The sequence below is a fragment of the Sphingobium sp. RS1 genome (genome assembly GCF_056156825.1).
In genome coordinates this window covers 1-452,091 of record NZ_JBLZXE010000002.1, presented here as the reverse complement: position 1 = coordinate 452,091, position 452,091 = coordinate 1, and the positions used below count along the sequence as shown (strand labels likewise).

The window sequence follows — 452,091 nt, the reverse complement described above, 5'->3', positions numbered from 1 at the left end:
GAACATGGCCCCCGTCACCGCAATGCCATAGGCAGCGGTCAGGTTGGACGATGTCTGGAACACCAGCACCAGCAGGATCACCATGACCATCAACCCCCAGTTGATAAGGGGGATGTAGATCTGCCCAGCGGTCGACGCACTGGTATGTTCGATCCGCAACCGCGGCATGAAACCCAACTGGATCGCCTGCTGCGTGACGGAGAAAGCGCCGGATATCACGGCCTGTGACGCAATGATCGCGGCCAGCGTCGCCAGCACGATCAGCGGCAACTGCCCCCATTGCGGGGCGAGGTTGTAGAAGGGGCTATGCAGCGCCGCCGCCCCCTCGCGGAACAGCAGCGCGCCCTGCCCCATATAGTTCAGCATCAACGCCGGCAGCACAAACGCGAGCCAGGACACGCGGATCGGATTGCGCCCGAAATGCCCCATGTCGGCATAGAGCGCCTCGGCCCCCGTCACCGCCAGCACCACCGAACCCAGCGCCAGGAAGGCGGGCAGCGGATCGGTAACGAAGAACATCACCGCCCAATAAGGGTTGAAGGCATAGAGAATGCCCGGCGTCTTGATGATCGAGATCACGCCCAGCGCCGCGATCGTGACGAAATAGGTCAGCATGATCGGGCCGAAGAAGGCGGCGACCTTGTTGGTGCCCAGCCCTTGTATCCAGAACAGGCCGAGCAGGATCAAAATCGCAATTGGCAGGATCGCCGGTGCCAGCGCGGGATTATAGACGGTCAGGCCCTCGACTGCCGACAGCACCGACACGGCCGGCGTAATCATCGAATCGCCATAGAAGAGCGCCGTCGCGAACACGCCCAGCAGCACGATGCCGCGCGACCAGCGCTGCGTCTTGGTCTGGCCGTTGATGAGCGCCAGCAGCGCCAGGCTGCCGCCCTCGCCCTTATTGTCCGCCCGCATGATGATGCTGACATATTTCAGCGTCACCACCAGCATCATCGACCAGAACATCAGGCTGATGACGCCCAATATATGATCGGGGTCCAGCGTCAGGTGATGATGCCCGTGGAATGTTTCGCGAAAGGCATAGAGCGGGCTGGTACCGATATCGCCGAAGACGATACCGATTGCGCCCACGACCAGCTTTACCGTCGCCTTTTGCCGTGCATGTCCGTGACCGCCCTCATCCTCATGGGAATCCGGAGCGGTGTTGGGAAGGAGGTCAGCCATGAAGGATCATGCTCGTATCGACACCCAATAGGGGGCGACTGGCGGAATAGCCCGCACGACCCCTGTAATCCGCCGCGCACTATCACGGCTCCCAAGGCCGTGCAATGCGGACGCTGCACCGCATCATTGGGCGGCAGGCGCACCCGCAGCCAGCATGGCATCGATACGCGCGATACTGGCGTCCAGTTCCGCCTTGACCTGGCTGCCCGCCGGCGCGCTGTCCGCCAACGGCTTCCACAGGTCGCGCGCGCCCTGTAACTGGCCGTTACGGACCAGCGCCAGCCCATAGAAATAGCGCGGCGCCGGTCCTTCGGGGTCCAGTGCCAGCGCGCGGCGATAGGCGAACTCGGCGCCTGGCGACACCACGCCATCGGCATGGGCGATCAGCGCATTGCCCAGGCCAAGCCAGAGATTGGCGTCGTCCGGCGTGGCACGCAGGCCCGATAGCAGCACGTTGGCCGCCTCCTTGGTCTTGCCCTGCCGCGCCAGCCCGTCGGACAGCATCATCCACTGTGCGGCCGGGCCGAATCGCTCGGCCAGACCGCGGCGTCGTTCGGCCAGATTTTCGTCGAACTTTTCGCCTGCCGTTTCCTTGGCGATACGCGGCGCCCCGGCCAGCCCGGGATTGCCCTGCCAGGCATAGCCCGCAAGTCCCAAAAGCAACGCGGCGGCACTGATTTCCCGCGTCGATCGCGGAATACGGCCGACCAGCAGCAAAGCGACAAAGGCGATTGCCGCAAGTCCAAAGGCAATGAACCAGCCGGTCATGCGCGCGTCCTCCGCTTGATCCGCCCACGCAGCAGCAGCAAGCCCAGCCCCAGCAGCAGGATCGGCGCGGCCCAGAGCGGCCAGAGAATCGGCGCAGCGGTCGGCTCATAGCTGACCCAGTCGCCATAGCGGGCGATCAGCCAGTTGCGGATCGCTTCGGGCTGTTCGCCGGCCATGATGCGCTCGCGGATCTGCGACCGCATGTCACCGGCCATGCTGGCGCCCGAATCGGCGATCGACTGGCTCTGGCAGGTAAGGCAGCGGATCGTTTCCATCAGCGCCTTCGCCTTGCGCTCCTGCGCCGGGTCGGGAATCTGCCGATCGGCCCAGGGTGCGGGGGGCAGCGCGGTCTGCGCGGCGGCGGGCACCGCCAACAGCGCGCACAAAAGGGCAAGGATCAGCTTCATTGCGCGTCCTTCAGCCGGTCGAGGATCATCGGCACATCATCGGCGCGGATATCGCCGATATGCTGATAGGCAATGCGCCCCTTGCCATCGATCACGAAGGTTTCCGGCACGCCGGACGATCCCAGCGCCATCTGTACCGCACTCCGCGCGTCCAGACCGATCCGGGCATAGGGGTTGCCATAGCGCCGGAGGAAACCGTCGACATCGGGCCGGGCATCGCGGATGGCGATCGCATCAATCTCTACGCCCGCTTGCTTGAGCGCCATCAACTGCGGCGCTTCGGCGGCGCAGGGCACGCACCAACTGGCGAAAATATTGAGCAGGCGCGGCTTGCCGGTCCCCATTTGCGTGCTGGCCAGTGCAGGCCGGTCGCTGGCGGCCGCCGGCAGGGTGAAGGCGGGCAGCGATTGTCCCACCAGCCGCGAATGGATCACGCGATCGTCAGGCTTGAACAAGCCACTGGCGAACAGCCCGACAAAGGCCAGGAACAGGATCAGCGGTAGCCAGATCAGCAGCTTCCTCATGCCTCTATGCCTTCCATCCTTGCATTGCGGGCCCGCCATTTCATCAGCCAGCCGCGCCGCTCCCTACCGACCAGCGCCAGCGCGCCGCCCAGCGCAATCATGATGCCACCCAGCCAGATCAGCGTGACGAACGGCTTCCACCAGATGCGCAACTGCCAGCGTCCACCCTCGACCTCTTCGCCCAGCACTACATAAAGCTGCCCGTCCCAGCGGGTGAGCAGCGCGGCTTCGCTTGTCGTCGTCGGCGGGGACGCAAAGAAGCGCGACTGCGGCCGGATCACCACCGAAGAGCCGCCACGGCTGGCATCCATGTCCGCTTGCAACGCGGTCCAGTTATCGCCGGCGACGGGCGCGATCTGACGGAAACGGATCGACCAGCCCGCCGTCTGGATCACGTCGCCCGGTCGCGCCGCCACCAGCTTCTCCACCGTGAAGGCCGAGTCGCAGGCCATGCCGGCCAGGCTGACGGCGCAGCCCAGATGGGCAATCACCATGCCATAGGTAAAGAGGGGCGTGCGCAGCAGCTTGCGCTTCCACAATGGCGCCAGACTGCCGACACCCACCGCCAGCGCAATGACAAGGCCAAGAAAGGGCAGGACACCTATGCGACCCCAGGCCAGAATGGCCAAAGCGGCCGCCACGACCACGGCAATCCCTAAAGGCACCAGCAATCGCCGCCCAACAGCCTGCCCCTGATCCCTGCGCCAGCGGGTGAGCGGCCCTGCCGCCATCACCACCATCAGCGCCAGTGCAATCGGCCCGGCAATCCGGTCGAAATAGGGCGCCCCTACTGATACCTTATGACCGAAAGCCTCGGTCATAAGCGGGTAAAGCGTGCCGATCAGCACCAGCCCCAATATGACCGTCAGCAGCAGGTTGTTGACCACCAGCATCGTCTCGCGGCTGACAAGTTCGAACGGCGCCCCTTCGCGCACCGATCCGATCCGCCAGCCGAACAAAGCCAGCGCCCCGCCGATATAGAGGGCCAGCAGCGCCAGAATGAAGCTGCCCCGCTCCGGGTCGACGGCAAAGGCGTGAACGCTGGTGAGGATGCCCGATCGGACGAGGAACGTGCCGACCATGGACATGGAGAATGCCACCACCGCCAGCATGATCGTCCAGGCCCGCAATGCGTCGCGGGTCGCCAGCACGGTGACGCTGTGCAGCAGGGCGGTCGCCGCCAGCCATGGCATGAGCGATGCATTTTCCACCGGGTCCCAGAACCACCAGCCGCCCCAGCCCAGTTCATAATAGGCCCAATAGCTGCCGGCCGTGATGCCCAGCGTCAGCAGTACCCAGGCCGCCAGCACCCATGGCCGCATCGCACGGGCGAAGGCGGCATCCACCTGCCGTGTCAACAGCGCGCCGATGGCGAAGGAAAAGGCCACCGACAGGCCGACATAGCCCAGATAGAGGGTCGGCGGATGGAAAGCCAAACCGGGGTCTTGCAGCAGCGGGTTCAGCCCCTGCCCGTCCGCCGGCGGCTCCGCAATCCGCGCGAAGGGATTGGAGGAAAAGAGAAGAAAAGCGTAAAAGCCCAGCGAAATGGCGGCCTGTCCGCCCAGCGTCGCCATATGCGCGTCCCGCTTCAGGGCGCGCTCAAACAGGGCGACGGCAGCGCCCGCGACGCCCATGACCGTGACCCACAGCAGCATGGACCCTTCATGATTGCCCCAGGTGCCGGCGAATTTGTACAGCCAGGGCTTCATCGAATGGCTGTTGGTCGCGACCAGCAGCACCGACATGTCGGACCGCATGAACAGGGCGATGAGCGCCGCGAAGGCAATGGCCGTCAGCACGCCCTGCGCCACCGCCGCCGGCCGCACCGCGCCCAGCAGTTCGGGCTTGCCGCCTTTAAGCCCTGCAAAGGCCAGCACCAGTTGCAACAGCGCAAGCGCAGCCGCGAGCCACAGCGCGGCGAGGCCAGCTTCGGCAATCATGCGCCAATCACCCGTGATACATAGTTGTCATGCCAGCGAAGGCTGGCATCTCTCTTCTCCGGACATGCCGCAAGGAAGGCAGTGAGATCCCGGCTTTCGCCAGGATGACGGTGCGTAGAAAAACCCATCGTCACTTGTCCGCCTTCATCTCGTGCGTCGTCTCATTATAATTCATGCCCTCCAGTTCGCGGGGCATGTAGCGTTCATCATGCTTGGCCAGCAGGTTGGTGGCGACGAACATGCCTTTCGCATCGAACGCCCCCTCCGCCACAACGCCGCTACCTTCCTTGAACAGGTCGGGCGCAATGCCGCTAAAGGTGGCCGGCACGGTCGCCTTGCCGTCGGTCACGTCGAAATGGATGGTGACGCCATCGGCCGCCCGCTTCAGGCTGCCCTTGACCACCATGCCGCCCAGACGGATCGCCTTGCCCGGCTCCACCCCCTTGGTCTTCACGTCGTTCGGCGCATAGAAATAGGCGGCCTCGTCCTTCAAGGCGGACGCTGCGAGCAGGCCCGCCCCGATCAGCGCGACCAGCGCCGCCAGCGCCAGAAAGAGCCGTTGATGCTTGGCTTTCATGATCCGGCCTTTATCCGCGATCCGACAGTTGCTCGGCCCGGCGCTCCGCACTGCGCATCGCGCGCCAGCTCGTCACACTTACGAGCGCGGTACCGGCCAGCGTCACCGCATAGGCGGCAATCACGAAAGCCCATTGGTTCATTATCCTACCCTCTTGCCAGGCGCTGCATCCGCGCCTCGACCTTATTTTGTGCCAGTATCGCCCGCATCCGCATGAGCACAAGTCCGCCGAACAACAGGCTGAAACCCAATAATGTAAAGCCCAGCGGCCAGAGCAGCGATCCGTCGATGCTCGACCCGCGCAACGTGATCGACGGGCCCTGGTGCAGGCTGTTCCACCATACCACCGACCGGTTGATGATCGGAATATTGACCGCGCCGACCAGCCCGAAAATGGCCGTGACGCTACTGACGCCGCCCTGCTGCCCCTGCCGCGCGCTGGCACTGGCGAGCGCGATATAGCCAAGGTAGAGGAAAAAGAGGACCAGCATCGACGTCATGCGCCCGTCCCATTCCCACCATGTCCCCCAGGTCGGCCGCCCCCAAATGGAGCCCGTCATCAGGCAAATGGCGGTGAACAGCGCGCCCGGCGCAGCGATGGCACGGCCGGCGACGGCGGCCAACGGATGCCGCCAGACCAGTTGCATCAGCGCCGCGATGGCGATGCCGCTCCAGCCGCCCATGCCCAGCCAGGCGGCAGGCACATGGATATAGAGTATGCGCACCGTCTGCCCCTGAAGATAGTCGGCGGGCGTGACGAACAGGCCACAGCCGCAACCGATCAGCAGCAGCAGCAAGCCTGGCCAGAACAGCCAGCCTGTCAGCGGACGGGCGATCTTCAGGAAGCGGGCGGGATTGGCGAAACGATGCATCAGGATTGCGTCTGTAACCGGACGGGCGGGACAGCGCCAGTAGGGCATTTTGCCGATAGGCAGCCTCACGAAACGCAGCGTTGCCACCACCTGCCAGCTTTTTTGTTACAGTGGGGCGACAAACCGACCTTAAGCGACTATATGCGCGCACAAGAGGCACCCCTGGGTCGCACCACGGGTTGTCAGGAACGGCTATGGAACCGCTCACACCCATGTTTACGACTAATCCCTTCGACGACGACAAGTTGCGCGAGGAATGTGGCATTTTCGGCGTTTCCGGAGCGGAAACGGCGTCTGCCATGGTTGCGCTAGGCCTCCACGCTCTGCAACATCGCGGGCAGGAAGCCGCAGGCATCACCAGCTGGGACGGGCATGATTTCCATACCCACCGGGCGATGGGCCATGTGGCGGGCAATTTCGACCGGGACGAAGTGATTCGCGGCCTGCCGGGCGATGCCGCCTGCGGCCATGTGCGCTATTCCACGACCGGCGAAACCTCTCTGCGCAACGTCCAGCCGCTTTATGCGGAACTGAACTCAGGCGGTTTCGCCGTTGCCCATAATGGCAATATCTCCAACGCGATGAAGGTGCGTCGCGAGCTGATTCGCCGCGGCTCCATCTTCCAGTCCACCTCCGATACCGAAGTCATCATTCATCTGGTGGCGACCTCCAGCTATCGGACGCTGCTCGACAAGTTCATCGACGCCCTGAAGCAGATCGAGGGCGCCTATTCGCTGATCGTGATGACGCCGGAAGGCATGATCGCCTGCCGCGACCCGCTGGGCATCCGCCCGCTGGTGATGGGCAAGCTGGGCAATTCGACCATCTTCGCGTCGGAAACGGTGGCCCTGGATGTGGTCGGCGCCGACTATGTGCGCACCATCGATCCGGGCGAACTGGTGATCGTCACCAATGACGGCAATATCCGCTCGCACCGTCCTTTCGGCGAGACGCATGCCCGCCCCTGCATCTTCGAGCATGTCTATTTCAGCCGCCCCGATTCGATCATCGACAATTCCAGCGTCTATTCGGTCCGCAAGGCGATCGGTGCGCAGCTGGCGATCGAAAATCCGGTCGATGCGGACTATGTCATTCCGGTCCCCGACAGCGGCGTGCCGGCGGCGATCGGCTATGCGCAGCAATCGGGCATTCCGTTCGAACTGGGCATCATCCGCTCGCACTATATCGGCCGCACCTTCATCCAGCCGGGTGACAAGGTTCGCCATCTGGGCGTGAAGCTGAAGCACAATGCCAACCGCGCCCTGATCGAAGGCAAGCGGATCGTGCTGATCGACGATTCGATCGTGCGCGGCACTACCAGCCTCAAGATCGTGCAGATGATGCGCGAAGCCGGCGCGGCCGAAGTGCATATGCGCATCGCCAGCCCGCCGACCAAGCATAGCTGCTTCTACGGCGTCGACACGCCGGAACGCACCAAATTGCTGGCGCACAAGCTGGACGTCGGTGGCATGCAGGACTTCATCCATGCTGACAGCCTGTCCTTCATCTCGATCGACGGCCTGTACAAGGCGCTGGGCGAAGCCAAGCGCGCGGACATCCGTCCGCAATATTGCGACGCCTGCTTCACCGGCGACTATCCCACCAAGCTGACCGATCAGGATGATGCGGTCGTGACCAACCAGCTGGAATTGCTGGCAGAGCGCGTCGTCTGACGGCATAAGGGCGGCCCTTCACAGGGCTGCCCTTTTCGCTTCCCTCCCCATCCCAGCGATTCCGGCCCTGCCTGGAATGACAGGAAAATCATGTCCGACCTTCCGCTTTCCGGCAAACTGGCCCTCGTCACCGGCGCGAGCCGCGGCATCGGTGCCGCCACGGCGGAGGCGCTGGCCGCTGCCGGCGCGCATGTCGTGCTGACCGCGCGGACCAGCGGCGGGCTGGAGGAAGTGGAGGATCGCATCCATCAGGCGGGCGGCAGCGCGACGATCGCGCCGCTCGACCTCGCCGATGGGGAAAGCATCGGCCGGCTGGCGCAGGCGATCGGCGGACGCTGGCGGGCGCTCGACATATTGGTGCTCAATGCAGCGACCCTCGGCTCGCTGGCAGCGGTACCGGCAATCGATGCCAAGGAATTTGCCCGCCTCCTCACCCTCAACATCGCCGCACCGCAGGCGCTGATAGCCGCGTTCGACCCCATGTTGCGCGCCAGCGGCGACGCGCGCGTGGTGGCATTGACCTCGTCTGTCGCCACGCCGCGCGCCTATTGGGGGGCCTATGGCGCGTCGAAGGCGGCGCTGGAAACGCTGGTCGGCGCTTATGGTGAGGAAGTGAAGAATATCTCCGCCATCCGCACCCATATCGTCGATCCTGGCGCGACCCGCACCGCGATGCGCGCGCGCGCCTTTCCCGGCGAAGATCCAGCGAGCCTCAAGGGGCCGGAGGTCGTCGGCAAGGCGATCCTGGACCTCATCACGTCGGACGCCCCCACCGGCCATCGAATGCGTGTCGAGGGCTGAGCGTTCAGGCGGGTTTGGCCAGCGTCACCTGCGCCACATCGATGCCGCCGCCGCGAAAGCCACCTTCGCAGTACATCAGATAATAGCGCCACAAGGCCACGAAATGCTGGTCGAAACTGGCAGGTAGTCGGCCCTCTTCGATAGCCTGGTCGAATTGCACCCGCCAGCGGCGCAGCGTTTCGGCATAGTCGATACCGAAGCGATGGACGGACTGCCATTCCAGTCCGGCCTGCTCCGCCAGCGCGCGAAAGCGGCTTTCCGACATCAGCATGCCACCGGGGAAGATATAGGTCTGGATGAAATCGGCGCCGCGCGCATAATGGTCGAAAATGGCATCGTCGATCAGGATATACTGGATCGCCGCCTTGCCGCCCGGCTTCAGCAGGCGATGGATAGCCGCAACATAGTCCGGCCAGTAGCGCTGCCCGACCGCCTCCACCATTTCGACGCTGGCGATGGCGTCATATTGCCCCCGCGCGTCGCGATAGTCTGTCAGCAGAATCTGCGCGCCCGATCCCAGCCGGTCGCGCGCATAATCGGCCTGTTCGGTGGAAAGGGTCAGGCCGCTATAGTGAATGGACGCGCGCTCCATCGCCTGTTCGGCCAGCCCACCCCAGCCACAGCCGATTTCCAGCAGCGATCCACCATCGTGCAGGTCAAGCCGATCGAGGATCGCATCGACCTTACGCCGCTGGGCCCGTTCGAAACTCTCGAGTGGATCATTAGGATCGATGAATAGGGCGCTGGAATAATGCATATTTCTGTCCAGCCACAGTCTGTAGAAGTCATTCCCCAGATCATAATGATAGGCGATGTTGTGGCGCGATCCGGCACGGCTGTTGCGCCGCGCCCAATGCGCCAGCCGGCCGATCCAGCGCCCCGGACCATGCGGCCGCGCCACCTGTCCAAGCGCCACCGCGTTGCGCATGAACAGGGCGAAGAGCGGCACCGGATCGGGACTATCCCACTCTCCTGCCGCCCAGGCACGATACCAGCCGGCAGATCCGCCAATGGCCAGCCGCATCAGAGCGCGCCAGCTTTGTAGATCAACTACGCACTGTGGCCCGGGTGCCCGGCCACCCAGCAGCCGGCGGGTGCCATCGGGCAGGGCCGCTTCCAGCGCGCCCTGCTCCAGTCCCAGATCGATTCGATCGAGCAACCGATGGAAGAACGGCGCCAACAGCCGTGACAACAATTGCGGCGCGCCCGACTGCGGCGGACGTCGCACGGAAAGCGCGCGCCTGCCGCGCCGGGGATCGGTTGCATTCATGACGCCAATCCTGCCGCAAGCCGGCGCCGGCTGCAATCATCCCTTGCTGCGGCGATAAGCCTCCAGCGCCCGTTCGCGCCCTTCGCGATGACCGATGATCTTGGCAGGATATCCGGACGGGCGCGCATCATGCGCGTCGGGATCATGAATGGTGTCGTCGGACAGGTCCGCCAGTTCGGGCACCCACTCCCGAATATAGCCTGCCGCATCGAATTTCTCCGACTGGGTCAGCGGCGCCATGATCCGGGTGAACAGATTGGCGTCGACACCGCTGCCTGCAACCCACTGCCAATTGACGCTGTTATTCGCATAATCGGCATCGGCCAGCGTATCCCAGAACCAGCGAGCCCCATGGCGCCAGTCGATCAGCAGATGCTTGATGAGGAAACTGGCGGCGATCATGCGCACGCGGTTATGCATCCACCCTGTCGCCCAAAGTTGCCGCATGCCGGCATCCACGATCGGATAGCCGGTCCGGCCGGTCTTCCAGGCGGTGAAGTCAGCGCCGGCCTCCCGCAGGTCGCGCCAATCCAGCCGATCGAAATCGCCCCGCGCATTGGCCGAACCATAGGTCGGCAATTCGCAGGTCTGAACATGGGCATAATCCCGCCAGATCAACTCCTTGAGGAAGATCGTTGCATCATGCCCTGCGCTTTCGACACGATGCCAGACATAGGCTGGCGACACTTCCCCAAAGTGGAGATGCGGCGACAGCCGCGACGTTCCCTCCACGGACGGCAAATTGCGGGCGGTGGGATATTCGCCGACTTCATCCAGAAAATTGGCGACATTGGCCCGCGCGCCATCCTCCCCCGGTGCCCAGTCCGCGGCGAACCCTTTCGCCCAGTCCGGCTTTTCCGGCAGCAGCGCCCAGTCCGCCAGTGTGTCGCTATCGGGCCAGTGGGTCGGCGCGCCGATATGATGGGGCACCGGATGCGGCGGTGGGGGTGGCATATGCTCCATCACCGCACGGGCAAAGGGCGTGTAGATGCGATACATGCCCCCGGTCCCCGTCCGCACTGCGCCCGGCGGCAATAGCAGGCCGCCATCGTGCAGGCACAGGTCCAGCGATCTGGCCACTGCCTTCTCCGCATTGCGCCACCAGGGTTCATAATGATGCAGCGCATGCACCCGCGACGCGCCCACTTCCTTCGCCAGCGCCGCCAGGACATCGGCGCATTTCCCCCGCCGCAGGATCAGGCGCGATCCCTTGGCCCGCAGGCTTTCGTCCAGCCGCGTCAGGCTATGGTGCAGCCACCAGCGCGACGCGCCGCCCATGGCCCATTGGCGCGGACTTTCATCATCCAGCACACAGACGGGTATGACCGGCCCTTCGCTAACGGCAGCTGCGAGCGCGGCCTGATCGGAAAGGCGAAGATCCTGGCGGAACCAGAGCAGGACGGGCTGAGACATGGAATGCGCAATGCGCCCCGTTGCACAGGGTTCCAAGCGGTCGTTAGGGCATATTGCCTTTGGCCAGGGCGCAACGTCTCGTCGCAAATCGGCAGACGCGTGATTCGGCCAATGGACGCAGGGCTTCCCCCCGCTTATTCTGGCCTCCACGCCGCTATACGGCGCGAGGGCGGCCTTTCAGGGGACGGAGAGCCGCCGCTACTACTTCTTTTGGGGAAAACATGGCTTCGATGCCGAATGAACAGGAACTGGGATACCGGCCGTGCGTCGGGATCATGCTCGTAAACATGGATGGCAAGGTGTTCGTCGGCCAGCGGCTCGATAATGTCGTCGAAGCCTGGCAGATGCCGCAGGGCGGCATTGATGAGGGCGAAGACGCGAAAACCGCTGCGCTGCGTGAGTTGGAGGAGGAAACCGGCATCCGCAGCAATCTCGTGGAAATCATCGCCACCGCCAAGGATGAGCATTTCTACGACCTGCCGACAGAGCTGATCGGCAAGCTGTGGGGCGGCAAATATCGCGGCCAGCGGCAATTTTGGTTCCTGGCGCGCTTCGTTGGCAAGGATAGCGATATCGATATCCAGACGAAGCATCCCGAATTCCGCGAATGGCGCTGGGCTGCACCGGACACGCTGCCGGAACTGATCGTGCCGTTCAAGCGCAAGCTCTACCGCGACATCTTGCAGGAGTTCCGGGCGCTTATCTGACCGGATGGGCGCTTTGGGGGTTAAAATTCGCGATCGGATGGCTATGACGGGCGCATGCGTGCCTGCCTGATCCCCCTGTCGTTGCTGACCGCAACCCTGCCTTCGCCTGGCATTGCGGCCGAATCGCCGCTGCTACCACCGTCCGTCCGCGAGATGATGGAAGCGGCGATCGCCAACGGCAATGAGACGGATATTGCAACCGTCGCCAAGATCGCCAAGCAGACCAATCCCGGCTCTGCCGACGAAATTCAGCGCATGGTGAACAGTTGGAAGGAACGGACCAAGGCCACCCATGATACGGTGATTCGCGAGGCGCGCTTCACCGAATTATGGACCGGCCGGGTCGAGGCCGGCGGTTTCCGTTCCACCGGTTCCACCAGCGAACTCGGCATCAGTGCATCGGCCACGGCGACCCGCGCCGGCTTGCAATGGTCGCACAAGCTGACCGCCGCCGCCGATTATCGCCGCGCCAACGGCGTCACGTCACGCGAACGCTATTTCGCCGGCTATGAGCCGCGCTACGAATTCGACCCACGCGGTTTTGCCTATGGTCTGGCCCAGTTCGAGCGCGACACCTCGATCGGCTATGACGAACGTTATACCGCCTCGGTCGGCGTCGGTTACAAGCTGATCGTCAGCAAGCCGGTCGATCTGTCGGTCGACATCGGTCCGTCCATCCGACACGCCAAATATCTGATCGGCGATCGGGAAACGAAGATCGGCGCGCGTGGATCGATGGCACTGGCCTGGCGCGCGACGCCCACCCTGACCTTCAAGCAGACCGCGTCGGGCTATGCCGAAAGCGACGTCTACACGCTCAACGCCCTGTCCTCGGTCGAAACCAAGGTCAGCACACGCTGGTCCGCAGCCTTTTCCTACAATATTCAATATGAGTCCGAGACGCTGCTGACGTCGCGCGACCTGGATACGCTGAGCCGCCTGACCCTGACCTATGATTTCTGAACCACGCAATTTTATTGCGGGGGTGGAGAGAGGCCCGGCGCTCTGATAGACCAGAGCAGATGACGGATTTTTCATCGCAGGAACGGTTATTGCTCGACCACGCCGCGGCCGCGCCCATGCTGGCGCAGACGCAGGCATGGGCGGCGATCAACAGCGGGTCGCGCAATCTGGTCGGGCTTGCCCGCATGGCGGATGTGCTGGCCGGCGCCTTCTCCATCCTGCCCGGCGACCTGCGCCTGATCGACGCCGCGCCGGTCGACAGCGTGACGCCCGATGGCCGCATCCAGCCGATCGCCCATGGCCAGCATTTGCACCTGAGCGTCCGTCCAGACGCCCCGATCCGATTGCTGCTGACCGGACATATGGACACGGTCTTCCCCGTCGACCATCCCTTTCAGGATCAGCGCTGGCTGGAACCCGGCATCCTGAACGGCCCCGGTGTCGCCGACATGAAGGGCGGGATCGCCGTCATGCTGGCAGCATTGGCCGCAATCGAGCGATCGGAAGCCGTGTCGACACTGGGCTATGACGTCATCATCAACAGCGACGAGGAAGTAGGCAGCGCGTCTTCCGCACCGCTGCTCAGGACGGCAGCGGTCGGCAAGCTCGCCGCCTTCACCTACGAACCCTCCGCCCTGCCGGACGGCACCCTCGCCGGCGCGCGGGCGGGCAGCGGCAATTTCTCGATCATCGTCACGGGCCTCAGCGCCCATGCCGGCCGCAATCCCGACGATGGCCGCAATGCCCTGCTCGCCGCCGCCGATCTGGCGCTCCGCCTGAAGGCGGGCAGCGGCGCCGGCTTCTCCTGCAATCCCGCGAAGATCGACGGCGGCAGCCCCAACAACGTCGTGCCCGATCACGCTGTCCTGCGGGTGAATTTCCGTCCCCGAACGCCTGCCGACGAGATCGCCGCCCGCGCCCTGATCGACCGGGCCATGGCCGATGTCGCGCGCGAACATGACGTCAGCCTGCACCTGCACGGCGGCTTCGGTCGCCCGCCCAAGCCCATGGATGCCAAGGCCCAGGCCTTGTTCGGACTGGTCCGCCAGTGCGGCGCGGATCTCGGCCTGAGCATTGGCTGGCGCGATACCGGCGGCGTGTGCGACGGCAACAACATCGCCGCCTGCGGGGTGCCGGTTGTCGACACCATGGGCGTACGTGGCGGCAGCATCCATAGCGACGCCGAATTTCTGCTGGCCGACAGCCTGCCCGAACGGGCGCAATTGTCGGCACTGGCCCTTTGGCGCATCGCGCGGGGGCAATTCATACCAGGACATAATCTGACAGAGGGGATGACCGCTTGAGCTTCATCATGCGCATCGCGCGCGCGGACGATCTGCAAACGCTCTATGAAATGGCCAAGCTGACTGGCGGCGGCTTCACTAACCTGCCGCCCGACCGCAAGGCGCTGGCGGCCAAACTTGAGCGTACTGAAAAGGCATTGGCGCGCGAAGGCGACGGCATCGAGGACGAACTGATCGTCATGGTGCTGGAAAATGTCGAGACGGGGCAGGTGCGCGGCACTTGCCAGATTTTCTCGACCGTTGGGCAAAGCTGGCCCTTCTACAGCTATCGCCTGGGCGTGCTGACCCAGCATAGCCGGGAACTGGGCCGCACCTTCCGCGCGCAGATGCTCTCGCTCACCACCGATCTGGAAGGATCGGCGGAAGTCGGCGGCCTGTTCCTGCACCCGCGCGAACGCGCCGAGGGGCTGGGCCTCCTGCTGGCGCGCAGCCGCTATCTCTATATCCGCGCCCATCGCAGCCGTTTCGGCGACAAGGTGCTGGCTGAATTGCGCGGAGTGATCGACGAAGCGGGCGGATCGCCCTTCTGGGATGGCCTTGCCGGCCGCTTCTTCGGCATGAATTTCCAGGAAGCGGACGAATTCAATGCCGTGAACGGCAACCAGTTCATCGCCGACCTGATGCCCAAGACGCCGATCTACACCGCCATGCTGACCGACAGCGCCCGCGCCGTCATCGGCCTGCCCCATCCCAATGGCCGCGCGGCGATGCGCATGCTGGAGACGGAGGGCTTCGACAATGCCGGCTATGTCGACATTTTCGACGGCGGCCCGACCATGGTGGGACAGATCGACCAGTTACGCACCATCGCCGGCGCGCGCGATGTCACTCTGTCCGCCACCCACGACAAGGGCGGGGAGAAGATGCTGATCGCGACCGGCCGGCTGGCCGATTATCGCTGCACCTGGGGCTTCGTGCAGCAGGAAGACAAGGGCGGCGTATCGCTCGACGCCTCCAGCGCAGCGCGGCTCGGCCTCGAAATCGGCGGTTCCTTCACCATGGCGGGGCGGGCATGAGCGTCAGGGAAATCAATTTCGACGGGATCATCGGTCCCAGCCACAATTATGCCGGCCTCAGCCTCGGCAACCTCGCCTCCGCGCGCAATGCCGGCGCTGTATCGCACCCGCGCGCGGCAGCGCTGCAAGGGCTGGAGAAGATGCGCGGCAATATCCGCCTCGGCCTCACCCAGGGGATTTTCCTGCCGCAATGGCGCCCCGACGTCGCCTGGCTGTCGAAGCTGGGCACGGACGTCGGCAATGCCGAGCCGCATATCCGCGCGGCGGCCATGTCCGCTTCCTCCATGTGGGCCGCCAATGCCGCAACCATCTCTCCGGCCAGCGACACGGCGGACGGGCGGACCCACCTGACCGTCGCCAATCTCGTCACCATGCCGCATCGCAGTCATGAATGGCCACAGACGCTGGCCCAGTTGCGCATCGCCTTTTCCGACAGCCGTACCTTTGCCGTGCATGATCCGATCCCGGCTCCTTTCGGTGACGAAGGTGCGGCCAACCACATGCGGCTGGCGCAGAGCCATGGCGAGGCCGGCGTGGAAGTGTTCGTCTACGGCCGCGCAGGCGGTGCCTTCCCGGCGCGCCAGCATGTCGAGGCTAGCAAGGCGATCGCCCGCAACCATGGCCTCGATCCCGATCGCACCCTGTTCGTGGAACAGTCCGAAGCAGCGATCGCGGCCGGCGCCTTCCATAATGACGTCGTCGCCGTGGCGAACGAACATGTGCTCTTCACCCATGAACAGGCTTTCGCCGACAAGGCAGCCTTCTACGCTGCCTTGCGCGCCGTCCTGCCCTGCGTCGAGATTGTCGAGGTGCCGGCCAGCGCCGTGAGCCTGACCGATGCCATCAAATCCTATCTGTTCAACGCGCAGCTCGTCACCCTGCCTGATGGCGGCGGCATGGCGCTGATCCTGCCGACCGAAGCGCAGGAGACGCCATCGGTCTGGCATTGGCTGGAGCAGATGATCGCCGGTAATGGGCCGATCCGCCGATTGGTGCCGGTCGATGTGCGGCAATCCATGGCGAATGGCGGTGGCCCGGCCTGCCTGCGCCTGCGCGTCGTCGCCGATCCGGCCGACATCGATCCGCGCTTTCTAGTGGATGAGGCACGGCTGGATGATATTGCGCAGATCGTGTCCCAATATTGGCCAGAATCGATCGAACCCCAGGATTTGAGCGACACACGGCTGATTGCCCGCATCGAACAATCATGGTTAACTCTTGTTGACCATTTGCAGCTGTCGGGCGACTTGTCTCTCTGACGGCGGGGCAAGCCGGATGGGATGACATGGAACGGATCAAGAGCCTCTTCATCATCAAGACCAAGTTCGAGGCGTTCCTGGTCATCTATGCGCTGGCGCTGGGCGCGGCCGAGCGCGGCCATGTCTATATGCAGCAATATCCCGGCACGGGCGGTCATCTGCTGGCGCTCGCCTGTTCGGGTGCCGTCTTCATGGCCGGCGGCAAGATCCTCGACGCGCTGGACTATCAGCGCGGCCTTTAGAGCGTTTTCCAAGCAGGTGGAATCACCTGCTGACTCGGAGCCGTAAGGCCAGCGCAGCTAAAACGCTGCGAACAAAAAACTTGGAGCAGCCGAGCGGGAACTGCTCTAAGCGCCGCCTTCTTCCATAACGGATCGAACTGGACAATCCGATCATCGTAGTCTCGCTTATCCTGCCCTCCATTCATGGCAAGGGAGGGACAGTCACATGCTCGATGATCGTCGCAGGCGCAGCGTGCCCGCAGCCGAACTGGTGCGTAACTTCGCCCATTGGCGGGAGGTCGGATCGCGCGAACCGGTGATGGTGACGCATCATGGCCGCGAAACCCATGTCTTCATGGGGTTGGATCGGTTCCGGACGATGGCGATAGGGGACGAGGAGGCGCCCGCGCCCGACCGTACCTTCGAACTGGCGGCGCGCATCCATCAGGGTCTGGTGCTGTGCGGGCCGGACCTCAGCATCGATTATGTCAACGGCGTCGCTCTGGCCATGGCCAAGCGCTGGGACCGGCATCTGGAGGGGCAGACGCTGTGGGATGCCTTCCCCGAACTGGCCGGCACCCTGACCGAAGCGCATATCCGCCACAGCCTGTCCTCCGGGGAGGCCAGCGCGGCCGATATCCCCTCGCCCTTCCGCGATGATGTCTGGCTCCATGTCCAGACCTTTCCCTTTGCCGGCGGCGTGGCGCTGCTGCTGCGGGACATTACCGCCGACATGCAGCGCCACCGGCTCGCCGACGTCAAATCCGCGATCCTGAAGGCCATGGGCGTGCATGGCGGCGTCGGCTATGTCCGCGTGTCGATGCGCGGCTTCATCGATGTGGTGAACGACAGCTTCTGCGCCATGGTCGGCCTTGGCGCAGATCGTCTGGCGGATGTGCCAGTGGCCGACCTGGTCGAACTGCCCGCCCGTCCTGCCTTCCGCGAACGGCTGGAACGGGTGCTGCGCGGGGAAGGCGACATGCGCTTCGCCACCCAGTTGCTGACCAATGGCGGCGCGCTCGCGCCAGTCGATGCCGCCATCGCGCGCCTGCATGGCATTTACGGCACGGAGGGCGCCGTCATCGTCATCACGCCGCTCGCCACGCCCTGATTTGCCGTCAACAACGTCCGGAACGGATGGAATGCGGCGCGCCTGTGCAATCTTTGCGCGAAACCGCTGCTTCCCGCCCCGATATCGACATCCAGGCCTACATAAAACCCGTCAAATCCGAAGCGCTTCCGGCAAACTCGATCTTGAACAGCGAGGGCCATTATCGCCTTCATGTCCTACGCAAGCATCCCTGCCCGCTCGTGCCGGCTGCTGATCCGGCTCATCCGCCATCAGGCTGGCAGCAGCCTCATCGAGGCGGCCTTTGCCCTGCCGCTACTGATCCTGCTGCTGATGGGCATATTGGCCTATGGTAGCTGGTTCATGACCGCGCACAGCCTGCAACAGGCGGCCAATGACGCCGCCCGTGCATCGGTGGCCGGGCTGAGCACGACCGAGCGCCGCAGCCTGGTGGATCAGAGCGTCGTGGCTGCCCGCCCGGCCTTCCCCGCACCCGCCGCACAGACGATCGGCGTTACGACCGGAGAGAATAGCGGCTATTATACCGTAACGCTGCGCTACAATCTGGCCAATGCCCCGCTGTTCGCGGCCATCCCGGTTCCCCTGCCCGGCGGCACGCTGGAACGCAGCGCCGTCGTGCGGATTTCCAGCCAATGATGTGCCCGTCGCACCTTCGGGCACTGGCACGGGATCGGCGAGGGGGCGTCACCCTCATCCTTGCCGGTTCCCTGTTCATGCTGGCGGGGGCTGCGACCGTCGCCGTCGATCTGGGGTCGGTCTATCTTGCCCGCCGCGAACTGCAGGGCGTGGCGGATGCAGCCGCGCTTGCCGCCGCCGACGGCGGGCGCTCCGCGGCTGAGCAACTGATCGGCCAGAGCGGTGTCGGCGGTGTCGCCCTGGCGGCGCTCGACACGGGCAGCTACGCCGCCGATCCGTCCCTGCCGGTGGAGCAACGGTTTCGTTCCGGCGATGCGGCCGGGGGCGCCATGCGGGTAGAACTGCGCCGCCGTGCTCCCCTCTTCTTCGGTCGCCTGCTGGTCGGGCGCGACGGCATAGACCTCAGCGCCCGTGCCACAGCAGCGCGCACCGATGCTGCGGCCTTCTCGCTCGGCACCGGCCTGGCCTCGCTCAGCGGTGGCCTGCCCAACATGCTGCTATCCAAACTGGCGGGGACAGAACTCAACCTGTCGGTGATGGACTATAATGGTCTGGTCAGCGCCAATCTCGACCTGCTGCGCGTCGCCGACGCGCTGCGGGTGCGGACCGGGCGGGATGGCGAGGCTTATGGCGCGCTGTTCGACCGGGAGATACCGCTATCAGACCTGCTCGGTGCAATGGCCGACAGTGCTGGCAACAATGCCGCCGCCAATACGCTTCTGGCGTTGGCGGGGCGAATACCGGGCCGCTCGGTGCGGCTCAGCGACATCATCGATCTCGGCCCGATGCGCGGCGCCGCCAATGCCAGCGGACAGCCCAATATTCTGCTCGATGCCTTCTCGATGCTGCGCATGGTACTCAGCCCGCCTTCGGGCACCACCATCCCCATGGATCTCCATGTTACCGTCCCCGGCCTCAGCAGCACCAGGCTGATGCTGGTGACAGGCGAAGGCCAGACCCGATCGCCATTGATGAGCGTCACCGCCAAGCGTGACATCGTGCTGCGAACAGCCCAGACGCGCCTCTATCTGGAAAGCTCCGTTGCCACAGCTCTGTCGGGCATCGCGTCGGTGCGTATCCCCCTCTATGTCGAACTGGCAGCGGCAGAGGCCCGCCTGTCCGATATCCAGTGCGGCGAAAATGGCGGCGTCACGCTAGCCGTCACGCCATCGGTCGGCACCGCCGCGCTGGGCGATGTCGACATGAATGCCCTCACCAACTTCTCCGTCCCCGCCAACCCGCGCGCCGCGTTGCTCGCGCAGACTTTGGGGACGCGCGTTACCGGCTACGCCAATATCAGTCTGGGCGGGACCCAGACCCATAATGTCCATTTCTCTCCCGCCGAAATCAGCGCGCAGCAGGCCAAGACCGTCAGCACGCAGGATCTGACCCAGGGCATTGCCGCCAGCCTCGCCGGGCAGACGCAGGTTCAGGTGTCGCTGCTGGGCCTGACCGTCAGCAACAGTCCGCTCAGCCCGTTGGTCGGCACCGTGCTGGGCACCACTGCGCCATTGCTGGACGGCATCATCAACAGCGTCACCGCTACGTTGGGCGTCCGGGTCGGCGCGGCCGAGGTGCGCGTGCATCAACGCCGCTGCGGCATGGCGGCGATCGTCGCCTGATCCTCTTGCTATCGTGCCGCTCCGCCTTCAGGAGCGATCCATGGGCGTTATCATGTTGCAGGGAACCGGATCGGACGTCGGCAAATCGGTGCTGGTGGCGGGGCTATGCCGCGCGCTCAGGCGCCGGGGCTATGAGGTCCGCCCGTTCAAGCCGCAAAATATGTCGAACAATGCCGCCGTCACTGAGAATGGAGGCGAGATCGGCCGGGCGCAGGCGTTGCAGGCGATCGCCTGTGGCGTGGCGCCGCACACGGACATGAACCCGGTGCTGCTGAAGCCCCAGGCCGACCGCACATCCCAACTGATCGTGCATGGCCATGTACGTGGCGCGCTGGGGTCGGGCAATTTCCGCAGCGCGCGCGGTGAACTGCTGGGCTCCGTTCTGGAAAGCTATGAGCGGTTGCGCGACCAGTGCGACATCGTCGTGGTCGAAGGCGCGGGATCGCCCGCCGAAATCAACCTGCGCGTCGGGGACATCGCCAATATGGGCTTTGCCCGCGCCGCCAACGTGCCGGTGATACTGGTCGGCGATATCGACCGGGGCGGCGTGATCGCGGCCGTTGTCGGCACCCGCACGGTGATCGATCCCGACGATGCCGCGATGATCCGCGGTTTCCTCATCAACAAATTTCGGGGCGATCCGGCCCTGTTCGAGGATGGCTACCGCCAGATCGAAGCGCTGTCGGGCTGGCGCGGCTTTGGCGTGGTGCCTTGGCTGAACGCCGTCGCCCGCCTGCCGAGCGAGGATGCGGTCGTGCTGGAGCGGCGCAGTTCCTCCGCGGCTGCGCCGTTGGTCGTGGCTTGCCCGGTCCTGCCGCGCATTTCCAATTTCGACGATCTCGACCCGCTCAAGCTCGAACCGGGCATCGACCTGCGCATGATCGGCCCCGGCCGGCCCCTGCCCGGCGACGCCGCGCTGGTGATCCTGCCGGGATCGAAGGCGACGATCGCCGACATGCGCGCGCTGGTGGCGCAGGGCTGGGATATCGACATCCGTGCCCACCACCGGCGCGGCGGAGCCGTGCTGGGCCTGTGCGGCGGCTATCAGATGCTGGGGCAGACGATCGCCGACCCCGATGGACTGGAGGGACCGGCCGGATCGGTTGCGGGCCTCGGCCTGCTAGACGTCGAAACCCGCCTGTCCGAAGGCAAGACGCTGGAGCAGGTGCGAGGCCGCGCGCTGGATGCCGATTTTGGCGGCTATGAAATGCATATGGGTGTCACCGCCGGCCCGGATTGCGATCGCCCCTTCGCGCTGCTGGATGGCGCACGGCCGGACGGGGCGGTCAGCCGGGATGGACGTGTAATGGGCAGCTATGTCCATGGCCTGCTGGGCAGCACCGAGTTGCGCGATGCGTTGTTGCGGCGGCTGGGCGGGGAGTCGGCGGGTGTAGACTATGACAGGTCGGTCGAGGATGCGCTGGACGAGATTGCCGCGCTGCTCGAAACGCATGTCGATATCGATGCCATGGTCGCGCTGGCGACGGGGTGAGGGCAAAGAAAAAGGCGGCTCTCGCCGCCTGATTTTTCCGCCTTCGAAAGGGAGAATGGTGCACCCGGAACGATTCGAACGTCCGACCCTCAAATTCGTAGTCTGATGCTCTATCCAGCTGAGCTACGGGTGCACTTTTTTCTGCAAAGGCAAAGGCTTAAAGCCCTTACCTGTCACAATGTTTCCAATGGTGCACCCGGAACGATTCGAACGTCCGACCCTCAGATTCGTAGTCTGATGCTCTATCCAGCTGAGCTACGGGTGCGTTGGAGAGGCGCAGATAGAAGCGCTTAGCGGATTGAGCAAGCCCCTTTTTTCTCTTTCTTGCACTTTTATGGCCGGGCAACTTTTCGCGCCCGTTTTTCGTTGGTGCAGGCAGGAGGATGCCATGATGAGCTTCAATCTGAACGAGCTTGCGCTGCTGCTTATCGCGCTGGTCATCGGCTGGCTTTTTGGCCTGATGATGAGCGGTCGCGGCAAATATCGGCGGCTGTGGCGCGACGAACAGATCGCCCACCGACAGGCGATCAAGGACCGCGATACCCGTATTGAGGCCGCCAACAGCCGGATCGCGGAACTGGAGCGGCAATCGGCCGGGCCGATCGGGGCTGGCACGGCAACGGCGGTAGCCGGCGCGGTGCATGGCCGCGACGATCTGAGCAGGATCAGTGGCATCAGCGAAGCGCAGGAAGTGGCGCTGAACGAGGCGGGCTATCATCGCTACGGCCAGATTGCGGCGCTCAATAGCGAGCAGGAAGGTGCGCTGGAGGCGCGGCTCGGCCTACAGCCCGGTACGATCAGTCATGAAAACTGGCGCCAGCAGGCGCAGGATCTGGCCACCGGCCACAAGCGCGGCCTGTTCGGCTGAACAGGCATTGCCACAAAGAGAAAGGGCGGGGTTGATGCCCCGCCCTTTTCCTTATCTCACTTCTTCGCCAGCGCCGCCTGCGCCGCCGCGAGGCGGGCAATCGGCACGCGATAGGGCGATGCCGATACATAATCGAGACCGGTCTGCTCGCAGAAGGCGATCGATGCCGGGTCGCCGCCATGTTCGCCGCAAATGCCCAGCTTGATGCCGGAGCGGGTCTTGCGACCCCGTTCGGCGGCGAGCTGGATCAACTCGCCCACGCCCTCCACATCGATGCTGACGAAGGGATCGCGGGCGAAGATGCCCTTGTCCACATATTGCGTCAGGAAGCGGCCAGCATCGTCGCGGCTGATGCCGATCGTCGTCTGGGTCAGGTCGTTGGTGCCGAAGGAGAAAAATTCACCCACTTCGGCGATCTCGCCAGCCTTCAGCGCCGCGCGCGGCAGTTCGATCATGGTGCCGACCAGATAATCGACGCTGCTGCCCTGCTCTTCGAACACTTCGGCTGCGACGCGATCGACGATCGCCTTCATCAGTTCCAGCTCCTTCTTGGTCGCGACCAGCGGGATCATGATCTCCGGGATCGGCGCATCACCGCTGCGCTGCTTGACGATCAGCGCCGCTTCGAAGATCGCACGCGCCTGCATCTCGTAGATTTCGGGATAGGTCACGCCCAGGCGGCAACCGCGATGCCCCAGCATCGGGTTGAACTCATGCAGTTCGGCGGCACGACGCTTGAGCGCTTCCACGCCCACGCCAGCGGCCTTGGCCACTTCCTCGAACTCCGCTTCGCCGTGCGGCAGGAATTCGTGCAGCGGCGGATCGAGCAGGCGGATGGTGACCGGCAGGCCGGCCATCACCATGAATATCTGCGCGAAATCGTCCCGCTGTTCCGGCAGCAGCTTGTCGAGCGCGGTGCGGCGCCCCTTCTCGCTGTCGGCCAGGATCATTTCACGGACGGCGGTGATGCGCGCCGCGTCGAAGAACATATGTTCGGTCCGGCACAGGCCCACGCCTTCCGCGCCGAACTCCCGCGCCACCTTGCAGTCCTGCGGCGTTTCGGCATTGGCGCGCACCTTCAGGCGACGGACCTTGTCGGCCCACACCATCAGCGTGCCGAAATCGCCGGCCAGTTCGGGCTGCACGGTCGGCACTTCGCCGGCCATGACTTCACCGGTCGACCCGTCGATGGTCAGGATATCCCCTTCCTTCAACTCGCGGCCACCGATCTTCAAAATCTTGTTGGCATTGTCGATCGACAGGCCACCCGCGCCGGACACGCAGGGGCGGCCCATGCCGCGCGCCACCACGGCAGCGTGGCTGGTCATGCCGCCACGCGCGGTCAGGATGCCCTTGGCCGCGTGCATGCCGTGAATATCTTCCGGGCTGGTTTCGACGCGCACCAGAATGACCGCGTCACCCAGCTCGTTACGACGTTCGGCGGTGTCGGCGTCGAACACGATCAGGCCCGATGCCGCGCCCGGCGAAGCTGGCAGGCCCTTGGTCAGCACGTCGCGCGGCGCGCTGGGATCGAGCGTCGGGTGGAGCAACTGGTCGAGCGCGGCGGGATCGACGCGGGCGACGGCTTCCTCTTCGGTGATGAGGCCTTCCGATGCCATGTCCACGGCCATCTTCAGCGCGGCCTTGGCGGTGCGCTTGCCCGAACGGGTTTGCAGCATCCACAGCTTGCCCTGCTGCACCGTGAATTCGATGTCCTGCATGTCGCGATAATGGGTTTCGAGGATTTCGAACACCTTCGCCAGTTCGGCATAGGTTTCCGGCATCGCCTCTTCCATCGACAGCGGCTTGGCCCCTGCCCGCTCGCGCGCGGCCTTGGTCAGATATTGCGGGGTGCGGATGCCGGCGACGACGTCCTCACCCTGCGCATTGATCAGATATTCGCCATAATAGGCGTTTTCGCCGGTCGACGGGTCGCGGGTGAAGGCGACGCCAGTGGCCGATGTTTCGCCCATATTGCCGAACACCATCGCCTGCACATTGACGGCGGTGCCCCATTCGCCGGGGATGTTGTTCAGGCGGCGATAGACCTTCGCGCGCTCCGACTGCCAGGAGCCGAACACGGCCGAGATCGCGCCCCACAGCTGGTCATGCACATCCTGCGGGAAGGGCTTGTTCCACAGCTTCTGCACCAGCGCCTTATATTCGGCGACCAGCGCCTTCCAGTCGTCGGCGGTCAACTCGGTGTCGAGCGTATAGCCATTATCTTCCTTGGCGATTTCGAGCGCTTCCTCGAACGCGCCATGGTCCAGTTCCAGCACGACGTCCGAATACATCTGGATGAAGCGACGATAGCTGTCCCAGGCGAACCGCTCGTCGCCCGAGGTGTTGGCCAGACCGACCACGGTTTCGTCGTTGAGGCCGAGGTTCAGAACCGTGTCCATCATGCCCGGCATCGACGCGCGCGCGCCCGAACGGACCGATACCAGCAACGGATCGGCAGCGTCGCCGAACTTTTTGCCGGTGATCCCCTCGATATGGGCGATGCCGTTGGCGACTTCGGCGTTCAGGCTTTCAGGATATTGGCCGCCATCGACATAATAGCGGGTGCACATTTCCGTGGTGATGGTGAAGCCCGGCGGCACCGGCAGGCCGATCGCGGCCATGCCGTCCAAATTGGCGCCCTTGCCACCCAGCAGGTTCCGGTCGCCCTGCCCGCCATCATCGACGCCGCCGCCGAAACGATAGACATAACGCGTCGCGCTGCTGTTCATGATGGCCTCTTCCGTCGTAACCATGGTACCGGCTCTCCCTGCACTGATTGCCGTGTTGTGCGATGCAATAATAGTGTCGCAAATAGCGACCTATGATAGAATAGAATAGGAAATAACGCGCTTAACTTCGCATATTTCCCCTTCGTTTCGGAATTTAATTGCCTTACCCCGTAATTTTCGAAAAGTCCGCGACGTTGTGCACCGCAGCACGCACCCGCGCCAGCAGCGCGAGGCGAGTCGTGCGCTTCGCCGGATCGGCGTCGTTGACTGTGACGGTTTCAAAGAAGGCGTCGATCGGCGCGCGGAGCGTCGCGAGCGCCGCCATGGCGCCCTCGAAATCCTCGGCCGCAACAGCCTGCGCCGCCCGCGGCTCAGCAGCATCAAGCGCGGCGAGCAGGTCAGCTTCGGCCTGTTCGGGCGTGTAGGACAGTTCTTTATTCGTCATGCCAGCGGAGGCTGGCATCTCAGGCGTTGGCGCACTGTCGCCTGAGACCCCTGCCTTCGCTGGGGTGACGGAAAGATCGGGCGCTTCCTTCTTGAGGATATTGGCGGCGCGCTTGTAGCCGGCGAGCAGATTGGTGCCGTCGTCAGTCGCAACGAAGGACTGAAGCGCCTTCACGCGGGCGAGCAGGCGGACGAGGTCGTCCTCGCCACCGAGCGCAAACACCGCGTCGATCAGGTCGTGCCGAACGCCGGCTTCCTTCTGCTGGACCTTGAGGCGGTCGGCGAAGAACCAAACAAGCCCAGCATCACCAGACGCAATCTTGTCCAAAAGCGCGCCGTCCAGATCGTTACCCAGTTGCTTTCCTGAAGCGATTACATCGGTCATCCGCTCCAGTGTATCATCCAGACTAAATCGCAAATTATTTTCTAGAACCAGCCGAATTGTACCCAGCGCAGCGCGGCGAAGGGCGAAGGGGTCTTTTGATCCGGTAGGCTTCTCGTCGATGGCGAAAAAGCACATCAACGTATCCAGCTTATCCGCCAAACTCACCGCCACCGTCACCGGCGAAGTCGGCACATCATCGCCCTGCCCGACCGGCTTATAATGGTCGCGGATGGCGTCGGCCACTGCATCGGGCAAGCCTTCGGCGCGAGCATAATAGCCGCCCATCACGCCCTGCAATTCGGGGAATTCGCCGACCATTTCGGTGACGAGGTCCGCCTTCGCCAGACGCGCGGCCTGTTCGGCGAGATCGGCCAATTCTTCCTTGTGCTCCTGCGAAGGCAGGAGCCCAGGGCCGGATTGCGCTTCGTCGCCCTGGGCTCCTGCCTTCGCAGGAGCACTGGCACCGACAATCCCCTCTTCCACCAGCCAGCGAGCCAGCTTGGCCACCCGCTCGACCTTGTCCGCAACCGTGCCCAGCTTCTCATGGAACGTAATCCGCTCCAGCTTCTTCGCCTGTTCGGCCAGCGGCGTCTTGCGGTCCTGCTCCCAGAAGAAGCGGGCATCGCTCAGACGCGCGGCCAGCACCTTGCGGTTACCGGCGATGATCGCCGCGCCGCCATCCTTCGCCTCGATATTGGCGGTGCAGATGAAGGCCGGGGCCAACTTGCCAGCCGCATCGCGCAGCACGAAATATTTCTGGTTGATCCGCAGGGTTAGCTGAATGACTTCAGGCGGCACCTCAAGGAAGGCCGGGTCGAAATCGCCCAGCAGTGGCACCGGCCATTCGGTCAGTCCCGCATTTTCCGCGATCAGCCCCTTATCCTCGATCACGCTGTAACCATGCGCGGCAGCGGCTTCGTCGGCCTTGGCCGCGATGATCGCCTGTCGTTCCTGATGGCTGGCGATCACATGGCAGGCGCGCAGCTTCTCGACATAATCATGCGCGCCGCCGATGGTGATCTCCCCGGCATGGTGGAAGCGATGGCCGAGCGTGGCATAGCCCGACCGCACGCCCTCAATCTCGACATCGACCAGGTCTTCGCCCAAAATCGCGACGATGCCCTTCAGCGGCCGCACCCAGCGCAAGCTTTCGGTCGTCTGGCTGGCCGTGCCCCAGCGCATCGACTTGGGCCAGGGGAAAGCGCGGATCACGGCGGGCACGGCCTCAGCCAGCACATCGGTGGTCGCGCGGCCGGGCTTGTTCACCACGGCGAACCACACGCCGTCGCGATCTTCCAACTGATCCTGCGTCAGCCCGGTCTTGCGCAGGAAGCCGTCCAGCGCCTGCGCCGGCGCACTGGTGCGCGGGCCCTTAAACTCTTCGCTAACCGCCGCGGTTTCCAGCGGCAAATCGCGTGCGATCAGCGCCAGCCGGCGCGGCGTCACGAAACTGTCGATCGACGCGGGCTTCAGGCCAGCCTTGGCCATTTCCTCGGCAAAGAGGCGGGCGAGGTCGTCGGAGGCCTTCAACTGCATCCGCGCCGGAATTTCTTCGCAGCGGATTTCGAGGAGGAAGTCAGTCATCACGCGGCCCACCCGTTCACTTCCATCCACTTTTCGCAGCTGCCCTTCGCCATGTCGCGCACCTGGCCCATATAGCTGGCGCGCTCCTGCACGGAGATCACGCCGCGCGCCTGAAGCAGGTTGAAGGTGTGGCTGGCCTTGATCGCCTGCTCGAACGCGGCCAGCGGCACGCCATTGTCGATGCACTGGTCATATTCCGCCCGGCAATCCTTGAACCAGCGGAACAGCTTTTCGGTGTCGGCGACCTCGAAATTCCATTTCGACATCTGCCGCTCATTTTCCAGGAAGACGTCGCCATAGGTGACGCCGGCATCGTTGAATTTCAGGTCGTATACGCTGTCGACGCCCTGAATATACATGGCCAGCCGTTCGAGGCCGTAGGTCAGCTCACCCGCGACCGGCTTGCAGTCGAACCCGCCCATCTGCTGAAAATAGGTGAACTGCGTGACTTCCATGCCATCGCACCACACTTCCCAGCCAAGGCCCCAGGCACCCAGCGTCGGGCTTTCCCAGTCATCCTCGACAAAGCGGATATCATGCACCAGCGGGTCGATGCCGATCTCCACCAGCGACCCAAGATAAAGCTCCTGAAGGTTCGCCGGCGACGGCTTCATGATGACCTGATACTGGTAATAATGCTGGAGCCGGTTGGGGTTTTCGCCATAGCGGCCATCGGTGGGACGACGGCTGGGCTGGACATAGGCGGCGTTCCAGGCGTTCGGCCCCAGCGCGCGCAACGTGGTCGCGGGGTGGAAGGTGCCCGCGCCGACTTCCATGTCGAGCGGCTGGAGAATGACGCAGCCCTGCTTCCCCCAATAGGCATGCAGGGTCAGGATCAGGTCCTGGAAGGAAAGCAGTTTGCCTTCGGCCACGGATAGTCCTCAAAAATTGCTCTATAGAATGTCGCGCGCCTTGGCGCATGGCATGGCCATGGTCAAGGAAAAGCCGCGGGAAACAGGGTTAAGCAGCTTGCCCTGACGCCGCATGCTCCCCATTGAAGGGGGCATGAAGATGCTCCCCACGCTATTCCGGGCGCTCCCCCGCACCATCGCTGCTGCGCTGCTGATGATCGGCGGCGTCGCGCAGGCCCGCACCGCTGAAACCGCCACCCCCGCCCTGTGGCAGGTGAAGGATGTCGACACCACCATCTATCTGTTCGGCACCGTCCATGTGATGAAGCCGGATATCGACTGGTTCCATGGCGATGTGCAGCGCGCCTTCGACCGGTCGGACACGCTGGTGCTGGAGATTATCGAGCCGGACGATCCGCAGGCAATCGGCGCGACCATGGCCGGCATGGCGCTGGCCAAGGACGGAGTAAAACTGTCCGATCGGCTGACGCCCGAAGCCCGCGTCAAATATCAGGCCGCCATGGTGGCGAACAGCCTGCCCTGGCAGACATTCGACATGTTCAATCCGTGGATGAGCGGCATGGCCCTGTCGGTCGCTCCCTTGGAGAAGCTGGGCTACAAGAATGACCTGGGCGCGGAAAAGATCCTGCGCACCGCCGCCACCGGCGCGGGCAAGAAGGTCGAGGCGCTGGAGACGGTGGAGCAGCAGGTGGGCTTCTTCGCCGGCCTGCCGATGGACCAGCAATTGCAGTTCCTGAACGCCACGGTCGATGGCCTGCCCGACATGGAAAAGGAATTTGGCGACCTGCTGCGCTACTGGCAGGCGGGGCAGCCGGACAAGCTGGCCGCGTCCATGAACGAATCGCTGGAGGCAACGCCGGAACTGGCGCAAGTGCTGCTAACCGGCCGCAACGCCAACTGGGCCAAGTGGATCAAGGCGCGCCTCGCCCAGCCCGGCACCGTCTTCGTCGCCGTCGGCGCAGGCCATCTGGCCGGCAAGGGCAGTGTGCAGGACCAGCTCAAGGCGCTGGGCGTTCGAACCAAACGCCTCAAGGAAGTCAAACCATGAAGCCGATCCTGATCCGCCTGCTGGCGCTGCTCGCACTCACGCTGGTCGCGGCCTGCGGACAGGACAGCAAGCCCGTGGCCAAGGTCGAGGGCGGCCCGGCCCTGTGGCAGGTGCAGCGCGGCGCGTTCAACGGATGGCTGTTCGGCACCATCCATGTCCTGCCCAAGGGCGTTGCATGGGAGACGCCGGCGATCAGGGACGCCATGGGCGCATCCGACCGGCTGATCCTGGAAGCCGCCGACTTGCAGGACGAGCAGAAGACGCTGGCCCTGTTCGAGAAAATGGGCCGCAGCCCCGGCCTGCCACCGCTGGAAAAGCGCGTACCCGATGACGAAAAGCCAGCCCTGACCAAGGCACTGGCCGATGGCGGCACCAGCAGCCAGCTCTTGTCCGGTTATGAAAGCTGGGCCGCCGCAATGCTGCTGTCCGCCGCCAGTCAGCAGGATCTGGGCGTCAGCCAGAGCGACGGCGTCGAACCAGTCCTGATCGCCACCTACAAGAAAGCCGGCAAGCCGATCGGCGGGCTGGAGACGGTGGAGCGGCAGTTCGCGGCCTTCGACACGCTGCCTGAAAGCGCGCAGTCGGCGCTGCTGGTGCAGACCATCCATGAAGCCAAGGGGATGAAGGCGCTCTACGACCGCATCCTCACCGCGTGGGGCAAGGGCGACATGGAGGCGATCGCCAAGGAAGACCAGAATGGCGAGCAGCCCGATCCCATGGTCGAGGAAGCCGTGCTGGTGCAGCGCAACCGCGACTGGGTGAAGGCGATCGAGCCGATGCAGGGCCGCCCCTTCATCGCGGTGGGTGCTGGCCACCTGACCGGGCGGGAGAACCTGATCGAACTGCTCAAGGCCAAGGGGTTCACGATCACGCGGGTGCAGTGAAATGGCATTGAAACTGAGGGACGGCTGGTATCAATTGGTGAATGAAACGCCATTCAACATGGATATGGCAGGCATTTACGAATGGCGAATAGACGGGGTCGGCCTGTATGTAGGCAAAGCAAACCGCCTTCGATCGCGCATCAAGGCATATCCCAATAATGTTCGGCGAATGATCGAAGGGCTTCCGTGGCACGGAAATCCCGACAAGCAATATAGATTGATACATCGGGAATTACGCGCCGCTTATGAAGCAAAGACGACCGTGTCCGTAGCCATCCTAGAAAATTGCATTTCCGCAGATCGAGCATATCGCGAAAGAGCATGGATAGACCTACGAAGGCAGGAAGAGACTGCTGGCGGTCCTCGGCTACTGAACTCAATATAGCCCACCCCTTGCGTTTCCGCCATTTCCTGCTAAAGGCCCCGCTTCCCGCGATGGTCATCCCTGGAGGCGTGGCGGGAAAGTACATCAATTTGCTTTTGGAGACACGCAATGAGCGAGCAGCTTACGCTGTCGGCCGAGGCACGCGATCGGGCAGGCAAGGGAGCCTCCCGCGCTCTCCGCCGTGAGGGCCGCGTACCCGCCGTCATCTATGGAATGAACGAAGAACCCCTGTCGATCCATGTCGAGGAAAAGCTCCTCAACAAGCAACTCGGCACCGGCCACTTCTTCAATTCGGTCATCATGGTCGAAGTCGGCGGCAAGACCGTCCGCACCCTCGCCAAGGACGTGGCCTTCCACCCCGTCACCGACCGTCCGCTGCACGCCGACTTCCTGCGCGTTTCGGAACATGCCACCGTCCACGTCCATGTGCCGGTGCGCTTCGCGAACGAAGACGCTTCGCCGGGCCTGAAGAAGGGCGGCGTGCTGAACATCGTGGCGCATGATATCGAACTGGTCGTCGATGCCGCCAACATTCCTGACGAGGTCGTTGTCGACCTGACCGGTCTGGAAGTCGGCGAATCGCTGCACATCAGCGCCGTGACCCTGCCCAAGGGCACCAAGGCGCTGCATGCCGACACCGACTTCAGCATCGCCACCGTCGTGGCCCCCTCGGCTCTTAAGAGCGCCGAAGGCGAAGCGGAAGCCGAGACTGCTGCCGAAGGCGAATAAGCCTTTTCCAGCGTCAAGCTATTTGCGAAATCCCGTTCGAGCCATGCTCGGGCGGGGTTTTGCTTTTCTGGAGGATTTCGATGCAGATCTGGGCCGGCCTGGGCAATCCAGGGCAGCAATATGCGATGCACCGGCACAATGTCGGCTTCATGGTCGCGGACCTGATCGCGGACATGTATCGCTTTTCGGCCCCGAAGAAGCAGTTTCAGGGCTGGGTGCAGGAAGGGCGGATCGGCACGGAGAAGGTCATCCTGCTGAAACCCGCCACCTTCATGAACGAAAGCGGCCGCTCGATTGGCGAGGCAATGCGCTTCTACAAGCTGACGCCACAGGACGTCACCGTCTTCCACGACGAACTCGACCTTGCACCGATGAAGGTCAAGGTGAAGCGCGGCGGCGGCAATGCCGGGCATAACGGCCTGCGTTCGACCGACGCGCATATCGGCAATGATTTTCGCCGCGTCCGCATCGGCATCGGTCATCCGGGGCACAAGGACAAGGTCCATGGCTATGTACTGGGCAATTATGCCAAGAACGAGATGGACGCGCTGGCCGACATGCTGGGCGCGATCGGTGCCGAGGCCGAATGGCTGGCGAAGAATGACGACGTCCGCTTCATGAACGAGATTGCCCGGCGGCTGACCGACTGAATTTCCTTAACCCGATTGCGCGTTGCAACATTGCCGGGCCATAAGGCCCAGGAATGTTGCAGTGCGTACACGCAGTTCAGGGGATTTTGGGTGATTCAGACCGTTTCCACGACGCCGTTCAACGACCAGAAGCCGGGCACGTCCGGCCTGCGCAAAAAGGTCCGGGTTTTCCAACAACCCCATTATGCCGAGAATTTCGTTCAGTCGGTGTTTGACAGCCTGGATGGCTATGCGGGTGAAACTCTGGTGGTGGGCGGCGATGGCCGATACCTGAACCGCGAAGTCATCCAGATCGTCATCAAGATGGCGGCGGCCAACGGCTTTGGCCGCGTGCTCGTGGGTCAGGGCGGCATCCTCTCCACCCCCGCCGCCTCGCACCTCATCCGTTCGTCGACTGCCTTTGGCGGCCTCATCCTGTCGGCCAGCCACAATCCCGGCGGCCCGGACGAGGATTTCGGCATCAAATATAATATCGGCAATGGCGGTCCGGCCCCCGAAAAGGTGACCGACGCCATCGCCGCCCGATCGCTGGTGATCGACAGCTACAAGATGCTCGACGCCGCCGATGTCGATATCGACGCGATCGGTATCAGTCAGTTGGGCGGCATGACCGTCGAGGTGGTCGATCCCGTCGCTCTTTATGCCGACCTGATGGAAAGCCTGTTTGATTTCGCGGCCATCCGCGCCCAGATCGCCAGCGGCTTCACCCTCGCCTTCGACAGCATGAGCGCCGTCACCGGCCCCTATGCCGTGGAGATTTTCGAGCATCGCCTCGGCGCCCCCGCCGGCACGGTGATGAACGGCACCCCCCTGCCAGATTTCGGCCATCACCATCCCGACCCCAATCTGGTCCATGCCAGGGAACTCTACGACCGGATGATGGCCGCCGACGCGCCAGATTTCGGCGCGGCATCGGATGGCGATGGCGACCGCAACCTCATCATCGGCCGGCACAGCTATGTGACGCCGTCGGATTCGCTCGCGGTGCTGGCGGCCAATGCCCATCTGGCGCCGGGCTATAAGGCCGGCCTGAAAGGCATCGCCCGCTCCATGCCGACCAGCGGCGCGGCCGACCGGGTGGCCGAAAAGCTGGGCCTGCCGCTCTATGAAACGCCGACCGGCTGGAAATTCTTCGGCAACCTGCTTGATGCTGGCATGGCCACCATCTGCGGTGAGGAAAGCGCCGGCACCGGGTCCGACCATGTCCGCGAAAAGGACGGCATCTGGGCCGTGCTGCTCTGGCTCAACATCCTCGCCGTGCGCCAGCAGAGCGTGGCCGCCATCATGACCGATCATTGGGCGACCTATGGCCGCAATTATTATGCCCGCCATGATTATGAAGCGATCGCCAAGGACAAGGCCGATGCCCTGATGGCCGCGCTGCGCGACAGCCTGGCCTCCCTGCCGGGCACCGGCAACAGCGGCGGCACGGTGAAGAGCGCCGATGATTTCGCCTATACCGATCCCACCGACCAGTCGGTCAGCCGCAATCAGGGCGTGCGCATATTGTTCGAGGATGGATCGCGCGTCGTGTTCCGCCTGTCGGGCACCGGCACGGAAGGCGCAACCCTGCGCGTCTATATCGAACGCTATGTCGGCCCGGACGGCGATCGGGGGCTGGAAACGGGCGATGCCCTCGCCCCGCTGATCGCCGCCGCGCAGGAAGTCGCCGATATCAGCGGCTATACCGGCATGGACAAGCCAAGCGTCATCACCTGATGTCGTTGAAAGTCCGGCGCAAACCATCGTTGCGCCGGACACAAACTCACGGTCGGGAAACAGCATAGCAACGCGCGCGCATTAAGGTGACGGGAAGCTCCCCATTCCTGTTTCAAGGACCATCATGCGCCGCCTTGCTGCCTGCTTTTCCGCCTGCCTTGCCCTCCTCTCCAGCCCGGCCGGTGCGGCGACCAGCGAGGACGAGCAATTCTGGCTCAACCTGACCGCCATGGGGTCGATCAAGGACGAACTGGTCTATTTCGCGGAAATCCAGCCGCGCATCGGCGACGGCATATCGCGCGTCGACCAGTCGCTCTTTCGCGGCGCGCTCGGCTGGAAACTCTCGCCTGCCATGACCCTCTATCAGGGCTATGCCCATGTCGTCGTGCCGATCGAAGGCGGCAAGGACATCAATGAAGAACGTAGCTTCCAGCAATTGAGCTGGTCGCTGGGCAAGCCATGGGGCGGCGAACTCTCCTCCCGCACCCGGCTGGAACAGCGCTGGCGGTCCGACGGCGATGACATGGGCTGGCGCCTGCGTGAAATGCTACGCTACGAAAAACCGCTCAAGCCCGGCAGCGATGCGGTCAACGCACTGGTCTATGCGGAGGGGTTCGCCGCACTCAACGACACCGATTGGGGCGCCCGCGCCGGCTTCGACCAGCTCCGCAGCTTCGTCGGCGCAGAGATCGGCCTGCCCGGCGCATCGACGCTGGAGGTCGGCTATCTCAACCAGTTGGTCAACCAGCGCGCCGGCAACACCCGCGTCAATCATGTCGCGTCGGTCACATTGTTCTTCCGCCACTAATCAACAGCAAGCGATTGATTATAAAGACAAATAGGATGCCTATGCGACAGTATCACGCCACGGCGCAGAAAAACACCGGCATTTCAGCCACTTAAAATCGCAAAATCCGAAACACCTGTCCAACTCGCTGTCGCAAAACGCGTTTAGCGTCCATTGTCGGCGATGATATCGACGCTGGTCTTGCCGCCCGGCGCATCGGTGAAGAGGATGAAATAGGCGCTGCCATCGGCGCCGCGCGTCCCGCCCAGCACATGATCGCCGCCCATCACCTTATGCTCGCCGTCATAGCCGGCACGGCGGGCCAGCGTGTAATAATAGTCCATCACGCCCTGACGCGGCGCCGGCGTCACGAAGCTTGCTGCGCGCAGGGTACAGCCATCCACCTGCGTCCCCGCCGCCTCGGTCAGTTGGGCGCCGGGATAAAGGGTAAAGGGTTCGGGCAGCCGCTGCGCCCATTCCATGCCGTAATTCAGTTTCTTGGCGCAATTGCCCTTCCCCGCGCCGTCACGGGCGACGGCGCCCAGCGTCACGGTGGAGGCCAGCGCCTCCCCCTGCGTCGCGGCGGGTGCGCTCAGCAGTTTCCCTCCGGCCAGCTTCACCGCCTCCGCCTGTGCCGCGCCGGCATCGCCGGGCAGCACCGGCACAGCACCATTGGCGGGCTTGTCGGCCGAACGCACGGCATTACGGTTAGACTGGCCCACCAGTTGCGGATCGACCACGATCGGATCGGCCAGCGCGCCCTTCAGCGCCGGGTCGGTCGCATTGTCGGTCAGTTGCGCGTCGAGCGACGCAAGGCTGGCCTCCTTGTCCCCCTTGCCACAGGCGGCCAGCGCCAGAACCAGGGACATCATGCCAACAGACCGGAAACGCGCCATCCTTCACTCCTTCGTAAACAAGTCCTGAAGAGCAGAGGTTAATTTTCCGTTAGGACTTTTGGTGAATCTGCCGATTTTTGGCATAGATGGCCAGTCATGATCGACTGGCCTTGTCCCACTGTCTTGATCCGGGACAGATGAACGGCCATGGTCGCCGCCATGCTCAATATCCTGTCAGGCTTTATCGGCCTTGTCACCCTCGTCCTGATGATCCCGGCGGTCTTCCCGCTTCTGGGGGCGCTCAACTGGATATTGGTGCCGATGGCCCTGTTCGGCGCTTTCATCGGCCTCATGTCCTCGAAGAAGGGCGGGCAGAATTTCTGCCTGATCGTGGCGGCATTCGGCGCGCTCCGCCTGTTCCTGGGCGGAGGCATTTTCTGACTCAGGATCATCTCGAAGCGCGCAAGGGCGTGGTTGCGGCGCTGGGCGCCTATGGCCTGTGGGGGCTGCTGCCGCTCTTCTTCCGCCTGCTTCATCATGTCGACCCGGTGGAGATCGTGACCCAGCGGATCCTCTGGTCGCTGCTGCTCATCTTGGCCATTCTTGCCATGCGCAAGGGGATACCCCCCTTCATTGCGGCGCTAGGCGACCGTCGACTGGTGCTGCCGCTGGCGGGTTCGGCGATCATGATCGGCCTCAACTGGCTGACCTATGTCTGGGCGGTCAATGAAGGCCATGTCGTCGCGGCCAGCCTCGGCTATTTCCTCAATCCGCTGGTCAATGTGACGCTGGGCGTACTGGTGCTCAAGGAAAGACTGCGCCGGCCGCAAATGCTGGCGATCGCCGTGGCTTCGGTCGGCGTCGCCATCCTCGCTGCTTCGGCGCTGACAACCCTGTGGATCAGCCTGTCGCTGGCCTTCAGCTTCGCCTTCTATGGCCTGCTGCGCAAGTTGACGCCGGTTGCGCCCATGACCGGGCTGGGTGTGGAAACCGCGCTGCTGACGCCGCTCGCGATTGCCTATCTGCTCTGGGAACTCAGCCATGGCGGAACCGGCTTCGGACAGGACGGGCCGACCACGGCGCTGCTCATCATCTCCGGCGCGGTGACCACCGTTCCGCTGGTGCTGTTCGCCATGGCTGCCCAGCGCCTGCCGATGGCGACACTGGGCCTGATGCAATATCTGGCCCCCACGCTCCAGTTCCTGAGCGGCATCCTGCTGTTCGGCGAGAAGCTGAGCGGCGGCCAGATCGCCAGTTTCGGCTTGATCTGGGTCGGCCTCATCCTCTTCGCCAGCGACGGCATAGCGACCGCGCGGCGCAACCGGATGGCGACGGCATAAGGCTTGGCTAAATGCCGTGCCGCGCCTACTTAGGGGCCATGACTGGCACGACCCTGACCGACCGCGCGATCCTGAGAATTTCCGGCGAGGAAGCAAAGCCCCTGCTCCAGGGCCTGCTGACCCGTGATGTCCTGAAACTGGCGAAAGGGGAGCCACGCTGGTCCGCGCTGCTCACGCCGCAGGGCAAGGCGCTGTTCGACTTCATCCTGTGGGCGGACGGCGACGATGTACTCATCGACTGCGAAGCCGCGCAGGCCGATGCCCTCGCCAAGCGACTGACCCTCTACCGCCTGCGTCGCAAGGCCGTGATTGCGCGTGAGGACGGTCTGGCCGTACATTGGTCGCTCGACGCGGCTGATCGCCCGCTCGACCCGCGCCTCGCCGCGCTCGGCCATCGCTGGCTCGCGCCTGCCGATGCCGGCGATGCCTCCGCTACCTTCCGCGCCCACCGCCTGTCGCTGGGCGTGTTCGAGGGCGCGGACGAACTGGGGCAGGACCAGACGCTCTGGCTGGAAACCAATGCAGAGGAATTGCACGGCGTCGATTATGACAAGGGCTGCTATGTGGGTCAGGAAAACACCGCCCGCATGCATTATCGCAACAAGGTGAACCGGCGGCTGATCGCCGTGCCGCTGGCGCAGGCGGATGAGAAGCGCCAGCGCGCCGCCCTGCCCGATCTGGGCCTGTCGATCGAACTGCATCGGGTGGAATCGATCGACCCCGCCACCCTGCCCGCCTGGCTCGCCACCGCCATTCAAGATCAGGCCGCCGAATGAAGCGCATCCTGCTGGCGCTCGCTTGCGCCTTCACCCTGACCGCGCCGGCTGCTGCCGACACGCGCTGGACGCTGGTCAAGACCTATCCCCATGACGCTTCGGCTTTCACCGAAGGACTCTTCTATCTCGACGGCGACCTCTATGAGAGCACTGGGCTGGAGGGACAGTCCGAGGTGCGCAAGGTCGCCCTGAAAACCGGGAAAGTGCTGCAAAGCCGGATTATCGAACCGCCCTATTTCGGTGAGGGCATCGTCAACTGGCAGGACCGGCTGGTCAGCCTGACCTGGCGCCACCGCAGGGGTTTTGTATGGAATCTGAAGGATTTCCACCCCATTGCCGATTTCCGCTATGAAGGTGAAGGCTGGGGCCTGACGCAGGATGGCCATAGTCTCATCATGAGCGACGGCACCGCCCAGTTGCGCTTCCTCGATCCCGAGAGCCTGGCCGAACAGCGCCGTATCACCGTCACCTGGAACGGCCATGCGGTCGAACGCCTCAACGAACTGGAATATGTGCGCGGCGAGATCTGGGCGAATATCTGGTACGATACCCGCATAGCTCGCATCGATCCCGCGACCGGCGCGGTGATCGACTGGATTGACGTCACCCCCCTGCGCAAGGCCGCTGGCGTCACCGACAGCGAAGCCGTCGCCAACGGCATCGCCTATGACGCGGAGAAGGACCGGGTCTTCATCACCGGCAAGAACTGGCCGAAACTGTTCGAGATCAAGGTGGCGGCCAAGCCCTAACCGCGCGGCTCCCCGTTATGCAGCTTCGCCCATAGCGCGGCAGTGCCCGCCTCCTGCGCGCGGGTGGTGAACTGGGCGGCGATCAGCCAGCCCTTGATCGGCCGCAACGGCAATATCGCGGTCAATATCAGCACCGGTATGCCGACTGCCAGATGCACCCACAGGCCCGGCCGCGCCATGATCTCCAGCATCACGATGAACACCACGCCCGGCACACAGGCGAAAAGTTGCACAAATACGGCGGGACCATCGGCCGGATCGGCGAAACTATAGTCCAGACCACACAGCTCGCAATGGTCGCGTACCGTCAGAAAGCCGGTGAAGATATGCCCCTCGCCACAGCGCGGGCAGCGGCCCATCGCGCCGGTTTCATGCGCCGGCCGCTTCTTCCACGACCGGCCATTCTGGTCGATCCAGTGGGTTTCGCTCGTCTGTTCCATATCGCCTCCAGCCATCCTCCCCATGCCGTACTGGCCCCACGCTTATCAACTGCGCCTTTTGTCCTACCCTTGGCTAAGCCCAAGGCTGGCCTTTCCATGCACAAAGCGCTATCGGCCCGGCAATTCTTCTTTCCGATCTTGTAAGGCAGTCAAATGGGTTTTCGTTGCGGTATCGTCGGCCTCCCCAATGTAGGCAAGTCCACCCTGTTCAATGCGCTGACCGAAACACAGGCGGCGCAGGCGGCCAATTACCCCTTCTGCACGATCGAGCCGAATGAAGGCCGCGTCGCCGTGCCCGACGACCGGCTCCAGACCATCGCCAAGATCGGCGGCAGCGCCAAGATCATCGAAACGCAGCTGAGCTTCGTGGATATCGCCGGGCTGGTGCGCGGCGCGTCCAAGGGCGAAGGCCTTGGCAACCAGTTCCTCGCGAACATCCGTGAAACCGACGCCATCGTCCATGTGCTGCGCTGCTTCGAAGATGGCGACATCACCCATGTCGAGGGCAAGGTCGATCCCATCGCCGACGCCGACACGGTCGAAACCGAACTGATGCTGGCCGACCTGGAAAGCCTGGAAAAGCGCGTCCCCAACCTCGCCAAGAAAGCGGCGCAGGGCGACAAGGAAGCCAAGGCCGCCGCGTCCGTGCTGGGTCAGGCACTCGACCTGCTGCGCGACGGCAAGCCTGCGCGTCTGACCGTGCCGAAGGATGTCGAGGAAGAGCGCCTCTTCGCACAGGCGCAGTTGCTGACGTCCAAGCCCGTCCTTTATGTCTGCAATGTCGAGGAAGAAAGCGCCGCCACTGGCAACGCGCATTCGGCCCGCGTGTTCGAAAAGGCTGCGGCGGAAAATGCCAAGGCGGTGATCGTGTCCGCCGCGATTGAAGCCGAACTCATCACCATGCCGATCGACGAGCGCGCCGAATATCTCGAAGCGCTGGGTCTGACCGAAGCCGGCCTCGCCCGCATCATCCGCGCCGGTTACGAATTGCTTGGCCTCATCACCTTCTTCACGGTCGGCCCCAAGGAAGCGCGCGCCTGGACCGTGGCCAAGGGCAGCAAGGCCCCGCAGGCCGCCGGCGCGATCCACACCGATTTCGAAAAGGGCTTCATCCGCGCGGAAACCATGGCCTATGCGGACTATGTCCAGTATAATGGCGAAACCGGTGCCAAGGAAGCGGGCAAGTGGCGCTCCGAAGGCAAGGAATATGTGACGCAGGACGGCGACATCATGCTGTTCCGCTTCAACGTCTGATCGCTCATGGCGCTGCGCCTTGGTCAGATGCCTGCGCAGCGCAAGGCAGCCTTTCCGCCCAGCGTCGATGCCAATACGCGCCTGCTGATCCTGGGTAGCCTGCCCGGTGACGCCTCGATCCGGCAGGGTGAATATTATGCCCATCGCGGCAATGCATTCTGGGACTTGCTGGGTGATGTGCTGGACGAGGATCTGCGCCGCCAGCCCTATGCGATGCGCCTGAAAAGGCTGCGCGCATTGGGCGTCGGCCTGTGGGACGTGATAGAAAGCGCTGAGCGACCGGGTAGCCTGGACAGCAGTATCAAAGGCGCGGAACTGCGCGACCTCGGGCTGTTCGTGGAACGCCTGCCCGCGCTTCGGGCGATCGGCTTCAACGGGAAGACAGCGGCCCTGCACGGGCGGCGGCAATTGGGCGACCGGCCGGGGCTGGCGCTGATCGACCTGCCTTCGTCCAGTGGCGCCTATGCCAGCTTTTCGCGCGAGGCGAAGAAGGCGGCCTGGATGGCGTTACGCGCGCCGCTCGCATAAAGCCTACCAAAACGTCACTTTACCGTCATGGCATCGCTGCTAAGCGACTATTGTTGCACAGAGCAAAAACAAGAGTCGCCATGTTGATCCGTAATCTCGCCTCCGCCCTTCTCGCCGTCACTGCGCTCAGCGGTTGCGTCACCGTCGAAACGCAGCGCACCGCCCCTAAAGTGCAAATGGAGCAGCGCGCACCGGTGACCCTGCTGGTATCAATCGACGGCTTTCGCCCCGATTATCTGACCCGCGGCGTATCCCCCAATCTCAACGCGCTGGCGGCAGCGGGAGTCGAGGCGTCGATGCGCCCCTCCTTCCCTACCAAGACTTTCCCCAATCACTGGGCGATCGTCACCGGTGACCGCCCCGATCGCAGCGGTATCGTCGCCAACAATATGGAAGATGAAAGCCGGCCCAAGGACAAGTTCACCATGGCCAGCGACGATCCCTATTGGTGGAACGAGGCCGAACCGATCTGGATCACCGCCGAGAAGCAGGGCGTACGCACCGCGACCATGTTCTGGCCCGGTTCCAACGTCGCCTGGGGCGGCACCAAGGCGGCCGAATGGCCCTATACGATCAGCAACGGATCGCGACCGAGCGACTGGGCACAGTTCAACGAGGCGATCAGTCCGACCCAGCGGGTAAACAATGTGTTGGATGTGCTGCGCCGCCCGGCCGCTATTCGCCCGCGCTTCGTCACCCTCTATTTCGATGAAGTCGACACCGCCGGGCATGTCAACGGGCCGGACGCGCCACAGACGACGCAGGCCGTCGCCGACGTCGATGCGCATATCGGCGAACTGGTCGCGGGCCTGAAGGCGCTGGGCCAGCTGGCGAACATCATCATCGTTTCCGATCATGGCATGGCCGCGAAAGCGAACGACCGGGTGATCGCGATCGACAAGATTGCCGATCCGGCCGATTATCGCACCGTCGAAACCGGCCCCTATGCCAGCCTGGCCGCCATTCCGGGCCATGAAAAGGCGCTGGAGGCGGCGCTGTTCAAACCGCGCGATCATATGCAATGCTGGCGCAAGAGCGAAATTCCGGCGCGTTTCCATTATGGCACGCACCGCCGTATCCCGCCCTATTTCTGCCTCGCGGACACCGGCTGGGTGTTTCAGGCCACCACCCCGACAAAACCCATCACTGGCGGCGACCATGGTTGGGACGACCACGCGCCCGAGATGCAGGCATTGTTCATCGCCCACGGCCCGGCCTTCGATACCAGCTTCCGCCCTTCGGCCGACTTCACCAATGTCGACGTCTATCCGTTGCTCGCGCGGCTGCTGGGCGTGACGCCTGCCGCGTCGGACGGCAATGCTGCGGTGTTACAGGGACTGGTGAAGCCCTGACATTGACGTAAACGGAAAGCTTGCTTACATCCTCATTCGTTGCAAGTGGAGACGGATGAGGATGGAAGACATAGTCTTTTTCGAAGATCTCGCGATCGGCGACGGCTTCGATTTCGGGCCGCTCACCGTGTCCCGCGAGGAAACCGTCGGCTTTGCCGCCGAGTTCGATCCCCAGCCCTTTCATCTGTCGGACGAGGCGGCAGCGACCACCCATTTCGGCACGATTTCGGCAAGCGGCTGGCACACGACCGCCCTGTTCATGAAGATGTTCGTGGCCGAAATGCAGGCCCATCCGGGGCGGCAGGCAGCCAGCCTTGGCGCGATGGGCGTGGACGAGTTGCGCTGGCTGCGCCCGGTGCGCCCCGGTGATACGCTGCGCGGCCGCAGCGAGGTGATCGACAAGAAAGTGTCGCAAAGTCGCCCGGAAATGGGCATTGTCCGCAACAAGGTGACAATCCTCAATCAGGACGACAAGCCCGTGCTGACCATGATCCCGATCGCTATGTGGCGCACCCGACCGGCATAATCAGGGCCAACCGCTGCATAGTGGCTCTGCGCAGCCCGTTTCGTTGACGATAGGGAAGCGCACGCCATCATCAGGGAAAGCCGCCCATGCCCAGCACTGCCCATCTCCTCGCCTTTGCGCTGATATCGCTTGGCATGGTGCTGACCCCCGGTCCGAACATGATCTACTTGATCTCGCGCTCCATTTCACAGGGGCGCACGGCAGGCATGATTTCGCTGCTCGGCGTGGCCTGCGGCTTCCTCTTCTACATGGTCAGCGCGGCGTTCGGCATCACCGCGCTGCTGATGGCCGTGCCCTTCGCCTATGATGTGCTGCGGATCGGCGGTGCGCTCTATCTGCTGTGGCTGGCATGGAATGCCGTGCGGCCCGGCGGCCGATCGCCTTTTCAGGTGCGCACTCTGCCGCAGGATTCGCCGCGCCGTCTCTTCATCATGGGGCTGGTCACGAACCTGCTCAATCCCAAGGTTGCGATGATCTATCTGTCGCTGCTGCCGCAATTCGTCGATCCGGCGCGCGGGCATATACTGGGCCAGTCACTCATTCTGGGCGCGACGCAGATCGTCATCAGCCTGTCGGTCAACGCCCTGATCGCCTGCCTCGCGGGATCGATCGCTGGCTTCCTGCAGGGTCGACCGCGCTGGCTGACGGTCCAGCGCTGGTTCATGGGTACGGTGCTGGGCGGGCTGGCCGTACGCATGGCGGTGGAGCGGTAACGGCGCGGCCTCGGCCATCATCGCTGGATATTACGGCCAACAGGCCGATCAAAGGTCCGCGCGTTCCGGACAGCAAGTCCAGCTAGAGCGGCTGGTTGGCCTTCGCATCGGCGGCCATGATGCGGATGCTGGCGTCCTTTGATCCGGCAATCTGGATGATGTGCCGACCGGCGGGCAGGTCGAACCACACGATCTTGCGAATATCCGAACAATCCGGACCATGGCCATGCTCGACCGAGGCGACCGATGTGGCGCCGGTCACGACATCGACCCAGGCCGGCCCCGACAGCGCGATGCCGATGCGCGCCGTCGCCTTGAGCGACAAACCGAACAGCCCCCCATGCCCTTCCTTCGCGCCCTTGCCGGGGGCTATGGCAAACTGCACATAGGCGGCCGGCGTCAGCGCCGCCGTGACAGGCTTGCCCAGGATCAGCATCGGCGCCCCCTGTATCTGCGCCCCGGCCTTCGCCTGCCCGCTTTGCGTCCAGCTGGTCCATGGCTCGGCCAGCGGCGCAGGCGCGGCACAAGAGGGCGCCGGGACGGCGGCGAGCAGCAGGGCGGCAAACATCGTCATCGGTTCATTTCCTCCCGAACAATTTCTCGATGTCGCCATGGCCCAGCTTCACCAAGGTTGAGTCACAAAACAACCGCAGAAAGCCGACGTTTCCAAGCTCCGCATCAATGTCTGGCATGGGTGGCTGGGGGACTGGCAGCTTTTGACCGGATCGCCTAAAGAGCGGACATATAGGTAATGGGTCGAGCCCGATTTAAGCTTTTGAAGGAACGGCTAATGCATTATTTTTCCTTAGCCGTCATGATAATGATTTCTCTAGCTACGGCCGGTTATGGAGCTTTTTCTATCGCAGAAGGTAAGGTGTATACGGCTGCTGGAACTATTGCCAAGGATGCTCAGCCGCTGGGGTTTTATTTGACCACAGGATTGCTCTTTGTGTTGTCGGTCTTTCCATGGATTTTCATTTTTACCTGATCTCTGGTCAGGCCTTTATCACTTTGCCATGGCCGTTCTGCGGTAAAATTGGTTCCGATTAAACGGTAGAAAATGGCCGATAGCGGAAGCGCCCAATCATGGTTGCCCCACCTATCACGCGCCAGCCTCCAAACCCACCCTAAACCATTCTATTTCCTGCCAAAAAGCTTCTCGATATCCCCATGCGATAGTTTTACCAAGGTTGAGTCACAAAACAACCGCAGAAAACTGCGCTTTTTCGATTTCCACATGAACGTCCGGCATGGGTGGGGAGTGGACTGTCGGGTTTCAGGCTTGGCAGGGTGGTTTCCAGACTGTCCGGTTTTGGAGAGATAACCGACGATAGCGGAAGATGCGAAGATAAAATCGTTCGGCAACAATCGCCTACTTGCAGACATTTGCCTCACCCTCCAATCTACCAAAATGTCACAAGAAGCCTTGCCCCGCCGCCGCTGCCCTTGCTGCGATAATCGCACGCTGGATGCGCGTGCGGATTACGAGATTTGCCCGGTGTGTTTCTGGGAAGATGACGGTCAGGATGACGAAAGTGCAGACGAAGTGTGAGGCGGCCCGAATGGTGGGCTGTCGCTAACCGTAGCACGCCAAAACTACATCAGTATTGGCGCTGCCGATCCGAAAGATTTACGTCACGTGCGCGCGCCGACCGAAGCAGAAGCAGCGCGATAAGCTAAGTCAGCTTTCCACCAGATTTCGTCATTGAGACCTCGACCGGGCATCTGAACAAATGGCTGGTTTCAGCGATCCGCATGGTCTGACGGAGTAACTTAGAATGGTCGTTTGCAGACAATCTCGTTTGTGACTCAACCTACCGAATCCATCCCTTTTCAAAGTTAACGATATACTATTTTATATATATAATTCAGCTACTTACGTCCAAAAAGTTTCTCGATTTCTGGATGTGAAAGTTTCCAAGGTTGAGTCACAAAACAACCGCAGAAAACTGCGCTTTTTCGATTTCCACATGAACGTCCGGCATGGGTGGATGGCGGAATGTCGGCTTTGAAGCGCGATGAGGTGGATAACTGAACGTCAGTTATAACGGGCAGACCGGAGGATGCTTTGAATTCCAGTCGCAGTTATAACGATTGCAACGCAGCAGAACGCTGCGATATTTCCCCATGGGAAAAATCCAAACTCGTCCTGATCTAGGCCAAAACCTCTGATCCAATCAACGGACAATACCCCCACTGGAATTACGCAGAGAGCGGCCCAAATCAACAACTTCTGCCTGATCACCATTGCAACGCAAAGCGCGGTCCAAGCGAAGAACACAAAAAATCCAGTCGGAAGATCATGATAATTGAGGATGCCCGTCGGGTAGACGATCACCGGAATTACAACCATTAGTCCGGCAAGCCAAAGGGCGATGGTTGCTCTGTCTCGGGATGAATTGGGATTGTCTGACATCCGGGCAATTTACATCATCTGTAACCGTCCGCAAATGGTCGTTTGCAGACAATCTCGTTTGTGACTCAACCTACCGAATCCATCCCTTTTCAAAGCTAACGATATACTATTTTATATATATAATTCAGCTACTTACGTCCAAAAAGTTTCTCGATTTCTGGATGTGAAAGTTTCACCCATGTCGGCCGGCCATGGTTGCATTGACCTGAGCGCGGCGTGACTTCCATTTCGCGAAGCAGGGCGTTCATTTCGGCAACGCTCAATACGCGGCCAGCGCGGACGGACCCGTGGCACGCCATGGTCGCGGCGACGAGGTCGAGCCGTTCCTTCAGGGATAGCGCGCTGTCATAGGCGGCGAGATCGTCAGCCAGATCGGCGACCATGCCCTGCACATCCGACTGGCCAAGCATGGCCGGAACGGATCGCACCAGCATGGCCGATGGGCCGAACCGCTCCAGATCAAGGCCGAAGTCCCTGAATTCGGCGATCCGCGCCTCCAGCCTGTCGCAGGCGGTTTCTTCCAGTTCGACCACTTCCGGGAGCAGCAGCGCCTGCGAGGCGACCCCTTGCCCCTCCATCGCGCGGCGCATCCGTTCCAGAGTCAGCCGTTCGTGCGCGGCATGCTGGTCGACAATGACCAATCCGTCCTCCGCCTCCGCCACGATATAGGTGCGCGCCACCTGCCCCCGCGCGACGCCGAGGGGGAAACTGTTCCCTTCCGGCGCAGGGGCAGCGGCAGGCTCGGCGCGGGCCTGCGGCGGCGGTGTGATGAAGGAGGTCCGGCGATCCGCAAAAGAGGATGGCGCGAACTGGTTGTAGCTGGGTGGCGGAGAAGCCCCGGCAGCCTCAAAGATCGGCATCGATCCGATCGGAGTGGGCGAGATAGGCTCGGGCTTCCAGGCCGACAGGCCCGCCGGATCAGCATGCTGTACGGCACGGAAGCCTTCGGCATCGAGCGCCCGGCGCAGGCCGGATACGATCATGCCGCGGATCAGGGCGGGGTCGCGAAAGCGCACTTCCGTCTTGGCGGGATGGACGTTGACGTCCACTTCCAAAGGCGGAACGTCCAGGAACAGGGCGACGACCGGGTGGCGATCACGGGCCAGCATGTCGGCATAGGCACCGCGCAATGCCCCGATCAGCAGCCGGTCGCGAACCGGACGACCGTTCACGAACAGATATTGGTGGTCGCCGACGCCGCGATTGTAGGTGGGAAGCGAGGCGACGCCGGAGAGTTGGACGCCCTCCCGCTCCAGTGAAACAATCACATGGTTGTCGGCCAGCGCCCGGTCCGTCAGCGCGGCGACCCGTTCCTCCCGCGCTTCCCCGCTTTGCACGCCCAGCACTCGGCGGCCGTCATGCTCGACTGAAAAAGCGACGGCCGGATGTGCCATTGCGAGACGGCGGACGATGTCGAGGCAGGCGGCATATTCGGCCTTGGGCGAGCGCAGGAATTTGCGCCGCGCCGGGACTTTGCCGAACAACTGCTCCACTGTGACACGGGTACCGGGCGGAAGCGCGGCGGGGCCCTCCGCTACTAACTGACCATTGTCGACCGTGCGGTTCCATCCGTCGGCGCCGCGCGGCCTGCTGTCGATAGACAGGCGCGCGACGCTGGCGATGGATGGCAATGCCTCGCCACGGAAGCCCAATGTCGCAACATTTTCAATGGCATCGTCGGGCAATTTTGACGTCGCATGCCGTTCCAGCGCCAGCGCCATGTCCGCCGAATCCATGCCGCAGCCATCGTCGCTGACCTCGATCCGGTCGAGGCCGCCATTGGACAGGCGGATGGCGACGCGAGTCGCGCCCGCGTCCAAAGCGTTTTCGACGATCTCCTTCAGCGCGCTGGCGGGTCTTTCGACCACTTCACCGGCAGCGATACGATTGACCAGATGTTCGGGCAGACGGCGTATTGACATTGATTAGGGACTAGCCCAAGCGAGCGCTTTCCGCGAGCCGCGACCTCAAATTTTTTGCACTGCAAGGCGCAAGGAATGCAGAGTTAACGGCCAGAGCAGAAACAGCTTTCCGACCGGTCCCCTTGTCGCGTCGCGGGGACGGCGGGCGATACAGGATAAGGCATGTCGATCTTCTCGCGTCTCTTCAAATTCTCCTCGCAGGATATGGCCATCGACCTCGGCACCGCCAATACGGTGGTCTATGTGCGCGGTCGCGGTATTGTGCTGAACGAACCGTCGGTCGTGGCGGTCGAGACGCTGAATGGCGTCAAGCGGGTGAAGGCTGTCGGTGTCGACGCGAAGCTGATGATGGGCAAGACCCCGGATTCGATCGAGGCCATCCGTCCGCTGCGCGACGGCGTGATCGCCGACATCGATGTCGCTGAACAGATGATCAAGCATTTCATCACGAAGGTGCATGGCGGCAAGCATAGCCCCTGGCGCGCGCCTGAGATCGTGATCTGCGTGCCCTCTGGCTCGACCAGCGTCGAACGCCGCGCCATCCGTGACGCCGCCAGCAACGCCGGCGCCAGCCAGGTCTTCCTGATCGAGGAACCGATGGCCGCTGCGATCGGCGCCGACATGCCCGTGACCGAGCCGATCGGTTCGATGGTTGTCGACATCGGCGGCGGCACCACCGAAGTCGCCGTGCTCTCGCTGCGCGGCCTTGCCTACACCACATCCGTCCGCGTCGGTGGCGACAAGATGGACGAAGCGATCGTGTCCTTCGTCCGCCGCCATCACAATCTGCTGATCGGCGAAGCGACCGCCGAGCGGATCAAGAAGCAGTTCGGCGTGGCTCAACCGCCCGAAGACGGTGTCGGCGAGACGATCCACATCAAGGGCCGCGACCTCGTCAACGGCGTACCAAAGGAAATCTCGATCAACCAGGGCCAGATCGCCGATGCGCTGGCCGAGCCGATTTCGACCATCGTCGAAGGCGTACGGATCGCTCTGGAAAACACCGCGCCTGAACTGGCCGCCGATATCGTAGATCAGGGCATCGTCCTGACTGGCGGCGGCGCGCTGCTCAAGGGGCTGGATGACGAACTGCGCGACGAAACGGGCCTGCCCGTCACCATCGCCGAAGATCCGCTGACCTGCGTCGCCATTGGCACCGGCCGCGCTATGGAAGACCCGATCTTCCGGGGCGTGCTGCAAACCGCCTGATCGAAAAGGACGATTAGATGGCGCGGCCAGCCAGCCGACGCCCCGGTATCAACCGGAAGGCGCAATATAGCCTGTTCGCCAGCTATGTCGTGGCGGTAGCCGGTGCAGCCATTGGCCTGCTGCTGGTGGTGGTCGCGATCTTCGACCCCACCGGTTTCGCCGCCATTCGCATCGCGACGTCGGAGATCAGCCGCCCTGTATCCAATACGTTGAAAGGCATGGTCAGCGGTGTCGGCTCGGTCGATGAGGTGCTGGCCGCCTATTGGCGGGCCGGATCGCAGAATGTCGCGCTGCGGCGACAGGTAGAAGCCGATCGCAACCGCATCATCGAGGCGAAGGGCGTCGCACAGGAAAATGTGCGACTGAAGAAGCTGCTCAAGCTGGTCGATGCCGATTCCAGCGAAGTTCTAACCGCGCGCCTGATCGCCTCGTCTGCCACCAGCGCCCGCCGCTTCGCCCGGCTCAATGCGGGACAGTGGCAGGGCGTGCGGCCTGGCATGCCGGTGCGCGCGCCCGAGGGGCTGATTGGCCGCATCCATATCACGACACCCAACAGCGCCGAGGTGCTGTTGCTGACCGACACGAGCAATATCGTCCCGGTCCGCCGCGCCAATGACAGCATTCCCGCCATTTCGACCGGATTGGGCGATGGATCGGTGGAGGTCCGGGCGCTAACGGCTGGCCGCAATCCGTTCAAGCCGGGTGACCTGCTGGTGACGTCGGGCATTGGCGGCGTCTATCAGCCCAATATACCGGTGGCCGTCGTCGTGCGCGCGCAGGGCGAGATCGCCTATGCCGTGCCGCTCGCAAACCCTGCCCGCGTGGACGCTGTCGTCGTTGAACGCGCATTCGAGGATGCCGTCACCCGTCCTGGTCCGGCAGCACCGAGCCTGGCGGATGAGGCTGTGGCTGGCAACGTCGCCCAACCATGATCGACCCGCATCTTTATCATGTACCAAGGCTGGGACGGCACCCTTCCCGCTTCCGGCTGGCGGGCACGCCGGTCATCACCGTGATGCTGGGCTCTTTCCTGACGGCATTACCCATCATAGCCCAGTCGCCGATCATGCCCCCCCTTGGTCTGCTGCTCCTGCTGGCCTGGCGGTTGCTGCGCCCTGATCTGTGGCGCGCCTGGATCGGCCTGCCGCTCGGCCTGTTCGACGATGTCATGAGCGGCCAGCCGATCGGGTCGGCCATGTTCCTGTGGACGGTAGCGCTGATGGGCATCGACGCGATCGAACATCGCATGGTATGGCGCAGCTATCGTCAGGACTGGCTAATTGCGACCCTCGCCATTATCTTCTGCATCGCCGGTGGCCTGTTTTTCGCACGGATCACGGGTGGAGGTAATGTGACGCTTTTCCTGGTCGCGCCGCAAATGGTCTGGACGATATTGCTGTTTCCCTTCGTCGTCCGCCAATGCGCGCGGATCGATCGCTGGCGCGTGATGCCATGAAGTTTCCGTTTCCCAAGCGCAAGATCGTCACCGAAGCCACCCAAACCTTTACCTTTTCGCGCCGTGCGATGGTGGTCGGCGGGTTGCAGGGCGCGATCGGCGCAGTGCTGGTCGGCCGCATGGCCTGGATCAGCGTCGTCCAGAACGAGAAATACAGCCTGTTGTCGGAGAGCAATCGCGTCAACCTGACGCTCATCCCGCCGCGCCGTGGCTGGATCATCGACCGCAACGGACGGCCGCTGGCGAACAATCGCACCGATTTCCGCGTCGACCTGATCCCACAGCGCGTCGTGGATGCCGAAGCGACGATCACTCACCTGGCCCAGTTGCTGAAGCTGGAACCGGACGATGTCGACCGCATCCGCGAGGATCTGGAAAAGTCCGCCGGCTTCCGTCCGGTGCAGGTTGCCGACAAGCTGACCTACGACCAATATGCCGCGATCAGCGTGCGCCTGCCCGACCTGCCGGGCGTTGCGCCGAGCCAGGGCTTTTCGCGCCATTATCCCGCCGGCGCCACGGTTGGGCATTTGCTGGGCTATGTCGGCGCGGCGACGGCGGAAGATTACAAGGCGCGGCGCGATCCGCTGCTCATCACGCCGGGATTCAAGGTCGGCAAGGACGGACTGGAAAAGGCGTTCGATCGCCATCTGACCGGCAAGCCCGGCGCGAAGCGGGTGGAGGTGACGGCACGCGGCAAGATCGTGCAGGAACTGACGACCCGTACCGACACGCCCGGCCGCACGATCAAGCTGACGATCGACGCGGGATTGCAGGAATTCGCCGGACGACGACTGGCCACCCAGAGCGGCTCGATCGTGGTGATCGACTGTCATAATGGCGATGTGCTGGCACTTGCGTCCATGCCCAGCTTCGATCCGAACAGCTTTTCCGACGGCATCAGCCATCTGGAATATGAGATGCTGTCGAAGGACGATCATGTCCCGCTGCGCAACAAGACGTTGCAGGGGCTGTATCCGCCCGGATCGACGGTGAAACCGATGGTGGCGCTGGCCTTGCTGGAGGCGGGCATCGGACCGCAGGAGACGGTCAATTGCCCTGGCGCCATTCGCGTCGGCAATACATTGTTCCATTGCCATAAGAAACGTGGTCACGGACCGCTCAACATGCGCGGAGCGATCGCGCAAAGCTGCGACATTTATTTCTATCAGATGGCACAGCGCATCGGCATGGACCGGATTGCCAGCATGGCGCGCCGCGTCGGCATGGGCCAGAAATTCGATTTGCCCTTTCCCAGCCAAAGTTACGGCACCGTGCCCGATCCGGCCTGGAAGGAACGGAAATATAACCAGAGATGGCAGGTCTATGACACGGTGAACGCCACCATTGGGCAAGGCTATATGCTGATCAATCCGCTGCAAATGGCGGTGATGGCGGCCCGACTGGCGACCGGCAAGCAATTGATGCCCAACTTCATTTTCGGCGCGCCGCGACCCGACCCGGCGTCGGTGGGTGCGACCGAGGAGCATCTGGTCGTCATTCGTGACGCGATGAGCGCGGTGGTGAATGGCGGCGGCACCGGTGGTGCTGCGCGCAGTTCCATCCCCGGCGTCATGATCGCGGGCAAAACCGGCACCGCGCAGGTGCGCCGGATCACCATGGCGGAGCGCGCGGGCGGCGTGCGCGGCAATGCCGGCCTGCCCTTCAAGCTGCGCGACCACGCCCTGTTTCAGGGCTTCGCGCCGTTCGACAATCCGCGCTACGCCATCGCCTGCATCATCGAACATGGCGGCCATACCATCCGCAATGAGGACGCGCCGATGATCGCCAGCGATACGCTGTCCTATCTGTTCGATCCGGCCAAGGCGATGGAGAAGCTGGAGACGCTGGAAAAAGGCTGGGGCGGCACACCGGCAGAGCGGCAGGCACGGCAGATGGCGGCCTTCCGCCTCGCCAAGGCGATCGAGAAGGGTGAAGTCCCACCGCCAGCCGACAATGCCATGAACGCGGCCAACGCAAGCGTCGCAGCCCCGGCGCCCGCAACGGCTCCGCCCCCTTCCCCCGCCGCCGATGACGAGAGCGACGTCCCTGCCCCCGCCAACAGCACGGCCACACGATGAGCATCGTACCCAAGCCTCTGACCGAATTTCCCTGGCGTATCCTCGCACTTCTGCTGGCGATCGCCGGCTTCGGTACGATCGTGCTCTACAGCGCGGCGAGTGGTAATATCTTCCCCTGGGCGTTCAATCAGGGGATACGCTTCTGCATCTTTTCCGCCATGGCTTTGGGGCTTAGCCGCATTCCGGTCGAGCTTTTCGCTCGCTATGCCTTTCCCGCCTATGGCGCAGTCCTCGCCGCGCTGTTCCTGGTGGAACTGATCGGCGGCGTGGCCGGGGGCAGCCAGCGCTGGATCAACCTCGGCTTCATGCAATTGCAGCCATCGGAATTCATGAAGCCCATCATCGTCCTCGCGATCGCGCGCTTCTACGCTCTGTTGCCGGTTGGGGAGATCCGGCGATGGAACGCAATCTGGCCGGCCTTGGTGCTGATCGGTTTTCCATGGGCCCTGGTCTTGATCCAGCCCGATCTGGGCACCGCGACGATGATATTGGCGGGCGGCATCACCGTCATGTTCCTGGCGGGCCTACCGCTGCGCCTGTTCGTCGGTTCAGGTCTGGCCGTCGCGGCTATCATTCCAATCGCTTTCAGCTTCCTGCACGATTATCAGAAGAACCGCGTCCTGATCTTCCTCGATCCCGAGAGCGATCCGCTCGGTGCCGGCTATCATATCAGCCAGTCCAAGATTGCGATCGGATCGGGCGGTATCTGGGGCAAGGGGTTTCTCAAGGGCTCGCAAAGTCATCTCGACTATCTGCCCGAAGGCCATACCGACTTTGTCTTCGCCACCATGGCGGAAGAATGGGGGCTGATGGGGGGAACGTTGATGATCCTGGCTTTCATGCTGCTGTTCCGCTGGGGTATCCGGGTGTCGATGCGCACCCAGGACAAGTTTGCGCGCATGGTCGCGGCCGGGCTGACCACGACCATCTTCTTCTATGTCGCGATCAACCTGATGATGGTGATGGGCCTGGCGCCGGTGGTGGGAATCCCCCTGCCCTTCATGTCCTATGGCGGGTCTTCGATGCTGACGGTGATGTTGTGCGTAGGGATCATCATGGCCATCGATCGGGCCGGCAAGCGGCGTGCTGGCACCGGAAACTGGCGATAAATCAGCGGTCTGCGAAAAAATTCTGTCACAAGGCGTTTTACTGTTTGCAGAATCGCGAGGGACTGCTAACAGCCCGCCACGCCGGAGCGCACAGCCGCCCCCGCATGGACGCATAGCTCAGTTGGTAGAGCAGCTGACTCTTAATCAGCGGGTCCTAGGTTCGAGCCCTAGTGCGTCCACCATAATCTTTCTTGATATTCAACAGAGCGTGCCGGCAGCAACTTCTGCGCCGGCAGCAGATGCTTAAACCCTCATTCAGATAATCTTGCTTATGGGAGCATGCGGTAGAAGGGCAAACGCCCTCGCCGTCTCATCTGAACCAGGGGTAGCCTTTCATGTTTTCATGGACGTCGTTTTCAAAGATTTCGGCCCTTACGATCCTGTGCGCCGCCGCCGCACCCGCGCTGGCGCAGACCGGCGACGCAGTCAAAGGCAAGGCGGTGTTCGCGCGTTGTGCGCTCTGCCATGATGTGAAAGCCGGCCCGAAGAAGATGGGGCCCTCGCTTGCCGGGCTATTTGGCCGGACATCCGGAACGATGGCGGGCTTCACCTATTCGCCGGCGATGCAGAAGGCGAAGATCAAGTGGGACGCGAAAAGCCTTGATGCGTTCGTGACCAAGCCGGTCGCCCTGGTGCCCGGCAATCGCATGGCATTTGCCGGCTTGCCCAACGCAGTCGACCGGGCGAACCTGATCGCCTATCTGGCGAGCGCCACCAAATAGGGCGCGATCAGATGCCGCCCGCCGTCACGGCCCAGCCGCCGCGTTCCAGCGCGGCGCTAAGGTCGGCGGTGCAGGCCTGCAATATGCCGGCGTCGGTAGACCGAATGACGAAATTTGCGCCGGTCCGGCCTTCCCGGAAAAAGGGATAGCTGCCGATCTGGCACCCTATATGGGCACGTTCGGTCGCCGCCAGCAGGTCGGCAATCTCGCTTTCCGCCACCCAGCAGCCAATGGTGGTCGACTGAAGCGGCAGACCGCCCTCCAACTGCCCGGTCAGGCTGTCGAGCATGCCGGCCGTGATGGAGGGCACACCCGCCATAATGAAGATATTGCCATGGCGGATGCCCGGAGCGCCCGACATGCGATTTTCGATCAGCCCGGCACCGGACGGTACCCGGGCCATGCGCAGCCGCGCCTCGGTCAGGCCGCCGCGTGTTTCATAATAGCCGGCCAGGATCGCGCGTGCGCCTTCATGCACCTCCACGCCGACACCGAGCGCCGCCGCGATCGCGTCGACCGTGATGTCATCATGAGTCGGGCCGATGCCGCCGGTCGTGAAGAGATAGTCATTGCGCGCGCGCAAGGCGTTCACTGCCTCGACAATGGCATCCTGATCGTCCGGGATCACGCGCACTTCGCGCAGCCGGATGCCCTGTACGCCAAGCCATGCCGCAATCTGGCTGACATTCCTGTCCTGGGTGCGGCCAGAGAGGATTTCGTCGCCGATGACAATCAGCGCAGCGGTCCAGATGCGGGTGGGATCGGCCATCGCCTGCCCATAGCCTGCGCCATCCGCCCTGCCTAGCCGCCCTCTCGCATTATCCGGTATCTGCGCCTATAAATGGCGCATGACCGAATATATGACGATGACGGCCGATACGCCGACGACCCGCTCCACCGCGATCAAACTCTATGACGAATCGGGCTTTGCCGGGATGCGCAAGGCTGGCCGGCTGGCGGCCGAGATACTGGACGCCCTGGTGCCCCATGTCGTTCCGGGCGTCACGACGGGCGAACTGGACGACATCGTTCGTCGCATGACACTGGACGGCGGCGGTGTACCGGCAACGCTTGGTTATCGCGGTTATACCCATAGCTGCTGCATCTCGCTGAACAACGTGATCTGCCACGGCATCCCGGGCGACTATCGGCTTAAGGAAGGCGATATCCTGAATATCGACGTGACCCCGCTGGTCGATGGCTGGCATGGCGATACCAGCCGGATGTACATCGTCGGCGAAACCTCCATCAAGGCACGCCGCCTGGTCGAAGTGACATATGAATGCCTGATGCTGGGCATCGAACAGGCCAAGCCCGGCAATCATCTGGGCGACATCGGCTATGTCATCCAGCGCCATGCCGAAAAGCATCGCTATGGCGTGGTGCGCGATTTCTGCGGTCATGGCCTGGGTCAGGTTTTCCATGATAGCCCGGAGGTCGTCCATATCGGTCGCCCCGGCACCGGCCCCGAACTGCGGCCGGGCATGTTCTTCACGATCGAACCGATGATCAACATCGGCAAGCCCGGCGTGAAGATGCTGGACGACGGCTGGACAGCCGTGACTCGCGACCGCACCTTGTCCGCCCAGTTCGAGCACAGCATCGGAATCACGGAAACAGGCTGCGAAATCTTCACCAGGAGCCCGGCTGGCCTCGATTGCCCGCCTTATACGCTCTGACCGTCGAATTGCTGCCCAAAAAACAGGCATTGTGTCATGATATTGCCCGGAATCCGGGCAATATGGACAAAGATTGCTGCATCGCCGAAAGCATATCCTAGCGATTCGCCATTTGGCACGGTAATTGATTGTTAAGGGGAACGGCGCCTGCCTTGGGGGGCATGACGATCGTTCCTTGAAGAAGAGACGGATACGGGTCGCTCCCGTATTCCGAACGTGCGTCATGGGTTGGGATTACGAGTGATGAAAAAGATCGAAGCGATCATCAAGCCTTTCAAGCTGGACGAAGTGAAGGAGGCGCTGCACGAAGTGGGCGTATCCGGCATCACCGTGACGGAAGCCAAGGGCTTCGGCCGCCAGAAGGGGCATACCGAACTCTATCGTGGCGCCGAATATGTCGTCGATTTCCTGCCCAAGGTGAAGCTGGAAGTCGTGGTCGACGATGCCATGGCCGAGCGCGTGGTCGAGGCGATCAGTTCCGCCGCGCAAACCGGCCGCATCGGCGACGGCAAGATCTTCATCTCGGCGATCGAGGGCGCGGTGCGCATCCGCACCGGCGAGCGGGACAGCGACGCCATCTGATTTTCAAACAGGTTCTCGCCGGCTTTGCAAAGTCTGGGCAAAGTCTGGCGGACACATATCAACCTACCCCTTCGGGGGGGTATCTATGAAAGAAGGGCAAGTTCACATGGCCAACACGCCAAAAGACATCCTGAAGATGATCGAGGAAAAGGAGATCGAATGGGTCGATGTCCGTTTCACCGATCCCAAGGGCAAGTGGCAGCACCTGACCATGGTGTCGAGCGTGCTGGGCGAAGATGAACTGACCGACGGCCTGATGTTCGACGGTTCGTCGATCGAAGGCTGGAAGGCGATCAACGAATCGGACATGATTCTGAAGCCCGACCTGGACGCCGTCTATGTCGATCCGTTCAGCGCCACCCCGATGCTGATCCTGTTCTGCGACATCGTCGAGCCGGACACCGGCGAACTCTATGCCCGCGATCCGCGTTCGACCGCGAAGCGCGCCGAAGCCTTCGTCAAGTCGGCCGGTTTCGGTGACACCGTCTATGTCGGCCCTGAAGCCGAATTCTTCATGTTCGACGATGTTCGCTTCGAGAATGACTATTCGCAGAGCTACTTCAAGATCGACGACATCGAACTGCCGACCAACACCGGCAAGGAATATGAAGGCGGCAACCTGGGTCACCGCCCCCGCGCCAAGGGCGGCTATTTCCCCGTCGCGCCGGTCGATCCCTGCACCGACATCCGCGCCGAGATGGTTTCGACCATGCTCGAAATGGGCTTGCCCTGCGACAAGCATCACCATGAAGTCGCTGCCGCGCAGCACGAACTCGGCCTGACCTTCGGTACGCTGGTGCAGACCGCCGACCGCATGCAGATTTATAAGTATGTCGTGCAGATGGTCGCTCAGGCCTATGGCAAGACCGCGACCTTCATGCCCAAGCCGATCGCACAGGATAACGGCAGCGGCATGCACACCCATATGTCGATCTGGGATGGCGGCAAGCCGCTGTTCGCCGGTGACGGCTATGCTGGCCTGTCCGACATGTGCCTCTACTTCATCGGCGGCGTCATCAAGCATGCCAAGGCCCTGAACGCCTTCACCAACCCGACCACCAACAGCTACAAGCGCCTGGTGCCGGGCTTCGAAGCGCCGGTTTTGCTGGCCTATTCGGCGCGCAACCGTTCGGCATCCTGCCGTATTCCATACGGCGCGGGCACCAAGGCGAAGCGCGTGGAATTCCGTTTCCCCGACGCGATGGCCAACCCCTATCTCTGCTATTCGGCGCTGCTGATGGCTGGCCTCGACGGCATCGAGAACAAGATCCATCCGGGTGCCGCGATGGACAAGAACCTGTACGACCTGCCGCCCGAAGAGCTGAGCCAGGTGCCGACCGTCTGCGGTTCGCTCCGTGAAGCGCTCAACAGCCTGGAAGCAGACTATGAGTTCCTGCTGAAGGGCGACGTGTTCACCAAGGACCAGATCGATGCCTATATCGAACTGAAGTGGCCCGAAGTGTACCGCTGGGAAATGGCGCCCTCGCCGGTCGAATTCGACATGTACTACAGCGCCTGATCCTTCGTTCAGGACTGAATTTGGAAAGGCCCGGTCGCTGCGATGCGGCCGGGCCTTTTCCTTTGGCCCTCTCGCGCCCAAATGGGGGCAATGACCTTTCATAGCCTTGGCCTCACCCATCCGATCATTCAGGCACCGATGGCGGGCGTATCAACGCCCGCCATGGCAGCCGCCGTGAGCGACGCGGGCGGGTTGGGCTCTATCGGCATAGGCGCGGTGGACGCGACGGGCGCACGGGCGATGATCGATGCGGTCCGGGGGCTGACCAGCCGGCCGTTCAACGTCAATCTGTTCGTACACACTCCTGCCCGTCTGCAACCGAGCGTGGAAAAGCGCTGGCTAGAGGCGCTGACGCCGCTGTTCAGCCATTATGGTGTGGAACCGCCGCTAGCCCTGCGGGAAATCTATCGCAGCTTTGCGGAGGATGACGCGATGCTGGAGATGCTGGTCGAAGTGCGACCTGCCATAGTCAGCTTTCATTTCGGCCTGCCCGATGCCAGACGTATCGCTGCACTGAAAGCCGCGGGATGCCTGTTGCTGGCCAGCGCCACCAGTCTGGACGAAGCGCTGGCAGCCGGGGCCGCCGGCATTGATGCGGTAGTGGCGCAAGGCATAGAGGCTGGCGGACATCGCGGCATGTTCGATCCCGATGCGCCGGATGCAGCACTGGGTGTGCTGCCACTGACCCGCTTGCTGGTAGCGCAGGCCGGTTTGCCCGTAATCGCGGCAGGCGGAATCATGGATGGGCGAGGGATCAGGGCGGCGCTCGATCTGGGCGCTGTGGCGGCACAACTGGGGACGGCCTTCATCGCTTGCCCGGAAAGCAGCGCGGATAGCGCCTATCGCGCGGCCCTGTTCAGTCCGGCAGCACATCAGACGCTATTGACGCGGGCAATTTCCGGCCGACCGGCCCGCTGCCTGCCCAACCGGTTCACGACATGGGGTACGCAAACCGCCCTCTCCGTTCCCGATTATCCGATCACCTATGATGCAGGGAAAGCCCTCAACCAGGCCGCAAAAGCGGCAGGCGACGGGGGATATGGCGCGCAATGGGCAGGACAGGGCGCACCGATGGCGCGCGCACTGCCCGCCGCGGAGTTGATGGCCTTGCTGATCGCTGAAATGCAGGCCGACCTTAGCTGAAGCCCGCAATAGCGATACAGCGAGTTGGACAGTTGTTTGCCGGTTTTACGGCCGGCGATCGGGGATGGACGCGCCGAACAGCAGCACCGGCTCGCCCGGCGGGGACAAAGCGATTTCGCCGCCGCATTCCACCACCATCTGACGGATCATCCAGGCGGCGGCTGTCCGGGAGGCCAGCCCCTCGATCGGCAGCGTACCTGCAAGAGCGCTGCGCAGATCGGGGTCGAGCACCACTTTCGGACCTTCGCCGCGCACGACGATTTCGGTCAGGCCGGGCCGCTTTTCCGCACCGATATCCAGTTGGCCGCCACGCACCAGTGCGTCGCCTGCGATCAGCGCAAGGTTGAGCAGGATCTTGGCCGCCAGCTTGTCGAGCATCTGCTCTTCGACCAGCCAGCCGACCTTTACGCGGCCGGCGGTCGCGAACATGCCTTCGATCGCAACCTTGGCCTCATGCGGTGGGACAGCATCGCCAAAGCCACCGGCAGAACCAAAAGCGAGGCGGAAGAATTTCAGCTTGTTGGCCGAGGTCTTGGCACTGTCAGCCAGCAGATCCAGGCAGCGCTGACGCATTTCCGGGTCGGTTTCATCCGCCATCAACTCCAGCCCGTTGTTGAGCGCACCGACCGGGCTGAGCAAATCATGGCACAGACGCGAGCAAAGCAGGCTGGCAAATTCGATACTGTCGGTCGGATGAGTCATGCGGATCAGGGTCGCCGGATTAGGAGGAAAGGAAGCGCTTGCTTGGCTAATGCGCTGCGCGGACCGCCGATGCAAGCCCGGCCTGCCGCCTTTCGGTCACCGACTGTCGAGATGCATTTTGGTGAAATGGACGTTAACTGCCGTACCCGGCCCGGCGCGCCATAAAGTCGCCTCCCCGCCCCCGACGATCAGCCACAAACTTCCGTCCGGCGTTGCGCAGGCGGCATCGGTTGCAGATGGGGCTGCCACGCCCGACGGGTGGGAATGATAGTGGCCGATGATGGCCGGACCACCCGATCGGGCGGCGCGATGGGCGGCGATCAGCGCTGCGGGGTCCAGTTCGAAATGGCGGGTCGGATTGGCGGCGACATTGGCGGCGGGAATGATCGCCGCTATCCGATCCGGCACACCCAGCAGAAGGCCGCATACCTCATGCCGGTCAGCCGCTGCCAGGGCCACGATTTGTTCCAACAGCGATCTTGAAATCCCTACAATCATTCCTACATCCGTAACCAATGGTTCCGGGGGTTTCCATCATCGAAGCAATTATCAGTCAGGCGCAGGACGGCCTGCGGCTCGACCGCGCGCTGGCGGACCTGTTGCCCGACCTGTCGCGTGAGCGGCTGAAGGCACTGATCGGCGAAGGACAGGTGTCGTCGCCCAACGCCTCTAAGATCAATGCGTCCATGAAGGTCGCGGCTGGCCAGAGCTTTACTGTCACCCTGCCCCCGCCGGTACCGCTGGACACGGTGGCACAGGATATCCCGCTGACCATCGTGCATGAGGACGCCGACCTGATCGTGGTGGACAAGCCCGCCGGGCTGGTCGTGCATCCGGCAGCCGGCAATTTGGACGGAACGCTGGTCAACGCACTGCTGCATCACTGTGACGGCCAATTGTCCGGGATCGGCGGCGTGGCCCGGCCAGGTATCGTCCATCGGATCGACAAGGACACATCCGGGCTGTTGGTCGTCGCCAAGTCCGATAAGGCGCATGAAGGGCTGGCCCGCCAATTCAAGGATCACAGCATTGACCGGCTCTATGCAGCGATCGTCTATGGCGTGCCGGTTCCCGGTTCCGGCACGGTGGACGCATGGGTCGGCCGATCCGACGCCGATCGAAAGAAGATGGCTGTTCATCGGGAAGGCCGGGGCAAACATGCCGTGACCCATTATCGCATGGTTGAACGGTTGCAGGGCGCGGCACTGGTAGAATGTCGGCTGGAAACCGGCCGTACGCATCAGGTTCGCGTCCATATGCACCATATCGGTCACCCCTTGATCGGTGATCCCGTTTACGGTAGAGAAAGAAAAGGTTTCAAATCAATACTGGAAACACTGGGTTTCAAAAGGCAGGCATTGCACGCCAAAAGCCTGGGGTTCATACATCCGGTAACGAGCGAACGGCTTATGTTTCAAAGTGTATTGCCTGGCGATATGCAGGAACTGTTAAGCCAGCTCCACGTATAGGTTCTGACAAGTTTGCGACGGTGCAGGACGCCTCTTCTGGGTCCCGCCGCGCATGAAAGGGAAAGGTAACGACATGGCCAAGAGCAATGTCCCCGCAGTTCCAGCGCTGGGCGGTGAAGCCAGCCTCAACCGCTATCTCTCTGAGATCCGGAAGTTTCCCCTGTTGACGCCCGAGCAGGAATATATGCTCGCCAAGCGTTATGAGGAACATCAGGACCCCGAGGCGGCGGCGCAGCTGGTCACGTCGCATCTGCGCCTGGTGGCGAAGATCGCGATGGGCTATCGCGGCTATGGCCTGCCAGTCAGCGAACTGATTTCCGAAGGCAATATCGGCCTGATGCAGGGCGTGAAGAAGTTCGAGGCGGAACGTGGTTTCCGTCTGGCAACCTATGCGATGTGGTGGATTCGCGCGTCGATCCAGGAATTCATCCTGCGCAGCTGGTCGCTGGTCAAGATGGGCACCACCGCATCGCAGAAGAAGCTGTTCTTCAACCTGCGCCGGATGAAGAACAATATCGAGGCGTTCGAGGATGGCGACCTGCGTCCCGAAGACGTGACCAAGATCGCGACCGATCTGGGCGTGTCGGAAGACGATGTCGTATCCATGAACCGCCGCATGGCGATGGGTGGCGACACGTCGCTCAACGTGCCGATGCGCGAGGATGGCGAAGGCCAGTGGCAGGATTGGTTGCAGGACACCGATCCGCTTCAGGACGAACGCGTCGCGGAGGAACAGGAAAAAACCCAGCGTCACGAGATGCTGGTCGAGGCGATGACCGATCTCAACGATCGCGAAAAGCATATCCTGGCCGAACGCCGTCTGGCGGAAGAGCCCAAGACGCTTGAAGAACTGAGCCAGGTCTATGGGGTGTCGCGTGAGCGTGTCCGCCAGATCGAGGTGCGCGCCTTCGAAAAGCTGCAAAAGGCGATGATGCGAATCGCCGGTGATCGGCTGGGCAAGATGGCGCGGTTCGCGCTGGCCTGATCGGTCGGACAGGATGATAGAAGAAGCCCCGGAGCGATCCGGGGCTTTTTTGTTATCCGGCTCTTGCGGGTGACAGGTGGTTAACAGGCTTGATCGTTACCGACCGCGGCGACAGGGGCATTCCTCCCCCTGTCCTTACATCGGAATTAAAATGCAGAAATTTCTGAGGCTTGTGATCGTTCTTTTGATTGGCATCTCAATCATGTTCGGCGGTCGCTGGTACGCCTATGTCGCGCAGGGGGACACCCCCTATGATGAGGTCGGCATCGCACTGACTAGCTATATGCCCGCGCCGCTGCGCAATTGGGGCTGCCACAAGATGCAGGCGCGCTTCCTCGATCAGTTGCCGCCCCATGGTTGCGCCGGGCCGGATGGACGTCGCTGGCTTTGATCGAAGCACTTTCCGGAGCCGTCGCTCCTAGAGCAATCGCTCCATCGCAAGACTATCGCTTCCATAGGTTTCGCCGCCAGCTATGGCAATGAAGCCGTTGCGGACCCAAAAAGCGTCCGCGCCGTTGACGGCCGTGAGTGCGATCCGCGAAAAGCCCGCCCTTCGCGCCTGATCCTGCACGATCCCGATTGCTGCCTGCGCCGCGCCACTGCCCCGCGCATCGGGCAGTAAGGCGAGATCATGTAGATAATAATGATCGGCAGGGTCGGGTAGCGTCTGTATCGGATAGTTCAATGCTGGCGGTTGGCCACCCGCCCAAGGGTGGCTGATCAGATAGCCTGTCGCCTTTCCATCCCGTTCCAGCAGCCAGCAACCGGCTGGATAGAGTATCAGCCGCTCGACATAGATCGCCGCCTGTTCGGTATAATCGCCATGGACGGCATCGGAAATGGCGGCGACGGCCGGCATATCCGCCGCAGCCATCAGGCGCCAACTGTTCATGCCGGCACGTCCAGCGTGTTCCGAGCGGCCGCCAATATCTCATCGGATAGCGCCGGATCGGCAACGCCGCGCGCCAGTACCATGGCACCCACCATCTGCGCCATACGTGCCAGCGCTTCCTGTCGGTCCATATCCGGCCCGGACTGTTGCAGGATGGTGGTGAGTTCCTCGAAGCCTTGGCGGAAGGCGCCCGCAAGGTCGCCTCCGCGTCGGGCAGCATCCGGCCCCAGCGCAATCAGCGCGCAGCCGGTTTCCGGCGCGTCGCGATTGCGGGCGCTGAGATAGTTGGCAGCAATGGCAGTGGGGGCATCGCCCTTCCCTGCTTGCGCCGCGATCGTTCGCCAGCGGGCAGCGCTATTGGCGAGCGAAGTGGCGCACGCTTCGGCTGCGAGGGCCTCCTTCGATCCGAACTGATTGTAGAATCCGCCATGGGTAAGGCCACATTCGCGCATTACCTCCCCTATGCCGACGCCGTCGACGCCGCGCGCGCGGAACAGGCGGGATGCAGCATCCACCACCTTCTCCCGGTTGCGTGCAGCCTGATCGCGGCTGACCTTCATATCCGGCTCTCCTTAAATGGCCCCTTGACCTTATATATGATGTTCATCATTTAACGCCAGTCCGATTGTCACCCATAGGGGATGTTGATGCTGTCGAACCTCGTTGCGCGCCGCCTGTCCGCGCGGAACATTCATTATGGTTGGGCGGTGGTCGCTGCGACCTTTCTCACCATGCTGGTGGTGGCAGGCGCGGTCGGAGCGCCGGGCGTGTTCATCATCCCGTTGCAGAAGGAATTTGGCTGGAGCGCGGCGGATATCAGCGGCGCGCTGGCGATCCGTTTCCTGCTGTTCGGTGGCATGGGGCCCTTTGCCGCCGCGTTCATGAACCGGTTCGGGGTACGGCGGATGATGCTGATTTCGCTGTCTATCGTGATCGGTGGATTACTGCTGTCGCTCGGCATGACCCAGCTGTGGCAGTTGGTGCTGCTGTGGGGCGTGGTGATTGGGCTGGGTACCGGCATGACCGCGATGGTGCTGGGCGCGACGGTGGCGACGCGCTGGTTCGGGCAGCGGCGCGGGCTGGTGATGGGGCTGCTGTCCGCGAGTACGGCGACGGGGCAACTCGCGTTCCTGCCGCTGCTGGCGGGGCTGACGGAGGCGCATGGCTGGCGCACCGCATTGCTGCTGGTGTGCGGGGCGATCGTAGCGGCGGGTGTTGCGGTCATCCTGTTGATGCGGGACCGGCCATCGGACCTTGGCCTGGCGCCCTATGGCGAAAGCGAAGTGCAGACGGTCCCGCCCCAGCCCGCCAGTCTGGGCGCGCTGCTGGTGATGCCGATCGAGGTGCTGCGCGATGCGGCGCAGGTGCCGACCTTCTGGATTCTCTTCTTTTCCTTCTTCGTCTGCGGCGCCAGCACCAATGGCCTGATCCAGACCCATTTCATCGCCATGTGCGGCGATTATGGGCTGGCGGCAGTCGGCGCGGCGTCAATGCTGGCGATGATGGGATTTTTCGACTTTTTCGGCACGCTGGGGTCCGGCTGGCTCAGCGACCGGTTCGACAATCGCTGGCTGCTGTTCGTCTATTATGGCCTGCGCGGCCTCTCCCTTCTCTACCTGCCGTTCAGCGATTTTTCGCTCTACAGCCTGTCGCTCTTTGCGGTCTTCTATGGGCTTGACTGGATTGCGACGGTGCCACCGACGGTGAAGCTCACGGCGCAGCGGTTCGGGCCGGAGCGGGCCAATATCGTCTTCGGCTGGATCTTCGCCGGGCATCAACTGGGTGCAGCGAGCGCGGCGCTGGGCGGTGGTCTGGCGCGGACGGCGTGGGCAAGCTACATGCCCGCCTTCATCGGCGCGGGTATCCTCTGCCTGATCGGCGCGGCAATGGTGCTGCTGATCAATCGCGATCAGCGGCGCGGGACGCTCGCGACCGCTTGATACGGGCAAGGCGGGCGCGCTACCAACGAGGGTATGAAAGCACCCACTGCATCGCCCCGCCGCCGCGCCCGCTGGATCATGATCCCGGTCAAGATCCTGCTCGGCTTCATCGCCCTGTCGCTGCTGATGGTGGTGATCTATCGCTTCGTGCCGCCGCCGGTGACGCTGACGATGCTGTTCGATCCCAACGGCATTACGAAGGACTGGACCAGCCTCGATGAGATCGATCCCGACATGGCGCGGGCGGCGATCGCTGGCGAGGATGGCAAATTCTGTAGCCATCACGGTTTTGACGTGGACGCCATCGCCAAGGCGGCGATTCATAATGCCAGCGGCGGACGCATTCGCGGCGGGTCGACCATCAGCCAGCAAACGGCGAAGAATGTCTTCCTGTGGCAGGGCGGCGGGTTCGTGCGCAAGGGGCTGGAAGCCTGGTTCACCGTCCTGATCGAGGCGATCTGGGGCAAGAAGCGGATCATGGAAGTCTATCTGAACGTCGCGGAGACGGGGATCGGCACCTATGGCGTGGAGGCCGGGTCGATCCGTTATTTCCATCATGGCGCAGGCAAGCTGAGCCGGGCCGAAGCCGGCCGGATCGCCGCCGTGCTGCCGCTGCCCAAAAAGCGGGCGGCGGTGGCGCCGAGCGGCTTTACCCGCCGCTATGGCAATACGATCGCGGCGCGGATCGGGGTGGTGCAGCGGGACGGGCTGGATAGCTGCCTGCGGTGAGCCGCCGCTTAACTTCGCACATTTCCCGCAGATTTTGACATGAAGTTGCGCTGGCCTGATCCTATCGGAAAGTGGCGCAGGCAAGGATAGCCGGGATCGCGCGAATAGGACAGCGGGATCGCGGGGCACGAAAAAGGGCGGGGATTGCTCCCCGCCCTTTCCTTTTTCCGGTGTCGATCGGTCTTAGAAACCGACGATCAGCGAGGCGCTGATCGCGCGCGGCGAACCGAAGTTCACGAAGGCCGAGGACGAGCTGGCCAGCGTGTCCAGACCGCCGCTGAACGAGCCGACATAGAATTTGTCGAACAGGTTGCTGACGTTCAGCTGGATCGCGCCCTTTTCCATCCCGAGGCTGGCGAGCGAGTAGCGCAGGTCGATGTCGACAACGGTGTAGGCACCGAACTTCGCACCGGGTGCGATGATCTTGGTGGTGCCATCGGTCAGCGTGACCGACTGCACTTCGCCGTTGATGTCGTTCATGTAGCGCGAGCTGGTCTTCTTGGCCTGCACGCCCATGGTGAAGTCACCGAAGTTGCCCTGGAGGCGGCCGCCGAACAGGTACTTGGGTGCGCTGCGTTCACGCTTGCCGGCAGTGCGCAGGTAAGCGACGCCGTCCTGAATGTAGCACAGGCCGGCCAGTGCGATATCGCTGGTGGCGGCGCAGCTGGCGGTCACCGCATCGTTCTGGATTTCCGACTTGATGTAGGAACCGAACAGATAGGCCGTCACTTCCTTGATCGGGCTGTACGAGATGCTGCTGTCGATGCCGTACTTCTTCACCGGACCCAGGTTGGTGTCGGTGCCGTTGCCGTCAATGTCATAAGCGGTGACCAGACGGTTCTTGTACTTGGAGTACCAGCCAGTGATCGCAGCCTGCACCTTCGACGAGTTGTAGCGGATGCTGGCGTCGAAGCTGTCCGAGGTTTCGGCGACGCGGTAGGCCGAGTCGCTGTCCGCCGGGAAATAGAAGGCGTTGTAGAGCGCATCGGTGCTGGGCACCGAAATGTTCTTGGCATAGCTGCCCGCGATGCTGATTTCCGGCGTGATCTTGAAGGTCGCGCCGACGTTCGGCAGGAACTTGTCATATTTCAGCTTGCGCGACTGCGGCAGAGCCGACCCGGTCGCCTTCCCCGTGGTCGCGTCATAGCTGTACGGATGGGTCGCGATATAATCGGCGATCTGGTCGGTCGGGACGCAGTTGACGAAACCGCCCGAGCTGGTGGTGAAGCAGTTCTGGTTCAGCTCGCGCTTGAAGAAGGGCAGACGGCCCCCGATCAGGACGGTCAGCTGGTCTTCAAAGAACTGACCACGATATTCGCCGGCGATTTGGTTGAGTTCGGCGATCGACTTGCGGTCACGCTTCTGAAGGGCGTTGCCCGCAGCGTCGGTAACCGGATCGTTGATCGGGAACACATCGAACGGCGTGCCGCCCTGGTCCAGGAAGCCGGCATAGCCGGTCTGGCGGTGACGGGCGCGGTCGTAGGAATAGGACAGACGAACGCGATGCGCGTCGCTGATTTCATAGGCGAGGTTGGCGATGCCGACCCAGCGACGGGTGTTGGTCTGGCTGGGCTGAAGCAAGGTCACCTTGCCCAGGACGCCGTCGCCGTTCAGATCCTGGCCGAAGTAGAAGCTGCCGCCATAGTTGCCGGTGCCGGTGAAGCCGGTCGAATCGGTGAAGAAGGTTTCATTGGCGCTGGTGGTGCCGCCGCCATTGGCCTTCACCCACTGATAGGCGCCGTCAACCGAGAAGGTCAGGCGTTCGGTCAGCGTGAACTTCGAGTTCAGGCGAACATTGCCGGTGTTGGAGGGGTTGAAGCGACGCTCGAACTCAGTGCCGCAGGTGTTGGTCGTGCTGGTTTCGCTGACATTGCAGGGATAGCCGCCGCCGGTGGCCGTGTTACCGATATTGTAGAAGCGGCCCGACTTGTCGCCAGTGATGGCGTTGGCGCGCAGCGGCGAACCGCCGAAATTGTTGCGGTTCTGGTTATAATGGCCGGCGATGGAGATGAAATCGCCGTTATCGCCGATATCCTGCCAGATCTTCGCGTTATACTGCTGCTTGTAGACCTTGCCATAGTTGGCGAAGGCAGCGTCGTTCTTCAGGCGCGAGGCCGAAATCCAGGCCTTGGTGCCGTGGCCGGTCAGGTCGCCGGTGTTGACGACGCCGAACATGCGGAAATAGGGGCGATCGCCCGCACCATCGGCGAGGATGTTGCCGTAGCTGGCGCTGGCCAGCACGCCATATTCGTCGCTGGGCTCCAGCGTCTTGATGTTGACGGTGCCGCCAACCGCAGCAGCGGTCGGGCTGTCGACGTCGGTCGAACCCAGGTTGACGTTGACGTTTTCGATCAGTTCGCCGTCGACCTGCTGGTTGGTGTAAACCGCATAGTTGCCCGAGTCATTAAGCGGGATACCGTCGAAGGTCTGCGAGATACGGTCCGAGCTGAAGCCGCGGATGGTGAAGCTGCCGCCCGACGAACCCCAGGGATCGTTGTTGGTGAAGCTGACGCCCGGCACCAGGTTGATGATTTCGTTGATGGTCTGGCCGGGGCGCTGCGCCTGGATGATTTCCTGACCCAGAACGACCTTTGCCTTCGGCGAGTCAGGGATCTTCACGCCGCCAACGCCCTGGCTGACGGTTGCGCCGGTGACGACGATGGTGTCGAAGTCGTCCGAACCGGTCGACTGTGCGAATGCGATGGCGGGGCTGGCGACGGCGATGATCGCGGCGCTGCCCATCAGAAATTTCTTCATTTGACCCTTGTCCCTTTTCAAGAGTGGCGCGAGCCACGCCTCAAACTGTCTTGCTCTTTCAAGCCGGCGCCGCTCTTGGCGGCCTCTGGCGACGGCCCTGTGATGCGTCGATTGCAATTTTGTTACAATGCACCCGCAGGACTGTCACATTCCTCTCCCGCCCCACCCGCTCAGGCTTCGGGACGCCCCGCCTTTGCTGATAATTTATTGAAGTTTAATGACAATTTGTCAGTCGAGCACGCTAGTTTGACACTGGTGCAATTTTGCAACGCAGCAGGAATTTTTGTGCGGCGCATGATAGCGTAACGAAAAGGGGCCGACGATCACTCGCCAGCCCCACCATTTCATACGGGTAAAAGGGGTCAGATCAGGCCGCGTCTTCGGCCCGCTTTTCCTTTTCGCTGAATACCCGAATCGGTTCCTTGGTGCCGGCGACGACATCCTTGTCGACCACCACTTCGCCGACGCCCTCCATCGAAGGCAAGTCGAACATGGTGTCGAGCAGGATCGCTTCCAGGATCGACCGCAGGCCGCGCGCGCCGGTCTTGCGCTCGATCGCCTTCTTCGCGATCGCGGTCAGCGCATCGTCGGTGAAGCTGAGTTCGACATTCTCCATGTCGAACAGCTTGCCATATTGCTTCACCAGCGCGTTCTTCGGCTCGACCAGGATCTTGACCAGCGCGGTCACGTCCAGATCCTCCAGCGTCGCGATGACAGGCAGACGACCGACAAATTCGGGGATCAGGCCGAATTTGAGCAGATCTTCCGGTTCGCTCTGACGCAGCAGTTCGCCGGTCTTGCGCTCCTCGGGCGCCGCGACATGGGCGCCGAAGCCGATCGACTTGGCTTCCAGGCGGTCGCCGATGATCTTTTCAAGTCCTGCAAAGGCGCCGCCGCAGATGAACAGGATATTGGTCGTATCGACCTGGAGGAATTCCTGCTGCGGATGCTTGCGGCCGCCCTGCGGCGGCACGCTGGCGGTGGTGCCTTCCATCAGCTTGAGCAGCGCCTGCTGCACGCCTTCGCCCGAAACGTCGCGGGTGATCGACGGGTTTTCGGCCTTGCGGCTGATCTTGTCGATTTCGTCGATATAGACGATGCCGCGCTGCGCCTTCTCGACATTATAGTCGGACGCCTGAAGCAGCTTGAGGATGATGTTTTCCACATCCTCACCGACATAGCCGGCTTCGGTCAGCGTGGTCGCGTCAGCCATGGTGAAGGGCACGTCGAACGTCTTGGCCAGCGTCTGCGCCAGCAAGGTCTTGCCACAGCCGGTCGGGCCGACGAGCAGGATGTTCGACTTGGCCAGTTCTACCTCGCCCGGCTTGGAGCCATGGTTGAGGCGCTTGTAATGATTGTGGACGGCAACCGACAGCACGCGCTTGGCGCGCTTTTGCCCGATCACATAATCGTCGAGGACATCGCAGATTTCCTGCGGGGTGGGCACGCCGCCATCCTTCTTGCCGACAAGACCGCCCTTGGTCTCCTCGCGGATGATGTCGTTGCACAGTTCCACGCATTCGTCGCAGATGAACACGGTCGGTCCTGCGATCAGCTTGCGCACCTCATGCTGCGACTTCCCACAGAAGGAGCAGTAAAGTGTGCTTTTCGAATCCGAACCGGTAAGCTTAGTCATTCGCCATTCTCTCTTCCCCCCCGTTTTACGTTCACCATAACCGCGTTCGGTGAGGGATTTTCTGGTTCAAAGGCCATTCTAGACCGCGGCGCGCCCGTTCCACAAGGGTAGAAAGTGACGCGACGCGGTAAAGATTGTCTTTAAGCCTCGCTTGTTTCCGCCGCGACCGGGCGGCGATCGAACACTTCGTCGACCAGACCGAACGCCTTGGCTTCGTCCGCTTCGAGGAAGGTGTCGCGGTCCATCGCCTTTTCGACCTCTTCCAGGCTCTTGCCGGTGTACTTGACGTACAGGTCGTTGAGGCGGCGACGGATGCGCAGGATTTCCTTGGCCTGGATCTCGATATCCGACGCCATGCCCTGCGCGCCGCCCGACGGCTGATGCACCATGATGCGGGCGTTGGAGAGCGCGATGCGCTTGCCCGGCTCACCAGCGGCGAGCAGGAAGCTGCCCATCGACGCGGCCTGACCGATGCAGACGGTGCCGACCTGCGGACGGATATATTTCATCGTGTCGTGGATCGCCATGCCGGCCGTCACCACGCCGCCGGGCGAATTGATGTACATCCAGATGTCCTTCTTCGGATTTTCCGATTCGAGGAACAGGAGCTGGGCGACGATCAGCGAGGCCATATGATCCTCGACCTGGCCGGTGACGAAGATGATCCGTTCCCGCAGCAGGCGCGAATAAATGTCGAAGCTGCGTTCGCCGCGGTTCGACTGTTCGATGACGATGGGGACCAGGGCGGCCATGGGATCGGTCATGATATCGGTCATTGTGCTCTTTCAGTCTGGTGCTTTTGCCCAGCCCCTACATCGGCACAAAAGGCGAATGGTTCAAGGGGGAAGGCGTTGCCGCCTGCTGGGCTTTTGGGGCGTCAGTCGCGGCGGGCGTAGTCGGACGGCGCGCGGAAGGCGAGATAGGCGAGACGGCGCACTTCGCGGCGGCCACGCACGACCGTGTCGAGGATGAGGCCGCACATGGCCGAGAGGGTCGCAAGGATCATCACGCCGGTGACGAGGATCGCGGTCGGGAAACGCGGGACCAGGCCGGTATGGAGGTAGGTGACGATCAGCGGGGCGGCGAGGCCGAGGCCAAGCGCGGCAAGGAAGGCCGCGATGATGCCGAAGAAGAGGATCGGCCGCTCGATCCGATAAAGGGTGATGATCGTGCGCAGGATGCGGAAGCCGTCACGATAGGTGCTCAGCTTGCTTTCCGAGCCTTCGGGACGGGCGCCATAGGCGGTCATGACTTCGGAGACGGGCATGGCCAGTTCGAGCGCATGGACGCTGATTTCCGTCTCGATCTCGAAGCCGGCCGACAGGACCGGGAAGCTCTTCACGAAACGGCGCGAAAAGACGCGGTAGCCCGACAATATGTCGGTGAAGCTGCGGCCGAACAATTGCTTTAGCAGGCTGGTCAGCGCCCAGTTGCCGAAGCGATGGCCGCGCCGATAGGCCTCCTCCACCTGATCGCGGCGGCAACCGACGACCATGTCCAAATTATCCTCCAGCATGGCGGCGATCATCTGCGGCGCGGCGGCGGCCTCATAGGTCGCATCGCCATCGGCCATAATGTAGATGTCGGCATCGACGTCGGCGAACATGCGGCGCACGACATGGCCCTTGCCCTGCTGCGTCACGCGGCGGACGATGGCCCCTGCCCCGGCCGCCAGTTCGCGGCTGCCGTCGGTGCTGTTATTGTCGAAGACGTAGATATCGGCGCCGGGCAGCGCGCGGCGGAAATCCTCCACCGTCTGCACGATCGCGCCGGCTTCATTATAGCAGGGCAGGATGACCGCGACGCGCGGGGCCGCGACGGCCGTTTCGCTATTCACTGCGGGAAATTCCTTCATCGCCTCTCACGCCCTGCCTGATCGTCCGGACGGCATGGCGCATCATCCTTAATATTTCATCTGCCATGGCCCTTCCGCAAAGAAAAGGCCGCTGGAAATGAAAAGCGCCCGGGCTTCGCGGGGAAGCCGGGCGCTCATCATGTCGGCAAGGACAGGCTTATTCGGCCTTGGCGGCAGCCTTCTTGGGAGCAGCCTTCTTCTTGGGCTTCTCTTCGGCGGCGGCGTCTTCAGCCACGGCTTCGTCCTTCTTGGCGGCAGCCTTCTTGGGCGCAGCCTTCTTCACCGGCGCTTCTTCAGCAGCGGCTTCGACAGGTGCGTCCTCGGCTTCGGCCTTCTTCTTGGGCGCAGCCTTCTTGGCCTTGGGCTTTTCGTCGCCATGGTCATGACCGCAGCCGGGGCCGTGGACATGGGGCTTCAGATCGCCATCTTCGGCTTCGATCGCGGCTTCCAGTTCCTCACGGCTGACGGCACGGTCGGTGACTTCCGCCTTTTCGAACAGGAAGTCTACGACCTTGTCCTCATAGAGGGGGGCGCGAAGCTGGGCGGCGGCCATGGGGTCCTGACGAACATATTGCACGAAGCGTTCGCGATCCTGCGGGCCATACTGCTGCGCGGCCTGCATGATGAGGCGGTTCATTTCCTGATCGGACACGACCACGCCATTGGCCTGACCGATTTCCGAAAGAAGCAGGCCAAGGCGGACGCGACGCACGGCGATGGCGCGATAGTCTTCCTTTTCGGCTTCCATTTCGGCGATCGCGGCGGCCGGATCTTCCTCATGGGTCGCTTCATGCTGGAGCTGCTGCCAGATCTGAGCAAATTCGGCTTCCACCATGCTGGGCGGCACGTCGAAATCATGGGCAGCGGCGAGCTGGTCGAGCAGCTTGCGCTTCATATAGGTGCGGGTCAGGCCGTTATGTTCCTGCTCGATCTGGCCCTTGAGCAGTTCCTTCAGCTTGTCCAGACCTTCCAGACCCAGCGACTTGGCGAACTCTTCGTCCACCTTGGGCTTGTCGGCGTTCAGGATCGACTGGACGGTGATGTCGAAGGTCGCGGCCTTGCCGGCGAGGTGGGCTGCGCCATAATCTTCGGGGAAGGTAACCTCGATGGTCTTTTCCTCGCCCTTCTTCACGCCGGTCAGCTGTTCTTCGAAGCCGGGGATGAACTGGCCAGCGCCGATCTTGAGGTTCACGCCTTCGGCCGAACCGCCTTCGAACGCTTCACCGTCGACCTTGCCGACGAAATCGATCTTCAGCGTGTCGCCGTCCTTCGCCTTGTGGCTGGCGGCATATTCTTCCAGAGCGCCCTGCTGGCTGGCGATGCGGCCGGCGGCTTCATCGACCTGCGCATCGGCGACTTCGGCGGTCAGGCGTTCCAGCTTCAGACCATCGACGCTGGGCGCGGCGATTTCGGGCAGCACTTCCAGAGCGACCTTGATCTCGGCGTCCTTGCCGAACTCGAAGCCTTCGTCCAGTTCGACCGAGGGCTGCATCGCGGGGCGCAGCTTCTGGTCGGCGATCAGCTTCTGGATGCTTTCCTGAATGCTGTTGTTGAGCGCGTCGCGCTGCAACGATTCGCCGTGCATCTTCTTCACGAGGTTGGCGGGCACCTTGCCGGGGCGGAAGCCGGGCATGCGCACCTGCGGTGCGATCGCAGCCACTTCCTTTTCGACGCGGGCGTCGATGTCCTTCGACGTGATGGTCACGGTGTAGGCGCGCTTCAGGCCCTCGTTCAACGTCTCGACAGTCTGCATCTCTTCTCTCAAACGCTTTCTTCAGCTGAATTTCGGTGGCGTCGCCGCAGGCGGCAATCTGGTGCGGGCGAAGGGACTCGAACCCCCACATCATACGATACCAGAACCTAAATCTGGCGCGTCTACCAGTTTCGCCACGCCCGCATCGGTCGCCGGTCGGCGCGGCATAGAGAAAAGCGCAGTAAGAGGCAAGCTATAGTGGCATGGCTTTGCGGAACCGCCCTGCGGCCCGAACGTAGGTCCTGTAGGTTACACAGGAGAGACAGACATGGCCACCCGCCCCGACAGCGATCCGGACGGCGTCCCGCCGCCCGACCGGATCGAACCCCAGTCCCCCGACGAGATGCCGCCGCCGGCCACGCCGGTCGAAACGCCGATGACGCAGCCGGACGAGATCAGCCCGGTCGGTCCGGATTACGACCAGCCCGACAACAGCCCCACCGAGTTGCCGCCAACGCCCGATTGAACGGCGGCATGAGGCGCGCAGCGGCGTCCGCAATGGATTGCAGCGACACAAGTGTGCGCCTGCCGCAACATATCCACAATTAATTTACCCGTGAAGGAACCATTTTGGTCGATTGCTCGAAAATGACCAATCGGTGTCTGGACAGGCCCCTGCATCCATGATTGAAATATGTCATCGAAAAGACAGAAAAGAAAATTCGGGAGAGGCGCGGCTGACAAAATAAGGGGGTCATCGTGCACAGGGTTCGCGCTAAGCTGGAATGGTTCAAGACGGTTATCCTGCCTCAGGAAGCCGCCCTTCGTGGCCGCCTCCGCCGCATCCTGCCGTCCACGCATGAACTGGAGGATATGGTCGCCGAGGTTCTGGCCCGCGCCTATGCCACAGAAAATTGGGAGAATGTGACGACGGGCCGGGCCTATCTGTTCACCATCGCCCGCAACCTGGTGATCGACACCGCGCGCCGTAACAAGGTGGTCAGTTTCGAAACCATCGCCGATCTGGAATTGCTGGGCGGCGAGAATAATATCGAAGCGCAACTCCATGCCCGCGAAGCGCTGCGCCAGGTAGAAACCATCGTCGAGTCGCTGCCCGCCCAATGCCGCCGCGTGTTCATTCTTCGCCGCATCCACGAAAAATCGATGCTGGAAATAGCGGAGGAAATGTCTCTGTCCGTTTCTACTGTTGAAAAACATCTGGCCAAAGCCATCGCGATAGTTATGCGGGCCTGGGCAGAACGTGAGGAAACGGACTTCGAGCGTGCAGGCGTCGGGACCAGGTTCGAACAACGCAGACAGGGACTCGATCGAGGCGGAAGCCGCGCGCCTGCTGGCCAGGCTTAACAGCGATCCCAGTCCCCAAGACGAATCCGACATTTGCGCCTGGGTCGAACGTGACCCGCGCCATGCCATCGCCTTTGCCCGCGCCGAAGCCGCGTGGGAGGCCGCCGAACGGCTGAAGAGTGCCGCTGCCGACATCACCCTGCCCCCGATGGCCGTGATCGTCAGCGAGGAACAGCAGCGCCGCCTGTCCCGCAACATCATGATTGCCGCCGCCGTTGCGCTAATCTTCTTCCTGGTTGCCGCCGTCGTTACCATCCGCACCTTCAGCGGAGTCGACCGATATCAGACCGCGATCGGCGAATTGCGCGACATCGCGCTGGACGACGGGTCTATCCTGCACATGAACAGCGACAGCGAAGCCGAGGTCCGCTTTACCAGCCACGGGCGCAAGGTGCGCATCATGAAAGGCGAAGCATCCTTTGACGTCGCCCATGATGAGGAACGGCCGTTCGATGTCGAGGCCCGATCGGCGGTGATCCGCGCGGTCGGCACTGCCTTCAACGTACGGCTGCGCCCGTCGATCGTTGAACTGACTGTCACCAAAGGCGTGGTGACGGTACGCTGCAGCGGCAACAGCTATGGGCAGAAGGTCGGCGCTGGCGGTGGCGCGGTGATCCAGCCGCGCAGCATTGCGCTTACCCATCTGGGCCCCAAGCTGGTCGACCAGCGCACCGCCTGGCGCGAACAGATGGTCGAACTGGACGGCGAGACGATCGAGCAGGCTGCGGCCGAATTCAACCGCTACCGCCCTACGCCCATCCTGATCGGTGATTCCCGCGTGTCCGCCCTGCGCATCGGTGGACGCTTCCGCATCAATGACAGCCGGGAGTTCCTGTCCGCGCTGCAAATCAGCCTGCCCATCCGCGCCGTTCAGGGCGAGGACGGATCGGTCATGCTGCTCTATCGCGACGACGAACCGGCAGCCTTCGCCACCAACTGAGCCGGTTCACATCGCGTTGTCGGCGGCATTGAAGGCGTCCTCGAAGCTTTCGGGCAAGGGCGGCTGGACCGGCCGGTCGCAGCCTTCCTCCTTCATATGGGCGCGCAGGGCATCCATGCGGCCCAGGTTCCAGCGCGCGAGCGGAACGCCGAGCGGGCGGAATTCGGCCCGGTCGAACAGTTCCACCACATAGGATTTGCAAAGCTCGTCCACCTGATCGAGCGACAACATGCCAAGGTTCATCACCATCGGCTTGCCCGGCACGCCATTGCGGCCACGCACCAGATCGGTGACGTAGAGGCCGCCGCGCGGATCGACCAGCACCACGTCCGCCTCGCTCGAGTCGATCAGCCGGTGGCTGGCGGCATAGGGCGCGACGAAGGCGTGGGTGCGCCAGACCAGATAGGCGCTGGCCATGGCGGTGATGGCGAGCCCCAGCATCAGCGGGCGCATCGCACCCTGCGGCCGGAAGCGCGCCCAGCCAAGACCCGCGAGCAGGCAGAAGGGGCCGATGAAACCATGGGCGTAGCGGAAGCCCCAGCCATAGCCCTGCGCCAGCGCGAGCAGGCAGCCGGCGAGACAGCCCAGCGCCAGCGGCAGCGCGATTTCCTGTCCCCGGATCATCCGGCGCCAGCGCATGCCGGCGATGCCGAGGATAGCGAGCGGGACCATGAGGATATTGTTCCAGGCGACATAGCGAGTGAGGTTCACCAGCGGTTGCCAGCGATCGCCGAGCCGTTCGAACAGACTGCCCACTTTGTCCGCTACGCCAGCCGAGGGGCGCACGTCCATCGGCGCGCCCAGCGCGTGCATCAGGAAGCCGGGCCAGATTTTCGCCCAGATGATGACGATCGCGACCAGCGTGAGCGCGTGGAAAACCGCCACTGTCCAGCGGCGCGCCAGCAGCATCCACAGGATGAAGGGCGCGATGAAGATGGGCGGAAAATGCCATTGATGCAGGCCGGCCGCGATGAGGGCGACCACGCCGGCGCTGAGATGACCGACCAGACCGCCGCGCAGGACCAGAGCCAGCCAGACCATGTTGAGCGCGAAATGGCCGGTCATGGCATAAGGGGTCATGGCCGTGACCCAGAGCTGGCTGGACGAGAAGCCCAGCAATATCGTTACCCAGACCGCGTCCGGGCGATCGGGCATCAGGTGCAGCGCCACCCGCCACAGCGCGAACAGGCCCGCCATCAGCAGCACCGGACCGGCCAGATTGGGATCGCCCAACTGCCAGAACAGCGCCTGAATGGCACTGTTCACCGGCAGATAGGCGGCCGTCCAGTAATCCGCCGCGCCGAAGGGCGAGAAAAATTCGGGCATGATCGCCCGGCGATAGGGTTCCCATTCCATCGGGATCGGCCGGGCGAACAGCCCTTCGCGCATATAGGCGGCGGCGAAGCGGGCGACTTCCTCGTCCCGGCTAATGGAATAATCCTGGAACAGGGCATAATGGCCGGCCCATGCCGCCATTCCGAGCAGAATGATGAGTGGCACGACGATGCGTGCGGTCGGCCGGGGCAGCGCGAAGCCCTTCCCCTCCGCCCAGGGCGCGGCCAGCGCGAGCAGCAGCAGCGATCCCAGCAGCGCAGGGAAATCCTGATCCAGCAGCAGGATGACAGCCAGACTGACGCCCTGCCGATAGGTGACATGCCAGAGGAAGGTCGCGCCCAGCCACAGCGCCAGTCCGATCGCGCCTGCGAGGAACAGGCGACGCGCGCTGACGGACCCGGCCTGGTCGCCCATGGTCAAGACTTAACCAGGGCCCGGTTGACGAAGATGCCGTCCATTTCGACCAGCAGCGGGAAATGCCCCTTGTTGTTCGCGAAGAAAGCCGAGGGCACGAAGCCGCGCGCGTCCAGCCAGTCGATCATCGCGCGATAACCGGTGCCGCCTTCATAGATGGGGCGGACGCCGAGTTCGGTCTGGACGCCGAGCATGTCGGTCAGGACCGCGCCAGCACCTTCGCAGACGGAAAGGTCATGGCCTTGCGTGTCCATTTTGAGGAAGGGACGCGCAAAGCCATGCTGCGCGACCAGTTCGGGCAGCAGCGTGTCGAGCCGACGGCATTGCATCTCCACCGTCTTCGTCACCTTGTTGCGATCGGCAAAGATGGCGTCTTGCTCACCCGAGGGCTTTTTGAGCGAGCTGAACTGGTCGGCCGCCATGATGTTGAAACTGGCGGTACCGTCGAAATCGGACAGGGCCATGTTGAACACATGCCAGTGGCGATCGGCCGCGGCGGCCTTGTGCAACTGCGCAAACACGTCCGGGTTGGGTTCGAAGGAGAGGATCAGCCCTTTATAGCTCGCATCCTTGCGTAGCATGGTCGCATATTGGCCGCGATTGGCGCCGACATCGAACAGGCAGTCGACCGCGAAGGCTGACAGGAAGCGCTTGAGCGCCTGAATTTCGGGATATTGATGGACGCGGCCGGCCAGCGCGAGGCGCAGGGCGAGCTTGCGGTCGGCGAGTTCGCGCAGATAGCGGTTCATGCGCGTGCGGCCATTACGGTTTCATAAATGCCGATGGTCGCCACCGCCATATCCTTCCAACTTCCCATTGCCTGTCCATAGGCGCGAGCCTGCGCCCCATGGCTCTGCCTGATGGCCGCGCTTTCGATCAGCGGCAAGAGGGCTTGGGTCAGCGCGGACGCATTTCCCGCCCGTGCCCTGACCGCGACGCCGTCCGGCAACTGGCCGAACATGCCGGCATCGGACGTAACCATCGCCTTGCCATGGTGGAGCGCGGACAGGAAGGCGCCGCTCGAATCGATATGGCGGTAGGGGAAGACGATCATGTCGGCACGGGCCATATGCGCGTCGAGCCGGGGTTCGGTCAGGAAGCCGAAGTCGGTGATGAGGCGGTCGGCAAAGCCCGCCTGCGCCACCGCATCGGTTAGCGGAGCGACATCCATGAAGGGTTTGCCGGCAAGAACCAGTTCGAAGGCATGGCCGGCGTGCCAGAGCTGGAGGCAGGCGTCGATCAGGATGTCCACGCCCTTATAGGGGCGGATGGTGCCGAAGAAGAGCAGGCGCGGGACTGTCGGCACCGGGATGGCGGCGAGGTCGACGGGGCTGGCCAGGGCGAGGCGCATCGGCGGGTGCGGGGTTACATGGATGCGGGCAGGATCGACGCCCTGCCCCGTCAACGCCGCGCGGGTGGTGTCGCCATGGACGACCAGCGCATCGAACATGTCGAGCAGCGCGCGATAACCGCGCCCCTGCAAGCCGGAATCGGCATGATAGGCGTCGGCATTATGGACAGTGTGGACCAGCGTCGTGCGGCCCTTCAGCCGCTTCAGCATCAGGCCGTCGGCGGGCGCGAGCGGGAGCCACTGGACATGGACCACATCGGCCTGCGTCAGTTCGCCAAGGTTGCCCAGCGCGCAGGTCAGGCCATATTCCGCCGCCTTGGCGAGGCGGAAGGCGCGCCCCTCCCCCAATCGCGTGCGCAGTGCTTCGCTGCGGCGAAAATAATGGGCGCGATAGCTATAGTTTTGCGGCAGGATCGCGTCGGTATCGCGCATCGGGCGGCCAAGCAGGGTGACGTCCGCCCCCTCCCCCGCCAGCGCCGCGCAGAGACTGTCGTCATAACGCCCGGTGAAGAGCGAGGGATCGACCATCGCGACCTTCATGCCCGCACCAGCCGGCGCAGCGAGAGAAGATGCAGCATGGCCACGCCAAGCAGCGTCAGCGCGTAGAGCGCGAGGAAGGCGAGGTCGAAGCGGTCCGGCCAGAGCAGCAAGGCGAGCGGCGCGCTGGCCAGCGATCCCGCGAGAAAGGGCAGCGAACGGGCGAGCAATTCGCCGAAACGACCCAGCGCCGCCTGCACATAGACGGAAACGCACAGCAAGGTCAGCGCCGCCAGCGCCAGGATGATGAGGAGAATGTCGGCGCGGTCGATCGCGGCACGACCGTCGAACAGGAGCGCGAACAGCCGGTCGCCGGCCAAAAGCAGCACGGCGGACAGGCCGACGGCGAACAGCATGGCGGCCATCAGCGCGCGGCCAAGTAACTGGCGCAGACGGACCGTGTCGCCGGCGTGAAAAGCGCGGGTGATGCGGGGCAAGGCCGCCTCCACCGTGGCGCGGACCAGCATCGACAAGGCGCGCGACATCTTGAAGAAGAAGTCGAAGACCAGCATCGGCCGCGCGTCACTGGTGGCGAGCGCTATCGTGAAATAGGGCGCATTATAGGCGATGATATCGGAGACGGTGAACGCCGCCGATGCACCGATGTCGCGCAGATAATGGGTGCGCACATGGCCTCCGCCGACACGGAAAGCGAACCAGTGGCGCCGCGTCATGGCAAGGCGCCGATGGACATGGCCGATAGCATAGCCGATCACCATGATGCTGACCGCCAGTTGCAGCGCGACCGACAGGCGCGGGTCGAGGCCCGCCAGCATCGCCAGCAGCAGGCCGATCGTTACCACCCGGCGCGCGCAATCCAGCCCTTCCCACAGGAAATTGCCGTCGACCGCCGCCAGCGCGCGCTTCGCCAGCAGAGCCGGCAGGTTGAGGCAGGCGGACAGGAAGAAGAGCAGGAAGAGCAAGGGCATGCCGGTCGAAAGCCAGCCGCCCGCCAGCGCGACCAGCAGCATCGCCGTGGCGCCGACGACCAGCAGGCCGAGGAAGAGGAAGAGCACGCCCATTTCCTCCAGCCGGAAGCCGCCATCATCGGGTGCCTCAGCGCCATCGCCGCGCGCCAGCCAATGCCGTCGCAACCGCGCATAGATGATGCTGGTCAGGCCGAATTCCGCCGAGATGGTGAAATTGCCGAAGGCGACGAGCAGCAGGAAGGCCTGGAACTCCGCGATCGGCAGCACCCGCACGAACACGAAGGTGACGGCGAAGCCCCAGATCAGCACCAGTCCGACATTGGCTAGTTTTACCAGAGCCAGGAAGCGGGCCGAGCCTTCCAGCCGCGCAAGGCGGCTCACCGTGCGATGTCTCCGCCCGGCTTGCGCGCGCGGAACAGCCGGTCGTCGAGGGCGTGGAAATGGCGGGTCGCGACGTCGATCGATCCGGCATCAATCTCTTCCAGATCGAAGCCGGCGGCGCGGATGCGATCGGCGAAATCGAGGCCATATTGGCGGACATGATCCCACTGGCCGAAACGGCGCTCGCGCTCGCGCGGGGGGATGTCGAAGCTGCCATCCTCGGTCGGCTTGTCCCACAATGGCACGATCAGCCAGGCTTCGCCGCCCGGCTTGAGCGCGCGATGGATGTTGCGCAGCACGGCCATGTCGTCGGGCACATGTTCCATCACATGACTGGCGTAGAACAGGTCGTAGCGGTTGCTGTCCGCCAGTTCCATCAGGTCGACGCGATGCATGTGCGGCACCGTGTAGCGCGCGGGATCGAGATCCGCCGGGACATAATCGGCGGCGGCGGAGAAACGCTTCACCAGACTGCCCTCATTGGGCGCCATGTGCAGGATCGCGCCGGCGGTCGGCACGGTCAGTTGCCCCTGCTGGATCAGCCAGTTCATCAACCGTTCGCGCGGCGAGGCACCACAGTCCGGGCATCCCCATTCGCCGTTGTCGCCATAGCGGAAGAAACCGACGACGGCGCCGCCACAGGCCGGGCAGCTGCGCGTCGGACGCGCACCCAGGGCCTTGCGCAGCTTCAGCGCCGTCTTGGTCAGATGCTTGCCGGCGGCCTTGGCCACCCGCTGAACAGTAATCACTGGTTGCTCCGCGCAGGGATGTTGAAAGGCCGCGCTATACTATAAGCGCCGGGCATTGCGAGAGGGTTTTGGGCGAGAGGCTTTCGGGCGAGAGGCTTTCGGGCGAGAGACGTTCTGGATCAGGCCAGCAACCCGCGCACGAGATCCGGCACAAGCTGGCTGGCCGGGCCAAGCCGCGTCTCATCGAAATAGAGGCTGCCGGCGGACGGATCGAGATTGAGCTCCAGCGTATAGGCGCCGACATGGCGGGCGGTCTGGACGAAGCCGGCGGCCGGATAGACCGCGCCCGACGTGCCGATCGACACGAACAGATCGGCATCGCGCACGGCATCGTCGATACGATCCATTTCATAGGGCATTTCGCCGAAAAAGACGATATCGGGGCGCAGGCGCGGCTTTCCGCAGCCGGTGCAGGCGCTGCCGGGCGGAAGGGCATCCGCCCATGCCACGGCCTTACCGCAGGCAGCGCAAAGGGCGGATTTCAATTCGCCATGCATGTGGATCAGCCGCTTCGCCCCGGACCGTTCATGCAGGTCATCGACATTCTGCGTGACGATCAGCAGATCGCCGGGCCAGGCCGCATCGAGCGCGGCCAGCGCCTGATGCGCGGCATTGGGCTGCACTTCGGCCAGTTTCGCGCGCCGCTCGTCATAGAAACGATGCACCAGCGCCTCGTCGCGCGCCAGGGCTTCAGGGGTGCAGACATCCTCCACCCGATGCCCTTCCCACAGGCCATCCGGCCCGCGAAAGGTGGCGAGGCCGGATTCGGCGGAAATGCCTGCACCCGTGAGGATGACAATGTTTCGGATATCCTGCTTCACCATGCCCGCCACTCGTCCATTTCATCAACAAGCGCCTTCTGCCGCGCGCAGTGCGCCATCTCTTCCAGCACTGCACAGATGTCTTCGCGCTCCTCGGTTTCGATCACGCCACCGGCTTTTTCATCGGCTTCATTGAACCAGAAGACGGTTGTTTTGAGGATCGTTCGGACATCCGCCCTTTTGGGTTTGGGGCCAAGTTCCCTGAGGGCCGCGCACGCATCGCGGATCGTTGCACGTGCGGCAGTAGTAAAATCTTTCGATGGAAATGGCGGCGATGGTGACCAGCGTTCAAAGGGCGTTTCCGATTGAAGCTGGTCCCATGTCAGCTTGCTCAATCTTGTGCGATATCGCTCTTCCTGTGCAACTCGCGCCGCGGCGTTCTTCGCTTCCTTTTTCTCAATTTCGATGATGAAGGCGTCACGATCGTTGGCCCAGCGCCACTCACCCTCAGCCGTGTGATTTGCTGCATGCAAAGTAGAAAATCTTGATCCCACAGCAAGGGTCGCGATTTCGCGCGCGAACTGCTGCTCCCGATAGGACACGGTTTGCATCCCTACAAAGCTGAATTCATCCAGATCGCCTTCCCGCTTCCACCAGTCATGGAGCACGCCGAAGACAGCAGGCCTTCCCGCATGGGTGAAGCGATGCTCATTGATTATGGACGAACCTTGAATGGCAGTCAGACCTGGCGGGGTAACCCAGATACCGTCCAGAACCGCCACAGCGACATGCTTATCATCAACACCCACGATCTTGATCGCGGCATATCGATTGGTAACCTGCGGCGAGAATTCTGAAACCGGGCGGGTTCGGAAGGAATAGATTTGTCCGCCTGCCGGTTCGTTCGGAAAAGGAGCAAGTCCAGCGCCGCTGGCAGGCACGGCCTGATTCTCTATCATGTCGTTTTGGCTACCTTTGAAAAGCCCCATCAGAAAACCCTTCACGCCACTTCGGTAGGCGGAAGAAGACCAGCGAAGCATTGTTCCTTCACCCGATGCCCTTCCCACAGGCCATCCGGCCCGCGAAAGGTGGCGAGGCCGGATTCGGCGGAAATGCCTGCACCCGTGAGGATGACAATGTTTCGGATATTTTCATGCATGGGGCCGTCCTGACTATGTGCCAATCGCGAATTGTCCAAGGCGTTCAGTCGACGCAAAGGAACAGGCTGTCGATCTTGCCGCGACGCACTTCCGCGAAGCAGCCGAACGTCAAATTGGATGCTTCGCATTGACCGGCCACCGGTGTGCCGAGGGAAGGCGGTCGATCACCGTCCCAGTCCTGCACCAGGCAGCGCCCTTCGCAGTCCTTGCTATCGCGACAGCTTTTCCCGGCGTCCGACGTAGGGACTTCGCAAGCAGGATGCCCGAGCAGGCCCACTTTCCTGATCGTACCGCCCGCCGCCGTACATAGATCGGCCGGCGGGACCGGCAATGTCGAAACGGCAGGTTCCCGTGGTTCACAGCCCCATAACAACAGCATGGCGGCAAGCACTGAAAGACGGGTTCGACTATCCATGGGCATGGGATGCGCAATTTCGCGGACGATCGCAATCGAAGCCTGCCTTCCATCCTTGACGATCCGCGCCGCGCAGGAAAGATTATGTCGGCCAGCAGGCGCAAAGCGGAGAGAAAGGACGGTCATGCTCTATCCCGGCGATCCGGTTCCGCGCTTCCACGTCCGGGGCCTTACCAATCCGCGCTATGCATTCGGCAGCGCGGCCGGCCGCTATGTCGTGGTCACATTCATCGGCAGTTCGACCACGCCCGGCGCCATGACCTTCTATCGCCGGATGCGCGAGACGGTCGGGCCGTTCGATGACGTCTTCGCCTGCGCCTTCATCGTCACCAACGATCCGCGCGATGAAGCGAATGCTCCTATGGAGGAACGCTATCCGGGATTGCGCATCTTCCTGGATCAGGATCGGGCGATGGCGAAGCTGTTCGGTTGTGTGCGGCAGGACGGGAAAGGCGGTGAGGCCATCGTCGTGACAAGCTGGATACTGGACCCCGGCCTGCGGGTGATCCGTATCCTGGCCGTTACCGATCTGGAGCAGCATCATGCCGAACTATGCGCAGTGCTGGCAGACTTATCCCCGCCGCGCGCAGATGAGGAAGGCTGGGCGCCGGTATTGAAGGTACCGGGTATTTTCGAGCCTGCCCTGTGCCGCGACCTGATCGCCTATGCAGATCGGCAGGGTCTGGAGGAAAGCGGGTTCATGAGCACCGATCCGGCGTCGGGCCATACCGTGCTGGAGGTGGATCACCGCCACAAGCGGCGCAGCGATTGCAGCATCGACGAGCCGAAACTGCGCGACGCGGTGCAGGGCCGCATCTACCGCCGGCTGGTGCCGCAGGTGGAGCGCGCCTTCCAGTTCCGGGCGACGCGCATGGAGCGCTATCTGATATCCTGCTATGATGCGGGTTCGGGCGGTTATTTCCGGCCGCATACCGACAATAGCACGCTGGGCACGGCGCATCGCCGCTTTGCCGTGTCGATCGGCCTGAACGCGGAGGCATATGAAGGCGGCGACCTGCGCTTTCCCGAGTTCGGCATGCGCACCTATCGCCCTGACACGGGCGGGGCGATCGTCTTTTCCTGCTCGCTGCTGCATGAGGCGCTACCGGTGACGAAGGGGCGGCGGTTCGTCGTCCTGCCCTTCCTTTATGACGAGGCGGCGGCGCAGGTGCGGCTGGACAATGCCGAGCACCTGAGCGACCCGCAACTGCGCGATCATGTGTTGCGGTCGGTGGGCAAGCCGATGACGCAGGAAAGCTGACGAGCGGGATGACAAAGCTGCGCCGCTCTGGCATCGGCCGCGTCCAGACTGACATGAGATGAGGCGGACATGACGACGATCGGCATTTTCGGGGCTGCGGGCCGGATGGGACGCGCGATCGCGCAGGTTGCGGCGGACACCGGATTGGGGCTGGCGGGTGGCACCGATCGCGACCCGAGCGGCGAGATTGCGCCGGGCATCGCCATGACCGCTGATCCGCTGGCGCTGGCGGAAGCGAGCGAGGTGCTGATCGACTTTTCCGTGCCGGGGGCGCTGTCTGCGCATCTGGACGCCTGTATTGCGGCCAAGAAGCCGATCGTGATCGGCACCACCGGGCTGGAGCCGGTGCATCATGCCCTGATCGACGAAGCCGCGGTGCATATTCCGGTGCTCCAGACCGGCAATACCTCGCTGGGCATCAACCTGCTGGCGGCGCTGGTGGAGAAGGCGGCTGCGGGTCTGGGCGATGACTGGGACATCGAGATTGTCGAAATGCATCACCGGCACAAGGTCGATGCGCCGTCGGGCACCGCGCTGATGCTGGGCGAAGCGGCAGCGCGCGGGCGGCATATCCCTCTGGCCGAGCATAGCGATCGCGGGCGTGACGGCATCACCGGCGCGCGCACGCCGGGCGATATCGGCTTCGTCGCGCTGCGGGGCGGATCGGTGGCGGGCGACCATCAGGTGATCTTCGCCACTGAAGGCGAGCGGATCGAGATCGGCCATCGCGCCGAGAACCGCACGATCTTCGCGCGCGGGGCGGTGAAGGCGGCGCGCTGGCTGGTCGGGCAGCCGGCCGGGCGCTACGACATGAAGGGCGTATTGGGCCTGTAAATGAACAAGGCGCAGATCTTCGATTTCTTCAGCCGCCTGGCCGAGGCCAATCCCGCTCCGGTGACGGAGCTGGAATATGGCAATCCCTATCAGTTGCTGGTCGCGGTCACCCTGTCCGCGCAGGCGACCGATGTGGGCGTGAACAAGGCGACGCGCGCGCTGTTCCGCGAAGTGACGACGCCGCAGCAGATGGTCGACCTGGGCGAGGAGGGATTGAAGCAGCACATCAAGACGATCGGGCTGTTCAATACCAAGGCCAAGAATGTCATCGGCCTGTCTGAGATTTTGGTGCGCGATTATGGCGGCGAGGTGCCGGAAGATCGAGACACGCTGACCACCCTGCCCGGCGTCGGGCGCAAGACCGCCAATGTGGTGGTGAACACCGCCTTCGGGCAGGAGACGTTCGCGGTCGACACACATATCTTTCGCGTCGGCAATCGCACCGGCCTGGCGCCGGGAAAGACGGTGCTGGCGGTGGAGGAGAAGCTGGAGAAGCGGGTGCCCGGCCCGTTCCGGCGCGACGCGCATCACTGGCTGATCCTGCATGGCCGCTATGTCTGCAAGGCGCGCAAGCCCGAATGCTGGCGCTGCATCGTCAGCGACCTGTGCCGGTTCAAGCCCAAGACGCCGGCGCCGAAGCTTGTGGCGGCCAAGGCCGCCTGAACAAGCCCGACGGCATTTTCACGCCGTTCATGACAAATGGGTTAGGGATGACGGATCGCGTCGCATCACGCCGTCGATTCGGCGTGATATGAGGAGAGAAGCCATGTCCGTCCGTTCCGCCAAATTTGCCCTATGTGCCGCGCTGGCCGGCATAGCCCTGCCCGCCCTGGCCAAGGAAACGCCCGACCCCTATGTGCCCACCAACGCCGCGGCGATAGATTGCGTCCAGATCCAGTCGATCCGGTCCACCACTGTGCGCGACGACCGCACCATCGACTTCATCATGAACGGCCGGAAAATCTATCGCAACACCCTGCCTAACAGTTGCCCCAGCCTGGGCTTCGAGAAGCGCTTTTCCTATCGCACCAGCCTGTCCCAGCTCTGTTCGGTCGATATCATCACCGTACTGTGGAATGTCGGTCCTGGATTGCAGCCGGGCGCCAGTTGCGGCCTGGGCAAGTTTCAGCCGATGGAGAAAGCGGCAAAATAAGATGGGTTGAGGTGATTTTGACGCTGGCGCAGCGTGAAGGACTTTGCTACCCGCGCCTCCTGACCAGCGTCACGCACCCATAGCTCAGCTGGATAGAGCGTTGCCCTCCGAAGGCAAAGGCCAGTGGTTCGAATCCACTTGGGTGCGCCATTTTTGTTTTTGATCCTCGCATAAAGCTCGGGCGGCCGTTCGGCCTTGCGAACCCTGACGGGTTCTATGTCGTCCTTTCCGCTGGGCATATCCTCATCGAGCCTGCTTGCTGGTGGCCGATCTTCGATGCATCATCGAAGCCATGACCAAATATCTGATTTCCTTCCCCAGCGAAGCCATGATCGTTTCCGATGAGGATCTGCCGGCTGTTGCGGATGCGGCCCATGCGGTGATCGCGGAGGCCAAGGCGGCGGGCGTTTATATCTTTGGCGGCGGGATTGCGGAGGATGTCGATCCGGTGCTGGTTGCCGACGACGGGTCCGTGTCGCGCGAGATTTATCCAGGCAGTGATCTCAAAGGCGGCTTCACCGTGCTCGACCTGCCGACGCGCGAGGAAGCTGTGGAATGGGCACGCAAGATCGCCATCGCCTGTCGCTGCGCGCAGGAATTACGGGAATTCATGTACGATCCGGCGGTTTAGAGCAGCCGTCCATGGCTTTGCTCGAAATCGAGCAGCCAGCGCTTTACCTCGACGCCACCGGCAAAGCCGGTCAGCGCGCCGTTGGTGCCGACGACGCGGTGGCAGGGCGCGATGATCGAGATGGGGTTGCGGCCGTTGGCGGCGCCGACCGCGCGGCTGGCGGTGGGGTGGCCGATGGCGCGGGCGATATCGCCATAGCTGCGCGTTTCGCCGAAGGGGATCGTGCAGAGCGCCGCCCAGACCTGTTTCTGGAAATCCGTGCCGCGAAAATCGAGAGGCACGGTGAATATCTGCAAATTCCCCGCGAAATAAGCGGATAGTTGCGCCGCAGTCTGCGCCAATATCGGGTGATCGGCGCGTCTTTCCCGTTCGGTCAGGCGGACGCGGGCAGGATCGTCATCCTCCCACAGGATCGCCACCAGCCCCATGTCGCTGGCGACCAGAGTCAGCGCACCGACCGGCGACGGGAAAAGGGTTTCGACGAGGGCCATACAAAAAACTCCGCTACCTGCCCCATGGCCGATAGCGGAGATTGTTGGCCGAGGCTTCCCCCGGCTTGCTTTCAAAGTCGGCGCGCGGCTTATTTCAGGCCGCCACCCATCGCGCGGTAGAGTTCGACCATGTTGGTCGCGCGGGTCAGACGCGTGGCGACAAGGCTTTGTTCGGCGCTGTAGAGCGAGCGCTGGGAATCCAGCGTCGTCAGGAAGCTGTCCACGCCGGCGCGGAAGCGGGCTTCCGACAGGGTGTAGGCAACGCGGGCGCTGTCCCGCTGCGAGGTCTGCGCTTCGATCTGCTGCGTCATCGTGCCACGACGGGCGAGCGCATCGGCGACTTCGCGGAAGCCGGTCTGCACGCTCTTTTCATAGGTGGCGAGCATCGCGTCATAGGTCGCCTTCGCATAGCGAAGATTGCCCTTGTTCCGCCCGAAGTCGAAGATCGGCAGGGTCGCGGTCGGCGCCACCGACCAGGTGTCGCTGCCCGATTTGAACAGGTTGGACAGGCCGAGGCTGACCGTGCCGAGAGCGGCCGTCAGCGAAATGGTCGGGAAGAAGGCCGCCCGTGCCGCACCGATATTGGCATTGGCAGCGCGCAGATTATGTTCGGCCGACGCGATGTCAGGCCGACGCAGCAGCACGTCGGACGAAATATCCGCCGGCAGATTGTCGAGCGTCGCGTCCTTCTGCGCCAGCGCTTCGGGCAGGTCGGCGGCCGGGACGGTGGTGCCGGCCAGCAGGTTGAGCGCATTCTGGTCCTGCGCCACCAGCGTGGTGGCCGCCGCAATGTCCGACCGGGCGCTGTCATAGCTGGTCTGCGCCTGACGCACTTCCAGTTCGGACGCGATGCCCTTGGCAAAGCGGGCCTTGTTCAGTTCCAGCGTCTTGCCGAACGCCTGTTCCAGATCGCGGGCGATGCGCAACCGCTCCTGATCCGCCGCCATGGTGAGCCATGCGCTAGCGGTTTCCGCGATCAGGGCGGTCTGCGCCGCGTTGCGGGTTTCGACACTGGCGAAATATTGCTCCTGCGCCGCCCTGGTCAGGTTGCGCACCCGCCCGAACAGGTCGATTTCCCAGGCGGAAATGCCCAGTTGCGCCTGATAGACGTCGGTGTTGAGCCGCTGGCTCTGGCCGAACTGGACGAGCGGCTGTTCCGAATAGGTCGCCGTACCGGTGCCCGCCACGGTGGGGAGCAGGTCGGCGCGCTGCACCTTATACTGCGCCCGTGCCTGTTCTACATTGGCGAGTGCGATGCGCAGGTCGCGATTATTGGCGAGCGCGGTTTCGATGACGCGGGCAAGGCGGTCGTCGGTAAAGAAATCGCGCCATGCCGTGTCGGCCGGGACGATCGCCGCCCCTGCCCCGCCATTGGCGGCATAGGCATCACCCTGGGGCGTGCCGGCCGGAACGGGAAGTTCCGGCCGCACATATTTTGGTGCCATGTCGCAGGCGGCCAGCGCCAGCGAAAGGGTGATGGCGCCCAGCGCTTTGATGTTGCGCTTCATCTTCAAGCCTCCTGCGGCGCGTGCGGGGTTTCCGTATCGCCTGCCGCCTCTTCATGGTTCTTATGTTCGCGGAACAGCCGCTTCACGACGGTGAAGAAGACGGGGACGAAGAAGACCGCCAGCACCGTCGCCGACAACATGCCGCCGACAACCGCCCAGCCGATCGCATTCTGACCGCCTGCCCCTGCGCCGGTCGATACCGCCAGCGGCAGCACGCCGAAGATGAAGGCGAAGCTGGTCATCAGGATCGGCCGCAAACGCAGCTTGCCCGCTTCCAGTGCCGCCTTGGCCGGCGACAGGCCTTCGCGCATCTTCTCCTCGGCAAATTCCACGATCAGGATCGCGTTCTTTGCCGACACGCCGATGGTCGTGATGAGGCCGACCTGAAGATAGATGTCGTTGTTAAGGCCCGCCACGGTCGCGGCGATGACCGCACCCAACACGCCCAGCGGCACCACCAGCATGACCGCGATCGGCACCGACCAGCTTTCATACAGCGCGGCAAGGCACAGGAAGACGATCAGCATCGAGAGCGCATAGACATAGGAGGACTGGCCGCCCGATGTCTGCTCTTCATAGGAAATGCCGTTCCAGCTGAAGCCGACGCCGGCCGGCAGCTTGGCCGCATATTCCTCCATCGCCTTCATCGCGGTGCCGCTAGACACGCCCGGTGCGGGCGCACCCTGGATGTTCATCGACGGTACGCCGTTGAACCGTTCCAGACGGGCAGGCCCCTGTATCCACTCCGTCGTGGAGAAGGCGGACAGCGGCGCCATGGTGCCGGTGCTGCCACGGACATGATAGGCGCCGATCGCTTCGGGCGTCGTGCGGAACGGCGCTTCCGCCTGCACATAGACGCGCTTCACACGATCGCGGTCGATAAAGTCGTTGACATAGGCACCACCCAGATTGGTGCTGATCGTGTCGTTGACGTCGGACTGGGCGATGCCGAGGGCACCTGCCGCCGCCTGATCGACGTTCAGCTTCAACTGTGGCGTATCTTCCAGACCATTGGGACGAACCTGTGCCAGCCGTTTATCGGCCATCGCCATGCCAAGCAGCTGGTTGCGGGCCGCCAGCAGCTTTTCATGCCCAAGGTTGGCCTGATCGAGCAACTGGAAATCGAAACCGGAGGCATTGCCCAATTCCTGCACCGCCGGCGGCACGAAGGCGAAGGCCATGCCCGAACGGATCTTCTGGAACGCCATATTGGCGCGCAGGGCGATGGCGGGAACATGATTGTCCTTGCCCTTGCGATGTTCCCAATCCTTCATGCGGACGAAGACGATGCCGACATTCTGGCCCTGACCCACGAAACCGAAGCCGGCGACGGTAAAGACGGCGGACACATTGGCCTTTTCATCGACCAGATAATGATCGCGCATCTTGGCCAGGGTACGTTCGGTTTCCTCCATGGTGGTCCCTGCGGGCAGCGACACCTGATTGATGATCATGCCCTGATCTTCATCGGGCAGGAAGCCGCTGGGCAGGCGCAGAAAGACGAAGGCCATGCCGACCACGATCAGGCCATAGACCAGCATGGTCCGGCCCCAGCGATGCTCGACCTTTTCGACGCCGCGACCATAGCGCACCACGCCCTTGTCGAAGGTGCGGTTGAACCAGTCGAAGAAGCGGCCGAAGATCGAACCGATCGGACCATTCCAGCTATGACCGTGCGAGGCGGGTTTAAGGATGGTCGCGCAAAGCGCCGGGGTGAGGACAAGAGCCACCAGCACCGACAGGACCATCGAGGAGACGATGGTGATCGAGAACTGGCGGAAGATGACGCCCGTGGACCCGCCGAAGAAGGCCATGGGCAGGAACACCGCCGACAGGACAAGGCCGATGCCGATCAGCGCCCCGCTGATTTCGTCCATCGACTTGCGGGCGGCTTCGCGGGGGCTGAGCCCTTCATCCTGGATGAGACGTTCGACATTTTCGACGACGACGATCGCATCGTCGACCAGCAGGCCGATCGCCAGCACCATGCCGAACAGGGTAAGCGTGTTGATGGTGAAGCCCGCGATGCTGAGGATCGCAAGCGAACCCAGCAGCACCACCGGCACCGCGATGGTCGGGATCAGCGTGGCGCGCCAGTTCTGGAGGAACAGGAACATCACGACGAAGACCAGCAGCACGGCTTCGAACAGGGTATGGATGACCTGTTCCACCGACAGCTTGACGAAGGTCGAGTTGTCGACCGGGAAGTCATATTTCACCCAGCTGGGGAAATTCTTCGACAATTGGTCGACCCGGTCCTTCACGGCCTGCACGGTGTCAAGCGCATTGGCGCCGGGCGCCAGCTTGACGCCGAAGCCCGAGGCCGGATGACCATTGAACTTCACGCCGAAGCCATAGGTTTCTGCGCCCAGTTCGACCTTGGCGACATCCGACATCAGCACGACCGAGCCGTCGCTGTTGCTGCGCAGGCGGATGTTGCGGAATTCTTCCGGCGTGCGCAGGCGCGACTGGGCGGTCACGGTGGCGTTGAGTGCCTGCCCCTTGGGCGAGGGCGACCCACCGATCTGGCCGGCCGACACCTGCGCGTTCTGCGCCGTGATCGCCGATTTGACGTCACCCGTGGTGACACCCAATGTGGCCATCTTGTACGGGTCGAGCCAGATGCGCATCGCATATTGCGACCCGAACAGCTGGGTATCGCCGACGCCGGTAACCCGGCTCAGCGGGTCTTGCAGGCTGGATGCGATGAAGTCGCTCGCATCTTCCTGATCGTGGATGCCGTCATCGGAATAGACGGCCATGATGAGGAGGAAGCTGGATGTCGACTTGCCGACGCGCAGGCCCTGCTGCTGCACTTCCTGCGGCAACAACGGCGTTGCCTGCGACAGCTTGTTCTGGACCTGAACCTGCGCAATGTCGGGGTCCGTACCCTGTTCAAAGGTCAGGGTGATGTTCAGGTTGCCCGACCCGTCGCTGGTGGACGAGAAATAGCGCAGATTGTCGATGCCCTTGAGCTGCTGCTCGATGATCTGCGTCGTCGTGCTTTCAAGCGTCTGGGCGTTGGCGCCGGGATAGCTGGTCTGGATCGTCACGGCCGGCGGCGCGATTTCCGGGAACTGCGCAACCGGGAGCGACCGGAGCGCAAGCAGGCCGGCCAGCATGATGACGATGGCGATGACCCATGCAAAGATGGGCCTGTCGATAAAATAGCGGGCCATGGCTTAGTGCGCCTCGCCCTGCTTGCCGGCCGGTGCCGCGCCCTGAGCGGTCGCACCCTCCGCCGCCGTAACCTGCTGCGGAGCGCCGGGCTTCACCACGGTGCCGGGGCGCAGATTGACCAATCCCTCGACGATCAGCTTGTCACCGGGCTTGAGGCCAGCGGTAACAATCCACTTGTCGCCGATCGCGCGATCGACCGTGACCTGGCGCATTTCGGTCTTATTGTCCTTGCCCACGACCATGGCAGTGGCGCGACCACGCGCGTCGCGGCTGATGCCCTGCTGCGGCGCCAGGATTGCCTGGGTCCGTTCGCCCTCGATCAACTTGGCCCGGACATACATGCCGGGCAGCAACAGACCGTCGGGGTTGGGGAAGGTCGCGCGCAGGGTCACCGCGCCCGAGGTCGGGTCGACCGTGACTTCGGAAAATTGCAGGCGGCCCTCGATCGGGTAGACGCTGCCATTGGGCAGGATCAACTGAATGCGGGCACCCTGGGCTTCGCTGATGCCGCCCTTCTTCATCGCCTGCTTGAGGTCGATGATCTGGGCCGCCGATTGCGAGACGTCGACATAGACGCTGTCGGTGCGCTGAATGGTGGTCAGCGCATCGGCCTGCCCCGCCTGCACAAGGGCACCGGGTGTGAAGAGCGAACGGCTGATACGTCCGGAAATGGGTGCGCGGATGCGGGTGAAATTCTGGTTTACCTGTGCCGCCTGAAGCGCGCCACGCTGCGCTGCAACATTAGCGCGTGCCTGCTGCGCCGCAGCATCTGCATTGTCATATTCCTGCTTCGACACCGCGTTGATGGCGACCAGTTCCTTGTAGCGCTGCGCCTGCAACCCGGTCGAGCGGATCGCCGCCTGCGCATTGGCCAGCGAACCCTGGGCCTGTGCCAGAGCCGCACGATAGGGAGCATCATCGATCTCGTAGAGAAGCTGGCCTGCGCTGACATAACCACCTTCCTGGAACAGACGGCGCCGGATGACGCCGCTGATCTGGGGCCGAACCTCTGCCGTTTCGAAAGCGACGATACGCCCGGGCAGTTCGTTCAACAAAGGCGCCGACTCGGTCTTGAGCGTGACGACGCCAACGGCGGGCGGCGGCGGCGCAGGCGGCTGCTGCTTCCCGCACGCGCTCAGCGCCAAGGCCGACGCACACGCCAGCAATCCGATGATTGTCCCCTTTTGCATCGCTTGAATATCCATTTTTTAGGGATCGAAGACTTGGAATGAACGTTCATTCCGCTTGCCCGGCAGGTACGATCATGGCAATGCGATTTCAAGAGGCAAAAAACGCCGAAAGGGTAAAGATGGTTGCAGTGCAGCAGGAGAAAAATGGTCGGACACGCATTTTGGCGGCCGCCCGCACACTTTTCGACAGCCATGGCTTCCATCAAACGTCCATGGCGGAGCTTGCGTCAGCGGCCCAGGTCTCGGTTGGACAGATTTACCGCCTGTTCAAGAGCAAGGAAGATATCATCGAAGCCCTGGTGCATGATGATGCCGATCAGTGGTGCGGCGAACTGGGCGCCTTGCAGACCCGGTTGGGCTCCGGCGAACTGACCGTCGAGGAGACATTCGAACAGTTGTTGCTCCAGACGATCGACGAGAAGGACGAGGCCCTGGCCTTCGACATATTGGCCGAAAGTTTCCGCAATAGCGAAGTGGCCGACACGGTGGGCGCGATGTGCCAGCGTTTTCGGGTCTACCTTCGCGATTTTGCCTGCGCGGCCAATGACAAGCTATCGGGTGAGGCGCTGGATGCGGCGGAGGAAATGCTGCTCGCCTGCCTGTTCGGCCTTGGCCATCGTAGTATTTCACGCCCCCGCCTGTCCGCGCCCGCCGCCGCAGCACGGACGGCGCAGATGATCGTGGCCGCACTGCGCGGCGTGCAATAATCAGCCTATGCGCCGGTAGACGTCAACGGTTTCGCGCGCGCAGCGGTCCCAGCTATATCCGCCCGCCACCGCCAGACCCGCTTCACGGGCCTGCGCACGCCATGGCGCGTCGGTCAGCGCCTGTTCCAGATGGCGGGCGAAACCGTCCACGTCTTCGGGCTGCACCAGCATCGCCGCACCGCCGGTCACTTCGGGCAGGCAGGATGCATCGGACACGATGGTCGGGATGCCGCTGGCCATCGCTTCCACCGGTGGCAGGCCGAACCCTTCATAGACCGACGGATAGACGAACAGAGCCGCGCCGGCGTAGAGGAGCGGCAGGTCTTCGTCAGGGACGAACCCCAGATAACGGACCCAGCCCTGCCGCGCGCCCTTTTCCATGAGGTCGCGGACGGAATCGCTGAGCCACCCTGCCCCGCCGGTGACCATCAACGGCCATCGGGCGCGGATGGCGGGCGGCAAGGCTTCCCAGGCCCGCAGCAATTCCGTGATGCGCTTGCGCGGTTCCACGGTCGAAACACAGAGCGCATAGCCCTGGTAACCAAGATCATAGCGCGCCAGCGTGGTCGCGATGTCATCGGCGGCGCGGGGATGGAAGGCCGTGCTGGCGGCAAGCGGCACTGCCGTCACCCGCGAAAGATCCAGCGACAGGAAATCCGCAACTTCGGCCCGCGTGGTTTCACTGTCGGTGATGAAGTGAGCGGCCCGCTCTACCGACAGGCGGAAATAGCGCTCAAACTGCTGCAACCGCGCCTCCGGATGGGTTTCGGGATAGCGAAAGACAGACAGGTCATGGATGGTGATGACCCCGCCCTCACCCGCGGCGGGCAGGAAATAATTGGGGCCGTGGAACAGATGCGAGCGCATGACGCTGGCCTGTTGCAGGTCGCGCAGCCAACCGGTCCGCTTACGGATCATGCGATGCAGTTTGTGGCGGCGCTTGCGCGGTACCGGTTCGCTGAGCAGGCTGACGGGATCATCGACCCACTCGCCATTGCGATAGAAACGTAAGGCATCGACCGACTGACCGATGCGCTGTGACAATTCCCAGCTATAGCGGCCGATGCCGGACAGGCGCGGTTCGAGGGCCTCCACCGAGAGAATGACGCGCAGGCTCATGCGGCATGTTCCCGCGGCGCAACAAGGGCATATGCCGATATCATGGCCCGGCCGACCGGAAGGATCATCGCGTCGCTATTCCCTGCAATTTGAGACGGAACCGCCTTGTAACAATGCGGTAGCGGGCATGGCGACCGATAGGCAAGCGCAAATCCGCGCCAGAGCGCGCTGCGTCAAATCCGACGCAGCGCGCTCTAAGTTTTTGTTGTCACATCGTTTTAAGCGCAAAACCGGTTCCCACTTTTGCGCACGATGCTCTAGCCGTCCCATCGTGGAACCGGCTCCGTCCATCGTGATAGCTGCTGCATCGCCGCAACTTCTGAAAGGCGGACGGATTTACCCCGAAGAAGTTTTCGGGAGGCATTTCATGCAGATAGAAGCAGCTTTCGACCGCGCCTATTTCGAAGCGCGCATGGAGAGGAACCGCCAGCTCGCCGCGCAGTCCAACAATCCTACGATCCGCGACCTGCATCTGGAATATGTCCGCCTCTACGAACAATTGATGGAAGCGCCGCAGCCCGCCTGACGCGCAGGGGCGGCGCTTCCCCTCATTATCAACGCGCCGCCACCCCTTCGGGCAAGACCACGGCCGACCAGCTCTTACCCGGCACCAGATATTTGGCGGCCAGCGCCTGCAATTGGGCCGGCGTGACGCTCAGCATATCCTGCGACATATTCTTCATCGCTTCGACATAGCGAGCATCGTGGGTCGCACCCTCCATCTGGTTCATCCAGAAGGCGTTACCCGTGCTGGCCCGCATCAATAGCTGACGCATGGGCGCTACCGCCCGTTGCAGTTCATCCTCGCTGACCGGCGTCTTCGCCAGATCGGCAGCCGTGTCCTTCACCACCCCATAGAAATAGGCGATCCGGTCAGGACGAACCTGGCTGGTGACGAGGATATAGCCGCCGCTTTCATAGGAGAAGGGCCAGTTGTTCTGGACGCTGGGCGAATAGGCCGCGCCTTCGGTCGAGCGCAGCTTGTCGAACAGGCGATCGTTGAAAATCTGGGTGAGGATTTCAAGCTGGCGCCCTTCCTTTTGCAGGTCGAAGCCGCCGGCAGTCGGCCAGGCCATGACTGCCGCCGCCTGTTCCTTGTCGCCCTTGTGCCGCAGGATGACCGGGGTTTCGACATGGGCGGGGAAGCGCATCGCTTTGTTTGCGGCCGGCACCGGCGCGTCGGCTCGCGCAGGCAGAGCGCCAAAGGTGGCAGCGACAGCCTGGATCGCTTCGTCCGCCTTCACCTGACCGAATATCTGCACCTCGATCGGCCCGGAGGCCAGGATCGGTTCCCAGGTGGCACGGAACGCCTGCGGGGTCAGCCCGTCAATCTCGGCACGCGACGGGGTGCGGAAACGGACATCCTTGTCATGCAGCAGCCAGTTGAGATCACGCCCCAGCACGGCGTCCGGCGATCGTGACATAGCGTCATAGGCCACCGCCGCGCCGGTCTTCACCCGAGCGAGCGGCGCCGGGTCCCATCCGGGTTCCGCCAGCTTGGCCGCAAACAGGCGCAACTGATCCCTATAGTCTGCCGGGCGCGTCACCACCTGCATTTCGAAGGCATCGTCGTCCGTGTTGAAATCCATGCCCATGCGACGGCCGTTGGTCAGGTCATCCAGTTCGCGCTGGCCAAGCTTGCCGATGCCGCTGGCAACCAGCGCATAGTCCGCCGCCCAACTGGGCACCGGTTTCGTCGGCGAGAAAGCCTGCTGGCCATGGCCGAAGCGGACGTTGACCCGAACTTTCTCGGTTTCCGCGTCATTGGCGAACAGGGTCAGCTTGACGCCGTTGGAGAAGGTGATGCTTTCCATCCCCTGCAAGGCGACCGGCGTGCGCGACACGACCGTGCCGGGCGGCCCGAATTTGGGCAGGTCGTCCATCGTGACGACCTTGTCCGCCAGCCGTGCATTGGTCGCGGCCTTGACTGGTGCGGCGACCGCTGCGGCCAGCTTTGCGTCAAGGCCGGGCTGGACCTTGCCCGTGACCAGCAGGGCGCGGAACACACCGGCGGAGAAGAGGCGACGGGTGGAATCGAGGATCTTGTCGGGCGTCATGGCAGGTTTGCCCGCGCGGAAGATGTCGACGGCGGCCTGTGGGCTGACCGTCGTTTCGCGGATATCGACAGCATTGACGAGGTCGGTAGCCTGCTTGGCGCCCGGCTCCGTATCCGCATTTTCCACCTGGATGGCGAGCGCCGTATCCATCTGCGCATATTCGCGATCGATTTCGGCCTGGCTGGGCGGCGCCGCTTTGGCATCCTCCACCACGGCGCGGACGTCGGCCAGCGCCTTCTCCCAATTGTCGCCGGTCGGGATGATCGTCATGAAAGTGCCGTCTACCGAGCGGCTGACATCCTGCTGCTCGACCCCGGCCTGAAGGAAGCTGCCGCCACCACGCGCCGCCTGCTCCAGCCGGCGGCTGATGATCTGTAGCGCCAGCATGTCGGTCAGCTTGTCCTGATTATAGACGATCGTGTCGGCATGGGCGGTCCATGGACGGAGCCAGGCGAGCGTGAGTCCGAGCGGCACGCCCGGCTCCACCACCACGCGCGTGGCCGGGCGCTTGGGGTCCGGCGCGCCGAAGTCCGGCAGGGACGCGCCCTTGCCGGGCACGGTCCAACTGCCGAAATAATCCTTGATAAGCTGTTCCGCCTGCGCCGGATCGATATCGCCGGCGATCGAGATGACCGCATTTTCGGGGCGATACCAGCGCTGGTGGAATGCCTCCACCTTGGCGGCGGTTGCGGCGGTCAGGGTGGCCACGGTGCCGATCGGCGCATGATCGGCCAGCGGCTGACCAGCGAAGAAATGGAGCCGGCTGGCGTCGGAAAGGCGCATTTGCGGCCCGTCGCTCTCACGCCGTTCCGCCAGCACCACCGCGCGTTCGGCATCCACGGCACTGTCCACGATGTTGGGATCGGTCATCATGCCGGCGATGATCTTCATGCTTTCGCCGAGGCTGGCGGGCGTGGCCTGCGGCAGATCGAGCGCATAGGTGGTGCCGGTCGGCGTCGTGGCCGCATTGCTGTCACTGCCGAAGGTGACGCCAAGACGTTGCCAGATACGCTTTGATTCCCCGTCCGGCACATGGCGTGAACCGCGCATCGAAAGATGTTCGATGAAATGGGCGTAGCCCAGTTCCTCGGGCCGCTCCATCAACGAACCGGCGTCGATCCGCAGCCGCATCGACACCTGTCCCGGCGGCACGCCATTGCGCCGGATGGCGTAGCGGAGGCCATTGGACAGCGTCCCGAAGCGCCAGGCCGGATCGATCGGCACATCGCTATTTTCATACAGCCATGGCCGAACCTGCGCCTGCCCGGTGGGCGCGCCTTGCGTGGCGGTAGCAGGATCATTGTCGGTGCGGGCCGCCAGCGGCGCGCCCGACAGAAGCAGGGCAAGGACAGAGAGCGAAGCGGCCGAACGGCGGGGGAAAAAGCGCATAGGCAAGGGAGCCTAACGGCATTTTCCTGAATGACCACTGACAAAGCGGTCATATTCGGGTTCGGACTATTGCGGCATTTCACATCCGTTCGGACTGAACCTGTCGAAGCCCCGTCCTTTTTGTAACGCCGAGCAGAAAGAATGGCCCTTCGACAGGCTCAGCGCGGACGGTTTTGAGCTTGATCCGTCAGCATCCCAAACAGAAGAAGGGGGAGGCCATTATGATGACCTCCCCCTTCTTCCGTTCCTTATATCAGCGCGGCGCGCCGGTGCGCTGGACGGCACCCTTGTGGGTGCCGACGCCACCGGGCTTGCGACGGCGACGGAAGGGCTTCTTCTCACCACCTTCCGAATCCGCGCGATGGGCGCGGTCGGCGCTGCCGCGGTGCTGCTTCTGGCCGTCCTGATAGCGACGCTGACCTTCGGCGCGTTTTGCCTGCTGCTGCGGCGTCTGGCTCGGCCCCTTGCGCGGCGCGGCCGGCTTGGGAAGGTTGCGCACGGCTTCCAGGAAATTCTCCGGCAGCGGCACGATTTCCGGCTTCACCTTGGTCGCCCGCTCGATCGCCTTCAGATAAGGCCGCTCGTCATCCGCCACGAAGCTGATTGCGATCCCGTCGGCCCCGGCGCGTGCGGTACGGCCGATGCGATGGACATATTGTTCGGGCACGTTGGGGATTTCGAAGTTGATGACATGGCTTACGCCCGACACGTCGATACCGCGCGCGGCGATGTCCGTCGCGACCAGCAGCTTCACCTTGCCCTGGCGAAAAGCCTGGAGCGCGGTGGTGCGCTGGCCCTGGCTCTTGTTGCCGTGGATCGCAAAGGCGTCGATCCCAGCCCCTTCCAGGAAGCGCACGACGCGGTCGGCGCCATGTTTGGTGCGGGTGAAGATGAGCGCGCGGTCGATATCCTCATTCTTGAGCACGATATGCAGCAGCGCCTGCTTTTCCGCCTGATTGACGAAGGTCAGCTGCTGGCGCACGCGCTCGGCCGTGGTCGATTGCGGGGCGACGCTGACCTTGACCGGATCGTTTAGGAACTGGCCGGCCAGCGCTTCGATCTCCTTGGGCATGGTGGCCGAGAAGAAGAGGTTCTGGCGGTCCTGCGGCAGCAGCTTGGCAACGCGCTTCAGGGGATGGATGAAGCCCATGTCCATCATCTGATCGGCTTCGTCGAGGACGAAGATTTCCGTGTCCTTGATGGTGAAGGCGCGCTGATCGATCAGGTCGAGCAGACGGCCCGGCGTCGCGACGACGATGTCGACGCCCGGCGCCAGAGCGCGGATCTGCTTGCCGATCGGCACGCCGCCGAACACGGTTTCCACCGACAGGCGCAGGAAGCGGCCATAGTCGCGGAAGCTCTGCGCGATCTGCGCGGCGAGTTCGCGGGTGGGCGACAACACCAGCATCCGGCAGCCCTTGATCGGGGTCGGCTTGGGATTGCAGGCGAAATAGTCGAGGCTGGGCAGCGCGAAGGCCGCGGTCTTGCCGGTGCCGGTCTGGGCGATGCCGCACAGGTCGCGGCCCTCCAGCAGGACGGGGATCGCCTTTTGCTGGATCGGCGTGGGATTGGCATATTTCTTGGCGGCGAGCGCCTTCAGGATCGGCTCAGAAAGGCCAAGATCGGTAAATTCCATGGATATTGCTCACAAGTCGGCCGGGCGCCGACTGTCTGCAAGACGCAGAGAGGGCGCAAGGCGGGTTACGAAACGACCCGCGTGAAAAGGGAAGCCTCAAGCTTGGCGCAGACTGTCATTGGCCGGTCCTTGCACCCTTCGGAGGAGAGGACGATCACGCTGCCAATCGCTATGGGGTCACGGGAACCTTCTGCTGCGCTGCGGCGCATATGAGGCAAGCGCAGGCAAAAAGCAAGCGGCCGCGGCATCATGCCACGGCCGCCGCCCTGTCATTCGAACTTCGTGAGGTCAGAGCGCCACTTCAGCATGCTTGCCCTGCATTTCGGCACGGACATCGCCGCCGAACAGCATCTTGAACACGCCCTTGAGCGACATGTCCGATCGCCAGATTTCAGCCGTGCCGAGGTCGAAGCGCAGCATCAGCAGGCTGGGATCGTTCCGGCCGCCCGGATACCAGGCTTCGACTTCCTTCGACCAATAGCGGTCGATGATCGCCGGATCGCTTTCCGGCGCCAACGTCCCGTCGATGCAGGCAAAGAGATTATGATCCTTCGCCGCGAATTGCGCCATGGCGGGGCCGCCCGGCGCGAGGCGATTGTCCCGCGACGTATAGAACCAGAAGCAATGATTGGCCTTCGGGTCCAGTTGCGCCGTCATCGGCAGGCTGTGTCCGGCAGTCCCAGCAAGGCCGACCATGAGAAAGGGGCTGGTCGACAGTTCAGCCCAGAAACGCTCCTTGATGTCGGTCGCATCGCTCATCATCCGAACTCCTTATCTCGTTTGACTCCTGTTCAGCATGTCAATTGACGGCGCCAAACGAAGTTCCCGAAACGCTTGATCTTCGCGGCATCCATCGCCACATGAGGGCCATGCTGATCGAGACTGAACTGACGCCCAATCCGGCGACCATCAAATTCCTGCCCGGCCGTGAGGTGATGGGCGCCGGCACGCGCGATTTTGCGACGCCCGAGGAAGCCGAAGCTTCCCCGCTGGCCGATGCGCTGTTCAGCCTTGGCGACGTGACCGGCGTGTTCTTCGGCAGCCACTTCGTGTCGGTGACGATCGCACCCGGCGCCGAATGGTCGGACGTGAAGCCTGACGTGCTCGCTACCTTGCTCGAACATTTTTCGGCCAACATGCCGCTGTTCGCCCCCGGCACCGCGGCGGGCATCAACGTCCCCCCCGACGAGGCCGATTTCGCCCACGATCCCGAAGATGCCGAGATCGTCGAGCAGATCCGCGAACTGATCGATACGCGCGTGCGCCCGGCTGTGGCCAATGACGGTGGGGACATCGTCTATCGCGGTTTCGACAAGGGCACGGTCTATCTGCAAATGCAGGGCGCCTGCTCGGGATGCCCGTCGTCCAGCGCGACGCTCAAGAACGGCATCGAGCAGTTGCTCAAACATTATGTCCCCGAAGTGACCGAGGTGCGCGCAGTCTGATCGCGCGCCTTCGACCTGCGACATTTGGCAAATCCGGACGGATGGACTAACCGCAGGACGAATCCACATGACGTGGATGCGTAAGGGGAGTATCGTTTGCGCCTTCTGGTGATCGACACCGCCACCCAGGCCCTGTCCGTCGCGCTGCTGGAGAATGGGGCGCCGATCGGCCGCTTCCATCACGTCGTCGGACGCGGCCATGCCGAAGCCTTGCTGCCCGCCATCGCCGCGCTGCCCGATGGCGGGCGCGCGGATGCGATCGCCGTGAATGTGGGACCGGGCAGTTTTACCGGCGTGCGGATCGGCATCGCCGCGGCGCGCGCATTGGCGCTGGCCTGGTCGATACCCTTGCAGGGCTATAGCGCGCCATCGCTGATCGCGGCCATGGCTGCGCAGGCGCATGACGGCAGGCCGATCGCCGTGACGATTACCGGCGGCCATGGCGAACTTTTCTGGCAATGTTTCACGGCCGACGGATTGCAGGCGACCAGTGCCATTGCCTCCACGCCGATCGCCGAACTGGCGACGACGCTCGATGCGGCGACATTTTACGGCACCGGCGCCGAAGCGCTGGTCACGGCGCGCGGCGATGGCGTGGCTGTCAGCCTCTATCCCGATGCAGCCCATTATGGACTGATCGAACAGTTGGCTCCACTCCCGCCTAGCCCAATCTATGGTCGCGGCGCTGATGCCAAGACCATGGCGGAACGCGCCGCGTCATGATCCCCGCCGTGCAACTCGACACCTATGACGAAGGTGAGCGCAATGCGCTGGGCGATGCGATGGACGTGATGGTCCGCGCCTTCGACCCGGCCTATGGCGAAGCCTGGACCCTGTCGCAACTGTCCGGCGTGATGCTGATGCCCGGCACGTGGCTTACGGTCGCGCGACTGGATGCTGCCCCGCTGGGTTTCGCGCTGGTGCGATCGGTGCTGGACGAATGCGAATTGCTGCTGCTGGCGGTCGATCCACTCTGGCGCGGACGCGGCGTCGGCGAGACGCTGTTGCGGCATAGCCTGCACATTGCCCGCCGCAGGGGCATCACTTCAATGAACCTGGAAGTGCGTTCTACGAATAAGGCCGTCAAACTATACGAGAAAACCGGTTTCGAATATGTACATCGTCGCCCCGGTTACTATCGCGGTAGTGACGGTCAACTTCATGACGCGCTCAGTTTCCGCATCGACATGCTGGCCTGATACAATAGGCTCTTGCGAAATCCAGCGGCAAGGTCTAGCGAACATAATACCGCTCCTGAAACAAATTCCTCGGGCGGGTCGCACAACAATATAGCCTTGTAGGAAACGGTAAAAATGGAAACCGAATCGGCTCAGAGCGAGCTGCTCATTACTTTGACGTCGGACATCGTCGCTGCGCATGTCTCGAACAACAGCGTCGCCGTCTCCGACGTGTCTTCCCTGATCCAGAATGTGCATGCCGCACTCTCCAGCCTCAGCCAGCCCGCGCCTGTACCGGAAGTGAAGCCGGAACCCGCCGTTTCGGTGCGTTCGTCGATCAAGCCAGACTACATCATCTGCCTGGAAGACGGCAAGAAGCTGAAGATGCTGAAGCGCCACCTGATGACCCATTATCAGATGACGCCGGAAGATTATCGCGCCAAGTGGGGCCTGCCGGCCGACTATCCGATGGTCGCCCCCAACTATGCCGAACAGCGTCGCAGCCTGGCCAAGAAGATCGGCCTCGGCACAAAGCGTCGCCGCACCGGTCGCGGGAAATAATCCGCACGACGGCCAGAACCGTTTGACGGAAAGGGGCGCGTCGCTGACGCGCCCCTTTCCTGTTTGGGGAAAAGCCGCTAGGCTTTGCCCGACCTTTCGCAAAAGCAATCAAGCGAGCCTGCATGAACCGCAAAATCGACGTCGAAGCCCTGTGTCACGAAAAGGGGCTGCGCATCACCGAACAGCGTCGCGTGATCGCGCAGGTGCTGAGTGACGCCACCGACCATCCCGATGTCGAGGAACTGCACAAACGTTCCGCCGCCATCGACCCCGGCATCTCCATAGCGACGGTGTATCGCACCGTGCGCTTGTTCGAAGAAGCCGGCATCCTCGATCGCCACGACTTCGGCGACGGTCGCGCCCGTTACGAGGCCGCGCCGGAATCCCATCACGACCATTTGATCGATGTCGAGACGGGTAACGTCATAGAATTCGTCGATCCCGAACTGGAACTGCTCCAGAAGCAGATCGCCGAGAAGCTGGGCTTCCGCCTGGTCGATCACCGCATGGAACTGTACGGCGTCGCGCTCGACCGCAAGGACTGACCGAGCTTGGCCAGCGTCCGTCGCCTTTTGCGGATAGGCGCGCTGGCCGGCAGCCTTCTGCTCTGCCTCATCCCCCATTTGCTGTGGCGCATCGCGCGCCGCCCCTCCCCCTGGCCGCGGCGCTTCCTGGCGCTCGCGGCCCGGTCCGTCGGGGTACGGGTCAGGACTGAGGGACAAGCTTGTGCAGGCGACATGTTCCTGCTCGCCAACCATGTCAGCTGGATCGACATATTGGCACTAGGCGGCGCGACCGGCGCCGCTTTCGTCTCGCATGACGGCGTGGCGCGCTGGCCGGTGATCGGCTGGCTGGCGGCGCAGAACAACACTTTGTTCGTCGCGCGCGAACGGCGCGGGGCGCTGTCAGGCCAGTTGGATGCGTTGCGCGCGGCGCTGCTGGGCCATCAGCCGGTGGTGCTCTTTCCCGAAGGCACGACCAGCGACGGCACCGGCCTGCTGCCGTTCAAGCCGTCATTGCTGGCGGTTCTTCTGCCCCCACCACGCGCGGTAATGATCCAGCCCGTGCATATCGACTACGGCCCGGAAACCCCGGCGATCGCCTGGCATGGGGATGAGGCGGCGGGCGCCAATGCAATGCGGATATTGGGGCGCAAGGGGGCGACGACGGTCATGTTGCGCTTCCTGCCGCCATTCGATCCTGCCGCTTGCGCCGATCGCAAGGCGATCGCGGCCATGGCTCGCGATCAGATCGCCGTCAGCATATCGGCGCATCAGCACCCTTCCGCTTCCGCGTTACCGCCTGTATAGCTGAATCGATGAATTGTACCGACGCCCCAAAGACTCCAGCGACTTTCCACGTCAAATCCTTCGGCTGCCAGATGAACGTCTATGATGGCGAGCGCATGGCCGAGATGCTTGGGACGAAGGGCATGACGGCCGCAGCGGACGGCGCCGAGGCCGATCTCGTCATCCTCAACACCTGCCACATCCGCGAAAAGGCGGTGGACAAGGTCTATTCCGACATCGGCCGCATGGTGCGCGACGATGGCAGCCGCCCGATGATCGCCGTCGCCGGCTGCGTCGCGCAGGCCGAAGGGAGCGAAATCCAGCGCCGGGCGCGCAATGTCGACATCGTCGTCGGCCCGCAGGCCTATCACCGCCTGCCCGACCTGATCGACAAGGTCGGTCGCGGCGAGGAAGCCGTCGACACCGACATGCCGCTCGCATCCAAGTTCGGCGCCCTGCCCGCCCGCACCAAGCAGGCGCGGCCCACCGCCTTCCTGACGATCATGGAAGGGTGCGACAAATTCTGCACCTATTGCGTGGTGCCCTATACGCGCGGTGCGGAAATCAGCCGTTCGTGGAGCGCGATCATCGACGAAGCCAAGGCGCTGGTCGACGGCGGCGTGCGCGAAATCACGCTGCTGGGCCAGAATGTCAACGCCTGGACCGGCGAGGATGACAAGGGCCGCATGCAGGGCATGGACGGGCTGGCCCGCGAACTGGCGAAGATCAGCGACCTCAAGCGTATCCGCTATACCACCAGCCATCCCAACGACATGAGCGACGGCCTGATCGTCGCCCATGGCGACGAGCCCAAGCTGATGCCCTTCCTGCATCTGCCGGTACAGTCGGGCAATGACCGCATCCTCAAGGCCATGAACCGCAGCCATAGCGTCGACAGCTATTTGCGGATCATCGAGCGGGTGCGCGAGGCGCGTCCGGACATTGCCCTGTCGGGCGACTTCATCGTCGGCTTCCCCGGCGAAACCGACGCCGAGTTCGAGGATACGCTCAAGATCGTCGAGCAGGTGCGCTACGCCCAATGCTACAGCTTCAAATATAGCCCCCGCCCCGGCACGCCGGCCGCCGACATGGATCATCAGATCCCGATGGCGGTCATGGACGAACGGCTGGCGCGCTTGCAGGCGCTGATCAACCGGCATCAGGTGGCGTTCAACGCCGCCACCGTGGGCCGCACCACCGATATTCTCCTTGAGCGCAAGGGCCGTTATCCCGGCCAGCTCATCGGCAAGTCGCCCTGGCTCCAGTCGGTCGTCGTGACCGCACCGGACCTTGCCATTGGCGACATGGTCGACGTCGACATCACCAGCGCCGGTCCCAATAGTCTGGCCGGCGAACTCAGCAGGAGGAAGGCCGCTTGAACCAAAGCCTCGTCAATCCCGCATGTCCGGGAACCCAAATCCCCCGCACCCGGTTGCGAACCGGACGACCGAGGGGAATGACGAGCGAGGGAGGCTGCTGAATGTCGAAGAAACCCAACCAGAACCACCGGTCCGACGTGACCGAGCGCGCGCGGCTGGAAGTCTCGTTCGACCGGCCACATCTGCTGACGACCCTGTTTGGCCAATATGACCAAAATCTCGTCGCGATCGAGAACCGGCTGGGCGTCTATATCGCCGCGCGGGGCAACAAGTTGCAGATCGAGGGCGAGGCTGAAGCCGCCAACCGCGCCCGCGACGTGATGACCGGCCTCTACAACCGTATCGTCGCCGGGCAGCAGATCGACAGCGGTGCGGTGGAGGCGGTGATCGCCATGTCGGCCGAACCGACGCTGGACGGCATCATCCGCCATGACGTCGCCGAACCGCCCAAGGTGATGATCCGTACGCGCAAGAAGACGATCGTGCCGCGGTCCGCCACGCAGGTCGCCTATATGGAGGCGCTCAACCGGAACGACATCATCTTCGCGCTCGGCCCGGCAGGCACCGGCAAGACCTATCTGGCGGTGGCGCAGGCGGTCAGCCAACTCATCACCGGCAGCGTCGATCGGCTGATCCTGTCGCGCCCGGCGGTGGAGGCCGGCGAGAAGCTGGGCTTCCTGCCCGGCGACATGAAGGAGAAGGTCGATCCCTATCTCCGTCCGATCTACGACGCGCTGCATGATACGCTGCCGGCGGAGCAGGTCGAGCGGCGGATCGCATCCGGCGAGATCGAGATCGCGCCGCTGGCCTTCATGCGCGGACGCACGCTGGCCAACGCCTTCATCGTGCTGGACGAGGCGCAGAATACCACCATCGCCCAGATGAAGATGTTCCTGACCCGCTTCGGCGAAGGCAGCCGCATGGTCATTTGCGGCGACCCCAAACAGGTCGACCTGCCGCAGCCGGGCATTTCGGGCCTGGCCGATGCCGTCGCGCGACTGGATGGCGTGGAAGGCATCGCCATGGTGCCCTTCGGCATCGGCGACGTCGTGCGTCATCCGGTGGTCGGGCGTATCGTCCAGGCCTATGAGGGGCCGGATGCCTGATTTAATTCAATGTCCGTTCGGTTCGAGCAGCTTCGAGCGTGTCGAGAAGCGTCAGTCGAGAACGGTTCTCGACACGCTCGAACCGAACGGTGAGGTGTTGATAAAATGATTGAAGTTGCCGTCCTCCATGAAGAAGGCTGGCCCGGTATCGACTGGGAATTTCTCGCCCAGCGCGCCGTCAGCACCGCCATCGCGCACAGCCCCTATGCGGCCTTCGCAGCCGATCAGACGCTGTATGAAGTGGCGGTCAAGCTGACGTCGGATGAGGAGGTCCACAGCCTGAACCGCGCCTATCGGGACAAGGACAAGCCGACCAACGTCCTGTCCTTTCCGATGGTGCAGGACGACCTGCTCCAGGCCACCGCCAATACCGACGATGGCGAAGTGCTGCTGGGCGATATCGTGCTGGCGGAGGGCGTTTGTGCCGCCGAAGCGGCGGAGAAGGGCATTTCCGTTGCAGACCATGCCACGCATCTGATTGTCCATGGGACTTTTCATTTGCTTGGTTATGACCATATGGACGACAATGAAGCCGAAGCAATGGAAGCGCTGGAGATTGCAGCGCTCCTGAGCATGGGTTTGTCCGATCCCTATGGGGATCGAGAGAGCGTTTGATGGTCGCGTTTTCCGAGCCAGCGGGTGTTCCACCCGCCTCGAAAACGCTCAAATAGGGGAATAGAGCGAATCATGGCCGACGGCAGTCCGAAGGACGGCACCTCTTCGAAAGAAGCGGACAGTAGCAACGAGGGCGGCTTATGGAGCGGCATCAAGTCGCTTCTGTTCGGCGAGGGTGAGGAAACCAGTCTCCGCAAGGAACTGGAAGAAGCGCTCGACGAATATGACGAGGATGAGCAGGACGAAAATCCGCCCGCCAAGGGCGATCTGTCCGCGATCGAGCGCCAGATGGTGCGCAACCTGCTCCATTTTTCCGAACATACGGTCGATGACGTCGCCGTGCCCCGCGCGGACATCATTGCGATCGAGGAAAAGGCGAGCTTCGCCGAACTGGCGGACCTGTTCGCCGAGGCCGGGCATAGCCGCGTGCCGGTCTATCGCGGGACGCTCGACACCATCGTCGGCATGATCCACATCCGCGATGCTTTCGCCATCCTGGCCGGCAAGGCGCCGGTTCCAGAGACGCTGGAGACGCTGATCCGTCAGCCGCTCTATGTACCTGAAAGCATGGGTGCACTCGACCTGCTGGCCGAAATGCGCGCCAAGCGCACCCATCTTGCGATCGTGCTGGACGAATATTCCGGCACGGAAGGTCTGCTGACCTTCGAGGATCTGGTCGAGGAAATCGTCGGCGACGTCGAGGACGAGCATGACGATGCACCCGAGGCCATGCTGGTGCCGCTCGACGGGGGGCTGTGGGACGCCGATGCGCGCGCCGAACTGGACGATGTCGCCAAAGAAATCGACGAAAAGCTGGGCGAGGTCGAGGAAGATGTCGATACGTTGGGCGGCCTCGCCTTCGTGCTGGCGGGCCGCGTGCCCGAACCGGGCGAGATTGTCGAACATGCGCCGAGCGGCTGGAAACTGGAGATCGTCGCCAGCGACGGCCGCCGCGTCACCCGCCTGCGCCTACATCCGCCGGTCGACCGGGAAGAGGTGGAGGAATAATCCCTCCACCAGACATGCCCCCTGGCAATTTTTCGATACAGAGGCGAAATATTAAGCCTGCGCGCGCATAGCTTGTCAGAACCGAGCTTGGCGAGCGCAGCGGGCAACCTGCCGAAACGGCAATGGATTGCTACGTTGCATCTGCCATAGGGGCATGAGGCGCAATGTCGCGCTTCGACGAACATGGCAGGCAATGCGAAACGAGCGTAGCAAATTTCAGAGCGGCGGCAGTGCGGACATGATGTTCGCGGCGCCATGGACGCCGATCGAGACATTGCTGCTGGCCGTGCTGTGCGCCGCGACCTTGTTCTTCACGGTCATCACCCCGCCCTTCCAGGCGCCGGACGAGAACCAGCATTATATGAAAGCGCTGGCGCTGGCGCAGGGCGATGTGCTGACCCGGCAGCAGGGCGCGGCGATCGGCATCGACCTGCCCCGCGCGGCACTGGACATTCACGCCGTCGATTTCCCGACCGATGTGGCACCCACGATACGCAAGTTCGAACGGGGACAGATCGGCAAAAGCGCGGAGGCCGACGAAAGCCGCACCGGCACCGCCTTTGCCGATTTCCCCAATGTCGCCAGCTATGCGCCCAGCCTCTATGCGCCCGGTGCGGTTGGGTTGACGATGGGCAAGGCGATAGGCCTGCCATGGATCGACACCTTCTATGCCGGGCGACTGGTCAATGCGCTGACCGGCCTGCTGTTGCTGATCGCGGCGCTGCGCCTGCTGCCGTTCGGGCGCAACGCTCTGCTGACGACCGCGCTGCTGCCGACCTTCGCCTATCAAACGGGGTCGCTGTCCCCCGATGCGGTCATCAACGGGCTGGGCTTTGTCGGACTGGCGCTGGCGCTGCGCACCGGATTCATGACGGCGACGCCGGCCCGATCCGCCGCCTTGCTGGTGACCGGGCCGCTGCTGGCACTGTGCAAGGGCGTCTATCTGCCGCTGATGGCGGCAGGGCTGCGATGGCAGCAGCATCGCCGCGATTTGCGACCGGGCCTGATCCTGGGCGCGATGGCGTTGGGGGCTTTCGCCTTCGTCGGATGGATGCATTTTTCCGGTGGCAGCCAGGCGCTCTATCATATCCAGTCGCGCCGAACCGGCGAGACGATGATGACCGCACCTCTGGGCGACCAGCTCAAGATCGTGCTGCATGATCCGCTGACCTATATCCGCATTCTTGTGAGCAGCGTGATCGAGCGTGCGCCCGTCTATGCGTTGCAGATCGTCGGGCGCTTCGGCTGGAACGCCATATTACTGCCGCTGCTGGCTTATCCCCTGGGCGCGCTCATGCTGGGCGCGGGTATCGCCAACGGGAGCGGTGCGCGCTTCGGAATCGGTCAACGACTCTGGTGGCTGGCGGTGGCCGCTGGGGTCGCATTGCTGATCGAGACGGCCATGTATCTGACCGGGACACCGCTGGGCGCAGACTATATTCAGGGGACGCAGGGGCGCTATTTCCTGCCTGTCCTGCCGCTGGTGCTGATCGCCCTGTCACCGGCGGAAGCCGTGCGAGGCGCGCAAAAACTGTTTGCCATCGCCGCGATCCTGTTGGCTGTGATCGCTGCGGCAACCGTGTTCGACAGTTTCTGGGTGCATGGCTTCATCACCAGTGACGGCATGCCGCCACATAGCAGCATCGGCCGCGCGCTCCTGCTACCCTCGCCGCGCTGGTAGCCAGATCGCGCAGAAGGCGAGCCAGCCCAGCCCCTCGATCCAGCCGGCCATGACGTCGCTGGGCCAATGAACACCGAGCCAGACGCGGCTGATGCCGATCAGGGCGATGATGGCGGCCGCGGCCCAATAGCCGGCAGGTCGCGCGATCAGCATCGCCAGCGCGCCGAAGAACATCATGTTGCCCGCCGCGTGACCGCTGGGGAAGCTGTAGGTATGAACGATGTCCAGATGCGGCAGCAGATCGGGGCGGGGCGCCGCGAATATCTGCTTGAGGATGAGGTTGAGCGCCGTGCCGCCGGCCATCATCGCCGCCAGCCAATAGGCGTCCTTTCGGCGACCGGCCCGGAATAGCGCCCCCAGTGACAGGGCCAGCAAGATCAGCCGCCCCGCCGTTCCACCGATTGCGGAGGCGCTCCGCATCCATGGCGTGACATGCTGTCCCACAGCGCTATCGCGCGCCATCCCCGCCCGCTCCATCAGCCCAATGTTGAGCCCGGCGAGCCAGCCATATCGCTGCATCAGGGCGATGGCCAATACGCAAAAAAGCGCGAGAGCCAGAGCCCCCGCGCCTTTTGCTGGCGACATCCGCCGATCAAATATGGAGCGCACGCCCATAGGCCGCGAGCACGCTTTCGTGCATGGATTCGCTGATCGTGGGATGCGGGAAGACGGTGTGCATCAGTTCCGCCTCGGTCGTCTCCAGCGTCTTGCCGATGGTATAGCCCTGGATCATTTCCGTGACTTCCGCGCCGACCATATGCGCGCCTAGCAATTCGCCGGTTTTGGCGTCGAAAACCGTCTTGGTGAAGCCTTCCGCCTCGCCCAGCGCGATCGCCTTGCCATTGCCGATGAAGGGGAACATGCCGACCTTCACGTCATAGCCCGCTTCCTTCGCCTTGGCTTCGGTCAGGCCGACGCTGGCGATCTGCGGGTGACAATAGGTGCAGCCCGGAATGTTGCGTACGTCCATGGCGTGCGGATGCTTGCCGGCGATCGCTTCGGCAGCGATCACGCCTTCATGGCTCGCCTTGTGCGCCAGCCATGGCGGCGCGGTGACGTCACCAATCGCCCAGATGCCATCGACGCTGGTCTTGCACATCGGATCGGTGACGATATGGCCCCGCTCCGTCTTGATGCCCAACTCCTCCAAGCCGATATTCTCGGTATTGGGAACAATGCCGATCGCGACGATGACATGGCTGTAGTCGCCGCTGACGACCTTGCCGTCCTTGTCCTTGATAGCCGCCTTCACGCCGTTCGCGCCGACATCCAGCTTGTCGACGCCAGCGCCGGTCAGGATGGTCATGCCCTGCTTCTTGAGCGCCTTTTCGAGGAAGACGGACACGTCCTTGTCCTCGACGGGAACGATGCGGTCCATCATCTCGACCACGGTGACGTCGGCGCCCATGTCATTATAGAAGCTGGCGAACTCAATACCGATCGCGCCCGAACCAATGACCAGCAGCTTGCTCGGCATTTCGGGCGGGGTCATGGCGTGGCGATAGGTCCACACCCGCTTGCCGTCGGCCTTGGCGAAGGGCAGGTCGCGGGCGCGGGCGCCAGTCGCGACGATGATGTTCTTCGCCGTCAGTTCCTCGGCCTTGCCGTCCTTCGTGACGGTCAGCTTGCCTTTCGCGACCAGCTTGCCGTCGCCCATATGGACGGTGATCTTGTTCTTCTTCATCAGATGCGTGACGCCCTGATTAAGCTGCTTGGCAACGCCGCGCGAGCGCTTCACGACGGCGGCGATGTCGGCGCTGATCTTCTCGGCGGCCAGACCATAATCGCCGGCATGCTGCATATAATGGAAGATTTCGGCCGAGCGGAGCAGCGCCTTCGTGGGAATGCAACCCCAGTTGAGGCAGATACCGCCCAGATTTTCGCGCTCCACGATCGCGGTCTTCAGGCCCAACTGAGCCGAACGGATGGCGGCCACATAGCCGCCGGGGCCGGAACCCAGAACGATGACGTCGTAATTCTCAGTCATGGTCAATCTCTCTATTCTTACTTCGCCGCGCCGGTTTCGGTCGGCATGGGCGGAACGGAACGGGGCTGGCGATCTTCACCGATCGCCACGAAGCTGAAGGTCGCGTGGGTGACGCGATAGGAACGGTCGTCATGCCGGGCGCGGCGCCACGCTTCTACATAGATTTTCATCGACGTGCGCCCGACGGATTTGAGCGTTGCAAAAACCGAAACCTCGTCGCCGACGACGACCGGACGCAGGAAGGTCATCCCTTCCACCGCGATGGTCACGGCGCGGCCATGGCTGTGCCGGGCGGCGACGGAGCCCGCTGCCGAGTCCATCACGCTCATCAGCCAGCCGCCGAAAATATCCCCATAGGGATTGGTATCGGTCGGCATGGCGATGACCCGCACCGCCGGACTGAAATCCGGCGGGGTTTCGTCGACATAGGCCATCAGGCGAGCAGGCCCATCGGGTTTTCGATCAGTTGCTTGAACGCCTGCATCAGACGGGCGCCATCGGCGCCGTCGATCGCGCGGTGATCGAAGCTGCCGGTGGCCGACATGACAGTCGCGATCTGGACCGAGTCATCGACAATATAGGGGCGCTTCTCACCCGCGCCGATCGCCATGATCATGGCCTGGGGCGGATTGATGACGGCTTCGAACTGCTTGATGCCGAACATGCCCATGTTGGACAGCGAGGCGGTGCCGCCCTGATATTCCTCGGGCTTGAGCTTGCCGTCCTTGGCGCGGGTGGCGAGATCCTTCATCGCGGTCGAGATGGAGGCCACGCCCTTGCCGGCGGCGTCGGTGACGATCGGGGTTATCAGGCCACCGGGGATCGACACGGCGACGCTGATGTCGGCGCGCTTGAATTGCAGCATCTGATCGCCGGCGAACTGCACGTTGCACTCGGGCACCTGCTCCAGCGCGACGCCCAGCGCCTTGATCAGCAGATCGTTGACCGACAGCTTCACCTTGCGGCTTTCGAGGCCCGCATTGAGTTCGCCGCGCAGCTTGAGCAGCTTGTCGAGCTGAATGTCGACGGTGAGATAGATGTGCGGCACCTGCTGCTTGGACTCGGTCAGGCGGCGCGCGATCGTCTTGCGCATGCCGCTGAGCTTGACGACATCGTGCGGAATACCGAAATCCTGCGCGGCGGCGGCGACCGGTGCAGGCGCGGCAGCAGCCGGGGCAGTGGCGGCGGGCGCAGCAGCAGCCGGAGCGGCGGCAGCGGCGCCGGGCTTGGCACCTTCAATGTCGGCCTTCACGATGCGGCCGTTGGTGCCCGAACCAGCGACGCTGGCCAGATCGATGCCCTTGGCTTCGGCAAGGCGGCGGGCCAGCGGGCTGGCCTTGATGCGATCGCCCGAGGACACGGCGGGGGTAGCGGCAGCCTTGGCCGGCACGGCGTCGGCTTTGGGCGCCGGGGCAGCGGCTTCGGGCTTTTCGGGAACCGGGTCGGCCTTGGGAGCCGGGGCAGCACCACCGCCGGCAGCAGCAGCGGCAACATCTTCGCCTTCTTCGGCGATGATGGCGATGACGGTGCCGACCTTCACGCCTTCGCTGCCTTCGGACACCAGGATCTTGGCGATCACGCCTTCATCCACGGCCTCAAATTCCATCGTCGCCTTATCGGTCTCGATTTCGGCGAGCAGGTCACCGGACGACACAGTATCGCCTTCCTTGACCAGCCATTTGGCCAGCGTCCCTTCCTCCATAGTCGGGGACAAAGCGGGCATCTGGATCGTCTTGCTCATGCTTTCGGGCCTCTTCTTGGCTTTACGGCTTTGGTCGTTGTGGCCGTGTTTTCACCCATTCGCCGCTTTGGTCAAGCGACGGCTTGCCAGACCCGCTTTTATGGCTCACATTTTACCGCTATGGTTAGATGGCACCTTTTGTAGAAACATTGGGCCATAAATAGCATGCGGGAGCGATAAGAAGTGCGGACATATCTGGTCGTCGTGGACGAATCGCCGGAAGCCGAAACCGCGCTGCGCTTCGCTGCGCGCCGCGCTGCCAAGACCGGGGGCGCCGTCCGCATCCTCGCCCTCATTCCGCCGGCCGAATTTGTCCAGTGGGGCGGCGTGCAGGCGACGATGGAGGACGAGGCGCTGCAACGGGCCGAGGCATTGGTGACCAGCGCAGCGGGCACGCTGACCGATGAATCCGGCATTCGCCCCAGCATCACCGTGCGTCAGGGTGAGGCCGTCGCCGTGGTGCGCGGTACGCTGGAGGAAATGGACGATGTCGCAGCATTGGTTCTAGGGGCGGCGGCTAGCGGCAATCCCGGCAAACTAGTGTCTCACTTTGCCGGCGCCGATGCGGGCAAATTGCCCTGCCCGCTGATGATCATTCCGGGCGGGCTGGACAGCGAGGCGATCGACCGGCTGAGTTAATTTCCGTCATTGCGAGCGTAGCGAAGCAATCCACCGGCGCTACGTGGATTGCTTCGCTACGCTCGCAATGACGAGTTCAGCGTTTATGCTTGCCGCGCTTCGACCCGATATGCCGGATGTTCTTCGGGCGACCGCGATGGACGACGCCGGGACGGGTACGGTCCCGCTTCATCGGCCCACCGCGCGGGGCGGGATTGTCGGGCAGTTCGAAGCGTAGCGAGCCGTTGATCGGGTCCGCCTCCGCCAGACGCAGTTCGAGCCGCTGGCCGACCGTGTAGCGATCGCCGCTGTCCGCGCCCTGCAACGCCTTCCCGGCTTCGTCATAGAAGAAATGTTCGGCGCCCATGGTCGACACCGGGACGAGGCCATCGCCGCCCAACCCTTCGACCGTGGCGAAGAAGCCGAAATTCTGGACCCCGGTAATGCGGGCCTGCACGATTTCGCCGACATGGGCGGACAGGAAGGCGGCGACATAGCGGTCGATCGTCTCGCGCTCCGCCTCCATCGCGCGGCGCTCATGGCCAGAGATCATCTCGCCGACCAGCCCCATATTCTCATAATCATCCTGGCTGAGCGAGGAGCGGTCCGGGATCGCCTTGTCCTTGGGTGCAGGCAGGTCGAGGCTATAGGCCCCGACCAGCGCGCGATGCACCAGAAGGTCCGCATAGCGGCGAATGGGCGAGGTGAAATGGGCGTAGCTGCCCAGCGCCAGCCCGAAATGGCCCATATTCTGCGGCGCATAATAGGCCTGGGTCTGGCTGCGCAGGATCTGGGTCATGATCTGCTCCTTCTCCTCCGACTCCCCGACCTTGCGTATCAGGGCGTTGAAGGTCGCGGGGCGGATCACCTGACCCAAAGCGAAGTCGATATCGAAGGTGGCCAGATATTCCTTGAGCGCGACCAGCTTGTCGCGACCGGGGGTTTCATGGACGCGGTACATGACCGGCGCCTTCTTCGCCTCCAGCGCCTTGGCCGCCGCGACATTGGCGGCGATCATATAATCCTCGATCAGCATATGGGCGTCGAGCCGTTCGCGCACGGCGACGCTGACGATCTTGCCATATTCGTCCAGCACCACGCGCCGTTCGGGCAGGTCGAGCGCCAGCGGATCGCGCGCCTCCCGCGCCTTGCGCAGCAGCGCCCAGCAAGCCCAGAGGGGCTTGAGGGCGGCGGCGAGCAATTCGTCCGCCTGCTTGCGGGACGTCGTGGGCGTGCCATCAGGCGCCGTGCCATCGATCGCCGCCTGCGCATCCTCATAGGCCAGCACCGCCGCGACGCGGATCACGGCGCGGGTGAAGCGCCAGGCCGTCACCTTGCCATTGGCGTTGATGGTGAGGTGGCAGGCCATCGCCGCCCGGTCCTGCCCGGCGCGGAGCGAACACATGTCGGACGAGAGATCGTGCGGCAGCATCGGCACGACCTGATCGGGGAAATAGACGCTGTTGCCGCGCTTGCGGGCTTCCTTGTCCAGCGCGCTGCCGGGGCGGACATAATAGCTGACGTCGGCGATGGCGACGATCGCCTTGTAGCCGCCGACATTGCCCTCATCCTCATCCGGCGTGGCCCAGACCGCGTCGTCATGGTCGCGGGCGTCGACGGGGTCGATCGCGACGATCGGCAGGTGGCGCAGATCCTCCCGCTTGTCCTCATGCAGCGGCAAAGCGGATGCCTTGACCGCTTCTTCCTCGGTACGGTCAGGGAAGACATGGGGGATGCCATGTTTGTGGATGGCGATCATGCTGAAGCTGCGTGGGGCGAAGGGATCGCCGAGAATGTCGGTGACGCGGGCGGAAATGCGCGGGGGTCGGCCATGGGGTTCGGCCAGCACCAGATCGCCGGGCTTGGCGGTGCCGACGTCGCTGATCGGCGTATCCTTGCGGATGCGCTTGTCGACCGGGCGCAGCCACAGCTTGCCGTCAGCCATTTGCTCGACCACGCCCAGCAATTCTTCGCTGGCCTTGGCGAGTTTCTTCATCGGGTGGGCGACCCAGCCCTTCCCCGCTTCTTCCGTGCGGGCAAGGATGCGGTCGCCGATGGTGAGCGCTCCGCGTTTGCCGCGCTCCATAACGCGCAGGCGGGGTGCGGGCTGGCCTTCGGCTTCCCATTTTTCCGGCGTGGCGATCAGGGTCGTGTCATCGACATCGACGATGCGCAGCACCGTCACCTTGGGCACGCCGCCCATCTTGTGAAAGGCGCGGGCTGGGCCAAGGTCGATCAGCCCCTCGTCCGCCATATCCTTGAGCAGCGCCTTGAGCGCGATCTTTTCCTGCCCTTTCAGGCCGAATGCCTTGGCGATTTCGCGCTTGCCGGCGGGCGTGTCGGAAGTGGTGATGAAGTCGATCACCTGATCGCGGGTCGGGAAGCCGGCCGGGCGAACCTTGGTGCGGGCGGATGTCTTGTTCTTCTGGGTCGATGCCATGGACCAGCTATAGGGATGCGGCGGCGGCGATACCAGCGCTATGGCGGGACGACGGCGACGCTTCGTTGGACAGGGCATGAACGCCCTGATCCTGATCGCTGCCGCCGCGAGTGCGCCCCTGCCCTCTCCCGTCCAGAAGGCGGGCGCGGAGCATTATGCCTGGGGCGAAGTGAATGACGGCTGGCATCTGGTGAAGCGCGATGACCTGTCGGTGATAGAGGAGCGCATCCAGCCGGGCGCCGCCGAAGTGCGGCATTATCATGAGAAGGCGCGGCAATTCTTCTATGTGCTGGCGGGCGAACTGACGATGGAAGCGGCGGGGCAGACGCATCGGCTGACGGCGGGGCAAGGAATAGAGATCGCGCCGGGGGTGCCGCATCAGGCCCAGAACCGCAGCACCGCGCCGGTGGAGATATTGGTCACATCGACGCCCAAAAGCCATGGCGACCGGGTGAAAGCGCCGCTGTCGGAATAGGATTTCTGCCGCTTAACTTCGCACATTTCCCGCAAGTTTCAGCATTTTGATGCGCGAGTTGGAAATTTTATTTCAGGTCCATGGTGCGAGACTGACAACGGTAAAGACCCATGTCCTTTTTAGCACGGATAAGGGCATGTAGGACAGAAATGGGTGGTTGGGGGATAGTCAGGTTTTTAAGCCCTCTCCCGTCTTCACGGGAGAGGGTTGGGTGAGAGACTTTCTTCCTGCAGGCCGGAAAGGCCTGTGTAGAACGAAAAAGACCCTCACCGACCGCGACTAGGAGGCAGCAAGCTGCCAAGTCTCCGTTGCCTCTTCCGCGAAGACGGGAGAGGGTAAAAGGAACGTCCGCATCTGGCCGAGACCAGCTGCCCCTGCCCTTATCCCTCGATGCGCGCGGCGAAGCCCTTGCGCAGCTTGGCGAGCTTGGGCGGGATGACCGCCATGCAATAGGGGTTCTGGTCACCGACCCGATCCCAATATTTCTGGTGATAATCCTCCGCCGGATACCAGGGCGCGTCCGCTTCGATCGCGGTGACGATCGGATCGCTCTGGTCCGCCTGCGCACGTTCCATGCCGGCACGCGCTTCGCTTTCCTGCTCCGCCGAATGGGGGAAGATGGCGGAGCGATATTGGGTGCCGACATCATTGCCCTGGCGGTTCAGGGTGGTGGGATTGTGCGTGGCGAAGAAGATGTCCAGCAGGTCCGCATAGCTGATGACCGCCGGGTCATAGCTGATGCGGATCGCTTCGGCATGGCCGGTCGCACCCGAGCAGACCTGTTCATAGGTCGGGTTGGGCAATGTGCCGCCGATATAGCCGCTCTCGACGCGCTCGACGCCCTTGAGGTTCTGATAGACCGCCTCCGTGCACCAGAAGCAGCCCCCGGCCAGCGTTGCGATGTCGTGCGCCATGATCGATTCCTTAAACTGTTTTGAACGCGACACCGGCCCGTTCCTCCACCCGGCCACGCAACGCCAGTATTTTATGGGTGGCCGGGTGGGGGAGCGGGCCGGTGCGGGTCATGTGCCGTCAGGCACATCACCAACCATCGCTCAAATAGGGAGGATCAGGCCGCGGTTCCAGCCTCAGCGCGCGCGGCGTCCGCCTTTGCCCGTTCTTCGGCCACCAGTTCCTTGCGCGACAGCTTGCCCACCAGCGTCTTGGGCAGGTTGAGGCGGACTTCCACCTCGCACACCCGCTCATGCTTGCCCAGTTGCGGATTCAGCCAGCCCTTGAGGGCCGGACCGTCCATCTCCGCACCTTCGTTCAGGGTGACGAAGGCCTTGGGCTGTTCGCCGCGATAATGGTCGGGTACGCCGATCACCAGCGCTTCCTTGACCGCCGGGTGATGGTAGAGGACGGACTCCACCTGGCTGGGGAATACCTTGAAGCCGCCGACCGCGATCATGTCCTTGAGGCGATCGACGATCTTCACATAGCCGTCCTCGTCCACCAGACCGACGTCGCCGGTGCGGACAAATTCGCCAACGAAGACTTCGGCATCGGCGTCCGGGCGGTTCCAATAGCCCTTCATGATCTGCGGCCCGGCGAAGAGCAGTTCGCCCGGTTCGCCTTCGGGCGGCGAACGGGTCGGGTCTTCGCGGTCCACCACCTTGACCCGCGTGCCCGGCACCGGCTGACCCACCGTCCCGGTCTTGTTCAGCCCCTCATAGGGATTGGTGCAGACGATCGGGCTGGTTTCGGTAAGGCCATAGCCTTCCACCAGCTTCGCGCCGGTCGCCGCCTCGAACTTCTGCCGCAGTTCCAGCGCCAGCGGCGCGCCGCCGGAAATGCAGGCGCGCAGCGAGGAAAAGTCGATATTGCGGATGGCGGGATGATCCAGCAGCGCCTGGAACATGGTCGGTACGCCGGGCAGCGAGGTCGCCTTGACCCGCTGCACCGCCGCCAGCACCTGCGCCGCGTCGAAGCGCGGCAGCATCACCATCTCGCCACCGTTCAGCACGGTGCGGTTCAAGGTGCAGGTATTGGCGAAGACGTGGAAGAAGGGCAGCACCGCGATGATCCGGTCCGGTTCATTCCGGTGCGGATCGATCGATTGCGCCTGCCGAGCGTTGGCGGTCAGATTCTGGTGCGTCAGCATCGCGCCCTTGGGCGTACCGGTGGTGCCGCCGGTATATTGCAGCAGCGCCACGTCATTGACCGGGTCGATTTCCGGCACAGTGCAGGCACCCGCATTGGCGATCAGCCGGTCGTAGCGAATGATGCGCGGATCGTCGGGCAGCGGCACGCTTTCGCTCGCCTTGAACCAGCGGAACAGCAGCGACTTGACCGGCGAGAGCATCTCCGCAACCGACCCGACGACCAATGTTTTTAGCGTGCTATGCTCCAGTACCTCCAGCGCGGTCGGCAGCAGCGCCTTGGCCGAGAGGGTGAAGAGGATTTTCGTCCCACTATCCTCGACCTGATGTTCCAGTTCGGCAGCGGTGTAGAGGGGGGAGAAGTTGACGACGATCGCGCCGGCCATCAGCGCGCCATAATATGCCGCGACATAATGAGGGGTGTTAGGCAGATAGAGGCCGACCCGGTCGCCTTTCTGCACGCCCATCTGCTGCAAGCCGCAGGCGATGTGGCGTATCTGTTCCAGCATCGCGCCATAGCTGAAATGCCGGCCCATGAAGTCGATCATCGGAGCGTCGGGATGCGCCTTTGCGCTTGTCTCGACCATCTCTCCCATCGACATCGGGGCGAATGTCTGGTCCCAGACCGTCGGGTGCTGGTACCGCTCTCTCCAGATTTTTTCCATGCTCTCCATGGCATGAAGTCTATGGCGCGCCGTTGCTTTACGCAAGCGTCAACCACAGCAAAAAGGGCCGCGCAGGTTACCCCGCGCGGCCCTTTTGATGGCTGCATCATGGCCCGCCTGTAACAGGCGGCCGATGACGCTACGGCATCAGACCTCACCCTTGTTGTTGCTGAAGGGATCGATGATGGTCGCAGCAGCCGAAATAAATTCGGACTCGGTCTTCAGCGCCTCTTCGGCGCGGCGCACGGCGTCCTGACGCTCGCGACGCAGTTCCTCGATCAGCGCCTCACGGTCGCCGTCCAGACGCGAATCGGTCGGCGCTTCGATGCCGGCCTTCTTGGCGGCCTTCGTCACCAGACCGTCCAGTTCGCGCTGCGAGCAAAGGCCCAGCGTCACCGGATCCTTCGGCGTGATGTTGCTGATGTTCCAGTGGGTGCGATCACGGATCGCGGCGATGGTGGTGCGCGTGGTGCCGATCAGCTTGCCGATGGCGCCATCCGAAATTTCCGGATGGTTACGCAGGATCCAGGCGATGCCGTCCGGCTTGTCCTGACGCTTGCTGACCGGGGTGTAGCGCGGCCCCTTGGTACGACGGACCGGCTCCGGACCTTTCAGCATTTTCAGCTTATAATCGGGATTGGCTTCGCCCTTATGGATTTCGTCCATGGTGATTTCATGGGCGCGCACCGGATCGCGGCCGGTATATTTGATGCTGGCGGTGTCGTCGGCAATCGCCTGCACTTCCAGAATGTGAAGCCCGCAAAATTCGGCGATCTGGTCGAAGCTCAGAGCGCTGTTGTCGACCAGCCAGCTGGCGGTCGCGTGGGGCATGAGGGGCTGGGACACGGGACTTCTCCGCACGTAAAAACGATAAGGGCCGCCCAATCAGGGCGGCCACGACGGATCAGAGATAGAACATCCCGACGCTTCCGGCAAGGAATTACGCCCAAGAAAAGCGTCAGGCGGCGCTTTCGATGACATCGGGGTCGATGGCATGCAAGCCCGACAGGAATTCCTGTGCGCTGCGTTCCCAGCTGAAGCCGCTGCCATAGGCGGCGCAGGCAACCCGATCGCAGGTCAGCGCCTGCGCGATCGCCGTGCCCAGATCATCCGACAGCGCGCCGGTATCCGCCGTCACGATATCGACCGGGCCAGTGACCGGATAGGCGGCGACCGGCGTGCCGCAGGCCAGCGCCTCTATCATCACCAGTCCGAACGTGTCGGTGCGACTGGGGAAGACGAACACGTCCGCCCCGGCATAGGTGCCGGCCAGCGCTTCGCCGAACATCGGTCCCAGAAATTGCGCCTGCGGATAGGCGCGCTCCAGCGCGGTGCGGGCCGGACCATCGCCGACAACGACCTTAGTGCCTGGATGATCGGTGGCCAAGAATCCCTCCAGATTCTTCTCCACGGCAACGCGGCCGACATAGAGCATGATCGGACGCGGCAGATCGGCGAAAAGTGCGGGCGGCGGCGCGTCGGGCGTGAAGGCGGCCAGATCGACCCCCCTGCCCCATGGCCGGACATTGGGCACGCCATGGGCGCGCAATTGCTCACGCACCGAGCGGGTCGATACCAGTACCGCCTGCGCCGGCCCGTGGAACCAACGGATATAGCGCCAGAACCAGGCGGCCGGCAGACCGGTACGCTGCGCCACATAGTCGGGGAAATGGGTGTGATAGGCGGTGGTGAAGGGCACGCCGCTGCGCAGGCACCAGCGCCGCGCGGCCAGGCACAGCGGCCCTTCGGTCGCCAGATGCACCGCATCGGGTTGGATCGCGGCGATCGCCTGCCCCACCACCGTCGATCGCACCAGCGCCAGCCGGATTTCAGGGTAGGTCGGGCAGGGAATGGACCCGTACAGATCAGGCGAGATCACCTCGACCACATGGCCCATCCGTTCCAGTTCGGCCCGCATCGTCTGCAACGTCCGCACAACGCCATTGACCTGCGGGCTCCAGGCATCGGTCACGATCGCTATGCGCATTGGAACGACCTTTCAGTCACGCGTTCATCATGCTTGCTTCAGGCCGCCATCCGCGCGCGGGCCGCCTGCTCTTCCTGCTCGCGCTTCGCGATTTCGTCGGCCCAGTGCAGCACTTCCATCTGCCCGTCGCCATGTTCGACCAGCGCGGTGCAGCCTTCGACCCAGTCGCCGTCATTATAATATTGGATGCCCTCGATCTCGCGCATTTCGGCATTGTGGATATGGCCGCAGACCACGCCGTCGACGCCGCGCGATCCGGCCTCATGCGCCACCACTTCCTCGAAGCGGGAAATGAAGGACACGGCATTCTTGACCTTGTGCTTGGCCATCTTGCTCAGCGACCAGTAAGGCAGACCCATCCGCTGCCGCACGGCGTTCACCACGACATTGAGGCGCATCAGCGTGGTGTAGGCCGCGTCGCCGACAAAGGCGAGCCAGCGATGCGCCAGCATGATCGTGTCGAACTCGTCGCCATGCAGCACCAGCAACTTGCGGCCGTCCGCCGTCTGATGGATCGCCTTGCGCCGGATTTCCACGCCGCCAAAGCTCATGCCGGTGAACTGGCGGAACATTTCGTCATGATTGCCGGGGATGTAGACGACGCGGGTGCCGCGCTTGGCCCGCTTCATCAGACGCCATACGACGTCATTGTGGCTGGCCGGCCAGTAGAAGCGCTTCTTGAGGCGCCAGCCGTCGATGATGTCACCCACCAGATAGATGGTGTCGCTGTCCACATTGTCGAGGAAGTCGATCAGCATCGCCGCATTGCAGCCGCGCGTGCCCAGGTGGATGTCCGAAATCCAGATGGTGCGATAACGGCGGCGCTGCCCTTCGCGTTCCGGGATGTGGAAGCGGTCGTCGGTGCCGTCTTCCCCGATATGGTCCACGTCGCTCAGAAAGGGCAGGCGTGTGATGGCATTCATGATATGATCCCCAAAGACCTATGTCCTCGGGAGCGAATCCCTAGCGCGGCAATGTTACAACTCCGCACCGAATATGACGGAAATGCTACGGTTTCCGTCTGTTTCCGGTCCAATCGGCGAGCCGTGCGAGACAGGACAAGGCTGCCCGCCCCGCCTTACAGGGCCGCTACCGCCTCGATCTCCACCAGATGCCCATGATGGAGTTCCGGCACCGGCACGACGGCGCGCGCCGGCCTGACGTCGCCCAATATCTGCGCATAGATGCGATTGAATTCGCCCCAATTGGCGATGTCGACAATATAGGCGGTGACCTTGACCAGACGGGCCGGATCGCCGCCGGCCGCAGCGAGAATGGCGAGCAGGCTGGACATGGCCGAGCGCACCTGCGCCTCGAACGACATGCCTTCCGGCCCGAGCGGTAATTGCCCCGATATATATAGCAGCCCGCCGGCCTGCACGGCATGGGAATAATGCCCCTTGGGCGCAGGCACATCGGGCGCGACGATCATGCGGGGCGCAGGACCAGACATCCGGGTTACAGCTGTTTCGTCCATGGATATGCATTCCCCTTTCAAAACTTTGTATAGATATTTATACATTAAATGTATATACATTTGACCGAGCAGTATAGCGATGATGGGGGGCAAGACGGCATGACGGTTTTGGCAATCGGCGCAGACGATATCCGGGATGCCGCCACGCAGATCGAAGGTGCGGCGGTGTACACCCCGCTGCTGGAAAATAGCCGCCTGAACGAACGGATGGGCCGTCGCGTGCTCATCAAGTTCGAGGGCGCACAACATACCGGATCGTTCAAATTTCGCGGCGCCTACAACCGGTTGAGCCGCGTTGCCGAAGCCGATCGTCCGGCTGGCGTCGTTGCCTGGTCTTCGGGCAATCACGCGCAGGGGGTCGCCGCCGCCGCGCGCCTGCTGAGCATTCCGGCCGCCATCGTGATGCCGGCCGATGCTCCCAGGATCAAAATGGAAAACACCCGCGCGCTGGGCGCGGAAATCATAGCCTATGACCGGCTGACGGAATCGCGCGAGGAAATTGCCACTGCACTGGCAACGGAACGCGGCGCTGTCCTCGTTCCCTCCTTCGACGATCCGCATATCATCGCGGGACAGGGGACGATCGGGTTTGAAATTCTCGACCAGGCGGCAGCGGCAGGTGCGGACCTGAGCCAGATCATCTGCTGCTGCGGCGGCGGAGGGCTGATCGCCGGCCTCGCTACTGCGGTAAAGGCGGTGGCGCCGGATATCGCCATCTATTCTGCCGAACCCGCGACCTTCGACGACACCGCCCGCTCCCTCGTTTCAGGGAGGCGCGAAACCGTTGCGGCCGGCGCCCGATCGATCTGCGACGCCCTGCTGGCGCCCAGCCCCGGCGAACTGACCTTCCCGATCAACAAGGCCCTGCTGAGCGGCGGCCTGTCCGTGACGGATGACGAGGTCCGCGCCGCGATGCGCTACGCGTTCGATACGCTCAAGCTGGTTGCCGAGCCCGGCGGTGCGGTCGCGCTGGCCGCCTTGCTGCATGGCAAGGTGCCGGCAAGCGACGCCCCCGTCGCGATCGTCATTTCAGGCGCCAATGTCGATCCGGCCGACTATGCCGCGATGCTGAGCGCCGCGCCCTCGCCCACGCCAGCATAGGGGCACCGCCGTGACGAGCAGGAGTCCGACAACTGCAAGTGAAGGGCTCCGATCCCGGATCATCGATCATATCATCAAGGGCATTGGCGGCGGCACGTGGCAACCGGGCGACATGGTCCCGGCGGAGCGGGAATTGATGGCGATATTCGACGCCAGCCGCATGACGGTCCACAATGCCCTGCGCGAACTGGTGAGCCGGGGCTTTCTGGTCCGCCGCCGTGGGGCAGGCAGTTTCGTCGCGCCCCCCCGTCCCTATGCCAGCCATTATGCGCATCAGGACATCGTGACCGAAATCGAAGCGCTGGGCAGCAGCCATTCGGCGCAGATCATCCGTCAGGCGATCCGCACGCCCGATACCGATGAAGCGGTGACCTTCGGATCGCAAGCACCGCTGTTCCATGCCGTCATACTGCACAGCAAGGACGGCGTCCCGGTCGAACTGGAGGATCGCCTGCTCGATCCCGTGGCCGTGCCGGCCTCCGCCGCTTTGGACCTTGAACGGAAGTCCCTTTTTTCCGCCCTGATGCTTGCCCGCCCCTATCGCGAAGGGCAGGAAACGATCCGGCCGATCATGCCGGCAGCCGAGGAGCGAAAGTTGCTCAAGATCGGCAAGGATGTGCCTGCCCTTGAAATCACCCGCGTCACGCGCGTGCAATCCAAGGTCGTCACCATGGTTCGCCTCGTCCGGGTCCGGGGATGTGCGACGCTGCAAGGCCATATCGCGTCGATGCCCCTTTCGGGTGAGCAGACATAAGAAGACCTATTCCGACCGAGCAGCACCAACTTGCAATCAGCTCGCAATAGCAATATGTGCGGCGCATAAACGAGGACAATCTCGGGGAGCACCATAAATTGTCTGATATCCATGCCCGCCGCAAGGCCGGGGCGACTGCGCTCGCCTTCATTCTGGCGGTCAACGCCATCCCCGTATTTGCCGAAGATGCGGCCGGTGCGGCGCCTCAGGATGTCAGTTCCTCTGAAATCGTCGTGCTGGGCACGCGGAGCGAGGGCTACAAGGTCGATCAACTGACCACGGCCACGCGCACGGGCACCAGCATCATGGACGTGCCGCAATCGATCCAGTTCGTGCCCCGCGACGTCATCGACGATCAGCAGATCCTCGATCTCACCAGCGCGCTGCGCAACGTCAGCGGCATCCAGGCCGGCACGGACGCGGGCAACCGATCGGAAAGCTTCACTATCCGCGGCTTCCGATCTTCCTACTATGCCATCGATTCGATCATGCTCAGCCCGGCGATCGAAACCAACGACAGCTACCGCGATCTTGCCAATGTCGAGCGCATCGAAGTGCTAAAGGGCCCGGCCTCCGTGCTATACGGGCGCGGCGATCCGGGCGGCCTTATCAACATCGTCACCAAACAGCCGCACTTCGAACGGGGCATGAATTTTTCCGTACAGGGCGGCAGCAACGATTTCGTGCGTGGCCAGCTTGACGTGACAGGTCCGGTCGACGCCGCAAAGACGCTGGCTGTCCGCGTCATCGCTGCGGCCCAGACCGGCGACACCTTCCGCGACATCTTCCAGCCCTATCGCCGGCAGTTCCTGTCCGGATCGATATTGTGGGAACCGACCGAACGCACCCGCGTCATCGCCAGCCTGACCTTTGCACACCAGCAGAACCAGACCGATCGCGGCATCGTCGCCACGCCCGATGCCGATGGCGATCTGGTCGTCGACCTGCCCCGCGACCGCTTTCTGGGCGAGCAGTGGGCCACGACCGAATCCAGCCGCTATGAATTCAACTACCGTATCGAGCATGAACTGGCCGATTGGCTGACGGTTCGCCAGATCGGCCATTATGACGAGGGCAAGCTCGACCTGCTGGGCATCAATTACGGCAGCGCCGTGGCGATCAACGCCACGACCGGCGCGCGCACCGTCACCCGAACTGCCGTCGAGCAGCACGAGAATAACCATAATTACGACGCGCAGGCCGATATGGTCGCGCGCTTCTCGACCGGCGGGATCAAACACACCATCGTGTTCGGCGGCGAATATACCAAATCCTATCGGTTCCGCAACTTCGCCCGCGCGACATTGTCGGCGATCAATATCGACGACCCGGTCTATGGCGCAACGCCGGGCACCTGGATTCCGGCCGCAGACCGCACCGTGCGGGCCAAGTCGCTGTCGGGCTATTTCCAAGATCAGATCGACATCGGCGACAAGATCAACCTGCTGGCCGGCGTTCGCTACGACCATGCCCAGCAATCGGATTTCGGCACGACCGAATATGCATCCGACGACAAGGCCTGGTCGCCGCGTGTCGGGGTGGTGTTCAAGCCGGTGCCGAACGTTTCGCTGTTCGCCGACTTCACCCGTTCGTTCCAGTCCAAGCCCGAACCGACCATCGATGGCAAGCCCATCGATCCCGAAAAGGGCAGGCAATATGAAGCGGGCATCAAGGCTGAAATGTTCGGCGGGCGCCTGGCCTCCACAATGTCGATCTATCAACTAACGCGCGAAAATGTCACGCAGCAGGACCCCAACAATGTCGGCTACAACATCAATGCGGGCGTGCAGCGTGCGCAGGGTGTGGAACTCGACATGTCGGGCTCGATCACGCCGGCCATCAAGGTGATTGCCAACGGCGCCTATACGGACGCGACGGTGCGCTCCTCCACCGACTATGCCAGGGGCAACAGGCTGATCGGCGTGCCCAAATGGAGCGGCAGCCTGTGGGTCACGCTGGAACCCACCGCCGGTCCGTTCAGCCATTTCGGCCTCGGCGGCGGCATCTTTGCCGCCAGCAACCGGCAGGGCAATCTGGAAAATACATTCTCGATCGGCGGCTACACCCGTTTCGACAGCAGCCTGTGGTACAAGCTGGCCGACAAGCTGCGCGTGACGCTGAACGTCAAGAATATCACCAATGCCTATTATATCTCCAGTTCCGTATCCCGCGCGCAGATCACGCCCGGCGAAGGTCGCAGCGTCCTCATCGGCCTGAGCGGTGGGTTCTGACCATGCGAAGGGCATTGGCCGCCATGCTGCCGGCGCTGGCTTGCATCGCCGCGATGGGGGCGGCGACGGCGACTGCCGCGCCGACGGCCAGTCGCGGGCGTATTCTGTTCCTGATGCGGGCCGATCCACCCGGCGGATCGGCCGATCCGGCGATCAAGGCGCGACTGGAAGAGATGGGCTATAGCGTCGTCGTCAGCGAAGGGCTGGACGCGGCGCCGGAGCCGTGCGGTTTCGATCTTGTGCTCATGTCTTCGACGGTTCGTTCGAACCAGTTTACCGCCAACCGTCCGGCGATCGCGCGCTGGCGCGACATGGGCGTGCCGCTGGTGACGTGGGAGAATGACCTGCTCGACGATTTGCGGATGACCGGGTTGCGGCGCGACACCGACTTTGGCGAACTGGAGACAGGCCATTATTTCTGGCTGGCGCGCGCGCCGCATCCGATGGCGGCGGGCGTTCCGGCCGGCCTTGGCACCTGGACCGAGGCGCGCACCCCGGCGGGCTGGGGCAAGCCGGGCCTGGGCGCCGACATCATCATGACCTGGCCGGGCGAACCCGACAGGGCGACCCTGTTCGGCTATGAAGCAGGAGCGACCATGGACCACGATCATCTGGCCCCCGCGCGCCGTGTGTTCATCGGCATGGAAAACAACAGTTTTGGTCGCATGACCGATACTGGCCGCAAGTTGTTCGACGCAGCGATTGCCTGGGCCCGCGCAGGCACAAGGACTTGCCCGACGCAGCAGTGAGGCGCGCCGTGGTCGGGCGGGCAACAACAAAAGATAGCGGTCCGATCGCGGAACATGCGGCCTGATCCAAGACGGCGCCGGACGAGCAACAACCGGCTCATAGCGAAGAAGATCTGTACCGTTTCAGAATGAACGGATCTTCAACTTGCCGGAAGGCTCCTACGCTCCCTCAACCTTCAGCTGGCTCACAGCATGTTCTGCCGCCCGTGCTGTCAGCGCCATATAGGTGAGTGAGGGATTGACGTTGCCGGTGGCGGTCATGCACGCGCCATCGGTGACATAGAGATTGTCGATCCCGTGCACCTGATTATGCGCATTGGTTACGGACGTCGCAGGATCGCTGCCCATCCGCGCGCCGCCCATTTCATGCACCGCCAGGCCGCCCGGTGTCGGCTTGTCGGCATATTGCACGATCTCACCGCCACAGGCCTTGAGCATCTCCGCCGCCTGCGCCGCCGCTTCCCGCACGATCGCCATTTCATTGTCCGACCAGTGATGGCGGATATCGGGCAGCGGCAGGCCCCATTGATCGACCTTCGATGACAGGGTCACGCGATTGTCCGCTCTGGGCAACGCCTCGCCAAAGCCGACCAGCATCATATGCCATGGGCCGGGCGTGCGCATCGCCTGTTTGAGGTCGGCGCCCAGTTCGGTGCCCTCCGCCCCGCGCGCCCAGGTCGAGCGCCAGGCCGATCCCTGAAAGCCGAAGCCGCGCTGGAACGCCGGATTTTTCCGGTCGCCCAGATTTTCATAGCGCGGAATATAGATGCCGACCGGCCGGTTGCCGATCGGCTGCTGGTCCATGAAGCCGGGCATGCGCGCAGTCACCACCGCGCCCATCGCATGGTCCATCAGATAGCGGCCGAGCATATCGCTATTATTGCCCAGACCGTTGGCAAATGCCTCGCTGCGCGATTGCAGCAGGATCATGATCGACCCGATGGTCGAGGCGTTGAGGAAGATGGTCCGCGCCGTATAGGTGCGTCGCTCCTTCGTCTTCGCGTCGATCACGCGCACGCCCGTTACCCGCTTCGTCGCGGGATCATAGTCGATGCCCGCCACGATCGCGTCGGTGATGGTGGTAAGGCGGCCGGTGGCCTCCGCTGCGGGCAGGCTGACACCGTTCGAACTGAAATAGCTGGCGGTCGAGCAGCCCTTGTAACAGGGGCCGCAATAATGGCAGGCGGGGCGGCCGTTATGTTCCTGCGACAGCACCGCAGACCGCTCCGGGATCAGGGTGCGACCGGGGAATTTCGCCTCGATCACCGACTTGGCATGTTCCTCCACGCAGTTGAGCGGCATGGGCGGCAGGAATTCGCCGTCGGGCAGGATGTCGAGGCCGTCGCGCTGGCCGGTAACGCCGATGAATTTTTCGACATGGGAATACCATGGCGCGATGTCGTCATAGGAAATCGGCCAAGCGCTGCCATGGCCGTCCTGACCCGGCTCGTTGAAATTGGTCGGCGACAGGCGGAAGGTCGCCCGCCCCCATGTCAGCGACCGGCCGCCCAGATGATAGCCGCGAATCCAGGAAAAGGGCGCATCCGCATCGGTTTCATAGGGATGTTCGCTATCATTGACGAAGAATTGGGTGGAGCCTTCGCCAAAGGCGCGCGCCTTGCTCTGGACCGGATAGTCCTTCGCATAGGCCTGCCGATCGCCAAGGCCGTGGAAGCGCCAGTCCCATGGCGGCCGGTCTTCGCCGACATAATCCTCGCCATGGGTGACATGGCGGCCGCGATCGAGCAGCAGCACCTTCAGGCCACGCTCGGTCAATTCCTTGGCAGCCATGCCGCCGGAAATGCCGGAACCGACGACGATCGCGTCGAACAGGGAAGTATCGGTCATGGGCAAGCCTCAGAGCGTCGCAGGATCATTGCCGACGGGGAAGACGAACCCGCTGCGGTTGATCGAAAAGGCATGGTCCGCGCCGACATGGGCGCAGGGCTGATATTCGCCGGGGACGAGGTTGAAGGTCAGTTCCTCGGTCGCGCCGGTTTCCGACGTATAATAGCCGAACACGGTCAGGCGCTTGATCCACAGGAAGAAAGGCGGGGCAACGCCCTTGCCCCGTTTCGACCATGCGTCCGTCTGCACCGCCTTCAGCCAGTCGAGGCGCTGTGCGGGCAGCAGCATGTCGAAGCTGGTCCCGCGCGCCCGGATCGTATCCTGCGCGAAAGCGTCCAGCCCGGAGAGGAAGGCTGAACGCTCCGCCGGGTCGAGCCAATAGCTGACCATCAGGTCGATGAAGTCGGGCACGCCCGCCTTCACCGCCCCCGGCGTATCCGTATCGGGCAGGATCGTGTCGGCGATGGCGGACACCAGCTTGCGATGGCGGGCATCGAGCGCGGACGCCCCCTCCTGCGCCATGGCCTGCGTCAACTGATAGCCGCCCGCGCCCAATCCATAGGCTGTCGCGGCCATCATACAGAGGCGCAGCAGCCCTCGCCGATCCATGCGGGTGCCGCCCGCTGCATCATCCTGTGCTTCAGGCGTTCCCATGGCGCGGCTCACTTGGCCGGTAGCGTTTTGAGATAATCGATGATGGCCTTGCGCTTGGCCGGTTGCGGCACGCCACCGAATGCCATCTTCGTGCCGGGCACGACGCCCTTGGGGTTGGCCATATATGCGTCCAGCTTCGCCTCGTTCCAGACGATGCCGCTTTTCGCCATGGCGGGGCTATAGGCATAGCCAGCCACGCTGCCCGCCTTGCGACCGACGATGCCGGCCATGGTCGGCCCCATGCGCTTGTCCGTCGGCTTGGTGCCATGACAGGCCATGCAGGCGGCGAAGGCGACCTTGCCGTTCGGCGCGGTCTGGGCCTGCGCAGCGGCAGGCACCGCCAGCAAGGCGGCTGCGATGATATACCCTGGACGCATTATTTTCTCCGTTTATTTGTATCTAATATAATACAATTTAGCAACGCAAGCGCTTTTGTCCGGTCAGAGGCTGGCGGCGATGGCGCCCGTCGACAGGAAGGCCAGCCCTTCCCTGCCGGCCAGCCCCTTGAGCAGGGTTTCAAAGGCGCCGATGCGATAGGGCAGGCCCATGATATAGGGCGTGACATGCAGCGGCAGCATGCGGCCGCCATGGCTCTGCGCCTCGGCCATAAGCCAGTCGGCGGCATCCTCTATCTGCACGCGATAGTTGTCGGCCGAATGCTGCTGCGTCGTGATGATCTGACGATCGGACAGTTCATGGTTCAGCGGCACGTTGACGATGCCCCCGGCCGGCGTGGTCATCGCATAGGGCAGTTCATCATTCACCCAGTCCAGCATGTAGCGCACGCCTTCCTCTGCCAGCAGGCGCGGCGTGTTCCAGCTTTGCGAGCGGGCGATGGAAAGCCAGCCGGCCGGACGCTGGCCTGTCGCCTTCTCCAACATGTCGAGTGAGGTACGGATAATCGCCCGCTCCTCCTCCTCGGCCAGACCGGTGGCGATAGTCGCATTCATGTCGGTCGCATGGGCGACGATTTCATGCCCGGCGGCCACGATGTCGCGGATCAGCGCCGGATAGCGTTCCGCGATCGCACTGTTGACCGCCACGCTGGCCTTCGCGCCAACCGCCGCCAGCGCATCGAGCATGCGATAGCAACCGATGCGCGTGCCATATTCGCGCGACGTATAATGGCGATAGTCCGGATAGGCCGTCTGCATATGGCCGGGCGCGCGGAACGGCTTGTCCGATGGCGTGATCGGAAACCATTCGAGCGAGATGACCACGCTGACGGCCAGCTTCGCGGCGCCGGGCCAGACGATCGGGGCGCGGTCGAACAGATTGGACCAGCGATACAGGTCATGGTCCATCCCCTCGGCACGGCGGGGATAGGTGAGATAGGCGGGGTCCAGGCTCATCGTGCATCCTCGCTCTGATGTGCGGCGTCGGCCAGCAGCCGGTCATAGCCCTGCCCGATGAAATGATCGGCAATGTCGCCGCTGCGCGTGATCCAGGCGCGGCCGTCCTGCGCGATATGGCGCAGCACCTCTTCGAACGGGCCGATGCGGTGCGGCTGGCCAATCAGATAGCTGTGCAACGGAATGCACATGACCGTGCCAGACTCCTCGCCCTCCGCCGCCAGCCGCTCATATTGGCGGATCAGCGTGTCGGCATAATCGCGCGGCGACATATTGTAGACGAAGAAGCCATAATGATCGTTGACCTCCAGGCTGTAGGGCATGGAGATCAGATTGCCGTTCGCGACATGGATCGGCGTCGGCTGATCGTCATGATAGAGGTCGCAGGTGTAGGTCAGCCCATATTCGGCGATCAGGTCGAGCGTGCGGGTGGTGTGGGTCAGCGCCGGGGCCAGCCAGCCCTTGATCGTCTGCCCCGTGGCATCGCGCACGGTGCGGATCGAATCCTCGATGATGGCGCGTTCCTGCGCCTCATCCATGCCGTAGCTGTAGCGGGTGTTGTAGATGCCATGGCTGAAAAATTCCCAGCCGCGCGCATTGGCGTCCGCCACCACTTCGGGGACATGCTGGCACAGAGCTACGGACAGCGACACCGAACCGGGAAAGCCATGCTTGCTCATGACGTCCGCCATGCGCCAGTGACCGACGCGGTTCGCATAGTCGCGATGGGCGTAGCCGACCACATCGGGATGCGGTTTCGTCCAGCTTTTGCGATGCGGATTGGGCGCCGGATCGATCTCGTAAAATTCCAGGTTCGGCGACACCCACACCGCGACCTTCTTGCCATCGGGCCATGCGATCTTCGGCCGCCCCCGATAGGGCAGGAAATCGTAAAGCCCCGGATCCTTTTCGCCCTCCCGCATCAGCGCGCCTCCAGCCAGTCGATCACGGTCTGAACCGGCTCGACATCGGCATATTTCAGCTGAAGGTCGGTCAGGTTCGCGAAATGATAGCTTTCATGCTTGTCCGCGCAGGTCTCGATCGGGACGATCGTGCGATAGCCGCGAGACAGCGAATCCACGGCAGTGGCGCGAATGCAGCCCGACGTGCTGCCGCCGGTCACGACCACGGTATCGACCTTGTGCCAGACCAGCAGGCTCTGGAGCGGCGTTTCGAAGAAGGCCGATGGCATGCGCTTGTCATAGACGATGTCGCTGGGGGCGATCCGGCAGCGATCATCGAAGGCGTGGCGGTCGCTGCCATATTTGATGTTCTGGAGCGAATCGGGCGTGTTCGTGCGCGTGCCCCAGACGCCGGCATCCGCCGCATCCTCGACATAGGCGACATGGGTCCAGATGACCGGCATGCCCCTGGCACGGGCCAGGTCGGAGATGATGTTCACATAGTCGATCTGGCGCGGATCGGTTTCATAGGCGGTCTTATATTTGTCGATCCGCGTATAGGCATTCTGGAAGTCGACATTCACAATGGCGAGTTTTTCGCCGAAGCCGAATTTCGTGCGGGCGGGGTTGGCCATCACCTCTTCGAAAATCTGCCGTGCCGTGCGCCCGTCGGACACCATCCGGGTTCCCACTATGTCGCTCACGCCATTTCTTCCTTTCTTTCCAGAGATATGCTTCCACCCGTGGGAACGAAGCCCAACGGCAATCCCGCCTCCGCAACGAAACCGTAGAGCGGCTCGTCCGGCAGCGCGCCTTTCAGAATATCACGCACGGCGACCAGCCGGTCGATGTCGATCCCGGTCGACAGGCCCAGCGATTCGAGCATGAACACCAAATCTTCGGTCACGATATTGCCGCTGGCGCCGGGCGCGAAGGGACAGCCGCCAAGCCCTCCAAGCGAACTGTCGAACGTGGTCAGCCCGACTTCCAGCCCGGCCAGCACATTGGCAAGGCCCAGCCCGCGCGTATTGTGCAGATGGATGCCGGTCACGGCTGCATCGCCCACGACGCCCCGAACGAAACGAACCATGTGGCGGACGCTGGCCGGATTGGCATAGCCGGTCGTGTCGGCCAGCCCGATTTCATCGCAGCCCGACGCCATCAAAGCCTCTGCCAGCATGCCGATCTGCCCATCGGCAATATTGCCCTCCAGCGTGCAGCCGAACACCGTCGACAGGCTGCCTTCGAAATGCGGACGCTCTTGTGGCGGCAGCGCGGCGATCATCGCGCCGATCTGGCGTGCTTCCTCCAGCACCTGCGCATGGTTGCGGCGCAGATTCGCGAGGCTGTGGGTTTCGGAAACGGACAAGGGCAGCGTGATCTTGTGCGCCCCGGCCGCGATCGCGGCGGCCGCCCCCTTCGCATTGGGCACCAGCGCCGCCACCGTCAGGCCGGGAATCGTGCGGGCATAGGCGGTGATCTCCGCCGTGTCGGCCAGTTGCGGCAGCAATTTGGCGGGCACGAAGCTGCCCACCTCGATCTCCGTCACGCCCGCTGCCGCCTCAGCCGCGATCCAGGCCTTTTTCACGTCGGTCGGCAATATGGGTTTGATGCTTTGCAGCCCGTCCCGCGGCCCGACTTCACTAATCAATATGCGTTCCGACATTCCGATCCCTCGCGCTATTGTATTATTTCTATAACAATTTATGAGGGGCTGTCGATAGGCGTTTATCGCATGATTTGCAGGGGAAGATATGAACGCGGACGCATTGCCGCTTGCCGGCATCCGGCTGGTTGAATTCACGCATATGGTCATGGGGCCGTCGGTCGGCGTGATCCTGGGCGATCTGGGCGCGGAAGTAATCAAGGTGGAGCCCAAGGGCGGCGACCAGACGCGCAATCTGCTGGGGTCGGGCGCGGGCTATTTCCCCATGTTCAACCGCAACAAGCGCAGCATCTGCCTTGACCTGAAAAGCGATGCCGGGCGCGAAGCCGCCTTCGCGCTGGCGCAATCGGCGGACATCGTGGTCGAAAATTTCCGCCCCGGCACGCTGGAGCGGCTGGGCCTAGGCTATGAAGCGCTGCGTCGTGAGAATCCGGGCCTGATCTATTGTTCGGCCAAGGGATTCCTGACCGGCCCCTATGAACAGCGCACGGCCCTGGATGAAGTGACGCAGATGATGGGCGGCCTTGCCTATATGACCGGTCCGTCCGGTCGCCCGCTGCGTGCGGGGTCGTCCGTCGTCGATATTACCGGCGGCATGTTCGGCGTCATCGCGATTCTCGCCGCGCTGGAACGGCGTCATCGCACCGGAGAAGGGGCGGAGGTCAAATGCGCCCTGTTCGAAACCACCGCCTTTCTGGTCGGTCAGCATATGGCGCAGGAAGCCGTCACCGGCGCGGCGCCTCGCCCGATGCCCGAGCGCCTTTCCGCCTGGGCCATTTATGATGTGTTCCAGACCCGCGACGCCGACGAACAGCTCTTCGTCGGCGTCGTCAGCGATGGCCAGTGGCTCAGCTTCTGCGAGGCGTTCGGTCTGGACGACCTGCTGAACGACCTGTCGCTGCGCGCCAATAATGCCCGCGTCGAGGCGCGCGAACAGATATTACCCGTCGTGCGCGCCCTGTTCGCGTCCATGTCGCGCGCGGACCTGATCGCGCGACTGGAGGCGACCGGCCTGCCCTTTGCGCCGATTGCCCGCCCCACCGACCTGTTCGACGACCCCCATCTGGTCCAAGGCGGCGGTCTGGTCGACCTGACCTTGCCGAACGGCACGGAAACCCGCCTGCCCGGCCTGCCGATCGAAATCGATGGAGAACGGCTGCCGCTTCGCCGCGACCTGCCGGTGGCCGGTGCCGATGGTGCAGAGCTGCTGCGTGAAATGGGACTGGACGAGGCGGCGATCAGCGCCGCCCTGTCCTGACCTATCCCACTTGCGGTTTGGCCCCGCCATGCAGATCCAGGCTCAGCCGGTAACGATCGGCCCGATAGTCGGCGATCGTGTAGAGAATCGCCTTGTTATCGGCGTCGAAGATCACACGTTCCACGCGCAGCAGCGCCGCGCGCGGTTCCAGGTTGAGGATCGCCGCCGTCTCCGGATCGGCATGGCGGGCCGAAATGGTCTGACGGCCGCTGCCCGCTACGAAGCCGGCTTCCCGCATCAGGTCGAGAATCGGCTGCCTGGTCAACAGGGTCTTGGTCAGCTTGACGCCAAGGTCGGCCGGCACCCAACTGGTCGTCAGGCCCAGCGGCTCCCGATCGAGGTGACGGATACGACGGCCGCGCAGCATCATCGCGCCTTCAGGCCGTTCCAGCAGGTCGGCGACCTGCCGGGGCGCTGGCTCCTCGACAATGTCGATCACCTTGACCGGCGTGTTGCGGCCAAAGGCGATCAGCGATTCGACCGCTTGATCCACATTCGCTTCCAGCGGCACGGCGGACGTCCGATAGACCACGCGCGTCCCCACGCGACGCTTGCGTTCGACCAGACCGCTATCGGCCAGTTCCTGCAACGCGCGCCGCGCCGTGATGCGCGACACGCCATGCTGCGCCACCAGTTCCAACTCGGTCGGCACCGGCGCGCCGAAGGTCAACTGGCCGTGCATGATCTGATCCCGCAGGCCCAGGAATATCTGATGATAGAGGGGTACCGCGTTCGATCTGGAAACCAGTTGGGACGCGGCAATATCGGGCGGGGGTGCGGTTTTGGTCATCGCCGCCAGCCTAGCCGATGAATGCAGGAGGGGGAACCGGGTTAATTGTTATGTTTACATATCATTTGAACAACACAGCAGATAGTCGTCACGCATGAGCAAGACCCTGTTCGAGAAATTATGGGACATCCATGTCGTCATGGACATAGACGGCGATGCCGCCTTGCTGGCGATCGACCGCGTCCTGATGCACGAACGGACCGGCGGCGTTGCATTGGAAAGTCTGGCGCTGGCCGGGCACCCTGTGCTGGCGCCAGACCGCGCCTTCGCCACCATGGACCATATCGTCGACACGCAGCCGGGTCGCGGTGACGCCACGCTGATGCCGACCGGCACGGCCTTCATTCAGGCCACCCGTAAGGGCGCGCGGGATGCCGGCATCCACCTGTTCGACATCACCGATCCACGGCAAGGCATCGTCCATGTCATGTCGCCCGAACAGGGCATCTTGATCCCCGGCATCACCCTGGTCTGCCCGGATAGCCATACCTGCACCCAGGGCGCGTTCGGCGCGCTGGCATGGGGCATCGGGTCCAGCGAGGCTGAACATGCGCTGGCCACCGGCACCCTGCGGGTGCAGCGCCCCGGCACCATGCGGATCACCGTGGATTCGCAACTGGGTTCAGATGTCAGCGCAAAGGATCTGGCGCTGCATATCCTGTCGCGGATCGGATCGGCCGGCGCGCGTGGCAAAGTGCTGGAATATGCCGGCAGCGCGATATCCGCGCTGGATGCCGAGGGCCGCATGACCCTGTGCAACATGGCGACCGAACTGGGCGCCTTCACTGCCATCATCGCCCCGGACCAGGTGATATTCGACTATGTGAAGGGCCGCCCCTTCGCGCCGCAGGGGGCGGATTGGGATCTGGCGCTGGCAAGCTGGCAGTCGCTCTACAGCGATCCCGACGCCCGCTTCGACACCGACCTGCGCTTCGACGCGGCCGATGTGGTGCCCATGGTAAGCTGGGGCACCAGCCCGCAACAGTCGCTGCCACTCGGCGCGCCCGTCCCGACCGCACAGGCCGTCGCCGGGCGCGACACCGCCGAAGCCCATGCCCGCGCCCGCGACTATATGGATGTGATGCCGGGCCAGCTGGTAACGGGCCTGCGCATCGACGGCGCCTTCATCGGCTCCTGCACCAACAGCCGCCTGTCCGATCTGCGCCGCGCCGCCGCGATCTTGAAGGGTCGGCATGTCGCCGACCATGTGCGCGCCATCTGCGTCCCCGGCTCCAGTCAGGTGAAGGCGCAGGCCGAAGCCGAAGGGCTGGACCGCATCTTCCTGGACGCCGGGTTCGAATGGCGCGAGGCGGGCTGCTCCATGTGCTTCTTCGCCGGGGGCGAAAGTTTCGGACCGCAGGAACGGGTCATTTCCTCCACCAATCGCAACTTCGAAAGTCGACAGGGTCCGTCCACCCGGACCCATATCGCCTCGCCCGAAACCGTTGCCGCCTCCGCCCTTGCCGGCGTCATCGCCGCAGCGCCTGTCAGGGAAAACAGCCTATGACCCCTTTCACCAGCATGACGGCCATCGCCGCACCGCTGATCCGCGACAATATCGACACCGATGCGATCATCCCCTCACGCGAGATGAAGACAGTGGGCAAAACGGGCCTGAAGGACGGGCTGTTCGCGGGATGGCGCTATCTGGCCGTGGGCAGCCGCGATCTGATGCCGGATTTCATCCTCAACCAGCCCGCCTATCGCGACGCGAAATTCCTGCTGTCCGGCGCCAATTTCGGCTGCGGCTCCAGCCGCGAACATGCCGCCTGGGCGCTGGTGGAATATGGTTTCCGGGCGATCGTGGCGCCATCCTTCAACCCGATCTTCCACGGCAATTGCATCCGCAACGGCATCGTACCAGTTACGCTGGCGATCGATGACATCATGGAACTGGCGGACGCGATGCCGGCGCCGATCAATATCAGCCTGGAAGAGATGAAGGTGATTGGACCGCACGGCATCCCTCTACCCTTCCATCTACCGGAGGAAGCGCGCCGCGCGCTGCTGTTGGGGCTGGACCCGATCGGCCAGACGCTGCTGGAAGCCGACCGGATCAAGGCGTTTCTGACGAAGGACGCCCTCAGCCGGCCGTGGATTTACCCCAACTGAAAAAAGGAAGGCGGGCTGTTTCCAGCCCGCCTTCCCTTCCTGAAGCGACGGTGCGCCAGCGTGCAGTTTGGCGCCCTATCTATCAGGAATTCGTCAATTGCCGTTGATTTGGCTGGCCGCGGCGCGCCCGGCCAGCTTGCCCAGCGTCGTCGCAGTCAGCAGGCCATTACCCGCCATATAGCCATCGGCGCCGGGACCAGAAATGCCCCGCGCCGCGCCGCCACCGGCGAACAGGTTGGGCATCGGCTTGCCGTCGTTCGTCAGCACGCGCGCATCGCCATCGATCACCAGTCCGCCCTGCGTATGGAACAGGGCACCCGTCACCTTCGCCGCGCGATAGGGCGCTGCCAGCACCGGCTTTCCGGCAAAATCGCGGCCGAACGGATCGGTCTGCTCGCCGGCCACCATGGCAGCAACGCCCTCCAGCGTTTGCGACAGCGTATCGAGCGGCAAACCGGTGACGGCGGCCAGCGCCGCCACATCGGGCGCTTCCGCGACCGCGCCCGCCTCCAGCGCGTCACGATAATCCTCGAACTGGCACATCAACTGGTGCAGCCGATCGTCGAAGATCGACCAGGCGACATGATCGGGCTGGGCATTGACCTTCGCCGCCTGCTCCGAATAGCCGGCCGCTTCGTTGGAGAAGCGTTCGCCCGCCTTGTTGACCTGAAAACCGCCTTCCATAATCAGTGGCCACAGGATCGGCACGCCATGGCCGGCGGCGAGGCCACCATGCCCCTGATAGGCGGACAGATCGGCCATGCCCGCACCCATCGCCTCGCCCCAGGCCAGCGCATCCCCCTTGTTGCCGGGATGGCCATGGAAGACGGCGCCCGCCATTTCGGGAATCCAGCGTTCGATAAGATCGGCATTGCCGCCAAAACCCGAACAGGCAAGGATCAGTGCATCACAGCCAATATCCTCCAACGCGCCATCGGGCCGTCGGATACGGACGCCGGTAACGGCCTGCCCCGCGACGTGCAGCGTTTCGACCGATGCATCGGTCAGAACGATGACGCCCGCCTGTTCCGCTGCGGACTCCATCGCCGCCATCAACTGCCCGCCCGACCGGGCCGGCGTGCCATACATGCGCCGGGCGCTATGCCCCGGATAGAGGAAACCGTCGACCAAAGTCAGCGGCACGCCATGACTGTCGCGCAGCCAAGCGACCGTGTCGGCAGACTCCTCCGCCAGACGCAGCGCCATGGCCCGATCGGTCTTGCCCTTGGTCTTGGCCATGATGTCGTCGGCGAACTGCTCGGCGCTGTCCGTGATGCCCGCTTCCGCCTGTTCGGGCGTGCCAGCCGCCGGGATCAGGCCGGTCGACATGGCGGTCGATCCCAACGGCGTCGGGTCACGTTCGATCACCAGCACATCGACACCCGCATCGCGCAGCGCCAATGCAGCAGCCAGCCCCGTGCCGCCCGCCCCCACCACGATGGCGGGAAAGGACAGATCGAACGCAATCTCGTCAGTCAGCAAAAGGGTCATGATGCAATCTGTTTCTTTATGCTCAGGCGCGGTGCGACAAAGGCGGCATCGACAGCAGCGACAACAGCCCATCCAGACTGTCCGCCCGGTCGATCGCCATGACGGCGTCACGAATGCGCGATGCCGCTTCGCTGCCCCAGACCGGATCGGCCAGGCTATGGAACTTGGCGAAAATCTCGCCCGTGCCATAGGGATGTTCGGTATCGCCGCGATTGACCCGCGCCGTGCCGGACAGTTGCCGGCCGTCCGTCATGCTGATGGTAACGCGGGCGGGCCGTTCTGCTGGCAGCGATGCCGTCATGGCCACATCCTCGCGCACCTGAACCCGGCCTGCCAGATCGGCGATGACCGGATTGCTGCGGGCCGGCAGCCGGAAGGCGTCGGGCGTGGCCGCGCCATGGACCAGCGTGGTCGCCACCGCGAAGGGGATGGAGAATTTCGCCGCCAGCATCGTGCCCGGTTCGGGATGGTCCAGCTGCGCGGCCCAGCAATAGGTATCGACCTGTACGCCGGACACCTGCGCCGGATCGATGGCATGCTCGGCCATCAGGCCCGTCACGACATCCAGCGCGGCATGGGTGTAGCGGCAGGCCGCATGCATCTTGAAATAGTTGCGGGCGATTTCCCAGCGCTCGCCAAGCTCCGCCACCATCTCGTCCGGCTGGAAATCATCGGCGACGATGCTGTCATAGACGGTCGCCACGGCATCCTTCTCGCCCAGGAAGCCCGAACGGTGCAGCGTGTTCGCCATCAGGCCCAACTGGTTGGACAAGCCAGAGAAGCAGTTGCGGACGGTCGCGCCCTCCAGCATCGTGCGTCGGCTGGTCGCCAGCGACAGGTTGGCGGCGAGGTTGATGATATTGCCGATCGCATCTTCATCCGCGCCCGCCAGACTGGCAGCGCCCACCGCCGCGCCCACCGTGCCCCATGTGCCATGCGGGTGCATGGTGACGCGCAGCTTCGACGCGATGCCGATCCGCGATCCGATCTCATAGCCCAGCACCAGCGCACGCAGCAGCGTGTCACCGCTCTGGCCGCCACTTGCCGACGCCAGCAGCGCCGGGACGACATGGATGCCCGGATGGCCGCGCGCAAACTGATTGCCCTCGTCCAGTTCCAGCGTCGTGCCCGCCACGCCATTGACGAAGGCCGCCATCGACTGTGGTGCCTTGCGGCCGGTCCCGATCAGCGTCACGCCTTCGACCGTCGCTTCCGCGTCAACCAGCGCCTGCACTTCGGGCTCCTGCACGCCGCCTGCCATGGCGCCGATGGAATCCAGCAGCACCAGCTTCGCCCGGTCGATCACGACGTCGGGCAAGGTCATGGACCGGGCTTCCACAGCAAAGCGGCTCCATTGCCTCAGCCATTCGCTTTGGGGACCAGCCAGCAATTCGCTGGCGGGAACGACGGTCGGCGTCGACAGGACGGCCATGTCAGTCATGGATGATATTTCCTCCGATACGCAATGTGATGGCAGCCAGCACGCCAGCGATGCACAGCGGCACCGCGAAACAGGTGAAGACCAGCCACAGCGGCAATTTCGCGCCCAGCAACAGACCGCCGGCCATCGGGCCGATCACCGCGCCGCCCCGGCCGATCCCGACGGCCCAGCCTATCCCGGCTCCGCGAACCGACGTCGGGTAGACCTGCGCCGCCAGTGAATAGAAGCCGCTGAAACCGCCCTGCAACGTCATGCCCAGCAGACAGGCGACACACAGCAACAGGGCCAGCGGCAGCGACGCCGTGAACAGGATCATCAGCGCCGCGCAGGCAAAGAAGAACAGCCCGATCAGCGCGCCGATCGGCCGACGGATCGCCAGCCATCCGATCAGCAAGCCACCAGCCACGCCGCCCAGGTTGAAGATGCTGCCCGCCCAGATCGCGTCGCCCTGATCCAGGCCGCGCTCGACCGCCAGCTTGGGAATCCAGCTGGTGATAAAATAGAGGACGGCAAAGCTGAGGAAGGTCGCGCACCACAGGGTCAGCGTCGAGCGCCAGCGCCCCTGCGTCAACAAGTCGCCCATGCGCGGCAGGGCCGAAGCCGCAGGCCGTTCCGCCAGTTGGGGCAGAGCCGGTCGGCCCAGCTTGCCGCGCAGCAGATTGATCTGCTCCAGCGCCCCTGCGGGCTGCCGCGCCTCCAGGAAATTGACGGATTCCGGCAGGCATATCCACACCAGCGGGATCAGGATCGCGCTGATGATACCGGCGCCCAGCATGGTTTCCTGCCAGCCGAAAGTGGGGATGGAGAGGATCGCCACAAGGCCCGTCAGCACCGCACCGACCGGATAGCCGGCCTGAAAAATGCCGATGGCCAGGGATCGGCGACCGGCTGGCGCATATTCGCTCACCAGCGCCGCGATGCTGGCCAGCAATGTGCCGATGCCGACGCCGGTCACGACCCGCATCAGGGCAAAGCTCCACAAGCCGCCGACAAGACCGCAGCCCAGCGCGCCGATGGTCATCAGCACCAGCGCCAGCAAGATGGTGGGCCGCCTGCCCCAGACATCAGCAAAGGGCGCCACGACGATACAGCCGATCATCATGCCGACAAGGCCCGCGCTGAACAGCACGCCCAGCGCCTCCACACCCACCTGCCAGTCGGTAGCAAGCGCTGGCGCGACATAGGCAACGATCATCACGTCCATGCCGTCGAGCGCGTTGATCAGCGCGCAGAGCAGCACGACCAATATCTGCAACCGGGACCACCCGGCTGCCCCGGCATCGCCCCCCGGCGATGCAGGGGCCATCGCGATGCCTCCGCTCATACTGCCATTCCTTGCCCTGTCCCTGCCATGCGCCTTAGTCCTTCATGCCTGTGTCGCCGGTGGGCACGGAATATGTCAGTTGGCCAGCATGGGCTTGAGATATTCGGCCGCGATGCGGATTTCCCGCTCCGGGTCGGTCGGGCGATCGAATTCCAGATAGAAATGCTCGATCCCGGCCGCCTTGGCTGCATCGATCAGCAGCTTGAAATCCTCTACGCCTTCGCCGACCGTCACGATATTGCCGGCGGCGTCACGGTCCTTGAGGTGGCACAGGCGGAAGCGGCCCGGATATTGGCGGAACAGCGCGATCGGCTCTGCGCCCGCCTTGGTCGCCCACATGAAGTCGATTTCGACCTTCACCGTCTTGGGATCGCTATGCCCGACAAGAATGTCGAACGGCCGCGTCCCATCGACCGGTGCAAATTCCCAGTCATGATTATGATATGCGAACCCGAGGCCCTGATCAGCGCACAACTGACCCGCTCGATTAAATGCACGCGCATACCGCTCTGCGTCGGCCAGCGTGTAACTTTGGCGCCATGCCAGTTGCCAGACGATATAGGACTGGTTCATCAGCTTGGCGCGCTTAATGGCTTCCAGGATGAAGCTGTCGACGCTTTCGGGCTGAAACGCCTTGTCGAACTGGGCGCTCATCGCGGCCTTTTCGGCGGGCGTCGTCGGCGGCTTCTGGAAATAATCATAAAGGTTGCCCGGCATCAGATGCTGGGACGGACTGACAAGGCCGTGACGCGCAAGAGCATCCCGGACCATGACGGGATCGCGACTGAAGCTGCCGAGCGTTTCGACTTCCTTGTAACCCAGCGCCGCGACCAGAGCGAGCGTGCCTTCGAAATCCTTCTCCAGCATCTTTACCACGGTAAAGAGTTGAAGGCCCAGCGGTTTCGACCGGGGCGATGCCCCCGCCCCGCCGATCGCCTGATTGGCACAGCCCGGCATGCCTGCCGCCATCGCGCCCAGTCCTACGGCCTTCAAAATATCTCTACGCTCGATCACGTCCGCAACCCCTTGTCATCTTATAGTTCCGGCCGGTGACACCGCCACCGGCCGGTTCGTTCGTCAGAACTTGTAGGTCAGGCGCGCGCCATAGGTGCGCGGCTCGGAGAACTGGAGGCGATAGACCTGCGTGCTGGCATATTCGGTCACGTCCGTAATCACGCGCTTGTTCTCGATATTCCGCAGATAGAGCAGAACCGACCAGCTTGCATCGTTGGGCGCGTAATTGAGCGTGAAGTCGGTCTTGGTGAAGGCCCCTTCGGACTCGCTCTTGTAATTGCGGTACGAAAAATAGGAGCGGGTCTGATAATGGCTCTGAACCCGTGCGGTGAGTTCGGCATTGCCCAGGTCGAATATGTGCTGATAGCCACCCGCCAGCGACCAGTCGGGCGACTGGATCATTTTGTTGCCCTGATAGGACACGTTGACCCCGCCGCTCGCCACCGCAAAGTCGGTGTAGCGGGCGTGTAGCCAGTTGGCGCTGAAATCGATGCGGTCGTTGCTGGTCGGCTCGAAAATGCTTTCCATTTCCAGACCGTAGATTTCGGCCTTGCCCGCGTTCAGGATGACCGTACGGGCATCCTCACGATATTGGCTGACCTGCAAATCCTTATAGTCGTAATAGAAACCGGTCAGGTTGAATTGCAACTGGTTGTCCAGGAAGCGGTTCTTCGATCCGATTTCATAAGCCGTCACGCTTTCGGGACCATATTCGTTCAGGTCCGTGAAGCCGCCCGACTTGTAGCCGGTGTCGACCTTTGCATAGAGCAGGTTGCGCGGGGTAATCTGCGCATTGACGCCGGCATGCCAGGTGACCTTGTTGATCTTGGTCTGGCTGTCCTGATTGGTGCGAACGCCATTCACAATGTTGTAGCCAACACGATATTTGGAATCTTCGGTGTAGCGGATGCCACCTTCGAACTGCAACTGATCGGTCAGCTTGTAAGCGACCTGGGCGAACGCCGCCTTGGATTCCGCGCCCACATCATAGGAGAAGGTGCGCGAATAAGTGGCCGGCACAGTGTTGGAAGAACCGAAATAGGACAGAAGGTCATTCTGTTCCTTGAAATAATAGACACCGCCCTGCCAGGTGAACGCGCCATCGTCGCTCGACGTGATGCGCAGTTCATGGTTCTGCGTGTCTTCATTCTCGTTCTGCGGGAAGGTCAGGTAACCGGCATTGCTGTTGATCGCCGTGCCATCCGTATCGTTGACGCGGTGGAAGATGAATTTACGATAGCCGCCGAAATAGCTGATTGTAGCAAAATCGAGATCATAGCTGATCTGGCCACGGATCGACTTGGCCTCAATATCCACGCTGCCCGGCGTGTTGAGCGCCCAGTTGCGGCGGGTATTCAGGTCGACTTCGCCATGATCGACCGTGCCCGCGCTGGTATAGCTGTAGGGCTGGCCATAGGCGACCGGACCAACGCCACCGACCTTCGTATATTCACCGGTCAGGAGGATGCTCAGGCGATCGGTCGGCTTGTACAGCATATGGAGACGCGCAGCCTGCGTATCGTCATCATCGCCATCGCGCGGCACGCCGCTATTGTTGGAATAGCCGTCATGGCTGGAACTGAGGAAAGACGCACGCACCGCAATCTTGTCACCGATAGGCAGGTTGATCGCCCCTTCGGCCCGCAGCGTGTTGTAATTGCCGTATTCGATCGATCCGAAGCCCGAAACCTTGCCCAGTTCCGGCTTCACCGAGTTGATGTTGATCGCACCGGCAGTGGCGTTGCGGCCATACAGCGTACCCTGCGGCCCGCGCAGCACTTCGACGCGCTCGACGTCGAACACGCTGGCGTTGAGCGCCGCAGCGCGCTGGATGTAGAAATTGTCGACGCTGACGGCGACGGCCGGATCGCCGATTTCGGTAAAGTCGCGGCTGGAAATGCCACGAATGGTCAGCAGCGTGTTCGTGCCCGACATGCCGATCTGAAGCGTCGGCGCGACATTCTGGAGCGACCGCAGGTCAGTGGCGCCATTGGCAGCCAAAGTCGCCTGATCGAAAGCGCTCAGGGCGATGGGAGTGGATTGGGCCGACGTTTCGCGCTTGCTTGCGGTGACGACGATATCGCCCAGACCGCCACCATTATCATCTTGAGCGCTCTCCTGCGCATAGGCTGCGGTCGAACCGATCACCATCGCAAGAACCAGAGACAGGCGCGGCAGCCGCGCGATCAAACCCTTATTCATATGCTCCCCAATTCCCTTTACGCGCCACGTTTAGTGACGGTCCGGCAAGGCGCGTTGCCGTCCTGTCCACGCCCTTGAAAGGACGCTGTTGTCGCCGTTCATCGTATAGGGGAGCCGAAACCAGTCAAGGCTTTTTTGTCATAGATTTATAACATTTAAAATTTGCTACAAATGTCTGTTTTATATAACAATTTAGCCGAACGATACAAAATTACCGTGAAATATCGGACATTTGATCGCACCTCGCGATTCCGTCGAATGATCGAATCATAATGCAGATGCCATGTGATAAACGAGTAAACTGTCCCGACGAAGAATGGCCATGGCCGGTTTCGCCCCTGGTTCACAGGCTGCTGCGACCAAGTTCCTAACAGCGCTTATGGCGATGGGCTGAATGAAATATGTTGGCGGCGGACGACGGCGATAGCCATCTCCCATACACACATTGCTACCCGACGGATCGGCGATGCGCCCGGCGCGTTGAGCCGTTGCTTCTCGAGTTCCAATCCGGCCTGGTTCCACGCTCCTGTCAGCGGGTCGCGCAACGCCATGGTCCGAAGGTCGGCTTGCGCCTGATCGACCGGCATGATGAGAAGGCCAAGGTTCAAAATCGCCAGCAGTGCCTGATTGGCGAGCAGTGGCATCACGCCCAGCGACTGTGCGCCGGAAAGAACTCCCATTTCCCCGACCAGCCCGATCAGGAATGTCGGAATATAGGCCAGCATTGCGCCCCCTGCGATCTTCTGTCCCCTCAGTGGACCGGAGATCATCTTGCCACCGCTGATTGCCATCGCAGCCGTCAGCCCGAGAACATCGCAGATACGCGGGACCAGCGATGCGCTCGGCAACCAACCCAGATTCAGCATGAGGAGGGGTACCGCGTGCGCCGCGCCCATTAATAGAGGCGGCGCTGCCATCCAGGGTTCGAGCAGAGGCCGAGCCTGAAAATGGCGAAGGCCCGTCACGGCCAGTACATTGCTCCAGGCCAGCAGCATCAGGAGGATTGTCCCGTGAACGATCCCCTGCTCGCCCCATAGGCCAAAACCGATCATCACCCCGCCGTACAGAAACGAACTCAAGGACCATTAAAGCAGATGATCATCCTGTCGGCGGCCACGCCACAGCAGCAGGAACACGAAGCCGAAGGCACTCGTGTTGAGCAGGCTGCACAAGCGCAGTGTATCGATCTCGGCCAATGTCATGCTGCTCCTGGGTTCATCCCTGCCTGTGTCCCGAATTTGGTTAAAAAATATGTTTCCCAACAGGTTTTGCGGTGGGCTGACGATCGGTGCGTCGAGGTCACAGGTTCTAGCGAGAATCTTATCAAAACATGGGGAGGCGCGGTTCATATTGGCTTCGGCCATACAAGGAACCAAAGCAAATGCTGCTCGCTAAAGCTGTCGGAGGTTTCTTATGGCAACGCGCGCATATTGGCAGGGACAGATCAAGCTTGCGCTGGTGTCGATCCCGGTCGAAATCTATCCTGCGACAAAATCCGGTGCAGCGGTTTCATTCCGCCAGATCCACGAACCCACTGGCAAGCCCATCCAGTATGAAAAGGTGGTGAGCGGGGTCGGCCCGGTCGATCGCGACGAGATCCTAAAGGGCTTCGAGCTATCCAAGGGCAATTATGTCCTGCTGGAGCAGGAGGAGATCGAGGCGGTCAAGATCGAGAGCCGCAAGACGCTGGATCTTGTCCAGTTCGTCGAAGCCGATGCGATCGATGTTCTCTATTATGAGAAGCCCTATTTCGTGGTTCCTGCCGACGACCTTGCCGAAGAAGCTTATGCGGTCCTTCGCGACGCGCTGCGCCAAACGAAGAAGGTTGGCCTTGGCCAGCTCTCGGTGCGCGGTCGCGAGCAGCTTGTCTCCCTGAAGCCCTGCGGCAAAGGCCTGGTGCTCGAAGTGCTGCGCTATGCCGACGAGGTGAACAGGGCACAGAGCTATTTCAAGGGATTGCCGGCCGACAAGGCGGACGAGGATATGCTCGATCTCGCTGTCAGCATCATCGACAAGAAGACCGCGCCCTTCAAGCCGGACGAGTTTCACGACCGCTATGTCGATGCGCTCCACCGGCTGATCGACAAGAAGAAAAAGGCCAAGGGCAAGCGGATCATCGAGGATGTCGATGACGAACCGACTGGGCGGAAGGCCGGCAACGTCATTGACCTTATGGCCGCGCTCAAGAAGTCGGCCGGCGGGGCGAAAGGCGCGCCAACGAAGAAGACAGTTGCGAAGCCCAAAAGCGCAGCAAAGAAGGCACCGCCCAAACGTAAGAGCGCCTGATGGAACTCAATCCCGACACGCCACTCCACCTGATCGACGGGCCGGCCCTGCTTCGTCTGGGCGTCGCGGCGATCCTTGGCCTGCTGCTCGGACTGGACCGCGAACTGCGCGGCCATGCGGCGGGGATGCGCACCCATGGGCTTATCTGCTTCACCTCCGCGCTGATGACCGTCTGCGCCATAGCCCTCCATCTCGAGTTGCGGGGACAAGGAAATATCGATCCGCTCCGCGTGTTCGAGGCTTCCGCGGCATTCACCGGTATCATAGCGGCGGGGCTGATCGTCTTCAGCAAGGGCGAGATCAAGAACCTGACGACGGCTGCGCATATCTGGCTGGCGGCAGTCATCGGCATCGCCTGCGGCGCGGCGCTATGGCCGTTGGTGATGAGCGCAACCGTCATCGCCATCATCATGCTGTCCCTGCTTGGTATCCTTGAAAGGCGCTGGCTCGATCCACAGGACCGGAAACACTGATGGCCGCGGAAAATGCCCTTTCCACCTATAACGCCAAGCGCGACTTCGCCCGGACCCGTGAGCCCAGGGGCAAGGTCGCCAAAACCGGCGGTAACAGCTTCGTCGTGCAAAAGCATGCCGCGACCCGACTGCACTGGGACTTCCGGCTGGAGATGGACGGCGTGCTCAAAAGCTGGGCCGTGACCAGGGGGCCGAGTATCGATCCCGCCGACAAGCGGCTGGCGGTACGGACTGAAGATCACCCGCTCGATTATGGGACGTTCGAAGGCTCCATCCCCAAGGGTGAATATGGCGGCGGTACGGTGATGCTGTGGGACCGAGGCACTTGGGAGCCGATCGCGGGCAAGAGCGCGGACGATATCGAGGACGGGCATCTGCACTTCATCCTGCATGGGGAACGAATGAAGGGCGAATGGCTGTTGGTGCGAATGAAAGGCCGGCCGAAGGAAAAGCGCGAAAACTGGCTGCTGCGCAAGATCGAGGACAAAGAGGCCGGGTCGGGCGACGCACTAGTCGAACGGGCGCTGACCAGCGTCCTGACCAACCGGTCCATGGCGCAAATCGAGGCGGACAAAGGCGGGGAGCAATCGCTGGCGGGCGCGAAAGGCAAGGCCTTTTCCGCCAAGATGCAGGCGGCCAAGGATCATAATGCGAAGGTGGCACCCAAGCGAAAAGCCCGCTCCACCGCCCTGCCACGCTTCGTGAAGCCCCAACTCGCAACGTTGGTCGACGCCGTGCCGACCGGCAACGACTGGCTGCACGAAATCAAATATGATGGCTATCGCACCTTGATCGCAGCAGGCGGGAAGAATGTCACGCTCTACACTCGCAATGGCCTCGACTGGACCGAAAAGTTCGGGTCGCTGGTCGCATCGATCGCAGCGCTGGATTTGCCCGCCTGCCTGATCGATGGCGAAGTGGTCGCACTGGACAGCGACGGCAATCCGGACTTCTCGGCGCTGCAGAATGCTCTGAAGCGGGGACATGGTGAGGAAGACGCCAACGATCCCCTGCATCTGTTCGCCTTCGATCTCCTGTCACTCGACGGGCAGGATCTGAAGAGCCTGACGACGATCGAACGCAAGGAGCGGCTGGAGGCGCTGCTGGCCGACGCCGACACGCCCATCCATGTTTCCGACCATGTTCTGGGTGCGGGCGAAAGCCTGCTCCGTTCGCTATGTGATGCAGGACAGGAAGGCATCATCTCAAAACGCGCCGATGCCCCCTATCGCAGCGCGCGAACGCGCAACTGGGTGAAGGTCAAATGCACGCGGCGACAGGAGTTCGTGATCATCGGCTGGTCGACGAGCAAGGCGAAGGGACGCCCGTTCGCCTCTCTCCTGCTCGCCCAGCATGAGGGCAAGGCGCTGGTCTACAAGGGGAAGGTCGGCACCGGCTTCGATAGCGCGACGATGGACGATCTGGCCGAGGCCATGGCGCCGCTCGCGACTGACAAAACGACGGTCGAGGTGCCCCGCGTCGAGGCGCGCGGCGCGACCTGGATCAAGCCGAAGCTGGTCGCCGAAGTTGCTTTTGCGCAATTTACCGGCGACGGCCGCGTGCGCCACGGCAGTTTCCTCGGTCTGCGCGCCGACAAGCAGGCCAAGGCGGTAAGGCCCGAAAAGCCTACCCCCACCCCCGCGCCGCAAAGCAGCGTCGCGATCAGCAGCCGCGAGCGGGTCATCTTTCCCGACAGCGGCCAGACCAAGGGCGAACTGGCAGACTATTATGCCCGCATCGCGCCCCTGATGCTGCCCTTCGCCGCGAACCGGCCGATCAGTCTGGTACGCTGTCCGCAAGGCCGGGCCAAGAAATGCTTCTTCCAGAAACATGACAGCGGCGCGCTGGGCGACGCCGTTCGACAAGTGCCGATCCGGGAAAAGGACGGCGGGTCGGAAGATTATATCTACGTCGAGGATGCCGATGGCCTCCTCGCCTGCGTCCAGATGGGCACGATCGAATTTCATGGCTGGGCGAGCCGCGCGGATGCGGTAGAGAAACCCGACCGGATGATCTTCGATCTCGATCCCGATGAGGGGCTCGATTTCGAGATCGTGAAGCAGGCGGCTGCTGACATACGCGATCATCTGACCGATATAGGCCTCGTCTCCTTCGCCATGCTTTCAGGCGGCAAGGGCGTGCATGTCGTCGTCCCGCTGACACCGGGCCATGACTGGGACACGCACAAGGATTTCGCATCCCGCTTCGCTCGGGCGCTGAGCGCTGCAGAGCCCAAACGCTTCACCGCGACGATGAGCAAGGCCAAACGCAAGGGGCGCATCTTCATCGACTGGCTGCGCAACCAGCGCGGCAGCACCGCGATCCTGCCCTATTCTGTCCGCGCCCGCCCGGGCGCCCCGGTCGCGATCCCGGTCGATTGGAGCGAACTTACGGCCATGAAGAATGCCCACCCCTTTTCAATCGACGATGTCGAAGCGCTGTTGAAGCGGGCCACCAAACTCAAAGGCTGGGGATTCGCCGCTCAGAGCCTGCCGGAAATCTAGGAAGGAATGTCCTTGAAAACAGCGATTGTCACCGGAGGGGCGCAGGGCATCGGAAAAGGTGTCGCGCAGGCCCTGCTAGCGCAAAGCTGGCGCGTGGCTGTCATCGACCGGGATGCAGAGGCCGTTCGCGACCTGACCATGGAGATGCCTTCTCCCAATCTCATCGTGATCCGGGCCGATGTCGCCAGCGAGAAGGATGTTGAAAAAGCATTCCAGAAAATCGCAACATGGCAGAAGGGTAGCGGCGAAAAGGACGGGATTGATTTACTGGTGTCCAACGCCGGTATCGCTAATCCATTGAGCGGACCGATCGAACAGCTAGATCTCAAGAAATGGCAGTCATGGCAGGACAGTCATGTCACCGGCGCCTTCCTGATGGTCCGCAGTGCTGTACCCATGCTGCGCCTGCGCAAGGGCGCGATCATCATGATGGCATCGACCCGCGCATTGCAGTCGGAGCCCCATACGGAAGCCTATGCCGCTGCAAAGGGTGCGATCTGCGCCTTGACCCATGCGTTGGCGATCAGCCTTGGCCCCAACATTCGGGTCAATGCGATCCTGCCCGGATGGATCGAGACAAGGCCATGGGCGAAAGCTGAGACCAGAGAGACTGTGGAGCACCGCGATATTGACAGGGAGCAACATCCGGCCGGGCGCGTCGGTGAGCCCGGAGACATCGCCGCGACCGTTCTGTTCCTCGCCTCGGACGGGGCGAAATTCATTACGGGACAGCAGATAGCCGTCGATGGCGGCATGACCCGCAAGATGATCTACGCCCACTGACCGCGATCATCGTCTGCCCAGGCGCATCGTTCAGCATGCCGGATCGATCGGCATTTCCATGATGGCCGCATCGCCCAAAAGAATGAGGCCCCGCCGGGGGGGATGGCGGGGCCTCTATGGGAGCCGGACGGATCGAGCGGGGGGCAAGATGATCGGTCCGACAGCTTCAATAACCTGCGGCAAGCGTTGCAGTTCCCGCCAACAAAGCCCTAACTTTTCATCGACGCTGTTTCTGGCCCTCGGGCCGATCATGGCCGGGCTGCATCGGCACACCCAGCCGATCAATCGCCAGTCGTCAGGCGGGCGAGCGCGGCATGGATATGAGCCCGACGCTCTGCATCTCTGGTGACTTCCAGCATCGCCCCCAGGCTGGCTCGCGCCTTGTCAACTTCGCGATGGACAAGTTGAAGACGGGCCAACTCCCACCAGCCCGCGTCATGGTCCGGCGCCATCACCGTCATACGCTCGTACAGCGCCTTGGCGCGGAGCGTATCGCCCGCTTGCTCTGCGCGGCTGGCCTGATTGAGGAGCAGGCGCACAAGCGTCATGCGGTTGGGCATAGGGGTGACATGCGCTTCACTTGGCCAGCCTCCTGCACCCGAAACCCGTTCCAGCAAGGCAAGCAACTGCTCGGGCCTGACAAGTTGACCGCCATTGAAGGGATCGATCAGGGCTGGCGCGTCTTTCGGGCCTATGCTCACTAACACATGGCTGGGTGTATTGAGCGCCTCCGCGCGCCAGCCCATACGTCGCGCAGCCGCGACATACAGAATGGAGAGGCTGACCGGCAAACCGCGGCGTCGATCGAGAACCCGGATCATATCGGCATTGAGCGGCGCGTCATAGCTGTCGCGATCGCCGACGAAACCCAATTGTTTGCCGATCACCTCTGCGAGCAACGCCCCCTGCCCTTCCCCGGACGCCAGATCTGCCGCGACGCGCTGTTTGCAAGCAGCCTCAACCGCGGCGCTGATCTGGCGCAGCTGTTCCAGATAGGGTTCAAGATTCTGGCCTTCATGATCGAGCGAACTGAGCGCCAACGCAGCGCTATCCAGCTCAATGTCCTCGTCATCGAGCAGTCCGATATATCCGATCGCCTCAGGGAGACTGGTCAAGCGATGATCTCCCGTCGGCAAGGATATCCGCCAGACACGCATAGGCTCGCAATTTCGCTGATCGGCATCAAGTCCTCCATGGGTTGGGAGATGGGAAGTCCATTCCGCCATTACTGCAGGAGATGACACTGACCGGATTTAGAGGTTCGCCTGTGATAATGGCGCCATCGCCCAATCGCTCAGACCTAGCCATTGGGCCATTCGCGCCAATTCTTCATTCAGAGCGTCACGGCTGTCGGATGGTGCCCCCGGTTCGAAGTGCATAGACTGTACGATCAGTCGGCCAGCCTTGCGATCGGCCTTGAGATCGACGCGCGCGACCAAGCTGTCTCCCAGCAGGAAGGGCAGGACATAATAGCCATATTCCCGCTTTTCGGCAGGGACATAGATTTCGATCCGGTAGCGAAACCCGAACAGTCGCTCCGTGCGGTCTCGTTCCCAGATCAGCGGGTCGAAGGGCACGAGAAGCGTCTGCGCGTCGATGCGGCGGGGACGCCGCGCGTCCCTATGCAGCCAGGCATGACGCCAGCCGGGCACATGGACCGGCACCAATATTCCGTCTTCGGCAAGCGAATGGATCGCGGGCATGGCATCGCGCGGCGACTGGCGAAAATAGTCCCGCAGTTCACCGCCGGTCGCGATGCCGTGCGCCTGCGCTGCGCATTGGATCAAGGCGCGATGCGCATCAAAGTCCGACGGTGTCGGCTGGTTCAGGATGTCCGCCGGGATTACCCGCTCTGTCAGGTCGTAGACCCGCTCGAAGTTGCCGCGCCGGCTGGCCGTGGTGATATGCCCTGCCCAGAACAGCCATTCGAGCGCACGTTTGGTGTCGCTCCACTCCCACCATCCCGTCTGGCCCTTATGCGATTCGAAATCCGACACCGCCATATGCCCCTCGATCCTTATCCGATCGAGGAGCGCCATCGCTTCATTTCGCCGCTCGGTCGCGTAGACCCGCATGCCTGTCCAGCCGGTCTCCCCACGATCGGCCTTCGCCATGCGCCAACGAAGCAGCGGTTGGAATTCGAACGGCAAAAGCGACGCCTCGTGCGCCCAATATTCGAACAGCTTCCTTTCACGCGGCTTGCCCCAGGCGAGGGCGTCCAATGCCGTGCGATCATAACATCCCAGCCGCGAAAAGGCGGGGAGATAATGGGCTCGACTGAGAACATTGACGCTATCGATCTGGTGAAGATGTAGCCTGCCCAATAACTGCCGCAGATGATGGCGCCCGGCTACGCCGGGCCTCTTTTGCCCGAACCCTTGCGCGCCAAGGGCGATGCGTCGCGCCTGTGGCTGTCCGATATGTTCGATCGCTGTCACGGCTCAAGGGTAGATACCCACCCGGGCCAAAGCAATTACATGATCGCTTCAATTCACAGATCCGGCGGCTGTATTGTCAGCATTGATATTGTCAGCGCCTGTCTGGCCTGTCTCAAAAAACCCGAAGCCGACGGCAATGAACAGCAGGATCGCCACCAGGATCAGGCTGATCACCAATATGTTTCGCGTCATTCGGGTTGGCGAACCGCTGCGCGCTTCTGTCGTAGACATGTGCGTTACAACTTCACCATCTTCCTTTTCCTTGTGCATCATCATTCTCCTCTCTGATCAGAACCGCCTTAGGGATGCTCTGTTCCGCGCGGGAAAAGCGTGCTGATCTGCATCAAACAGTGGGAACACAGGCCTGCGCGCATGGTTCTGCCGTACAAGCCGCAACAGTGCCGGCATCTGGAGGATCACGCATGCCCGGACATGAAACCGATCAGCGCAACATCAAGGCATGGGGCGATCAGGATTTGGTCGAGGCTTTCCTGCTGATAGCCGAGGCCGACCACAAGTCCCCCCTTGATCAGGCCGTTCTGGGCGAGATGAACCGCCGAGCGTCAGGCGGGCACCATGATGCTACGACCCCAAGCGAGCGCCGCCGCCTATGGGATTATGGCCGGGACCGCTAGGCGCGGCGTCATTGCCGCAACCATTTGAGCAGGCGGCGCATTCTTCCTTATTCCCATTCGAGCAGGAGAGCATCCTTGCCCAATATACCTGTGGGCTTCAGGCCCTTTTTGCATCCCTTGCATGGGCTGCTCCTCGCTTTTCCCGTGGCGCTATTCACGCTCGCGCTATTGACCGACATCGCCTATCTTCAAACCGCTGAAATCCAGTGGACCAATTTCTCCTCCTGGTTGATCGTGGGCGCCCTACTGGGTGGCGCTCTGGTGCTGATCTGGAGCATCATTCTGGCGATGGTCGCCCGCCGCCGGGCGCATCGGCAGCCATCGTTGATCTACGCGGGGCTGATCGCGACCATGTGGATTGTGGGTATGGTGAACGCGTTCCAGCATAGTCAGGACGCCTGGAGTTCGGTTGGCGTTACCGGTCTCATCCTGTCGATCATCAGCGCGGCCCTTGCCCTGGCGGCCAGTTGGGTCGCTCATCGCACCGTTCGGGAGATTGCCCGATGAGCATCGCGCCGACGCGCAGCCTTTGCGCAGCCCTTATCATACTCGCGCTAGAAGGATGTGGCAGCAGCCAGCCCGGGCTTGACCAGACCGGCGCCAATCCCGACCTTCCGGGGCAGCGCCAGACGCTTGTGCCGCCGATCAGGATCGCGACGCCCGAGGGCTGGGACGGCGAAAGCCCGACCGCGCCACAGGGCTTCACCGTGACCGCACTGGCGACCGGCCTCAAGGTACCGCGCCAGATGCTTGTCCTGCCCAATGGCGACATATTGGTGGCAGAAGGGTCAGGCGGCAGCGCCCCGGTCATGCGCCCCAAGGATGTGATTGCAGGCTATATCAAGAGCATGGGCAAGACGCCGGTAAAGGGTGGCAATCGCATCACGCTGCTGCGCGATGCCGATGGCGATGGCAAGGCGGAGATGCGCACCACCTTCATCGACGGCCTCAACGCGCCCTATGGCCTCGCCTTCGTGGACGGCAGCCTCTACGTCGCCAATCAGGATACCCTGCTGCGTTTCCCCTATCGCGACGGCACAACACGGATCGCGACGCCCGGCCAGAAAATTACCAAGCTGCCGTCCCGCCTCAACCATCACTGGACCAAGTCGCTGACGGCCAGCGCGGACGGCACCAAACTCTATGTCGGCATTGGCTCGAACAGCAATGTGGGCGAGCGCGGGATGGCGGTCGAAGAGGATCGCGCCGTCATCTGGGAAATCGACCGCGTGACCGGCGCTCATCGCACCTATGCCAGCGGCATCCGCAATCCTACTGCGCTTGCCATCAATCCGCAGACGCAGACGCTCTGGTCGGTCGTGAACGAGCGGGATGAGCTTGGGCCGCAGCTCGTGCCGGACTATCTGACATCCGTGCGCCCCGGCGCCTTCTACGGCTGGCCCCATAGCTATTGGGGCAACAATATCGATCCGCGCGTCCATCCCCAGAACCCGAAGATGGTCGAAAAGGCGATCCGCCCAGACTATGCTCTGGGTTCCCATGTTGCCGCCCTCGGCCTCAGCTTCGTCACCGGCGCCGGCCTTGGTCCGTCCTTCACGCAGGGCGCTTTCGTCGGGCAACATGGCAGCTGGAACAGGCAGGATCTGTCGGGCTATAAGGTCGTCTGGGTGCCGTTCGCCAATGGTCACCCAGCGGGCAAGCCAGTCGATTTCCTGACCGGCTTCATCAAGGATGGGCACGCACGCGGCCGCCCGGTCGGGGTGACCTATGATCCGTCGCGCGGAACCCTTATCGTCGCAGATGACCTGTCAAACACGGTCTGGCGGGTCGCGCCCGCCCAGGCCAAGCCTGCCCGATGATCGCAACCCTGCGCTGGCGCGGGCCAGTCGAGATCAGCGCCAACCCTCAATGGCAGCAAATGGCAATCTACGCCGTGGCCGCTGCCGTCGTTCTCATCATTCTCTTCAACATTCCTTTCATCGGCCGCATCTTGCGCACTTTGTTCTCGATCGGTTTGCTGGCGCTCTGTCTCTTCTTTCTGTTCCAGCAGGCGCCGTTCGATCCGACGCTCTCCCGGATCAGGGCACAACTCGGCCTCGACGACCAACGCGTGACCGGCAAAGATGTGCGCATCGCCATGAGCCCCGATGGCCATTTCTGGGCACGGGTGTCGATCAATGGAGTCCAGCGCCGCATGCTGATCGACAGCGGCGCGACCATCTCGGCCATATCCGAGGAGACCGCGGCCCAAGCGAATGTCGTGAAGGGAACCAGCTTGGTGCCGGTCATTCTTCAGACCGCCAATGGCGCAGTGCGGGCTGAAACTGGCTCAATAGACCGCCTCACCGTTGGCTCGATACAGGCCCGCAACCTCAAGACGGTGATCTCCCCGGCGCTCGGTCCAGTCGATATATTGGGCATGAACTTCCTTTCGCAACTCGCCTCCTGGCGCGTCGAAGGCAGAACTTTGATCCTGGTTCCCAAATCGCCCTGATCGCGCAGCATGACGGAGCGCAAAGCGCTTTGGCGCGTTGATCTTGCCTGATGTGAAAGGGATATGATGCTGCGCTGATTTCTGATTGCTGGTTCGATCCTTGCCCTGTCCTTCCCCCTCGTCGCCTGCGACATCGTCACGACCCAGAACAGAACGGCCTCGTCAAGTTCGACATGAAGAATGAGCATCAAATCTATCTGCACGACACGCCGGCCAAGAAACTGTTCGCAGAGGTGCAGCGCTAGCACAGCCATGGCTGCGTGGGGGTCGAGGATGCAGAGGGCTTTGCCGCAATGCTGGCGCAGGACGCGGGCATCACGGATCAGTGGAACGAGGCCCGTGCGACGGGGAAGGAAAGCTTCGTCCCCCTGCCCCGCGAGATACCGGTTCGCCTGCTCTACCAGACCGTTCTATTCGACGACCAGGGCGAACCGGTAGTTCGTGCCGATCCTTATGGCTGGAACGACAGGGGCTCAGTTGCGCTCGGCTTCACGGCCGGCAGCGGTGCACGTCTGCGCGGATCAAGGGCCAATATCGGCCCCTGACGCCTGGCCTAGCTGCCGTTCCAGCGGCGGACTGGCCCGGTATCGACATGGACGAACCCGTCATCCGGATAATAGCCAACGCCTCCCGCCTTCAGGGACAGTGCCGCCTTCTGAAGGTTGGCAAGACGGACATTGCGAAGCTGGATGTCGACTGCCTTGCCCCGCATATGCTGGCTCTTCGAGGCAACACCATGACTGCCGCGATGCAGCCGCGCGTTGGTTTTCGGTGAGCGATAGCCGGAGATAAGCGTGAAATAAGCCCGCTTGTCCGCACCGGTCGCCGCATGCAGTTGCACCAGCGTATCGAACAGTTCGGTGTCCATGCGGGTCACTTCCCCGGTGCGCCAGTCGCGCAGGAAATGATTGAGTTCCGCAATCCCCGAAGCCCGCAGCCGTCCGCCCGAAAAATAGCAGACATCGACCTTCTCCCCATTGTGCGCATTGCGAAACAGCAGGCGTCGCTCCGGCAGAGCGGCCCATGTGGTAGCAGGAAAAAGCTGCGCTGCACCACAAGCGACGGCGCCCAGCAGCACCGCCCGTCTATCCATCAACATGTAAGTCGTTCGTCCCGAAATCGTGTCAGGGAGATAAAGCCGCACCCTCGCGTTACTTATCTCACTGAGAGATAGGGCGCATTTTTAGAATGAAAAGATGGGTTCCATGGCACTGTCTGATTTTGGCCACCGCTGGCCTTATGCAGACTATAGCTAGCGCACAGGTATCGAACCCGGCCGCAGCGTCGGCCACCGCTTTCAGAGAGACTAACATCGATCCAACCATATTTCGCGTTCAGGTCCAGTTGGACCGGGCAGGCTTTGGTCCCGGAATCATCGACGGGCATAAGGGACGCTTCTTCACGGCGGCGGTGAAGGGCTATCAGGCGGCGCAAGGCCTGACACAATCGGGCGAGCTTGGTGATGCAACGCAGGCCGCCCTAGACAAGGATAATGCCCCTGCGCTCATGACCATGGTGCTAAAGGATGATGCCCTCGCAGCAGACTTCACGCCCGACATTCCTGCAAAGATCGTCGACCAGGCCGCTCTGCCCCATCTGGGGTATCGCGATATCATGGAGCGGCTTGCCGAGCGCTTCCATACGACGCCGCAAGTTCTGCTCGCGCTCAATCCTGCACTCAAGTCGCCGCAGGCCCGTATGGAACTGCGACTGCCAAGCCTGATCCCGGCCGATCGGGCCTATGACAACAGCCTGTCGCCTCAATGGCGCGACACGCTCGCAACGCTCAACATCAGCGCGCGGCAACCCCAGGCCGCGAAGATCATCGTCGACAAGTCCGAAAGCCTGCTCAAGGTTTTTGACGCTCAGGACCGTCTCGTCGCGCAATTTCCCGCGACGACCGGAAGCGACCATGACCCCCTGCCGATCGGCCAATGGGCCATCGAGGCGATCGCCTTCCTGCCGACCTATCATTATAATCCGGACCTGTTCTGGGATGCCGCCGACAGTGACGGGAAAGCCGTGTTGCAGCCTGGTCCCAACAATCCCGTCGGCGTTGTCTGGATCGACCTCGACAAGCCCCATTATGGCATTCATGGTACGCCCGAACCATCCCGGATCGGACGCTCGCAAAGTCACGGCTGCATTCGCCTGAGCAATTGGGATGCAGCGCGCCTGGCGCAGATGACCAGTACTTCAACGCAGGTGATTTTTCAGGAATGAGAATTCGTTAGTTTCTCTCGTCCGCTGCCTCGCTATCACCCCGCATCTGGCCATGCGCCAACACTGCGAAGAGACCGGTGCCTCCGATGATGTTCCCGGCAAGCGCCGGGAAAAGAAAGTCGAGCAGCATGTCCGCAACGGTCATGGAACCGTTCAGCCAGAGAAAGGCAGTCTGCGAAAAGCCGGTCACGACATGACTGAAGCCGCCAAGCGCTATGACATAGGTCAATAAAGAGATGACCCAGAATTCACTGCCTTTTGCATTGGGCAGGAGCCAGGCGATGGATGCCATCAAAAAGCCCGCCGGGATACCAAGAGTCAGCGTCTTGAAGCCCTCCTGCGCGGGTAGCTTTTGCAGGATATCGATCGCGATGAGCCTTTGCTCGTGCGTGATGATGATCTCTCCCGCCATCAGCGCGACCACGACCAACACACCGATCAGGTTTGCGGTCAATACGACAGACCATAGTCTTGCAAGCCGCGCCAGCCCGGCAATGCTGGGCCGTGCGGCCACGGGGAGCACGACAGTTACCGTACTCTCGGTAAAAAGCTGTAGCCGCCCCATGATGACGATCACATAGCCGACGGGATAGCCCAGCAGATAGACCAGCTCTGCCCAGCGCTCGTCGGGCAGTCGCATGCGAAGATAGAGTTCAGCCAGCAGCGATATCGTGATGGCGAGACCGGCCGCGAGGCCGGAGAGCATCAACGCGACGACCGGCCTCGCCAGTTCCTCCTCGCCCTGGAGCCGCACAGCCTCATGCACCACCATGTGCGAGCTGGCCTGGCGCCGCCGGACCTCCTGCGCTTCATTGGGCGACAGCGCGTCATCCGGTACGCTGGGATCGTCCGCCAGTGGCTGAGCTTGATCGGATGTCATTGGCTATGGCCCTGACGAAATCGAGAAGCAGGGCCGGGTCGAACCTTGCTCCGCGTCATCATCCGCTCAAGCGGCCAGTGCCAGCAGCCCTGACACATCAGGTCGCGTTGACTGACGGGTCTGGATCCTGTCGAGATAGGCAAAGATGCTGACAACGGCATCTTCTTCATTGTCAAAATCGCCGCGCGCGGTTTCGAGAACCCCACCGTTCATCAAGGCGTCCAACGCCGTGCGCGCTCGGGCCACGCGGCTCTTGACCGTGCCGATGGCGACCCCCGTGATTTCAGCGGTTTCTTCGTAGGAGATTCCACCGGCCCCGACGAGGATCAACGCTTCGCGCTGCGGCTCCGGCAATTGCATAAGCGCACGCATGAGATCACGCAGTTCAATGCTGATATCCTGCGAAGCGGGCGCGGCCAGAACACGGTCTGCCACCAGGTCATCCCACTCACCGGTGAAGCGGCGGCGACGTGTCAGGCTGAAATAATGATTGCGCAGGATCGTGAACGTCCAAGCACGGAAATTCGTGCCCGCGACATAGCGTTGCCGAGCAGCCCAGGTCTTCATCATCGTTTCCTGGACAAGGTCGTCAGCGAGATCGTGGTTTCCACAAAGGCTGCGGGCGAAGGCGCGTAACTGCGGGATAACCCTAGTCAATTCTGCCTTGAAGGCGACATCGGAAAGACGGGCAGGCTCAGCCTGCAATGCGATGGTGTCCGACATATGATCCCCTTCAAACCTATTCGAGAGGAAGAACATTTCGATAGGGTATCGGTTCCGGCGCCCATGTCGCCGCCATTTTCGATTGCCCGTTTGTTGCGCCGCAGAAATGTTTGAACCTCCCGACAATTGACGGGTTGGGAGAGAATATAACGCAGGGAAGCGACAGGGGATTATCACATCAAATGGCGCGGATGCTGCTTCTGACCATGCTGGTCGCTGCTCTGACCGGCTGTAATGCGGAGCAATCGACGCTGGCAGTATTTGGTGCCGATGCGCGCGCAATACGGCATATCGCGATCATTCTGACGTCAGGCGCGATCCTCATCCTGGCAATTACCGTCGCCCTCTATGCTCGGGCCGTCCGTGCGTCCGAGCATAGTCTCAGCCATGAACAGGGCATGCGCATGATCCTCTGGGTCGGGGCAATCGGGCCGACGCTCATTCTGACTGCGCTCCTGCTTTACGCTTTGCCTGCCATGCGTCCCCGCCCGGCCGATCCGGGCGATCTGCTCATCCGGGTGGAAGGCGAGCAATTCTGGTGGCGGGTTGCCTATCGGCCGTCCAATAATGCACCACCATTGTCTTCGGCCAACGAAATTCGCGTACCCGTCGGCCGGACGGTCGTATTCGAACTGACGGCCAAAGACGTAATCCACAGCTTCTGGATACCCGGCCTTGCCGGCAAGATGGACATGATCCCAGGCCGCACCAATCGGCTGGTGGTGAAGGCGGAGAAGGCGGGACGCTATCGTGGCGTATGCGCGGAATTTTGCGGCCTCAGTCATGCGCTGATGGCGTTCGACGTGATCGCGATGGAACCGGCCCCCTTCGACACATGGCTGGCCGATGCCCGCGCCGTCGTCCCGCAGCCTGCCATCGCTACGCCTGGCCGCGCCCTGTTCGACGCGCAGGGATGCGGCGCTTGCCACACGATCCGTGGCACGCCCCATGCCGGCACCATCGGTCCCGACCTCAGCCGCTTTGGCGAGCGGCTGACGCTGGGCGCTGGTATATTGCCGCCAACCATCGACAATATAGCCGCCTTCATCCGCACGCCGCAGCAGGCCAAGCCCGGCGTGCGCATGCCCGCTTATCCGCAGCTCAGCCAAGAGGATGCCAGCGCTATCGCTCATTATCTGAAGGGCATGAAATGAGCCTGCACGATCAGGACGATCCCGCGCTCCGCGCCGCACAGGAAGAAAGGCTGCGAGCCGTCTGGGCGCCACCCAAGGGGTTGTTCCTGCGCTGGACCGACTGCAACAACAACCGGGTCGGCGTCTGGTATGTGCTGACGGCCTTCGCCTTCATGCTGTTCGCTGGCGTATTGGCGCTCATCATGCGCACGCAACTGGCCGTGCCCGACAATGATCTGGTGAGCGCAGGGACGTTCAACCAGCTCTTCACGCTGCACGGCTCGATGATGATGTTCCTATTCGCCGTGCCGATGTTCGAGGCCGTGTCGATCATCCTGTTGCCGCAGTTGCTGGGCGCGCGTGATCTGCCCTTCCCGCGCCTTTCAGCCTTTGGCTACTGGTCCTTCCTGCTCGGCGGGGTGTTCGTCGGCGGCTCCATCTTTTTCAACGCCGCGCCCGATGGCGGATGGTTCATGTATCCGCCGCTCACCACGCGGACGGACCTGTCGGGGCTCGGCGCCGACATCTGGATGCTGGGCCTGTCCTTCATCGAAGTCTCGTCGGTGGCAGCGGCCGTCGAGCTGATCGTGGGCGTGCTCAAATGCCGGCCGCCAGGAATGCGGCTCAACCTCATGCCGCTCTATGCCTGGTACATATTGGTCGTGGCGGTGATGATCCTGTTCGCCTTCCCACCGCTGATCGCGGGCGACATATTGTTCGAGATGGAAAGGCTGCTGAACTGGCCCTTCTTCGACGCGACCCGGGGTGGCGATCCGTTGCTGTGGCAGCATCTGTTCTGGATATTCGGCCACCCGGAAGTCTATATCGTCTTCCTGCCCTCCATCGCCCTGTTCGCGATGCTGGTGCCGACCTTCTCCAACCGGCATCTGCTGGGCTATCCCTGGATCGTGCTGGCGGCGGTGGGCACGGCCTTCCTGTCCTTTGGCCTGTGGGTCCACCACATGTTTACGACGGGCTTGCCCAAGATCAGCCTCGCCTTCTTTTCCGCTGCGTCCGAAGCTGTGGCGATCCCAACGGCGGTACAGATTTTCGCTTTCATTGCGACCTTGTGGGCAGGTCGCGTCACCTGGTCGACGCCTTTGCTCTATGCGACGGGCAGCCTTGCCATCTTCGTCATTGGTGGCCTGACCGGCGTTATGGTCGCCGTCGCGCCCTTCGACTGGCAGGCGCATGACACCTATTTCATCGTCGCCCATCTTCACTACGTGCTAATCGGCGGCACCCTGCTGCCTCTGTTCGCGGGCCTCTATTATTACTGGCCGCTGATTACCGGCAAGAAGCTGTCCGACCGGCTCGGCCGCATCGCCTTCTGGATGCTGTTCGTCGGCGCAAACCTCACTTTCTTCCCGATGCATTTTTCGGGGCTCATGGGTATGCCGCGCCGGGTCTTCACCTATCCGGCTGAACTGGGGCTTGGCGGGCTCAACATGGCCTCGACTCTTGGCGCGTGGCTGTTCGCCGCGGGGGTGGCAGTGATCTGCGTCGATCTCGCCCTCTCGCCGCGCCGGTCCAAGGCGCAGCGCAACCCCTGGGGCGCGGGAACGCTCGAATGGCTGGCGCATCCCGATGACGAGGATTGGGGCATACGCTCCGTCCCGCTGATCGAGAGCCGCTATCCGATCTGGGACCAGAAGGATTTCGTGCAGAAGGTCGACGAAGGACGCTACTTCCTGCCCGATGCGGAGGAAGGGCGGCGCGAAACAATCGTGACGACCGTGCTCGACGCCCGTCCGCTGGCGGTGATCCGCCTCGGCACGCCCAGCGTCATCCCGATCCTCACCGCCGTCGCGCTGGGCGGCGTGTTCATTCTCACCACCTATCATCTTTATTGGGCGGCGCTCGCCTGCGCCTTGGCGACGCTCGCTTGCACTATTTGGTGGCTATGGATCGGGACAGCCGAAATCCCGGAAAAACCATGCAAGCCGATCGGCCATGGGATCAAACTGCCGCTCTACATGTCCGGCCCCGCAGCGCCCGGATGGTGGGCGATGTTCATCACCATGATGGCCGACGCGACCGCCTTTTCCGGTCTCGTCTTCGGCTATTATTTCTTCTGGACCCGCCACGTAGATTTCCCGCCCATGGCCATGGCCGACGGGCCGGGAATATTCTGGCCCATGGTTGCGCTGGCGCTTAGCGTGGCAAGCTGGCTCGCCACCATGGCCGCGCGGGACATCCATGCGCGGTGCGGCGTCGGGATTGCGCGTCTGCTGCTGGTGCTGGGCATAGCGGCCAGCCTCGCAGGCATCGGTGCAGGCCTGGCCGGACCATGGATGCATGGTATGGACCCGGAAAGCCACAGTTATCCCGCAATCGTCTGGACACTCGCCATCTGGACGGTGGCCCATTCCGGTGTCGCCGCGATCATGCAGAGCTATGCCCTCGCCCGCAGCATCGCTGGCAGGATGGACCCGCAGCATGATGCGGACATTCGCAACGTCACAGTTTACATGCATTTCTTCGCACTGACGGCGGTCGTCGCCTACGCAACCATCGGCTTGTTCCCGGTGCTGTCATGAGCGATCGCCGCCCCCACTGGTCCGAGCGGCTGAAGGTCACGCTCTGGACACTGATCGTCCCGCCGACCATCTGGGCGGGGCATTTCCTCTTCTCCTATCTCTGGGCTTCCATATCCTGCGCCAAGGTCGGTGAATTTGCGACCTTCCCAACGTTGTTCGTCGTCGGCACTATCCTCGCCCTTATCCTGATCGCCCTGTCCGGCTGGATTGCGTGGAACCAGGGCCGCATGCCCGGCGGCAGTGCGCCACATGAGGATTCGACCGACATTGACCGGCTGCGCTTTCTGGCAAAATCCACGCTATTGCTGGCGGGGCTCAGCTTCGTGGGCGTGATCTTCACCACTCTGCCTGTCATTTACCTGCGAGACTGCCTGTGAAGCGCGCGAGCCTTATTGCCGGTCTTGTGCTGCTGCCATTGAGCTGGATCGCCAGCGACATGGGCATGACCGGTCATATGGTCGGCCATATGACGACCGTCGCCATCGCCGCGCCGCTGATCGCCCACGGCATATCGGGGGCGCGGTTCAATCCGGCAACGCGCTGGCCACGCATGGTCTCTCCCATGGCGATGATGCTGGTCGAACTCGCGACGGTCTGGCTGTGGCACCTGCCGGACCTGCGCGCCGCCGTCCATGGATCATGGTTGGTGATGGCGATCGAACAAGCCTGCTTCCTCATGGCCGGCCTGCTCCTCTGGTCATCGGTCCTTCATGCGCCGCAGCAGATAGTCGGCATTGGCGCGCTGCTTCTCACCTCCATGCACATGACCCTGCTGGGCGCGCTGATCGGTCTCGCCCCTCGCCCGCTCTACCTCCATCATGACACAAATTTCGGCCTCGATGCCCTTGCCGACCAGCAGCTTGGCGGCGTGGTCATGCTCGTCATCGGTGGCGCCAGCTACATGATCGGCGGGCTGGTCCTGCTGGCCGGACTACTCAGGACGAGGGAGGACGCACCGGCATGACCCTTCGCATCACCTGGAAGCGCGCGATCATCGCTGTCTCCTTACTGTTTGCGGCGGGGATGTTGTTCGCCTGGTCTGGCGTGATCCAGGTGTCAGCGTCTTCGGGCCACTGGAAGGTAACCGACTGGTTCCTCCATTGGGTAATGCGCAATTCGGTGCGGACCTATTCCACATTTCAGACACCCGAAGGCAAGGCGCCCGAGCGCGATCTCGTCAGCGCAGCTGGTCATTTTCGGCAGGCTTGCCAGGTCTGCCATGGGGCTCCGGGCGTGAAGCCCTCCCCGGTCATGCAGGCATCGACACCCCCAGCCCCCGACCTGTCGGTCACCGCAAAAGAATGGAGTGATCGCCAACTCTTCTGGATCATCCGCCACGGCGTCAAATTTACCGCCATGCCGGCCTGGCCGGTGGAGGATCGCGATGACGAGGTCTGGCGGATGGTCGGTTTCGTGCGGCGCTTGCCCGGGATGACATCAGAGCAATATCGCGCACTGACGCAGGAAGCCGTGCCAGCCGACCTTCCGGGCACGCGCCCCGGCACGCTGTCTGCATGCGCTTCCTGTCACGGCAGCGACGGGCGCGGGCGTGGGCAGAGCGATATTCCATTGCTGGGTGGGCAAAAGCCAGCCTCGCTCCTTGCGGCCTTGCGCGACTATGCGGCCGGGACACGTAAGAGCGCGCCGATGCAGGTGGCCGCAGCCACACTCACTCAGGAGGAGATGAAGAGGCTGGCAGCACATTTCGCAGCGATGCCAGGGCTGGAACAGCGGCCGATGCCGACCTTGCCCATCATTGCGAATGGCGATCCTGCCCGCCAGTTGCCAGCCTGCGGCAGTTGCCATGCGCCGGGCAAGGACGCGCCTGTACTATCTGGTCAACGAAGCAGCTATCTTGCTGCACGTTTGCGCCATTGGCAGGGCGATCCAGCCGTAATCGACGCGCGCAAACCTCCCAATGGCATGGCGGTCATCGCGCGACGCATTCCACCGGATCAAATCGACGCGATCGCTGCCGCTTTCGCTGAACCGTGAAATTACCCGACCGAAAAGGATCGCCATTGCCGACCATCATGAACCGCCGGCAGGCAAGCGCCCTGCTGGCGACCGCGCCATTAGCAATGACGATAGCAGCGCGAGCGGCACCTCCGCGCCGCTTGTTGCTGCGCGGCGCGGATCACCTGCTGACGATGACCGGGCCGCCGCGCCCGAAAACGGACCTGCTCATCTCCGACGGCCGGATCGAGGCGATCGGTCCGAACCTGCCCGTCAGCGAAGCAGACGTCATCGACCTGTCAGGGCATGTCCTGATGCCCGGTTTTGTCGATACCCACTGGCATATGTGGAACACGGCGGCGCGGGGGCTGTGGCGCAGCGCTAAAGGCGGCTTCATGCCGACCATGGCAGCAATAGCACCGCATTTCACACCAGCGGACGTAGCGATCGGTGTCGATCTGGCGCTCGCCGAAGCGGTAAGCAGCGGCATCACTACCGTCCACAACTGGGCGCATAATGTACGCAGTCCCGCCCACGCGGAAGCCGAAATTGCAGCCATGGTCCGGTCCGGCGTTCGCGGTCGGTTTGCCTATGGCTACGCCCAAGATGCGGGCAAGGGCCAGCCGATGGACCTCGACCATCTGTCCGCGATCGCACGACGGCCGCCATCGGATCTCGTCTCCATCGGGATCTGCGCGCGTGGCCCGGATCGTTCCAACGCCGGGATCTGGCAGGCGGAGTGGGATGCGGCGCGGCGTCTGGGCTTGCCGATCTCCACTCATATGGCATCCGATCCAAAGGCAGCAGCGGGCGGCGGCATCGCGGCGCTCGCGGCCCGAGACGGGCTCGGCCCCGACGTACAGCTCGTCCACCTCACAGCTGCATCGCGCGCAGATATGGACCGTGTGGCATTGGCCGCATCACCCGTGTCAATCAGCCCCTGGACCGAACTGGAAGTCGGCTATGGTGTGCCGCCCATCCCGGATATGATCGCAGCCGGATTGCTGATGGGTCTCTCCGTCGATAATATGGTGCTGGCAGGACAGGCCGACATGTTTTCCGTGATGCGTCTGTCGACGGATTTGGCGCGCGGGGTCTCGCGCAATCAGCTGTTGATGGAGGACATGACGGCGCTGCGCTGGGGCACGATAGATGGTGCCAGAAGCCTTGCTCTGGGGTCACGGGTCGGTGCGCTGGCGCGGGGCATGCGCGCCGATGTCATCGCAGTTCAGATAGACGCCTTGAACATGATGCCCGCCGCCGATCTACCCTCGTTACTTACCCATTCTGCGCAACCCGATAATGTGTCGCTCGTCCTGATCGACGGCGTGGTGCACAAGCGCGATGGCCATTTGATCCGGGTCGATCTGCCGGCGATCCAGACGCAAGCCGCGGCTTCTATCACGCGAATGCGATCGACTACCGGCATCTGAAGATGTCGGGGTTCTGCCACTTGGCTCTTTTGGCGTTTCGCGCGTTGTTCGCGAGCAACGATCCTGAAAGATTTCATGGCGCACTCCGGCCTCAGTGAAACCCTTATGTTACCGTCGAGGGAGGCGGACTGGAGGCATCCCGCCGATCCACATCCTACTGTGCGACAGGGAATAGCTGTCATGAGCAGCCTGTGTCAGAGGGGGGCCGCGAAATGATGCGGCTAGCCTCCTTTGCACTACTGCTGCTTAGCGCATGTGAAATGCTGCCGCGCGACCCGGCCGGTACATCGACACGGATCGAGCATAGTCGCACCTTCACCGTCGCGCTTGCAGACCCCGCCATCTCGTCCGCGCCGCAGGTCGGCAGGCTTGTCGCGGAAATCGAGCGGCGCACCAATGCGCATGCTCGATGGCGCAGCGGATCGGGTGAGTCCTTATTCCAGCAGCTCGACGATGGCTCCCTTGATCTGGTCATCGGCCGCTTCACGGCCGATAGCCCCTGGGCAACCGACGTGGCTTTTGCTCCTGCCCTTTCGACAAGTGACATAGGAGACGCGCAGATCGAATTGAAAGCCGCGATGCGCAATGGTGAGAACCGGTGGATCATGACCGTCGAGCGCGCCAGCCGAGCGATATCGCAGGAGGCACGCAACCAATGAGCGAAACCAGCCTTCCGCAGGAACTGCGCGACACGATGGCCAAAGCGGTCCGCCTTGAATATTGGAACATCTTCTGGACGCTCACCATCATCGTCACCATGGGGCTGGTGCTGGGCCAAAGCGAGACGATGAAGACCGCCTGGATCGAGGATACGCTGGGCCTCGTCCCGCCGATCATGTTCCTGATCGCCGCGCATATGGAACGTCACAGCCATCGCTCGCGCCGCTTTCCCTTCGGCTTCGAGCGGGTCAACGGGCTTGGTTTCTTCGTCGCGGCGGTCGCGCTGACGGCCGTCGGCGCGCTGCTGCTCTATAATGCGTTGATGGCGCTCGGCTCACAGGAGCATGCCACCGTCGGCTCTATTGTCATTCTGGGGCACGATCTGTGGCTCGGCTGGCTGATGCTCGCCGCGCAAATCTATTCGCTGATCCCTCCCCTCTTCATCGGGCGTAAGGAACTGCCGCTCGCTGAACAGCTCAACGATAAGCTGCTCCATACCGACGCCCTCATGAACAAGGCCAACTGGCTGACCGGTGCGGCGGGGCTGGCCGGGATCATCGGCCTTGGCCTTGGCTGGTGGTGGGCGGATTCAGTCGCGGCGGCGATCATATCTGTCGATGTGCTCAATGACGGCATCAAGGCGCTACGTTCCTCCACCGCCGAACTGGTCGACGGCGCGCCGCGGGCGCTGTCCAGCACGGACCTGTCGGAGGACGCACAGAATGTCCATGATCGGTTGCAGGCAGAATTTCCGGATGCGACCGTCCGGCTGCGTGAGACAGGTCGGCTGATCCGGGCCGAGGTGCATGATACCCATCCGCCGTCACAATGCCGCCATCCCCGAGACTATTGGCCCGACAGCAAGGATCGGGCCTGGCGGCTGGCCCAGGTAAGCTTCATCCCGCCGACCCAGAGGGACGATCAAAGTTAGATCGGCGGCGGCTGACGGATCGCATCCGACTGCTTTTCCGGCCGGATATAGATGGAAGTCAACTGAGGCACGCTGGCCTTCATCTCGCGCTCAATATCCTCGATCAGGTTTTCAGCCTCACCCATCAGCAGGTTATCGACGAAATCAGCGCTGATCGCCACAAACACGGCATCAGGGGCCGTATGGATGGTGCGGACATGGTTGACCGCGCTGATCTGGGGCCGCTGGTCGAGGATTGCCCACACAGCCGCGACGATAGCCGGCTCCGCGCTCTCGCCGATCAGCAGGCCCTTCGCTTCGCGCGCGAGCAGGACCGCGACACCAGCCAGGATGAGGCCAATCGCGATCGACGCAACACCATCGATGCGAGGATCGGCATAATGATGGCTGGCCCATACGCCGACGCCCGCAATGCCAAGACCGACGAGAGCCGCGCTGTCCTCGAACAGGACGATAAACCCTGCCGGATCCTTCGAGCGGCGGATCGACTGCCACCAGCTGCTCGCACCACGCTTTCCATTGAAGTCGCGTACCGCGATGGCCCAGCTCGTGCCTTCCAGAAGCACAGCGACGCCCAGCACCACATAATTGATCGTCGGATCGCGGAGCGGCTCTGGCTCGGCGATGTGCAGCCAGCCTTCATAGATCGATACGCCAGCCCCCACCGCGAAGATGAGGATCGCAACCACGAAGGCCCAGAAATAGAGTTCACGTCCATAGCCGAACGGGTGGGCGGCATCCGGCCTACGCTTAGCCTTGGCCTGCCCGTAGAGAAGGAGCACCTGATTGCCGCTGTCCACCAGGGAATGCACGCCTTCGGTCAGCATCGAGGATGAGCCGCTGACTGCTGCCGCCACGAATTTGGCGATGGCAATCCCGACATTGGCGAACAGAGCGCCGTAGAGGACTATATTTTCGCCAATCCTGCCCGATAAACCAGCCATGCAGCTCAACCCGGATAGGGACTGGACTGCAGCAGCCCTGCCAGATGCGCGGCATTGCTCGCGACCATCTTCGCGGTCTTCGTCACCATTTCCGGCGTCTCCTCCAGATCCTTAAAATCGGTCGATCCCATAGCTTCGCCGACCCAATAGCAGGCGGCGACCGCCGGAATGGTCCAGCCAACGTCGTTCAGCGCCTGAAAGAGCTGGGCAGATGAGAAATGCGCACCATCCTCATTGCCCACGATGGCCGCGACCGCGACTTTGCCATAGCTGGGCATACGGCCCTGATCGTCAGTCTCGGACAAAAAGGCGTCCATCCGCTCCAGCACGCGCTTGGCGACGCTGCTGATCTGACCCATCCAAATCGGACCGCCCAAGATCAGGATATCGTGGGCAACTATCTTTTTCCGCAGCGCCGGCCATGCGTCGCCATTGCCTTCATCGGACGTCACGCCAGACTTGATGTCGAGCGCGGCGACCCGCACGGTTTCACTTAGCATCACGCCCTTTTCTTCGAACGCTTTTGCCAGAACGGCGATCATGGCGTCGGTCGAGCTTTCCTCCCTGACATCCGCCTTGAGGGTACAATTGAGCGCCAGAGCCTTGAGCGGCATCGATTATCCTTTAGGTCTAGCCGACCGCAGGATGCGACCGTCCGTTCATCGCAGGGAGAACTCTTGAGCCATCGATGGGTTCTTGGAGATGAAGGAGATAGTTGATGTCGTCGAGCATATGACAGGTCGTATAGGCCGATCCCCATAATTTCAGCGCCTTCGATTTCGACGATCTTTCCGACGCACAACGCAAAGCCAAAGTCAGGGCGATCGAAGCCCGGATCGGACCGCGCGTCCTGCCCGGCACCCGCATCCACCTTGCAAAGGTGGGTCCGACCGATGGCGTCATCCGGATCTAAGCAGATCGGCTGTTGCTGACGGATTCGGTGTTCCAGTCTCTGGCTGGCACGATCCGGCTCACTGGAAAATTGCTCGAACTCGATGATATCCGTGCGAACATGTCGAGCGGACGGATGAACGGCACCGTCGGAATCGATCAGCGCGGCGGCATCCCGAAACCATATTTTGCCATGGATCTGCTCTTTACCGACGGGCGCCTCGAAAAATTGATCGGGACGCCAGGCGTGACCGGCACTCTGCGCGGCCGCGCAACGCTGTCAGGCACGGGCGATACAATTCGGGAAGCGCTTGGCAGGACCGAAGGGCGTGCCGGGTTGGTGGCGCGTGACGGTCAGGTAAAACGCACGCTGGGCGCCGTGCTGGGGCACGATCTGGGCAAGGCGATCGGGGCTGCATTGCGCGATCCGAGCGGCTTTCGCCTTGTCGATCCGATCAGGGTGGGTGGTAACTTTTCAGCGCCGACCCTGAGCGCCGCCGGCGATCCTCCCGGCAGCAAGATGGGCGCGGGTTCCATCATCAAGGCGGTTGGCAAATCGCTCGGCGGTGCGCTGGGCCTCACAAAGAAGCGCGATATGGATAGTGAAGACCCGTTCACGCCAGTGGATTGCGGCTCGATGGAGCGACGAATATTGACTGCGCGACCGCCTCGATCCTGAAACCCCGTCGACCTAAACCAAACTATCAGCCCGTACCCATAGGCTCACGGAACCGGCATTGACGCGCAGCGCCGCCTTGCCCGCATCATCGGCGGTTATGTCCTCCTGGCAATGACCCAGAAAGTCGCAAAAGCTTACCCCGGCATGTTCTGGCCCTAGCTCAACGAACTTGGTCGTCTCTGCACCATTGCTGACAAGAAGAATGCACCCGGCCTGCCCCGCTGTGCCATGCCTGATAACCCCAAGGCAATCTGGGTCGTCAAACAAGTCGGTCTGCGGCCCGTTGGCAAAGCGCTGCCGGGCCTCGATCAGCTTTGGCAAGCAGGGAACCGGCATGATCTCTATCTCATGCGTTTCGCCATCCCCGCCCGCATCACTATATTTCGCGCCATAGAGATCAGGATAGAAGATGCATGGCACGCCCTGTTCGCGGATCAGGATCAATGCATAGGCGAGCGGCTTGAACCAGTCTTCGACGGGAGATTCAAGATCCTGGAGCGGTTGCGTATCATGATTGCCCACGATCGTCACGGCATGGTGGGGCGATGCCGCAACCAGCGTTCCATCGAATAGGGTGCGCAAATCGAAATCGACACCGGCCCGCGCCGCGTCATGAAAGCGATGTAGCAAGCCGACGTCGAACAGCATCAGTTGCTGATCCACCAGATCAAGATAGGCCTGAAGCGCCTCCATGTCGGGATGCCAATATTCGGCGACGACGAAAAGCTCGCTATTCACGCTTTCGCGCATATGGCCGACCCAGTCGCGGAAGAACCAGGCGGGGATATGCTTGGCTGCGTCCAGGCGAAAACCGTCGCACGGCAGTTGTTCCGCCAGCCAGCGCCCCCAATATTTCAGCTCTTCATAAACAGCGTTATTTCGAAACTCGACGTCCGATCCCATCAGATAATCGAAATTGCCCTTCTCGCTATCGACCTCGCTATTCCACTCGCCATCGCCATATTCATTGACCAGTCGGAATACGCCATCTTCGGTCGGCTCGTCGATATGATCGACGCCGGTGAAGCATTTTGCGTCCCAGATGAATTTCGAATATTGCCCCTGTCGGCCGGGGAAGGTGAACCGGGTCCAGGCGCGGGCTTCGAACGCCTCCTCCTCTACTTCGTCGCGGTTGTCGGGATTGGCGCGGCGCACAAAGACTTGTTCTGCCTCGTCTGCGCCCATCTTGTGGTTCAACACCACATCATGAATGACACGAACGCCCGCCTCCCGCAGTGCGCCCGTCGCCTGCACCAGAGCGGCGCGATCGCCATATTTGGTGGCCACCGAACCCTTCTGATCGAACTCGCCTAAATCGAACAGGTCATAGCTGTCATAGCCCACTGAATAGCCACCCGCCGCGCCCTTGTAAGCAGGCGGGAGCCAGACGTCGGTCACACCCATATCCCTCAGACTTGTGGCCTTCTGCGCGACTTCACTCCACAGCCCTCCGCCGTCGGGATAATACCAGTGGAAGAATTGAAGCAGCGTCCGTCCGGCCATGAAAGCTCCTGTCGCAGCAAATGCAGCGGCGGCTAAACGGCCTGGTGCGAAAGAGGTTGCAGACGCTCAAAATCTCCCCAGCCCCGTTGCAAACATTAATTACGAAACATGGATTAAGATTGCAGAAATTCCTGGAACTCGACGGCAAAGCGCGCGTCTCGCTCGTTGCAACCCGGGATCGCCTGATGCCACGGATGTGGAGCCACTGCGCAATGTCAGAACACCAACTCATGGAATTCGTCTCGTCTGAAGCGCCCCGGCTTTTCAGGAGGCTCCAACTTGTGAGAAGGAGCATCCGTGATGAGCAAGACGACGAACAAATTTTCTCCTGAAGTCCGGGAGCGCGCGGTCCGTATGGTCGCGGAGCAGCGAGCTGAATATGGCTCGGAATGGGAAGTGATGAAGTCGATCGCGGCGAAGATCGGCTGCTCGCTGGAGACGCTGCGCCGCTGGTGCCGGGAGGAGGCGAGCCGACGAGCGGGACCAGCGGCGCTGGCTGCCGATGACCGTGAGCGGCTGAGATTGCTTGAGCGCGAAGTGAAGGAGTTGCGCCGGGCCAACGAGATTTTGCGCAAGGCATCAGCATATTTTGCGTTGGCGGAGCTCGACCGCCCCGGGAGATGATGATGGCGTTCATCGACGCCCATCGCGAGGATTTGGGGATCGAGCCGATCTGCCGCGAACTGGCGATCGCCCCTTCCTCCTACCATGAACATGCTGCACGCCGTGCCGATCCCGGGAGGCGTCCGGCACGTACCCGGCGCGATGAGGAGATCAGGGAGCAGATCAAGCGAGTCCATGAGGCCAGCTTCGGCCTCTATGGCGCACGCAAGGTCTGGCACCAGATGCGGCGTGACGGCATCATGGTGGCGAAATGCACGGTGGAACGATTGATGCGCGCCATGGGACTGGCGGGCGTCCGGCGTGGAAAGAAGACAGTCACCACTGTCAGCAACCCGAAGGCACCGTGTCCGCTGGACAAGGTCAATCGGGAGTTTCGCGTCAGCCGGCCCAACGCTCTGTGGGTTGTCGATTTCACCTACGTGCATACCTGGGCGGGCTTCGTCTATGTCGCATTTGTGATTGACGCTTTTGCCCGGCGGATTGTGGGGTGGAAGGTCAGCACGTCAGCCACTGCAGGCTTCGTTCTGGATGCCCTGGAGCAGGCGATTCATGCCCGCAGGCCAAGTCCCGATGATGGGCTGATCCATCATAGCGACAGGGGAGTTCAATACCTTGCGATGAACTATACCCAGCGCTTGGCCGAGGCCAAGCTCGTTCCCTCGGTGGGCAGCGTCGGCGATTCCTATGATAATGCATTAGCTGAGACGATCAACGGCCTTTACAAGGCCGAGGTCATCTGGCGGCAGCGGTCATGGCCAAGCGTTTCGGCCGTGGAAATGGCAACACTGCGCTGGGTCGATTGGTACAATAATCACCGGCTCTTCGGCCCTATCGGGCACATCCCGCCCGCTGAGGCCGAAGACAATTACTATGCAGCCCTCGAGAACCTCGATATGGCTGCATAGCCCAATGAAAACTGCCTCCTGAAAAGCCGGGGCGCTTCACGTCCAATTGCGAGAGCCTGCATATCCAGCACAATGCCCACCGCGAAACGGATACGACAGTGGCTCGACATTTGCTCCACCGCGAACGTCTCGGGGACGTCATCATCTTTGCCAGCACGACTTCACGCGTACGGTGCATGGAAAGCGAGGCCATCTGGGAGGTGAGCATCCGTCACCGAGATGACACGCAGACCCACATCGCTGGAACAAGCCTTGACGAGTGCATGGAACTGGCAAGTGCATCTATGAGGCTATCAAGCGTTAATGCCATCGCCGCCTGAGGCCCGTTCCGACGGACACTTGTCACATGATCGGCGGCAAGCTTATGAGCTTGTTCGCCCTATGCGGGTTCTGATACTGTCAAAATGCGCGTAGCCCTTGAGGCACTCCAGGAGCGCAGGCCGATGTGCTCAGGAGTACGGGTTCATGGCGATTTTCAACGATTTCCTCCGCAATCGTCGCCGGGATGAACTGTCGGCGGAAGACCTTCAAGCGCTGGAGGCGAGCATACACGCGGTACAAGATGTGCCTGCGCGTCATAGCCTCGCGATTTCTCATCAACCGATTGGCGTGAGCACCTATCTGATCGAAGGGTTCATATGCCGCTATATGGATGACCGGGAAGGTGTCCGCCAACTGGTAGCGGTGCATGTTGCAGGCGATTTTGTCGATCTTCATGGATATCCGCTCAAACGCCTGGATCATGACGTAGCAACCCTTGGCCCCTGCAGGATCGCACTTGTCCGCCATGAAGCGCTGGACAAGCTTGTGAGCGATCGGCCTAATCTGACGAAGCTCCTCTGGTTCAGCACTTTGCTCGATGCCGCCATGCACCGCGAATGGATATTCCGTTTGGGCCGCCTGGATGCAGTCGCCCGCGTCGGCCATTTTTTCTGCGAAATCGAAGCTAAGCTGCGCGCTGTCGACCTGAGTGATGGCAGACAATTTTCCCTCCCGTTGACCCAGGCTGACTTAGGCGAGGCTTGCGGCATGACGCCGGTCCATATCAACCGGATGCTCAAGGAGCTTCGGGAGCGCGGGCTGATGCATATGGAACGTGGCCGGGTCACCATATTGGATTTACCAGCGCTTCGGCGGCTGAGTGAGTTTGATCCCCCCTATCTGTTCATCAACGAGTGATGGAACCGTCTTGTTTTGGAAGCGTCCATCGCCAGTGAAGTGATGGAGAAATTATGTCCCAGGCATATGTCTACGAGGAAGGCGGGAAAGCCTGCGCAGAAGAGGGACAGGTAATGCTAGATGGGCCGGATGGCGTAGCCGTCAGCATGACGCCAAAGGCGGCGGAAGATACGGCTAAAGAATTGTTGCGGGCAGCCTCCGAGGCGCGGAACCAGCTGTCATCGCATAGCTGATCGGTAGATCTGAAAGCTGGACGAATGCGAAACACAGTTCCGCGGTCTTTCAGGCGACATGCCTTTTAAATGAGCCCGCGTCGGCCTGCGCCCACCAACGAGCAAGACGTGCATCTCGAGCGCCATCGAGCAATTCGCCGGGCTCGACGAACGGGTAAAGTTCGTCCATCGATCGCATTTCCACCGCACTGATCCTCTGGCGTAATCCGTCCGGCGTGAATTCGTCGGGAGAATTTAGGCCACAGGCAACCACAATGTCGTGCAATGCTGACAGTGTGGATTGCTGAAAACCAGCTACGCGCTCCGCTTTCTCGGGGATGACCAAGGCCCGCTGGCGCGCTGCCGACTGGGTCGCTACTCCAGTAGGGCAGGTGTCAGTATGGCAGCGCATGGACTGGACGCAGCCAAGCGAGAACATGAAGGCCCGTGCCGCATTGCACCAGTCCGCGCCAAGGGCAGCATTCATCGCGATCCCGGCACCGGAGGTCACTTTGCCCGACGCCGCCAGCTTGATCTTGCCCTTCAAATTGGTTCCCACCAACGCATTACGTGCGAGCATCAATCCCTCGCGCAATGGCATGCCGACACGATCCGACAATTCCGTGGGCGCAGCGCCCGTCCCACCTTCCGCACCATCTATGACAATGAAATCGATCAGAATGCCGGTTTCCATCATCGCTTTGACGACAGCGAAAAGTTCATGAGGATAGCCGACACACAGCTTGATCCCGACCGGCTTGCCGCCAGACAGTTGGCGCATACGGCCTGCAAATTCGACCAATTGGATCGGCGTCGAAAAAGCGCTGTGTCCAGGTGGCGACAGGCAATCCTCGCCCATGGGCACGTCACGGGTGGCGGCAATTTCCGGCGTCACCTTTGCCCCAGGCAGAAGTCCGCCATGGCCAGGCTTGGCCCCTTGGCTCAGCTTGATTTCCGTCATCTTCACCGCGTCTTGAGCGGCACGATCAGCGAAATGGCCGGGGTCAAAATGGCCCTGTTTGTCGCGACAGCCAAAATAGCCCGACCCTATTTCCCAGACGATGTCGCCGCCATGTTTGAGATGGTAGGGAGACAGGCCTCCTTCGCCGGTGTCATGATAGAAATTGCCGATCTTTGCCCCCAGATTAAGCGCCTCGATCGCATTGGCCCCGAGCGCCCCAAAGCTCATCGCCGAGATGTTGAGGCGTGCGGCCTGATAGGGGCGGCTGCATTGATCCGTCCCGACATGGACGCGTGTCTCTTTAGGAGCATCGCGGGATGGCGCGATCGAATGGGCGAGCCATTCATATTCGTCGGAATAGACGTCGAGTTCGGTTCCGAACGGATGGGCGTCCACCTCCCCTTTGGCCCTCGCATAGACCAGCGCCCGTTCATCATGGCTGTAGGGTCGCCCATCCAGATCGCTCTCGACGAAATAGGCGCGCGCAAAGGGGCGCAGCCATTCGAAGAACCAGCGAAACCGTGCGGACGCAGGATAGTTGCGGCGCAGGCTATGATGTGGCTGGACCAAATCGATCAACGACATAACCAATATCGGCACGAATAGGATCAGCAGCCATAATGCACGAGGCTGCCGCCAGCCTATAGCCAGCGCACCCAGCGTACCCAACAGCCCGATCAGCAACAGCAGGTTGCGGGAGACGGCATTGTCGCGGGTCAGCGCCGCGACCAGGCTTGCCCTTCCCTTCATGACAGAAGATTCCGGATCAGCCCGACCACATCACGTCCGCGCCCGTTCAGCACGGCCTTCGCCGAGTAGAGCGCCATGCCCGCGACCTGACCTGCCTCGACCTTTGGCGGCATGACCAGTTCAAAGCGATCCGTAACCACATCGAGCAGCGCTGGTCCCGGCGCGGCGAGCCAGTCCCGCACGGCGTCCTCCAATTGATCGGCTTGTTCGACGCGGCGTCCCCACAGACCCATCGCTTCGGCCACCCGCGCAAAGTCCGGGTTGATGAGTTCGGTGTAGGCTTCCAGCAACCCTTCGACCTTCTGCTCGATTTCAACAAAATCGAGCGCGCCATTATTGAATACGGCCACCTTGATCGGTAGCTGCTCCTGCACTGCGGTCAGCAGATCGCCCAGCAGCATGGCGATGCCCCCATCGCCAGAGAGGGATATCACCGTCCGGCTGGGGAAGGCAGCCTTGGCGCCCAGCGCCTGCGGCATGGCATTGGCCATGGTCCCGTGGCTGAGACTGATAACCGTGCGGTTCTGTCCGGTAGCAGCGACATGACGCAGGCACCACACCATCGGTGATCCACCGTCTGCTGTATAGATGCTGTCGACCGGGGCGTTCTTCGATATCACTTCAGTCAGATATTGGGGATGGATTGCGCCGCCTTTGCCGATCGTCGCATGCTTGGCTTGATCCTCTATCGTTCGGGCGCGATGTGCCAGGCATTCGTCGAGGAAGGCGCGATCACTACGAGGCGGGATACGTGGCATAAGCGCTTCGATTGTTGCCGCAACATCGCCCACGACGCCAATATCGACAGGATGACGGCGTCCCAAATGGGTACCGTCTATGTCAACCTGAATGATGGTCGCCTTTTCCGGATAATATTGTCGCCAGGCAAAATCGCAGCCCAGCAGCAGCAGCGTGTCACAGGCCATCAGCGCATGATAGCCCGCTTCGCCGCCGAATATGCCGGTCATCCCGACATTGAAGCCATTGTCATGCTCCAGAAAATCCTTCGCACGTGAGGTATGGGCGACCGGGGCCTGTAACGCATCCGCAAGGGCAATGATCTGATCATGAGCGCCTTCGCAACCCGATCCGCCATAGATAGCGATCTTCTTTCCCTTGGCGAGTTCGGCAGCGATGCGATCAATATCTGCGTCGTTCGGCCGTATGATAGGACGGGCCGAATGAACCGCAAAGGGCGGTTCGTCAGGGGCCTTGGCGCTCGAAACATCCGCTGGCACGATCAGGACTGCCACACCCTTTTTGGCCAGCGCCGCCTGGGCGGCCATGGCCGTCTTGCGCCGGGCCTGTGCCGGAGTTCTGATTTCCTCGCAGAACACGCTGCATGTCTGGTAGATCGGCCGGAAATCGACCTCCTGAGGAAAATCGAAGCCCAGTTCATCGCGCACGATCTGACTGGCGATGAGGACGACCGGCGCACGGTTGCGGTGGGATTCAAAGAGGCCATTGATGAAGTGAAGGCTGCCCGGCCCACAAGACCCTGCGCACAGGGCCAATTCGCCGGTCAGCAGTGCATCGGCTCCTGCCGCGAAACCGCCCGCTTCTTCGTGACGCACATGGACCCAGCGAATGTCGCTCTCACGGATCGCATCCGTGATATGATTGAGGGTATCGCCCGGGACGCCATAGCAGCGCTGGGCCCCTGCCAAGGCCAATGTCTCGACGATTACCTGCGCTACCGTGCTCATCTGATCCCCAATCGCATCTCAAGATGCTGGGGTAAGCGGCGAGCAACCTGCATGTTCCGTTACAATTAGGTCATGTTCGAGCCGTCCTGAACTTGAAGCCCTTGATTTTCGATCTCCATGGACAAACTATCCATTTTACGACGGGATCAGAACAGTCGCATCGACATAGCGACATTGACCTCGATCAGGATGATTTACTGCGAGAGGCCGGGACCGATCTGCGACCCGAAACATTATGGCGGGATGAAACCGACTGTCGCCTTTGTCGGAGCAGGCCCGACGACCATATACACCCTGTCCGCCCTGATCGACGCTGCTAAAAGGCCGTTCAGTCTTACCATATTCGAACAACAGTCCAGCGCCGGTCGCGGCACGCCCTATCGCCCCGGCTGGAACGATCCGGCCATGCTGTCGAATATCGCCAGCGCGGAAATACCGCCGCTTGCGGAAAGTCTTGTCGAATGGTTGCAACGCCAGCCGCCTGAGCGGCTCGCGAAATTTGGAATAGAATGTAGCGAGATCGACGATCGGACCTTCTACCCCCGGCTTGCCTTGGGGGAGTTCTTTTTCGATCAGCTCCATATCCTGATTTGCAAAGCAGAAGCCAAAGGCATCGACGTAAAGATACGAAACAACTGCCGGGTGATCGACGCGATCAGCAGCCCCGACAAGATGACGCTGTCCGTCCAACCAAAGAAAGGCGATACATTCGGGCAGAGCTTCGACCATGTTGTCCTTGCCACCGGCCATCAGTGGCCCACAGAGCCAGAGGTGCGGCCGGGATATTTCCTCTGCCCCTGGCCGGCCTCCGCGCTCGCCGAAATACCGCCTGTTCCGGTCTGCATCCGAGGATCGTCGCTCAGCGCCATTGATGCAGCCGTGGCGTTGGCAGTGACCCATGGCGCATTCGTCGAATGTCCCGACGGTGAACTGGCATATGAGCCATCTCCGGGGACGGACGATTTCCGTATCTCCATGATATCTCGAAAGGGGCTGCTGCCAGAGGCCGACTTCTACTTCCCCATACCCTATGAGCCGCTCGCCATCTGTACGAAAGACGCGATGAAGCAGTTGGTGGCGGAAGGCAGCGACGATCTCCTCGACCAAGCCTATACCTTGTTCAAGGAAGAACTGGCTGCTGTCGACCCCGACTATGCGCGCAAGATCGGGCTGGAGCAGTTGGGCCTTGAGGGCTTCGCCGAGCAATATTTCGCCGAGCGCATTGCAGCCGGGACGTTCGAATGGGCAAAAGCCAACCTGCAGGAAGCTCGGGCCAATTATGATAGTCGCTTCACTGTCCCCTGGCGCTATGCGATCCTGCGCATGCACGAGGTTCTGGAGACGCTCATACCCGATCTGGAAGACGAAGAGTTTGAACGCTTCTCGCACTTCTTCAGTCCGGTGTTCGTGGACGATTATGCAACCGTCCCTCACGAATCCATCCAGCGAATGCTGGCGCTGCATCATGCGGGCAAGCTGGATGTAATCGCGGTAGGCAAGAATTACTGCGTCGACAGCCATGGCGAGAAAGCGGGCGCGACGCTGATCCGGGATCGAACCCGCACACATTTTCCTGTCTTCATCGAAGCCATGGGCCAGCGCGCGCTTTCAGCCAAGGACTTCCCGTTCCCGTCCTTGCGGAGCCAGGGTGTGATCCGCGACGTCAATCCGGCAGGTGGCGATGGTCCGTCACGCGGTATCGTCATCGATGACGAGTTCCATCCGTGCTCCGACGACATTCCGGAAGATCAGTTGTTTTGCCTCAGCCTGCCTTTCCTCATGGGCCGCCATCCCTTTATCCAGGGCATCACCAGCGCTCACGAGATGGGCCGCGTGGTCGGGGCAAGGCTGGCGGCCACGATTGGCCAGTGCGATGACAAGGAACCATCCACTAATCGGAGGACCGCTGCATGAAATTATTTGCCATCTATATCGGCGGCGAGTTCCCAGGCGCCAATATCGAGGTCCATGACATTCGGTTTGTCGTGGCTACCGCCATTGAAAACACCCATGGGGCGTTGCGGCAGCAATGGTGGGGCATCCCGCGTAGCCTTCATATCGACTGCTGGGCGGAGATCGTTCACGCCGATGGCTATGACATTTCCCTTCGACCCGAACCATTCGAGGGCACGGAAAAGCTGTTCTTCGTCAATCTCGGCGGTTACGAACCCGGCGAGTTCGCCGAGCGCCATCGCAACATGTTTGTAGTGGCACAGACCGAAGTCGCAGCCAAGTCACGCGCGCTCAAGAGCGTCCGGCACTGGATCGAACCCCATCGCGACGACCTGTATGAGGCCGAGAACGCGTTCTGTCTAAGTGAACCTGTTGGCGAACAGCGTCTTCACGTCCATCTGACACCTGCCGCCACAACTTCAGAACCTGTCTTCACCTGCCAATATATCCCGATTAGAAAAGCCCGCTGAGCGGCCACAGCCAAGCTGTCAGGGAAACAAGAAGGGCCGGTATTGATAAAGGGCAGGAACTGGCCTGCAATTCGTTGTCACGCCATCAGCAACTTTCCTTCAAACACGTCACGGGAACGGAACGAGGGAAAACATTGCTCGTTTGTGTCCAGATGAAGCCCTTTGCGTCCGCAAATCGTATTCCCTTTCTACACGCCCGCCGCGACCTGAAAATGGCACGCTCGGCGCACGCCTATGTACGCGGCAACACCGCCCTCTTCTATGAATGGCTTATAAATTCGCCAATCGCGCAGATCATACCCAAGGGGCCGGCTGTGTGGATTTGCGGGGACTGTCATCTCGGCAATCTTGGTCCGCTCGCAGACAGCGATGGCAAAGTTGCGATCCAAATTCGCGATCTTGATCAGGCCGTCATTGGCAACCCGGCACATGACCTCATCCGCCTTGGTCTTTCGCTTGCCACTGCAGCACGTGGCTCCGATTTGCCGGGAGTCATCACTGCCAGGATGATGGAGGAGATGATCGCCGGATACATTAGCGCCTTCATCGATCCACAAGAGGATGAAGATAAAGGTCAAAAGGAGCCTGACGCCGTTCGGACCGTGCGTCGACGCGCGCTTGGTCGAAAATGGCGACATCTGGCGCGGGAGCGACTGGAGGATGTCGAACCCGTAATCCCGCTGGGCAAACGGTTCTGGCCGTTGGATGAGACAGAATATGGAGCGTTGCGCGACGCCATAACGCATCCACCCGTCAGCAGGATGATCCTGTCTCTCGACCATCGCGGGACCGAACGGACCCCCGTCATGTTGGATGCCGCTTATTGGATGAAGGGTTGCAGTTCGCTGGGTTTGCTGCGCTTTGCTGCCCTCGTAGCGCTGAAAGGGAAAAAGCGTACTGACTATGCCCTCATTGATTTGAAGGAAGCGGTAGCCCCTGTGGCCCCCGCTGCCCCCGGAGCGAGCATGCCTGCCGATCCGGCCGAGCGGGTAATGACTGCAGCGCGTGCCCTGTCTCCACATCTGGGCGAGCGGATGGCCACGACGAATATCCTTGGCCGCTCCCTGTTCGCGCGAGAACTCATGCCCCAGGATCTGAAAATCGAAGTTGAGCAATTCTCTCAAGCCGAAGCATTAAAGGCTGCACGCTATCTCGCCCGGGTCGTTGGGAAAGCGCATGGGCGGCAAATGGACAGCGCGACGAAACGCGACTGGATAGCAACCCTGCAAGCTGGCCGTTCAAAGGTGATGGATGCACGGTCCTGGCTTTGGCAGGCGATCGTAGAGCTCGCAGCCCGACATGAGGCAGGATATCTTGATCATTGCCGCATCTACGCATTGTCGCACTGACAAGCCAAAACGGACACTTGGCCCCAGTTTCTAAATCACCGCACGCGGACGGCAGTTCATCGGATGTCCCTATCGCGCCCAGCCTTCCGCGGCAGGCTCAAGCGTGTCCAGAAAGATTGCCGCGCTGGCGCGATAGGCATCTCTCATCTCCGGCCTCATGCGATCCCAATTTGCATACATCTGCACCATTCTGCGGTTCCGGCGGAAGCGACGCTCGTGCCGTGCAAGGAAATCCCAATATAGTGCGTTGAAGGGACAGGCATCCGGCCCGGTCTTCTTTTTCACGTCATAATGACATTTGCCGCAGTAATCGGACATCCGGTTGATATAGGCGCCGCCACCCGCATAGGGCTTGGTCGCCAGACGGCCACCGTCGGCATGTTGGCTCATGCCGATGACATTCGGCAGTTCGACCCACTCATAGGCGTCGGCATAGACAACCAGAAACCAGTCTGCGACGTCCTGGGGACGAACACCTGCCAGCATGGCGAAGTTGCCCAGCACCATCAGCCTCTGGATATGATGGGCATAGCTATTGTCCCGCGTGTTGCGGACAGCCTCGGATAGGCAGAGCATGTCGGTTTCACCCGTCCAATAGAATTCCGGCAGCGGGCGCGCTGCTTCAAGAGCGTTGGCATAGCCAGCCTCCGGCATTTCCAGCCAATAATATCCACGTACATATTCACGCCAGCCTATGATCTGACGAATGAAGCCCTCGGCGGCATTCAGGGGAACATTGCCTGTGGCATATGCGTCGGTGGCAGCCTGAGCCACCTCGATCGGCGTCAGGAGACCGAGATTCAGCGCAGGACTGAGCCAACTATGGTAGAGCCAGTCCTGGCCCGTCACCATTGCGTCCTGATATGTGCCGAAATCCGGCAGCGCGGTTCGGACAAAATGTGCGAGCGCCCGTCGTGCCTGCCCAGCAGTCACCGGCAGGCTGAATTTGTCCAGACTTCCGAAATGTCCGGAGAAACGGTCTTCGACCAGCGCCAGCACCTGCTGTGTCGTTGCATCGGGCTGGAAGTGCATGGGTTCAGGATAATTCAGGCCGCGCTTGGGCGGCGCGCGATTATCCTTGTCGAAATTCCATTCTCCCCCTTCCGGCTTACCATCTGCGTCCATGAGCAGACCCGTCTTGCGCCGCATGTCCCGGTAGAAAAACTCCATCACTAGGTCGCTTCGCGCCTGAGCCCATGTCTGGAATTCGAGAATGCCGCAGATGAAGCGATCATCGTCCAGGACATCTACCGGCAATTTGAATCGCTTCGCCCAACTATCGATCATCAGCTTCACCCGCCACTCACCGGGTTCGACGATGCGGATGGATGTCGGACGATGACGGTCGACTGCGCGCTGTACCTCTCCTGTAAAACTCCCACTGCTGTTGGCATCATCAATGCTGATATAATCGACGTGCCAGCCTTTAGCGCGAAGCTCCTCGGCAAAATGGCGCATCGCCGAGAAAATCAGGGCAATCTTGCTTTTATGATGGCGCACATATGTGGCCTCATCCCTCACCTCCATGAGGAGAACGATCGCATCTGACGAAGGGCCCCCGCGGAGGGATGCAAGTTCATGGCTAAGCTGGTCGCCAAGGACAGGAATGAGAATGGTCATGCGGTTTTTCGGCTTCCAAATGGGTTCGAATCCTATCGGATGCCTCAACGCGTGAAACAGGTGAAGTTTGCGCACGCTGGCGCCATCGGCAGCCTATTCTGGGGGGCGCAGTTGGGGCGCCTGAAGTTCAGGGGCAACCACGCCCTTTCAGAGGTAATATAACGGGCGGCTTGCCGAATGGCCGGGCCCTTGGTGCGATGCTGCGATCGCCAATTACGGGTATGAAGCGCGCATCCATGAATTCCACCTGCGCCTCGCACCGCCCCCTGCGCACGAAAGCCATCGGCATGGTTGACCAGTTGAGGAACGGCTTGAGGCCGGGGGTTACCGCGATGGCCCTGCCCACCAGCGGATCGCGCATTTCGTCAGGGATCATGGGCTGGACATTGGCGAAAGGCTGTGGGTGAAATTATCCATGGGAAGTCCATGACCTGCGTTGCAGACAATCGTCAACTTCGCGGTTCAGCCCGGCCCCATCCATGTGTAGAAGCCATGTCTCAAATTTTTCAGGATAAACCGCCCATGCTGAGCCGGGCTGATCAGGCCCATCTGAACATGCAGCAGGCCCGCGAATTGCGCGTCGCCGGCGTCGCCTATCGCGAGATAGCGCAACGTCTGGCGCTGACGTCGAACCAGCTTCGCCTCATCCGCAAGGCATTAAGCCGGTCGAAGGCAGGCCAGAGCCGCTTACAAGCCACCAATCCTCATGCCACCAGTCACGATCTCCCCATCAGCCGCTCCACTCTGCCCGCTGGCTTGAGGGAACGGCTCAAGGCGGCTGGTTACCGGACACTTGGCGACATCGCACAAAGCCTCAACAACCCCGGATTCCCTGGGCTGGAGACCCTGCCCGGTATCGGGCCCCACCGGGCGCACATAGTGCGGGACCTGATGGCGCATTTCGACCTTTTGGCTGGCCCCGACAATCTGCGCGCGCAGGTAGAAGCCATCTTCCCGGATCTCGAGGACCATCGGTAACGGTCGCTTTCCACCTTATAGTGCCAACGCGACTCCGTACGACTCCGTTTATTACGCGCTGCCTGACACCCGCAAACGACCCATTATTGCCGTCCACGCGCCAATTTCTTATCCCAAGGAACGGACAGTCAGCTAATCTCGAGGCGCTCCACTAAATAGGGCGCCAGGCGTTCGCCGGGCAATGCAACCTGACATTTCACCAGCAAACGGAGCAAATCTGCCGTTACCGCGTTCATTCCCGAAACGGAACGAAGGTGAAGCATGGAAACACCTGAAGAGCGCATCTCGACAGGCAACCAGGGGCTCGATGAGATACTGAAGGGCGGTCTGCCCGCCAACCGGCTCTATCTCGTCGAGGGTATGCCTGGTTCCGGCAAGACCACATTAGCGCTGCAGTTCCTTCTGGATGGTGCGCGCGCCGACGAGCCGGTGCTTTACATCACTCTCTCGGAAACTAGCGAGGAACTCGAGGTCGTCGCGCGTTCGCACGGCTGGAGCCTGGACGGCGTCGCCCTGTTCGAATTGGCCTCTGCCGAGGAAGTGCTCGGCGCCAGCCGCGACCAGTCGATCCTGCACAGCTGGGAGATGGAACTTGGCGGCACGATCGATTTGATAAGGAAGGAGGTCGAGCGGATCAAGCCGAGGCGGGTCGTCTTCGACAGCCTGTCCGAGATGCGGCTGCTCGCGCAGGATCCTCTCCGCTACCGGCGGCACCTGCTGCAACTGAAGCAATTCTTTGCGGGCCTCTACACTACCGTCATCCTGATTGATGACCTCACAGGGACGCGTGCCGAGCGGGACAGCCATCTCCACAGCCTGTGCCACGGCGTCGTCACGCTCGAGCGCCTCACACTAGACTTCGGCGCGGCCCGGCGCCGTCTCCAGGTGCAAAAACTTAGGGGCGTCGATTTCGTGGCGGGTTACCATGACTTCGTCATCCAGAGCGGCGGTCTCGGCATCTTCCCGCGCCTGATCGCGGCGGACCACCACACCCCTTTTGTCGGTGAGGCCATTGCGAGCGGGGTTCCCGAGTTGGACGCACTGCTGGGCGGCGGTCCGGCCCGTGGTACCAGCACGTTGATTACCGGGCCGGCAGGTGCCGGAAAGACGTCGCTCGCGCTGCAATATATCGCCGCCTCTTGCAGAAGGGGCGAGCACTGCGCCATCTATCAATTCGATGAACGGATCGGCACGCTGCTCGCCCGCGCAAAGGCGTTCGGGATCGACCTGCAGAAATTCATCGACGATGGGTGCCTCGTGCTCCGACAGCTCGATGCCGCCGAGGTCGCCCCCGGTCAGTTTGCCGCCATGGTACGCGAACAAGTTGAGGAGAACGCCGCCAAGGTAGTCCTGATCGACAGCCTCAACGGCTATCTAGCGGCGATGCCGCAGGAGCAGCAGCTGATCCTCCAGCTGCACGAGCTTCTGTCATTCCTGAATCAGGCCGGCGTGGTGACTCTGTTGGTCAACCCCCAGCAAGGGTTCTTTGGAAATATGCACGCCCACGGACTCGACGTCTCCTACGTCGCGGATGTCGTCATCCTTCTCCGCTATTTCGAAGCAGAAGGACGGATTCGAAAGGCGATATCGATCGTCAAGAACCGTAGCGGAGCGCATGAGGACACCATAAGGGAGTACCGCATCGACAAAGAGGGCGTGCGTGTTGGAGAACCCCTCTCAGCCTTCAAGGGTATCCTGACCGGCACGCCGGAATATGTCGGCTCCAAGGCTCCGTTAATGGAAGATCGCGGGTCCGGTGCATAGAATCGCGTCAGAAGGCCATCGTGTCCTCATCACCGCACCCTATGGACGAGACGCAGAGAGCGTGGCGTCGCTCCTGCGCGACAATGGATATGACGCGCTCATCTGCCCGAGCCTCGATGATCTCGCTGAGAGTTTCGACGACCATGCCGGCGCGATCCTCATTACGGAGGAGGCTCTCTCCGGTCAGGTAGGCGCGCTCCGCCCTGCGCTGGAGCAGCAGCAGACTTGGTCGGACATTCCCTTCATCCTGCTCGCGGGTCGACAGGCCGGCCGCCCCATTGCGGCCGAGGCGATCAAGCGGCGTCTTCCCGACGGCGCCACCAACGTAGTCCTTCTCGAACGCCCCCTGAGCACGGAATCGCTGCTCAGCGCCATCGCCTCGGCTATGAAGGCGCGCCAGAAACAGTTCCTACTGCGGGACCAGGTGGCACAGCTCGATACCGAGCGTCGGCGGCTCTCAACTCTTCTCGACAATCTGCCGATCGGCGTCACCTTCATCGGCCCTGATGGCGATACGCAGCTGGCTAACCCCGCGTTCGGACGCTTCGGGATCGAGCGCCTCATACCGTCGCTTGATCCCATCATCCGGCAGCGTTGGGAGGCCCATGATCAGGACGGGAGGCCGCTGGCGCCCGACGAGTTTCCCGGCGCGCGGGCTCTTCGCGGTGAGAGCGTGGATGGGGTCGAATTCTTGTTTCATCCGCAAGACGAACCCGATCTCTGGACGAGGGTCAGCAGCGTACCTCTGAAAGACGAAAATGAAACGGTCGTCGGGGCAATCTCCGTCATAATCGACATCGACGAGCAAAAGCGCGCCCAAGAGGCCCTGAGAGATGCGGCGAGGACCCTCGAAGCGCAGGTCGCGGAGCGGACCGCCGATCTCGAGGCTGCGCTTACTCGCTTAAAAGCAGAGGCGGCCGAACGGGAACGCGCCGAGGCCGCTCTCCGCCAGTCGCAGAAGATGGAGGCAGTCGGCCAGCTGACCGGCGGCATCGCGCACGATTTTAACAACATGCTTACCGGCGTCATCGGCGCGCTCGACATCATGAAGCGCCGGATCGCGTCCAATCGCTACGAAGATCTCGACCGCTTCATGGACGCGGCGGCCGTTTCCGCCCAGCGCGCCGCGGGACTGACGGCCCGGCTGCTCGCCTTCTCCCGTCGGCAGTCGCTCGACAATCGGGCGACCGACATCAACGAGCTGGTGTCCTCGCTCGACGACCTGCTGCGCCGGACGATGTCCGAGAAGGTCGAGGTCTCGATCGTCCCCGCCGCCGACCTGCCGGCGGGCATGGCCGACGCCAATCAGCTTGAGAGCGCAGTCATCAACCTCGCGATCAACGCGCGCGATGCGATGCCCGATGGCGGCAAGCTCACCATCGAGACGCGCGTCGCCAATCTCGACGAGACCTATTGCGCGACACGCCCGGGCGTGAAGCCGGGGCGATACGTCGTTATTTCGGTTTCCGATACGGGGGTGGGCATGGACGAGGAGACTTTGGAGAAGGTCTTCGACCCCTTCTTCACGACGAAACCGATCGGTCAGGGTACCGGGCTCGGTCTCTCGATGGTTTACGGATTCGCGAAGCAGTCGAATGGGCAGGTCCGCATCCACTCCATAGTCGGGACGGGTACTACGGTGAGCATCTTCCTGCCCGCGGCGGACGGTCCCATCGATGGCGCCGCCGCTGCCTCGTCGGGCATTGTCGAGGAGGGCGAAGGCCAGAACGTGCTCCTGGTTGAGGACGATGATTCCGTCCGGCTCCTGGTACGCGACGTTCTCGAGGAACTCGGCTATCGGACGTTCGAAGCGGCGGAGCCCAATGCGGCAAGCGAGATGCTCAGATCAGGTCAGCACTTCGACCTCCTGGTCTCCGACGTTGGGCTACCTGGCATGAATGGAAGGCAGTTGGCTGAGATCGCTCGTGAACATCATCCGGATCTGCCGATCTTGTTCATCACCGGCTACGCGGAGAATGCAGCCATCCGGGCTGGCTTCCTCGGCACGAACATGGCGATGATCACCAAACCGTTTCAGATCGAACTGCTATCCGCGAAAATAAGCGAGATGCTCAATGCAGGCTGACCTCCCCGCTGGATAAGGGGCGGGAATCCAATGCTCAGATCTGAAGATTTGCACTGGCAAAACGTCCTGTAACCCGCAGCGGCTCTCGACCCTTGTGAGACACTCAGCGGTCAGATTTTGCTCTCCAGGATCGGACCGTCGCCTAACCTAACTGCAACCGTCGCGGCCTTGATTGGCAAGCACCTGCAACGCCTTGGAGGCCATCCCCTTCAGTTCGCGATCCGCCAGAAGCTGTAGGAGCCCAGAGACGCCAAATGGCAAGGCTTCTCCAACCGAAGGCTAGGCCATAGTGACGATTTAATCATTTGAGCCAAAGCATGATGCTCGCGAGCTTGATGAAGCCGAGGAAGTTGGCGGCAAGTTTGTCATATCGGGTAGCGATGCGCCGCCATTGTTTGAGGCGGGCGAAGAAGGCTTCGATACCCCATCTGTGTCTATAGGCGATGACATCATAGGTCCGGCGGATGCTGCGATGTTTACGTGGCGCGATATCCTTAGTCCGTAGGGACAGCATGATTTCGCGTTTACCGAGAGCTAAACGCAAATCATCAGGCACAATGCGCCGAAAATAGTAAACTGAGCCGCGCTTGGAGAGGTAGGACATGGGCGTTTCCATAACTGTTACAGATGTAACAGACGCCTGCAAAAAATACCTATCTTTCAACGTTTCCCAAGCCTTTCAACGGCTTAGGAACGATGGTGGGCCCGGCAGGACTTGAACCCGCAACCTATCCGTTATGAGCGGACAGCTCTAACCAATTGAGCTACAGGCCCCACCTTGCGCTGCCGATAGGCAGCATCACGCCGCTTGGCAAGCCCGTCCGTGCATGGGGACGGCTGCAATGAACTGATCGAGCGTTGCCGGCCCCACGCCCCGACGTGCCAGATGCGCCAAGACGCCATCCCACCAGGCATAGAAGGCCGTCCGATCGCCTTCGTTGCGGACATAGGGCGTATGGCCCGGCTCCAGCGTCGGCGAATGGAAGCTGAAATTGAGGACGGGTACACCTTCCTCGATCAGTGCGTCGATCGCGGCGATCGCCTCGTTCAGCGGCACGCCTTCCGGGGTCAGCGGAATGCGGCTCAGCATGCGTGCCCGCGACAATGCACCGGCTAGCGGTCCCATCGCCTGCGCGGCGCGATACAGCCGCTCCCCGCCACCGCGCAGCATCCCGGCAAAGGCGGTCGAAAGCGGCAGTTCGATCAGCGACCGGGTCGGCCCCGCCCAATAGGGCGTTTGCGGCAGTCCGTGGAAATCCGGGCCATGCTGATGAGCATAGTCGAAGCGGCTGCGCACTGAACTGTCCAGGCGGAACCCCGCTTCTTCCAGCAATCGGGCGCTGTTCAGGCCAACGCCGTAGCGGCCGGCCCGATAGGCGATCGGGCGGCGGCCAAAACGCTGCTCGATCCGCACGCACAGCGCCTCCAGCTTGGCGCGCTCCACATCGACGGGCAGGAATCCGACATAGCTGTTTGTGGCGTTGACCGCTTCGACATGGGGCGGGTTGACCCAGGGATGGAGATGCGCGCCGATATCGGCGGCACCATCGCTCGCCCATTGTCCCATCATCGCGGCGGCTGCGTCATCATCGATCACCGGATAGTCGGTGACATAGATGGGCTTCACCCCGGCGGCGGCAAAATAGGCCTGCCCGCGCGCCATGCCGGCCAGCGCCGTTACGCCATGCCCGACGCGGCTGAACGGCGCGTCCCAGTCAAATTCCTCCTCGGTATCGACGAACAGCATGAAGCGGGTGCCGAAGGCCGGGTCGAGCCGGATCATATCCTGCGCCAGCGGCGGCTGGAGCAGATTGCCATCATGGTACGGAACAGTCATGCCCAACCTCTATCGCCCAATGGTTGCGATAGGGTTTCTCTGCCCCTCAGCCAATATCCGCCATGCCACCAGCCGCCGCTACGGCGGGGATGGTCAGCAGCAGGCGGCCCGGCTCGATGACGAGGCCGCCACCGCTGGTCGCTGCCAGCCCGCGGATCAGGCGCAGCGAAAAGCCCAGCCCCAAAAGCGGCCCGTCCACCCAGTCGCCCGAGCCGTCATAGCCCGGATCGAGCAATTGCGTTTCTTCCATGCCGGCCAATGTGGAGGGGCGATCGACGGCGAAAACCACCCGCCCCGCCCCGCCATCGGGCTGGAACCAGCAGGCGCCGGTCACGACCTCGCTCTCCGGCGCGACCGACAGGACGGTACGCAGCAGATGCTGCACCATGCGTTCGCCCTGCACCGGATCGATCCGCACCTGCGGCAGGCCGGGCGCGATGGCGATATCGATGTCCGGCGCGCCCTGATCGCGGAAGCGGGTGGCGACCTGCGTCACCAGCAGTGCAGGGTCGATCAGTTGCGGCATGGTCGCACCGTCGCCGCGCGATACGCGGGCGGCGAGGTCCAGATCATCGAAGGCCGCTAGCAGATGCCGCGCATCGACCGCGATCTTGCCGGCCATATCGCGATAGGCGACGCCGGCCGCACCGAACAGTTCCTGCTCGATGATCTCGGCAAAGCCCAATATGGCATTCAGCGGCGTACGCAGTTCATGCACCAGTTGCCGCAGCGAATCCGCCGACAGGCCGGCGATCGCCATGGCGGCGGGCCGGGGCTCGCTGGCAACCTCATGCAGGAAGGGGCGGCGCGCCTGCCCCCGATAGCCCTGGAACCGGCCGGACCGGCTGTCGAAGAAGGGCGTGGCCGACAGGCGCCATTCGCCCGTCATCGAACCGCCGACGATGGTGAAACGGCCATTCTGAAAGGCGCTGCGCCGCGCGAAGGCACCGGCGACATGGGCATCGGGACCGCTATCCCCGTCCAGCGCGACATCGCCCAGCGCCAGCCCGATCAATGCGGCGCGCGGCCCCTGATCGATCCACAAAATCACCCCTTCGGCATCCGTCTCGAACGCGAAATTGCGGGGTGCAGGTGTCGCGCCGACATCGGAATTGGCGGCTTCGGGCGGCTTTCGATTGCTGGTGAAGCGGGCGATCCGGTCGACCAGATTGCGGATCTGCCCTTCGTCCCCCGACTGGCTGCGCAGCGGCGTCACATTGGTCGCGGCCGGCGCCGGCGGATCGAACGGCGCAGGCTCCCTGACAGACGCAGGCCCGGCAGGCTCTGGCCCCGCAGGCGCCGGCTCGACATCGACCTGCATCTCCGCGCTCAGGATCATATCCTCATCGCCGACCATGTCGCGTCGCTCGGTCGACAGCACCAGATCATGCGCGCCGAACGCTTCGAGCGCCTGCCGCGTCGTCGCGCCGATATCGCGCCGGCCACGCAGCACGCCCCGCGCCGTCGGCGTCAAATGGGACAGCAGGTCGACCCAGGCCGCATCGGGCAACTGGGCACGCGCGGCGGCGGCGGCGGCGATCGACGGCCGGTCATTGGCGAAGAAGGCGACCAGGCTGGGCGATCGCAACCGACCGCCCAGTTCCACCACCGTCGCGATTCGTTGCGTTTCAGTCAGTTGCGGTCGCAATGCCGTCAGGCGATCGAGCAAGGCGCCTCGTTCCGCCGGGTCCAGCAACGCCCGGTCAGCCCGGTCGCGCTGCGCCAACAGGTCGACGCACTGGCGCCACAACGTCACCGCGCCCAGCCCGCCGCGGTCTTCCGCTGCCAGAACTGTCTGCAAGAGATCGTTGAAACGCACCAAATTCCCCAATTTTAGAGGGTTACAACCCTATGGCCGGCCCGACGCCGCGACCACCTTCCTCACCGATAGGCGCTTAGCCCGAAAAGGAAAAGGCCCCGATCCCGCGAACGAAAGCGATCGTCGCATAGTGGGACAATTGCAATGCTCTGAAACATTATTATGATGGCCCGCGCAAACAGGACAGGAAATAATCGAAATAATGGCCGGCCCCAATATCGACGACATCGACATGCAGATCCTGGGCGAACTGCAACAGGACGGCAGGATGACCAATGTGGAATTGGCGCGTAAGGTCGGCCTGACCGCGCCTCCCTGCCTGCGTCGCGTCCGCGCGCTGGAGGAAGCAGGCGCGATCAAATCCTATCATGCGGTCGTCGACCCGGCGATGCTGGGCTATACGATCACCGTCTTCGCCATGGTCAGCCTGAAAAGCCAGGCCGAAGCGGATCTGAAGGCGTTCCAGGATCATGTCGCATCGCTGCCCGAAGTGCGCGAATGCCACATGCTGAACGGCGAAATCGACTTCATCCTGAAGGTGGTGGCGCCCGACCTGCAAAGCTTCCAGCAATTCCTGACGTCGAAGCTGACGCCCGCGCCCAATGTGGTCAGCGTCAAGACGTCGCTGACCATCCGCACGTCGAAGAATCTGCCCGGCGTCCCCCTGCCCGTCTGAACGCACAGCCGGGGGTGGGGCAAACTTCCATTCAGCCGTCAGCCTGCCTTGCGGTTCTGATGTTCGGCCCAGAGCGTCCAGAAGCCGGCGATCGCGGTCCAGTCGCCCGTCACCTGCGCCAGCGTCGCCTGAGCGTTGGCGAGGTCACCTGATCGCGCCAGCGCCACGCCCAGACGGGCGTTGGTGCGGCCGGCATCGACGCCGCCCTTGCTCAGCGCCAGCCGATATTGTTCGACCGCCTGCGGAAACTGGCTGAGCGAGAAATAGCTGTCCGCCGCCGCCAGCGCATCCTTGCCGTTGCTGGATGCCGCTGCCTTCTTCACCTGCGCCGGCAGGGCCGCGATTTCCTTCACCGCCTTGGGCGTCACGCTCTTGAGCAACTGGCTGGTCACGCTCTGCGTCGGCGTCAGCTTGCCCGCGCTGCGGCCGGCTTCGATGATCGCCTTGGCTTCGGCATAATAGCCTGATTTCTCGGCCGCCTGGGCATAGGCCTGATAGTCCCGCTCACTCGCCATCGCCCCATTGGCGGCCTGAAGGCGATAGAGGTCGAGCTGCAATTGCGGCTCCAGTTCGGCCGCCGACTGGTAATTGACCAGCGCCGACCGCCATTGCTCCTTGCCGTCCTGCCGGTTCAGCCGCTCGCGATAGAGCTGGCCCACCTCGGCCCAGTCGCCGGCCTGATAGGCCATGGAAATCGCCCGGTCGATCCAGGCGAGCGGCACGGCCTGTCCGCTTGCCTTTTGCTGGGCGATCGCCGCCTGCACGAAGGGACGCGCCTCCTTGGGCTTGTTCCGGCGCAGGGCGATGTCCGCGCGCAACATGGTTGCGTCCACGCCATCATAGCCGAGCGTCTTGGCATAATCGAGCTGCGCCGTCGCATCCTCATAATTGCCCACGCGATAGGACAGGTAGGCAGCGACGAACCGCAGGCGCGGCGCCTCGCTGCGCGGCAGGGCACTGGTCTTGAACATGTCGGTCAGCGCGACCCGCTGCGCCTGCACGTCTCCGCGCAGTACCGCCAGCTGAAAGCGCATGCCGGCCACGATATAGGCTTCGAAATCATTCGTCGGACTAAGCGCAGAAATGCGCCCGCCAGCGGTCGTCGCGTCCCGCGCCCGAAGCGCCGCTTCAGCCGATTGCACACCAGCGCGGAAGGCATCGGACATGGTGATCGGGGGACCACTGACCACCGGCTGCTTTTTCGCCGCTGCCGGCATGGCGATCATCATGGTCGCAACCGCCAATGCCGCCATCGGCAGGCGGGAAACAAATATATCGTTGCGCATGGCCGCCCCGGCCTCCCCCGAAAATATCGTCATCAAAACAGGAAAGCGGAGGCGCCGCAGCCGTCAATCCGGCCACGGCGCCTCCGCTCGAAAAGGACTAGGCGCCCTTGGTGCCCAGATAGGCGAGCCAGAGATTCGCCACCTGCTTGCGCGACCCGGCCTGCACCGCTTCGAACGCAGCCTTGGCGCCGGCATTGTCGCCGCTCAGCGTCTTGGCGATACCCAGGCGCGTATTCACTTCGTCCGCGTCCACGCCGCCCTTCTGCTTGGCCAGTTCGAACAGCGACACCGCCTTGGCATAGTCGCCATAGCCCAGATAGGCGTCGGCGGTCGCAGCGGCGATCTTGCCGTTGGCGGCCTTCTGCGAATCCGCTTCGGCCGAACCCAGCGATCCCTTGTCGCCGGCAATCTTCGATGCAGCCGCCTGATAGATGTCGCTGGCCGAGCTGGCGTTCAGGACGCCCTTCGAACGGCCCTTGTCGATCACCGACTTCACTTCGCCATAGATGCCGGTCTTCGACGCCATTTCGGCATATTCGGTATAATCGGCCGCGATCACCAGACCGTCCGAAGCCCCCAGGACGCGCAGCACGTCCAGATTTTCGCGGTTGGAGATATTGGGGTTGGCGCGCTGGAACAGGCGGACGAGCGTGCGCAGATTCTGGCCGGTCGGTTCAGCCTGATAGGCCATGGTCGCCCATTCGGTGACTTCGGGCAACTTCGCGGCTTCGGCGCGGCCGACGCCGATCTGGTACCATTGCGCCGGAACCTGCTGGCCCGATGCCTTGGATGCGGCAGCAGCCGCCTTCAGCGCAGCGAGGCCCTTCTGGTTGAAGCCACGCGCCGGCTCGACCGAACCATTGCCCGTGCCAGCCTTGCCGAAATAGGCCTGCGCCAGCGTCGGCTGCACCGCTTCGGCCTTGTAACCAGCCGCCAGCGCCGCTTCGCCGCGCTGAATGGCGAGGTCGTAATTCTTTGCCTGCATCGCCTGATCGGCGGCGATGGCGTTGAACTGGCCTGCCTGCTCCGGCGGCGTCAGGCCGCTATCGAGCATCTGGGTCAGCGCTTCGCCCTGCAGCGCGCTATCCTTCGACGTGATCGAGGTGTTCAGCTTGATCGCGCCGATCTGATATTTGTCGTCATTCGACTGCGCCTTGCTGTCCGCTTCGGCCAGAGCCGCCTTGGCACCGGCGAAATCCTGCGCTTCGGCCGCCTTCTGCGCAGCCTGCAGCGCCTTGATGACGTCGGGCGAGACGTTCAACTTGGGACCAGCCTTCTTCTCTTCCTTTTTCGCGGCGAAGGCGGGTGCCGAAATGGCACCGCCCGTCAGCGCCAGAGCCAGCGCGAGCGCCACCGGGGTAACAAAACGCATGATCCTCATCTCCTTGTGCGCCTGATGGGGGGACCACAGGCGACCTTTCGCGGTTGAGCGCCAAATAGGGGGCGGCGCGTGAACGGCCATTGAACAAGCCTATATCGTCCGATTTTGCAACAGTTATGCGCCCCTTTCGTTCCGCCTGCGATCATATCCGCGCATCACGGCGCCCTGCATGCACATGCGGGCGCGCGATCCTGTGCGAGGGGTGACAGATTTGTTTCGCTCGGCTAGGGATCGAGCAACAGAATCCATCCTGAAAAAGAGAATCGCATTGACCGACGAGACTGTCCTCGCCGACCCTTCGGACATCAGCCCCATCTCCATCGTCGACGAGATGAAGGCCAGCTATCTCGATTACGCCATGTCCGTCATCGTCGCCCGCGCCCTGCCGGACGTGCGAGACGGGCTGAAGCCGGTGCATCGCCGCATTCTCTTCTCCGCCCAGGAATCGGGCTTCGTCTACAACCGCCCCTATCGCAAGTCCGCCCGTCTGGTCGGTGAAGTCATGGGTAAATATCACCCCCATGGCGACAGTTCGATCTACGACGCCTTAGCCCGCATGACGCAGGACTGGTCGATGCGCGTCCCGCTGATCGACGGTCAGGGCAATTTCGGTTCGATGGACCCCGATCCGCCAGCCGCCATGCGTTATACCGAAGCGCGCCTTGCCAAGGTCGCGACCTCGCTGCTGGACGATCTCGACAAGGACACCGTCGATTTCCAGCCCAATTATGACGCCTCGGAAAACGAACCACAGGTTCTGCCTGCTCGCTTCCCCAATCTGCTGGTCAATGGCGCAGGCGGCATCGCGGTCGGCATGGCCACCAACATCCCGCCGCACAATCTCGGCGAAGTGCTGCGCGCCTGCCTTGCCTATATCGACAACCCCGGCATCACCACCGACGAACTGATCCAGATCGTCCCCGGCCCCGATTTCCCGACAGCGCCGCTGATTCTGGGCCAGTCGGGCGCGCGTAGCGCCTATCACACAGGCCGTGGCTCCATCATGATGCGCGCGCGTCATGATGTAGAGGAAGGCCGCGGCGACCGCCGTTCGATCGTCCTGACGTCGATCCCCTATCAGGTCGGCAAGTCGGGCCTGGTCGAAAAGATCGCCGAAGCCGCCAAGGACAAGCGGATCGAGGGCATCAGCGACATTCGCGACGAATCGAGCCGCGAAGGCGTGCGCATCGTCATGGACCTGAAGCGCGACGCCACGCCGGACGTCGTCCTCAACCAGTTGTGGCGCAACACCCCCGCGCAGTCGAGCTTCCCCGCCAACATGCTGGCCATCCGTGGCGGCCGCCCCGAACTGCTCGGCCTGCGCGAGATCATCGAAGCCTTCATCAAGTTCCGCGAAGAGGTCATCACCCGCCGCACCAAGTTCGAACTGAACAAGGCGCGCGACCGGGCGCATATCTTGCTCGGCCTCGTCGTCGCGGTCAGCAATCTCGATGAGATGGTCAAGATCATCCGCGGTTCGTCCAGCCCGGCCGAAGCGCGCGAAAAGCTGCTGGCGCGCGAATGGCCGATCGGCGAAGTCGCACCCTATCTGCGTCTGGTCGAAGCGATCGAAACCGAAGTCACCGGCGACATCTACAAGCTGAGCGACATTCAGGTCCGCGCCATCCTCGACCTGCGCCTGCACCGCCTGACGGCGCTCGGCCGCGACGAAATCGGCAAGGAACTGGCCGAACTGGCCGAAGCCATCGCCGAATATCTCGCCATTCTGGGTGACCGCGTGAAGCTCTATGCGTTGATGCGCGAAGAGCTGGAAGCGATCGAAAGCGAATTCGCTACGCCGCGCCTGTCCGAAATCACCGCTGCCGCCGACGGCATCGAGGACGAAGACCTGATCGAGCGCGAGGAGATGGTCGTCACCGTCACCGTGCAGGGCTATATCAAGCGCACTCCGCTCGAAAGCTTCCGGGCGCAGGCGCGCGGCGGCAAGGGCCGTTCGGGCATGGCGACCAAGGATGAGGATGCCGTCACCGAATTGTTCGTGACGTCGACCCATACGCCTGTGCTGTTCTTCTCGACCGCCGGCAAGGTGTATCGCATGAAGGTGTGGCGCCTGCCCGAAGGCGGTCCCGCCACGCGCGGCCGCCCGATGGTCAACCTGCTGCCGCTGGGGCCGGGCGAAACCATCCAGACCGTCCTGCCGCTGCCAGAAGATGAGGATAGCTGGAAGGATCTGCACGTCATGTTCGCGACCGCGAACGGCACCGTGCGCCGCAACAGCATGGACGCCTTCGCCAACATCCCGTCGAACGGCAAACTCGCCATGCGCTTCGACGAAGGCAGCGACGATCGCCTGATCGGCGTCGCCCTGCTGACCGAAGAGGATGACGTCCTGCTCGCCACCCGTCAGGGCAAGGCGATCCGCTTCGCCGCCACCGACGTGCGCGAATTCCAGAGCCGCACCTCGACCGGTGTGCGCGGCATGACGCTCAAGAATGACGACGAGGTCATCTCGCTGTCGATCCTCAAGGGCTTCGACGCCACCCCGGACGAACGCGACGCCTATCTGCGCGCCGCGCCATGGAAGGATAATGACGCCGAATCGACCCTGCCCGCCGAACGCGCGGCTGAATTTGCGGCGGCGGAACAGTTCATTCTGACCGTCTGCACCAACGGCTATGGCAAGCTGTCGTCCGCCTATGACTATCGCCGCACCGGCCGCGGTGGTCAGGGCATCACCAATATCGACAATATCGCCCGCAACGGCCGCGTCGTCGCCAGCTTCTCCGCCACGCAGGCGAACCAGTTGATGCTCGTCACCGATCAGGCGAAGCTGATCCGCATGGGCCTCGACAGCCTGCGCGTCATCAGCCGCAATTCGGCCGGCGTTCGCCTGTTCAACGTCGCCGACAATGAACATGTCGTCAGCGCCGCAAAGATCGAGGAAAGCGACGAAGCGGGCGAAGCACCGGAAGCCGGTTCGGAAGCGACGGAGGCGTGAGCGACCTCTTCGCCTACAAGGTGCTGACGGCCGACCAATATGACCGGTTCAAGGCCGACGGCCTGTTCAAAGGCGCGCCGATCGACCTGACGGACGGCTATATCCACATGTCGACCCGCGATCAGGCGGCCGAGACTGTGGCCAGGCATTTCGCGGGTCAGGATCGGCTGGTCATGCTGATGATCGACCTCGCCCCGTTCGGCGATGCGGTGAAGTGGGAAGTGTCGCGCGGCGGCGCGCTCTTCCCCCACCTTTATGGCGACCTGCCGATCAGCGCGGTCGCCGGCAAGGTCGTCCTGCGCATCGGCGATGATGGCGCGCATCAGTTCCCGGCGGGGTTTTAAGACCGACTTCCACCCAACATCCGTTCGCCCTGAGCCTGTCGAAGGGCGCGCGCGCAACGCAAAACTGTCCTATTCAGTGTAGAGGTGATAGACGCTCTACCAGCTGCGACCTCAATCTCCACCACGACATAAAATATCCTATTCCCGCATCGAAATTTCAAAATCAGCGGGAAATGTGTGAAGTTAAGCGCCGCGCACCATCTCGACCACCCTGCCGCGCCTGACCCGATAGACCCAGCCTCCCCAGCGGATATGGTTGGAAAGGGCAGACTGCCCCTGCACCGCCAGATGCGCCCATGTCACCACAAAGGGCGCAACCATATCCCACCAGAGCGAGCGCCGCGCCTGCCCGACCTGCCCGGGCTCCAGTACGCCCGCGATGATCCGCCGCCGCACCAACGCCCGGCACCAGGCCGCGCCATAGCCGACCGCGATCGCCGTCCAGCCGCCCCAGACCAAAGCCCAGAGCCAGAACCCAGCCTGCACCGCGACAACCCCCGTCGCCAGCGCCCACATACCGACGCTGTTGGTGACGATATGCCGATATTGCCGCACGCCGAACCCCAGCAACTCAGCGACACCGCCCTCCAGCGGACTGGCCACCAGCAGGTCGCGCACCGGCCGCAGCCGCAACTGCGCACGCCAGCCGGCAAGGCCAATGCTCATGTCATCGGACAGCCGCCCCGCCAGCGCCGCATCCAGATCCAGCCGGTCCGCAACGGCGCGGGACAGCGCCATGGCCCCGCCCCATGGCATCGTCGCGCTGGCGAAGCGCGGCAGCGTCGCCAGTTGCATTTCCACCGCTCCAACCAGCCCCGCCATGCCCCCCTGCCCCGGCAGCAGCAGCCGATAGCCGGTCGCGATATCCGCCTTGCCGCGCACCAGCGGAAAGAGCAGTCGCCCGACCAGTCGCTCCGGCGGCAAGATATCGGCGTCGATGAAGACCAGCCATAAGTCGTCGGGCCGCAAAGCCCGCAGCGCCGCCCGCAGCTTGTGGACCTTCTGCCCCTCATCCTGCGCCACGCCGGCCGCAACGACCTGCACCCACTCGCCTTCCCGCGCCGCCAGCGCTTCTGCCGCCGGGCAATCGCCCGATGTCGCGATCAGCAAGCGAAAGGGCGCGGTTTGCGCCTTCAACCGGGCAAGCAGATCCGGCCCACCGTCCCAATCATCCCGCACGCTCAGGATGACCACCGCCCCATCCGGCGCCTCTTGTCTGCGGTCGACCGGCAGGTTGCGCCAATAATTGACGACGCCCAGCACGGTCAGCGCCTGAAGGCCGATCCAAACCCAAAGCATCACTGTCGCCTGCGCCCCTTTACCGTGTCACCCGCTGCTGTATGACGCTTGGGCGATGCTCTCCAACCCCTTTCTCTTCTCCCTGATGCGTCATTTGCCCGCACCGACCGCAAGCTGGCTAGGCGGATGGCTCTCCGCCAACGTGGCGCGCCGCAGCATGAAGCTGCGCGACGCCCGCGCCCGCACCAACCTTGCCATCTTGCGTCCCGACCTGCCCGAAACGGAACGGGAGGCCATCCTGACCCGGCGCTGGGTCAATATCGGCCGCACCATGGGCGAACTCGCCAATATCGACCGGCTGGTGAATGACGCCCATGTGACGGTGATCGACAAGGCCGCCTATCAGGCTGTCCTTGACGGCCCCGGTCCGATGATCGCCTTCACCGCCCATCTCGGCAACTGGGACTTGCTGGCCGCCCATATCAAATGGTCGACGGACCGGCCGGGGTTGGGCGTCTATGAAGCGCCGGAAGACCCGAAGATCGCGGCCCAGCTCAAGAAAGCCCGATCCAGCTACATGGGCGAGGCGATCGGCGGCGAAGGCGCGGCGCGCGGGGTGCTCAAGCATCTGACGCAGAAGGACCGCGCGACCCTCTACATATTGGCGGACGAACGGCGCGACCGGCAGGTCTGGTTCCCGACATTCGGCCGCCCTCTCGAACCATCAGGCAATCTGTCCATCGCCCTGCGGCTGGCGCGCAAGGTCGGCGCCAAATTCCTGCCCTTCTACCTCGTCCGCACCAGCGGACCGCATTTCGCCCTGCACTGGCACCGGCCGCTCGATCCCGCGACGATGAACGACGCGGAAATCGTCGCCACGCTCGACCGTTTCCTCGGCGACGCCTGCGTCACCCATGCCGACCAGTGGCTCGCCCTGCACGACATGGACCTGACCCAATCGGACCACTCGCCTGCCACCGGCATGTGACTTGGCCGCTCCGACGGTCTAAAGGCGCACCCATGTCCCGACTCGCGATCAAGATTTGCGGCCTGTCGACGCCCGAAACCGTCGGTGCGGCCGTGCAGGCGGGGGCGAGCCATATCGGCTTCGTCCACTTCGCCAAAAGCCCGCGCCATGTCGCCCCGGACCAGATCCGCGCGCTGGCCGCCTCCGTCCCCGCCCATGTCGAACGGGTTGCCGTGGTCGTCGATCCGACCGACGAGCTACTGGCCGAACTGGTCGCCACCGGCGCGCTGAGCGCGTTCCAGTTGCATGGCAAGGAAAGCCCGGAACGCGCCGCCGCCATCCGCCAGCGTTTCAACCTGCCGGTGTGGAAAGCGATTTCGGTCAAGACCCGTGCCGATATCGACGCGGCCAATGCCTATGCCGGCGTTGTCGACCGGCTGCTGTTCGACGCCAAGACGCCCGATGGCGCGGCGCTCCCCGGTGGCATGGGCCTGCGCTTCGACTGGACGCTGCTGCGCGGCGCGCCGATCGCCGCACCATGGGGCCTGTCGGGCGGCCTTGGCATCGAAAATGTGGCGGAGGCCGTGCGCATCACTGGCGCGCCTCTGGTCGACGTTTCGTCGGGCGTGGAAGACGCGCCCGGCATCAAGAGTGTGGACAAGATCATGGCCTTCTGCAAAGCGGTTCAGCCATGATGATGCTGAACATCCCTGCCCCGCGCATCGAAGGACGATGGCGCTGATCGCTTGCCCAATTGAAAGCGAACGCCCCATATTGTCCCTGGAAAGATAGTCATGACCGATACCGTTACCCTGCCCAACAGCCTGCGCAGCCAGCCTGACGCCAACGGCCATTTCGGCGCCTTTGGTGGCCGCTATGTCGCCGAAACGCTGATGCCGCTGATCCTGGAGTTGGAGAAGGTCTATAAGGAAGCGAAGGCCGATCCCGCCTTCGACGCGGAATATGCCGAACTGCTGCGCTCCTATGTCGGCCGCCCCAACCCGCTTTATTATGCCGAGCGGCTGACCGAAGCGCTACGCGTCAAGGCGGAGCCGGGCAAAGGCGCCAAGATTTACCTGAAGCGCGAGGAACTGAACCACACCGGCGCGCACAAGATCAACAATTGCATAGGCCAGGCTTTGCTCGCCCGCCGCATGGGCAAGAAGAAGGTCATCGCCGAAACCGGCGCGGGCCAGCATGGCGTCGCCACCGCGACCGTCGCCGCCCTGTTCGGCATGGAATGCAAGATCTTCATGGGCGCCAAGGACGTAGAGCGGCAGAAGCCCAACGTCTTCCGCATGAAGCTGCTCGGCGCGGAAGTCATTCCGGTCCATTCGGGATCGTCCACGCTCAAGGACTCGATGAACGACGCGCTGCGTCATTGGGTGTCGAACGTGCACGACACATTCTACATCATCGGCACCGCCGCCGGCCCGCACCCCTATCCCGAACTGGTCCGCGATTTCCAGTCGATCATCGGCAAGGAAACTCGCGCTCAGATGCTGGAAGCCGAAGGCCGCCTGCCCGACCTGCTGATCGCCCCGGTCGGTGGCGGCTCCAATGCCATCGGCATGTTCCATCCCTTTCTGGACGACGCAGACGTCGCGATGATTGGCGTGGAAGCGGCCGGCGAAGGCTTGGACAAGAAGCACGCCGCCAGCCTCGCCGGTGGCAAGTCGGGCATCCTGCACGGCAACCGCACCTATCTGCTTCAGGACGAGGACGGCCAGATCACCGAAGCGCACAGCATTTCGGCCGGCCTCGACTATCCCGGCATCGGCCCGGAACATAGCTGGCTGCACGAAATCGGCCGGGTAAAATATATGCCGATCAAGGATGACGAGGCGCTGGACAGTTTCCAGACGCTCTCCCGCCTGGAAGGCATCATCCCCGCGCTCGAATCCGCCCATGCCGTCGCCGCAGCCGAACAGGTCGCGCCCACGCTGGATGCGGACAAGATCATCGTCGTCAATCTGTCAGGCCGGGGGGACAAGGATATCTTCACCGTAGCCGACGCTCTGGGAGTGGAGATGTGAGCATGACTGACCGCCTCACCACCCGCTTCGCCGCCTGCAAGGCGCAGGGCCGCGCTGCCCTCATCACCTTCGTGACCGCCGGTGATCCGGACGTCGCCGCCATGCCCGCCATCCTCGACGCGCTGGTCGCGGGCGGCGCCGACATCATCGAACTGGGGATGCCCTTTACCGATCCGATGGCCGATGGCCCCGCGATCGAACTGGCGAACCTGCGCAGCCTCGGCTCCGGCACGACGACGAAGGATATCTTCGCGCTCGCCGCCGATTTCCGCGCGCGCCATGCCGACACGCCGATCGTGCTGATGGGCTATGCCAATCCGATGCTGATCCGCGGCGCCGACTGGTTCGCCGACCAGTGCAAGGCGGCCGGCGTCGATGGCGTCATCTGCGTCGATATCCCGCCGGAGGAAGACGCCGAAATCGGTCCTGCCCTGCGCGCGGCCGGCGTTCACCTCGTCCGCCTCGCCACGCCGACCACCGATGCGGCGCGGCTGCCCGCCGTGCTAAACGGCGCCAGCGGCTTCCTCTATCATGTCTCCGTCGCGGGCGTGACCGGCAAGCAGTCGGCAGCGCAGGCGTCGATCGAAATCGCCGTCAACAAGCTGAAAGCCGCCACCGACCTGCCGGTCGCCGTGGGCTTTGGCGTGCGCGGGCCGGAACAGGCCGCCGCCATCGGTCGTATTGCCGATGGCGTGGTCGTCGGCTCCGCCATCGTTGACATTATCGGGTCGCACGGCGATGCCGCCGCCCCCTTCGTCCAGGACTTCGTCGCCACCCTGCGCGACGCCCTTTCTATTCGGGAGACAGCCGCATGAGCTGGATCAACCGCGTTCGTAACGCCCTGCCCTTTACCAAGAAGGAAACCACCGCCGAAACGCTGTGGCACAAATGCCCCTCCTGCAAGGAGATGATCTTCATCAAGGAGTGGGAAGAGAATCTGTCCGTCTGCCCGCGTTGCGACCATCATGGCCGCATCGGCCCGTCGGAACGGTTCGAACAGATACTGGACGCCGGCTTCATCCTGCTGCCGACGCCGCATGTGCCGGAAGACCCGCTCAAGTTCCGCGACTCCAAGCGCTATCCCGACCGGATCAAGGCCGCCCGCGCCTCGACCGGAGATCAGGATGCATTGATCAACGCGCGCGGCGCGATCGACGATGTGCCTTTGGTCATGGGCGTACAGAATTTCGCTTTCATGGGCGGTTCCATGGGCATGGGCGTCGGCGCGGCCTTCATCCAGGGCGTCAATGACGCAATCGCCCATAAATGCCCCTATGTCATCTTCACCGCCGCCGGCGGCGCGCGCATGCAGGAGGGCATATTGTCGCTGATGCAGATGCCGCGTTCCACCGTGGCGATCCAGAAGCTGCATGCGGCCGGTCTGCCCTATATTGTCGTGCTGACCGATCCGACCACGGGCGGCGTCACCGCCAGCTATGCCATGCTGGGCGACATCCAGATTTCGGAGCCCAATGCCCTGATCGGCTTCGCCGGCCAGCGCGTGATCGAAAGCACGATCCGCGAAAAGCTGCCCGAAGGGTTCCAGCGCGCCGAATATCTGCTCGATCATGGCATGATCGACATGGTCGTGCATCGCAGTGAGTTGCGCGACACGCTGGCCCGCGTGATCGGCTACCTGACGCCGCGCGCAGCCGCCTGATCCACACATAAACGCGCGATAGGGGGGAGCAGCGCGCCATGGCAGACCACGCCGTTTCGGACGATCATCGGGTTCAGGCACAGTTGGACCGCCTCTGGTCGCTCTCCCCCGGCGCGGATGTGCTGGGGCTGGAGCGGATTACCAAGCTGCTGGAGCGGCTGGATAATCCGCATCGGTCGCTGCCCCCTGTCTTCCATGTCGCTGGCACCAACGGCAAGGGATCGACCTGCGCCTTCCTGCGCGCCGCGATGGAGGCGGACGGGAAAAGCGTCCATGTTTTCACCTCCCCCCATCTGGTGCGCTTCAACGAGCGTATCCGCATTGCGGGGCAGTTGATTTCGGACGAACAGCTTGCCCGCTATCTGGAGCGTGTGCTGGATATCGCAGAAGGCGTGAACGCCAGCTTCTTCGAGGTGACGACCGCCGCCGCGTTCCTCGCTTTTGCCGAGCATAAAGCGGACGCCTGCATCATCGAAGTGGGCCTGGGCGGGCGTCTCGACGCGACCAATGTCATTACCGATCCTGTCGTGTGCGGCATCGCGCAACTGGGCATCGACCATCAGGCCTTTCTGGGCGACACGCTGGAAAAAATTGCAGCGGAAAAGGCCGGCATCGCCAAGGCCGGCGCGCCGCTGGTGACTCAGCGCTACGCCGAATCGCTCTTCCCCGCCATCATGGACGCAGTCGCCAAGGCGCCGACCCGCTGGCTTGGCCAGGGCGATGCATGGGACGCGGCGGTCTACCGCGACCGGATGCATTATCGCGACGATCTGGGCCGGCTGGAGACGCCCTTGCCGCGCCTGGCCGGCGCGCATCAGGTACAAAATGCCGCCCTCGCCTTCGCCATGCTGCGACATCAGAGCGCCGTACCGCTGTCCGAAGCAGCGCTGAAGGCCGCGCCGCTCTGGGCGCATTGGCCTGCGCGGCTGCAACGGCTGGACCATGGTCCGTTGCTGCGATCGCTACCCGAAGAGACGACGGCCTGGCTGGATGGCGGCCATAATGCCGGCGCTGGCGAGGCGATCGGCGCCTTCTTTTCCACCGACCGGCTGGAGGGGCAGAAGTTGCACCTCGTCATCGGCATGTTGGCCAACAAGGAAGTGGACGCCTTCCTCGCGCCCTTCGCAGGCAAGATCGGCCATATCCACGCGCTGCCGGTGCCGGGCCATGACCATCATCCGCCCGAACGTTTTGCCGCCATCGCCGCCAGATGGGGGATCGGCTGCACCGCGCATAAGGCGGTGAGCGAAGCCATAGGCACGATCGCTGCCGAATGCGCCGCGGCGGGCGAACACGCACCAAAGCTGCTGATCGGCGGCTCGCTCTATCTGGCGGGCGAAATTTTGCGACTGAACGATCAGTTGCCCGATTGATAACACTTGCGACTGACTCGCAATAGCGTACTATGCCGTCTCGAACTACGGTAGAAGGCGCGATTCTATGGCTTATGGAGAGACCTCCCCCCTCGACCTGCCCCGGCCCATTCCGGGCGGCTATGGCAATCGCCTGTTCCTTTTCGTGATACGGAGAATGGCGACGGCAGGGGTCAACGACGCCCATGCCGCCAATGCAATGCTGGGCGCGTTCGGCCGCAGCTACCGCCGGCCACTGGTGCTGATGCGCGCGATGATGCTGGAACTGGCCCGCGCGTCGAGCCGCAAGATACTGGTCGCCCCCTGTTGCTGCGCGCGCATGACGGCGGACGAAGCACTAATGATGCAGGCAACCGGCGACGCGTTGCGTAACCCCAATGCCGCTTATGATCAGGTGAGCGAATTGCTGGGCAATGATCATGCGCTGGGGGCGCTGACCTGCCTGCAAGCGGTGGCGCAGGCCCATAGCGACCTTGGCCGGCCGCTGGACCTGTACGCCGCCGGTTAAGCCTTTCGCAGTTCGGCCAGTTGTTCCCCGGCCCAGCGATACATGTCGGCCTGCGCCGCGCGCTGGGTGCGGTCCATGCGACGGGCGCGCCGCTCCACCTCCTCCAGGATCGACCGGGCGCGATAATGATCGCCCTGTTGCAGCAGGAAGGCGACATAGTGGCAGCGCGCTTCCTCGCCCGCGATCCGTTCGATCACATCCTCGAACAGCAAGCGCGCTTCGGCCGGACGGCCAAGGTCCGCAAATATCCGTGCCTTGAGCAGGGTGCGCCGATCCCGTTCGCTGCCCATGGCCAATTCCGGCGCGGCATCGAGCAGTCGCAGCGCTTCTGCGCTTTCGCCCCGTTCGAACAGGACGCCGGCCAGTTTCACCTGCGTGCCCCAGTCACCACCCGGTCCCATCGACAGTGCCTTGCGATAGGCGCTCTCGGCTTCCGGATAGCGGTGGCGCTCCGCCTGCGCATCGCCCAGCGCGATATAGTTGGCGGCGGTTTCGGCGAGGTCCAGACTGCGCTCCGCATCGCGCACCGCCCGTTCCGGATCGACCTTCCCCACCACCTGCGCCCGCGCGGTGCGGACATGGCGGTTGTTCCAATGCTGCGGCAACACCTCCAGCATCAGATAGGCAAAGCAGCCCAGCAGCGAGAAGAGCATGATGAAAAGCAGCCAGATCTGGTTGCGACCCGACCGGATGACATGGATGGCGCAGAGGATCTGGACGCAGAGCGATGCGACGATGAGGATCATGGCGTGTCACTTGTCTCCGTAGCCGCCGTACCTACGCTGGAGTCGATCAGGCCGGCGCGCATCATCAGCCAGAACAACAATATGCCCGGCACGGCCAGCGCGGTGGTAAGCAGGTAGAAGTCGACATAGCCGAACCGCTCGATAAGCCCGCCCGCCGTGGTGCCGGTCAGGAAGCGGCCGACGATGCTGGCTGCGGCGGATATCAGCGCATATTGGGCGGCGGTGAAGCGCAGGTCGCACAAGGCAGAGAAATAAGCGACGACGGTGACGCCGCCGATACCGCTGGCGAAATTCTCAAAGCCGATCGCGCCGGCCATGCCCCAGTTGCTCTTCCCCAGCGCAGCAAGCGCGGCAAAGCTGAAATTGGATACGCACATCAGGATCAGGCTGAGCAGCACAGAGCGCTTCATTCCCATTCGAGCATAAAGCACGCCACCGACGAAAATGCCGATCAGATAGGCCCAGAAGCCGATGCCGACATCATAGATGGCGATCTCGTCATTGCTGTAGCCCATATCGTCGAACAACAGACGGAAGGTCAGGTTGGCGAGCGTGTCACCGATCTTGTGCAGCAGGATGAACAGCAGGACGAGGAAAGCGCCGCGACGGCGGAAGAATTCCACCAGCGGCCCGGCGATCGACTGCCAGACCTCCGCCATACCGCGTCGCTCGATGGGATCGCGATGCCGTTCCGGCTCACCCAGCAGCAGACCGGTCAGCATGGCTGGCAGCGCGAAAACGGCGCAGGCGAGATAGGCGCCATGCCAGCCGATCCGTGATGCCAGCACCAGCGCCAGAGCGCCGGCCGCGACCGATCCGATGCGCCAGCCATATTGCGACATGCCCGAACCGACGCCCAGTTGCTCCGGCTTCAGCGTTTCGATGCGATAGGCGTCGATCACGATATCGAAGGTCGCACCGGCCGCACCGACCAGAATGGCGGCATAGGCCGTCTGGATCAGGCCGGTCGTGGGATCGACCAGCGCCAGATTGGCCACCGCCGCCATGACGAGAAGACCAGCAACGAGCATCCACGACACCCGCTGCCCCAGCCGACCGATCACCGGCAGCCGCACGCCATCCACGATCCAGGCCCACAGCCATTTGAGATTATAGACGAGGAAAGCGAGGGTGAAGGCGGTAACCGCCTTCTTGTCGATGCCGTCCTGTGCCAGCCGGGTGGTCAGCGTGGCGCCGATCATCGCATAAGGAAAGCCGGACGAAACGCCCAGGAAGAAGGCCGCGAGCGGTCCCTTCTGCACATAGGGCTTCACGGCATCCAGCCAGCTGCGGCTGCCCTGCGTGGCGTCGGTCATAAAAGCGTGCGTCCCCCGGTAACATCAATCCGGGCGTCACCATATGGCCAGATTGCCGCCAGGCAAGCCTGCTGTGCGGCGATTAGCCCGGCAGTTCGAACAGGCTGAGGCCCGGTGGCAGCTTCGGCCGCCTTACGCCGCGCAGTAGCGCATCGACCACGCCGATCGCCGCGACCAGATCGCGGGGGCCATAGGGCTTGGCAAGGCAACCGATCGCCAGCGCCCGCGCCTCGACCGGGCAATGACCAGTGACGAACAACACCGGCAGACCATGAAGGGCGGCGTGGCGGGCAACATCGATGCCCGTCTTCTCACCATGGATGGCAACGTCGGCGATGATCAGGTCGACGCCACCTTCGTTCATGACCCGGACGGCATGGTCATGATCGTCCACGGTGGCGGCGATCCGATAGCCGGCCTGCGCCAGCGCATGCTCATTATCGAAGGCGACCAGCGGCTCATCCTCCACCACCAGTACGGTGCGGATCGCCTTGCGACGCTTCGTGACAGCGCCTCCCTCTTTCACCAACCCGAAAAACATTTGCCGATCCGCCCTGATTCCGCCATGCAACCGAAGAAACGCCGCGCCCCCGCACCGGGTTGCCCGATGGACGGTCAGTCTCCCTCGCCCAAGCGCCGGAGTGGCACATCTCAGCCTGTTGCTGGCTTTTGTCCCATATGGGAATGGCCAGTGCTCATGAAAAGGAACCCGATCTTGCAACCGCCGAAAAAATCAGGACCGCCCCGCCGGGGAGGACCAGGCGGCCCGAAACGCCCGACCGGTCCTGGCCGGGGTGGAGCAGGCCAGGGCGGATCGGGCCAGGGCGGATCGGGGCGGCGTTTTGGCGCTTCGCCGGATCGCGGGGCTGGCCGGGATGCCGAGCGGGCCGATGCCAAGCCACGCTTTTACAAGGGCGGCGACAGCCAGTCGGAGCGTCCACGCGGCGAACGGCCCGATCGGAGCCGGGCCGACAGCGCTGCGCGTGCCGTACGTGGCACTGGCCCGCGCGACACGACGGCCAAGCCGCGTGGTCCGCGCGTGGAGAGCGAACGGAGCGAACGCCCCAGAACAGAACGCTCCGGCAGCGATGGTTTCCGCCCGAATGGCGTGCGGCAGGAGCGTGCTCGCGCCGCAACCCGCCCGGATAGCCCACGGCAGGAGCGCGTGCGGCCCGATCGCCCTGACAGCCCGCGCCAGGAGCGCAGCCGTCCCGACCGTCCGCGCGACGACGTCGTCAAATCCTATCCGCCGCGCCGTCCGCGCGGGAAAGGGCCGACACCGACCACCAATCCGCATCCGGCCCATGCCGCCGCCAGCGACGGCAAGGGCGAGCCGCAGCGCATCGCCAAGCTGCTGGCCCGTGCCGGCGTTGCCTCCCGCCGTGAAATCGAGCGGATGATCGAGGAAGGGCGAATCGCCAAGGATGGCGTGGTGATCGATACGCCTGCGACGCTGTTGACGTCATTGCATGGCGTGACGGTGGATGAGGTTGCGATCGCCGCACCGGAACCCACGCGCCTGTTCCTGTTCCACAAGCCGGTCGGCTATCTGACGACCGAGCGCGATCCGGCCGGGCGACCGACCATCTACGATCGCCTGCCCGCCGACCTGCCGCGCGTGATGCCGATCGGCCGGCTGGACATGAACACCGAAGGGCTGCTGCTGCTGACCACCGATGGTGGGTTCAAGCGCGAGATGGAATTGCCCGCGACCGGCGTGCCGCGCACCTATCGCGCCCGCGCCTTTGGCGAGGTGACCCAGCAGCAACTGGAAGACCTGTTCGACGGGCTGGAGATTGACGGCATTCGCTACGGTCCGATCGAGGCCAATCTGGAACGGCGCACCGGCCGCAACCAGTGGATCGAAATGACCCTGACCGAAGGCAAGAACCGCGAAGTACGCCGCGTGCTCGAACATCTGGACCTGAAGGTCAACCGGCTGATCCGCACCAGCTATGGCCCGTTCCATCTGGGCGAACTGCCGGTCGGCGCGGTCGAGGAAGTGCGGCAGCATGACCTGGCCCAGTTCCGCGGCGCATTGAAGAAAGCCGGAAAGGCCGAAGGCGAATGAGGATCATTTCGGGCCAATGGCGCGGGCGGCCGCTGACCGCGCCCAAGGGCGACGCCACCCGCCCTACCGGCGACCGGACGCGCGAGACGCTGTTTTCCATGCTACTCAGCCGCATCGGATCGTTCGAGGGGCTGGCCGTGGGCGATTTCTTCGCCGGGTCGGGCGCGCTGGGTTTCGAGGCGTTGTCGCGCGGCGCCGCATCCTGCCTGTTCGTGGAGCAGGACAAGGCGGCGTTGGACGCCATCCGTGCCAATGGCGACCGGCTGGGCATCCGCCCGGATGTCCGTGCGTCCAGCGTGCTGGCGCTGGGATCGGCGCCCAAGCCACTGGATCTCATTTTCATGGACCCGCCCTATGGCACCGGCGCGGGTCAGGTGGCACTGGACAAGCTGGCGCGGCTGGGCTGGACCAGCGCGGCCAGCTGGATCAGCATCGAAACGGACCGGCGCGAGGATGTGGCGGTAAAAGGCTTTGCCGTCGACGCGGTGCGCGATGTCGGCAAGGCCCGGATCACCTTGTTACGGGCTGAGGACTGAACCTTCCGCCCCATTGAGATCAGGCAGCCTGCGCATAGGCCTTCGCTTCTTCGCCGATAAGGATATCGGCGAGGAACTGATAGGCTTCGGCCCAGGCGGCCAGCACGTCATCGGTTGCGACCTCCTCACCCAGTACATCGCGGATGGCGGGCAGCAGGGCGGCGGCGACCTTGGGATAATGGTCTGGCTTCACCCCGGTCTGAACATGGCGCGCGACCATGCGCGCGACGGCCCCGCCCAGCGCCTCCAGCCGATCGATATTTTCCGCATAGCCCAGGATCGCCGCAGCCAGCCGTTTCGGCTGCTCGCCGCTATCCTGTGCGGTCTGGTCAAACATCGCCTTCACCTCTTCATCCTGAAACAGCCGGGCATACATGGCCGTGGTAATGGCGACGCCGTGCTGGCGCAGCGCGGGACCGGTGGATTTCACGATGGCGATGGTGGTTTGAGACAGCGAGTTGGACATCTGATTGACCTTTTTCCGAGTCGATAAGATGTATTTAATTTGCATCTTTTAAGGTGTAAATAGAATATATGTTTGAAAGCCAAGCAGCACCCCGTTATCGCAAAAACCATGCAATTGACCCGCCATACCGACTATGCGCTGCGCGTGCTGATCCACCTCGCCGCCGCGCCGTCCGGACGAGCGACGATCCCTGAGATCGCCGACGGGTACGGATTATCGCGCAATCATCTGATGAAGGTTGTGCATCATCTGGCGCAGGGCGGCTTCATCCATACGCAGCGCGGCCGCGGCGGCGGCTTCGGACTGGCGCGCGCGGCGGCGGATATCAGCATCGGCGCGGTGGTGCGTCATAGTGAGCCGGACATGAAAATGGCGGACTGCGCAACATGCGCAATCCGCCGGTCGTGCGGCCTGACCGCCATATTGACGGAAGCGACCCACGCCTTTCTGACGGTGCTGGATCGTTACAGCCTGGCCGATGCGGCGCGCGACCGGGCCGGACTGGCGGCGCTGATCGCCGCCCTGCCCAGCCCCGCCGCCGACGCTCAACCCATCAACGCTTGCGACCCTTAGGCGCTTCACCGCGATTGACGCAGCTGTCCTGCACGGTGCGCGTACAGACCGGATAATCCTTCGCATCGGTCGGCGGCGGCGTCATGTTACCGCCCACAGTCACCGGATTGGACGACGAACCGACCGGCGCGGATGGATCGTTCGGTACGCCAGCCGGCGCGGGAACCATGCCCGGATCGGCCGGAACGGCGCCGGTCGGCTGCCCGGCATTGGGATCAGCCTGTGGTGGCATAGGGGCAGAGGGTGGCGTCGGCGCAGCAGGTGTAGCGGGAGCGACCGGCGCCGATGGCGGCGTAGCGGCCGGATCGGCGGGCGCAGGCTGTTCCGGGGGCGTCATGGCGTCACCGGGCGGTTGGCTGGCGGGCGCAGGCATATCTTGCGCAACGGCCATGCCGCCAGGGGCGGTGAAGCTAAGCATCGCGACGCTTGCGAGCATGATGGATTTCATCGGGATCATCCTTTCCTATGTTCTCACCCCGTTCGGAGCAAAAACCGGGATCGTGACAGGCCCGTTCCGTCCCGACGACGAAACGAGGCATGGCTGCGACCGGATGAATGTCGCTCCTGTTTATGGTCCTTCGGGATAACGGGCGAAGGCAGGCAGTTCATGTGCCCTTTCTACCCATGAAGGGGCGTCCGCCATCTGGATGCGCGCTTGGGGCGGCAAGGCGTCGGCATCGTTCAGCGTGCCCGTCTGGATATCGATCGCACCGGGAAAGACGACCGGATTGGTGTAGAAAAGGCCGGTGCCGCAGGTGCCGCAGAAATGGCGCGTGGCGTTTTCCGACGACTGGTAACGTACCGCCGTCCCTTCGATCTTAACCGCATCTTCCGGAAACAGCGCCCAGCCGACCATCGGCGCGCCGGCGCTGGCGCGGCAATCCCTGCAATGGCACAGCGCGCTATAGGCCGGGTCGCCGCTCGCTTCATAGCGGATCGCCCCGCACTGGCATCGTCCCGTCAGCATCTCTGTTGCTCCCTTGCATGATTCGCCTTTTGTTCTCATAGAAGGACGGTCGCTGCAAGGGCCATGCCCTTGCCCCCGCCCCTTCCCATGCCTAGTTGATCGATCATGACCGTGCCTGCTCCCTCCCCCAATGATCCGCCCTATCTGGACGGGCTGAACCCACCGCAACGCGAGGCGGTGCTGACCACGGAAGGTCCGGTGCTGGTGCTGGCCGGCGCGGGGACGGGCAAGACGGCAGCGCTGACCGCGCGGCTGGCGCATCTGATCGGGACGCGGCGGGCCTGGCCGTCCGAAATTCTGGCGGTGACCTTCACCAACAAGGCGGCGCGCGAAATGCGTGCCCGCGTCGGCCGGATGATCGGTGACGCGGTGGAGGGGATGCCCTGGCTGGGCACCTTCCACGCGATCGCCGCCAAGATGCTGCGGCGCCATGCCGAACTGGTCGGGCTGCAATCCAATTTCACCATCCTCGACACCGACGACCAGTTGCGACTGCTGAAACAACTGGTGCAGGCAGAAGGGATTGACGAGAAGCGCTGGCCGGTGCGGCAACTGGCGGGCCTGATCGACCAGTGGAAGAATAAGGGCTGGACCCCGGCCGATGTCGGCGCAGGCGAAGCGGAGGGCTATGCCCATGGCAAGGGGCAGAAGCTCTATGCCGCCTATCAGGCGCGGCTGCGCGACGTGAATGCATGCGATTTCGGTGACTTGCTGCTCCATGCTCTCACGATTTTGAAGACGCATCGCGACGTGCTGGAGCAATATCAGCAGCGGTTCCGTTATATCATGGTGGACGAATATCAGGACACCAATAGCAGCCAGTATCTGTGGCTGCGGCTGCTGGCCCAGACGCGCAAGAATATCTGCTGCGTCGGCGATGACGACCAGTCCATCTATTCATGGCGCGGCGCAGAGGTCGCCAATATCCTACGGTTCGAAAAGGATTTTCCGGGCGCGACCATCATCCGACTGGAGCAGAATTATCGCTCCACGCCGCATATCCTAGGCGCGGCATCCGGGGTGATCGCGGAAAATGGCAATCGCCTCGGCAAGACGCTGTGGACCGATATCGACGTTGGTGAAAAGGTACAGGTGGTCGGCGTATGGGACGGGCCGGAAGAAGCCCGGCGCATCGGCGACGAGATCGAATCGGTGCAGCGCAAGGGCGGATCGCTGGACGAGGTCGCGATCCTCGTCCGCGCCCAGCATCAGACCCGCGAGTTCGAAGACCGGTTCATCCAGATCGGCCTGCCCTATCGCATCGTCGGCGGCTTTCGCTTTTATGAGCGGGCGGAAATCCGCGACGCGCTGGCCTATCTGCGGCTCGTCAACCAGCCGGCCGACGATCTGGCGTTCGAGCGGATCGTCAATGTGCCCAAGCGCGGGTTGGGCGACAAGGCGGTGGAGAAGCTGCACCGGCTGGCGCGGGCGGAAGGTATCCCGCTGACGCTGGCGGCGGCGCGGATACTCGACACCGACGAACTGACGCCGCAGGCACGGCGGTCGCTGGGCAATTTCGTGGGCGATCTGGCGCGCTGGCGCGATCGGGCGGCGCAACTGCCCCATGCGGAGCTGGCGCGGCAGATATTGGACGAAAGCGGCTATACCGCGATGTTGCAGGCGGAGCGCACGACCGAAAGCGCCGGGCGGCTGGAAAACCTGACCGAACTGACCCGCGCGATGGAAGAATATGAGACGCTGGGCGCGTTTCTGGAGCATGTCAGCCTCGTTATGGACAATGAGGCGCAGTCGGAAGCCGCCAAGGTCACGATCATGACCATCCATGCCGCCAAGGGGCTGGAGTTCGACACGGTGTTCCTGGCGGGCTGGGAGGAAGGCATCTTCCCGTCGCAACGGGCGCTGGACGAAGGCGGGCTCAACAGCCTGGAAGAGGAGCGCCGCCTCGCCTATGTGGCGATCACGCGGGCGCGCAAGCGCTGCACCATCCTGCACGCCGCCAACCGCCGCATCTACGGCCAGTGGACCAGCAGCATCCCGTCACGATTCGTCGGCGAATTGCCGCCCGAACATGTCGAATCGGAAAGCAGCATGTCGGGCGGCGCGTCGCTGTGGCGCGCCAACTGGTCGGAACGGGACGACCCCTTCGCCAATGTCGCGCGCGGCAGCGGCCGTGGGCCGGGCTGGCAACGGGCGCAGTCGACCGGACAGTTCAGCAAGGAGCCGGTGCGAATCGTGGAGGCGCGGGCATCGGCTGTATCGCTGGGCAACAAGGGCCGCAGCGACATGAGCGTCGGGCTGCGCGTGTTCCACCAGAAGTTCGGTTACGGCACCGTCGCGGAGATCGAGGGCAACAAGCTGGAGATCGATTTCGAAACGGCCGGGCGCAAAAGGGTGATGGATAGCTTTGTGAGCGTGAGCGGCTGACGACGCTGTCTTGATGGGTGAAATGGGTGATGAGCGGGCGGTTGAGTTTTAACTCAGCCGTGTTCCTGCGAAGGCAGGAACCCAGGGCAAAGAAGCGCTAGACCGCCCCTAGGCTCCTGCTTTCGCAGGAGCACAGATTGTCCGCAAATGGTCGGGAGCGGACCTCTGTCCCTTCCCTTGATCTTCAACCGTCATGCCAGCGGAGGCTGGCATCTCAGGCAGGCGCACGTTCCGTAAACGGATAGCGCTAGGCGGCCGGCCTCTTTCTGTCTCCGCTTAAGACCCCAGCCTTTGCTGGGGTGACGGCTATGGGGCAGGTCAAAATGACCGCCGGACGTCCACCTCTGGTCGTTAGCCGCCGCCGCGATTGAGCGGCGATAATCCCCGGACAATCCCGGATGCAGAAACCCGGCCAATGCCAGGAAAGGCCATAACGATCACGGCTCCAAACCGGTCTATGTCGTCGCACCAAATTTCTTTGAAAATTGGTGGAGCCTAGCGGGATCGAACCGCTGACCTCCTGCATGCCATGCAGGCGCTCTCCCAGCTGAGCTAAGGCCCCATCCTGTCGCGGCGATGCCGCGACCCTTTGGTCGGACCATGTCCGGCATATGCCGTCGGTCGCATGTATGACGTCCAGATCAGTTATGATCCTCAACGTCTATCCCCTCACTTGCGTTCGGGAATTTTTCGGAAAAATGTCCCGTGGACATTTTCTGGTTCCGAAAAATTGGTGGAGCCTAGCGGGATCGAACCGCTGACCTCCTGCATGCCATGCAGGCGCTCTCCCAGCTGAGCTAAGGCCCCGTACCAGTGAAGCGCCGCTTGGGTCCGGCGCTTCGGAGGTCGCTGCCTCTAGGGTCGTCCGACCCCGTTGGCAAGCAGAAATTTCAATTAATTGTCGTCGTTGTCGTCGTCGTTGCCAGCGTCGACGCCCAGGTCGTCGTCACCGCCCAGATCGACGTCATTATCCGGCGAATCACCGTCGTCATCGACGTCGATGTCCAGATCGTCATCGGCCGTTTCCAACTCGCCGTCGGCTGTCTCGATCACCTTCTTGGGCGCTTCTTCATAGGGAAGCGGCTGCTTCGACTTCAGCACCGGTTCCGGCTCCCAGGCGCTGCCGCAATTGATGCAGGTTACCGGATCGTCCTTGCCCAGGTCGTAGAAGCGAGTCGCGCATTTCGGGCAGGTCCGCTTCGTGCCCCATTCAGCCTTCACCATGTCCGGCCTGTTCCTTCTTCGATGCTTCAAACAGAAATCACGCGGCGCAACGCACAGGTTGCCCGCGAAACGTCGGGCGCCTTGCCATAGCGGGATCGCGCTGTCAAAAGCCGCTCGCATTTTTTCGGTTCCATGACAACGGACATCCCGTGACCCAGCATAGCGATACCCCCACCCCCCGCACCTTCACCGCCGCGCCCGCTTTGTCCGGCCGCGTTACCGTGCCGGGCGACAAGAGCATTTCCCACCGCTCGCTGATGCTGTCGGCGCTGGCGATCGGCGAAAGTCGGGTCGAAGGCCTGCTGGAGGGCGAGGATGTGCTGGCCACTGCCGCCGCCATGCGGGCGATGGGCGCGACGATCGAGCGCGACGAGGATGGCGTGTGGCATATCCATGGCGTCGGCGTGGGCGGGTTGCTCCAGCCGGAAACCGCACTGGACATGGGCAATAGCGGCACCTCGACCCGCCTGCTGATGGGCCTGCTCGCCAGCCATGACCTCTCCGCCACCTTCACCGGCGACGCTTCGCTGAGCAAGCGCCCCATGGCGCGTGTGACGGAGCCGCTGTCGCACACCGGCGCCAGCTTCACCACCAGTCCGGGGAATCGCCTGCCGCTCACGATGAAGGGCGCCTGCCCGGCCGTGCCGCTCGACTATACCCTGCCGGTCGCGTCGGCGCAGGTGAAGTCGGCGATATTGCTGGCTGGCCTCAACACGCCGGGCATCACCCGCGTGGTCGAGCCGATCCCGACCCGCGATCATAGCGAACGCATGCTGAGGGGCTTCGGGGCGAACCTGAATGTCGAGGTGCAGGCGGACGGCACGCGCATCATCACGCTGGTCGGCGAAGCGGAACTCAAGCCGCAGAATATCGTGGTGCCGGGCGACCCCTCTTCCGCCGCTTTCCCGATGGTCGCGGCGCTGCTGGTGCCGGGATCGCAGGTGACGATCGAGAATGTCGGCCTCAACGGTACGCGCGCCGGCCTGATCGACCTGCTGCGTGAAATGGGCGGATCGATCGAGGTCGTGAACGCGCGCGAAGTGGGTGGCGAGCCGGTCGGCGACCTGATCGTTACCGCCTCCGCATTGCAGGGCGTGGAGCCTGATCCGGCCCGCGCGCCCAGCATGATCGACGAATATCCCGTCGCTTTCATCGCCGCAGCCTTTGCAAAGGGGCGCAGCATCTTCCGCGGGCTGGAGGAACTGCGCGTCAAGGAATCGGACCGGATCACCACGATGGCGCAGGGACTGCGCGCCATCGGCGTGACCGTCGAAGAACTGGAAGATGGCATCATCATCGAAGGCAGCGGCGGCGTGGCTCTGCCCGGTGGCGGGCCGATCGCCACCAGGCTGGACCATCGCATCGCGATGAGCTTTGCCGTGGCGGGGCTGGTGTCGAAGGACGGCGTCACCATTGACGACATGCGCCCGGTCGCTACCAGCTTTCCGACCTTCCTGCCCCTCCTTCGGTCGCTGGGAGCGATTGCATGATCATCGCCGTCGACGGCCCCGCCGCATCGGGCAAGGGTACCATCGCCAAGGCGCTGGGGCGGCATTACGGCCTTCCCGTGCTGGACACTGGCCTGCTCTATCGCGCGGTGGGCCTGTCGGTGCTGAAAGCCGGCGGCGATCCCGATCATGAGGATGACGCGCTGGCCGCAGCCGGTTTCGATGACGCTATTCTGGCCGATCCGGCGCTGCGCAGCGAAGCCGTCGGCAGCCTCGCCTCGCGCGTGTCGGTGCATCAGAGCGTGCGGGACGCGCTGGTCCAACGTCAGCGCGATTTCGCCACCCAGCCGGGCGGCGCGATCCTGGACGGGCGCGACATCGGCACCGTCATCGCCCCCGATGCCGACGCCAAGATCTTCGTCACCGCCAGCGTCCATGTCCGCGCGGAACGGCGCTACAAGGACGCCCTGTCCCATGGCGGCCATCCCGATATGGACAGCCTGATCGCTGACATTCAGGCGCGCGACACCCGCGACATGAGCCGGGACCATGCCCCGCTGAAGGTCGCGCAGGGGGCGGACTTGCTAGATACGAGCGATTTGACTATAGACGCCGCCGTCCAGAGGGCCATTGCGCTTGTGGACGCCCAGCTTGAAGGTCGCTCAAAATAGTGACCCGACAAGGCGCGCGGAGTTTCCGGGCGCCCTTTTCGCTTATCTTGCTTGCGCGTTTCATGACCATAACCCCTTGGATACGCGCCGGATATTCGGTCCTGCGCGTGGTTTGGCCAAAGACCATCGGACACAACCGATTGGCCAGCAATGATGAGTGAAGGACCAACCATGGCCTCTACGGCATTCCCCTCGCGCGACGATTTCGCCGCGCTTCTCAATGATTCTCTCGGTGGTGAAGACGGCGGCTTTGAAGGCCGCGTCGTCAAGGGCACCGTTACCGCCATCGAAAACGACCTGGCCGTCATCGACGTAGGCCTGAAGTCGGAAGGCCGCGTGCCGCTGCGCGAATTCGCCGCGCCGGGCCAGAAGGCTGACCTGAAGGTCGGCGACGAAGTCGAAGTCTATGTCGACCGCGTCGAAAACGCCCATGGCGAAGCGATGCTGTCGCGCGACCGCGCCCGCCGCGAAGCCGCCTGGGACAAGCTGGAAAGCGAGTTCACCGAGAGCGCCCGCGTCGAAGGCGTCATCTTCGGCCGCGTCAAGGGTGGCTTCACCGTCGACCTCGACGGCGCCGTGGCGTTCCTGCCCGGCTCGCAGGTCGATATCCGCCCCGTGCGCGATGTCACCCCGCTGATGGACATTCCGCAGCCCTTCCAGATCCTGAAGATGGATCGCCGCCGCGGCAACATCGTCGTGTCGCGCCGCGCCATTCTGGAAGAAACCCGCGCCGAACAGCGCAGCGGCCTCATTCAGACGCTGGCCGAAGGCCAGATCATCGAAGGCGTCGTCAAGAACATCACCGATTATGGTGCGTTCGTTGACCTGGGCGGCATCGATGGCCTGCTGCACGTCACCGACCTGTCGTACAAGCGCATCAACCACCCGAACGAGATGATCAACATTGGCGACACCGTCCGTGTCCAGATCATCCGCATCAACCGCGACACCCAGCGCATCAGCCTCGGCATGAAGCAGCTGGAAAGCGATCCGTGGGAAGGCGCCGCCGCCAAGTATCCGATCGGTGCGAAGCTGTCGGGCCGCGTCACGAACATCACCGAATATGGTGCGTTCGTCGAATTGGAGCCGGGCATCGAAGGTCTGGTCCACGTGTCGGAAATGTCTTGGACCAAGAAGAACGTCCACCCCGGCAAAATCGTTTCGACCAGCCAGGAAGTCGAAGTTCTGGTCCTCGAAGTCGATCCCGAAAAGCGCCGCATTTCGCTCGGCCTCAAGCAGGCCCAGTCGAACCCGTGGGATTCTTTCGCCGAACGTCACCCGATCGGTTCGACCGTCGAAGGCGAAGTCAAGAATGCGACCGAATTCGGCCTGTTCATCGGCCTGGACGGCGACGTGGACGGCATGGTCCACATGTCGGACATCGCCTGGGGCATTTCGGGCGAAGACGCGCTGGCGCTGCACCGCAAGGGCGAGTCGGTTCAGGCCGTCGTTCTCGACATCGACGTCGAGAAGGAGCGCATCAGCCTCGGCATGAAGCAGCTTGAACGTGGCGGCCCGGCCGCTGGTGGCACCGCTGCTGCGGCTGCCGGCCTCAACAAGAACTCGATCGTCACCGTGACGGTTCTGGAAGTCCGCGACGGCGGTCTGGAAGTCCAGGCTGGCGAAGACGGCGCTGCCGGCTTCATCAAGCGCAGCGACCTGGGTCGCGACCGCGACGAACAGCGTCCGGAACGCTTCCAGGTCGGCCAGAAGTTCGACGCCATGGTGACCGGTTTCGACCGCGCCAAGAAGCCGACCTTCTCGGTCAAGGCAATGCAGATCGCCGAAGAGAAGCAGGCTGTGGCGCAGTATGGCTCGTCCGACAGCGGCGCGTCGCTGGGCGACATCCTGGGCGAAGCGCTCAAGGCGAAGAGCGAAGGCTAATCCCTTCCGCTTTCGAAGTGACAGAAAAGCCCGCCGGACCATCGTCCGGCGGGCTTTTTCATGTCCTTGATCGCATCATCCTTCTGGAAACGTAACGACCCTCTTGTTCGCCGATTGTCAACGCCTTGCGGATTATCTATAACAGCGCAGGGGCACAGCAGAGGGGCGCTGGAGATCCAATGATCCGTTCGGAACTGATCCAGAAACTGGCCGAGGAAAATCCCGGCCTCAGTCTGCCGGAAGTGGAAAAGATCGTCGATCTTTTCTTCCGGGAGATCGTCGACCGCCTGTCTACCGGCGGCCGTGTCGAATTGCGCGGCTTTGGCGCATTCACCACGCGCGCACGCGATGCCCGCACGGGGCGCAATCCGCGCACAGGCGAGCAGGTGCCGGTGGATGCCAAGCGCGTTCCCTATTTCAAGCCGGGCAAGGAAATGCGCGAACGGCTGAACGGCAAGGGCGCCTGAAGCCACCATTGCGTTGATGCTGATCGCGATCGACCTGTCACGCGCGATCGCCCTTGACCTGCCGCGCGCCAGCCGCCACTGAGACGCGGCCTGGCGATGCTGCCAAGCGGACGTGGCGAAATCGGTAGACGCAGCGGACTTAAAATCCGCCTCCCCCTGGGAATATGGGTTCAAGTCCCATCGTCCGCACCAGCAAAGATGACAGGCTTTTTCCTGCCAAAGGACTGGATATTGCGGCCAGTTGCCGCAATGATGCCGATATGGCCGGCGCAATCAATCCCAACAGCTTCAGCGACTCCCTTGTCATTCTGGGGGCCGCTGGCCTTGTCATTCCGGGTTTTGCCCGTTTCCGCATCAGCCCGGTAATCGGCTTCATCCTTGTCGGCCTGGCGGTCGGACCCGCTGGGCTTGGGTCGCTGGTGGAACAATATCCCTGGCTCTATCATGTCACGATATCGAACCGGGCGGCGATCGAACCATTTGCCGAGCTGGGCGTCATCCTGTTGCTCTTTTCCATCGGGCTGGAACTGAGTTTCCGAAGATTGTGGACCATGCGCACGCAGGTGTTCGGCGTGGGCGCCGCGGAACTGATCGGCGGCGCGCTGCTGATCGCCATGGGCCTCTATTTCCTGGGCCAGCCGACTGCCGGCGCCATCGGGCTGGGGCTGGCGCTCGCCCTCTCATCCACCGCCGTCGTGCTGCCCATGGTCGGCACCCAAAGCGCGGTCGGACGCGCGGCCTTCTCGATGCTGCTGTTCGAGGATCTGGCGCTGGTCCCCATCATCTTCATGCTGGGCGCCCTCGCCCCCTCCGTCGCGGCCAGCCCGGACGGCGCCTGGGGCGAAATGGCCAATACGCTGATGAAGGGCGGGGTCACCATCGCCGTCATGCTGGTGCTGGGCCGCGTCATCCTGCCCCATGTGTTCAGCCAGGCAGCCCGAACCAAGAGCCCGGAAGTGTTTCTGGCGGCCAGCCTGCTGGTGGTCATCATATCCAGCCTGGCGACATCGATTGCCGGCCTGTCGCCGATCGTGGGCGCGCTGCTCGCGGGCCTGCTGATCGCCGAGACGGACTATCATAGCGAAGTCGAGGTGATGACCGCTCCGTTCAAGGGGCTGGCGCTGGGCGTGTTCCTCATCACCGTGGGCATGAGCCTCGACATCCGCGTGATCCTGGCCAACTGGCCAAGCCTGATGATGGCGGTGGTCGGCGTGGTGCTGGCCAAGACGCTGGTGACGGCGGGGCTGCTCTACTTCTCGGGCGCGCGCAAGGGCGTGGCGCTGGAGGTCGGCGTGCTGATGTCCAGCCCGTCGGAAACCACCCTGATCGTGCTGTCGGCCGCTGCGGCCGCGCAACTGATCCTGCCGTCCACCGCCGCCTTCTGGCAGATCGTGACCGCCATCGGCCTCACCATCACGCCGCTGCTGGCGCGGATCGGCCATGATATCGCCCGCCGGCTGGAAATGGCGTTGGGCGAGGAGGTGGTTGAAGCGACCGAGGAGCATACGGAGGCTGCCGCTGTGGTCATCGGCTTTGGCCGGGTGGGTCGCATGGTGTGCGACCTCCTCAAGATGCACAAGCAGCGCTTCATCGTGGTCGAATCGGACCCGGATGTCGTCGCGGAGGCCCGGCGACTGGGCTATCCGATCCTGTTTGGCGACGTCGCGCGCGCCGAAACGCTGGACCGGTTGCGGCTGGGCCATGCCCGTGCACTCATTCTGACGATGGACGACCCGGTGCTGTCGGTGCGGGTGACGAAGCGGGTGCGCGGCTGGGTGCCCGACCTGCCGATCATCGCGCGCGCGCGCGATACCGATCATGCGGCGCAACTCTACAAGGCCGGGGCCAGCGATGCGGTGCCGGAGACGCTGGAAAGCTCGCTGCAACTAGCGGAGACGGCGCTGGTCGATCTGGGCGTCGCCATGGGGCCGGTGATCGCGTCGATCCACCAGACGCGCGAGGATCTGCGCGTCGGGATCAAGGAAGCCGCGCAACTGGAAACCGCGCCCAAGCTGCGGCGCCTGCGCGCGGACGAGGTGCCTTAATCGCCTTCCTCAGGCGGGCTGAATACCGACCAGCCGGTGCGACGCGCCAGCATTTCCAGTGCCTGCGTGCCAAGCTGGCTATTGCCGCTGTCGTTGAGGCCCGGCGACCAGACCGCGATCGAGGCACGGCCGGGGACGATGGCCAGGATGCCGCCGCCTACGCCCGACTTGCCGGGAATACCGACGCGAAAGGCGAAGTCGCCCGACGCATCATAATGGCCGCAGGTCAGCATCAGCGCATTGATACGCCGGGCGCGACTGGGCGACACCACCCTGCCCCCGTCGGGATGGCGCCCGTCCAGCATGAGATAGCGACCGGCGAGCGCCAGTTGGCGGCAATTCATCTCGATCGCGCATTGGTGGAAATAGCTGCCCAGCACCAGATCGACCGGATGCCTGACATTGTTGAACGCGCGCATATAGTTGGCGAGCGCCATGTTGCGAAAGCCGGTCGCGGTTTCCGACGCCGCAACATCCTCATTGATCGCGATGCTGTCGTCACCGGTCAGATAGCGCATGAAGCGCAACATCTCACCGATCGCCACGCGCGGCTGATGGCCACCAAGGTTCACGTCCGACACGACAATGGCGCCGGCGTTTATGAAAGGATTGCGTGGGATGCCCTCCTCCCGTTCCAATTGTGTGATGGAATTGAAGGCATTGCCAGACGGCTCCCGCCCGACCCGCGCCCATAGCTGGTCGCCGACCTTGCCCAGCGCAAGCGTCAGGGCGAAGACCTTGGATATGGACTGGATCGAAAAGCCCGTGTCCGCGTCCCCGCCGGTCAGCATCCGCCCGTCGGACGTCGCGATGGCGATACCGAATTGCGCCGGATCGACCTTCGCCAGTTCGGGGATGTAGCTGGCGACGGTGCCGCGATCGTCGGCAGCGGCCATTGCGGCGGTGATGTCGGTCAGGAGCGCGGGAAGATCGATGGCCATGACAGGGCTTTAGCCCAAGCTGGTACTGATGAGAAAGGCGCGATCAGTCGAGCGCGCGGTTGACCGTCGCGATGCGCCCGCGCACTTCCCGCAGGAGTTGTTCAAAGGACGAAACCTGCTTCGCGCCGTAACGCTCGGCCGTGATATCCACATTGCCCTTTCGCCAGAAACCATCGGGGCAGTAGATGACGAGCTTTCCCGACCTGGCATGCAGCCCCATTTCGAGCAGGCTTACCGGGCTTTGCGATCCCGGCGCGAAGTAGAGGATGATGATATCCGCACTGTCGAGCGCGGCCAGCTCCCATTCCACCTGTTGCCGGAAATTCGGGTCGCTCGCTTCCGGCTTCCACGCCGGGTTCCAGTCGGGCCGGCGCGGATTGAGGATGGCGACCCGCTCATCGGTCAGCGCCGCGATCATGTCGCGCTGCCAGTCGGTTGCTTTGCCCATGTCGATGCTGCCACCCAGAAACAGACGGGCGCGATCATGCGTGGCCGGCAGGGGTGCGGGCGAGGTAACGACCACCGGTTCGGCAGCCTGCGCAGCAAGAGGCGCTACCAACAGCAGCGATGTCAGGAACAGGCGGAGCATGGGGATGGACGGCGTCATGACGTGACGCCGCCCCGATCTCAGGCCGGGACGCTGGCGAGCGCAGCCTTGACCGCATCGATCGCGGCTTGTGCCTTGTCGCCGTCGGGACCACCGCCCTGCGCCATGTCGGGACGGCCACCGCCGCCCTTGCCGCCCAGCGCTTCCACGCCGGCGCGGACCAGATCGACCGCGCTGAACGTGCCGGTCAGATCGTCGGTGACGCCCACGGCAATGGTGGCGCGGCCTTCGACGACGGCCAGCACAGCGGACACGCCGCTGCCCAGGGTCTTCTTGTTGCCGTCCACGATGCCGCGCAATTCCTTGGGGTCGAGGCCGTCGATAACCTGACCCAGGAAGTCGACACTGCCGACCTTTTCAGGGCCAGCCGCCTGCGCGGAACCGCCGCCGCCCAGCGCCAGCGCCTTCTTCGCATCGGCCAGTTCGCGCTCCAGCTTGCGGCTCTGCTCAACCAGCGCGGCGATGCGCGCGGGCACGTCGTCGGGCGAGGTCTTGAGCGCGGCGGCGGTCTGGCGCAGCTTGTCGTCGCGGTCGATCAGCCACAGCCGGGCTGCTTCGCCGGTCAGCGCCTCGATCCGGCGGACGCCGCTCGACACGGCGCTTTCCGACACGATCTTGAACAGGGCGATATCGCCGGTCGCGCGGACATGGGTGCCGCCGCACAGTTCGACCGAATAGCTGTTGCCGCCCGGTTCGCCCGGCAGGCCCATGGAAAGAACGCGCACTTCATCGCCATATTTCTCGCCGAACAGCGCCATGGCGCCGGCAGCGATGGCATCGTCCGGGGTCATGAGGCGGGTCGTGACTTCCTCATTATGGCGGATCTCCGCGTTCACATCGGCCTCGATCGTCGCGATCTGGGCATGGGTCAGCGCTTCAGGATGGCTGAAGTCGAAGCGCAGGCGCTCGGCCGCAACCATGCTGCCCTTCTGCGTGACATGTGCGCCCAGTTCCTTGCGGAGGGCGGCATGCAGCAGATGGGTGGCGCTATGGTTGGCGCGGATGCGGTCGCGACGCTCGACATCGACCGACAGGTTGACCGTGTCGCCCAGCTTGACGCTGCCCGCGTTGATCGTCGCCTGATGCGCGTGCAGGCGGCCGAGCGGCTTGGACGTGTCAGCCACGTCGGCCACCAGTCCGGCGAGCGACGTGATGGTGCCAGCATCGCCATTCTGGCCGCCGCTTTCGCCATAGAAAGGCGTCTGGTTGGTGATGATCGTCACCACGTCGCCAGCGGTCGCGCTGTCAATATTCGCGCCATCCTTGACGATGGCCAGAACCTCGCCTTCGCCCTTGGTGGACGAATAGCCGACGAATTCGGTGTTGCCGGCCTTCTCCGCGATGTCGAACCAGATTTCGTCCGATGCCTTTTCGCCTGACCCCTTCCAGGCGGCGCGCGCGGCGGCCTTCTGTTCCGCCATGGCGGCGTCGAAACCGGCACGGTCGACCGACAGGCCCTGGGTGCGCAGCGCATCTTCGGTCAGGTCATAGGGGAAGCCATAGGTATCATAGAGCTTGAACGCGGTTTCGCCGGGCAGCGTGCCGCCTTCGCTGAGGCCAACAGTCGCTTCGTCCAGCAGCTTGAGGCCGTTTTCCAGCGTCTTGCGGAACCGGGTTTCCTCCCGCAGCAAGGTTTCCTCGATCAACGGCTGGGCGCGGACCAGTTCGGGATAGGCGCCGCCCATTTCCGACACGAGGCTGGAGACGAGGCGATACATCAGCGGGTCTTTCGCGCCGATGATATGCGCATGGCGCATGGCGCGGCGCATGATGCGACGCAGAACATAGCCGCGACCTTCATTGGCGGGCAGCACGCCGTCGGCGATCAGGAAGCTGGTCGAGCGCAGATGGTCGGCGATGACGCGGTGGCTGGCCTGAAATTCGCCATCGCTCGCGGTCTTCGTGAGCGCGGCGGAATCGGCGATCAGCGCCTTGAACGTGTCGGTGTCATAATTGTTGTGGACGCCCTGCATGACGGCCGCGATGCGCTCCAGCCCCATGCCGGTGTCGATCGAGGGTCTGGGCAGTTCCGAAACGATCTCGTTGGCTTCCTGCTCATATTGCATGAAGACGAGGTTCCAGATTTCGACGAAGCGGTCGCCATCTTCCTCCGGCGAACCGGGAGGGCCGCCCCAGATATGGTCGCCATGATCGTAGAAGATTTCCGAGCAGGGACCGCACGGGCCGCTGTCGCCCATCGCCCAGAAATTATCCTTGGTCGGGATGCGGATGATCTTGTGGTCGGGAAGCCCGGCAATCTTCTTCCACAGGTCGAACGCCTCATCGTCCGTGTGATAGACGGTCGCGGTCAGCTTTTCGGCGGGAAGCCCCCATTCCTTCGTCAGCAGGGTCCAGGCATGATGGATCGCCTGTTCCTTGAAATAGTCGCCGAAGCTGAAATTCCCCAGCATTTCGAAGAAAGTATGGTGGCGCGCGGTATAGCCGACATTGTCGAGGTCGTTATGCTTGCCGCCGGCGCGGACCGACTTCTGGCTCGACGTCGCGGTCTTGTAGGGGCGCGTTTCCAGACCCGTGAAGACATTCTTGAACGGCACCATGCCGGCGTTCACGAACATCAGCGTCGGGTCGTTGTGCGGCACCAGCGGCGCGGACGGAACGATGGTGTGGCCGTTGGCCCCGAAATAGTCGAGGAAAGAGCGGCGAATGTCGTTGGTCGAGGTCATGGGGGCGATTTAGTGGGAAGCGGCCCGCCGCACAAGCGGGGGATTTGGTCGTGATGATTGAGAGGTTTGGTTCTATGCGTCGTTCATCGCATATTGGATCAACAGATCACATTTTTGCTCCTCCGACAAACCTTCCTCCAAGCCCTCCATAAATTCCTGAATGAGGAAGGTTTCCAAGAAGTAGGCGTATGTTCGACCGTCACGCTCAATTGTTTCCGTCGTATCAGGTGCGGGATTTAAGATGATCGCTTCCGCGTCAGGAAGCCAAGGGAATACGGCATATATAGTCCCAGCATCGCCAATCCAATCTGTAGCATCACGCAATAGGTCTAAGAGCCTCATGCCATTCCTTCAGTTATTTCCATAACATCCTGCGTCACCCCGGCCTTGAGCCGGGATCCCGCTTCTTCCCGCCGACGCAAGGCAGCGGGACCCCGGCTCAAGGCCGGGGTGACGGATGGTTGTCAGCCAATCGGCTCTTCAATCGACACCGGCGGCTTCGAGAACCACGCCGGTCCCTGTGCGGTCATATGGAAGCAATCCTCCATGCGCACGCCCATCACGCCGGGCAGATAGAGGCCCGGTTCGTTGGAGAAGCACATGCCGACGTCCAGCTTCGTCGTTTCGCCATGGACGAGGTTGACCGGTTCATGCCCTTCCATGCCGATGCCATGGCCAGTGCGGTGCGAAAGGCCGGGCAGCGCATAGCCGGGGCCATAACCCTGTTTCTCATAATAGCCACGCACAGCGTCATCGACCGAACCGGCGGGGGTGCCGAGTTTCGCGGAGGCGAAGGCGATCTTCTGCCCCTGCGACACGTCGTTCCAGACCTTGCGCTGCTGCGCGCTGGGCGCCGCGCCATGGACCCAGGTGCGGCTGATATCGGACTGATAATCCTCAACCGTGCAGCCGCAGTCCATCAGCACGACCTCCCCCGCGCGCACCGCCTGCGGCTTGCCGGAACCATGCGGATAGGCGGCCGCTTCGCCGAGCAGGATCAGGTTGAATTCCACCTGCCCGCCCAGTTGCTTCGTCGCCGCGCTCATCAGCGCGCCGATATCGGCGGGAGGCATGCCGGCCTTCACCTGTGGGTAGGTCCAGCGATAGGCCGCCATGGTGACGTCGGCGGCCGTTTGCATCAGCGCGATTTCGGCCGCCGTCTTGCGCATGCGGACGGCGCGGGTGACGGGGTCTTTCACAAGGCTTGCGGCGGGCAGCGCGGCCTTGATCCCATCGACCGCGAAATAGCGGACGGTTTCCTCGATACCGATGCGCCCCTTGGCCAGCCCCTTCGCGGTCAGATAGTCGGCGATCGGCGCATAGGGGCTTTCATGTTCCTGCCAGACGCGGACTTCCGCCGGGATCGCCAGCGATTCGTCGATCGAGGGTTTCTCGAAAAAGGGGCAGACGACCAGAGGCGTGCCGCTGGCCGGGATGACCAGCGCGGTCACGCGCTCGCTGCGATGCCAGCGGATGCCGCTATAATAAATGAGGCTGGCGCCCGGCTCAACCAGCAGGGCGTCGATACCGGCCGCCTGCATCATCGTCTGCGCGCGGGCTAGGCGGTCGGCGCGCTCGGCCTTGCCGATCGGCGTGATACCGCCGGCCAGGGATTTGAGCGCCTCGCCTGCCTTGTCCTGCGCGAACAGGCGCGGGCTGATGAGCGATGTGGCAAGGCCAGCGGCGGCATAGCGCAGCAGGGTGCGGCGATCAGGCGTAGGCATAATGTCCCCCGGTTTTCAGCGCGGCCTGATAGGCCGGCCGCGCATGCATCTCTTCCAGCCAGCGGATCAGATGCGGACGCTTGCTGTCAAGGCCGCCGCGTGCGCGCGACGCCTCCAGCGGGAAGCTCATCATCATGTCGGCGGCGGTGAAGGCGTCCCCCGCAAAATAACGCCGCGTCGTCAGTTCGCTCTCCAGCCAGTCGAGATGATCGTCCAGCATGCCCTGCACCGTTGACCGCGCGGGACGTCCGAGCAGGCCGAGCTTGCCCACGACCAGCAACGCCAGCAGCGGTGGCATCATCGATCCTTCGGCATAATGAAGGAACTGGCGGTAGAGGATCGCGCCCTGCGCGTCGGCGGGCGGGCCGAAGCGGTAGCCGGCGCGGGCGATCAGATGCTCCATGATCGCGCCCGTCTCGATCAGGTGATGGCCGTCCACCTCCACCACCGGGGAGCGGCCGAGCGGGTGGATCGCCCGGAGCGAGGCCGGTGCGCGCATCGTCTTGCGGTCGCGCTCATAGCGGCGGACTTCATAGGATTCGCCCAGTTCCTCAAGCAACCAGAGGATGCGTTGCGACCGGCTGTTGTTCAGATGATGGACGATGATGGTCATGGCGTGGCCCTTCCATGCTGCGCGCCGGGTCAGGGCTAACGCAGCATGGGGACAGCCACAAGATCGTCATTGCGAGCGGAGCGAAGCAATCCAAGGTCGCGCCAGTGGATTGCTTCGCTCCGCTCGCAATGACGAAATTTTATGCGTCTTCCAGCGCTTCCGCCTTCTGTTCCGCGCGGAAGGCGTGGAGCAAAGGCTCGGTATAACCGCTGGGCTGCTCGACACCCTCGAACACCAGCGCGCGGGCGGCCTGATAGGCCAGGCTCTCCGCTTCCCGGCCGCTCATCGGTTGATAGAGCGGATCGCCCGCATTCTGCGCATCGACCTTGGCAGCCATCCGCTCCAGCGCGGCATCGACTTGGTCCGCCGTGCAGACACCATGCAGTAGCCAGTTGGCCATATGTTGCGAAGAAATGCGCAGCGTCGCGCGATCCTCCATCAGGCCGATATCGTGGATATCGGGCACCTTGGAGCAGCCGACGCCCTGATCGACCCAGCGGACGACATAGCCCAATATGCCCTGCGCATTATTGTCCAGTTCCTGCGCAATCTCCTCGTCCGAGAAGTTGCGGCCGACCGCGACCGGGATGGTCAGCAGCTTGTCGAGCGGCGCGACCCCTTCCGCCTCGCGCTCTGCCTGACGGGCGAAAACGTCGATCCGGTGATAATGGGTCGCATGCAGCGTCGCGGCGGTGGGCGACGGCACCCATGCGGTGTTGGCCCCGCTCTTCGGGTGACCCGACTTCTGCTCCAGCATGTCGGCCATGCGATCCGGCGCGGCCCACATGCCCTTGCCGATCTGCGCCCGGCCGGACAGGCCACAGGCAAGGCCGATCTGGACGTTGCGGTCCTCATAGGCGGTGATCCAGTCGCTGCTCTTCATCTCTCCCTTGCGGATCATCGGTCCGGCCTGCATCGACGTGTGCATCTCGTCCCCGGTGCGGTCGAGGAAGCCGGTGTTGATGAAGACGATGCGATCGCGAACCGCCTCGATACAGGCGGCGAGATTGGCCGAAGTGCGGCGTTCCTCGTCCATGACGCCGACCTTCAGGGTATGGCGGGCCATGCCCAGCATATCCTCGATCGCGTCGAACAGCCGGTTGGTGAAGCCCGCTTCTTCCGGCCCGTGCATCTTGGGCTTGACGATATAGACGCTGCCGGCGCGGCTGTTACCACCATCCTGCTTCAGGTCATGAAGCGCGATCAGGCTGGTGACGATGCCGTCCAATATGCCTTCGGGTGCTTCCTCGCCATTGGCCAGGCGGATCGCCGGGTTGGTCATCAAATGGCCGACATTGCGGACGAACAGCAGGCTGCGCCCCGGCAGCGTGAAGTTGCTACCATCCGGCGCGATATACGCACGGTCGGGGTTCAGCGCGCGGGTCATCATCGCCCCGCCCTTCTCGAACGTCTCTGTCAGATCGCCCTGCATCAGGCCCAGCCAGTTGGCATAGGCGGCAACCTTGTCCTGTGCATCGACGGCGGCGACGCTGTCCTCCAGATCGCAGATGGCGGTCAGTGCAGACTCCAGGATGACGTCGGATATGCCGGCCGGATCGGTCGCGCCGATCGGATGCGCCGTGTCGAAGACGACTTCGATATGCAGGCCGTTATGGCGGAACAGCTTGCCCTTCTCGCTCGTCCCAACGAACTGCGATGGGTCGGCCAGGATGATCTCCTCGCTCGCCAGATCGGCCCAGTTCCCGCTCGCCAGCGGGATCGCGTCGTCCAGAAACGCCTTTGCCCAGTCGATGACCTGCGCGCCGCGCGCGGCGTCATAGCCCTTGCCCATCGCCGCACCCGGTATCGCGTCGGTGCCGTAGAGCGCATCATAGAGGCTGCCCCAGCGCGCATTGGCGGCATTCAGCAGGAAGCGGGCATTGAGGATCGGGACGACCAGTTGCGGCCCGGCCAGACGGGCGACCTCATCATCGACATGCTCGCTGCCAATCGTGAAAGGCGCGGGTTCGGGGACCAGATAGCCGATCTCCCGCAGGAAAGCCTGATAGGCCTGCGGATCGTGGGGCTGGCCCCGGCGCTGCTCATGCCAGCCGTCGATCTGCGTCTGGAGCGTGTCCCGCTTGCGCAGCAGGGCTGCATTGTCCGGCGTGAAGCGCGCGAAGATATCGGCAGCGCCGGCCCAGAAGGCCTCGGACGCAATGCCGGTGCCGGGCAGCGCGCGGCCATCGATGAAGTCGGCCAGTTCCTGCGCGACCTGAAGGCCGGCCTTTTCGATCATGCGGTCAGTCATGAGTCCACTCCTTCACTCTCTTCCGTCATCCCCGCGCAAGCGGGGACCTATCTCCCAAGCGTTCCACCTGACGATGGGGCGGGAGATGGGTTCCCGCCTTCGCGGAAATGACGAAGGTGGTTGCTGCACATTATATAGCCAACTCCCATTATACCGTGTAGACGCTATTATTTAAATACAGTCATTCCTGTGGTGAACGAATATGATGGACCCGGACCATGAATTGTTCGTGACGGTCGTGGACGAAGGCGGGCTGGCGGCGGCCGGGCGGCGACTGCATATATCGCCCGCGATGATGTCGAAGCGGTTGGCGCGTCTGGAGGAACGGCTGGGCGCGAAACTGGTCCATCGCACCACCCGGCGGCTGGCACTCACCCCGGCCGGCGAGCGGCTGCATGCCGACCTGCGTACCATATTGGCGACGCTGGACGAGGCGGAACGGCGCGTATCGGGCATATCGGCTGTGGCCAGCGGACCGCTGCGCATCACCGCGCCGACCTCCTTCGGGCGCATGCACCTTGCGCCCTATCTGCCGCGCTTCATCGATGCCCACCCGAAGGTCGATCTGACCGTCGACCTGTCGGACGACTTTGCCGACCTGATCGAAAGCCGCGCGGACCTCGCCATCCGCATCACCGCCGATCCGGGGCGGAGCCTCACCGCCAGACGGCTGGCGACCAACCGGCGCATATTATGCGCGGCGCCCGCCTATCTGGACCGTTTCGGTGAACCGGCACGCATCACCGACCTCAAATCCCATCGCCTGCTGGCGGCCGAGGGGCAGATGCCCTGGCGGCTCGTCGGGCCGAAGGGACCGGTGAGCATCGAAGGGCGCAGCCATGTCCGCACCAACAGCAGCGAACTGGTACGCGAACTGACGCTGGCGGGCGGCGGCATCGCGCTGCGGTCCCTATGGGACATCAGCACTGCGCTGGAACGTGGCGAGGTGCGGCAGATATTGCCCGACCATGAAGGGTCCGCCGATGTCGGCCTGTTCGCGGTACAATTGCCGCAGGCCAATCCCCCGCTCGCCATCACCGCCTTCGTCGATTTTCTTGTTACACTTTATGTCCCGATGCCGCCCTGGGAACGCACTGTCTTGCCCTAGCGGAACCGAGGCTCTAAGGCCCCGGCCATGGACGATAACACCCGCCGCGCCGCCCTAGACTATCACCGCTATCCCCAGCCCGGTAAGCTCCGCATCGAGCCGACCAAGCGCATGGTGAACCAGCGCGACCTTGCCCTGGCCTATTCGCCGGGCGTGGCCGCGCCCTGCGTCGAGATCGCTGCCGATCCGGCCAAGGCCATGGACTATACCGCGCGCGGCAATCTGGTCGCCGTCATCTCCAACGGCACCGCCGTGCTGGGACTGGGCGCGATCGGCGCGCTGGCCTCCAAGCCGGTGATGGAAGGCAAGGCCGTCCTCTTCAAGAAATTCGCCGATATCGATGTGTTCGACATCGAAATCGACACGACCGATGCGGATGCTTTCGTGGATGCGGTCGCCCTGATGGAGCCGACCTTCGGCGGCATCAATCTGGAAGATATCAAGGCGCCCGAATGTTTCGAAATCGAACGGCGTCTGAAGGAACGGATGAACATTCCGGTCTTCCATGACGATCAGCATGGCACCGCCATCGTCGTCGCGGCGGCCGTACGCAACGCGCTGGTGTTGCAGGGCAAGACGCTCGCCGACGCAAAGCTGGTAACGTCGGGCGCCGGCGCCGCCGCGCTCGCCTGCGTCGACCTGCTCGTGTCGATGGGCCTGCCGATCGAAAATGTGACGATGACCGACAAGGACGGCGTCATCCATTCGGGTCGCGAGGGCATGCTGCCCAACATGGCGCGCTATGCCCGCAACACCAACGCGCGCACCCTGCCCGACGTGCTGCCGGGTGCTAACCTGTTCCTCGGCCTCTCCGCGCCGGGCGTGCTGAAGGCCGAATGGCTGCCGCTGATGGCGCCCAATCCGCTGATCTTCGCGCTGGCCAACCCGGAACCGGAAATCCGCCCCGAAGCCGCACGCGAAGTGCGCCCGGACGCGATCATCGCCACCGGACGGTCGGACTATCCCAATCAGGTCAACAACGTCCTGTGCTTCCCCTATATTTTCCGCGGCGCGCTGGATTGTGGCGCGACGCAGATCAACGAAGCGATGAAGGTCGCCGCCGCCGACGCCATCGCGGCGCTGGCCCGCATGCCCGCGCATGACAGCGTGGCGCAGGCCTATGGCGGCCGCAAGCTGGTGTTCGGCGCCGACTATATCATCCCCACCCCGTTCGACCCGCGCCTGATCGGCGAGATTGCGGTTGCGGTGGCGCGGGCGGCCATGGACAGTGGCGTCGCGACCAAGACGCTGGACCTGGACGATTACAAGCGCAGCCTGACGCATCAGGCCACGCGATCGGGCCAGTTGATGCTACCGGTGTTCGAAGCTGCGCGCGGCAGCCAGACTCGCATCGCCTATGGCGAGGGCGAGGATGACCGCGTGCTGCGCGCCATTCGCGACGCGCTGGACGAAGGCATTGCCCGTCCGACCATCGTCGCGCGCCGCCGCATCCTGGAACAGAAGCTGCCCGAACTGGGCCTCGGCTTCGAACTGGATCGCGACGTCGATGTGGTCGATCCCGAAACCGATCACCTCATCATGGGTGAGCTGGTCGAGGCCTATCGCGCGGTCGCATCCCGCCGGGGCGTGCCGGCCGACGAAATATTGCGCCATGTCTATCGCCGCCCGACCATCACCGCTGCCATGCTGTTGCAGACCGGCCGGGTCGATGCCGCGCTGGTCGGTGGCCGGTCCGAATATTGGGGGCAGGTCGAACATGTGCTGCGCATCATCGACCGGGCGCCGGATCACAGCCGCGTCTATGCGCTGTCGGGACTGATCCTGGACGCCGGCGCGCTGTTCATCACCGACACCCATATGGTGCCGGACCCGACGCCCGAACAGATTGCGGAAATGACGCTGGCGGCGTCGGCCGAAATTCAGCATTTCGGCCTGAAGCCGCGCGTGGCGATCCTGTCCCATTCCAATTTCGGGGCGTCGCACACCGACAGCGCACGCAAGATGCGCAAGGCGTACAAGATCGTGCGCGATGCCGCCCCCGACCTGGCGGTGGATGGCGAAATGCATGCCGATGCAGCGCTCAGCCAGTCATTGCGCGAACGCCTTATCCCCGATTCGCGGTTCGAGGGGCCGGCGAACCTGCTGGTCATGCCGAACCTCGACGCAGCCAACATCACGCTGACCGCGCTGGCGGCTTCCTCCAGCTCGCCTACGGTCGGGCCGATGCTGATGGGCCTGACCAAGCCGATCCATGTGCTGACCCCCGGCGTGACGTCGCGCGGCATCCTGAACCTGACCGCGATCGCGGCAGCGGAAGTGGCGCGGGAAGGCTGAATTTAACCTTCTGCGCCTATGCTGCCGCTGACATGGAGGCAATGGGACGAAGATGGCGGGTTTCCTGAAACGGTTCGGGCCGAAGCTGGCGATCGGCGGCGTGGCGGCGATGACCGCGCTGGTCATCGCCATATCGGTCGACCGGCAGGCGTTCGAGGGCAAAGCAGCGCCCGAAGCGCCGGTGCCGGAAAAAGCCTCACTCGCTCCTACCGCCTTTCCCGCCCCCGCTAAGCCCGCGGAATTGCGCAGCGATCAGGGCATGGCCGTCGATCCCCATGCCCTGCGCGTGAAGCGCGTGCTGAAGATCGACGGCCCGTTCCGCCATGGCGACTATGCCTGGGACGAAAAGGGCGCGCCGACCACCGGCCGCGTCATCATCACCGTCGACCTGCGGGCGCAGACCTTGTCAGTCTTTCGCGATGGCTATGAAATCGGCGCCGCCGTGATCCTTTATGGCGCGACCGACAAGCCCAGTCCCAAGGGCGCCTTCCCGATCACGCAGAAGATCGCGGACTATTATTCGCGCACCTATGACAATGCGCCCATGCCCTTTGCCCAGCGGCTGACCAGCGACGGCGTGTTCATCCACGGCAGCGACGTGCAATGGGGCCGCGGCACCCATGGCTGCATAGGCGTGCCCAGGGATTTCGCCGAAAAGCTGTTCGGCGTGACCAAGGTAGGCGATCTGGTGGTGATTACCGACGGCAAGATGCTGGACGTCAGCAAGGCGAAGGTGGGGTAACAGCCTATTGCGGCGCATCCTCGATCGTCGGCTTGTGCCCGGCGGTCAGCGCGCTGCCGCCGGACGCCGCCATAATGCACAGGATCGCGATCCACTGGAGCAGGGTCAGCCGCTCGCCCAGCAAGGCAAAGCCGATCACCGCCCCCACGGCCGGCGCGGAACTGACCATCAGGCCGAACACCGGTGCCGGCAATCGCCGCATCGCCTCCATATCCAGCGAATAGGGCAAGGCGCTGGACAGAAAAGCGATGGCGATGCCCAGCAACAGCACATGCGGGCTGAACAGCGCCGCAGTATAGTGGGCGACACCCACCGGCAGGATCAGTATGGCCGCGATCATCATGCCCCAGGCGACCGCATCCCCGCCCAAGGCGCCGGAAACGCGCTTGCCAGTCAGGATATAGGTGGCCCAGCAGGCCGCCGCGGCCAGAGCACAGCCGACCCCCAGCGGATCGAGCACCGCATCGCTGCGCAGCGGCAACAGCAGCAGCAACCCGCCGACCGCCGCTGCCAGCCACAGAAAATCGCGCGGCCGGCGCGACCCGAACAGGACCACGGCCAGCGGCCCGATCACCTCGATCGCAATGGCGATGCCGATCGGGATGCGGGCGAACGCCTGATAGATAAGGATGTTCATCAGTCCCAGCACAGCGCCATATGCCAGCAGGGACCAGCGTAAGTCGGAAGGGACCGCGCGCCGCCACGGCCGACGGAACAGTATCAGCAGGATCGCGCCCAGCCCGACCCGCAAGCTGGTGATGCCATAGGCGCCGACCACGGGAAAAAGGGTCTTGGCTATTGCCGCGCCAAGCGTAACCGACGTCAGCGACGCCAGCACGGCGCCTGCCCCGATGAAGACCACCCGTCCATCCTGCCCGATTTTCTCTGTCATGGCGGCGCTATAGCCGATCCAGTACCCACCGCTAAATGCAATTGATTGCAGAGTGCGGCACCGCAGGTGCAAAAATCTCATACGAATGCAGGGTTGACCAGCGCTGTCATCAGGCCCATTTGCGGGACTTCCGTATCTTTTTGCAACGCAGCATGGAGCTGGCCATGGGCACCCGTCCCCGCAGCGCGCACCCCGCGCTCGTCCTGTTTGCCCTGTCGGTCGGGGCCTTCGCCATCGGCACCACCGAATTTGCGGCGATGAGCCTGCTGCCCTTCTTCGCCCGCGACCTGGGGATCGATATCAGCACCGCCGGCCATGCGATCAGCGCCTATGCGCTGGGCATGGTGGCGGGTGCGCCGGTCATCGCCGCCTTTGGCGCCCGCCTGCCGCGCCGGACATTGCTGATCGGCCTGATGGCGATGTTCGCCATCGCCAATGCCCTGTCCGCCCTGTCGCCCAGCTATCACTGGATGCTGCTGTTCCGTTTCCTGAGCGGCCTGCCCCATGGCGCCTATTTCGGCGTCGCCGCGCTGGTCGCCGCCAGCCTCGTACCCATCGAAAAGCGCACCCTTGCCATCGCCAAGGTCATGTCCGGCCTGACCGTCGCCACCGTGCTGGGCGTCCCGGTCGCCAACTGGCTGGGGCAGGCGCTGGGCTGGCGCTCGGGTTTCTTCGTGGTGGCAGCGCTGGCCGTGGCGACGGTGACCTTGGTGGCGCTCTACGCCCCGCGCGACGCCGGCGACCCCAAGGCCAGCCCGATGCGCGAACTGACCGCGCTGGGCAAGGGGCAGGTGTGGCTGACGCTGCTGACCGGCGCGATCGGTTTTGGCGGCTTGTTCGCAGTCTACACCTATGTCGCCTCGACCATGATTGAGGTCACCCATGTGTCCGAACATTATGTCCCGCTGATCCTGGCCATCTTCGGCATCGGCATGACGCTGGGCAATCTCATCATCGCCTGGCTGGCGGACAAGGCGCGCAATCGCACCGTCATCGGCGTGCTGCTGTGGAGCGCCGCATCATTGGCGCTGTTCCCGCTGATGGCCGGCAATATCTGGACGCTCAGCCTGATCATCTTCCTGATCGGCATCGGCGGCGGCCTCGGCACGCCCTTGCAGGCACGCCTGATGGATGTCTCCGGCGATGCGCAGACGCTGGCCGCCGCACTGCATCACAGCGCCTTCAATGTGGCCAACGCCATCGGCCCCTGGCTGGGCGGCCTGTCGATCGCTGCGGGCTACGGGCTGGTATCAACCGGCTGGATCGGCGCGGCGCTGGCGCTGGGCGGCCTTGTCGTCTTCCTGCTGGCGATCATGCTGGAACGGCGCCCGTCCGACATGATTGCCGCCGCCGCTGAATAAGCCGCTTCCCCCCGCTGCCCCGCCCGATAAGGCGGGGACATGAGCGATCCGGCAAGAGAAGCGAAACTGGCGGAAGCCGCACTGGCGGCATTGCGGCGCGGCGATGTGCCGGTCGCGCTGGCAACCCTGCGCGAAATGGCCGATCCCCCCGCCATGCTGATGGCACAGGCCTGCAACCGCAGCGGCGATCTGGAGGGCGAGGCGGCGGCGCTGCGGCGCATGCTGGACGCCGATACCCGCAGCCTGCCTGCCCTGCTGGCCATGGGCCAGAATGCGCTGCGCCGGGGCGACGAGCGCGGGTCGATCAGCTGGTTTCGCGCTGCTCTGGCTCAAGCAGCCGCCACCGGCGCGCCGCCGCAACTCCAGTCACTGCTGCAACAGGCGCAGGCCAGCGTCGCGCAATCAAGCCAGCGGTTCGAGGATCATCTGACCGCCGCGATCCGCGACCTGCCCCAATTGCCGCGCATCGCTCACGCCACCGATCTGCTGCTCGGCAAGCAAGCCCTCTATCTGCAACAGCCCAGCATGTTCTACTTCCCCGGCCTGCCGCAGCGCGCCTTTTACGAGCGCTCGGAATTTGACTGGGTCGCGCCGATGGAGGCCATGACCGACGCGATCGTCGCGGAACTGACGGCCGTGCGCGCACAGGACACGGACTTCGCCCCCTATGTTCGGACATCCGCGGACCGCCCCGCCCCCAATAATCCGCTGCGCGACGACCCCAGCTGGGGGGCGCTCTATTTCTGGGAAGGCGGCGCGCCGGTGGAGGAGAATGCGCGGCGCTGTCCATCGGTCATGGCCGCGCTGGCGCTGGCACCGATGCCGATGATCGCGGGACGATCGCCCGCCGCGCTCTGGTCGCTACTCAAGCCCGGCACGCATATCCAGCCGCATCACGGCCTGCTCAACACACGCCTGATCTGTCACCTGCCCCTGCTGGTGCCCGGCGACTGCGCATTGCGCGTCGGGGCGGAAACGCGCGCCTGGCGCAAGGGCGAGATGCTGCTGTTCGACGACAGTATCGAGCATGAAGCCTGGAACCGCAGCGACGAGACGCGCGTCGTTCTGCTGTTCGAAGTGTGGCGGCCGGAAATCGACTTGGAGGAACGGGAAGCACTGACCCGGCTGTTCCAGGCGATCGACCTGTTCGGCCCGGCGCAGGCCGACACTGGCGGCTGAGCCTATGCAGATGCGCGTAATGTCGTTATAGGCAAGCGCAATAATATAACAGGGGATGTCCACGGCGCCAACGCTTCACGGATATCGCCCATGCCGCCTGTCATCCCGACGCAGCAACCCGCTGCCCGCCCCCACAGCATCGCCGAAGATGGCTATGCCATCGCCATCGGCTGCGCCTTCATCGCCATGGGGCTGATGCTGCTGAAGGCCGCCAATCTCGTCACCGGCGGTATGGCGGGGATCGCGTTACTGCTGTCCTATCTGATCCATTGGTCGCCGGCGAGCCTGTTCCTGCTCATCAACATCCCCTTCTTCCTCTTCGCCGGCCGGGCGATGGGGATGGCGTTCGGCCTCAAGACATTGTTCGCCAATGTCGCGATCATGGGCGTGGGCCTGACCATGCCGGCCGCGCTTCAGATCGCCCGGGTCAGCCCCTTGTTCGCCGCCCTGTTCGGCGGCTCCATCATCGGTTTCGGCATATTGGCGATCGCCCGCCACGGCGCGGGCGTCGGCGGCGTGGGCGTGGTAGCGCTGATCCTGCAACGGCGGCGCGGCTGGAATGCCGGGCGCACGCAGATGTTGTGCGATATAGCGATCCTGTTGGGATCGCTGCCATTGCTCAGCTTCGAACGGTTCGGCCTGTCAGTCCTGTCCGCTGCGGCCATGAACATGGTGCTGATCGTCAATCACAGGCCGGGCCGTTATATCGGTCACTAATTTTCGCACAGCGCCTCACCGCTGCTGTCGCGCGCGCGCAGGGCGCTGGCGGCGTCGCTGGCGATGCGGGGAAAGCTGACCCCTTCCAGCGAACCGCGGCCTTCGCACAGGTCGGCGCAGGCCATATCGACCACGCCGGGCAGCGCCACCTGATCGCCATCATATTGCGCCACGACGATGCAGCGATCCCCGCCCTTGAAGCTGAGAATCAGCTTGTCGCCCGCGCGGCGCGCCGTCCCCTGCCCTCGGCAACTCTGATCCTCGCCGAAATTGGCCTGCAAGCCGAAGCGGAAGGCCGCATCCTTGGCCGGCATGACGCACAGCAGGTCGCGCCCGGCTTCATGGCTGCGCTGATACAGGCCAACCGGCGAGGTCTTGCTGCTGTCGGTAATCGCACCGCTCTCGATCGCGGCACGCTCCAGCCCCGACGCCGGCGCGCCACCTGCATCCGGGGCAGCGTCGGCCGCCACAGGCGCACGCTGGCACGCCGCCAGCAGGATCAGGAAAGCGAAGCTAGCCCGCCGCATCGACGGCAGGATCAACCAGCGTCAGGCCATCCGGCCCGACCCGGCGGAAGAAGCAGGAGCGGGCACCGGTATGGCAGGTGGGACCGGCCGGCACCGCCTTCACCCAGACGGCGTCCTGATCGCAATCGATGCGGATATCGCGCACTTGCAGCATGTGGCCGGACGTCTCGCCCTTCTTCCACAGCGACTGGCGACTGCGCGACCAGAAATGGGCCAGCCCCGTCTCGATCGTCAAGGCCAGCGCCTGCGCGTTCATATGCGCGACCATCAGCAGATCGCCGTCCGCGGCATCGGTCACCACGGCGGTAATCAGGCCATTGTCGTCATATTTGGGATTGAGGGTCAGCCCCGTGTCGCGCGCGTCGGTCATGCGGGCGCTATAGAGCATCGAACAGAAAAGTGGGAACCGCTTTTACGATCGAACCGCGCAGAAAAACGGCTACCTTCCCCGCCTTGTCCCCTGTCGGGACAGGCCCCTTACGGCAGGGGGAAAGCAGAAAATGGGGCGATCGACGGGATCCGAACCCGCGACCTCCGGTACCACAAACCGGCGCTCTAACCAACTGAGCTACGATCGCCACAGGGGCCGTAGCCCCGAGAGAAGGGCCACATATGCGGCCCATTACCGGTCGTCAAGCGATCAAACCGCAATGACGAATTTTTCCTGCCGCTACAGCCCCGACGCCTGCAATTGCGCCCGCAATTTCGCCAGCACGCTGCCCGGTACGCGCGGACGATCGGCGACGGGCTTGCCCTTGCGCAGCTTTTCCCGGTCCTTTTCCGGCGGATCGACGATGCGGACGCGCACCGCCGCATGGCCCTGCGCCCGGATACCCAGTTGCTCGGCCGCGCCACGCGACAGGTCGATCACCCGCCCCCGCCCGGCAAAGGGGCCGCGATCGTTGATCCGCACCAATATGGTCCGGCCGGTATCGAGCGCCGTCACCTCGACATAGCTGGGCAGTGGCAGGGTCGTGTGGGCGGCCGTCACCCATTTGGCGCGGAACTGCTCGCCATTGGCGGTACGATTGCCGGATTCCGATCCATACCAGCTGGCATAGCCCAGCATGTCATAAGATGGATCGGCGGCGGGCACATAGGTGGTGCCGCGGACCTTATAGGGCGGACCGATCTTCACCGGCATGTCGCGCACCGGACGATAATTGCCGCCACCACAGGCCGACAGCAGCAGCGCAGCCCCCAGCACCCAAACCGCCCCGATCGCTTTGCCCGTCTGTCGTCCCGTCATGCGCCCGTCCTAACGCGGGGATGCGGCAGGGTCGAGGGGCGGGTTGGCGGGAGGGGGCGTGGAACGAGAACGAACCGCCATGCGCCACCGTCACCCCAATAAAGACTGGAGGCGCAGGACATGGAGCGCAAGATCGCCTGAGATCCCAGCTTCCGCTGGGATGACGGTAAAGGTCGGTTGACGACCAGATGCGGACGTTCCTTTTACCCTCTCCCGCCTTCGCGGGAGAGGCAACGGAGACTTGGCAGCTTGCTGCCTAGTCGCAGTCGGTGAGGGTCTTCTTCGTTCTACACAGGCACTTCCGGCCTGCAGGAAGAAAGACCCTCACCCAACCCTCTCCCGTGAAGACGGGAGAGGGCTTAAAAAAAACCGCCCGTCTCCTCACCACCCAAAGCCACCCTCCCAAAAAGAAAGGGACGAAAAGGCAGCGCCCTTTCGTCCCTTTCGCCTTTCGGCGTCTCACGGCGCGAAGGCTATGCCTCCTGTCGCCGCACCACTCTCCTGAAAACTTTCCGGCCGCGACGCCGGTACAGGGTCAACTGGTGGGCGCCCGCCGGATGGCAGGCGCCGCGCCCCTTAGTTGACCGAATCCTTCAGGCCCTTGCCGGCCTTGAACTTCGGCTGGGCCGAAGCCTTGATGGTCATGGTTTCGCCGGTGCGCGGGTTGCGGCCGGTCGAAGCCTTGCGCTGCGAAACCGAGAAAGTGCCGAAACCGACGAGGCGCACTTCGTCGCCCTTCTTCAGAGCGCCGGTGATGGCGTCGAACACGCCCTCGACGGCCTTCGTCGCGTCATTCTTGCTGAGGCCGCTGCTTTCAGCGACTGCGCTGATCAGATCCTGCTTGTTCATGCCTTGGGAACCCCCTTGTGCTGTTTGGTTGTATTAGGAATCGCGGCGTAGGGGGCGCAATAAGGCCCGGATTCCTGCGCCTGTCAAAGGGAAAGCGACAAAGTACCCGGCTCGAACCCAAATTTGCGCCCACTTGCGCAACATAGGTCAAACCCCCGGATAGCCGCCGCTTTCTGCCCCTGTTAGTGCCGCAGAGCGGGATCGCCGTCGCGGCCGGACACATTGCTCGGCTGGGCGGCGAGGTCGTCCTCTTCGGTCCAGGCAATCGCTTCGGGCACGGAAGCCAGCGCACGGGCGAGCACTTCGTCCACATGGCTGACCGGCACGATTTCCAGCCCTTCACGAATGTTGGCCGGAATTTCCGCTAGGTCTTTCTCGTTTTCCTGGGGGATCAGCACCGTCTTGATGCCACCGCGCAGAGCCGCCAGCAGCTTCTCCTTCAGGCCACCGATCGGCAGTACACGCCCGCGCAGCGTGACCTCGCCGGTCATGGCGACATCCTTGTGGACGGGAATGCCGGTGAGCGTCGACACGATGGTCGTGACCATGCCGATGCCGGCCGAGGGGCCATCCTTGGGCACCGCCCCTTCGGGCAAGTGGATATGGATGTCCTTGCGGTTGAACAGGCTCGGCTTGATGCCATAGCCGGGCGAGCGCGCCTTCACATAGGAGAAGGCAGCCTGCACCGATTCGTTCATCACTTCGCCCAGCTTGCCGGTGGTCTTGATCGCCCCCTTGCCGGGCACCGTCACCGCCTCGATCGTCAGCAATTCGCCGCCAACCTCGGTCCACGCCAGTCCGGTCACCGCGCCGATCTGATCCTCTTCCTCGCCAACGCCATGACGGAATTTCCGCACGCCAGCAAAATCGTCTAGGTTGTCGGGCGTTATGACGATCTTCTCATAAGCGCCTTCAAGGATCTTCCGCAGCGCCTTGCGCGCCAGTCGCGCGACTTCGCGCTCCAGCGTACGGACGCCTGCCTCACGGGTATAATAGCGGATGAGGTCGCGGATCGCTTCCTCGGTCACCTCGAACTCGCCATCCTTCAGGCCATGCGCCTCGATCTGCTTGGCGATCAGGTGGCGCTGGGCGATCTCGACCTTCTCATCCTCGGTATAGCCTTCCAGCCGGATGATCTCCATGCGGTCGAGCAAAGGCTGCGGCAAATTCAACGAGTTGGCCGTCGTCACGAACATGATGTCCGAAAGGTCGACGTCGATTTCCAGATAATGATCCTGGAACTTGCTATTCTGTTCCGGGTCCAGCACTTCGAGCAGCGCCGACGCAGGATCGCCCCGGAAATCCTGGCCCAGCTTGTCGATCTCATCCAGCAGGAACAGCGGGTTCATCGTCCCCGCCTTCTTGAGGTTGGTCACGATCTTGCCCGGCAGCGAGCCGATATAAGTGCGGCGATGGCCGCGAATTTCGGCCTCGTCGCGCACGCCGCCCAGCGACTGACGCACGAACTCACGCCCGGTCGCCTTGGCGATCGAGCGGCCCAGCGAGGTCTTGCCCACGCCCGGCGGGCCGACGAGGCACAGGATCGGCCCCTTCAGCTTGTTGGTGCGCGCCTGAACCGCCAGATATTCGATGATCCGGTCCTTGACCTTCTCCAGCGCGAAATGATCCTCATCGAGGATATCCTGCGCCTTCTTGAGGTCATTCTTGACCTTGCCCTTCTTGCCCCAGGGCAGGCCGAGCAGGACGTCGAGATAGTTGCGGACGACCGTAGCCTCAGCCGACATGGGCTGCATGCCCTTGAGCTTCTTCAGCTCCGCCGTCGCCTTGGCGCGGGCTTCCTTGCTCAGCTTGGTCTTGGCGATCTTCTCGGTCAGTTCGGCGAGTTCGTCGCCCTCCTCACCCTCGCCATTGCCAAGCTCGCGCTGGATCGCCTTCAACTGCTCGTTCAGATAATATTCGCGCTGGGTCTTTTCCATCTGGCGCTTCACGCGGCCACGGATCTTCTTTTCGACCTGGAGCACGCCCAGTTCGCCTTCCATGAAGGCGAAGACCATTTCGAGGCGCTTGACCGGATCGGCCTCGACCAGCAGCGACTGCTTATCGGATACCTTGACGTTGATGTTCGCGGACACGGCATCGGCCAGACGCCCGGCATCCTCGATCTCGCGCAGCTGCACCGGCGTTTCGGCCGGCAGCTTCTTGTTGAGCTTGGCGTAATTCTCGAACTGTTCGGCGACCGACCGCATCAGCGCGGCGGCTTCCGGCCCTTCGGCCACAATTTCCTCAACGTCATGGACGTTGGCGACCAGATAGGAATCGCGCGTTTCCATCGAATCGAGCTGGGCACGATGCTTGCCCTCCACCAGCACGCGCACCGTGCCATCGGGCAGCTTCAGCAACTGCAGCACGATCGCCACGACGCCAGTGTCGTAGAGCGAATCCCGACCCGGATCATCCTCTGCCGGGTCCAGCTGCGACACGAGGAAGATTTCCTTCGATCCTTCCATCGCCGCTTCCAGTGCGGCAACGCTCTTGTCACGGCCGACGAAGAGCGGGACGATCATCTGCGGGAAGACGACGATGTCGCGCAGCGGCAGAAGGGGATATTGCACAGTCATTCAGTCTCCGGGGCCGAAGCGAAGCGGCCCTCTCCTACGGTTCATCGCCATTATGGGGATGCCCGTCGCGGCAATCAATTGCCCATGAAGCGAATGTGACATTCGCTTCATGACCTCCATCAGCTTATTGATGGCCCGAAAACGGGCCACCAACTGTCATAATGGCGCAACGATGAACGAAGGGTGATCGATCCATCGCCTGTGAAACGCGCTTTCGCGCATTTCGGTAGCGGCACCAGCCCACTCCCCCGCTCGGCCACCCAACGGCAGTATCATATGGGTGGCCGGGCGGGGGAGTGGGCTGGTGCGGTCCACGAATCAGAACGGCAGCTTGAAGCCGGGGGGCAGCGACAGGCCGGCGGTCATCTTGCCCATTTCGGCGTTGCTGACTTCATCCGCCTTCTTCCGCGCGTCGTTGAACGCGGCCGTAATCAGGTCTTCCAGCATCTGCTTTTCCGATGGGGCGAGCAGGCTTTCGTCGATCGACACGCCCAGGATGCGTCCCTTGGCCGACGCCTTGACCTTCACCAGACCGCCGCCGGCCGCGCCTTCGACTTCCAGCTTGTCCAGGCCATCCTGCGCCCGCTGCAATTCTTCCTGAACACGGCTCGCCATGCCCAATATGTCGTTCAGATCCTTCATATCTTACGCACTCCATTGTTCGAGCTTGTCGTCCAGCTCGGCATCGGGGAAGGCCGCCATCGCCGCCTTGACCACCGGGGTTTCCAATATTTCCGCGCGGGCCGCGGCTTTTTCGGCCTGCTCCTGCTGTTGCAGGGTCGCGCCGCCGCCGCTTTCCTCCAGCCGCACGGTCCATTTCGTGCCGGGCAGCGCGCTGTTGAGCGCCTGCGTCAGGTCACGCTTGAAATCGCCCTGCGGCCAGTCATGGGTCAACCGCACCGCCACGTCCGGCGGATCGAGCGACACCAGTGCGGCGCAATCATTCAGATGATTGGCCAGCGATGGCTTGGACCGGTCGACCAGCGCCACCAGATCCTGCATCGTGCGGGGCAGCGCAGCGGAGGGTTCGGATGGCAGCCGCGCCTGTTCGACACCTTGCGGCGCAGCCAGCCCAGCCGGCACACCTTCGCGCAGCATCCGCGCCAGTTCGGCCGGATCGGGCATGGTCGCCGCGTGCATCACGCGCAGCAGCGCCATTTCGCAGCTTTCGATCGGCAGGACGGCGCTCGCCACCTCGTCATGGCCCTTCAGCAGCAATTGCCACAGGCGATGCAGCGGCGCGAAGCCCAGTTGCGACGCCCAGTCGGCAATCGCCTCCCGCTCCTCGGCCGACTGGCCGGGGCTGGCGATATCGCGCCCGGCCTTCACCAAGGTCACCGCATGGGTCAGTTCCAGCAGGCCGCGCATCAGCGCCAGCGGCTCGACGCCCAGCGCATATTGATCGCGCACGGCGCTGAGCAGCGCGCCAGTATCACCCTCCAGCAACAAGCCGAGCAGCCGGCGGGTGGAACCGCGATCGGACAGGCCCAGCATGTCGCGCACCTGGGTCGCCGTCACCAGCAGCGCTGCGCCATTTTCGCCTTCGCCCATTTCGGCATGGGCGATCGCCTGGTCGAGGATGGACAGGCCATCACGCGCGGACCCTTCCGCCGCCTGCGCGATCAGCGCCAGCGCATCGGCTTCGGCCGTCACGCCTTCCTTGTCGCAGATATTGGCGAAGTGACTGGCCAGCAGCTCGGCGGGAATACGGCGCAGGTCGAACCGCTGACAGCGCGACAGCACCGTCACCGGCACCTTGTTCACCTCGGTCGTGGCGAACAGGAATTTCACATGGGCCGGCGGCTCCTCCAGCGTCTTCAACAGCGCGTTGAAGGCATTCTTGGAGAGCATATGGACTTCGTCTATGATGTAGATCTTGTAGCGCGCCGAAACGGCGGCGTAGCGCACCGCCTCGATAATCTCGCGCACGTCATCGACACCGGTATGGCTGGCGGCGTCCATTTCTACCACGTCGATATGCCGCCCCTCGGCAATGGCGACGCAGGGTTCGCATATGCCGCACGGGTCGATGGTCGGGCCGCCCTGCCCGTCCGGGCCGACGCAGTTCAGCGCCTTGGCGATCAGGCGCGCGGTGGACGTCTTCCCCACCCCGCGCACACCGGTCATCAGAAAGGCATGGGCCAGCCGCCCGCGCCGGATCGCATTGCCCAGCGTCTGGACCATGGCATCCTGCCCGATAAGCTCGCTGAAACTGCGCGATCGATATTTGCGCGCAAGGACGCGGTAGGGCTGCGGTGAATCGGACATAGCTTACGTCCTAGCCGCTTGCGCAGCTATTGTCGAAGATGGATGCTGTTTGAAAAGTAGGAGCCGGAACGACCCGTGACGAAATCACTGTGGCTGCTTCCGTCAGGACCTGACCCGGTTCGCGACGATCACGTCCGCCCGACTCCCGGCGCGGCATATGGCGAAGTGATGACGGGATGGCAAGGGGGCTTTCACACCCTCTTGTCCCCCTCCCTGAGAGGGAGGGGGACACAGGGTTATTATTCCAGCCCGCTCTTCTGCGCCTTCGCGACGAAGGCGAGCGCGGCCTGCGCCGTTTCCGCGATCGCGGCTTCGGCCTTCTTCGCGTCCACGGTCGGCCGGTCGAGATAGATGGCGAGGATATATTCGTCGCCGGCCGGCGATTTCACCAGCGCCACGTCATTATAGGCGGTGCCGCACGTCCCGGTCTTGCTGCCCGACGTCCAGCCCTGCGGCAGACCGGCCTTGATCCGCTTGTCGCCGGTGCTGCTGGCATTGAACCAGGTGCGCAGCGTCTCTGCACTCTCCTGCTTCATGTCGCGGAAGAAGAGCCGCCCCATCAGCCCGGCCATCGCGGCAGGCGATGTGGTGTCGCGCGGATCACCCTCTGCATTTTCGTTGAGCGTCGGCTCATTACGGTCGAGCCGCGACACGGTGTCGCCATGCGCGCGCATGAAGGCAGTCAGCCCCGGCGGTCCGCCCAGCATCGGCAACAGCAGGTTGGCGGCACTATTGTCGCTCACCTCGACCGCCGCCTGCGCCAGTTCGCCCATGCTCATCCGGCCGCGCTTCTTGTTCTTCTTCACCACCGGGGCGTAATCGAGAATATCGTCGCCGCTGAACGGAATCGTCCCCTCCAGCCCGAACTTGCCGGCCTCCGCGCCAATCAGCACGGCGGCGGCCAGCGGCGCCTTGAAGGTCGAGCACATGGCGAACCGCTCGTCGCGATTGAAGCCCAGCAGCAACGCCCCGGACTTGTCGACCAGCGCCACGCCCAACCGGCCGCCCGTCTCCTTCTCGATCTCCGCCGGGTTGCGCACCGACGCCAGCGCCGACTGCGGCACCAGATAGCGCGGCGCCGCCGGCATCAGCGAATCGAGCGCGCCGGTCGGCACCGGCTCCTTGGCCGGCGCCTTCTTCTTGTCGGCGGCAAGCGAAGGCGTGGCGATCAGCGCCAGCGCGGTAAAAGCAGTCAATATCTTCATGGAAGCGGTCACATGCCCTGCATATTGTTGAATTCGCCCGGAATGCGGACGGTCAGCGCATCCAGCCTGCCGTCCAGCACGACCTGACAGGCCAGCCGGCTGGTGCGCGTGGCGGCCGCCGCCAGGTCGAGCATATCCTCTTCATCCTCGCTGGCGCGCGGCAGTTTCGCGAAATCATCGGCGTCGATGATGACATGACAGGTGGAACAGGCCATCTGTCCTTCGCAGGTGCCTTCCAGCGGCTGACCGGCGCCCTGCGCTATGTCCAGCAGCACCGACCCGGCGGGCGCGTCCACATCCTGCCGTCGTTCGCCGTCGGCGCTGATGAAGGTGACCCTGGTCATGTTCTGCGTGCGCTCCCTTTGTCACGGCACCGCTTGTACGGCTGCCGCGTCCTGCAATGCTTCTGCTGCCCTCTCCAACTCCTGCGGCGTGGTGTAGCGGCCAAAGCCGATCCGCACCGATCCGCGCGCCTGCGTATCTGTCAGCCCCAGTGCGCGCAGCACATGGCTAGGCCGCCCGGACCCGCTTGCGCAAGCGCTACCGAGTGAAAAAGCGACATTGCGGCAATGGGACAACAGTCTTGCCCCATCGATTCCCTCGCGCCGCAGGTTGAGATTGCCGGCGTAGCGTTGCGTCGCCGAGCCATTCAACGTCCAGTCGACAAACAGGCTGCGCGCCAGCAGGCTGAGGCTTTGGACATGCGCACGATCGTCATCGGCCCGCTCCCGCATCAGCCTCGCGGCCGCGCCAAAGCCGGCGCAGAGCGCGGGGGAGAGCGTGCCGGACCGCAGCCCCCCTTCCTGCCCGCCGCCGTGGATCAGCGGCGCGGGCCGCACCCCGTCACGCAGCCACAGCGCGCCGATCCCCTTGGGGCCGTGGATCTTGTGCGCGCTGATCGCCACCATGTCGCAGGTCGACGGGATCGGCACCCGGCCATAGCCCTGCACCGCGTCGCACAGCAGCAAGGCACCGGCGGCATGGGCGAGGTCCGCCAGCGCGGCGACCGGCTGGATCACGCCAATCTCGTTATTCACCAGCATTGCGACAACGAGTGAGACACCTGGAACGATCGCCATCGCGGCGGCCCCCATGTCGACGAGGCCATCGGCTCCGACCGGCAGAACCGTCACGTCGCGTCCGATGCGACGCATCGCCTCCACCGTGTCCAGCACGGCAGCATGTTCGGTGGCGATGGTGACGATGCCGCCCGTAGGCGCGCCCTGGATCGCGATGTTCAGTGCTTCGGTCGCGCCGGAGGTGAAGAGCAGCTTGCCGCCTGGCGGCAGCAACGGGGCGATGGCGTCGCGGGCGACCTCCACCTGCGCGGCAGCGGCCCGGCCCAGCCGATGCGCGCTGTGCGGATTGGCGAACTGGTCGCGCAGCAGCGGCACCATGGCGTCAAACGCTTCGGGCGCGAGCGGCGTCGTCGCCTGATAATCCAGATAGATCATCGCTTTGCCTTCTGAGCCATGGCGGTCCAGACGTCGATGAAGCTGTCCAACTCGCTGTCGCAAGTCTGCGGGCCGAAGCTGATCCGCACCACTTCGGCGGCCTCTCCATCGCTCCAGCCCATTGCCCCCAGCACATGACTGGTCTTGAGCGAACCGGACGAACAGGCGCTGCCCGCCGATACCGATATGCCCTTCATGTCGAACTGGATCAGTTGGGCGCGGGCCGACAGGCCGGGCATGCGATAACTGGCGATAGTGGGCAGGCGCGACGCATCGCGCGCGACGATGATGCCGCCCGCCGCCTCGATCGCAGCATCCAGTCGCGCGCGCATGGCGGCGGCGCGCGGCAACCAGTCCTCCCGCGCCTCCAGCGCCGCCGCCATGGCGAGGATCGCGGGCAGATTTTCCGTCCCGGCGCGATAGCCCTGCTCCTGCCCGCCACTCGGCTCGATCAGCGCCAGGTCGCGGAGCAACAGCGCGCCGATGCCTGGTGGCCCGCCGAATTTATGCGCGCTGATCGCGATCATGTCCGCGTCCGGCAGGGCCAGCTTGCCCGCGCTCTGGGCGCAATCGGCGAACAGGATTGCACCACCCCGGTCGATCGTGTCGAGCGGCTGGATCACGCCCGTCTCGTTGTTGACATGCTGCACGGCCAGCACAGACTTTTGATCCGTTCGGGCTGAGCCTGTCGAAGCCCCGCCCTTCTCTTCCGAAGAACAGGGAAGCCCTTCGACAAGCTCAGGGCGAACGGCGTTTTGGACTACTCCATTCCCGTCCACCGCAAGCCGCCCCGCGCCCTTGGTCACGCGCAACACGGCGTCATGCTCCACAGGCGAAGTGATGATCGACCCCGCCTTGGCGCGTGTCAAACCGATGCCGATCGCCTCGCTCGCGCCGGAGGTGAAGATGACATGCCCGTTCCACCCGAGCGCAGCGGCGATCCGCCTGCGTGCGTCCTCAAGGCGAGCCCGCGCGGCGCGGCCGTCGGCATGGGGGCTGGACGGGTTGGCCCAACTGGCCATTGCCCCCACCATCGCAGCCTGCGCGGCGGGCAGCATGGGCGTGGTGGCGGCATGATCGAGATAAATACGTGTAGCGGCCAAGCAGCATTACTCAATTGATTGCGGAAATGGCGGCGGCATCTATATAGGCGGTTTGCCGCGCTGCGCCAGCGTGAAGCCTTCGCCTGCGCGCACCGATCCCATCCCGCTGCCTCCAAAGGGCGGCCCAGAACCATAACAGGTGCCATGCCCGACGTCATTTTCCCCGGACCCGAAGGCCGCCTCGAAGGCCGCTTCAGCCCCCCGCCCCGCCCGCGCGCGCCGGTCGCCATGATCCTGCACCCGCATCCGCAGGGCGGCGGCACGATGAACGACCGCATCACCCAGGCACTGTACAAGACCTTCGTGAAGCGCGGCTTTGCCGTGTTGCGCTTCAATTTCCGGGGTGTCGGCCGCAGTCAGGGCACGTTCGACAATGGCATCGGCGAACTGTCCGATGCCGCAGCGGCGCTCGACTGGGTGCAGAGCTTCCACCCCGAAGCGCAGACCACCTGGATCGCGGGCTTCTCCTTCGGCGCCTGGATCGGCATGCAGTTGCTGATGCGCCGCCCCGAAATCCGCGGCTTCATCTCAGTCGCGCCGCCCGCCAACATGTACGACTTCTCCTTCCTCGCGCCTTGCCCCTCCTCGGGCATCATCGTGCAGGGCACGTCGGACGAGGTTGTGACCGCCAGCGCCGTGCAGAAGCTGGTGGACAAGCTGCGCACGCAGAAGGGCATCACCATCCATCATGATGAAATTCGCGGCGCGAACCATTTCTTCGAGCATGAACTCGACCAGCTGATGAAGTCGGTCGACAATTATCTCGACATGCGCCTGTCGCCGGATTCGCCGATCCGCTGATCGTCCGGACAGGAACACCGAAAAGGCCGCCCCAGGAGGCGGCCTTTTTTTATGCCGAGGGAGAGGCTGGAACCCGGCGGTGGGGACTGGGATGCCGGGTTCCATAGACCAGAACGACACCCCGCCCGCCGCCTTGATTAGACATTGGTCGAAATCGATACATTTCCTCAGCCAATACGCCCTTTACCCCCGCCTATATTTTCCCGCTTGGCCTGTTCGCCGGACCGGCCTAGCCGCACAGCCATGTCAGACGCGCCCAACCATGACGCCCAACAGATCAGGCACCACACCGGACGCCTGATCTGGAGCCGCTATTATAGCGCCTTCATTCCTGCCGGCCCGGCCGGTCCCAGCCTGTTCGACCGGCTGAAGGCCGCCAGCGGTGCGATCGGCGGGATCGCGATCACGGGGCTGTTGTGCGGGCTGATGCTGGGCAATGGCCTCGCCCATCCGTTGCTGGTCGCGCCAATGGGCGCATCCGCCGTTCTGCTGTTCGCCGTCCCCGCCAGCCCGCTCGCCCAACCCTGGCCGGTGCTGGGCGGCAACGTGATTTCCGCGCTGGTCGGCATCTTCGTGGCAAAGGCGGTGCCCGATCCCACCTTCGCTGCCGCTTTGGCGGTGGGCGCGGCGATTGCCGTCATGTCGCTGCTGCGCTGCCTGCACCCGCCCGGCGGCGCGGTCGCCCTGTCCGCCGCGCTGGGCGTGAAGGGCATCGCGAGCAGTTATATGTTCGCGCTGGTGCCGGTCGGCGTGAACACGCTGCTGCTGCTGGTCGTCGCCATCCTCTTCCACCGGATAGCCGGCCATAATTATCCGCATGTCGCACCCAAAGCGCCAGCGCGCCATGGCACCGCCGATCCCGCGCCATTGCTGCGCGCCGGCCCGAGTGAACAGGACGTCGCCGATGCGCTGAAGGGCTATGGCGACGCGCTCGACGTGGATGAAGCGGACCTGCGGCAATTGCTGGCCGACGCCGAATTGCACGCTGCCGAGCGGCTGCACGGCACCATCCCCTGCGCGCAGATCATGTCGCGCGACGTCATCCATGTCCTCGCCAGCCAGCCGATCACGCAGGTCCGCGTGCTGATGCAGGATCGCGGCCTGCTGTCGCTTCCGGTGCTGGACGATGCTGGCCGAGTGCAGGGCATTATCGGTGCGCTGGATCTGGGCAAGGACGGGGCAAAGGCCGGCGACATCGCCCGACGGCCATTACTGGTCCACGAAGACACGCCCGTCGCCCGGCTTATCGGGCCGCTCAGCAGCGGCGCCCGCCGCGCCGCAATCGTGGTCGATGCCGATCATCATTTGCAGGGGCTGGTGACGCAGACCGATCTGCTGGCGGCAATGGCGCTGCAGGCTAGCGCTGCTCCAGCATCGGCACATCCGGCCCCGGAATCGCACTGATCGCGACATTGCCGAACATCACCAGCCCCGCGACGATCATCAGCGCGCCGCGCTTGCGGTCGCCCTTCTTCACGATCGTATAGACGCCGCCGCCCGTGAGCAGCACGCCCGCGAGCATCAATATGGATAAAATCGTGCCAGCCATGGGGCTTGGCATAAGGGGGAAGCTGGACGGTGGCAATTGCCCGGCTCTCCCCCTATGAGGCGCGCAGAAACGAATCACCCCTCGGTGCAGGCCCCTTCCGGGAAGGAACGCTTCTTACATGAAAATCGCCATCGCTTCCGATCATGCCGCCGTCGATCTGAAGGCGGAACTCGCCCTATGGCTGCGCGATGAAGGGCATGAGGTCGACGATTTGGGTCCGGCGACCGCTGACCGCGTCGATTATCCGGATTTTGGTTACAAACTCGCGACGGCCGTGGCGGCGGGCGCTGCCGAGCGTGGCATTGCGCTGTGCGGCTCGGGCATCGGCATTTCGATCGCGGTCAACCGCAACCCCGCCTGCCGCTGCGCGCTGGTGGGCGAGCCGCTGTCGGCCGCCCTGTCGCGCGAACATAATGACGCCAATGTGCTCGCCATGGGCGCGCGCCTGACTGGCGTGGACATGGCCAAGGCCTGCGTCACCGCTTTCCTCACCACCGAATTCGGCGGTGGCCGCCATGCCGGCCGCGTCGAAAAGCTCTCCCAGCCCGCGCTCTGAAAGGAAGTTTCGATGAGCACTGACACCCTTGCCGCCGCCATTCGCCAGGACGGCTTCTTCAGCGAATCGCTGGCCAGCGCGGACCCGGAAATCTTCGGCGCGATCGGCAATGAGCTGAAGCGCCAGCAGGACAAGATCGAACTGATCGCGTCCGAAAACATCGTGTCCAAGGCTGTCCTTGAGGCCGCCGGCTCGATCTTCACCAACAAATATGCCGAAGGCTATCCGGGCAAGCGCTATTATGGCGGCTGCGAATATGCCGACGTCGTGGAAACGCTGGCGATCGAGCGCGCCAAGAAATTGTTCGGCGCCAACTTTGCCAACGTCCAGCCCAATAGCGGCAGCCAGATGAACCAGGCCGTGTTCCTGGCCCTGCTCCAGCCGGGCGACGTGTTCATGGGCCTCGACCTGTCGTCGGGCGGCCACCTGACCCACGGATCGCCGGTCAACATGTCGGGCAAGTGGTTCAAGCCGGTTGCCTATGGCGTGCGCGAAGACGACCACACCATCGACATGGACGAAGTCGCCCGCATCGCGCGCGAAAACAAGCCCAAGCTCATTATCTGCGGCGGCACGGCCTATTCGCGCGTCTGGGACTTCAAGCGCTTCCGCGAGATCGCCGACGAAGTGGGCGCCTATCTGCTGGCCGACATGTCGCACTTCTCCGGCCTCGTCGCCGGCGGCGCGCACCCCTCGCCGGTGCCGTACGCCCATGTCACCACCACCACGACCCACAAGTCGCTGCGCGGTCCGCGTTCGGGCATCATCCTGTCCAATGACGAGGCGATCGCAAAGAAGCTGAACAGCGCGATCTTCCCCGGTCTTCAGGGCGGCCCGCTGATGCACATCATCGCGGCCAAGGCAGTGGCCTTCAAGGAAGCGCTGACCCCTGAGTTCAAGGCCTATGCCCATCAGGTCGTCGCCAACGCCCGCGCGCTGGCTGAAACGCTGGCCGATGCCGGCCTGTCGATCGTGTCGGGCGGCACCGACAATCATCTGATGCTGGTCGACCTGCGCGCCAAGAACACCACCGGCAAGGCAGCGGAAAAGGCGCTCGATCGCGCCTATATCACCTGCAACAAGAACAACGTGCCGTTCGACACGGCCAGCCCGTTCGTCACCTCGGGCGTGCGCCTCGGCACCCCGGCCGGCACGACGCGCGGCTTCCGTGAGGAAGAATTCCGCGAAATCGGCCGCCTGATCGCCGAAGTCGTGGAAGGCCTGAAGCGCAATGGCGATGAAGGCGACGGCCAGGTCGAAGCCCATGTCCGCGAAAAGGTGCTGGGCCTGACCGCGCGCTTCCCGATCTACTAAAGACTATCAAAGCCCCTCCCTTTCGGGTTTGAATGAGGCGACGCCTCGATCGAACCTGATCGGGAGGGGCTTTTATTTGCGGAGACACTGATGCGCTGCCCTTTCTGCGCCCATGAAGACAGCCAGGTGAAGGACAGCCGGCCGACGGAAGATGGCAATGCCATCCGCCGCCGCCGCCAGTGCGAGGCATGCGGTGCGCGTTTCACAACCTTTGAACGCATCCAGTTGCGCGACATCTGGGTGGTGAAGAGCGAGGGCCGCAAGGAAGCGTTCGAGCGTGACAAGCTGGCCCGCTCCATCGGCATCGCCTGCCGCAAGCGGCCGATCGATCCCAGCCGTCTGGAAAAGCTGATCTCCGGCATCCAGCGCCAGTTGGAAACCAGCGGCGACAGCGAAGTCCCCGCCCGCTCGATCGGCGAGATGGTGATGGAAGGGCTGAAACGGCTCGACAGCGTCGCCTATATCCGCTTCGCCAGCGTCTACAAGGACTTCACCGATGCCAGGGATTTCGAGGAATTTGCCAGCACGGTGAAGGAGGTTGGACGGGAGTAATCGCTCCGCCCATCCGGTTCGCGCTTGTCGAGCACCCGACGAAACGGCATCATTTGAGAAACCACCAGTCGGCCCATCACAAAAGTCCGTTCAGTTCGAGCCTGTCGAGAACCACAGCCTACATGAGTTTCTGGATTTACATCCTTCGCTGCTCCGATGGCACTTATTACACCGGGCATACCGACGATCTGGAAAGGCGCATCGCACAACATCAAATGGGCGAACTGCCGGGATATACCCATGACCGCCGCCCGGTCGAACTGGTCTTCAGCGAGACGTTTACCGATCGGATTGATGCCCTGGAACGGGAGCGACAGGTCAAGGACTGGTCGCGCAAAAAGAAGGAGGCACTGATCCGGGGCGACTGGAACGCAATCTCTGACGCAGCCCGTTCTCGACCACGTGTCTCGACTACGCTCGACCCTGGCTCGAACCGAACGGAAGAGCTAGAGGCTCAGCCCCTACTCAGGACGAACGGATCAATGACAGATATTTCGATGCTCCCCCTCCCCCCCGTTATCGTCCTCGTTCGCCCGCAACTGGGCGAGAATATCGGGAAGGCGGCGCGGGCCATGCTGAATTTCGGACTGACCGAAATGCGGCTGGTGACGCCCCGCGACGGCTGGCCCAATCCCGATGCCGGTCCGGCCGCCGCCGGCGCCGACTTCATCCTGGACAAGGCGCAGGTGTTCGAGACGCTGGCCGATGCGGTCGCCGATTGCGCCCATGTCTATGCCACCACGGTGCGCAAGCGCGGCGTGACCAAGCCGGTCGTGACGCCGGAAGAGGCCGCGCGCGAAATCCATACGGCGCAGGGCCGGGCCGCCTATGTCTTCGGGCCGGAACGCTCAGGGCTGGAGACGGAGGATGTCGCGGTCGCCCGCAAGATCCTGACGGTGCCGATCAACCCGGAATTCGGGTCGTTGAACCTGGCGCAGGCGGTCATCCTGTGCGCCTATGAATGGTCTAAGAACGCCAATCTGGCGCAGCCGACCGTGACCGAGCTTGGCGAACCGGCCCCGCAGGTCGAGCTGGAAGGGATGATCGAGCAGCTCAACATGTTGCTGGAAAAGGTCGGCTATTTCTTCCCGCCCGACCGCGCCCCCGCGACCAAGCTGACGCTGCGCAATCTGCTGACGAAACCGGGCTGGAACCATCTGGAGGTCCGCACCCTGCGCGGCGTCCTGTCCCACCTCAATCGCCCGCGTGAACGCTGAAGCCCCCCCGTTCGGTTCGAGCTTGTCGAAAACCACGCGCCATGTTCTCGACAAGCTCGAACCGAACGGGGGTAGTTTTAACCCCGCGTCCGATCATATTCCGCCATTTCATAGGCGATCGATGCTTCGACCAGTTGCTCCCACAGGTCGGCGATCACGTCCACCGGCGCGCCGACCCGCTCGGCCTCGACCTTCGCCTGATCGATCACCTGCTGCTTGCGCACTTCGTCGCGCACGGCGCTGCGGTCGGGCTTGATCCGGGCGGCGGCGCGCATATGGGCGAAGCGCTGGCCGAGCAGCGCGACAAGCTGGCGATCCAGTTCGTCGACGCCCGCGCGCACCTCTTGCATGCTGATATAGCTGTCAGGGTTCATGCGCGCCGGATTAAGCCGCCACGCGCAACCTGTCGAGGGCCAGTCCGTGCTTGACATGTCACTGTCATATGGCCATAGGCGCGCCTTCGCGATTGGCCCTGCATCCCGGTGAAGCGGTGGCCCTGCCCCTGAGCGTATGACGCAATATGGAAAGCAGGCGATACCGGGGATAACGTTAAAAGCATATTGCAAGGAATTACACATGACGAAGCGCACCAGCGCCAAGTACAAGCTCGACCGTCGCATGGGCGAGAACATCTGGGGTCGCCCGAAGAGCCCGGTCAACAAGCGTGAATATGGCCCCGGCCAGCACGGTCAGCGCCGCAAGGGCAAGATGTCGGACTACGGCATCCAGCTGCGCGCCAAGCAGAAGCTGAAGGGCTATTATGGCGACATCACCGAAAAGCAGTTCAAGAAGAACTATTTCGAAGCCAGCCGCATGAAGGGCGACACCGGCCAGAACCTGATCGGTCTGCTGGAGCGCCGCCTGGACGCCGTCGTGTACCGCGCCAAGTTTGCGCCGACCATCTTCTCGGCTCGTCAGATCGTTTCGCACGGCCACATCTATGTGAACGGCGTGAAGTGCAACATCGCGTCGCGTCTGGTGAAGCCGGGCGACGAAATCACCCTGGGCAAGAAGGCGCAGGAAATGGCGCTGGTTCTGGAAGCGCAGAGCCTGCCCGAGCGTGACATCCCCGACTATGTGTCGCCGGACGGCGCCGCCAAGGTTACCTATGTCCGCGTTCCGACGCTGGACGAAGTGCCCTACCCGGTGAAGATGGAACCGAATCTGGTCGTCGAATTCTATTCGCGCTAATCGGTTTTCCGAACAGAGTTATAGAAAAGGGCGGCCCCGCAAGGAGCCGCCCTTTTTCTTTGCCTTGCGCTGCGGAAAGAACGGAAGGGGGAGGAGTCGCCCTCCCCCCATCCGTCCTGCTTACTTGCCGAGCGCCAGCAGGAAGTCGGCGCTCTGTTGCAGCATGTCGGCCCGCGCATCGCTGTCGTCCAGATTATGGGCCAGACCGTCATAGACGACCAGCCGGCTACGCTTGCCTGCGCCTTCCAGCTTGCCCTGCATGATCCGCGCCTGCGTGATGTCGACATTATTGTCGTCGGTGCCGTGGAACATCAACACCGGCGCCTGGAACTGGGCGGCGTGATTGGCCGGTGAGGCATCGGCCGCACTGTCGCCGCGCCCCATGCGCTGCTGCTGCAAATAATAGTCGGACCAGAAACGCGACCGCCGGATGCGGTCCGGAATGTCCGTCACGGGCGCGATGGCGACGATCGCCTTGAACAGATTGGGGTCGATCGCCTGTGCCTGCAACGCCGCATAGCCGCCATAAGACCAGCCCAATATCGTCAACCGCTGCGGATCGGCACCGCTTTCCGACACCAGCCAGCGACCGGAATCGACGATATCGCCGATCGCGGTCCGCCATGCATGATAGCCATTCTTCATCAGCCATTGTTCGCCAAAGCCGGCGGAGCCGCGAAATTGCGGCTGGATGACCGCGAAACCGCGCGCCGCATAATATTGGGACATCCAGTCGAACCCCCATTCATCACGGGATTCGGGGCCGCCATGGGGCATGACGATGGCCGGCAGTCCCTTGGCGCTATCCTTGCCCGGCGGCAGGGTCAGATAGGCGGGGATGGTCGTACCGTCCTTTGCCTTGAACTGGACAGGCTTCATCGTTGCCAGCACCCGCCCCGCCAATTCCGGTCGATCCGGCATGATCGGCGACAATTTGCGGGCAGCTTTGTCGAACAGATAATATTGCCCCGGATCGACATCGCTGCCGGCCCAGATCAGCACCCGCTTCCCATCTGCACTCATGTCGCCGATACGGACCGCCTTGCCGCCCAGCGCCTTGCCCAGAGACTGTACCAGGCTCGCGACAGCGGGGTCGAAATAAATGGCCTCCCGATATTCATCGGTAAAGCTGGCGCCCACCACGCGGCGGTCGCGCCCGACCTGAATCACGCCCGTGACGTCGACCTTCGGATTGGCATAGACTAGTGTCTTTTCCAGCCCCGGATCGAGCTTTACCGTGACCAGCGCATCCCGACCATCGGTCTTCTCAAATCCATAGGCGACATTCGCGGCGGGATCGACGGCAATCGGGTAGAAGCCCGTTTCGGTCTGCGAATTATAGATCGAAAGCTGACGCCAGTCGCTGCCATCGGCACCGCGATACAGGAATTTATACTGGCTCGTGATATAGCCGCTATCCTTACGCTCCCACAGGCCCATGACACGAACCTTCCCATGGCCATCGGTCACGAAACGGAAGGCATTCTTGTTGGGCACCTCCACCCGCCGGGCCACACCAGTCCGGCTGTCGATCCGGTCGACGCCCAGCCCTTCGGCCTTCTTCTCGATCAGGCTGCCGGCCTTGGCTTCGGGGACATAGGAGCGAGCCATCAGCATCGCGCCATCCTCGTCGGGCAAGAAATCCAGCACATCGCCGCCGCGCAAGTCATAGCCCAGCGCATTCTCGCCTCGCTTCTGGTTCAGGCTCTTGACGTTGCCGCCCGCGGCGTCGACCGCGACGACATTGCTGAAGCTGTAGACGTCATCGCCATAACGCTGCGTGCTGAAAATATCGCAGGCCAGCCGCCCGGCGCCGATCCAGTCGCAGTCGGTCAGATATTCCGGCTTGCCGCTGCCGGTCAGCACTACCTTGGGCTCCGCGCCCTCCCTGGCGTCCAGCACATGCACCCGCGTCATCCGGCCCGGTCCGGCCGCGACAAGCGCGATCTTCTCGCCATCGGCGGAAAGGCTGGCGGAAATCACCGTCTCGCGCGCGCCAAACGCCTTGGCCAGCGCGTCGGGCTGCCCCTGCGCCAGCGCGACCGGCGCAGCCCCCATCGCCAGCAGCGCCAGCGCCGCCTTCGAAAACTGTCGTACCACCTGCAATATTCCCCCTTGAAATCCCCTCTGTATCAAGGGCTAAGCCAAGAGTTTGATAAAGGCAATCGCCTCCGCTTGCCCTGCTTACTGGCTGATGGCATCACCCGCACATTCGTAAAATAAAAGGGGTCATCCCATGCGCTCTTCCATCGCGGTGATTGCCGCCATTCTCGCCCTGACCGCCTGCTCGACCGAAGGCACCGAAAAGCCCGCTTCATCGGCCGCCGCACCGTCGATCGACACGATGAAGCGTCTGGTGCAGGAACTGTCCTCCGACGCCTATGAAGGCCGCGCGCCCGGCTCCGCCGGCGAAGAAAAGACGCTCGCGCTGCTCGCTGCCGAATTTGGCAAGCTGGGCCTGAAGCCCGGAAACAAGGGCAGCTGGTTCCAGGACGTGCCTCTGGTGGAAATCACCGCAAAGAATGTGTCGCCGCTCACCTTCACCGGCGGCAAGGCCGACGTCAGCGCCACCTATGGCGCGGAAATGGTGGCCGGCACCTATCGCACCACGGAAAAGCATATCGCGGTCAAGGACAGCCCGGTCGTCTTCGTCGGCTATGGCATCAATGCCCCGGAAAAGGGCTGGAACGACTATGCCGGGCTGGACGTGAAGGGCAAGACGGTCATCATTCTGGTCAACGACCCCGATTATGAGACGCAGGGGCTGACCGGCCCGTTCAACGGCCGTGCCATGACCTATTATGGCCGCTGGACCTACAAGTTCGAGGAAGCCGCGCGGCAGGGCGCCGCTGCCGCGATCATCGTGCACGACACGGTGCCTGCCGCCTATGGCTGGAATGTCGTGCAATCGAGCTGGACAGGGGCGCAGCATGTCGCCGACAGCGCCAACGGCAATGTCGACCAGAGCCAGGCGATCGGCTGGATTCAGAAGGACAAGGCCGCCGCCCTCTTCGCCAGCGCCGGGCTGGACCTGAACGCCCAGATGGCCGCAGCCAAGAAGCCTGGCTTCAAGGCGGTGCCGCTGACTGGGGTGAAGGCCAATCTCTCCTTCGACAATGAGTTGCGCAAGCATAGTTCCAAAAATGTCGTTGCCCTGCTGCCCGGCAAGACGCGGCCGGACGAATATGTGCTGTACAGCGCCCATTGGGATCATCTGGGCCATTGTGAGGCCGCGCCGGACGGCGACGATATCTGTAACGGCGCGGTCGACAATGCCACCGGCACGGCGGCACTGGTCGCACTTGCGCAGGCCAATGTGAAAGCAGGACCGACCGACCGCAGCCAGGTGTTCCTGGCGGTGACGGGCGAGGAATCGGGTCTGCTGGGTTCGGCCTATTATGGCAAGAACCCGGTCTTCCCCTTCGCCAAGACCGTGGGTGGCGTGAACATGGACGCGCTCAGCGTTGCGGGCCTTGCCAAGAATGTCGTCGTCATCGGCAAGGGCAAATCCCAGCTCGACGCCTATCTCGACCGCGCGCTCAAGGCGCAGGACCGGGTCGCCACCACCGAACCGACGCCGGAAAAGGGCTATTATTACCGCTCCGACCATTTCAGCTTCGCCAAATATGGCCTGCCGATGCTCTATTTCGAAGGCGGCGAGGATCTGGTGAAGGGCGGCACGGCCGCCGGCATGGCCGCAGCGGAAGATTATACCAAGAACCGCTATCATGGTCCCAAGGACGAATATGACCCCAATTGGGACTGGACCGGCATCGCCGCAGACCTGAAGCTTTATTATGATGTAGGCCGCGATCTGGCGACGACGAACGACTGGCCCAACTGGGTGGAGGGCGACGAATTCCGTGCCATCCGCGACAAGGATCGCGCGGGCAAGTAAAGGACCGACAAGTAGTGGAGGGCTGGCGACGGAAAATGCCTGTCGCCAGCCTTTCATCTTCCTGTCTATACTGGGGACATGACCCAGAAATTCGACCGGCGCGTCCTGCCGATCACCTCCGCCGTCGCGGCGGCCCTGCTCGCCACCGGCTGTTCCCGCAGTCCCGACACCGCCAACAGCGACGTGCGCGTCTGCCGCGATGCGGAAGGCCGCCGGGTGGAGGACAGCAACTGCCGTTCTCACGCCGGCAGCGGCGTCGCGACGGGGGCGTTCCTCTGGTATTATCTCAACCGGGGTAGCGCAGTCGCGCGGGTCGGCCAGCCGCTCAGCGGCGGGTCCATCGCCCCCAGCTTCGGCAAGAACTATCGCGAGGCGTCGCAGTCCACGGTGACGCGCGGCGGCCTTGGCCTGTCAGGCGGCAGCGGCCTGTCCTGATGGAACGCATCGACTGCACACCGCGCCCGGCCTGGCAGGCGCGGGTGGAATCGCTCGGCCTGGTATGGCACGGCGCAAATGATCGCCCCTATTGGGACGAAAGCGCCGCATGGCGCTTCACGCCGGCACAGATCGACGAGATCGAGACGGCGACGGCCGAACTCTATCGCCTGTTCCTGGCCGCCGGCCAGCATGTGCTGGACCATGATCTGCTGGGCGATTTCGGCATCCCCGCTTTCTGCCATGACCCGATCCGGCAAAGCTGGGACGGGGAGCCGGCCGCGCTCAACTATGGCCGGTTCGACCTTGGCTATGACGGGTCGGGGCCGCCCAGGCTGTTCGAATTCAACTGCGACACGCCGACCAGCCTGCTGGAAGCATCGGTCATCCAGTGGGACTGGAAGGAAGCCGTCTTCCCGAACGCCGACCAGTTTAACAGCCTGCACGAACGGCTGGTCGCCCAATGGCGTGCGATCGCGCCGCCGCGCGGCACGTCCATGCTACACCTCACCTATGTCGACGGCAATATGGGGGAGGATGCGGTGACAGTCGCCTATATGGCCGACACCGCGCGGGAGGCCGGGATCGACACGCAACTGATCCTGACCACCGACCTAGGCTGGGACAGCGCCCGCCGCCGTTTCGTCGATCTCGACTATCGGCCGATCGACGCGCTCTATCATCTCTATCCCTGGGAATGGATCGTCCACGAACCGTTCGGCCGGGAAGTGGTGGAGAGCCTGGATTCAACGCTGTGGATCGAACCGATCTGGAAGATGATCTGGAGCAACAAGGCCATCCTGCCGATCCTGTGGGATCTCTTCCCCAACCATCCCAATCTGCTGGAGGCCAGCCGGACGCCGATGGCCGGCGACCATGTTGTCAAGCCGCTACTCGCCCGCGAAGGCGCCAATGTCCGCATCGTGCGGGACGGCGCCACCGTGGCGCAGAGCGGCGGGGACTATGGCGAGGAAGGCTTCGTTTACCAGCGGCTCTTTACCCTGCCGGGCGAGGGCGAACGGCGGCCGGTGCTGGGCAGTTGGGTTGTGGACGGCGAACCGGCCGGCATGGGCATAAGGGAGGATGGACCGATCACCGGCAATGGCGCCCGGTTCGTGCCGCACATCATCGCCTGATGGCTCATCAACCGGCGGGATTGCCGGCCGGGCTATAAGTCCAGTTCTGCGTGCCGCTGCCGTCCATCTTCGACGTTTCGGCCATCAGCAGCCGCCCCTCCCGCCAATAGCGTATGCGTTGCGGATAGTCGTGATCGGGATTGGCGAAGGTCACGTCGCGAACGCCCTGTTCGACGGCGGGGAAGATCGTCGCCGGGCCGCCATCGGGCGCCGCATGCAGCGCCAGCGATCCGTCCGCCGAGCGCACGATGCGCATCACTTCCCAGCCGCGCAGGCTTTCGCCCCGCCCGGTGCGGCCGACGCCGATCATCGTACCGCCCCGTGGCAGGGTCCACACTTCCTCGCTCCACCGGTCGCCGGCATTTTGCAGCCATTCCCCGGTCAGCCAGTCGGGCAACTCGCCCGCGCCGGCTCTGGCCGACAGCGTCAGCAGCAGAGTCGCCGCGATGATCGAAATGTGTTTCCGCATGGCGTTTCGCCCTCTGTCCAGACCCGGTCGGGCACGCTATGGAGCGCGCATCATTCCCGCACTTTACGGACCGGCCTTCCCGCCGGGCAAGGATAAAAGCCATGACGTTTCGCATGCCCGCCGAATGGGCGCCGCACGACTGGACCTGGATCGGCTTTCCGACCAACCCCGCCGAATGGCCCGGCGCGTTCGAGGAAGCCCGCGTTCAGATCGCCGCCTTCGCCAGCGCGCTCCATGCCGATGGCAAGGGCGAAGAGGTGCGCCTGGTTGTCGCCAATGAGGGCGATGCGGCGGCCGCGCGCGTACTGGTCGCGCCCGGCGTGTCGGTCATCGTGCACCATCTGGGAGACGTCTGGCTGCGCGACACTGCGCCGATCGCGGTGTTGAACAGCGCAGGCAAAAAAGCGCTGGTCGATTTCGGCTTCAACGGCTGGGGCGGCAAATATCAGATGCCCGGTGACGAGGATATCGGCGCGCGCCTGGCCGCAACCACCGGCCTGCCAACCTCAACCCAGAATTGGGTGTTCGAAGGCGGCGCGATCGACACCGACGGCACAGGGCTGTTCGTGACGACCGAGCAATGCCTGCTCAACCCAAATCGCAACCCGGACCTGGATCGCGGCAAGATCGAGACACTGCTGGCCGGCGCGCTGGGCCTGTCGGACATGCTATGGCTGGGCGACGGCCTGCTCAACGACCATACCGACGGCCATGTCGACAATCTCGCCCGCTTCGTCGCGCCCGGCAAGCTGGCGCTGCCGATCGCCACGACCCCGGACGATCCCAACGCCGCCCTCTATGCCGACGCCCGCGCTCGCGCGAAGGCCTTCGGCGTGGACGTGATCGACATTCCCTCCCCCGGTCTGGTGCTGGTGGATGGCGAGGCGATTCCGGCCAGCTACATGAACTTCTATGTCGGCAACGCCGCCGTCATCGTGCCCATCTACGGCCAGCCCAACGATCAGGCCGCGCTCGACGCCTTCCGCCCCTTCTTCCCCGGCCGGGAGATTGTAGGATTGCGCAGCGACGCCATATTGTCCGGCGGCGGCAGCTTCCATTGCTGTAGCCAGCAGATGCCCAGCCTGTAACCTGTATTCCGTTCGGGCTGAGCCTGTCGAAGCCCTGCACTTTTCTTCAAGAAAGAACGGCCCTTCGAGACGCTCAGGGCGAACGGTGAGAGACGCGAACAATGACCAAAGTGACAGTAGCCGCCCTGCAACTCGCCTTTTCGGACGACATGGCCGACAATATCGCGCTGGTCGCCGACCATGTGCGCCAGGCGGCCGCGCGCGGCGCCAAGATCATCCTGCCGCCCGAACTGTTCGAAGGCCCCTATTTCTGCCGCGTCGAGGATGAGGCCCTGTTCGCCCGCGCGCTGCCGACCGACGAGCATCCCGCCGTGCAGGAAATGCGCAAGCTGGCCAGGGAACTGGGCGTCTATATCCCGACCAGCTATTTCGAGCGGGACGGCCATCATCATTACAACTCGCTCGCCATGATCGATGATGAGGGCGAGATCATGGGCGTCTATCGCAAGAGCCATATTCCCGACGGGCCGGGCTATGAAGAAAAATATTATTTCCGCCCCGGCAATAGCGGCTTCAAGGTGTGGAAGACGAAATATGGCACCATCGGCGTCGGCATCTGCTGGGACCAATGGTATCCCGAAACCGCGCGCTGCATGGCGCTGATGGGCGCGGAAATGCTCTTCTATCCGACCGCGATCGGCTCCGAACCCTATGATGCGGATCTGGACACCAGCCGCATGTGGCGCCGTGCGATGATCGGTCATGCCGTCAGCAATTGTATGCCGGTGATCGCCGCCAACCGCATCGGCGATGAAGAAGGCCAGCTTTTTTACGGTCACAGCTTCATCAGCAACGAATGGGGCGATTTCGTTGCCGAGGCCGATGCGAAGGATCATGGTGCGCTGGTGGCGACGCTTGACTTGGCGCAGGCGCGCACCCATCGCGCCGGCATGGGCTTCTTCCGCGACCGCCGGCCCGACCTTTATGGCCGGATCGCGCAGGATATCTGATTAGAAATGACCGAACCGACCGAAGACACCGCCATCGACACACCGGAAGAGGCCGCAACTGACCATCCGGGCGACCTCAGCCGGCCGCAGAAGCGCCTGCTCAAGCGGCTCTACAATGCCCGCACCGTACCGGTGATGGCGGATGAACGGCCCTTCCTGACCTACAGGGAGGCGGCGCGCTACCTGCTGAAGCTGGACGGCGACGCCCGCGAATCCGCTTACGCCCAGATGAAGGCGCATGTGCGCGACAAGGTCCGCTAAAAGCGTGCCCCTATCCCATCATCCGTTCGTTTCGAGCGCAATAGAGAAACCATGGCTGACGCTGGCCGCTTCTCGACTCCGCTCGAAGCGAACGGATTAGGATGCCGGATCGCCGGACAATGGCGGACTCTGGCCCCCATTTCTACGTGCTGGCGCTGGGGTCGAACCGGCCGCTGTCGGCGCGCCTGACGCCTGTCCGCCTGCTGGACGCCGCTACCGCACTGATCGGCGAGCAGGCACGGGTGCTGCGCGTTTCCCCCATCCTCTCCACCCCGCCACTCGGCCCGTCGGCCCGCCGCTTCGCCAATGGCGCGCTGCTGGTCGAAAGCGCGCTGCCTCCACCCGCCATGCTGGCCTTCCTCCAGACGATAGAAAATCGCCTGGGCCGCCGCCGTTACCGCCGCTGGGGCGCGCGCAGCGTCGATATCGACATCATCCTCTGGTCTGGCGGGCAATGGAGCAGCCGCACGCTCACCATTCCCCATGCCGCCTGGCGCCTGCGCAGCTTCGTGCTGACCCCGCTGCTCGCCGTCGCCCGCGACTGGCGCGACCCGCGCACCGGCCTGTCCGTCCGCCATTTGCACGCGCGCCTACAAAAAGCCGCACGCCAAGGTTGACCATCCGGTCCGTCGCCATTAGGGCGACCTCCACCGCTTCGAGGGTCCATAGCTCAGTCGGTAGAGCAACTGACTTTTAATCAGTAGGTCGCTGGTTCGAGCCCAGCTGGACTCACCATTTTCATCATCATTGGCGTCACGCCGTCATCGCATTAAGGCGGACGGAACCGGAGAACGCCCGATGACCAGCATCCTCTCGACACGCCCCATCTATCAGGGCTGGCTCAACCTGCTTCTGGTCGCGATGCGCGAGCCCGACGGCGAGACATTCGAGCGCCATGTGGTCGAGATGAATCGCGCCGTCGCCGTCCTGCCCTATGATCCCGATCGCCGGGTCGCGCTGGTCGTATCCATGCCCCGCACCCCGGTGATGCTGGCGGGCCTGCCCGACATGTTGGAAGCGATTGCCGGCATATTGGAGGATGAACCGGCCGACTGCGCCCGGCGCGAGGCGCTGGAGGAAGCGGGTGTGCGGCTGGGCGCCCTCACCCATCTTGGCCAGATCTGGAGCATCCCCAGCGTCGTGACCGAGAAGATCGATTATTTTCTCGCGGAATACCGCGCGGTGGACCGGATTGCGGCCGGCGGCGGGCTGGACGAGGAGCAGGAACATATCAGCGTCCACGAACTGCCGCTGGACGATCTGTGGACGATGCTGGCGGACAAGAAGATCGGCGATGGCAAGCTGGCGATCACATTGATGGCGCTACGGCTGCGACGGCCGGACCTGTTCAGCGTTCCGGTCGACTAATCAGCACCGAACGCGCCGCCACATCGACATCGCCCTCCGGCAGGTGGAAGCAGCATGATTCCTCCGCGCCATTGACGCACACGGCCAGACCGCTCGCCCGATAGCGCAACGCCAGCCTGCGACGGCCCGGATCTTCCCATTGGCCGACCGTCAGCGCCTGCCCATCCTCGTCCAGCCATTCCACATCGGCGTCGGCCAGCATGGCGACCTCCTGCAACTCCGCCGCCTCCGCCCGCAACGCCGCCAGCGCAAAACTATGCGCCTCCAGTGCCCGGTCACGCCCCGTCCAGTCGATCCAGCTGATCGCATTGTCCTGCGCATAGGCGTTGTTGTTGCCCTGCTGGCTGCGCCCGAACTCGTCGCCGGCGGTCAGCATGATCGTCCCGCGTGAGGCGAACAGGGTGGACAGCAGCGCCTCCCGGTCCCGCCGCCGCGCGGCCTGCACCGCCGGATCGTGACTTGGCCCCTCGACGCCGTTGTTCCAGCTGAAATTCTCGCCATGGCCGTCGCGATTTTGCTCGCCATTGGCCTCATTATGCCGTTGTTCGTAAGCAGTCAGATCGGCCAGGGTGAAGCCGTCATGCGCCGCCAGGAAATTGACGCTGCGGGTTCGATCCCCGCCAAAAATATCCGACGAACCCGCCAGCCGCGTGGCCAGTGCGCCCAGCATCCTCGCATCGCCACGCCAGAATCGCCGCATATCGTCGCGATAGCGGTCATTCCATTCCAGCCAGTCGTCGCCGAACCGCCCCAATTGATAGCCTCCCGGCCCGATATCCCACGGTTCGGCGATCATCACCCGGTCCGCCAGCAACGCATCGGCGCGCATTTCCTGTAACAGCGGCGCCTGTGGATCGAACCCGTCCGCCATCCGCCCCAGCGCCGGGCCAAGGTCGAAGCGGAAGCCGTCCACCCCGGCATGCGCCACGAAATGCTGCAGCGAATCGAGGATCAGCCGCCGCGCGATCGGCGCGTTGCAGGCGATGCTGTTGCCCGTGCCGGTATCGTTGATGAGCGCGCCGTCCGCCGCGTGCCGGAAATAGCCCCGCGCATCCAGCCCGCGCAGCGACAGGGTCGGCCCCATGGCGTCGCTTTCCCCATCATGATTATAGACCATGTCGAGGATGACGCCGATGCCCGCCGCATGCAGCGCCGTCACAGTCTCCCGCAGTTCCGCCATCCCGCCCGGCGCCAGCCGCGGGTCGATCGCGAAATAGCTGACCGGATTATAGCCCCAGGCATTAGTGAGGCCCAATGGCCCCAGATGCCGCTCGTCGATCCAGGCGTTGATCGGCATCAGTTCGACCGCGGCGACATGCAGCTGTTGCAGATGGGCGATGACGGCCGGATGGGCGAGCGCGGCGATCGTCCCGCGCTGCGTTTCCGGCACATCGGGATGCAGCATGGTAAAGCCGCGCACCTGCACTTCGTAGATCAGCCCGCCCGGAACGAAGCAGGGCGGTTCGGGCGCGATGACAGGCAACCCTGCCGTCACGACGCCCTTCGGCATCAACGATGCCGTATCGCCTCCTTGCCCGAGCGGCGCGGCCAGCGCCGGGTCATAGACAAAGGCCCGGTCGATCGCCTGCGCATAGGGATCGAGCAGCAGCTTGTCGGGATCGAACCACAGGCCCGCACCGGGATCATAAGGGCCATCAGCGCGAAACCCATAACGCGCGCCCTCTCCCACGCCGGCGGCCTCGCCATGCCAGCAGCCATCGGCATCGCGCAGCATCGGCAGCCGCACCTCCCGATCATCGCCGTCGAAAAGGCAGAGCCAGAGTTGCGCCGCATCGGGCGACCAGACCGAAAAGCGCGTGCCGCCCGCGCCGATGACCGGTCCGAAGGTCACGCCGCCTCCGCGATCAACGCCCGATAAAGATCAGCATAGCGCGCGGCACTATGCGTCCAGCTGAAATCGGCGCCCATGCCTGCGCGCTGCATCGCCTCCCATGTTGGCTTATCGGCGTGCAGTGCCACCAGCCGGTTAAGCGCGCCATGCAGCGCCAGTGAATCGTCTGGCGCGAAGACGATGCCCGTCGCCGCGCCCGCGCCCACCGCCGCCTCATTGGCGTCGATCACCGTGTCGGCAAGCCCGCCGACCCGCGCCACCACCGGCACACAGCCATAGCGCAGCGCATAAAGCTGGGTCAGGCCGCATGGCTCGAACCGCGATGGGATCAGGATGGCGTCTCCGCCCGCCTGCATCAGGTGCGACAGCGGCTCGTCATAGCCGATCTGCACGCCGATCCGTCCGCGATGCCGGTCCGCTGCGCCCAGCAGCGCGCCTTCGAACGGATGATCGCCCGACCCCAGCACCGCCAGCTTGCCGCCCAGCGCCACCAGATGCTCGGCCGCGTCGATCAGCAGGTCCATGCCCTTCTGCCAGGTCAGGCGGCTGACGATGATGCAGAGCGGCGCGGCATCATGGTCCAGCCCAAAGCGCGATTCCAGCGCGCGCCGATTGGCCGCCCGCTTGCCCAGCGCGCGCGCGCCATAGGGTTTGGCGATCAGCGCATCGGACGCGGGGTTCCAGATGTCGGTATCGACGCCGTTCAATATGCCATGCAGCTTGTCGACCCGCCCGTTGATCAGGCCATCCAGCCCCATGCCATGCACCGACGACCGGATTTCCTGCGCATAGGTCGGGCTGACCGTAGTAATCGCATCGGCCGACACCAGCCCCGCCTTCAGATAGCCGATCCCGCCATAATATTCGACGCCATCCACGCCCCAGGCTTCGGGTGGCAGGCCAAGGTGCGGGAAGATATCCGCCGCGAACCGCCCCTGAAAGGCAAGGTTGTGGATCGTCACCAGCTTGGGCACATGCGCCGCCGGGCCGAAGCGCATATAGGCCGCCGTCATCGCCGCCTGCCAGTCATGGACATGGACGGCATCGGGCCGCCAGCCTTTCAGCCGTCCTTCCGCTATGTCCGCCCCGGCCCGCGACAGCGCCCCGAAGCGGCGCCAGTTGTCGGGCCAGTCATTACCGCCCTGATCGCCATAGGGGCCGCCTTCGCGCGCGAAGAAGCCGGGCGCATCCAGCACCAGCAGATCCAGACCGTCGACCTGCGCAGCCAGCAGGCTGGCCGCCACGCCGAACAGGTCGGGATAGCGATGGACGATCTTCGCCTTGCCCAGCTTCGCCATGATCGCGGGATAGCCGGGCACCAGCGTCCGCGCCTGCACACCCTGCCCCGCCAGCGCACCGGGTAGCGCACCGACCACATCGGCAAGGCCGCCAGTCTTGATAAGCGGATAGATTTCGGACGCGACCGACAGCAGCTTGATCGTCATGACGTCGCTCAGGCCGCCAGCCGGTCGATCATCGCCTGCGTCACCAGACAGATGCCGCTGTCCGTCCGGCGGAAACGTTGTGCATCATAATCCGGGTTTTCGCCGATGATGAGGCCCGGCGGAATGATGATGCCAGAATCCACCACGCATTTGTGCAGCCGCGCGCCGCGCCCGACCTCACAATTGGGCATGATGACGCTGTCCGTCACCGACGAGAAACTATGAGTGCGTACCCCCGAAAAGAGCAGGCTGCGATGCAGCGACGATCCCGACACGATGCAGCCGCCCGCCACCAGCGACGATGTCGCCGATCCGCGCCGGCCATCCTCATTATGCACGAACTTGGCCGGCGGCGTGACCTCCGAATAGGTCCATAGCGGCCAGCTGCGGTCATACAGGTCAAGGCTGGGCACCACGTCGGTCAGGTCGACGCTGGCCTGCCAATAGGCGTCGATCGTGCCGACATCGCGCCAATAGGGGACCAGTTCGCTCTCTGCCCTCACGCAACTGCTGGAAAAGCGATGCGCCACCGCTTTGCCATGCTTGACGATATGGGGGATGATGTCACCGCCGAAATCGCGCTTGCTGGCCGGGTCGTCGGCATCGCGCCGCAACTGTTCGATCAGGAAGCGGGTCTGGAAGACATAGATGCCCATCGACGCCAGCGCCATGTCCGGCTGGCCGGGGATGCCGGGCGGGTTTTTGGGCTTTTCGATGAAGGCGGTGATGACGTCCGCTTCATCCACATGCATCACGCCAAAGCCCACCGCCTCCATGCGCGGCACCTCCAGACAGCCGACGGTAACGTCCGCGCCACTGTCGACATGCTGCTGGAGCATCAGCTCATAGTCCATCTTGTAGACATGGTCGCCGGCCAGAATGACCATATATTCGGGCGCATAAGCCTCGATAATATCGATATTCTGGTACACGGCATCGGCCGTGCCCTCATACCACTGGCTTTCCGAAATACGCTGGCTGGCGGGCAGGATATCGAAGCTCTCGTTGCGTTCGGGCCGCAGGAAGTTCCAGCCGCGCTGCAAATGGCGGATCAGCGAATGCGCCTTATACTGCGTCGCCACGCCGATGCGGCGAATACCGCTGTTGAGCGCATTGGAGAGCGCGAAGTCGATGATCCGCGCCTTGCCACCGAAATGCACGGCAGGCTTTGCGCGCCGGTCGGTCAGTTCGGCAAGGCGGCTGCCGCGTCCACCCGCCAGCACATAGGCCATGGCATCACGCGCGATCGGCTGATATTTGCTCTGCATTAAAGGGCCTCTCCTCTTGTCGCCCGCATGTGCCTGCACGCGCCCGTCCTGTTCAATAATCCAGTTCCAGCATCAGGGTTGCAAAGGGCGGGATGGTGATATTTGCCCACCCTTCCTCATCCGCCTGCACCTGTCCCATATTGCCCGCGCCGCTGCCGCCATAATCGTGCGCGTCGCTGTTCAATATCTCGCGCCAGCGCCCGCCCGATGGCAGGCGCATGCGATAGCCATGCCGCAGCACCGGCGTGAAATGGCTGATGACGACGATCGGCCGGGCGCCCGGCGCGCGCCGTTGCCAGGCGAAGACGCTGTCGGCCGCGCCATCCACCAGCACCCATTCAAACCCTTCCGCCTCGCAATCGCGTGCATGCAGCGCCGGGCGGGAGCCATAAAGATGGTTGAGGTCGCTCACCAGTTTCTGCACCCCCAGATGGGGCGCATGGTCGAGCAGATCCCAGTCGAGCGCACGATCCTCGCTCCATTCGCCGCGCTGAGCAAATTCCTGCCCCATGAACAGCAGTTTCTTGCCGGGATAGCCCCACATGAAGGCATAATAGGCCCGCAGGCTCGCGAACTTCTGCCAGTCGTCCCCGGCCATCTTGTGCAGCAGCGACGCCTTGCCATGCACCACCTCGTCATGGCTGAGCGCCAGCACGAAATTCTCGCTGAAAGCATAGAGCAGGCCGAAGGTGATATCGTCATGATGATGGGCGCGATGCACCGGATCACGCTGCAAATAGCGCAGCGTGTCGTGCATGAAGCCCATATTCCACTTGAAGCCGAAACCCAGCCCGCCGGCATCCACCGGCTGCGACACGCCGGGCCAACTGGTCGATTCCTCGGCAATGGTCATGATGCCGGGATGCGCGCCATAGAGCGCCTTGTTCATCTGCTGGAGGAAGGCGACCGCCTCCACATTTTCCCGCCCGCCATGATCGTTGGGAATCCACTCGCCGGGTGCGCGCGAATAATCGAGATAGAGCATGGAGGCGACCGCATCGACCCGCAGTCCGTCGACATGATAGCGCTCCGCCCAGAACAGTGCATTATTGAACAGATATTGCGCCACTTCGCGCCGGCCGAAATTGTAGATGGCGGTGTTCCAGTCGGGGTGGAAACCCTTGCGCGGGTCGGCATGTTCGTAGAGCGCGGTACCGTCGAACCGGGCCAGCCCATGATCGTCGGTCGGGAAATGCGCCGGCACCCAGTCGAGGATAACGCCGATCCCCGCCCGGTGCGCGCCGTCGACAAAACGCGCAAACCCCGCCGGATCGCCGAAGCGCGCGGTCGGCGCATAGAGGCCCAGCGTCTGATAGCCCCAGCTGGGATCATAGGGAAATTCGCTGATCGGCAAGAATTCGATATGGGTAAAGCCCATGCCCGCGACATAGGGGATCAGCCGGTTGGCCAGTTCATCCCAGTTCAGGAAATCACCGTCATCGCCGCGCTGCCATGAGCCGGCATGCACTTCGTAGATCGATACGGGCTGCCGACGCGCATCGGCCGTGCGCCAATATTCGCGATGGCGATCGTCGCCCCATTTGTGATCGTCGGGCGCTGCGACGATCGATGCGGTGGAGGGCCGCAATTGCGACTGGAAGGCGAAAGGATCGGCCTTGAGCGGCAACAGCACGCCGTCCGCCCCGACGATTTCATATTTGTATGCGCTGCCCGGCCCCACCTCGGGCAGGAAAATCTCCCACAGGCCAGCGTCGGCGCGATGGCGCATCAGGCCGCGCCGCCCGTCCCAGCGATTGAAGTCGCCGACCACCGCCACACGCCGCGCATTAGGCGCCCAGACCGCGAAATGGGTGCCGGGCACGCCTTCATGGGTGATGACATGTGCACCCAGCTTGTCGAACAGACGGCCGTGCGATCCTTCGGCCAGATAATGATCGTCCATCGGCCCCAGCACCGGTCCGAAACTATAGGGATCGGTGAGTGCATAGCTGCCGCCATCGCCATAGGTAGCGACATAGCGCAGCGGTTGGCGCTCTTTGAGCGACACCTTCCCGAAGAACAAGCCATCGCCATGCACTCGCTCCAGCGTCCCGACGCTCTTGCCGTCCAGCGTCTGCGCCTTGATGCCGACCGCCTCCGGTAACAACACGCAGGCGGTGAAGCCCTTTCCGGCGGGATGCACGCCAAGCGTGGCAAAGGGATCGTCGTCCAGCCCGCCGACCAGATTGTCGATCTGTTCGGGCGTCAGCGCCATCCTAGCCCCTGATCCCGGTCATGGCGCGATCTTCCAGATGTCTGCCGCATATTCGCGGATCGTCCGGTCGGACGAGAACCATCCCATGCGCGCGACATTGTGGATCGCCTTCTTCGCCCAGAGCGCCTGATCCGACCAGAGCGCATCGACGCGGCGCTGCGCGGCGGAATAGCTGTCGAAATCCGCCGCGACCATGAACCAGTCATGGTCGTATATGCCCTGCACCAGCCCCTTGTAGCGATCGGGATCGTCGGGGGAAAAGACACCGCTGGCGATGGCATCGAGCGCCTGTCCCAGTTCGCGGCTCTGGCCAATCACGTCGCGCGGCACATAGCCCTGCGCCCGCCGATCATTCACTTCCTGCGCGGTCAGGCCAAAGATGACGATATTATCATCCCCCAGATGGTCGCGCATTTCGACATTGGCGCCATCCAGCGTGCCGATGGTCAGCGCACCATTGACCGCGAACTTCATGTTGCCGGTGCCCGACGCTTCCATGCCGGCCGTCGAAATCTGTTCGGACAGGTCGGCGGCGGGGATCATCACCTCCGCCATGGACACATTGTAATTGGGCACGAATTGCAACTTCAGCAGCCCCTGCACCGCCGGATCATGATTGACCGCGCGCGCGACGTCGCCCGCCAGTTTGATGATGAGCTTGGCATTATGATAGCTGGGCGCGGCCTTGCCGCCGAACAGCTTCACGCGCGGCACCCAATTCTTTTCCGGGTGCGACCGGATCTGGTCGTAGAGCGACACAGCCTCCACGATATTGAGCAACTGTCTTTTATATTCATGGATGCGCTTGATCTGGATATCGAACAAGGCCGCCGGGTCGATCCGGGCATTGACCCGCTTGCGCAGCAGGTTCGCCAGTTCCACCTTGTTGGCGCGCTTGACCGCCAGAAACTTCTCCTGGAACGCACTGTCGTCGGCGAAGGCATCCAGGTCGCGCAGCGCTTCGGCGTCGTCCAGGAACCGGTCACCGATAGCCTCGCGGATCAGGCCCGTCAGCCCCGGATTGCACTGCATCAGCCAGCGGCGGAAGGTGACGCCATTGGTCTTGTTGTTGATCCGCGCCGGGTACAGCTTGTGCAGGTCGGCAAAGACCGTGACCTTCATCAGGTCGGTGTGCAGCGCCGACACGCCATTGACGCTGTGCGATCCGGCAAAGGCGAGGTTACCCATCCGCACCCGCCGCTCGCCGCCCTCGTCGATCAGGGAAATCGTGCCGATCGCGCCATTATCGAACTGGCCGGATTTGCGCGCTTCGCCCAGCAGCTTGCTGTTGATCGCATAGACGATCTGCATATGCCGGGGCAGCAGCCGCTCGAACAGCGGCACCGGCCAGCTTTCCAGCGCTTCGGGCAGCAGCGTGTGATTGGTGTAGCTGAACGTCCGGCGGGTAATGTCCCACGCCTCGCCGAAATCGACGCCATGGTCGTCCAGCAAGATGCGCATCAATTCAGCCACCGACACCGCCGGATGGGTATCGTTGAGCTGGATCGCCGCCTTGTCCGGCAGGGTCTTCACATCGCCGAAATATTGGATGTGCCGGCGCACAATGTCCTGCAATGATGCGGAGGAGAAGAAATATTCCTGCCGCAACCGCAATTCCTGCCCGGCGGGCGAAGAGTCCGCAGGATAGAGCACCCGCGTCAGCGCTTCGGCCCGGTTGCTTTCGGACAGCGCGCCCAGATGGTCGCCGGCATTGAACTTGTCGAGCAGGATCGGGTCGATCGGCTGCGCTTCCCACAGGCGTAGCGTATTGACCCGCTTGCCGCGCCAGCCCGCGATCGGCGTGTCATAGGGGGTGGCGATCACCCGCTCGCTCGGCCGCCACTGCATCTGGTGCGGCCCGGCATCCTCGCCCTCGGCCGGGTCGACGCGCCCGCCAAAGCCGATCTCGTAACTCGCCTCGCGCCGCTCGAACTCCCATGGGTTGCCGTGCGCAAGCCAGTTTTCGGGCAGTTCCACCTGCCAGCCGTCGCTGATTTCCTGCCGGAACATGCCGTTGACGTAACGAATGCCATAGCCATAGGCGGGCACATCGACCGTCGCCATGCTTTCCATGAAGCAGGCGGCCAGACGGCCAAGCCCGCCATTGCCCAAAGCCGCATCCGGCTCCAGCGCGGCGATGATGTCGATGTCGACGCCGAGCGAGGCGAGCGCCGCCTGCATGTCGTCCAGCATTTCCATGTTGGACGCGGCATCGCGCATCAGCCGGCCGATCAGGAATTCAAGGGACAGGTAATAGACCCGCCGCCCTTCTTCCTCATAGGTTTTCTGGGTGGAAGTGATCCAGGCGTCGATCACCCGGTCGCGAATGGCCAGGATCACCGCATGCAGCCAGTCATGGGGCTTGGCCGCCACCGCATTCTTGCCGATGCGATAGGTCAGCCGCTCGACAATCTCGTGGGCCAGGACGTCCGGGTCCACCTGCCGCGGCGCGGGCTTGGGAAGCTTCGTCTGGCCCTTGAGATTCATCGCCTGATCCCCCTGATGAGTCACCGCGATGATGGCACAGCGTCTTGTCCCACGCCATGCCATTTTTGCGGTGCAACAATAACTTGCCGCGCCGCAATTCGATCCGTTCAGCGCGGGCGTCGCGTGACGATAGCACCCGCCACGCCCGCGCGCAGTTCGGCGCGTACCGGATAGGTGCTGGACGGCAGATGCTGGGTCATGAACAGGCCGATCAGCCGCTCGACCGGGTCGATCCAGAAATAGGTCGAAAAGACGCCGCCCCAATAATATTCCTGACTTTCCATCCCCATGGCAAAGCCCAGCCCGAAGCCGACGCCCTGATAGTCGGCCTCGCTGAACATCGCGCTCGACATGCTGGACAGGTCGCCGCCGCCCGGCAGCTGGTTGCTACGCATCTGCGACACCGTCTCCGGCGTCAGCAGCCGTACGCCATCCACTTCCCCGCCGCGCAGCAGCATGCGGGCGAAGCGATGATAGTCCGCCACCGAGGATACCAGCCCGCCGCCGCCCGACAGAAAACGCCCGGTCCGCCGCCATCCGCTGCGCGCACCGATATCGGCGACGCTGATCCCGCCGCCCTCATCCAGCCGCCAGGCATCGGTCATGCGATGCGCCTTCTCGTCCGGCAGGATGAAGGTCGTGTCCACCATGCCCAGCGGATCGAGGATATGAGTGCGGAAGAACGCCTCCAGGTCCAGCCCGCTCAGCCGCTCCACCACCACGCCCAGCACGTCGGTCGACACCGAATAATTCCACTGCTCGCCCGGCGAAAATTCCAGCGGCAGGGTGGCGAGATCGGCGATGAACTGGTCGGACGTACGCTTCTGCTGAAACTCGTCCAGCCCCAGCTTGCGATAGCGCACGTCGATCGGCGTCTGCCGCTGCAAGCCATAGGTCAGGCCCGACGTATGGCGCAGCAGGTCGATCATCAGCATCGGTCTTTTGAGCTTGGCCCGATTGGCCTGCCCCACGCGCAGGTCGGCAAATTCGGGGATGATATCCGTGACCGGCGTATCCAGCATGACCTTGCCCGCCTCCACCAGCATCATGAAGGCGACCGATGTGATCGGCTTGGTCATCGACGCGATGCGATAGAGCGCGTCGGCTTGCAGCGCTTCGCCACTCGCTCGCGCCTGCCCGCGCACCACGGACAGCAACACATCTTCATCGCGCGACAGCAGCAATTGCATGTGCGGCAACTTGCCGCTGGCCAGATAGGTGCGATCGAGATGCTCGACCAGCGCGCCCAGCCGATCGGGGTCCATCCCCGCCGCCACCGCCGCCTTGCCGTCGATTCCGTCCACCATGCCGCCCGCCATATTCCTGCTGTCCTCCCCCGCTAACCCAGCGGGACAGGCGCGTAAACAGCTTGGACGTTGCCAAGACCCCGCCCGGCCCTCTATGGCGACGTCCAGAACAGCATGAACGGACGCATGACAGGCATGGCCACCGGCCTCTCCGCAATCTTCATGGCCAACCGCCCCGCTCTGCTGCGCTTCCTGCGCGCGCGCGGCGCGGGCGACGATGCCGAAGATCTGCTTCAGGATATGTGGATGAAGCTGGAGGCCAAGGATCTTGGCCCGGTGTCCGATCCGCTGCCCTATCTTTATCGCATGGCCAACAATCTGATGCTGGACCGCTATCGATCCGCCACGCGGCGCGAGCGGCGCGAACAGGATTGGGCGGAGGGCGCGGGCGGCGTGATGGCCGACCCGAGCGAGGATATCGCCGTCGATGATCGCATGGTCCTGAACGAACAGTTGAACGAGGCCCGCGCCGTGCTGCGCGACCTTGGCCCGCGCGTCGAACTGGTGTTCCGCCGATTCCGGATCGAAGGGGTGGGCCAGCGCGTCATTGCCGACGAACTGGGGGTCAGCCTGACCACCGTGGAGAAGGATCTGCAAAAGGCCTATCGGGCCATGCTGTCGCTCAAGCAGAAAATGGATACGGAATGAGCGGGTCGGCGGCGTCACGTCTCGCAAGGGGCAAAAAATGAACAGGGCCGGAGCCATGATCAACGAGGAGGCGCTGGGTTGGGTCATCCAAACCCGCGACCCGGAATTTAGCGACTGGGACGGCTTCACCGCATGGCTGGAGGCCGACCCGGCCCATGCATCCGCCTATGACGCGCTGATGCTGGCAGACAGCGAGTTGGACAGCTTCGTGCCGTCCGAACCCGTTACAATGCCCATCGCCGCGAACGATCCCGGCGTCCGGTCGCGTCGTCCGCTGCGCTGGATCGGCGGCGGCGCGGTCGCGGCGGCGCTCGTTGCAGCTGTCTCTTTCGGTGTCGCAGATCGCAGCGATATCTACAGCGTCACAACCCGCCCCGGCGAAATCCGGGTCATCGCGCTGGACGATGGCACGAAGGTCGAACTGAATGGCGGCACCACCATGCGCTTCGATCGCAAGGACGCCCGCTTCGCCGCGCTGGACGCAGGCGAAGCCGCCTTCACCGTGCGCCACGACGAAGCCAATCCTTTCCGCGTGACCGTGGGCGACGCCGTGTTCGAGGATGCCGGCACCGTCTTCAACATCGTGCATACCAAGGCCGCGACCCGCATCGGCGTGTCGGAAGGCAAGGTGATCTACAATCCGCAGGCTGAAGCGATCGCCCTGCCCGCCGGCCGCGCGCTGGCCGACGATGCGCAGGGCTTGCGCGTCATGGACATCGCGCCCGCGGCCGTCGCCAGCTGGCGTCAGGGACAACTGGTCTACAACAACGCGCCCGTGACGCAGGTGGCGGAGGACGCCGCCCGCTCGCTGGGCCTGACCGTCCGTTTCACGCCACAGGCGCAGGCGATGCGCTTCACCGGCACGCTCCGGCTGGATCGTGACCCGGCGCGTTTCTTTGCACAGGCCGCGCCGCTGCTGGGGCTGGCCGCCGTTCGTCAGGGGGACGAATGGCTGTTGAAGGAGGGAAATGGGCCGCAGAACTGACATTCTGATCGTCACCACGCCCCTAATCGCGATCGCCGCAGCGACAGCAACGCCCGCCCTAGGGGCGGACAGACAGGATATCAGCATCGCCCCCGGCAGGCTCGGGGAGGCGGCGATAGCGCTCGGCCGTCAAACGGGCGCCAGCATCGGCATGTCGGACCAGTCGCTCGCGGGCCTTCGCACCCCCGCCATTCAGGGCCGGATTAGCGCGGAAGTCGCGCTGCGCATCCTGCTCAAGGGCAGCGGCGCAAAGGCGCAGCGGATCGGCAGCAATGGCTGGCGCATCGTCCGCGCCAAATCCCCGCCCCCGCCATCGGCTGCCCCCGCGCCCATCCAGGCCGCGCCGCTCGCCGAACAGCCACCCGCCGAAATCATCGTCACCGCGTCCAAGCGCGACACGCCGCTGCCGCGCTATGCCGGCATGGTGGAGGCGCTGGACAGCAATATGTTCACCACGGCCGAGGCATCGGGCGGCACCGCCACATTGCTCGCGCGGGTGGCGAGCCTCAGTTCCACCCATGCCGGCGCCGGCCGCAACAAGCTGTTCATCCGCGCCATCGCGGACTCCGGCGTCGCCGGCCCGACACAGGCAACCACGGGTCAGTATCTGGGCGACATGCGCCTGAACTATGCCGCGCCCGATCCCGACCTCAAACTCTATGACGTCGGCCGGGTCGAAGTGCTGGAAGGCCCGCAGGGCACGCTTTACGGCGCCGGATCGCTCGGCGGCATCATCCGCGTCATGCCCAATGCGCCCAATCTCGCAGAATATGGCGGGCAGATGTCAGCAGGCCTTTCCGCCACCCAGCATGGCGATCCGGGCGGCGACCTGTCCGCCACGCTCAACATTCCCATCGTCTCGGAGAAGCTGGCGCTGCGCGTCGTCGGCTATGGCGTGCAGGATGGCGGCTATATCGACGACGTCAATCGCGGCAAGGACGACGTCAACCGGGTGCGCACCTGGGGCGGCCGCGCCGCGCTGCGCTTCGCCCCCAGCGACGACTGGACCATCGACCTGAACGGCGTCTACCAGCATATCGACGGCGACGACGCCCAATATGCGACCCGGTCGGTCGGCCGGCTGCAACGCGCCTCCGCTGTCGCCCAGCCCTATTATTCCGACTATCTGCTCGGCAATCTGCGGATCGAGAAGCAGTGGGATAGTCTGCGTTTCGTCTCCTCGACCGGCTATGTCCGGCACATATTGGCGGAAAGCTACGACGCGACCCAGCCCGGCGGCCCGCCCGCCCTGTTCCGCCAGCGCAACCGGGTCGACATTTTCTCGACCGAAAACCGGCTGGTGCGCGACCTAGACAATGGCCTCGGCTGGATATTGGGTGCCTCCTATCTCCAGAGCACGTCCGATCTCAATCGCTCGCTCACCTCCTTCGGCACGGCCGATGTGCAGCCCATCATTATCCCCGGCGTCGCCATGTATGGCCGGGGCATGGCAGCACCGGCGACGGGCGTGCGGAACACGGTGAAGGAGGCCACCATGTTCGGCGAAGCCTCCTTCGAGCCGGTCAAGGGGCTGATCGCCACCTTCGGCGGGCGCCTGACCAACAGCCGCCTGTCGGGCGAGGCGCTCGATCCGGTCGCCGCCCTGTCCGATAGCGAACTGGCGCGGGCGGAGGCGCAGGCCGACCGCAGCGAGACGATCTTCCTGCCATCGGCCTCGTTGCTGACCGATGCCATTCCCGATGTCACCCTCTATGCCCGCTTCCAGCAGGGCTTCCGCCCCGGCGGCCTCGCCGTCGATGACCAGCGGGTGCGCCGCTTCCAGAATGACCGCGTCTCCACCGTCGAAGTCGGCGCGCGCAAGGGCGTGCCGGGCCGCGACATCTTCGCCGCCAGTGCCAACATCGCCTATACCGACTGGCGCAACATCCAGGCCGACGTCACCGACCGCATCGGCTTGCCCACCACCGCCAATATCGGTGACGGGCGCATCTACACGGTCGAAGGGCGCATCGTCGTGCGGCCGACGCCACAACTGACGCTCGACGGCAGCTTCATCTACAATGACAGCCGCCTGACCCAGCCCGCCGATTTCGTGCGCATGCTCTCCTATGACGGTCGCTCGCTCAGCCTGCCCAACGTCGCCAATCTGGGCGGCCGGCTCGCCTTCGACTATCGCAGGACGATCGGCAACGCCACACGGTTCAGCCTGTCCGGCTCCGCGCGCTATGTCGGAAAGTCCCGCCTCGGCGTCGGGCCGATATTGGGGCAGACGCAGGGCGACTATGTCGACACCAGCCTATCCGCCAGCCTGATCCGTGGCCCGGTGCAATATTCGCTGTCGCTCACCAACCTGCTGGACAGCAACGGCAATCGCTTCTCGCTCGGTACGCCATTCGACCTGCGCACCGACTATTATACCCCGCTGCGCCCCCGCACCGTCCGCATCGGCGTCGATTTCGCTTTCTGAATATCCGTTCATCGCATTGCCTGACGGAAGCCACGGTCCGGCGACGTCCCATGCGCACGCGCGCACTTGAAACAGCGCGACACGCAGAGGAGACATCATGCGACATCTACTGGCCTGCACGGCCATTGCGCCCGTGCTGGCGGCCCTTACCGTGGCCGATGCGGCGGCTGAAACGACGATCAGCACCGCCACCACCGCTGCCGTCAAGACCTCCACCGTGGCCAACGGCGGTGCTGACGACATCACCATCAGTTCGGCCGGCTCGATCAAACTGACCAGCGGCGCCGCCGTCACGATCGACAGCGACAATGACGTGTCGAACGCCGGCACCATCACGATCAACGATGCCGACAACGTCACCGGCATCCTCGTCGCTCCCGGCACCAGCGGCGCCATCACCAACAGCGGCACCATCACGCTGACCGAAGACTATACTGCAACCGACACGGACAGCGACGGCGATATCGACGGCGCCTTCGCCAAGGGCACGGGCAAGAACGCCATCTGGGTCCAGTCCGGCGCGGCCCACACCGGCGACATCACCCACAGCGGCACCATCACGATCGAAGGCAATCAATCGGCCGGCATCCGTCTGGACGGTCCGCTGACGGGCGACCTGTCGACCAGCGGCACCATCAGCGTGCTCGGCGACAACAGCTATGGCGTTCTCGCCAACGACGTGACCGGCAATGTCACGCTGCGCGGCACCACCGCGGTAGTCGGCGCCAACAGCATCGGCGCGGCGCTGCTGGGCGATATTGACGGCGCGCTCAAGATCCAGGGCACGATCACCAGCACCGGCTATCGCACCACCACCCGTCCCAGCGACGTGTCCGATCTGGACGCGGACGATCTGCTGCAAGGCGGCTCCGCCGTCGTCATCGCCGGCAATGTGACCGGCGGCGTCATCTTCGACGTGCCGCCAACCGCCAGCGACGATGATGACGAAGATGATACCGACATCGATGATGACGGCCTGACCGACAGCACCGAAGGCACCGCCGCGGTCGTCACATATGGTTCGGCCGCCGCGGTGCAGGTCGGCGCGGCCGACAGCGCCACCACCATCGGCGCCGTCGCGGCCGACAGTTCGGGCTATGGCCTGATCGTCAACGGCACGATCGCCGGCTATGGCGTCTATGACGGTGTCGACGCCAATGGCCTCGTCATCGGCGGCCTGGGCGGCGACGTGACCATCACCAAGGGCATATTGGTCGACGGCACGGTCGCGGCCGTATCCTATGACAGCAACGCGACCGCGCTGCGTCTGGGGTCCGGCACCACGACCGGCACGGTCGAGATCAGCGGCACCGTCGGCGCCAGCGGCGCGGATCTGGAAAACACGTCCGCACGCGGCATCGTGATCGACAGCGGCGCATCGGTCGGCACCATCAAGATCAGCGGCGCGGTCGGTGCAACCGCATCCAGCGACGAGGATGGCACTGCCATCGCCATCCTCGATTCCTCCGGCACCGTGTCCAGCCTCAACAATACGGGCGCCATCTCGGCCACCGGCGGCGCAACCAACATCGCGATCGACCTCAGCGCCAACAGCAGCGGCATCACCCTGACGCAGGCGGCGGCTTCCTCCACCGCCACCGCACCCAGCATCACCGGTGATATCCGACTGGGATCGGGCAATGATGCGTTGACGGTTTCGGCGGGCCTCATCACCGGCGATGTCAGCCTGGGCGCCGGCAATGACAGCATCGCCCTGTCCGGATCGTCCAGCCTGACCGGGGACGTTTCCTTCGGCACCGGCACGAACAGCCTGACGCTGGCGGACACGGCCGCTGTCACCGGCGACGTCGATTTCGGCAGCGGCGCCGGCACGCTGACGCTGGGCGGCACATCATCCCTGTCGGGCGTGATCGCCAATGGCGGCAATGTCGCCGTCGTCCTGAACGGCGGCACGCTCAACAGCACCGGCACCGGCTCGGTCGCGCTGGCCTCGCTCTCGGCCAGCGGCACATCGACGCTGGGTGTCACCATCAATGGAGAAACCGGCACCAGCACCGTCTATGACGTGGCCGGCGCCGCCAGCTTCGCCAGCGGATCGCAGGTGAAGGTCAACCTGACCCAGGTCAGCGGATCGGTCGGCGACTATGTCATCGTGAAGGCCGGATCGCTCAGCGGTTCGCCCACGCTCACCACCGCCACCCTGCTGCCCTATATGTTCAAGGGCAGCGTGGCCGGCGACAGCAGCGCCGGCACCGTCACCCTGTCGATCGCGGCCAAGACCGTGTCGGAACTGGGCCTGAGCGGTTCGACCGCCAGCGCCTATTCGGCGATCTTCAACGCGCTGGACAATGATGCCGACGTCGCCGCCGCCTATCTGGCCGTCACCGATGGCGCGACCCTGACCAGCAACCTGCGCCAGATGCTGCCCGATCATGCCGGCGGCACCTTCGAAGCCGTCACATCGGGATCGCGCGCCACCGCCCGCATCCTGTCCGATCCCAATGGCATCTACCGCACCAAGGACGGGCGCCTCGGCTTCTGGCTGCAACAGGTCGCCTTCGGCAGCGCCAAGAGCGTGGGCAGCACCGCCTCCTACGACATCACCGGCTGGGGTGCCGGCGGTGGGCTGGAATATCTCAGCGACATCGGCGCATTCGGTGGCTCCTTCGCCTATATCCACGGCAGCGACAGCGGCGGATCGAACAATGCGGTCGATTCCGACCAGTTCGAACTGGCGGCGCACTGGCGCGGCCAATGGGGCCCGCTGCTCAGCTTCGCCCGCCTGTCGGCCGCCCGCATCACGTTCGACGGTACCCGCCATTTCGAAAGCGGCGACGTCACCCGGACGGCAGACGGCAAATGGAATGGTACGCTGATGTCCGCCACGGCCGGCGCAGCCTATCAGGTGGATATGGGCCGCTTCAGCCTGCGTCCGACGATCGGCATCGACTATTACCGGCTCAAGGAGGACGGCTATAGCGAAACCGGCGGCGGCGATGCGTTCAACCTGACCGTGCTGGGCCGCACCAGCGATGAACTGACCGCCAACGGCACCGTCACCGCCGGCTATGACTTTGGCAGCCTGAACAAGGAAGATGGCTGGGTCCGTCTCGAACTGGAAGGTGGCCGTCGCCAGATCGTCGGCGGATCGCTGGGCGACACGACCGCTTACTTCAAGGATGGCGATCGTTTCACCCTGGTGTCGGAAGACCGCACGAACGGCTGGACCGGCCGCGCCCGCCTCTATGGCGGCACCGACACCTTCCGCGTCGGCGGCGAATTCGGTGCGGAGGAACAACAAAATCACGTCGCCATCTCATTTAGGGCGACGGTTAATTTCGTCCTGTGACGTCTTGAGCATGAAAGGACGGGCCACACCCCACAGACCCTCCCGGTCCGTCCCTTCCGTTCCGGCAAAACACCCTCCCCAAGGGCGCCGGGCATAAAAAGAGGGGCGTCGCTGGTCCCCCCGGCGGCGCCCCTTTTTTGTTGATCTATCGGTGGTTTATTCCGCCTTGCTCTCGACCGGCTTCAGCTTCGCGCTCATGGCGTCGAAGCCTGCCTTGTCCGATGGCGACAGGTTGGGACGGCCCGCCATAATCCCCATCTGGATGTTGCACTTGGAATAATAGGTTTCGCCGGGTTCGATCTCCAGCCGTAGCGTGTCCGTCGCCTCGCTCTTGACCGAATATTCGTGGATGCCCGGTTCGGCATAGAGGACGGCGAACTTGCCAGGCGGCAGGCTGGTCAGCTTTTCGCCCTTTTCATGCACGGCGCAGGAAATGGCGGAACCGACGAAGCCACCCTTGCGGAAGAAGACGATCTTGCCTTTGCCCTCCGGAATATCGGAAGCCGGCGCAGGCGCCGCTGCCGGGGTCGCTGCCGGTTCGGCCGGTGCATCTTGCGCCCCGGCCGATGTCGCGCAGCCGAGCGCTACCAGCGCCAGAAACATATGGCTCTTCATATCATTGCCCTCCTGTTGAAAATTCAGTTCCCGGTCGCAGGCAGCGTGAACGGCAGGTCAGCGACCAGCTTGGCCTGTCCCCGCGCGCCGACCGGCACGTCCACATCGCTGCCGGCCATGAACAGCACCACCGGCACGGCGACCAACCCGACCAATATGGCTTCGTCGGTCCGGCTGGCGCCTGCCTGCGCAAAGCGGAAGCTGCGCAGCGCAATCCGCTGCCCCTGATGATCGATGAAGCGCGCCGCGAGGATAAGCTCGCCTGCCTTGCCAGCCGCCCGCGCCCGCGCGGCATGGATGACCTCGCCCTCGCCCAGCGCACCGGCCGGTATCACGGTCGCACCATTGGCCCCAATCGGGATGGTCGTGCGAATACGAAAACGATCCCCCGGCTTGGACAGCTTGGAGTTGATCGGGTCCAATATCTCGAAATCGACATAGGTGCCGGCCGGTACGACCGTTGTCGGCGGTGCTGGCGTCGCCACGATCGGCTCGCCTGCAACCTGCGCCTGCGCCCCCGCGCTAAGCCCCAAAAACGCAACGGCCCACAGCCCCTTGCGCAGCATAATCCCCCCGTTCAGGCCGCAAGTCCCCCGACTCGCGATGGCCTGAACAGAGGTTTATCGCCTGATTTTACAATCGTATAGGGGCACGGTTGCCGATCAGGCCGAAAGCGCCTTCTTCACCAGTTCGTTGACGACCTGCGGGTTTGCCTTGCCCTGCATGGCCTTCATCGTCTGGCCGACGAAGAAGCCGAACAGCGCTTCCTTGCCGCCGCGATATTGTTCGACCTTGTCGCCATTGTCCGCCAGCACCTTGGCCACCGCCGCCTCGATCGCGTCAGTATCGGACGTCTGCTTCAGGCCCTTTTCCTCGACGATCCTGCCGGGCTTGTCGCCGCTTTCCAGCATGATCTCGAACACCTGCTTGGCGATCGTGCCGCTGATCGTCCCGTCGGCCACCAGCGCCAGCAATTCAGCGCCTTCCTCGGGGCTTACCGGGCTTTCCTCAAGGGACTTGCCAATGCGGTTGAGCGCACCATACAGCTCCGACAGCAGCCAGTTGGCGGACGCCTTGGCAACCTCGCCCTCGCTCTTCTTCTGAATGCGCGCGCCTTCGGCCAGCAGCGCCTCGAACCAGCGCGCCGTATCGGCGTCGGCGGTCAGCGTCGCGGCATTATAAGCGGAAAGACCCAGAGCACCTTCATAGCGCGCGCGCTTGGCATCCGGCAGTTCCGGCAAAGACTGGCGGCATGCCTCCAGAAAGGCGTCGTCCAGTTCCAGCGGCAACAGGTCGGGATCGGGGAAGTAGCGATAGTCATGCGCATCTTCCTTCGACCGCATCGACCGCGTCTCGTTGCGATCCGGATCGTAGAGGCGCGTTTCCTGCACAATCTTGCCGCCAGCTTCCAGCACGTCGACCTGACGGTTCGCCTCATGCTCGACCACGGCCATGACGAAGCGGACCGAGTTGACATTCTTCGTCTCGGTGCGGGTACCGAATTCCTCGCCCGGACGACGCACGGAAACGTTCACGTCGGCGCGCATCGACCCCTGGTCCATATTGCCGTCGCACGATCCGACATAGCGCAGAATCGTCCGCAGCTTCGACAGATAAGCCCCCGCTTCGGCAGGAGAACGCATGTCCGGCTTCGACACGATTTCCATCAGCGCCACGCCCGACCGGTTGAGGTCGACATAGGAGCTGGTCGGATGCTGGTCGTGCATCAGCTTGCCGGCGTCCTGCTCGACATGGATACGCTCGACGCCGATCCGCTTGGTGCTGGCTTCAGGGTTCTTCTCGTCCAGTACGATGTCGATCGCGCCTTCACCCACGATCGGGTGATAAAGCTGGCTGATCTGATAGCCCTGCGGCAGATCCGCGTAGAAATAATTCTTGCGGTCGAAGCGCGACCATTTGTTGATCTGCGCGTCGATCGCCATGCCGGTGCGCACCGCCTGACGGATGCATTCGCGGTTGGGCACGGGCAACATGCCGGGCATGGCCGCGTCAATCAGGCTGACCTGCGTATTCGGCTCCGCGCCGAAAGCGGTCGCCGCGCCCGAAAACAGCTTGGCGTTCGACGTCACCTGCGCATGGACTTCCAGGCCGATCACGACCTCCCACTCGCCGGTTGCGCCCTGGATGCGATAGGTTGATTCAGTCATCTTCGTGCAACTTCTCTTTCGCGCGACGCATCTTCCGTCGCTTGGAATAATGTCGCCAACCCAGCCCCATACAAAGGCCGACTATGTCAGCCAGAAGATAGGCCAACGGCAGAGCGATCGCCACCAATGCTACAGTGGCGACCTCTTCCATCTTACCACCACTTGTCCGGCCGCGCCGTGAAGCCCGAACGCTCCTCGATCGCGAGCGCCGCGTTCAGCACGGTTTGTTCGTCCAGCGCCTTGCCGATGATCTGGAGGCCGATCGGCAGCCCCGCCGAATCCAGCCCGCCCGGCACCGCCATCGCCGGCAGCCCCGCCAGCGACGCCGGCACGGTAAAGACGTCGTTCAGATACATGGCCAGCGGATCGGCCTGCTTCTCGCCCAGCGCGAAGGAGGCGCTCGGCGCAGTCGGCGTCAGCAGCAGGTCGCACTTTTCGAAGGCCTGCTCGAAATCGCGCGCGATCAGCGCCCGGACCTTCTGCGCCTGCGTGTAGTAAGCGTCATAGAAGCCCGCCGACAGAACATAGGTGCCGATCATGATGCGGCGCTTCACTTCCGGCCCGAAACCGGCGGCGCGGGTCGCGGCATACATGTCCTGCAAGCCCGCCCCATCGGCAAGCAAGCGCTGGCCATAACGCACGCCGTCATAGCGGGCGAGGTTCGAGGATGCCTCGGCCGGGGCGATGATATAGTAAGTCGGCAGCGCGTACTTCGTATGCGGCAGCGACACTTCTACCACCTCGGCACCGGCATCCTGCAACCAGGCGATGCCGCGATCCCACATGGCGGAGATTTCCGCGTTCAGGCCATCGGGGCGATATTCCTTGGGAATGCCGACCTTCTTGCCCTTGAGATCGCTCGACAAACTGGCTTCCCACTGGGGCACGGCCAGATCGAGCGAAGTCGAATCCTTGGGATCGAAACCCGCCATGACCTCCAGCAGGATCGCATTGTCGCGCACCGTCCGCGCCATCGGCCCGGCCTGATCCAGCGAGGACGCGAACGCCACGACGCCCCAGCGCGAGCAGCGGCCATAGGTCGGCTTGATACCGGAAATGCCGGTGAAAGCGGCCGGCTGACGGATCGATCCGCCGGTATCGGTGCCGGTCGCCGCCGGGCACAGCCGCGCGGAAATGGCCGACGAAGACCCGCCCGAAGAGCCGCCCGGTGCCAGCGCCGCGTTACCGCCGTCATTGCGCCGCCAGGGCGAGATCACATTGCCATAATAGCTCGTCTCATTGGACGAACCCATGGCGAACTGGTCGAGGTTGAGCTTGCCCAGCATCCCCGCGCCCGCCGCCCACAGCTTGCCCGACACGGTCGATTCATAGGTCGGCACGAAGCCTTCCAGCATGTGCGACGCGGCGGTCGTCTGCACGCCATTTGTGCAGAACAAATCTTTCATGCCGATCGGCACGCCGGCCAGCGCGCCCAGCGTTTCGCCGGCCGCCTTCGCCTTGTCGGCGGCATCAGCGGCTTCCAGCGCCTTTTCGGGCGTTTCCACGATGAAGGCGTTCAGCGCCTTGGCGGCGGCAACATTGGCGTTGAAGCCTTCCGCCACTTCACGCGCCGAAAAATCGCCCGCACGGAAACCGTCGCGGATTTCCGCGACCGTCAGATCAGTCAGATTGCTCATTATTCGATCACCTTGGGCACCGCGAAGAAGCCATGTTCGGCCTGCGGCGCATTGGCCAGCACCTTGTCGCGCACATCGCCATCGTTGATGACGTCGTCGCGCAGGCGTTGATGGTTGGGGATGACGGCCGTCATCGGCTGCACGCCGGTCACGTCCACCTCGCCCAATTGCTCCACCCAGCCAAGGATGTTGTTGAGTTCGGGCACCATGGCTTCCGCTTCTGCATCCGTCACCGAAATGCGCGAAAGGCTGGCGATCTTTTTCACGGTCTGAAGGTCTATCGACATGGGCCAAGCCGCTAGCACCCGCACCTGCCCGCTTCAAGCCGGTTTCGCAGCCTCCGCCCACCGGGCCGCTTTCGCGCCTCTTGCGCAGCCCCGCCCCATGCGTCAGACAAGGCACAAGAAATTCGGAGAGCATGGGTGGCCCGCAAATTCCTCTATGTCATCGCGACGCTGATCGTGCTGGTGATTGCGGCGCTGCTTGTCTACCGGATCTGGGGCATGCAGCTGATCCGCATGGTGATGGTCCCGCGCGAAACCTATGCGGAACTGCCCCCGCTGCCGGCCAATGCCTATGACCGCGCCGACATGTGGATCGCCCGGCCCGACATCGTTAAGGACAATGTCGCGCTCTGGACGCCCGCCGATGTGGAACCGGGCCATATGGCGCAAAAGGCCGCCATCTTCTTCATCCACCCGACCAGCTATATCACCACCTTCGGCGGCGCCCACTGGAACGCCCGGCTGGACGACAAGGATACGGACGCCACCGCCCGCCGTTTCGTCATGAGCCAGGCCAGCGCCTTCAATGCTGCCGGCACCGTCTGGGCGCCGCGCTACCGCCAGGCCAATTATGGCGCCTTCCTGACCGACAAGCCCGCCGGAGAAAAGGCGCTGGCCGCCGCCTATCGCGACGTCGCCCAGGCCTTCACCGCCTTCCTCAAGGCCAACCCCACCGGCCCGCTGATCCTGGCCGGCCACAGCCAGGGGTCGCGCCACCTGCTGCAACTGCTGCGCGAACAGGTGGCGGGCCAGCCCGTCGCCGACCGGATCGTCGCCGCCTATGTGGTAGGCTGGCCCGTGTCGGTGGAGGCGGATTTGCCTGCGCTGGGCCTGCCCGCCTGCGCGCGGCAGGATCAGGCCCATTGCATCGTCAGCTGGCAAAGCTATGCCGAACCGGCCGATCCGTCCGCCGTGGTCGAAAGTTTCGAGCGCAAGACCGGCTACACCGGGCGCCCGCGCAAGGGCACGCACATGCTCTGCACCAACCCGATCACCGGCGCCTTCAATGGCAAGGCGCCTGCCAGTGCCAATCTCGGCACGCTCGACGCGCGTGAACAGGGCCAACCGCCCAAGCTGGTCACCGGCGTCGTGCCCGCCCGCTGCGACACCAGCGGCGTGCTGATGATCGGGGAGCCGGTCGACATGGGGCCCTTCACCCTGCCCGGCAACAATTACCATGTCTATGACTACAGCCTCTTCTGGGGCAATGTGCGGCAGGATGCGCAGAAACGACTGGCGGCATTTCTGAAGAAGTGACTCTGGTTTGAAGAAGTGGCAGGGGCGTCACCCATGACACTGGTTACACTGGATCGCGTCGCCTTTCGCGAAGCCCTGCCGCAGGGCGGCCGGCTGATCGGCATGGATGTCGGCACGAAGACGATCGGCCTGGCTCTGTGCGACGCCCACTGGACGATCGCCAGCCCCGCCTACACCGTCAATCGCGGCAAATTCAGCAAGGACAAGCCGGCGCTGGCCGCCTTCATCGAACAGCAGCAGGTGAAGGGCATCGTCATCGGCCTGCCGCTCAACCTCGACGGCAGCAACAGCCCGCGCAGTCAGGCCAGCCGCGCCTTTGCCCAGAATATCGCGGACCTCGGCTATCCGGTCCTGCTCTGGGACGAACGTTGGTCGACGCAGGCCGTCACCCGCACCCTGCTGGAAGCGGACGCCAGCCGCGCCCGCCGCGACGAACTGGTCGACAAACTCGCCGCCAGCTACATATTACAGGGCGCGATCGATGGACTGGTCGCGGGGCTAGAGTGAAAGCCCTTCCATATGGAATGGGGTAGCGTGGCGACGCGGTTTCAGTCACATTCCTGCGCATGATAGTGCAGATCATCCTGTTCCTGCTGGCCACCGCACTGGTCACCATCCCGCAATGCTTTTCCACGCTCTCCACGCGACGCCATGCCACACGTCTCGCAGAACTGCGTGACGGCGCAGCCGAACGCTATTTCGAGGAACGGCGGTCGCTGGAAACATATCGCCCTTACAAGCGTCTCTGGCTCTTCCGCCTGTGGGGGCTGTCGACCATGGCCTATGTGATCGGCACTTTGATATTCCGACCATGAAGCACATCGCTGACGCATACGACGTCAGTGGGAGAGATTTGAACATGACGTTTCGATATTGGCGCCGTGCCGCCATCCTCGCCGCAGCCGCCCTACTGCCCACCGTCGCCCATGCCGGCTTCTACAGCGGCAACGAACTGTATGCGGTCTGCACCGCTGACAAGGACGGCAAGGATTATTTCGAGAAAAGCTATGAATGCCTTGGCTATATCAGCGGCGCGGTCGATGCCTTCAACACGACGCGGGAGGCCAACAAGCTCAAAAGCTGCATCCCCGGCGGCGTGACGATCAACGAACTGCGCACCACCACGGTCAACTATCTGAGCAGGAACCCGATCGACCGCCAGAAATCCGCTTCCTCCCAGGTCTTCGCCGCCACTCGCAAGGCCTGGCCCTGCACGACGGCGAAGAAGGCGGCGACAAAGAAGAAAGCGACGCGCAAGAAGCGATGAGGTGACGTCCGGCTTGGGTGGTTAGCGGACTGTCTGCTAACGATTAGCCGAACTGGCAAAGCAGACGTTGCGAAGTTCTTTCAGCACGATCATCATCGCGCAATGCGCCGCCGTATGATGAAACTTATTCCCGCCGTGCTTCTGATAACGGAAGCCTGCCAGCGGCATCCAGAACCTTTACCAGACAATCTGATCCACGAATTGAGACTGGAAATGCCCGGCATCGCTGAACAGTGTATTGAAAAGGTGAGATACGGAGGCATCTTGGCAATGCCCGAAGAAACGGACCAATGCTTTGAAATGTCTGCTGAACGGCGGTGGAAAGGCTTATGGCGGATAGGTTTTGAGATTTCGCGCTTTTGTCCCGCGCCTAACACGACCTGCTCTAATCACCCTGACGGTGATCTAGTCTGGCTTTCAGGAAAAACTTTGCGCTCGCCGGGAAATAAGGAGGGCCTCTATACCATTGAATTTGAGGGACGAATAACCGCTCATCAGGGAAGGCATGGCCATATGGGCGCGTATGAACATGAGATAGTCGTAGATAGGATTATCGCCTTACGACCGGTTTTGGCTGAACCAAATTCGATGCGCTAAGTCCACTTCTGGTCGTTAGCGCCCTTCCCTTTACCCCTCTCCCTTGAGGGAGAGGGCTGCGCAGACTTGGCAGCTTGCTGCCTAGTCGTAGCTGGGTGAGGGGGATGCAACCTCACGGAAATCGGCTGATTTTGCGCCAGCCCCCCCCTCATCCAACTCCGCCCTGTCCTACACTCTGCCCGCCTGCTAAAAACCCGCTCGGCTCTTTCCATCGTTCGCCCTGCCCGCTTTCCGATAGGATCAGGCGCACGCAACAAAATGTCCGAATCTGCGGGAAATGTGCGAAGTTAAGCGCCTTCCCCGTCGAACGCGGCGATGATCGGGCATGGCCCTTCCTCGCTGGCATGGCATTGGTACGCCAGTCGCGTCAGCGCAGTCCGCGCCGCCTGCAGTTCCGCGATCTTGCGGTCCAGCGCCGCGATCCGCTCCGCTGCCAGTGCGCGCGCCCGCGCCCTGTCCTGTCCGGCGTCGAGCCGCAGCAATTCGCCGATCTGCTCCAGCGTAAAGCCCGCCCCCTGCGCCGACCGGATGAAGGCCAGCCGCCTTGCGTCCGCCTCACCATAGCGGCGGATACCCGCGCCCCGCTCCGGCGTGTCGAGCAGGCCGCGCCGCTGATAATAGCGCACCGTTTCCACCCCGACGCCGCCAGCCTGCGCCAGCGCGGAAATCGTCATGTTCATCCCTTGACTCCGGACCATGGTACGGACCCTATATGAGTGGCATCCGATCAACCGGCAAGGATGCACCGATGACCAGCCCCGCCCCCAGAACCGGCCCTAAAAGCGCCAGCCTCTACCGCATGGTGATGCCCGGCCACACCTGCCCGTTCGGCGTCAAGGCGCGCTGGCTGCTGAAGCGCCATGGCTATGCGGTGGACGATCACTGGCTCACGACCCGCGCCGAAACCGACGCCTTCAAGGCGCAGCATGACGTCAAGACCACCCCGCAAATCTTCATCGACGGACAGCAGATCGGCGGCCATGACGATCTGCGCCGCTTTCTGGGGCTGAAGGTGAAAGACCCCAAGGCGACCAGCTATGTGCCGATACTCGCCGTCTTCCTCGTCGCCGCGCTGCTGGCGCTGGGCGTCAACTGGCTGACCTTCCTCCCGCTCATATCCTTCATCACGCTGGAACGGTTCGTGGCGATCGCGATGATGCTGCTCGCCATGCTGAAATTGCAGGATGTGGACCGGTTCGCGACCATGTTCCTGAACTATGACCTGCTCGCCCGCCGCCTGCCGCCCTATGGCCTCGCCTATCCCTTTCTGGAACTGGGCGCGGGCCTGCTGATGCTGACGCGGGCGCTCGACTGGCTTTCCATCCCCGTCGCGCTGCTCATCGGCGGCATCGGCGCGCTGTCGGTGTTCAAGGCGGTCTATATCGAAAAGCGCGAACTCAAATGCGCCTGCGTCGGCGGCAGCAGCAATGTGCCGCTGGGATTCGTGTCGCTGACCGAGAATGTGATGATGGTCGCGATGGCCCTGTGGATGCTAGCAGGCATCCACTAAGCAAAAGCGTGGATGCTGGCGGGGGTTGGACACTGACCCAATCCCCGTTCGCTTCGAGCGAAGCCGAGAAGCCGAGAAGCCGAGAAGCCGCCAGCACAGCGCTCCCCGTTTCTCGACAAGCTCGAAACGAACGGAAGTTGGTCAGTCCCCGTCCCGCCCATAGACGTCGGGCAGGAACTGCACCCCCGTCGCGGTCGGCACTGCGGTCAGATAGGTCAGATAGACCGGCACCGGCTGGGGGAGCGGTTCATGCTGCTCCGGCGCGTCGCTGCCGGCGGGCGGCGTCTTGCCGAAGAACCAGCGGCCCAGCCGTTGCGCATCCTCCAGCCGGACGCAGCCATTGCTGTAATGGCGATCCTCCTTGGCGAACAGGTCGCGCTGCGGCGTGTCGTGCAGGTAAATGCCCAGGTCATTGGGGAACATGAACTTGATCCGCCCCATGGCGTTGCTGCCGCCCGGCAATTGCCGCACCCGCACTTCCCTTTGCCCGGCGGCCACCGCCTGCCAGTCGATCGCGCTCTGCGCCAGCGGCGCGGCATTGGCGCTCCAGTCGGTCAGCGCCTCATAACGCATGCCCTTGAGCGACCCCCCCGCCAATATCTTGGGCGCAACCTTGCGCTCGACCAAGTCGGTCGGGATGTTCCAATAGGGGTTCAGCGTCGCATAGCGGATCATGCCCGCCATCAGCGGCGTCGGCGATTCCTTGGCGCCGGCGACGACCTTCATCGTCCCGTCCATCGCACCGTTGCTGTAATAATAGAGCCGCGCCGACGCCGCATCCACCACCACATGCCGGGTCCATGGTCCGGGCAGCAGCCGCGCCCGCTCCAGATTGAGCGCCAGCAGATGCGCATAGCGTTCCGGCCCTTCGTTCAGCGCGCCAATCGTCATCGCCCCGGCCACGCCATCGGGTTTCAGCCCATGGTCGGTCTGGAACGCCTTCACCTTCGCCACGACGGCCTTGTCATAGGCGACCCCGTCGCTCAGCCCCAGCCGATGCCGCAGCAGCGCGATCTCCGGCACCTTGCCGCCGGGGCGCAGTTTGACGTCCTGCGGAATCTGGATCGCCGGCAGGCCACCCCATTTGTCCATATATCCCGACCGCGCGGCGCGCAGCCGCATATAGAGCGGGCTCATCCAGCCGGCGGTCTGGATATAGTCGGTCAGCGACGGCGCGAGTGAGGCGGCACGCACGATATCGGCCGGACCGGGCGGCTTGGTATCCAGTTCCGCGTCCAGATAGCGAATCTTCACGCCCTTGGCCGGGCGGCGCATATCGGCGACCAGATCGGCAAAGGCACGCGACAGGGCCAGATCGGCGCGGGCCAGCGCCTTGGCTGTGCCCTCGCTATCCGCAGCTTCGATCAGTTTCTCCAGATCGCGCCCGCCATAGCTGCGCGGGTTCAAACCGTCGGCATCGCTCTGGTCGATCAGTGCCAGCAGTGCGTAGGCCTGCCGCCCGATGCGATTATTTTCCACCCACAGCGGCCAATAGCCGCGCGGCGCATAGAAATCCTTATATTTGCCGCTGACGCCCGCACGAATTTCGGCGGCGACGCTCGACTTCGCGGCATCGGCGGCCGCCTTGCCCTGCGCCAGCGCGACGGGCGAAGGGGCGACCGCTGCGACCAGCAGGCCGGCGACCAGAGCGGGGACAAGCGAAGGGGCGCGGCAGACAAGCCGCGCCCGAAAAGCTGCGTGGATCAGCCGCGTTCTCCCCGACGCGACGGCGCCGGCGGCGGGGGTGGCGGCGGGCAGGGCGGACCCTGGACCGCATGATACATGCCGTCAGCGGTGTAATAGCCGTCGACATAGCCGTCGCCATCGCGGTCGGCGGCCACGGTACCGGCGATGGCGCCGGGGCCGACCGGCGGCGCGGTAGTCACCGGTGCTTCATTCTTGGAACAGGCGCTCAGGGCAAGCAGCCCGCCAGCGGCCAAAGCCAGATATTTATACTGCATAATCACTCCCTGGACGCTTAGGCGGCGGGGCCGCCCTGCGCCGTTAGACCTCTCGCCGCGACCCGTGCGGCTCGACGCCAACGCCCCAGACAGGGATTAAATCCATTACCCGACCGAAATGACGGCGAACCGTTCGCTTTTGGCGCCAGTCCGTTATGCGCTTACCCATTCCGCCGACGGGATGCCCTGCGCATAGAGCAGCACCGACAGGTCGCCATGGACGATCTCCGCCGCCGCCGCCTCGCGGGTCTTGGGCTTGGCATGATAGGCGACACCCAGCCCGGCGCCCTGGATCATCGGAATGTCGTTGGCGCCATCGCCCACCGCCAGAGTCAGCGTCCGGTCGATGCCGCCCGCGATCGCCGCTTCCAGTTCGGTCCGCTTGCGCGCGGCATCGACGATCGGCGTGGTCACGGTGCCCAGCAGCGCGCCGTCGGCAATTTCCAGCACATTGGCGACATGCACGTCGAAGCCGATTTCTTCCGCGACCGGCCCGGTGAAGCGGGTGAAGCCGCCCGACACCAGCAACGTCCGTGCGCCCCGCGCCTTCATCGTGCGGACCAGCGCCTTCGCGCCGCCCATGATGACGACGCGCTCGCTGCGGCACTGGTCGATCGCGCTGTCGGGCAGGCCCTTGAGCAGCGCAACGCGGCCATGCAGCGCACCCTCGAAATCCAGTTCGCCGCGCATCGCCCGTTCGGTAATCTCGGCAATTTGCGGCTTGATCCCGGCATAGTCAGCCAGTTCATCGATGCACTCGACGGTGATCATGGTGGAGTCCATATCCGCGATGAGCAGCGCCTTCTCGCGCCCGTCGACCGGCTGGACGATCACATCCACCTTGTCGCCGATGCCGGTCAGCGCCGCGCGGGCAGCGACCGGATCGGCTGCGAAGAAGATATCGGCCGCCTTGCCCTCATCAAGCCATGCGACACCGCCCGGCTGGCAGCCTGCATCACGCAACCGATCGATCGCCTGCGCAATATCCCCCTGCCCGATCGAGCCACTTGCCACTAAGGTCGCGACGAACATGTCAAACTCCGAACCAGAAACCGGCGAATCCCGCCCACGGGTCGCGCTTATTGCCGGGCCGACCGCCAGCGGCAAGAGCGCGCTGGCCATTGCCCTCGCCAAAGCCACCGGCGGCATCGTCATCAATGCCGATGCCAGCCAGGTCTATGCCGACCTGGCGATCCTGTCCGCCCGCCCGTCCAAGGAGGAAATGGGCGACGTCCCTCATCGCCTGTTCGGCCATATCGACGGCGCGGAAGCCTGCACCGCGCCGCGCTGGGCGGCCGAGGCAAAGGCGGAAATCACCGCCGCTCATGCCGCCGGCCGGCTCCCCGTGCTGGTCGGCGGCACCGGCCTCTATATCCGCACCCTGCTGGACGGCATCGCCCCGGTGCCGGAGATCGACGCCGACATCCGTGCCGCCGTCCGCGCCATGCCGGTGGCGCAGGCACATGAAGCCCTCTCCCGCGAAGACCCGGAGGCCGCCGCCCGCCTTGCGCCCGCCGACACTACCCGTGTCGCCCGCGCGCTGGAGGTAGTGCGATCGACCGGCAGGCCACTCAAGATATGGCAGCAGCACAAGGAGGGCGGCATCGCGGATCAAATTACCCTAGCCCCGATGATCCTGCGCCCGCCGCGCGACTGGCTGATCGAGCGATGCGATCGCCGTTTCGTCCAGATGATCGAAGCCGGCGCGGTCGAGGAAGTCGCGGCGTTGCTCACCCGCAACCTCAACCCCGACCTGCCGGTGATGCGGGCGATCGGCGTGCCGGATATCGCCACCTATCTTAGAGGCGACAGCGAGTTGGACAGTTGCATCGCCGCGGGAAGCCTGGCCACCCGCCAATATGCCAAACGCCAATATACCTGGTTCACCAACCAGCCGCCGCCGGCCTGGCCGCGCGAGGAACTCGCGATTAATGACAAGAACATTGACGAATTAGCAATTAAATTACAACATTAGGGCTTGACCCGTCATTTTCTGTCCACTAGAGGCAGGCGCCTTGCCATTGAAGGCATGCGGGCGCAAAGCACGCCCATATCGACGAATTTGCATCAAACGGAGGAGTATCATCGTGGCCGAAAAGAGCGGCGCGGACATATTGGTTCAATGCCTGGTCGATCTGGGCGTCGAAGTCGTGTTCGGTTATCCGGGTGGCGCGGTGCTACCCATTTATGATGCGCTCTATAATCATCCCACGATCAAGCATGTGCTAGTCCGCCACGAACAGGGCGCGACCCACATGGCGGAGGGCTATGCCCGCTCCACCGGCAAGCCCGGCGTCGTCCTCGTCACGTCCGGTCCCGGCGCGACCAATGCCGTCACCGGCATCACCGACGCGCTGATGGATTCGATCCCGATGGTCGTCATCACGGGTCAGGTGCCCACGCAACTGATCGGCACCGACGCGTTCCAGGAAGCGGACACGATCGGCATCACGCGCCACTGCACCAAGCATAATTATCTGGTGAAGACGCCGGCCAAGCTGGCCGAGGTCGTGCATGAAGCCTTCCACATCGCCACCACCGGCCGCCCCGGCCCGGTCGTCGTCGACATTCCCAAGAACGTCCAGATCGCGACCGCGCCCTATACGAAGCCGGAACTGAAGGTCCATGCCAGCTATCATCCGCAGACCAAGGCGGATGCGGCAGGCATCGACGCAGCGGTCGAGATGCTGGCCGCGGCGGAACGCCCGATCCTCTACACCGGCGGCGGCGTCATCAACAGCGGCCCGCAGGCGACCGCGCTGCTGCGCGAACTGGCGGCGCTGACCGGCGCGCCCGTCACCTCCACGCTGATGGGTCTGGGCGCCTTCCCCGCCTCGTCCGATCAGTGGATGGGGATGCTGGGCATGCACGGCACCTATGAAGCCAATTGGGCAATGAATCAGGCGGACCTGATCCTGTGCGTCGGCGCACGCTTCGACGATCGCGTCACCGGCCGGCTGGACGCCTTCGCGCCCAACAGCCGCAAGATCCACATCGATATCGACCGCAGCTCGATCAACAAGATCGTGGATGTCGATGTCGCCATCGTCGCCGATGTCGGCAGCGCGCTGGACGATATCATCGCCCTGTGGAAGCAGCGCGGTCACCAGAAGGCAGACCTGACCGAATGGTGGGCGCGGATCGCCGGCTGGCGCGCGCGCAAGAGCCTGGACTATGCCGAAAACGGCACGGATATCATGCCCCAGCGCGCGATTGCCGACCTCTATGCGGCGACGAAGGCAACCGGCAAGGATGTCATCATCACCACCGAAGTCGGCCAGCACCAGATGTGGGCGGCGCAGCATTTCGGTTTCGACGCACCGAACAAATGGCTGACCTCCGGCGGCCTCGGCACGATGGGCTATGGCTTCCCGGCTGCGATCGGCGCGCAGATGGGCAATCCCAACAGCATCGCCATCTGCATTGCCGGTGACGCCTCGGTGCAGATGAACATCCAGGAACTGGGCACCGCGACGCAATATCGCCTGCCGGTCAAGCTGTTCATCCTCAACAATGAATATATGGGCATGGTCCGGCAGTGGCAGGAACTGACCTATGAAAGCCGCTATTCCAACAGCTATTCGGACAGCCTGCCTGATTTCGTGAAGCTGGGCGAAGCCTATGGCTGGACCGGCATCCGCATCGAAGGGCCGCAGGAACTGGAAGCGGGCATCCGCCAGATGCTCGAAACCGACGGCCCGGTGATCGTGGACTGCCGCGTCGCCAAGCTGTCCAACTGCTTCCCGATGATCCCGTCGGGCGCGGCGCACACCGAAATGCTGCTTGACCCCAGCCAGGTGGAAGGCGTGATGTCCGACGAGGCAAAGGCTCTGGTCTGAAGGTGAAGCTGTGACCCAGCATCTGAAACTCCGCATTCATGTGACGGAGCCCTGGGATTTCGAAAGGATCGCGGGCACGGCCGACCTGACCGGCTGGACCATCGATCATGCCGACCCGGACAATGAAGAATGGGAAGTGCATCTGGACGAGGGGTTCGACTTTAACGAGCGGCATATCGGCACCCTGCTGGTCAGCCCTCGCTATGTCGGCGAACAGCTAACCCGCATGTTCGATGCCGTGGCGGGCTTCCCCGTCCGCCTCGCCCATCGCCAGGACGGCGGCTGGCATTTTGCCTTTGCCGCCATGATTTCGCAGCGCCACGACAAGGCCGATGAAGACGGCCATGACGGGCACGAAGATACGGATAACGGGACCATCATCTGATGCATATCCAGGAAGAACTCAGCCAGCGGCACGTCCTGTCGCTGACCGTTTCGAACGAGGCCGGCATATTGGCGCGCATTGCGGGCCTGTTCACCGCGCGCGGCTATAATATCGACAGCCTGACCGTGGCCGACATTACCGACGACCATGCGATCAGCCGCATCACCATCGTCACCAACGGCCCGCCCAAGGTGATCGACCAGATCATCGCCCAGCTCGACCGGCTGGTGCCGGTGCACAAGGTGACCGACCTGACCGAAGCCGGCCCCTTCGTAGAGCGCGAACTGGCGCTGGTGAAGGTCGCGGGCACGGGCGAGGACCGGATCGAGGCACTGCGCCTTGCCGATGTGTTCCGCGCCAAGGTGGTCGATACGACGATCGAAAGCTTCATCTTCGAAATCACCGGCACCACCGACAAGATCGACAATTTCGTCGGCCTGATGCGCCAGATCGGCCTGGTCGAAGTCGGTCGCACCGGCGTCGTCGGCCTGATCCGGGGGACGCAGGCCAACTGAATTTTTCCGCCCGCGTCCCCTGCACGGGGCGCTTCTGTTTCCATGTCATTGTCTAACGCCTCCCGCATGGGAGGACGAGAAGGGGTTAATCCAATGAAGGTTTATTACGATCACGACGCGGACATCGGCCTGATCAAGGGCAAGAAGGTCGCGATTCTGGGTTACGGCTCGCAGGGCCACGCCCATGCGCAGAACCTGCGCGACAGCGGCGTCGCCGAAGTGTGCATCGCGCTGCGCGCCGGTTCGCCCTCCGCCAAGAAGGCCGAAGGCGCAGGCTTCAAGGTTCTGCCGAACGCCGAAGCCGCCGCATGGGCCGACGTGTTCATGATCCTGGCACCCGACGAGCATCAGGCCGCCATCTATGCCGCCGACGTGCATGCCAACCTGCGCGCCGGCGCGGCACTCGCCTTCGCCCATGGCCTGAACGTCCATTTCGGCCTGATCGAACCGCGCGCCGACGTCGACGTCATCATGATCGCGCCCAAGGGCCCCGGCCACACCGTGCGCAGCGAATATCAGCGTGGCGGCGGCGTCCCCTGCCTGATCGCCGTCCATCAGGACGCGACCGGCAACGCCCATGACATCGCCCTGTCCTATGCTTCGGGCGTCGGCGGCGGTCGCAGCGGCATCATCGAAACCAACTTCCGCGAGGAATGCGAAACCGACCTGTTCGGTGAGCAGGCCGTGCTGTGCGGCGGCGCGACCGCGCTGGTGCAGGCCGGTTTCGAAACGCTGGTCGAAGCTGGCTATGCGCCGGAAATGGCCTATTTCGAATGCCTCCACGAACTGAAGCTGATCGTCGACCTGATGTATGAAGGCGGCATCGCCAATATGCGCTATTCGATCTCGAACACCGCCGAATATGGCGACATCAAGACCGGCCCGCGCATCATCACCGAAGAGACGAAGAAGGAAATGAAGCGCGTTCTGGCCGACATCCAGTCGGGCCGCTTCGTCAAGGACTTCGTGCTCGACAACCGCGCCGGCCAGCCGGAGCTGAAGGCCAGCCGCATCGCCGCCCAGCGTCACCCGATCGAGGAAACCGGCGCCAAGCTGCGCGCCATGATGCCCTGGATCGGTGCCAACGCACTGGTGGACAAGGAAAAGAACTAAGTCGGACTTAGCCCCTCCCTTTCAAGGGAGGGGTTGGGGTGGGTGCGAGCGAAGCGAGCTTGCGACTTCACCGTTGAAGCGCCGCTATAGCGACGCACCCACCCCCGCCCCCTCCCTTCCAGGGAGGGGAGAAATGAAAGCAAACCGGAACGAACCGTTTCCGGTTACGGCTCTGGAACAATCAAGGGGCGTTGCCTATTCTGGCAGCGCCCCTTGAGCGTTTTTGGAGTCCCATAGTCATGCGCAAATTTCTGATCCCCGCCGCCGCCCTCGTTGCAATTGCCGGCGGCACCGTCGTCATCGCTCAAGGCGCAGGCGCGCCCGGCACGAAGGACGTCGCCAAGGTGACCGGCGGCACCTATCAGGTCGAACCCAGCCACACCCAGATCGTCTTCGCCTATGACCATATGGGCTTCACCAACAATATGGGCGTCATCGCGCAGCCGACCGGCTCGCTGACACTGGACAAGGCGAACCCGGCTGCTTCGAAGGTCAGCATTGAAGTGCCGATCGCCAACCTGACCACCGGCATCCCCGCGCTGAACGAACATCTGGCCAAGGCGGACTTTTTCGACACCGCGAAGTTCCCGACCGCGACTTTCGTGTCGACCGGCGTGAAGCCCGAAGGCGCGACTGGTGCGACCATCACCGGTAACCTGACAATCAAGGGCATCACCAAGCCCGTCACGCTGGACACCGAATTTTATGGTGCCGGCGCAAACCCCATGAACAAGAAGGAAAATGTCGGTTTCGTCGCCACCGGCACGATCAAGCGCAGCGATTTCGGCATGGGCATGGCGGTCCCCGTCGTGGGCGATGCGGTCGAACTCAAGATCATCGCCGCGTTTCAGAAGTAAGCGGAAGTGCGCGCGCCGGCCCGGATCGCCCTGCTTTGCAGCATGATGGCGTTCCTGCCGGCAACCGCCGCGCCGCCTATTCTTCCATCGCCCGCGCCACCCGCGCGGGCGATGCTGTATGCGCCGGGCCATTATGCGGTCGATAGCGAAGCGACCAAAGTGCATTTCCATGTGAAGGCGCTGGTCGGCAGCTATGAGGGCAACTTTCTGGCGCCCGAAGGCAGCGTCGTCATCGACCCCACCCGCCCCGACCGCGCCACCGTCGACATCAGCTTCCCGGTCGAGAAGCTGACCACCGGTGACGCCTCGACCGATGCCATGCTGAAAGGCGACAGCTTCTTCGACATGGCCAAATTCCCGACTGTCCGCTTCGCCGCGCAGGCTGCGCCGCTGGTGAACGGCGACGCACCCACGCCGGTTGCCGGTGAACTCACCATGCACGGGCAGACCCGCCCCGTCACCCTCTCCGTCCGGCTGGTCGGCGTTACGGCGGATGAGGCGCCGGGGTTATCCGTCCTGCACTTTGCCGGCACGATGACGGTCGAGCGCAGCCATTATGGCATGGGCTTTGGCCGGCCTTTCGTATCCGACCACGTGGATCTGGCCATCGACGCAATATTCCGTCGCGGCTGAAACGCTCCGCGAAAGAAACATCTTTACCCCTACCCCCGAAAAGGGTTAAGGGGCGGCATCATGCAGAGCGTCTCGCTTCTTACCCTGCTACGACTTACACGCCCTTAGGCGTGGCTTTTGTGCTGCCTTCCGGCTAAGGGCAGCGTCGATCCGCCTAAGGGCATTCATCACAGTCAAGTCGTACCCCGGAAGCGCTATCATGCGCTCCGAGCCAGGAAGTAGTTTGATCCCATGATGCTGACCGATCCTTCGCAGAAATACCGCGCCTTCCCCCAGGTGGACCTGCCCAACCGCCAATGGCCCTCGCAGGTCATCACCAAGGCGCCCCGTTGGCTGTCCACCGACATGCGCGACGGCAACCAGTCGCTGATCGACCCGATGAACGCGGAAAAGAAGCGCCGCTTCTTCGACCTGCTGCTCAAGGTCGGCGTGAAGGAGATCGAGGTCGGCTTCCCGGCCGCCGGCGCGACGGAGTTCGATTTCATTTCCGGTTTGGTAAAGACCGGCGCGATCCCCGACGACGTCATGCCGCAGGTGCTGACGCAGGCGCGCGAAGACCTGATCGCCACGACGTTCGAAAGCCTGCGCGGCGCACGCCAAGCGATCGTCCATGTCTATAACGCGATCTCGCCGGCATGGCGCAACATCGTGTTCCAGATGGAACGGCCGCAAATCCGCGACATCGCGATCCACGCCGCCAAGCTGCTGCGCGACAATGCGGCGGCCCAGCCCGACACCGACTGGCATTTCGAATATTCGCCCGAAACCTTCTCCACCGCCGAGCTGGATTTCAGCCTGGAATGCTGCGAGGCGGTGATGGACATTCTCCAGCCGACGCCGGAACGGCCGCTGATCCTGAACCTGCCCGCGACGGTCGAATGCGCGACGCCCAATATCTATGCCGACCAGATCGAATGGATCTGCCGCAACATCTCACGCCGCGACAGCGTCGTGATCTCGCTGCACACGCATAATGATCGCGGCACCGGCGTGGCTGCGGCGGAACTGGGCATCATGGCCGGCGCCGACCGTGTCGAAGGCTGCCTGTTCGGCAATGGTGAACGCACCGGCAATTGCGACCTGGTGACGGTCGCGCTCAACATGTACACGCAGGGCATCGATCCGGAGCTGGACTTCAGCGATATCGACGAGGTCATCCAGACGGTCGAATATTGCAACCAGTTGCCGGTCCATCCGCGCCATCCCTATGCTGGCGAGTTAGTGTTCACCGCCTTCTCCGGCAGCCATCAGGACGCGATCAAGAAGGGCTTTGCCGCACAGGAAGCGCGCAACGACCTGTTCTGGAACGTCCCCTATCTGCCGATCGACCCCAAGGATCTGGGCCGCGACTATGAAGCGGTGATCCGCGTCAATTCGCAGTCGGGCAAGGGCGGCGTCGCCTGGGTGCTGCAACAGGACAAGGGGTACAAGCTGCCCAAGAAGATGCAGGCCGACTTCTCGAAGGTGGTGCAGAATCTGGCCGACCAGTCCAGCCGCGAACTCAACGCCGCCGATATCGGCGAAGCGTTCGAGGCGCATTATTGCCTGACCGGCGATCAGCCCTATGCGCTGATCGACTATCATGAAAGCGGCGCGGCGGGCGACCGCATCTTCACCGGCAAGATCGCGCATGAAGGCGGCGAACGCAGCATTTCCGGGCGCGGCAACGGCCTGCTGTCGTCGGTACTGGCGGCGCTGCGCGACGAACTGGGCGTATCGCTGGAAATCGCCGACTATAGCGAACATGCGATCGGCGCTGGCAGCGACGTGAACGCCGCCGCCTATGTCGAATGTCGCACCGCCGACGGTCGCACCGTCTTCGGCATCGGCACCGACAGCGACGTCGCGACCGCATCGGTCAAGGCCGTCCTGTCCGCCGCCAACGGGATTGCGGTGCGGGGTTAAGCTCCGCCTTCCACTCCCCGTTCGGTTCGAGCTTGTCGAGAACTGTTCTCGACGGACGCTTCTCGACTTCGCTCGAAGCTGCTCGAACCGAACGGATGAGGGTAGACCCGCGCCCTACCGCGCCAAAGCGCGCACCACCCGGTCCCATTGCTCCAGCGATTCCGGGATGCCCGCCACCGGCACCCGCTCGTTCAAGCCATGGGCAAAGCCATCCTCGGCCTTCATGAAAAGGCTGGACACGCCATAACTCGGGACGCCCAGGGCCCGGAAATAGAGGCTGTCGGTGGCGCCTGCCGACATGCCCGGCATTACCGCGATCCCCGGCGACCGCGCCAGCACAGCCCCGCGCACCGCCCGCATCACGTCGCCCCGCAGCGGTGACGCATCGCTCGCCAGCGGATCGCCCAGCGTCTTCACCGTCGCGCTGGGATCATTGACGACTTTGACCAGTTGCGCCTTCACATCCTCGATGGTCACACCAGGGAAGATGCGGCAATTGACGCTGACCTTCGCGCTCTGTGGCAGGGCGTTCAATGCATGGCCCGCCTGCGCCATGGTCGCGACGCAGGTGGTGCGCACCTGCCCTATGAACTCAGGCCGGGTGGACAGCAATTCCGCCGCCGCCGGGTCGCCGCTCTGGGCATAGCGCTTCATCGCCTGCCCCACCTCCCCACCGATCCGTTCGGATGACAGCGCCAGCGACGCCTTGGTCAGTTCGTTGCGCATCGGAGGGAATTTGTAGGCCGCGATCGCGTCGATCGCTTTGGCCATGCGATAGATGGGATTGCCCGGCGTCGGCGCGCTCGAATGGCCACCCGCGTCGGTGAAGGCGAATTCGAAATCGGCATAGCTCTTCTCGCCCGCCTGCAACTGGTACAGGACCGGCTTGCCCTCGTCATTCAGCAGCCCGCCGCCGCCGTCGCCGTTCAGCAGCAGTTCCAGCCCCTTATATTGCTGGGACAGCGCCTTGGTCGTCACCATGTCGGTTTCCTCGTCCCCCGACAGGATCAGGATGACGGTGCGGCGCGGCTTCCAGCCTTCCTTCTTCAACTGCGCCATGGTCGCGACCATCATTGCGACATCATATTTATTATCTTCCGACCCGCGCCCGAAAATATAGCCATTCTCCTCCACCGGGACGAAGGGATCGCGGGTCCAGTCCGCCCGATCCGCCGCGACCACATCCATATGGCCGATCAGACCCAGCGGCTTCAGCTTGGGATCGCTGCCCTTTATCGTCGCGGCAAAGGTCGCCGTTTCCCCCATCGGCGTGATGACGATATCGCTATCGGCAAACCCCGCGCTTTTCAGCACAGACGCATAATAGGCCGCCAGCTTGGGCACCTGCCCTTCCCCCTGCACGGTCTTGATCGCGACGGAACGCATCAGGATATCCTTGGCCGCGCCCGCATCGGCGGCGGCCTGCGCCCCTTGCGGCAGAGCCAGCAGCGCCGTTCCCAGAAATACGCCCCGCATATCCATATATTTGCACTCCCTGATGGACCGATGCTGCATCTGTGGCATAGCGGATCGGCCGGGCCAATGCGTTTGACCGGCTGCATGGAAAGAGGGCCACCTCATCCCTGTTTTACAGCAGTCAAGAATTGCTTGCGCGCAATCGGCCTGCCAGCGCCCATATAGGCCGCCGGTCGCCCAGAGGAAAAAGTCATGGCCCTCCATTATCGCAGTTTCGGATTTCAGGTTTTGGCCGGCATGGCCGTGGGGCTGCTGCTGGGCCTTGTCGCGCGACAGATCGGCGCGGGGCCGGATGGTGATCTCAACTGGCTGGCCACCACGCTCAAGACGGTCGGCTCGATCTTCGTCTCGTTGCTCAAGGCAATCGTGCCGCCTCTGGTCTTCGCCGCCATCGTCGCGTCGATCGCCAACCTGCGCGCGCTCGACAATGCCGCGCGCCTCGCCGGCCAGACCCTGCTGTGGTTCGCCATCACCGCCCTGATCGCGGTCGCCATCGGCATTGCCATCGGCGTCATCGTGCAGCCGGGCGCAGGCCTGCATGGCACCATGCTGGCCGTCGGCAAGACCGACAGCGTCGGCGGCTGGCTCGACTTCCTCAAAGGGCTGATCCCCGGCAACAGCCTGGCACTGTCGGCCGGCACCAAGATCACCGATGGTTCGGCAACCACCAGCATCAGCTTCAACATCCTGCAATTGCTGGTCATCTCTATCGCCATCGGCCTCGCCACGCTCAAGGTCGGGGACAAGGCCGAACCCTTCCTCGCCTTCGTCCGTTCGCTGCTGGCCGTGGTCCGCGCGCTGCTCGGCTGGGTTATCCGCCTGACGCCGATCGGATCGGCCGCGCTGATCGGATCGGCCATCGCCACCTATGGCTGGAGCGCGCTGGCGCAACTCGGCACCTTCACCGCCGCCATCTATCTCGGCCTCGGTCTGGTCCTGCTGGTCGTCTACCCGACCTTGCTGATCGCCAATGGCCTGAAGCCCGGCGCCTTCTTTGCCAAGGCCTGGCCGGCGATCCAACTGGGCTTCGTCTCGCGCTCCTCGGTCGGCACCCTGCCCGTCACCGAAGCCGTGACCGAGCGCCTCGGCGTCGACAAGGGCTATGCCGCCTTCGCCATTCCGCTGGCGTCGACCACCAAGATGGACGGCTGCGCCTCCATCTATCCCGCGCTGGCGGCGATCTTCGTCGCAGGTTTCTACGGCATCCCGCTCCATTTCATCGACTATGTGCTGATCGTTTTCGTCTCGGTGATCGGCTCCGCTGCCACTGCGGGCCTTACCGGCGCGATCGTCATGCTGACGCTGACCCTGTCGACGCTGGGCCTGCCGCTCGAAGGCGCTGGCCTGCTACTCGCCATCGACCCGATCCTCGATATGGGCCGCACGGCGGTGAACGTCGCGGGGCAGGTGCTGGTCGGCGTCATCGTCGCGAAGCGCGAGGGGATTTTGGACGAGACCGTCTATTATGGCGAGGCGGACTTGGCCGCGGCTTAGGCGCGGCTCGCTCTCCCGTAACATGCCCGCGCCGAAAATCCCCGCAGTGTCCAAAAGCTCTTGAAACGTGGACATGTTAAGGCTGTCCCTTTCGGGCAACGATGAAATCATAGGGTTCCAACCGTCGCCCGATCCGCATTCATGCCTAACGACGTTGACCCGGAACGCCGTTACTTTCTAATGCGTTATGTGCATGTTTGACGAGAAGAGGGGGTCGGCAAAGGGCATTATGACGTCTTATTATCAAGAAGCGCGAAGCGCTCTGGATTTTCTGGAACATCATCGGCTCGATCCATCCGTCAAAAATTACGATGTTGCGCTTCGCTATGTGATGGACCCCACATCCAAACTGGCGCGCGACATTGATGATCTGACATCCGACGGGCTGCGATTGACGGTGAATGCGATGATGATGCTCGTGCAGCGTCATGGCATGGAAGATGCGAGCTTTGCGATCGACCATCGGGAACGCACCGTCGCACGCCAGGCCCAGGAACTCGGCACATTGACGTCCGATGCGCATGATCTTACCGAAGCGCTTGGTCGCGATGTTGGCGAGATCGTGAACCAGCCTGACCGCTCCCTCATCAATACGGATAATCTCGTCACACGCCTGTCTGCGGCAGAGCGTGAACTCGCCGAACTGCGCGATGAATTCGTGGCGTTGCGCAATGCCGTCAACCTGCCCAGCCAGCCCCGCGCCGATCTCGGTCAGGACGAACTGACCAAGGCGCTAAACCAGACTGGTGCGTGGCGCGTCCTCGAACCCCTTTTGAAAGAGGGGCACAGCTATGTCCTGATCATGTTCATCATTGACGATCTGGTCAGCATAAACGCCAGATTTGGACGGGATGTCGGCGATAATGTGCTCAATGCCTTCGCCGCGACCTTGCGACAGCTATTCCCCAAGGAGGATTTGATCCGCTGGAACGGGAATGAATTTCTGATCGTCGTCACCGATGTCTCGGCTATGGCCGCCCGCATACAGGCAGACGAAGCACTGACCGCCTTTGCGGCGCGTCGCCTGCGACTGAGAGGGACCGGCGAATGGATCGGCACCGTCACGGCATCGGCGGGAATCGTGACGAGCAGGGGCGAAGAGCCGGAAGCCATATTGGAAATGGCACGATCCGGCGCGCTGGCTGCGGCCGAACAGGGCGGCAACCGGATATTGGGATAGAGGATCAGACGACGTCGCGATAATCCATTCCATGCTCCGCCCGTCCGCCGCCAAAGCCCCGCAACGCCCCTGTCCTACCCGGCCCTGCTCCGCTATACGCATTGCATCCCGCAACAATATACCCCACTGGCGACCGGAAATTCCCGGTCCCTCGGGACAATTGCGAAGTTAAGGCGAAGCACGTGTCTAATCATCAGGTTCATATCATCGGCGGCGGCATGGCGGGGACGGAGGCGGCCTGGCAACTGGCGCAGGCCGGCATCCGCGTCCGCCTGTCCGAAATGCGCGGAACCGGGGATATGACGCCCGCCCACCAGACCGATGGCCTCGCCGAACTGGTCTGCTCGAACAGCTTCCGCTCCGACGATGCGGACAAGAGCGCCGTGGGCCTGCTGCATCAGGAAATGCGACGGCTGGACTCGCTCATCATGGCCAGCGCCGAACCGGCCAAGGTGCCGGCCGGCTCCGCGCTCGCCGTCGATCGCCATGTCTTTTCCGACACCGTCACCCGCGCGCTGGCAGATCATCCCAATGTGGAGATCGTGCGCGAGCGGATCGACACGCTGCCGACCGAGGGCTTGACGATCGTCGCAACCGGCCCGCTGACCGCGCCGCGCCTTGCGCAAAGCATCGGCCAGGCGGCGGGCATGGAGCATCTCGCCTTCTTCGACGCGATCGCGCCTGTCATCCATCATGACAGCATCGACATGGACCAGTGCTGGATGGCCAATCGCTGGGACAAGATTGGCCCCGGCGGTGGCGAGGGCAAGGATTATATCAACTGCCCGATGGACAAGGACCAGTATCAGGCCTTCGTCCAGGGCTTGCTCGACGGCGAAAAGACCGAGTTCAAGGAATGGGAGTCCAGCACCCCCTATTTCGAAGGCTGCATGCCGATCGAGGTCATGGCGTCGCGCGGACCGGAAACGCTGCGCCATGGGCCGATGAAGCCGATGGGCCTTGATAATCCGCGCACCGGCCGCTGGCCCTATGCCGTGGTACAGCTGCGGCAGGACAATGCCAGCGGCACGCTCTGGAACATGGTCGGTTTCCAGACCAAGCTGAAACATGGTGCGCAGGTCGAGCTGTTCCGCACCATTCCCGGCCTTGAAAAGGCGGAATTTGCCCGGCTGGGTGGCCTGCATCGCAACACCTTCATCCAGAGCCCCAAGCTGCTCGATGCCACGCTGCGGCTGAAAAGCGCGCCGCATATCCGCTTTGCCGGGCAAATGACGGGCTGCGAAGGCTATGTCGAAAGCGCCGCCATTGGCCTCATCGCCGGGCGCTTCGCGGCGGCCGAGTTGCTGGGCCGCGACCTGACCCCGCCACCCGCAGACACGGCGCTGGGCGCGCTGCTTGGCCATGTAACGGGCAATGTCGCGACCGCCGACTATCAGCCGATGAACGTCAATTTCGGCCTTTTCCCGACGCTGGAAGACGTGAAGAAGAAGAGCCGCAAGGAAGCCTATACCGCCCGCGCCCGCGCATCGCTGGGCGTATGGATGGGCGCGATGGAGATCGCCTAAGGATAAAAGCCCCGTTCAGTTCGAGCTTGTCGAGAACCCTGCGCGACGGTTCTCGACAAGCTCGAACTGAACGGAGGGCCTAACATTTACACTTCGCCTTCACCGCCCGCTTGGGCGCGGTTGCGGCGAACTCCGCCGGGGTCAGCTTGCCGTCCTTGTCTGCATCCGCCGCGCCGAAGCGGTCGGCCGTCGCCGCCGCCCATTCCTCGAAGGACAGCAAATTGTCGCCATCCTTGTCGAGCGCCTTGAACGCCTTGGTTCGGCTGCCCATCATCTCGACGCGGGTGATGACCCCGTCACGGTTCCGGTCATAACGGGCGAAACGCTTCTGCTCGCGGCTCTGCGGGCTGGCCTCGCCGGGCATGGGCGGCGCCTCACCTACCGCATCGGGATCACCTTCCGGCAGGCTTTCCACTTCAGGCGGCGGCGGCGGCGCGGCGGCCAGTTGCGGTACCGGCGCATTGTCGGCCCGTCCCTGCCACCAGAACAGCCCACCCGCGACCAGCAGCAGAGCCGCCATGCCGCCCGCCAGTAATCGCCCCATGCCGCCCTCCTTCCATTTGTCGCAGGGCCAGCCTATCCCGACAGTCTAGCGCCCCACAAGCGCGATTCGCAGCAGCCGCCACGCCAGCGCCCGCGATATCCCGGTCGGTGCACCCCGCCCCTCCGCCACATCCTGCCGCGCCAGCGTGAAGGCGATGCGCAGCGGCTTCCAGTCCCGCGTCCAATCCGCACCGTCCACCTGCGGCAGCAAAGTCTGGGCCAGTTCCAGCGCCGCCGTCGCTAGCGCCTCGTCCCCGACATGGCCCGCCAGATCCCAGAGCGCCCAGACCTGCCCCGCCGCTATCAGCCAGCCCGGCGCCTCCGAAGCATCGGCCAGCGCCCGAAACAGGCCACCACCGCGTCCGACCGCATAGTCGCGCAGCCCCAGCAGGTCGATCTCCGGCTCGACCACCAGCACTTCCCAGCCATCGATCACCGCCGACAGTCCGGACGCCTGCATCGCGCCGGTCGCCCGCATGGCGTCGACCACGGGTTCACCCTGCCCTTTTATCCCGACAGCATCGTCAATGACGTCATTCCACCAGGCCAGCCGCATCTGGCCGATCATCGGCTCGCTGGTCGTCCGCGCCACCTTCGCCAGCCGCGCGTCGAAGGCCCACAGCGCCCGATGCCGTTCCGCCTGCCCGCTTGCCGCATGGGCCGCCAGCAGCACCGCCAGCGGCGGCAGCGCATCATCCTCCAGCCTCATCGCACGACTCCTGCGCGTGCGGGCGTTGCGCGAGTTATCGGTCCTTTAACCATCTTCCTCATACACATTCTAACGAGTGGGACTGCATAGGCAGGCTGCCCGGCCCAGATGTGGGGGGCTTCCGGGCGCGACATGGGTGATTGCGGGCATATGGGCAAGGCTAAGGATCAGCAACTGGGCTTTCTGGCCCGTCTGGCGAAAAACCAGGCAGGCAACACCATGGCGATGGTCGCTGCGGCGATCATCCCGCTGGCCGCACTGATCGGCGGCGGGCTGGACATGAGCCGCGCCTATATGGCCCGCGCGCGGATGCAACAGGCCTGTGACGCCGCCGCGCTGGCCGGCCGCCGCGCCATGACCGGATCGTCCATGTCCACCAGCGACATTGCCGAAGCGAAGAAATTCTTCGACTTCAACTTCCCGCAAAACACCTTCCAGACGGCGACGTTCACGCCGACGATCCAGAGCAAGGCCGGCGAGACCACGACAGTGCAGGTGACGGCGGAATCAACCATGCCCACCACGGTCATGAAGATTTTCGGCTATACTACCCTGCCGCTCAGCGTGACCTGCGAAAGCCGTTTCGACATCGGCAATACCGACGTCATGCTGGTGCTCGACACCACCGGCTCCATGTCCAGCAACATGACCGACACCGACGGCACCACCATGACGCGCCTCGCCGCGCTCAAACTGGCGGTGAAGGATTTCTACGACACGCTGGGCGCGGGGTCGGACACGACCGGCCGCATCCGCTACGGATTTGTCCCCTATAGTTCGACGGTCAATGTCGGCTATTCCCTGCCCACCAGCGCACTGATCGGCGGCACCGCCGGGGAAACCTGGAACTATCAGACCCGCCGTCGCTACATCAGCAGCTACAGCAGTTCCACCAGCTATGGCAGCTGGACATATGTGTCGGGCTCAACCACCAACGGCAGCGGCACCGATACCGATCGCTATTCCTGTCCCAGCAATCGTTCTGACACCGTCAGCCAGTCGAGCAGCAGTTCCACCGGCACGTCTTCGACGGCCAGCGATGGCACGATCACTACGCCCGGCACGGAAACGCGCGTCACCACTGGCATAAACTATACCAACGGTAGCTGCTATTATTCCAGCAGCCGTTATCGCCGCGACTGGACGTCGGTGACCTATAACAGTTACACCGAACAACGCACCACGACCACGACCCAGACGCCGCAATATAGCTGGCAATATGGGCAATATCCGCTCGACGTGTCGGGCTACATCACCGGCAATGCGACCGCGAACCCGACCTATGTGGCCGGCGCGACGACAGACACCAATGGCACCACCGTTTCGGCGACAAACACCTGGTCGGGCTGCATCGAGGAGCGCGATACCGACAATACGATCACGACGTCGACATCGACGACGTCGGTTCCAAACGGCGCCTATGACCTGCAAATCGACACCGCGCCCACCGACACGGCAACCAAATGGCGCCCGCACTGGCCCGATGTGGAGTTCGATCGCAGCGGTCGCTGGCTGAACGACAATCGCAACAACGACTATCGTGCCGGCACTGGCGGCTGGAATGCCTGCCCCAGCAAGGCGCGCAAGCTGGCCAGCTATTCCAGCCGCTCGGCCACGCCCACCGGCATGTCCGGCAGCTTCGACAACTATGTCGACAGCCTGATCGCCGTCGGCGGCACCTATCATGACATCGGCATGATCTGGGGCGCGCGCTTCCTGTCGCCCACCGGCCTTTTTGCATCGGAAAATGGCGCCGCGCCGAACGGCTTCAACATTTCGCGCCACATCATCTTCATGACGGACGGCGACATGAGTGCCTATGACGCGGTCTATGGCGCCTATGGCTATCAGAAGCTGGACGGGCGCGTCGCGGCGACCAGCACGGGCAACACCGACCTGACATCCATCCATAAGCGCCGACTGGAAATGCTGTGCAATGCGGTCAAGGGCAAGGGCATCACCATCTGGGTGGTCGGCTTCAAGGATCAGCCGCCGTCGGGCACGGCCGACTCCACCATGCTCGATGCCGAACTGCGCGGCTGCGCCAACAGCGACAACCACTGGTTCATGGCCTACAAGCCGTCGACCCTGCGCCAGAAGTTCAAGGATATCGCCAAGAATATCGGTGGCCTGAGGCTGTCGCAATGATCGGACGGATCGCACGCTTCCTCACCCGGCTGCGCGATCATGCGCGCGGCGCGACGCTGCTGGAATTCGGCCTGGTGGCCGGGCCGCTGATCCTGACCATCATGGCGATCGGCGACCTGGGCTATCAATCCTATCTGCGCTCGGTCACGCGCGGCGTGCTGGAAAAGGCGGCGCGCGCGGCCTCCGTCGGCACGCTCAACAGCACCGATATCGATACCTATATCGAGGCGCAGATGGCAGCGATCAATTCGAAGAACGGCACCACGTCGACCACGAAGAAAAGCTATTACAACTTCTCGCGCGTCGGAAAGCCGGAGAAGATCACGACCGACACCGCGCCGCTGGGCACCTATAATAGCGGCGACTGTTATGAAGATGCCAATGGCAATGGCAGCTATGACACCAACAGCGGTGCGGCCGGCCTGGGCGGCGCGGACGACATCGTCTATTATGAAGTGACGATATCCATGCCGCGCCTGTTCCCGATGGCCAAGCTGCTGGGCTGGAGCGCTACCCAGTCGGCCACCGCCTCCACCATGGTCCGCAACCAGCCCTGGGCCAATCAGGGCACCCCGACGATCCGGTGCAGCTGATGACGCCACGCACGCGCCTCGCCGCCCTGCTCCGCCGCCTGCGCCGCGACGATCGCGGGCTTGCGCTGATCGAATTCGCCTTTTCGCTGCCGGTCCTCGTCATCCTGTGCATGGCGGGGCTGGAATGCGCGAACCTGGCGCTCGCGCATATGCGCATCAGCCAGGTGGCGATGCTCGTGGCCGACAATGCTGCCCGCGTTCGCACGTCGATCGACGAAGCCGATATCAACGAGATCATGACCGGCGCCGATCTTGCCACCGATTCCCTCAAGCTGAAGGCGAACGGCCGCATCTTCCTGTCCGATCTGGAACCCAACGGCCTGTCCAGCCCCAATACCGGCCAGTTTATCCGCTGGCAGCGCTGTTGGGGCAATGGCAGTTTCACGTCCAGCTATGGCGTTGCCGATGATGGCAAGACCAGCGCAAGCATGGCCAGCGGCATGGGTCCGACCGGCAACAAGGTGAGCGCGGCCAGCAGCACCGCCGTCATGTTCGTGGAAGTCGCCTATAATTATCAGCCGCTCATCACTGACGCCATCTTCGGATCGAAGGTAATCCGTTACACCAGCGCCTTCAACGTGCGCGAACGGACGGATCAGACGATGAAGAACGCCAGCGGCCTGGCCACGTCGGCGACCGCCGCCTGCTCCTGACACGGCGCCGATAGACAAATGCACATGAAAAAGGGCGGCCCTTTCGAGCCGCCCTTTTCTTTTACCGTCGGTTGCCGGTCTTACTTGTAGCAGACCTTCTTCGCCGCAGCGACGACGCGGGCCGCGTCGATCAGCGCCAGCTTTTCGAGGTTGGCGGCATAAGGCAGCGGCACGTCTTCGTTCGTCACGCGCAGGACCGGGGCGTCGAGATCGTCGAAGCCCTGTTCCATCACGACCGCAGCGATTTCCGACGCGATCGAGCAAGTCGGCCAGCCTTCTTCCACCACGACGAGGCGGTTGGTCTTCTTCAGGCTTTCCAGCACCGTCGCGGTGTCGAGCGGGCGCAGCGTGCGCAGGTCGATCACTTCGGCGTCGATACCCTCGGCCGCCAGCGTTTCGGCGGCATCGAGCGCCAGGCCCACGCCGATCGAGTAGCTGACCAGCGTTACGTCCTTGCCGGGACGCATGATGCGTGCCTTGCCGATCGGCAGGACATAATCGTCTACCTTGGGCACGTCGAAGCTGCGACCGTAGAGAAGTTCATTCTCCAGGAACACGACCGGATCGGTCGAGCGGATCGCGGCCTTCAGCAGGCCCTTGGCGTCGGCCGCGTCATAGGGCGCGATGACGATCAGGCCGGGGACGGCGGCATACCAGGGACCATAATTCTGGCTGTGCTGCGCGCCGACGCGGCTGGCCGCGCCGTTGGGACCACGGAACACGATCGGGCAACGCATCTGGCCGCCGGACATGTAATTGGTCTTGGCCGCCGAGTTGATGATGTGGTCGATCGCCTGCATGGCGAAGTTGAACGTCATGAACTCGATGACCGGACGCAGGCCGCCCATGGCCGCGCCCGCGCCGATGCCGGCAAAGCCATATTCGGTGATCGGCGTGTCGATGACGCGCTTGTCGCCGAACTCGTCCAGCAGGCCCTGCGTGACCTTGTAGGCGCCCTGATATTCGGCGACTTCCTCGCCCATCACGAAGACGCGTTCATCCTTGCGCATTTCTTCGGCCATGGCGTCGCGCAGCGCTTCGCGCACGGTCGTCTTGACGAATTCGGTGCCGGCCGGAAGGTCCGGGTCCTGCACGGTCGCCTTGGCTTCCGACGCCAGCTTGGACGTGCCGCTTTCGGCCTTCTTGGGCGCTTCCTCGACCTTGGGCGCTTCCGCCTTGGGCGCAGGTGCCGGAGCAGCCTCGCCGTCCTCGCCCGCCATCGTAGCAATGACGGTGCCGACCTTCACGCCTTCACTACCTTCGGCGATCAGTATCTGGCCGATCTTGCCTTCATCGACGGCTTCGAATTCCATCGTCGCCTTGTCGGTTTCGATCTCGGCGAGGATATCGCCGGATTTCACATCGTCGCCTTCCTTCACCAGCCACTTGGCCAGCGTGCCCTCTTCCATCGTCGGCGAGAGCGCCGGCATCTTGATTTCGATACCCATTAATATTGCTCCACCAACACGTCGGTATAGAGTTCAGCCAGTTCCGGTTCGGGCGAGGTTTCGGCAAAATCGGCGGCTTCGGCCACGACCTTGCGGATATCCTGATCGATCACCTTGATCTCGTCTTCGCTGACGCCGGCTTCGATCAGATACTTCTTCACGCCCTCGATCGGGTCGGACTTGTCGCGCATCGCCTGCACTTCTTCGCGCGAGCGGTACTTGGCGGGGTCGGACATGGAGTGACCGCGATAGCGGTAGGTCTTCATTTCCAGCAGGATCGGACCATTGCCCTCCTGCACCCACTTCAGCGCTTCCTCGGTCGCGCCGCGCACGGCGAGCACGTCCATGCCGTCGACCTGGATGCCGGGGATGCGGAAGCTTTCGCCACGACGATAGAGCTGATCTTCCGACGAGGCGCGGTTGACGCTGGTGCCCATGGCATACTGGTTGTTTTCGATCACGAAGATGATCGGCAGCTTCCACAGCTCGGCCATGTTGAACGATTCATAGACCTGGCCCTGGTTGGCCGCGCCGTCGCCGAAATAGGCGACGCAGACGCCGCCGTCATTATTATATTTATGCGCGAAGCCCAGGCCAGCGCCCAGCGATACCTGCGCACCGACGATGCCGTGGCCGCCGTAGAATTTATGTTCGACGCTGAACATGTGCATCGAACCGCCCTTGCCGCGCGAGATACCCGCTTCGCGACCGGTCAGTTCGGCCATGATGACCTTGGGGTCGATGCCATAGGCCAGCATGTGCCCATGGTCGCGATAGCCGGTGATAACGCTGTCTTTGCCGGGCTTCAGAGCCGACTGGATGCCGACGGCAACCGCTTCCTGACCGATATAGAGGTGGCAGAAGCCGCCGATGAAGCCCAGGCCGTACAACTGGCCGGCCTTTTCCTCGAAACGGCGGATCAGGACCATCTGTCGATAGAATTCCAGCAGCTCTTCCTTGCTGGCCTTGTAGTCGGTCGGCGTTTCCGGGCGCGGCCGGTTATGGTCCGCACCGGCAGCGGCGGGTGCAGCCGCCTTTGCCTTTGCGCTCGCGGCGCGCGGCGTGGTTGGTTTCGCCAAGGCTATTATCCTTTTGCGTGGGGTAGGATGGAAGGAAGCCCGATATAGCGGCAGAGTTGCATAGTTTGCAACTGCGGACCCCCCGGAATCCGGCGAGAACCAATAGCTATTACCGAAAATTGATGGGTTTGAACGCTCTGGTCACAGAGTGGCAAAACGCGTTCGCAGCAAAGTTGCGAGGACAGGGATTTCCACGCAAAATCCTTTCACGGACCTTACGCTTCCGTACCGTCAGCGCCAATATCAGTTTAAAGGCACGACCACTTCGTCATGGTGAATCACACCCAGCTGGCGACGGATGAGTTCATCGCTCAGATCGGGATCGACCCGGCGTGGATTGAGCAGGTCGACGCGATTGCGCAATTCGGCCTGTGCATGCTGGGTCTGCTTCAGTTCCGCCTGCGCGACGTGCAACTGGCGCGAATAGTCGCCCCATGCCAGCACCCCGTTGGCGCCCAGCACGACATAGCCGGCGAAGAACAGCAAGAGGAGCAGCGCAATCGCAGGGCCGATAGCCGACCACAGGAGAAGACGAAGTTTCGCGATATGCGCCATGGACCAGAAGAATCACAGGAAAAGGCCGGCCGCAAGCGAAAAATGCATCGCTTGCGGCCGGCCGAGTCTCTTTACCTTTTTAACGGAAGATCGAGCGCCCGGCGTAGACCGCGATATCGCCCAGTTCTTCCTCGATGCGGATGAGCTGGTTATATTTGGCCAACCGGTCCGAACGGGCCAGCGAACCGGTCTTGATCTGACCGCAATTGGTCGCAACGGCGAGGTCGGCGATGGTCGCGTCCTCGGTTTCGCCGGAGCGGTGCGACATCACCGCGCTGTAGCGCGAACGATGCGCCAGATCGACGGCGGCCAGCGTCTCGGTCAGCGTACCAATCTGGTTCACCTTGACCAACAGCGAGTTGGCGAGGCCCTTGCCGATGCCCATGGCGAGGCGCGCGGGGTTGGTGACGAACAGATCGTCGCCGACCAGCTGGACCTTGTGACCGATCTTGTCGGTCAACGCCTTCCAGCCTTCGAAATCATCCTCGCTCATGCCGTCTTCGATCGACTTGATCGGATAATCATTGGTCAGGGCCGCCAGATAGTCGGCCATTTCGACCGGCGTCAGCGACAGGCCCTCGCCCGAAATCTCGTAACGGCCATTCTTGAAGAACTCCGTCGCGGCGCAGTCCAGCGCCAACACGACGTCGTCGCCCGGCTTGTAGCCGGCCTTTTCGACCGACAGCATGATGAAGTCGAGCGCGTCGCGGGTCGATGCGATGTTGGGCGCGAAGCCGCCCTCGTCACCGACCGAGGTTGCCAGACCCTTGTCGTGCAGGCCCTTTTTGAGCGTGTGGAAGATTTCGGACCCGATGCGGACCGCGTCGGCGATGCTTTCCGCACCGACCGGCATAATCATGAATTCCTGGAAATCGATCGGGTTGTCGGCATGTTCGCCGCCGTTGATGATGTTCATCATCGGCACCGGCAGGACATGGGACTGCACGCCGCCGACATAGCGATAGAGCGGCAGGCCGCGGGCATCGGCAGCGGCCTTGGCGGTGGCGAGCGACACGCCCAGGATGGCGTTGGCGCCCAGGCGCGACTTGTTTTCGGTGCCGTCGAGCGCGATCATCGCGGCGTCGACTTCGCCCTGATCCTCGGCGTCCAGGCCGATCAGTTCGCCGGCAATCTCGTCATTGACGGCGGCGACCGCCTGAAGGACGCCCTTGCCCAGATATTTGGCGGCGTCCCCGTCGCGCTTTTCGACCGCTTCATAGGCGCCGGTGGACGCGCCGGAGGGTACGGCGGCGCGGCCGAAGCTGCCATCTTCCAGCATGACATCGACTTCGACGGTGGGATTGCCACGGCTGTCGAGAATCTGGCGGGCGTGAATATCGAGAATGGCGGTCATGAACGCTCCTGCTCTTGCGGTCGTAGCGACGGGCTGTCAGCCCTGGATGCGCGCTCCGCTTAGCCAGCACCTCCCTTATTGGCAATGCAGGGGTTGCGCAGATGCAAAAAATGCCGATGCTCGAAAATGTAACGGCAACGGAACTGTAGGCCGTCGCGAGGCATTTGGACCATGATGCCCGCCGGCTTCGCCGGCCCCATGTGATTATGAAAGGGAGACTGAGGACGATGGCCGACACACCGGAAACCCCGCCCGTCAAGCGCGTCAAGAAGACGCCTGTCGCCAAGCCGACCAAGGCGAAGGCGGCCAAGTCGCCAATCGCCAGCCCTTCCTCGCCTGCTGTAAAGACCGCCCCGGTGAAGAAGGCCGCCACGCGCAAGGCGCCGGCCAAGAAGCCGGGCAATGGCGCCGCCTCGCACGGCTGGACCGCCCAGATCGCCCCCATCAAGGCGCAGGCGGAAAAGGCGGCCAAGGTCGCGACCGACAAGTTCAATTCGGTCGACTGGAAGGCGCATATCGATCCGATCAAGGAACAGGCGGGAAAAACCGCCAAGTCCGCCGCTGGCGTTGCCAAGGACAAGACCGGCACCGCCATGCAGAGCCTGGCAAAGCTGATCGCGGATACCGCCGGCACGGTCGATTCCAAGCTCGGCCCGCAATATGGCGATTATGCCCGGCAGGCTGCGGAATCGGTCGCTGGCGCAGCGGACACGCTGGACAGCAAGGATGTCGACCAGTTGCTCGGCGAGGCGCGCGATTTCGTGCGCAAGAGCCCGGCTGTGGCGATCGGCGCGGCGGCGGTGGTCGGCTATGTGCTGATGCGCCTTGCCAAGGGATCGGACGACAAGGCGTAAATATCCCGGATATGAAGGGGCGCGGCGCGGAAAGCCCGCCCCCCTGTTCCGACCGACGCACAGGCCCGCAAGGCGGGGCGGAGGGCTAATTGACTGACGAACCAGCGGATACGGCGGTGACGCCGCAGACCGATGGCCAACCCGATCGGCAGCACCATGGCGCGCCCGATGATGATGCGCGCAATGAAAGCGTGAAGGAGGTGCTCGCGCGCCTCTATGCAGATGGCCGGGCCTACGCCGCCGCCGAGGCGGAAAAGCAGAAGCTGCGCGCCGGCATTATCGGCGCGGGCGTACGCAATGCCGCCATCTTTGCCGTGGTGGCGCTCATGCTGGCCTTTGCAAGCATCGTCGCGCTACTGGTAGGCCTCACCATCGTGCTGGCACAGCTGGTTGCCCCGATCTGGGCAACGTTAATTGTGGTGGGCGGCGGCCTGCTCGTCACCCTGTTGCTGTTGCTCGCGGCGAAGGGCTGCATCACCCGTATGAAGAAGGCGATCGCGCCATGAATCTGGAAAGCCGCTATCGCGCGGCCTGCGACCGGGCCGACGCAGCCAAGGGCCGCCTGCACCTGACGGCGGAAGAGGCAAAGGCGCGCATCACCCCTGCCCGGCTCAAGCAGGATGCGAAGGACAAGGCCGGCGCTGCCGTGTCGAACGGCATCGCCCAGGTCGCGGCCAAGGCACGGCAGCGTCCCGTCGCAATCGGCGCAGCGGCCACCGCCTTCGGCCTGTTTCTCGCACGCCGCCCGCTGGCGGCACTTTTCGGCCGCCTATACGTTCGCTTCAAGAATAGACCGGAACTTTCGGAGACTGATGATGGCTGATATCCGCGCCCAGATCACCCGCGTTCGCGAGGCCGCCAATGACGCGGCGATCACCGCGACCGACAAGATCAAGGACACCACCGACAAGGCCCGCGAAAGCGCCGGCGACCTGATCCAGACCGGCCGCGACAAGGCGAGCACCGCCTATGGCGACGCCAGGGACCGTACCCAGCGGGTCGCCACGCGCGCCAATGAAATCGTGCAGGAACATCCGATCGTCGCCGTGGCCGGCGCTGTCGCGGTGGGCGCGGTCGTCGCTTGGATGTTCCCCAAGAGCCGCCGCGCCATGAAGGCGCTGCCGGGTCTGGCCGTCACCGCCGGATCGCGCGTATTGGAAGCCGCCATCGCCGCCCGTGCTGCTGCCGCCGAAGGCGCCGAAACGGTGAAGCAGGGCGCCACCAGCGCGCTGCATGCTGCTGCGGATAGTGCAGGCGGCATAAAGAAAAGCGCCACGAACGCCCTTCACGCTGCTGGCGATGTCGCCGCTGACGCCCGCGACAGCGTCGCTTCGGCCGACCTGCCGGCCAAGGCATCGAAGCTGGCCGACGATGTCACTGCGCTGGTCGCGGCAAAGGTCGATGCGCTAAGCGATGCGATCAAGGCGCGATTGCCCAAAAGCTAATCGCGATTGCGGGATACGCAATCGACGCTTGCCCCTCCTCTCCTTGGCTGATCGCGGCGGCGATGCTAAAGCCCCGCTATTAGCCAAAGGAGAAAATATAAAGCCATGAGCAAAATGCATCTGGTGATGGGTGGCCGCGTCACCAACCCGCAGACGCTGGAATTTCAGGATCTGTCGGCGGTCGATCTGGTCGGCATCTTTCCTGACTATGCCTCTGCAGAAAAGGCGTGGCGCAGCGCCGCGCAGCGCACGGTAGACGATGCCGAGATGCGTTATGTGATCGTGCACCTGCATCGCCTGCTCGAACCTGAACTGCCGAGCGCATAAAGTTTCCGTCATTGCGAGCGTAGCGAAGCAATCCATGTCGCTCCGATAGATTGCTTCGCTACGCTCGCCATGACGAAACGCATTAACTCAACACATATCATTGTATCGCGCGCGGTTTCTTCCGGAAGCGCCAGCGCAACAGGGGCCGGGTCAGCGCCAGCCCAACAATGAAGCCGCCAATATGCGCGGCGATCGCGATCTGCCCCAGTTCGCTCATGCCGGCACCGCTGGCGACCCCGATCATCAGTTGCACCGCGATCCATCCGGCCGCCAGCCACAGGACTCGCACCAGATTGGCCGACAGCGGCCCGATCGCGCGCACCTGTTGCTGGCTGTAGAGCAAGGCATAGGGTGCAATGATCGCGGAAATGGCGCCGCTTGCCCCCACCATCGGATTGGTCGAGGCCGGGTCGATCGCCCATTGCGCCAGACAGGCGCCATAAGCGCCCACGATATACAGCGCCAGCGTCCCGCCCCAGCCCAGCACATGCTCCACCTGCCGCCCGCAGAACAGCAGCATCAGCATATTGAAGCCGATATGCAGCCAGCCGGCATGGATGAAGGTGCAACTGAGCGGCGTCAGAAAGGCCGGCACGGCGGCCATACCGTCCAGCAGCGCCGGATCGCCCAGCCGGGCCGGAATGAAGCCGCCGATGATGGCGGCATTGTCCACCTGCCCGGTCAGATAGAGCAGCAGGAAGGCGGCGAAGGTGATCGCCGCGATCCCATTGGTCAGTCGGCCGGCCGGCAGGCGCACGATCAGATGAAATCGATCTTGTCGACCAGGTAGAATTTGTCGCCCGCAGGGACCGACACTTCCACTTCCTCGCCGACCTGACGGCCGATCAGCGCACGGCCCAGCGGGCTGTTGTACGAAATCATGCCCAGCTTCGCATCGGCTTCGGCCTGACCCACGATCTGATATTTCACCGGCTTGTCGTCTTCGTCCATCAACGTCACGGTCGCGCCGAAGATGATCTTGTCGCCCGACAGGGTGGTCGGATCGATCACCTGTGCCCGCGACAGCTTGTCTTCCAGATCGTTGATCGTTGCCTCGACCTGGCCCTGCCGTTCCTTGGCCGCGTGATATTCGGCATTTTCCGACAGGTCGCCATGCGCGCGCGCTTCTTCGATGGCGTCCACGATCAAAGGCCGTTCGGCCTTCAACTCGCGGAGCTGCGCATTGAGCTTGTCATAGCCCATTTGCAGCATCGGCATCTTCTCGACGGTCGCCATTCCCTTAAATCCTTCGTCAAAACTTCCCTCTGGCGGCCCGTCTCTCAGGGCCGCCCCGCAGCATCATTCCTGTAGAGGGGATCAAGCGTGCGACAGAGGATAATAGGACTGGAGCGAGCGCACTTCAAGGGCATGGCCCCGCAAAGCCTCGATCGCGTCCGCCGCCGCCACACTGGCCGCCGCCGTGGTGAAGCTCGCCACCTTTTGCCGCAGCGCACTGGTGCGGATCGCCTTGCTGTCCTTGAGCGACTGCCAGCCCTCGGTCGTGTTGAAGATCAGTTGCACGTCGCCGTCGGTGATCCGGTCCACGATATGCGGGCGGCCTTCGGCGACCTTGTTCACCTTCTCCACCGCGATGCCATGTTCGGTCAGATAATCGGCGGTACCGCCCGTAGCGATCAGCTTGAAGCCCATCGCCACCAGCTTGGCTGCCGCCGGCAGGATCACCGGCTTGTCGCTGTCCTTCAGCGAAATGAACACGGTGCCGCTGGTCGGCAGGACGGTGCCGGCACCGATCTGCGCCTTGGCAAAGGCGATCGCGAAATTGCTGTCGATCCCCATGACTTCGCCGGTGCTCTTCATTTCCGGCGACAGGACCGGGTCGACGCCGGGGAAGCGATTGAACGGGAAAACCGCTTCCTTCACCGCCACATGGTCGATCGCGTTCCGGTCGATCTTGGGCAGATCCTTGATCTTCTCGCCCGCCATCACGCGGCTGGCGATCTTGGCGATGGGCGTGCCGATCGCCTTGGCGACGAAGGGCACGGTGCGGCTGGCGCGCGGGTTCACCTCGATCAGGTACACCACGCCATCCTTGACCGCGAACTGGATGTTCATCAGGCCACGGACGCTCAGCGCACGAGCCAGCACGTCGGTCTGGCGCTCGATTTCCGCGATGATGTCGTCCGACAGGCTGTAGGGCGGCAGCGAGCAGGCAGAGTCGCCCGAATGGACGCCCGCTTCCTCGATATGCTGCAACACGCCGGCCACGACCACATCGTCGCCATCGCACAGCGCGTCGACGTCGACCTCGACTGCGTCACGCAGATACTGGTCGATCAGCACCGGGGATTCGCCCGACACCTGCACCGCCGTCGCAATATATTCTTCCAACTGCGCCTGACCGTCCACGATTTCCATCGCCCGACCGCCCAGCACATAGGAAGGCCGCATCAGCACCGGATAGCCGATGCGGTTGGCGACCGCGATCGCCTCTTCGCGGCTGCGCGCGATGCCGTTGGCCGGCTGGCGCAACTTCAGCTTGTCGATCAGCGCCGCAAAACGCTCGCGATCCTCGGCCAGGTCGATCGCGTCCGGGCTGGTGCCCAGGATCGGAATGCCCGCATCCTCCAGCGCCTGCGCCAGCTTCAGCGGCGTCTGCCCGCCAAACTGCACCAGCACGCCCGCCAGCGTCCCCTGCGACATTTCGACGGCCAGGATTTCAAGCACGTCTTCCGCCGTCAGCGGCTCGAAATAGAGGCGGTCGGACGTGTCATAGTCGGTCGACACGGTTTCCGGGTTGCAGTTGACCATGATCGTCTCATAGCCGACCTCGCTCAGCGCGAAGCAGGCATGGACGCAGCAATAGTCGAACTCGATCCCCTGCCCGATCCGGTTCGGACCGCCGCCCAATATGACGACCTTCTTGCGGTCGCTGGGCTGCGCCTCATTCTCCGCCTCGCCGAACAGCGGCGCTTCATAGGTGGAATACATGTAGGGCGTCTTCGCCTCGAACTCGGCGGCGCAGGTATCGATGCGCTTGAACACCGGGCGCACGCCCAGCTTGTGACGCAGCTTGCGCACCTCATCCTCGGTCACGCCGCCGGTCATCGCCTTGACCGCTTCGTGGATCAGGCCCGACCCACGCGCGATACCGCGCTCCATGCCGCGCAGGTTCGCCGACTTGAGCGCCAGATAGGCGAGCCGCTTGTCGGAAAAGCCCATGGACTTCAGGCGGCGCATGCCGTCCGCGTCCTGCGGCAGCCCATTTTCCAGAACCTCGGCCTCGGCATCGACGATTTCCTTGATCCGCTCCAGGAACCAGGGGTCGAACTTGGCGATATTGTGGATTTCCTGAACGCTCAGGCCCTCACGCAGCGCCTGCGCGGCGACCAGCAGGCGGTCGGGCGTCGCGGCGGCCAGCGCAGCGACGATATCGTCCTTGGGCGCGCCGACCAGATGATCGACATTGTTGAAGCCGGACAGGCCGGTTTCCAGCCCGCGCAGCGCCTTCTGCATCGATTCATGGATATTGCGGCCGATCGCCATGACTTCGCCGACGGACTTCATCGCCGTGCCCAGCAGCGGCTCGGCACCCTTGAACTTTTCGAAGGCGAAGCGCGGGATCTTGGTCACGACATAGTCGATGGTCGGTTCGAACGACGCCGGGGTCGCCCCGGTAATGTCATTCTCGATCTCATCGAGCGTGTAGCCCACGGCCAGCTTCGCCGCGACCTTGGCGATCGGGAAGCCAGTTGCCTTCGACGCCAGAGCGGACGAGCGCGACACGCGCGGGTTCATCTCGATCACGATCAGGCGGCCGTCCTTGGGATTGACCGCGAACTGCACGTTCGAACCGCCTGTTTCGACGCCGATTTCACGCAACGTCGCGATGCTCGCGTTGCGCATGATCTGATATTCCTTGTCGGTCAGCGTCAGCGCCGGCGCGACAGTGATGCTGTCGCCCGTATGGACGCCCATCGGATCGACATTCTCGATCGAGCAGATGATGATGGAGTTGTCGTTGCGATCGCGCACGACTTCCATCTCATATTCTTTCCAGCCGATCAGCGATTCCTCGATCAGCACCTCGGTCGTCGGCGACGCGTCCAGCCCCCCACGCACGATGTTGACGAACTCTTCGCGATTATAGGCGATGCCGCCGCCGGTGCCACCCATGGTGAAGCTCGGCCGGATGATTGAGGGCAGACCGGTGAACTCCAGCGCCTCCAGCGCCTCTTCCATCGTATGCGCGATGCGCGAGCGGGCACTTTCAAGACCGATCTTGTCCATGGCGTCGCGGAACTTGATCCGGTCCTCCGCCTTGTCGATCGCCTCGGCATCCGCGCCGATCATCTGGACGCCATACTTCTCCAGCGTGCCGTCATTGTAAAGCGCCAGCGCCGTATTCAGCGCCGTCTGCCCGCCCATGGTCGGCAGCACCGCGTCCGGCCGCTCCTTCTCGATGATCTTCGCCACGATTTCGGGCGTGATCGGCTCGACATAGGTGGCGTCGGCAAATTCCGGGTCGGTCATGATCGTGGCCGGGTTGGAATTGACCAGGATGATGCGATAGCCCTCTTCCTTGAGCGCCTTCACCGCCTGCGTGCCCGAATAATCGAACTCGCACGCCTGACCGATGATGATCGGACCAGCGCCAATGATGAGGATGGAGGAGATGTCTGTGCGTTTGGGCATGATTAGTTCGACTTTACCGCAAGAAGAGGAGCCATATCAGGATCGATGATCGTCACGTCGCCCGTCGATCCGCAGGCACCTTTAAGGCTGCCAGCGATCTTCCGAAGGCTATCTTTGATAACCTTGCGAGCGCGCCTTTCTGATGCAGGGAGGGGAATATAGCCGGAATTGGCTTTCATGACGCACGGTAGAACAGTTGCCATCACTATGACCGTTCGTCCACCTGAGCCACCATTTACACGAACACCCCATAAAACAGGATCGGCGTTGAAGCCTGCGGTGCACTCGTCTGTGGAACAGGGCGAAATTGAATATCCATCTACGCTTGGACCATATTGCCAACTGCCTTTGGACAAATTCCTCGCCCAATCAGCGCCCTCGAGCGTTGTCGCCAATGCGCCCCCGTTCGCCAAAAGAGCGAATGGTACCAAGAATAACGGAACTGTTCGGATCAATGCACACCCCCCGCCTGCGCCTCACACCCCCAGCCGTCATATTCGACGCCGCAGAGGATTTCGATCTGGAGGCACTTCTTCGTCAGCGCGCGGATCGAGGCTTCATCGACCGGCTGCACGCATTCCAGAAACAGGAACAGGTCGCCCTCCTCTTCTTCCTCCCGGTCCAGTTCGACAAAGCCGAACTGGCTGGCGATGATCAGGACGCGCTCGAAATCCTGTTCGCTGCCCCGGAAGCTGACGTCCACGGGCCGCGCGATGCGCGCGACGTCGCCATTGCGCTTGAGGTTGGCGAGAACCTCGCGGTCCGCCTCCCACTCGGCGGCAAGGCGCGCTTCGTCAACGGGGGGCAGGTTCTGGCTCACGCCGCGACCGCGCCCTTGAGGCCATCCACGAACTTGCGGAACAGATAGAAGCTGTCCTGCGGCCCCGGCGAGGCTTCGGGATGATATTGCACCGAAAAGGCGTTCTTGTCGGTCAGTTCGATGCCGCAATTGCTGCCGTCGAACAGCGACACATGGGTCGCCCGCGCATTGGCCGGCAGCGTGTCGACATCGACCGCAAAGCCATGGTTCATGCTGGTAATCTCGACCAGCCCGTCGTCCAGCCGCTTGACCGGATGGTTCGCGCCGCGATGGCCCTGATGCATCTTGATCGTCTTCGCGCCCACGGCCAGCCCCAGCAGCTGATGGCCAAGGCAGATGCCGAAGATCGGCATATTCTCGGTCAGCAGCGCGGCGATGACGGGCACGGCATAGGCGCCGGTCGCGGCCGGATCGCCCGGACCGTTGGACAGGAACACGCCGTCGGGCTTCAATTCCATGATCTGATCGAAGCTGGCGGTGGCGGGCAGCACGGTCACGCGCGCGCCGGCCTGCACCAGATTGCGGAAGATATTGTTCTTCGCCCCGAAATCGATCGCCACCACATGCGGGCGCACGGCCGGGGTCGGCAGATCCTTTTGGTCGAAGAGCAGCGCATTGCCCTCCGCATCGCTGGCGGGATAACCGGCGGCGACCGTCTCCAGCGCCTCGGTCGCGTCGATGGCATAGCCCTTGCCGAGCGTCCAGGCGCCGTCCTTCCACAGGCGGCTTTCCTTGCCCGTGACTTCGATGGCAAGGTCCATGCCTTCAAGGCCCGGCCAGGACGCAGCCTTGGCCGCCAGTGCCGCGATATCGAACTTGCCGTCGGGATCATGGGCAATCACGACATTGGGCGCGCCCTTGACGCGAATGAGGCGGGTCAACGCGCGGGTATCGACGCCCGACAGGCCGATGCGGCCCTTTTCGCGCATCCACTGGTCGAACGGTTCGACATTGCGGAAATTGCTCGGTGCAGTGACGTCCTGCCGCACGATGCAACCCAGCGCGTGCGGCGACATGGCCTCCACATCGTCCAGATTGGTGCCGACATTGCCGATATGGGGGAAGGTGAAGTTGATGATCTGACCCGCATAGCTGGGATCGGTCATGATCTCCTGATAGCCGGTGATCGACGTGTTGAAGCAAAGTTCGCCCACCGCATCGCCCACGGCGCCAAAGCCGCGGCCGAACACCGCGCTGCCATCGGCAAAAACCACGACCCCTGTCGCTCCTTTGGGCACAATGAGGGTCTTGGCGTCTGCCATGGTCTGCGGTCCTTTATGCTTTTGCGGGAACCCGTCTGGTGCGGGTTAAACGGCCGGTCACCTATGCCCGCACGGCTTTCAGGTCAACGTCTGTTAAAAATCTCTTTTGCCGCTATATCTGCTCCTTTCCCGAAGAAACAGGATTCGTTCGCCATGATTCGCGACACCATCAAGAGCGCCCAGATTGAATCGATGAAGGGCGGCGACAAGGAACGGCTGGCCGCCGTGCGCCTGATCCTGGCGAAGCTCAAGGATCGCGACATCGAACTGCGCACGGCTTCCAACGTCCCCGACGATGACGCCGTGGTGGTCGAAGTGCTGCAAAAGATGGTGAAGCAGCGCCGCGAATCCATCGACATGTTCAAGACCGGCGGCCGCGAGGAACTCGCCGCCAAGGAACAGGCCGAACTGGACGTCATCGCCAGCTTCCTGCCCCAGCAACTGACCGAGGACGAGACGAAGGCCAAGATCGAAGGCATCAAGGCCGAAGTCGGCGCGGAAAGCGTGAAGGACATGGGCAAGGTGATGGCCGTGCTGAAGGAACGCCACGGCAGCGTCATCGACATGAGCAAGGCGAGCGGGCTGGTGAAGGCGGCTTTGGGCTGACGTTGCACCCATAATCCCCCTCCCGCTTGCGGGAGGGGTTAGGGGAGGGCATGTTCGATCCCGATGGACAAAGGCTATTCCCGCCCCACCGCAAAAGCCCGCGCGCTGCGCAACAACGCAACGGACGCCGAACGCGCGCTGTGGCAAGCCATTAGCGCCCGCAAAGTCTCCGGCATCCGCTTCAACCGCCAGGTGCCGATCGGCCCGTTTATCTGCGATTTCGTGGCGCGATCCGTCAGCCTAGTGATCGAGGTCGACGGCGGACAGCATAATGAAGCGATCGATGCAGAACGAACGCGCTATATCGAAGCGCAGGGCTTTCGCGTGATCCGCTTTTGGAACAATGAAGTTCTGGGCAATATCGAAGGCGTGATTGAGGAAATCGAACGGGTGATTGCGGACATGCCCTCCCCCAACCCCTCCCGCAAGCGGGAGGGGAGATTTTGACCCTCACCCCGCAATGGCTGGACGAACTGCGCGCGCGCACGTCGCTGTCGACCCTCATCGGCAAGACCGTCAAGGTCACCAAGGCCGGCCGCGAATATAAGGCCTGCTGCCCCTTCCATAATGAGAGGACGCCCAGCTTCACGATCAACGACGAGAAGGGTTTCTATCACTGCTTCGGCTGCGGCGCACATGGCGATGCGATCCGCTGGATGACCGAAAATCGCGGCCTGCCCTTCATGGAGGCGGTGAAGGAACTGGCCGCCACCGCCGGCATGGACGTCCCCGCCCCCGACCCGCGCGCCGCCAAGCGGGCGGAGCAGGCGAAGGGCCTGCACGACGCGATGGCCGCAGCGCAGAGCTTCTTCGAAGATCAGTTGGGCGGCATCGACGGCGGTGAAGCCCGCGCCTATCTGCAAAAGCGCGGCATGTCCGACGCCACCCGCCGCGCCTTCGGCTTCGGCTATTCCCCGGATTCTCGCGGCAAGCTGAAAACCGCGTTACGCGACTTCGGCGAACCCATGCTGGTCGAAGCCGGGCTTCTGATCGACCCGGATGGCGCCGAGCCGGATGGCGGTAAAACCAAAAAGCGCGATACGTACGACCGCTTCCGTGGCCGCCTCATGTTCCCCATCCGCGACATTCGCGGCCGGGTCATCGCCTTTGGCGGCCGCATATTGGGCGCGGGCGAACCCAAATATCTGAACTCGCCCGACACGCCCCTCTTCGACAAGGGCCGCACCCTCTACAATATCGACAAAGCCTCCCCCGCCAGCCGCCAGTCCGGCCGCGTCATCGTGGTGGAGGGCTATATGGACGTGATCGCCCTCGCCCAGGCCGGCTTTGGCGAAGCGGTCGCCCCGCTCGGCACCGCGCTGACGGAGCATCAGATCGAGCGCCTCTGGAAGATGGTCGAAGTCCCCATCCTCTGCTTCGACGGCGATTCGGCGGGGCAGAAGGCCGCAATCCGCGCCGCCACCCGCGCCCTGCCCCTGCTGCGCCCCGGCCACAGCCTCTGTTTCGCCACCCTGCCGCCGGGGCAAGACCCCGACGACCTGATTCGCGCCAGCGGCGCGCAGGCGATGGAGGCGGTGCTGAATGCCGCCGAACCGCTGATCGAACGGCTGTGGAACCATGAACTCTCCGCCATGCCACTCGAAACGCCCGAGCAGAAGGCGGCGCTCAAACAGCGGCTTCGCGCCATAACGGATGCGATTGCCCATCCCGACGTCCGTGCCCATTATGCCCATGAATTTCGCGAGCGTTACGATGCCCGCTTCTTCGCCCGGCGCGATGCAGCCCCCTCCCAGCAACGCTTCCAGGGTAGTGGCGGTGGCGGCCCCGCGCGCTGGCAAAAGGACAAGCGCGGCAACTGGAAAGCCCCGCTCCAGCCCGCCGGCACCGAAGCGCGCGCGATCGGCGCCAGCGGCATGGAGCAGCGTTTGCTGCGTGCCATCCTCGCCGCGCTACTGCGCCATCCGGCCCAGATCGCGCCCCATCGGGAGATGCTTTCGGCCCTGCAAATCGGCGATCCGATGCTGGCGCAGATGCTCGCTGCGATGATCAGCCTGTCTTTCCGCAAAGAAACAGTTGAAACGCAGGCCCTCCTTACCATATTGGGGCAAGGTGAGTTGTATAATATGGCCAAGGGGATGCTCCGGGCCGACGCTTTCACACTCACTCCCGACAGGATGGCAACCGACCCTGATCGCCTTGCGCGCGATCTGGAGGAAGCCATTCGGGTGATGGCGCAGGGACCGGAGCTGGAAACGGCACTGGTGGAAGCAACGAAACGGTTCGAGAGCGACGTCAGCGAAGAAAATTTCGCTGAGCAGCAGCGTATTCGCATGCTGAAGGCCGATCACGACCGTCGCGTTGCGGAACTTGCGCAGTCCGAAGACATTGTTTGATTTAGGTTAGCCCTATTAATCAGGGCAACGAAGTTAAGGCGATTACATGGCGACCAAGGCGAACAGCAAAAATGGTGGAGCAGGTGATGGAGAGGAAGGCGGCGATGCCCCCCTGCTCGATCTCAACGAAGCCTCCGTCAAGAAGCTGATCGCCCGCGCGAAGAAGCGCGGCTACATCACCTATGACGAGCTGAACGACGCGCTGCCCCAGGACCAGATGTCCTCCGAGCAGATCGAGGATATCATGGCCGCCCTCAACGAGATGGGCGTCAACATCGTCGAGAATGAGGAAGCGAGCGAAGACGGCGACGAACAGCGCGAGCGTGAGGATGCCGAGGACGCCGACGATGATTCGGGCGACGATGACGGCCCGAAGCTGGTCACCGAGAAGAAGAAGGAAACGGTCGATCGCACCGACGATCCCGTTCGCATGTATCTGCGCGAAATGGGCGCGGTCGAACTGCTCAGCCGTGAGGGCGAAATCGCCATCGCCAAGCGGATCGAGGCCGGTCGCGACACGATGATCCTGGGTCTGTGCGAAAGCCCGACCACCTTCAACGCGATCATCGAATGGTCGACCGCCCTCAACAATGGCGAAATGCAGCTGCGCGAGATTCTCGATCTCGACGCCATGCTGTCCAAAGACCCTGCTCCTGAAAATATGGAGGAAGGCGCCGAGGACGACGATGGCGAGATCAGCGAAAAGACCGCCGGCCCCAGCTTCAAGGAAGAAGAAGAGCCGGAGGAGGAATCCGCCGACGGTGACGAGGATGAGGACGGCGCGCCGCGCGCGCGCCGCAACGAGGAAGAAGAGGAAGAGGACAACACCCTCTCCCTCGCCCAGATGGAAGAGACGCTCAAGCCGATGGCGCTTGAGAAGTTCGCCACCATCACCGAAATCTTCCGCGCTTTCTCCGCCTCGCAGGAAGCCCGCATGGTCGCCATGGCCAATGGCGAAACGCTCAGCCAGAAGGCAGAGGACGATTATCATGAGCTGCGCGAGCAGCTGACCGCCGAGGTCGAAAGCGTCCAGTTCCACCAGCAGAAGATCGAATATCTGGTCGATCAACTTTATGCCTATAACCGGCGCCTGACCGCGCTGGGCGGCCAGATGCTGCGCCTGGCCGAGCGTCACAAGGTCAGCCGCAAGGATTTCCTTGACCGCTATATGGGTCATGAGCTGGACGATGCCTGGCTGGAAAAGGTACAGGGCCTCGACAAGAAATGGGCCGCTTTTGCCGCTGCCGAAGGCCGCGCGGTGGATCGCATCCGCAACGAAGTGAGCGAAATCGCCCAGGCGACCGGCATGTCCCTGTCCGAATTCCGCCGCATCGTGAACATGGTGCAGAAGGGCGAGCGTGAAGCGCGCATCGCCAAGAAGGAAATGGTGGAGGCCAATCTGCGCCTCGTCATCTCCATTGCGAAGAAATATACCAATCGCGGCCTGCAATTCCTCGACCTCATTCAGGAAGGCAATATCGGCCTGATGAAGGCGGTGGATAAGTTCGAATATCGTCGCGGCTACAAGTTCAGCACCTATGCGACCTGGTGGATCAGGCAGGCGATCACCCGCTCGATCGCGGATCAGGCGCGGACCATCCGTATCCCGGTCCACATGATCGAAACGATCAACAAGCTGGTCCGCACCAGCCGCCAGTTCCTGCACGAGCAGGGCCGCGAGCCCACGCCCGAGGAAATGGCCGAGCGTCTTTCGATGCCGCTCGAAAAGGTCCGCAAGGTGATGAAGATCGCCAAGGAACCGATCAGCCTCGAAACGCCGATCGGCGACGAGGAAGATTCGCATCTCGGCGATTTCATCGAGGACAAGAATGCGATCATCCCGGTGGACGCCGCCATTCAGGCGAACCTGAAGGAAACGGTCACCCGCGTCCTCGCCTCGCTCACCCCGCGTGAAGAACGCGTGCTGCGCATGCGCTTTGGCATCGGCATGAACACTGACCACACGCTCGAAGAAGTGGGCCAGCAGTTCAGCGTGACCCGCGAACGTATCCGCCAGATCGAAGCGAAGGCGCTGCGCAAGCTCAAGCACCCCTCTCGCTCCCGCAAGATGCGGTCGTTCCTCGACCAGTAACGCACCACGTTTCGAGCGCAGGATGGCATCTCAGGCAATCGTCATTGCGAGCGCAGCGAAGCAATCCAATGGCGCGACGATGGATTGCTTCGCTACGCTCGCAATGACGGTGTGAATCTGATCGCTTTGACCAGCGGTTAAGCACACCGGTAAAATTAAAATGCACCGGTAAATTTAAATTAACCATTCTTGACGGAAAAGGGCGGCTTTCAGGGTCGCCCTTTCTGATTCCGTAAACCGGACGTTTACTCCGCCCGACTATGCCTGTGGTCACAGTCCGCACCTACGGGACCAACAGGGATGAGAGCATGAGCGAAGCGGCACCGCGCTACCAATTTGGCGACATTGCGCGAATTCTCGAAGCGCTGGTCGCTGCCGATGGCACGGCTGCCCACCCCTATGCCAATCGCGCCGCCGCCGGCGTGGCCCGCGATACGCTGCTCTCGCTGTCCGATCTGGCCGATGGCGCCTATTATCTCTGCATGCTTCATGGCCGCCATCCCGGCGTCATCGATCATGCCGCCACCCGTTCCGCCGACAATGCCGCGCGCCAGTGGCTGATCGTGGCGGGCGACGCCTTCGCCCGCGAACGCGCCTACCTTACGCAAGTCACCGTCGCCGTTGGCCCCGCGCCCAGCACGGCGGGCCAGGCCGATTGCGAAACCGCCGTCAGCCAGCAGCGCCACGCGCTCGATATGCTGGCCCAGTCCGACCGGCGCGGCTGCGCCATGGGCGCGGCGATGGCGCTGGTGCTCGACTGGCGCGCCGTACGCCATGTGCTCGACATGGCGGCCCTGCGCGCAGGCCTTGAGCCTCATCCCTGCGCCCTGCCCGAACGCGCCGCCACGTTGGACGTCGCCCGTGCCATCGGCGGCGATGACGGCATCGACCGCGCCATCCAGTTCGGCGCGCGTCAGCTCCTGAACCAGCATCGCGGCCTGTGGGATCTGCTCGCCGCCCGCGCCGACGTCCGCGCCAGGAGCGCCTGAGCGCACCTTTAGGAATTGCACCCGCCTGCCGCATTGCCTAGTCCGGTTGTCATCGACAACGGAATGGGACGGGATAATGCGCTTTGAAGGCACGCAGGACTATGTCGCGACCGACGATCTGAAGGTCGCGGTCAACGCCGCCGTACTGCTGCGCCGCCCCCTGCTGGTGAAAGGCGAACCGGGCACCGGCAAGACCGTCCTGGCCCAGGAAATCGCCAAGGCGCTCGATGCCCCCCTCATCGAATGGAACGTCAAGTCCACGACCAAGGCGCATCAGGGCCTGTATGAATATGACGCCGTCGCCCGCCTGCGCGACGGGCAACTGGGCGACGAACGGGTCCATGACATTTCCAACTATATCCGCAAGGGCAAGCTGTGGGAGGCGTTCACGTCCCCCAAACTCCCCGTCCTGCTGATCGACGAGATCGACAAGGCCGACATCGAATTTCCCAACGACCTGTTGCAGGAACTCGATCGCATGGCCTTCCACGTCTATGAAACGGGCGAAACGATTGCGGCGGCGGAACGTCCGGTGGTGGTCATCACCTCGAACAATGAAAAGGAACTGCCCGACGCCTTTCTGCGCCGCTGCTTCTTCCACTATATCAAATTCCCGGACCGCGACACGATGCAGGCCATCGTCGACGTCCATTTCCCCGGCATCCAGAAAATCCTGGTCGGCAAGGCGATGGATATCTTTTACGAGATACGCGACGTCCCCGGCCTCAAGAAAAAGCCCAGCACGTCCGAACTGCTCGACTGGCTGAAACTGCTGCTGAACGAGGATATGCCCTTGGACGTCCTCCAGAACAGCGACCCGTCCAAGGCGATCCCGCCCCTCCACGGCGCGCTGCTCAAGAATGAGCAGGACATCATGCTGTTCGAACGCCTCGCCTTCATGGCGCGCCGTCAGGGGCGGTAACCCAACACGGACCAACCGCCGTTCGCTTCGAGCGAAGTCGGGAAGCCACCAGCGCCGCGCATCTCATGTCTCGACACGAACGGCGCCAACATTGAGGAATTTCCATGCCCCACAAAGCTGGCTGCCTCTGCGGCGCCGTCCGCATCACGATCGACGCCGATCCCCTCGCTGCCCGCATGTGCTGGTGTCGCCTGTGTCAATATCTGGGCGGCGGCTCCGGCACGGTCAATATCTGCTTCCCCAGCGAGCATGTGACGACGACCGGCGAGGTCCGCTGGCACGACAGCGTCGCCGACAGCGGCAACGCCATGAAGCGCGGCTTCTGTCCCACCTGCGGCACGCCGCTCTTCAGCATGGCCGAATCGCGCCCGCATCTGACCTTCATCCGCGCCGGCGCGCTGGACGATCCTTCCCTGATCGGCCCGCAGGCGGTGATCTGGACCGGCGCCGCGCCGGACTGGGCGCATCACGACCCCGCCTTGCCCCATTATCCCGCGCAAATCCCGCCCGTCGCCTGATTTAGGCCCTTGCGCCCCCCGGTTTAGTCTGTAGCCTCCCTGTCATAGTTCAAGGCCGCGCCAAGACGGTCTGGATCTGGAGAGGGATGCTGATGCCGAAGTGCGCCCGGAGTCTCATTACCGCTTTTCTGTCGGCGTCGGCCTTCTGCCTCGCCGCCCCCTCGCTCGCGCAGGCCGCCGATGGCGAAGCCTGGACGCCGACGCAGGACGCCATTCGCGCCGACGCCGCCGGGATCAGCCTGCCCCAGACCGTCGCCGGCCTGTCCCTCGCCAAGAGCGGCGAAGCCTCCAATGGCGGCCGCGCGGTCGACAATTATGCGCAATATCTGTCGGAGGATGGCGCCGTTCAGGCGACCCTCTACGTCTATCTGCCCACTTATGCCGACGCTTCGCTCGCCGCCTATATGACTGACAAGGCGGTGATGGAGCGGTTCGGCGCCAAGACCCGCCGCACCGCCTATGCCAGCGCCCCTGCCGCCGGCCGGGCGGACAGCGCAATCCGCGCAGTCTATGACGACGCAGCCGACGGTGCGTTGACGACGGCGGCGGGCTTCATCCATGCCGGGCGCTGGATCGTGAAGATCCGTGTTACCGGCCCCACCGAGCGCCGCGCCGACGTGCTGAAGGGCCTCGACGGCATGCTCGCCAAGCTGTCGGTGGACGATCCCGCCAGCCTGCATGCCACCATGCCGGCCAGCTTCGCCGCCTGCCCCGCCGCGCCCACCGCCGACGCGCGCCTGACCCCAGCCAAACCCGCCGAACAGGCCGTGCCGCAGGATGTCCGCATCCCCCGCGACGGCAAGGACGCCCTGTGCGTCCGGGGCACCGTGACCACGGCCGAGGGCAGCTATGACATGCTGCAACAGGCCGGCCGCAGCGACGGCGCGATCATCGTGCCGGTCGATGACAGCGGCACCGTCCTCGCCTTCGACCCCGCCACCGATGCGCAGGGCTACAAGCTGTCGATTCATATGGTCGGCCAGACCGATCTCTACGGCCTCTACGACCGCGTCCCCAACCCGCACCAGATCGCCGCGATCCTGGACGGCAAAGACCCCCAGACCGCCCAGGCCCAAAGCGTCGCCACCTACGCCGCCAACGGGGAGGTCACGCTCAGCCGGTAGGGCTGCTGCGGCAGGCGGAACGGAGCATTTGGGGGGAAATCGGTGGTTTGCGTTTACCCCCTTTCTCTCACATCGTCATCCCCGCGCAGGCGGATATCCATCTCCCCAGCGTGGTGCGGGAAGTAAGGTCAGGAGATGGATTACCGCCTTCGCGGGAATGACGAAGATGGGTGGGAACGCGACATAAGCCCCTCCCCTTCAGGGGAGGGGACGGGGGTGGGGTCCATCCTCATAACGCAGGGCCTATAGGCGATCCCCCACCCCAACCCCTCCCCTTAAGGGGAGGGGCTATTAGGTCCGCATGTGGTCGATACCGGATGGTCCGATTTTGCGCGCCGGAGGCGCTGATATTTGTTCGCGCAGAGGCGCAGAGATCGCCGAGCAGATTCTCGCTTTCCCTCTCCGGCCTTTGCGCCTCTGCGCGAAATTCGCTCTGATTTTTGATTTACGCGGAGACTGTGCATGAATTCTCCGCGTCTCTGCGTCTCCGCGTGAACATTTTAGGCTGCGCCGTCTCGTCAGCAAAAGCCCGCCTCTGGTCCTTAGCGGAACGCCCCCTCCCGCCCTCGACCTTCAAATCAGATACCCCACCTCATACAGCCCCCATTTCCGCCCGCCGAAAACCAGCGGCACGAACACGCTGCGCAGCGCGCGATAGCGGCCTTCGCCCAGATCCTGCCGATAGGTGAACAGGAAGAAATCGCCCTCCTCCTGCAAGGCGCGCCGCGTCTGGCTGTCCATGAAGATTTGCCGGTTGCGCGCATATTCCATGTTCCAGTCCGACAGGCCCGGCCGCTGCGGCTGGCTGCGCGTGCTGATGTGGGTCGGCAGATAGCCGTTCATGTCGAGCAGGCAACAGCCGATGATCGCACTGTCCTCGCTCGTCCGCCGGTCCAGCACCGGACGGACCCGGCTGTCGGCAAAAGCGGTGAAGCCGTTCAGATATTGGGTCGGGCGTGATCCGGGCACCGCCCGATAATCCGTGTCGAACAGCGCCTCCAGGCTGATCTCGCCCCGATCCAGCGCCTCCCCGATCAGCGCCCCCACCTCCTCCGCGCCATCCTCTGCCAGCGCGATATAGCGGCTGTTACGCGTCTTTTGCGGGCCATGCGCGGCCTTGTTCAGCATCGCATTGGCCATGCCCTCCAGCCCCTCCAACTGCTCGCGCGCAATATCCACCCGCAACGCGCTGTCGCTGGCCGACTGGCCGAACGTCGCCAGCCCATCCCGCAAAGCGCTCACATCCCCGTCCGCCGCGTCAGTGCAAGTCACGATCGCATCCGACCGTTCGCCAAATTGCGTCACCAGCGACGCGATTTCCGCCATGCTCAGGCGCAACTCGTCGATATGGGTGCCCACGCCCCGGCCGCGCAGGATATTGGCCTCCACCCCGCCGATCAGCGCCCGCGCATCGCGATCCAGCTGGCCCAGCTTGTCTCCGACCGAAGCGGCGGACTCCCCCGCCTGCCCCGCCAGCCGCCGGATCTCGTCCGCGACCACAGCAAAGCCCTGCGTCGCCGCGCCGCCCCGCGCCGCCTCGATCGCGGCGTTGACGCCCAGCAGCCGCGTCTGCCGCGCGATCGCGCCCAATTCCTCGCTGATGTCGCCCACTGCCTCGATCACGGTCAGGAACTGGCGCAAATGCCCTTCCAGCCCGGTGACATGCTCTACCAATCCCGCCACCTCACCCAGCGACAGGCCGATCACATCATGCCCGTCCGCGATGATCCGCCCGGCGCGCCGCGCGGTCAGGCTCAGTTCCTGCGCGGCGGCCACGCTCTCATTCTGGCTCGCCGCCAATGTCGCCATATTGGCCTGCAAATCGGCCAGATGCACCGAATCGCCCTGTATGCGGCGGTTCAGCTCGCTCAGATATCCAGCCGTTTCGCTGCACTGCAATGCTATGTCGCCCGACCGTTCCCCCAGGTCAGCCAACAAGTCCCTGTTTTCCAAGTGCGCCCCGCCAAATCTATTATGTCTGGATGATGACGGATTAACCATGCACTGCAACACTTAATATTCGGACAATGGCGGCTGCGCTGCGGCTTGCATCGCCGCCCCGGCTGGCCGACAAGCGATCCATGCTGCTCAATTTCCTCGACGCCCTCCGCGCCGCCGGCATCAATGCCAGCATCAAGGAACATCTGCTGCTGCTGGAGGCGCTGGACCGCGACGTCATCGCCCGCCGGCCCGAAGATTTCTATTATCTCGCCCGCGCCACCTATGTGAAGGATGAAGGGCTGCTCGACCGGTTCGATCAGGTCTTCGCCCGCGTGTTCAAGGGCGTGCTGGGACAAGACGGTGTGGAGGCCGACATCCCCGAAGAATGGCTGCGCCTCGTCGCGGAAAAATATCTCAGCCCCGAGGAGATGGAAAAGATCAAGTCGCTCGGCGACTGGGACGAGATCATGAAGACGCTGAAAGAGCGGCTGGAGGAGCAGAAGGAACGGCATCAGGGCGGCAACAAGTGGATCGGCACCGGCGGCACATCCCCCTTCGGCCATGGCGGCTATAATCCGGAGGGGGTGCGCATCGGCGGCGAATCCCGGCACAAGCGCGCCATCAAGGTCTGGGAAAAGCGCGAATTCGCCAATCTCGACAGCACGAAGCAACTTGGCACCCGCAATATCAAGGTTGCCCTACGCCGCCTGCGCCGCTTCGCGCGGGAGGGCGCAGCGGACGAACTCGACCTGGACGAAACCATTCGCGGCACCGCGCGGCAGGGCTGGCTCGACATCCGTATGCGCCCGGAACGGCATAACGCGGTGAAACTGCTGCTCTTCCTCGACGTCGGCGGCTCGATGGACCCGTTCATTACGCTATGCGAAGAACTGTTTTCCGCCGCCACCGGCGAATTCAAGAATATGGAATTTTTCTACTTCCATAACTGCCTGTATGAAGGCGTATGGAAGGATAACCGCCGCCGCTTTTCGGAACGCATCCCGACCTGGGATATCCTCCACAAATATGGCCATGACTATAAGCTGATCTTCGTCGGCGACGCGGCGATGAGCCCCTATGAGATCAGCCATGCCGGCGGATCGGTCGAACATATGAATGAGGAAGCGGGCGCCGTCTGGCTCGACCGTATCACCCGCACCTATCCCGCCGCCGTCTGGCTCAACCCCGCACCGCAGGCCCATTGGGGCTATAGCCATTCGACCAGGATGATCCGCGAGTTGATGAACGATCGCATGTATCCCCTGACGATCGAGGGCATAGACAGCGCGATGCGGGAATTGACGCGCAAGCGCTAGCGGCTTGCGATCCCACAACTTAGAGCATGCTGCGTTAAATCGGACGCGGATCGCATGCTCTAAGCTTTTATTGTCGCATCGTTTTAAGCGGAAAACCGGTTCCCACTTTTCCGCACGATGCTCTATATCCGGCCAGACCCTTTATCTGGAGGACGTTTGCCATGTTTACCCGATGGCCGCTCATCGCGCTCATCGCGCTGGCACCAGCCCCCTCGCTCGCCGCCACACCGCCCACGGAAGGGACGATGGCCGTCGAAGCGAAGGAGGATCTGTTCCGCGACGCCGCCGCCAGCGCTCTGGCGGACAAGGGCTTCACCCTGCTGGACGGCGCCGGCCATGCCGCCCTCACGATGGAACTCGCCATCACCGTGACGGCGGTCGGGACCGTGGACGCAAAGGTCGCCACCACCGGCGCGAAGGTTGAAAATGGCGGCTTGCGCAACGGGGTCGGATCGGCGGTCAAGATCGCGGTGCCGACGGGCAAGTCCCGCAACGTGGCGCTTGAGCGCACGCAACTCGACATGGTCCTGCGCAAGCGTGGCGAGACGGACATATTGTGGCGCGGGTCCGCCGTGACGGTGCGCAACTCCGCGACGCCGGGCAATATCGCGGCCGACCTGTCCAACGCCTTGCTGCGCCAATATCCCGCCCAGCCCGAATCCGTGATCGGCGTTCCGTAAGCTATTACAATTCGCGACAAAATCGCATGGTATCCGGCACATTTTCGCGACAGGCGACTTCTACTCCTTGGTCCATCGAACAACGAGAAGGAGAAGTCGCCATGAACCGGATCACCACCCTGATCGCCGCTGCCGCCGCCACGCTGGCCATCGCCACCCCCATGGCCGCCAGTGCCGCCCCCTGGCAGAATATCAATGCGCGTCAGGCGCGCATCGACGCCCGCATCGACCAGGGCGTCCGTTCCGGCGCGCTCAATCGCAACGAAGCCTGGCGCCTGCGCAGCGACTTCCGCGCCCTGTCCGCCCGCGAAGCCGACTATCGTCGCTCGGGTGGCCTCAATGCCCGCGAACGCGCCGATCTCGACCGCCGCTTCGATGCGCTGAGCGCCCGCGTCAAGGTCCAGAAGCATGACGGCCAGCATCGCCGCTGGTAATGGCAAAAGGCGGCCCGCTGTCCTACAGCGGGCCGCCCTGCTATAATGCACTCGCCGCTTCCGATAGGATCAGCCCGGCGCAATAAAATGTCGAAATCTGCGGGAAATGTGCGAAGTTAGAGCATTTTGAAGTCATCTGGAACAGATGACGGCTCGCAAAATGCGGAAAGCAAAGGACGCTTGAAGCATGATTCGGTGGCGCCCAAGCGCATCATGCTTCAAGCCCGGAACAGCACGCCGCCGGTCATCGGCGCCGGCGCCCCGGTCGTCCCCGGAAAGCTGATCGGCAGCCCCTTCAGATGCCGTACCGCCATATAGGCGAACCCCTCCGCTTCCAGCGCATCGCCATGCCAGCCAAGCTCATCGACGCTCAATATCTGCGCCCCGATCCGCTCCGCCAGCATCGTCATCAGCGTATCATTATGCCGCCCGCCGCCCGCGACATGGATCTGAGCCGGCCGCTCCGGCAGATGCTCGATCGCCCGCGCCACCGCCGCCGCCGTGAACGCCGTCAGCGTCGCCGCCCCATCCTCCAGGCTGAGGCCCCGCACCGCGTCGATACTGAACTGCTCGCGGTCGATGCTCTTGGGCGGCGGCACTGCAAACCACGGATCGGCCATCATCGCCGCCAGCCGCGCCTCGTCCACCGTCCCCCGCGCCGCGGTCGCACCACCTGCATCATAGGCTGCGCCGCCATGCGTCTGCATCCAATTGTCGATCAGCCCGCTTGCCATGCCGGTGTCGCACGCGATCAACGTCCCGTCCGCCCCGATGAAGCTGATGTTCGCCACGCCCCCCAGATTGAGGATCGCCGCCGGCTTGCCCAGCCCATCGGCCAGCGCCCGGTGATAGACCGGCAGCAGCGGCGCGCCCTGTCCGCCCGCCGTGACATCGGCGCTGCGCAGGTCCGCCACGACCGAAATGCCAAACCCTCCGGCCAGCCCGGCGCCATCGCCAATCTGCCAGGTCCATCCCCATTCCGGCCGATGCGCGACGGTATGGCCGTGAAAGCCGATCACAGCCACATCCTGCGCAATATGCCCGCTGCGGCCCAGCAGGTCCGCCACCGCCTGCACATGCCGCTCGGTCAGTTCCGCCTCGACCGACGCGATCAGCGGCTCGAAGCCCGGCTTTTCCATAGCCATCGCCCGCTGGCACGCCTCGGCCAGCCGCAACCGGAACCCTTCATCATAGGCCATGGCATGAAATTCGACCGCCTCGACCCGTCCCTCGCCGTCCGTCTCGATCAACGCCGCGTCGATCCCGTCGCGCGATGTGCCGGACATCAGGCCGATTGCTAGCATGATCGAAAACTCCGCCTCTTTTACAGTTGCAACCGCAATGCTACAGGCGCGCGCCATGAGCAACTATCAGTCCGATCTCCTGCGCCTACTCGAAGCGCGCGGCTACATCCATCAGTTGACCGATGCGGAGGGTCTTGACGCCCTCGCCGCGAAACAGGTGGTGCCGGGCTATATCGGCTTTGATCCGACCGCGCCGTCGCTCCACGTCGGCCATCTGGTGTCGATTATGATGCTACGCCAGTTGCAGAAGGCGGGTCACAAGCCGATCGTCCTGATGGGCGGCGGCACCGGCAAGATCGGCGACCCCAGCTTCAAGGATGAAGCGCGCAAACTGCTGACGACGGACCTGATCGCGCAGAATGTCGCGAGCATCAAGCGCGTGTTCGAACGCTTCCTGACCTTCGGTGACGGGCCGACCGACGCCATCATGCTCGACAACGCCGAATGGCTCGACCGCCTCGAATATATCCCCTTCCTGCGCGACATCGGCCAGCATTTCTCGGTGAACCGGATGTTGAGCTTCGATTCGGTGAAGCTGCGCCTCGACCGTGAACAGTCGCTGTCCTTCCTCGAATTCAACTACATGATCCTTCAGGCCTACGACTTCCTGGAACTGTCGCGTCGCAGCGCCTGCCGCCTGCAAATGGGCGGATCGGACCAGTGGGGCAATATCGTCAATGGCGTCGAACTCGCGCGCCGTGTCGACAGCACGCAGGTGTTCGGCCTCACCACGCCCCTCCTCACCAATGCCGACGGCACGAAGATGGGCAAGACCGTGGGCGGTGCCGTGTGGCTGAACGAGGATCAGCTCTCGCATTACGACTATTGGCAATTCTGGCGGAATACCGCCGATGCCGACGTCGCCAATCGCCTGCGCCTCTTCACCGACCTGCCGATGGACGAGGTGAACCGCCTCGCCACGCTGGAAGGTGCGGAAATCAACGAAGCGAAGAAGATCCTCGCCAACGAAGCGACCGCGCTTTGCCGTGGCCTTGAAGCAGCACAGGCATCGGCCGAAACCGCGCGACGGACGTTTGAGGAAGGCGCGTCCGACGCCAATCTGCCGACCGTCAGCCTGGGCGGCGAAGGCCTGACCGTGGTGCAGGCCACCACCGGTCTTGGCTTTGCCACATCCAATAAGGAAGTGCGTCGCAAGCTGACCGAAGGCGCGATCAAGGTGAATGGCGAGGTCATCACCGATCCCGCCGTCACGCTCAAACCCGGCGACAAGCTGAGCTTCGGCGCGAAGAAGCACGGCCTGATCGTCGCCTGACCTCACGAAAGGAAAGAGCGTTAGCCCGCGGTTAACGCTCTCCCCTAGTAAAGCGTCCATTTTCGCGGGCGTAGACCGGCTCCATGTCCGTCTTCGCCAATCTCGGCCACGTCCTGCGCTCCCGCGATCCCGCAGTCGATCAGCGGCGCGCGGGTCGGGATCTGGTGGACATGCTCAGCCACATCACGACCGGCGGCCGTACCCATGGCATCCGCATCATCAACATCTCCGCGCTCGGCCTGATGTGCCGCAGCGACAGCAGCTTCATGGCGCAAGAACAGGTCAGCGTCTGGCTGCCGATCGTGAAAGACTATGCGGCGGAAGTCCGCTGGGTCGAGGATGGCCGGCTCGGCATGGAGTTTCTGGAGCCAATCACGCCGCAAATTTACGACGCGATGCTTGGCCTCATCCCCCCGCGCCGGACGGCATGGTAACGAAACCCTTTTCCGCTTCCAGTTTCTGACGCCCGCGCACCAGCGCTTCGGGCATTTCGGTGCGCAGGAATGTCAGCATCGCCTCCCGTACCTCGCAGCGCAGATCGAACGCGATGCCCGCATTGCGCGCCGACAGCAGCCCGCGCAGTTCCAGCGCGTCGGCCCGATGGTCCGTCACCTGCAAGATCGCGACCCGCCCGTCCCAGCGCGCATTAGCCTTCACTGCTTCCACAAAGCGCGTCCGGATTCGCTCGATATCGGCGGTCGGATCGACATAGAGGAACACCGTACCCAGCAGGTCCGACGTCTTCGTCGTCCAGTTCTGGAACGGCTTTTCCAGGAAATAGGATACCGGCACCACCATGCGCCGATCGTCCCAGATGCGCACGATGACATAGGTCAGCTTGATCTCCTCGATCCGCCCCCATTCCCCTTCGATGATGACGACATCGTCCAGCCGGATCGGCTCGGAAAAGGCCATCTGGATGCCGGCGATGAGATTCTTGAGCGCCGGTTGCGCCGCAGCACCCACCGCCAGCGCGGCTAGCCCCGCCGACGCCATCAGCGACACGCCGATCGTCCGCACGCCCGGAATGGCGATCAGCATCATCGCGATTACCAGAAAGCCGACGATGCACTGGCAGATGCGATAGAGGATGCTGATCTTCGTCCGCTGCCGCCGGGCTTTCAGATTATCCTCGACGCTGATGTCGGCCCTCGCCTCCATCATTGCCTTGCCGGCGCGCATCAGGCGAAACACCAGCCACCCGACCAGCAGCGCGAATATCATTCGCGCCCCGATCGCCCACATATCCTCGACCCGGTCTCCCAGTTCGATGGACTTGAGGCCCGCGCCCAGCGCCAGCAGCACCACCAGCCAGCGCGTCGGCTGGTATATCGCGGGCAGCAGCACCGGCTCCAGTTTCGAATGTTTCGCGATCCGCAGCCCGATCCAGTAGAGCGCCCAGTGGATCAGGAAAGCGGCAGCCACCGAAATGGCGATCGACATCACCGCCATCGGCGTGATGTGGGTCAGGCTGATATCGGTCATGCGTGGGGCAACGCGACCACGACCGATTTTGTTTCGCACCTGCGAAAGCTTTTTGACGAATGGAGACGAAGGGCCGGTCACCGCCAACCCTTTGGAAATCAGCCTTCCAAAATAGGATTTCGCCTGATCTACTCGCCGCGATGGATCTTGCCCTTCCTTCCGCGCACCGCACGTCATCTCCGTCGCCTGTCGGGCGCATCCCTGTCGTGCATGTGACGCGCCATCGTCGCCCCTCTGTCGCGTCGCAGGTGCGTCGGAGACGCTTCGCAAGCGCATTGCGGGCGCTTCCGGCCGCAAATTGGCTACGACGGTGTGAACTTTGCCCCGCCGCCGCCTGTCGCGCAAAAATCACCTGCGGCGAAAATTTCCACACCCCATGTCACATCCGGCAAAGCCCTCTCGTCATGTCAGCAGACCCGAAGGAAAGGACTGCATCATGACCGACAAGATCAACCCCTATACCGCCGCCCCGCAATTGATGAAGAGCTGGACCGCGCTGTCCACCACCATCGGCGACAGCCTGGAATCCAGCCTGATCGAACTGGTCAAGCTGCGCGCATCGCAAATCAACGGCTGCGCCAACTGTATCAACATGCACAGCTATGAAGCCCGCGCGAAGGGCGAGAGCGAACAGCGCCTCTACCTGCTCACCGCCTGGCGCGAAGCCCCCTGCTACACCGACCGCGAACGCGCCGCGCTGGCCTGGACAGAAGCGCTGACCACCCTGTCGCAGGGCCACACCCACGAAGCCGCCAGGGAAGCGCTCAACTGGGAATTTACCGAGGAAGAGCAGGTCAATCTGACCCTGATGATCAACATCATCAACGGCTGGAACCGCATCGCGATCGGCTTCAACCTCTGGTACGACATGCCGCTCAAGGCAGCCGCCTGATGAACGGGGGGACGCAGATGGACGCAGCCGCCAGTTTCGACCCGCTGCGTCCCCGCCTGATCCGCGTGGCCTATCGCATGCTCGGCTCCATCGCCGATGCCGAGGATGTGGTGCAGGATGCCTTCATCCGCTGGATGGGCACCGACCGCACCGACATTCGCGAACCGGAAGCGTTTCTGCGCCGCACGGTCACGCGCCTCTGCCTCGATCATCTGAAGTCCGCGCGCGTGCGCCGCGAAACCTATGTCGGCCCCTGGCTGCCCGAACCGCTGGTCGAGGATGCGGAGGAAGAGGAAGACGTCACCCTGCCCCTGATGCTGGCGTTAGAACGGCTGTCCCCTCTGGAGCGCGCCGCCTTCCTGCTGCATGACGTCTTCGGGCTGGGGTTCGAAGAGGTTGCCACCACCATCCAGCGCGATCCCGCCGCCTGCCGCCAACTGGCCGCGCGCGCGCGCACCCATGTCCGCGATGCCCGGCCGCGCTTTCAGGTAGAACGGCAGCGCGGCATGGACATCGCCACCGCCTTCTTCGCCGCGTCGCGCAGCGGCGACATGGGGGCGCTAGGCGCGTTGCTGGCCGCCGATGTCAGCCTGCACAGCGACGGCGGCGGCAAGCGTCCCGCGACCGTCCGTCCGGCACTCGGTTTCGGCCAGGTCATGCAGTTGCATCGTGCGCTGGCGGTCAACTTCCTGAAACATGGTTCGACCCTCCTGCGCACCTGCCGCATCAACGGTCTGCCCGGCTTCATCACGCGGGAGGCGGATGGCGAGGTGCAGACGACCGCGCTGGATATCGACGATGGAAAGGTCCGCGCCATCTACATCATGCGCAACCCGGACAAGCTGCAACATCTGCATTGAAGCTTAACAAGCCGCCAACCCTGTTCGTTGAGGGCATGGAAGGCCCTATGACGGATGAGAACGGCGGGGACGGGAGATATTTTAATGATCGGTGCGATCGGTAACGGCCTGGGCAATGCCTGGGGCCAGATCAAGAAAGCGACGGAAACGACCGTCGAAGCTGCTGCGGCTGCCGCCGCGGCACAAAATAGCACGCCCAGCCCTGCCCCGACGCCAACGGCCGACGCGTCCGAAACGACCGCCCCCACGACCAGCCCCGTGGTCATATCCGCCCCCAACGTCAGCGAACCGCTGACCTATACGGCGTCGGCCGGCCCACGGCAGGTAACCGCCAGTACGGCGTCGGAAACGCCCGTCCGCACTTCGCTGAGCGAGCGCCTCGCCGAGTCCAGCTATTATGCCTCGCCACAGGCTTCCGCCGTGGCCGATCCGGTCGCCTCCGCCCAGCGGGAGAAGGATGGCGCCGCACTGACACAGGCGCAGATCATAGCCCAGGCCGCCTACAGCATCGTCGCCCGCGCCGGGGTGGACGACCGCATGTCGCTGATCAAGGACAGCTAGAGCAGAATCCGGGTCGCGGCGGGCGACCGGCGGATGATGGCGTGGAGGCCGAAAGGCAGCGCCAGCGCCAGCAGGAGCAGCCAGGGCTTGCCCAGATAGGGTGATCCATAATGGATCACCGCGACATGCAGGTACATGATGACCAGCGACGCCCGCCCCAGCGACGCCAGCGGCCCGGCAAAGGATGCGATCCTGGCAGAAAGCCGGAACAGCAGCAGGCAGGTCGCCACCGCCGAGCCGATCGACAGCAAGGGCCAGCCATAATCGGCGATCTTCATGTTCAGCGTCGGCGCGATCCCCGCCAGCCCGAGCAGAGCCAGCAGGGCGATCGGCACGATCATGAAATTATGCCAGCGGACCCGCGGCCAGAGCGCCCCAACCCACAGCAGGCAGAAGGCCATGGGTACGCTCAGCAGCCCCAGTGGCGACGCCTCGGTCCAGCAGCCCAGCGCATAGGCAAGGAGGATAGTCGGCAGCAGGATGAACGCCCAGCGCCTGTCCAATATGTCGGGCCAGCGCAGCAGTGCGACGTTGAACAGGATGCGCGCGATCATGAGGCAGGGGACAAACCAGAAGATCGTATAAGGTCCGCGTAGCCAGAAACCGCCCAGCAGGATCGGCACCACATCCTCCGGCCACTGGTGAAAGATCGGCCGCCCGCCCTTCAGCGGCTCGATAATCTGGTCTGCAAGGATCAGCAGCGCCAGAAAGACGGCATAGGGCCGCATCTGGCTGCTCAGTTGCCGCCGGGTAAAGGCGCCGAGCGGATGCGGCCGCGACAGCATGCCGGACAGCAGGAAGAAGAGCGGCATATGGAAACTGTACATGGCGTCACGCACGCCCCCGCGCGTCCAGACATGGCCGATCACCACTGCGATGATGCCGATCCCACGCGCCACATCGACCCAGTCCAGCCGAAATTGCGCCTGCCGCCCGTCATGCCCCCTGTTGTCCATCGCTCTCACCGCCTATAGGAAGCCGCGCGCGCGTCAATTGTCCCACCTTTCTTTTATTCCGATCGGATACTCCTCTTGTCCCTGCTTGCCGACAAAGTCCTGTTCATCGATGGCGAGGCGCTGATCCTCGACAAGCCGGCCGGCCTGCCCGTCGATGCGCCGCGCGACGGATCGCTGGCGCTGGAAAATCACCTCGCTTCGCTGACCTTCGGCTTCCAGCGCTGGCCGCTGCCGGTTCATCGTCTGGACCGCGACACCAGCGGCTGCCTGCTGCTCGCCCGCAACCCCAAGGCGCACAAGCGCTTCGCCGCCGCCTTTGAGGCTGGCACGGTCGAGAAACGCTATGTCGCCGTGGTCAACGGCGTACCGGCAGAGGACAACGGCACGATCGAACTGGCGCTCAAGAAGATCAGCAGCGAAGCACAGGGATGGCGCATGATTCCGGCCAAGGCAGGCAAGAACGCCATCACCCATTGGCGCAAGATCGCGGAAAAGGATGGCCGCGCGCTGATCGCCTTCACGCCGCAGACCGGCCGCACCCACCAGATCCGCGTCCATGCGCTGCATGGCCTCGGTTTCGGCATCGTCGGCGATCCGGTCTATGGCAATGGTGAGGGCAAGATGCTGCTGCACAGCCGTTTCCTCAGCATCGCGCGCGGCGACAAGCCCGCTGCGGCCGCCACCGCTCCCCTGCCCGACACTTTTGCAGCCGCCGGTTTCGGCCCGGAGTTGCTGGACGATGCCGGGATTTGAGATTCCCGATGACGCGCTGGAGGAGCGCTTCATCACCGGCGGCGGTCCGGGCGGGCAGAATGTCAACAAGGTGGCGACGACGGTCCAATTGCGGGTCGATCTGTTCAGGCTGGGCCTCCCGCCCTATGCCTATCGCAAGCTCAAGGAACTGGCCGGGTCGCGCCTGACTTCCGCCAACGAGATCGTCATCCAGGCCTCCCGCTTTCGCACGCAAGAAGCGAACCGGCAGGATGCGCGCGAACGACTGGCGGAGATGATCGCCAAGGCCCATGTCCGCGATGCCCGCCGCATCGCCACCAAACCGGGCAAGGCCGCCAAGGCGCGGCGTGTGGACGCAAAGAAGGCGCGAAGCTCGGTCAAACAAGGGCGCGGCAAGGTACGGATGGATTAGCATGATGCCGGGGGGCCAGACGATCATGGGGGACGGAAGCGCAGTCACGGCATGGCTGAAACAGGCCAGCACCCGACTGCCGTTGCTGCTGGCCATGTTGCTGGCGATCGGGCTGTTCGGCGTGCTGGTCGATCCAGTGCACGACAAAAGGCAATTCAGTGCCTTCCTTTTCATCCGGCAGGATCTGGCTGTCGCGATGCTGATCGCATTGCTGCTGCGATACGGCCTTCAATCCACCGGCATCGTCCAATCCTTGCGCTGGATGGATGCCCTTGTCCACCGCCCCTGGTTGTTCGCACTCGCGCTCCTCATGGTCTGCGGCGCCGGTCATCATTGGCTGCTGCAATCCTATGACCTCACCCGCGACGAGCAGATGGCGAGTTTCGATGCAGCGATCTTTGCGCAGGGACGCCTCTTCTGGCCGATCGCACCCAACTGGCAACCGATGGCCGATTCGCTCAACCAGTTTTTCATGTTGCCGATTGCCGACCGACAGGCCTGGATATCAGCCTATCTGCCGATCAACGCGCTCGCGCGTGCGGGCATGACGTTGATCGGCGACGCCGGACTGACAAGCCCCGCCTTCACCGGCATCGGCGCGCTGGCGCTGTGGCGGATTGCAGAGCGTGTCTGGCCCGGCGATGCCGAAGCGCGAACGGTCGCGCTACTGCTCTATGCGGGATCGTCGCAGGTCGTCATCCAGGGCATGACCGCTCATGCCATGGCCGGCCATCTGGCGCTCAACCTTGTCTGGCTTTGGCTCTTCCTGCGCGGCGGCTGGAGCCACGCCGGCGCGATCCTTGTCGGCTTTCTCGCCACCGGCCTACATCAACCGCTGTTCCACCCGTTGTTCGTTTTCCCGATCCTGACCGGCCTGCTGATCCAGCGACGCTGGCCGCTGGCGACCCTCTACGTGGTGGCTTATGCCGTTATCTGCCTGTTCTGGCTGGCCTGGCCCAACATGATCGCGCAACTGGCCGGCGGGCCGATGACGGCACTGTCCAGCACCGGCGACCGGCTGGGCTATGCCGATCGGGTGATCGACATGCTGCGCGCGACAGGCCCTGTCAGCCTGTGGCTGATGGCGATGAACCTGCTGCGCTTTGTGGCCTGGCAACATCTGTTGCTATTGCCGCTGGCCGCTGCGGCTCTCACGCTCGCCTGGCGCGCGCCTTTGGTCCGGCCGCTCGTCGCCGGCATCGCCCTGCATGTCCTGCTAATCAGCTTGCTGCTTGCCTTTCAGGGGCATGGCTGGGGTTATCGCTATCTGCATGGTGTGATCGGCAGTTTCTGCCTGCTCGGCGGGCAGGGATGGATCGCGCTGCGTGGGCATTGGCCGGGCCCACGGATCTGGGCATGGAGCAACGCAGCCAGTTTCGGGCTGCTGCTGCCACTCCATATGGCGATGGCCGCCTGGCTGACCCTGCCCTATGCACGCGTTTCGGTTCAGATCGACCGCCTTCCTGCCGATATCGCCGTGATCGATGAAGGTGCGGTCGCTTTCGGCAGCGACCTCGTCATAAATCGGCCTGATCTGTCCAACAGTCCGCTGCGATTACTGTCGGGCTCCATGACGGCGCCGCAAATAGCCGCCCTGTGTCGGAAGAAACGCGTCACCTTCCTGGGTGCGCGGAGCCTGGACGCGATCCGGCAACGCATGGATGCCAAACCGGGCGACGACAGCCATTTTCGTCGCCTGAAAGCGATCTGTCGGGAGACGCACCGTTAATGCATATCTGTATCGTCTATGACTGCCTCTTCCCCTGGACGATCGGCGGGGCCGAACGCTGGTATCGCGCGCTGGCGGAACGGCTGGCGACCGACGGGCACCAAGTCACCTATCTGACCATGACTCAGTGGGACGCCGATGCGCCGCCGGGCCTGCCTGGCGTCACCGTCATCCCGGTGTCGCCCAGATCAGCACTGTATCAGGATGGCAAACGCAGGATCGCCCCGCCCCTACGCTTTGGATGGGGCGTGCTGACGCATCTAGCCCGCTACGGCCGGCACTATGACGTGGTGCATCTCTGTTCCTTCCCCTATTTCGCACTGCTCGCCGCCGGATTGCTGCGGCGCCTCTGCGGCTATCGCATCGTCTGCGACTGGTTCGAGATTTGGAGCCGCGACTATTGGCGCGATTATCTGGGCCGACTGGGATGGATCGGCTGGAGCGTGCAATCGCTGTGCGCGCGGGTGCGGCAGCGCGCCCATGTCTTCAGCCGCCTGCACGAGGCACGGTTGCACGGCCTGCGGCTGAATGGATCAATCGATTATCTGCCGGGCCTGGCGCAAGATCCTACGCGCGGTGAGATACTGCCCGCACGCACACCAGCGACGATCGTCTATGCCGGCCGCATGATCGTTGAAAAGCGGGTACCGCTCTTGGTCGAGGCGATAGCGATTGCACGCCAGTCCGTGCCCGACCTGCGTGCGATCCTGTTCGGGAACGGACCGGACCGCCCCCGCATCGAACAGCGGATCAATGCATTGGGCCAAGGCGACGCTATCACCCTGCCAGGCTTCGTCGAGGCCGATATACTAGAACAGGCGATGCGTGAAGCGCTGTGCATCGTCCAGCCCTCCGAACGGGAAGGCTATGGCCTAGTCGTGGTTGAAGCCTCGGCACGCGGCATCCCTGCGATCGTAGCCGCCGCGGCGGACAATGCCGCCATCGAACTGGTGACGCCGGGCGCCAACGGCTTCATCGCCGATCCCGCTACGCCCGACATGCTCGCTGCCGCCATCATACAGGCCGTGACGGCGGGCGATGCACTGCGTCAAGCGACGCGCGCCTGGTACGCGGCCAATGCCGACCGACTATCGATCAACAGTTCGCTACGGACGGTGGCGGCCAGCTACGCCGCCACGGATTAACCCCTTCCCGCGCGATCAATCGCGCGGGCGATGCCCCACAACCAGCAGGCAGGACTGCGTACCTGTCGTATCGGGATTATCCCCGCAGCCGATCAGCCTGGCGATACCCGAAGCGATCGGGGTCGGCAGCGCCATGCGATTTTGCAGATCGCGAATCTTGAGCGTGCGCTGGATTTCGATCGGCCGACTGCGTCCGAAGCTGAGGCTGTGCAGCAGACCACCGGTCATGCGCGACAGATGTTCCCAGCGCTGGGTTTCCTGCTGGTCGAGATAGCCGGTCGCGTTGTCCAGCGCCAGGCCGTGCCGTCCCGCCATGGCGGCCCAGTCGGCTGCCGACAGATAATGGAAATGCGCCAGCCTCTTATCGAGATCGGACAGATAGCGCGTGCGCGACACGCCGGGCAAGATGCTGCCGCGCAAATTCTGATGAAATCCGGGCGCAGGCACCGTGAAATAGAAACGTCCGCCCGGTTTGAGTACACGTCCGACTTCGGCGATCACGCCCTCCAGATCGGGGATATGCTCCAGAACCGAGTTGGAAATCACATAGTCGATGCTGGCATCGGGTTCAGGAATAGCCTGTGCCGGACGCGTGTGAATGCGTTCATAAAAGGCATAAGCCGCCGCCGCTTCCGTCTCCAGCGGATCGATATCGATGCCGATCAACCGCGGGGTCACGCCAATCCGCTTGAACAATATGTCGGTCAGGATGCCATCGCCACAGCCCAGGTCCAGTCCGACGCCTTCAGAATCGAACACTCGAGCGAGTTGTTCGATCTCGATGCCGCGCCAGAAGGCCGTGGCGGGCTGGGCAGGATAGCGCGATACGAAGGTGGCGAGCAGGTCGTTGCTGGCGATCATGAAACACTCCCTTGGGGATTGCGCCGGCGACTAAGCGCCCAGCTACTAGTGAGATAAGTCCAGAAAAAAAGCAGAATGGTGGCCAGCGGCGCGGCGATGACCATGTCGACGCCGCACAGATCATGGACGATCAGCAGGACCAGCCATGACAATGGTACATTGGTCGCCAGCGCGGCCGCATAGCGAAAAAAGGCATCGCTGGTCGGCTCCACCGCGAAGGTAACGCGCGCCTGAAGCAGGAATCCTACCGGGATCAAGACAACCGCACTCGACAGTACAGCCATGCCGCTAGACCAGCCAAGCCGGTCTGCCCCGATCAGGATCACGTTGCTCAGCATCAGGCAAAAGAGGGAAACGGCCGCATAACGCGGTCCACGACGGATCAGCGCCTTCATGACCGGTAGGCCCTTGATCCTAGAAAACGCGCATCATGCCCGGCCAATATGGCCAGTAGAAAGCCCCCGAAGATTGTTTGCGCACCGGTCGCGCCCAGCACACCTGCCAGCACCAGCGGCAGCGGATTGGGCAGTGCGACAAAACCATGGTTCGACCAGTACCAGCCGGTTGCCGCAAAAATCGTCATCGCCGCCAGCATCTGCGCAGCGCCGGCTGCCAACATAGTTTCCAGGCTGATCTTCCGCCCCAATCGTTCGACCACCGGCCGCAGTTTGCGATACCCCAGCGTCACGCCATGGAGATGCCCGGCAAAGGCCATCAGCAGCGCGAGGTGGCCAGTGGTAAACAGAAAGCCGCTGGCGATCGCCCAGCTGATCCCAAATGGCGTTTCGCCGTGGAAGAGGCCGAGCCAGAAGCCGATGGCGACCGCCAGGATCAGCGCCGATAGCCCCATCGCCATCATTGCCGGCACGCCGAATACCCATGTCGGACTCAGCATCAGCAAATAGCGCAGATGCCGCCAGCCATCGCGCCAGGGGCGCAGGTGGGGCGCACGGTCGCGCAAATCCACAGACAGGGTAGCTGGCACTTCGGTCAGGCGGAACCGCCGCAGGCTGGCCTTGATGACCATCTCGCTGGCGAATTCCATGCCGCTGCCCGACAGGCCGAGCGACGTGAAGCAATCGCGCGTGATGGCGCGCAGACCGCAATGCGCGTCGCTGATCCCCGAGCGAAAGAAGAGATTGAGAATTCCGGTGAGAACCGGATTGCCGATATAGCGGTTCTTCCAGGGCATAGCACCCGGCGCGATCCCGCCCTTGAACCGCGATCCCATGCACAGATCCGCACCGGCCAGCAATTCGCCGATCATCCCCACGCCATCGGTGAAGTCGTAACTGCCATCGGCGTCGCCCATCAGCAGATAGCGGCCATAGGCGCCCTCGCAGCCGCCGATCAGCGCCGCGCCATAGCCGCGCCGCGCCACTGGCACGACGCGCGCGCCCAGGTCCGTCGCCAGCTGCTGGCTGCCGTCGGTCGATCCATTGTCGGCGATGACGATTTCACCAAACAGCCCATGCTGCGCCTCGATCAGGTCCAGCGCGTTCCGGGCATTGGCGATACAATGTGGCAGACTGATCGCCTCGTCGAGGCAGGGCATGACGATCGTCACATCGATGGCGCGCGCGTCTCCACGCAGGTTGGACAAGCTATGCGCCGCGTCTAAGAACATCGTCACCCTCGATTATGCAGGCCTTGTGATGGCGATAGCGAACTTTGGTTAACGGATTCTTGTCGCACTGGCCGCAGCGCGAGCGCGCGCCTATATGAGCGCCATGTACGACTTTGCATCCACCGCCGCCGACAAGCCCACCCTTTATGCCGACCTTCTCTCGGCCGCCGACGCCCTGACTGCGTCCGAGCCCGATGCGGTCGCCAACATGGCCAACATATCCGCCCTGCTCTGGCAGTTCCTGCCCGACCTCAACTGGGCGGGCTTCTATCGCATGGTCGAGGATGAACTGGTACTGGGACCGTTTCAGGGCAAGCCCGCCTGCATCCGCATCCCGCTTGGCCGCGGCGTGTGCGGTACGGCAGCGGCGACCCGAGAAACGCAGCTGGTGGAGGATGTGCACGCATTTCCCGGTCACATCGCCTGCGACGCGGCCAGCGCGTCCGAGATCGTGGTGCCCGTACTTCATGATAGCCGTCTGATCGGCGTGATCGACCTCGATAGTCCTCGCCCGGCTCGCTTCGACTCGGACGATGCACGCGGACTGGAGGCCCTCGCCGCGCTTATCGGCGCGCGGATCGCCTGAACCGTTAACCGTCTTTCCTGCCCATGCAGCCGCCAGCTTCGGCTTTCCGCCCCGTTTCGGGACAGGATTTCGGGGTAGGAATCGTGGCTAGCTGCGGATCAGCATGCTAAATGATGCGTTAGGATTTCGGCCTGCGCATCCGGTTCGCACGCCATGCACAACAGGGAGTGTTAACCATGCGAACTCCAACCTTTTTCCTTTTGGGGGCAAGCGTAGCGCTGGCCTGCGTCACCGCACCGGCGGTCGCCGCGACCGGTGCAGGCGCTGCCCTGCCCGTGATGGGCAAGGGCTGGAGCGGGCCGCGCCCCGGTGGCTCCATGCCGCATCCTGGCACGCACATGCCCCGGCCGGGCGGCTGGAACGGCCAGTGGAACGGCGGCCATCGCTGGGGATCGCGCTATAATGGCCGTTGGTATGCCGGCTGGCGGGCGCCGGGTGGCTGGAACGGCTATCAGCGCCCGGTTTATGGCTATGTCTTGCCCCGCTATTGGGTCAGCCCCAATTATTATATCGCCAACTACGGCGCCTATGGCCTGCCCGCACCGGCCTATGGCTATGGCTGGTCGCGCTATTATGACGATGCGGTCATGACCGACCGTTATGGCCGTGTTTATGATTCGCGCAGCAATCTGGACTGGGACCGCTACGAAGGCGGCTATGGCCCCGATGGCGATGACGGCTATTATGATGAACCACGCCGCGACAATGGCGTGGGTGGCGCCGCGATCGGCGCCGTCGTCGGCGGCATCGCCGGCAATCGTATCGCCGGACGCGGCAATCGCACAGCCGGTACGCTGATCGGCGCGGGTGTCGGCGCCGTTGCCGGTATGGCGATCGACAAGGCCGAGGATGGCCCACGCCGCAACGCTCCGCCACCGCCGCGTCGTCCGGGCGCCGGCTATGATTATGGCTATGGCGCCGCAGACGACGGCGTGACCACGCAGAATGAATATGAAGGCCGCTGGACCGGCACCTGGACGACCGATGACGGCCGGCAGGTGAGCGGCACCTATGATGGCCGATTCGAAGGCGATGTGCGCGGTGCGGGCGTCGATTATGACGCGCCGCCCTATGCCGGTGCGCCGCATTGGTCGGGCGGTTCTGGCCCAGTATCGGTCAGTCAGGGGGGAGGCTACATCGCCAACGGCTATTACTATCCCGCACCCATCGTGACGACCGTAACGGTGCAGCCCGCCGTGACGACCACGACGACCACCACCTACGTCACGGAAACCGTGCCCTATCGCAAGGCCGTTCGCCGCCGCGCAGTGCGCAGTTGCCGCTGCAAATAAGGATCGGGCCGGGCCTTCGGGTCCGGCCTATTGTTGCAAACCCGCCTTCGGTGGCGAAAAGGCCGTGACCGGCTGGGGGCGACCAAGGTAAAAACCCTGCCCGACGATACAGCCCTGATGCAGCAGGAAGTCGGCCTGAGCCGCGGTTTCCACGCCCTCGGCTACTACCTCCATCCCGAAACTGCCGCCCAGTTTCACGATCGCGTCGACGATCGCGGCATCGCCCGCATCCTGCTCGATATGACTGACGAAGCTGCGGTCGATCTTCAGAACATCGACCGGATATTGTTTCAAATGGGTAAGTGACGCAAAGCCGGTGCCGAAATCATCCAGCGCTATCCTTACACCGGCATCGGCAAAATGCTGCAAAGTATGGCCGACCTGATCGGCGCCACGGCCCAGAAACACGCTTTCCGTCACCTCTATCTCGAAATGCGCCGTCGGCACATTGGCCCGGTCCAAAAGGCTCAAAACACGATCGGCGAAATCCCCACTTGCAAAATCCGCCGCCGCCGCATTGATCGCCACGCGCCCCGGATCAAAGCCCGCCCGCAGCCAGCATTGCAGGTCTACCAGAACCGCATCCAGCATTTGCCCGGTCAGCGCCACCGCAATCTCGGCATGGTCGAAGGCCGCGGCGATCGTGCCGGGCAATTGCACGCCCATGCGGGGATGATGCCAGCGCAGTAACGCCTCATAGCCCAGCACCTGACCGCTACGCATGTCGATACGCGGCTGGTAGAAGGGTGTGGCCAGTCGTTCCGCGACCACTTGCCGCGCCATTCGGATCATCGAACTCCGCTGTTGCGCCTGCGCGCGCAGGGTGGACTGGAACAGCGTCAGCCGCCCTCGCCCCGCGCCTTTCGAGGCATAAAGCGCCAGATCGGCCGCCTTCAGCAGATCCTCCGCCCGGTCGGCATGCACGCCAAACACCGCGCCGCCGATACTGACACCGCAATCGAGCGATCGCCCCTGATGCACGTGCGGCGTGCGGACATTGTCGATCAAGGTCGCACTCAATCGCTCCAGCGCTGCGCTATCCGACAAGGAGGGGGCTACCAGTCCGAACTCGTCGCCGCCCAGCCGCCCCAGCACGGCATCGGCCGGCGCCACCGATGCCAGCCGCTGCGCAAAGGCACAAAGCAGGGCATCGCCGGCATCATGGCCCATCGCATCATTTGTACGCTTGAGATCATCTATGTCGAGCAGCAGCAGGCCGAAGGTCCGCCCTTCCGCCTGTGCCCGCGCCGCCATCTCCTCCAGCGCCGCCTGCCACAACGTCCGGTTGGGCAGCCGCGTCATCGGATCATGGGTCGCGGCCCAGCGGATGCGCTCGTCGGCATCATGTTCTTCGGTGACGTCGCGGAAAGTGACGATGATCCGCAGCGGCCGCCCGGCATCCGAACGCGTCATCCATCCCGTGCTACGAATCCAGCGCAAAGCCCCCGTGTCGGCGCGATAGATACGCAACGTCGCCTCGAAATGCGGCGGCAGCGTTCCGGCCGCGACGGCTTCCAACATATATTTCAGCCGATCCCGGTCACAGGGATGCACCAGCGACAGCGCCAGTTCCGTCGTCGCAGGCTGATGCTCCTCCAGCCCCAGCATGCGACGAAACTCGTCCGACCAGGTTCGGGTGCCGGTGACGCAATCGAAATCCCAGATTCCCAGCCGCGCCGACTGCACTGCCAGGCGGAAACGCTCCTCGCTATCGCTGAGTGCCGTCTGCGCCAGACGCTCGGCATGGACATCCTCCAACGTCCCGTACCAACGCAGAATCGCGCCGGACGGATCACGGCGGGCCGAAGCGCGCGCCCGCATCCAGCGATAGCCACCGTCGCGCAAGCGAATGCGATAATCGATATCCACCGGTGCGCCGCTGGCCAGATGACCGCTCCACACCGCCACCGTCCGTTGCATATCGTCAGGATGCAGCGCGCCCAGCCAGCCAGTGCCCAACGCCTTGTCCGGGGCCATCCCGGTCAGATCGAACCAGCGCGGTCCTACCTCCTCAATGCTACCCCTTGGACTGGCGGTCCAGGGCACTTGAGGGCTGAGATCCACCGAGGATCGATAATGTTCGCGGCTTTCGGCTAGAGCGGCTGCCAGCGCGCGAGAATCGCGGTCGTGCCGCTCATGCACATCCTCCACCGTGCCATACCAGCGCGGTTGCCCCGCCCCTTCGACGCAGGCCATGCGAACCATGCACCAACGGTCCTGGCCGTCGGCGCAGCGGAGCGACAGGGTGAGCGCTTGCGGCCGATCGCTGGAACGGCCAGCCTTGAGCAAGGTGCGCCTGTCAGCGGCAGACAACAGCGCGCGCCAGCCAAAGCCGATCGGGTCAGCCGCGAATCGCGGTCGAAAGCGGCTGCTTTCCCGTTCGACCGCGATCAGCCGGCCGCGACGATCCGCGACCCAGCGAAGCAAGGGCGGCGACACACGATCGAAAACCGGCGAGAACAGAAGATCATTACGATGCAGGAATAATTGTTGCGCAACGATATCATCGCCCGGCGTCAACCTCAGGTCGTGAAATCTCCGATCAGCAAAGCGGTCCATAAGCCGCCCCCGATCTGATGTCTCTCTCTCCGCGCATGAAGAGGAGCTAGCAAAGAAAGTTAAACAAATTGACTAAGTTGATCCATCTACGCCGCCAATATTATTCAGCAACTTAGACTAAGGTCGAACCTGTTCGACGCTATTTGCGGAACATGCCTGCCAGTTCGATCGGCAGCGGCGGCTCGTCGCGCTGCTGAACGCTGCGAATGGCTTGCGCCTGTTCATGCGGATCAAAGCGCACCCAGCCGGCCCGACTGAGCTTTTCCAGCGGGCGATAACGGACCTTATATTGCATCCGCTGCGACCCATCGACCCAATAGCCCAGATAGACATAGGGCAGCCCGGCCCCGGCTGCCCGAGTGATATGGTCCAGGATGATATAGTTACCCAGACCCGGCCGATGCTCCAGCGTCGTATCGAAGAAACTGTAGATCATGGACAGGCCATCGCCCTGCCGATCGGTCAGGCAGGCGCCGATCAGCTTGCCGGGGCGGCCATCGAAGCCGGGTTCGCGATATTCGATGATATAGCTGTCGACCGGCGTTTGCTCGACCATGTCGGCAAAGTCCATCTCGTCCATCTCGGTCATGCCACCACCGGGATGGCGATCGACCAGATAGCGCTGGAGCAAAGCGAACTGTTCTTCGGTCGACCAGGGCTTGCAAGCCGTGACGATCAGGTCGCTATTGCGCCGGATCAGCTTGCGCTGGGTGGCATTGGGCTGGAATTCATTGGCCACAACCCGCACCGACACACAGGCGGAACAGTCCGCACAACTGGGCCGATAGGCGACATTCTGGCTGCGGCGAAAACCGATTCGCCCCAGCGCATCGTTCAATTCCGCCGCATTGTCGCCGTTCAGTTCAGTGAACACCTTCCGCTCGCTCTTGCCCGGCAGATAGGGGCAAGGCGACGGATTGGTCACAAAGAAACGGGGAAAACGAAAAGCGGCAGTCACGCTCCAGGCTCCCATTCATGGTGACGGCAGGGTTCGATCATGTTTCAGATATATGCCGTCACGCCGCCCCCCTGAAAAGAGCGTTTACCACGAAAAAACGGAGATACTTGTCCCGCTCTTACGCAACTTCGATCGGGGCGACCTCATAGCCTGCTTCACCCAGCGCCGCGATCAGCCGCTGGAGGTGCGCCCGGTCCCGCGTTTCGCATTCGACGTCCAGGCTAAGGCCCTTGGCCGGGAGGTTGGTGAAGATGCGCTGATGCGCCAGTTCCAGAATGTTGACCGCTTCCTGATCGAAGATGCGGGCGACATGGAACAGCGCGCCGGGGCGATCCTGGAGGATGATGCGCAGACGCGCGAGACGGCCCGAACGGGCGAGGTCACGCAGCAAAACATTGGCCAGCAGCCGCGTGTCGATGTTGCCGCCGGTCAGCACAAGGCCGACATTGCGCCCGACAAACTGCTCGCGATAGGTGAGCAAAGCAGCCAGCCCTGCCGCGCCGGCGCCTTCCACCACGGTCTTCTCGATCTGGAGCAGCAGGCTCACCGCCTCCTCCAGCCGCCGTTCGGTGACCAGCAAGATATCGTCCGCCAGCCGCTCGACCACACGCCGGGTGATTTCGCCAGGCTGCTTGACCGCGATGCCTTCGGCCAGCGTGTCGCCGTCGCAGGCAAGGTCCGCGCCCTTGATGAAATCATACATGGACGGGTAAAGTTCGGCCTGCACGCCAACCAGACGGATATCCGGCTTCATCGCCCGCGCCGCCGTCGCCATGCCCGAAAACAGGCCGCCGCCGCCGATCGGAATGACCAAAGTGTCGATCTGCGGCGCATCCTCCAGCATTTCCAGCGCCACCGTCCCCTGCCCGGCCATGACGTCGGGCTCGTCGAAGGGGTGAACGAAGGTCAGGCCCTGCTCCACCTCCAGCAGGCGCGCATGGGCATAGGCATCGTCGAACTTCTCACCATATTGCACCACGGTCGCGCCATGACCTTGCGTCTGCGTCACCTTCACCGTGGGAGTCGTCGTAGGCATCACGATGGTAACCGGCACGCCCAGCCGCTTGCCATGATAGGCAAGGCCCTGCGCATGGTTGCCGGCCGAGGCGCCGATCACGCCCTTGGCTTTCGCCGCATCATCCAGTTGCAGCAGGCGATTGAGTGCGCCGCGTTCCTTATAGGCAGCGGTAAACTGGAGATTTTCGAATTTCAGATAGACGTTGCAACCCAGCATGTTGGAAAGCGTCTGGCTAATCAGCGTCGGCGTCTTGACGATCGAACCCGAAATGCGGGTCCGGGCGGCAAGGATGTCATCGACGGTGATGGGCAGCGGCAGGGCGCTTTCGATCTTTGCGAGCGTAGTCATGAGCGCGCCCCTAAACGAAAATTGCGGGCGAAGAAACTGGCACTGACGTAAAACTGGCCCTATGGCAGGGGCGCACGCTAAGGCATGATAGGGCGGATAACCGTAGGATCATGTTTCATTGTCTTTTGTTTTCCGCAATTTCTGAATCGTCGGATGTGAATCCGACTTGAAATTGCTCCAGATGTACGAGGCATATGGCTAATATCGCGTTTATCGGGCTGGGCGTCATGGGCGGCCCTATGGCAGGACATCTGGCCAAGGCGGGGCATAGCCTAACCGTCTATAACCGCTCCATCGGCAAAGCGAAGCTCTGGGCGGAAGCCTATGGCGGCGCAGTGGCGATCACACCGGCCAAGGCGGCCGAAGAGGCGGATATCGTCATCAGTTGCGTCGGCAATGACGACGATCTGTCGCAGATCACGCTGGGCCGCGAAGGCGCGTTCCGGACGATGAAGGAAGGCAGCCTGTTCATCGACCATACCACAGTCTCGGCCCGGATCGCGCGACAGTTGTTCGTGGAGGGCGAAAGCCGCGGCATCCATAGCGTCGATGCACCCGTGTCGGGCGGCCAGGCCGGCGCCGAAAATGGCAAGCTGTCGATCATGTGCGGTGGCAGCGAGCCAGCAGTCGCGGCAGCGAAGCTGGTGATGCAGGCCTATGCCGCGCGGATCGTCCATGTCGGCACGGCCGGCACCGGCCAGACCACCAAGATGGTGAACCAGATCTGCATCGGCGGCGTGTTGCAGGGCCTGTCGGAAGCGCTGCGCTTCGCGCAGGCAGCCGAACTGGACCTCGACAAGGTGTTCGAGGCGATTTCCGGTGGTGCGGCGCAAAGCTGGCAGATGGAAAATCGCTGGAAGACAATGGCAGATGACAGTTTCGATTTCGGTTTCGCGGTCGACTGGATGCGCAAGGATCTGGGGCTGGCGCTGGAAGAGGCCCGTGCAAACGGCGCGACCCTGCCGGTGACGGCGATGGTCGATCAATTCTATGCCGATGTGCAGGCACTGGGCGGGAGCCGGCAGGATACCAGCGCGCTGGTACGGCGGATTACGCGCGCATGAAGCCTGCCTGGCTAGCGGCCATCGTCGCGCTCACCCTGCCCATGCCCGCGCTCGCGTCCGGCGTGATCGACAATGTCAACGGCATCGCGCTCGACGCCAGTGGCAAGGTCGTCCGCTTCGTCGCCTTGCAGATCGACGATGACGGCAAGGTCGAAAAGCTGCTGACCGAGCGTTACAAGGAACCGGAATATAAGCCCAAAAAGCCGAAAAAGGGCCAGCCCTGGCCCGAACGGCCCAAGGCGTTGTCATTCAAGATGGATGCTGGCGGCAAGACGCTGATCCCGGGCCTGATCGACGCGCACGGGCATGTCATGGGCTATGGCCTGTCGCTCATCACGCTGGACCTGTCGGACACGCATTCGCTGGCGGAAGCGCAGGCGAAGATCCGCGCCTATGCGCAGGCCAATGACAGCCGCAAGTGGATCATCGGCACAGGCTGGAACCAGGAACAATGGGGGCTTGGCCGCTTTCCCACCGCCGCCGAACTGGATGCCGCCGTTGGCGACATGCCCGTCTGGCTGGAACGGATCGACGGCCATGCCGGCTGGGCCAACAGCGCCGCGATCCGCGCGGCGGGCATCACGGCCGCGACCAAGGCGCCGATGGGCGGCCGGATCGAGATGGCAGGCGGGAAACCGGCGGGCGTATTCGTCGACAAGGCGATGGACTTGATCCAGCGTGTCGTGCCGCCGCCCGCTCCCAAGGATCGCGACATCGCGCTGGAAAAGGCACAGCGCGCATTGCTGGCCGTCGGCATCACCGGCATTGCCGACATGGGAACCAGCATAGAAGACTGGCAGGCTTTCCGTCGTTCCGCCGATCGTGGCGGGTTGCGCGTACGGATCATGTCCTACGCTTATGGCATCGACAATATGGTGCTGATCGCCGGGCCGGAACCAACGCCATGGCTCTATGACGATCATCTGCGCATGGGCGGCGTGAAGCTGCTGCTGGACGGCGCACTGGGCTCACGCGGTGCCTGGCTCCGCGCCGACTATGCGGATGCCCCGGGTCAGCGCGGCCTGCCGATGATTCCCGACACCCAATTACGCAACTATATGAGCCGGGCGGCGATGGACAATTTCCAGGTCGCGGTCCACGCGATCGGCGACGCGGCCAATCATGAATTGCTGAACGCGATCGAGGAACTGAACGACACCTATAAGGGCGACCGGCGCTGGCGTGTGGAGCATGCGCAGATCATCAGCCCGACCGACCTGCCACGCTTCGGTCCGCTAGGCGCGATCGCATCCATGCAGCCGGTGCATGAAGCGTCCGACTGGCGCATGGCCACGGCCCGTCTCGGCGAAGCCCGGCTCGACGGTGCCTATGCCTGGAAGACGATGCTGGACAATCGCGTCCCCCTCGCCTTCGGCTCCGATGTGCCGGTGGAAAGCCCCAACCCCTTTGCGGGAATCGCCGTGGCGATGAGCCGCGAGGATGCCAAGGGCGAACCCGCAGGCGGCTGGAAACCGGAACAGCGAATCGGCTTCGAAGCTGCGCTGGACGGGTTCACTCGCCAGGCCGCCTATGCCGGTTTTGCCGAAAAGAAATTCGGCAGCCTGGTCCCCGGCCAGCGTGCCGACTTCCTGCTCATCGACCGTGACATTTCCACGTCGCGCCCCGCCGACATCCGCCAGACGCAGGTGCTGGAAACCTGGATCGGCGGCAAGCGAGTCTATGTGAGGGGTCAGTAAATCCGACCCCGCCTAGCACGCCGGTCAGCGTGACTGGGCGGGGTTCCACACCGTGACCGTGCGTCCTGTCATAGCCTTGGCCACACCCTGTAATGTTGCCGCATAGGCGATCAGCACATCCACCAGCGCCGCGAAGAGCCCGCTCTTCGCCCGCATGCCGATCCAGATCACCAGCGCCACGCCCAGCGCGCCGACCAGATAGAGCGCCGGCGAAATCCGCATCGCCAAAGTACCTGCCGCCACTGCGCCGATCAGGATGAACAGCCCGCCAAACCAGCGCAGTATTTTGCGCGAGGCATATTTGAAGCGATCGATCGCACCCATGCGCCGCAATTGCGGGCGCAGATGCGCATGGGTATGCCATGCGCGAGCGGCGATCCGCACCTTGCGCCGATACTCATCTTTGCGGGCGGTCACCAGCCGTTCGCGCGCGATCACATTCTTCGCCTTGACGAGGCGCCGACCGGCAAAGACCACTGCCATGGACACGGTCAGATCGTCCAGCACGCTGTCGGGAAATTCGGGATAAAGATCGCGCCGGATCGAGAAGATGGAGCCATCCGCCCCCAGCACATTGCCGGTACGCGATTCCTCGTCCTTCAGTTTCTCCTCGATCCGCCAGTAGAGCGAGCCGACTGAAGCCGTCGCGCTGTCTTCCGCGCCGATATAATGAAGCGATCCCAGCACGCCGCCAATCTGCGGGTCGGCATAGCGGGCCAGCAGATTGTCGATCGCTTCCACGTCCAACAGCACATTGGCATCGGTGAAGATCAGCACATCGCCCTGCGCGAGCGCCGCCATCTGCTTCATTCCATGCGCCTTGCCACTGCGCCCCGGTCCGCGCAGCAACGTCACCAGATCGTCTTGCGCCGCGATCAGATCGCCGGTACCGTCCGACGATCCATCATCGAAGGCCAGTATCTCAAGGCCCGGATGCCGCGCTTTCAGCATCGCCAGATTAGCCAGTTTCTCCGGCATCGCCGCCGCCTCATTATAGGCGCAGAACAGCAGGGAAGCGCTTGGCGCCGCGCCTTCGACCTGCACCTCCGCCCGTGTCGGCAGCAGGCGCAGGATCAGCGGATAGAAGAGGAACGGCCACGCCACTACGATCAGGCAGAACAGAAGGATCGCGGCAAGGATCAGGTTGGTCGCCATCTCAATAGGCCTTGTGATGCACCAGCACGCCCAGCGTCGCGATGATGATCCGCAGGTCGCGCCAGATCGACCAGTCGCTGACATACTCCAGGTCCGACTGAAGCCGGTCGATCAGATCCTGATGATGGTCGGTGGAGCCGCGATGACCGCGCACCTGCGCCAGCCCGGTCATGCCCGGCTTGATGCAGTGTCGTTCCCAATAACGCGCGTCGACCTCCCAATAGAGGCTGTCGCCCGCCTTTGCGGCAGCGGCATGGGGACGCGGACCGACGATGCTCATGTCGCCCTTCAGCACGTTGAACAGTTGCGGGAGTTCATCGATGCTGGTTTTGCGCAGAAAGGCACCCACGCGGGTGACCCGATCATCGTCACGCTTCGTCAAAGTCGCAGCCTTATGGTCGCTCGCCTCGGCCCGCATCGACCGGAACTTGTAGATGGCAAAGGGACGGGCATCCTTGCCGATGCGCGGCTGGCGGAACAGCGCCGGGCCGGGGCTGGTTAGCCTTACCGCCAGCGCGGCGGCGATCAGAATGGGCGACAGCAGGATCGTGGCAACCGTGGCCACGATCAGGTCGAACAATCGCTTGATGAGGCGATCGCGGAAATGCAGCGGACCACCGGCAACGATGATCGTAGGCTGACCGTCAAATTCATCGACGCGCGCGGGCGCGAAACGCAGCAGTTCGGGTACGACAATTTCGCCCCGCGCCGACAGCGACTTTAGCGCCGCCGACCAATCGTCCATCCGCTCCAGCGGGCAGGCTACGATTACCCGCTCCGCCATACCGACCGCCGCCGCCAGCCGCGCCGCCATGTCGGCATCATGCCGTTCGGGATGGAGATTGGCGGCGTCCGCCTCGATCACGTCCATATGCGGGCCAGCTTCGATCGTGACGCCGTCCATGATGACAGCGGTCAGATGCGGCACGTCCCCCAGCAAGCTCAGCGCCAGCCGCGCGACCGCCAGCCGCACCAGCGATACTGCAACCGCCCCCAATGCCAGTCCCGTGATAAAAGTCAGACGCGACAGTTGCTCAGCAATCTTGCCCAGATAGACGATCAGCAGCATCAGCAACGCCGCCTGCGCCAGCGCCCAGAGTGCGCGCACAATGCCACGGCGCACCCGGTCTAGCGTGTTGATGCCATAGGCGCCGCCCTGCACCGCCAGCAGCGCGTAAAGCGGCGCGACCATGGCGAACATCACAAGGCCATGCGGCTTGCCCGGCTCCCCCCACAGCGCGCCCAGCACAAACCAGTTGGCGGCGAGGAAAGCGCAGAACAGGCCCGCCATGTCACCCGCCAGACACAGCAGATAAAGCCGCAGCCGCACGATTTCCTTGGAGACTGTCACTGCTGCGCCCTGCTAATCGTCATATGCCCCGTTGGCACCGCGGGCGGCGCGTTGCAAGGGGTAGGCGATCAAGTCCCGAACAGTCGGGTCAGCGACTTGTCCAGCATCAGCAACTGCCACAGCAACCGGCCATGATCCGACACGCCGGACCGGTGATCGGCCGCCATCTTGGCCAACATGGATGTATCGAACCAGCCGGTCTTCGCCAGCGCCGATCCGCCGGCAATTGCCGTCGCTTCACCTGCCAGCGCGCCGCGGAACCAGGCGCTGATCGGCGTGACGAACCCCATTTTCTGACGATAGAGAATGTCCTGCGGCAGGAACGGCTCCATCGCCTTCTTCAGCAGATATTTGCCGCTATTGCCGCGAATCCGCTGCGCTACCGGCAGGCGAGCGGCGAATTCGACCAGCCGATGATCCAGCAGCGGCTCGCGCGCCTCCAGGCTGACGGCCATGCTCATCCGGTCGGTCTTCGTCAGGATATCGCCGGGCAACCATATACGGATGTCGGCATATTGCGCCCGGTCGAGCGGATCGCGCGCCGGCGCATCCGCCATCGCCCTGATATAGCGGTCCTCCGCCCGATAGGCGCCGAGCCGACTCTTCATCTCCTGACTGAACAGGCGCTGGCGCAAGGCATGCGGTGTCACGCCAACCGAGGCGGCATAGGCTTCCCCGCCCTCCCCCGCCAGTTCGAGAAATGTCGTCTTGGCGCGCAACGCCCGCGGCGCCCAGTCGGCCTTGGGATAATATTTGCCCAGCGTTCCGAACAAAGGCTGACGCACCGATGCCGGCATCAGCGAGCGAAAGCGCTCACCCTGCATCTGGAAACGGTGGCGGCGATAGCCGGCGAATGCCTCATCGGCGCCATCACCCGACAACGCCACCGTCACCTGTTCGCGCGCCAGTTCGCACACCCGGAAGGTAGGCAGCGCGGAGGCGTCGGCAAAGGGTTCGTCGAAATGAAAAGCCAGCCGGTCGATCAACCCATAATCATCCGGTGATACGATCCGGGTCCGATGATCGGTGGCGAAACGCCGTGCGATGCGATCAGCATAGGCCGTCTCGTCCAGGCTGGCGACGTCGAAGCCGATAGTGCAGGTCTTGACCGCCTGATTGGACGCCTCTGCCATCAGCGCGACCACACTGCTGCTGTCGACACCACCCGACAGGAACGCGCCCAGCGGCACGTCAGCAACCATCCGTGATCGCACCGCCTGCCGCATCAGCGCAACCAGTTCTTCCTCCAGCGCCTCCGGCTTTGCCTTGGTGCGGTCGGCGAAGCTGACGTCCCAATAACGCTGCGGCTGCGGCAAAGGACGTCCGCGCACCAGTCGCAGCATCTCGCCTGCCCCCAACTTGCGCACGCCCGCGACCAGACAGGCATCGTCGGGCACATAGCCATAGGCCATATAATCCTCGACCGCCGACAGGTCCGGCGCGCGGCGCAGCAGCGGATGGGCGAGCAGGCTCTTCAGTTCCGATCCGAAGATCAGGCTGCCATCGGACAGCAGCGCATAATGGAGCGGCTTGACCCCCAAGCGATCGCGCACCAGCCACAGTGCCTGCGCCCGCGCGTCGAACAGCGCGAAGGCGAACATGCCGTTGAAGCGCTGCACGCAATCCTCGCCCCATTGGCGATAGCCGTGCAGGATGACTTCGGTATCGCTATGGGTGCGAAAGACATGGCCCTTGGCTTCCAGTTCGGCGCGCACCTCGGCAAAATTGTATATTTCACCGTTGAACACGACCGTCAGGCTTTCATCCTCGGTCAGCATCGGCTGTGCGCCGGATTCCAGATCGATGATCGACAGGCGGAGGTGACCCAGACCCACGCCGGGCGCGGTCCAGATACCGCTGCCGTCGGGGCCGCGATGCGGCATGATGTCCAGCATTGCCCGTACCCGAGCCGGGTCCACGGGCTTTGCCGTTTCGAGATGGAAGATGCCCGCTATACCGCACATAATTTGGCCCTTAATGGATCGCCCGGCAAATCATACCCCGTTCGGGCTGAGCCTGTCGAAGCCCTGTCCTTTTATCGGATACCGACGCTAAGATCTGCTAGAGCCTGCACATTTCCCAGATCTGTCAGGAAAGCACTGATGGCGGCATCGGACGACCGCCCTTCCCCTTCCTCTGCGGATACCAATATTGCCACGGCGCGCTGGTCTTGTCCCAGCAGCCGCGCCTTCATCGTCGCCATCTTGATCGCGGGCCGGCTGCCGGTCGTGGCGCCATGGCCGACGCGATAGAAGCTCACCACATGACGCACGACCGGGCCAGGCGCAGTGATCTGCTCACCCCGCGCACCACGCGGCGCGCGCGCGGGTGACGACCACACCCATTCGCTGTCAGGATCGGCGGCACCTTGCCCAAAGCCGACCAGCTTGCGATCCTCCCCCTGCGCCGCATAGGCCGCAATGGCGAGATCGACCACCTGCCCTCGTCCGTTGGCGTAACGGCCGATGACGAAATGATCGGCACCATCGAAACGCGGCTTCCATGGATAGGCCTGAGGCGCGGCGGTACGCGTCCAACCCCGAACATGAGGTATGTTCAGTACCGACGGCAACGGGTCGGCAGCGGCGGCGGTCGCCGCGAGCCAGAGCGGAGCGGCGACGATCATGGCCAGCGCCGCGCCAGCCATCACACCCGCCCGCGAAGGCCCACGAACGGCGCCCTGCAACGCACGTGGATCGAACCAGGGGTCGCCGGGCCTGCGATCGAAGAAGGGCCAGGCCGCCGCCATCACCACGATCATGACAATCGCGAAGAAGACCCAGCCATAGACGACATGATCGAAGCCTACGGCCGCATCCACCGTCGTCAGATGCGCGACCAATATGGTGGCAAAGGCGCGCACGCCATTGGCCAGCACCGACAGGCAAAGGGCGCCGGTCATGAACACCGCGCGGCGCGACCAGCTTTGGAAACAGACATTGCAGACCAGCGCGCCATAAGCGGTCATGGCGATCAGGAACTTGGCGCCCGAACAGGCCTCCGCCACCTCGAAATAGCCGGTCGGGGTGGTAATGAAGATGCCTTCCATATGCGCCGGCACGCCCGACAGGTCGAGCAGCAGCATGGCCAGCCGCGCCGTCACCAATTGCAGCGGCGGCACGATCTCCTCGCCAAAGGGTACCATGAAAAAGGCGTAGAAGAGCGGAAAGAGCAAGGCACGCGACACCGCCGGCCCCAGCAGGGCTATGGTCGCGCCCTGCAACATCAGGACCAGCGCACCATGACGGACCATGGCCACGCCGGCCGCCGCACCCAACAACCAGGCGAAGGCCCCTAGACCCAGCCATAACAGACCCGGCGCCCAGGCCAACGGCTCCAACTGGCGTAGACCGGGCATGCGCTGCTGCACCAGCCAGGCAATGAGGAAGGGGACGAAGAGACAATGACCGAAGGTGGATGCATTCCACCAGATCGAAACCATGCTGTGCACATCGGCAAAGAACAGCGCCAGGATCGCAAAGGCGACAACACCCAGCGCCGTCAGATGACCACGCCAGCCAGCCAGATCCGTGAGCGGCAGCCGGTCCATCGGGATGGCGCGATCGGTCACGGCGCCTGCACGCCGGCGGCAGACTGTCCGAACAACAGCTCCGGCAGATGGCCCAGCGTGGCGGACCAGCGATAGCGTTCCTCCATCCGTGCCCGTGCGGCAAGGCTGAGCCGCCGGGCATGGGCCGGATCGGCCAGCAGGGCGACGATCCGGGCGGCCTCCTCTGCCGGATTGGCCGCGACCAGAAAATGCACATCGTCGATAGCATCAATGCCTTCGGCCGCCTGTGGAGAGGCGACCACCGGCCGCCCCATCGCCATCGCCTCCAGCACCTTGTTCTGGATGCCGCGTGCGATGCGGAGCGGCGCGACGACGACATCCGCGGCCGCCAGCCAGCCACGCACATCAGGCACGCCACCGGTCACGATCACGCCCGGCAGATCCGCCAGCGCCTCCACCGACTTTGCGGGATTGCGCCCGACTATCGCAAAGCGCGCATCGGCATGGACCGTGCGGATCGCCGGCAGGGTCTGGCGTGCAAAACTCTCTACCGCCTCGATGTTGGGGCGATAATCCATCTGCCCGGTGAAGACGAGCAACGGCCCTTCCCCTCGTTCGATCGACGGGAACGCAGCGGCGGGATCGAAATAGTCGAGGGCGACGCCATTTTCGATTGCCACAACCCGGTCAGGACCAAGGCCGCAGGCGTCGCGGAACAGCGCTGCTTCCGCCTCGCTCACGAAGCTGCTGATGTCGGCACGGGCCGCCGTTCGCCGCTCGAAGTCGAGCAGCACTCGACCTTCGCGCCGGTTGATCCAACCCATCGGCCCGTTGCCCTGCGCGCCATAGGTCGCATATTTGGCGGAATCGAAATCGACGAAATCCATCAGGAAGCGAACGTCCGGCGGCAGGACGGGCACGAAATGCGCCATCTGCGCCGAATAGGCGACGACGGCCCGGATAGGCAACTCCGCCAATGCCTGCGCCACCCAGCGATGCAGTCCGGGATGATCGAACAGCGATATGAGCAGCGATTGCCGCTTTGCGAGGCCGGTCAGCCCGGCGACGACCTTCGACCGGTCGCGCATCAGCACGCACTGGCTGGTGGCGACCTGCGCCATTTCCGTTGCAAAACCCATGTCACGATCGTCGTCGGCGAAGCAGCCGACATGGACCGGGGCAAACTCGGCCAGGCGCTTCAGCAGATGATAGGATCGGATCTTGTCACCCCGATCGGGGGGGAAAGGGATGCGATGGCAGAGGAAAAGAATATCGCCGCTCATCCCAACCCCCGCGCGATATGCGGGCCGATCAGGTTCGCAATCGGTTCCGGCAATTTCTTCCACAATTCGACCTTGCGCCGATATTGGGGCGAGAGCGGATTGACGTCGCGGGTTTCCTTGCCTGGCGCGGTGCGCAGATGATAGCCGAGCGGTTCGCCCTCGAAACCCCATGTCTTCTTCCAGGCAGCCGGACCGGTGCCGACCTTGGACCGACCGAAATCGAAGATGGTGCAGCCCCGTTCCCGCGCAGCGCGCATCAGGCTGAAATAGAGAAATTCATTGGATCGCATCGCCCGCGCCCCGTCCGCGGCGCCATGCCAATAGGGCATGCAGGCGCCACGATGATAGAGGCTGATGACGGCCGACAGCGGCACGCCATCCTTCGACACCATGGCAATATCGGCATCCTCGCCGAAGCGGTCCATGATTCCTTCGAACAGCGCACGGGGAAAGACCGGCGTGCCCAGATTGTGAACGCTGTGTGCGTATAGACGGTAATGAATGTCGCGCAGTCGCTTATCCCGCCCCATTTCGAAGGTCAGGTCATTGCCGATCCCCTTGCGAATTTCGGCCCGGTGCCGCTTGGGGACAGCCTTCAGTTCCGCTTCGTCATCGGCCGCCAGAGGCCGGGAAAAGCCCAGATAGGCGTCCGCCTTTTCCTGCCATGCCGCACCACGGGGTGCTTCGCCACCGCGCAGTTCCATCGTGTCGCACCCCAGCCGTTCCGCCATCGTCCAGGCAGCGTCGGCCAGCGCCGGCCCAGCCTTGCGATCGGTGGACAATATTCCGCCATCCACGGCAAAGCCACTGCCCACCAACGCCCTGCCGAACAGAGCGGATCGCACCGACGTCAGCGGCAACACACCGACAATCTCCCGGCCGAAAAGGCGAGCGACCAGCATCTTCGCCTTCTGGCCGGTGCCGGCCTCCACGCCCATGATCCAGCCGGGCCGCTGAAAAGGCGTCGAATCCGGATGCGCCAATATCCATGCGTCCAGTTCCGCGACCGTCGCGCCATCAGACAGTCGCGCTTCGTCGATGACGACGCCCAGACCGGTTATTGCATTCATGGACGTTTCCCTTGTACCCCTGTCCCGATCCTATGGGCCAGGGTTGAATATTTGGTATGTGTTTCAGCCAAGACCCCGTGAAATCATCGGACCCAGCAGGTTGGCGACGGGCAATGGCAATCGCTTCCAGAGGTCGATCCGCCGCTGATATTTGGCACTTGTCGGATTGACGTCTCGGCCCGCACCATCCGCCGACCATATATGATAGACACGCGGGGCTGGTTCGAACCCGAAACTCTTCTTCCACGCCGCCTGTCCGCTGCCAGCCTTGGACCGGCCAAAATCGAAATGGGTCATGCCGCGCGTGCGGCCATGCCCCATCAGCCGATAATACATGAGTTCGTTGGAACGCAGCCGGCGCGCTTCGGCAACACCGCCCCCCCAATAGGGCATCACCCGTCCCTGATGATAGAGCGAGAGGACCGCCGACACTGGCCGGTCACCATCCCGCACCACCAGCAAGTCGGCATCCTCGCCGAAATGCTGCAACACCGACTTGAACAGCTTTGCAGGGAAGACCGGCGTGCCGAGATTGCGGACACTGGTCGCATAGACATGATAATGGTCGCGCAGCAGCCGGTCGGTCCGCCCAACCTCGACGCTGAGCGCAGGATTGCCCAGCGCCTTGCGCAGTTCTGCGCGGTGCTTGCGCGGCACCGCCAGCAACTCCGCCTCATCATCGGCGGCAATAGGCCGGGCGAAGCCCACATATTCGCCCGCGCGCTGGCGCCACTCGAAGCCCGGCGCCGGTCCACCGCGCAATTCTACCGACACCCCACCCTTGTCTTGCGCCAATTGCTGCGCGGCAGCGGCCAAAGGCGCCAGTGCCCGGTCATCGGAGACCAGCAGACCGCCATCGACGGCGAAACCAGCCGACACCAGTGCCTCGCCAAACAACCGACTCTTCACATGATGGAGCGGCAGCACCCCCTTTATATCCCCCGACGGCGCGACCGCCGCCAGCAAGAGTGCGCGGTGACCGGTCGCGTCTGTGATGGCGCGCAGCCAGGCGCTCCGATGGAAAGGCGTACCGTCAACATGCGCCGCGACGAAGGCGTCCGCCGCTTCTGCCTGCGGCGCATCCTTCACATCTATCATTATGACCGCCAAATCGGCGGCATTGCCGATCATCATGACGCCCGTGCTGCTTCAGCATCGGCCAGCGCATCGACGCGGGTCCAGGCAAAATCGCGCGTCAGGCGGCGCAGCTTGTCCGCCATTACCGACAGGTTGCTGTAGTGGCGCAGCCGCGACCGCAACGGTGCCTCCGCCACGCGCGGTTGATCGGGATCGATTTCCCAGGGGTGAAAATAGATGATCGCGGGCCGGCCCGCCTGCTCATTGACCTGACGGATTGCCCAGCGCGAAAAGCCATAGGGCAACAGACGGAAAAAGCCGCCACCGCCCGCCGCCAAAGTGCGCTTGCCCCATTTTGCGGTCGTCACCGGCAGTTCGACCAGCGGCGATCCCTCGACCGGTTTCCAGGCAAAACGCGGAGAATCCGGCCAGCCATAATGGTCGTGCCGGATCGGCGCGACGCTGGAGGAATAGCGATAGCCCTCCTCCGCCAGGATCGGATGTGCCCAGGGCGTACGCGGGTCGATGGAGAAGCTCGGCGCGCGATAGCCGGTCACCGCCTGCCCGCTCGCATCTTCCAAGATCGTGCGCGCCTTGCGTAAATCGGCGCGGAATTCTTCCGGCGTGAAGGTGAAGACGCGCGCATGGTCATAGCCATGGCTGGCCACCTCATGCCCCGCCTCTGCGATGCGCCGCATCAATGCGGGATAGCGTTCCGCCACCCAGCCCAGCGTGAAGAAGGTCGCCTTGACGTCCGCCTGCGCGAACAGGTCCAGCACCGCGTCGGTATTGCCTTCGACCCGGTGGGTCAGGCCGTCCCAATCGGCACGCTTGAGCGTACGCTCGAACGCGCCAACCTGGAACCAGTCCTCGACATCGACAGACAGGGCGTTCTGCATGACACTCCAACTTCAGTCATCAATGGCCATAGCCGGTCAGGCGGCAACGCCTTCCTGAAGGTCCGCCATCCGTTCCTCGCGCTCGACCCAGTCGACCAGCAGAGTCAGTACCCGGCGCAGCGCCGTATCCTGCTCCTCGGCCCGGAATTCCAGCGCCGCCAGTCGTTCCTCGATCAGGGTGAAGCAGGCCTTGAGCGCTTCGGGATCGACCTCCGGCTGTGCCGGTGCCGGCTGCGCGAAAGGCGCATGCGCCTGCATCGCCCGCAAAGAAGCGATCTCCGCGCGCAGGGCTTCGATCTCGCCCAGCATGTCGGCGCGCAGGGCATCGACATCTGGCGTTTCGATCGCTGCCAGAGGCTCGGCCTCATCTTCGTCTTCAGCGTCAGCAACAGGTTCGATCTCGGTGAAGTCCTCGACTTCCGTCACCTCATCCTGCGCAGCCGCTTCCTGCTCAGCCAAAGGCGCGTCTTCGATCTCCTCCTTCCAGGCATCGACCGCAACCGGCTCCGGCTCAGCCTCGAACGCCACCGGACGCGGCGGCGCAAAAGCCGGAAAGTTGGGACGGGCGAAGGGCGCGACCGTGCTCGCCGCGAAAACGGGCGCTTCGTCTTCCTCCTCTACCGGATCGACGGTTTCCGCGACCGGTTCGGCATCCACGACCTGCCAGTCCGGCTGTGCCCAGGCAGCGTCCAGTTCGATGGTATCGTCCTCGACCGGTTCTTCCGTGACGCTTTCTTCTACGACCGGTTCTTCAAACACAGGCTGATAGGCGAAGGGCGCGATATCGTCTGCCGCCTCTCCCTCTTCATCCGCGGTCACAGCGACCGGTTCGTCCTCAACCACATCGTCATGAGCGACAGCCGGCTCAGGCGTTTCGACCTCCGCAACCGTATCGAGCGCTGAAGGCGCAACCGGTTCGGGCGCGACATCGCTGTCCAGCCCCATGTCGGCGACGACCGCTCCCACGACCTCCTCGTCGATCAGCTGCAACTGCTCGATCGCACCCAGCAGCAGCACCCGGCTCGCCAGCGCATTAAGGCGACGCGGCACGCCACCCGTGGCCGCATAGAGCGCCGCGAACGCGCCCGGCGTGAAGGCCGGGTTCCCGTTCCAGCCGGCAATGGCGAGGCGATGGAGAATATAGGGCTCGATCTCATTGGCCATCATCGGTTCGAGATGATGGGTCGCGATCACGCGCTGGCGCAACTGCTCCAGTTCGGGCGACTTGATGAGGTCGCGAAATTCCGGCTGTCCCAGCAGGAATATCTGCAACAGCGACTGGCCGCCCAACTGAAAGTTGGACAGCATCCGCAATTCCTCGATCGCGGAGACGGGCAGGTTCTGCGCCTCGTCCACGATCAGCAGCGTCCGCCGTCCGGCCCGCGCCTGGGCATAGAGATAGCCTTCGACCTGATGCAGGATCGCCGCCTTGGACTGGCCATCGACCGACAGGCCGAAATGCTGCGCGGCAAGGCGCAGCATGTCGTCGCCCTCCACCTGCGTCGACACGATCTTCACGGCGGTCAGGCGCGCCGGATCGATCGTCTGCATCAGATGGCCGACCAGCGTGGTCTTGCCCGCGCCGATATCGCCGGTGATGACGATGAAGCCTTCACCCTGCGCCAGACCATAGCCCAGATAGGACAGCGCCTTGCGATGGGTCGCGCTCTCGAAATAATAATGGGGGTCCGGCGTCAGCTGGAACGGGCGGCCCTGCAAGCCGTAATATTGATCGTACATATCCTCGTCTCCCAAGCCGACCCGTCAGAAGCTGTAGCGCAGGCCGACCTGCCCCATCGCACTGATGATCGTTTCGAAATCGTCCGCCTGCACCCCGTCCAGCCCCAGCGAGGCCGATGCCGACAGACGGCGCGACAGGCCTTTATAATAGCTGGTGAAGGCACCATAGTTCAGCACATCGGGGCGACCCCCGCTGGCATCGAAATAATTGATGTAGGTGACCAGATCGATACTGTCGCGATCGTTGAACATATAGCTCACCGACCCGTTGCCGTACCAGTTCTCATCCCGCGACCCGCGGATCAGCACGGTCTGGCCATTGGGCGTGATGAACTTGCGCTGCGAATAGCCAGCACCCAGGCCCCAGCCCCACGGCCCGCGCCGCATCGAATATTGCGCCGATACGCCACGATAGCGGAAGTTTGCATCGGTAATGCCCGACAGCGCATCGTTGAAACACTGACCGCCACCAGTGGTCGAGAAGGCGCAGCCGGTGATGTCGCCGGTGAACGGATTGCGCGCCACATCGAAGCTGCTGCCCGACAGGGCGGCGACATCCGCCGTAATCATCCGGCCGAAACTGTCGATGCCGTCGAAGACGATAACCGCAAAGCTGCTGTCCCGGCCCTGCCACAGGAAGCTGCCCTGATAGGTCATGCCGCCATAACGTTCGCCGACCCGCGCCTGCAACGTCGTGCGACGGCTCGGCCGCCACAGCACGCCTGCGTCCCAGATGATGTCGTCGAAATCATAGATCAGCGCGCGCGGCGAACTCTTGTCCGTCACATAGCGGCCGTTCCGGATCAGCGGCGTTCCATCTGTATCCAGCGCAGGCGAACGCTGGCTGATCTCGATCTTTTCATAGCCGACACCGCCGACTGCGGCGAGCGTGGGCGTAAGCGGCACGGTCGCATCGACCCGGCCCCACAAATCCTCGAACCGCTGGTCGAGCTGGCTCGCTTCTTCGCGGTCATAGCCCGCGCTGGCGGTCAGGCCGATGCCCGGCAACACAGTGTTGGGTGAAAAGCCGACCGACCCGAACAGGCTGTGCGTCCAGCTATCGGCGAAGGAGCCGTTAGGCTGCGCCGCGCCAAAATTCTGGTTCACGCTGTCATCGACCCGCGTGTAGCCGAGGCGATAGGAACCGTTGACGTTGAAGTCGCCAAGCTGGGTCGTGTAGGACGGCCCGACATAGCCCGACCAGACCTGACTGGTGTAAGTATCGCGCTGCGTCGATGCCCCTGACAGGCCATCGGTGCGCACCCGCGTGGCGAGGCCACCGCTCATCAGCGAAAAACCTTGCCCTAGATTGACGTTGGCATGGGCCACGCCGCTCAGCACGTCCTGATCGACGGCCTGGCTGCTCCAGCCGAAGCTGTGATTATATTGCAGGTCGACCACCGCCTCGACACGGCGGTTCTTGACCTCTGCCGTCACGCCGGCGGTGACATTGGTATAGGTCAGCACATCGCCGCCGCCCTTCAGCGGCCCCATCACGACCTGATCGACCCCAATATAGGGCACGACATCAAGCCGCTTGTCGTCGGACGACGACTGCGCATAGGCAGGCATGGTAACGGCCAGCGCGGCGAGCGATGCGCCTGCGGTCCAGAGCCGAACACTCTTCACTGGGCTTCCCCCTTGGCATAATAGCTGCCGAAACGGCGACCGCCGCTGTTGAAGCGGACGGCATTGAGCAAAAGCTGTACCTGCGCCCCGCCCTTCAGCATCCCCGCGGCATCGCGCAACGCGCTCTCGGCCGTCTTGTCGGCACGCACGACCAGCAGCGCGATGGCGGCATGGCTGGCCAGCACGGCGGCGGGTGATGCCGCCAGCAGCGGCGGCGAATCGAAGATGACGATCCGCTCCGGCCGGCCATCGGTCAGGCGCTTGAGCAGTTGTTCGGTGCGAGCCGAAGCGAGATATTCGGTATCGTCGTGGCTGCGCTGCCCGGCGGGCAGAACGGACAGCGACGGGATATCGGTACGGATGACGCAATCCTCGATCGCGACCAGCGGATCGGCGAGTGCATCCATCAGGCCCCGCCCCGCCTCCAGCCCCAGTTGCGCCGGGATGCCGGGCTTGCCAAAATCGGCGTCCACCAGCAGGATTTCGCGATCCTTTTCCGCCGCAAGGCTGAGCGCCAGATTGATCGCGCAGAAGGTCTTGCCCTCCCCGCTATGGGCCGAGCAGACGAGGATGCGGTTGCCGCGCGGGTTGCCCGTCAATTGCGACAACAGGTCGCGCTTGAGCAGACGAAACTCTTCGCTCATCGTCGTAACCGCACTGTCGGGGCGCAGAAAGCCAGCTTCGGCCAGCTTGATCCTGTCGATCGGCTGCACGGGACCGGTCCAGTCCGGCGCACGCGGCGTAAAGGGCGTTGGTGCAGCCGGTGCATCGGCGACGAACGCCGCCCTTGCGGGTGCCGCAGGCGGTGGTGTGACGGCGGGCGCAGGTGGCAGATCGGTCGGATCGACCGCTGGCGCAGCACGACCGCGCAGCGCAGCGTTGAAATCATAGATTTCCGTCGCCCGCTCGATCAGCGATCCCCGGCCCTTGATGGAGCTATGCTGGTTCATTTTCCCTGGCTCCTTCACGCCATACCGCGCTGGACGAATTCGACGACGATCAGCAGCAGGCAGACGGCCGCCAGACCGCCACTCGCGCCGGCAAACCATTTCATGCGCTGGCGATCGATAGTGACCTGCGCCGCACTCACCGTCTGGCTGATAGATCCAACGACCGGCAAGCCGATCGCCTTTTCCAGCCGCGCGGCGGTCGGGAAGGTGCCCTTCAACTGGCCGAGCGCAAAAGCGACACCGATGCCCGCACCCACGCCCACGATCAGGACGCCGAGCAGCAGCAGCGGCCGGTTCGGTGCCGACGGTGCGGTCGGCGTGCTGGGCGGCTGAATGACGCGGAACTGGACCGAACCCGTCTCGGTCTTCACATCGCCACGCAGGCGGATTTCCTCACGGTCGGCCGCCAGCTTGTCATATTGCGCCTTGAGCGCAGCGTAATCGCTTTCGATCTTTTCCTGCTCCGACGCGACGCCCGGTTCGTTGACCTGACGCGACATCATGGTGTTGAGGTCGCCCTGCAACTGTGCCTTGCGCGTGCTGAGCGCCTGCACCGTGGCGGCGCGGTCCGCCTGCATCGACTTGATCGACAGATAGGCGGGATTGGGCGTGCTGCCTGCTGCGGCAGCGGCTCCACCGCCCGCCTTGCGCAACGCATCGACCTCACGCTGGGCGGCGATCACGTCGGGATGATTGGCGGTCCAGCCACGCGCCTTCATCGACGCCAGGTTCGACTGCGCCTGTGCCAGCGGCGACACACCGCCCGACGCCGTCATCCCCGGCAGGGTCGCGGGTGTACCCGCCAACTGGCCGTTCATTGCGCTGAGCGCACTTTGCGCCTGCACAAGCTGCGAATCGATGTTGCTGATTTCCGCGCGGGCCGCGTCCATACGCTGACTGATGGAGCCAGCACCGGGCAGCAGGCCGATATAGCGCTGCGCAAATTCGACGCGACGCTGGTCGGCCGCCTCCAGTTGCTTGCCGCGTGCGGCGATCTGCTGGTCCAGGAAGGCCAGGCTCTGCTTGGTCTGGTTGCGATCGCCCGACAGATTCTCTTCCTGAAAGATGTCGATCAGCTTCTGCACGACCTGCTGGGCGATACGCGCATTGGCGCCATCCGACAGGCCCGAGTCGGCCGATATGGCACTGATGTCGATCATGCTGGGATCGGCCTGCGCCATCACCGTGATATTTTCACGCAGGGTCGTGATCTTCGCGGCAATGTCACGCGGACCGGACACGGTCTGGGACAGGTCCGTGTCGCGCACGACCTTCTCCAGATTCTCGGCGCTCGCCAGCGTGCTGCGCACCCGGTCCAGATCCTGCTGTGACTGGACCTGGGTGATGCCCACCTTGTCCTCCAACAGCGACTGGGTGTTCACATAGACCCGTGCCTTGGACTGGTAGCTGTTGGGAATGAGCGCCACGCCCAGCCAGCCCAGCATGCACACGCCCCAGGCGACGGCAAGCGCCACCCAGCGGCGGCTCCAGATGCCGTGCAACAGGACCAGCAGTTCGTCGTAAAGGCCCGCCATGGTCAGAACATGCTTTCAGGAATGATGATGACGTCACCGGGCGACAGCAGCACGTTGGCGCGCGTATCCCCCTTCTTCAGCAGGTCGCCCAGGCGCACCTGATATTCCTTCTGTTTGCCCGTATCCTTGTCGAAACGGACAAGACGCGCCTTGTTGCCGGCCGCATATTCACTGAGGCCGCCGACCGCGATCATCGCGTCCAGCACGGTCATGTTCGCCCTATAGGGAATGGACGCCGGCTTTTCCGTCGCGCCCACAATCCTGATCTGCTGGCTGAACGTGCCGCTGAAATTATTGACGATGACCGACACCAGCGGATTTTCGATATATTGGGTCAGCGCCAGCTTGATATCGTCGGCCAGCATCTTGGGCGTCTTGCCCACGGCCGGCATGTCGGTGATCAGCGGCGTGGTGATACGGCCATCGGGGCGCACCTGCACCTTCGCGCCCAGTTCGGGATTACGCCACACGAAAATGGTCAGGTCGTCGAGCGGGCCGATGACATATTCCTCGCCCGGCCCCTCCTGCGTCGACACGAAGGATGCCGGCGGCAGTTGCGGCCCGGACGGCGCGGACGCACAGCCCGACAAGGCAACGGCGGGCAGTGACGCACCCATCAAAAGCCTGGAAACCGACACAAAACGCATAATCTCATCCCTTCGTGCGGCCATGCGCCAGCGACCGCCAACGAAGGACAGGCGACCGATCGGCATATGGCTCCGACCACCTTCATGGCGTGAAAGGGTAAAGATACCGTTAGGAGTTAAGTCCTGTGCAAATCAGCCAAGTAAAAGTTCACGAGGACTTGGATGACCAAGAAAAGCCGCAGGACTGGCAGACGCGCCATAGGCCCCAGCAAGGAAGATGGCGATCAGGTCACCTTCCCTCACAGACGGCAGGGCGACCTTGTCACCCAGCCTGTCTATCGGGGTACAGAGGCATCCCACCACTGTCACCGGATCGGCTGCCAGTGGCGCACCGAAACGGTTGGCGACCGCAATCGGATAGTTGCGCCGCACGACCGTGCCGAAATTGCCGCTGGCCGCCAGTTGGTGATGCAGGCCGCCATCGACCACCACGAAGGTTTCGCCCTGGCTAACCTTCACGTCCACGACGCGGGTCAGGTAGACGCCGGCCTCTCCCACCAGCCAGCGGCCCAGTTCGATCGCAAAGGCGCTGCTCTGCAAAATGCCTGGCAAGCTGTCCAACTCGTTGCCCAGCGCAACGCCGATCGGGCGAATGTCCAACCGGTTATCGCCGGGGAAATAGGCAAGGCCAAAGCCGCCGCCCAGATTGACCAGCGGCGGGGTTTCGCCAACCGCATCCGACAGGCGGGCCGCCAGCGCTATCGTCGCCGCCTGCGTCTCGATGATCGCCAGCGGATCGAGATTCTGGCTGCCGGCGAAGATATGCCATCCCTGCCAGTCCGCGCCTGCATCGATCATCGCGCGCGCCAGCGCCGCCGCCCGATCCGCATCCACGCCAAACGGCTTGGCCCCGCCGCCCATGCGCATGCCTGACCCTTTGAGGTCGAAGTCCGGATTGACCCGCACGGCCAGACGGGGCCGCTTGCCGATCCGATCGGCCACGGCAAGGGCACGGCGCCCCTCGCCTTCCGATTCCAGATTGATCGTCACGCCGGCAAAGATCGCCGCTTCCAGTTCGTCGTCGCGCTTGCCCGGCCCGGCGAAACTGATCCGATTCGGCGCCATTCCGGCCTCCAGTGCGATCGCCAGTTCGCCCCCGGATGCAATGTCGAAGCCATCGACCTGCCCCACCATGCGCGCCAGCAACGGCGCATAGGGATTCGCCTTGATCGCATAATGCAGATGCAACGCATCCGGCATGGCCTCACGGAAACGGCGCACCTGTGCCGCGACAACATCCATGTCATAGACGAACAGCGGCGTGTCGCCCGCTTCGTCCACCAGACTGGCCGCACCGCAGCCGCCGATGACCAGCATATTCTCTTCCTCGCCGAACCAGGTGGGGATCGGTCCCATCGGCTTCATGCGCCATGCTCCTTCGCCAGCGCGACCCGGTCGATCTTGCCATTGGGATTGCGGGGAAAGTCTGGAAGCACGACGATATCCTTGGGCTGCATGAAATTGGGCAGTTCGCTTTTCAGATGGGCCGCGACGGTCTGCGCAACATCCGAGTCAGCCGACCGCAGCAACAGGCGCACCGCCTGCCCCAGTCGATCATCCGTCACCCCCATCGCTACCGCTTCGGCGACGCCGGGCACGGCGACGGCTGCTTCCTCAACCTCGGTCGGGCTGATCCGGTTGCCCGCCGACTTGATCATCGCATCGTCGCGGCCGACGAAATAAAGTAACCCCTGTGCGTCGCGCCGCACCGTGTCCCCCGACCAGACCGCCATCCCACCATAGCGCGAGTCGGCCGGCGCGGGCTTGAACCGCTCTGCTGTCCGTACAGGATCGCGCCAATAGCCCTGTGCCACCAGCGGGCCGCAATGGACCAGTTCGCCCGGCTCTTCATCCTCGGTCAGGTTGCCGTCCGGGCGCACAACCAAGATCTCCGCGAAGGGAATGGCGCTACCCATGGAATCGGGATGACTGTCGACCAGCGCGGGCGGCAGGTAAGTGGAGCGGAACGCCTCCGTCAGGCCATACATGGGATAAAGATTCGCCTGCGGAAACAGCGCGCGCAGCTTAGCTACCAGCGGCCGGGTGAGCGCGCCCCCGCTATTCGTCAGCCGCAGCAATTTCCCCGCCACAGCTTCCGGCCAGTCCAGTTCGGTCAACTGCACCCAGAGCGGCGGCACCCCCGCCAGCGTGGTGATATCACGTCGATCTACCAGCTTCACCACGTCGCGTGGCGTCAGATAGTCGAGCGGATAGACGCAACCGCCCGCATACCATGTGGAAAGCAACTGGTTCTGCCCATAATCGAAACTGAAGGGCAGGACGCAGGCGGTACGATCCTGCGACGTCAGCTTGAGATAATCGGCAACCGCCGCCGCACCCAGCCAGAGATTGGCATGGCTCAGCATGACGCCCTTGGGCCGGCCCGTCGAGCCGCTGGTGTAGAGAATCGCCGCCAGATCGTCGGGCGCCGCCCCAGACGGGCCGATCGCTGCGCCGCCGCTCATCGCGCACGCTGCGTCATCCTCGCGGTGCAACTGGCATCCCGTCGGCACTTCGCCGGGCATCAGGCTGTCGAGTCGTGCCGCCGTGCCGATCAACAGCATCGCGCCGCTGTCCGCCAGGATATGCGCGACCTGTGCATGTTTGAGCAGCGGATTGATCGGTACATGGACCAGTCCCGCCCGAGGCGCAGCCAATGGCATCAACGCTGCGACTGGCCCTTTGGCGACCCAACTGGCGACTCGCGCGCCCTTCTCCAGCCCGAACCCGGCGAGCCACCCTGCCAGTCGGCCCAGCGTTTCTTCCAGTTCCGCATAAGTATAGCTGCCCGACCGGCCATCCAGCGCCGCCCGCGTCGGATCACCGCGCAGCAGCAGATGATCGAGCGGCTGCACCCGCACAGCGTCGGTCGGGGAGAAATAATCAGTCACAGATGCTTAACCCCATGGCGATGTTTTTATCCTATGCGTGATCCGTGGCTGGGGCGGAGATAGTCGGTTGCGGGGCCTAAGGGAATATCACAGGCTGGACGAGGCGAGGCAGGCGCTGGCCGGTCGTCTCGACCGTGGCGCTGTGCCCGGCTTGTTCGACCGTCTCGACTGGTTTGCCTCGCTCCATGCTCATTGCCTCGCCGACACGCCCGTCCGCATTGTTGCGGCGGAAGAGGAAAACGGTCGGGAAGCATGGCTGTTCCTGATTGCCCCCTCACCCCGCCATGTCAGCGCGCTCGCCAACTGGTACAGTTTTTCCTGGGGGCCGATATTTGTCGGCGCCCCCGATCCGGCGACGCAGCAGCGGTTGCTGGAACGGATCGCCCGCCATCTGCTCATGACCTGCGCGCAGATCAGCCTCTATCCGCTGGAGGACAGCGCGCCGATGATGCAGGCGCTGCGCCGCGCCGGCTGGTTCGCGGTGCAACGGGCGATGGGCGGTCGGCACCTTCTGCCTGTCGAGGGGCGCAGCTTCGCCGATTACTGGGCGTCGCGGCCGGGCAAACTGCGCAGCCTGGTCAAGCGCAAGGGGCGCGGCAATCCTTTCACCTTGTCCATCGCCCGGCGGCTGACCGACGATCTGTGGCGGGACTATGTCGATGTGCATGACCGTAGCTGGAAGCAGGCGGAGCCGGGCCTCGATTTCCTCCGCGATCTGGCCGAGCGGGAAAGCGCGGCAGGGACGTTGCGGCTCGGCTTTGCCCATCGGGACGGGCAAGCGGTGGCGACCCAGCTCTGGACCGTGGAAAATGGCATCGCACTGATCCACAAGCTGAGCCACGATGCCGCTTACGACCGCGTCTCCCCCGGCACCTTGCTAAGCCATGCCATGTTCGAACGCGCCATCGACCGGGATCGGGTGCGCCTGATCGACTATGGGACCGGCGACAATGGCTACAAAACCGACTGGATGGAGCAGCGCATTGCGCTCCATCAGCTCGATGCCTTCAACCCCCGTTTCGCCTCCGCCTGGCTGCCCGCCGCCCGCACCGCGATTTCCGCGCTTGTAGGTTAGCCAGCGAACCAGTAGTTAGGCGGCCATTATGCAGGCGCAAAATTCTCAACCGGTCGACCGGACCCTCGATGTGGACAGCCTGATGCGGGCGTTGCTGCGCGACGTGCTCGGCCTGTCGCAGGACAGGGTCGATGCGTTCGACGCGGACACCCCGCTGTTCGGTGCCCTTCCCGAACTGGATTCGATGGCGGTCGCGGGCCTGCTGACCGAGATCGAGGACCGGTTCGACATCCTGATCGAGGATGAGGATATCGACGGCGACACGTTCGAAACATTCGGCTCGCTGGTCGCCTTTGCGCAGGGCAAGGTCGGCTAAAAGCCGACCCGCCCCATGGAAGCTCAGGCTTCCACCAGTTCCTCGAAATCCTGTTCCGCCAGGAACTTCTCGACGTCGAGCGCGGCCATGCAGCCCATGCCCGCCGCCGTCACGGCCTGCCGATAGATTTTGTCGGTGACGTCGCCCGCCGCGAAGACGCCGGGGATGGCGGTGCGGGTCGTGCCCTTTTCCACTACGATATAGCCTTCGTCGAGCGGCAGCTTGCCCTCGAACAACTCGGTCGCGGGATGATGGCCGATCGCGACGAAGCCGCCGTCGGTCGCTTCATGCGACTTTTCGCCCGTTACCGTGTCGATCAGGTCGACGCCGACCAGACCTTCGGGCGTGCCGCCGCCGACGAACTTGTCCACCGCCTTGTTCCAGAGCACCTTGATATTGGGGTGCGCGTGCAGGCGCGCTTGCAGGATCTTTTCGGCGCGCAGGCTGTCGCGGCGGTGGATCAGCGTCACGTCATGGCTGTGGTTGGTGAGGTAGAGCGCTTCCTCCACTGCGGTGTTGCCGCCGCCGATCACCACCACCTTCTTGCCGCGATAGAAGAAGCCGTCGCAGGTGGCGCAGGCCGACACGCCCTTGCCCTGCAAATGCTCCTCGCCCTCGACGCCCAGCCATTTGGCCTGCGCGCCGGTGCAGATGACGAGCGTGTCGGCGACATAGAGCGTGCCGCTGTCGCCGGTCAGGCGGAAGGGGCGTTCGCTAAGGTCGATGTCGACAATCTGGTCATACATCATCTGCGCGCCGACATGTTCGGCCTGCGCCTGCATCTGCTCCATCAGCCACGGCCCCTGGATCACATCCTTGAAACCGGGATAATTTTCCACGTCGGTGGTGATGGTCAGTTGCCCGCCGGGCTGCATCCCCTGCACCACGATCGGCGCCAGACCCGCGCGCGCGCCATAGATGGCGGCAGACAGGCCGGCCGGGCCGGAACCGAGGATGAGCATGCGGGTGGAATGGGTGGCGGTCATGTCAGGCTTTCAACTGTGATTCGTGTCGGCCAGAGAGATAGGCACCCCCACGCCGCGCGCCAAGCGAAGGATTTGCATGGGGGCGGGCAAGCGGGACTTTGGGGGTGGCGCGGGATGGCGTGCGAAGTTCACAGTGTGAAGCCCGAAATGGGCCGGAAGCGCTCGCGAAGCTTTCGTGAAGCGTTCGCGAAGCTTCCCCATGGCGCTCGCGAAGCGTCACTTCCTATTGGGGGATGCGGGCGGGATTGGGGTGCGGGGATGTGGGGCGTGGTGCAGGGAGGGATGGAGGAAGGCTGGTCCATGCCGAGGGTAGATCAGACGAAATCCTATTTGGGAAGGATGTTGGAGCGACAGAAATTTGCTGATTTCAGACTGTCTGGCTACGAGCACGTAGGAAGGAATAGTTCCCTATCCGCTGTCACTTGAGGCACCGTGCGGCTGTCATGAAAGCTGCGGAAAGCTCGCCTCGCTCAGAAAAGGCTGCGCGGGTGGGAGCTTACCGATCTAGCGCAATTGTCGCACACCAATATGCGGCTAAAATGGGTACTTCAGACGTATGAGTAACCAACACGACGAAGCCGCAAAGACCGATGATTGCGTGGTCCCACCGCCACTCGATAAGAAAGAGTTGCATGCCTTCGTTCTCGGGATGAACGAGCATCAGGCCCGAGAAATTTCCGAATACGTCGAATGGCAATGCAATGCCAAGCGGGAAAGCGAACTTGAAGAATTCGGTGCGACCGGGCTTGAAGAGGAGTTGGTTGAACATGCCGAGAAAATAAAGTCAGAACGGGTGCATGGCACAGACTATGACGCTTGGGACGTGCATACCAACCACGGGCGATGGTGGGTAATCACCAGCCCTACCAATCTCTACTCGCAAACGCTCATGCCGAGCCTCGATTACACACTCTCATTTCATATCGGCGTGATGTCTCGCGTCGCGGCGAAGCGCGAAATTAGGCAAAACGACAGCGGCGACGAAATGCTTCTCATAACCTCACGGAAAATCTTTCAGGCGCAGGAAAGGTTTGATGCCGCTGACGAATCCGAGGATTTTCAGGCGGTGGGAATGCTTTGCCGCGAAGCCCTGACCACGTTCATTCGCGAAATTGCGGAGGCAGGAATGCTCGAAAAAGTCCTTGAGCCACCGAAACTGAGCGACTTCAAAGCATGGGCTGAACACGTCATCGGTTCAATCGCGGCAGGCGGTTCCGCAGAGTTCGTGCGCGGCTATCTAAAGTCGATGGCAAATAAGGGCTGGGAACTAGTGAATTGGCTTACTCATGCCAAAAACGCGACGCGCCACGATGCGCAACTCGCGCTCTCGGCGACCGAATACATTGTCGATCAGCTTATGATGCTCGCACTTCGCTCCCTCGCCGATGCCCCAGAAAAATGCGGGAAGTGCGGTTCGTTTAAGATCACCGTAACGTGGCGGCCCGAGATTGGCGATGAGGGCGAATATGTCGCACAATGCGACGTCTGCAATGCGGTGCGTGTCAGGAAACCTAGTACCGACACGTAATATCATACAAAAATTCGGACCGTCGAACTGCTAACGTCTGGCAATTATTCACTTCTGCCCGCACAGATCATTTGTAAGCCCGATCGGTATTCCCCGAAATACGGCGCACTCCCTGAATGTCTATCCGCTTTTGGGAAGCGGAAATAAACCGCACCATGGCGTGAAATGGCGCATCCACGAATGTCCGCTTCCCTCGCGTTCAAGCAACCTCCTTGCCTCCGCCCTTCCGACAGCCTATCTTACCCACGCCTTACCATCGGAGCATCGCATGGGCGCGCATGATCGGATCACGACTACCGTATCGACCAAGGGACAGGTCATCCTGCCCAAGGCGATCCGTGACCAGAAGCATTGGGGCGCCGGTACGAAGTTGCTGGTCGAGGAGACGGCGGACGGCGTGCTTCTGAAGCCTGCGCCGATCTTTCCGGCCACCGACCTCGACGCCGTTTTCGGATCGCTCCGGTCCGATCGACCGGCCCTGTCGGTCGAGGACATGAACGCGGTCATCGCGCGGGAGGCGGCGCGGCGTGCGCGCGATTGATACCAATATCGTCATAAGGCTGCTGACCGCCGACGATGCGGAACAGGCGCAGCAGGCCCGCAACGCAATCGACGGCAGGGACATATTTCTGGGCGCCACCGTGCTGCTGGAGACGGAATGGGTGTTGCGCGCGGGCTATGGATTTGCGCTTGCCAAGATTGCGCAAGCCTTTCGAGGACTGGCTGGCCTGCCGCGCATGCAGGTTGAGGAGCCGGCATTGCTGGCGGTCGCGCTGGACTGGATGGAAGGCGGGATGGACTTTGCCGATGCCCTCCATCTGGCACGATCTGCCCATTGCAGCGATTTTCTGACCTTCGATCGCCAGTTCGCCAAGCGTGCGGCCGGGCTGGATGCGGTGCCTGTCGTGATGCCGTGATGTGAAGGCGCTTCGGCTTCGCTCAGCCATGCCCTTCGACAGGCGCAGGGCGAACGGACGCCCTTAAGCGCGCTGTAGCAATCCCCTCAATCCAGTACGTTAGGCAAATCCTCGAACCCCTTGCGCAGGGCCGCGCTCCAGCCCTGGGAGATCATCAGGAATTCTTCATTGTCCGCCTCGATCCGGGTGCGGACGCGGAAGTCGTAGGCGTCCGTCGGGATCACCGTCAGGTCGAGCGGCATGCCGACCGAGAGGTTGGAGCGCAGCGTCGAATCCATCGACACCAGCACCGCCTTGGTCGCGTCCTCCAGCGTGGTTTCGCGGCTGATGATCCGGTCGAGGATCGGCTTGCCATATTTATGCTCGCCGATCTGGAAGAAGGGCGTGTCTTCCGTCGCCTCGATGAAATTGCCGGCGGAATAGATGAGGTAGAGGCGCGGCTTGCCGCCCTTGCGCTGGCCCGCGATCATGATCGACGCGCTGGAAGCGGAGCCGCCCATTTCGATGTTGGAGCGATAGCGTAGCTGCATCTTCTGCATCGCTTCGCCCACAATCTGCGCCACGCGGTGCATGGTGTCGCAATTGAGGATGGTTTCGACATCGGGGTCGAGCTGCGATTCCTTGATCGCCTTGCTCAGCGTCGCCTTCACCCCTTGCGTGATGGACAGGTTGCCCGAACACATCAGCGTGATCGCGCGCTCACCCGGCACATGATAGGTGAAACTCTTCCGGAAACGCGCGATATTGTCCATGCCCGCATTGGTGCGGGTGTCGGACAGCATGACCAGTCCCTGGTCCACGCGCACGGCCACACAATAAGTCACGGCCCCCCTGGCCTCCTGCTTCTCTCTGCCGCGATGCCTGAGTCGGACGCAGGCGGTCGCGTTGTTCAACCCGCAGAGTCGGGCGGCGGGGTGCTTTGTTGCTGCTGCCTTTGCAGCTGCCGTTCCTCGACTCCGTCCTCCGCCTGCGCGATACGGACGTCGGCGTCAATCCATATGTCGCCCGCGACCGTGACGGAGCCACGGATCGGCGCGGCTTCATCTGCATCAAGGCCGCTGGCAACGCGCAGATAGCGTTCGGTCACGCACACGCGGTTGGACGGGTCGAAGCCGATCCAGCCCAGTTGCGGCAGCCAGGCTTCGGCCCAGCCATGGGTTTCGTGGAGCGCATCCCCCTCCCCCGCCAGCAGATAGCCGGAAACGTAGCGAGCGGGGATGCCGATCGTGCGGGCGGCGGCGATGAAGACCTGCGCATGGTCCTGACACACGCCAGCGCCCAGCGCGAAGGCTTCGGCGGCGGTGGTGTCCGACGTGGTGACGCCGGCGCGGTAGTGGACCGCGTCGCTGACGGCGGCGGACAGGGCGTGCAGCGTGGCGAGCGGGCCGTCCTGTTCGGGCAGGTCGCGGGCCATGGCGGCGATGCCGGCCGACGCGCGGGTCAGGCGGGTGTCGCGCAGGAAATAACGGGGATCGACCCGGCTGCTGAGATGACCGACGACGCCATGGCTCTCGCGGGTGTCGACCAGCCCCTCCGCCACGATGGTCGCATGGTCGAGCCGGTCATGGCGAATCCAGATCGCCTCCTTCTCGCCATAGCTGTTGGGGTGGAAGCCGGTGAGCGGCTCGCCATTGACGCTGACCTGCCATTCCAGCACGCTCTGTGCGGGCGTATCGACCGGCATCAGCTTCAGCCGCATCGCCACCCGGCCGGCGCTGGCCGCGTAGCGATAGACGGTCTGGTGGCGAACGATCAATTTCATGGCCTGCCCCCTTTCCTCCTCCAATCAGCCGAAATGATAGGCCTGGGCAATCTCGCTGCCCAGCCGGTTGGTCATGGACAGGCCGTGCTGCACCGTTTCATGCAGGCCGAAACGGAAGATCTCGCCGCTGTCCAGCTTCTCCAGCGCGGCGACCATCTCCTGCACCGTGTCGTTGCAGGCGGCGCGCGCATCGTGCCAGCCCGCGAGGCGATTGAGCCGATAGGCCAGCTGGTCGTAGCAATAGGCGACGCTGCGCGGGAACAGGCGGTTCAGCATCAGGAAATCGGTGATCTGCCAGGGCGTGTAGGTGCCGCCATAGACATGATGATAGGCGCGGCTGCCCGACAGCGCGTGCAGCACCGACGTCCATTGATAATGGTCGCGATTGCCGCCGATCACCTCGGTTTCAGGGAGCAGGACATAATATTTGACGTCGAGCAGGCGCAGCGTCATCTGCGCCCGCTCCAGCGCGGAGCCGGTGCGCAGGAAGTCGTGCCCTTCATTGCGCAGCTGGCCCGAATGGGCGGCGCCGCGAAATGTCATCACGCGGGTCTTCACCCAGTCGATCAGCGCGGGGAGCTGCTGGCGCGCTTCGCCGACATCATAGCTGTCGAGCTTGCGCCAGCCTTCGTTCAGCGCCTCCCACATATCCTGCGTCAGCATGGTGCGGGCCGACTTGGCGTTGGCGCGGGCTTTCAGCAGGCAGGAGCGGATCGAGGAGGGGTTGTCGAGATCCAGCATCAGGAAGGCGACGACATCGCTTTCCGTCACCTGCTGTCCTTCGGGGAATTGATGGCCGGAGCCGGTGGCGCGCACGACGGAGCGCCATTCGTCGCGATGATGCGCGCCGGGCAGGATCGCCATCCGCTGCCCCATGGTCAGCAGCCGCGACGTCGCCTCCGCCCGCTCCATATAGCGCGCCATCCAGAAGAGATTTTCGGCGGTCCGGCTCAGCATGGGGTGATGCCCTTATTTTCTGTGGGGCGGGTGAAGGATATGGCCATCATCAGTCCTGCAACACCCATGTGTCCTTGACCCCGCCGCCCTGGCTGGAGTTGACCACCAGCGATCCTTCGGTCAGCGCGACGCGGGTGAGCCCGCCGGGAACGAGGCGGATCTGCTTGCCGACCAGGCAATAGGGACGAAAGTCCGCATGGCGACCGACCACTGCCGCCGGGCCCAGCGTCGGCACGGTGGACAGGTCCAGCGTCGGCTGGGCAATAAACTCATGCGGATTGGCCCTGATCCGGGCGGCATAGGCCTCGACCTCGTCCTTGGTCGACTTGGGGCCGATCAGCATGCCGTAGCCGCCCGAGCCGTGCACCTCCTTGGCGACGAGTTCGTGGAGGTTCTCCAGCACATATTGCAGTTCGTCGGGCTTGCCGCACTGCCAAGTCTGGATATTGTCCAGGATCGGCTTTTCGCCAAGGTAGAAGCGGATCATTTCCGGGACGTAGATATAGACCGCCTTGTCGTCGGCGATGCCGGACCCCGGCGCCGACGCCAGCGTCACGCCGCCATTGCGATAGACGTTGAAGATACCCGGCACGCCCAGCAGACTGTCCGGGCGGAAGACCAGCGGGTCGATATATTCATCGTCGATGCGGCGATAGATGACGTCCACCGCCTTCGGCCCCAGCGTCGTCTTCATCCACACCCGGTCATTGTCGACGAACAGGTCCGCCGGCTCGACCAGTTCCACGCCCATCAGGTCGGCGAGGAAGCTGTGTTCATAATAAGCGCTGTTGAGCGAGCCGGGCGTCAGCACGACCACCACCGGATCGCCCTTGCACGCGGGCGGCGCGACTTCCTTCAGGCTTTTGAGCAATTCGGCGGGATAATCGTCTACCGGCGCAACGATCCCCTGCGCGAACAGTTCGGGGAACATGCGCGTCATGATCTCGCGATTTTCGAGCATGTAGGATACGCCCGATGGGGTGCGGCAATTATCCTCCAGCACCTCGAAACTGCCCGGCCCGGTCCGCACGATATCGATGCCGACGATATGGCTGTAAACCTTCCCCGGCGGAGTGAAGTCGGCCATTTCGGCCAGATAGGCGCTGTTGCGATAGATGATGTCGGCGGGCATGATGCCGGCCTTCACGATTTCCCCGCGATGATAGACGTCGTGCAGGAAGGCGTTCAAGGCCCGCGCCCGCTGCCGGATGCCCTTGTCCAGGATGCGCCATTCGTTCGCGGTGAAGATGCGCGGCAAAAGGTCGAACGGGATCAGACGTTCCGGGTCGCCCCCCTCCCCATAGACGGCGAAGGTGATGCCGATGCGGCGAAAGATCGCCTCCGCCTCATCCATGCGGCGATTGAGTCCGGCTATGCCCGTTCGCTCCACCCATTTCTGCACTTCGTCATAACAGGCGCGTATCGAACCATCCGGCTCAAACATTTCATGGAAGGGCAAGTGGACGATCCTCCCTCGGCCAGCGGCCGGTTGTGCATTGCAATATGTGTGCGCCGCCCTGTGGCGAATGCAAGGCAAAAATGGCGAGGCGGAAAAAGGTTTCCCGGCAGTTCATGATATATGGCGGAAAAGCCGTTACATTTCGTTTCTGCGCACAGCCTTTTGAGGGGACAGTATAGGATGAGCCGTTTTCGCCGGACATTCGCCTCTTGCCTGATCGCCGCGTCGCTGACCCTGACCGGTTGCGCAGGTGCGGTGCGCGATCAGATCTACAAGGCCAGCGACACGACAATCGACATCGCACAATGGACCCATGTGCGACCACAGACATTCCCGGTCGCGACGGCGGATGGCCTGTCCCTGACCGGCTATTACTGGCCCGGCGAACCGATGGACCGCGACGTCATCCTCTTCTTCCACGGTCGCGGGTCCAATCAGGGCGTCGCCGCGCGCTATGCCGAACATCTGACCGGCCGGGGCGATCATGTCATCGTCGTGTCCTATCGCGGTTTCGGCGGCAATCCGGGCAGCCCGACGCAGGCCAGCATGGTGGATGACGGCCGCCGCTTCATCGCACAGGCGCGCAACCTGATCGGCTCCAATGCCCGCATCTTCCTGGTCGGCCATTCGCTCGGCGGCGCGGTGGCGCTGCATGTCGCAGCGACGATGCCGGTGGCCGGCGTCGTCACCCTCTCCACCTTCGACAAGCTGTCCGAATCCGCGCCGGGCGGGATGAGTGCCCTGCTGCCCGACAAATGGAACAATCTGGACGCCGCGACCAAGATCAAGGCGCCGCTGGTGATGATCCACGGCACCGCCGACGACCGGGTCGACATGGGCCAGGCCAGCGCCCTGTTCGCCGCCGCCGGCCACCCGACCGACTGGCTGATCGCGCCGGGCGCCGGCCATAATCCCGACATGGCCAAGCTCGGCCCACTGGTCAGCGAGGCGGTGGAAGCGGTCGATGACGACGCGCTGGCGACCTATCCGATGGCGCTGCCGGCCGGTTGGGAGGTGCGGCGAAAATGATTGCGCAACTTTTCTGCAAAGCCCTGTTGACCACCCCGCATCCCCTGCGTATAGCGCCGCCTCACCGCAGGGCGAAGCGCCCGGCGAGGCCCTTTGGGGCGGAGTAGCTCAGCTGGTTAGAGCAGCGGAATCATAATCCGCGTGTCGGGGGTTCAAGTCCCTCCTCCGCTACCATTTTTCAAGCACTTAGCGACATTTTCACCGACCAGTTTACAGTCGGTTTACACCTAATTGCCTTTTGAAGCCCTGTGCGCTCGACCGCGAAGGCGGCCAAAAACACGCTTCCGAAGGTCTCGCCCCTCGACCGTCAGCCGCTCCGCCTCTGCGAGGTCGGCGCGATCCTTATCGGTCATCAGATGCTCATACTTCATAACGCTACACATAGCGTTATATAACACCTCTAGGAAGCGTTATTTTTGGCGTTCAGCCGCTCGACCAACGACGCCACCACATGCTCCTCGTTCACATAGCGCATCCTGATTTCGGCAACCTGCTTCTCTGACCAGCCAACGATGCGGCCGATTTCCTGATCGGTCAGCCCCTTCCGGGCCAGCCATGTCGCATACGTTCCGCGAAGGTCGTGGATGCGCAGCGCCTTGTCGAAGCCAACCGCCTTAGCCTTGGCCTTCTGAAAAACGCCGCCAAGGCCGCTTTCGGTCCACGGCTTGCCCCGGCTATTCTGGAGGATGGTTCCAGATTCACGACCAATCTCATTCAGTAGCGCCCGCAACTCTGCCAGCAGCGGAACCACGACGCGCTTCTTTCGCTTGGCCGTCACGAACACGATGGCGCTAGGGCCGACATGCTCGGCAGCAACATCCACAAGGTCGCCAAGGCGAAATCCGGTCAGACTGCCGAATCGCAGCGCCTGCCAAAGTTCAGATGAGCAATGAGGCTCGATCGCCTTCCAGTCTGATTCGCTCCAGATGATTGCCGACCGATCGGCCTTGTAAAGCATAGGGATGCCCGCCGCGACGTTCCGGCCTATCATGCCCTCCGTCCCACCCCACGAAAGCAGGGTTGCGAGCATGACTATGGCCTTGTCGGCGGTGCGGGGCTTGTCCGCCATGGTTGCGCGCCACTCCATCACATCGACGCGCATCCGCTGATCGTTCCAGACGGGGAACGGCACCTTGCCGAATTTCTCGGAGAGTTTCTTCAACTCGATCCGGTAGTCTTTCTTTGTCCGGTCGCCCAACCCCTTCCATTCAGGGCTGCGCTGATACGCGGCGATGATCCGGTCAAGATTGTCGGAGGCAGTGGCAATCATGTGCCTGCGCGCCTCTGCCGCCGCGTCTAATATCGCTGGCGTGATGGTCGGGCGCTCGCCTTCGCAGGTATGGACCTGGGGGCCGCCACGGTAGGCATAGACATAGAAAAGCGCTGGCTTGCCGGGGCGCAGTTTGCGCACAACGTGCAAGCCAGTCTCAACTTTGGTTTTGCGCCTTCCAGATATCATAGGGGGATTGACCTTGGGCCTTGTCGGCTGGGTAGATTGTGATGCCATCGGGCCGAATGTCCACCGACCCGATCTGGATGCCGGCGTCCTTTGCCGCCTTGATGAGCCGCTTTATCTCAGGACTGCGGGGAAAAGCCTGCGCCCCCATCACCTCGCCCCACCATCATGAGAGCCGTGGGTGGAGAGGTTGCGGATGGCGGTGTGCGGTCCCGTGTCCAGCGGCTTCCAATGCGTAAACGGATCGTGCTTGCCGCCAACGTACTCGCCAAAGGTCGAGCAAATCCAGCCACGCTTGGTCAGGCTATGCCAGTCGCTATCACAATACTGGCCCATCTCTCCGCACTCATGGGGAGGGAATCCCCAGTAGACGGTTTCGCGGCTACTATCGCGCCATACATCGATCGTGCTGCCGTCCTGTGGCGCGGTTTCAATGGGTCGCCATCCGCATCTCTCATCAGCGAATTCCATCATAGCGTCGAGAATGACCTTGTTGAAGTACGGGTCATCGCCCTTCGCGATGGATGCTGCGGCTAGGGGGTATCCGTTTTTGAGCGCATGAATGGAGAGGATATCCCTCGCCCTCTCAGACACGGCGATCTGCTCGCTTTTGGGGGTCATTGGGTGGGTTCCTTCGCAAAGCTGTTGCCGCCGCGCCCGGTGCATGGCTGCGCGCAAGAATAGGGTGCTTGGCACCATCCATAGGCGACGGCCGGACATTGCGCTTTTACCCTCGCCAGATGCTCGCGGTCGCGCTGGGTCCACGGCATTTCGTTCGCCCCGCTCATCGGCCCGCGCCCTTCTGCTGGAATTTAGCCGACAGCCGCGCATATTCCTTGATATCCCGCTCTTCGCGGAGCCTAGCCGCCGTCTCATCTGCTGCGTTTTTGCGCTCAGTCTCGGCGGCCCGTTCTTCGTCAAGACGTGCCTGCTCTAGGGCGCGCCAGTCCTGCTCGATCCAGCCCAAAGGCATCGTCACCGCAAGGGTGTCCTCACCGCGCGGCCAGTAATACCGCAAGCTAAGGATAGGCGTCCCAACACCCCAGTCAGGCCCCTCCTGATCCATGTAGTTGCTGCCCGCGAAATTGCTCCTGATGTAGCAATCAAAGCCATATTGCGGACCAAGCTCTTCGCCCTCGCGCATCTGGTAAATCTCGCGGCCGATAGCTTGCAGCTTCACGCGAAGGTTCTTCATCGCGCCTTCTGCGACGTCGATATCATCAATGGTGACGTTCATGCCCCTTCCTCCCCGCCAGCTTGGCCGGATAGGGCGGCGAGCGTCAGCATGGCGCGGTAGGAGGCGATCAGGCGGGCAACGTCCTCGCTCTTCCATGACCCGGTTTCGCGCTGGCAGAGATAAATAGACTGCGCCACCCGCCTGTCATCGTCAGTCGGCTCCAGCATTGCCAACGCCTCATCTTCGCTGACCGCGTAAAGGTGCGGCTTCGCTTCCTCCACCGGGGCAGGCTCTGGGGTGAGGGCGGGCAGCATATCAATGATCCGTGTCACCAATGGCCCCGGCCCGTTCCACAATTCATCGTCGCGGGCGAATGCCTCAGCGGCGTCAAGTGCATTGCACAGGTCAACGAAGTTGCTCGCAGGAACACAATGTATCGGCGGGTCTTCGTTCGACCGGTCTTCACTATCATCGGCGGCGAAATGAGCCTCGCGGACAACGTCTCGGATGGCTTCAAGCCATTTTACGATATCGGTCAGATCGGCGGAATTGCCGCCGCAAGTTTTGCAGTCCTCCCCCGCCCCGGTGACAGCGGATGCGAGGGCGGCGATATCGTTGGCAAGGCGTTGCACATAGCGCGACCGCTCATCAACCGTCTGGAGGGAGGCTCCGACTGCCAGCATGTGCATGTTGGCGATCCGGAAGGCCTCAGTCGTCAAGCTATCCTTGGCAGGTGCGGCTGGCTGTCCATGCTCCAGCCACAACCGACAGTCTGGATCGCCGCACATGCAAGGCGCTTCATCCCCAACCTGTAAGCGATCGTTACAAGTTGCGGCTGGATTAGTTTCCGTAATGTCTGGCATGACCCGTCCCTTCCTGCGAGCGTATCCACTGCTCATTTTTCCAACCCTGAACCCATTGCTTCTCAGCATGTGATCCGGGCGAATAGCCGTGATCCAACATGGAAATTCCATTGCGGTACGCCCTGCAACCAGCCTGATAGTAATTGAGGCTCATGCGTCGTCTCCGGGATGCCAAGTCCCCTGCATGCGCTCCCAAATGGGCGGCAGCTCCTTCTCTGCGGCTGGCGCTTCGGGGAGAGGGATGGCTCGGATGGTTGCTATTTCAGCAAGTATGCGAACTTCATCCATGGTCCCAGCATAGTCGTCCGCGTAATCCTTCCCAAGTTTCAAAGCCTTCTCCAGCGCCTCCCGCATAGCCGCCACATCGGGGGTCGGTTGGGTGGCGGGCGCAATCAGTTCGTCACAAGTCGTGGAGCCGCTTACCGGCTTACCGTCGTTCGGACGGAACACATGAATTTTGCCCGTCTTGGTGACCGATACATGGTCGCCGTTTTCAGTGAAAACGCAAACGCTACCGTCGCTATCGTCATATTCGATGGGCACGTCGCGCACGAACGGCGGGATATCCTTTTCGGAAAACCCTTGGCTCAGGCTGGACCCGCCCGAAATTAGCTTCATGCCAGTCGGTTGGGTGGCGGGTGGATGGGCGTAGAGGGGCGTTTCGGTCCATCCTTTCAGCTTTTCATCATCAGTCAGGCGCTTACCATTCGTTGTGACGATACCGCCTAAGTCACCGGTAGATTTGCGGATCATCCACGCCACCGGCTCATCAGCCCCCGCCACACTGGGATCAAACGTCCCGCCGTTGCCGTAGTGCGTGCCGATGGTGGCGATTTCGGGGGTGGCGAGGGCTGCTTGCGCCTGCACAACGCAAAGTCGCAGTTCGTCATGATTGACAGATAATTGCGTTTCGCGATTTCTGCCGAAGTTGGTCAGGCTATTTACAAACCCGGCCAGCGCCGCCCTCAGTCCATTGTCGTCGGTCATGCTATCGCTCCCGTGGCGCGCAGGATTTCTTCCCGCGTCGGTACATGGTCCTCGTCACCAATCGCGTCGGCTTTGGATGTGCAGGCGCGGCAGAGGTGAAGGTCGCACTGGACAGACCCGCACTCGCCAGTGATCGGATTGCCGCCGCGCAGGGTGTCTTCGGCAAGTTCCGTCAGCGTCGGCAGAGCGGGCCGCGTATGTTCGGCGCAGTCCATCCCGACCGTAAACTGCTTACCGCAGCCGTCGCACTCGAAATGCGCCTTGATGTGCTGGATCGTCATGGCAATTCCTTCGGTTCGCGGGCGCTGGGGTCAACATCGTCGCTGAACACGACCGGCGCGCGATTGTCGTTGGCGTGGATGGCAAGGTCTTCGGCGCGGTGATGCTTGCACATCAGGCCGTGGTCGGCGTCCTTGCCCTCGCAAGCGACGGACATGGCGCACTGGTCTTTGCCGTGGTGGCGGGTCATTTGCGGTTGCTTTCCGCCATTTTGCGCAGCTCCGACAGGTGGTCGGCAATGCGGTGAAGAGGAAAGCCGATCCAGATAACGGCGATGATGGCGAGCGTGTCACCCATGACGCTTCCTCTCAGCCAACGGCACCATCCATTCCCGATGGCCGCGTGGCTTTTCCTTCGCCTCACGCGGCGGGTTCATCATCAAGCCCATGGTGCGGGCGCGGCGTTCTGCGCTGAACGGTGCCATCATCAATCTCCCGCGCCCCAGCTTTGCCATCGCTGGGAGCGCTCTATGCCCGTGTCCGCTGGGGGGAGCGGTTGGAGGCGGTGGAGGGGTTAGGCGGCGGCCTTGATCGCCCGCTTGGCATGAACAGCGTCGATGTATGATTGGCGGTTCTGGTTCGTGCGGATCAGGTGGAAGTCGTCGGTGCAAATCTCGACCTCGCCTTCCATCGCCATTGCTGGGTGCAGATGGGGATGGCGAGATTTGCATGACGGGCACGGATGATTGGGGCGGTTGACGTACATCATGCGCCCACACTCCCCGCCCGCTCAGCCAAGACCGCAGCCTTCTTCTTCGGGCCGCCGGGGATGAGGTTGCCGTTGGATCGGGCGCGCTTGGCCGCTGCATGCTCGCGGTCGCGGCGGCAGCGCTCGCGGTATTTCTCGGCGTCGGGAGCGAGGTCGAGAACCTGCTTGGCATAATGCTGAGTCGCGCGAATCTCGGCTGTCAGTTGGGCGTTTAGGCCGGCGATCACCTTATGCGTGGCGACGGTGTGATGATCTTCCTCGACCACGTCAGCATCGACCAAGATGCGGAACATAGTGGCCCACACATCGCCTTCCCATTCCTCGCTGCCGTTCTGGATAGACCAGTCTTCGACATGCAGCGCGTCCGCCAGCGATTTGAGGACATAGGTCGCGCCCTCGTCCTTCTGCTCCTGCGGCCCCGACACTTCCGCCAGCAGCCGAGCATTCTCCCGCTGCAACCGCTCGATCGTCGCATTGCGCGCCACGATCGTCTCGTCACGGCAGGCGATGAAATAGCGTTCATGCGCCACCGCCGCCTCATGCGCCTTCACTGTCATCAATCCGAAAAAGGACATATCTCGTCTCCCTGGGTTAAGCCGCGCGAGTGCGGCGGCGGTAATCCACGCGATTTTCGAAGCGGCGCTTCTCAGCGTAGACCCAATCTTTCGCGTACCGTTCGCGCTTGCGGGCATTGATCTCGGCCCGCCGCTTGGCGTGGTTGATGCGCTTCACCTCATTGTCGCGGGCGCGCTGTTCCGGCGTCCGGTTGTAGTAGCGGACGAGGCAGGCGAGCCGGGACGTTTCCAGTTCGGTCAGCGGGCGGGTCGCGGCGATCGCGTTGAGGCGGTCTAGGGCGGTCATGCAGCCGCCGCCATCGCATTGGTTTCCTCACGCGCACGCTGCGCCATGGCTTCGGCTTCCGCGTCGTTGAACGCCTCGCCGCGCTGCTCGTCCGCCGGACCTTCGCCGAACGGGTCTTCGTCGGACTGGTTGGCAGCGCGATCGGCATCGGCGGCAATCTGCTGGATTTCGTCCATGATCGGCCGCAAAGTCTGGCGGGCGGCCTTACCTTCGTCCGTTGCCCACCACTTCTTGAAAGCCTCTGCACCGCCGCGCGCCTTGTCGCGAGCCATGTCCATGATTTCCTTCTGGCGCTGCGCCTCGCCTTCGCCCTTCGCCCATTCGGCCATGGCAGCGCCGGTGGCTTCACCCATGGGGCGGCGCGGGTCGAACAGGTTCTTGAACTGGTCGGACACCTTGATCTGATGGACCGGGCAGCCGGGGGCGACGGGATCAAGGATAATCATCGCGGTCATTTCGAACATCAGGTCGCCGTCGCTCGCCGGATCCCAAGGTACATCCTTGCGGCGCGTCTTGGTCGCGCGCGCATTCTCAGCCTTGTCGCCGAAACCTTTCTGCATGACGGGCTTGGCGCGGGTGCAGATGATGATGTTCGTCTTGGCGCGGACGATCCGGTCTATCAGCCGGCGGTACTTCGGCTTGACCTCGGCCCATGCCAACTGGCCGAACTTCGACGGGTCCACTTCATAGCGGCCGTTTGCCCGCTTCTGCGCCTGCTCGACAAGACGGTCCAGCGCCTTGGCCTGCTCATCCAACACGCCGCCGACGCCTTCCCATGCGTGCGAGAAGCTATCAAGGATGACGACCGGCAGCTTGGCCGCCTCTGCCGCGTCAATGACTTCGATCCAGCGGTCCACGCCGAATCCGATCAATTCGCCATCGTCATCGATGGCGGTGAAGTCGAAATGCAGCATTTCCGGGAACGCTTCCTTGTAGTGCAGCGCCCGCTTGTTCTCAGTGTCCACATAGCCGATCGGCGCACCCTTCTTTCCGGTCATGCTTTCGGCGATGCCGCGCGCTACGCGCAGGGCGGTGAAGGTCTTGCCGGTGCCAGACCCGCCCGACAGCCCCAGGGCAATCGTGCGCGGGTCGGTGATTTCGTGGACAGGAATGAACCTGATGGTCATTGTGTTTGCTCCTGATAAATTTCGATGATCTTGGCGATTTTCTCTTCGGCAGCGGCGGCGGCCTCCAGAATGGCGGCTTGGATCACGTCGTCGGGATGGACGCGGATCACAGCCATCGGCAGCTTGTCGGAGAAGCTGATGAAGTCGATCCAGTCGAGTTCGCCGACCAGCATCCCGGTTTGGTGCTGCATGATAAATTCGGACGGGATTGCGCCGGTTTGGGCATGCTCCACCACCGTCTGAATTTGGTACTTCTGCTTGCGGGACTTGCACTCAATGCCGCCGCGCGTACCGACCGGCAGGCCATCGGGGGAATAGCCCAGCGTGAAGCCCCACTTGTCATTGGTGATGAAACCAACTTCCTGCACCGGGCCGAACTGCTCGGCGTAGCGGGCGCGGGCTTCCGCCTCATCGTTCTGGCCCCGGATCATGTCGAAGGTCTGGAAAAGCGGCTCCACGAAATTGGTGATGCGCTGAGCGGCCAACTCGTAGATATGCTTCCGGCAAGCGTCGTCGTCAGCGACCACATTCCATTCGCGCTGCTTGTACGGCTCACCGTTCTTCTTGATCCGCGTCTCCTCCTTAGGCGGGGCGGTAATGACCAACTTCATTTCACTGGCAGTCATTAGGCCGCAGCGCATTTGGAGCCACGCGGCACTGCCCTGCTCGACATTGTCATGATAGGTGACATTGCCAACTTTGCGCCGACCAAGGGCCGCATCACGCTTGGCTGAATCTGGCTCACGGTCAAAGGCTTCGAAGACACTGACGGCGTTCATGCTCCCAATCCTTCAGCTTTGGAGATCAGGACGCGCGTTTCGGCCATGAGCCGCGCCTTCTCGGCTGCGTGGCGGTCAACATGCCAAGCCCCAGCTTCAAGCGCCGCCCACCGACGCAACATCGCAAGAAGGGCCGGAGCCTCCGCGAATGTGTACGGAGAATGCTCGCCAAAAAAGCCCGAGACACTCACGTACTGGCTGTCAAAGTCATCGAAGCGCAGGGTGTCATTCTCGATTGTGAACTGCCGCGGCGAACGATCATAATCATCCACCACCTTGAGCGCGGGCGAATACTTCTCATCGAAGTAAGACTTTGCGGCCCGGCTCACAGCTCCGCCCCCGCGATATCGTCGAGCGTGACGCCATCGCAGGCGATCAGCGCATTGACGCGATCGACGATGGCCTTTTCCAGTGCCTCGATATTGCGCTGCGCTTGATCCGACGCCGAATTGTCAGCGACCGTGACCGCGCGATTGCGATGCAGAGCGACCAGCATGGCGGCCAAATTCGGCTGCAATTCGATGATGGGCGATGTTGCCATATCAGTAGGCTCCTGGGTTCGGCAAAAGCAGCAGCGCCGCCCCGCCGATGAGGATAATCGCCAGCACGACGGCCAGCATTTCGGGAATGGTGAGGAGGCGGGGTTGGGTCATGACCGGAGCGCCCGCTTTTCATCGGCCGCCCGTTGCCATTGCTCAGTCATCGATACAGGCGGCTCACCGTCGCACATGGCTTCGTGCTGCGCTTCGGCGGCGTCATCTATTTCGTCTTGCGTCATCGGCCGCCATCCATGTCCGCAGCAGTCGGGGCAGTCCTCCTGATGCAGGCCGCGCAAAATTCCGTGGCGGCTGACTTCAATCCAGCCGTTGCCATCGCAGCGTTTGCATTCGATGTCGGCGACGAAGCCGCTGAGGTAGTGCGTCATGGCATTGCCCTTTCGCAGTAGAAACAATTGTTCGGGCCGCTCTCCATCGACGTATCGACCTGGTGGCGGCTCGTCGGCGACGAGGGGCACTCGGGCAGCTCGTCGGTCACGATGCGAGGCTCTGACGCAAGCCAGATAAATCCGTGCGAGTAGGCGACTTCGACAGTTTCCCCGACTAGATCGTCTGGCCCGACGCTGTCCGGCATTTTTCCGTCCACAAACAGGTCGATGAACACCGTCTGCGTCGAACCCTCTACCTTGCATTCATGGCAGTTGAACTGATCGTGCCAGCTCTTGACGGTCAGGCGGTGGGGGCCGCGAGAGATATCGCTGTCGTATGAAGTCATGCCCAATACTCCCACCATGTGCGCTCATCAGGATTGAGGCGGAACGTCCCGCGCCGGATGCGGTGAACGTGACGGAGCCAAGCCCACTTGCCGGACACGAGACGCACCGGACGCCATGCGAACCAAAGGTCACTCATGGTTTTGGTCCTCCGCTTCGATGGCCCTGAGCAGGGGGTGCCGACGCCACTCAAACAGACAGTCGCCGCGCTCTTTCAGCGCCTCAGCGATCAGGTCATATGCCTGACCGAAGCGGCCATCCTTCCAGCCGCCAGTTTCGCCCTCGTAGAGGTGGCGAGCGGGGATTTTGTCGTTGGTGGCGCTCATGGCACCACCCGCAACTGAGCCTGCGCCCGCATCGCCTTGACCTGCAAAGCCGGCGGCACATAAGGCACGTAGACCCCAGCCCGCGAAATGCGCTCAACCTGCTCGACCAGCGTATCGACCTGCGAGAGGTGGCCATTCTTGCCGAAATATCCGCAGATGTGTGCGCCATCGGTCTGCACCCGAACGGTCAGCGAACGGTAAAGCCGCCGATTGCGCACCAGCTCATCACGAACCGCGCTGAAGGTGAATGGCCCGCAGCGGTGGCGATTGGCCTCCAGCATGGCGATGGCGGCGTCTATGCGCATGACCGTCGTGTTGATGAGAGCCGTTGCGCGGATGGTCGCATCGGCGTGGTATTCCGCGCTTGTTGGGGCGTCGAAGCGGAGCATGTCAGGCTCCTGCCTTGGCGATTGCGGCGTCATAGACGGCGATGAACGAACAGGCCGGGCACTCGACCAAGTCGAGAAACGCATCACCGGTCAAAGGTCCGGTCGCATAGCAATCATCGGGGGCGTGATGATCGCCTATTGCGCGCCTTGCCTTGTGGATCACATTCAGGAGGCGACTATTGCTTTCGCGTTCAACCTCTAACTGCTGGCGGGTTAAAGCCGCCTCGCGCTCAGCCACATCAATGCGGCTCGCAATGTTGAAGGCAACATTGTCCTTGAGATTGTCCTGCGTCGTGTCGAGCAGCCCGGCGTAAATATCGTCAGCAGCCCTCTTGAGCAGCGGCTGAACCGCCTTTTCGATGGCGTCGGCGACGTCGGACGCCACATCTTCCCACGGCTGATTTATGATGCGTTCATGCTTCAAATCGGTGGACATAAGATCCTCCTGAAACTGAGTTCATCCGCGCGGGCGCTCTGACCGCCCGTCTGGGGAAATCAGGCTGCGGCAGCTTCAATGGCGGCGTTGATGGCTTCGATCTCGCTCTTGGCGTCGATCAGCGCAGTGGTTTCCCGCGACTTCAGAAGTTCGACAGCCTCTGCCAGCAGCTCGTTGCGCTTGCGGATGATCACTGACAGAAGCGCAGAATTGAGGCAGGCCGGACTGTCCCAGTAATTCTTGCCACCTTCAGTATATTGGCCAGCAATCGTCAGCTTGATCGAACAATGAGCATGCGAAAGTTGCAGCGTGTCGGTGCCACGGCCGCGCGCGCCGATATGGGCCATCCACTCACTCGCCTGCGCCGTGTCGCGCTGTGCCTTCTGAAACTCGGCAAACTTGGCGATGCCTAAAGACATTTGTTTCCTCCATCCAAGCAGCACTGCTGCTGTGCGCCGGGTGTGGCCGGCTGATGGGGATGGATATACCGTTATGGTATTCTACGTGTCAATACCGTTTTGGTATTTTTCTTCGTGGCCAAGTTTTCCACAGATTTCTTGGCTCAGCAGGATTGATCTATGTTCCCGTATTGTTCCATCTTCGGATCAGCGATTCGGGAGTGAGGCGGATGGGTTATTGGTATCGCGCGGTTTGCTTTGATCGTCCGCTTGGGCCTTGGAGGCGCGCACGAAAGGAGGCCCAGGAAGACCTCCTTGACCACGGCTTAGGTGAGCGCACTGAATGGGGGTCGTTCTATATCACCGTGCCGGGCGATATTCAGACGCGCCACTTCATCGACGCGCGGCGCGTGGCTTAGTGCCTGCGGATGCTAGTGACGACGCGACCGATCACTTTGAAGCCGCCCTGCCCCAGCGGGATTTCCTGATGCTCTGGATTGCTTGAGCAAGGAACGAGGCGCGCGGGGTTGTCCAGATATTGCTTGAAGGTCGTTTCGCCTTCCTCATTCAGGACGACATAAAGCTTTTCAGGAAAGAGCGCGGTATCGTTGGGATTCACGATCACGGTTGTGCCAGGCATGACATGGAGATCCATTGAATCGCCAACGACCCGCAGGCCGAAGCTATCCTTCGGCGCGTCGGACTTCGACACATCGACAAACCCGGTCGCCCGCTGAATTGCCTCTCTCCAATTTCCCGCCTGCACAGCGCCTATGACAGGCACCTTCACGACCGTCTCAGCGTCGTCAGGAACCTCATAAGCCACGTCACCGCCGAATAATTGAGCGACCGTGACGCCAAGGGCAATAGCTAGTTTTTCGAGGTCCGCGTGCTTTGGTTCGCGGTTGCCGCTTTCCCAGCGCTGGATGGTCGCCTGCTGGACGCCAACGCGCTCTCCGAGCTGAGCCTGTCCCAGTCCGAGACGTTCACGGTAGCGCTTCAGATTCGCGGTAAATTCCATTCGGGCGTTTTCGCGCTCCGTCTCGCTGCATGGAATATCCATAACGGTATAATGCGCATTGACTGGAAATACCGTTTCGGTATACTCGCTGTTCATGAGCTACAGAGACGCACTGGCCGCCTTCCTCTCGAAGGAAGAAAACACCGAAAGCGCGCTCGCCGCCAAGGTCGGACGCACCCAAGCAGCGATCAACCGATACAGGCGCGGCGTGCGCTTCCCGGATGCTGATACGGCCCGCTCTATCGAAGAGCAGACCGGCGGCGCGGTGCCTTTCTCTGTCTGGCAGACGGAGTTTCTCGCGCGGTCGGGGATCGCAGCATGACCCTCCCCGACCTCCAGCGCCTCGGTCAGGAGTTTGACGGCGGATGCTGCCATAAGCGCATCGCCGAGCAGCAGGCGAACCGCTTGGCCGACATGGCGCGCTCCGGCCCCACCGATATCCCCGCCTGCAAAGCCTGTGGCTGCATCCTTTGCGATCATCCCGATCTGGTCGCTGCCGGCCTCTCTCCGTTGGAGGGCGATTAAATGGCTGACGATTGGCAGGTTGGTGACTTGGCGCTGTGCGTGGATGCAAATGGCACGCCGAAGGATTTTGGAGAATGGCGAGAATGCAAGCCTGACGCCCTTGCTGGCTTGGTTGCCGGGCGCATCTACGAGGTTCTTGCCATCGTTGCTGCAAAGTACGGCGCGAAGCATATTGGATTGAAAGTCGGCCCCGGAATAGGCGGTATTTCCACACGCTTCCGCAAAATCCGCCCTCTGACCGACGAAGAGCGGGACAGCTTCATGGCTGACTTGCGTCTCCCGCAGATCGTAGAGGCCTAAATGACCCACACGCTCAACAACGCGGGTGGCTGCGTCTCCGATCGTTTCCCAGGCGCAAAGTTGGTCCGATACGTCCACGGCGTTCGCACCTGGCGTCAACGCCCGATCGCGCACCTGTTCGCAAACCATCGCACCGTCGCTGAGGTCGATGCTGGCCAGCTTGTCAGCCGCTCCAACACGCAATTCATCCCCATAGCCGCCGCCCCTAGCGCCGGTGAAGGCGGGCGTCCTGCCATGGTCGCTGGTGGTTCGCTCGCCAATGTTTCCGATCAAATCCATGCTGCAACCGCTAACGGAAAGGCAGTCCACCATCATGCGTGACAGAAACGAGATTGTGCGCGAGCGCCAGTCTGCCATCCGCCGCGAACTGGATCGCCGGGGCATCGCCCTCAAGGTCGTCGCGATGGATGCTGAGATCAGCTATTCGTCCATCACCAGCTACTTCCCGCAGCCCGGCGGCGATCGTCCTGCGATGATCCCTATGGGCGTCGTCTATGCGCTGGCGGAAAGCCGGGCCATCCCCGACGACCTCCTGTCGCTGTTGCTGCCTGCCGGGTGCATGATCGTCCGCGCGCCGGAAGATGTGGATCATGACGAGCTGGAAACCGCCTGTCGCGAGTATCTGGCTGCCAAGGGCAAGGCGCATCAGGTGGATTCGCCTGCCGGTCGCGAAATCAGCGAGTGCGAGGACAATGTGCTGGATCTGCATGCGGCTCGGCTGCGGGCAGTGGCGGCATGACAAGGCCATACGCAGACTTCCTCGCCAGCAAAGCGATCAGCGATCCATGCACTGGCATGGTAGATGTTCCGGCCCTGCCCGACTGCCTGTTTCCACACCAGCGCGATATCGTCGCATGGGCACTGCGCCGTGGCCGCGCTGCCCTGTTCGCGGGAACCGGGCTGGGCAAGAGCCTTATGGAATTGGCGTGGGCGCAGGCCGTATCGCGCTTCACCGGCAAACCGGTGCTGCATCTGGCTCCGCTGGCAGTGTCCGCCCAGATGGTTCGTGAAGCTGAGAAATTTGGCATTGCCGCGCACATGGGTGACGGCGAAGGCATCTGCATCACCAACTATCAGCGGCTCGACCACTTTGACCTTTCCTGCTTCGGCGCGATCATCCTCGATGAGAGCAGCATCCTCAAATCGACGGACGGTCACTACCGAAACCGGCTTATCGAAGCTTCGCAAGCGATCCCGTTCCGGCTGGCTGCGACCGCGACGCCGGCACCCAATGATTTCATGGAGCTGGGCAACCATGCCGAGTTCTTGGGCATCATGTCCTATACTGACATGCTCGCTACATTCTTCGTCCACGACGGCGGATCGACACAGAACTGGCGGCTGAAAGGTCATGCCGAAAACGAGTTCTGGCGCTGGATGGCTTCGTGGGCGGTGATGCTGCGCAAGCCGAGCGACCTAGGCTATGACAATGCAGGATACGACCTGCCGCCGCTGCACTATCATCAGCACATCGTGGGCGTCGAGTACGCTCCGTCGATCGAAACCGGCATGCTGTTTCCGATGCAGGCAACCACGCTGGCAGAGCGCATCGCAGCCCGCCGCGGCACAGTTGGCGAGCGAGTCGCTATGGCGATCGACGTCACGCCGACCGATCGCCCGTTCGTCTGGTGGTGCAACCTCAACGCCGAGAGTGAAGCGATCACCAAGGCGATACCCGATGCTGTCGAGGTTCGCGGATCGGATGACCCGGACACCAAAGAGCGCAAGCTGATCGACTTTAGCGAGGGCCGTATCCGTGTTCTCGTAACCAAGCCCTCCATCTGCGGCTTCGGCATGAACTGGCAGCACTGTGCTGATACCGGTTTCGTCGGCCTAAACGACAGCTTCGAGCAGTTCTACCAGGCAATCCGCCGCTTCTGGCGCTTCGGCCAATCCAAACCGGTCAACTGCCACATCATCGCCGCCGAAACCGAGGGCGCCACGGTCGCCAATATCCGCCGCAAGGAAATGGACGCTGATCGCATGGCCGCCGCGATGGTCATGCACATGGCCGACCTATCCAGTAGCGCGATCAAGGGCAGTGTCCGCGACAAGCCGAATTACGACCCGCGCCAGCCGGTCATTCTCCCTGCATTTCTGGAGCAAGCTGCATGACGATCAACGCCGTCGACCAGGTCATCACCAATGACTATGCCATCTACCAGGGGGATAGCTGCGAGGTCATCCGCGCCATCCCCGGCGATAGCATCGGCTTTGGCATCCATTCCCCGCCATTCGAAGGCCTGTACAAATTCAGCAACTTCGATCGCGATATCAGCAACAATGATGGCCCCGCTTTCTGGGAGCATTACGCCTTCCTGATTTCCGAATTGCTGCGCGTCACCAAGCCCGGCCGCCTGCACAGCGTGCATGTGATGCAGCTGCCAATGTCTAAGATCCGTCACGGCAATATTGGCATGCGGGACTTTCGCGGGGAGGTCATCCGGGCCTACGAGGATGCCGGCTGGATCTTCCATAGTGAGGTCTGCATCTGGAAAGACCCCGTCGTCGCCCAGCAGCGTACCAAGTCGATCCGGCTTCTGCACAAGCAGATCGTTAAGGACAGCACGATCAGCGGACAAGGTCTGGCCGACTACATCGTCACATTCCGCAAGCCTGGCGAAAACGCAGAACCGGTTGCCGGTTGCTTCGACAGCTACAGCGGCACAGATGAGCCTGATCGTTCGAAGTTCACCACTCCGACCGATGGCCGGAACTGGTATTCGATCGAGGTATGGCAGCGCTACGCATCGCCCGTCTGGATGGACATAAATCAGTCGCGCACCCTCCAGTATCGCGGCGGCCGGGATGAGAAAGATGAGCAGCATATCTCGCCGCTGCAACTGGACGTCATCGAACGCTGCATCGACCTGTGGAGCAATCCCGGCGACACCGTCCTGACACCGTTTCTGGGCATCGGCAGTGAAGTCTATTGCGCTGCTCGTATGGGCCGCAAAGGCATCGGCATCGAGTTGAAGCCGTCATATTTCGCTCAGGCTGTCCGCAATCTGGAAGCTATGGACCGTGACGCTCCGGGCCTGTTCGCGGAGGCCGCCGCATGAAACCCATGACGCAAGAGCAGGCCATGGCCGAGGCGGGGAGAAAGGCGAGGCGGGGCCTGTGTAACGCCGACCTCAAGATTGTCGCGGCCCGTCAGGAGTTCGACGCGCTCGATAGCCTGTCGCGCACCCGCGCTTTGACCGAGCCGGAAAGCATCGCCTTGGAGCGCGCGCAGAACCGGGTTGCGAAGTGGGAGGGGCGGGTACGACCGAACTTCACCTCCGCCGCCACATGGCGATCAACCCGCACAAATTCGACCTTGAGCATAGCCGCTGGGCTGCGCCGTTGCGCGCGGCCGCTGCTGCCAACTTCCCGGCTGATCGGGATCAGGTCGGACGCTTCACCAACAAAGGGACTGCATGATGAGCGACAATATCGCAGCGGACGTTCTGCGCCAGCATATCGAGGCGATCGAGCGCCTGGAATCCGAGAAGGATGGGATCGGAGACGACATCAAGGACCGGTACGCCGCGCTGAAATCCGAAGGCTTTGATGTGAAGGCCTGCCGGAAGCTGGTCGCTATGCGCAAAAAGCGCGCCGACGAGCGGACGCAGGAAGAGGCGGTGCTTGCCACCTATGCCGCCGCGCTGGGCATGCAGCTTGGGTTTGATATCTGACCATGCCCGCGTTCTTTCCTTGGCAAGCCACTGGCAAAACGAAGCACAGCGTCGCCGTAAAGACGTCGTGCGCCCATGGCCATGAGCACGACAGCAAGCGCGAGGCAAAGCGTTGCGCCCAACTGCACATGCTCGCCAAGGCGGGGGCGATATCGGACATCGTGTCTCAGCCCTTCTATCCGTTCGGCACCGCCAAGATGTCGAACGGCCATCGCGCCGGCGTGACGCTGGACTTCTCCTATCGGGAGAACGGCGCCGCGATCGTGGAAGATGTGAAGGGCCGCAGCAAGAAGGCGGATTCCCGCGACTGGCCGCTGCGCAAGGCGATGTTCGCCTATTTCTATCCTGAGATCCAGTTGCGGGAGGTTCGCGCGCTGTGAGCGGCTACATCCTCATGCATCGTGGGTGGCAGGATAACCCGATTTTCGACCGTGAGGAATACTCGCGGCGCGATGCGTGGGCGTGGCTGATCGAGAGCGCGTCGTGGAAGCCGAGCCGGGTCCGCGTGAAGGGCGACATGATCGACCTCCAGCGTGGCGAACTGTGCTTTGCCCAGCGCTTCCTTGCCGAGAAATGGGGCTGGTCTAAGAGCCGGGTGGACCGCTTTTTGAAGGCGCTTTGCTCCGAAGGCATGATTACCGTGCGAACCAAAAACGGGGCAACAGCGGACCATGCGGCGGGGCAAGGTCAGAGCATCATAACCATATGTAATTACGACAAATATCAGGCGCCTGAAACAAGCGAGCGGGGCAACGTCGAACCGCAAAGCGGGGCAACACCGGGGCAACAGCGGACCAAAGAAGAAGAAGGGAAAGAATATACTTCGGTATCTAAAGATACCTCAGTTGTACCTCTCCCGCGCGCAAAGCCTGATCCATTCCCTTGCCCGGATGATGTTGATCCGGTGGATTGGGACGGCCTGAAAGCCAATCGCAAAGCCAAGCGCGCCCCGCTCACTGACGGCGCGTACCGGCAGATCATCACGAAACTGGACCGCTGGAAACAGGACGGGTGGCCCCCCGGCCCGATCGTCGCGTGCGCCGTGGAGCGCGGATGGACGACGGTTTTCGAGACGGACGAAATGAAGGGACAGGCACATGGGAATGATCGGCAAAGAGGCAATCACCGCCCTGCACAGCATCAGCCACGAGTTGATGGTTTCACCGCTGCACTCCGAGCGGTCGCTTCAGGACAAGCCGGATATCCGTCTGCCGGAAACGATTGAGGAGGCGCGGGCGCTGAAGGAATGGGCGAACGCTCAGACCGACACCGTGCCGGCCGCCAGCATCAGCCAGCTTGCCCGCCATTTGGAATATCTCGCCGTCACCCTGCCCCGCCAGACCGCAGACGATGAGAGCGGTGAGAAGCGCACGGCGGTCTATGCCCGGATGCTGGGCAGCTATTCGAATGACGCGCTGGCGTTCATGTCGCGCCGGGCCTGCGAGACGCTGAACTGGTTCCCGACGCCCAAGCAATGCCTGGATATTCTGGCGACCTATCGCGCGCCGGCCAGCGAGAAGGATCAGGCGCTGACCCTGTGCCACCGTTTCTGGCAGGGCAGGTTCGAGGATTTCATCGCACTGCTCAAGCGCGGCGAGGCCAGTCAGGACGATGTTGACGTTGTGCCGTGCCAGTGGCGCGCCATCGCCATGGAACAGGGCTATCTCCGCTGGATCGGCGAGGAAGAGCGCTACGTCATCCGCCGGCCTGTGATTGCTGAGGCTGCGCAATGATCCCTCCCCGCATCCGAGAGCTTAGTTGCCTTTGCACCGCCCGCGAGCGCGACGAGGGGCAGGCGCGGCCGAGGAAGTGCTGGGCGTGTGGGCGCAACACCATGGGCCGGTTCAGCATGACCAACATCGCGCAATCTTACTGGAGGATGATGGGGTGAGTGGGATCGAGCATATCGACAAGTACCAGATGTCCGAGCTGATCGGAGTGCCGCCGCGCGCGATATGCCGCTGGCTGCGCGCCAAGGTGCCGATCCCGCATATCGGTGCCGGGCATCAGGTGATGTTTCCGAAGGTCGAGGCAATCGCATGGATGGTTGAGCATGTGCCGCTGGTTCGGCCGCGACTGGCAGAACGGGGGTTGGTGTGACCGAGATCAGCGACCATGCTGTGCTGCGATATCTGGAGCGGGTCAAGGGCGTCGACATCGCCGCGATCCGCGCTGAGATGGATTGCCCGGCACTGGCGACTGCGGATGAGTTTGGTTGCCCGGTTGTGATCGGCAAGCATGGGGAGCGCATGGTGATACGCGGCGGTATCGTCGTCACGGTGATTGCTAAGGGGCCGTATGTTGGAAGGACTATTTCGCGATGACGCGGGCGGTTAAACAAACGGACAAAAACACGATCGGAAAAGGCAAGGCTGGTCCTGGCCGACCCAAGGGCGTGCCGAACAAAACCACCACGATCGTCAAGGATGCGATCTTGAAGGCTCTCGATGAGGCTGACCCCAAGGGGGCTGTGGCCTATCTCAAGCGACAGGCCAACGAGAATCCGGCGGCATTCATGACGTTGGTCGGCAAGGTGCTACCTCTGCAGGTCGAGCATTCGAATCCTGACGGCACTATGAAGCCCACCGAAATCGTCTTTCTCGCTCCCCAGGTGACCGATGCGAGCGACGATTGAGGAACTGCCCAAACTAACCGCGAATTTCGCCCGCCCTGCCCGCACCCGCGTGTTCAAAGGGGGGCGCGGCAGTGGCAAGACCCGAGGCCTTGCCAAGCGCTCTGCCCTGCGCATTTACCAACTCGCGGAAATGGGCGTAGAAGGCGTATTCCTAGCATCGCGCGAACACCTCAACAGCCTTGATGAAAGCTCCATGGAGGAGATTAAGGCGTCGATCCGCAGCGAGCCATGGCTGGCCGATTATTTCGACATCGGCGAAAAGTATATCCGCACCAAGAACCGGCGCATCAGCTACGCCTTCGCCGGCCTGCGCCACAACCTCGATAGCATCAAGTCCAAGGCTCGGATCATTGGCAACTGGACCGACGAGGCCGAAAGCGTTTCGGAGATCGCGTGGCGCAAACTGATCCCGACGCTGCGCGAGGAAGGGCCTGGCTGGCACGTCGAGAACTGGATCAGCTACAACCCGGAAAGCCCCGATAGCGCCACCCACAAGCGCTTCGTGCTGAACCGGCCTGACGACTGCATCGTCACCGACATCAATTGGTCAGATAATCCGTGGTTCCCGCGCGTGCTAGACAAGGAGCGCCGGGACGACCAGCGCAAGAGGCCCGAGACTTACGAGCATGTCTGGAACGGCGCCTTCCTGACCATGACCGACGCCCAAATCTTCAACGGCAAGTTCGTGGTGGACGATTTCGAGCCTGATGAGGAATGGGATGGGCCATATCACGGCGGCGACTTTGGGTTCAGCCAAGACCCGGCGGCGGCGGTGCGGTGCTGGATCGGCCATGACCCCTATGCGCGCGACGGGATGGGGCCAGAAGGCTATGGCGATAACTGCCTGTGGATCGAATATGAGGCTGGCAAGATCGCGCTGGAACTGGACGATTATGCCACGTTCATCGGCGACAGAATTCCGGATTTTGCCAAATATGTAGCCAGGTGGGATAGCGCCCAGCCCGGCATGATCAGCCACATCAAGCGCCATGGGCTGTCACGGACTGAGGCGGTAGAGAAATGGCCCGGTAGCGTTGAGGACGGGATTGCCTTCATCCGCAACTTCGATCGGGTCATTATCCATAGCCGCTGCACGGAGACGGCGCGCGAGCATCGGCTCTACAGCTACAAGGTCGATCCGCGCTCTCAGGACGTGCTTCCGATCGTGGTCGACAAGCACAACCACTACATCGATGCGATCCGCTACTCCTTGGCACCGATGATCAAGGCAAGCCTTAAAACGGGATGGGTTCTCACGCGGTAAGATTGTTGCTCATGCAATGGCAATATCGTAATGATGTTGCATGGTCGGGAAATCTTCAATCATCGCGAACGCAGCGGGGTTTGCCCGCGATCGGTTGGCACGCGCCTTCCCATGGTTCTATGGGGCAAGCACCAAGCACCATTTTGCGCGAGATTATGGCTGGCCGGAGGAGTTGTCTTTCCAGCAGCTCTACGATCTATACTGCCGGTATTCGCTGGCCACGGCCGCCGTTGACAAGACGATTGCCAAGACTTGGCAGACGATGCCTGAGCTGTGGGAGAGCGAGAAGCCGGGCAAGAGCGCGGCCGAGGCGGTGATCGCCAAGCACTTCGCCAAGCGGAAAATCTGGCGATCGCTGATGGACGCAGATCGCCGCAGCATGGTTGGTAGTTATGCCGGCGCTATCATCCTCCTGCGCGACGGCAAGCAGTTGTTTGAGCCTGTCGATCGTGTGCCGCGTGGTATCGAGAGCCTGGCTGGCATCATCCCAGCATGGGAGGGTCAGCTTACCCCGCTCGAATATGATCAGGACCAGACCAGCGAAACGTACGGCGATCCGCTGTATTTCCAATATGACGAGCAGGCTATTGGCGACCCTCAGGCAGTCGGGAAAAGTCAGGTCCGCATCCATCGCGACCGGATCCTGATCTGGTCCGATGATGGCACGATCAATTGCCGGTCGGCGCTGGAGCCGGGCTTCAACGACGTTTCGGACGCGGCCAAGATCAAGGGGGCCGGCGCGGAAGGATTTTGGAAGTCCGCGCGCGGCGCGCCGATCATCGAGGCCCCTACCGGCGTTTCCCCCGAGGATGTGCGCAACGGCCTTGGCGCGGCATCAAACGCGGACGCGATCGACAAGCTCAACGATCAGGTTGACCAGTTCCAGGCGGGTTTCGACAAGGCGCTGATGCTTGGGTCATTCAGCGCAAAGCCGCTGACCATCACCCTACCACAACCTAAAGAATTCTGGGAAACGGCTGTTCAGTCATTCGCCGCGTCCGTTTCGATGCCGGTCAAGATACTCATCGGCAACGTAACCGGCGAACGCGCCAGCACCGAAGATGCCGCCGAGTGGGCGCAGACCAACATGTCGCGCCGCACCAACCGTGTCATTCCCCTGCTGGATGACTTGGTTGGCCGCCTCGTCCGCTGGGGGGCGCTTGATAGCAAGCCATGGACTATTGGTTGGACCAGTCTCCTTGAGTCCTCCCCCGACGACAAGCTGGCCCGCGCCGAGAAGATGGCAAACATCAACAGACAGCAGGGGAATGAGCCTGTGTTCCTGCCTGACGAGATACGCGAGGAAGCCGGATACCAGCCCGGGGATGAAGTCGAGGGCTTTGCCGAATGGCAGCGCGAGCGGGAAGCCCAGCGCCAGCAGCAGGCCGAGGACGGCCAGACAGAAACCATGCCTCAAGAGGTGCAGAAATGAGCCGTCAAGTCCGCGTCAACGTCTCCACGCTGGTCAACGCCAGCAAGATCCGCCGCGAGAAGCGTGACGGTCGCGATGTCGTGATCGTGCCCAGCGCCACGCTGCCCGACAATGTAGTGATGAACGGCATCCGCTATCCCGCCGAGGTGATCGCCGCCAGCTTCCACACGCTGGAGGGCACCTTGGCGCCGCTCGGCCATCCCAAAATCGGCAACAACTTCGTCTCGGCTAAGTCGCCCGAGGGCCTCGCGCGCGGCTATATCGGCGCCCACAACGAGAACGTGCGTCGCGAGGGCGGCCGCGTCTGGCTCGACAAGGTAATCGATGTGACGGTGGCAAACCAGTCGCCCGGCGGCAAGGCGGTATTAGATGCAATCGAGCAGGAGAAGCCGATCCACACCAGCACTGGCCTGCTGGCCACGCTCAAGCCTCTGACTAACGCTGAGGACGGCGCCAAATTCGAGGCCGAGACGATGCTGTTCGACCAGGACGCGATCCTCTTGGATGAACCGGGCGCAGCGACACCGGAACAGGGTGTCGGCCTCTTCGTCAACGCATCTGGCGAGGAAATCGAGGTCATCAATTGCTCCATCGCGGAAGACATCGACCGTGACATGGGGTGGGCGATTGAAAGTATGTTTCGCCAAGTTGAAAGAAAAGAACGTCTAGGCTTGCTTGAACAGGCCAAAAATTATATCACCAAGCTGTTGCAGGGCGACCCGACGCCCGAAGCTACCACGGGCACCGCCCTCAACAGTGACGAGGAATCGATGGACAAGGCGCAGTTTGATGCACTGTCGGGGGAGGTGAAGACGCTGTCCGATACCGTCGCCGGCATCCCCGACACGATCGCAACCGCCGTGGCGAACGCGCTCAAGCCGTTCACCGACGCGCAGGCTGCTCGCGATGCTGCCGACAAGGCGAAGGCGGAAGGCGAGCATACTGCGCTGGTCAATCAGGCGGTGGAAGCTGGCCTGCTGACCGAGGAACTGGCCAAGGCATCGCCCGCGCCGGTGCTGACCGCTCTGCTGGCCAATGCTGCCGCACCCAAGGCGGCCTTCCGCGTCAATGGCGCCTTCAAGCCGCAGGGTGAAAAGCCCGGCTTCACCGCGCCGAAGGGGGAGTAAAGCACCATGGCACGCTATAACAAGATTTTCGCTGGGCCGGTCGATTACAGCAAGCCGCAGGTGCAGGAGCGTATCTGCGCCGCTGCCATCCTGCCCGGCACTGCCCTGATCGAGAGCGGCGCGAACTTTGCGCAGGCCGGCGCTGCCGCCGCAACCAAGGTCTACATCGCCCAAGACAATTATCTGGCGCAGAAGGGCGTTGATGACGCCTGGCCGGCGAACGATCGGATCGTCGGCATGGAGCCGTTGGACGAACTGTTCTTTAACGTGCGTGTCCCAACCGCCACCAACGTCGCGCGCGGCGCGAACCTGACCACCAATGCGGCGGGCAAGTTCGTGGTCGCGACCACCGGCCAGCGAGTCATCATGATCGCGGAAGAGGCCTACAACAACACCTCCGGGGCTGACCAGTTGGTCCGCGCGCGCAAGGCGCAGCCCGGCATCGTCGTTCCTTAAGGGGGTCGCACCAATGCGCTATTTCGATCAGCAGCTCATCGCCAACAACCCCCGCCAGCATGGCGTGTGGTGGGACGACGTAACCGCCGACCGCGAGTTCTTTCATCAGACCGAAGAAGGCCATGCCATGATCGGCAACGCCGCGTCGGTTCTTCCGCGCGACGCCTGGCTGGACATGGACAACATCACCCGTCGCGTCATGCGCGCTGACGAAGGTGAGGCGTGGATGCGCTACCTGATGCCGCTGGCCAAGCCGGTGAACATCGGCAAGCTGGTGCATCTGAACCGCGTTTCGTCCGACGCCGGCAGCGTGGTCCGCAGCATGTCGGGTCAGGTTCCGGTTCCGATGGACAAGGTGGTCTATGACTATCGCGGCACGGTCGTTCCGATGTTCCACACGGCCTACGGGCGTGAGTGGCGCGAATGGAACAGCCTCCAGTCGGAGAATTTCGACGCGCTGGCCGACGACCAGGAAGCGCATACCGCGAAGATCCGCCGCGACATGGCGCTCTATGTGCTGAACGGCGACACCTCGATCGTGTTTCAGGGATACCAGGGCTATGGCATCCGCAATCATCCTCTCTCGAAGTCGATCAACATCGGCGCGAGCGGCAACAACATCGATCTGCGCACCGCGACCGCCGACGCTCTCGATGCGTTCTTCACCGGCCCGTTCGGCGCCGTTCTGGATGCGAACTACATCACGCAGGGCGTGGTGCTGTTCATTTCGCCGGAAATCGCGCGGGGCTGGGACAAGACCTATTCGGGCAGCGCTGGCTTCAAGGCCGGCACCATCATGGACTTCCTCAAGACCAATCGCCGCATCGCCGCGATCGAGGTTTCTTACGAGCTTTCGGGCAACGAGTTCTTCTGGTTCGTCCCGAGCGCCGAATATATCCGCCCGCTCATCGGCATGGCGGTGGCCACGACGGCGATCCCCCGCGATCGCCCGCGCGCCAACTATCAGTTCGATGTCTGCGGCGCCCTCGGCCTCGAAATCCGGGCCGACTACAACAACCGCAGCGGTGTAGGCTATTCGGTCAGCACCTAAGCGGCCGATTATGTGATCCAGTAAGGGGCGGGCCGTCAAAAGCCCGCCCTTTTTCGTCAAGGAGAAGGCGCGATGAAGATCCGTATCACGACCGGGGGCATTTTCGGCCTCCCGCTAAGCGAAGAGAACCCCAACGGTGAATATCCGATCGGTCATGAGATCGACCTAGGCGACAATGAGCCGCCGGCAGGATGGGCGGGCCGCTATGAGATTGTTGGAAAGGCGCCGAAGGACGCCGAGTTCGTCACCGGCGAGGCCGAAGATGGCAAGCCTGCGCGTCGCGCGCGTCCGAGTAACTGACCATGAAGCGCCTCGGACAAATCTTCGCGCTTACCCTGGCGCTCTTGTCAGCGCCCGTTCTGGCGCAGGTCACCGCGCCCACCTATTCCACGGCAACGGGCAACACGCTGAATGCTCAAGGCGTCGTCATCCTCAATCCCGATGGCAGCGCTGCGGGTGGGGCTGGCTCATCCGCCCCCCAAACGCAGGGCAATGCCGCCGCTGGAACTGCTGACAGCGGCAATCCGGTAAAGATTGGCGGGGTCTACAACTCCACCTTCCCAACCTACACCACCGGCCAGCGTTCCGATATCCAGACCACGGCGCGCGGCCTCCCGATCGTCGCGCTCGGCAATAATGGCGGCTCGCTGGTCGGCATCGCCACCCCCGTCGATGGCCAGGCTGCGACCGACGCTCTGGCAATTCGCGGCCTCGGTCAGGTTTTCAACGGCACGACGTGGGACCGCATGCGCGGCGATACGACCGGTCAATATGTCGTCAGCAAGGGCGGCGGATCGCTGGCTACGGGGCAGGTTTCGGTTGGCACTTCTGCGACCCTAATCGCGGCGGCGCGCGCGGGGCGCCAGAAGATCGGCGTGACGGTCACGACCGCCGTACAATGCGCGTTCGGGAATCCTGGCGTGACCCTGTCGACGGGCTGGCCTCTCGCTGCCGTGGCCTATGCGTCCGATAGCTGGGACACGGCTGCGGCCCTGTATGGCGTGTGCGCTTCCGCCGCGACGACGGTCGCTTTCCGTGAGCAATATTGAGGTGCCACCATGCGCTATCTGCTGTTCGCTGCTGCTCTTGTAGCCAACCCGGTTCTTGCACAGGTTGCCTATCCCCCGGCTGATGTGTCGGGGCTGGCGACCAAGGCAGAGGTGACGGCGGCTGTCCCTCCCGCCTGCCCCGTAGCGCCCTCTGGCGACACGCTGAACGGATCGATCGGCACCGGCGTCAACTGCACGCCCAAGCAGGACAGCACGCGCCCGACATCGGTTCAGGCCGGCAACACGACGCTGTTGGCGAACTGCACCTTCTCGGTCACCCTCGCGCGCGCCTTCACCAGCTCGTCGCCCTTTGCCTATGCGGCGGTGGTCGATACGGCGAACAACCAGATGCCGTGCAAGGTGCAGACGCGTTCGGCCACGGCATTTACGGGTATCTGCAACGCGGCTCAGAACACGGTCCTGTCGCTGTCTGTCGTGACGACGGGCCTGACTGTGCTGCCATTCGGAACCACCTGCACCGCCGGCACGCCGGTCATGTGGGTTGCTCGGGAGCCAACGCAATAATGGCTGCTTACGGGACAGACGACGGCTTCACCGCATGGCTTGCCGAACAGGGCTATTCGCTGCCGAGCGGCGCGCCTGCGGCCTCCGTGCTGCGCGCCCGTGGTAGCTCCTATGTCGATGGCTATGAGGCCTTTTGGACGGGGCAGCGCGCAGCCGGGGCCATGCAGGAATTGGGCTGGCCCCGCACAGGCGCGCGCCTCAACTGCATCATGGCCATTGCCGATGATGTGATTCCTCCGTCCGTGGTCAACGCCTCATATCGTGCTGCATGGCTGGAAGGCACGACATCCGGCATCCTGACCGGCGCGACTGCGGCCCCTGGCAAGCGGATCAAGCGCCAGCGTGTCGAGGGCGCGGTGGAACGCGAATTCTTCGATGACGGCAAGCGAGAGGTTGGCGCAGGGCCAACGTTCATAGACAGCATCATCGATGGCGCGATGCAGCAGTTCATATGCAACAAGGGTGGCGCCTTCATGTGGACGCTGGGCGGCTGCTGATGGACGACTTTTACGACGAAATGGCGCAGATGACGCGCGAAATGCTCGCCCCGACCAGCGAGGACGGCCTTGGGCAAGGCTCGCTCGTTCTTGCCCGCTACCTGTCTGCTATGCCGGAGCCGAACGCATGGTCGGCGCCCACCCCTCCGATCAGGCGCATATATCCACTGGACGGGGCGGTGCGCGGCGTTGGCAAGGATCTGGTCGACACGCCGATCGAGAATGGCGGCAAGATCGTAGCCACGGACCTGATCGCCATCGTCGCCCCTCCTGACGACGGATTCAATGCCAATGCCTATGAGCCGACCGATGTCATAGAGGTCGATGGCGTTGCTGTAACTGTCCTGTCGGTGAAAAACATCCCCGCAGCCGGCAAGGTATGCGCCATCCAATTCCTGTTGCGCCGATGAGCGACGACCTATCCGAACTGATCGACCAGCTTGAGCCAGTGCTGGCGGCTGCATTCATCGCGGCCATCATTCTGCTGCGCAATGGCATCAACTATTCCGCCCTGCTGATCGCCCTGCGCGATGGCGATATCGAGGCCGCCATTGACGCCCTGAACATCGATCGCGGCGTGTTCAGCACATACGCACTGGAGCGCCAGGCAGGCTATGCCAAGGCCGGCGCCATCGTGTCAGAAGCGCTCACCAAGGATCGGGTTGCGTTCTTTCGGCGCGAAGGCCGTGAGCCGTCCATTCGGTCGCCTAACCTGTTCCCCGCCCCTTCCGGCCCGGCTGTTCCGCCTCGCGTTCCTCCACCATCGCTTTCGCTGGACGGCCCGGAGCCGACGAACATCGTCTTTCGGTTCGACATGACCAACCCGCGTGCAGAGGCCAAGATCCGGCTTGAAGCGGCCAGCAGGATCGCGGGCTATGTCGATGAGCAGATGGAAACGGCGCGCAAGGTCATTGGCGACGGGTTCCAGCGTGGCGAAGGTCCGCAGACGATCGCCACCGCCATTGCCGGCAAGGTGAACCCGATCAGCGGGCGGCGCGAGGGCGGGATAATTGGGCTGTCCGATCCCCAGGTCGGCTATGTCGATTCCATGCGCTCCCGCCTCCTATCCGGCGACCCTGACGAAATGCTCAAGGTGCTGGGCCGCTTCAAGGATGGGAAATGGGTCGAAGGCACCGGCATGACGCTGCGCGATCGGCGCTTTGACCGGTCCATTCAGAAGGCCATCCGTGACGTTGCCGCCGGCAAGGAGAACCCGCTGAGCGCCGACAAGATTGAGGAAATGGTCGCGAAGTATAGCGACCGGCTGTTGGCGAAGCGTGCCGATGACATCGCCCGTACCGAAACAGCGCAGGGCGTGATGGCTGCGCGCGCAGAGGGAACGAAGCAGGCGCTCGACAAGAGCAACCTCAACGACGACGCTGTGACGAAGACATGGCGTCACCTTGGCGGCCTGCACCATGCGCGGGACTGGCATCTGGCAATGAACAACAAGACTGCGGCGGGTCTGGAAGCTGTGTTCTTCCTGCCTGATGGGTCTGTCATGCTCCACAGTCATGATCCGCAGGGTGGGGCAAAGAACAACGTCGCGTGCCGGTGCGACACGACATTTGATATTGATTGGGCCGCTGGCCTGTAGAAGGAGAATGACCATGGCTTGCAAGGATTGCGAAGAAAAGCGGAAGCGCCTGCGGGATGCGATCATGCACGGTCGCATGGCTGAAGCGCTGGACGTGACCGTGGAAGGCCTGCGGGTCATGATCGGCATCGATGCCGCTGCGGATCACCGCAAGGATGCCGTCGATACTGCCAAGCCTGCGAAGCCCACCAAGGCCGAGTAAATGGCTGGCTGGCAAGGCGTCGATCCTGCGAAATGGGCGGCCGACCTGTCCAAGGCAGGATTGACCGCCTTGCTGCGCAACAGTGTGCAGGCGCTGGCGAATGAGGCGGGCAACACCATCCCGAATGGTGGCAGTGTGCCGGTCAAGACAGGCAATCTAGCGCGCTCGGTGGTGATTGATACCAAGCCGCCCCAGATCATCGATGTACTGGCTACACAGAAGGATTTCAGCCTTGGCGTGGCCGACATAAAGCCCGGCGATACCGTCTATATCGGATGGCAAGCCGCCTATTCGCGCCGCCTGAATTACGGTTTTGCTGGCGAGGACAGCCTGGGCCGCACTTACAACCAGAGCGGCTACGGCTTCGCTGAGGCGACCGCTGCGAAGTGGCCGCAGATCGTGCAGGACCAGGCCATGAAGATGAAGGGCCAATAATGGCAACCATCCCCTCAATCGAAACGTCCGACTGGCTGGCCTTGAAAGCCCGCGTCGACACGCTTGTGACCGATCCGCGCATGAAGTGCCATGAGCCAGGTGAGATCGTGACGCCCGACAAGGATAATTTCGGCCCCAAGCCCTTCATCCTGCTATCCGACGTGACGAACGCCCCAGATCGCGGCGGCCGGATTGATCCCGCGCTGCATGAGCGCAGTGGCACGCTGATGCTGACCGTCCAATGGCCCCTGTCGCGGGCCATCACGCATGCCCAGCTCAAGGAAATCGGCGGCCAGATCGCGGCGCATTTCCCTGCGGACGCCTGCATATCGTTCGGTCGATCGCGGTTGCGGGTGGCGCAGAATGCTTCGGCGCTGCCGGCCTATGTCGATGGCGCATACCGTGTACTGGTGGTTCGCGTGTTTTGGTCGAGCATGTAGCTTGAAAGAATAATTCATCACTGCGCATCATTATTGCTTATCGACACGCTTCCTTGTAATGTTCCGTCAATTCGGAACCGCCCGCCTATGGGCAACAGGAGCGCCGCGTCATGGGTTTGCAGGCTGTAGCAGGATCGAAAATCTACATCGGGACGCGGGTTGCGCTGCCGCCTGACCTCACCGTCGACCTCTCCGACTTCGTGCCGCAGGAATCCGAATGGCTCCAGATCAAGGGCTGGACCAATGCTGGCGCAGTCGGTGACGCGCGGGAAGCGATCAGCCAGAATTTTATCGATGCCGACCGCACTCTGACCATCGGCGGCACCAAGAATTCCGCAGAAATTCAGAACGTCTTTTCGCCGCTGCCCAATGATCCTGGCCAGAAGCGCCTGCGCGAGGCGATGGAAGGCTGCTCCAACTACGCCATCAAGATCGAATGGGGCGCTGGTTGCGTGCAGGAAAGCGTCGTCACGGTCAGCGTGGCCTCGCCCGGCATCATCACATGGCCCGGCGGCCACGGCCTTGAACCCAATTCGCCGATTGTCTTCGCCGCGACCGGCGGCACCATGCCCACCGGGCTTGTCGCCGGCACGGTCTACTATGTGCGCGAAACCGGCATCACTCCCACCACCTTCTCAGTATCCGCCACCCCCGGCGGCGCGGCAATCGCCGTGACCGCTGCCGGCTCGGCAACCGCCATCACCGCGACCGCCTCCCCCGTGGGTCAGACGGACCTGTTCTATGGCCTTGCCATGTCGCGCGTGAAGAATGGCGGCGAAGCGAACACGGCGCAGATGCTCAACGCGAGCATCAAGCCCAACACGAATATCGTGGAAGTCTGAACCAGCTAAGGGCGGCGGCTGTCGGGTCGGCCGTCGTCCTTAGACCCGAACGACCCGGTGAGAATGAAACATGGAATTCGACAAGCTGACTGCCCCGGTGGACCTCGCGCCCGGTGAATGGATCGATGATATCCCCGCCCTGCCCGGCGTGCGGCTCAAGGTTCGGTCAACATACTTCAAGCCCTACGAGATCGGAATTCAGAGCCTTGCTCGCCGCATGGGCAAAAAGATGAATACCGATGAAGGGATGCTGAAATTCAGCCTCGCTACCGGCAAGGTTCTTGCTGAACAAATCCTGCTCGATTGGGATTTGAGCGGTGCAGATGAAGACGTGGCAATCACGGATGGTGGCGCGCCCAAAGCCTACTCGCCCGAGTTCGCTCTCCTGCTGCTGACCGCCAATGACGAACACGGCTTCGGCAGGGCATATCGCAACGGCGTGGAATGGGCCGGCGATCGGATCGCTGACCGTATCCGCAAGCGCGCGAAGGAAGCGGCGGGAAACTGACCCATGCGCTGCGCTGGTGGCTCGACAATGGCGATGCCTACCGCGCAGCGAAGGAGCAAGCGGGCGAGGATGACGCTGTCCCTGACGCGCTGGAGCCGCCCGAACTGCTGGAGGGATTCGAGGGATGGTACGCCGATTTCTGGCGGCTTTCCTCCGAACGACAGATCGGCTTCGGGGTCGGGCCTATCCCGGCGAGCAGGATAGCCGATCACACTAAGGGCTGGCTGATGGAGGATGCGGACATGTTCGAATACTGCATCAGCGAAATGGACGGGGCTTATCTGATGAAGGTTAACAGGTCAGAGCAGCCCAGCACCGAGCAGTCCGCCGTGTCGCCACGTGATGCCTTCCGTGCAGCCACCGCCAATCGACGGGGGCGCTGACAGTGGACGCAGCAGCCCTCAGCCTCAACGTCGAATCCAGCAAGGTCGTCCAGGCTGCGAACGATCTTGACCGTTTTGCCGCGTCGTCGGACCGCGCAGCAGCGGCGGCGGCGAAAGTTAAATTCGGGGATCAAGGCGGTTCTCTGGCCAAGATGGTTGCGCTGGTCCAGTCGATCGATAGCAAGATGTCGTCGCTCATCAGTACAATGGCCAAGGCGCAGCAGGCCGAAAAAGCGATGGCGGCGGCGAATGATAACAGCGCATCGAGCTTGGCTAAGGTTGGCACAGCGGTTGCCGTCGCGGACAGCCATGTCATCGCCTACACCCAGCATTTGGCGGGTTTGGTGCGGGCACAGCAGGACGCGAATTCGCATGTTGTGGCATGGCAGAATAGGGTTCAGGCAGTTTCTCCAGCCTTGGCTCAGGCGGACAGTCATGTCGTTGCTTATCGCAATTCCCTCGGCAAGGTGGCTGAGGGAGCCAACGCGGCCAGCACGGCAATCAAGTTCACGGCGCAAGACACGCTCAACGCAAGCCGGCAGATGGCCGATATCGGCGTGACGCTGGCGATGGGCATGAACCCCCTCATGGTCGCGATCCAGCAGGGTCCGCAGCTTCTCGACATTCTGCAAAACAAAGCGGCCATGACCGGCCAGACACTTGGTGCGGTATTCAAGGCCGCAGCCGCTTCGATCGGCGCTGCACTTGCACCCCTTCTGCCGTTGATCCTTCTGCTCGGAGTAGCGGCGGCAGCAATCGCCACGCTCAACGCAGAGGCGAACAAGGACGCTGGCCTAAAGAAATACACGACCGCCATGGGCTACACCAAGGAGGAGGTGAAGAAGCTCAACGCGGTGACGGTCACCTGGGGCGACACCATGAAAGCGGTGTTTCAGGTCGGCTTTGAGCGCGCGGCGTCCGCACTTGGCATCAGCTCTGCAAGCATGAGCAAGGCATGGAAGTCCGCGCTCAACTTCATGATGACAGCGACCCGCGAAGTGGTGGCCGGCATCTACGCCTCTCTCACCGGCCTCGGATACGCAGCGGCCCGGGTCTACGACAATATCAAGAACCGCAAGTTCGAAAATCCTCTCTCGACCTTGGTAGAGGGCTATAAGAGCGCTCGCGGCGATGCCATGAAGTTCATGGATGATGTGGTCAAGCAGTCCCAGAAGAACGCTCGCGCTCGTCAGGATGCAATGGCTGCGGCGATGTACGACAAGCCCAGCACGCCCAAGGGCGGTAAATCCGATGCTGAGAAGCTGGCCGATATCATCAGCAACGCCGAAGCGGAGATAAAGGCTGAACAGGCGAAGGCCGCTGCTGTCGGCCTGTCTGCCCGTGCTGCCATTGAACTGGAGCAGCGGACAAAGCTGCTCAACGATATCGAGAAGGCCAAGATTCCTGTCACGGCGGCCGTCACCAAAGAGGTTGACCGGCTCGCGAAGGCATATGCGGACGCCAAGATCGCGACTGATGTGGCGGCGGCCATCCAAGGCGTCACCGATAGCATCGAAAAGCAGCGGACGTCGATAAACGACCAGACCAATCTCATCGGACTGTACGGCGACGAACTGACACGCGCGCGTATTCAAATGGAGATGCTGACCGCTGCACAAAATGCGCTCCCCAAAGGCGTGACGCTTTCGACCGAAGATGCGAACCGGGTATCTAAGGCCGCATCCGGTCAGGCGGATGACCAGATACTTCAGGATCGCAACCGGCGCATGGAAGCAGTGCGTAAGGATGCAGAAGACGCCATGTATGCGCTGGACCTTGAGCGGAAGGGCTTGGGGCTGACTGGAGCAGCGGCAGAGGCATATGCTTACATTGTCGATCGTCTCAACGATTCAAAGCGCGCGGGCATCGAACTATCCCCCGACGAGGTTCGCGCGATCGAGGCGGCAGGCGCGGCTTATGGGCAGGCGCGATATGCCATCGATCAGCATGCGCAGGCCATTGCTGATGCGCGAGAGGTAGCAAAGGGCTTTTTCACCGATCTGTTGGATGGAGTACGGCAGGGCGCCAGCGCATTTACCGCTCTTGGGAACGCCGCTGTAAACGCGCTGAACCGCATCATTGATAAGCTGCTCGACAAGGCACTGGACAGCTTCTTGAATAGCATGATCGGCGGCGGTGGCGGCGGCTTCAAGCTGTTCGCCAACGGCGGCGCATTCGGCACCGCGCAAAAATACGCGAATGGCGGCGCGTTCGACCAAGCCCAGCGCTTCGCGAACGGCGGGGCCTTTACCAACACCGTCGTCAACACCCCCACCCTCTTCCGCTTCGCCAAGGGGAGCAAGTTCGGTCTTATGGGCGAGGCAGGCCCGGAGGCTGTTATGCCTCTGTCTCGCGATTCCAACGGTCGGCTTGGCGTTAAGGCGAGTGGTGGCGGTAGCCCATCAATCCGCATGGGCGACGTCTACAACAGCTATCAGGTGGAGGGCGGCTTCAAGCCTGAGGATGTGATGGCCATGATAAGGCGCGGCGGTGAAGCGACGATCGCACAAATGCGCCGCGACCTTCAATCCATGCTTCAGCAGCTTGATAATGACGGGGGCATGATCTGATGAAGGTCTACCAGTTCCCGACATTCCGCATCGCGAACCAGCTCTTTCATTGCCCTGGGGCAGGCTATGACGGCGGCCTGACCAGCGGCGCGGCGCAGTTCATCACGCCTGAGCCGGGCGGCTTCTCGGTGCTGGAGATTACCCCGGCGCTCATCGATACCGAATGGGACGCCCCCCTTGCATCGTGGATCATGTCCAAGATCAGCGGGCAGGTTTTCCGCGTCCGCCTGGCGCCCTCGCCCCAGATTGCTTACAGCAAGCGGCGCGGCATGCTCGCCCTGCCTTGGTCGAACAACCAAACATGGTCGAACCAGCAGAATTGGGATGGTGATTTTACGGCTCAGTTCAGCGCGTCCAGCCTCAAAGGTTCCCTAGAGGTCAAGATCGACCTAACCGGCGTCGGCCCCATCGTTGCGCCGGGCCATGTCATTGGTCACGCCTTCGATTGCTACAAGGTGGATGAGATCACCTATGACGGCGATGTTGGAACCGCCATATTGATGGGGCCGCTGAATCGTGACATCGCGGCCGGCGACAACTGCTATCTGCGCCCATGGTTCACAGGCCGGATCAGCAATGGTGCGGAGGTGCGCGCGGCCTACAATTCCATGGGCCATGTCCAGCCGGGCAAGATCATCTTGCAGGAGGCGCGGGCTTAAAAGTCTATCTTTGGCTTCTCAGGAGGCGGCGCATTCTTCTCAGACTTAAACATAAAGAACGACTTATCCACGCTATTACCCATGGATTCTAGCGTCAAACGGCCATCCTCAAATTGCCATGTGGAGACTTCGTTATCGAATGTTGCCCCACCTTTTGACTGCCATTTTGCCTTAGTTGCGACTGGTTGGCCGTATTTTTCTGAGAATGCAGCATAAATCTTGAGGTAATCTCTGTTGTAAAATGACCCCATCACCCTGAACAGCAGGCCGCCGTTATACGAAAGGGTAAGGTAGCCCATTTTGACATCTGATATGGTAGCGTTGAGATAGGCCGTGCAGTCGAGGACTCTGCCTTCTGTTTTGCATAGCTCTCCATTTAGCGAGGTTCGTCCGGTTTGGGTTTTTGTATCGTCCCCCATAAACGAAAAAACCGGCAGATGGGGAGGCTTTGCTGGCACCGGCTGAGCAATGGCACCGGAAGAAAAAGCTACGCTCGCCGTCAGAACCAATGAAAAGCCCCTCATAACACCCTCACTCTTTGTCCAAATCTTTAGAAAGATCATCCTCGCTCATTGTGGCCACGATTCCAAGCGAGTCCTGCAAGTCCTTCACGCGATCCGTCAAGGCGTACATCCGGCGGTCTAGCCCCTCAAGGACTCCTGCCGCCTTCTCGCCTAACCTATCGGCGGCCATCGGGCAGCTTTTCCATTGAACTAATCATGCGCAGCATCGCACAGATATTGCGTACAAACCCAGCGTTCGGTAATCTCCGAACCCATGAGCGCCTTCTACGACCAGATAGACGTAATCCTCGGCGCCGCCGACGACCTGACCGATATCGTGGCGACCGTCCGCAAGTGCTGGCTGTACGACTTTAAGGATGAGCCTGTCAGGCTATGGGATGGTCAGGGCGACTTCATCGACTCCGAAGGCAATGAGTGGCTAGGCACCATCAACGCCGATGGCGGCAATCTGCACAAGACGCCACCCCTGCAAGATGGCCGGGACGCAACCAGCCTGACCTATAACTTCTCGCTCAACATCCCCGCCCTGCCCGATGGGGAGACGCTGAGGCTCTACAACGAATTGAAGGACAATCAGGATAAGGTTTTTGGCCGCGCCCTGACGTGCTACCTTGTGCTGTTCATAGAGGGCGAAGGGCTGCGGCCAAGCACCCCGCTATCCTTCTATAAGACGATGACGATGTTCAGCCCGAAATTCTCGGAAGGGATCGACCGGGGGGAATCCGGGGCCATCGTCAAGACCTATACCGTTTCGATCGTGGCCAAGGACAACAACCATGGCCGCAGCGAAACGCCTGACCGGACTTATGCGGACACGATGCAGAAGCGCCGCGCTGCCCAGCTTGGCGTTCCGGTAGATCGAGGGTCCGAGTTCCTGGCCCTGCTCGCTAACCGCACATATCAGGTGCCATGATGGACGCAGTAGACGAAACGCTCCGCGAGTGGCGCCGTACCGCCTTCGTGTGGGGCAAGACGGACTGCCTGCTATCTCTGGCGCGGTACTTCGCGCTGACCGGGTTGCCGGATGCAGCGCCAGCCTATGCAGGAACCTACTCAAGCGAAGATGAGGCGTCTCGCGTGCTGACGGACCTTGGCGGTTTCGGCTGTGCGATGGCCCTGATGGGTGCGGTGCCTGTGGATGGGAACCCGCGCAGGGGGGACGCTGTCGGCCTTCGCTACGGCGAGAACGAACTGATCGCGGGCCTTTGCACCGGCGATAGCGTTGCGGCCCGCCTTGAACGTGGTGTCATAGAGGCCCCTTTGCGCCTCATCCAATGGAGAGGGGTATGGCGTGGGCGTAGTTAAGAAAATCGTCGGCTATGTCGCGCTGGCGGCCCTTATCTATTTCGCGCCGCAGCTCGGGATGTTCATCGGCCCCAGCTTCTTGGGGGCTGCGATCGGCGCGGCAATCGTCGTCGCCGGCACATATCTGATCCAAGCCACATTGCTGGGAGCCAAGCGCGCGCCGGATATCGAGGCGGGCAAGACCAATGTGCGCATATCTGACCCGCCACGGTGGCTGAATGCCGGGCGCGCGCGGTCGGGCGGCGGCGCGCTGTTCGGTGAGTTCGATGCAGACGGTCGCTTCTGGTACATCATCGTCCATAGCGACGAAATCCTACATCCCGGCTACTCCTACTGTCTTGATGATGACGCTGTGACTGTCGGCGCGGATCGCTATGTCCAGCAGGCCGATTTCCGCCTCAAGACCAATAAGGACAAAGACCCTGCCGAAGTTGATGGCGAGGGCCGGGGCTACGTGCGCATCTGGACGACGACCTATAGCGAAACGAACCCGGTCCCGCCCGGCATTTCTCAGCTTACAGCAGCCCTACCGCAGTGGACGGCCGACCAGCATTTGCTTGTTGGCACGACCTATAGCGTCATTTGCATGGACGCGCTGGCGATCGAGCATCGCCATAAAATCTACCGGTGGCGCGGTCCATTCGGGCTGGGCGAGCCGGCGGTCAGCGTCATCGGAGATTGGGCGAACGTCTATGACCCGCGCGATGAAACCCAAGTCCTTGGCGATCGGACCACCTACAAGCCTAGCCGCAACGCCGCGCTGATTTGCGCATGGTTTCGCACGCACAAATTTGGCCGCAACAAGCCGGAAAACTCGGTCAATTGGGATCGCATCGCCGAACAGGCGGACATCTGCGATCAGGTCGTTACCGGCATCGAAGGCGACCAGCCCCGCTATGAGGCTGGGGTAGCGATCGTGGACAGTAAGCGCCGGGTCGATGCTGAAAAGGAAATGCTGACAGCCTGCGACGGCCAGATCGTCTTTGACGAAGACGGCAAGTGGTGGGTCCGCGTTGGCCATTGGGAGGCGCCCACCCTTTCCTTCTCCCGCAACCGCGACATCATGGCCATGTCGAGTATGGAGGCACAGGACGGTGAGAGCGAAACCCAGGGCGTCATCGTCAAATATATGGAGCCTGACGCCAACTTCACGGTCCAGCCATCGGCGGCATGGATCAACCCGCTCTATTACGACCCGCTGACCACCCCTAAATTCCTGACCGTAGAAATTCAGGCCTGCCAGAACCACAATCAGGCGATGCGACTGGCGAAGGCGATCGGCATGCGCTCGCAGCCCCGCCACAAGATCGGCCCTACCGTCAACCTGCGCGGCCTGCGCGCCCGGCAGGAGCGCATCGTCACGATCAATTATGATAACACGTTCGCGGGCGACTATGAGATCGCCACCCCCGTCGAACTGGACAGCGCCGGCATCTTCACTGGCTTCGGTGCGGTCCCCGTCAGCCCGACGCGCTGGACACTCCTCCCCGGCGAGGAGCAGCCCAAGCCGGTGGTGGACGGAAGCGAAGGCACGGTGTCATTCCCCGCAATCACCGGCGAAAACGTATATTTCTCAGACGGTACGATCAAGATCGACTTTCCGGCGCTGCCCCGTGATGATGCCACCTATGTCGCGGAATATATCCTCACCTCCGAGATAACCGGCGGCGAGAATGACCCATGGCAACCGCTGGCGATCAACATCAATACGGCGGTCAGCTCCACCCTTCCTGATGGCGATTATACGGTTCGCTACCGCTATGTCGTGACTTCTGGTCGCGGCCCGGCATGGGAGTATGCCGCCCTGTCAGTGGCAAGCGCGCTGCCTCCGTCGACCAACCTGACAGCAGAAGGGGATGTTGGCCAAGCCGTGTTCGCATGGAAGAACCCGAACGACCTGCGGTTCTTCTCCTCCGACATATGGCGCGGCTCTACATCGGTTTTCAGTGCTGCGACAAAGATCGTGGACAGCTTCGGCGGGGGCGTGGGGCAGGTCCAGTCCATCACCGATACGGTCGCGCCGGGGGTCTGGTATTATTGGAATGTCGCGACAGATGGCGCGGCGCTGGAAGCAGTGGAATCCGGCCCGGTCAGCGCGACCGTCACATGAGCGCCATCGCCAATCCGGTGATCGGCGCGGTGGTCAAGAGAGACGGAAAGCTGGAGCCGGTTGAGGGCGCCGACCCTTCTACGCCCGGCACCTATCGGGCAAATGCGCCAGCCACCCCCACCGATGGAAATTCCGTGGAACAAAGCGCCCCTCACACTATGTGAATATTTCAACGCGCTTGTCTAATATTGCGTCATTCGGTATGTCTTGGACATATCGTTTCAAAGGTGACGTTGTGAGCGCAATAGACATTCTCAGGGACGCACTTTTCGGAAACCCGCCATCCCCGACGACCAAGCCTTCTCGCGAGGGCGTGTTTGCCGCATTCGCTGCGCTCTATGATCTTCTCGTCACCTCTGGCTTTGCTCAAGGCATCTATGAGACGACGGCAGCGGGCATCGCAGCGACGACCAATGGCGAACTGTTTCTGGTCAAAGGCGACGGGACCAACACGTTCGTCGGCATCTACAAGAACAATGCGGGTGTGGCGCAGGACTTGGGCATTTCACTGCCCTCTTCCGCGAGCGTCCTAGCTCTATTTGAGCAGGCCATGGATGAGGCGGCGGCGGCGTCCGATCTTGCGGAATCAATCCGCCTCGGCTCCGGCGAAAAGCTACCGGAAACCTCTTCCCTCTCCTCTACCAGCGGTGGCGCGTCGATCATCACCTCAGGCGGTCGCCCGGTAGGGGTTTCCATCCCGGCAGGCCAGACCGGCGCCGGCTCCAACGTGATCCCGCGCATCCCCTTCGACGCGGACGTTGCCAAGCTGCTGACCGGCGCGACAATCCGCATCCGGGCAAAGGCCAACGCGACGGCCGGCTATCTCGCGGCCACGCCTTTCGGCGGCAATGCCGTGCGCGTCGATCGCCAGAACGGCACGACGGATTCGAACGAAGGAACCGCCCTCCCCGCTACCCAGGTCGGCACCGAACTGACGCGCGATTTCACCTATGTCATGACCGGCGACGAGCGGCTTGTTGGTCCCACCATGCAAGTCGGCGCGAACACGGCAACCGAGGCAGTGCGCTCGTTTGCGGTCACGTCGGTAAGCTGGGATGTCATCGACATGCCTGCGCTCACCGGCCTTACCGGATCAGACCTTGCGCTGGAGGCCCGGCTGTCCGCGCTGGCCCCTGCTGCCAACATCTTCGACAAGATCGTGCCTGCGTTCCAGCTCGACAACGGCGCGCTGGCTGTGGCCGATGAAACGGGGCGGCTTGTCGGCGCGACGATCCCCGTGGGCGAAAATGGTCAGGGCACGATCCTCCAATGGCGCCTCCCTCTCACTGGTCGCCTGCGCAAGATGCTGGTCGGCAAGCAGCCCTTCATTCTGCTGGCTTTCGATGTCCCGACTGGCTGGGCGCGGGCGCACACGCTCAACATGCAGGTGCGCGACACGAGGCTGAACGTCACGCCCATCGTCACCTCCAATGTCAGTGACAGCCTGATCGCCCCGGCGCGGCAGAAGGTCTATTTCACCTGCCTCGTCCCCACCGGGGCCACGCTGGACGACTTGCGCCCCTATCTGCTGCTGAACGACGCCACAGACGCGGTTGCTGATGAGACGATCGTCCTGACCGATGCCATCATCGGCTATTACCGCAACGAGTCTGACACCGTGCAGGAGGCCGCCAGCACCGCGCTGTTGGGTGACGAACTGACGCGGGCGGCGGCGGTGGAGCAGGCCATTGCCACGCTGACCGGGACCGGCAAGCGGGTCGGCGCGATCGTGCAGGCTTCCGACTATGCGAGCATCGCGCTTGCTCTGGAGCAGGCGACCGCTCTGGCAAGCCCCGGCGCGCTCGCTGTGGTCGAGCTGGACGACAAGACCTATTATGAGCGCAGCCTTGGCCTGATCGGGTCGGGGCAGGATGGCGCTTGGATTGTTCTGCGCGGCAAAGGCATGGGCCGCACCACCATCGACGGATCGCTGCCGGCGAACACCGACGTAGACACGATCCGCGAAACCAGCACGGTCGATTTCAACGGCAACCAGTATCTCGAAAAGCTGACGATCGCGTCAGAAAACGAGCGCTATGCCGCGCATATCGATAGTGTCCGGTTCAAGGATGATGTCTGGCTGCTGTGGCGGGAAGTCGAGGTCGAGCATCGCGGCAATGATGCGGCCGACGCCTATCACGGCATTTCCGTCTGGCCCTCGCAGCACGCTATCGCGATCGGCGCAACGTCAGGCTCCTATTTCGGCTTCATCGATTGCCGGGCAAAAGGACGGCGAGCAGCCTTCTCCGCGCATGACCAGATCGATTTCGCCAACGCCGCCACCGTCGAATGGGACGGCGGGCCGCTAACCGGCGTCAACAACGCAGACTGGTGCTTCCGGCTGGAAAGCATCGGCTCAATGGTCATGAACAAGGCCATCCTCCGCAATGCGCCGCTATCGGGCGAAATCTCCATGGACGTGCAGCCTTGGCTACCCGACGCACTGGAAGATCAGCCCGCCGATCATCGCTGCTGGGAACTGACCGGATCGGGCAACAGCCCGGCGGCGTTCCGTATCCGCGACCCTGGTCGCGCGCTTCGCATCACGTCCGCCACGACCGGCGCAGCGTCCAAGGTCGCGATCAGCGGCACGGCGGCACCGATCCTGTTCGGCAAGACCGGAACCGCAGGCGTCACCCGTGTCGATGGCGATGTGGGGCTGGCTGGCTATGCCTATGGTTGGGCGGACATTCAGGAAACGCAGCCCGTCGGGCCGGAGTCCGACCTGTTCATCACGTCGCTGGGCAAGCGCCTCGGCAACCGCAGTGGATCGCCGGTCACGCTCACGGTTCAGATTGATGCCATGGCGGCGGTCAACATCACCCTGAACGACAATTACACGGCCATGACCAACGCGGCCATTCTCGCGATCATCAATGGCGCGCTGGGCAGCACGGCGACCGCTTCGGAATATGCGTCGGGCGAACTCTATCGCCCGCTGTTCGCCGACGAAGAGCGGCAGATGAAGAACAGCACCGGGACGACGATCCTGCGGCGGATGGCGCTGGCCTACGATAGCGAAATCCGCACCGTGCGGCCCATGACCTCCGCCGACCCCTTCGACCGGTTCGCTGGCGTGGCGCTGGAGGACATCAGGCCGGGCAAGTTCGGGCGGGTCAAGAACCGGGGCTGGATCATCCTTGGCGATGTGCTGCGCATCGGCGGCGCGACCATCAACCTGTTCGAACGGTTCGGAATCTCGCCCGCCAATCCCGGCTATGTCGTATCGGGGCGCACCGATGGAACCGGCATCCTCAAAGTGGTCCGCCCGTCGCTTGGCGCGGGCCTCGAAACGCTGGAGGTCGCGCCGTGATCGAGTTCGGGGGCGAATATCCACGGGGGGGCGTCATCCGCCTCGCAATCGACTTCTCAGCAACCGATGGCGAGACGCTGGCTGACATCGATCTCATCGAGGCCGATCTTCGCGCAACAGGCTTCAAACCGTCCGCCATTACCGAGGACATGCCTCTGGTCGGCAGCTTCACGGTCGAAGAGCGCGACGACAATGCCGGGTGGCTGCTGACCTTCACCGATACCAGCGCCCTCGCCTTGGGCTGGTACGCGGTGGACCTGCGCATGGTGATCGGCGGTGAGCCGCAGATCAGCCCGCCCGCCTGTCTTGAAATCACCGAAGCCGTCACGCGGAGGCCTGCATGACCATCTATCTCCAATGGGCCAGCCGCGACGGCCATTTTCTGAACCAGATCGTCGGGCCATCGGGCAAGTCGGCTTGGCGGGGTATGGCCGACACGATCAACCCTGACACGGGCCTGCCCTATATCTCCGATCCGACCGTACCCGCGATGGTTGAGTTCCTTTCCGAGGAAGGGCGCGCGGCGGGCGCAGAGGCCGGGGCGGAAGCTGGCGCAGAAGCGGCGGGACCATTCGCAGCGGCTGCGGGCGTAGCGGCTGACAGTGCGCTTGCCGCCGCCGGTCGCTCGGAAGATGCAGCAGATGCCAGCGGCAATTCCGAGGCGCAGGCGCTGGGCTATCGCAACCAGGCGGGCGCGTTCGCTGCCGGCGCTTCGGCCTATGGTACGTACAAGACCGTTGCGGAGGCGCAGGCGGATACCGCCTTGCCGATCGGCCGCCAATTCTATGTGCCTTCCGCTGATGGACTGGGGCTGGACCTCTACACCAAGGGCGCCGGCAGCGCGACGAAAGAGACGCTCCAGATTCCCGGCGCGCAGGTCGTCACCGATGTGAGGGCGCGGACGGGGTTCAAGGTGCCCAAGATCGGGCGCCTTGATCGCAGCGCCATCGCCTCAGGCGGGCAGCTATTCACCGATCTGACGCCGAAATTCTACGCTGTGCCCAAGATCGGGCGCGGCGCCGCATCAGTCTCAGGCGGCGTGGTGACGCGCATTGCCGATGCCATGCAGCTTCGCTTCGGGGCGACGGACGATTTCCTTGCCGGCGTTCCGGTCACCATCCCAGTTGCCGGGACCGTGACTGGGATGGTTCGGCCGCAGATTTGGGTTGAGCGCACGGATGCGGTGATGGCGCCGGTAACAGGCGGCCCTTATCCGGCAACCCTGATCGCGGGCGGCAATGGCTATGCCTTTGTCATGCGGCGCGGGGTCCAGCAGCGCACGCGGTGGCGCACGGTGACGCTATGGGCCAATGCTGGCCTGCAACTGATCCTTGTCATCATCTGGGGCCAGAGCCTTGCGCAGGGCTATGCCGAAAGCAATGCAGCCCGCATCGGCCCGACGTGGCGCGACAATGTGGGCGAACGCGCATGGCAGTTCGACGGGCGCGCGATCGACGGGCTGGAGCGTGGCCCGCGCCCGTTCCAGCTGATCCCTGAGGGCAGCAACAAGGATCATGTCATCGATCCGATCCAGTTGCAGCGGATCGTGCCGATGCGCGGCGCCGGCCATATGGGCAATCGCGTCTTCGCCCAGACCAGCGCGGAAAGCTGTGCCCTGTCCCTGATCGGGCAGCACCTTCACCCCCTGTCCAATGTGCTCGGCTGCATCGTAGGCACCGGCGGCACCAAGCTGATCGATTTCACGCCGGCTGAGTATCAGAAGGACGGATCTGGCAACCTCGTCCTGGACGGCAATGGCAATCCGATCCTCATCCGGGCAGCAAGTGAGCATTACCAGTCGCTTGAAGCCGTCATCGATGCCGCGAAGGCGCAGGCCGATCGCCTCGGGCTAACGCTCAATGTCGTCTCGGTCAGCAACCAGGGCGAGGCGGACAATGGCAGCACGTCGGCGGCGACATGGAAGAGTCAGTGGCAAGCGATCACCGATGGCCTGAAAGCCAAGACGCAGGCCCTTAGCGCGAACTGGCTAGGCGCGATCATCCAGCAGACGGAGCAACGCCCGAGCGGCAATACTGGCATGTCCACGCTGGCGCAGGCGGACCTCATCCGCGCCGGGCTGGCTGTGGGCGTTCCCGTCTACCCCATGCTGCCGGGCCACGATCTCGACACGCACCTGCTGCCGGAAACCTATTTCCCGCTCGGGTCCGCCACGGCCTATGCGATCGGGCGGCTGGTCGATACCGCCGGGATCTACAGCGAACCCTATGTGCCAGATGGAGCGGCGGTCCTGACGATCGGTACGACCACCACCGTCACCTTCTCGGGCGGCACCGGGAACATGAAATTCGACACGACGACCATCCCCGACATGGCGGATGGCTGGAAAGGCGTCTCTATGGTCGATGATAACGGCCCGGTCGCCATTACGGGCCTGTCGGTTTCCGGCGCAACCCTGACCATCACCCATGCCGCGACCGGCCTCCCGCTCCATCCGAAGGTGCGGCTTGGCCTTGTCGGCAGTGTGAACCCGCCACCTGACGCGGCCGGCGCGCGTATCAACATCCGCGATGACTCCGAATGGCTCTGCCCCGTCACGGGCCAGATCATTTCCGGCTGGCCGATCCAGCAAGAAATTGCCCTCGTTTAAGGACTGACCGACATGGCCTTTGACCTTGCTCATATCGAAACCGTGCTGGCTGGCGGCGTGGCCGTGCCGGGAGCGCCCGCCCTTCCGCAGACCGCATTTGCGCTGGAGGAAGCGATTTGCGCGGCGCGTGCCGACTTGCTCTACATGTGGGCGCAGCCGGGCCGCCGCCCGCTCGGCGCTGCTGGCGATCCGATCGCAGATCAGGACGGGCTGGACGATCGGAAATATTACACCCTGCCCGCCGCCAGCGCGACGACGACACGCGTTGATCCGACCACTTCGAAGCTGGGCTTCTGGAACTGCAATCGCGCTGGCACAGGGCACCTGAAGGAAGGCCTTCAGATGGTGGCGCCCGCGAACGGCGACCTGTTGAACGCGCCGGGCTACAGCTTCCTGACGATCTTCCGGCCGACCAACATCAGCGGCGCCAACGGCATCCTTGGGCAGGGCACAAGCACCCCCAGCATCGTGGGCTTCTACCAGAACACCAGCAGCCAGCTCGTCATGCAGCATGGCTCCGGCGACCGCCACCCCGGCGCTAACTCGGTCGCGCCGGTGGGCCAATGGTCAGCGGCGATGTTCTGCAACCGGGCATCCGATCGCAAGTCGCAGATGTTCTGCAACAGCCTGACCGTGAGCGATGAGTTCACGATGGCGGTGGGCGTCCCGTCGCAGTCGCCGAACTTCCGGCTTGGCGGCTTCGCTGACGACCAGTTCTCGGCAGACATGGACATCGCCCTCATCGTCGGCTGGCTGGGCTACCTGCCCGACACGCCCGGCGCCTGCGAAGCCATCATGAACGCCGCCATGGCCATGCGCGCGCTCTGTCCGCAGACCTAAGCAAATGCATACACAACAGGGAGCAGCGGCGATGACGCCATGGGGTGAGGCGGCCATCGCGAAATATGGCTGGATACTGATCGGCCTGACGTTCGGGCTGGCGGCAAAATATGCGCTTCTAATCAAACGCGGAGTGCAGATTAAGGGGGTGCTGGTTCTGGCGGATGTGCTGCTTCTGCCGATGGTTGCCCTGATCGCTTACTGGCTGGTCAATCAGGCCGGCGTGCATGGCGAAGGCGCTGCTCTCGTCACCGCAGCGGCAACGGTCGGGGCTGATCGCTTGGTCAAGCTCTATACTGACCGCTTCATCCGGGGCGTCGACGCAATGATGGCCGATGAGGTCATCCGCCGCAAGGCTTTGATCCGCGAGGAGGTCCAGACCGAACTCAGCGCCAATCGGACGCTTCAGGACATCGCGGTCGGCAAGCGGCCCATGGGAGGCGAGTGATGACCGTAGACTGGCGCAAGCTGCAAGGCGAACTCGGCGTGGTCCAGGACAACGCACCGGCCCGCCTGACCTTCACTGCCCTGTTCCGCCGCCTCGGTGCTGCGCAGGACCGGGCAGAGGAACTGGCAATATCCGCTGCCATCCATTTCCCAGCTTTCGGCATCATGGATAGCAAGCTGAGGCTGGCGCACTTCATGGCGCAGGTCGGCCACGAAAGCGGCTCCTTCAAATATATGGAGGAGATCGCCAGCGGGGCGGCATATGAGGGGCGCGCGGACCTTGGTAACACGCAGGTCGGCGACGGCAAGCTGTTCAAGGGGCGTGGGCCTATCCAGATCACCGGGCGCAACAATTACCTGTTCTTCGGCCGCCTGATCGGCATCGACCTTATCCGCCATCCTGAACTGGCCGCGAATCCATCGATCGGCCTGCACTTGGCTTGCCTGTTCTGGGGTAACCGCCAACTCAACGCCTTTGCCGACAAGGACGATGTCGACGGGATCACGCGTCGGATCAACGGCGGGACCAACGGCCTGGCTGATCGAAAGTCTCGGCTGGCTATCATTAAGGGGTTGATCGGATGAACGCCCCCAGCGACCACTTTTCAGAGATCGTCCTGCTAGGCATCATCGCTATCGGCGTGATGATCCTCATGGGCCTCGCAATCCGCGATAACAGCGCAGGCGAGGCGTCTGCATGGACCGCGATCCTGATGGCCATCATCAACGCGATCAAGGAACGCTGGCAGCAACGCAGTCTGGACAGGATGGGCCAGAGCCTTGCCAATGCGACCCCGCCTGCAACGCCGGTGGAGGAGCAGCCATGATCTTCATCGCCGGATTCGTGATGGGTGCCGCAACCGTGATCGGCGCCCTCGTCATTGCTGCCTGCGCTATCTGGAAGCAGATCGCATGACCCGCCTTCTCCCCCTCGCCTTTGTCCTGCTCACCGGCTGCGCGCACAACCTCGCCACCTGCGACAACGCCCGCGCGGCTGCTCAGGCGGCTACGGTCATCATGGCGCGGATTTGTCCGATGGCGGTGCGCTAAGTCCCGCCATGGTAGATCCCAACATGCGTATACCGCGTCGATTCCTTCGATGAAATCGCCAGTTCTATAGCCGCGTCAACGGCGGCTTGCGGGTTATCGCCCATCGCCTGATGAATAGATCGGTCGCCACCCCAAATAAGCTGGGCCTGCGCCTCCCACTGGTCGCCATTCTTCCGGTAGCGCCACATCCACGCCATCTTGCGAGAATCAGCGTAGGCTATGAGGCGGGATGCGTCGGGTGGCATGCTGATTGTTCGCGTATTGTTCGCGAGTCGGTCAAGGGCTAACGAGCTGCCTTGCACTCCTTGGCCAGCCTGCGCGGCCGCGCTCAAGCAGTTCGTTCAGCCTGTCACTCATCACCTAGAGCCTTTGCTAGTGCGGTGCGGGCGCATATGGCTATGGGGCCGTACTCAATATACCGTTCCCTATTGGCGGGCGCGACAATCTGGCTATCCATGCCAATTATCGCCTCCAACCCCTCAAGCAGACCCGACACGCCAGCGGCTTCTAGGGCAGCTTTGGCCTGCTGCCGGAATTCTCGCCAAGGCTTTTTACCGTCGCCGCCAAAACTATCGTAGTCCGCCGCGGCTTCCCGCGCAATCGCCCGCGCTACCCTTTCGATCAGCTTATCATCCATCTTGATTATCCATTAGGTAAGAGCGGACTTGCTGGCCGAGTGGGGTTAGGCTCATCCGGTGCGTTAATTTTTTCTTTGCAAGCTTTTGACTGGTTGCCTCACTCCCCTGCTGATAAAGGTTTTCGGCAGGCCATCCATAACCTCTACGTTTTGCGTTAAGAAGGGCCGACCTTTCACTTTCAGTCAGCCCAGCCGCTATGGCCGCAATGTCCTCCATATCACCCCTCCCCCATGCTTGCGCGAGCGCGGAGTGCAGCGGCGCATAGGGCGAGTGCGGGGGTGGCAGATGATCTCCAGTCCAGAAATCCTTGCCCGTCGAACCAGCAGCAAGCCTGCCAGTCGCCCTGATGCCCAGCGGTGACCGACCATTTCCCGGGGTCAGGCACCAGCGTCATGGCTGCGTCGAGCGAGGCTGTCCATTGCGGCGCGTGGGGTAAATTCCGGCCATCGCTCACCACCTGAGTGCGCTTCGGTGGCTCGGTAAATTCCACCTGCGTTTCCTGCGATCCGTAGGCCTGAAAATGGCCCTTATAGCGCTTGCCATGGATGGCGCACCAGATGAGCGCATCCACCTCCCGATCAGCCCCCTCCAGCGCCTCCACTCGATCAGCCAGTTCGATTAGGTCAGTCTTGGTCATGGGTGGGTTCCTTCACGACTGCCCAGCATATTTGAACTGCGTATGAGGTCGGGACGCGGCGGACGCGGCCAGCGCGCTCTAGCCGCTCCAACTGGCGGCGTATCCATGGCGTCTCTCTACGAAAGCCGTCCATCCATAGGACGTTTCGGATCACATAAGTCATCGCCCGCGATCCGTGCGCCGTCATGGCGCGAATGATATCGTCATCGGTAGGGTCTGGTTTCCTCACCGCGCATAACTCCCCCGATGCCCGCTCTCGCCATATTTTGCGCGACGGGTCGCCCATGCCTGCTTGCGGATTTCCGATATCGAGCGGGCCGGGGTTTCAGGAGGCGGCACCTCGAAAACATAGTGCCCGCCCCGCCTCCAACTCAGCATGTGGTGACGCAGATCGACGCGGCGGTTGATAAGGGCGATGATCGATTCCGCGCCCGACCATCCGCTTGTGCTGAACTCGATCAGCAGGACAGGCTCACCAGTGATGCCCTTGCCTTTCCGCACCCGGCAGGAGCAGCACATATTTTCAGCAGCGCGAGGCAGTTCGCGGAGAAGCCATTCGCCAGCCAGCTTCATGTCCAGTCGCGGCGACGAGACATTGCCCCAAGCGACGAAATCCTCATCGACCGGATAGCACTCTTCGTACTCGATTTCGGGCCAGTCGCTCACCGCCCCTCTCCCTTATCGGTGGGGGACTGGTTGGCGATCTCCAGCAGGACGTCGGCGTGGCAATGCGGCCCGCCGCACCAGCAAGCGAGGTTCTTGCCGCGCAAAGGGGATAGGTCATCTGGATAGCCAGCGGCCGCGCGCAGTTCCAGGTCGGCAAGCATCTGCCGGAAGAAACCAACCGCGCCTTCATGGTCGAGAGCGTGGCGCCCCATTGGGCCGCCGCCAATCACGAACGGATTCCCCCACTTCGTCGTCCGATCCACCTTCACGGTGTTTGCCGGCATCCTCCAGCCCTTCGTGCGCCGAAGCTGGACGCGGATTGGCTTCTCACTGGACATGGGCTGTGCCTTCTTTGAGGTGGGTGGGGTCATGCGGCCATTTCTTCTTCGGCCAACGCGCACATGATAGAACATTCGATTTCCGGCTCGGTCGCCGCATCCCCGCGATTTGGGTCCAACTCGTCCAGAAAAACGCGCTTACCGCCCTTGCCATCTGGGATGATCGCCATGCCCAAATCGCGCTCAAGGGCGGCCATGCGAGCGAACACATGTGGGAAGTGGCGACGAGCGTTATTCCAGTAGCCCATGCCGCCGCGCGGACATCCAAGACAGTTGTTGTTTTTGAAGCCGAGCGCGTACATTTCGGGCAGGGCGATCCCCGCACGCTGAACTATTGCAAGGCAATCCGATTTTCCAAGCCGCCCATCAATCAATGGCGCTTCGATTGTCTCACCTGGGTTGCGCTTCCGAACCCGGTCAAACCGGTGCTTTTCTTCGCTCGTATAGCCCATGACAATTGTGTCGCCGGGACGCTGCGCCATCTCAGCGGTCATGCGTTTCAACTCTTCGGTGCATGGAGCAAACCCGGTACGACCAGACACTAGCATCCGGCGTCGGGTCCACACGTCCCATACGTCGTGATAGCGTTCGGAGGTCAGGCGCGTGACCGGACGACCAAACCACCGCTCGCACTCGGTCAAGAACCGTTCATTGTCGGGATGCTCTGAGCGGGTGTCGCTGTAGTGGATCACGACGTCATGCGTCTGACCATATTTTGCGAGAGCTAGTTTGGTAGCTACTGCGGACGCTGCGCCACATGAGAAGCGACAAACAATTCTTGGGATCTCACCCACGGCCAGCCTCCCCGCGAGAGGTGAGCGGGCGCATCCACCTCTGAATAGGCAGCGAGTACGGCAGCATCAGAGGGTGCTTCGGATGCCCGCACTTGGCCGGCTCGCCGATGGACATAGGATCTAGGCCAGCGCCATGAATGAGGCCAAGAACATCAAGGTATCGGCCGCGCCATCGTTTCGGCTGCTTGCTGAGAGGCCCCCAGGCGCAAATCACCTGATCGCACTCAGCGAGGATGCGAATAAGATGATCGTCGTTCTCAGGCCCGACAGGATCGACAGCCTTGCCTAAATCGCGAACGTCTGTGGCGCGGTAGGCGAAGAGATTTCCGATTATGATACGGCCCCACCTGTTGCGATTGCCGAATCCCATCAGCTTGCGGATGGTCGCATCGTTCTCGACTGCATCGGCCGTTGACGGGTTGACCATGATTATAGCTGTAGACCAATCGTCTACGCCGGGGCGCTCAAGGCGGTAGCGGTACAGCCCGCAAGCGGAGACGATCGCGCTCATGCCGCCTCTCCATTCCGCTCATTCCACGCTATCGCCGCCTCAGAAGCGCTATGCTTTAACGGCCCCTTCGCCCCGCACTTGGTGCAGCGGACGAGATAGTTCGACGTGTCGCGCTTCTCGCGCTCCATCTGCTTCTTGAGGAAGTAGCCCTTGGCGCGGGTGTTGGTGTGGAATTTCCGGCCGCCGCAAAATGGGCAGGGTTTCAGAGTGATTCCGCCTGATTCGTCAGCCATTATGCGGCCTCCCCGTTCAACCTGTCGATTTCCGCAAGGATTTCAGGGCATCGGGTGAACCATTCGCCGTGGAGGCGGTGGACGTCAAATCGCGCCTGATAGAGCCGCTCCAGACCAAGTCCACCATCGACGGTCGTAAGCACTTCTACGGGGGTTGAATGCTGCTTTTCGAGCATGCGGCGGCGGTTCTTGACGTTGGCCGCATATCCGATCTTGATCGCGCCATCCGACTTGCGGGCCATGAAGTAGACCGAGCAACCGGCATGCTGCAAAGCGTCACTGTCGGCATAGGCGTCCACAATTTTCCGCCCGCCATCGCCATATTGCTCCTCCATCATGGGGTAGAAGGAGGCATACAATTGGTTTACATCGCTACCCGCAGGTATTTGATTCTCCACGGCCTATCTCCATAGGGTTTACAAATAACCCGTTGAATCAAGCCGCTAACTGCCTGTATCATAATCCGCGTGTCGGGGGTTCAAGTCCCTCCTCCGCTACCA

At 63.1% G+C, this 452,091-nt stretch carries 451 protein-coding genes, 12 tRNA genes, 1 other RNA gene, 3 pseudogenes and 1 other annotated feature (1 of these 468 only partly in view); of the genes and pseudogenes, 251 read left to right on the top strand and 216 right to left on the bottom strand.

The features are described 5' to 3' along the window. The 8 genes from ACNHGR_RS03855 to ccmC all read right to left on the bottom strand — a co-directional run. A protein-coding gene (locus ACNHGR_RS03855; RefSeq protein ID WP_184264772.1) for a potassium transporter Kup crosses the window boundary here: on the bottom strand, positions 1–1,188 show its 5' portion. Its footprint begins 738 nt before the window's first position; 1,188 of the gene's 1,926 nt are visible here — the first part of the coding sequence; it begins with the start codon at positions 1,186–1,188; the stop codon falls past the left edge of the window. Positions 1,189–1,311: 123 nt separating this feature from the next. After that, the gene (locus ACNHGR_RS03850) at positions 1,312–1,956 is read right to left on the bottom strand and encodes a tetratricopeptide repeat protein (RefSeq protein WP_475284182.1); all 645 of its coding nucleotides are present in this window, start codon (positions 1,954–1,956) and stop codon (positions 1,312–1,314) included. Then, complete coding sequence (locus ACNHGR_RS03845) at positions 1,953–2,363, bottom strand: cytochrome c-type biogenesis protein (protein WP_475284181.1); 411 nt, start codon at positions 2,361–2,363, stop codon at positions 1,953–1,955. Before ACNHGR_RS03845 ends, ACNHGR_RS03850 begins: the two co-directional genes overlap by 4 nt. Then, on the bottom strand, positions 2,360–2,887 hold the full coding sequence (locus tag ACNHGR_RS03840; RefSeq protein ID WP_475284180.1) for a redoxin family protein: 528 nt from the start codon (positions 2,885–2,887) through the stop codon (positions 2,360–2,362). Before ACNHGR_RS03840 ends, ACNHGR_RS03845 begins: the two co-directional genes overlap by 4 nt. Further along, on the bottom strand, positions 2,884–4,827 hold the full coding sequence (locus tag ACNHGR_RS03835; RefSeq protein ID WP_475284179.1) for a heme lyase CcmF/NrfE family subunit: 1,944 nt from the start codon (positions 4,825–4,827) through the stop codon (positions 2,884–2,886). The genes ACNHGR_RS03840 and ACNHGR_RS03835 overlap by 4 nt, the downstream gene beginning before the upstream one ends. Before the next feature lie 130 nt (positions 4,828–4,957). Further along, positions 4,958–5,404, bottom strand: a complete 447-nt coding sequence (gene ccmE, locus ACNHGR_RS03830) for a cytochrome c maturation protein CcmE (RefSeq protein ID WP_475284178.1) — start codon at positions 5,402–5,404, stop codon at positions 4,958–4,960. A 10-nt stretch (positions 5,405–5,414) separates the two neighbouring features. Further along, positions 5,415–5,546: a hypothetical protein gene (locus ACNHGR_RS03825; RefSeq protein ID WP_475284177.1), complete on the bottom strand. Its 132-nt coding sequence runs from the start codon at positions 5,544–5,546 to the stop codon at positions 5,415–5,417. A gap of 4 nt (positions 5,547–5,550) precedes the next feature. Next, on the bottom strand, positions 5,551–6,276 hold the full coding sequence (gene ccmC / locus ACNHGR_RS03820) for a heme ABC transporter permease CcmC (protein ID WP_184264759.1): 726 nt from the start codon (positions 6,274–6,276) through the stop codon (positions 5,551–5,553). 212 nt (positions 6,277–6,488) lie between these two features. Here ccmC and purF point away from each other — a divergent pair, with 212 nt between their 5' ends. Both purF and ACNHGR_RS03810 read left to right on the top strand, forming a co-directional pair. Then, on the top strand, positions 6,489–7,949 hold the full coding sequence (gene purF, locus ACNHGR_RS03815) for an amidophosphoribosyltransferase (RefSeq protein WP_475284176.1): 1,461 nt from the start codon (positions 6,489–6,491) through the stop codon (positions 7,947–7,949). A 90-nt stretch (positions 7,950–8,039) separates the two neighbouring features. Then, positions 8,040–8,750, top strand: coding sequence for an SDR family NAD(P)-dependent oxidoreductase (locus tag ACNHGR_RS03810; RefSeq protein ID WP_475284175.1), 711 nt, complete (start codon positions 8,040–8,042; stop codon positions 8,748–8,750). Positions 8,751–8,754: 4 nt separating this feature from the next. Here the strand turns inward: ACNHGR_RS03810 and ACNHGR_RS03805 are convergent, their stop codons facing one another. Further along, a complete protein-coding gene (locus ACNHGR_RS03805; RefSeq protein ID WP_475284174.1) occupies positions 8,755–10,020 on the bottom strand; it encodes a class I SAM-dependent methyltransferase in 1,266 nt (421 codons plus the stop codon). Positions 10,021–10,056: 36 nt separating this feature from the next. Continuing rightward, positions 10,057–11,433, bottom strand: coding sequence for a cryptochrome/photolyase family protein (locus ACNHGR_RS03800; RefSeq protein ID WP_475284173.1), 1,377 nt, complete (start codon positions 11,431–11,433; stop codon positions 10,057–10,059). 221 nt (positions 11,434–11,654) lie between these two features. Between ACNHGR_RS03800 and ACNHGR_RS03795 the strand changes: the two genes are divergently transcribed. From ACNHGR_RS03795 to ACNHGR_RS03750, 10 genes are all read left to right on the top strand, one after another. After that, positions 11,655–12,140 carry an RNA pyrophosphohydrolase gene (locus ACNHGR_RS03795; RefSeq protein WP_184264740.1) on the top strand — a complete coding sequence of 162 codons (486 nt, stop codon included), beginning with the start codon at positions 11,655–11,657 and terminating at the stop codon, positions 12,138–12,140. Positions 12,141–12,194: 54 nt separating this feature from the next. Then, a complete protein-coding gene (locus ACNHGR_RS03790; protein ID WP_475284172.1) occupies positions 12,195–13,103 on the top strand; it encodes a DUF481 domain-containing protein in 909 nt (302 codons plus the stop codon). 59 nt (positions 13,104–13,162) lie between these two features. Next, positions 13,163–14,407, top strand: a complete 1,245-nt coding sequence (locus ACNHGR_RS03785) for a hydrolase (protein WP_475284171.1) — start codon at positions 13,163–13,165, stop codon at positions 14,405–14,407. After that, positions 14,404–15,423, top strand: a complete 1,020-nt coding sequence (locus tag ACNHGR_RS03780) for an arginine N-succinyltransferase (protein ID WP_475284170.1) — start codon at positions 14,404–14,406, stop codon at positions 15,421–15,423. The genes ACNHGR_RS03785 and ACNHGR_RS03780 overlap by 4 nt, the downstream gene beginning before the upstream one ends. Continuing rightward, on the top strand, positions 15,420–16,682 hold the full coding sequence (locus ACNHGR_RS03775) for an N-succinylarginine dihydrolase (protein ID WP_475284169.1): 1,263 nt from the start codon (positions 15,420–15,422) through the stop codon (positions 16,680–16,682). The genes ACNHGR_RS03780 and ACNHGR_RS03775 overlap by 4 nt, the downstream gene beginning before the upstream one ends. Before the next feature lie 26 nt (positions 16,683–16,708). Then, positions 16,709–16,924 (top strand): hypothetical protein, encoded by a 216-nt coding sequence (locus ACNHGR_RS03770; RefSeq protein WP_184264730.1) that lies wholly within the window; start codon positions 16,709–16,711, stop codon positions 16,922–16,924. Between the two features lie 205 nt (positions 16,925–17,129). After that, a complete protein-coding gene (locus ACNHGR_RS03765; protein WP_475284168.1) occupies positions 17,130–18,014 on the top strand; it encodes a PAS domain-containing protein in 885 nt (294 codons plus the stop codon). A gap of 171 nt (positions 18,015–18,185) precedes the next feature. Then, the gene (locus tag ACNHGR_RS03760; RefSeq protein ID WP_184264726.1) at positions 18,186–18,629 is read left to right on the top strand and encodes a TadE/TadG family type IV pilus assembly protein; all 444 of its coding nucleotides are present in this window, start codon (positions 18,186–18,188) and stop codon (positions 18,627–18,629) included. After that, complete coding sequence (locus ACNHGR_RS03755; protein ID WP_475284167.1) at positions 18,626–20,251, top strand: pilus assembly protein TadG-related protein; 1,626 nt, start codon at positions 18,626–18,628, stop codon at positions 20,249–20,251. Before ACNHGR_RS03760 ends, ACNHGR_RS03755 begins: the two co-directional genes overlap by 4 nt. Before the next feature lie 40 nt (positions 20,252–20,291). Beyond that, positions 20,292–21,743 carry a cobyric acid synthase gene (locus ACNHGR_RS03750; protein ID WP_475284166.1) on the top strand — a complete coding sequence of 484 codons (1,452 nt, stop codon included), beginning with the start codon at positions 20,292–20,294 and terminating at the stop codon, positions 21,741–21,743. A gap of 56 nt (positions 21,744–21,799) precedes the next feature. On the opposite strand, the gene ACNHGR_RS03745 is transcribed toward ACNHGR_RS03750, so the two are convergent. Continuing rightward, a tRNA-Arg gene (locus ACNHGR_RS03745) sits at positions 21,800–21,876 on the bottom strand. Positions 21,877–21,931: 55 nt separating this feature from the next. Further along, a tRNA-Arg gene (locus ACNHGR_RS03740) sits at positions 21,932–22,008 on the bottom strand. A gap of 126 nt (positions 22,009–22,134) precedes the next feature. Here ACNHGR_RS03740 and ACNHGR_RS03735 point away from each other — a divergent pair. Next, positions 22,135–22,611, top strand: a complete 477-nt coding sequence (locus tag ACNHGR_RS03735; RefSeq protein ID WP_475288313.1) for a hypothetical protein — start codon at positions 22,135–22,137, stop codon at positions 22,609–22,611. A 56-nt stretch (positions 22,612–22,667) separates the two neighbouring features. On the opposite strand, the gene ppdK is transcribed toward ACNHGR_RS03735, so the two are convergent. The 3 genes from ppdK to ACNHGR_RS03720 all read right to left on the bottom strand — a co-directional run bounded on the left by ppdK (position 22,668) and on the right by ACNHGR_RS03720 (position 28,628). Next, positions 22,668–25,367 (bottom strand): pyruvate, phosphate dikinase, encoded by a 2,700-nt coding sequence (gene ppdK / locus ACNHGR_RS03730; RefSeq protein WP_475284165.1) that lies wholly within the window; start codon positions 25,365–25,367, stop codon positions 22,668–22,670. A gap of 139 nt (positions 25,368–25,506) precedes the next feature. After that, positions 25,507–27,756: a glycine--tRNA ligase subunit beta gene (glyS, locus tag ACNHGR_RS03725; protein ID WP_475284164.1), complete on the bottom strand. Its 2,250-nt coding sequence runs from the start codon at positions 27,754–27,756 to the stop codon at positions 25,507–25,509. Then, complete coding sequence (locus ACNHGR_RS03720) at positions 27,756–28,628, bottom strand: glycine--tRNA ligase subunit alpha (protein ID WP_475284163.1); 873 nt, start codon at positions 28,626–28,628, stop codon at positions 27,756–27,758. The genes glyS and ACNHGR_RS03720 overlap by 1 nt, the downstream gene beginning before the upstream one ends. A 133-nt stretch (positions 28,629–28,761) precedes the next feature. Here ACNHGR_RS03720 and ACNHGR_RS03715 point away from each other — a divergent pair, with 133 nt between their 5' ends. The 6 genes from ACNHGR_RS03715 to ACNHGR_RS03690 all read left to right on the top strand — a co-directional run bounded on the left by ACNHGR_RS03715 (position 28,762) and on the right by ACNHGR_RS03690 (position 34,851). Next, positions 28,762–29,676, top strand: a complete 915-nt coding sequence (locus ACNHGR_RS03715; protein WP_475284162.1) for a TraB/GumN family protein — start codon at positions 28,762–28,764, stop codon at positions 29,674–29,676. Beyond that, positions 29,673–30,560, top strand: a complete 888-nt coding sequence (locus ACNHGR_RS03710; protein WP_475284161.1) for a TraB/GumN family protein — start codon at positions 29,673–29,675, stop codon at positions 30,558–30,560. The genes ACNHGR_RS03715 and ACNHGR_RS03710 overlap by 4 nt, the downstream gene beginning before the upstream one ends. Before the next feature lie 493 nt (positions 30,561–31,053). After that, complete coding sequence (locus ACNHGR_RS03705; protein WP_184264713.1) at positions 31,054–31,674, top strand: 50S ribosomal protein L25/general stress protein Ctc; 621 nt, start codon at positions 31,054–31,056, stop codon at positions 31,672–31,674. A gap of 80 nt (positions 31,675–31,754) precedes the next feature. Continuing rightward, positions 31,755–32,324, top strand: coding sequence for an aminoacyl-tRNA hydrolase (gene pth / locus ACNHGR_RS03700; RefSeq protein WP_475284160.1), 570 nt, complete (start codon positions 31,755–31,757; stop codon positions 32,322–32,324). Positions 32,325–32,414: 90 nt separating this feature from the next. Continuing rightward, complete coding sequence (locus tag ACNHGR_RS03695; RefSeq protein WP_475284159.1) at positions 32,415–34,043, top strand: alpha-D-glucose phosphate-specific phosphoglucomutase; 1,629 nt, start codon at positions 32,415–32,417, stop codon at positions 34,041–34,043. A 124-nt stretch (positions 34,044–34,167) separates the two neighbouring features. Further along, the gene (locus tag ACNHGR_RS03690) at positions 34,168–34,851 is read left to right on the top strand and encodes a DUF2490 domain-containing protein (RefSeq protein WP_475284158.1); all 684 of its coding nucleotides are present in this window, start codon (positions 34,168–34,170) and stop codon (positions 34,849–34,851) included. Between the two features lie 143 nt (positions 34,852–34,994). Here the strand turns inward: ACNHGR_RS03690 and ACNHGR_RS03685 are convergent, their stop codons facing one another. Then, positions 34,995–35,726, bottom strand: a complete 732-nt coding sequence (locus ACNHGR_RS03685; RefSeq protein ID WP_475284157.1) for a hypothetical protein — start codon at positions 35,724–35,726, stop codon at positions 34,995–34,997. Positions 35,727–35,885: 159 nt separating this feature from the next. Here ACNHGR_RS03685 and ACNHGR_RS03680 point away from each other — a divergent pair, with 159 nt between their 5' ends. From ACNHGR_RS03680 to ACNHGR_RS03665, 4 genes are read left to right on the top strand one after another with little or no spacing between them, the layout of a single operon-like run. Beyond that, a complete protein-coding gene (locus ACNHGR_RS03680) occupies positions 35,886–36,107 on the top strand; it encodes a hypothetical protein (RefSeq protein WP_475288311.1) in 222 nt (73 codons plus the stop codon). A 29-nt stretch (positions 36,108–36,136) separates the two neighbouring features. Continuing rightward, positions 36,137–37,006, top strand: coding sequence for an EamA family transporter RarD (gene rarD / locus ACNHGR_RS03675; RefSeq protein WP_475284156.1), 870 nt, complete (start codon positions 36,137–36,139; stop codon positions 37,004–37,006). A gap of 38 nt (positions 37,007–37,044) precedes the next feature. Beyond that, complete coding sequence (gene ygfZ / locus ACNHGR_RS03670) at positions 37,045–37,782, top strand: CAF17-like 4Fe-4S cluster assembly/insertion protein YgfZ (protein ID WP_475284155.1); 738 nt, start codon at positions 37,045–37,047, stop codon at positions 37,780–37,782. Next, positions 37,779–38,531, top strand: coding sequence for a glutaminyl-peptide cyclotransferase (locus tag ACNHGR_RS03665; protein ID WP_475284154.1), 753 nt, complete (start codon positions 37,779–37,781; stop codon positions 38,529–38,531). The genes ygfZ and ACNHGR_RS03665 overlap by 4 nt, the downstream gene beginning before the upstream one ends. Here the strand turns inward: ACNHGR_RS03665 and ACNHGR_RS03660 are convergent. Next, the gene (locus ACNHGR_RS03660) at positions 38,528–38,971 is read right to left on the bottom strand and encodes a DUF983 domain-containing protein (RefSeq protein WP_475284153.1); all 444 of its coding nucleotides are present in this window, start codon (positions 38,969–38,971) and stop codon (positions 38,528–38,530) included. The two genes, ACNHGR_RS03665 and ACNHGR_RS03660, sit on opposite strands and share 4 nt — an antisense overlap. 153 nt (positions 38,972–39,124) lie before the next feature. Here ACNHGR_RS03660 and ychF point away from each other — a divergent pair, with 153 nt between their 5' ends. The 5 genes from ychF (at position 39,125) to ACNHGR_RS03635 (ending at position 43,344) form a co-directional block, all read left to right on the top strand. Next, on the top strand, positions 39,125–40,225 hold the full coding sequence (ychF, locus tag ACNHGR_RS03655; RefSeq protein ID WP_184264697.1) for a redox-regulated ATPase YchF: 1,101 nt from the start codon (positions 39,125–39,127) through the stop codon (positions 40,223–40,225). A 6-nt stretch (positions 40,226–40,231) separates the two neighbouring features. Further along, positions 40,232–40,753, top strand: a complete 522-nt coding sequence (locus ACNHGR_RS03650; protein ID WP_184264695.1) for a DNA-deoxyinosine glycosylase — start codon at positions 40,232–40,234, stop codon at positions 40,751–40,753. A gap of 80 nt (positions 40,754–40,833) precedes the next feature. After that, positions 40,834–42,105 carry an alkaline phosphatase family protein gene (locus tag ACNHGR_RS03645; protein ID WP_475284151.1) on the top strand — a complete coding sequence of 424 codons (1,272 nt, stop codon included), beginning with the start codon at positions 40,834–40,836 and terminating at the stop codon, positions 42,103–42,105. 61 nt (positions 42,106–42,166) lie between these two features. Continuing rightward, positions 42,167–42,631, top strand: coding sequence for a MaoC family dehydratase (locus ACNHGR_RS03640; protein ID WP_184264691.1), 465 nt, complete (start codon positions 42,167–42,169; stop codon positions 42,629–42,631). Positions 42,632–42,717: 86 nt separating this feature from the next. Continuing rightward, positions 42,718–43,344, top strand: coding sequence for a LysE family translocator (locus ACNHGR_RS03635; protein ID WP_475284150.1), 627 nt, complete (start codon positions 42,718–42,720; stop codon positions 43,342–43,344). An 82-nt stretch (positions 43,345–43,426) separates the two neighbouring features. Here the strand turns inward: ACNHGR_RS03635 and ACNHGR_RS03630 are convergent, their stop codons facing one another. Continuing rightward, the gene (locus tag ACNHGR_RS03630) at positions 43,427–43,918 is read right to left on the bottom strand and encodes a hypothetical protein (RefSeq protein WP_475284149.1); all 492 of its coding nucleotides are present in this window, start codon (positions 43,916–43,918) and stop codon (positions 43,427–43,429) included. A 216-nt stretch (positions 43,919–44,134) separates the two neighbouring features. Between ACNHGR_RS03630 and ACNHGR_RS03625 the strand changes: the two genes are divergently transcribed. Continuing rightward, the gene (locus ACNHGR_RS03625; RefSeq protein WP_475284148.1) at positions 44,135–44,332 is read left to right on the top strand and encodes a hypothetical protein; all 198 of its coding nucleotides are present in this window, start codon (positions 44,135–44,137) and stop codon (positions 44,330–44,332) included. A gap of 423 nt (positions 44,333–44,755) precedes the next feature. Then, positions 44,756–45,019, top strand: a pseudogene (locus ACNHGR_RS03620) (CPCC family cysteine-rich protein). A gap of 869 nt (positions 45,020–45,888) precedes the next feature. On the opposite strand, the gene mutL reads toward ACNHGR_RS03620, so the two are convergent. Continuing rightward, entirely contained in the window at positions 45,889–47,682 is a 1,794-nt protein-coding gene (gene mutL / locus ACNHGR_RS03615; RefSeq protein WP_475284147.1) for a DNA mismatch repair endonuclease MutL, read from the bottom strand. A gap of 162 nt (positions 47,683–47,844) precedes the next feature. On the opposite strand from mutL, the gene ACNHGR_RS03610 reads away from it, so the two are divergent. From ACNHGR_RS03610 to ACNHGR_RS03580, 7 genes are all read left to right on the top strand, one after another. Further along, complete coding sequence (locus ACNHGR_RS03610) at positions 47,845–48,891, top strand: rod shape-determining protein (protein ID WP_024019606.1); 1,047 nt, start codon at positions 47,845–47,847, stop codon at positions 48,889–48,891. A gap of 17 nt (positions 48,892–48,908) precedes the next feature. Continuing rightward, on the top strand, positions 48,909–49,823 hold the full coding sequence (gene mreC, locus ACNHGR_RS03605) for a rod shape-determining protein MreC (RefSeq protein ID WP_475284146.1): 915 nt from the start codon (positions 48,909–48,911) through the stop codon (positions 49,821–49,823). Next, entirely contained in the window at positions 49,820–50,347 is a 528-nt protein-coding gene (mreD, locus tag ACNHGR_RS03600) for a rod shape-determining protein MreD (protein WP_475284145.1), read from the top strand. The genes mreC and mreD overlap by 4 nt, the downstream gene beginning before the upstream one ends. Further along, positions 50,344–52,425 carry a penicillin-binding protein 2 gene (gene mrdA, locus ACNHGR_RS03595; RefSeq protein WP_184264671.1) on the top strand — a complete coding sequence of 694 codons (2,082 nt, stop codon included), beginning with the start codon at positions 50,344–50,346 and terminating at the stop codon, positions 52,423–52,425. The genes mreD and mrdA overlap by 4 nt, the downstream gene beginning before the upstream one ends. Next, the gene (gene rodA / locus ACNHGR_RS03590; protein WP_184264669.1) at positions 52,422–53,534 is read left to right on the top strand and encodes a rod shape-determining protein RodA; all 1,113 of its coding nucleotides are present in this window, start codon (positions 52,422–52,424) and stop codon (positions 53,532–53,534) included. Before mrdA ends, rodA begins: the two co-directional genes overlap by 4 nt. A 106-nt stretch (positions 53,535–53,640) precedes the next feature. Beyond that, positions 53,641–53,716: transfer RNA gene (locus ACNHGR_RS03585), tRNA-Lys, on the top strand. A 153-nt stretch (positions 53,717–53,869) separates the two neighbouring features. Next, a complete protein-coding gene (locus ACNHGR_RS03580; protein ID WP_184264667.1) occupies positions 53,870–54,256 on the top strand; it encodes a c-type cytochrome in 387 nt (128 codons plus the stop codon). A 7-nt stretch (positions 54,257–54,263) separates the two neighbouring features. Here ACNHGR_RS03580 and ACNHGR_RS03575 read toward each other — a convergent pair whose 3' ends face one another. After that, complete coding sequence (locus tag ACNHGR_RS03575) at positions 54,264–55,025, bottom strand: competence/damage-inducible protein A (protein ID WP_475284144.1); 762 nt, start codon at positions 55,023–55,025, stop codon at positions 54,264–54,266. A 79-nt stretch (positions 55,026–55,104) separates the two neighbouring features. Here ACNHGR_RS03575 and map point away from each other — a divergent pair, with 79 nt between their 5' ends. From map to ACNHGR_RS03555, 4 genes are all read left to right on the top strand, one after another. Next, positions 55,105–55,935, top strand: a complete 831-nt coding sequence (map, locus tag ACNHGR_RS03570; protein WP_475284143.1) for a type I methionyl aminopeptidase — start codon at positions 55,105–55,107, stop codon at positions 55,933–55,935. A gap of 243 nt (positions 55,936–56,178) precedes the next feature. After that, positions 56,179–56,517, top strand: a complete 339-nt coding sequence (locus ACNHGR_RS03565; RefSeq protein WP_056693865.1) for a P-II family nitrogen regulator — start codon at positions 56,179–56,181, stop codon at positions 56,515–56,517. Between the two features lie 106 nt (positions 56,518–56,623). Then, positions 56,624–58,036 (top strand): type I glutamate--ammonia ligase, encoded by a 1,413-nt coding sequence (gene glnA, locus ACNHGR_RS03560; RefSeq protein ID WP_184264661.1) that lies wholly within the window; start codon positions 56,624–56,626, stop codon positions 58,034–58,036. A gap of 90 nt (positions 58,037–58,126) precedes the next feature. Continuing rightward, complete coding sequence (locus ACNHGR_RS03555; protein ID WP_184264659.1) at positions 58,127–59,179, top strand: nitronate monooxygenase; 1,053 nt, start codon at positions 58,127–58,129, stop codon at positions 59,177–59,179. Positions 59,180–59,224: 45 nt separating this feature from the next. Here ACNHGR_RS03555 and ACNHGR_RS03550 read toward each other — a convergent pair whose 3' ends face one another. Together ACNHGR_RS03550 and ACNHGR_RS03545 are read right to left on the bottom strand one after the other, a co-directional pair. Continuing rightward, complete coding sequence (locus ACNHGR_RS03550; protein WP_184264657.1) at positions 59,225–59,881, bottom strand: histidine phosphotransferase family protein; 657 nt, start codon at positions 59,879–59,881, stop codon at positions 59,225–59,227. A gap of 96 nt (positions 59,882–59,977) precedes the next feature. Beyond that, entirely contained in the window at positions 59,978–60,379 is a 402-nt protein-coding gene (locus tag ACNHGR_RS03545) for a M67 family metallopeptidase (RefSeq protein ID WP_475284142.1), read from the bottom strand. Between the two features lie 17 nt (positions 60,380–60,396). On the opposite strand from ACNHGR_RS03545, the gene ACNHGR_RS03540 reads away from it, so the two are divergent. The 3 genes from ACNHGR_RS03540 (at position 60,397) to ACNHGR_RS03530 (ending at position 62,726) form a co-directional block, all read left to right on the top strand. Beyond that, positions 60,397–61,350 (top strand): RluA family pseudouridine synthase, encoded by a 954-nt coding sequence (locus ACNHGR_RS03540; RefSeq protein WP_184264653.1) that lies wholly within the window; start codon positions 60,397–60,399, stop codon positions 61,348–61,350. A gap of 73 nt (positions 61,351–61,423) precedes the next feature. Next, positions 61,424–62,335: an RNA polymerase sigma factor RpoH gene (gene rpoH, locus ACNHGR_RS03535; protein ID WP_184264650.1), complete on the top strand. Its 912-nt coding sequence runs from the start codon at positions 61,424–61,426 to the stop codon at positions 62,333–62,335. Positions 62,336–62,519: 184 nt separating this feature from the next. Further along, the gene (locus tag ACNHGR_RS03530; protein ID WP_475284141.1) at positions 62,520–62,726 is read left to right on the top strand and encodes a hypothetical protein; all 207 of its coding nucleotides are present in this window, start codon (positions 62,520–62,522) and stop codon (positions 62,724–62,726) included. A gap of 27 nt (positions 62,727–62,753) precedes the next feature. On the opposite strand, the gene ACNHGR_RS03525 is transcribed toward ACNHGR_RS03530, so the two are convergent. Together ACNHGR_RS03525 and ACNHGR_RS03520 are read right to left on the bottom strand one after the other, a co-directional pair. Beyond that, the gene (locus ACNHGR_RS03525; protein WP_475284140.1) at positions 62,754–63,227 is read right to left on the bottom strand and encodes a GNAT family N-acetyltransferase; all 474 of its coding nucleotides are present in this window, start codon (positions 63,225–63,227) and stop codon (positions 62,754–62,756) included. Beyond that, complete coding sequence (locus ACNHGR_RS03520; protein ID WP_475284139.1) at positions 63,224–63,787, bottom strand: TetR/AcrR family transcriptional regulator; 564 nt, start codon at positions 63,785–63,787, stop codon at positions 63,224–63,226. Before ACNHGR_RS03520 ends, ACNHGR_RS03525 begins: the two co-directional genes overlap by 4 nt. Positions 63,788–63,874: 87 nt before the next feature. Between ACNHGR_RS03520 and ACNHGR_RS03515 the strand changes: the two genes are divergently transcribed. Together ACNHGR_RS03515 and mtgA are read left to right on the top strand one after the other, a co-directional pair. Continuing rightward, positions 63,875–65,167, top strand: a complete 1,293-nt coding sequence (locus ACNHGR_RS03515) for an MFS transporter (protein ID WP_475284138.1) — start codon at positions 63,875–63,877, stop codon at positions 65,165–65,167. A 33-nt stretch (positions 65,168–65,200) separates the two neighbouring features. Further along, positions 65,201–65,896, top strand: a complete 696-nt coding sequence (gene mtgA / locus ACNHGR_RS03510; protein ID WP_475284137.1) for a monofunctional biosynthetic peptidoglycan transglycosylase — start codon at positions 65,201–65,203, stop codon at positions 65,894–65,896. A 183-nt stretch (positions 65,897–66,079) separates the two neighbouring features. Here the strand turns inward: mtgA and ACNHGR_RS03505 are convergent, their stop codons facing one another. The 6 genes from ACNHGR_RS03505 to ACNHGR_RS03480 all read right to left on the bottom strand — a co-directional run bounded on the left by ACNHGR_RS03505 (position 66,080) and on the right by ACNHGR_RS03480 (position 74,041). Continuing rightward, positions 66,080–68,653, bottom strand: coding sequence for a TonB-dependent receptor (locus ACNHGR_RS03505; RefSeq protein WP_475284136.1), 2,574 nt, complete (start codon positions 68,651–68,653; stop codon positions 66,080–66,082). A 367-nt stretch (positions 68,654–69,020) separates the two neighbouring features. After that, positions 69,021–70,289 (bottom strand): ATP-dependent Clp protease ATP-binding subunit ClpX, encoded by a 1,269-nt coding sequence (gene clpX, locus ACNHGR_RS03500; protein WP_184264525.1) that lies wholly within the window; start codon positions 70,287–70,289, stop codon positions 69,021–69,023. Positions 70,290–70,429: 140 nt separating this feature from the next. Further along, positions 70,430–71,065 (bottom strand): ATP-dependent Clp endopeptidase proteolytic subunit ClpP, encoded by a 636-nt coding sequence (gene clpP, locus ACNHGR_RS03495; protein WP_475284135.1) that lies wholly within the window; start codon positions 71,063–71,065, stop codon positions 70,430–70,432. A 101-nt stretch (positions 71,066–71,166) separates the two neighbouring features. Then, positions 71,167–72,144: a glycosyltransferase family 2 protein gene (locus ACNHGR_RS03490; RefSeq protein WP_475284134.1), complete on the bottom strand. Its 978-nt coding sequence runs from the start codon at positions 72,142–72,144 to the stop codon at positions 71,167–71,169. Between the two features lie 157 nt (positions 72,145–72,301). Continuing rightward, complete coding sequence (gene tig / locus ACNHGR_RS03485; RefSeq protein WP_475284133.1) at positions 72,302–73,897, bottom strand: trigger factor; 1,596 nt, start codon at positions 73,895–73,897, stop codon at positions 72,302–72,304. A 59-nt stretch (positions 73,898–73,956) separates the two neighbouring features. Further along, positions 73,957–74,041 (bottom strand) — tRNA-Leu (locus tag ACNHGR_RS03480). 124 nt (positions 74,042–74,165) lie between these two features. On the opposite strand from ACNHGR_RS03480, the gene ACNHGR_RS03475 reads away from it, so the two are divergent. The 3 genes from ACNHGR_RS03475 to ACNHGR_RS03465 all read left to right on the top strand — a co-directional run bounded on the left by ACNHGR_RS03475 (position 74,166) and on the right by ACNHGR_RS03465 (position 76,142). After that, positions 74,166–74,363, top strand: a complete 198-nt coding sequence (locus tag ACNHGR_RS03475) for a hypothetical protein (protein ID WP_475284132.1) — start codon at positions 74,166–74,168, stop codon at positions 74,361–74,363. Between the two features lie 233 nt (positions 74,364–74,596). Next, a complete protein-coding gene (locus ACNHGR_RS03470; RefSeq protein WP_184264515.1) occupies positions 74,597–75,202 on the top strand; it encodes a sigma-70 family RNA polymerase sigma factor in 606 nt (201 codons plus the stop codon). Continuing rightward, positions 75,120–76,142, top strand: a complete 1,023-nt coding sequence (locus tag ACNHGR_RS03465) for a FecR domain-containing protein (protein ID WP_184264513.1) — start codon at positions 75,120–75,122, stop codon at positions 76,140–76,142. The genes ACNHGR_RS03470 and ACNHGR_RS03465 overlap by 83 nt, the downstream gene beginning before the upstream one ends. A gap of 6 nt (positions 76,143–76,148) precedes the next feature. Here the strand turns inward: ACNHGR_RS03465 and ACNHGR_RS03460 are convergent, their stop codons facing one another. The 9 genes and pseudogenes from ACNHGR_RS03460 to ACNHGR_RS03420 all read right to left on the bottom strand — a co-directional run bounded on the left by ACNHGR_RS03460 (position 76,149) and on the right by ACNHGR_RS03420 (position 84,300). Beyond that, complete coding sequence (locus ACNHGR_RS03460) at positions 76,149–77,891, bottom strand: MFS transporter (RefSeq protein ID WP_475284131.1); 1,743 nt, start codon at positions 77,889–77,891, stop codon at positions 76,149–76,151. Between the two features lie 2 nt (positions 77,892–77,893). Further along, positions 77,894–78,640 (bottom strand): FkbM family methyltransferase, encoded by a 747-nt coding sequence (locus ACNHGR_RS03455; RefSeq protein WP_475284130.1) that lies wholly within the window; start codon positions 78,638–78,640, stop codon positions 77,894–77,896. Beyond that, on the bottom strand, positions 78,637–79,782 hold the full coding sequence (locus ACNHGR_RS03450; protein ID WP_475284129.1) for a glycosyltransferase family 4 protein: 1,146 nt from the start codon (positions 79,780–79,782) through the stop codon (positions 78,637–78,639). Before ACNHGR_RS03450 ends, ACNHGR_RS03455 begins: the two co-directional genes overlap by 4 nt. After that, a complete protein-coding gene (locus ACNHGR_RS03445; protein ID WP_475284128.1) occupies positions 79,779–81,089 on the bottom strand; it encodes an MATE family efflux transporter in 1,311 nt (436 codons plus the stop codon). Before ACNHGR_RS03445 ends, ACNHGR_RS03450 begins: the two co-directional genes overlap by 4 nt. After that, positions 81,086–81,838 (bottom strand): methyltransferase domain-containing protein, encoded by a 753-nt coding sequence (locus ACNHGR_RS03440; protein WP_184264503.1) that lies wholly within the window; start codon positions 81,836–81,838, stop codon positions 81,086–81,088. Before ACNHGR_RS03440 ends, ACNHGR_RS03445 begins: the two co-directional genes overlap by 4 nt. A 119-nt stretch (positions 81,839–81,957) precedes the next feature. Continuing rightward, a complete protein-coding gene (locus tag ACNHGR_RS03435; protein WP_184264501.1) occupies positions 81,958–82,662 on the bottom strand; it encodes an NAD-dependent deacylase in 705 nt (234 codons plus the stop codon). Continuing rightward, positions 82,656–83,603, bottom strand: coding sequence for a hypothetical protein (locus ACNHGR_RS03430; protein WP_475284127.1), 948 nt, complete (start codon positions 83,601–83,603; stop codon positions 82,656–82,658). The genes ACNHGR_RS03435 and ACNHGR_RS03430 overlap by 7 nt, the downstream gene beginning before the upstream one ends. 32 nt (positions 83,604–83,635) lie before the next feature. Then, positions 83,636–83,758, bottom strand: a pseudogene (locus ACNHGR_RS03425) (Sir2 family NAD-dependent protein deacetylase); the annotation flags it as partial. Between the two features lie 44 nt (positions 83,759–83,802). Continuing rightward, a complete protein-coding gene (locus tag ACNHGR_RS03420) occupies positions 83,803–84,300 on the bottom strand; it encodes a hypothetical protein (protein WP_475284126.1) in 498 nt (165 codons plus the stop codon). Here ACNHGR_RS03420 and ACNHGR_RS03415 point away from each other — a divergent pair. The 6 genes from ACNHGR_RS03415 to ACNHGR_RS03390 all read left to right on the top strand — a co-directional run bounded on the left by ACNHGR_RS03415 (position 84,299) and on the right by ACNHGR_RS03390 (position 88,053). Then, positions 84,299–85,435: a 2OG-Fe(II) oxygenase gene (locus ACNHGR_RS03415; protein ID WP_475284125.1), complete on the top strand. Its 1,137-nt coding sequence runs from the start codon at positions 84,299–84,301 to the stop codon at positions 85,433–85,435. The genes ACNHGR_RS03420 and ACNHGR_RS03415 overlap by 2 nt on opposite strands. A 69-nt stretch (positions 85,436–85,504) precedes the next feature. Beyond that, a complete protein-coding gene (gene dapB / locus ACNHGR_RS03410; protein WP_475284124.1) occupies positions 85,505–86,269 on the top strand; it encodes a 4-hydroxy-tetrahydrodipicolinate reductase in 765 nt (254 codons plus the stop codon). Beyond that, entirely contained in the window at positions 86,270–86,932 is a 663-nt protein-coding gene (gene nth / locus ACNHGR_RS03405) for an endonuclease III (RefSeq protein WP_184264491.1), read from the top strand. It begins immediately after the preceding gene. 103 nt (positions 86,933–87,035) lie between these two features. Further along, positions 87,036–87,422 (top strand): hypothetical protein, encoded by a 387-nt coding sequence (locus ACNHGR_RS03400; protein ID WP_475284123.1) that lies wholly within the window; start codon positions 87,036–87,038, stop codon positions 87,420–87,422. A gap of 73 nt (positions 87,423–87,495) precedes the next feature. After that, positions 87,496–87,572: transfer RNA gene (locus ACNHGR_RS03395), tRNA-Arg, on the top strand. A gap of 142 nt (positions 87,573–87,714) precedes the next feature. Next, positions 87,715–88,053, top strand: a complete 339-nt coding sequence (locus ACNHGR_RS03390) for a YciI family protein (RefSeq protein WP_475284122.1) — start codon at positions 87,715–87,717, stop codon at positions 88,051–88,053. On the opposite strand, the gene ACNHGR_RS03385 is transcribed toward ACNHGR_RS03390, so the two are convergent. The 4 genes from ACNHGR_RS03385 to ACNHGR_RS03370 all read right to left on the bottom strand — a co-directional run bounded on the left by ACNHGR_RS03385 (position 88,050) and on the right by ACNHGR_RS03370 (position 94,422). After that, positions 88,050–88,544: a methylated-DNA--[protein]-cysteine S-methyltransferase gene (locus ACNHGR_RS03385; RefSeq protein ID WP_475284121.1), complete on the bottom strand. Its 495-nt coding sequence runs from the start codon at positions 88,542–88,544 to the stop codon at positions 88,050–88,052. The two genes, ACNHGR_RS03390 and ACNHGR_RS03385, sit on opposite strands and share 4 nt — an antisense overlap. Before the next feature lie 89 nt (positions 88,545–88,633). Continuing rightward, positions 88,634–90,052 (bottom strand): efflux transporter outer membrane subunit, encoded by a 1,419-nt coding sequence (locus tag ACNHGR_RS03380; RefSeq protein ID WP_475284120.1) that lies wholly within the window; start codon positions 90,050–90,052, stop codon positions 88,634–88,636. 2 nt (positions 90,053–90,054) lie between these two features. Then, complete coding sequence (locus ACNHGR_RS03375) at positions 90,055–93,231, bottom strand: efflux RND transporter permease subunit (RefSeq protein ID WP_475284119.1); 3,177 nt, start codon at positions 93,229–93,231, stop codon at positions 90,055–90,057. A gap of 3 nt (positions 93,232–93,234) precedes the next feature. Next, positions 93,235–94,422, bottom strand: a complete 1,188-nt coding sequence (locus tag ACNHGR_RS03370; protein ID WP_475284118.1) for an efflux RND transporter periplasmic adaptor subunit — start codon at positions 94,420–94,422, stop codon at positions 93,235–93,237. Positions 94,423–94,541: 119 nt separating this feature from the next. Between ACNHGR_RS03370 and ACNHGR_RS03365 the strand changes: the two genes are divergently transcribed. Beyond that, positions 94,542–95,129: a TetR/AcrR family transcriptional regulator gene (locus ACNHGR_RS03365; protein ID WP_475284117.1), complete on the top strand. Its 588-nt coding sequence runs from the start codon at positions 94,542–94,544 to the stop codon at positions 95,127–95,129. Here ACNHGR_RS03365 and ACNHGR_RS03360 read toward each other — a convergent pair whose 3' ends face one another. After that, entirely contained in the window at positions 95,130–96,248 is a 1,119-nt protein-coding gene (locus tag ACNHGR_RS03360) for a glycosyltransferase family 4 protein (protein WP_475284116.1), read from the bottom strand. Between the two features lie 367 nt (positions 96,249–96,615). On the opposite strand from ACNHGR_RS03360, the gene ACNHGR_RS03355 reads away from it, so the two are divergent. After that, positions 96,616–96,774 (top strand): hypothetical protein, encoded by a 159-nt coding sequence (locus ACNHGR_RS03355; RefSeq protein WP_475284115.1) that lies wholly within the window; start codon positions 96,616–96,618, stop codon positions 96,772–96,774. 28 nt (positions 96,775–96,802) lie between these two features. Here ACNHGR_RS03355 and ACNHGR_RS03350 read toward each other — a convergent pair whose 3' ends face one another. The 3 genes from ACNHGR_RS03350 to ACNHGR_RS03340 form a co-directional block, all read right to left on the bottom strand. Continuing rightward, positions 96,803–99,694, bottom strand: a complete 2,892-nt coding sequence (locus ACNHGR_RS03350) for a M16 family metallopeptidase (protein ID WP_475284114.1) — start codon at positions 99,692–99,694, stop codon at positions 96,803–96,805. Positions 99,695–99,947: 253 nt separating this feature from the next. Beyond that, the gene (locus tag ACNHGR_RS03345; RefSeq protein WP_475284113.1) at positions 99,948–101,330 is read right to left on the bottom strand and encodes a DEAD/DEAH box helicase; all 1,383 of its coding nucleotides are present in this window, start codon (positions 101,328–101,330) and stop codon (positions 99,948–99,950) included. Positions 101,331–101,618: 288 nt separating this feature from the next. Further along, entirely contained in the window at positions 101,619–102,089 is a 471-nt protein-coding gene (locus tag ACNHGR_RS03340; protein WP_184271692.1) for a pyridoxamine 5'-phosphate oxidase family protein, read from the bottom strand. 110 nt (positions 102,090–102,199) lie between these two features. Here ACNHGR_RS03340 and ACNHGR_RS03335 point away from each other — a divergent pair, with 110 nt between their 5' ends. The 11 genes from ACNHGR_RS03335 to ACNHGR_RS03285 all read left to right on the top strand — a co-directional run bounded on the left by ACNHGR_RS03335 (position 102,200) and on the right by ACNHGR_RS03285 (position 111,592). Then, entirely contained in the window at positions 102,200–102,775 is a 576-nt protein-coding gene (locus ACNHGR_RS03335) for a NifU family protein (RefSeq protein ID WP_475284112.1), read from the top strand. A gap of 96 nt (positions 102,776–102,871) precedes the next feature. Further along, the gene (gene tsaB / locus ACNHGR_RS03330; RefSeq protein ID WP_475284111.1) at positions 102,872–103,498 is read left to right on the top strand and encodes a tRNA (adenosine(37)-N6)-threonylcarbamoyltransferase complex dimerization subunit type 1 TsaB; all 627 of its coding nucleotides are present in this window, start codon (positions 102,872–102,874) and stop codon (positions 103,496–103,498) included. Further along, complete coding sequence (locus ACNHGR_RS03325; protein ID WP_184264464.1) at positions 103,495–103,974, top strand: GNAT family N-acetyltransferase; 480 nt, start codon at positions 103,495–103,497, stop codon at positions 103,972–103,974. Before tsaB ends, ACNHGR_RS03325 begins: the two co-directional genes overlap by 4 nt. A gap of 114 nt (positions 103,975–104,088) precedes the next feature. Further along, a complete protein-coding gene (locus ACNHGR_RS03320; RefSeq protein ID WP_184264462.1) occupies positions 104,089–104,514 on the top strand; it encodes a Ros/MucR family transcriptional regulator in 426 nt (141 codons plus the stop codon). A gap of 122 nt (positions 104,515–104,636) precedes the next feature. Beyond that, complete coding sequence (locus tag ACNHGR_RS03315; protein WP_056693986.1) at positions 104,637–105,059, top strand: Fur family transcriptional regulator; 423 nt, start codon at positions 104,637–104,639, stop codon at positions 105,057–105,059. 6 nt (positions 105,060–105,065) lie between these two features. Continuing rightward, entirely contained in the window at positions 105,066–105,824 is a 759-nt protein-coding gene (locus ACNHGR_RS03310; RefSeq protein ID WP_475284110.1) for a lysophospholipid acyltransferase family protein, read from the top strand. Between the two features lie 8 nt (positions 105,825–105,832). Continuing rightward, positions 105,833–107,182 carry a tRNA (N6-isopentenyl adenosine(37)-C2)-methylthiotransferase MiaB gene (gene miaB, locus ACNHGR_RS03305; RefSeq protein WP_475284109.1) on the top strand — a complete coding sequence of 450 codons (1,350 nt, stop codon included), beginning with the start codon at positions 105,833–105,835 and terminating at the stop codon, positions 107,180–107,182. 101 nt (positions 107,183–107,283) lie between these two features. Further along, positions 107,284–108,288: a PhoH family protein gene (locus tag ACNHGR_RS03300; RefSeq protein ID WP_475284108.1), complete on the top strand. Its 1,005-nt coding sequence runs from the start codon at positions 107,284–107,286 to the stop codon at positions 108,286–108,288. Between the two features lie 105 nt (positions 108,289–108,393). Beyond that, the gene (ybeY, locus tag ACNHGR_RS03295; RefSeq protein WP_184264453.1) at positions 108,394–108,903 is read left to right on the top strand and encodes an rRNA maturation RNase YbeY; all 510 of its coding nucleotides are present in this window, start codon (positions 108,394–108,396) and stop codon (positions 108,901–108,903) included. Positions 108,904–108,975: 72 nt separating this feature from the next. Further along, positions 108,976–109,911, top strand: a complete 936-nt coding sequence (locus tag ACNHGR_RS03290) for a hemolysin family protein (RefSeq protein ID WP_475284107.1) — start codon at positions 108,976–108,978, stop codon at positions 109,909–109,911. Between the two features lie 193 nt (positions 109,912–110,104). After that, complete coding sequence (locus ACNHGR_RS03285) at positions 110,105–111,592, top strand: DUF2142 domain-containing protein (protein WP_475284106.1); 1,488 nt, start codon at positions 110,105–110,107, stop codon at positions 111,590–111,592. Here ACNHGR_RS03285 and ACNHGR_RS03280 read toward each other — a convergent pair. Genes ACNHGR_RS03280 through ACNHGR_RS03265 form a run of 4 tightly spaced genes read right to left on the bottom strand, consistent with a single transcriptional unit; the run spans position 111,572 to position 115,320 of the window. Then, a complete protein-coding gene (locus ACNHGR_RS03280; RefSeq protein WP_475284105.1) occupies positions 111,572–112,207 on the bottom strand; it encodes a phosphatase PAP2 family protein in 636 nt (211 codons plus the stop codon). The genes ACNHGR_RS03285 and ACNHGR_RS03280 overlap by 21 nt on opposite strands. Further along, positions 112,185–113,579: a dihydrolipoyl dehydrogenase gene (gene lpdA, locus ACNHGR_RS03275; RefSeq protein ID WP_475284104.1), complete on the bottom strand. Its 1,395-nt coding sequence runs from the start codon at positions 113,577–113,579 to the stop codon at positions 112,185–112,187. Before lpdA ends, ACNHGR_RS03280 begins: the two co-directional genes overlap by 23 nt. Positions 113,580–113,596: 17 nt before the next feature. Beyond that, positions 113,597–114,013, bottom strand: a complete 417-nt coding sequence (locus ACNHGR_RS03270) for an acyl-CoA thioesterase (RefSeq protein ID WP_184264443.1) — start codon at positions 114,011–114,013, stop codon at positions 113,597–113,599. Continuing rightward, complete coding sequence (locus ACNHGR_RS03265; RefSeq protein ID WP_475284103.1) at positions 114,013–115,320, bottom strand: pyruvate dehydrogenase complex dihydrolipoamide acetyltransferase; 1,308 nt, start codon at positions 115,318–115,320, stop codon at positions 114,013–114,015. Before ACNHGR_RS03265 ends, ACNHGR_RS03270 begins: the two co-directional genes overlap by 1 nt. Positions 115,321–115,503: 183 nt before the next feature. Here ACNHGR_RS03265 and ACNHGR_RS03260 point away from each other — a divergent pair, with 183 nt between their 5' ends. Next, entirely contained in the window at positions 115,504–115,959 is a 456-nt protein-coding gene (locus tag ACNHGR_RS03260; protein WP_184264439.1) for a universal stress protein, read from the top strand. 76 nt (positions 115,960–116,035) lie between these two features. Here the strand turns inward: ACNHGR_RS03260 and rnr are convergent, their stop codons facing one another. Then, positions 116,036–118,378 carry a ribonuclease R gene (rnr, locus tag ACNHGR_RS03255; protein ID WP_475288310.1) on the bottom strand — a complete coding sequence of 781 codons (2,343 nt, stop codon included), beginning with the start codon at positions 118,376–118,378 and terminating at the stop codon, positions 116,036–116,038. Positions 118,379–118,454: 76 nt separating this feature from the next. On the opposite strand from rnr, the gene ACNHGR_RS03250 reads away from it, so the two are divergent. Next, positions 118,455–118,853, top strand: coding sequence for a cupin domain-containing protein (locus tag ACNHGR_RS03250; protein WP_475284102.1), 399 nt, complete (start codon positions 118,455–118,457; stop codon positions 118,851–118,853). A gap of 380 nt (positions 118,854–119,233) precedes the next feature. Here ACNHGR_RS03250 and msrA read toward each other — a convergent pair whose 3' ends face one another. The 6 genes from msrA to ACNHGR_RS03220 all read right to left on the bottom strand — a co-directional run bounded on the left by msrA (position 119,234) and on the right by ACNHGR_RS03220 (position 125,084). Next, positions 119,234–119,767, bottom strand: coding sequence for a peptide-methionine (S)-S-oxide reductase MsrA (msrA, locus tag ACNHGR_RS03245; protein WP_475284101.1), 534 nt, complete (start codon positions 119,765–119,767; stop codon positions 119,234–119,236). A gap of 155 nt (positions 119,768–119,922) precedes the next feature. After that, positions 119,923–121,629, bottom strand: coding sequence for a long-chain-fatty-acid--CoA ligase (locus tag ACNHGR_RS03240; RefSeq protein ID WP_475284100.1), 1,707 nt, complete (start codon positions 121,627–121,629; stop codon positions 119,923–119,925). Between the two features lie 138 nt (positions 121,630–121,767). Further along, positions 121,768–122,451, bottom strand: coding sequence for a DUF1013 domain-containing protein (locus tag ACNHGR_RS03235; RefSeq protein ID WP_184271686.1), 684 nt, complete (start codon positions 122,449–122,451; stop codon positions 121,768–121,770). A gap of 127 nt (positions 122,452–122,578) precedes the next feature. After that, positions 122,579–123,607, bottom strand: coding sequence for a glycosyltransferase family 4 protein (locus ACNHGR_RS03230; RefSeq protein WP_475284099.1), 1,029 nt, complete (start codon positions 123,605–123,607; stop codon positions 122,579–122,581). Between the two features lie 38 nt (positions 123,608–123,645). Beyond that, complete coding sequence (locus ACNHGR_RS03225; RefSeq protein WP_184264431.1) at positions 123,646–124,530, bottom strand: UDP-2,3-diacylglucosamine diphosphatase; 885 nt, start codon at positions 124,528–124,530, stop codon at positions 123,646–123,648. A gap of 155 nt (positions 124,531–124,685) precedes the next feature. Continuing rightward, the gene (locus tag ACNHGR_RS03220; protein ID WP_475284098.1) at positions 124,686–125,084 is read right to left on the bottom strand and encodes a RidA family protein; all 399 of its coding nucleotides are present in this window, start codon (positions 125,082–125,084) and stop codon (positions 124,686–124,688) included. A gap of 99 nt (positions 125,085–125,183) precedes the next feature. Here ACNHGR_RS03220 and ACNHGR_RS03215 point away from each other — a divergent pair, with 99 nt between their 5' ends. The 4 genes from ACNHGR_RS03215 to ACNHGR_RS03200 all read left to right on the top strand — a co-directional run bounded on the left by ACNHGR_RS03215 (position 125,184) and on the right by ACNHGR_RS03200 (position 129,919). Continuing rightward, on the top strand, positions 125,184–126,185 hold the full coding sequence (locus ACNHGR_RS03215) for a threonine ammonia-lyase (protein ID WP_475284097.1): 1,002 nt from the start codon (positions 125,184–125,186) through the stop codon (positions 126,183–126,185). A gap of 10 nt (positions 126,186–126,195) precedes the next feature. Then, complete coding sequence (locus ACNHGR_RS03210; RefSeq protein WP_475284096.1) at positions 126,196–126,939, top strand: UTRA domain-containing protein; 744 nt, start codon at positions 126,196–126,198, stop codon at positions 126,937–126,939. A 98-nt stretch (positions 126,940–127,037) separates the two neighbouring features. Continuing rightward, positions 127,038–129,170 carry a TonB-dependent siderophore receptor gene (locus ACNHGR_RS03205; RefSeq protein ID WP_475284095.1) on the top strand — a complete coding sequence of 711 codons (2,133 nt, stop codon included), beginning with the start codon at positions 127,038–127,040 and terminating at the stop codon, positions 129,168–129,170. Positions 129,171–129,172: 2 nt separating this feature from the next. Next, positions 129,173–129,919: a hypothetical protein gene (locus ACNHGR_RS03200; RefSeq protein ID WP_475284094.1), complete on the top strand. Its 747-nt coding sequence runs from the start codon at positions 129,173–129,175 to the stop codon at positions 129,917–129,919. Positions 129,920–130,078: 159 nt separating this feature from the next. Here ACNHGR_RS03200 and ACNHGR_RS03195 read toward each other — a convergent pair whose 3' ends face one another. The 7 genes from ACNHGR_RS03195 to ACNHGR_RS03165 form a co-directional block, all read right to left on the bottom strand. Beyond that, entirely contained in the window at positions 130,079–131,767 is a 1,689-nt protein-coding gene (locus ACNHGR_RS03195; RefSeq protein WP_475284093.1) for a GMC oxidoreductase, read from the bottom strand. A 9-nt stretch (positions 131,768–131,776) separates the two neighbouring features. Continuing rightward, positions 131,777–132,421: a gluconate 2-dehydrogenase subunit 3 family protein gene (locus ACNHGR_RS03190; protein ID WP_475284092.1), complete on the bottom strand. Its 645-nt coding sequence runs from the start codon at positions 132,419–132,421 to the stop codon at positions 131,777–131,779. An 8-nt stretch (positions 132,422–132,429) separates the two neighbouring features. Then, positions 132,430–132,798, bottom strand: coding sequence for a c-type cytochrome (locus ACNHGR_RS03185; RefSeq protein WP_184264417.1), 369 nt, complete (start codon positions 132,796–132,798; stop codon positions 132,430–132,432). A 63-nt stretch (positions 132,799–132,861) separates the two neighbouring features. Next, entirely contained in the window at positions 132,862–133,773 is a 912-nt protein-coding gene (locus tag ACNHGR_RS03180; RefSeq protein ID WP_475284091.1) for a polysaccharide deacetylase family protein, read from the bottom strand. Beyond that, positions 133,770–134,696 (bottom strand): polysaccharide deacetylase family protein, encoded by a 927-nt coding sequence (locus ACNHGR_RS03175; protein ID WP_475284090.1) that lies wholly within the window; start codon positions 134,694–134,696, stop codon positions 133,770–133,772. The genes ACNHGR_RS03180 and ACNHGR_RS03175 overlap by 4 nt, the downstream gene beginning before the upstream one ends. Continuing rightward, positions 134,696–135,355 carry an isochorismatase family protein gene (locus ACNHGR_RS03170; protein ID WP_475288309.1) on the bottom strand — a complete coding sequence of 220 codons (660 nt, stop codon included), beginning with the start codon at positions 135,353–135,355 and terminating at the stop codon, positions 134,696–134,698. Before ACNHGR_RS03170 ends, ACNHGR_RS03175 begins: the two co-directional genes overlap by 1 nt. 20 nt (positions 135,356–135,375) lie before the next feature. After that, positions 135,376–136,341: a hydroxymethylglutaryl-CoA lyase gene (locus tag ACNHGR_RS03165; RefSeq protein ID WP_475284089.1), complete on the bottom strand. Its 966-nt coding sequence runs from the start codon at positions 136,339–136,341 to the stop codon at positions 135,376–135,378. An 88-nt stretch (positions 136,342–136,429) separates the two neighbouring features. Between ACNHGR_RS03165 and ACNHGR_RS03160 the strand changes: the two genes are divergently transcribed. Further along, entirely contained in the window at positions 136,430–137,599 is a 1,170-nt protein-coding gene (locus ACNHGR_RS03160) for a CaiB/BaiF CoA transferase family protein (protein WP_475284088.1), read from the top strand. A gap of 1 nt (position 137,600) precedes the next feature. Here the strand turns inward: ACNHGR_RS03160 and ACNHGR_RS03155 are convergent, their stop codons facing one another. Beyond that, entirely contained in the window at positions 137,601–138,389 is a 789-nt protein-coding gene (locus tag ACNHGR_RS03155; RefSeq protein ID WP_184264407.1) for a GntR family transcriptional regulator, read from the bottom strand. Positions 138,390–138,483: 94 nt separating this feature from the next. Between ACNHGR_RS03155 and ACNHGR_RS03150 the strand changes: the two genes are divergently transcribed. Together ACNHGR_RS03150 and leuD are read left to right on the top strand one after the other, a co-directional pair. Further along, entirely contained in the window at positions 138,484–139,896 is a 1,413-nt protein-coding gene (locus ACNHGR_RS03150) for a 3-isopropylmalate dehydratase large subunit (RefSeq protein WP_475284087.1), read from the top strand. Next, a complete protein-coding gene (gene leuD, locus ACNHGR_RS03145) occupies positions 139,893–140,501 on the top strand; it encodes a 3-isopropylmalate dehydratase small subunit (RefSeq protein ID WP_475284086.1) in 609 nt (202 codons plus the stop codon). Before ACNHGR_RS03150 ends, leuD begins: the two co-directional genes overlap by 4 nt. A 93-nt stretch (positions 140,502–140,594) precedes the next feature. Here the strand turns inward: leuD and ACNHGR_RS03140 are convergent, their stop codons facing one another. The 6 genes from ACNHGR_RS03140 to ACNHGR_RS03115 all read right to left on the bottom strand — a co-directional run bounded on the left by ACNHGR_RS03140 (position 140,595) and on the right by ACNHGR_RS03115 (position 149,025). Further along, positions 140,595–141,992 (bottom strand): FAD-dependent oxidoreductase, encoded by a 1,398-nt coding sequence (locus ACNHGR_RS03140; protein ID WP_475284085.1) that lies wholly within the window; start codon positions 141,990–141,992, stop codon positions 140,595–140,597. Positions 141,993–142,014: 22 nt separating this feature from the next. Then, complete coding sequence (locus ACNHGR_RS03135; protein WP_475284084.1) at positions 142,015–143,433, bottom strand: MmgE/PrpD family protein; 1,419 nt, start codon at positions 143,431–143,433, stop codon at positions 142,015–142,017. Continuing rightward, on the bottom strand, positions 143,426–144,757 hold the full coding sequence (locus tag ACNHGR_RS03130) for an MFS transporter (RefSeq protein WP_475284083.1): 1,332 nt from the start codon (positions 144,755–144,757) through the stop codon (positions 143,426–143,428). Before ACNHGR_RS03130 ends, ACNHGR_RS03135 begins: the two co-directional genes overlap by 8 nt. A gap of 75 nt (positions 144,758–144,832) precedes the next feature. Further along, positions 144,833–145,771, bottom strand: coding sequence for a sugar phosphate isomerase/epimerase family protein (locus ACNHGR_RS03125; protein ID WP_475284082.1), 939 nt, complete (start codon positions 145,769–145,771; stop codon positions 144,833–144,835). Between the two features lie 63 nt (positions 145,772–145,834). Continuing rightward, complete coding sequence (locus ACNHGR_RS03120) at positions 145,835–147,973, bottom strand: TonB-dependent receptor (RefSeq protein WP_475284081.1); 2,139 nt, start codon at positions 147,971–147,973, stop codon at positions 145,835–145,837. Positions 147,974–148,350: 377 nt separating this feature from the next. Continuing rightward, complete coding sequence (locus ACNHGR_RS03115) at positions 148,351–149,025, bottom strand: hypothetical protein (protein ID WP_475284080.1); 675 nt, start codon at positions 149,023–149,025, stop codon at positions 148,351–148,353. 361 nt (positions 149,026–149,386) lie between these two features. Between ACNHGR_RS03115 and ku the strand changes: the two genes are divergently transcribed. Genes ku through ACNHGR_RS03095 form a run of 4 tightly spaced genes read left to right on the top strand, consistent with a single transcriptional unit; the run spans position 149,387 to position 154,019 of the window. Beyond that, positions 149,387–150,259: a non-homologous end joining protein Ku gene (ku, locus tag ACNHGR_RS03110; protein WP_475284079.1), complete on the top strand. Its 873-nt coding sequence runs from the start codon at positions 149,387–149,389 to the stop codon at positions 150,257–150,259. Further along, a complete protein-coding gene (locus tag ACNHGR_RS03105) occupies positions 150,259–150,732 on the top strand; it encodes an MgtC/SapB family protein (protein WP_475284078.1) in 474 nt (157 codons plus the stop codon). The genes ku and ACNHGR_RS03105 overlap by 1 nt, the downstream gene beginning before the upstream one ends. Beyond that, entirely contained in the window at positions 150,732–153,236 is a 2,505-nt protein-coding gene (gene ligD / locus ACNHGR_RS03100; RefSeq protein ID WP_475284077.1) for a DNA ligase D, read from the top strand. Before ACNHGR_RS03105 ends, ligD begins: the two co-directional genes overlap by 1 nt. Before the next feature lie 6 nt (positions 153,237–153,242). Further along, entirely contained in the window at positions 153,243–154,019 is a 777-nt protein-coding gene (locus tag ACNHGR_RS03095; protein WP_475284076.1) for an SDR family oxidoreductase, read from the top strand. Between the two features lie 281 nt (positions 154,020–154,300). Here ACNHGR_RS03095 and ACNHGR_RS03090 read toward each other — a convergent pair whose 3' ends face one another. From ACNHGR_RS03090 to ACNHGR_RS03080, 3 genes are all read right to left on the bottom strand, one after another. Next, complete coding sequence (locus ACNHGR_RS03090) at positions 154,301–155,134, bottom strand: SirB1 family protein (RefSeq protein ID WP_475284075.1); 834 nt, start codon at positions 155,132–155,134, stop codon at positions 154,301–154,303. Positions 155,135–155,272: 138 nt separating this feature from the next. Then, on the bottom strand, positions 155,273–156,457 hold the full coding sequence (locus ACNHGR_RS03085; RefSeq protein ID WP_475284074.1) for a winged helix-turn-helix domain-containing protein: 1,185 nt from the start codon (positions 156,455–156,457) through the stop codon (positions 155,273–155,275). 48 nt (positions 156,458–156,505) lie between these two features. Further along, a complete protein-coding gene (locus ACNHGR_RS03080) occupies positions 156,506–156,727 on the bottom strand; it encodes a hypothetical protein (protein ID WP_475284073.1) in 222 nt (73 codons plus the stop codon). Between the two features lie 152 nt (positions 156,728–156,879). Between ACNHGR_RS03080 and ACNHGR_RS03075 the strand changes: the two genes are divergently transcribed. The 5 genes from ACNHGR_RS03075 (at position 156,880) to ACNHGR_RS03055 (ending at position 160,092) form a co-directional block, all read left to right on the top strand. Further along, positions 156,880–157,092 (top strand): hypothetical protein, encoded by a 213-nt coding sequence (locus ACNHGR_RS03075; RefSeq protein ID WP_475284072.1) that lies wholly within the window; start codon positions 156,880–156,882, stop codon positions 157,090–157,092. A gap of 90 nt (positions 157,093–157,182) precedes the next feature. Continuing rightward, positions 157,183–157,599 carry a DUF2231 domain-containing protein gene (locus ACNHGR_RS03070; RefSeq protein ID WP_184271668.1) on the top strand — a complete coding sequence of 139 codons (417 nt, stop codon included), beginning with the start codon at positions 157,183–157,185 and terminating at the stop codon, positions 157,597–157,599. Then, entirely contained in the window at positions 157,596–158,912 is a 1,317-nt protein-coding gene (locus ACNHGR_RS03065; protein ID WP_475284071.1) for a PQQ-dependent sugar dehydrogenase, read from the top strand. The genes ACNHGR_RS03070 and ACNHGR_RS03065 overlap by 4 nt, the downstream gene beginning before the upstream one ends. Further along, on the top strand, positions 158,909–159,547 hold the full coding sequence (locus ACNHGR_RS03060) for a retropepsin-like aspartic protease family protein (RefSeq protein WP_475284070.1): 639 nt from the start codon (positions 158,909–158,911) through the stop codon (positions 159,545–159,547). The genes ACNHGR_RS03065 and ACNHGR_RS03060 overlap by 4 nt, the downstream gene beginning before the upstream one ends. Positions 159,548–159,807: 260 nt before the next feature. Beyond that, positions 159,808–160,092, top strand: coding sequence for a hypothetical protein (locus ACNHGR_RS03055; protein ID WP_475284069.1), 285 nt, complete (start codon positions 159,808–159,810; stop codon positions 160,090–160,092). An 8-nt stretch (positions 160,093–160,100) separates the two neighbouring features. On the opposite strand, the gene mepK is transcribed toward ACNHGR_RS03055, so the two are convergent. Next, the gene (mepK, locus tag ACNHGR_RS03050; protein WP_475284068.1) at positions 160,101–160,646 is read right to left on the bottom strand and encodes a peptidoglycan L,D-endopeptidase MepK; all 546 of its coding nucleotides are present in this window, start codon (positions 160,644–160,646) and stop codon (positions 160,101–160,103) included. A gap of 89 nt (positions 160,647–160,735) precedes the next feature. Between mepK and ACNHGR_RS03045 the strand changes: the two genes are divergently transcribed. Beyond that, on the top strand, positions 160,736–161,770 hold the full coding sequence (locus tag ACNHGR_RS03045; protein WP_475284067.1) for a L,D-transpeptidase family protein: 1,035 nt from the start codon (positions 160,736–160,738) through the stop codon (positions 161,768–161,770). Between the two features lie 7 nt (positions 161,771–161,777). Here the strand turns inward: ACNHGR_RS03045 and ACNHGR_RS03040 are convergent, their stop codons facing one another. Together ACNHGR_RS03040 and ACNHGR_RS03035 are read right to left on the bottom strand one after the other, a co-directional pair. Then, on the bottom strand, positions 161,778–162,542 hold the full coding sequence (locus tag ACNHGR_RS03040; RefSeq protein ID WP_475284066.1) for a formate/nitrite transporter family protein: 765 nt from the start codon (positions 162,540–162,542) through the stop codon (positions 161,778–161,780). A gap of 174 nt (positions 162,543–162,716) precedes the next feature. Further along, a complete protein-coding gene (locus ACNHGR_RS03035) occupies positions 162,717–163,373 on the bottom strand; it encodes a sigma-70 family RNA polymerase sigma factor (RefSeq protein ID WP_184264369.1) in 657 nt (218 codons plus the stop codon). Positions 163,374–163,555: 182 nt separating this feature from the next. On the opposite strand from ACNHGR_RS03035, the gene coxB reads away from it, so the two are divergent. The 8 genes from coxB (at position 163,556) to ACNHGR_RS02995 (ending at position 172,026) form a co-directional block, all read left to right on the top strand. Then, positions 163,556–164,527: a cytochrome c oxidase subunit II gene (coxB, locus tag ACNHGR_RS03030; RefSeq protein ID WP_475284065.1), complete on the top strand. Its 972-nt coding sequence runs from the start codon at positions 163,556–163,558 to the stop codon at positions 164,525–164,527. Further along, positions 164,524–167,046, top strand: coding sequence for a cytochrome c oxidase subunit I (ctaD, locus tag ACNHGR_RS03025; RefSeq protein ID WP_475284064.1), 2,523 nt, complete (start codon positions 164,524–164,526; stop codon positions 167,044–167,046). Before coxB ends, ctaD begins: the two co-directional genes overlap by 4 nt. Continuing rightward, on the top strand, positions 167,043–167,423 hold the full coding sequence (locus tag ACNHGR_RS03020; RefSeq protein ID WP_475284063.1) for a hypothetical protein: 381 nt from the start codon (positions 167,043–167,045) through the stop codon (positions 167,421–167,423). The genes ctaD and ACNHGR_RS03020 overlap by 4 nt, the downstream gene beginning before the upstream one ends. After that, positions 167,420–168,010 (top strand): cytochrome c oxidase assembly protein, encoded by a 591-nt coding sequence (locus ACNHGR_RS03015; RefSeq protein WP_475284062.1) that lies wholly within the window; start codon positions 167,420–167,422, stop codon positions 168,008–168,010. Before ACNHGR_RS03020 ends, ACNHGR_RS03015 begins: the two co-directional genes overlap by 4 nt. Beyond that, positions 168,007–169,041: a c-type cytochrome gene (locus ACNHGR_RS03010; RefSeq protein WP_475284061.1), complete on the top strand. Its 1,035-nt coding sequence runs from the start codon at positions 168,007–168,009 to the stop codon at positions 169,039–169,041. The genes ACNHGR_RS03015 and ACNHGR_RS03010 overlap by 4 nt, the downstream gene beginning before the upstream one ends. Positions 169,042–169,067: 26 nt before the next feature. Then, complete coding sequence (locus tag ACNHGR_RS03005; protein WP_475284060.1) at positions 169,068–170,435, top strand: amidohydrolase family protein; 1,368 nt, start codon at positions 169,068–169,070, stop codon at positions 170,433–170,435. A gap of 212 nt (positions 170,436–170,647) precedes the next feature. Next, positions 170,648–171,094, top strand: a complete 447-nt coding sequence (locus ACNHGR_RS03000; protein ID WP_475284059.1) for a hypothetical protein — start codon at positions 170,648–170,650, stop codon at positions 171,092–171,094. Further along, a complete protein-coding gene (locus ACNHGR_RS02995) occupies positions 171,091–172,026 on the top strand; it encodes a cation efflux transmembrane domain-containing protein (protein ID WP_475284058.1) in 936 nt (311 codons plus the stop codon). Before ACNHGR_RS03000 ends, ACNHGR_RS02995 begins: the two co-directional genes overlap by 4 nt. Here the strand turns inward: ACNHGR_RS02995 and ACNHGR_RS02990 are convergent. Both ACNHGR_RS02990 and ACNHGR_RS02985 read right to left on the bottom strand, forming a co-directional pair. After that, the gene (locus tag ACNHGR_RS02990) at positions 172,023–172,970 is read right to left on the bottom strand and encodes a cation diffusion facilitator family transporter (protein WP_475284057.1); all 948 of its coding nucleotides are present in this window, start codon (positions 172,968–172,970) and stop codon (positions 172,023–172,025) included. The genes ACNHGR_RS02995 and ACNHGR_RS02990 overlap by 4 nt on opposite strands. Before the next feature lie 5 nt (positions 172,971–172,975). Then, entirely contained in the window at positions 172,976–173,584 is a 609-nt protein-coding gene (locus ACNHGR_RS02985) for a flavodoxin family protein (RefSeq protein WP_475284056.1), read from the bottom strand. Positions 173,585–173,895: 311 nt separating this feature from the next. Here ACNHGR_RS02985 and ACNHGR_RS02980 point away from each other — a divergent pair, with 311 nt between their 5' ends. Further along, positions 173,896–174,540 carry a hypothetical protein gene (locus tag ACNHGR_RS02980; RefSeq protein ID WP_475284055.1) on the top strand — a complete coding sequence of 215 codons (645 nt, stop codon included), beginning with the start codon at positions 173,896–173,898 and terminating at the stop codon, positions 174,538–174,540. 12 nt (positions 174,541–174,552) lie between these two features. Here the strand turns inward: ACNHGR_RS02980 and amyA are convergent, their stop codons facing one another. After that, entirely contained in the window at positions 174,553–176,043 is a 1,491-nt protein-coding gene (gene amyA / locus ACNHGR_RS02975; protein WP_475284054.1) for an alpha-amylase, read from the bottom strand. Between the two features lie 300 nt (positions 176,044–176,343). Here amyA and ACNHGR_RS02970 point away from each other — a divergent pair. After that, positions 176,344–177,572, top strand: a protein-coding gene (locus ACNHGR_RS02970) for an IS3 family transposase (protein WP_475284053.1) whose coding sequence is annotated in 2 segments (ribosomal slippage) — positions 176,344–176,632 and positions 176,632–177,572 — 1,230 coding nt in all. Because the reading frame shifts where the segments join, the coding sequence is not laid out codon by codon here. After that, positions 176,625–176,741: a sequence feature (AL1L pseudoknot), on the top strand. Its footprint overlaps the gene before it by 117 nt. A 465-nt stretch (positions 177,573–178,037) precedes the next feature. Next, a complete protein-coding gene (locus tag ACNHGR_RS02965) occupies positions 178,038–178,751 on the top strand; it encodes a Crp/Fnr family transcriptional regulator (protein WP_475284052.1) in 714 nt (237 codons plus the stop codon). 282 nt (positions 178,752–179,033) lie between these two features. On the opposite strand, the gene ACNHGR_RS02960 is transcribed toward ACNHGR_RS02965, so the two are convergent. After that, entirely contained in the window at positions 179,034–180,674 is a 1,641-nt protein-coding gene (locus ACNHGR_RS02960; protein WP_475284051.1) for an FMN-binding glutamate synthase family protein, read from the bottom strand. Beyond that, positions 180,671–182,380: a thiamine pyrophosphate-dependent enzyme gene (locus ACNHGR_RS02955; RefSeq protein WP_475284050.1), complete on the bottom strand. Its 1,710-nt coding sequence runs from the start codon at positions 182,378–182,380 to the stop codon at positions 180,671–180,673. Before ACNHGR_RS02955 ends, ACNHGR_RS02960 begins: the two co-directional genes overlap by 4 nt. Positions 182,381–182,623: 243 nt before the next feature. Between ACNHGR_RS02955 and ACNHGR_RS02950 the strand changes: the two genes are divergently transcribed. The 3 genes from ACNHGR_RS02950 (at position 182,624) to ACNHGR_RS02940 (ending at position 186,152) form a co-directional block, all read left to right on the top strand. Next, a complete protein-coding gene (locus ACNHGR_RS02950; RefSeq protein WP_475284049.1) occupies positions 182,624–184,294 on the top strand; it encodes an FAD/NAD(P)-binding protein in 1,671 nt (556 codons plus the stop codon). Further along, complete coding sequence (locus ACNHGR_RS02945; RefSeq protein WP_475284048.1) at positions 184,291–184,803, top strand: DUF1543 domain-containing protein; 513 nt, start codon at positions 184,291–184,293, stop codon at positions 184,801–184,803. The genes ACNHGR_RS02950 and ACNHGR_RS02945 overlap by 4 nt, the downstream gene beginning before the upstream one ends. A 152-nt stretch (positions 184,804–184,955) precedes the next feature. Further along, positions 184,956–186,152: a DUF2252 family protein gene (locus tag ACNHGR_RS02940; protein ID WP_475288307.1), complete on the top strand. Its 1,197-nt coding sequence runs from the start codon at positions 184,956–184,958 to the stop codon at positions 186,150–186,152. Positions 186,153–186,221: 69 nt separating this feature from the next. On the opposite strand, the gene ACNHGR_RS02935 is transcribed toward ACNHGR_RS02940, so the two are convergent. Next, on the bottom strand, positions 186,222–187,772 hold the full coding sequence (locus ACNHGR_RS02935) for a cryptochrome/photolyase family protein (protein ID WP_475284047.1): 1,551 nt from the start codon (positions 187,770–187,772) through the stop codon (positions 186,222–186,224). A gap of 522 nt (positions 187,773–188,294) precedes the next feature. On the opposite strand from ACNHGR_RS02935, the gene ACNHGR_RS02930 reads away from it, so the two are divergent. From ACNHGR_RS02930 to ACNHGR_RS02920, 3 genes are all read left to right on the top strand, one after another. Then, positions 188,295–188,750, top strand: a complete 456-nt coding sequence (locus ACNHGR_RS02930; RefSeq protein WP_475284046.1) for a hypothetical protein — start codon at positions 188,295–188,297, stop codon at positions 188,748–188,750. A gap of 261 nt (positions 188,751–189,011) precedes the next feature. Further along, a complete protein-coding gene (locus ACNHGR_RS02925; protein WP_475284045.1) occupies positions 189,012–190,514 on the top strand; it encodes an ATPase domain-containing protein in 1,503 nt (500 codons plus the stop codon). A 61-nt stretch (positions 190,515–190,575) separates the two neighbouring features. After that, entirely contained in the window at positions 190,576–192,600 is a 2,025-nt protein-coding gene (locus ACNHGR_RS02920) for a hybrid sensor histidine kinase/response regulator (RefSeq protein WP_475284044.1), read from the top strand. A gap of 301 nt (positions 192,601–192,901) precedes the next feature. On the opposite strand, the gene ACNHGR_RS02915 is transcribed toward ACNHGR_RS02920, so the two are convergent. From ACNHGR_RS02915 to ACNHGR_RS02900, 4 genes are all read right to left on the bottom strand, one after another. Continuing rightward, positions 192,902–193,204, bottom strand: a complete 303-nt coding sequence (locus ACNHGR_RS02915) for a DUF6538 domain-containing protein (protein ID WP_475284043.1) — start codon at positions 193,202–193,204, stop codon at positions 192,902–192,904. 93 nt (positions 193,205–193,297) lie between these two features. Next, positions 193,298–193,374, bottom strand: a tRNA-Ile gene (locus ACNHGR_RS02910). 25 nt (positions 193,375–193,399) lie between these two features. Further along, positions 193,400–194,437 carry a polysaccharide deacetylase family protein gene (locus ACNHGR_RS02905; RefSeq protein ID WP_184264316.1) on the bottom strand — a complete coding sequence of 346 codons (1,038 nt, stop codon included), beginning with the start codon at positions 194,435–194,437 and terminating at the stop codon, positions 193,400–193,402. 46 nt (positions 194,438–194,483) lie between these two features. Further along, positions 194,484–196,256, bottom strand: a complete 1,773-nt coding sequence (locus tag ACNHGR_RS02900; RefSeq protein WP_475284042.1) for a sensor histidine kinase — start codon at positions 196,254–196,256, stop codon at positions 194,484–194,486. A 202-nt stretch (positions 196,257–196,458) separates the two neighbouring features. On the opposite strand from ACNHGR_RS02900, the gene ACNHGR_RS02895 reads away from it, so the two are divergent. Further along, positions 196,459–196,932: an Lrp/AsnC family transcriptional regulator gene (locus tag ACNHGR_RS02895; RefSeq protein ID WP_056681816.1), complete on the top strand. Its 474-nt coding sequence runs from the start codon at positions 196,459–196,461 to the stop codon at positions 196,930–196,932. Between the two features lie 38 nt (positions 196,933–196,970). On the opposite strand, the gene ACNHGR_RS02890 is transcribed toward ACNHGR_RS02895, so the two are convergent. Together ACNHGR_RS02890 and ACNHGR_RS02885 are read right to left on the bottom strand one after the other, a co-directional pair. Beyond that, positions 196,971–198,218 (bottom strand): hypothetical protein, encoded by a 1,248-nt coding sequence (locus ACNHGR_RS02890; RefSeq protein WP_475284041.1) that lies wholly within the window; start codon positions 198,216–198,218, stop codon positions 196,971–196,973. 97 nt (positions 198,219–198,315) lie between these two features. Continuing rightward, the gene (locus ACNHGR_RS02885; protein ID WP_184264310.1) at positions 198,316–199,590 is read right to left on the bottom strand and encodes a hypothetical protein; all 1,275 of its coding nucleotides are present in this window, start codon (positions 199,588–199,590) and stop codon (positions 198,316–198,318) included. A 277-nt stretch (positions 199,591–199,867) separates the two neighbouring features. Here ACNHGR_RS02885 and gyrA point away from each other — a divergent pair, with 277 nt between their 5' ends. Together gyrA and ACNHGR_RS02875 are read left to right on the top strand one after the other, a co-directional pair. Next, positions 199,868–202,558 carry a DNA gyrase subunit A gene (gyrA, locus tag ACNHGR_RS02880; RefSeq protein ID WP_475284040.1) on the top strand — a complete coding sequence of 897 codons (2,691 nt, stop codon included), beginning with the start codon at positions 199,868–199,870 and terminating at the stop codon, positions 202,556–202,558. After that, complete coding sequence (locus ACNHGR_RS02875) at positions 202,555–202,902, top strand: DUF952 domain-containing protein (RefSeq protein WP_475284039.1); 348 nt, start codon at positions 202,555–202,557, stop codon at positions 202,900–202,902. Before gyrA ends, ACNHGR_RS02875 begins: the two co-directional genes overlap by 4 nt. Before the next feature lie 183 nt (positions 202,903–203,085). On the opposite strand, the gene ACNHGR_RS02870 is transcribed toward ACNHGR_RS02875, so the two are convergent. Beyond that, a complete protein-coding gene (locus tag ACNHGR_RS02870; protein ID WP_475284038.1) occupies positions 203,086–204,201 on the bottom strand; it encodes a glycosyltransferase in 1,116 nt (371 codons plus the stop codon). Between the two features lie 55 nt (positions 204,202–204,256). Here ACNHGR_RS02870 and ACNHGR_RS02865 point away from each other — a divergent pair, with 55 nt between their 5' ends. From ACNHGR_RS02865 to ACNHGR_RS02835, 7 genes are all read left to right on the top strand, one after another. Then, positions 204,257–205,129 (top strand): lysophospholipid acyltransferase family protein, encoded by an 873-nt coding sequence (locus ACNHGR_RS02865; RefSeq protein ID WP_475284037.1) that lies wholly within the window; start codon positions 204,257–204,259, stop codon positions 205,127–205,129. 32 nt (positions 205,130–205,161) lie between these two features. Beyond that, positions 205,162–205,803 carry a phosphoribosylanthranilate isomerase gene (locus ACNHGR_RS02860; RefSeq protein ID WP_475284036.1) on the top strand — a complete coding sequence of 214 codons (642 nt, stop codon included), beginning with the start codon at positions 205,162–205,164 and terminating at the stop codon, positions 205,801–205,803. Positions 205,804–205,902: 99 nt separating this feature from the next. After that, positions 205,903–207,144, top strand: coding sequence for a tryptophan synthase subunit beta (trpB, locus tag ACNHGR_RS02855; RefSeq protein ID WP_475284035.1), 1,242 nt, complete (start codon positions 205,903–205,905; stop codon positions 207,142–207,144). A gap of 2 nt (positions 207,145–207,146) precedes the next feature. Then, entirely contained in the window at positions 207,147–207,959 is an 813-nt protein-coding gene (trpA, locus tag ACNHGR_RS02850) for a tryptophan synthase subunit alpha (RefSeq protein WP_475284034.1), read from the top strand. Then, the gene (accD, locus tag ACNHGR_RS02845; RefSeq protein ID WP_475284033.1) at positions 207,956–208,804 is read left to right on the top strand and encodes an acetyl-CoA carboxylase, carboxyltransferase subunit beta; all 849 of its coding nucleotides are present in this window, start codon (positions 207,956–207,958) and stop codon (positions 208,802–208,804) included. The genes trpA and accD overlap by 4 nt, the downstream gene beginning before the upstream one ends. Before the next feature lie 38 nt (positions 208,805–208,842). Continuing rightward, positions 208,843–210,177 carry a bifunctional folylpolyglutamate synthase/dihydrofolate synthase gene (locus ACNHGR_RS02840; RefSeq protein ID WP_475284032.1) on the top strand — a complete coding sequence of 445 codons (1,335 nt, stop codon included), beginning with the start codon at positions 208,843–208,845 and terminating at the stop codon, positions 210,175–210,177. A 67-nt stretch (positions 210,178–210,244) separates the two neighbouring features. Next, entirely contained in the window at positions 210,245–210,685 is a 441-nt protein-coding gene (locus tag ACNHGR_RS02835; RefSeq protein WP_475284031.1) for a DUF6628 family protein, read from the top strand. Here ACNHGR_RS02835 and ACNHGR_RS02830 read toward each other — a convergent pair. From ACNHGR_RS02830 to ACNHGR_RS02820, 3 genes are all read right to left on the bottom strand, one after another. After that, positions 210,682–211,431, bottom strand: coding sequence for a tetratricopeptide repeat protein (locus ACNHGR_RS02830; protein ID WP_184271637.1), 750 nt, complete (start codon positions 211,429–211,431; stop codon positions 210,682–210,684). The genes ACNHGR_RS02835 and ACNHGR_RS02830 overlap by 4 nt on opposite strands. Beyond that, positions 211,428–212,747, bottom strand: coding sequence for an AmpG family muropeptide MFS transporter (locus ACNHGR_RS02825; protein ID WP_475284030.1), 1,320 nt, complete (start codon positions 212,745–212,747; stop codon positions 211,428–211,430). The genes ACNHGR_RS02830 and ACNHGR_RS02825 overlap by 4 nt, the downstream gene beginning before the upstream one ends. Positions 212,748–212,829: 82 nt before the next feature. Continuing rightward, a complete protein-coding gene (locus ACNHGR_RS02820) occupies positions 212,830–213,288 on the bottom strand; it encodes a response regulator (RefSeq protein WP_475284029.1) in 459 nt (152 codons plus the stop codon). A 156-nt stretch (positions 213,289–213,444) separates the two neighbouring features. Here ACNHGR_RS02820 and ACNHGR_RS02815 point away from each other — a divergent pair, with 156 nt between their 5' ends. Together ACNHGR_RS02815 and rsmD are read left to right on the top strand one after the other, a co-directional pair. Beyond that, the gene (locus ACNHGR_RS02815) at positions 213,445–214,818 is read left to right on the top strand and encodes a pseudouridine synthase (protein WP_475284028.1); all 1,374 of its coding nucleotides are present in this window, start codon (positions 213,445–213,447) and stop codon (positions 214,816–214,818) included. Continuing rightward, positions 214,815–215,354: a 16S rRNA (guanine(966)-N(2))-methyltransferase RsmD gene (rsmD, locus tag ACNHGR_RS02810; RefSeq protein ID WP_184271628.1), complete on the top strand. Its 540-nt coding sequence runs from the start codon at positions 214,815–214,817 to the stop codon at positions 215,352–215,354. Before ACNHGR_RS02815 ends, rsmD begins: the two co-directional genes overlap by 4 nt. 19 nt (positions 215,355–215,373) lie before the next feature. On the opposite strand, the gene ACNHGR_RS02805 is transcribed toward rsmD, so the two are convergent. Then, positions 215,374–215,820, bottom strand: coding sequence for a globin domain-containing protein (locus tag ACNHGR_RS02805; RefSeq protein WP_475284027.1), 447 nt, complete (start codon positions 215,818–215,820; stop codon positions 215,374–215,376). A 108-nt stretch (positions 215,821–215,928) separates the two neighbouring features. Here ACNHGR_RS02805 and ACNHGR_RS02800 point away from each other — a divergent pair, with 108 nt between their 5' ends. Then, on the top strand, positions 215,929–216,393 hold the full coding sequence (locus ACNHGR_RS02800) for an RrF2 family transcriptional regulator (RefSeq protein ID WP_475284026.1): 465 nt from the start codon (positions 215,929–215,931) through the stop codon (positions 216,391–216,393). On the opposite strand, the gene ACNHGR_RS02795 is transcribed toward ACNHGR_RS02800, so the two are convergent. Continuing rightward, on the bottom strand, positions 216,374–216,841 hold the full coding sequence (locus ACNHGR_RS02795; RefSeq protein ID WP_475284025.1) for a Fe-S oxidoreductase: 468 nt from the start codon (positions 216,839–216,841) through the stop codon (positions 216,374–216,376). The two genes, ACNHGR_RS02800 and ACNHGR_RS02795, sit on opposite strands and share 20 nt — an antisense overlap. A 120-nt stretch (positions 216,842–216,961) precedes the next feature. Then, entirely contained in the window at positions 216,962–217,360 is a 399-nt protein-coding gene (locus ACNHGR_RS02790; protein WP_475284024.1) for a GFA family protein, read from the bottom strand. Between the two features lie 105 nt (positions 217,361–217,465). On the opposite strand from ACNHGR_RS02790, the gene ACNHGR_RS02785 reads away from it, so the two are divergent. Then, positions 217,466–219,745, top strand: coding sequence for an ATP-dependent helicase (locus ACNHGR_RS02785; protein ID WP_475284023.1), 2,280 nt, complete (start codon positions 217,466–217,468; stop codon positions 219,743–219,745). Positions 219,746–220,231: 486 nt separating this feature from the next. Here ACNHGR_RS02785 and ACNHGR_RS02780 read toward each other — a convergent pair. From ACNHGR_RS02780 to ACNHGR_RS02770, 3 genes are all read right to left on the bottom strand, one after another. Next, a tRNA-Ala gene (locus ACNHGR_RS02780) sits at positions 220,232–220,307 on the bottom strand. 169 nt (positions 220,308–220,476) lie between these two features. Continuing rightward, positions 220,477–220,552 (bottom strand) — tRNA-Ala (locus ACNHGR_RS02775). 87 nt (positions 220,553–220,639) lie between these two features. Continuing rightward, positions 220,640–220,969 (bottom strand): TIGR02300 family protein, encoded by a 330-nt coding sequence (locus tag ACNHGR_RS02770; protein ID WP_184271605.1) that lies wholly within the window; start codon positions 220,967–220,969, stop codon positions 220,640–220,642. A 149-nt stretch (positions 220,970–221,118) separates the two neighbouring features. On the opposite strand from ACNHGR_RS02770, the gene aroA reads away from it, so the two are divergent. The 6 genes from aroA to ACNHGR_RS02740 all read left to right on the top strand — a co-directional run bounded on the left by aroA (position 221,119) and on the right by ACNHGR_RS02740 (position 227,484). After that, on the top strand, positions 221,119–222,459 hold the full coding sequence (gene aroA / locus ACNHGR_RS02765) for a 3-phosphoshikimate 1-carboxyvinyltransferase (RefSeq protein ID WP_475284022.1): 1,341 nt from the start codon (positions 221,119–221,121) through the stop codon (positions 222,457–222,459). Then, entirely contained in the window at positions 222,456–223,088 is a 633-nt protein-coding gene (gene cmk / locus ACNHGR_RS02760; protein ID WP_475284021.1) for a (d)CMP kinase, read from the top strand. Before aroA ends, cmk begins: the two co-directional genes overlap by 4 nt. Positions 223,089–223,259: 171 nt before the next feature. Then, entirely contained in the window at positions 223,260–224,972 is a 1,713-nt protein-coding gene (gene rpsA, locus ACNHGR_RS02755; RefSeq protein WP_184271596.1) for a 30S ribosomal protein S1, read from the top strand. Between the two features lie 179 nt (positions 224,973–225,151). Then, positions 225,152–225,439: an integration host factor subunit beta gene (ihfB, locus tag ACNHGR_RS02750; protein ID WP_475284020.1), complete on the top strand. Its 288-nt coding sequence runs from the start codon at positions 225,152–225,154 to the stop codon at positions 225,437–225,439. 106 nt (positions 225,440–225,545) lie between these two features. Continuing rightward, positions 225,546–225,631, top strand: a tRNA-Leu gene (locus tag ACNHGR_RS02745). A 68-nt stretch (positions 225,632–225,699) separates the two neighbouring features. Beyond that, positions 225,700–227,484: a cation:proton antiporter domain-containing protein gene (locus ACNHGR_RS02740; protein WP_475284019.1), complete on the top strand. Its 1,785-nt coding sequence runs from the start codon at positions 225,700–225,702 to the stop codon at positions 227,482–227,484. Here the strand turns inward: ACNHGR_RS02740 and ACNHGR_RS02735 are convergent. The 7 genes from ACNHGR_RS02735 to ACNHGR_RS02705 form a co-directional block, all read right to left on the bottom strand. After that, the gene (locus ACNHGR_RS02735) at positions 227,481–228,425 is read right to left on the bottom strand and encodes a glutaminase (protein ID WP_475284018.1); all 945 of its coding nucleotides are present in this window, start codon (positions 228,423–228,425) and stop codon (positions 227,481–227,483) included. The two genes, ACNHGR_RS02740 and ACNHGR_RS02735, sit on opposite strands and share 4 nt — an antisense overlap. A 43-nt stretch (positions 228,426–228,468) precedes the next feature. Then, positions 228,469–229,032: a nucleoside 2-deoxyribosyltransferase domain-containing protein gene (locus ACNHGR_RS02730; protein WP_475284017.1), complete on the bottom strand. Its 564-nt coding sequence runs from the start codon at positions 229,030–229,032 to the stop codon at positions 228,469–228,471. A gap of 20 nt (positions 229,033–229,052) precedes the next feature. After that, entirely contained in the window at positions 229,053–231,716 is a 2,664-nt protein-coding gene (gene alaS / locus ACNHGR_RS02725; RefSeq protein WP_475284016.1) for an alanine--tRNA ligase, read from the bottom strand. Between the two features lie 72 nt (positions 231,717–231,788). After that, positions 231,789–232,058 carry a hypothetical protein gene (locus tag ACNHGR_RS02720; RefSeq protein ID WP_475284015.1) on the bottom strand — a complete coding sequence of 90 codons (270 nt, stop codon included), beginning with the start codon at positions 232,056–232,058 and terminating at the stop codon, positions 231,789–231,791. Positions 232,059–232,180: 122 nt separating this feature from the next. After that, the gene (locus ACNHGR_RS02715; protein ID WP_475284014.1) at positions 232,181–233,440 is read right to left on the bottom strand and encodes a M24 family metallopeptidase; all 1,260 of its coding nucleotides are present in this window, start codon (positions 233,438–233,440) and stop codon (positions 232,181–232,183) included. Then, positions 233,427–234,053: a glutathione S-transferase family protein gene (locus ACNHGR_RS02710; RefSeq protein WP_475284013.1), complete on the bottom strand. Its 627-nt coding sequence runs from the start codon at positions 234,051–234,053 to the stop codon at positions 233,427–233,429. The genes ACNHGR_RS02715 and ACNHGR_RS02710 overlap by 14 nt, the downstream gene beginning before the upstream one ends. 139 nt (positions 234,054–234,192) lie before the next feature. Beyond that, positions 234,193–236,304 carry a malate synthase G gene (locus tag ACNHGR_RS02705; RefSeq protein WP_475284012.1) on the bottom strand — a complete coding sequence of 704 codons (2,112 nt, stop codon included), beginning with the start codon at positions 236,302–236,304 and terminating at the stop codon, positions 234,193–234,195. Between the two features lie 202 nt (positions 236,305–236,506). On the opposite strand from ACNHGR_RS02705, the gene ACNHGR_RS02700 reads away from it, so the two are divergent. From ACNHGR_RS02700 to ACNHGR_RS02690, 3 genes are read left to right on the top strand one after another with little or no spacing between them, the layout of a single operon-like run. Continuing rightward, positions 236,507–237,412 (top strand): LysR family transcriptional regulator, encoded by a 906-nt coding sequence (locus ACNHGR_RS02700; protein WP_475284011.1) that lies wholly within the window; start codon positions 236,507–236,509, stop codon positions 237,410–237,412. 27 nt (positions 237,413–237,439) lie between these two features. Further along, complete coding sequence (locus ACNHGR_RS02695) at positions 237,440–239,707, top strand: NADP-dependent malic enzyme (protein WP_184271571.1); 2,268 nt, start codon at positions 237,440–237,442, stop codon at positions 239,705–239,707. 52 nt (positions 239,708–239,759) lie between these two features. Further along, positions 239,760–240,449 carry a L,D-transpeptidase gene (locus tag ACNHGR_RS02690; RefSeq protein WP_475284010.1) on the top strand — a complete coding sequence of 230 codons (690 nt, stop codon included), beginning with the start codon at positions 239,760–239,762 and terminating at the stop codon, positions 240,447–240,449. Between the two features lie 4 nt (positions 240,450–240,453). Here the strand turns inward: ACNHGR_RS02690 and ACNHGR_RS02685 are convergent, their stop codons facing one another. Beyond that, on the bottom strand, positions 240,454–241,341 hold the full coding sequence (locus tag ACNHGR_RS02685) for an EamA family transporter (RefSeq protein ID WP_475284009.1): 888 nt from the start codon (positions 241,339–241,341) through the stop codon (positions 240,454–240,456). A gap of 152 nt (positions 241,342–241,493) precedes the next feature. Here ACNHGR_RS02685 and ACNHGR_RS02680 point away from each other — a divergent pair, with 152 nt between their 5' ends. From ACNHGR_RS02680 to ACNHGR_RS02670, 3 genes are all read left to right on the top strand, one after another. Further along, entirely contained in the window at positions 241,494–242,702 is a 1,209-nt protein-coding gene (locus ACNHGR_RS02680; protein ID WP_475284008.1) for an MFS transporter, read from the top strand. A 39-nt stretch (positions 242,703–242,741) separates the two neighbouring features. Then, positions 242,742–243,881: an aspartyl/asparaginyl beta-hydroxylase domain-containing protein gene (locus ACNHGR_RS02675; RefSeq protein WP_475284007.1), complete on the top strand. Its 1,140-nt coding sequence runs from the start codon at positions 242,742–242,744 to the stop codon at positions 243,879–243,881. Positions 243,882–243,971: 90 nt separating this feature from the next. Then, positions 243,972–244,598 (top strand): YitT family protein, encoded by a 627-nt coding sequence (locus tag ACNHGR_RS02670; RefSeq protein ID WP_184271555.1) that lies wholly within the window; start codon positions 243,972–243,974, stop codon positions 244,596–244,598. Here the strand turns inward: ACNHGR_RS02670 and ACNHGR_RS02665 are convergent. From ACNHGR_RS02665 to ACNHGR_RS02605, 13 genes are all read right to left on the bottom strand, one after another. Continuing rightward, positions 244,595–245,125, bottom strand: coding sequence for a hypothetical protein (locus ACNHGR_RS02665; protein WP_475284006.1), 531 nt, complete (start codon positions 245,123–245,125; stop codon positions 244,595–244,597). The two genes, ACNHGR_RS02670 and ACNHGR_RS02665, sit on opposite strands and share 4 nt — an antisense overlap. Further along, entirely contained in the window at positions 245,112–245,495 is a 384-nt protein-coding gene (gene hisI, locus ACNHGR_RS02660; protein WP_311269942.1) for a phosphoribosyl-AMP cyclohydrolase, read from the bottom strand. The genes ACNHGR_RS02665 and hisI overlap by 14 nt, the downstream gene beginning before the upstream one ends. 131 nt (positions 245,496–245,626) lie before the next feature. Beyond that, positions 245,627–245,703: transfer RNA gene (locus ACNHGR_RS02655), tRNA-His, on the bottom strand. Between the two features lie 92 nt (positions 245,704–245,795). Then, complete coding sequence (locus ACNHGR_RS02650) at positions 245,796–246,269, bottom strand: septal ring lytic transglycosylase RlpA family protein (protein ID WP_475288306.1); 474 nt, start codon at positions 246,267–246,269, stop codon at positions 245,796–245,798. A 681-nt stretch (positions 246,270–246,950) separates the two neighbouring features. Then, complete coding sequence (locus tag ACNHGR_RS02645; protein WP_024019962.1) at positions 246,951–247,223, bottom strand: HU family DNA-binding protein; 273 nt, start codon at positions 247,221–247,223, stop codon at positions 246,951–246,953. A gap of 182 nt (positions 247,224–247,405) precedes the next feature. Next, on the bottom strand, positions 247,406–249,802 hold the full coding sequence (gene lon / locus ACNHGR_RS02640) for an endopeptidase La (protein ID WP_184271543.1): 2,397 nt from the start codon (positions 249,800–249,802) through the stop codon (positions 247,406–247,408). Between the two features lie 318 nt (positions 249,803–250,120). Next, positions 250,121–250,444, bottom strand: a complete 324-nt coding sequence (locus ACNHGR_RS02635; RefSeq protein ID WP_184271542.1) for a YbaB/EbfC family nucleoid-associated protein — start codon at positions 250,442–250,444, stop codon at positions 250,121–250,123. Positions 250,445–250,447: 3 nt separating this feature from the next. Then, positions 250,448–252,070, bottom strand: a complete 1,623-nt coding sequence (locus ACNHGR_RS02630; RefSeq protein WP_475284005.1) for a DNA polymerase III subunit gamma/tau — start codon at positions 252,068–252,070, stop codon at positions 250,448–250,450. 52 nt (positions 252,071–252,122) lie between these two features. Further along, positions 252,123–252,220: signal recognition particle sRNA small type (gene ffs / locus ACNHGR_RS02625), an RNA gene on the bottom strand. An 89-nt stretch (positions 252,221–252,309) separates the two neighbouring features. After that, complete coding sequence (gene blaSGM / locus ACNHGR_RS02620) at positions 252,310–253,275, bottom strand: SGM family class A beta-lactamase (protein ID WP_475288305.1); 966 nt, start codon at positions 253,273–253,275, stop codon at positions 252,310–252,312. Between the two features lie 8 nt (positions 253,276–253,283). Continuing rightward, positions 253,284–253,619, bottom strand: a complete 336-nt coding sequence (locus ACNHGR_RS02615) for a 2Fe-2S iron-sulfur cluster-binding protein (protein ID WP_475284004.1) — start codon at positions 253,617–253,619, stop codon at positions 253,284–253,286. Between the two features lie 21 nt (positions 253,620–253,640). Continuing rightward, positions 253,641–254,729, bottom strand: coding sequence for a cysteine desulfurase family protein (locus ACNHGR_RS02610; RefSeq protein WP_475284003.1), 1,089 nt, complete (start codon positions 254,727–254,729; stop codon positions 253,641–253,643). After that, entirely contained in the window at positions 254,726–255,832 is a 1,107-nt protein-coding gene (locus ACNHGR_RS02605; protein WP_475284002.1) for a cysteine desulfurase family protein, read from the bottom strand. The genes ACNHGR_RS02610 and ACNHGR_RS02605 overlap by 4 nt, the downstream gene beginning before the upstream one ends. 144 nt (positions 255,833–255,976) lie before the next feature. Here ACNHGR_RS02605 and ACNHGR_RS02600 point away from each other — a divergent pair, with 144 nt between their 5' ends. Then, positions 255,977–256,633: an alpha/beta hydrolase gene (locus ACNHGR_RS02600; RefSeq protein WP_155186460.1), complete on the top strand. Its 657-nt coding sequence runs from the start codon at positions 255,977–255,979 to the stop codon at positions 256,631–256,633. A 243-nt stretch (positions 256,634–256,876) separates the two neighbouring features. After that, complete coding sequence (locus ACNHGR_RS02595) at positions 256,877–258,037, top strand: HPP family protein (RefSeq protein ID WP_475284001.1); 1,161 nt, start codon at positions 256,877–256,879, stop codon at positions 258,035–258,037. On the opposite strand, the gene ACNHGR_RS02590 is transcribed toward ACNHGR_RS02595, so the two are convergent. Further along, positions 257,991–258,182 (bottom strand): hypothetical protein, encoded by a 192-nt coding sequence (locus ACNHGR_RS02590; protein ID WP_475284000.1) that lies wholly within the window; start codon positions 258,180–258,182, stop codon positions 257,991–257,993. The genes ACNHGR_RS02595 and ACNHGR_RS02590 overlap by 47 nt on opposite strands. Positions 258,183–258,300: 118 nt before the next feature. Between ACNHGR_RS02590 and rpiB the strand changes: the two genes are divergently transcribed. From rpiB to ACNHGR_RS02570, 4 genes are all read left to right on the top strand, one after another. Next, positions 258,301–258,738: a ribose 5-phosphate isomerase B gene (gene rpiB, locus ACNHGR_RS02585; protein WP_475283999.1), complete on the top strand. Its 438-nt coding sequence runs from the start codon at positions 258,301–258,303 to the stop codon at positions 258,736–258,738. A gap of 12 nt (positions 258,739–258,750) precedes the next feature. Beyond that, the gene (gene glyA / locus ACNHGR_RS02580) at positions 258,751–260,052 is read left to right on the top strand and encodes a serine hydroxymethyltransferase (RefSeq protein ID WP_475283998.1); all 1,302 of its coding nucleotides are present in this window, start codon (positions 258,751–258,753) and stop codon (positions 260,050–260,052) included. Between the two features lie 90 nt (positions 260,053–260,142). Further along, complete coding sequence (nrdR, locus tag ACNHGR_RS02575) at positions 260,143–260,604, top strand: transcriptional regulator NrdR (protein ID WP_184271520.1); 462 nt, start codon at positions 260,143–260,145, stop codon at positions 260,602–260,604. Positions 260,605–260,726: 122 nt separating this feature from the next. After that, the gene (locus tag ACNHGR_RS02570; RefSeq protein ID WP_475283997.1) at positions 260,727–261,821 is read left to right on the top strand and encodes a TrmH family RNA methyltransferase; all 1,095 of its coding nucleotides are present in this window, start codon (positions 260,727–260,729) and stop codon (positions 261,819–261,821) included. A gap of 77 nt (positions 261,822–261,898) precedes the next feature. Here the strand turns inward: ACNHGR_RS02570 and ACNHGR_RS02565 are convergent, their stop codons facing one another. Continuing rightward, entirely contained in the window at positions 261,899–262,195 is a 297-nt protein-coding gene (locus ACNHGR_RS02565) for a chorismate mutase (protein ID WP_475283996.1), read from the bottom strand. A gap of 202 nt (positions 262,196–262,397) precedes the next feature. On the opposite strand from ACNHGR_RS02565, the gene rpsD reads away from it, so the two are divergent. After that, entirely contained in the window at positions 262,398–263,012 is a 615-nt protein-coding gene (rpsD, locus tag ACNHGR_RS02560; protein ID WP_184271515.1) for a 30S ribosomal protein S4, read from the top strand. A 120-nt stretch (positions 263,013–263,132) separates the two neighbouring features. On the opposite strand, the gene ACNHGR_RS02555 is transcribed toward rpsD, so the two are convergent. After that, positions 263,133–265,070, bottom strand: coding sequence for an alpha/beta hydrolase family protein (locus ACNHGR_RS02555; RefSeq protein ID WP_475288304.1), 1,938 nt, complete (start codon positions 265,068–265,070; stop codon positions 263,133–263,135). Between the two features lie 178 nt (positions 265,071–265,248). On the opposite strand from ACNHGR_RS02555, the gene ACNHGR_RS02550 reads away from it, so the two are divergent. From ACNHGR_RS02550 to ACNHGR_RS02540, 3 genes are all read left to right on the top strand, one after another. After that, on the top strand, positions 265,249–266,910 hold the full coding sequence (locus ACNHGR_RS02550; protein WP_475283995.1) for a M28 family peptidase: 1,662 nt from the start codon (positions 265,249–265,251) through the stop codon (positions 266,908–266,910). A 78-nt stretch (positions 266,911–266,988) separates the two neighbouring features. Next, positions 266,989–267,345 carry a hypothetical protein gene (locus ACNHGR_RS02545; protein WP_184271510.1) on the top strand — a complete coding sequence of 119 codons (357 nt, stop codon included), beginning with the start codon at positions 266,989–266,991 and terminating at the stop codon, positions 267,343–267,345. Continuing rightward, positions 267,345–268,481 (top strand): glutathionylspermidine synthase family protein, encoded by a 1,137-nt coding sequence (locus ACNHGR_RS02540; protein WP_475283994.1) that lies wholly within the window; start codon positions 267,345–267,347, stop codon positions 268,479–268,481. The genes ACNHGR_RS02545 and ACNHGR_RS02540 overlap by 1 nt, the downstream gene beginning before the upstream one ends. Before the next feature lie 7 nt (positions 268,482–268,488). Here the strand turns inward: ACNHGR_RS02540 and ACNHGR_RS02535 are convergent, their stop codons facing one another. Then, a complete protein-coding gene (locus tag ACNHGR_RS02535; protein ID WP_475283993.1) occupies positions 268,489–268,950 on the bottom strand; it encodes a DUF6265 family protein in 462 nt (153 codons plus the stop codon). A 101-nt stretch (positions 268,951–269,051) separates the two neighbouring features. Between ACNHGR_RS02535 and ACNHGR_RS02530 the strand changes: the two genes are divergently transcribed. The 6 genes from ACNHGR_RS02530 to ACNHGR_RS02505 all read left to right on the top strand — a co-directional run bounded on the left by ACNHGR_RS02530 (position 269,052) and on the right by ACNHGR_RS02505 (position 272,617). Beyond that, a complete protein-coding gene (locus tag ACNHGR_RS02530; protein ID WP_475283992.1) occupies positions 269,052–270,038 on the top strand; it encodes an agmatine deiminase family protein in 987 nt (328 codons plus the stop codon). 101 nt (positions 270,039–270,139) lie between these two features. Beyond that, positions 270,140–270,988: an N-carbamoylputrescine amidase gene (aguB, locus tag ACNHGR_RS02525; RefSeq protein ID WP_475283991.1), complete on the top strand. Its 849-nt coding sequence runs from the start codon at positions 270,140–270,142 to the stop codon at positions 270,986–270,988. Between the two features lie 6 nt (positions 270,989–270,994). Beyond that, positions 270,995–271,249, top strand: coding sequence for a hypothetical protein (locus ACNHGR_RS02520; RefSeq protein WP_221417148.1), 255 nt, complete (start codon positions 270,995–270,997; stop codon positions 271,247–271,249). A gap of 119 nt (positions 271,250–271,368) precedes the next feature. Continuing rightward, positions 271,369–271,866, top strand: coding sequence for a 2-amino-4-hydroxy-6-hydroxymethyldihydropteridine diphosphokinase (gene folK / locus ACNHGR_RS02515; protein WP_184271493.1), 498 nt, complete (start codon positions 271,369–271,371; stop codon positions 271,864–271,866). A gap of 42 nt (positions 271,867–271,908) precedes the next feature. Continuing rightward, a tRNA-Lys gene (locus ACNHGR_RS02510) sits at positions 271,909–271,984 on the top strand. Between the two features lie 63 nt (positions 271,985–272,047). After that, the gene (locus ACNHGR_RS02505) at positions 272,048–272,617 is read left to right on the top strand and encodes an NUDIX domain-containing protein (RefSeq protein WP_475283990.1); all 570 of its coding nucleotides are present in this window, start codon (positions 272,048–272,050) and stop codon (positions 272,615–272,617) included. Here the strand turns inward: ACNHGR_RS02505 and glgX are convergent. The 6 genes from glgX to ACNHGR_RS02475 all read right to left on the bottom strand — a co-directional run bounded on the left by glgX (position 272,598) and on the right by ACNHGR_RS02475 (position 283,191). Further along, a complete protein-coding gene (gene glgX / locus ACNHGR_RS02500) occupies positions 272,598–274,469 on the bottom strand; it encodes a glycogen debranching protein GlgX (RefSeq protein ID WP_475283989.1) in 1,872 nt (623 codons plus the stop codon). The genes ACNHGR_RS02505 and glgX overlap by 20 nt on opposite strands. After that, the gene (gene glgA / locus ACNHGR_RS02495; RefSeq protein ID WP_475283988.1) at positions 274,466–275,914 is read right to left on the bottom strand and encodes a glycogen synthase GlgA; all 1,449 of its coding nucleotides are present in this window, start codon (positions 275,912–275,914) and stop codon (positions 274,466–274,468) included. The genes glgX and glgA overlap by 4 nt, the downstream gene beginning before the upstream one ends. An 8-nt stretch (positions 275,915–275,922) precedes the next feature. Continuing rightward, positions 275,923–277,182: a glucose-1-phosphate adenylyltransferase gene (gene glgC / locus ACNHGR_RS02490; protein ID WP_184271484.1), complete on the bottom strand. Its 1,260-nt coding sequence runs from the start codon at positions 277,180–277,182 to the stop codon at positions 275,923–275,925. Between the two features lie 52 nt (positions 277,183–277,234). Further along, on the bottom strand, positions 277,235–279,397 hold the full coding sequence (gene glgB, locus ACNHGR_RS02485) for a 1,4-alpha-glucan branching protein GlgB (protein ID WP_475283987.1): 2,163 nt from the start codon (positions 279,395–279,397) through the stop codon (positions 277,235–277,237). 18 nt (positions 279,398–279,415) lie between these two features. Further along, complete coding sequence (locus ACNHGR_RS02480) at positions 279,416–281,884, bottom strand: glycogen/starch/alpha-glucan phosphorylase (RefSeq protein ID WP_475283986.1); 2,469 nt, start codon at positions 281,882–281,884, stop codon at positions 279,416–279,418. A 107-nt stretch (positions 281,885–281,991) separates the two neighbouring features. Next, on the bottom strand, positions 281,992–283,191 hold the full coding sequence (locus ACNHGR_RS02475) for a serine hydrolase domain-containing protein (protein WP_475283985.1): 1,200 nt from the start codon (positions 283,189–283,191) through the stop codon (positions 281,992–281,994). Between the two features lie 135 nt (positions 283,192–283,326). Here ACNHGR_RS02475 and ACNHGR_RS02470 point away from each other — a divergent pair, with 135 nt between their 5' ends. The 4 genes from ACNHGR_RS02470 to ACNHGR_RS02455 all read left to right on the top strand — a co-directional run bounded on the left by ACNHGR_RS02470 (position 283,327) and on the right by ACNHGR_RS02455 (position 290,562). Next, positions 283,327–283,839: a sigma-70 family RNA polymerase sigma factor gene (locus ACNHGR_RS02470; RefSeq protein WP_184272554.1), complete on the top strand. Its 513-nt coding sequence runs from the start codon at positions 283,327–283,329 to the stop codon at positions 283,837–283,839. Between the two features lie 55 nt (positions 283,840–283,894). Then, positions 283,895–284,824, top strand: coding sequence for a FecR family protein (locus tag ACNHGR_RS02465; protein ID WP_475288302.1), 930 nt, complete (start codon positions 283,895–283,897; stop codon positions 284,822–284,824). After that, positions 284,808–287,252, top strand: coding sequence for a TonB-dependent receptor (locus ACNHGR_RS02460; RefSeq protein ID WP_475283984.1), 2,445 nt, complete (start codon positions 284,808–284,810; stop codon positions 287,250–287,252). Before ACNHGR_RS02465 ends, ACNHGR_RS02460 begins: the two co-directional genes overlap by 17 nt. A gap of 97 nt (positions 287,253–287,349) precedes the next feature. Further along, positions 287,350–290,562 (top strand): autotransporter outer membrane beta-barrel domain-containing protein, encoded by a 3,213-nt coding sequence (locus tag ACNHGR_RS02455; RefSeq protein ID WP_475283983.1) that lies wholly within the window; start codon positions 287,350–287,352, stop codon positions 290,560–290,562. Positions 290,563–290,718: 156 nt separating this feature from the next. Here the strand turns inward: ACNHGR_RS02455 and ACNHGR_RS02450 are convergent, their stop codons facing one another. The 5 genes from ACNHGR_RS02450 to gatC all read right to left on the bottom strand — a co-directional run bounded on the left by ACNHGR_RS02450 (position 290,719) and on the right by gatC (position 295,269). Beyond that, on the bottom strand, positions 290,719–291,177 hold the full coding sequence (locus ACNHGR_RS02450; protein WP_475283982.1) for a DUF2846 domain-containing protein: 459 nt from the start codon (positions 291,175–291,177) through the stop codon (positions 290,719–290,721). A gap of 23 nt (positions 291,178–291,200) precedes the next feature. After that, positions 291,201–291,743 carry a hypothetical protein gene (locus ACNHGR_RS02445; RefSeq protein WP_475283981.1) on the bottom strand — a complete coding sequence of 181 codons (543 nt, stop codon included), beginning with the start codon at positions 291,741–291,743 and terminating at the stop codon, positions 291,201–291,203. 96 nt (positions 291,744–291,839) lie between these two features. Beyond that, on the bottom strand, positions 291,840–293,345 hold the full coding sequence (gene gatB / locus ACNHGR_RS02440; RefSeq protein ID WP_475283980.1) for an Asp-tRNA(Asn)/Glu-tRNA(Gln) amidotransferase subunit GatB: 1,506 nt from the start codon (positions 293,343–293,345) through the stop codon (positions 291,840–291,842). A 152-nt stretch (positions 293,346–293,497) separates the two neighbouring features. After that, positions 293,498–294,982: an Asp-tRNA(Asn)/Glu-tRNA(Gln) amidotransferase subunit GatA gene (gatA, locus tag ACNHGR_RS02435; RefSeq protein WP_475283979.1), complete on the bottom strand. Its 1,485-nt coding sequence runs from the start codon at positions 294,980–294,982 to the stop codon at positions 293,498–293,500. Beyond that, a complete protein-coding gene (gene gatC, locus ACNHGR_RS02430; RefSeq protein WP_093015170.1) occupies positions 294,982–295,269 on the bottom strand; it encodes an Asp-tRNA(Asn)/Glu-tRNA(Gln) amidotransferase subunit GatC in 288 nt (95 codons plus the stop codon). The genes gatA and gatC overlap by 1 nt, the downstream gene beginning before the upstream one ends. 135 nt (positions 295,270–295,404) lie before the next feature. Here gatC and ACNHGR_RS02425 point away from each other — a divergent pair, with 135 nt between their 5' ends. From ACNHGR_RS02425 to ACNHGR_RS02405, 5 genes are all read left to right on the top strand, one after another. Beyond that, the gene (locus ACNHGR_RS02425) at positions 295,405–296,523 is read left to right on the top strand and encodes a DUF3089 domain-containing protein (protein ID WP_475283978.1); all 1,119 of its coding nucleotides are present in this window, start codon (positions 295,405–295,407) and stop codon (positions 296,521–296,523) included. A gap of 33 nt (positions 296,524–296,556) precedes the next feature. Continuing rightward, on the top strand, positions 296,557–297,030 hold the full coding sequence (ruvX, locus tag ACNHGR_RS02420; protein WP_184271453.1) for a Holliday junction resolvase RuvX: 474 nt from the start codon (positions 296,557–296,559) through the stop codon (positions 297,028–297,030). 65 nt (positions 297,031–297,095) lie between these two features. After that, positions 297,096–297,338 carry a hypothetical protein gene (locus tag ACNHGR_RS02415; protein ID WP_475283977.1) on the top strand — a complete coding sequence of 81 codons (243 nt, stop codon included), beginning with the start codon at positions 297,096–297,098 and terminating at the stop codon, positions 297,336–297,338. Positions 297,339–297,382: 44 nt separating this feature from the next. Beyond that, positions 297,383–297,790: a Rap1a/Tai family immunity protein gene (locus tag ACNHGR_RS02410; RefSeq protein WP_475283976.1), complete on the top strand. Its 408-nt coding sequence runs from the start codon at positions 297,383–297,385 to the stop codon at positions 297,788–297,790. A 114-nt stretch (positions 297,791–297,904) separates the two neighbouring features. Then, on the top strand, positions 297,905–298,387 hold the full coding sequence (locus ACNHGR_RS02405; RefSeq protein ID WP_475283975.1) for a hypothetical protein: 483 nt from the start codon (positions 297,905–297,907) through the stop codon (positions 298,385–298,387). Positions 298,388–298,674: 287 nt separating this feature from the next. Here ACNHGR_RS02405 and ACNHGR_RS02400 read toward each other — a convergent pair whose 3' ends face one another. Then, the gene (locus tag ACNHGR_RS02400) at positions 298,675–299,067 is read right to left on the bottom strand and encodes a MerR family transcriptional regulator (RefSeq protein WP_475283974.1); all 393 of its coding nucleotides are present in this window, start codon (positions 299,065–299,067) and stop codon (positions 298,675–298,677) included. Between the two features lie 68 nt (positions 299,068–299,135). Between ACNHGR_RS02400 and ACNHGR_RS02395 the strand changes: the two genes are divergently transcribed. Then, positions 299,136–299,897: a MauE/DoxX family redox-associated membrane protein gene (locus tag ACNHGR_RS02395; RefSeq protein ID WP_475283973.1), complete on the top strand. Its 762-nt coding sequence runs from the start codon at positions 299,136–299,138 to the stop codon at positions 299,895–299,897. A gap of 141 nt (positions 299,898–300,038) precedes the next feature. Here the strand turns inward: ACNHGR_RS02395 and ACNHGR_RS02390 are convergent, their stop codons facing one another. From ACNHGR_RS02390 to serB, 3 genes are all read right to left on the bottom strand, one after another. Continuing rightward, a complete protein-coding gene (locus tag ACNHGR_RS02390) occupies positions 300,039–301,532 on the bottom strand; it encodes a L,D-transpeptidase family protein (protein WP_475288301.1) in 1,494 nt (497 codons plus the stop codon). Positions 301,533–301,600: 68 nt separating this feature from the next. Next, complete coding sequence (locus ACNHGR_RS02385) at positions 301,601–301,858, bottom strand: hypothetical protein (RefSeq protein WP_184271436.1); 258 nt, start codon at positions 301,856–301,858, stop codon at positions 301,601–301,603. A 153-nt stretch (positions 301,859–302,011) separates the two neighbouring features. Continuing rightward, complete coding sequence (gene serB / locus ACNHGR_RS02380; protein WP_475283972.1) at positions 302,012–302,890, bottom strand: phosphoserine phosphatase SerB; 879 nt, start codon at positions 302,888–302,890, stop codon at positions 302,012–302,014. On the opposite strand from serB, the gene miaA reads away from it, so the two are divergent. From miaA to leuA, 8 genes are all read left to right on the top strand, one after another. Further along, the gene (gene miaA, locus ACNHGR_RS02375) at positions 302,889–303,833 is read left to right on the top strand and encodes a tRNA (adenosine(37)-N6)-dimethylallyltransferase MiaA (protein WP_475283971.1); all 945 of its coding nucleotides are present in this window, start codon (positions 302,889–302,891) and stop codon (positions 303,831–303,833) included. The two genes, serB and miaA, sit on opposite strands and share 2 nt — an antisense overlap. 112 nt (positions 303,834–303,945) lie before the next feature. Further along, positions 303,946–305,697 carry an acetolactate synthase 3 large subunit gene (locus ACNHGR_RS02370; protein ID WP_475283970.1) on the top strand — a complete coding sequence of 584 codons (1,752 nt, stop codon included), beginning with the start codon at positions 303,946–303,948 and terminating at the stop codon, positions 305,695–305,697. Positions 305,698–305,707: 10 nt separating this feature from the next. After that, on the top strand, positions 305,708–306,082 hold the full coding sequence (locus ACNHGR_RS02365; protein WP_475283969.1) for a hypothetical protein: 375 nt from the start codon (positions 305,708–305,710) through the stop codon (positions 306,080–306,082). Further along, positions 306,082–306,597 (top strand): acetolactate synthase small subunit, encoded by a 516-nt coding sequence (gene ilvN, locus ACNHGR_RS02360; protein ID WP_475283968.1) that lies wholly within the window; start codon positions 306,082–306,084, stop codon positions 306,595–306,597. The genes ACNHGR_RS02365 and ilvN overlap by 1 nt, the downstream gene beginning before the upstream one ends. Before the next feature lie 93 nt (positions 306,598–306,690). Then, positions 306,691–307,710, top strand: coding sequence for a ketol-acid reductoisomerase (ilvC, locus tag ACNHGR_RS02355; protein ID WP_184271421.1), 1,020 nt, complete (start codon positions 306,691–306,693; stop codon positions 307,708–307,710). A gap of 239 nt (positions 307,711–307,949) precedes the next feature. Next, positions 307,950–308,567, top strand: coding sequence for a YceI family protein (locus ACNHGR_RS02350; protein ID WP_184271418.1), 618 nt, complete (start codon positions 307,950–307,952; stop codon positions 308,565–308,567). A 6-nt stretch (positions 308,568–308,573) separates the two neighbouring features. Then, complete coding sequence (locus ACNHGR_RS02345) at positions 308,574–309,200, top strand: YceI family protein (RefSeq protein WP_475283967.1); 627 nt, start codon at positions 308,574–308,576, stop codon at positions 309,198–309,200. A gap of 231 nt (positions 309,201–309,431) precedes the next feature. Beyond that, entirely contained in the window at positions 309,432–311,105 is a 1,674-nt protein-coding gene (gene leuA / locus ACNHGR_RS02340) for a 2-isopropylmalate synthase (protein WP_475283966.1), read from the top strand. Positions 311,106–311,219: 114 nt separating this feature from the next. Here the strand turns inward: leuA and ACNHGR_RS02335 are convergent, their stop codons facing one another. Next, on the bottom strand, positions 311,220–312,587 hold the full coding sequence (locus tag ACNHGR_RS02335; RefSeq protein ID WP_475283965.1) for a M20/M25/M40 family metallo-hydrolase: 1,368 nt from the start codon (positions 312,585–312,587) through the stop codon (positions 311,220–311,222). A 186-nt stretch (positions 312,588–312,773) separates the two neighbouring features. Here ACNHGR_RS02335 and ACNHGR_RS02330 point away from each other — a divergent pair, with 186 nt between their 5' ends. From ACNHGR_RS02330 to trmFO, 3 genes are all read left to right on the top strand, one after another. After that, positions 312,774–314,075, top strand: coding sequence for a dicarboxylate/amino acid:cation symporter (locus ACNHGR_RS02330; protein WP_475283964.1), 1,302 nt, complete (start codon positions 312,774–312,776; stop codon positions 314,073–314,075). A gap of 229 nt (positions 314,076–314,304) precedes the next feature. Next, positions 314,305–315,255: a GGDEF domain-containing protein gene (locus ACNHGR_RS02325; protein WP_475283963.1), complete on the top strand. Its 951-nt coding sequence runs from the start codon at positions 314,305–314,307 to the stop codon at positions 315,253–315,255. Positions 315,256–315,437: 182 nt separating this feature from the next. Next, complete coding sequence (gene trmFO / locus ACNHGR_RS02320; RefSeq protein ID WP_475283962.1) at positions 315,438–316,781, top strand: methylenetetrahydrofolate--tRNA-(uracil(54)-C(5))-methyltransferase (FADH(2)-oxidizing) TrmFO; 1,344 nt, start codon at positions 315,438–315,440, stop codon at positions 316,779–316,781. A 79-nt stretch (positions 316,782–316,860) separates the two neighbouring features. On the opposite strand, the gene ACNHGR_RS02315 is transcribed toward trmFO, so the two are convergent. After that, on the bottom strand, positions 316,861–317,325 hold the full coding sequence (locus ACNHGR_RS02315) for an EF-hand domain-containing protein (protein WP_475283961.1): 465 nt from the start codon (positions 317,323–317,325) through the stop codon (positions 316,861–316,863). A gap of 45 nt (positions 317,326–317,370) precedes the next feature. After that, positions 317,371–318,033, bottom strand: a complete 663-nt coding sequence (locus tag ACNHGR_RS02310; protein ID WP_184271398.1) for a hypothetical protein — start codon at positions 318,031–318,033, stop codon at positions 317,371–317,373. Positions 318,034–318,183: 150 nt separating this feature from the next. Between ACNHGR_RS02310 and ACNHGR_RS02305 the strand changes: the two genes are divergently transcribed. The 3 genes from ACNHGR_RS02305 to ACNHGR_RS02295 are packed head-to-tail and all read left to right on the top strand — an operon-like array spanning position 318,184 to position 321,427. Continuing rightward, positions 318,184–320,181, top strand: a complete 1,998-nt coding sequence (locus ACNHGR_RS02305) for a Tad domain-containing protein (protein ID WP_475283960.1) — start codon at positions 318,184–318,186, stop codon at positions 320,179–320,181. Further along, positions 320,178–320,774: a TadE/TadG family type IV pilus assembly protein gene (locus tag ACNHGR_RS02300; protein ID WP_475283959.1), complete on the top strand. Its 597-nt coding sequence runs from the start codon at positions 320,178–320,180 to the stop codon at positions 320,772–320,774. The genes ACNHGR_RS02305 and ACNHGR_RS02300 overlap by 4 nt, the downstream gene beginning before the upstream one ends. Beyond that, positions 320,774–321,427, top strand: a complete 654-nt coding sequence (locus ACNHGR_RS02295) for a TadE family protein (RefSeq protein ID WP_475283958.1) — start codon at positions 320,774–320,776, stop codon at positions 321,425–321,427. Before ACNHGR_RS02300 ends, ACNHGR_RS02295 begins: the two co-directional genes overlap by 1 nt. Before the next feature lie 80 nt (positions 321,428–321,507). On the opposite strand, the gene ACNHGR_RS02290 is transcribed toward ACNHGR_RS02295, so the two are convergent. The 4 genes from ACNHGR_RS02290 to eno all read right to left on the bottom strand — a co-directional run bounded on the left by ACNHGR_RS02290 (position 321,508) and on the right by eno (position 325,863). Further along, positions 321,508–322,875: a pyruvate dehydrogenase complex E1 component subunit beta gene (locus ACNHGR_RS02290; protein ID WP_184271389.1), complete on the bottom strand. Its 1,368-nt coding sequence runs from the start codon at positions 322,873–322,875 to the stop codon at positions 321,508–321,510. Then, a complete protein-coding gene (gene pdhA, locus ACNHGR_RS02285; RefSeq protein ID WP_184271386.1) occupies positions 322,875–323,954 on the bottom strand; it encodes a pyruvate dehydrogenase (acetyl-transferring) E1 component subunit alpha in 1,080 nt (359 codons plus the stop codon). Before pdhA ends, ACNHGR_RS02290 begins: the two co-directional genes overlap by 1 nt. 243 nt (positions 323,955–324,197) lie before the next feature. Continuing rightward, positions 324,198–324,509: a septum formation initiator family protein gene (locus ACNHGR_RS02280; protein WP_184271383.1), complete on the bottom strand. Its 312-nt coding sequence runs from the start codon at positions 324,507–324,509 to the stop codon at positions 324,198–324,200. A gap of 79 nt (positions 324,510–324,588) precedes the next feature. Further along, positions 324,589–325,863 (bottom strand): phosphopyruvate hydratase, encoded by a 1,275-nt coding sequence (eno, locus tag ACNHGR_RS02275; RefSeq protein WP_184271381.1) that lies wholly within the window; start codon positions 325,861–325,863, stop codon positions 324,589–324,591. A 227-nt stretch (positions 325,864–326,090) separates the two neighbouring features. Between eno and ACNHGR_RS02270 the strand changes: the two genes are divergently transcribed. The 5 genes from ACNHGR_RS02270 to ACNHGR_RS02250 all read left to right on the top strand — a co-directional run bounded on the left by ACNHGR_RS02270 (position 326,091) and on the right by ACNHGR_RS02250 (position 328,489). Beyond that, on the top strand, positions 326,091–326,717 hold the full coding sequence (locus ACNHGR_RS02270) for a hypothetical protein (protein ID WP_475283957.1): 627 nt from the start codon (positions 326,091–326,093) through the stop codon (positions 326,715–326,717). Between the two features lie 89 nt (positions 326,718–326,806). Next, a complete protein-coding gene (locus ACNHGR_RS02265) occupies positions 326,807–327,223 on the top strand; it encodes a hypothetical protein (protein ID WP_475283956.1) in 417 nt (138 codons plus the stop codon). Then, entirely contained in the window at positions 327,220–327,540 is a 321-nt protein-coding gene (locus ACNHGR_RS02260) for a hypothetical protein (protein ID WP_475283955.1), read from the top strand. The genes ACNHGR_RS02265 and ACNHGR_RS02260 overlap by 4 nt, the downstream gene beginning before the upstream one ends. Further along, on the top strand, positions 327,533–328,162 hold the full coding sequence (locus ACNHGR_RS02255; RefSeq protein ID WP_184271369.1) for a DUF883 family protein: 630 nt from the start codon (positions 327,533–327,535) through the stop codon (positions 328,160–328,162). The genes ACNHGR_RS02260 and ACNHGR_RS02255 overlap by 8 nt, the downstream gene beginning before the upstream one ends. 105 nt (positions 328,163–328,267) lie before the next feature. Beyond that, positions 328,268–328,489, top strand: coding sequence for a DUF4170 domain-containing protein (locus ACNHGR_RS02250; protein WP_184271366.1), 222 nt, complete (start codon positions 328,268–328,270; stop codon positions 328,487–328,489). 97 nt (positions 328,490–328,586) lie between these two features. On the opposite strand, the gene ACNHGR_RS02245 is transcribed toward ACNHGR_RS02250, so the two are convergent. The 6 genes from ACNHGR_RS02245 to carA form a co-directional block, all read right to left on the bottom strand. Then, complete coding sequence (locus ACNHGR_RS02245; protein WP_475283954.1) at positions 328,587–329,246, bottom strand: rhomboid family intramembrane serine protease; 660 nt, start codon at positions 329,244–329,246, stop codon at positions 328,587–328,589. Positions 329,247–329,248: 2 nt separating this feature from the next. Beyond that, entirely contained in the window at positions 329,249–329,725 is a 477-nt protein-coding gene (gene greA / locus ACNHGR_RS02240; RefSeq protein WP_475283953.1) for a transcription elongation factor GreA, read from the bottom strand. Between the two features lie 81 nt (positions 329,726–329,806). Then, positions 329,807–333,142, bottom strand: a complete 3,336-nt coding sequence (carB, locus tag ACNHGR_RS02235; RefSeq protein ID WP_475283952.1) for a carbamoyl-phosphate synthase large subunit — start codon at positions 333,140–333,142, stop codon at positions 329,807–329,809. A 2-nt stretch (positions 333,143–333,144) separates the two neighbouring features. Next, positions 333,145–333,537: a hypothetical protein gene (locus ACNHGR_RS02230; RefSeq protein ID WP_475283951.1), complete on the bottom strand. Its 393-nt coding sequence runs from the start codon at positions 333,535–333,537 to the stop codon at positions 333,145–333,147. Between the two features lie 56 nt (positions 333,538–333,593). Next, positions 333,594–333,962 (bottom strand): ribonuclease E inhibitor RraB, encoded by a 369-nt coding sequence (locus tag ACNHGR_RS02225; RefSeq protein ID WP_475283950.1) that lies wholly within the window; start codon positions 333,960–333,962, stop codon positions 333,594–333,596. Further along, positions 333,959–335,224, bottom strand: coding sequence for a glutamine-hydrolyzing carbamoyl-phosphate synthase small subunit (gene carA, locus ACNHGR_RS02220; protein ID WP_184271347.1), 1,266 nt, complete (start codon positions 335,222–335,224; stop codon positions 333,959–333,961). The genes ACNHGR_RS02225 and carA overlap by 4 nt, the downstream gene beginning before the upstream one ends. Positions 335,225–335,377: 153 nt before the next feature. On the opposite strand from carA, the gene ACNHGR_RS02215 reads away from it, so the two are divergent. From ACNHGR_RS02215 to ACNHGR_RS02180, 8 genes are all read left to right on the top strand, one after another. Further along, positions 335,378–335,830, top strand: a complete 453-nt coding sequence (locus tag ACNHGR_RS02215) for a GatB/YqeY domain-containing protein (RefSeq protein WP_475283949.1) — start codon at positions 335,378–335,380, stop codon at positions 335,828–335,830. A 63-nt stretch (positions 335,831–335,893) separates the two neighbouring features. Beyond that, complete coding sequence (locus ACNHGR_RS02210) at positions 335,894–336,277, top strand: endonuclease domain-containing protein (RefSeq protein WP_184271341.1); 384 nt, start codon at positions 335,894–335,896, stop codon at positions 336,275–336,277. Then, positions 336,274–338,184 carry a DNA primase gene (gene dnaG, locus ACNHGR_RS02205; RefSeq protein WP_475283948.1) on the top strand — a complete coding sequence of 637 codons (1,911 nt, stop codon included), beginning with the start codon at positions 336,274–336,276 and terminating at the stop codon, positions 338,182–338,184. Before ACNHGR_RS02210 ends, dnaG begins: the two co-directional genes overlap by 4 nt. 46 nt (positions 338,185–338,230) lie before the next feature. Further along, a complete protein-coding gene (gene rpoD / locus ACNHGR_RS02200; protein ID WP_184271335.1) occupies positions 338,231–340,276 on the top strand; it encodes an RNA polymerase sigma factor RpoD in 2,046 nt (681 codons plus the stop codon). A 308-nt stretch (positions 340,277–340,584) separates the two neighbouring features. Then, the gene (locus ACNHGR_RS02195; protein ID WP_184271332.1) at positions 340,585–341,265 is read left to right on the top strand and encodes a DUF6975 family protein; all 681 of its coding nucleotides are present in this window, start codon (positions 340,585–340,587) and stop codon (positions 341,263–341,265) included. 76 nt (positions 341,266–341,341) lie between these two features. Further along, on the top strand, positions 341,342–342,187 hold the full coding sequence (locus ACNHGR_RS02190) for an AAA family ATPase (protein ID WP_475283947.1): 846 nt from the start codon (positions 341,342–341,344) through the stop codon (positions 342,185–342,187). A 104-nt stretch (positions 342,188–342,291) separates the two neighbouring features. Further along, positions 342,292–342,705 (top strand): GFA family protein, encoded by a 414-nt coding sequence (locus tag ACNHGR_RS02185; protein WP_184271326.1) that lies wholly within the window; start codon positions 342,292–342,294, stop codon positions 342,703–342,705. Positions 342,706–342,797: 92 nt separating this feature from the next. Next, positions 342,798–343,829: a hypothetical protein gene (locus ACNHGR_RS02180; protein ID WP_475283946.1), complete on the top strand. Its 1,032-nt coding sequence runs from the start codon at positions 342,798–342,800 to the stop codon at positions 343,827–343,829. Positions 343,830–344,402: 573 nt separating this feature from the next. Here ACNHGR_RS02180 and ACNHGR_RS02175 read toward each other — a convergent pair. Further along, positions 344,403–345,767: a methyl-accepting chemotaxis protein gene (locus ACNHGR_RS02175; protein ID WP_475283945.1), complete on the bottom strand. Its 1,365-nt coding sequence runs from the start codon at positions 345,765–345,767 to the stop codon at positions 344,403–344,405. Positions 345,768–345,910: 143 nt separating this feature from the next. Between ACNHGR_RS02175 and ACNHGR_RS02170 the strand changes: the two genes are divergently transcribed. From ACNHGR_RS02170 to ACNHGR_RS02160, 3 genes are all read left to right on the top strand, one after another. Further along, positions 345,911–347,086 (top strand): vWA domain-containing protein, encoded by a 1,176-nt coding sequence (locus tag ACNHGR_RS02170; protein ID WP_475288300.1) that lies wholly within the window; start codon positions 345,911–345,913, stop codon positions 347,084–347,086. Between the two features lie 161 nt (positions 347,087–347,247). Beyond that, a complete protein-coding gene (locus tag ACNHGR_RS02165) occupies positions 347,248–347,766 on the top strand; it encodes a DUF4136 domain-containing protein (RefSeq protein ID WP_475283944.1) in 519 nt (172 codons plus the stop codon). 101 nt (positions 347,767–347,867) lie between these two features. Then, entirely contained in the window at positions 347,868–348,200 is a 333-nt protein-coding gene (locus ACNHGR_RS02160) for a hypothetical protein (RefSeq protein WP_475283943.1), read from the top strand. Between the two features lie 218 nt (positions 348,201–348,418). Here the strand turns inward: ACNHGR_RS02160 and ACNHGR_RS02155 are convergent, their stop codons facing one another. Beyond that, positions 348,419–349,504: an anhydro-N-acetylmuramic acid kinase gene (locus ACNHGR_RS02155; RefSeq protein WP_475283942.1), complete on the bottom strand. Its 1,086-nt coding sequence runs from the start codon at positions 349,502–349,504 to the stop codon at positions 348,419–348,421. Positions 349,505–349,559: 55 nt separating this feature from the next. On the opposite strand from ACNHGR_RS02155, the gene tyrS reads away from it, so the two are divergent. Then, on the top strand, positions 349,560–350,777 hold the full coding sequence (gene tyrS / locus ACNHGR_RS02150) for a tyrosine--tRNA ligase (protein ID WP_475283941.1): 1,218 nt from the start codon (positions 349,560–349,562) through the stop codon (positions 350,775–350,777). An 83-nt stretch (positions 350,778–350,860) separates the two neighbouring features. After that, the gene (locus tag ACNHGR_RS02145) at positions 350,861–351,211 is read left to right on the top strand and encodes a PilZ domain-containing protein (protein ID WP_184271303.1); all 351 of its coding nucleotides are present in this window, start codon (positions 350,861–350,863) and stop codon (positions 351,209–351,211) included. On the opposite strand, the gene ACNHGR_RS02140 is transcribed toward ACNHGR_RS02145, so the two are convergent. Then, positions 351,183–352,262, bottom strand: coding sequence for a mechanosensitive ion channel family protein (locus tag ACNHGR_RS02140; RefSeq protein WP_184271300.1), 1,080 nt, complete (start codon positions 352,260–352,262; stop codon positions 351,183–351,185). The genes ACNHGR_RS02145 and ACNHGR_RS02140 overlap by 29 nt on opposite strands. Before the next feature lie 436 nt (positions 352,263–352,698). Between ACNHGR_RS02140 and ACNHGR_RS02135 the strand changes: the two genes are divergently transcribed. The 3 genes from ACNHGR_RS02135 (at position 352,699) to ACNHGR_RS02125 (ending at position 354,575) form a co-directional block, all read left to right on the top strand. Then, positions 352,699–353,154, top strand: a complete 456-nt coding sequence (locus ACNHGR_RS02135) for a carboxymuconolactone decarboxylase family protein (protein ID WP_475283940.1) — start codon at positions 352,699–352,701, stop codon at positions 353,152–353,154. Beyond that, complete coding sequence (locus tag ACNHGR_RS02130; protein WP_475283939.1) at positions 353,154–354,014, top strand: sigma-70 family RNA polymerase sigma factor; 861 nt, start codon at positions 353,154–353,156, stop codon at positions 354,012–354,014. Before ACNHGR_RS02135 ends, ACNHGR_RS02130 begins: the two co-directional genes overlap by 1 nt. A gap of 84 nt (positions 354,015–354,098) precedes the next feature. Beyond that, positions 354,099–354,575, top strand: a complete 477-nt coding sequence (locus ACNHGR_RS02125; protein ID WP_475283938.1) for a hypothetical protein — start codon at positions 354,099–354,101, stop codon at positions 354,573–354,575. Here the strand turns inward: ACNHGR_RS02125 and ACNHGR_RS02120 are convergent. Continuing rightward, complete coding sequence (locus tag ACNHGR_RS02120; protein ID WP_475283937.1) at positions 354,572–355,531, bottom strand: acyltransferase family protein; 960 nt, start codon at positions 355,529–355,531, stop codon at positions 354,572–354,574. The genes ACNHGR_RS02125 and ACNHGR_RS02120 overlap by 4 nt on opposite strands. Positions 355,532–355,606: 75 nt before the next feature. Here ACNHGR_RS02120 and ACNHGR_RS02115 point away from each other — a divergent pair, with 75 nt between their 5' ends. From ACNHGR_RS02115 to ACNHGR_RS02100, 4 genes are read left to right on the top strand one after another with little or no spacing between them, the layout of a single operon-like run. Then, positions 355,607–356,284, top strand: a complete 678-nt coding sequence (locus ACNHGR_RS02115) for an RluA family pseudouridine synthase (RefSeq protein ID WP_475283936.1) — start codon at positions 355,607–355,609, stop codon at positions 356,282–356,284. Further along, positions 356,271–356,675: an alternative ribosome rescue aminoacyl-tRNA hydrolase ArfB gene (gene arfB, locus ACNHGR_RS02110; RefSeq protein WP_184271282.1), complete on the top strand. Its 405-nt coding sequence runs from the start codon at positions 356,271–356,273 to the stop codon at positions 356,673–356,675. The genes ACNHGR_RS02115 and arfB overlap by 14 nt, the downstream gene beginning before the upstream one ends. A gap of 1 nt (position 356,676) precedes the next feature. Continuing rightward, positions 356,677–358,404 (top strand): hypothetical protein, encoded by a 1,728-nt coding sequence (locus ACNHGR_RS02105; RefSeq protein ID WP_475283935.1) that lies wholly within the window; start codon positions 356,677–356,679, stop codon positions 358,402–358,404. After that, positions 358,404–359,549: a glycosyltransferase family 4 protein gene (locus ACNHGR_RS02100; protein ID WP_184271276.1), complete on the top strand. Its 1,146-nt coding sequence runs from the start codon at positions 358,404–358,406 to the stop codon at positions 359,547–359,549. Before ACNHGR_RS02105 ends, ACNHGR_RS02100 begins: the two co-directional genes overlap by 1 nt. A gap of 15 nt (positions 359,550–359,564) precedes the next feature. Here ACNHGR_RS02100 and ACNHGR_RS02095 read toward each other — a convergent pair whose 3' ends face one another. The 3 genes from ACNHGR_RS02095 to ACNHGR_RS02085 are packed head-to-tail and all read right to left on the bottom strand — an operon-like array spanning position 359,565 to position 362,037. After that, entirely contained in the window at positions 359,565–360,410 is an 846-nt protein-coding gene (locus ACNHGR_RS02095; protein ID WP_184271273.1) for a class I SAM-dependent methyltransferase, read from the bottom strand. Next, positions 360,407–360,805, bottom strand: coding sequence for a GtrA family protein (locus ACNHGR_RS02090; RefSeq protein ID WP_184271270.1), 399 nt, complete (start codon positions 360,803–360,805; stop codon positions 360,407–360,409). The genes ACNHGR_RS02095 and ACNHGR_RS02090 overlap by 4 nt, the downstream gene beginning before the upstream one ends. After that, positions 360,802–362,037 (bottom strand): glycosyltransferase family 2 protein, encoded by a 1,236-nt coding sequence (locus ACNHGR_RS02085; RefSeq protein ID WP_475283934.1) that lies wholly within the window; start codon positions 362,035–362,037, stop codon positions 360,802–360,804. The genes ACNHGR_RS02090 and ACNHGR_RS02085 overlap by 4 nt, the downstream gene beginning before the upstream one ends. 103 nt (positions 362,038–362,140) lie before the next feature. Here ACNHGR_RS02085 and ACNHGR_RS02080 point away from each other — a divergent pair, with 103 nt between their 5' ends. Next, the gene (locus tag ACNHGR_RS02080) at positions 362,141–362,623 is read left to right on the top strand and encodes a GAF domain-containing protein (RefSeq protein WP_475283933.1); all 483 of its coding nucleotides are present in this window, start codon (positions 362,141–362,143) and stop codon (positions 362,621–362,623) included. Between the two features lie 176 nt (positions 362,624–362,799). Next, positions 362,800–363,915: an RcnB family protein gene (locus ACNHGR_RS02075; protein ID WP_475283932.1), complete on the top strand. Its 1,116-nt coding sequence runs from the start codon at positions 362,800–362,802 to the stop codon at positions 363,913–363,915. Positions 363,916–363,942: 27 nt separating this feature from the next. On the opposite strand, the gene ACNHGR_RS02070 is transcribed toward ACNHGR_RS02075, so the two are convergent. The 3 genes from ACNHGR_RS02070 to ACNHGR_RS02060 form a co-directional block, all read right to left on the bottom strand. After that, the gene (locus ACNHGR_RS02070) at positions 363,943–366,474 is read right to left on the bottom strand and encodes a sensor domain-containing protein (RefSeq protein ID WP_475283931.1); all 2,532 of its coding nucleotides are present in this window, start codon (positions 366,472–366,474) and stop codon (positions 363,943–363,945) included. A 139-nt stretch (positions 366,475–366,613) separates the two neighbouring features. Beyond that, complete coding sequence (locus tag ACNHGR_RS02065) at positions 366,614–367,432, bottom strand: arginyltransferase (protein ID WP_184271259.1); 819 nt, start codon at positions 367,430–367,432, stop codon at positions 366,614–366,616. A gap of 118 nt (positions 367,433–367,550) precedes the next feature. Beyond that, a complete protein-coding gene (locus ACNHGR_RS02060; RefSeq protein WP_184271256.1) occupies positions 367,551–368,798 on the bottom strand; it encodes a threonine ammonia-lyase in 1,248 nt (415 codons plus the stop codon). Between the two features lie 194 nt (positions 368,799–368,992). Here ACNHGR_RS02060 and ACNHGR_RS02055 point away from each other — a divergent pair, with 194 nt between their 5' ends. Together ACNHGR_RS02055 and ACNHGR_RS02050 are read left to right on the top strand one after the other, a co-directional pair. Next, positions 368,993–369,862, top strand: coding sequence for an NAD(P)-dependent oxidoreductase (locus ACNHGR_RS02055; RefSeq protein WP_475283930.1), 870 nt, complete (start codon positions 368,993–368,995; stop codon positions 369,860–369,862). After that, the gene (locus ACNHGR_RS02050; RefSeq protein ID WP_475283929.1) at positions 369,859–371,559 is read left to right on the top strand and encodes an amidohydrolase; all 1,701 of its coding nucleotides are present in this window, start codon (positions 369,859–369,861) and stop codon (positions 371,557–371,559) included. The genes ACNHGR_RS02055 and ACNHGR_RS02050 overlap by 4 nt, the downstream gene beginning before the upstream one ends. Before the next feature lie 24 nt (positions 371,560–371,583). Here ACNHGR_RS02050 and ACNHGR_RS02045 read toward each other — a convergent pair whose 3' ends face one another. The 15 genes and pseudogenes from ACNHGR_RS02045 to ACNHGR_RS01975 all read right to left on the bottom strand — a co-directional run bounded on the left by ACNHGR_RS02045 (position 371,584) and on the right by ACNHGR_RS01975 (position 391,297). Continuing rightward, positions 371,584–372,714: a glycosyltransferase gene (locus ACNHGR_RS02045; protein WP_475283928.1), complete on the bottom strand. Its 1,131-nt coding sequence runs from the start codon at positions 372,712–372,714 to the stop codon at positions 371,584–371,586. A gap of 1 nt (position 372,715) precedes the next feature. Further along, positions 372,716–374,065, bottom strand: coding sequence for a sugar transferase (locus tag ACNHGR_RS02040; RefSeq protein ID WP_184271243.1), 1,350 nt, complete (start codon positions 374,063–374,065; stop codon positions 372,716–372,718). Between the two features lie 68 nt (positions 374,066–374,133). After that, on the bottom strand, positions 374,134–376,029 hold the full coding sequence (locus tag ACNHGR_RS02035; RefSeq protein ID WP_475283927.1) for an XrtA/PEP-CTERM system amidotransferase: 1,896 nt from the start codon (positions 376,027–376,029) through the stop codon (positions 374,134–374,136). Between the two features lie 71 nt (positions 376,030–376,100). Next, positions 376,101–377,615, bottom strand: a complete 1,515-nt coding sequence (gene xrtA, locus ACNHGR_RS02030) for an exosortase A (RefSeq protein WP_475288298.1) — start codon at positions 377,613–377,615, stop codon at positions 376,101–376,103. A gap of 17 nt (positions 377,616–377,632) precedes the next feature. Continuing rightward, a complete protein-coding gene (locus ACNHGR_RS02025) occupies positions 377,633–378,859 on the bottom strand; it encodes a TIGR03087 family PEP-CTERM/XrtA system glycosyltransferase (protein ID WP_475283926.1) in 1,227 nt (408 codons plus the stop codon). Further along, the gene (locus ACNHGR_RS02020) at positions 378,856–379,929 is read right to left on the bottom strand and encodes a FemAB family XrtA/PEP-CTERM system-associated protein (protein ID WP_184271231.1); all 1,074 of its coding nucleotides are present in this window, start codon (positions 379,927–379,929) and stop codon (positions 378,856–378,858) included. The genes ACNHGR_RS02025 and ACNHGR_RS02020 overlap by 4 nt, the downstream gene beginning before the upstream one ends. Positions 379,930–379,992: 63 nt before the next feature. Then, positions 379,993–381,063, bottom strand: coding sequence for a FemAB family XrtA/PEP-CTERM system-associated protein (locus tag ACNHGR_RS02015; RefSeq protein ID WP_475283925.1), 1,071 nt, complete (start codon positions 381,061–381,063; stop codon positions 379,993–379,995). Further along, on the bottom strand, positions 381,060–381,905 hold the full coding sequence (locus tag ACNHGR_RS02010) for an XrtA system polysaccharide deacetylase (RefSeq protein WP_475283924.1): 846 nt from the start codon (positions 381,903–381,905) through the stop codon (positions 381,060–381,062). The genes ACNHGR_RS02015 and ACNHGR_RS02010 overlap by 4 nt, the downstream gene beginning before the upstream one ends. Positions 381,906–382,714: 809 nt before the next feature. Continuing rightward, positions 382,715–383,645: pseudogene (locus tag ACNHGR_RS02005) on the bottom strand (XrtA/PEP-CTERM system-associated ATPase); the annotation flags it as partial. A gap of 24 nt (positions 383,646–383,669) precedes the next feature. Beyond that, entirely contained in the window at positions 383,670–385,217 is a 1,548-nt protein-coding gene (locus tag ACNHGR_RS02000) for a hypothetical protein (protein WP_475288297.1), read from the bottom strand. Positions 385,218–385,270: 53 nt separating this feature from the next. Continuing rightward, complete coding sequence (locus ACNHGR_RS01995; RefSeq protein WP_184271219.1) at positions 385,271–386,224, bottom strand: AAA family ATPase; 954 nt, start codon at positions 386,222–386,224, stop codon at positions 385,271–385,273. 14 nt (positions 386,225–386,238) lie between these two features. After that, positions 386,239–387,759, bottom strand: a complete 1,521-nt coding sequence (locus ACNHGR_RS01990; RefSeq protein WP_184271216.1) for an XrtA system polysaccharide chain length determinant — start codon at positions 387,757–387,759, stop codon at positions 386,239–386,241. Between the two features lie 2 nt (positions 387,760–387,761). Further along, complete coding sequence (locus ACNHGR_RS01985) at positions 387,762–388,406, bottom strand: XrtA/PEP-CTERM system exopolysaccharide export protein (RefSeq protein ID WP_184271213.1); 645 nt, start codon at positions 388,404–388,406, stop codon at positions 387,762–387,764. A gap of 132 nt (positions 388,407–388,538) precedes the next feature. Beyond that, complete coding sequence (locus ACNHGR_RS01980; protein WP_475283923.1) at positions 388,539–389,771, bottom strand: pyridoxal-dependent decarboxylase, exosortase A system-associated; 1,233 nt, start codon at positions 389,769–389,771, stop codon at positions 388,539–388,541. Then, positions 389,768–391,297 (bottom strand): acyl-CoA ligase (AMP-forming), exosortase A system-associated, encoded by a 1,530-nt coding sequence (locus tag ACNHGR_RS01975; protein ID WP_475283922.1) that lies wholly within the window; start codon positions 391,295–391,297, stop codon positions 389,768–389,770. The genes ACNHGR_RS01980 and ACNHGR_RS01975 overlap by 4 nt, the downstream gene beginning before the upstream one ends. Positions 391,298–391,364: 67 nt before the next feature. On the opposite strand from ACNHGR_RS01975, the gene ACNHGR_RS01970 reads away from it, so the two are divergent. Together ACNHGR_RS01970 and ACNHGR_RS01965 are read left to right on the top strand one after the other, a co-directional pair. Continuing rightward, on the top strand, positions 391,365–392,372 hold the full coding sequence (locus ACNHGR_RS01970) for a GNAT family N-acetyltransferase (protein WP_475283921.1): 1,008 nt from the start codon (positions 391,365–391,367) through the stop codon (positions 392,370–392,372). A gap of 28 nt (positions 392,373–392,400) precedes the next feature. Beyond that, positions 392,401–392,688, top strand: coding sequence for an acyl carrier protein (locus tag ACNHGR_RS01965; RefSeq protein WP_475283920.1), 288 nt, complete (start codon positions 392,401–392,403; stop codon positions 392,686–392,688). A 23-nt stretch (positions 392,689–392,711) separates the two neighbouring features. On the opposite strand, the gene trxB is transcribed toward ACNHGR_RS01965, so the two are convergent. Next, positions 392,712–393,674, bottom strand: a complete 963-nt coding sequence (trxB, locus tag ACNHGR_RS01960) for a thioredoxin-disulfide reductase (RefSeq protein ID WP_184271201.1) — start codon at positions 393,672–393,674, stop codon at positions 392,712–392,714. A gap of 556 nt (positions 393,675–394,230) precedes the next feature. On the opposite strand from trxB, the gene ACNHGR_RS01955 reads away from it, so the two are divergent. The 3 genes from ACNHGR_RS01955 (at position 394,231) to ACNHGR_RS01945 (ending at position 396,119) form a co-directional block, all read left to right on the top strand. Next, the gene (locus ACNHGR_RS01955; RefSeq protein ID WP_475283919.1) at positions 394,231–395,202 is read left to right on the top strand and encodes a hypothetical protein; all 972 of its coding nucleotides are present in this window, start codon (positions 394,231–394,233) and stop codon (positions 395,200–395,202) included. Positions 395,203–395,470: 268 nt separating this feature from the next. After that, complete coding sequence (locus ACNHGR_RS01950; RefSeq protein ID WP_475283918.1) at positions 395,471–395,743, top strand: AbrB/MazE/SpoVT family DNA-binding domain-containing protein; 273 nt, start codon at positions 395,471–395,473, stop codon at positions 395,741–395,743. After that, positions 395,730–396,119 carry a type II toxin-antitoxin system VapC family toxin gene (locus ACNHGR_RS01945; protein ID WP_475283917.1) on the top strand — a complete coding sequence of 130 codons (390 nt, stop codon included), beginning with the start codon at positions 395,730–395,732 and terminating at the stop codon, positions 396,117–396,119. The genes ACNHGR_RS01950 and ACNHGR_RS01945 overlap by 14 nt, the downstream gene beginning before the upstream one ends. Before the next feature lie 86 nt (positions 396,120–396,205). Here the strand turns inward: ACNHGR_RS01945 and ACNHGR_RS01940 are convergent, their stop codons facing one another. The 4 genes from ACNHGR_RS01940 to ACNHGR_RS01925 all read right to left on the bottom strand — a co-directional run bounded on the left by ACNHGR_RS01940 (position 396,206) and on the right by ACNHGR_RS01925 (position 400,297). Then, positions 396,206–396,943, bottom strand: coding sequence for a proteasome-type protease (locus ACNHGR_RS01940; protein WP_475283916.1), 738 nt, complete (start codon positions 396,941–396,943; stop codon positions 396,206–396,208). Between the two features lie 65 nt (positions 396,944–397,008). Next, on the bottom strand, positions 397,009–397,881 hold the full coding sequence (locus ACNHGR_RS01935; RefSeq protein ID WP_475283915.1) for a transglutaminase family protein: 873 nt from the start codon (positions 397,879–397,881) through the stop codon (positions 397,009–397,011). Between the two features lie 24 nt (positions 397,882–397,905). After that, positions 397,906–398,838: an alpha-E domain-containing protein gene (locus ACNHGR_RS01930; protein WP_184271187.1), complete on the bottom strand. Its 933-nt coding sequence runs from the start codon at positions 398,836–398,838 to the stop codon at positions 397,906–397,908. A 49-nt stretch (positions 398,839–398,887) separates the two neighbouring features. After that, positions 398,888–400,297 (bottom strand): circularly permuted type 2 ATP-grasp protein, encoded by a 1,410-nt coding sequence (locus ACNHGR_RS01925; protein ID WP_221416990.1) that lies wholly within the window; start codon positions 400,295–400,297, stop codon positions 398,888–398,890. Positions 400,298–400,477: 180 nt separating this feature from the next. Between ACNHGR_RS01925 and ACNHGR_RS01920 the strand changes: the two genes are divergently transcribed. Next, positions 400,478–401,326, top strand: a complete 849-nt coding sequence (locus ACNHGR_RS01920) for an alpha/beta fold hydrolase (RefSeq protein ID WP_184271184.1) — start codon at positions 400,478–400,480, stop codon at positions 401,324–401,326. A gap of 97 nt (positions 401,327–401,423) precedes the next feature. Beyond that, a tRNA-Met gene (locus ACNHGR_RS01915) sits at positions 401,424–401,500 on the top strand. Positions 401,501–401,726: 226 nt separating this feature from the next. On the opposite strand, the gene ACNHGR_RS01910 is transcribed toward ACNHGR_RS01915, so the two are convergent. The 22 genes from ACNHGR_RS01910 to ACNHGR_RS01805 form a co-directional block, all read right to left on the bottom strand. Further along, the gene (locus ACNHGR_RS01910) at positions 401,727–402,737 is read right to left on the bottom strand and encodes a tyrosine-type recombinase/integrase (protein WP_475288296.1); all 1,011 of its coding nucleotides are present in this window, start codon (positions 402,735–402,737) and stop codon (positions 401,727–401,729) included. Between the two features lie 16 nt (positions 402,738–402,753). After that, positions 402,754–402,933, bottom strand: a complete 180-nt coding sequence (locus ACNHGR_RS01905; protein ID WP_475283914.1) for a hypothetical protein — start codon at positions 402,931–402,933, stop codon at positions 402,754–402,756. Then, positions 402,933–403,403 (bottom strand): hypothetical protein, encoded by a 471-nt coding sequence (locus tag ACNHGR_RS01900; RefSeq protein ID WP_475283913.1) that lies wholly within the window; start codon positions 403,401–403,403, stop codon positions 402,933–402,935. Before ACNHGR_RS01900 ends, ACNHGR_RS01905 begins: the two co-directional genes overlap by 1 nt. A 163-nt stretch (positions 403,404–403,566) precedes the next feature. After that, entirely contained in the window at positions 403,567–404,019 is a 453-nt protein-coding gene (locus ACNHGR_RS01895) for a hypothetical protein (protein ID WP_475283912.1), read from the bottom strand. Next, entirely contained in the window at positions 404,016–404,822 is an 807-nt protein-coding gene (locus tag ACNHGR_RS01890) for a hypothetical protein (protein WP_475283911.1), read from the bottom strand. The genes ACNHGR_RS01895 and ACNHGR_RS01890 overlap by 4 nt, the downstream gene beginning before the upstream one ends. A gap of 150 nt (positions 404,823–404,972) precedes the next feature. Beyond that, positions 404,973–405,809, bottom strand: a complete 837-nt coding sequence (locus ACNHGR_RS01885; RefSeq protein ID WP_475283910.1) for a hypothetical protein — start codon at positions 405,807–405,809, stop codon at positions 404,973–404,975. Beyond that, positions 405,806–406,090, bottom strand: a complete 285-nt coding sequence (locus ACNHGR_RS01880) for a hypothetical protein (RefSeq protein WP_475283909.1) — start codon at positions 406,088–406,090, stop codon at positions 405,806–405,808. The genes ACNHGR_RS01885 and ACNHGR_RS01880 overlap by 4 nt, the downstream gene beginning before the upstream one ends. Beyond that, a complete protein-coding gene (locus ACNHGR_RS01875) occupies positions 406,087–406,278 on the bottom strand; it encodes a hypothetical protein (protein ID WP_475283908.1) in 192 nt (63 codons plus the stop codon). Before ACNHGR_RS01875 ends, ACNHGR_RS01880 begins: the two co-directional genes overlap by 4 nt. 323 nt (positions 406,279–406,601) lie before the next feature. After that, positions 406,602–406,796, bottom strand: a complete 195-nt coding sequence (locus ACNHGR_RS01870; protein WP_475283907.1) for a hypothetical protein — start codon at positions 406,794–406,796, stop codon at positions 406,602–406,604. After that, positions 406,793–407,371, bottom strand: a complete 579-nt coding sequence (locus tag ACNHGR_RS01865; RefSeq protein WP_475283906.1) for a hypothetical protein — start codon at positions 407,369–407,371, stop codon at positions 406,793–406,795. The genes ACNHGR_RS01870 and ACNHGR_RS01865 overlap by 4 nt, the downstream gene beginning before the upstream one ends. A 16-nt stretch (positions 407,372–407,387) precedes the next feature. Next, positions 407,388–407,657 carry a hypothetical protein gene (locus tag ACNHGR_RS01860; protein WP_475283905.1) on the bottom strand — a complete coding sequence of 90 codons (270 nt, stop codon included), beginning with the start codon at positions 407,655–407,657 and terminating at the stop codon, positions 407,388–407,390. After that, entirely contained in the window at positions 407,654–408,784 is a 1,131-nt protein-coding gene (locus tag ACNHGR_RS01855; protein ID WP_475283904.1) for a DEAD/DEAH box helicase family protein, read from the bottom strand. The genes ACNHGR_RS01860 and ACNHGR_RS01855 overlap by 4 nt, the downstream gene beginning before the upstream one ends. Continuing rightward, positions 408,781–409,563 carry a YqaJ viral recombinase family protein gene (locus ACNHGR_RS01850; protein ID WP_475283903.1) on the bottom strand — a complete coding sequence of 261 codons (783 nt, stop codon included), beginning with the start codon at positions 409,561–409,563 and terminating at the stop codon, positions 408,781–408,783. Before ACNHGR_RS01850 ends, ACNHGR_RS01855 begins: the two co-directional genes overlap by 4 nt. Next, positions 409,560–409,892 (bottom strand): hypothetical protein, encoded by a 333-nt coding sequence (locus tag ACNHGR_RS01845; RefSeq protein WP_475283902.1) that lies wholly within the window; start codon positions 409,890–409,892, stop codon positions 409,560–409,562. The genes ACNHGR_RS01850 and ACNHGR_RS01845 overlap by 4 nt, the downstream gene beginning before the upstream one ends. Further along, positions 409,889–410,104 (bottom strand): hypothetical protein, encoded by a 216-nt coding sequence (locus ACNHGR_RS01840; RefSeq protein ID WP_475283901.1) that lies wholly within the window; start codon positions 410,102–410,104, stop codon positions 409,889–409,891. Before ACNHGR_RS01840 ends, ACNHGR_RS01845 begins: the two co-directional genes overlap by 4 nt. 108 nt (positions 410,105–410,212) lie before the next feature. After that, positions 410,213–410,488: a hypothetical protein gene (locus tag ACNHGR_RS01835; RefSeq protein ID WP_475283900.1), complete on the bottom strand. Its 276-nt coding sequence runs from the start codon at positions 410,486–410,488 to the stop codon at positions 410,213–410,215. Then, positions 410,485–410,835: a hypothetical protein gene (locus tag ACNHGR_RS01830; protein WP_475283899.1), complete on the bottom strand. Its 351-nt coding sequence runs from the start codon at positions 410,833–410,835 to the stop codon at positions 410,485–410,487. Before ACNHGR_RS01830 ends, ACNHGR_RS01835 begins: the two co-directional genes overlap by 4 nt. A 129-nt stretch (positions 410,836–410,964) precedes the next feature. Next, on the bottom strand, positions 410,965–411,159 hold the full coding sequence (locus tag ACNHGR_RS01825; RefSeq protein WP_475283898.1) for a hypothetical protein: 195 nt from the start codon (positions 411,157–411,159) through the stop codon (positions 410,965–410,967). Continuing rightward, entirely contained in the window at positions 411,156–411,548 is a 393-nt protein-coding gene (locus ACNHGR_RS01820) for a hypothetical protein (protein WP_475283897.1), read from the bottom strand. The genes ACNHGR_RS01825 and ACNHGR_RS01820 overlap by 4 nt, the downstream gene beginning before the upstream one ends. A gap of 1 nt (position 411,549) precedes the next feature. Beyond that, positions 411,550–411,984 (bottom strand): hypothetical protein, encoded by a 435-nt coding sequence (locus ACNHGR_RS01815; RefSeq protein WP_475283896.1) that lies wholly within the window; start codon positions 411,982–411,984, stop codon positions 411,550–411,552. A gap of 59 nt (positions 411,985–412,043) precedes the next feature. Then, positions 412,044–412,403: a hypothetical protein gene (locus tag ACNHGR_RS01810; protein ID WP_475283895.1), complete on the bottom strand. Its 360-nt coding sequence runs from the start codon at positions 412,401–412,403 to the stop codon at positions 412,044–412,046. Positions 412,404–412,797: 394 nt separating this feature from the next. Then, positions 412,798–413,499 (bottom strand): LexA family protein, encoded by a 702-nt coding sequence (locus ACNHGR_RS01805; protein WP_475283894.1) that lies wholly within the window; start codon positions 413,497–413,499, stop codon positions 412,798–412,800. Between ACNHGR_RS01805 and ACNHGR_RS01800 the strand changes: the two genes are divergently transcribed. The 7 genes from ACNHGR_RS01800 to ACNHGR_RS01770 are packed head-to-tail and all read left to right on the top strand — an operon-like array spanning position 413,498 to position 417,290. Then, on the top strand, positions 413,498–413,725 hold the full coding sequence (locus tag ACNHGR_RS01800; protein ID WP_475283893.1) for a helix-turn-helix domain-containing protein: 228 nt from the start codon (positions 413,498–413,500) through the stop codon (positions 413,723–413,725). The genes ACNHGR_RS01805 and ACNHGR_RS01800 overlap by 2 nt on opposite strands. Next, a complete protein-coding gene (locus tag ACNHGR_RS01795; protein WP_475283892.1) occupies positions 413,722–413,928 on the top strand; it encodes a hypothetical protein in 207 nt (68 codons plus the stop codon). The genes ACNHGR_RS01800 and ACNHGR_RS01795 overlap by 4 nt, the downstream gene beginning before the upstream one ends. After that, positions 413,929–414,228 carry a hypothetical protein gene (locus ACNHGR_RS01790; RefSeq protein ID WP_475283891.1) on the top strand — a complete coding sequence of 100 codons (300 nt, stop codon included), beginning with the start codon at positions 413,929–413,931 and terminating at the stop codon, positions 414,226–414,228. Next, on the top strand, positions 414,229–414,549 hold the full coding sequence (locus ACNHGR_RS01785; RefSeq protein ID WP_475283890.1) for a hypothetical protein: 321 nt from the start codon (positions 414,229–414,231) through the stop codon (positions 414,547–414,549). It abuts the gene before it with no gap. Beyond that, positions 414,542–414,967, top strand: a complete 426-nt coding sequence (locus ACNHGR_RS01780) for a hypothetical protein (protein WP_475283889.1) — start codon at positions 414,542–414,544, stop codon at positions 414,965–414,967. Before ACNHGR_RS01785 ends, ACNHGR_RS01780 begins: the two co-directional genes overlap by 8 nt. Positions 414,968–415,023: 56 nt before the next feature. Then, complete coding sequence (locus ACNHGR_RS01775) at positions 415,024–416,343, top strand: DEAD/DEAH box helicase (RefSeq protein WP_475283888.1); 1,320 nt, start codon at positions 415,024–415,026, stop codon at positions 416,341–416,343. After that, positions 416,340–417,290, top strand: coding sequence for a DNA-methyltransferase (locus tag ACNHGR_RS01770; RefSeq protein WP_475283887.1), 951 nt, complete (start codon positions 416,340–416,342; stop codon positions 417,288–417,290). The genes ACNHGR_RS01775 and ACNHGR_RS01770 overlap by 4 nt, the downstream gene beginning before the upstream one ends. A gap of 91 nt (positions 417,291–417,381) precedes the next feature. Here ACNHGR_RS01770 and ACNHGR_RS01765 read toward each other — a convergent pair whose 3' ends face one another. Next, positions 417,382–417,555 carry a hypothetical protein gene (locus tag ACNHGR_RS01765; protein ID WP_475283886.1) on the bottom strand — a complete coding sequence of 58 codons (174 nt, stop codon included), beginning with the start codon at positions 417,553–417,555 and terminating at the stop codon, positions 417,382–417,384. 95 nt (positions 417,556–417,650) lie between these two features. On the opposite strand from ACNHGR_RS01765, the gene ACNHGR_RS01760 reads away from it, so the two are divergent. From ACNHGR_RS01760 to ACNHGR_RS01635, 26 genes are all read left to right on the top strand, one after another. Next, entirely contained in the window at positions 417,651–417,905 is a 255-nt protein-coding gene (locus ACNHGR_RS01760; RefSeq protein ID WP_475283885.1) for a DUF2312 domain-containing protein, read from the top strand. 2 nt (positions 417,906–417,907) lie between these two features. After that, complete coding sequence (locus ACNHGR_RS01755; protein ID WP_475283884.1) at positions 417,908–418,285, top strand: DUF1064 domain-containing protein; 378 nt, start codon at positions 417,908–417,910, stop codon at positions 418,283–418,285. Then, positions 418,282–419,130: a hypothetical protein gene (locus ACNHGR_RS01750; protein WP_475283883.1), complete on the top strand. Its 849-nt coding sequence runs from the start codon at positions 418,282–418,284 to the stop codon at positions 419,128–419,130. Before ACNHGR_RS01755 ends, ACNHGR_RS01750 begins: the two co-directional genes overlap by 4 nt. Beyond that, on the top strand, positions 419,060–419,638 hold the full coding sequence (locus ACNHGR_RS01745) for a hypothetical protein (protein ID WP_475283882.1): 579 nt from the start codon (positions 419,060–419,062) through the stop codon (positions 419,636–419,638). The genes ACNHGR_RS01750 and ACNHGR_RS01745 overlap by 71 nt, the downstream gene beginning before the upstream one ends. A gap of 154 nt (positions 419,639–419,792) precedes the next feature. Further along, a complete protein-coding gene (locus tag ACNHGR_RS01740; protein WP_475283881.1) occupies positions 419,793–420,005 on the top strand; it encodes a hypothetical protein in 213 nt (70 codons plus the stop codon). Further along, complete coding sequence (locus ACNHGR_RS01735; RefSeq protein WP_475283880.1) at positions 420,002–420,229, top strand: hypothetical protein; 228 nt, start codon at positions 420,002–420,004, stop codon at positions 420,227–420,229. The genes ACNHGR_RS01740 and ACNHGR_RS01735 overlap by 4 nt, the downstream gene beginning before the upstream one ends. Then, positions 420,226–420,540: a hypothetical protein gene (locus ACNHGR_RS01730; RefSeq protein ID WP_475283879.1), complete on the top strand. Its 315-nt coding sequence runs from the start codon at positions 420,226–420,228 to the stop codon at positions 420,538–420,540. Before ACNHGR_RS01735 ends, ACNHGR_RS01730 begins: the two co-directional genes overlap by 4 nt. Next, the gene (locus tag ACNHGR_RS01725; RefSeq protein WP_475283878.1) at positions 420,524–421,804 is read left to right on the top strand and encodes a PBSX family phage terminase large subunit; all 1,281 of its coding nucleotides are present in this window, start codon (positions 420,524–420,526) and stop codon (positions 421,802–421,804) included. Before ACNHGR_RS01730 ends, ACNHGR_RS01725 begins: the two co-directional genes overlap by 17 nt. 40 nt (positions 421,805–421,844) lie before the next feature. Then, positions 421,845–423,236: an anti-CBASS protein Acb1 family protein gene (locus tag ACNHGR_RS01720; protein WP_475283877.1), complete on the top strand. Its 1,392-nt coding sequence runs from the start codon at positions 421,845–421,847 to the stop codon at positions 423,234–423,236. After that, a complete protein-coding gene (locus tag ACNHGR_RS01715) occupies positions 423,233–424,363 on the top strand; it encodes a hypothetical protein (RefSeq protein WP_475283876.1) in 1,131 nt (376 codons plus the stop codon). Before ACNHGR_RS01720 ends, ACNHGR_RS01715 begins: the two co-directional genes overlap by 4 nt. 6 nt (positions 424,364–424,369) lie before the next feature. Next, positions 424,370–424,819, top strand: a complete 450-nt coding sequence (locus ACNHGR_RS01710) for a hypothetical protein (protein WP_475283875.1) — start codon at positions 424,370–424,372, stop codon at positions 424,817–424,819. Positions 424,820–424,832: 13 nt separating this feature from the next. Next, a complete protein-coding gene (locus ACNHGR_RS01705; RefSeq protein WP_475283874.1) occupies positions 424,833–425,870 on the top strand; it encodes a major capsid protein in 1,038 nt (345 codons plus the stop codon). Between the two features lie 72 nt (positions 425,871–425,942). Then, positions 425,943–426,170, top strand: a complete 228-nt coding sequence (locus ACNHGR_RS01700; protein ID WP_475283873.1) for a hypothetical protein — start codon at positions 425,943–425,945, stop codon at positions 426,168–426,170. Positions 426,171–426,172: 2 nt separating this feature from the next. Then, positions 426,173–426,919 (top strand): hypothetical protein, encoded by a 747-nt coding sequence (locus ACNHGR_RS01695; protein WP_475283872.1) that lies wholly within the window; start codon positions 426,173–426,175, stop codon positions 426,917–426,919. Positions 426,920–426,928: 9 nt separating this feature from the next. Beyond that, complete coding sequence (locus ACNHGR_RS01690; RefSeq protein WP_475283871.1) at positions 426,929–427,444, top strand: hypothetical protein; 516 nt, start codon at positions 426,929–426,931, stop codon at positions 427,442–427,444. Then, positions 427,444–427,941, top strand: coding sequence for a DnaT-like ssDNA-binding protein (locus ACNHGR_RS01685; RefSeq protein ID WP_475283870.1), 498 nt, complete (start codon positions 427,444–427,446; stop codon positions 427,939–427,941). The genes ACNHGR_RS01690 and ACNHGR_RS01685 overlap by 1 nt, the downstream gene beginning before the upstream one ends. Beyond that, on the top strand, positions 427,941–428,351 hold the full coding sequence (locus tag ACNHGR_RS01680; RefSeq protein ID WP_475283869.1) for a hypothetical protein: 411 nt from the start codon (positions 427,941–427,943) through the stop codon (positions 428,349–428,351). The genes ACNHGR_RS01685 and ACNHGR_RS01680 overlap by 1 nt, the downstream gene beginning before the upstream one ends. Further along, on the top strand, positions 428,348–429,538 hold the full coding sequence (locus ACNHGR_RS01675; protein WP_475283868.1) for a hypothetical protein: 1,191 nt from the start codon (positions 428,348–428,350) through the stop codon (positions 429,536–429,538). The genes ACNHGR_RS01680 and ACNHGR_RS01675 overlap by 4 nt, the downstream gene beginning before the upstream one ends. 13 nt (positions 429,539–429,551) lie before the next feature. Further along, positions 429,552–429,740 (top strand): hypothetical protein, encoded by a 189-nt coding sequence (locus ACNHGR_RS01670; RefSeq protein WP_475283867.1) that lies wholly within the window; start codon positions 429,552–429,554, stop codon positions 429,738–429,740. Beyond that, positions 429,741–430,175 carry a hypothetical protein gene (locus ACNHGR_RS01665; protein ID WP_475283866.1) on the top strand — a complete coding sequence of 145 codons (435 nt, stop codon included), beginning with the start codon at positions 429,741–429,743 and terminating at the stop codon, positions 430,173–430,175. It begins immediately after the preceding gene. After that, positions 430,175–430,615 (top strand): phage tail terminator-like protein, encoded by a 441-nt coding sequence (locus ACNHGR_RS01660; protein WP_475283865.1) that lies wholly within the window; start codon positions 430,175–430,177, stop codon positions 430,613–430,615. Before ACNHGR_RS01665 ends, ACNHGR_RS01660 begins: the two co-directional genes overlap by 1 nt. A 110-nt stretch (positions 430,616–430,725) precedes the next feature. Next, positions 430,726–431,457: a hypothetical protein gene (locus ACNHGR_RS01655; protein WP_475283864.1), complete on the top strand. Its 732-nt coding sequence runs from the start codon at positions 430,726–430,728 to the stop codon at positions 431,455–431,457. Positions 431,458–431,527: 70 nt separating this feature from the next. Further along, positions 431,528–431,965 (top strand): hypothetical protein, encoded by a 438-nt coding sequence (locus tag ACNHGR_RS01650; protein ID WP_475283863.1) that lies wholly within the window; start codon positions 431,528–431,530, stop codon positions 431,963–431,965. After that, a complete protein-coding gene (locus ACNHGR_RS01645; RefSeq protein WP_475288295.1) occupies positions 431,962–432,348 on the top strand; it encodes a phage tail assembly chaperone in 387 nt (128 codons plus the stop codon). The genes ACNHGR_RS01650 and ACNHGR_RS01645 overlap by 4 nt, the downstream gene beginning before the upstream one ends. A 2-nt stretch (positions 432,349–432,350) precedes the next feature. Next, positions 432,351–434,918 (top strand): phage tail tape measure protein, encoded by a 2,568-nt coding sequence (locus ACNHGR_RS01640; RefSeq protein WP_475283862.1) that lies wholly within the window; start codon positions 432,351–432,353, stop codon positions 434,916–434,918. After that, complete coding sequence (locus tag ACNHGR_RS01635) at positions 434,918–435,577, top strand: hypothetical protein (protein WP_475283861.1); 660 nt, start codon at positions 434,918–434,920, stop codon at positions 435,575–435,577. Before ACNHGR_RS01640 ends, ACNHGR_RS01635 begins: the two co-directional genes overlap by 1 nt. Here the strand turns inward: ACNHGR_RS01635 and ACNHGR_RS01630 are convergent. Further along, positions 435,574–436,140, bottom strand: a complete 567-nt coding sequence (locus ACNHGR_RS01630) for a hypothetical protein (protein WP_475283860.1) — start codon at positions 436,138–436,140, stop codon at positions 435,574–435,576. The two genes, ACNHGR_RS01635 and ACNHGR_RS01630, sit on opposite strands and share 4 nt — an antisense overlap. A 214-nt stretch (positions 436,141–436,354) precedes the next feature. Between ACNHGR_RS01630 and ACNHGR_RS01625 the strand changes: the two genes are divergently transcribed. The 12 genes from ACNHGR_RS01625 (at position 436,355) to ACNHGR_RS01570 (ending at position 447,774) form a co-directional block, all read left to right on the top strand. Then, positions 436,355–437,014 (top strand): hypothetical protein, encoded by a 660-nt coding sequence (locus ACNHGR_RS01625; RefSeq protein WP_475283859.1) that lies wholly within the window; start codon positions 436,355–436,357, stop codon positions 437,012–437,014. Next, positions 437,011–437,406: a DUF6950 family protein gene (locus tag ACNHGR_RS01620; RefSeq protein WP_475283858.1), complete on the top strand. Its 396-nt coding sequence runs from the start codon at positions 437,011–437,013 to the stop codon at positions 437,404–437,406. Before ACNHGR_RS01625 ends, ACNHGR_RS01620 begins: the two co-directional genes overlap by 4 nt. After that, positions 437,393–439,516 carry a phage tail protein gene (locus ACNHGR_RS01615; protein ID WP_475283857.1) on the top strand — a complete coding sequence of 708 codons (2,124 nt, stop codon included), beginning with the start codon at positions 437,393–437,395 and terminating at the stop codon, positions 439,514–439,516. Before ACNHGR_RS01620 ends, ACNHGR_RS01615 begins: the two co-directional genes overlap by 14 nt. Beyond that, positions 439,513–439,680 carry a hypothetical protein gene (locus tag ACNHGR_RS01610; protein ID WP_475283856.1) on the top strand — a complete coding sequence of 56 codons (168 nt, stop codon included), beginning with the start codon at positions 439,513–439,515 and terminating at the stop codon, positions 439,678–439,680. The genes ACNHGR_RS01615 and ACNHGR_RS01610 overlap by 4 nt, the downstream gene beginning before the upstream one ends. Positions 439,681–439,829: 149 nt before the next feature. After that, positions 439,830–442,829: a hypothetical protein gene (locus ACNHGR_RS01605; RefSeq protein WP_475283855.1), complete on the top strand. Its 3,000-nt coding sequence runs from the start codon at positions 439,830–439,832 to the stop codon at positions 442,827–442,829. Further along, positions 442,826–443,173, top strand: a complete 348-nt coding sequence (locus ACNHGR_RS01600) for a hypothetical protein (protein ID WP_475283854.1) — start codon at positions 442,826–442,828, stop codon at positions 443,171–443,173. Before ACNHGR_RS01605 ends, ACNHGR_RS01600 begins: the two co-directional genes overlap by 4 nt. Then, positions 443,170–445,437 (top strand): hypothetical protein, encoded by a 2,268-nt coding sequence (locus tag ACNHGR_RS01595; protein WP_475283853.1) that lies wholly within the window; start codon positions 443,170–443,172, stop codon positions 445,435–445,437. Before ACNHGR_RS01600 ends, ACNHGR_RS01595 begins: the two co-directional genes overlap by 4 nt. 12 nt (positions 445,438–445,449) lie before the next feature. Then, a complete protein-coding gene (locus tag ACNHGR_RS01590) occupies positions 445,450–446,277 on the top strand; it encodes a hypothetical protein (protein ID WP_475283852.1) in 828 nt (275 codons plus the stop codon). 31 nt (positions 446,278–446,308) lie between these two features. Further along, on the top strand, positions 446,309–446,725 hold the full coding sequence (locus tag ACNHGR_RS01585; protein WP_475283851.1) for a hypothetical protein: 417 nt from the start codon (positions 446,309–446,311) through the stop codon (positions 446,723–446,725). Continuing rightward, the gene (locus ACNHGR_RS01580; protein WP_475283850.1) at positions 446,725–447,309 is read left to right on the top strand and encodes a glycoside hydrolase family 19 protein; all 585 of its coding nucleotides are present in this window, start codon (positions 446,725–446,727) and stop codon (positions 447,307–447,309) included. Before ACNHGR_RS01585 ends, ACNHGR_RS01580 begins: the two co-directional genes overlap by 1 nt. Continuing rightward, the gene (locus tag ACNHGR_RS01575; protein WP_475283849.1) at positions 447,306–447,551 is read left to right on the top strand and encodes a hypothetical protein; all 246 of its coding nucleotides are present in this window, start codon (positions 447,306–447,308) and stop codon (positions 447,549–447,551) included. Before ACNHGR_RS01580 ends, ACNHGR_RS01575 begins: the two co-directional genes overlap by 4 nt. Positions 447,552–447,636: 85 nt before the next feature. Beyond that, positions 447,637–447,774 carry a hypothetical protein gene (locus tag ACNHGR_RS01570; protein ID WP_475283848.1) on the top strand — a complete coding sequence of 46 codons (138 nt, stop codon included), beginning with the start codon at positions 447,637–447,639 and terminating at the stop codon, positions 447,772–447,774. A 349-nt stretch (positions 447,775–448,123) separates the two neighbouring features. Here the strand turns inward: ACNHGR_RS01570 and ACNHGR_RS01565 are convergent, their stop codons facing one another. From ACNHGR_RS01565 to ACNHGR_RS01525, 9 genes are all read right to left on the bottom strand, one after another. Then, positions 448,124–448,411, bottom strand: coding sequence for a hypothetical protein (locus ACNHGR_RS01565; protein WP_475283847.1), 288 nt, complete (start codon positions 448,409–448,411; stop codon positions 448,124–448,126). Further along, on the bottom strand, positions 448,404–448,628 hold the full coding sequence (locus tag ACNHGR_RS01560) for a hypothetical protein (RefSeq protein ID WP_475283846.1): 225 nt from the start codon (positions 448,626–448,628) through the stop codon (positions 448,404–448,406). Before ACNHGR_RS01560 ends, ACNHGR_RS01565 begins: the two co-directional genes overlap by 8 nt. 1 nt (position 448,629) lies before the next feature. Continuing rightward, the gene (locus ACNHGR_RS01555) at positions 448,630–449,049 is read right to left on the bottom strand and encodes a hypothetical protein (protein ID WP_475283845.1); all 420 of its coding nucleotides are present in this window, start codon (positions 449,047–449,049) and stop codon (positions 448,630–448,632) included. Positions 449,050–449,274: 225 nt separating this feature from the next. Further along, the gene (locus ACNHGR_RS01550) at positions 449,275–449,715 is read right to left on the bottom strand and encodes a hypothetical protein (protein ID WP_475283844.1); all 441 of its coding nucleotides are present in this window, start codon (positions 449,713–449,715) and stop codon (positions 449,275–449,277) included. Then, positions 449,712–450,053, bottom strand: coding sequence for a DUF4326 domain-containing protein (locus tag ACNHGR_RS01545; RefSeq protein ID WP_475283843.1), 342 nt, complete (start codon positions 450,051–450,053; stop codon positions 449,712–449,714). The genes ACNHGR_RS01550 and ACNHGR_RS01545 overlap by 4 nt, the downstream gene beginning before the upstream one ends. 29 nt (positions 450,054–450,082) lie before the next feature. Beyond that, on the bottom strand, positions 450,083–450,745 hold the full coding sequence (locus ACNHGR_RS01540) for a hypothetical protein (RefSeq protein ID WP_475283842.1): 663 nt from the start codon (positions 450,743–450,745) through the stop codon (positions 450,083–450,085). A 94-nt stretch (positions 450,746–450,839) separates the two neighbouring features. After that, on the bottom strand, positions 450,840–451,358 hold the full coding sequence (locus ACNHGR_RS01535) for a DUF1643 domain-containing protein (protein ID WP_475283841.1): 519 nt from the start codon (positions 451,356–451,358) through the stop codon (positions 450,840–450,842). Continuing rightward, positions 451,355–451,591 carry a Lar family restriction alleviation protein gene (locus ACNHGR_RS01530; protein ID WP_475283840.1) on the bottom strand — a complete coding sequence of 79 codons (237 nt, stop codon included), beginning with the start codon at positions 451,589–451,591 and terminating at the stop codon, positions 451,355–451,357. Before ACNHGR_RS01530 ends, ACNHGR_RS01535 begins: the two co-directional genes overlap by 4 nt. Continuing rightward, the gene (locus tag ACNHGR_RS01525) at positions 451,591–451,989 is read right to left on the bottom strand and encodes a GIY-YIG nuclease family protein (RefSeq protein ID WP_475283839.1); all 399 of its coding nucleotides are present in this window, start codon (positions 451,987–451,989) and stop codon (positions 451,591–451,593) included. Before ACNHGR_RS01525 ends, ACNHGR_RS01530 begins: the two co-directional genes overlap by 1 nt. Positions 451,990–452,091: the final 102 nt, after the last annotated feature.

Bases quoted from the DNA above. Each gene is read 5' to 3' on its own strand.
- ACNHGR_RS03850 (WP_475284182.1), bottom strand. From the start codon at position 1,956: ATGACCGGCTGGTTCATTGCCTTTGGACTTGCGGCAATCGCCTTTGTC.
- ACNHGR_RS03845 (WP_475284181.1), bottom strand. From the start codon at position 2,363: ATGAAGCTGATCCTTGCCCTTTTGTGCGCGCTGTTGGCGGTGCCCGCC.
- ACNHGR_RS03840 (WP_475284180.1), bottom strand. From the start codon at position 2,887: ATGAGGAAGCTGCTGATCTGGCTACCGCTGATCCTGTTCCTGGCCTTT.
- ACNHGR_RS03835 (WP_475284179.1), bottom strand. From the start codon at position 4,827: ATGATTGCCGAAGCTGGCCTCGCCGCGCTGTGGCTCGCGGCTGCGCTT.
- ccmE (WP_475284178.1), bottom strand. From the start codon at position 5,404: ATGAAAGCCAAGCATCAACGGCTCTTTCTGGCGCTGGCGGCGCTGGTC.
- ACNHGR_RS03825 (WP_475284177.1), bottom strand. From the start codon at position 5,546: ATGAACCAATGGGCTTTCGTGATTGCCGCCTATGCGGTGACGCTGGCC.
- ccmC (WP_184264759.1), bottom strand. From the start codon at position 6,276: ATGCATCGTTTCGCCAATCCCGCCCGCTTCCTGAAGATCGCCCGTCCG.
- purF (WP_475284176.1), top strand. From the start codon at position 6,489: ATGTTTACGACTAATCCCTTCGACGACGACAAGTTGCGCGAGGAATGT.
- ACNHGR_RS03810 (WP_475284175.1), top strand. From the start codon at position 8,040: ATGTCCGACCTTCCGCTTTCCGGCAAACTGGCCCTCGTCACCGGCGCG.
- ACNHGR_RS03805 (WP_475284174.1), bottom strand. From the start codon at position 10,020: ATGAATGCAACCGATCCCCGGCGCGGCAGGCGCGCGCTTTCCGTGCGA.
- ACNHGR_RS03800 (WP_475284173.1), bottom strand. From the start codon at position 11,433: ATGTCTCAGCCCGTCCTGCTCTGGTTCCGCCAGGATCTTCGCCTTTCC.
- ACNHGR_RS03795 (WP_184264740.1), top strand. From the start codon at position 11,655: ATGGCTTCGATGCCGAATGAACAGGAACTGGGATACCGGCCGTGCGTC.
- ACNHGR_RS03790 (WP_475284172.1), top strand. From the start codon at position 12,195: ATGCGTGCCTGCCTGATCCCCCTGTCGTTGCTGACCGCAACCCTGCCT.
- ACNHGR_RS03785 (WP_475284171.1), top strand. From the start codon at position 13,163: ATGACGGATTTTTCATCGCAGGAACGGTTATTGCTCGACCACGCCGCG.
- ACNHGR_RS03775 (WP_475284169.1), top strand. From the start codon at position 15,420: ATGAGCGTCAGGGAAATCAATTTCGACGGGATCATCGGTCCCAGCCAC.
- ACNHGR_RS03770 (WP_184264730.1), top strand. From the start codon at position 16,709: ATGGAACGGATCAAGAGCCTCTTCATCATCAAGACCAAGTTCGAGGCG.
- ACNHGR_RS03765 (WP_475284168.1), top strand. From the start codon at position 17,130: ATGCTCGATGATCGTCGCAGGCGCAGCGTGCCCGCAGCCGAACTGGTG.
- ACNHGR_RS03760 (WP_184264726.1), top strand. From the start codon at position 18,186: ATGTCCTACGCAAGCATCCCTGCCCGCTCGTGCCGGCTGCTGATCCGG.
- ACNHGR_RS03755 (WP_475284167.1), top strand. From the start codon at position 18,626: ATGATGTGCCCGTCGCACCTTCGGGCACTGGCACGGGATCGGCGAGGG.
- ACNHGR_RS03750 (WP_475284166.1), top strand. From the start codon at position 20,292: ATGGGCGTTATCATGTTGCAGGGAACCGGATCGGACGTCGGCAAATCG.
- ACNHGR_RS03735 (WP_475288313.1), top strand. From the start codon at position 22,135: ATGAGCTTCAATCTGAACGAGCTTGCGCTGCTGCTTATCGCGCTGGTC.
- ppdK (WP_475284165.1), bottom strand. From the start codon at position 25,367: ATGGTTACGACGGAAGAGGCCATCATGAACAGCAGCGCGACGCGTTAT.
- glyS (WP_475284164.1), bottom strand. From the start codon at position 27,756: ATGACTGACTTCCTCCTCGAAATCCGCTGCGAAGAAATTCCGGCGCGG.
- ACNHGR_RS03715 (WP_475284162.1), top strand. From the start codon at position 28,762: ATGAAGATGCTCCCCACGCTATTCCGGGCGCTCCCCCGCACCATCGCT.
- ACNHGR_RS03710 (WP_475284161.1), top strand. From the start codon at position 29,673: ATGAAGCCGATCCTGATCCGCCTGCTGGCGCTGCTCGCACTCACGCTG.
- ACNHGR_RS03705 (WP_184264713.1), top strand. From the start codon at position 31,054: ATGAGCGAGCAGCTTACGCTGTCGGCCGAGGCACGCGATCGGGCAGGC.
- pth (WP_475284160.1), top strand. From the start codon at position 31,755: ATGCAGATCTGGGCCGGCCTGGGCAATCCAGGGCAGCAATATGCGATG.
- ACNHGR_RS03690 (WP_475284158.1), top strand. From the start codon at position 34,168: ATGCGCCGCCTTGCTGCCTGCTTTTCCGCCTGCCTTGCCCTCCTCTCC.
- ACNHGR_RS03685 (WP_475284157.1), bottom strand. From the start codon at position 35,726: ATGGCGCGTTTCCGGTCTGTTGGCATGATGTCCCTGGTTCTGGCGCTG.
- ACNHGR_RS03680 (WP_475288311.1), top strand. From the start codon at position 35,886: ATGCTCAATATCCTGTCAGGCTTTATCGGCCTTGTCACCCTCGTCCTG.
- ygfZ (WP_475284155.1), top strand. From the start codon at position 37,045: ATGACTGGCACGACCCTGACCGACCGCGCGATCCTGAGAATTTCCGGC.
- ACNHGR_RS03665 (WP_475284154.1), top strand. From the start codon at position 37,779: ATGAAGCGCATCCTGCTGGCGCTCGCTTGCGCCTTCACCCTGACCGCG.
- ACNHGR_RS03660 (WP_475284153.1), bottom strand. From the start codon at position 38,971: ATGGAACAGACGAGCGAAACCCACTGGATCGACCAGAATGGCCGGTCG.
- ychF (WP_184264697.1), top strand. From the start codon at position 39,125: ATGGGTTTTCGTTGCGGTATCGTCGGCCTCCCCAATGTAGGCAAGTCC.
- ACNHGR_RS03650 (WP_184264695.1), top strand. From the start codon at position 40,232: ATGGCGCTGCGCCTTGGTCAGATGCCTGCGCAGCGCAAGGCAGCCTTT.
- ACNHGR_RS03645 (WP_475284151.1), top strand. From the start codon at position 40,834: ATGTTGATCCGTAATCTCGCCTCCGCCCTTCTCGCCGTCACTGCGCTC.
- ACNHGR_RS03640 (WP_184264691.1), top strand. From the start codon at position 42,167: ATGGAAGACATAGTCTTTTTCGAAGATCTCGCGATCGGCGACGGCTTC.
- ACNHGR_RS03635 (WP_475284150.1), top strand. From the start codon at position 42,718: ATGCCCAGCACTGCCCATCTCCTCGCCTTTGCGCTGATATCGCTTGGC.
- ACNHGR_RS03630 (WP_475284149.1), bottom strand. From the start codon at position 43,918: ATGACGATGTTTGCCGCCCTGCTGCTCGCCGCCGTCCCGGCGCCCTCT.
- ACNHGR_RS03625 (WP_475284148.1), top strand. From the start codon at position 44,135: ATGCATTATTTTTCCTTAGCCGTCATGATAATGATTTCTCTAGCTACG.
- mutL (WP_475284147.1), bottom strand. From the start codon at position 47,682: ATGTCAATACGCCGTCTGCCCGAACATCTGGTCAATCGTATCGCTGCC.
- ACNHGR_RS03610 (WP_024019606.1), top strand. From the start codon at position 47,845: ATGTCGATCTTCTCGCGTCTCTTCAAATTCTCCTCGCAGGATATGGCC.
- mreC (WP_475284146.1), top strand. From the start codon at position 48,909: ATGGCGCGGCCAGCCAGCCGACGCCCCGGTATCAACCGGAAGGCGCAA.
- mreD (WP_475284145.1), top strand. From the start codon at position 49,820: ATGATCGACCCGCATCTTTATCATGTACCAAGGCTGGGACGGCACCCT.
- mrdA (WP_184264671.1), top strand. From the start codon at position 50,344: ATGAAGTTTCCGTTTCCCAAGCGCAAGATCGTCACCGAAGCCACCCAA.
- rodA (WP_184264669.1), top strand. From the start codon at position 52,422: ATGAGCATCGTACCCAAGCCTCTGACCGAATTTCCCTGGCGTATCCTC.
- ACNHGR_RS03580 (WP_184264667.1), top strand. From the start codon at position 53,870: ATGTTTTCATGGACGTCGTTTTCAAAGATTTCGGCCCTTACGATCCTG.
- ACNHGR_RS03575 (WP_475284144.1), bottom strand. From the start codon at position 55,025: ATGGCCGATCCCACCCGCATCTGGACCGCTGCGCTGATTGTCATCGGC.
- map (WP_475284143.1), top strand. From the start codon at position 55,105: ATGACCGAATATATGACGATGACGGCCGATACGCCGACGACCCGCTCC.
- ACNHGR_RS03565 (WP_056693865.1), top strand. From the start codon at position 56,179: ATGAAAAAGATCGAAGCGATCATCAAGCCTTTCAAGCTGGACGAAGTG.
- glnA (WP_184264661.1), top strand. From the start codon at position 56,624: ATGGCCAACACGCCAAAAGACATCCTGAAGATGATCGAGGAAAAGGAG.
- ACNHGR_RS03555 (WP_184264659.1), top strand. From the start codon at position 58,127: ATGACCTTTCATAGCCTTGGCCTCACCCATCCGATCATTCAGGCACCG.
- ACNHGR_RS03550 (WP_184264657.1), bottom strand. From the start codon at position 59,881: ATGACTCATCCGACCGACAGTATCGAATTTGCCAGCCTGCTTTGCTCG.
- ACNHGR_RS03545 (WP_475284142.1), bottom strand. From the start codon at position 60,379: ATGATTGTAGGGATTTCAAGATCGCTGTTGGAACAAATCGTGGCCCTG.
- ACNHGR_RS03540 (WP_184264653.1), top strand. From the start codon at position 60,397: ATGGTTCCGGGGGTTTCCATCATCGAAGCAATTATCAGTCAGGCGCAG.
- rpoH (WP_184264650.1), top strand. From the start codon at position 61,424: ATGGCCAAGAGCAATGTCCCCGCAGTTCCAGCGCTGGGCGGTGAAGCC.
- ACNHGR_RS03525 (WP_475284140.1), bottom strand. From the start codon at position 63,227: ATGAACAGTTGGCGCCTGATGGCTGCGGCGGATATGCCGGCCGTCGCC.
- ACNHGR_RS03520 (WP_475284139.1), bottom strand. From the start codon at position 63,787: ATGAAGGTCAGCCGCGATCAGGCTGCACGCAACCGGGAGAAGGTGGTG.
- ACNHGR_RS03515 (WP_475284138.1), top strand. From the start codon at position 63,875: ATGCTGTCGAACCTCGTTGCGCGCCGCCTGTCCGCGCGGAACATTCAT.
- mtgA (WP_475284137.1), top strand. From the start codon at position 65,201: ATGAAAGCACCCACTGCATCGCCCCGCCGCCGCGCCCGCTGGATCATG.
- ACNHGR_RS03505 (WP_475284136.1), bottom strand. From the start codon at position 68,653: ATGAAGAAATTTCTGATGGGCAGCGCCGCGATCATCGCCGTCGCCAGC.
- clpX (WP_184264525.1), bottom strand. From the start codon at position 70,289: ATGACTAAGCTTACCGGTTCGGATTCGAAAAGCACACTTTACTGCTCC.
- clpP (WP_475284135.1), bottom strand. From the start codon at position 71,065: ATGACCGATATCATGACCGATCCCATGGCCGCCCTGGTCCCCATCGTC.
- ACNHGR_RS03490 (WP_475284134.1), bottom strand. From the start codon at position 72,144: ATGAAGGAATTTCCCGCAGTGAATAGCGAAACGGCCGTCGCGGCCCCG.
- tig (WP_475284133.1), bottom strand. From the start codon at position 73,897: ATGCAGACTGTCGAGACGTTGAACGAGGGCCTGAAGCGCGCCTACACC.
- ACNHGR_RS03475 (WP_475284132.1), top strand. From the start codon at position 74,166: ATGGCCACCCGCCCCGACAGCGATCCGGACGGCGTCCCGCCGCCCGAC.
- ACNHGR_RS03460 (WP_475284131.1), bottom strand. From the start codon at position 77,891: ATGGGCGACCAGGCCGGGTCCGTCAGCGCGCGTCGCCTGTTCCTCGCA.
- ACNHGR_RS03455 (WP_475284130.1), bottom strand. From the start codon at position 78,640: ATGAACCGCTATCTGCGCGAACTCGCCGACCGCAAGCTCGCCCTGCGC.
- ACNHGR_RS03450 (WP_475284129.1), bottom strand. From the start codon at position 79,782: ATGAAGGTCGCGATGGTCGATCCCTCGCTCTTCACCGGGCGTTATGAC.
- ACNHGR_RS03435 (WP_184264501.1), bottom strand. From the start codon at position 82,662: ATGGTGAAGCAGGATATCCGAAACATTGTCATCCTCACGGGTGCAGGC.
- ACNHGR_RS03415 (WP_475284125.1), top strand. From the start codon at position 84,299: ATGCTCTATCCCGGCGATCCGGTTCCGCGCTTCCACGTCCGGGGCCTT.
- ACNHGR_RS03420 (WP_475284126.1), bottom strand. From the start codon at position 84,300: ATGACCGTCCTTTCTCTCCGCTTTGCGCCTGCTGGCCGACATAATCTT.
- dapB (WP_475284124.1), top strand. From the start codon at position 85,505: ATGACGACGATCGGCATTTTCGGGGCTGCGGGCCGGATGGGACGCGCG.
- nth (WP_184264491.1), top strand. From the start codon at position 86,270: ATGAACAAGGCGCAGATCTTCGATTTCTTCAGCCGCCTGGCCGAGGCC.
- ACNHGR_RS03400 (WP_475284123.1), top strand. From the start codon at position 87,036: ATGTCCGTCCGTTCCGCCAAATTTGCCCTATGTGCCGCGCTGGCCGGC.
- ACNHGR_RS03390 (WP_475284122.1), top strand. From the start codon at position 87,715: ATGACCAAATATCTGATTTCCTTCCCCAGCGAAGCCATGATCGTTTCC.
- ACNHGR_RS03385 (WP_475284121.1), bottom strand. From the start codon at position 88,544: ATGGCCCTCGTCGAAACCCTTTTCCCGTCGCCGGTCGGTGCGCTGACT.
- ACNHGR_RS03380 (WP_475284120.1), bottom strand. From the start codon at position 90,052: ATGAAGCGCAACATCAAAGCGCTGGGCGCCATCACCCTTTCGCTGGCG.
- ACNHGR_RS03375 (WP_475284119.1), bottom strand. From the start codon at position 93,231: ATGGCCCGCTATTTTATCGACAGGCCCATCTTTGCATGGGTCATCGCC.
- ACNHGR_RS03370 (WP_475284118.1), bottom strand. From the start codon at position 94,422: ATGCAAAAGGGGACAATCATCGGATTGCTGGCGTGTGCGTCGGCCTTG.
- ACNHGR_RS03365 (WP_475284117.1), top strand. From the start codon at position 94,542: ATGGTTGCAGTGCAGCAGGAGAAAAATGGTCGGACACGCATTTTGGCG.
- ACNHGR_RS03360 (WP_475284116.1), bottom strand. From the start codon at position 96,248: ATGAGCCTGCGCGTCATTCTCTCGGTGGAGGCCCTCGAACCGCGCCTG.
- ACNHGR_RS03355 (WP_475284115.1), top strand. From the start codon at position 96,616: ATGCAGATAGAAGCAGCTTTCGACCGCGCCTATTTCGAAGCGCGCATG.
- ACNHGR_RS03350 (WP_475284114.1), bottom strand. From the start codon at position 99,694: ATGCGCTTTTTCCCCCGCCGTTCGGCCGCTTCGCTCTCTGTCCTTGCC.
- ACNHGR_RS03345 (WP_475284113.1), bottom strand. From the start codon at position 101,330: ATGGAATTTACCGATCTTGGCCTTTCTGAGCCGATCCTGAAGGCGCTC.
- ACNHGR_RS03340 (WP_184271692.1), bottom strand. From the start codon at position 102,089: ATGAGCGATGCGACCGACATCAAGGAGCGTTTCTGGGCTGAACTGTCG.
- ACNHGR_RS03335 (WP_475284112.1), top strand. From the start codon at position 102,200: ATGCTGATCGAGACTGAACTGACGCCCAATCCGGCGACCATCAAATTC.
- ACNHGR_RS03325 (WP_184264464.1), top strand. From the start codon at position 103,495: ATGATCCCCGCCGTGCAACTCGACACCTATGACGAAGGTGAGCGCAAT.
- ACNHGR_RS03320 (WP_184264462.1), top strand. From the start codon at position 104,089: ATGGAAACCGAATCGGCTCAGAGCGAGCTGCTCATTACTTTGACGTCG.
- ACNHGR_RS03315 (WP_056693986.1), top strand. From the start codon at position 104,637: ATGAACCGCAAAATCGACGTCGAAGCCCTGTGTCACGAAAAGGGGCTG.
- miaB (WP_475284109.1), top strand. From the start codon at position 105,833: ATGAATTGTACCGACGCCCCAAAGACTCCAGCGACTTTCCACGTCAAA.
- ACNHGR_RS03300 (WP_475284108.1), top strand. From the start codon at position 107,284: ATGTCGAAGAAACCCAACCAGAACCACCGGTCCGACGTGACCGAGCGC.
- ybeY (WP_184264453.1), top strand. From the start codon at position 108,394: ATGATTGAAGTTGCCGTCCTCCATGAAGAAGGCTGGCCCGGTATCGAC.
- ACNHGR_RS03290 (WP_475284107.1), top strand. From the start codon at position 108,976: ATGGCCGACGGCAGTCCGAAGGACGGCACCTCTTCGAAAGAAGCGGAC.
- ACNHGR_RS03285 (WP_475284106.1), top strand. From the start codon at position 110,105: ATGCGAAACGAGCGTAGCAAATTTCAGAGCGGCGGCAGTGCGGACATG.
- ACNHGR_RS03280 (WP_475284105.1), bottom strand. From the start codon at position 112,207: ATGGGCGTGCGCTCCATATTTGATCGGCGGATGTCGCCAGCAAAAGGC.
- lpdA (WP_475284104.1), bottom strand. From the start codon at position 113,579: ATGACTGAGAATTACGACGTCATCGTTCTGGGTTCCGGCCCCGGCGGC.
- ACNHGR_RS03270 (WP_184264443.1), bottom strand. From the start codon at position 114,013: ATGGCCTATGTCGACGAAACCCCGCCGGATTTCAGTCCGGCGGTGCGG.
- ACNHGR_RS03265 (WP_475284103.1), bottom strand. From the start codon at position 115,320: ATGAGCAAGACGATCCAGATGCCCGCTTTGTCCCCGACTATGGAGGAA.
- rnr (WP_475288310.1), bottom strand. From the start codon at position 118,378: ATGGCATCGACCCAGAAGAACAAGACATCCGCCCGCACCAAGGTTCGC.
- ACNHGR_RS03250 (WP_475284102.1), top strand. From the start codon at position 118,455: ATGAACGCCCTGATCCTGATCGCTGCCGCCGCGAGTGCGCCCCTGCCC.
- msrA (WP_475284101.1), bottom strand. From the start codon at position 119,767: ATGGCGCACGACATCGCAACGCTGGCCGGGGGCTGCTTCTGGTGCACG.
- ACNHGR_RS03240 (WP_475284100.1), bottom strand. From the start codon at position 121,629: ATGGAGAGCATGGAAAAAATCTGGAGAGAGCGGTACCAGCACCCGACG.
- ACNHGR_RS03235 (WP_184271686.1), bottom strand. From the start codon at position 122,451: ATGCCCCACGCGACCGCCAGCTGGCTGGTCGACAACAGCGCTCTGAGC.
- ACNHGR_RS03230 (WP_475284099.1), bottom strand. From the start codon at position 123,607: ATGCGCATAGCGATCGTGACCGATGCCTGGAGCCCGCAGGTCAATGGC.
- ACNHGR_RS03225 (WP_184264431.1), bottom strand. From the start codon at position 124,530: ATGAATGCCATCACACGCCTGCCCTTTCTGAGCGACGTGGACCATATC.
- ACNHGR_RS03220 (WP_475284098.1), bottom strand. From the start codon at position 125,084: ATGGACGAAACAGCTGTAACCCGGATGTCTGGTCCTGCGCCCCGCATG.
- ACNHGR_RS03215 (WP_475284097.1), top strand. From the start codon at position 125,184: ATGACGGTTTTGGCAATCGGCGCAGACGATATCCGGGATGCCGCCACG.
- ACNHGR_RS03200 (WP_475284094.1), top strand. From the start codon at position 129,173: ATGCGAAGGGCATTGGCCGCCATGCTGCCGGCGCTGGCTTGCATCGCC.
- ACNHGR_RS03195 (WP_475284093.1), bottom strand. From the start codon at position 131,767: ATGACCGATACTTCCCTGTTCGACGCGATCGTCGTCGGTTCCGGCATT.
- ACNHGR_RS03190 (WP_475284092.1), bottom strand. From the start codon at position 132,421: ATGGGAACGCCTGAAGCACAGGATGATGCAGCGGGCGGCACCCGCATG.
- ACNHGR_RS03185 (WP_184264417.1), bottom strand. From the start codon at position 132,798: ATGCGTCCAGGGTATATCATCGCAGCCGCCTTGCTGGCGGTGCCTGCC.
- ACNHGR_RS03180 (WP_475284091.1), bottom strand. From the start codon at position 133,773: ATGAGCCTGGACCCCGCCTATCTCACCTATCCCCGCCGTGCCGAGGGG.
- ACNHGR_RS03175 (WP_475284090.1), bottom strand. From the start codon at position 134,696: ATGCGGGAGGGCGAAAAGGATCCGGGGCTTTACGATTTCCTGCCCTAT.
- ACNHGR_RS03170 (WP_475288309.1), bottom strand. From the start codon at position 135,355: ATGGTGTCCGACGGGCGCACGGCACGGCAGATTTTCGAAGAGGTGATG.
- ACNHGR_RS03165 (WP_475284089.1), bottom strand. From the start codon at position 136,341: ATGTCGGAACGCATATTGATTAGTGAAGTCGGGCCGCGGGACGGGCTG.
- ACNHGR_RS03160 (WP_475284088.1), top strand. From the start codon at position 136,430: ATGAACGCGGACGCATTGCCGCTTGCCGGCATCCGGCTGGTTGAATTC.
- ACNHGR_RS03155 (WP_184264407.1), bottom strand. From the start codon at position 138,389: ATGACCAAAACCGCACCCCCGCCCGATATTGCCGCGTCCCAACTGGTT.
- ACNHGR_RS03150 (WP_475284087.1), top strand. From the start codon at position 138,484: ATGAGCAAGACCCTGTTCGAGAAATTATGGGACATCCATGTCGTCATG.
- leuD (WP_475284086.1), top strand. From the start codon at position 139,893: ATGACCCCTTTCACCAGCATGACGGCCATCGCCGCACCGCTGATCCGC.
- ACNHGR_RS03140 (WP_475284085.1), bottom strand. From the start codon at position 141,992: ATGACCCTTTTGCTGACTGACGAGATTGCGTTCGATCTGTCCTTTCCC.
- ACNHGR_RS03135 (WP_475284084.1), bottom strand. From the start codon at position 143,433: ATGACTGACATGGCCGTCCTGTCGACGCCGACCGTCGTTCCCGCCAGC.
- ACNHGR_RS03130 (WP_475284083.1), bottom strand. From the start codon at position 144,757: ATGAGCGGAGGCATCGCGATGGCCCCTGCATCGCCGGGGGGCGATGCC.
- ACNHGR_RS03120 (WP_475284081.1), bottom strand. From the start codon at position 147,973: ATGAATAAGGGTTTGATCGCGCGGCTGCCGCGCCTGTCTCTGGTTCTT.
- ACNHGR_RS03115 (WP_475284080.1), bottom strand. From the start codon at position 149,025: ATGATCGGTTTTGGCCTATGGGGCGAGCAGGGGATCGTTCACGGGACA.
- ku (WP_475284079.1), top strand. From the start codon at position 149,387: ATGGCAACGCGCGCATATTGGCAGGGACAGATCAAGCTTGCGCTGGTG.
- ACNHGR_RS03105 (WP_475284078.1), top strand. From the start codon at position 150,259: ATGGAACTCAATCCCGACACGCCACTCCACCTGATCGACGGGCCGGCC.
- ligD (WP_475284077.1), top strand. From the start codon at position 150,732: ATGGCCGCGGAAAATGCCCTTTCCACCTATAACGCCAAGCGCGACTTC.
- ACNHGR_RS03095 (WP_475284076.1), top strand. From the start codon at position 153,243: ATGTCCTTGAAAACAGCGATTGTCACCGGAGGGGCGCAGGGCATCGGA.
- ACNHGR_RS03080 (WP_475284073.1), bottom strand. From the start codon at position 156,727: ATGCACAAGGAAAAGGAAGATGGTGAAGTTGTAACGCACATGTCTACG.
- ACNHGR_RS03075 (WP_475284072.1), top strand. From the start codon at position 156,880: ATGCCCGGACATGAAACCGATCAGCGCAACATCAAGGCATGGGGCGAT.
- ACNHGR_RS03065 (WP_475284071.1), top strand. From the start codon at position 157,596: ATGAGCATCGCGCCGACGCGCAGCCTTTGCGCAGCCCTTATCATACTC.
- ACNHGR_RS03060 (WP_475284070.1), top strand. From the start codon at position 158,909: ATGATCGCAACCCTGCGCTGGCGCGGGCCAGTCGAGATCAGCGCCAAC.
- mepK (WP_475284068.1), bottom strand. From the start codon at position 160,646: ATGTTGATGGATAGACGGGCGGTGCTGCTGGGCGCCGTCGCTTGTGGT.
- ACNHGR_RS03045 (WP_475284067.1), top strand. From the start codon at position 160,736: ATGAAAAGATGGGTTCCATGGCACTGTCTGATTTTGGCCACCGCTGGC.
- ACNHGR_RS03040 (WP_475284066.1), bottom strand. From the start codon at position 162,542: ATGGTGGTGCATGAGGCTGTGCGGCTCCAGGGCGAGGAGGAACTGGCG.
- ACNHGR_RS03035 (WP_184264369.1), bottom strand. From the start codon at position 163,373: ATGTCGGACACCATCGCATTGCAGGCTGAGCCTGCCCGTCTTTCCGAT.
- coxB (WP_475284065.1), top strand. From the start codon at position 163,556: ATGGCGCGGATGCTGCTTCTGACCATGCTGGTCGCTGCTCTGACCGGC.
- ctaD (WP_475284064.1), top strand. From the start codon at position 164,524: ATGAGCCTGCACGATCAGGACGATCCCGCGCTCCGCGCCGCACAGGAA.
- ACNHGR_RS03020 (WP_475284063.1), top strand. From the start codon at position 167,043: ATGAGCGATCGCCGCCCCCACTGGTCCGAGCGGCTGAAGGTCACGCTC.
- ACNHGR_RS03010 (WP_475284061.1), top strand. From the start codon at position 168,007: ATGACCCTTCGCATCACCTGGAAGCGCGCGATCATCGCTGTCTCCTTA.
- ACNHGR_RS03000 (WP_475284059.1), top strand. From the start codon at position 170,648: ATGATGCGGCTAGCCTCCTTTGCACTACTGCTGCTTAGCGCATGTGAA.
- ACNHGR_RS02995 (WP_475284058.1), top strand. From the start codon at position 171,091: ATGAGCGAAACCAGCCTTCCGCAGGAACTGCGCGACACGATGGCCAAA.
- ACNHGR_RS02990 (WP_475284057.1), bottom strand. From the start codon at position 172,970: ATGGCTGGTTTATCGGGCAGGATTGGCGAAAATATAGTCCTCTACGGC.
- ACNHGR_RS02985 (WP_475284056.1), bottom strand. From the start codon at position 173,584: ATGCCGCTCAAGGCTCTGGCGCTCAATTGTACCCTCAAGGCGGATGTC.
- amyA (WP_475284054.1), bottom strand. From the start codon at position 176,043: ATGGCCGGACGGACGCTGCTTCAATTCTTCCACTGGTATTATCCCGAC.
- ACNHGR_RS02965 (WP_475284052.1), top strand. From the start codon at position 178,038: ATGGCGATTTTCAACGATTTCCTCCGCAATCGTCGCCGGGATGAACTG.
- ACNHGR_RS02960 (WP_475284051.1), bottom strand. From the start codon at position 180,674: ATGAAGGGAAGGGCAAGCCTGGTCGCGGCGCTGACCCGCGACAATGCC.
- ACNHGR_RS02955 (WP_475284050.1), bottom strand. From the start codon at position 182,380: ATGAGCACGGTAGCGCAGGTAATCGTCGAGACATTGGCCTTGGCAGGG.
- ACNHGR_RS02950 (WP_475284049.1), top strand. From the start codon at position 182,624: ATGAAACCGACTGTCGCCTTTGTCGGAGCAGGCCCGACGACCATATAC.
- ACNHGR_RS02945 (WP_475284048.1), top strand. From the start codon at position 184,291: ATGAAATTATTTGCCATCTATATCGGCGGCGAGTTCCCAGGCGCCAAT.
- ACNHGR_RS02940 (WP_475288307.1), top strand. From the start codon at position 184,956: ATGAAGCCCTTTGCGTCCGCAAATCGTATTCCCTTTCTACACGCCCGC.
- ACNHGR_RS02935 (WP_475284047.1), bottom strand. From the start codon at position 187,772: ATGACCATTCTCATTCCTGTCCTTGGCGACCAGCTTAGCCATGAACTT.
- ACNHGR_RS02930 (WP_475284046.1), top strand. From the start codon at position 188,295: ATGCTGAGCCGGGCTGATCAGGCCCATCTGAACATGCAGCAGGCCCGC.
- ACNHGR_RS02925 (WP_475284045.1), top strand. From the start codon at position 189,012: ATGGAAACACCTGAAGAGCGCATCTCGACAGGCAACCAGGGGCTCGAT.
- ACNHGR_RS02915 (WP_475284043.1), bottom strand. From the start codon at position 193,204: ATGTCCTACCTCTCCAAGCGCGGCTCAGTTTACTATTTTCGGCGCATT.
- ACNHGR_RS02905 (WP_184264316.1), bottom strand. From the start codon at position 194,437: ATGACTGTTCCGTACCATGATGGCAATCTGCTCCAGCCGCCGCTGGCG.
- ACNHGR_RS02895 (WP_056681816.1), top strand. From the start codon at position 196,459: ATGGCCGGCCCCAATATCGACGACATCGACATGCAGATCCTGGGCGAA.
- ACNHGR_RS02890 (WP_475284041.1), bottom strand. From the start codon at position 198,218: ATGCGCAACGATATATTTGTTTCCCGCCTGCCGATGGCGGCATTGGCG.
- ACNHGR_RS02885 (WP_184264310.1), bottom strand. From the start codon at position 199,590: ATGCGTTTTGTTACCCCGGTGGCGCTCGCGCTGGCTCTGGCGCTGACG.
- ACNHGR_RS02870 (WP_475284038.1), bottom strand. From the start codon at position 204,201: ATGCTTTGGGTTTGGATCGGCCTTCAGGCGCTGACCGTGCTGGGCGTC.
- ACNHGR_RS02865 (WP_475284037.1), top strand. From the start codon at position 204,257: ATGCTCTCCAACCCCTTTCTCTTCTCCCTGATGCGTCATTTGCCCGCA.
- ACNHGR_RS02860 (WP_475284036.1), top strand. From the start codon at position 205,162: ATGTCCCGACTCGCGATCAAGATTTGCGGCCTGTCGACGCCCGAAACC.
- trpB (WP_475284035.1), top strand. From the start codon at position 205,903: ATGACCGATACCGTTACCCTGCCCAACAGCCTGCGCAGCCAGCCTGAC.
- trpA (WP_475284034.1), top strand. From the start codon at position 207,147: ATGACTGACCGCCTCACCACCCGCTTCGCCGCCTGCAAGGCGCAGGGC.
- accD (WP_475284033.1), top strand. From the start codon at position 207,956: ATGAGCTGGATCAACCGCGTTCGTAACGCCCTGCCCTTTACCAAGAAG.
- ACNHGR_RS02840 (WP_475284032.1), top strand. From the start codon at position 208,843: ATGGCAGACCACGCCGTTTCGGACGATCATCGGGTTCAGGCACAGTTG.
- ACNHGR_RS02835 (WP_475284031.1), top strand. From the start codon at position 210,245: ATGGCTTATGGAGAGACCTCCCCCCTCGACCTGCCCCGGCCCATTCCG.
- ACNHGR_RS02830 (WP_184271637.1), bottom strand. From the start codon at position 211,431: ATGATCCTCATCGTCGCATCGCTCTGCGTCCAGATCCTCTGCGCCATC.
- ACNHGR_RS02825 (WP_475284030.1), bottom strand. From the start codon at position 212,747: ATGACCGACGCCACGCAGGGCAGCCGCAGCTGGCTGGATGCCGTGAAG.
- ACNHGR_RS02820 (WP_475284029.1), bottom strand. From the start codon at position 213,288: ATGTTTTTCGGGTTGGTGAAAGAGGGAGGCGCTGTCACGAAGCGTCGC.
- ACNHGR_RS02815 (WP_475284028.1), top strand. From the start codon at position 213,445: ATGAAAAGGAACCCGATCTTGCAACCGCCGAAAAAATCAGGACCGCCC.
- rsmD (WP_184271628.1), top strand. From the start codon at position 214,815: ATGAGGATCATTTCGGGCCAATGGCGCGGGCGGCCGCTGACCGCGCCC.
- ACNHGR_RS02805 (WP_475284027.1), bottom strand. From the start codon at position 215,820: ATGTCCAACTCGCTGTCTCAAACCACCATCGCCATCGTGAAATCCACC.
- ACNHGR_RS02800 (WP_475284026.1), top strand. From the start codon at position 215,929: ATGCAATTGACCCGCCATACCGACTATGCGCTGCGCGTGCTGATCCAC.
- ACNHGR_RS02795 (WP_475284025.1), bottom strand. From the start codon at position 216,841: ATGAAATCCATCATGCTCGCAAGCGTCGCGATGCTTAGCTTCACCGCC.
- ACNHGR_RS02790 (WP_475284024.1), bottom strand. From the start codon at position 217,360: ATGCTGACGGGACGATGCCAGTGCGGGGCGATCCGCTATGAAGCGAGC.
- ACNHGR_RS02785 (WP_475284023.1), top strand. From the start codon at position 217,466: ATGACCGTGCCTGCTCCCTCCCCCAATGATCCGCCCTATCTGGACGGG.
- ACNHGR_RS02770 (WP_184271605.1), bottom strand. From the start codon at position 220,969: ATGGTGAAGGCTGAATGGGGCACGAAGCGGACCTGCCCGAAATGCGCG.
- cmk (WP_475284021.1), top strand. From the start codon at position 222,456: ATGATCATCGCCGTCGACGGCCCCGCCGCATCGGGCAAGGGTACCATC.
- rpsA (WP_184271596.1), top strand. From the start codon at position 223,260: ATGGCCTCTACGGCATTCCCCTCGCGCGACGATTTCGCCGCGCTTCTC.
- ihfB (WP_475284020.1), top strand. From the start codon at position 225,152: ATGATCCGTTCGGAACTGATCCAGAAACTGGCCGAGGAAAATCCCGGC.
- ACNHGR_RS02740 (WP_475284019.1), top strand. From the start codon at position 225,700: ATGGCCGGCGCAATCAATCCCAACAGCTTCAGCGACTCCCTTGTCATT.
- ACNHGR_RS02735 (WP_475284018.1), bottom strand. From the start codon at position 228,425: ATGGCCATCGATCTTCCCGCGCTCCTGACCGACATCACCGCCGCAATG.
- ACNHGR_RS02730 (WP_475284017.1), bottom strand. From the start codon at position 229,032: ATGACGCCGTCCATCCCCATGCTCCGCCTGTTCCTGACATCGCTGCTG.
- alaS (WP_475284016.1), bottom strand. From the start codon at position 231,716: ATGACCTCGACCAACGACATTCGCCGCTCTTTCCTCGACTATTTCGGG.
- ACNHGR_RS02720 (WP_475284015.1), bottom strand. From the start codon at position 232,058: ATGAGGCTCTTAGACCTATTGCGTGATGCTACAGATTGGATTGGCGAT.
- ACNHGR_RS02715 (WP_475284014.1), bottom strand. From the start codon at position 233,440: ATGCCTACGCCTGATCGCCGCACCCTGCTGCGCTATGCCGCCGCTGGC.
- ACNHGR_RS02710 (WP_475284013.1), bottom strand. From the start codon at position 234,053: ATGACCATCATCGTCCATCATCTGAACAACAGCCGGTCGCAACGCATC.
- ACNHGR_RS02705 (WP_475284012.1), bottom strand. From the start codon at position 236,304: ATGACTGACCGCATGATCGAAAAGGCCGGCCTTCAGGTCGCGCAGGAA.
- ACNHGR_RS02700 (WP_475284011.1), top strand. From the start codon at position 236,507: ATGATGGACCCGGACCATGAATTGTTCGTGACGGTCGTGGACGAAGGC.
- ACNHGR_RS02695 (WP_184271571.1), top strand. From the start codon at position 237,440: ATGGACGATAACACCCGCCGCGCCGCCCTAGACTATCACCGCTATCCC.
- ACNHGR_RS02690 (WP_475284010.1), top strand. From the start codon at position 239,760: ATGGCGGGTTTCCTGAAACGGTTCGGGCCGAAGCTGGCGATCGGCGGC.
- ACNHGR_RS02685 (WP_475284009.1), bottom strand. From the start codon at position 241,341: ATGACAGAGAAAATCGGGCAGGATGGACGGGTGGTCTTCATCGGGGCA.
- ACNHGR_RS02680 (WP_475284008.1), top strand. From the start codon at position 241,494: ATGGAGCTGGCCATGGGCACCCGTCCCCGCAGCGCGCACCCCGCGCTC.
- ACNHGR_RS02675 (WP_475284007.1), top strand. From the start codon at position 242,742: ATGAGCGATCCGGCAAGAGAAGCGAAACTGGCGGAAGCCGCACTGGCG.
- ACNHGR_RS02670 (WP_184271555.1), top strand. From the start codon at position 243,972: ATGCCGCCTGTCATCCCGACGCAGCAACCCGCTGCCCGCCCCCACAGC.
- ACNHGR_RS02665 (WP_475284006.1), bottom strand. From the start codon at position 245,125: ATGCGGCGGGCTAGCTTCGCTTTCCTGATCCTGCTGGCGGCGTGCCAG.
- hisI (WP_311269942.1), bottom strand. From the start codon at position 245,495: ATGACCGACGCGCGCGACACGGGGCTGACCCTCAATCCCAAATATGAC.
- ACNHGR_RS02650 (WP_475288306.1), bottom strand. From the start codon at position 246,269: ATGCCGGTGAAGATCGGTCCGCCCTATAAGGTCCGCGGCACCACCTAT.
- ACNHGR_RS02645 (WP_024019962.1), bottom strand. From the start codon at position 247,223: ATGAACAAGCAGGATCTGATCAGCGCAGTCGCTGAAAGCAGCGGCCTC.
- lon (WP_184271543.1), bottom strand. From the start codon at position 249,802: ATGACTGTGCAATATCCCCTTCTGCCGCTGCGCGACATCGTCGTCTTC.
- ACNHGR_RS02635 (WP_184271542.1), bottom strand. From the start codon at position 250,444: ATGAAGGATCTGAACGACATATTGGGCATGGCGAGCCGTGTTCAGGAA.
- ACNHGR_RS02630 (WP_475284005.1), bottom strand. From the start codon at position 252,070: ATGTCCGATTCACCGCAGCCCTACCGCGTCCTTGCGCGCAAATATCGA.
- blaSGM (WP_475288305.1), bottom strand. From the start codon at position 253,275: ATGAAGATATTGACTGCTTTTACCGCGCTGGCGCTGATCGCCACGCCT.
- ACNHGR_RS02615 (WP_475284004.1), bottom strand. From the start codon at position 253,619: ATGACCAGGGTCACCTTCATCAGCGCCGACGGCGAACGACGGCAGGAT.
- ACNHGR_RS02610 (WP_475284003.1), bottom strand. From the start codon at position 254,729: ATGATCTATCTGGATTATCAGGCGACGACGCCGCTCGCGCCCGAAGCG.
- ACNHGR_RS02600 (WP_155186460.1), top strand. From the start codon at position 255,977: ATGCCCGACGTCATTTTCCCCGGACCCGAAGGCCGCCTCGAAGGCCGC.
- ACNHGR_RS02595 (WP_475284001.1), top strand. From the start codon at position 256,877: ATGTCAGACGCGCCCAACCATGACGCCCAACAGATCAGGCACCACACC.
- ACNHGR_RS02590 (WP_475284000.1), bottom strand. From the start codon at position 258,182: ATGGCTGGCACGATTTTATCCATATTGATGCTCGCGGGCGTGCTGCTC.
- rpiB (WP_475283999.1), top strand. From the start codon at position 258,301: ATGAAAATCGCCATCGCTTCCGATCATGCCGCCGTCGATCTGAAGGCG.
- glyA (WP_475283998.1), top strand. From the start codon at position 258,751: ATGAGCACTGACACCCTTGCCGCCGCCATTCGCCAGGACGGCTTCTTC.
- nrdR (WP_184271520.1), top strand. From the start codon at position 260,143: ATGCGCTGCCCTTTCTGCGCCCATGAAGACAGCCAGGTGAAGGACAGC.
- ACNHGR_RS02570 (WP_475283997.1), top strand. From the start codon at position 260,727: ATGAGTTTCTGGATTTACATCCTTCGCTGCTCCGATGGCACTTATTAC.
- ACNHGR_RS02565 (WP_475283996.1), bottom strand. From the start codon at position 262,195: ATGAACCCTGACAGCTATATCAGCATGCAAGAGGTGCGCGCGGGCGTC.
- rpsD (WP_184271515.1), top strand. From the start codon at position 262,398: ATGACGAAGCGCACCAGCGCCAAGTACAAGCTCGACCGTCGCATGGGC.
- ACNHGR_RS02555 (WP_475288304.1), bottom strand. From the start codon at position 265,070: ATGGGGGCTGCGCCGGTCGCGCTGGCGCAGGGGCAGCCCGACGCGCTG.
- ACNHGR_RS02550 (WP_475283995.1), top strand. From the start codon at position 265,249: ATGCGCTCTTCCATCGCGGTGATTGCCGCCATTCTCGCCCTGACCGCC.
- ACNHGR_RS02545 (WP_184271510.1), top strand. From the start codon at position 266,989: ATGACCCAGAAATTCGACCGGCGCGTCCTGCCGATCACCTCCGCCGTC.
- ACNHGR_RS02540 (WP_475283994.1), top strand. From the start codon at position 267,345: ATGGAACGCATCGACTGCACACCGCGCCCGGCCTGGCAGGCGCGGGTG.
- ACNHGR_RS02535 (WP_475283993.1), bottom strand. From the start codon at position 268,950: ATGCGGAAACACATTTCGATCATCGCGGCGACTCTGCTGCTGACGCTG.
- ACNHGR_RS02530 (WP_475283992.1), top strand. From the start codon at position 269,052: ATGACGTTTCGCATGCCCGCCGAATGGGCGCCGCACGACTGGACCTGG.
- aguB (WP_475283991.1), top strand. From the start codon at position 270,140: ATGACCAAAGTGACAGTAGCCGCCCTGCAACTCGCCTTTTCGGACGAC.
- ACNHGR_RS02520 (WP_221417148.1), top strand. From the start codon at position 270,995: ATGACCGAACCGACCGAAGACACCGCCATCGACACACCGGAAGAGGCC.
- folK (WP_184271493.1), top strand. From the start codon at position 271,369: ATGGCGGACTCTGGCCCCCATTTCTACGTGCTGGCGCTGGGGTCGAAC.
- ACNHGR_RS02505 (WP_475283990.1), top strand. From the start codon at position 272,048: ATGACCAGCATCCTCTCGACACGCCCCATCTATCAGGGCTGGCTCAAC.
- glgA (WP_475283988.1), bottom strand. From the start codon at position 275,914: ATGACGATCAAGCTGCTGTCGGTCGCGTCCGAAATCTATCCGCTTATC.
- glgC (WP_184271484.1), bottom strand. From the start codon at position 277,182: ATGCAGAGCAAATATCAGCCGATCGCGCGTGATGCCATGGCCTATGTG.
- glgB (WP_475283987.1), bottom strand. From the start codon at position 279,397: ATGGCGCTGACGCCCGAACAGATCGACAATCTGGTCGGCGGGCTGGAC.
- ACNHGR_RS02480 (WP_475283986.1), bottom strand. From the start codon at position 281,884: ATGAATCTCAAGGGCCAGACGAAGCTTCCCAAGCCCGCGCCGCGGCAG.
- ACNHGR_RS02475 (WP_475283985.1), bottom strand. From the start codon at position 283,191: ATGGTGGACGGAATCGACGGCAAGGCGGCGGTGGCGGCGGGGATGGAC.
- ACNHGR_RS02470 (WP_184272554.1), top strand. From the start codon at position 283,327: ATGGCCACCGGCCTCTCCGCAATCTTCATGGCCAACCGCCCCGCTCTG.
- ACNHGR_RS02465 (WP_475288302.1), top strand. From the start codon at position 283,895: ATGATCAACGAGGAGGCGCTGGGTTGGGTCATCCAAACCCGCGACCCG.
- ACNHGR_RS02460 (WP_475283984.1), top strand. From the start codon at position 284,808: ATGGGCCGCAGAACTGACATTCTGATCGTCACCACGCCCCTAATCGCG.
- ACNHGR_RS02455 (WP_475283983.1), top strand. From the start codon at position 287,350: ATGCGACATCTACTGGCCTGCACGGCCATTGCGCCCGTGCTGGCGGCC.
- ACNHGR_RS02450 (WP_475283982.1), bottom strand. From the start codon at position 291,177: ATGAAGAGCCATATGTTTCTGGCGCTGGTAGCGCTCGGCTGCGCGACA.
- ACNHGR_RS02445 (WP_475283981.1), bottom strand. From the start codon at position 291,743: ATGCTGCGCAAGGGGCTGTGGGCCGTTGCGTTTTTGGGGCTTAGCGCG.
- gatB (WP_475283980.1), bottom strand. From the start codon at position 293,345: ATGACTGAATCAACCTATCGCATCCAGGGCGCAACCGGCGAGTGGGAG.
- gatA (WP_475283979.1), bottom strand. From the start codon at position 294,982: ATGAGCAATCTGACTGATCTGACGGTCGCGGAAATCCGCGACGGTTTC.
- gatC (WP_093015170.1), bottom strand. From the start codon at position 295,269: ATGTCGATAGACCTTCAGACCGTGAAAAAGATCGCCAGCCTTTCGCGC.
- ruvX (WP_184271453.1), top strand. From the start codon at position 296,557: ATGACACTGGTTACACTGGATCGCGTCGCCTTTCGCGAAGCCCTGCCG.
- ACNHGR_RS02410 (WP_475283976.1), top strand. From the start codon at position 297,383: ATGACGTTTCGATATTGGCGCCGTGCCGCCATCCTCGCCGCAGCCGCC.
- ACNHGR_RS02405 (WP_475283975.1), top strand. From the start codon at position 297,905: ATGATGAAACTTATTCCCGCCGTGCTTCTGATAACGGAAGCCTGCCAG.
- ACNHGR_RS02400 (WP_475283974.1), bottom strand. From the start codon at position 299,067: ATGAACATGACGATTTCCGCGCTGGCGCAGGCTGGCGGCGTCGGGGTG.
- ACNHGR_RS02395 (WP_475283973.1), top strand. From the start codon at position 299,136: ATGACCAGCCCCGCCCCCAGAACCGGCCCTAAAAGCGCCAGCCTCTAC.
- ACNHGR_RS02385 (WP_184271436.1), bottom strand. From the start codon at position 301,858: ATGCAGTATAAATATCTGGCTTTGGCCGCTGGCGGGCTGCTTGCCCTG.
- miaA (WP_475283971.1), top strand. From the start codon at position 302,889: ATGTCAAACTCCGAACCAGAAACCGGCGAATCCCGCCCACGGGTCGCG.
- serB (WP_475283972.1), bottom strand. From the start codon at position 302,890: ATGTTCGTCGCGACCTTAGTGGCAAGTGGCTCGATCGGGCAGGGGGAT.
- ilvN (WP_475283968.1), top strand. From the start codon at position 306,082: ATGCATATCCAGGAAGAACTCAGCCAGCGGCACGTCCTGTCGCTGACC.
- ilvC (WP_184271421.1), top strand. From the start codon at position 306,691: ATGAAGGTTTATTACGATCACGACGCGGACATCGGCCTGATCAAGGGC.
- ACNHGR_RS02350 (WP_184271418.1), top strand. From the start codon at position 307,950: ATGCGCAAATTTCTGATCCCCGCCGCCGCCCTCGTTGCAATTGCCGGC.
- leuA (WP_475283966.1), top strand. From the start codon at position 309,432: ATGATGCTGACCGATCCTTCGCAGAAATACCGCGCCTTCCCCCAGGTG.
- ACNHGR_RS02335 (WP_475283965.1), bottom strand. From the start codon at position 312,587: ATGGATATGCGGGGCGTATTTCTGGGAACGGCGCTGCTGGCTCTGCCG.
- ACNHGR_RS02330 (WP_475283964.1), top strand. From the start codon at position 312,774: ATGGCCCTCCATTATCGCAGTTTCGGATTTCAGGTTTTGGCCGGCATG.
- ACNHGR_RS02325 (WP_475283963.1), top strand. From the start codon at position 314,305: ATGACGTCTTATTATCAAGAAGCGCGAAGCGCTCTGGATTTTCTGGAA.
- ACNHGR_RS02315 (WP_475283961.1), bottom strand. From the start codon at position 317,325: ATGGGGCGATTACTGGCGGGCGGCATGGCGGCTCTGCTGCTGGTCGCG.
- ACNHGR_RS02310 (WP_184271398.1), bottom strand. From the start codon at position 318,033: ATGAGGCTGGAGGATGATGCGCTGCCGCCGCTGGCGGTGCTGCTGGCG.
- ACNHGR_RS02305 (WP_475283960.1), top strand. From the start codon at position 318,184: ATGGGCAAGGCTAAGGATCAGCAACTGGGCTTTCTGGCCCGTCTGGCG.
- ACNHGR_RS02300 (WP_475283959.1), top strand. From the start codon at position 320,178: ATGATCGGACGGATCGCACGCTTCCTCACCCGGCTGCGCGATCATGCG.
- ACNHGR_RS02295 (WP_475283958.1), top strand. From the start codon at position 320,774: ATGACGCCACGCACGCGCCTCGCCGCCCTGCTCCGCCGCCTGCGCCGC.
- ACNHGR_RS02290 (WP_184271389.1), bottom strand. From the start codon at position 322,875: ATGGGTATCGAAATCAAGATGCCGGCGCTCTCGCCGACGATGGAAGAG.
- ACNHGR_RS02280 (WP_184271383.1), bottom strand. From the start codon at position 324,509: ATGGCGCATATCGCGAAACTTCGTCTTCTCCTGTGGTCGGCTATCGGC.
- eno (WP_184271381.1), bottom strand. From the start codon at position 325,863: ATGACCGCCATTCTCGATATTCACGCCCGCCAGATTCTCGACAGCCGT.
- ACNHGR_RS02270 (WP_475283957.1), top strand. From the start codon at position 326,091: ATGGCCGACACACCGGAAACCCCGCCCGTCAAGCGCGTCAAGAAGACG.
- ACNHGR_RS02260 (WP_475283955.1), top strand. From the start codon at position 327,220: ATGAATCTGGAAAGCCGCTATCGCGCGGCCTGCGACCGGGCCGACGCA.
- ACNHGR_RS02255 (WP_184271369.1), top strand. From the start codon at position 327,533: ATGGCTGATATCCGCGCCCAGATCACCCGCGTTCGCGAGGCCGCCAAT.
- ACNHGR_RS02250 (WP_184271366.1), top strand. From the start codon at position 328,268: ATGAGCAAAATGCATCTGGTGATGGGTGGCCGCGTCACCAACCCGCAG.
- greA (WP_475283953.1), bottom strand. From the start codon at position 329,725: ATGGCGACCGTCGAGAAGATGCCGATGCTGCAAATGGGCTATGACAAG.
- carB (WP_475283952.1), bottom strand. From the start codon at position 333,142: ATGCCCAAACGCACAGACATCTCCTCCATCCTCATCATTGGCGCTGGT.
- carA (WP_184271347.1), bottom strand. From the start codon at position 335,224: ATGGCAGACGCCAAGACCCTCATTGTGCCCAAAGGAGCGACAGGGGTC.
- ACNHGR_RS02215 (WP_475283949.1), top strand. From the start codon at position 335,378: ATGATTCGCGACACCATCAAGAGCGCCCAGATTGAATCGATGAAGGGC.
- ACNHGR_RS02210 (WP_184271341.1), top strand. From the start codon at position 335,894: ATGGACAAAGGCTATTCCCGCCCCACCGCAAAAGCCCGCGCGCTGCGC.
- rpoD (WP_184271335.1), top strand. From the start codon at position 338,231: ATGGCGACCAAGGCGAACAGCAAAAATGGTGGAGCAGGTGATGGAGAG.
- ACNHGR_RS02195 (WP_184271332.1), top strand. From the start codon at position 340,585: ATGAGCGAAGCGGCACCGCGCTACCAATTTGGCGACATTGCGCGAATT.
- ACNHGR_RS02190 (WP_475283947.1), top strand. From the start codon at position 341,342: ATGCGCTTTGAAGGCACGCAGGACTATGTCGCGACCGACGATCTGAAG.
- ACNHGR_RS02185 (WP_184271326.1), top strand. From the start codon at position 342,292: ATGCCCCACAAAGCTGGCTGCCTCTGCGGCGCCGTCCGCATCACGATC.
- ACNHGR_RS02180 (WP_475283946.1), top strand. From the start codon at position 342,798: ATGCCGAAGTGCGCCCGGAGTCTCATTACCGCTTTTCTGTCGGCGTCG.
- ACNHGR_RS02170 (WP_475288300.1), top strand. From the start codon at position 345,911: ATGCTGCTCAATTTCCTCGACGCCCTCCGCGCCGCCGGCATCAATGCC.
- ACNHGR_RS02165 (WP_475283944.1), top strand. From the start codon at position 347,248: ATGTTTACCCGATGGCCGCTCATCGCGCTCATCGCGCTGGCACCAGCC.
- ACNHGR_RS02160 (WP_475283943.1), top strand. From the start codon at position 347,868: ATGAACCGGATCACCACCCTGATCGCCGCTGCCGCCGCCACGCTGGCC.
- ACNHGR_RS02155 (WP_475283942.1), bottom strand. From the start codon at position 349,504: ATGCTAGCAATCGGCCTGATGTCCGGCACATCGCGCGACGGGATCGAC.
- tyrS (WP_475283941.1), top strand. From the start codon at position 349,560: ATGAGCAACTATCAGTCCGATCTCCTGCGCCTACTCGAAGCGCGCGGC.
- ACNHGR_RS02145 (WP_184271303.1), top strand. From the start codon at position 350,861: ATGTCCGTCTTCGCCAATCTCGGCCACGTCCTGCGCTCCCGCGATCCC.
- ACNHGR_RS02140 (WP_184271300.1), bottom strand. From the start codon at position 352,262: ATGACCGATATCAGCCTGACCCACATCACGCCGATGGCGGTGATGTCG.
- ACNHGR_RS02135 (WP_475283940.1), top strand. From the start codon at position 352,699: ATGACCGACAAGATCAACCCCTATACCGCCGCCCCGCAATTGATGAAG.
- ACNHGR_RS02130 (WP_475283939.1), top strand. From the start codon at position 353,154: ATGAACGGGGGGACGCAGATGGACGCAGCCGCCAGTTTCGACCCGCTG.
- ACNHGR_RS02125 (WP_475283938.1), top strand. From the start codon at position 354,099: ATGATCGGTGCGATCGGTAACGGCCTGGGCAATGCCTGGGGCCAGATC.
- ACNHGR_RS02120 (WP_475283937.1), bottom strand. From the start codon at position 355,531: ATGGACAACAGGGGGCATGACGGGCGGCAGGCGCAATTTCGGCTGGAC.
- arfB (WP_184271282.1), top strand. From the start codon at position 356,271: ATGCCGGGATTTGAGATTCCCGATGACGCGCTGGAGGAGCGCTTCATC.
- ACNHGR_RS02105 (WP_475283935.1), top strand. From the start codon at position 356,677: ATGATGCCGGGGGGCCAGACGATCATGGGGGACGGAAGCGCAGTCACG.
- ACNHGR_RS02100 (WP_184271276.1), top strand. From the start codon at position 358,404: ATGCATATCTGTATCGTCTATGACTGCCTCTTCCCCTGGACGATCGGC.
- ACNHGR_RS02095 (WP_184271273.1), bottom strand. From the start codon at position 360,410: ATGATCGCCAGCAACGACCTGCTCGCCACCTTCGTATCGCGCTATCCT.
- ACNHGR_RS02090 (WP_184271270.1), bottom strand. From the start codon at position 360,805: ATGAAGGCGCTGATCCGTCGTGGACCGCGTTATGCGGCCGTTTCCCTC.
- ACNHGR_RS02085 (WP_475283934.1), bottom strand. From the start codon at position 362,037: ATGTTCTTAGACGCGGCGCATAGCTTGTCCAACCTGCGTGGAGACGCG.
- ACNHGR_RS02080 (WP_475283933.1), top strand. From the start codon at position 362,141: ATGTACGACTTTGCATCCACCGCCGCCGACAAGCCCACCCTTTATGCC.
- ACNHGR_RS02075 (WP_475283932.1), top strand. From the start codon at position 362,800: ATGCGAACTCCAACCTTTTTCCTTTTGGGGGCAAGCGTAGCGCTGGCC.
- ACNHGR_RS02070 (WP_475283931.1), bottom strand. From the start codon at position 366,474: ATGGACCGCTTTGCTGATCGGAGATTTCACGACCTGAGGTTGACGCCG.
- ACNHGR_RS02060 (WP_184271256.1), bottom strand. From the start codon at position 368,798: ATGACTACGCTCGCAAAGATCGAAAGCGCCCTGCCGCTGCCCATCACC.
- ACNHGR_RS02055 (WP_475283930.1), top strand. From the start codon at position 368,993: ATGGCTAATATCGCGTTTATCGGGCTGGGCGTCATGGGCGGCCCTATG.
- ACNHGR_RS02050 (WP_475283929.1), top strand. From the start codon at position 369,859: ATGAAGCCTGCCTGGCTAGCGGCCATCGTCGCGCTCACCCTGCCCATG.
- ACNHGR_RS02045 (WP_475283928.1), bottom strand. From the start codon at position 372,714: ATGGCGACCAACCTGATCCTTGCCGCGATCCTTCTGTTCTGCCTGATC.
- ACNHGR_RS02035 (WP_475283927.1), bottom strand. From the start codon at position 376,029: ATGTGCGGTATAGCGGGCATCTTCCATCTCGAAACGGCAAAGCCCGTG.
- xrtA (WP_475288298.1), bottom strand. From the start codon at position 377,615: ATGGACCGGCTGCCGCTCACGGATCTGGCTGGCTGGCGTGGTCATCTG.
- ACNHGR_RS02025 (WP_475283926.1), bottom strand. From the start codon at position 378,859: ATGAGCGGCGATATTCTTTTCCTCTGCCATCGCATCCCTTTCCCCCCC.
- ACNHGR_RS02020 (WP_184271231.1), bottom strand. From the start codon at position 379,929: ATGAATGCAATAACCGGTCTGGGCGTCGTCATCGACGAAGCGCGACTG.
- ACNHGR_RS02015 (WP_475283925.1), bottom strand. From the start codon at position 381,063: ATGATGATCGGCAATGCCGCCGATTTGGCGGTCATAATGATAGATGTG.
- ACNHGR_RS02010 (WP_475283924.1), bottom strand. From the start codon at position 381,905: ATGCAGAACGCCCTGTCTGTCGATGTCGAGGACTGGTTCCAGGTTGGC.
- ACNHGR_RS02000 (WP_475288297.1), bottom strand. From the start codon at position 385,217: ATGCCTGCCTATGCGCAGTCGTCGTCCGACGACAAGCGGCTTGATGTC.
- ACNHGR_RS01995 (WP_184271219.1), bottom strand. From the start codon at position 386,224: ATGAACCAGCATAGCTCCATCAAGGGCCGGGGATCGCTGATCGAGCGG.
- ACNHGR_RS01990 (WP_184271216.1), bottom strand. From the start codon at position 387,759: ATGGCGGGCCTTTACGACGAACTGCTGGTCCTGTTGCACGGCATCTGG.
- ACNHGR_RS01985 (WP_184271213.1), bottom strand. From the start codon at position 388,406: ATGCGTTTTGTGTCGGTTTCCAGGCTTTTGATGGGTGCGTCACTGCCC.
- ACNHGR_RS01980 (WP_475283923.1), bottom strand. From the start codon at position 389,771: ATGAAGCCGATGGGACCGATCCCCACCTGGTTCGGCGAGGAAGAGAAT.
- ACNHGR_RS01965 (WP_475283920.1), top strand. From the start codon at position 392,401: ATGCAGGCGCAAAATTCTCAACCGGTCGACCGGACCCTCGATGTGGAC.
- trxB (WP_184271201.1), bottom strand. From the start codon at position 393,674: ATGACCGCCACCCATTCCACCCGCATGCTCATCCTCGGTTCCGGCCCG.
- ACNHGR_RS01955 (WP_475283919.1), top strand. From the start codon at position 394,231: ATGAGTAACCAACACGACGAAGCCGCAAAGACCGATGATTGCGTGGTC.
- ACNHGR_RS01950 (WP_475283918.1), top strand. From the start codon at position 395,471: ATGGGCGCGCATGATCGGATCACGACTACCGTATCGACCAAGGGACAG.
- ACNHGR_RS01935 (WP_475283915.1), bottom strand. From the start codon at position 397,881: ATGAAATTGATCGTTCGCCACCAGACCGTCTATCGCTACGCGGCCAGC.
- ACNHGR_RS01930 (WP_184271187.1), bottom strand. From the start codon at position 398,838: ATGCTGAGCCGGACCGCCGAAAATCTCTTCTGGATGGCGCGCTATATG.
- ACNHGR_RS01920 (WP_184271184.1), top strand. From the start codon at position 400,478: ATGAGCCGTTTTCGCCGGACATTCGCCTCTTGCCTGATCGCCGCGTCG.
- ACNHGR_RS01905 (WP_475283914.1), bottom strand. From the start codon at position 402,933: ATGGGGGCGCAGGCTTTTCCCCGCAGTCCTGAGATAAAGCGGCTCATC.
- ACNHGR_RS01900 (WP_475283913.1), bottom strand. From the start codon at position 403,403: ATGACCCCCAAAAGCGAGCAGATCGCCGTGTCTGAGAGGGCGAGGGAT.
- ACNHGR_RS01895 (WP_475283912.1), bottom strand. From the start codon at position 404,019: ATGAACGTCACCATTGATGATATCGACGTCGCAGAAGGCGCGATGAAG.
- ACNHGR_RS01890 (WP_475283911.1), bottom strand. From the start codon at position 404,822: ATGCCAGACATTACGGAAACTAATCCAGCCGCAACTTGTAACGATCGC.
- ACNHGR_RS01885 (WP_475283910.1), bottom strand. From the start codon at position 405,809: ATGACCGACGACAATGGACTGAGGGCGGCGCTGGCCGGGTTTGTAAAT.
- ACNHGR_RS01880 (WP_475283909.1), bottom strand. From the start codon at position 406,090: ATGACGATCCAGCACATCAAGGCGCATTTCGAGTGCGACGGCTGCGGT.
- ACNHGR_RS01875 (WP_475283908.1), bottom strand. From the start codon at position 406,278: ATGACCCGCCACCACGGCAAAGACCAGTGCGCCATGTCCGTCGCTTGC.
- ACNHGR_RS01870 (WP_475283907.1), bottom strand. From the start codon at position 406,796: ATGATGTACGTCAACCGCCCCAATCATCCGTGCCCGTCATGCAAATCT.
- ACNHGR_RS01865 (WP_475283906.1), bottom strand. From the start codon at position 407,371: ATGTCCTTTTTCGGATTGATGACAGTGAAGGCGCATGAGGCGGCGGTG.
- ACNHGR_RS01860 (WP_475283905.1), bottom strand. From the start codon at position 407,657: ATGACCGCCCTAGACCGCCTCAACGCGATCGCCGCGACCCGCCCGCTG.
- ACNHGR_RS01855 (WP_475283904.1), bottom strand. From the start codon at position 408,784: ATGACCATCAGGTTCATTCCTGTCCACGAAATCACCGACCCGCGCACG.
- ACNHGR_RS01850 (WP_475283903.1), bottom strand. From the start codon at position 409,563: ATGAACGCCGTCAGTGTCTTCGAAGCCTTTGACCGTGAGCCAGATTCA.
- ACNHGR_RS01840 (WP_475283901.1), bottom strand. From the start codon at position 410,104: ATGGCAACATCGCCCATCATCGAATTGCAGCCGAATTTGGCCGCCATG.
- ACNHGR_RS01835 (WP_475283900.1), bottom strand. From the start codon at position 410,488: ATGACGCACTACCTCAGCGGCTTCGTCGCCGACATCGAATGCAAACGC.
- ACNHGR_RS01830 (WP_475283899.1), bottom strand. From the start codon at position 410,835: ATGACTTCATACGACAGCGATATCTCTCGCGGCCCCCACCGCCTGACC.
- ACNHGR_RS01825 (WP_475283898.1), bottom strand. From the start codon at position 411,159: ATGAGCGCCACCAACGACAAAATCCCCGCTCGCCACCTCTACGAGGGC.
- ACNHGR_RS01820 (WP_475283897.1), bottom strand. From the start codon at position 411,548: ATGCTCCGCTTCGACGCCCCAACAAGCGCGGAATACCACGCCGATGCG.
- ACNHGR_RS01815 (WP_475283896.1), bottom strand. From the start codon at position 411,984: ATGTCCACCGATTTGAAGCATGAACGCATCATAAATCAGCCGTGGGAA.
- ACNHGR_RS01810 (WP_475283895.1), bottom strand. From the start codon at position 412,403: ATGTCTTTAGGCATCGCCAAGTTTGCCGAGTTTCAGAAGGCACAGCGC.
- ACNHGR_RS01800 (WP_475283893.1), top strand. From the start codon at position 413,498: ATGAGCTACAGAGACGCACTGGCCGCCTTCCTCTCGAAGGAAGAAAAC.
- ACNHGR_RS01805 (WP_475283894.1), bottom strand. From the start codon at position 413,499: ATGAACAGCGAGTATACCGAAACGGTATTTCCAGTCAATGCGCATTAT.
- ACNHGR_RS01795 (WP_475283892.1), top strand. From the start codon at position 413,722: ATGACCCTCCCCGACCTCCAGCGCCTCGGTCAGGAGTTTGACGGCGGA.
- ACNHGR_RS01790 (WP_475283891.1), top strand. From the start codon at position 413,929: ATGGCTGACGATTGGCAGGTTGGTGACTTGGCGCTGTGCGTGGATGCA.
- ACNHGR_RS01785 (WP_475283890.1), top strand. From the start codon at position 414,229: ATGACCCACACGCTCAACAACGCGGGTGGCTGCGTCTCCGATCGTTTC.
- ACNHGR_RS01780 (WP_475283889.1), top strand. From the start codon at position 414,542: ATGCGTGACAGAAACGAGATTGTGCGCGAGCGCCAGTCTGCCATCCGC.
- ACNHGR_RS01775 (WP_475283888.1), top strand. From the start codon at position 415,024: ATGGTAGATGTTCCGGCCCTGCCCGACTGCCTGTTTCCACACCAGCGC.
- ACNHGR_RS01770 (WP_475283887.1), top strand. From the start codon at position 416,340: ATGACGATCAACGCCGTCGACCAGGTCATCACCAATGACTATGCCATC.
- ACNHGR_RS01765 (WP_475283886.1), bottom strand. From the start codon at position 417,555: ATGCTCAAGGTCGAATTTGTGCGGGTTGATCGCCATGTGGCGGCGGAG.
- ACNHGR_RS01760 (WP_475283885.1), top strand. From the start codon at position 417,651: ATGAGCGACAATATCGCAGCGGACGTTCTGCGCCAGCATATCGAGGCG.
- ACNHGR_RS01755 (WP_475283884.1), top strand. From the start codon at position 417,908: ATGCCCGCGTTCTTTCCTTGGCAAGCCACTGGCAAAACGAAGCACAGC.
- ACNHGR_RS01745 (WP_475283882.1), top strand. From the start codon at position 419,060: ATGGTTTCACCGCTGCACTCCGAGCGGTCGCTTCAGGACAAGCCGGAT.
- ACNHGR_RS01730 (WP_475283879.1), top strand. From the start codon at position 420,226: ATGACGCGGGCGGTTAAACAAACGGACAAAAACACGATCGGAAAAGGC.
- ACNHGR_RS01725 (WP_475283878.1), top strand. From the start codon at position 420,524: ATGCGAGCGACGATTGAGGAACTGCCCAAACTAACCGCGAATTTCGCC.
- ACNHGR_RS01720 (WP_475283877.1), top strand. From the start codon at position 421,845: ATGGTCGGGAAATCTTCAATCATCGCGAACGCAGCGGGGTTTGCCCGC.
- ACNHGR_RS01715 (WP_475283876.1), top strand. From the start codon at position 423,233: ATGAGCCGTCAAGTCCGCGTCAACGTCTCCACGCTGGTCAACGCCAGC.
- ACNHGR_RS01710 (WP_475283875.1), top strand. From the start codon at position 424,370: ATGGCACGCTATAACAAGATTTTCGCTGGGCCGGTCGATTACAGCAAG.
- ACNHGR_RS01705 (WP_475283874.1), top strand. From the start codon at position 424,833: ATGCGCTATTTCGATCAGCAGCTCATCGCCAACAACCCCCGCCAGCAT.
- ACNHGR_RS01700 (WP_475283873.1), top strand. From the start codon at position 425,943: ATGAAGATCCGTATCACGACCGGGGGCATTTTCGGCCTCCCGCTAAGC.
- ACNHGR_RS01695 (WP_475283872.1), top strand. From the start codon at position 426,173: ATGAAGCGCCTCGGACAAATCTTCGCGCTTACCCTGGCGCTCTTGTCA.
- ACNHGR_RS01690 (WP_475283871.1), top strand. From the start codon at position 426,929: ATGCGCTATCTGCTGTTCGCTGCTGCTCTTGTAGCCAACCCGGTTCTT.
- ACNHGR_RS01685 (WP_475283870.1), top strand. From the start codon at position 427,444: ATGGCTGCTTACGGGACAGACGACGGCTTCACCGCATGGCTTGCCGAA.
- ACNHGR_RS01680 (WP_475283869.1), top strand. From the start codon at position 427,941: ATGGACGACTTTTACGACGAAATGGCGCAGATGACGCGCGAAATGCTC.
- ACNHGR_RS01675 (WP_475283868.1), top strand. From the start codon at position 428,348: ATGAGCGACGACCTATCCGAACTGATCGACCAGCTTGAGCCAGTGCTG.
- ACNHGR_RS01670 (WP_475283867.1), top strand. From the start codon at position 429,552: ATGGCTTGCAAGGATTGCGAAGAAAAGCGGAAGCGCCTGCGGGATGCG.
- ACNHGR_RS01665 (WP_475283866.1), top strand. From the start codon at position 429,741: ATGGCTGGCTGGCAAGGCGTCGATCCTGCGAAATGGGCGGCCGACCTG.
- ACNHGR_RS01660 (WP_475283865.1), top strand. From the start codon at position 430,175: ATGGCAACCATCCCCTCAATCGAAACGTCCGACTGGCTGGCCTTGAAA.
- ACNHGR_RS01655 (WP_475283864.1), top strand. From the start codon at position 430,726: ATGGGTTTGCAGGCTGTAGCAGGATCGAAAATCTACATCGGGACGCGG.
- ACNHGR_RS01650 (WP_475283863.1), top strand. From the start codon at position 431,528: ATGGAATTCGACAAGCTGACTGCCCCGGTGGACCTCGCGCCCGGTGAA.
- ACNHGR_RS01635 (WP_475283861.1), top strand. From the start codon at position 434,918: ATGAAGGTCTACCAGTTCCCGACATTCCGCATCGCGAACCAGCTCTTT.
- ACNHGR_RS01630 (WP_475283860.1), bottom strand. From the start codon at position 436,140: ATGATCTTTCTAAAGATTTGGACAAAGAGTGAGGGTGTTATGAGGGGC.
- ACNHGR_RS01625 (WP_475283859.1), top strand. From the start codon at position 436,355: ATGAGCGCCTTCTACGACCAGATAGACGTAATCCTCGGCGCCGCCGAC.
- ACNHGR_RS01620 (WP_475283858.1), top strand. From the start codon at position 437,011: ATGATGGACGCAGTAGACGAAACGCTCCGCGAGTGGCGCCGTACCGCC.
- ACNHGR_RS01610 (WP_475283856.1), top strand. From the start codon at position 439,513: ATGAGCGCCATCGCCAATCCGGTGATCGGCGCGGTGGTCAAGAGAGAC.
- ACNHGR_RS01595 (WP_475283853.1), top strand. From the start codon at position 443,170: ATGACCATCTATCTCCAATGGGCCAGCCGCGACGGCCATTTTCTGAAC.
- ACNHGR_RS01590 (WP_475283852.1), top strand. From the start codon at position 445,450: ATGGCCTTTGACCTTGCTCATATCGAAACCGTGCTGGCTGGCGGCGTG.
- ACNHGR_RS01585 (WP_475283851.1), top strand. From the start codon at position 446,309: ATGACGCCATGGGGTGAGGCGGCCATCGCGAAATATGGCTGGATACTG.
- ACNHGR_RS01580 (WP_475283850.1), top strand. From the start codon at position 446,725: ATGACCGTAGACTGGCGCAAGCTGCAAGGCGAACTCGGCGTGGTCCAG.
- ACNHGR_RS01575 (WP_475283849.1), top strand. From the start codon at position 447,306: ATGAACGCCCCCAGCGACCACTTTTCAGAGATCGTCCTGCTAGGCATC.
- ACNHGR_RS01570 (WP_475283848.1), top strand. From the start codon at position 447,637: ATGACCCGCCTTCTCCCCCTCGCCTTTGTCCTGCTCACCGGCTGCGCG.
- ACNHGR_RS01565 (WP_475283847.1), bottom strand. From the start codon at position 448,411: ATGGATGATAAGCTGATCGAAAGGGTAGCGCGGGCGATTGCGCGGGAA.
- ACNHGR_RS01560 (WP_475283846.1), bottom strand. From the start codon at position 448,628: ATGGAGGACATTGCGGCCATAGCGGCTGGGCTGACTGAAAGTGAAAGG.
- ACNHGR_RS01555 (WP_475283845.1), bottom strand. From the start codon at position 449,049: ATGACCAAGACTGACCTAATCGAACTGGCTGATCGAGTGGAGGCGCTG.
- ACNHGR_RS01545 (WP_475283843.1), bottom strand. From the start codon at position 450,053: ATGTCCAGTGAGAAGCCAATCCGCGTCCAGCTTCGGCGCACGAAGGGC.
- ACNHGR_RS01535 (WP_475283841.1), bottom strand. From the start codon at position 451,358: ATGAGCGCGATCGTCTCCGCTTGCGGGCTGTACCGCTACCGCCTTGAG.
- ACNHGR_RS01530 (WP_475283840.1), bottom strand. From the start codon at position 451,591: ATGGCTGACGAATCAGGCGGAATCACTCTGAAACCCTGCCCATTTTGC.